At 68.4% G+C, this 461,373-nt stretch carries 402 protein-coding genes, 8 tRNA genes, 3 rRNA genes, 1 other RNA gene, 2 pseudogenes and 4 riboswitches (2 of these 420 running past the window's edge); of the genes and pseudogenes, 223 read left to right on the top strand and 193 right to left on the bottom strand.

From position 1 onward, the window contains the following. Window positions 1–338: the 5' portion of a hypothetical protein gene (locus HRC28_RS18940; RefSeq protein WP_182376970.1), read on the bottom strand. Its footprint begins 52 nt before the window's first position; only the first 338 of its 390 coding nucleotides appear in the window; its start codon is at window positions 336–338; the stop codon falls past the left edge of the window. A gap of 375 nt (window positions 339–713) precedes the next feature. Here HRC28_RS18940 and HRC28_RS18935 point away from each other — a divergent pair, with 375 nt between their 5' ends. The 3 genes from HRC28_RS18935 (at window position 714) to HRC28_RS18925 (ending at window position 3,144) form a co-directional block, all read left to right on the top strand. Continuing rightward, window positions 714–1,169, top strand: coding sequence for a hypothetical protein (locus HRC28_RS18935; RefSeq protein ID WP_182376969.1), 456 nt, complete (start codon window positions 714–716; stop codon window positions 1,167–1,169). A 682-nt stretch (window positions 1,170–1,851) separates the two neighbouring features. Then, window positions 1,852–2,538, top strand: a complete 687-nt coding sequence (locus HRC28_RS18930; RefSeq protein WP_182376968.1) for a hypothetical protein — start codon at window positions 1,852–1,854, stop codon at window positions 2,536–2,538. A 129-nt stretch (window positions 2,539–2,667) separates the two neighbouring features. Next, window positions 2,668–3,144, top strand: coding sequence for a hypothetical protein (locus tag HRC28_RS18925; RefSeq protein WP_182376967.1), 477 nt, complete (start codon window positions 2,668–2,670; stop codon window positions 3,142–3,144). A gap of 61 nt (window positions 3,145–3,205) precedes the next feature. Here HRC28_RS18925 and HRC28_RS18920 read toward each other — a convergent pair whose 3' ends face one another. Continuing rightward, window positions 3,206–3,520, bottom strand: a complete 315-nt coding sequence (locus tag HRC28_RS18920; RefSeq protein ID WP_182376966.1) for a hypothetical protein — start codon at window positions 3,518–3,520, stop codon at window positions 3,206–3,208. Window positions 3,521–3,738: 218 nt separating this feature from the next. On the opposite strand from HRC28_RS18920, the gene HRC28_RS18915 reads away from it, so the two are divergent. Both HRC28_RS18915 and HRC28_RS18910 read left to right on the top strand, forming a co-directional pair. Next, window positions 3,739–4,620, top strand: a complete 882-nt coding sequence (locus HRC28_RS18915) for a hypothetical protein (protein WP_182376965.1) — start codon at window positions 3,739–3,741, stop codon at window positions 4,618–4,620. 87 nt (window positions 4,621–4,707) lie between these two features. Next, complete coding sequence (locus tag HRC28_RS18910) at window positions 4,708–4,989, top strand: hypothetical protein (protein ID WP_182376964.1); 282 nt, start codon at window positions 4,708–4,710, stop codon at window positions 4,987–4,989. A 21-nt stretch (window positions 4,990–5,010) separates the two neighbouring features. Here HRC28_RS18910 and HRC28_RS18905 read toward each other — a convergent pair whose 3' ends face one another. Beyond that, window positions 5,011–5,298 carry a DUF1330 domain-containing protein gene (locus tag HRC28_RS18905; protein ID WP_182376963.1) on the bottom strand — a complete coding sequence of 96 codons (288 nt, stop codon included), beginning with the start codon at window positions 5,296–5,298 and terminating at the stop codon, window positions 5,011–5,013. A gap of 33 nt (window positions 5,299–5,331) precedes the next feature. Here HRC28_RS18905 and HRC28_RS18900 point away from each other — a divergent pair, with 33 nt between their 5' ends. From HRC28_RS18900 to era, 5 genes are all read left to right on the top strand, one after another. Further along, window positions 5,332–5,676 carry a cytidine deaminase gene (locus tag HRC28_RS18900; protein ID WP_182376962.1) on the top strand — a complete coding sequence of 115 codons (345 nt, stop codon included), beginning with the start codon at window positions 5,332–5,334 and terminating at the stop codon, window positions 5,674–5,676. A gap of 36 nt (window positions 5,677–5,712) precedes the next feature. After that, a complete protein-coding gene (locus HRC28_RS18895) occupies window positions 5,713–7,092 on the top strand; it encodes an FAD-binding oxidoreductase (protein WP_182376961.1) in 1,380 nt (459 codons plus the stop codon). After that, a complete protein-coding gene (locus HRC28_RS18890; protein WP_182376960.1) occupies window positions 7,089–8,369 on the top strand; it encodes a cyclopropane-fatty-acyl-phospholipid synthase family protein in 1,281 nt (426 codons plus the stop codon). Before HRC28_RS18895 ends, HRC28_RS18890 begins: the two co-directional genes overlap by 4 nt. Before the next feature lie 31 nt (window positions 8,370–8,400). Beyond that, complete coding sequence (locus HRC28_RS18885; RefSeq protein ID WP_182376959.1) at window positions 8,401–9,186, top strand: siderophore-interacting protein; 786 nt, start codon at window positions 8,401–8,403, stop codon at window positions 9,184–9,186. A gap of 80 nt (window positions 9,187–9,266) precedes the next feature. Next, on the top strand, window positions 9,267–10,205 hold the full coding sequence (gene era / locus HRC28_RS18880; RefSeq protein ID WP_182380750.1) for a GTPase Era: 939 nt from the start codon (window positions 9,267–9,269) through the stop codon (window positions 10,203–10,205). A 7-nt stretch (window positions 10,206–10,212) separates the two neighbouring features. Here era and HRC28_RS18875 read toward each other — a convergent pair whose 3' ends face one another. The 3 genes from HRC28_RS18875 to HRC28_RS18865 are packed head-to-tail and all read right to left on the bottom strand — an operon-like array spanning window position 10,213 to window position 12,384. Then, a complete protein-coding gene (locus HRC28_RS18875) occupies window positions 10,213–11,043 on the bottom strand; it encodes a septum formation family protein (RefSeq protein ID WP_237111564.1) in 831 nt (276 codons plus the stop codon). After that, entirely contained in the window at window positions 11,040–11,855 is an 816-nt protein-coding gene (locus HRC28_RS18870; RefSeq protein WP_182376958.1) for a septum formation family protein, read from the bottom strand. Before HRC28_RS18870 ends, HRC28_RS18875 begins: the two co-directional genes overlap by 4 nt. Window positions 11,856–11,871: 16 nt before the next feature. Continuing rightward, window positions 11,872–12,384, bottom strand: a complete 513-nt coding sequence (locus HRC28_RS18865) for a flavodoxin family protein (RefSeq protein ID WP_182376957.1) — start codon at window positions 12,382–12,384, stop codon at window positions 11,872–11,874. 171 nt (window positions 12,385–12,555) lie between these two features. Between HRC28_RS18865 and leuA the strand changes: the two genes are divergently transcribed. Then, window positions 12,556–14,310 (top strand): 2-isopropylmalate synthase, encoded by a 1,755-nt coding sequence (gene leuA, locus HRC28_RS18860; protein ID WP_182376956.1) that lies wholly within the window; start codon window positions 12,556–12,558, stop codon window positions 14,308–14,310. 1 nt (window position 14,311) lies between these two features. Then, window positions 14,312–15,202, top strand: a complete 891-nt coding sequence (locus tag HRC28_RS18855) for an alpha/beta fold hydrolase (RefSeq protein ID WP_182376955.1) — start codon at window positions 14,312–14,314, stop codon at window positions 15,200–15,202. A gap of 3 nt (window positions 15,203–15,205) precedes the next feature. On the opposite strand, the gene HRC28_RS18850 is transcribed toward HRC28_RS18855, so the two are convergent. Beyond that, the gene (locus tag HRC28_RS18850) at window positions 15,206–16,252 is read right to left on the bottom strand and encodes a lipase (RefSeq protein WP_182376954.1); all 1,047 of its coding nucleotides are present in this window, start codon (window positions 16,250–16,252) and stop codon (window positions 15,206–15,208) included. Window positions 16,253–16,308: 56 nt separating this feature from the next. On the opposite strand from HRC28_RS18850, the gene recO reads away from it, so the two are divergent. Both recO and HRC28_RS18840 read left to right on the top strand, forming a co-directional pair. Then, the gene (recO, locus tag HRC28_RS18845) at window positions 16,309–17,061 is read left to right on the top strand and encodes a DNA repair protein RecO (protein ID WP_182376953.1); all 753 of its coding nucleotides are present in this window, start codon (window positions 16,309–16,311) and stop codon (window positions 17,059–17,061) included. Between the two features lie 12 nt (window positions 17,062–17,073). Further along, on the top strand, window positions 17,074–17,904 hold the full coding sequence (locus HRC28_RS18840) for an isoprenyl transferase (RefSeq protein ID WP_182376952.1): 831 nt from the start codon (window positions 17,074–17,076) through the stop codon (window positions 17,902–17,904). Window positions 17,905–18,133: 229 nt separating this feature from the next. Here HRC28_RS18840 and HRC28_RS18835 read toward each other — a convergent pair whose 3' ends face one another. From HRC28_RS18835 to HRC28_RS18815, 5 genes are read right to left on the bottom strand one after another with little or no spacing between them, the layout of a single operon-like run. Next, window positions 18,134–19,138 (bottom strand): metal ABC transporter permease, encoded by a 1,005-nt coding sequence (locus HRC28_RS18835; protein WP_182376951.1) that lies wholly within the window; start codon window positions 19,136–19,138, stop codon window positions 18,134–18,136. Beyond that, window positions 19,135–19,959: a metal ABC transporter ATP-binding protein gene (locus tag HRC28_RS18830; protein ID WP_182376950.1), complete on the bottom strand. Its 825-nt coding sequence runs from the start codon at window positions 19,957–19,959 to the stop codon at window positions 19,135–19,137. Before HRC28_RS18830 ends, HRC28_RS18835 begins: the two co-directional genes overlap by 4 nt. Then, a complete protein-coding gene (locus HRC28_RS18825; RefSeq protein ID WP_202033118.1) occupies window positions 19,956–20,903 on the bottom strand; it encodes a metal ABC transporter substrate-binding protein in 948 nt (315 codons plus the stop codon). Before HRC28_RS18825 ends, HRC28_RS18830 begins: the two co-directional genes overlap by 4 nt. Before the next feature lie 47 nt (window positions 20,904–20,950). Continuing rightward, window positions 20,951–21,508 (bottom strand): TetR/AcrR family transcriptional regulator, encoded by a 558-nt coding sequence (locus tag HRC28_RS18820; protein ID WP_202033117.1) that lies wholly within the window; start codon window positions 21,506–21,508, stop codon window positions 20,951–20,953. Beyond that, window positions 21,505–23,760, bottom strand: coding sequence for a molybdopterin-dependent oxidoreductase (locus HRC28_RS18815; protein WP_182376948.1), 2,256 nt, complete (start codon window positions 23,758–23,760; stop codon window positions 21,505–21,507). Before HRC28_RS18815 ends, HRC28_RS18820 begins: the two co-directional genes overlap by 4 nt. Before the next feature lie 89 nt (window positions 23,761–23,849). Here HRC28_RS18815 and HRC28_RS18810 point away from each other — a divergent pair, with 89 nt between their 5' ends. The 6 genes from HRC28_RS18810 (at window position 23,850) to HRC28_RS18785 (ending at window position 29,789) form a co-directional block, all read left to right on the top strand. Further along, a complete protein-coding gene (locus tag HRC28_RS18810) occupies window positions 23,850–24,170 on the top strand; it encodes an antibiotic biosynthesis monooxygenase family protein (RefSeq protein WP_182376947.1) in 321 nt (106 codons plus the stop codon). A gap of 95 nt (window positions 24,171–24,265) precedes the next feature. Next, the gene (locus HRC28_RS18805) at window positions 24,266–25,663 is read left to right on the top strand and encodes a glycine--tRNA ligase (protein WP_182376946.1); all 1,398 of its coding nucleotides are present in this window, start codon (window positions 24,266–24,268) and stop codon (window positions 25,661–25,663) included. Then, the gene (locus HRC28_RS18800; protein WP_182376945.1) at window positions 25,657–26,340 is read left to right on the top strand and encodes a hypothetical protein; all 684 of its coding nucleotides are present in this window, start codon (window positions 25,657–25,659) and stop codon (window positions 26,338–26,340) included. Before HRC28_RS18805 ends, HRC28_RS18800 begins: the two co-directional genes overlap by 7 nt. Beyond that, window positions 26,337–27,485, top strand: a complete 1,149-nt coding sequence (gene dusB, locus HRC28_RS18795) for a tRNA dihydrouridine synthase DusB (RefSeq protein ID WP_182376944.1) — start codon at window positions 26,337–26,339, stop codon at window positions 27,483–27,485. The genes HRC28_RS18800 and dusB overlap by 4 nt, the downstream gene beginning before the upstream one ends. Before the next feature lie 129 nt (window positions 27,486–27,614). Then, the gene (locus HRC28_RS18790; RefSeq protein WP_182376943.1) at window positions 27,615–28,466 is read left to right on the top strand and encodes a hypothetical protein; all 852 of its coding nucleotides are present in this window, start codon (window positions 27,615–27,617) and stop codon (window positions 28,464–28,466) included. Between the two features lie 72 nt (window positions 28,467–28,538). Further along, on the top strand, window positions 28,539–29,789 hold the full coding sequence (locus tag HRC28_RS18785; protein ID WP_182376942.1) for a deoxyguanosinetriphosphate triphosphohydrolase: 1,251 nt from the start codon (window positions 28,539–28,541) through the stop codon (window positions 29,787–29,789). 313 nt (window positions 29,790–30,102) lie between these two features. On the opposite strand, the gene HRC28_RS18780 is transcribed toward HRC28_RS18785, so the two are convergent. Together HRC28_RS18780 and HRC28_RS18775 are read right to left on the bottom strand one after the other, a co-directional pair. Continuing rightward, entirely contained in the window at window positions 30,103–31,035 is a 933-nt protein-coding gene (locus HRC28_RS18780; RefSeq protein ID WP_182376941.1) for a choice-of-anchor P family protein, read from the bottom strand. A 54-nt stretch (window positions 31,036–31,089) separates the two neighbouring features. After that, window positions 31,090–31,905, bottom strand: coding sequence for a L,D-transpeptidase (locus tag HRC28_RS18775; RefSeq protein ID WP_182376940.1), 816 nt, complete (start codon window positions 31,903–31,905; stop codon window positions 31,090–31,092). Window positions 31,906–32,090: 185 nt separating this feature from the next. Between HRC28_RS18775 and dnaG the strand changes: the two genes are divergently transcribed. The 4 genes from dnaG to HRC28_RS18755 all read left to right on the top strand — a co-directional run bounded on the left by dnaG (window position 32,091) and on the right by HRC28_RS18755 (window position 36,574). Beyond that, on the top strand, window positions 32,091–33,989 hold the full coding sequence (gene dnaG / locus HRC28_RS18770; protein WP_182376939.1) for a DNA primase: 1,899 nt from the start codon (window positions 32,091–32,093) through the stop codon (window positions 33,987–33,989). Continuing rightward, window positions 33,986–34,498, top strand: a complete 513-nt coding sequence (locus HRC28_RS18765; protein ID WP_182376938.1) for a hypothetical protein — start codon at window positions 33,986–33,988, stop codon at window positions 34,496–34,498. Before dnaG ends, HRC28_RS18765 begins: the two co-directional genes overlap by 4 nt. 84 nt (window positions 34,499–34,582) lie before the next feature. Next, window positions 34,583–34,658 (top strand) — tRNA-Asn (locus tag HRC28_RS18760). 164 nt (window positions 34,659–34,822) lie between these two features. Continuing rightward, window positions 34,823–36,574: a sulfatase gene (locus tag HRC28_RS18755; protein ID WP_182376937.1), complete on the top strand. Its 1,752-nt coding sequence runs from the start codon at window positions 34,823–34,825 to the stop codon at window positions 36,572–36,574. A 6-nt stretch (window positions 36,575–36,580) separates the two neighbouring features. Here HRC28_RS18755 and HRC28_RS18750 read toward each other — a convergent pair whose 3' ends face one another. Next, the gene (locus HRC28_RS18750; protein ID WP_182376936.1) at window positions 36,581–36,877 is read right to left on the bottom strand and encodes a hypothetical protein; all 297 of its coding nucleotides are present in this window, start codon (window positions 36,875–36,877) and stop codon (window positions 36,581–36,583) included. Between the two features lie 125 nt (window positions 36,878–37,002). On the opposite strand from HRC28_RS18750, the gene HRC28_RS18745 reads away from it, so the two are divergent. From HRC28_RS18745 to HRC28_RS18705, 9 genes are all read left to right on the top strand, one after another. Beyond that, on the top strand, window positions 37,003–37,719 hold the full coding sequence (locus HRC28_RS18745) for a response regulator transcription factor (RefSeq protein ID WP_182376935.1): 717 nt from the start codon (window positions 37,003–37,005) through the stop codon (window positions 37,717–37,719). Continuing rightward, on the top strand, window positions 37,719–39,149 hold the full coding sequence (locus HRC28_RS18740; protein ID WP_182376934.1) for a HAMP domain-containing sensor histidine kinase: 1,431 nt from the start codon (window positions 37,719–37,721) through the stop codon (window positions 39,147–39,149). The genes HRC28_RS18745 and HRC28_RS18740 overlap by 1 nt, the downstream gene beginning before the upstream one ends. A 159-nt stretch (window positions 39,150–39,308) precedes the next feature. Beyond that, on the top strand, window positions 39,309–41,231 hold the full coding sequence (locus HRC28_RS18735; protein WP_182376933.1) for a hypothetical protein: 1,923 nt from the start codon (window positions 39,309–39,311) through the stop codon (window positions 41,229–41,231). A 132-nt stretch (window positions 41,232–41,363) separates the two neighbouring features. Continuing rightward, complete coding sequence (locus tag HRC28_RS18730) at window positions 41,364–42,551, top strand: efflux RND transporter periplasmic adaptor subunit (protein WP_182376932.1); 1,188 nt, start codon at window positions 41,364–41,366, stop codon at window positions 42,549–42,551. Next, window positions 42,548–43,258, top strand: a complete 711-nt coding sequence (locus tag HRC28_RS18725; RefSeq protein WP_272902640.1) for an ABC transporter ATP-binding protein — start codon at window positions 42,548–42,550, stop codon at window positions 43,256–43,258. Before HRC28_RS18730 ends, HRC28_RS18725 begins: the two co-directional genes overlap by 4 nt. Continuing rightward, a complete protein-coding gene (locus HRC28_RS18720; RefSeq protein ID WP_182376931.1) occupies window positions 43,255–44,481 on the top strand; it encodes an ABC transporter permease in 1,227 nt (408 codons plus the stop codon). Before HRC28_RS18725 ends, HRC28_RS18720 begins: the two co-directional genes overlap by 4 nt. A gap of 44 nt (window positions 44,482–44,525) precedes the next feature. Continuing rightward, window positions 44,526–45,347 (top strand): DUF5666 domain-containing protein, encoded by an 822-nt coding sequence (locus tag HRC28_RS18715; RefSeq protein WP_182376930.1) that lies wholly within the window; start codon window positions 44,526–44,528, stop codon window positions 45,345–45,347. Between the two features lie 14 nt (window positions 45,348–45,361). Then, entirely contained in the window at window positions 45,362–46,999 is a 1,638-nt protein-coding gene (locus tag HRC28_RS18710) for a biotin/lipoyl-binding protein (protein WP_182376929.1), read from the top strand. Window positions 47,000–47,069: 70 nt separating this feature from the next. After that, window positions 47,070–48,071, top strand: a complete 1,002-nt coding sequence (locus HRC28_RS18705) for a phosphotransferase (protein ID WP_182376928.1) — start codon at window positions 47,070–47,072, stop codon at window positions 48,069–48,071. On the opposite strand, the gene HRC28_RS18700 is transcribed toward HRC28_RS18705, so the two are convergent. Then, window positions 48,061–48,936, bottom strand: coding sequence for an alcohol dehydrogenase catalytic domain-containing protein (locus HRC28_RS18700; protein ID WP_182376927.1), 876 nt, complete (start codon window positions 48,934–48,936; stop codon window positions 48,061–48,063). The two genes, HRC28_RS18705 and HRC28_RS18700, sit on opposite strands and share 11 nt — an antisense overlap. A 97-nt stretch (window positions 48,937–49,033) precedes the next feature. Between HRC28_RS18700 and HRC28_RS18695 the strand changes: the two genes are divergently transcribed. Continuing rightward, entirely contained in the window at window positions 49,034–49,438 is a 405-nt protein-coding gene (locus tag HRC28_RS18695; RefSeq protein ID WP_182376926.1) for a helix-turn-helix domain-containing protein, read from the top strand. On the opposite strand, the gene HRC28_RS18690 is transcribed toward HRC28_RS18695, so the two are convergent. The 5 genes from HRC28_RS18690 to HRC28_RS18670 form a co-directional block, all read right to left on the bottom strand. After that, window positions 49,413–49,748 (bottom strand): YnfA family protein, encoded by a 336-nt coding sequence (locus HRC28_RS18690; protein ID WP_182376925.1) that lies wholly within the window; start codon window positions 49,746–49,748, stop codon window positions 49,413–49,415. The two genes, HRC28_RS18695 and HRC28_RS18690, sit on opposite strands and share 26 nt — an antisense overlap. A gap of 85 nt (window positions 49,749–49,833) precedes the next feature. After that, on the bottom strand, window positions 49,834–51,060 hold the full coding sequence (locus tag HRC28_RS18685) for an IS481 family transposase (protein ID WP_182376924.1): 1,227 nt from the start codon (window positions 51,058–51,060) through the stop codon (window positions 49,834–49,836). Between the two features lie 113 nt (window positions 51,061–51,173). Further along, window positions 51,174–51,247, bottom strand: a tRNA-Ile gene (locus HRC28_RS18680). 34 nt (window positions 51,248–51,281) lie between these two features. Beyond that, entirely contained in the window at window positions 51,282–52,028 is a 747-nt protein-coding gene (locus tag HRC28_RS18675; protein ID WP_182376923.1) for a PIG-L deacetylase family protein, read from the bottom strand. Between the two features lie 107 nt (window positions 52,029–52,135). Continuing rightward, window positions 52,136–52,807: a hypothetical protein gene (locus HRC28_RS18670; protein WP_182376922.1), complete on the bottom strand. Its 672-nt coding sequence runs from the start codon at window positions 52,805–52,807 to the stop codon at window positions 52,136–52,138. Window positions 52,808–52,913: 106 nt separating this feature from the next. Between HRC28_RS18670 and HRC28_RS18665 the strand changes: the two genes are divergently transcribed. Continuing rightward, window positions 52,914–53,975, top strand: coding sequence for a DNA adenine methylase (locus HRC28_RS18665; protein ID WP_182376921.1), 1,062 nt, complete (start codon window positions 52,914–52,916; stop codon window positions 53,973–53,975). Here the strand turns inward: HRC28_RS18665 and HRC28_RS18660 are convergent. Continuing rightward, on the bottom strand, window positions 53,944–54,903 hold the full coding sequence (locus HRC28_RS18660) for a hypothetical protein (RefSeq protein ID WP_182376920.1): 960 nt from the start codon (window positions 54,901–54,903) through the stop codon (window positions 53,944–53,946). The genes HRC28_RS18665 and HRC28_RS18660 overlap by 32 nt on opposite strands. Window positions 54,904–54,963: 60 nt before the next feature. After that, entirely contained in the window at window positions 54,964–56,331 is a 1,368-nt protein-coding gene (locus tag HRC28_RS18655) for a serine/threonine-protein kinase (protein WP_182376919.1), read from the bottom strand. Window positions 56,332–56,444: 113 nt separating this feature from the next. Here HRC28_RS18655 and tyrS point away from each other — a divergent pair, with 113 nt between their 5' ends. The 5 genes from tyrS to HRC28_RS18630 all read left to right on the top strand — a co-directional run bounded on the left by tyrS (window position 56,445) and on the right by HRC28_RS18630 (window position 64,576). Next, on the top strand, window positions 56,445–57,716 hold the full coding sequence (tyrS, locus tag HRC28_RS18650; protein ID WP_237111563.1) for a tyrosine--tRNA ligase: 1,272 nt from the start codon (window positions 56,445–56,447) through the stop codon (window positions 57,714–57,716). Window positions 57,717–58,156: 440 nt separating this feature from the next. Then, window positions 58,157–59,671 (top strand): 16S ribosomal RNA (locus HRC28_RS18645). 464 nt (window positions 59,672–60,135) lie between these two features. After that, window positions 60,136–63,257: ribosomal RNA gene (locus HRC28_RS18640) — 23S ribosomal RNA — on the top strand. Window positions 63,258–63,409: 152 nt separating this feature from the next. Continuing rightward, window positions 63,410–63,526, top strand: a 5S ribosomal RNA gene (gene rrf, locus HRC28_RS18635). The 16S, 23S and 5S rRNA genes sit together here, the layout of an rRNA operon. Window positions 63,527–63,616: 90 nt before the next feature. Then, entirely contained in the window at window positions 63,617–64,576 is a 960-nt protein-coding gene (locus HRC28_RS18630) for a tetratricopeptide repeat protein (protein ID WP_237111562.1), read from the top strand. A gap of 3 nt (window positions 64,577–64,579) precedes the next feature. Here the strand turns inward: HRC28_RS18630 and HRC28_RS18625 are convergent, their stop codons facing one another. Then, a complete protein-coding gene (locus HRC28_RS18625) occupies window positions 64,580–65,233 on the bottom strand; it encodes a hypothetical protein (protein ID WP_182376918.1) in 654 nt (217 codons plus the stop codon). Between the two features lie 56 nt (window positions 65,234–65,289). Here HRC28_RS18625 and HRC28_RS18620 point away from each other — a divergent pair, with 56 nt between their 5' ends. After that, window positions 65,290–66,216 (top strand): alpha/beta hydrolase, encoded by a 927-nt coding sequence (locus HRC28_RS18620; protein ID WP_182376917.1) that lies wholly within the window; start codon window positions 65,290–65,292, stop codon window positions 66,214–66,216. 195 nt (window positions 66,217–66,411) lie between these two features. Beyond that, window positions 66,412–66,909 (top strand): DUF3145 domain-containing protein, encoded by a 498-nt coding sequence (locus HRC28_RS18615; protein WP_182376916.1) that lies wholly within the window; start codon window positions 66,412–66,414, stop codon window positions 66,907–66,909. A 61-nt stretch (window positions 66,910–66,970) separates the two neighbouring features. Here HRC28_RS18615 and HRC28_RS18610 read toward each other — a convergent pair whose 3' ends face one another. The 6 genes from HRC28_RS18610 to HRC28_RS18585 all read right to left on the bottom strand — a co-directional run bounded on the left by HRC28_RS18610 (window position 66,971) and on the right by HRC28_RS18585 (window position 73,466). Next, window positions 66,971–68,407, bottom strand: coding sequence for a carboxyl transferase domain-containing protein (locus HRC28_RS18610; RefSeq protein WP_182376915.1), 1,437 nt, complete (start codon window positions 68,405–68,407; stop codon window positions 66,971–66,973). Next, window positions 68,407–69,657, bottom strand: a complete 1,251-nt coding sequence (locus tag HRC28_RS18605) for a beta-ketoacyl-[acyl-carrier-protein] synthase II (RefSeq protein WP_182376914.1) — start codon at window positions 69,655–69,657, stop codon at window positions 68,407–68,409. Before HRC28_RS18605 ends, HRC28_RS18610 begins: the two co-directional genes overlap by 1 nt. Window positions 69,658–69,677: 20 nt before the next feature. Further along, window positions 69,678–69,923: an acyl carrier protein gene (locus tag HRC28_RS18600; protein ID WP_182376913.1), complete on the bottom strand. Its 246-nt coding sequence runs from the start codon at window positions 69,921–69,923 to the stop codon at window positions 69,678–69,680. 62 nt (window positions 69,924–69,985) lie between these two features. Further along, window positions 69,986–70,984, bottom strand: coding sequence for a beta-ketoacyl-ACP synthase III (locus tag HRC28_RS18595; RefSeq protein ID WP_182376912.1), 999 nt, complete (start codon window positions 70,982–70,984; stop codon window positions 69,986–69,988). Next, window positions 70,981–72,180 (bottom strand): acyltransferase domain-containing protein, encoded by a 1,200-nt coding sequence (locus HRC28_RS18590; RefSeq protein WP_182376911.1) that lies wholly within the window; start codon window positions 72,178–72,180, stop codon window positions 70,981–70,983. Before HRC28_RS18590 ends, HRC28_RS18595 begins: the two co-directional genes overlap by 4 nt. 104 nt (window positions 72,181–72,284) lie before the next feature. Continuing rightward, window positions 72,285–73,466, bottom strand: coding sequence for a helix-turn-helix domain-containing protein (locus HRC28_RS18585; protein ID WP_182376910.1), 1,182 nt, complete (start codon window positions 73,464–73,466; stop codon window positions 72,285–72,287). 107 nt (window positions 73,467–73,573) lie between these two features. On the opposite strand from HRC28_RS18585, the gene HRC28_RS18580 reads away from it, so the two are divergent. Next, window positions 73,574–74,545 carry an alpha/beta fold hydrolase gene (locus HRC28_RS18580; protein ID WP_182376909.1) on the top strand — a complete coding sequence of 324 codons (972 nt, stop codon included), beginning with the start codon at window positions 73,574–73,576 and terminating at the stop codon, window positions 74,543–74,545. Here the strand turns inward: HRC28_RS18580 and aceE are convergent. Then, window positions 74,542–77,319, bottom strand: coding sequence for a pyruvate dehydrogenase (acetyl-transferring), homodimeric type (gene aceE, locus HRC28_RS18575; RefSeq protein WP_237111871.1), 2,778 nt, complete (start codon window positions 77,317–77,319; stop codon window positions 74,542–74,544). The genes HRC28_RS18580 and aceE overlap by 4 nt on opposite strands. Before the next feature lie 285 nt (window positions 77,320–77,604). Here aceE and HRC28_RS18570 point away from each other — a divergent pair, with 285 nt between their 5' ends. Genes HRC28_RS18570 through HRC28_RS18560 form a run of 3 tightly spaced genes read left to right on the top strand, consistent with a single transcriptional unit; the run spans window position 77,605 to window position 80,124 of the window. After that, window positions 77,605–77,982, top strand: coding sequence for a DUF3052 domain-containing protein (locus HRC28_RS18570; RefSeq protein WP_182380743.1), 378 nt, complete (start codon window positions 77,605–77,607; stop codon window positions 77,980–77,982). Between the two features lie 10 nt (window positions 77,983–77,992). Beyond that, a complete protein-coding gene (locus tag HRC28_RS18565) occupies window positions 77,993–79,624 on the top strand; it encodes an AMP-binding protein (protein WP_182376907.1) in 1,632 nt (543 codons plus the stop codon). Continuing rightward, complete coding sequence (locus HRC28_RS18560; RefSeq protein WP_182376906.1) at window positions 79,621–80,124, top strand: peroxiredoxin; 504 nt, start codon at window positions 79,621–79,623, stop codon at window positions 80,122–80,124. The genes HRC28_RS18565 and HRC28_RS18560 overlap by 4 nt, the downstream gene beginning before the upstream one ends. A gap of 363 nt (window positions 80,125–80,487) precedes the next feature. Here HRC28_RS18560 and HRC28_RS18555 read toward each other — a convergent pair whose 3' ends face one another. Beyond that, complete coding sequence (locus HRC28_RS18555; RefSeq protein ID WP_182376905.1) at window positions 80,488–81,174, bottom strand: alpha/beta hydrolase; 687 nt, start codon at window positions 81,172–81,174, stop codon at window positions 80,488–80,490. A gap of 95 nt (window positions 81,175–81,269) precedes the next feature. Here HRC28_RS18555 and HRC28_RS18550 point away from each other — a divergent pair, with 95 nt between their 5' ends. Both HRC28_RS18550 and HRC28_RS18545 read left to right on the top strand, forming a co-directional pair. Beyond that, the gene (locus HRC28_RS18550) at window positions 81,270–82,223 is read left to right on the top strand and encodes a WYL domain-containing protein (protein ID WP_182376904.1); all 954 of its coding nucleotides are present in this window, start codon (window positions 81,270–81,272) and stop codon (window positions 82,221–82,223) included. A 57-nt stretch (window positions 82,224–82,280) separates the two neighbouring features. Continuing rightward, a tRNA-Val gene (locus HRC28_RS18545) sits at window positions 82,281–82,352 on the top strand. 30 nt (window positions 82,353–82,382) lie between these two features. Here the strand turns inward: HRC28_RS18545 and HRC28_RS18540 are convergent. After that, entirely contained in the window at window positions 82,383–82,631 is a 249-nt protein-coding gene (locus HRC28_RS18540) for a superinfection immunity protein (protein ID WP_182376903.1), read from the bottom strand. 154 nt (window positions 82,632–82,785) lie between these two features. On the opposite strand from HRC28_RS18540, the gene HRC28_RS18535 reads away from it, so the two are divergent. Next, complete coding sequence (locus tag HRC28_RS18535) at window positions 82,786–84,339, top strand: AMP-binding protein (RefSeq protein WP_182376902.1); 1,554 nt, start codon at window positions 82,786–82,788, stop codon at window positions 84,337–84,339. Here the strand turns inward: HRC28_RS18535 and HRC28_RS18530 are convergent. After that, window positions 84,306–84,854, bottom strand: coding sequence for a hypothetical protein (locus HRC28_RS18530; RefSeq protein ID WP_182376901.1), 549 nt, complete (start codon window positions 84,852–84,854; stop codon window positions 84,306–84,308). The genes HRC28_RS18535 and HRC28_RS18530 overlap by 34 nt on opposite strands. After that, a riboswitch (cobalamin riboswitch) is annotated at window positions 84,839–84,993 on the top strand. (Overlaps the previous gene by 16 nt.) 30 nt (window positions 84,994–85,023) lie before the next feature. Between HRC28_RS18530 and cobN the strand changes: the two genes are divergently transcribed. From cobN to HRC28_RS18505, 5 genes are read left to right on the top strand one after another with little or no spacing between them, the layout of a single operon-like run. Further along, window positions 85,024–88,674 carry a cobaltochelatase subunit CobN gene (cobN, locus tag HRC28_RS18525; protein WP_182376900.1) on the top strand — a complete coding sequence of 1,217 codons (3,651 nt, stop codon included), beginning with the start codon at window positions 85,024–85,026 and terminating at the stop codon, window positions 88,672–88,674. A 2-nt stretch (window positions 88,675–88,676) separates the two neighbouring features. Then, on the top strand, window positions 88,677–89,435 hold the full coding sequence (gene cobF, locus HRC28_RS18520; protein ID WP_182376899.1) for a precorrin-6A synthase (deacetylating): 759 nt from the start codon (window positions 88,677–88,679) through the stop codon (window positions 89,433–89,435). Next, a complete protein-coding gene (locus tag HRC28_RS18515; RefSeq protein ID WP_182376898.1) occupies window positions 89,422–89,784 on the top strand; it encodes a (2Fe-2S) ferredoxin domain-containing protein in 363 nt (120 codons plus the stop codon). Before cobF ends, HRC28_RS18515 begins: the two co-directional genes overlap by 14 nt. Further along, window positions 89,781–91,205, top strand: coding sequence for a cobyric acid synthase (locus tag HRC28_RS18510; protein WP_182376897.1), 1,425 nt, complete (start codon window positions 89,781–89,783; stop codon window positions 91,203–91,205). The genes HRC28_RS18515 and HRC28_RS18510 overlap by 4 nt, the downstream gene beginning before the upstream one ends. Further along, window positions 91,202–91,924, top strand: a complete 723-nt coding sequence (locus HRC28_RS18505) for a cobalt-precorrin-6A reductase (RefSeq protein WP_182376896.1) — start codon at window positions 91,202–91,204, stop codon at window positions 91,922–91,924. The genes HRC28_RS18510 and HRC28_RS18505 overlap by 4 nt, the downstream gene beginning before the upstream one ends. A 2-nt stretch (window positions 91,925–91,926) precedes the next feature. Here HRC28_RS18505 and HRC28_RS18500 read toward each other — a convergent pair whose 3' ends face one another. Then, a complete protein-coding gene (locus HRC28_RS18500; protein ID WP_182376895.1) occupies window positions 91,927–92,865 on the bottom strand; it encodes an SGNH/GDSL hydrolase family protein in 939 nt (312 codons plus the stop codon). Between the two features lie 175 nt (window positions 92,866–93,040). Here HRC28_RS18500 and HRC28_RS18495 point away from each other — a divergent pair, with 175 nt between their 5' ends. Then, window positions 93,041–95,107, top strand: coding sequence for a neutral/alkaline ceramidase (locus tag HRC28_RS18495; RefSeq protein ID WP_202033115.1), 2,067 nt, complete (start codon window positions 93,041–93,043; stop codon window positions 95,105–95,107). Here the strand turns inward: HRC28_RS18495 and HRC28_RS18490 are convergent. Further along, window positions 95,097–95,975 (bottom strand): SDR family oxidoreductase, encoded by an 879-nt coding sequence (locus tag HRC28_RS18490; RefSeq protein ID WP_182376894.1) that lies wholly within the window; start codon window positions 95,973–95,975, stop codon window positions 95,097–95,099. The two genes, HRC28_RS18495 and HRC28_RS18490, sit on opposite strands and share 11 nt — an antisense overlap. A gap of 101 nt (window positions 95,976–96,076) precedes the next feature. On the opposite strand from HRC28_RS18490, the gene HRC28_RS18485 reads away from it, so the two are divergent. Continuing rightward, a complete protein-coding gene (locus tag HRC28_RS18485; RefSeq protein ID WP_237111561.1) occupies window positions 96,077–96,469 on the top strand; it encodes a helix-turn-helix domain-containing protein in 393 nt (130 codons plus the stop codon). Window positions 96,470–96,511: 42 nt separating this feature from the next. On the opposite strand, the gene HRC28_RS18480 is transcribed toward HRC28_RS18485, so the two are convergent. The 4 genes from HRC28_RS18480 to HRC28_RS18465 form a co-directional block, all read right to left on the bottom strand. Beyond that, on the bottom strand, window positions 96,512–98,116 hold the full coding sequence (locus tag HRC28_RS18480) for an HYR domain-containing protein (protein ID WP_182376893.1): 1,605 nt from the start codon (window positions 98,114–98,116) through the stop codon (window positions 96,512–96,514). Between the two features lie 87 nt (window positions 98,117–98,203). Further along, window positions 98,204–99,130 carry a cobalamin biosynthesis protein gene (locus HRC28_RS18475; protein ID WP_182376892.1) on the bottom strand — a complete coding sequence of 309 codons (927 nt, stop codon included), beginning with the start codon at window positions 99,128–99,130 and terminating at the stop codon, window positions 98,204–98,206. Between the two features lie 11 nt (window positions 99,131–99,141). Beyond that, entirely contained in the window at window positions 99,142–99,954 is an 813-nt protein-coding gene (locus tag HRC28_RS18470) for a CbtA family protein (protein ID WP_182376891.1), read from the bottom strand. 4 nt (window positions 99,955–99,958) lie between these two features. After that, window positions 99,959–100,177: a CbtB-domain containing protein gene (locus HRC28_RS18465; protein ID WP_182376890.1), complete on the bottom strand. Its 219-nt coding sequence runs from the start codon at window positions 100,175–100,177 to the stop codon at window positions 99,959–99,961. A gap of 59 nt (window positions 100,178–100,236) precedes the next feature. Next, window positions 100,237–100,308: riboswitch (cobalamin riboswitch) on the bottom strand. 83 nt (window positions 100,309–100,391) lie between these two features. On the opposite strand from HRC28_RS18465, the gene HRC28_RS18460 reads away from it, so the two are divergent. Beyond that, window positions 100,392–101,066 (top strand): GPP34 family phosphoprotein, encoded by a 675-nt coding sequence (locus HRC28_RS18460; protein ID WP_182376889.1) that lies wholly within the window; start codon window positions 100,392–100,394, stop codon window positions 101,064–101,066. 6 nt (window positions 101,067–101,072) lie between these two features. Here HRC28_RS18460 and HRC28_RS18455 read toward each other — a convergent pair whose 3' ends face one another. The 3 genes from HRC28_RS18455 to HRC28_RS18445 form a co-directional block, all read right to left on the bottom strand. Beyond that, complete coding sequence (locus HRC28_RS18455; RefSeq protein ID WP_202033114.1) at window positions 101,073–101,594, bottom strand: DUF1990 domain-containing protein; 522 nt, start codon at window positions 101,592–101,594, stop codon at window positions 101,073–101,075. 34 nt (window positions 101,595–101,628) lie between these two features. After that, on the bottom strand, window positions 101,629–102,198 hold the full coding sequence (locus HRC28_RS18450; protein WP_182376887.1) for a hypothetical protein: 570 nt from the start codon (window positions 102,196–102,198) through the stop codon (window positions 101,629–101,631). A 120-nt stretch (window positions 102,199–102,318) separates the two neighbouring features. Beyond that, complete coding sequence (locus HRC28_RS18445; RefSeq protein ID WP_182376886.1) at window positions 102,319–103,032, bottom strand: hypothetical protein; 714 nt, start codon at window positions 103,030–103,032, stop codon at window positions 102,319–102,321. A gap of 121 nt (window positions 103,033–103,153) precedes the next feature. Here HRC28_RS18445 and HRC28_RS18440 point away from each other — a divergent pair, with 121 nt between their 5' ends. Next, window positions 103,154–103,489, top strand: a complete 336-nt coding sequence (locus tag HRC28_RS18440; RefSeq protein WP_182376885.1) for a hypothetical protein — start codon at window positions 103,154–103,156, stop codon at window positions 103,487–103,489. 130 nt (window positions 103,490–103,619) lie between these two features. On the opposite strand, the gene HRC28_RS18435 is transcribed toward HRC28_RS18440, so the two are convergent. The 11 genes from HRC28_RS18435 to HRC28_RS18390 form a co-directional block, all read right to left on the bottom strand. Beyond that, the gene (locus HRC28_RS18435; RefSeq protein ID WP_182376884.1) at window positions 103,620–105,077 is read right to left on the bottom strand and encodes an HNH endonuclease signature motif containing protein; all 1,458 of its coding nucleotides are present in this window, start codon (window positions 105,075–105,077) and stop codon (window positions 103,620–103,622) included. A gap of 269 nt (window positions 105,078–105,346) precedes the next feature. Continuing rightward, window positions 105,347–106,345: an Rv2231c family pyridoxal phosphate-dependent protein CobC gene (gene cobC, locus HRC28_RS25450; RefSeq protein WP_237111560.1), complete on the bottom strand. Its 999-nt coding sequence runs from the start codon at window positions 106,343–106,345 to the stop codon at window positions 105,347–105,349. After that, window positions 106,338–107,753, bottom strand: a complete 1,416-nt coding sequence (locus HRC28_RS25445; protein ID WP_237111559.1) for a cobyrinate a,c-diamide synthase — start codon at window positions 107,751–107,753, stop codon at window positions 106,338–106,340. The genes cobC and HRC28_RS25445 overlap by 8 nt, the downstream gene beginning before the upstream one ends. 4 nt (window positions 107,754–107,757) lie before the next feature. After that, window positions 107,758–108,372 carry a cob(I)yrinic acid a,c-diamide adenosyltransferase gene (gene cobO / locus HRC28_RS18425; protein WP_182376883.1) on the bottom strand — a complete coding sequence of 205 codons (615 nt, stop codon included), beginning with the start codon at window positions 108,370–108,372 and terminating at the stop codon, window positions 107,758–107,760. Beyond that, window positions 108,365–109,018, bottom strand: a complete 654-nt coding sequence (gene bluB / locus HRC28_RS18420; RefSeq protein WP_237111558.1) for a 5,6-dimethylbenzimidazole synthase — start codon at window positions 109,016–109,018, stop codon at window positions 108,365–108,367. The genes cobO and bluB overlap by 8 nt, the downstream gene beginning before the upstream one ends. After that, entirely contained in the window at window positions 109,015–111,129 is a 2,115-nt protein-coding gene (locus HRC28_RS18415) for a magnesium chelatase subunit D family protein (protein ID WP_182376882.1), read from the bottom strand. The genes bluB and HRC28_RS18415 overlap by 4 nt, the downstream gene beginning before the upstream one ends. Beyond that, window positions 111,126–111,884 (bottom strand): precorrin-4 C(11)-methyltransferase, encoded by a 759-nt coding sequence (cobM, locus tag HRC28_RS18410; protein WP_182376881.1) that lies wholly within the window; start codon window positions 111,882–111,884, stop codon window positions 111,126–111,128. The genes HRC28_RS18415 and cobM overlap by 4 nt, the downstream gene beginning before the upstream one ends. Continuing rightward, window positions 111,881–113,098, bottom strand: coding sequence for a precorrin-6y C5,15-methyltransferase (decarboxylating) subunit CbiE (gene cbiE / locus HRC28_RS18405; protein WP_182376880.1), 1,218 nt, complete (start codon window positions 113,096–113,098; stop codon window positions 111,881–111,883). Before cbiE ends, cobM begins: the two co-directional genes overlap by 4 nt. Continuing rightward, window positions 113,086–114,687 carry a precorrin-3B C(17)-methyltransferase gene (gene cobJ / locus HRC28_RS18400; protein WP_182376879.1) on the bottom strand — a complete coding sequence of 534 codons (1,602 nt, stop codon included), beginning with the start codon at window positions 114,685–114,687 and terminating at the stop codon, window positions 113,086–113,088. Before cobJ ends, cbiE begins: the two co-directional genes overlap by 13 nt. After that, on the bottom strand, window positions 114,684–115,373 hold the full coding sequence (locus tag HRC28_RS18395; RefSeq protein WP_202033113.1) for a precorrin-8X methylmutase: 690 nt from the start codon (window positions 115,371–115,373) through the stop codon (window positions 114,684–114,686). The genes cobJ and HRC28_RS18395 overlap by 4 nt, the downstream gene beginning before the upstream one ends. Beyond that, window positions 115,366–116,238 (bottom strand): nitrite reductase, encoded by an 873-nt coding sequence (locus tag HRC28_RS18390; RefSeq protein ID WP_182376878.1) that lies wholly within the window; start codon window positions 116,236–116,238, stop codon window positions 115,366–115,368. Before HRC28_RS18390 ends, HRC28_RS18395 begins: the two co-directional genes overlap by 8 nt. A 69-nt stretch (window positions 116,239–116,307) precedes the next feature. After that, window positions 116,308–116,518, bottom strand: a riboswitch (cobalamin riboswitch). Between the two features lie 55 nt (window positions 116,519–116,573). On the opposite strand from HRC28_RS18390, the gene HRC28_RS18385 reads away from it, so the two are divergent. From HRC28_RS18385 to HRC28_RS18375, 3 genes are read left to right on the top strand one after another with little or no spacing between them, the layout of a single operon-like run. Then, entirely contained in the window at window positions 116,574–117,695 is a 1,122-nt protein-coding gene (locus HRC28_RS18385; RefSeq protein ID WP_182376877.1) for a Nif3-like dinuclear metal center hexameric protein, read from the top strand. Window positions 117,696–117,714: 19 nt separating this feature from the next. Continuing rightward, window positions 117,715–118,461, top strand: coding sequence for a C4-type zinc ribbon domain-containing protein (locus HRC28_RS18380; RefSeq protein WP_182376876.1), 747 nt, complete (start codon window positions 117,715–117,717; stop codon window positions 118,459–118,461). Continuing rightward, window positions 118,458–119,693 carry a bifunctional RNase H/acid phosphatase gene (locus HRC28_RS18375; protein ID WP_182376875.1) on the top strand — a complete coding sequence of 412 codons (1,236 nt, stop codon included), beginning with the start codon at window positions 118,458–118,460 and terminating at the stop codon, window positions 119,691–119,693. Before HRC28_RS18380 ends, HRC28_RS18375 begins: the two co-directional genes overlap by 4 nt. Before the next feature lie 15 nt (window positions 119,694–119,708). Here HRC28_RS18375 and yaaA read toward each other — a convergent pair whose 3' ends face one another. After that, entirely contained in the window at window positions 119,709–120,488 is a 780-nt protein-coding gene (gene yaaA, locus HRC28_RS18370; protein WP_182376874.1) for a peroxide stress protein YaaA, read from the bottom strand. A gap of 44 nt (window positions 120,489–120,532) precedes the next feature. On the opposite strand from yaaA, the gene HRC28_RS18365 reads away from it, so the two are divergent. Together HRC28_RS18365 and cobU are read left to right on the top strand one after the other, a co-directional pair. Beyond that, window positions 120,533–121,981, top strand: coding sequence for an RNB domain-containing ribonuclease (locus HRC28_RS18365; RefSeq protein ID WP_182376873.1), 1,449 nt, complete (start codon window positions 120,533–120,535; stop codon window positions 121,979–121,981). Between the two features lie 10 nt (window positions 121,982–121,991). Continuing rightward, window positions 121,992–122,513: a bifunctional adenosylcobinamide kinase/adenosylcobinamide-phosphate guanylyltransferase gene (gene cobU, locus HRC28_RS18360; RefSeq protein WP_182376872.1), complete on the top strand. Its 522-nt coding sequence runs from the start codon at window positions 121,992–121,994 to the stop codon at window positions 122,511–122,513. Here cobU and HRC28_RS18355 read toward each other — a convergent pair. Then, window positions 122,510–123,280, bottom strand: coding sequence for an adenosylcobinamide-GDP ribazoletransferase (locus HRC28_RS18355; protein WP_182376871.1), 771 nt, complete (start codon window positions 123,278–123,280; stop codon window positions 122,510–122,512). The two genes, cobU and HRC28_RS18355, sit on opposite strands and share 4 nt — an antisense overlap. Window positions 123,281–123,287: 7 nt before the next feature. Then, a complete protein-coding gene (gene cobT / locus HRC28_RS18350) occupies window positions 123,288–124,322 on the bottom strand; it encodes a nicotinate-nucleotide--dimethylbenzimidazole phosphoribosyltransferase (protein WP_182376870.1) in 1,035 nt (344 codons plus the stop codon). Between the two features lie 88 nt (window positions 124,323–124,410). On the opposite strand from cobT, the gene HRC28_RS18345 reads away from it, so the two are divergent. Then, a complete protein-coding gene (locus HRC28_RS18345) occupies window positions 124,411–126,024 on the top strand; it encodes a hypothetical protein (protein ID WP_182376869.1) in 1,614 nt (537 codons plus the stop codon). A gap of 145 nt (window positions 126,025–126,169) precedes the next feature. Beyond that, entirely contained in the window at window positions 126,170–126,373 is a 204-nt protein-coding gene (locus HRC28_RS18340) for a cold-shock protein (RefSeq protein ID WP_056711080.1), read from the top strand. A 53-nt stretch (window positions 126,374–126,426) separates the two neighbouring features. Here the strand turns inward: HRC28_RS18340 and HRC28_RS18335 are convergent, their stop codons facing one another. Continuing rightward, the gene (locus tag HRC28_RS18335; protein WP_182376868.1) at window positions 126,427–126,642 is read right to left on the bottom strand and encodes a hypothetical protein; all 216 of its coding nucleotides are present in this window, start codon (window positions 126,640–126,642) and stop codon (window positions 126,427–126,429) included. A 58-nt stretch (window positions 126,643–126,700) separates the two neighbouring features. On the opposite strand from HRC28_RS18335, the gene HRC28_RS18330 reads away from it, so the two are divergent. Further along, window positions 126,701–128,503, top strand: coding sequence for a M1 family metallopeptidase (locus HRC28_RS18330; RefSeq protein ID WP_182376867.1), 1,803 nt, complete (start codon window positions 126,701–126,703; stop codon window positions 128,501–128,503). Window positions 128,504–128,525: 22 nt separating this feature from the next. Continuing rightward, entirely contained in the window at window positions 128,526–129,371 is an 846-nt protein-coding gene (locus HRC28_RS18325; RefSeq protein ID WP_182376866.1) for an alpha/beta fold hydrolase, read from the top strand. Here the strand turns inward: HRC28_RS18325 and HRC28_RS18320 are convergent. Next, window positions 129,254–130,339, bottom strand: a complete 1,086-nt coding sequence (locus HRC28_RS18320; protein ID WP_182376865.1) for a phosphatase PAP2 family protein — start codon at window positions 130,337–130,339, stop codon at window positions 129,254–129,256. The two genes, HRC28_RS18325 and HRC28_RS18320, sit on opposite strands and share 118 nt — an antisense overlap. Window positions 130,340–130,438: 99 nt before the next feature. On the opposite strand from HRC28_RS18320, the gene HRC28_RS18315 reads away from it, so the two are divergent. From HRC28_RS18315 to HRC28_RS18295, 5 genes are all read left to right on the top strand, one after another. Further along, window positions 130,439–130,909, top strand: a complete 471-nt coding sequence (locus tag HRC28_RS18315; protein ID WP_182376864.1) for a hypothetical protein — start codon at window positions 130,439–130,441, stop codon at window positions 130,907–130,909. Window positions 130,910–131,013: 104 nt separating this feature from the next. Further along, complete coding sequence (locus HRC28_RS18310) at window positions 131,014–131,997, top strand: NAD(P)-dependent alcohol dehydrogenase (protein ID WP_182376863.1); 984 nt, start codon at window positions 131,014–131,016, stop codon at window positions 131,995–131,997. Window positions 131,998–132,018: 21 nt separating this feature from the next. After that, on the top strand, window positions 132,019–132,855 hold the full coding sequence (locus HRC28_RS18305) for an oxygenase MpaB family protein (protein WP_182376862.1): 837 nt from the start codon (window positions 132,019–132,021) through the stop codon (window positions 132,853–132,855). Beyond that, window positions 132,852–133,547 (top strand): class I SAM-dependent methyltransferase, encoded by a 696-nt coding sequence (locus HRC28_RS18300; RefSeq protein ID WP_182376861.1) that lies wholly within the window; start codon window positions 132,852–132,854, stop codon window positions 133,545–133,547. The genes HRC28_RS18305 and HRC28_RS18300 overlap by 4 nt, the downstream gene beginning before the upstream one ends. Window positions 133,548–133,658: 111 nt before the next feature. Further along, window positions 133,659–134,804: an oxygenase MpaB family protein gene (locus HRC28_RS18295; protein ID WP_202033112.1), complete on the top strand. Its 1,146-nt coding sequence runs from the start codon at window positions 133,659–133,661 to the stop codon at window positions 134,802–134,804. On the opposite strand, the gene acs is transcribed toward HRC28_RS18295, so the two are convergent. After that, the gene (acs, locus tag HRC28_RS18290; protein ID WP_182376860.1) at window positions 134,780–136,756 is read right to left on the bottom strand and encodes an acetate--CoA ligase; all 1,977 of its coding nucleotides are present in this window, start codon (window positions 136,754–136,756) and stop codon (window positions 134,780–134,782) included. The genes HRC28_RS18295 and acs overlap by 25 nt on opposite strands. Before the next feature lie 112 nt (window positions 136,757–136,868). Between acs and HRC28_RS18285 the strand changes: the two genes are divergently transcribed. The 5 genes from HRC28_RS18285 to HRC28_RS18265 all read left to right on the top strand — a co-directional run bounded on the left by HRC28_RS18285 (window position 136,869) and on the right by HRC28_RS18265 (window position 142,985). Further along, window positions 136,869–137,594, top strand: a complete 726-nt coding sequence (locus tag HRC28_RS18285; RefSeq protein ID WP_182376859.1) for a LuxR C-terminal-related transcriptional regulator — start codon at window positions 136,869–136,871, stop codon at window positions 137,592–137,594. Between the two features lie 113 nt (window positions 137,595–137,707). Then, the gene (gene phnA, locus HRC28_RS18280; protein ID WP_182376858.1) at window positions 137,708–139,060 is read left to right on the top strand and encodes a phosphonoacetate hydrolase; all 1,353 of its coding nucleotides are present in this window, start codon (window positions 137,708–137,710) and stop codon (window positions 139,058–139,060) included. 27 nt (window positions 139,061–139,087) lie between these two features. Continuing rightward, complete coding sequence (locus tag HRC28_RS18275) at window positions 139,088–140,377, top strand: MFS transporter (RefSeq protein ID WP_202033111.1); 1,290 nt, start codon at window positions 139,088–139,090, stop codon at window positions 140,375–140,377. Then, window positions 140,374–141,492 carry a zinc-binding dehydrogenase gene (locus HRC28_RS18270; RefSeq protein ID WP_182376857.1) on the top strand — a complete coding sequence of 373 codons (1,119 nt, stop codon included), beginning with the start codon at window positions 140,374–140,376 and terminating at the stop codon, window positions 141,490–141,492. The genes HRC28_RS18275 and HRC28_RS18270 overlap by 4 nt, the downstream gene beginning before the upstream one ends. Window positions 141,493–141,518: 26 nt before the next feature. Then, on the top strand, window positions 141,519–142,985 hold the full coding sequence (locus HRC28_RS18265) for an aldehyde dehydrogenase family protein (RefSeq protein ID WP_237111557.1): 1,467 nt from the start codon (window positions 141,519–141,521) through the stop codon (window positions 142,983–142,985). Between the two features lie 46 nt (window positions 142,986–143,031). Here HRC28_RS18265 and HRC28_RS18260 read toward each other — a convergent pair whose 3' ends face one another. The 3 genes from HRC28_RS18260 to rnpB all read right to left on the bottom strand — a co-directional run bounded on the left by HRC28_RS18260 (window position 143,032) and on the right by rnpB (window position 144,967). Further along, window positions 143,032–143,922, bottom strand: coding sequence for a LysR substrate-binding domain-containing protein (locus tag HRC28_RS18260; protein ID WP_182376856.1), 891 nt, complete (start codon window positions 143,920–143,922; stop codon window positions 143,032–143,034). Between the two features lie 33 nt (window positions 143,923–143,955). Beyond that, window positions 143,956–144,414, bottom strand: a complete 459-nt coding sequence (locus HRC28_RS18255) for an NUDIX domain-containing protein (RefSeq protein WP_182376855.1) — start codon at window positions 144,412–144,414, stop codon at window positions 143,956–143,958. A 179-nt stretch (window positions 144,415–144,593) separates the two neighbouring features. Continuing rightward, window positions 144,594–144,967: RNase P RNA component class A (rnpB, locus tag HRC28_RS18250), an RNA gene on the bottom strand. Window positions 144,968–145,079: 112 nt separating this feature from the next. Between rnpB and HRC28_RS18245 the strand changes: the two genes are divergently transcribed. Then, window positions 145,080–145,496, top strand: a complete 417-nt coding sequence (locus tag HRC28_RS18245; RefSeq protein ID WP_182376854.1) for a tetratricopeptide repeat protein — start codon at window positions 145,080–145,082, stop codon at window positions 145,494–145,496. On the opposite strand, the gene HRC28_RS18240 is transcribed toward HRC28_RS18245, so the two are convergent. From HRC28_RS18240 to HRC28_RS18230, 3 genes are read right to left on the bottom strand one after another with little or no spacing between them, the layout of a single operon-like run. Further along, on the bottom strand, window positions 145,489–146,334 hold the full coding sequence (locus HRC28_RS18240; RefSeq protein ID WP_182376853.1) for a transglutaminase family protein: 846 nt from the start codon (window positions 146,332–146,334) through the stop codon (window positions 145,489–145,491). The genes HRC28_RS18245 and HRC28_RS18240 overlap by 8 nt on opposite strands. Then, complete coding sequence (locus tag HRC28_RS18235; protein WP_182376852.1) at window positions 146,331–147,284, bottom strand: alpha-E domain-containing protein; 954 nt, start codon at window positions 147,282–147,284, stop codon at window positions 146,331–146,333. The genes HRC28_RS18240 and HRC28_RS18235 overlap by 4 nt, the downstream gene beginning before the upstream one ends. Then, window positions 147,284–148,789: a circularly permuted type 2 ATP-grasp protein gene (locus HRC28_RS18230; RefSeq protein ID WP_182376851.1), complete on the bottom strand. Its 1,506-nt coding sequence runs from the start codon at window positions 148,787–148,789 to the stop codon at window positions 147,284–147,286. Before HRC28_RS18230 ends, HRC28_RS18235 begins: the two co-directional genes overlap by 1 nt. A gap of 111 nt (window positions 148,790–148,900) precedes the next feature. Between HRC28_RS18230 and HRC28_RS18225 the strand changes: the two genes are divergently transcribed. From HRC28_RS18225 to HRC28_RS18215, 3 genes are read left to right on the top strand one after another with little or no spacing between them, the layout of a single operon-like run. After that, a complete protein-coding gene (locus HRC28_RS18225; protein WP_182376850.1) occupies window positions 148,901–149,083 on the top strand; it encodes a hypothetical protein in 183 nt (60 codons plus the stop codon). 11 nt (window positions 149,084–149,094) lie between these two features. After that, window positions 149,095–149,406, top strand: coding sequence for a hypothetical protein (locus HRC28_RS18220; protein ID WP_182376849.1), 312 nt, complete (start codon window positions 149,095–149,097; stop codon window positions 149,404–149,406). Between the two features lie 28 nt (window positions 149,407–149,434). Next, window positions 149,435–150,064: a TetR/AcrR family transcriptional regulator gene (locus HRC28_RS18215; RefSeq protein ID WP_182376848.1), complete on the top strand. Its 630-nt coding sequence runs from the start codon at window positions 149,435–149,437 to the stop codon at window positions 150,062–150,064. A 10-nt stretch (window positions 150,065–150,074) separates the two neighbouring features. Here HRC28_RS18215 and HRC28_RS18210 read toward each other — a convergent pair whose 3' ends face one another. Together HRC28_RS18210 and HRC28_RS18205 are read right to left on the bottom strand one after the other, a co-directional pair. Next, window positions 150,075–151,343: an NADH:flavin oxidoreductase/NADH oxidase family protein gene (locus tag HRC28_RS18210; RefSeq protein WP_182376847.1), complete on the bottom strand. Its 1,269-nt coding sequence runs from the start codon at window positions 151,341–151,343 to the stop codon at window positions 150,075–150,077. Next, a complete protein-coding gene (locus tag HRC28_RS18205; RefSeq protein WP_182376846.1) occupies window positions 151,340–152,182 on the bottom strand; it encodes an SDR family NAD(P)-dependent oxidoreductase in 843 nt (280 codons plus the stop codon). Before HRC28_RS18205 ends, HRC28_RS18210 begins: the two co-directional genes overlap by 4 nt. A 100-nt stretch (window positions 152,183–152,282) precedes the next feature. Here HRC28_RS18205 and HRC28_RS18200 point away from each other — a divergent pair, with 100 nt between their 5' ends. From HRC28_RS18200 to HRC28_RS18160, 9 genes are all read left to right on the top strand, one after another. Further along, window positions 152,283–152,885: a TetR/AcrR family transcriptional regulator gene (locus tag HRC28_RS18200; protein ID WP_182376845.1), complete on the top strand. Its 603-nt coding sequence runs from the start codon at window positions 152,283–152,285 to the stop codon at window positions 152,883–152,885. Window positions 152,886–152,939: 54 nt separating this feature from the next. Further along, window positions 152,940–153,503 (top strand): HhH-GPD-type base excision DNA repair protein, encoded by a 564-nt coding sequence (locus tag HRC28_RS18195; protein ID WP_182376844.1) that lies wholly within the window; start codon window positions 152,940–152,942, stop codon window positions 153,501–153,503. 46 nt (window positions 153,504–153,549) lie between these two features. Next, entirely contained in the window at window positions 153,550–154,215 is a 666-nt protein-coding gene (locus HRC28_RS18190; RefSeq protein WP_182376843.1) for a TetR/AcrR family transcriptional regulator, read from the top strand. Continuing rightward, window positions 154,212–155,021, top strand: coding sequence for an alpha/beta hydrolase (locus HRC28_RS18185; RefSeq protein WP_182376842.1), 810 nt, complete (start codon window positions 154,212–154,214; stop codon window positions 155,019–155,021). Before HRC28_RS18190 ends, HRC28_RS18185 begins: the two co-directional genes overlap by 4 nt. A 1-nt stretch (window position 155,022) precedes the next feature. Continuing rightward, window positions 155,023–156,480: an NAD(P)/FAD-dependent oxidoreductase gene (locus HRC28_RS18180; RefSeq protein WP_202033110.1), complete on the top strand. Its 1,458-nt coding sequence runs from the start codon at window positions 155,023–155,025 to the stop codon at window positions 156,478–156,480. Then, window positions 156,480–158,150 carry a GMC family oxidoreductase gene (locus tag HRC28_RS18175; protein ID WP_182376841.1) on the top strand — a complete coding sequence of 557 codons (1,671 nt, stop codon included), beginning with the start codon at window positions 156,480–156,482 and terminating at the stop codon, window positions 158,148–158,150. Before HRC28_RS18180 ends, HRC28_RS18175 begins: the two co-directional genes overlap by 1 nt. Further along, the gene (locus HRC28_RS18170) at window positions 158,147–158,698 is read left to right on the top strand and encodes a DUF4334 domain-containing protein (protein WP_182376840.1); all 552 of its coding nucleotides are present in this window, start codon (window positions 158,147–158,149) and stop codon (window positions 158,696–158,698) included. Before HRC28_RS18175 ends, HRC28_RS18170 begins: the two co-directional genes overlap by 4 nt. Before the next feature lie 117 nt (window positions 158,699–158,815). Then, window positions 158,816–160,312: an RNA polymerase sigma factor gene (locus HRC28_RS18165; protein WP_237111556.1), complete on the top strand. Its 1,497-nt coding sequence runs from the start codon at window positions 158,816–158,818 to the stop codon at window positions 160,310–160,312. 3 nt (window positions 160,313–160,315) lie between these two features. Then, complete coding sequence (locus tag HRC28_RS18160; protein ID WP_182376839.1) at window positions 160,316–160,714, top strand: hypothetical protein; 399 nt, start codon at window positions 160,316–160,318, stop codon at window positions 160,712–160,714. A gap of 27 nt (window positions 160,715–160,741) precedes the next feature. On the opposite strand, the gene HRC28_RS18155 is transcribed toward HRC28_RS18160, so the two are convergent. From HRC28_RS18155 to HRC28_RS18130, 6 genes are all read right to left on the bottom strand, one after another. Further along, a complete protein-coding gene (locus HRC28_RS18155; RefSeq protein WP_182376838.1) occupies window positions 160,742–161,335 on the bottom strand; it encodes a thermonuclease family protein in 594 nt (197 codons plus the stop codon). A 100-nt stretch (window positions 161,336–161,435) separates the two neighbouring features. Then, window positions 161,436–162,257, bottom strand: coding sequence for an ABC transporter ATP-binding protein (locus HRC28_RS18150; protein ID WP_182376837.1), 822 nt, complete (start codon window positions 162,255–162,257; stop codon window positions 161,436–161,438). Further along, window positions 162,254–163,345 (bottom strand): iron chelate uptake ABC transporter family permease subunit, encoded by a 1,092-nt coding sequence (locus tag HRC28_RS18145; RefSeq protein ID WP_237111555.1) that lies wholly within the window; start codon window positions 163,343–163,345, stop codon window positions 162,254–162,256. The genes HRC28_RS18150 and HRC28_RS18145 overlap by 4 nt, the downstream gene beginning before the upstream one ends. After that, complete coding sequence (locus tag HRC28_RS18140) at window positions 163,342–164,400, bottom strand: iron ABC transporter permease (RefSeq protein WP_237111554.1); 1,059 nt, start codon at window positions 164,398–164,400, stop codon at window positions 163,342–163,344. Before HRC28_RS18140 ends, HRC28_RS18145 begins: the two co-directional genes overlap by 4 nt. Continuing rightward, a complete protein-coding gene (locus HRC28_RS18135) occupies window positions 164,393–165,403 on the bottom strand; it encodes an ABC transporter substrate-binding protein (protein WP_182376835.1) in 1,011 nt (336 codons plus the stop codon). Before HRC28_RS18135 ends, HRC28_RS18140 begins: the two co-directional genes overlap by 8 nt. A gap of 110 nt (window positions 165,404–165,513) precedes the next feature. Beyond that, window positions 165,514–165,735, bottom strand: coding sequence for a hypothetical protein (locus tag HRC28_RS18130; RefSeq protein ID WP_056711173.1), 222 nt, complete (start codon window positions 165,733–165,735; stop codon window positions 165,514–165,516). 359 nt (window positions 165,736–166,094) lie between these two features. Here HRC28_RS18130 and HRC28_RS18125 point away from each other — a divergent pair, with 359 nt between their 5' ends. From HRC28_RS18125 to HRC28_RS18105, 5 genes are read left to right on the top strand one after another with little or no spacing between them, the layout of a single operon-like run. Next, a complete protein-coding gene (locus HRC28_RS18125) occupies window positions 166,095–168,167 on the top strand; it encodes a DNA topoisomerase IV subunit B (protein WP_237111870.1) in 2,073 nt (690 codons plus the stop codon). A 24-nt stretch (window positions 168,168–168,191) separates the two neighbouring features. Next, the gene (locus HRC28_RS18120) at window positions 168,192–168,386 is read left to right on the top strand and encodes a hypothetical protein (RefSeq protein WP_202033109.1); all 195 of its coding nucleotides are present in this window, start codon (window positions 168,192–168,194) and stop codon (window positions 168,384–168,386) included. Continuing rightward, window positions 168,349–168,714: a type II toxin-antitoxin system PemK/MazF family toxin gene (locus HRC28_RS18115; protein WP_182376832.1), complete on the top strand. Its 366-nt coding sequence runs from the start codon at window positions 168,349–168,351 to the stop codon at window positions 168,712–168,714. Before HRC28_RS18120 ends, HRC28_RS18115 begins: the two co-directional genes overlap by 38 nt. A gap of 52 nt (window positions 168,715–168,766) precedes the next feature. Then, window positions 168,767–169,084: a hypothetical protein gene (locus tag HRC28_RS18110; RefSeq protein WP_182376831.1), complete on the top strand. Its 318-nt coding sequence runs from the start codon at window positions 168,767–168,769 to the stop codon at window positions 169,082–169,084. Between the two features lie 48 nt (window positions 169,085–169,132). After that, a complete protein-coding gene (locus HRC28_RS18105) occupies window positions 169,133–169,510 on the top strand; it encodes a hypothetical protein (RefSeq protein WP_182376830.1) in 378 nt (125 codons plus the stop codon). Between the two features lie 33 nt (window positions 169,511–169,543). On the opposite strand, the gene HRC28_RS18100 is transcribed toward HRC28_RS18105, so the two are convergent. The 4 genes from HRC28_RS18100 to HRC28_RS18085 are packed head-to-tail and all read right to left on the bottom strand — an operon-like array spanning window position 169,544 to window position 175,051. Continuing rightward, window positions 169,544–170,038 (bottom strand): carbonic anhydrase, encoded by a 495-nt coding sequence (locus HRC28_RS18100; RefSeq protein WP_182376829.1) that lies wholly within the window; start codon window positions 170,036–170,038, stop codon window positions 169,544–169,546. A gap of 9 nt (window positions 170,039–170,047) precedes the next feature. After that, complete coding sequence (locus HRC28_RS18095; RefSeq protein WP_237111553.1) at window positions 170,048–171,841, bottom strand: MFS transporter; 1,794 nt, start codon at window positions 171,839–171,841, stop codon at window positions 170,048–170,050. Beyond that, complete coding sequence (locus tag HRC28_RS18090; protein WP_182376828.1) at window positions 171,838–172,554, bottom strand: LppX_LprAFG lipoprotein; 717 nt, start codon at window positions 172,552–172,554, stop codon at window positions 171,838–171,840. Before HRC28_RS18090 ends, HRC28_RS18095 begins: the two co-directional genes overlap by 4 nt. A 4-nt stretch (window positions 172,555–172,558) precedes the next feature. Continuing rightward, window positions 172,559–175,051 (bottom strand): DNA topoisomerase IV subunit A, encoded by a 2,493-nt coding sequence (locus HRC28_RS18085; protein WP_182376827.1) that lies wholly within the window; start codon window positions 175,049–175,051, stop codon window positions 172,559–172,561. A gap of 82 nt (window positions 175,052–175,133) precedes the next feature. On the opposite strand from HRC28_RS18085, the gene HRC28_RS18080 reads away from it, so the two are divergent. The 3 genes from HRC28_RS18080 (at window position 175,134) to HRC28_RS18070 (ending at window position 179,679) form a co-directional block, all read left to right on the top strand. Further along, on the top strand, window positions 175,134–177,857 hold the full coding sequence (locus HRC28_RS18080; protein WP_237111552.1) for a bifunctional GNAT family N-acetyltransferase/acetate--CoA ligase family protein: 2,724 nt from the start codon (window positions 175,134–175,136) through the stop codon (window positions 177,855–177,857). Between the two features lie 74 nt (window positions 177,858–177,931). Then, entirely contained in the window at window positions 177,932–178,525 is a 594-nt protein-coding gene (locus HRC28_RS18075) for a DUF5998 family protein (RefSeq protein WP_182376826.1), read from the top strand. A 26-nt stretch (window positions 178,526–178,551) separates the two neighbouring features. Then, on the top strand, window positions 178,552–179,679 hold the full coding sequence (locus HRC28_RS18070; protein WP_182376825.1) for a nucleotide pyrophosphatase/phosphodiesterase family protein: 1,128 nt from the start codon (window positions 178,552–178,554) through the stop codon (window positions 179,677–179,679). On the opposite strand, the gene HRC28_RS18065 is transcribed toward HRC28_RS18070, so the two are convergent. Continuing rightward, window positions 179,676–180,341, bottom strand: a complete 666-nt coding sequence (locus HRC28_RS18065) for a thymidine kinase (RefSeq protein WP_182376824.1) — start codon at window positions 180,339–180,341, stop codon at window positions 179,676–179,678. The genes HRC28_RS18070 and HRC28_RS18065 overlap by 4 nt on opposite strands. 175 nt (window positions 180,342–180,516) lie before the next feature. On the opposite strand from HRC28_RS18065, the gene HRC28_RS18060 reads away from it, so the two are divergent. Further along, window positions 180,517–181,803 carry a hypothetical protein gene (locus HRC28_RS18060; protein WP_182376823.1) on the top strand — a complete coding sequence of 429 codons (1,287 nt, stop codon included), beginning with the start codon at window positions 180,517–180,519 and terminating at the stop codon, window positions 181,801–181,803. A 207-nt stretch (window positions 181,804–182,010) separates the two neighbouring features. Here the strand turns inward: HRC28_RS18060 and HRC28_RS25755 are convergent. After that, window positions 182,011–182,214, bottom strand: a pseudogene (locus tag HRC28_RS25755) (DapH/DapD/GlmU-related protein); the annotation flags it as partial. Window positions 182,215–182,592: 378 nt separating this feature from the next. Between HRC28_RS25755 and HRC28_RS18050 the strand changes: the two are divergent. Beyond that, entirely contained in the window at window positions 182,593–184,620 is a 2,028-nt protein-coding gene (locus HRC28_RS18050; RefSeq protein ID WP_202033108.1) for a M3 family metallopeptidase, read from the top strand. A gap of 115 nt (window positions 184,621–184,735) precedes the next feature. Beyond that, the gene (locus HRC28_RS18045; RefSeq protein ID WP_182376822.1) at window positions 184,736–185,650 is read left to right on the top strand and encodes a hypothetical protein; all 915 of its coding nucleotides are present in this window, start codon (window positions 184,736–184,738) and stop codon (window positions 185,648–185,650) included. A 50-nt stretch (window positions 185,651–185,700) separates the two neighbouring features. Here the strand turns inward: HRC28_RS18045 and panB are convergent, their stop codons facing one another. From panB to HRC28_RS18030, 3 genes are all read right to left on the bottom strand, one after another. Beyond that, entirely contained in the window at window positions 185,701–186,579 is an 879-nt protein-coding gene (gene panB, locus HRC28_RS18040) for a 3-methyl-2-oxobutanoate hydroxymethyltransferase (protein ID WP_182376821.1), read from the bottom strand. 107 nt (window positions 186,580–186,686) lie between these two features. Next, on the bottom strand, window positions 186,687–187,193 hold the full coding sequence (locus tag HRC28_RS18035) for a VOC family protein (protein ID WP_182376820.1): 507 nt from the start codon (window positions 187,191–187,193) through the stop codon (window positions 186,687–186,689). A gap of 58 nt (window positions 187,194–187,251) precedes the next feature. Next, window positions 187,252–191,250 carry a hypothetical protein gene (locus HRC28_RS18030; protein WP_182376819.1) on the bottom strand — a complete coding sequence of 1,333 codons (3,999 nt, stop codon included), beginning with the start codon at window positions 191,248–191,250 and terminating at the stop codon, window positions 187,252–187,254. 146 nt (window positions 191,251–191,396) lie between these two features. Between HRC28_RS18030 and HRC28_RS18025 the strand changes: the two genes are divergently transcribed. Beyond that, window positions 191,397–193,457, top strand: coding sequence for an NAD(+) synthase (locus HRC28_RS18025; protein ID WP_182376818.1), 2,061 nt, complete (start codon window positions 191,397–191,399; stop codon window positions 193,455–193,457). A 57-nt stretch (window positions 193,458–193,514) separates the two neighbouring features. Here the strand turns inward: HRC28_RS18025 and HRC28_RS18020 are convergent, their stop codons facing one another. Both HRC28_RS18020 and HRC28_RS18015 read right to left on the bottom strand, forming a co-directional pair. Further along, window positions 193,515–193,973 (bottom strand): hypothetical protein, encoded by a 459-nt coding sequence (locus HRC28_RS18020; RefSeq protein ID WP_182376817.1) that lies wholly within the window; start codon window positions 193,971–193,973, stop codon window positions 193,515–193,517. Between the two features lie 164 nt (window positions 193,974–194,137). After that, a complete protein-coding gene (locus HRC28_RS18015; protein ID WP_182376816.1) occupies window positions 194,138–194,917 on the bottom strand; it encodes a hypothetical protein in 780 nt (259 codons plus the stop codon). Between the two features lie 171 nt (window positions 194,918–195,088). Here HRC28_RS18015 and glnA (HRC28_RS18010) point away from each other — a divergent pair, with 171 nt between their 5' ends. From glnA (HRC28_RS18010) to HRC28_RS17980, 7 genes are all read left to right on the top strand, one after another. Beyond that, window positions 195,089–196,429 (top strand): type I glutamate--ammonia ligase, encoded by a 1,341-nt coding sequence (glnA, locus tag HRC28_RS18010; RefSeq protein ID WP_182376815.1) that lies wholly within the window; start codon window positions 195,089–195,091, stop codon window positions 196,427–196,429. Window positions 196,430–196,450: 21 nt separating this feature from the next. Continuing rightward, the gene (locus HRC28_RS18005) at window positions 196,451–199,444 is read left to right on the top strand and encodes a bifunctional [glutamine synthetase] adenylyltransferase/[glutamine synthetase]-adenylyl-L-tyrosine phosphorylase (RefSeq protein WP_182376814.1); all 2,994 of its coding nucleotides are present in this window, start codon (window positions 196,451–196,453) and stop codon (window positions 199,442–199,444) included. Between the two features lie 159 nt (window positions 199,445–199,603). Beyond that, a complete protein-coding gene (locus HRC28_RS18000; protein ID WP_182376813.1) occupies window positions 199,604–200,152 on the top strand; it encodes a manganese efflux pump MntP family protein in 549 nt (182 codons plus the stop codon). A gap of 29 nt (window positions 200,153–200,181) precedes the next feature. Beyond that, complete coding sequence (locus HRC28_RS17995; protein WP_182376812.1) at window positions 200,182–201,219, top strand: iron chelate uptake ABC transporter family permease subunit; 1,038 nt, start codon at window positions 200,182–200,184, stop codon at window positions 201,217–201,219. Beyond that, window positions 201,216–202,256, top strand: a complete 1,041-nt coding sequence (locus HRC28_RS17990; protein WP_182376811.1) for an iron chelate uptake ABC transporter family permease subunit — start codon at window positions 201,216–201,218, stop codon at window positions 202,254–202,256. The genes HRC28_RS17995 and HRC28_RS17990 overlap by 4 nt, the downstream gene beginning before the upstream one ends. After that, window positions 202,253–203,056: an ABC transporter ATP-binding protein gene (locus HRC28_RS17985; protein ID WP_182376810.1), complete on the top strand. Its 804-nt coding sequence runs from the start codon at window positions 202,253–202,255 to the stop codon at window positions 203,054–203,056. Before HRC28_RS17990 ends, HRC28_RS17985 begins: the two co-directional genes overlap by 4 nt. A gap of 49 nt (window positions 203,057–203,105) precedes the next feature. Further along, window positions 203,106–204,143, top strand: coding sequence for an ABC transporter substrate-binding protein (locus tag HRC28_RS17980; protein WP_182376809.1), 1,038 nt, complete (start codon window positions 203,106–203,108; stop codon window positions 204,141–204,143). A gap of 122 nt (window positions 204,144–204,265) precedes the next feature. Here the strand turns inward: HRC28_RS17980 and HRC28_RS17975 are convergent, their stop codons facing one another. Both HRC28_RS17975 and HRC28_RS17970 read right to left on the bottom strand, forming a co-directional pair. Beyond that, window positions 204,266–204,484 (bottom strand): hypothetical protein, encoded by a 219-nt coding sequence (locus tag HRC28_RS17975; RefSeq protein ID WP_202033107.1) that lies wholly within the window; start codon window positions 204,482–204,484, stop codon window positions 204,266–204,268. Next, window positions 204,484–205,923 (bottom strand): glycosyltransferase family 2 protein, encoded by a 1,440-nt coding sequence (locus HRC28_RS17970; RefSeq protein WP_182376808.1) that lies wholly within the window; start codon window positions 205,921–205,923, stop codon window positions 204,484–204,486. Before HRC28_RS17970 ends, HRC28_RS17975 begins: the two co-directional genes overlap by 1 nt. A 225-nt stretch (window positions 205,924–206,148) precedes the next feature. On the opposite strand from HRC28_RS17970, the gene HRC28_RS17965 reads away from it, so the two are divergent. Further along, window positions 206,149–208,191, top strand: a complete 2,043-nt coding sequence (locus tag HRC28_RS17965) for an EAL domain-containing protein (protein WP_182376807.1) — start codon at window positions 206,149–206,151, stop codon at window positions 208,189–208,191. Between the two features lie 56 nt (window positions 208,192–208,247). Here the strand turns inward: HRC28_RS17965 and HRC28_RS17960 are convergent, their stop codons facing one another. Further along, entirely contained in the window at window positions 208,248–210,122 is a 1,875-nt protein-coding gene (locus HRC28_RS17960) for a diguanylate cyclase (protein WP_202033106.1), read from the bottom strand. Between the two features lie 109 nt (window positions 210,123–210,231). On the opposite strand from HRC28_RS17960, the gene HRC28_RS17955 reads away from it, so the two are divergent. From HRC28_RS17955 to HRC28_RS17940, 4 genes are read left to right on the top strand one after another with little or no spacing between them, the layout of a single operon-like run. Further along, window positions 210,232–212,556, top strand: a complete 2,325-nt coding sequence (locus tag HRC28_RS17955; protein WP_182376806.1) for a molybdopterin cofactor-binding domain-containing protein — start codon at window positions 210,232–210,234, stop codon at window positions 212,554–212,556. Window positions 212,557–212,563: 7 nt separating this feature from the next. Continuing rightward, window positions 212,564–213,046: a (2Fe-2S)-binding protein gene (locus HRC28_RS17950; RefSeq protein WP_182376805.1), complete on the top strand. Its 483-nt coding sequence runs from the start codon at window positions 212,564–212,566 to the stop codon at window positions 213,044–213,046. A gap of 26 nt (window positions 213,047–213,072) precedes the next feature. Continuing rightward, the gene (locus HRC28_RS17945; RefSeq protein WP_202033105.1) at window positions 213,073–214,572 is read left to right on the top strand and encodes an SDR family NAD(P)-dependent oxidoreductase; all 1,500 of its coding nucleotides are present in this window, start codon (window positions 213,073–213,075) and stop codon (window positions 214,570–214,572) included. A 25-nt stretch (window positions 214,573–214,597) separates the two neighbouring features. Then, window positions 214,598–215,077 carry a YbjN domain-containing protein gene (locus HRC28_RS17940; protein WP_182376804.1) on the top strand — a complete coding sequence of 160 codons (480 nt, stop codon included), beginning with the start codon at window positions 214,598–214,600 and terminating at the stop codon, window positions 215,075–215,077. Window positions 215,078–215,090: 13 nt separating this feature from the next. Here the strand turns inward: HRC28_RS17940 and HRC28_RS17935 are convergent, their stop codons facing one another. Continuing rightward, window positions 215,091–216,098, bottom strand: coding sequence for an AraC family transcriptional regulator (locus HRC28_RS17935; protein ID WP_182376803.1), 1,008 nt, complete (start codon window positions 216,096–216,098; stop codon window positions 215,091–215,093). A 142-nt stretch (window positions 216,099–216,240) separates the two neighbouring features. On the opposite strand from HRC28_RS17935, the gene HRC28_RS17930 reads away from it, so the two are divergent. The 7 genes from HRC28_RS17930 (at window position 216,241) to HRC28_RS17900 (ending at window position 224,769) form a co-directional block, all read left to right on the top strand. Continuing rightward, entirely contained in the window at window positions 216,241–217,224 is a 984-nt protein-coding gene (locus tag HRC28_RS17930; RefSeq protein ID WP_182376802.1) for a quinone oxidoreductase, read from the top strand. 32 nt (window positions 217,225–217,256) lie between these two features. Then, entirely contained in the window at window positions 217,257–218,159 is a 903-nt protein-coding gene (locus tag HRC28_RS17925) for a TauD/TfdA family dioxygenase (protein ID WP_182376801.1), read from the top strand. Between the two features lie 46 nt (window positions 218,160–218,205). Further along, on the top strand, window positions 218,206–219,255 hold the full coding sequence (locus tag HRC28_RS17920; protein ID WP_182376800.1) for a 3-keto-5-aminohexanoate cleavage protein: 1,050 nt from the start codon (window positions 218,206–218,208) through the stop codon (window positions 219,253–219,255). A gap of 40 nt (window positions 219,256–219,295) precedes the next feature. Next, a complete protein-coding gene (locus HRC28_RS17915; RefSeq protein ID WP_202033104.1) occupies window positions 219,296–220,621 on the top strand; it encodes an MFS transporter in 1,326 nt (441 codons plus the stop codon). Then, entirely contained in the window at window positions 220,618–221,241 is a 624-nt protein-coding gene (locus tag HRC28_RS17910; protein ID WP_182376799.1) for an alpha/beta hydrolase, read from the top strand. The genes HRC28_RS17915 and HRC28_RS17910 overlap by 4 nt, the downstream gene beginning before the upstream one ends. Window positions 221,242–221,320: 79 nt before the next feature. Further along, entirely contained in the window at window positions 221,321–222,358 is a 1,038-nt protein-coding gene (locus HRC28_RS17905; protein ID WP_202033103.1) for a putative sulfate exporter family transporter, read from the top strand. 68 nt (window positions 222,359–222,426) lie between these two features. Then, window positions 222,427–224,769, top strand: coding sequence for a phosphoketolase family protein (locus HRC28_RS17900; RefSeq protein WP_182376798.1), 2,343 nt, complete (start codon window positions 222,427–222,429; stop codon window positions 224,767–224,769). Window positions 224,770–224,776: 7 nt separating this feature from the next. On the opposite strand, the gene HRC28_RS17895 is transcribed toward HRC28_RS17900, so the two are convergent. From HRC28_RS17895 to HRC28_RS17865, 7 genes are read right to left on the bottom strand one after another with little or no spacing between them, the layout of a single operon-like run. Then, on the bottom strand, window positions 224,777–225,331 hold the full coding sequence (locus HRC28_RS17895; RefSeq protein WP_182376797.1) for a flavodoxin family protein: 555 nt from the start codon (window positions 225,329–225,331) through the stop codon (window positions 224,777–224,779). Next, window positions 225,328–226,170 (bottom strand): universal stress protein, encoded by an 843-nt coding sequence (locus HRC28_RS17890; RefSeq protein WP_182376796.1) that lies wholly within the window; start codon window positions 226,168–226,170, stop codon window positions 225,328–225,330. Before HRC28_RS17890 ends, HRC28_RS17895 begins: the two co-directional genes overlap by 4 nt. Window positions 226,171–226,183: 13 nt before the next feature. Further along, window positions 226,184–227,089 (bottom strand): universal stress protein, encoded by a 906-nt coding sequence (locus HRC28_RS17885; protein ID WP_182376795.1) that lies wholly within the window; start codon window positions 227,087–227,089, stop codon window positions 226,184–226,186. After that, window positions 227,004–230,468: a thiol reductant ABC exporter subunit CydD gene (gene cydD, locus HRC28_RS17880; protein ID WP_182376794.1), complete on the bottom strand. Its 3,465-nt coding sequence runs from the start codon at window positions 230,466–230,468 to the stop codon at window positions 227,004–227,006. The genes HRC28_RS17885 and cydD overlap by 86 nt, the downstream gene beginning before the upstream one ends. Beyond that, entirely contained in the window at window positions 230,465–231,490 is a 1,026-nt protein-coding gene (gene cydB, locus HRC28_RS17875; protein WP_182376793.1) for a cytochrome d ubiquinol oxidase subunit II, read from the bottom strand. The genes cydD and cydB overlap by 4 nt, the downstream gene beginning before the upstream one ends. A 14-nt stretch (window positions 231,491–231,504) precedes the next feature. Then, window positions 231,505–232,941 (bottom strand): cytochrome ubiquinol oxidase subunit I, encoded by a 1,437-nt coding sequence (locus HRC28_RS17870; RefSeq protein WP_182376792.1) that lies wholly within the window; start codon window positions 232,939–232,941, stop codon window positions 231,505–231,507. 39 nt (window positions 232,942–232,980) lie between these two features. Next, entirely contained in the window at window positions 232,981–234,039 is a 1,059-nt protein-coding gene (locus HRC28_RS17865; protein ID WP_182376791.1) for a nitroreductase family protein, read from the bottom strand. A gap of 131 nt (window positions 234,040–234,170) precedes the next feature. Between HRC28_RS17865 and HRC28_RS17860 the strand changes: the two genes are divergently transcribed. Next, window positions 234,171–234,845 carry a response regulator transcription factor gene (locus HRC28_RS17860; protein ID WP_272902637.1) on the top strand — a complete coding sequence of 225 codons (675 nt, stop codon included), beginning with the start codon at window positions 234,171–234,173 and terminating at the stop codon, window positions 234,843–234,845. A 41-nt stretch (window positions 234,846–234,886) separates the two neighbouring features. Here HRC28_RS17860 and HRC28_RS17855 read toward each other — a convergent pair whose 3' ends face one another. Next, window positions 234,887–235,312, bottom strand: coding sequence for a pyridoxamine 5'-phosphate oxidase family protein (locus HRC28_RS17855; protein WP_182376790.1), 426 nt, complete (start codon window positions 235,310–235,312; stop codon window positions 234,887–234,889). 131 nt (window positions 235,313–235,443) lie between these two features. Between HRC28_RS17855 and HRC28_RS17850 the strand changes: the two genes are divergently transcribed. Then, window positions 235,444–237,051 carry a GAF domain-containing protein gene (locus HRC28_RS17850; protein WP_182380722.1) on the top strand — a complete coding sequence of 536 codons (1,608 nt, stop codon included), beginning with the start codon at window positions 235,444–235,446 and terminating at the stop codon, window positions 237,049–237,051. Window positions 237,052–237,136: 85 nt separating this feature from the next. Continuing rightward, window positions 237,137–237,583: a pyridoxamine 5'-phosphate oxidase family protein gene (locus HRC28_RS17845; protein ID WP_182376789.1), complete on the top strand. Its 447-nt coding sequence runs from the start codon at window positions 237,137–237,139 to the stop codon at window positions 237,581–237,583. A 6-nt stretch (window positions 237,584–237,589) separates the two neighbouring features. Here the strand turns inward: HRC28_RS17845 and HRC28_RS17840 are convergent, their stop codons facing one another. Further along, complete coding sequence (locus tag HRC28_RS17840) at window positions 237,590–238,507, bottom strand: metallophosphoesterase (protein WP_182376788.1); 918 nt, start codon at window positions 238,505–238,507, stop codon at window positions 237,590–237,592. Window positions 238,508–238,572: 65 nt separating this feature from the next. Between HRC28_RS17840 and HRC28_RS17835 the strand changes: the two genes are divergently transcribed. Both HRC28_RS17835 and HRC28_RS17830 read left to right on the top strand, forming a co-directional pair. Further along, complete coding sequence (locus HRC28_RS17835; protein WP_202033102.1) at window positions 238,573–238,926, top strand: UBP-type zinc finger domain-containing protein; 354 nt, start codon at window positions 238,573–238,575, stop codon at window positions 238,924–238,926. Between the two features lie 64 nt (window positions 238,927–238,990). Then, the gene (locus tag HRC28_RS17830) at window positions 238,991–239,713 is read left to right on the top strand and encodes a lysophospholipid acyltransferase family protein (protein ID WP_182376787.1); all 723 of its coding nucleotides are present in this window, start codon (window positions 238,991–238,993) and stop codon (window positions 239,711–239,713) included. A 1-nt stretch (window position 239,714) separates the two neighbouring features. Here HRC28_RS17830 and HRC28_RS17825 read toward each other — a convergent pair whose 3' ends face one another. Both HRC28_RS17825 and HRC28_RS17820 read right to left on the bottom strand, forming a co-directional pair. Beyond that, window positions 239,715–241,235, bottom strand: coding sequence for a carboxyl transferase domain-containing protein (locus HRC28_RS17825; RefSeq protein WP_182376786.1), 1,521 nt, complete (start codon window positions 241,233–241,235; stop codon window positions 239,715–239,717). A gap of 7 nt (window positions 241,236–241,242) precedes the next feature. After that, window positions 241,243–242,265, bottom strand: coding sequence for a 5'-3' exonuclease H3TH domain-containing protein (locus tag HRC28_RS17820; protein WP_237111551.1), 1,023 nt, complete (start codon window positions 242,263–242,265; stop codon window positions 241,243–241,245). 65 nt (window positions 242,266–242,330) lie between these two features. Between HRC28_RS17820 and HRC28_RS17815 the strand changes: the two genes are divergently transcribed. Continuing rightward, the gene (locus HRC28_RS17815; protein WP_182376785.1) at window positions 242,331–242,744 is read left to right on the top strand and encodes a hypothetical protein; all 414 of its coding nucleotides are present in this window, start codon (window positions 242,331–242,333) and stop codon (window positions 242,742–242,744) included. Here HRC28_RS17815 and HRC28_RS17810 read toward each other — a convergent pair. From HRC28_RS17810 to HRC28_RS17795, 4 genes are all read right to left on the bottom strand, one after another. Next, complete coding sequence (locus tag HRC28_RS17810) at window positions 242,741–244,876, bottom strand: fibronectin type III domain-containing protein (RefSeq protein ID WP_182376784.1); 2,136 nt, start codon at window positions 244,874–244,876, stop codon at window positions 242,741–242,743. The two genes, HRC28_RS17815 and HRC28_RS17810, sit on opposite strands and share 4 nt — an antisense overlap. 84 nt (window positions 244,877–244,960) lie before the next feature. Then, entirely contained in the window at window positions 244,961–246,331 is a 1,371-nt protein-coding gene (locus HRC28_RS17805) for an FAD-dependent oxidoreductase (protein WP_182376783.1), read from the bottom strand. Then, window positions 246,328–247,548, bottom strand: a complete 1,221-nt coding sequence (locus tag HRC28_RS17800) for a saccharopine dehydrogenase C-terminal domain-containing protein (RefSeq protein ID WP_182376782.1) — start codon at window positions 247,546–247,548, stop codon at window positions 246,328–246,330. Before HRC28_RS17800 ends, HRC28_RS17805 begins: the two co-directional genes overlap by 4 nt. A gap of 33 nt (window positions 247,549–247,581) precedes the next feature. Beyond that, the gene (locus HRC28_RS17795) at window positions 247,582–249,030 is read right to left on the bottom strand and encodes a gamma-aminobutyraldehyde dehydrogenase (protein WP_182376781.1); all 1,449 of its coding nucleotides are present in this window, start codon (window positions 249,028–249,030) and stop codon (window positions 247,582–247,584) included. A gap of 123 nt (window positions 249,031–249,153) precedes the next feature. Between HRC28_RS17795 and HRC28_RS17790 the strand changes: the two genes are divergently transcribed. After that, the gene (locus HRC28_RS17790) at window positions 249,154–250,545 is read left to right on the top strand and encodes an aspartate aminotransferase family protein (protein WP_182376780.1); all 1,392 of its coding nucleotides are present in this window, start codon (window positions 249,154–249,156) and stop codon (window positions 250,543–250,545) included. A 111-nt stretch (window positions 250,546–250,656) separates the two neighbouring features. On the opposite strand, the gene HRC28_RS17785 is transcribed toward HRC28_RS17790, so the two are convergent. Genes HRC28_RS17785 through HRC28_RS17770 form a run of 4 tightly spaced genes read right to left on the bottom strand, consistent with a single transcriptional unit; the run spans window position 250,657 to window position 254,573 of the window. Then, window positions 250,657–251,475 (bottom strand): ABC transporter permease, encoded by an 819-nt coding sequence (locus tag HRC28_RS17785; RefSeq protein WP_237111550.1) that lies wholly within the window; start codon window positions 251,473–251,475, stop codon window positions 250,657–250,659. Then, window positions 251,472–252,320 (bottom strand): ABC transporter permease, encoded by an 849-nt coding sequence (locus HRC28_RS17780; RefSeq protein WP_182376779.1) that lies wholly within the window; start codon window positions 252,318–252,320, stop codon window positions 251,472–251,474. The genes HRC28_RS17785 and HRC28_RS17780 overlap by 4 nt, the downstream gene beginning before the upstream one ends. Further along, window positions 252,320–253,453: an ABC transporter ATP-binding protein gene (locus tag HRC28_RS17775; RefSeq protein WP_182376778.1), complete on the bottom strand. Its 1,134-nt coding sequence runs from the start codon at window positions 253,451–253,453 to the stop codon at window positions 252,320–252,322. Before HRC28_RS17775 ends, HRC28_RS17780 begins: the two co-directional genes overlap by 1 nt. After that, window positions 253,437–254,573, bottom strand: coding sequence for a spermidine/putrescine ABC transporter substrate-binding protein (locus HRC28_RS17770; protein WP_182376777.1), 1,137 nt, complete (start codon window positions 254,571–254,573; stop codon window positions 253,437–253,439). The genes HRC28_RS17775 and HRC28_RS17770 overlap by 17 nt, the downstream gene beginning before the upstream one ends. Window positions 254,574–254,749: 176 nt before the next feature. Between HRC28_RS17770 and HRC28_RS17765 the strand changes: the two genes are divergently transcribed. Both HRC28_RS17765 and HRC28_RS17760 read left to right on the top strand, forming a co-directional pair. After that, window positions 254,750–255,214, top strand: coding sequence for an Lrp/AsnC family transcriptional regulator (locus HRC28_RS17765; protein WP_237111549.1), 465 nt, complete (start codon window positions 254,750–254,752; stop codon window positions 255,212–255,214). Then, window positions 255,211–256,014, top strand: coding sequence for an isocitrate lyase/phosphoenolpyruvate mutase family protein (locus HRC28_RS17760; protein WP_182376775.1), 804 nt, complete (start codon window positions 255,211–255,213; stop codon window positions 256,012–256,014). The genes HRC28_RS17765 and HRC28_RS17760 overlap by 4 nt, the downstream gene beginning before the upstream one ends. Here HRC28_RS17760 and HRC28_RS17755 read toward each other — a convergent pair. Further along, window positions 256,007–256,456, bottom strand: a complete 450-nt coding sequence (locus HRC28_RS17755) for an HNH endonuclease (protein WP_237111548.1) — start codon at window positions 256,454–256,456, stop codon at window positions 256,007–256,009. The two genes, HRC28_RS17760 and HRC28_RS17755, sit on opposite strands and share 8 nt — an antisense overlap. Before the next feature lie 240 nt (window positions 256,457–256,696). On the opposite strand from HRC28_RS17755, the gene HRC28_RS17750 reads away from it, so the two are divergent. Next, on the top strand, window positions 256,697–258,499 hold the full coding sequence (locus HRC28_RS17750) for an acyl-CoA dehydrogenase (RefSeq protein ID WP_182376774.1): 1,803 nt from the start codon (window positions 256,697–256,699) through the stop codon (window positions 258,497–258,499). Beyond that, window positions 258,499–259,419 carry a hypothetical protein gene (locus HRC28_RS17745; RefSeq protein ID WP_182376773.1) on the top strand — a complete coding sequence of 307 codons (921 nt, stop codon included), beginning with the start codon at window positions 258,499–258,501 and terminating at the stop codon, window positions 259,417–259,419. The genes HRC28_RS17750 and HRC28_RS17745 overlap by 1 nt, the downstream gene beginning before the upstream one ends. A gap of 59 nt (window positions 259,420–259,478) precedes the next feature. Here the strand turns inward: HRC28_RS17745 and HRC28_RS17740 are convergent, their stop codons facing one another. Beyond that, on the bottom strand, window positions 259,479–260,177 hold the full coding sequence (locus HRC28_RS17740; protein WP_182376772.1) for a hypothetical protein: 699 nt from the start codon (window positions 260,175–260,177) through the stop codon (window positions 259,479–259,481). 296 nt (window positions 260,178–260,473) lie between these two features. Here HRC28_RS17740 and HRC28_RS17735 point away from each other — a divergent pair, with 296 nt between their 5' ends. Continuing rightward, complete coding sequence (locus HRC28_RS17735; protein WP_182376771.1) at window positions 260,474–261,844, top strand: dicarboxylate/amino acid:cation symporter; 1,371 nt, start codon at window positions 260,474–260,476, stop codon at window positions 261,842–261,844. Between the two features lie 66 nt (window positions 261,845–261,910). Here HRC28_RS17735 and HRC28_RS17730 read toward each other — a convergent pair whose 3' ends face one another. Genes HRC28_RS17730 through HRC28_RS17715 form a run of 4 tightly spaced genes read right to left on the bottom strand, consistent with a single transcriptional unit; the run spans window position 261,911 to window position 266,128 of the window. Next, window positions 261,911–262,876 (bottom strand): glutathione S-transferase C-terminal domain-containing protein, encoded by a 966-nt coding sequence (locus tag HRC28_RS17730; protein ID WP_182376770.1) that lies wholly within the window; start codon window positions 262,874–262,876, stop codon window positions 261,911–261,913. 9 nt (window positions 262,877–262,885) lie between these two features. Then, window positions 262,886–263,488: a TetR/AcrR family transcriptional regulator gene (locus tag HRC28_RS17725; protein WP_182376769.1), complete on the bottom strand. Its 603-nt coding sequence runs from the start codon at window positions 263,486–263,488 to the stop codon at window positions 262,886–262,888. A gap of 4 nt (window positions 263,489–263,492) precedes the next feature. After that, on the bottom strand, window positions 263,493–264,623 hold the full coding sequence (locus HRC28_RS17720; RefSeq protein ID WP_182376768.1) for a hypothetical protein: 1,131 nt from the start codon (window positions 264,621–264,623) through the stop codon (window positions 263,493–263,495). Next, window positions 264,620–266,128, bottom strand: coding sequence for a hypothetical protein (locus HRC28_RS17715; protein WP_182376767.1), 1,509 nt, complete (start codon window positions 266,126–266,128; stop codon window positions 264,620–264,622). The genes HRC28_RS17720 and HRC28_RS17715 overlap by 4 nt, the downstream gene beginning before the upstream one ends. Window positions 266,129–266,456: 328 nt before the next feature. Between HRC28_RS17715 and HRC28_RS17710 the strand changes: the two genes are divergently transcribed. Further along, window positions 266,457–267,038 carry a hypothetical protein gene (locus tag HRC28_RS17710; protein ID WP_182376766.1) on the top strand — a complete coding sequence of 194 codons (582 nt, stop codon included), beginning with the start codon at window positions 266,457–266,459 and terminating at the stop codon, window positions 267,036–267,038. A 118-nt stretch (window positions 267,039–267,156) separates the two neighbouring features. Here HRC28_RS17710 and HRC28_RS17705 read toward each other — a convergent pair whose 3' ends face one another. After that, entirely contained in the window at window positions 267,157–269,844 is a 2,688-nt protein-coding gene (locus HRC28_RS17705) for a carboxypeptidase-like regulatory domain-containing protein (RefSeq protein WP_182376765.1), read from the bottom strand. A gap of 154 nt (window positions 269,845–269,998) precedes the next feature. Here HRC28_RS17705 and HRC28_RS17700 point away from each other — a divergent pair, with 154 nt between their 5' ends. Next, the gene (locus HRC28_RS17700) at window positions 269,999–270,721 is read left to right on the top strand and encodes a VOC family protein (protein ID WP_182376764.1); all 723 of its coding nucleotides are present in this window, start codon (window positions 269,999–270,001) and stop codon (window positions 270,719–270,721) included. 86 nt (window positions 270,722–270,807) lie between these two features. Then, window positions 270,808–271,575, top strand: a complete 768-nt coding sequence (locus HRC28_RS17695) for an alpha/beta hydrolase (RefSeq protein WP_182376763.1) — start codon at window positions 270,808–270,810, stop codon at window positions 271,573–271,575. Between the two features lie 105 nt (window positions 271,576–271,680). Here the strand turns inward: HRC28_RS17695 and HRC28_RS17690 are convergent, their stop codons facing one another. From HRC28_RS17690 to HRC28_RS17670, 5 genes are read right to left on the bottom strand one after another with little or no spacing between them, the layout of a single operon-like run. After that, a complete protein-coding gene (locus tag HRC28_RS17690) occupies window positions 271,681–272,400 on the bottom strand; it encodes a hypothetical protein (RefSeq protein ID WP_182376762.1) in 720 nt (239 codons plus the stop codon). Then, window positions 272,397–273,218 (bottom strand): helix-turn-helix domain-containing protein, encoded by an 822-nt coding sequence (locus HRC28_RS17685; protein ID WP_182376761.1) that lies wholly within the window; start codon window positions 273,216–273,218, stop codon window positions 272,397–272,399. The genes HRC28_RS17690 and HRC28_RS17685 overlap by 4 nt, the downstream gene beginning before the upstream one ends. A 47-nt stretch (window positions 273,219–273,265) precedes the next feature. Continuing rightward, on the bottom strand, window positions 273,266–274,279 hold the full coding sequence (locus tag HRC28_RS17680) for a DUF6670 family protein (protein ID WP_182376760.1): 1,014 nt from the start codon (window positions 274,277–274,279) through the stop codon (window positions 273,266–273,268). Next, complete coding sequence (locus HRC28_RS17675) at window positions 274,279–274,722, bottom strand: nitroreductase/quinone reductase family protein (protein ID WP_182376759.1); 444 nt, start codon at window positions 274,720–274,722, stop codon at window positions 274,279–274,281. The genes HRC28_RS17680 and HRC28_RS17675 overlap by 1 nt, the downstream gene beginning before the upstream one ends. Before the next feature lie 40 nt (window positions 274,723–274,762). Beyond that, the gene (locus tag HRC28_RS17670) at window positions 274,763–275,350 is read right to left on the bottom strand and encodes a TetR family transcriptional regulator (protein ID WP_182376758.1); all 588 of its coding nucleotides are present in this window, start codon (window positions 275,348–275,350) and stop codon (window positions 274,763–274,765) included. Between the two features lie 125 nt (window positions 275,351–275,475). Between HRC28_RS17670 and HRC28_RS17665 the strand changes: the two genes are divergently transcribed. The 5 genes from HRC28_RS17665 (at window position 275,476) to HRC28_RS17645 (ending at window position 279,889) form a co-directional block, all read left to right on the top strand. Next, the gene (locus HRC28_RS17665) at window positions 275,476–277,107 is read left to right on the top strand and encodes a GMC oxidoreductase (RefSeq protein WP_182376757.1); all 1,632 of its coding nucleotides are present in this window, start codon (window positions 275,476–275,478) and stop codon (window positions 277,105–277,107) included. A gap of 99 nt (window positions 277,108–277,206) precedes the next feature. After that, window positions 277,207–277,608: a hypothetical protein gene (locus HRC28_RS17660; RefSeq protein WP_182376756.1), complete on the top strand. Its 402-nt coding sequence runs from the start codon at window positions 277,207–277,209 to the stop codon at window positions 277,606–277,608. A 36-nt stretch (window positions 277,609–277,644) separates the two neighbouring features. Beyond that, complete coding sequence (locus HRC28_RS17655) at window positions 277,645–278,331, top strand: acetoacetate decarboxylase family protein (RefSeq protein WP_182376755.1); 687 nt, start codon at window positions 277,645–277,647, stop codon at window positions 278,329–278,331. A gap of 82 nt (window positions 278,332–278,413) precedes the next feature. Continuing rightward, entirely contained in the window at window positions 278,414–278,557 is a 144-nt protein-coding gene (locus HRC28_RS17650; protein ID WP_182376754.1) for a hypothetical protein, read from the top strand. 147 nt (window positions 278,558–278,704) lie between these two features. Then, entirely contained in the window at window positions 278,705–279,889 is a 1,185-nt protein-coding gene (locus tag HRC28_RS17645; RefSeq protein WP_182376753.1) for an esterase-like activity of phytase family protein, read from the top strand. Here HRC28_RS17645 and HRC28_RS17640 read toward each other — a convergent pair. After that, on the bottom strand, window positions 279,876–281,033 hold the full coding sequence (locus HRC28_RS17640) for a DUF2306 domain-containing protein (protein WP_182376752.1): 1,158 nt from the start codon (window positions 281,031–281,033) through the stop codon (window positions 279,876–279,878). The genes HRC28_RS17645 and HRC28_RS17640 overlap by 14 nt on opposite strands. Before the next feature lie 54 nt (window positions 281,034–281,087). Here HRC28_RS17640 and HRC28_RS17635 point away from each other — a divergent pair, with 54 nt between their 5' ends. Both HRC28_RS17635 and HRC28_RS17630 read left to right on the top strand, forming a co-directional pair. Then, on the top strand, window positions 281,088–281,747 hold the full coding sequence (locus HRC28_RS17635) for a TetR/AcrR family transcriptional regulator (RefSeq protein WP_182376751.1): 660 nt from the start codon (window positions 281,088–281,090) through the stop codon (window positions 281,745–281,747). Between the two features lie 93 nt (window positions 281,748–281,840). Further along, window positions 281,841–282,965 (top strand): endonuclease/exonuclease/phosphatase family protein, encoded by a 1,125-nt coding sequence (locus HRC28_RS17630; protein ID WP_182376750.1) that lies wholly within the window; start codon window positions 281,841–281,843, stop codon window positions 282,963–282,965. A gap of 2 nt (window positions 282,966–282,967) precedes the next feature. On the opposite strand, the gene HRC28_RS17625 is transcribed toward HRC28_RS17630, so the two are convergent. The 7 genes from HRC28_RS17625 to HRC28_RS17595 all read right to left on the bottom strand — a co-directional run bounded on the left by HRC28_RS17625 (window position 282,968) and on the right by HRC28_RS17595 (window position 293,540). Then, complete coding sequence (locus HRC28_RS17625) at window positions 282,968–285,877, bottom strand: hypothetical protein (protein ID WP_182376749.1); 2,910 nt, start codon at window positions 285,875–285,877, stop codon at window positions 282,968–282,970. 167 nt (window positions 285,878–286,044) lie between these two features. Next, window positions 286,045–287,616, bottom strand: a complete 1,572-nt coding sequence (locus HRC28_RS17620) for an allophanate hydrolase (RefSeq protein ID WP_182376748.1) — start codon at window positions 287,614–287,616, stop codon at window positions 286,045–286,047. Beyond that, window positions 287,613–289,583, bottom strand: a complete 1,971-nt coding sequence (locus tag HRC28_RS17615; protein WP_182376747.1) for a 5-oxoprolinase/urea amidolyase family protein — start codon at window positions 289,581–289,583, stop codon at window positions 287,613–287,615. The genes HRC28_RS17620 and HRC28_RS17615 overlap by 4 nt, the downstream gene beginning before the upstream one ends. Further along, the gene (locus HRC28_RS17610) at window positions 289,580–290,203 is read right to left on the bottom strand and encodes an urea amidolyase associated protein UAAP2 (protein WP_182376746.1); all 624 of its coding nucleotides are present in this window, start codon (window positions 290,201–290,203) and stop codon (window positions 289,580–289,582) included. The genes HRC28_RS17615 and HRC28_RS17610 overlap by 4 nt, the downstream gene beginning before the upstream one ends. Beyond that, window positions 290,200–290,901, bottom strand: a complete 702-nt coding sequence (locus HRC28_RS17605; RefSeq protein ID WP_182376745.1) for a DUF1989 domain-containing protein — start codon at window positions 290,899–290,901, stop codon at window positions 290,200–290,202. The genes HRC28_RS17610 and HRC28_RS17605 overlap by 4 nt, the downstream gene beginning before the upstream one ends. After that, a complete protein-coding gene (locus HRC28_RS17600) occupies window positions 290,898–292,460 on the bottom strand; it encodes an amino acid permease (protein WP_182376744.1) in 1,563 nt (520 codons plus the stop codon). Before HRC28_RS17600 ends, HRC28_RS17605 begins: the two co-directional genes overlap by 4 nt. A gap of 52 nt (window positions 292,461–292,512) precedes the next feature. Next, window positions 292,513–292,623, bottom strand: a riboswitch (guanidine-I (ykkC/yxkD leader). A 434-nt stretch (window positions 292,624–293,057) separates the two neighbouring features. After that, entirely contained in the window at window positions 293,058–293,540 is a 483-nt protein-coding gene (locus HRC28_RS17595) for a hypothetical protein (RefSeq protein ID WP_182376743.1), read from the bottom strand. Window positions 293,541–293,806: 266 nt separating this feature from the next. On the opposite strand from HRC28_RS17595, the gene HRC28_RS17590 reads away from it, so the two are divergent. Further along, on the top strand, window positions 293,807–294,601 hold the full coding sequence (locus tag HRC28_RS17590) for a hypothetical protein (RefSeq protein ID WP_182376742.1): 795 nt from the start codon (window positions 293,807–293,809) through the stop codon (window positions 294,599–294,601). A gap of 302 nt (window positions 294,602–294,903) precedes the next feature. On the opposite strand, the gene HRC28_RS17585 is transcribed toward HRC28_RS17590, so the two are convergent. Beyond that, a complete protein-coding gene (locus HRC28_RS17585; protein ID WP_182376741.1) occupies window positions 294,904–295,980 on the bottom strand; it encodes a hypothetical protein in 1,077 nt (358 codons plus the stop codon). A 318-nt stretch (window positions 295,981–296,298) separates the two neighbouring features. Here HRC28_RS17585 and HRC28_RS17580 point away from each other — a divergent pair, with 318 nt between their 5' ends. From HRC28_RS17580 to HRC28_RS17555, 6 genes are all read left to right on the top strand, one after another. Then, window positions 296,299–297,798, top strand: coding sequence for a class I SAM-dependent DNA methyltransferase (locus tag HRC28_RS17580; protein WP_237111547.1), 1,500 nt, complete (start codon window positions 296,299–296,301; stop codon window positions 297,796–297,798). Continuing rightward, window positions 297,795–298,940: a restriction endonuclease subunit S gene (locus HRC28_RS17575; RefSeq protein ID WP_182376740.1), complete on the top strand. Its 1,146-nt coding sequence runs from the start codon at window positions 297,795–297,797 to the stop codon at window positions 298,938–298,940. The genes HRC28_RS17580 and HRC28_RS17575 overlap by 4 nt, the downstream gene beginning before the upstream one ends. Before the next feature lie 21 nt (window positions 298,941–298,961). After that, complete coding sequence (locus HRC28_RS17570) at window positions 298,962–300,026, top strand: endonuclease NucS (protein WP_237111546.1); 1,065 nt, start codon at window positions 298,962–298,964, stop codon at window positions 300,024–300,026. Window positions 300,027–300,035: 9 nt separating this feature from the next. Next, window positions 300,036–303,401, top strand: a complete 3,366-nt coding sequence (locus HRC28_RS17565) for a DEAD/DEAH box helicase family protein (RefSeq protein ID WP_182376738.1) — start codon at window positions 300,036–300,038, stop codon at window positions 303,399–303,401. A 198-nt stretch (window positions 303,402–303,599) separates the two neighbouring features. Next, window positions 303,600–304,346, top strand: a complete 747-nt coding sequence (locus tag HRC28_RS17560; protein WP_182376737.1) for a hypothetical protein — start codon at window positions 303,600–303,602, stop codon at window positions 304,344–304,346. A gap of 275 nt (window positions 304,347–304,621) precedes the next feature. Next, the gene (locus HRC28_RS17555) at window positions 304,622–305,419 is read left to right on the top strand and encodes a DUF2971 domain-containing protein (RefSeq protein ID WP_182376736.1); all 798 of its coding nucleotides are present in this window, start codon (window positions 304,622–304,624) and stop codon (window positions 305,417–305,419) included. A 102-nt stretch (window positions 305,420–305,521) separates the two neighbouring features. Here HRC28_RS17555 and HRC28_RS17550 read toward each other — a convergent pair whose 3' ends face one another. Further along, entirely contained in the window at window positions 305,522–305,959 is a 438-nt protein-coding gene (locus tag HRC28_RS17550) for a hypothetical protein (protein ID WP_182376735.1), read from the bottom strand. Next, window positions 305,956–307,149, bottom strand: coding sequence for a hypothetical protein (locus HRC28_RS17545; protein WP_182376734.1), 1,194 nt, complete (start codon window positions 307,147–307,149; stop codon window positions 305,956–305,958). The genes HRC28_RS17550 and HRC28_RS17545 overlap by 4 nt, the downstream gene beginning before the upstream one ends. A 304-nt stretch (window positions 307,150–307,453) precedes the next feature. Between HRC28_RS17545 and HRC28_RS17540 the strand changes: the two genes are divergently transcribed. After that, window positions 307,454–311,500: a hypothetical protein gene (locus HRC28_RS17540; RefSeq protein WP_182376733.1), complete on the top strand. Its 4,047-nt coding sequence runs from the start codon at window positions 307,454–307,456 to the stop codon at window positions 311,498–311,500. A gap of 627 nt (window positions 311,501–312,127) precedes the next feature. Next, on the top strand, window positions 312,128–314,212 hold the full coding sequence (locus tag HRC28_RS17535; RefSeq protein WP_182376732.1) for a family 16 glycosylhydrolase: 2,085 nt from the start codon (window positions 312,128–312,130) through the stop codon (window positions 314,210–314,212). A gap of 128 nt (window positions 314,213–314,340) precedes the next feature. Here the strand turns inward: HRC28_RS17535 and HRC28_RS17530 are convergent, their stop codons facing one another. The 3 genes from HRC28_RS17530 to HRC28_RS17520 are packed head-to-tail and all read right to left on the bottom strand — an operon-like array spanning window position 314,341 to window position 318,963. Beyond that, on the bottom strand, window positions 314,341–316,767 hold the full coding sequence (locus HRC28_RS17530) for an AAA family ATPase (protein WP_182376731.1): 2,427 nt from the start codon (window positions 316,765–316,767) through the stop codon (window positions 314,341–314,343). Beyond that, window positions 316,730–317,287, bottom strand: coding sequence for a hypothetical protein (locus HRC28_RS17525; protein WP_182376730.1), 558 nt, complete (start codon window positions 317,285–317,287; stop codon window positions 316,730–316,732). The genes HRC28_RS17530 and HRC28_RS17525 overlap by 38 nt, the downstream gene beginning before the upstream one ends. Beyond that, a complete protein-coding gene (locus tag HRC28_RS17520) occupies window positions 317,284–318,963 on the bottom strand; it encodes an SIR2 family protein (RefSeq protein ID WP_182376729.1) in 1,680 nt (559 codons plus the stop codon). The genes HRC28_RS17525 and HRC28_RS17520 overlap by 4 nt, the downstream gene beginning before the upstream one ends. A 426-nt stretch (window positions 318,964–319,389) precedes the next feature. On the opposite strand from HRC28_RS17520, the gene HRC28_RS17515 reads away from it, so the two are divergent. The 7 genes from HRC28_RS17515 (at window position 319,390) to HRC28_RS17485 (ending at window position 327,880) form a co-directional block, all read left to right on the top strand. After that, window positions 319,390–320,880, top strand: a complete 1,491-nt coding sequence (locus HRC28_RS17515; RefSeq protein ID WP_182376728.1) for a DUF3375 domain-containing protein — start codon at window positions 319,390–319,392, stop codon at window positions 320,878–320,880. A 206-nt stretch (window positions 320,881–321,086) separates the two neighbouring features. Then, window positions 321,087–321,851, top strand: a complete 765-nt coding sequence (locus HRC28_RS17510; RefSeq protein ID WP_237111545.1) for a DUF4194 domain-containing protein — start codon at window positions 321,087–321,089, stop codon at window positions 321,849–321,851. Next, the gene (locus HRC28_RS17505; RefSeq protein ID WP_237111544.1) at window positions 321,848–325,366 is read left to right on the top strand and encodes an SbcC/MukB-like Walker B domain-containing protein; all 3,519 of its coding nucleotides are present in this window, start codon (window positions 321,848–321,850) and stop codon (window positions 325,364–325,366) included. Before HRC28_RS17510 ends, HRC28_RS17505 begins: the two co-directional genes overlap by 4 nt. Continuing rightward, a complete protein-coding gene (locus HRC28_RS17500; RefSeq protein WP_182376726.1) occupies window positions 325,359–326,165 on the top strand; it encodes a thioesterase family protein in 807 nt (268 codons plus the stop codon). Before HRC28_RS17505 ends, HRC28_RS17500 begins: the two co-directional genes overlap by 8 nt. Before the next feature lie 43 nt (window positions 326,166–326,208). Continuing rightward, on the top strand, window positions 326,209–326,934 hold the full coding sequence (gene nthB, locus HRC28_RS17495; RefSeq protein WP_182376725.1) for a nitrile hydratase subunit beta: 726 nt from the start codon (window positions 326,209–326,211) through the stop codon (window positions 326,932–326,934). Further along, entirely contained in the window at window positions 326,931–327,518 is a 588-nt protein-coding gene (nthA, locus tag HRC28_RS17490; RefSeq protein ID WP_182376724.1) for a nitrile hydratase subunit alpha, read from the top strand. The genes nthB and nthA overlap by 4 nt, the downstream gene beginning before the upstream one ends. After that, complete coding sequence (locus HRC28_RS17485) at window positions 327,515–327,880, top strand: nitrile hydratase accessory protein (RefSeq protein WP_182376723.1); 366 nt, start codon at window positions 327,515–327,517, stop codon at window positions 327,878–327,880. The genes nthA and HRC28_RS17485 overlap by 4 nt, the downstream gene beginning before the upstream one ends. 6 nt (window positions 327,881–327,886) lie before the next feature. Here HRC28_RS17485 and HRC28_RS17480 read toward each other — a convergent pair whose 3' ends face one another. Together HRC28_RS17480 and HRC28_RS17475 are read right to left on the bottom strand one after the other, a co-directional pair. Beyond that, window positions 327,887–329,452: a peptide chain release factor 3 gene (locus HRC28_RS17480; RefSeq protein WP_182376722.1), complete on the bottom strand. Its 1,566-nt coding sequence runs from the start codon at window positions 329,450–329,452 to the stop codon at window positions 327,887–327,889. 73 nt (window positions 329,453–329,525) lie between these two features. Beyond that, window positions 329,526–330,311 (bottom strand): MBL fold metallo-hydrolase, encoded by a 786-nt coding sequence (locus tag HRC28_RS17475; RefSeq protein ID WP_182376721.1) that lies wholly within the window; start codon window positions 330,309–330,311, stop codon window positions 329,526–329,528. A gap of 96 nt (window positions 330,312–330,407) precedes the next feature. Here HRC28_RS17475 and HRC28_RS25660 point away from each other — a divergent pair, with 96 nt between their 5' ends. Continuing rightward, a complete protein-coding gene (locus tag HRC28_RS25660; RefSeq protein WP_202033100.1) occupies window positions 330,408–330,623 on the top strand; it encodes a hypothetical protein in 216 nt (71 codons plus the stop codon). A 44-nt stretch (window positions 330,624–330,667) separates the two neighbouring features. Here HRC28_RS25660 and HRC28_RS17465 read toward each other — a convergent pair whose 3' ends face one another. Next, window positions 330,668–331,303 carry a TetR/AcrR family transcriptional regulator gene (locus tag HRC28_RS17465; protein WP_182376719.1) on the bottom strand — a complete coding sequence of 212 codons (636 nt, stop codon included), beginning with the start codon at window positions 331,301–331,303 and terminating at the stop codon, window positions 330,668–330,670. Between the two features lie 100 nt (window positions 331,304–331,403). On the opposite strand from HRC28_RS17465, the gene HRC28_RS17460 reads away from it, so the two are divergent. Genes HRC28_RS17460 through HRC28_RS17450 form a run of 3 tightly spaced genes read left to right on the top strand, consistent with a single transcriptional unit; the run spans window position 331,404 to window position 336,485 of the window. Further along, on the top strand, window positions 331,404–332,888 hold the full coding sequence (locus tag HRC28_RS17460) for an aldehyde dehydrogenase (protein ID WP_182376718.1): 1,485 nt from the start codon (window positions 331,404–331,406) through the stop codon (window positions 332,886–332,888). Between the two features lie 35 nt (window positions 332,889–332,923). Further along, the gene (locus HRC28_RS17455) at window positions 332,924–334,417 is read left to right on the top strand and encodes an APC family permease (RefSeq protein WP_182376717.1); all 1,494 of its coding nucleotides are present in this window, start codon (window positions 332,924–332,926) and stop codon (window positions 334,415–334,417) included. Further along, a complete protein-coding gene (locus HRC28_RS17450; RefSeq protein WP_182376716.1) occupies window positions 334,410–336,485 on the top strand; it encodes an FAD-dependent oxidoreductase in 2,076 nt (691 codons plus the stop codon). The genes HRC28_RS17455 and HRC28_RS17450 overlap by 8 nt, the downstream gene beginning before the upstream one ends. A 481-nt stretch (window positions 336,486–336,966) precedes the next feature. Here the strand turns inward: HRC28_RS17450 and HRC28_RS17445 are convergent, their stop codons facing one another. Beyond that, window positions 336,967–338,214: an NAD(P)/FAD-dependent oxidoreductase gene (locus tag HRC28_RS17445; RefSeq protein ID WP_182376715.1), complete on the bottom strand. Its 1,248-nt coding sequence runs from the start codon at window positions 338,212–338,214 to the stop codon at window positions 336,967–336,969. 179 nt (window positions 338,215–338,393) lie between these two features. Here HRC28_RS17445 and HRC28_RS17440 point away from each other — a divergent pair, with 179 nt between their 5' ends. Genes HRC28_RS17440 through HRC28_RS17420 form a run of 5 tightly spaced genes read left to right on the top strand, consistent with a single transcriptional unit; the run spans window position 338,394 to window position 342,988 of the window. Further along, complete coding sequence (locus tag HRC28_RS17440) at window positions 338,394–338,840, top strand: RidA family protein (protein WP_237111543.1); 447 nt, start codon at window positions 338,394–338,396, stop codon at window positions 338,838–338,840. Then, on the top strand, window positions 338,837–339,505 hold the full coding sequence (locus HRC28_RS17435) for a DUF1028 domain-containing protein (protein WP_182376713.1): 669 nt from the start codon (window positions 338,837–338,839) through the stop codon (window positions 339,503–339,505). Before HRC28_RS17440 ends, HRC28_RS17435 begins: the two co-directional genes overlap by 4 nt. Window positions 339,506–339,507: 2 nt before the next feature. Then, the gene (locus tag HRC28_RS17430) at window positions 339,508–340,647 is read left to right on the top strand and encodes a M20 family metallopeptidase (RefSeq protein WP_182376712.1); all 1,140 of its coding nucleotides are present in this window, start codon (window positions 339,508–339,510) and stop codon (window positions 340,645–340,647) included. After that, window positions 340,644–342,050 (top strand): aspartate ammonia-lyase, encoded by a 1,407-nt coding sequence (locus HRC28_RS17425; protein WP_182376711.1) that lies wholly within the window; start codon window positions 340,644–340,646, stop codon window positions 342,048–342,050. The genes HRC28_RS17430 and HRC28_RS17425 overlap by 4 nt, the downstream gene beginning before the upstream one ends. Before the next feature lie 20 nt (window positions 342,051–342,070). Further along, window positions 342,071–342,988, top strand: a complete 918-nt coding sequence (locus HRC28_RS17420) for a LysR family transcriptional regulator (RefSeq protein WP_182376710.1) — start codon at window positions 342,071–342,073, stop codon at window positions 342,986–342,988. A 30-nt stretch (window positions 342,989–343,018) separates the two neighbouring features. Here the strand turns inward: HRC28_RS17420 and HRC28_RS17415 are convergent, their stop codons facing one another. The 9 genes from HRC28_RS17415 to HRC28_RS17375 form a co-directional block, all read right to left on the bottom strand. Beyond that, the gene (locus HRC28_RS17415; protein WP_182376709.1) at window positions 343,019–344,410 is read right to left on the bottom strand and encodes a cytosine permease; all 1,392 of its coding nucleotides are present in this window, start codon (window positions 344,408–344,410) and stop codon (window positions 343,019–343,021) included. A 119-nt stretch (window positions 344,411–344,529) separates the two neighbouring features. Next, window positions 344,530–345,693 carry an alpha-hydroxy-acid oxidizing protein gene (locus HRC28_RS17410; protein WP_182376708.1) on the bottom strand — a complete coding sequence of 388 codons (1,164 nt, stop codon included), beginning with the start codon at window positions 345,691–345,693 and terminating at the stop codon, window positions 344,530–344,532. 18 nt (window positions 345,694–345,711) lie between these two features. Continuing rightward, window positions 345,712–345,783: transfer RNA gene (locus HRC28_RS17405), tRNA-Arg, on the bottom strand. A gap of 30 nt (window positions 345,784–345,813) precedes the next feature. Continuing rightward, window positions 345,814–346,176 carry a WhiB family transcriptional regulator gene (locus HRC28_RS17400; RefSeq protein WP_182376707.1) on the bottom strand — a complete coding sequence of 121 codons (363 nt, stop codon included), beginning with the start codon at window positions 346,174–346,176 and terminating at the stop codon, window positions 345,814–345,816. A 53-nt stretch (window positions 346,177–346,229) separates the two neighbouring features. Beyond that, window positions 346,230–346,302: transfer RNA gene (locus HRC28_RS17395), tRNA-Lys, on the bottom strand. A 92-nt stretch (window positions 346,303–346,394) separates the two neighbouring features. Continuing rightward, window positions 346,395–346,467: transfer RNA gene (locus HRC28_RS17390), tRNA-Asn, on the bottom strand. Window positions 346,468–346,479: 12 nt separating this feature from the next. Next, window positions 346,480–346,561, bottom strand: a tRNA-Leu gene (locus HRC28_RS17385). A gap of 4 nt (window positions 346,562–346,565) precedes the next feature. Continuing rightward, a tRNA-Leu gene (locus HRC28_RS17380) sits at window positions 346,566–346,649 on the bottom strand. 588 nt (window positions 346,650–347,237) lie between these two features. Further along, the gene (locus HRC28_RS17375) at window positions 347,238–348,386 is read right to left on the bottom strand and encodes an acyl-CoA dehydrogenase family protein (protein WP_182376706.1); all 1,149 of its coding nucleotides are present in this window, start codon (window positions 348,384–348,386) and stop codon (window positions 347,238–347,240) included. Window positions 348,387–348,463: 77 nt separating this feature from the next. Between HRC28_RS17375 and HRC28_RS17370 the strand changes: the two genes are divergently transcribed. Then, complete coding sequence (locus HRC28_RS17370; protein WP_182376705.1) at window positions 348,464–349,114, top strand: methyltransferase domain-containing protein; 651 nt, start codon at window positions 348,464–348,466, stop codon at window positions 349,112–349,114. Between the two features lie 9 nt (window positions 349,115–349,123). Then, complete coding sequence (locus HRC28_RS17365) at window positions 349,124–349,465, top strand: DUF1801 domain-containing protein (RefSeq protein ID WP_182376704.1); 342 nt, start codon at window positions 349,124–349,126, stop codon at window positions 349,463–349,465. A gap of 21 nt (window positions 349,466–349,486) precedes the next feature. Here the strand turns inward: HRC28_RS17365 and HRC28_RS17360 are convergent, their stop codons facing one another. Together HRC28_RS17360 and HRC28_RS17355 are read right to left on the bottom strand one after the other, a co-directional pair. Next, a complete protein-coding gene (locus tag HRC28_RS17360; protein ID WP_182376703.1) occupies window positions 349,487–350,089 on the bottom strand; it encodes an antibiotic biosynthesis monooxygenase in 603 nt (200 codons plus the stop codon). Window positions 350,090–350,217: 128 nt separating this feature from the next. Continuing rightward, window positions 350,218–351,156, bottom strand: a complete 939-nt coding sequence (locus HRC28_RS17355) for an AraC family transcriptional regulator (protein WP_182376702.1) — start codon at window positions 351,154–351,156, stop codon at window positions 350,218–350,220. A gap of 83 nt (window positions 351,157–351,239) precedes the next feature. Between HRC28_RS17355 and HRC28_RS17350 the strand changes: the two genes are divergently transcribed. The 3 genes from HRC28_RS17350 to HRC28_RS17340 all read left to right on the top strand — a co-directional run bounded on the left by HRC28_RS17350 (window position 351,240) and on the right by HRC28_RS17340 (window position 353,995). Beyond that, the gene (locus tag HRC28_RS17350; RefSeq protein WP_202033099.1) at window positions 351,240–352,073 is read left to right on the top strand and encodes an NmrA family transcriptional regulator; all 834 of its coding nucleotides are present in this window, start codon (window positions 351,240–351,242) and stop codon (window positions 352,071–352,073) included. Beyond that, on the top strand, window positions 352,070–352,540 hold the full coding sequence (locus tag HRC28_RS17345; protein ID WP_182376700.1) for an anthrone oxygenase family protein: 471 nt from the start codon (window positions 352,070–352,072) through the stop codon (window positions 352,538–352,540). Before HRC28_RS17350 ends, HRC28_RS17345 begins: the two co-directional genes overlap by 4 nt. 225 nt (window positions 352,541–352,765) lie before the next feature. Continuing rightward, on the top strand, window positions 352,766–353,995 hold the full coding sequence (locus HRC28_RS17340) for a Fic family protein (RefSeq protein ID WP_182376699.1): 1,230 nt from the start codon (window positions 352,766–352,768) through the stop codon (window positions 353,993–353,995). A 33-nt stretch (window positions 353,996–354,028) separates the two neighbouring features. Here HRC28_RS17340 and HRC28_RS17335 read toward each other — a convergent pair whose 3' ends face one another. Next, window positions 354,029–357,742: a choice-of-anchor P family protein gene (locus HRC28_RS17335; protein WP_182376698.1), complete on the bottom strand. Its 3,714-nt coding sequence runs from the start codon at window positions 357,740–357,742 to the stop codon at window positions 354,029–354,031. 173 nt (window positions 357,743–357,915) lie between these two features. Then, a complete protein-coding gene (locus tag HRC28_RS17330) occupies window positions 357,916–358,764 on the bottom strand; it encodes a universal stress protein (RefSeq protein WP_182376697.1) in 849 nt (282 codons plus the stop codon). 112 nt (window positions 358,765–358,876) lie between these two features. Here HRC28_RS17330 and HRC28_RS17325 point away from each other — a divergent pair, with 112 nt between their 5' ends. From HRC28_RS17325 to HRC28_RS17315, 3 genes are all read left to right on the top strand, one after another. Further along, window positions 358,877–360,550, top strand: coding sequence for a SulP family inorganic anion transporter (locus tag HRC28_RS17325; protein ID WP_182376696.1), 1,674 nt, complete (start codon window positions 358,877–358,879; stop codon window positions 360,548–360,550). 81 nt (window positions 360,551–360,631) lie between these two features. Then, on the top strand, window positions 360,632–361,243 hold the full coding sequence (locus HRC28_RS17320; protein ID WP_182376695.1) for a TetR/AcrR family transcriptional regulator: 612 nt from the start codon (window positions 360,632–360,634) through the stop codon (window positions 361,241–361,243). A 7-nt stretch (window positions 361,244–361,250) separates the two neighbouring features. After that, complete coding sequence (locus HRC28_RS17315; RefSeq protein ID WP_182376694.1) at window positions 361,251–363,398, top strand: thiamine pyrophosphate-dependent enzyme; 2,148 nt, start codon at window positions 361,251–361,253, stop codon at window positions 363,396–363,398. A 15-nt stretch (window positions 363,399–363,413) separates the two neighbouring features. Here the strand turns inward: HRC28_RS17315 and HRC28_RS17310 are convergent, their stop codons facing one another. Further along, a complete protein-coding gene (locus HRC28_RS17310; RefSeq protein ID WP_182376693.1) occupies window positions 363,414–364,511 on the bottom strand; it encodes an NAD(P)-dependent oxidoreductase in 1,098 nt (365 codons plus the stop codon). 192 nt (window positions 364,512–364,703) lie between these two features. On the opposite strand from HRC28_RS17310, the gene HRC28_RS17305 reads away from it, so the two are divergent. Continuing rightward, window positions 364,704–365,708 (top strand): glycosyltransferase family A protein, encoded by a 1,005-nt coding sequence (locus tag HRC28_RS17305; protein ID WP_182376692.1) that lies wholly within the window; start codon window positions 364,704–364,706, stop codon window positions 365,706–365,708. A 10-nt stretch (window positions 365,709–365,718) separates the two neighbouring features. Here HRC28_RS17305 and HRC28_RS17300 read toward each other — a convergent pair whose 3' ends face one another. Genes HRC28_RS17300 through HRC28_RS17285 form a run of 4 tightly spaced genes read right to left on the bottom strand, consistent with a single transcriptional unit; the run spans window position 365,719 to window position 369,761 of the window. Then, a complete protein-coding gene (locus HRC28_RS17300) occupies window positions 365,719–366,879 on the bottom strand; it encodes a zinc-binding dehydrogenase (protein ID WP_182376691.1) in 1,161 nt (386 codons plus the stop codon). A 20-nt stretch (window positions 366,880–366,899) separates the two neighbouring features. Then, window positions 366,900–367,973, bottom strand: a complete 1,074-nt coding sequence (locus HRC28_RS17295) for a PDR/VanB family oxidoreductase (protein ID WP_182376690.1) — start codon at window positions 367,971–367,973, stop codon at window positions 366,900–366,902. Next, on the bottom strand, window positions 367,973–368,854 hold the full coding sequence (locus HRC28_RS17290; RefSeq protein WP_182376689.1) for a metal-dependent hydrolase: 882 nt from the start codon (window positions 368,852–368,854) through the stop codon (window positions 367,973–367,975). Before HRC28_RS17290 ends, HRC28_RS17295 begins: the two co-directional genes overlap by 1 nt. Beyond that, entirely contained in the window at window positions 368,847–369,761 is a 915-nt protein-coding gene (locus HRC28_RS17285; RefSeq protein WP_182376688.1) for an alpha/beta fold hydrolase, read from the bottom strand. Before HRC28_RS17285 ends, HRC28_RS17290 begins: the two co-directional genes overlap by 8 nt. Before the next feature lie 83 nt (window positions 369,762–369,844). Between HRC28_RS17285 and HRC28_RS17280 the strand changes: the two genes are divergently transcribed. After that, the gene (locus HRC28_RS17280; protein WP_182376687.1) at window positions 369,845–370,441 is read left to right on the top strand and encodes a TetR family transcriptional regulator; all 597 of its coding nucleotides are present in this window, start codon (window positions 369,845–369,847) and stop codon (window positions 370,439–370,441) included. Between the two features lie 13 nt (window positions 370,442–370,454). On the opposite strand, the gene HRC28_RS25655 is transcribed toward HRC28_RS17280, so the two are convergent. Continuing rightward, the gene (locus tag HRC28_RS25655; protein WP_182376686.1) at window positions 370,455–371,657 is read right to left on the bottom strand and encodes a Fic family protein; all 1,203 of its coding nucleotides are present in this window, start codon (window positions 371,655–371,657) and stop codon (window positions 370,455–370,457) included. A 150-nt stretch (window positions 371,658–371,807) separates the two neighbouring features. Here HRC28_RS25655 and HRC28_RS17270 point away from each other — a divergent pair, with 150 nt between their 5' ends. Further along, a complete protein-coding gene (locus HRC28_RS17270) occupies window positions 371,808–372,278 on the top strand; it encodes a tRNA (cytidine(34)-2'-O)-methyltransferase (protein ID WP_182376685.1) in 471 nt (156 codons plus the stop codon). 3 nt (window positions 372,279–372,281) lie between these two features. Here HRC28_RS17270 and HRC28_RS17265 read toward each other — a convergent pair whose 3' ends face one another. Next, complete coding sequence (locus HRC28_RS17265; protein WP_182376684.1) at window positions 372,282–372,920, bottom strand: TetR/AcrR family transcriptional regulator; 639 nt, start codon at window positions 372,918–372,920, stop codon at window positions 372,282–372,284. 103 nt (window positions 372,921–373,023) lie between these two features. Between HRC28_RS17265 and HRC28_RS17260 the strand changes: the two genes are divergently transcribed. Further along, window positions 373,024–374,883: an acyl-CoA dehydrogenase family protein gene (locus tag HRC28_RS17260; RefSeq protein ID WP_182376683.1), complete on the top strand. Its 1,860-nt coding sequence runs from the start codon at window positions 373,024–373,026 to the stop codon at window positions 374,881–374,883. A gap of 8 nt (window positions 374,884–374,891) precedes the next feature. Then, window positions 374,892–375,956 (top strand): oxygenase MpaB family protein, encoded by a 1,065-nt coding sequence (locus HRC28_RS17255; RefSeq protein ID WP_182376682.1) that lies wholly within the window; start codon window positions 374,892–374,894, stop codon window positions 375,954–375,956. 21 nt (window positions 375,957–375,977) lie between these two features. Here the strand turns inward: HRC28_RS17255 and HRC28_RS17250 are convergent, their stop codons facing one another. From HRC28_RS17250 to HRC28_RS17240, 3 genes are read right to left on the bottom strand one after another with little or no spacing between them, the layout of a single operon-like run. Continuing rightward, window positions 375,978–376,550 (bottom strand): adenylate kinase, encoded by a 573-nt coding sequence (locus tag HRC28_RS17250; protein ID WP_182376681.1) that lies wholly within the window; start codon window positions 376,548–376,550, stop codon window positions 375,978–375,980. A 53-nt stretch (window positions 376,551–376,603) separates the two neighbouring features. Then, complete coding sequence (locus HRC28_RS17245; protein ID WP_182376680.1) at window positions 376,604–378,292, bottom strand: SulP family inorganic anion transporter; 1,689 nt, start codon at window positions 378,290–378,292, stop codon at window positions 376,604–376,606. Then, window positions 378,289–378,624 carry a metalloregulator ArsR/SmtB family transcription factor gene (locus tag HRC28_RS17240; RefSeq protein ID WP_182376679.1) on the bottom strand — a complete coding sequence of 112 codons (336 nt, stop codon included), beginning with the start codon at window positions 378,622–378,624 and terminating at the stop codon, window positions 378,289–378,291. The genes HRC28_RS17245 and HRC28_RS17240 overlap by 4 nt, the downstream gene beginning before the upstream one ends. A gap of 82 nt (window positions 378,625–378,706) precedes the next feature. On the opposite strand from HRC28_RS17240, the gene HRC28_RS17235 reads away from it, so the two are divergent. Beyond that, window positions 378,707–379,084 (top strand): STAS domain-containing protein, encoded by a 378-nt coding sequence (locus HRC28_RS17235; RefSeq protein WP_182376678.1) that lies wholly within the window; start codon window positions 378,707–378,709, stop codon window positions 379,082–379,084. 3 nt (window positions 379,085–379,087) lie between these two features. On the opposite strand, the gene HRC28_RS17230 is transcribed toward HRC28_RS17235, so the two are convergent. From HRC28_RS17230 to HRC28_RS17220, 3 genes are read right to left on the bottom strand one after another with little or no spacing between them, the layout of a single operon-like run. Next, window positions 379,088–380,095 (bottom strand): histidine kinase, encoded by a 1,008-nt coding sequence (locus HRC28_RS17230; protein WP_182376677.1) that lies wholly within the window; start codon window positions 380,093–380,095, stop codon window positions 379,088–379,090. A gap of 2 nt (window positions 380,096–380,097) precedes the next feature. Then, window positions 380,098–381,213 carry a hypothetical protein gene (locus tag HRC28_RS17225; RefSeq protein WP_182376676.1) on the bottom strand — a complete coding sequence of 372 codons (1,116 nt, stop codon included), beginning with the start codon at window positions 381,211–381,213 and terminating at the stop codon, window positions 380,098–380,100. A gap of 3 nt (window positions 381,214–381,216) precedes the next feature. Next, entirely contained in the window at window positions 381,217–381,930 is a 714-nt protein-coding gene (locus HRC28_RS17220) for a hypothetical protein (protein ID WP_182376675.1), read from the bottom strand. A gap of 118 nt (window positions 381,931–382,048) precedes the next feature. On the opposite strand from HRC28_RS17220, the pseudogene HRC28_RS25425 reads away from it, so the two are divergent. From HRC28_RS25425 to HRC28_RS17195, 6 genes and pseudogenes are all read left to right on the top strand, one after another. Then, window positions 382,049–382,693, top strand: a pseudogene (locus HRC28_RS25425) (response regulator transcription factor); the annotation flags it as partial. 90 nt (window positions 382,694–382,783) lie between these two features. Beyond that, complete coding sequence (locus HRC28_RS25420) at window positions 382,784–383,248, top strand: adenylate/guanylate cyclase domain-containing protein (protein WP_237111867.1); 465 nt, start codon at window positions 382,784–382,786, stop codon at window positions 383,246–383,248. A 148-nt stretch (window positions 383,249–383,396) separates the two neighbouring features. Then, entirely contained in the window at window positions 383,397–384,512 is a 1,116-nt protein-coding gene (locus HRC28_RS17210; RefSeq protein WP_182376673.1) for a ferredoxin reductase, read from the top strand. A 28-nt stretch (window positions 384,513–384,540) separates the two neighbouring features. Beyond that, window positions 384,541–385,734: an acyl-CoA desaturase gene (locus HRC28_RS17205; RefSeq protein WP_182376672.1), complete on the top strand. Its 1,194-nt coding sequence runs from the start codon at window positions 384,541–384,543 to the stop codon at window positions 385,732–385,734. 123 nt (window positions 385,735–385,857) lie between these two features. Continuing rightward, window positions 385,858–388,263, top strand: a complete 2,406-nt coding sequence (locus tag HRC28_RS25415; protein WP_182376671.1) for a cytochrome P450/oxidoreductase — start codon at window positions 385,858–385,860, stop codon at window positions 388,261–388,263. After that, on the top strand, window positions 388,260–389,285 hold the full coding sequence (locus HRC28_RS17195) for an aromatic ring-hydroxylating dioxygenase subunit alpha (RefSeq protein WP_182376670.1): 1,026 nt from the start codon (window positions 388,260–388,262) through the stop codon (window positions 389,283–389,285). The genes HRC28_RS25415 and HRC28_RS17195 overlap by 4 nt, the downstream gene beginning before the upstream one ends. Before the next feature lie 75 nt (window positions 389,286–389,360). Here the strand turns inward: HRC28_RS17195 and HRC28_RS17190 are convergent, their stop codons facing one another. Further along, the gene (locus HRC28_RS17190; protein WP_182376669.1) at window positions 389,361–391,256 is read right to left on the bottom strand and encodes a PA domain-containing protein; all 1,896 of its coding nucleotides are present in this window, start codon (window positions 391,254–391,256) and stop codon (window positions 389,361–389,363) included. 272 nt (window positions 391,257–391,528) lie between these two features. Here HRC28_RS17190 and HRC28_RS17185 point away from each other — a divergent pair, with 272 nt between their 5' ends. Beyond that, complete coding sequence (locus tag HRC28_RS17185; protein ID WP_182376668.1) at window positions 391,529–392,191, top strand: hypothetical protein; 663 nt, start codon at window positions 391,529–391,531, stop codon at window positions 392,189–392,191. Further along, window positions 392,184–392,957 carry a hypothetical protein gene (locus HRC28_RS17180; RefSeq protein ID WP_182376667.1) on the top strand — a complete coding sequence of 258 codons (774 nt, stop codon included), beginning with the start codon at window positions 392,184–392,186 and terminating at the stop codon, window positions 392,955–392,957. Before HRC28_RS17185 ends, HRC28_RS17180 begins: the two co-directional genes overlap by 8 nt. Before the next feature lie 149 nt (window positions 392,958–393,106). On the opposite strand, the gene glnA (HRC28_RS17175) is transcribed toward HRC28_RS17180, so the two are convergent. Both glnA (HRC28_RS17175) and HRC28_RS17170 read right to left on the bottom strand, forming a co-directional pair. Next, window positions 393,107–394,525: a type I glutamate--ammonia ligase gene (glnA, locus tag HRC28_RS17175; protein ID WP_182376666.1), complete on the bottom strand. Its 1,419-nt coding sequence runs from the start codon at window positions 394,523–394,525 to the stop codon at window positions 393,107–393,109. Window positions 394,526–394,710: 185 nt separating this feature from the next. Beyond that, window positions 394,711–396,891, bottom strand: a complete 2,181-nt coding sequence (locus HRC28_RS17170) for a glutamine synthetase III (protein WP_182376665.1) — start codon at window positions 396,889–396,891, stop codon at window positions 394,711–394,713. A 155-nt stretch (window positions 396,892–397,046) separates the two neighbouring features. On the opposite strand from HRC28_RS17170, the gene HRC28_RS17165 reads away from it, so the two are divergent. Beyond that, window positions 397,047–397,442, top strand: coding sequence for an RDD family protein (locus tag HRC28_RS17165; protein ID WP_237111541.1), 396 nt, complete (start codon window positions 397,047–397,049; stop codon window positions 397,440–397,442). Window positions 397,443–397,513: 71 nt separating this feature from the next. On the opposite strand, the gene HRC28_RS17160 is transcribed toward HRC28_RS17165, so the two are convergent. From HRC28_RS17160 to lipB, 7 genes are all read right to left on the bottom strand, one after another. Further along, a complete protein-coding gene (locus HRC28_RS17160; protein ID WP_182376664.1) occupies window positions 397,514–398,257 on the bottom strand; it encodes a PKD domain-containing protein in 744 nt (247 codons plus the stop codon). Continuing rightward, on the bottom strand, window positions 398,254–398,676 hold the full coding sequence (locus tag HRC28_RS17155; protein WP_237111866.1) for a DUF6318 family protein: 423 nt from the start codon (window positions 398,674–398,676) through the stop codon (window positions 398,254–398,256). The genes HRC28_RS17160 and HRC28_RS17155 overlap by 4 nt, the downstream gene beginning before the upstream one ends. Window positions 398,677–399,099: 423 nt before the next feature. Continuing rightward, window positions 399,100–399,816, bottom strand: coding sequence for a DUF4191 domain-containing protein (locus tag HRC28_RS17150; RefSeq protein ID WP_182376662.1), 717 nt, complete (start codon window positions 399,814–399,816; stop codon window positions 399,100–399,102). Window positions 399,817–399,833: 17 nt separating this feature from the next. After that, window positions 399,834–400,778 carry a lipoyl synthase gene (lipA, locus tag HRC28_RS17145; RefSeq protein ID WP_182376661.1) on the bottom strand — a complete coding sequence of 315 codons (945 nt, stop codon included), beginning with the start codon at window positions 400,776–400,778 and terminating at the stop codon, window positions 399,834–399,836. 49 nt (window positions 400,779–400,827) lie between these two features. Further along, entirely contained in the window at window positions 400,828–401,856 is a 1,029-nt protein-coding gene (locus HRC28_RS17140) for a hypothetical protein (protein WP_182376660.1), read from the bottom strand. Further along, on the bottom strand, window positions 401,853–402,779 hold the full coding sequence (locus tag HRC28_RS17135) for an ATP-binding cassette domain-containing protein (RefSeq protein ID WP_182376659.1): 927 nt from the start codon (window positions 402,777–402,779) through the stop codon (window positions 401,853–401,855). Before HRC28_RS17135 ends, HRC28_RS17140 begins: the two co-directional genes overlap by 4 nt. 54 nt (window positions 402,780–402,833) lie before the next feature. Beyond that, window positions 402,834–403,577 carry a lipoyl(octanoyl) transferase LipB gene (gene lipB, locus HRC28_RS17130; RefSeq protein WP_182380714.1) on the bottom strand — a complete coding sequence of 248 codons (744 nt, stop codon included), beginning with the start codon at window positions 403,575–403,577 and terminating at the stop codon, window positions 402,834–402,836. Window positions 403,578–403,639: 62 nt separating this feature from the next. Between lipB and HRC28_RS17125 the strand changes: the two genes are divergently transcribed. After that, window positions 403,640–404,221: a hypothetical protein gene (locus tag HRC28_RS17125; RefSeq protein WP_182376658.1), complete on the top strand. Its 582-nt coding sequence runs from the start codon at window positions 403,640–403,642 to the stop codon at window positions 404,219–404,221. Here HRC28_RS17125 and HRC28_RS17120 read toward each other — a convergent pair. Continuing rightward, window positions 404,170–405,078 carry a TIGR01777 family oxidoreductase gene (locus HRC28_RS17120; protein WP_182376657.1) on the bottom strand — a complete coding sequence of 303 codons (909 nt, stop codon included), beginning with the start codon at window positions 405,076–405,078 and terminating at the stop codon, window positions 404,170–404,172. The two genes, HRC28_RS17125 and HRC28_RS17120, sit on opposite strands and share 52 nt — an antisense overlap. 66 nt (window positions 405,079–405,144) lie before the next feature. Between HRC28_RS17120 and HRC28_RS17115 the strand changes: the two genes are divergently transcribed. Then, the gene (locus HRC28_RS17115) at window positions 405,145–406,062 is read left to right on the top strand and encodes a hypothetical protein (RefSeq protein WP_182376656.1); all 918 of its coding nucleotides are present in this window, start codon (window positions 405,145–405,147) and stop codon (window positions 406,060–406,062) included. A 60-nt stretch (window positions 406,063–406,122) separates the two neighbouring features. Here the strand turns inward: HRC28_RS17115 and sucB are convergent, their stop codons facing one another. Beyond that, the gene (gene sucB / locus HRC28_RS17110) at window positions 406,123–407,913 is read right to left on the bottom strand and encodes a 2-oxoglutarate dehydrogenase, E2 component, dihydrolipoamide succinyltransferase (protein WP_182376655.1); all 1,791 of its coding nucleotides are present in this window, start codon (window positions 407,911–407,913) and stop codon (window positions 406,123–406,125) included. 112 nt (window positions 407,914–408,025) lie between these two features. On the opposite strand from sucB, the gene HRC28_RS17105 reads away from it, so the two are divergent. Then, on the top strand, window positions 408,026–408,367 hold the full coding sequence (locus tag HRC28_RS17105) for a hypothetical protein (RefSeq protein ID WP_182376654.1): 342 nt from the start codon (window positions 408,026–408,028) through the stop codon (window positions 408,365–408,367). Here the strand turns inward: HRC28_RS17105 and HRC28_RS17100 are convergent. Further along, window positions 408,327–409,844: a leucyl aminopeptidase gene (locus HRC28_RS17100; protein WP_182376653.1), complete on the bottom strand. Its 1,518-nt coding sequence runs from the start codon at window positions 409,842–409,844 to the stop codon at window positions 408,327–408,329. The genes HRC28_RS17105 and HRC28_RS17100 overlap by 41 nt on opposite strands. 41 nt (window positions 409,845–409,885) lie before the next feature. Between HRC28_RS17100 and gcvT the strand changes: the two genes are divergently transcribed. From gcvT to HRC28_RS17050, 10 genes are read left to right on the top strand one after another with little or no spacing between them, the layout of a single operon-like run. After that, a complete protein-coding gene (gcvT, locus tag HRC28_RS17095) occupies window positions 409,886–411,019 on the top strand; it encodes a glycine cleavage system aminomethyltransferase GcvT (protein WP_182376652.1) in 1,134 nt (377 codons plus the stop codon). Then, complete coding sequence (locus HRC28_RS17090) at window positions 411,016–411,285, top strand: hypothetical protein (protein WP_182376651.1); 270 nt, start codon at window positions 411,016–411,018, stop codon at window positions 411,283–411,285. The genes gcvT and HRC28_RS17090 overlap by 4 nt, the downstream gene beginning before the upstream one ends. 16 nt (window positions 411,286–411,301) lie before the next feature. Further along, window positions 411,302–412,138, top strand: coding sequence for a PhzF family phenazine biosynthesis protein (locus HRC28_RS17085; protein WP_182376650.1), 837 nt, complete (start codon window positions 411,302–411,304; stop codon window positions 412,136–412,138). Window positions 412,139–412,164: 26 nt separating this feature from the next. Further along, window positions 412,165–412,977, top strand: coding sequence for a thymidylate synthase (locus HRC28_RS17080; protein WP_182376649.1), 813 nt, complete (start codon window positions 412,165–412,167; stop codon window positions 412,975–412,977). After that, window positions 412,974–413,486 (top strand): dihydrofolate reductase, encoded by a 513-nt coding sequence (locus tag HRC28_RS17075; protein ID WP_182376648.1) that lies wholly within the window; start codon window positions 412,974–412,976, stop codon window positions 413,484–413,486. Before HRC28_RS17080 ends, HRC28_RS17075 begins: the two co-directional genes overlap by 4 nt. A 29-nt stretch (window positions 413,487–413,515) precedes the next feature. Beyond that, complete coding sequence (locus tag HRC28_RS17070; protein WP_182376647.1) at window positions 413,516–413,746, top strand: hypothetical protein; 231 nt, start codon at window positions 413,516–413,518, stop codon at window positions 413,744–413,746. Further along, window positions 413,727–414,185, top strand: a complete 459-nt coding sequence (locus tag HRC28_RS17065; protein ID WP_182376646.1) for a PIN domain-containing protein — start codon at window positions 413,727–413,729, stop codon at window positions 414,183–414,185. Before HRC28_RS17070 ends, HRC28_RS17065 begins: the two co-directional genes overlap by 20 nt. A gap of 38 nt (window positions 414,186–414,223) precedes the next feature. Beyond that, on the top strand, window positions 414,224–415,168 hold the full coding sequence (locus tag HRC28_RS17060; protein WP_182376645.1) for an LLM class F420-dependent oxidoreductase: 945 nt from the start codon (window positions 414,224–414,226) through the stop codon (window positions 415,166–415,168). 46 nt (window positions 415,169–415,214) lie between these two features. Continuing rightward, complete coding sequence (gene dapA, locus HRC28_RS17055; protein ID WP_182376644.1) at window positions 415,215–416,102, top strand: 4-hydroxy-tetrahydrodipicolinate synthase; 888 nt, start codon at window positions 415,215–415,217, stop codon at window positions 416,100–416,102. Next, a complete protein-coding gene (locus tag HRC28_RS17050; RefSeq protein WP_182376643.1) occupies window positions 416,102–417,787 on the top strand; it encodes a ribonuclease J in 1,686 nt (561 codons plus the stop codon). Before dapA ends, HRC28_RS17050 begins: the two co-directional genes overlap by 1 nt. A gap of 3 nt (window positions 417,788–417,790) precedes the next feature. On the opposite strand, the gene HRC28_RS17045 is transcribed toward HRC28_RS17050, so the two are convergent. Next, complete coding sequence (locus HRC28_RS17045; RefSeq protein ID WP_182376642.1) at window positions 417,791–418,198, bottom strand: heavy metal-responsive transcriptional regulator; 408 nt, start codon at window positions 418,196–418,198, stop codon at window positions 417,791–417,793. Then, complete coding sequence (locus HRC28_RS17040; RefSeq protein WP_182376641.1) at window positions 418,195–418,614, bottom strand: hypothetical protein; 420 nt, start codon at window positions 418,612–418,614, stop codon at window positions 418,195–418,197. Before HRC28_RS17040 ends, HRC28_RS17045 begins: the two co-directional genes overlap by 4 nt. 97 nt (window positions 418,615–418,711) lie before the next feature. On the opposite strand from HRC28_RS17040, the gene HRC28_RS17035 reads away from it, so the two are divergent. The 7 genes from HRC28_RS17035 to HRC28_RS17005 all read left to right on the top strand — a co-directional run bounded on the left by HRC28_RS17035 (window position 418,712) and on the right by HRC28_RS17005 (window position 433,891). After that, a complete protein-coding gene (locus HRC28_RS17035) occupies window positions 418,712–421,327 on the top strand; it encodes a DNA translocase FtsK (RefSeq protein WP_182376640.1) in 2,616 nt (871 codons plus the stop codon). 5 nt (window positions 421,328–421,332) lie between these two features. Then, window positions 421,333–423,195 (top strand): helix-turn-helix transcriptional regulator, encoded by a 1,863-nt coding sequence (locus HRC28_RS25155; protein ID WP_237111865.1) that lies wholly within the window; start codon window positions 421,333–421,335, stop codon window positions 423,193–423,195. 46 nt (window positions 423,196–423,241) lie between these two features. After that, complete coding sequence (gene rimO, locus HRC28_RS17025; RefSeq protein WP_182376639.1) at window positions 423,242–424,693, top strand: 30S ribosomal protein S12 methylthiotransferase RimO; 1,452 nt, start codon at window positions 423,242–423,244, stop codon at window positions 424,691–424,693. Continuing rightward, window positions 424,690–425,325 (top strand): CDP-diacylglycerol--glycerol-3-phosphate 3-phosphatidyltransferase, encoded by a 636-nt coding sequence (pgsA, locus tag HRC28_RS17020; RefSeq protein WP_182376638.1) that lies wholly within the window; start codon window positions 424,690–424,692, stop codon window positions 425,323–425,325. The genes rimO and pgsA overlap by 4 nt, the downstream gene beginning before the upstream one ends. 232 nt (window positions 425,326–425,557) lie before the next feature. Continuing rightward, window positions 425,558–432,970: an ExeM/NucH family extracellular endonuclease gene (locus tag HRC28_RS17015; protein WP_182376637.1), complete on the top strand. Its 7,413-nt coding sequence runs from the start codon at window positions 425,558–425,560 to the stop codon at window positions 432,968–432,970. Between the two features lie 62 nt (window positions 432,971–433,032). Further along, on the top strand, window positions 433,033–433,536 hold the full coding sequence (locus HRC28_RS17010; protein ID WP_182376636.1) for a CinA family protein: 504 nt from the start codon (window positions 433,033–433,035) through the stop codon (window positions 433,534–433,536). A gap of 46 nt (window positions 433,537–433,582) precedes the next feature. Then, window positions 433,583–433,891 (top strand): helix-turn-helix transcriptional regulator, encoded by a 309-nt coding sequence (locus HRC28_RS17005; protein WP_056711537.1) that lies wholly within the window; start codon window positions 433,583–433,585, stop codon window positions 433,889–433,891. A 53-nt stretch (window positions 433,892–433,944) separates the two neighbouring features. Here the strand turns inward: HRC28_RS17005 and htpX are convergent, their stop codons facing one another. The 3 genes from htpX to HRC28_RS16990 all read right to left on the bottom strand — a co-directional run bounded on the left by htpX (window position 433,945) and on the right by HRC28_RS16990 (window position 440,327). After that, a complete protein-coding gene (gene htpX, locus HRC28_RS17000) occupies window positions 433,945–434,817 on the bottom strand; it encodes a zinc metalloprotease HtpX (RefSeq protein WP_182376635.1) in 873 nt (290 codons plus the stop codon). A 63-nt stretch (window positions 434,818–434,880) separates the two neighbouring features. Then, window positions 434,881–435,687, bottom strand: coding sequence for an Fpg/Nei family DNA glycosylase (locus tag HRC28_RS16995; RefSeq protein ID WP_182376634.1), 807 nt, complete (start codon window positions 435,685–435,687; stop codon window positions 434,881–434,883). 32 nt (window positions 435,688–435,719) lie between these two features. Next, window positions 435,720–440,327 (bottom strand): ATP-dependent helicase, encoded by a 4,608-nt coding sequence (locus HRC28_RS16990; RefSeq protein WP_182376633.1) that lies wholly within the window; start codon window positions 440,325–440,327, stop codon window positions 435,720–435,722. A gap of 47 nt (window positions 440,328–440,374) precedes the next feature. On the opposite strand from HRC28_RS16990, the gene HRC28_RS16985 reads away from it, so the two are divergent. From HRC28_RS16985 to HRC28_RS16975, 3 genes are read left to right on the top strand one after another with little or no spacing between them, the layout of a single operon-like run. Then, complete coding sequence (locus HRC28_RS16985) at window positions 440,375–441,040, top strand: class F sortase (RefSeq protein WP_182376632.1); 666 nt, start codon at window positions 440,375–440,377, stop codon at window positions 441,038–441,040. Between the two features lie 27 nt (window positions 441,041–441,067). Continuing rightward, window positions 441,068–441,586, top strand: coding sequence for a SigE family RNA polymerase sigma factor (locus HRC28_RS16980; RefSeq protein WP_182376631.1), 519 nt, complete (start codon window positions 441,068–441,070; stop codon window positions 441,584–441,586). After that, window positions 441,586–442,689, top strand: a complete 1,104-nt coding sequence (locus HRC28_RS16975; RefSeq protein ID WP_182376630.1) for a hypothetical protein — start codon at window positions 441,586–441,588, stop codon at window positions 442,687–442,689. Before HRC28_RS16980 ends, HRC28_RS16975 begins: the two co-directional genes overlap by 1 nt. Here HRC28_RS16975 and HRC28_RS16970 read toward each other — a convergent pair. The 9 genes from HRC28_RS16970 to HRC28_RS16925 form a co-directional block, all read right to left on the bottom strand. Then, the gene (locus tag HRC28_RS16970; RefSeq protein ID WP_237111540.1) at window positions 442,686–443,954 is read right to left on the bottom strand and encodes an MFS transporter; all 1,269 of its coding nucleotides are present in this window, start codon (window positions 443,952–443,954) and stop codon (window positions 442,686–442,688) included. The genes HRC28_RS16975 and HRC28_RS16970 overlap by 4 nt on opposite strands. Further along, window positions 443,951–444,298 (bottom strand): TfoX/Sxy family protein, encoded by a 348-nt coding sequence (locus HRC28_RS16965; RefSeq protein ID WP_182376629.1) that lies wholly within the window; start codon window positions 444,296–444,298, stop codon window positions 443,951–443,953. The genes HRC28_RS16970 and HRC28_RS16965 overlap by 4 nt, the downstream gene beginning before the upstream one ends. A 61-nt stretch (window positions 444,299–444,359) precedes the next feature. Continuing rightward, complete coding sequence (locus HRC28_RS16960; protein ID WP_182376628.1) at window positions 444,360–445,121, bottom strand: alpha/beta fold hydrolase; 762 nt, start codon at window positions 445,119–445,121, stop codon at window positions 444,360–444,362. Between the two features lie 41 nt (window positions 445,122–445,162). Further along, window positions 445,163–445,735, bottom strand: coding sequence for a TIGR03086 family metal-binding protein (locus HRC28_RS16955; protein ID WP_182376627.1), 573 nt, complete (start codon window positions 445,733–445,735; stop codon window positions 445,163–445,165). Beyond that, window positions 445,732–446,235, bottom strand: a complete 504-nt coding sequence (locus HRC28_RS16950; RefSeq protein ID WP_182376626.1) for an SRPBCC family protein — start codon at window positions 446,233–446,235, stop codon at window positions 445,732–445,734. The genes HRC28_RS16955 and HRC28_RS16950 overlap by 4 nt, the downstream gene beginning before the upstream one ends. Continuing rightward, window positions 446,232–446,609 carry a metalloregulator ArsR/SmtB family transcription factor gene (locus HRC28_RS16945; RefSeq protein ID WP_182376625.1) on the bottom strand — a complete coding sequence of 126 codons (378 nt, stop codon included), beginning with the start codon at window positions 446,607–446,609 and terminating at the stop codon, window positions 446,232–446,234. The genes HRC28_RS16950 and HRC28_RS16945 overlap by 4 nt, the downstream gene beginning before the upstream one ends. A 130-nt stretch (window positions 446,610–446,739) precedes the next feature. Beyond that, window positions 446,740–447,579 (bottom strand): hypothetical protein, encoded by an 840-nt coding sequence (locus tag HRC28_RS16940; RefSeq protein ID WP_182376624.1) that lies wholly within the window; start codon window positions 447,577–447,579, stop codon window positions 446,740–446,742. 126 nt (window positions 447,580–447,705) lie between these two features. Then, entirely contained in the window at window positions 447,706–448,410 is a 705-nt protein-coding gene (locus tag HRC28_RS16935) for an NUDIX hydrolase (RefSeq protein ID WP_182376623.1), read from the bottom strand. Next, entirely contained in the window at window positions 448,407–450,284 is a 1,878-nt protein-coding gene (locus tag HRC28_RS16925) for a nicotinate phosphoribosyltransferase (RefSeq protein ID WP_346010496.1), read from the bottom strand. Before HRC28_RS16925 ends, HRC28_RS16935 begins: the two co-directional genes overlap by 4 nt. 58 nt (window positions 450,285–450,342) lie before the next feature. On the opposite strand from HRC28_RS16925, the gene HRC28_RS16920 reads away from it, so the two are divergent. Next, entirely contained in the window at window positions 450,343–451,782 is a 1,440-nt protein-coding gene (locus HRC28_RS16920) for an N-6 DNA methylase (RefSeq protein ID WP_202033097.1), read from the top strand. On the opposite strand, the gene HRC28_RS16915 is transcribed toward HRC28_RS16920, so the two are convergent. Beyond that, on the bottom strand, window positions 451,769–452,407 hold the full coding sequence (locus HRC28_RS16915; RefSeq protein ID WP_182376621.1) for a pentapeptide repeat-containing protein: 639 nt from the start codon (window positions 452,405–452,407) through the stop codon (window positions 451,769–451,771). The genes HRC28_RS16920 and HRC28_RS16915 overlap by 14 nt on opposite strands. 60 nt (window positions 452,408–452,467) lie before the next feature. On the opposite strand from HRC28_RS16915, the gene HRC28_RS16910 reads away from it, so the two are divergent. Beyond that, window positions 452,468–452,827 (top strand): VOC family protein, encoded by a 360-nt coding sequence (locus HRC28_RS16910; protein WP_182376620.1) that lies wholly within the window; start codon window positions 452,468–452,470, stop codon window positions 452,825–452,827. A 2-nt stretch (window positions 452,828–452,829) separates the two neighbouring features. Here the strand turns inward: HRC28_RS16910 and HRC28_RS16905 are convergent, their stop codons facing one another. Next, entirely contained in the window at window positions 452,830–453,579 is a 750-nt protein-coding gene (locus HRC28_RS16905; RefSeq protein WP_182376619.1) for an IclR family transcriptional regulator, read from the bottom strand. A 100-nt stretch (window positions 453,580–453,679) separates the two neighbouring features. Between HRC28_RS16905 and hutH the strand changes: the two genes are divergently transcribed. The 7 genes from hutH to HRC28_RS16870 all read left to right on the top strand — a co-directional run. Further along, window positions 453,680–455,218 carry a histidine ammonia-lyase gene (gene hutH / locus HRC28_RS16900; RefSeq protein ID WP_182376618.1) on the top strand — a complete coding sequence of 513 codons (1,539 nt, stop codon included), beginning with the start codon at window positions 453,680–453,682 and terminating at the stop codon, window positions 455,216–455,218. Further along, entirely contained in the window at window positions 455,215–456,873 is a 1,659-nt protein-coding gene (gene hutU, locus HRC28_RS16895) for a urocanate hydratase (RefSeq protein WP_182376617.1), read from the top strand. Before hutH ends, hutU begins: the two co-directional genes overlap by 4 nt. Continuing rightward, window positions 456,873–458,060, top strand: coding sequence for an allantoate amidohydrolase (locus HRC28_RS16890; protein WP_182376616.1), 1,188 nt, complete (start codon window positions 456,873–456,875; stop codon window positions 458,058–458,060). Before hutU ends, HRC28_RS16890 begins: the two co-directional genes overlap by 1 nt. Next, the gene (locus tag HRC28_RS16885; protein ID WP_182376615.1) at window positions 458,057–459,196 is read left to right on the top strand and encodes a formimidoylglutamate deiminase; all 1,140 of its coding nucleotides are present in this window, start codon (window positions 458,057–458,059) and stop codon (window positions 459,194–459,196) included. The genes HRC28_RS16890 and HRC28_RS16885 overlap by 4 nt, the downstream gene beginning before the upstream one ends. 70 nt (window positions 459,197–459,266) lie before the next feature. Then, window positions 459,267–460,418, top strand: a complete 1,152-nt coding sequence (gene hutI / locus HRC28_RS16880) for an imidazolonepropionase (protein WP_182376614.1) — start codon at window positions 459,267–459,269, stop codon at window positions 460,416–460,418. Between the two features lie 38 nt (window positions 460,419–460,456). Continuing rightward, the gene (locus HRC28_RS16875) at window positions 460,457–461,020 is read left to right on the top strand and encodes a DM13 domain-containing protein (protein WP_202033096.1); all 564 of its coding nucleotides are present in this window, start codon (window positions 460,457–460,459) and stop codon (window positions 461,018–461,020) included. A gap of 21 nt (window positions 461,021–461,041) precedes the next feature. Then, a protein-coding gene (locus HRC28_RS16870) for a DUF389 domain-containing protein (RefSeq protein WP_182376613.1) crosses the window boundary here: on the top strand, window positions 461,042–461,373 show its start. 631 nt of this gene lie beyond the right edge of the window; the window shows 332 of its 963 coding nt (coding positions 1–332); the start codon lies at window positions 461,042–461,044; its stop codon lies off the right edge, out of view.

Raw genomic sequence — 461,373 nt, 5'->3', positions numbered from 1 at the left:
ATCCCGATCGCTGCTAGCGAGACCAACCAAACGAAGGCATCCCTATCGACGATGGTATCGACATTTCTCAGTACCAGCGTTGCCAAGATGCCTATCCCGATGAGCCCCCAGAGCGACTGCTTCGACCCGCCCTCCTCGCCCTCAGCCTGCGAGCTGCGAACCATCGCCCTCAGATACAGCCCGAACACGACCAATAGAGTCGCTGCCGACAACGCGACCATCCAGAAGTTGCTCAGGTCGATCTCCGAGCGAGTATTCACCGCGACGAAGATCGCCAACGCTCCGCCCGCGATCGCCCAGGCGACATCAGCTGTACGCGTTCTGGCCGACGCACTCACCTGTGAAGGGTCCCATGACAGCAGGTGCAGAACGCACGATCATGCCGTGCCGCTCGATCGTGCCCATGTCCGCACGGCCTATTGGTCCGTGAACCAGTCCGGTTGAGGCGCCGGGTCGAACGCACGGGCCGGACATCCGGGATTGCGGCATGCCACGTCAGGGTCTCGCGACGAACCTTCTAGCTCGTGCTCGAACTCGTAGTGGAAGCAACTCCAGTGCATGCGCTCGAACGTCTCGTAGTCACTCGCATGCCGGATGACGGGCCGCTGGCAGCGAACACAGATTGAGGGTTGATCCGTCACATAGCCATCATGCCAACGTCAAACAGGAACTGTGGGGCACTACTCGTGCCAGCGCGTGCGAGCATTCACTTCGTGAACGAGTTGAGTTTCGTCGTCGCTGACAATGAAGGCAGCGTCGAACTCGTCCCCGTGGTTGACGGCGTTTCACTGGTACAGCTTGTCGGCGAGTACGAGTCGGCCCACGGAATGAGGCCGTCAGGTGGCTACGGCGGTCTGATTCCCGCACACTTCAACTTCGGTGACCTGAGGACCTACTACCTTGGGCAGAGCGAACGCCAATGGCCAGGCACGGGCCGCATGTGGCTGCTGGGCTGTGACTGCGGTGAAGTTGGGTGCTGGCCCCTCGAGGTCACGACCACGGTCGAGAACGGTCAAGTCACGTGGACAGACTTTCGGCAGCCGCACCGGCCCGCTTGGGACTTCGCCGAGTTCGGCCCCTTCACTTTCGAGGAGAACCGGTACCGGGATGCCGTCGCGGGTGCCGCCTCGGCTGCCTCGACCCGAGTGCGCTCATCTGTCTCTAAGTAGCCGCTGTCGGGGCGGGACGCCGGACCATGCCGCGTTTCGCGCTGTCGTGTCGAGTCGAGGGCGTTGGCCGTTCGGTTTAGTCGGTCAGTTCCGGAGCACGAGGCGCTGGCGGAAGCGACCCGCCGAAGTGCGGGAGTACGTCAGTCGGGACGCCTTCGGCAGGTTCGCGAGACAGCAGGCGCATGACGCCGACAGCCAGCACTCGGAAGGCCTCCCAACTGCTGTCGACCTCGTGGACAGCTCCCCAAAGGAACCGCACGGACCCGCTGCCAAGGCGCAGAGATTCCTGCGACGCCCCAGCGAGAACTCCGCCGACGTACTCGTGGGGCAGACCAACTCTTGCCCCATTGAACGGATGCGGACCCTTGGCCCCAAGATCAGCCGTCGCGGCGACCGATACCCGGAGGAAGGGGTAGTCGTGAGGCTCATAGGTCGCGCCGAGCACGCCGTATGACCCGCTTCCGCCATGTCCGACTCTGTAGCCCCAGGCAGCGGAACTGGGAAGCATCGGCGCGGGTGCCTCCGAGTCGTCCCACCGCAGGTAGGTATCCACCAAGCCGACAGGTTTTACCGCTGCCCAGTTCGGCACCTCGCCGAGCCAGACGTGGCAGTCGCGAGCAAATCCGGAAAGGCTTCCATGCATTTCGCCATCATGCCCGCCCGCGTGCCTTGCAGGAGGTAGGTGAGCGGATCTGCCGCGGAGCGCGCTGTCGCGCCGATGACCACGTTCGCCTGTGGCGTGGAAACTGACCAGCGGTCGACACGCTGGCCTGCCAAACTGCCCGGCATGGGTATGTCTCGAACGAAAGTTGTGCATCGACTGACAAGAGCTCAAGAGCGGCAGCGACCCGTGACGATCCACCGGAAGCACCTCGACACCGATGTCACCTCAGGCTTCGTGCTCGCTGCCCTTGACGAATGGGTCGTCATCCAGGACCTGCTCGTAGGTGCTCACCTAGATGCCGTGGTCCTCCTGCGTCTGGATCAAGTGACGAAGGTTGAGAAGCACGACAACTGTGCTTTCGTGCGTCGGGCGGTCGCGGGTCACGGAGTCACGCCGGCAGGATTTGAGTGTCCGCAGGACGCGACAACTGGCGACCTGCTTCGCCTGGCGGACAACCGGTCCGACCTGATCTGCACTTACCTCGAGACTCGTGACAGCTACTGGCTCAACATCGGGAAGGTTCTGCGTATCGGCAACAAGCGTCTTGACCTTCACTTCATTGGCAAAGATGGTGTGTGGGCTGACTTCGCCGAATCTTGGAAACTGACCGACATCACGCGAATCGAGTTCGGCGGTCGCTACATCCAGGCGCTCGAAGAGTTCGGCGAGCCGGCGCCCGAAGTCACCAAGACTGTGAGGCGATAGAACGCGGCCGTGCCGCACCGCAAGCTGCCCGCTTCTGCCGCTGTCGGGGTACTCAGTCGGTACGGCAGCCGGCAGGGTGAATCGCATGGCAGGGTGACGCGCATGACGAGGTTCGGCAGGAGGTCCGCCATGAGCAACGGGGCTTCGCTAACGATCTACAGGAGATCCGACGCTTACTACCTGGTGGTCTCGGCGCAGACAACTACGGGACTCTGGCAGCACGTCCCAGAGCCACCAACGGTGCTGAGCCGTAAATCTCTCGCGCCGGACCTCGGGAGCTTGGCTCTCGATTGCTTGAGCGAGCACCGCCCGATCACGCCCCACCCATCTCGCGACGAATCGGTGCAAGTACGCCAATTGAGCATCGACCCGATTCTGAAGTCGGCCAATGTTCGTAGCTGGCGAACGTTCATCACCTCGGCAGTGCAAGTCGACGTGAGCCGAGCCAACCAGAGCTTCACGATCACCCCGATGATGGCGATATCGAAGCCTCAGGGCGCGTCTGTGCCAGACCCCAGCGCGGAATCGGAGTTGCTTTCGCCGTCGGCGCTAGATCTGGGTCGCGCCCTCCTTCAAGCGTTTGCATCGAAGGACGCGTCCGACTGAATCGCCCTAGCCATTCCGCTGTCGGAGCACTGTTCGCTATCCGACCGAATGCCGCGTTGGGTCAGCAGTCTGAGGTATCGATTAGCAGAGTTGCTGCACCGTCGCCAGCACTCGATCGGTAGGCCGTCACTCGATGTTCGTGGGTGGTCGCGACCTGGATGCCGAAGTCGGTGGGGGTCACTTCGACGACGGGTGTGCCGTATGCGCCGGTGGAGAGGAATCGTCGACGGGACGCTGTCAGTTCAGACACCTCTTCCGGGGTCAAGTAGTAGCCGCTTGTTCGGATGCGATCCCAGCGGACGCCGTCCTCGTCAATGAGTCCGCTGCCGTCCTGGAGGATCCTGATGCCCCGTGCTCGGCCGTTGCTCTCCCCCATGCGGTCAAGTTACTCGGTCTACCCAGATGACTGGGGGCCCGTCACTTGAAACATCCGGACATGCCGCTGTCCGGCCTCTTGGTCGACCAGCCGCCGGGAAGGCTGAGCGGCCAGGCAAGGTTGATTGAGCCATCGAGCAGCCGATGCCGGTCAGGCGATCGCCGAACCCTTCGTCGAACTCGCGATCCGGCAGCCCGTGAGACTGCGAGACTGCGGCCATGAGCTACGACTTGGCCGTTTGGGTTGGCGACCGACCGCCCGACGACGACACCGCATCGCGCGTGTTCGAGTCGCAGATCGAACGTTCCCGTAGCAGCAGTGAACCTCCCAGAGTTGAGATCCAAGGGTTCGTGGCCGCCCTCACCAGCGTCTACCCCGAAGGCACGATGGACGGGATCTGGGCCTTCGAGCCGCTGCTCGACGGGGCCATAGGCGGGCTCCTGATTCTGAACATGACCACGAGCGATCACCTCGACGATGTGGTCACCTACGCGACGCGATTGGCCAAGCAGCACGGCTTGGTCGCGTTCGATCCCCAGTTCAGCGAGCTGAGTGAACGGCAGAGCAAACGCAGCGAGCCAGCGCAACCACCGCCCGACGCGTGGCAGCAAGCCCAACAAACACCACGGAGCCGAACGACCGTCTTGGTTCAAATGCGCGTTGAAGGCCCGCTCGGGTCCTGTGGCATCGAAGACGAGTCCTCCCAGGAGTTTCTGCAGTTCCGCCCTGCCGACCACTGGACCACCACCTGGTGCGGCCCCGAGGCCGAGAAGTCCAACACGGGCATTGCGACCTGGCTGCAGGTGCCCGATGCAGAGATCCTTGAGTTCGTGGTGACGAGGGGCGAGGCCCCTGCAGCCCCATCGATCTGTGTCGCCAGCACAACGCTCGTGGTGCCCGAAAACTCCGGATACCGCGCATGGGCCGGAACGCGCACAGACATCGGCGACGACGCGGCCGTATGGAGCGCATTGACCCGATTCTCTCTAACGCCTGGCCAGTACCCGCTAGAAGTGTGGGTCGACGCCGATCGTCGTGAACATGTTCGGCGCATCACTTATGTCCTAGCGGATCCGGTGCTCACCAACCCAGAAGACTGACCGCCAGCTCCTGGCCCACCACTCAGATCGCAAAACAAACCGCAGTTTGCGCCTCCCGCCGAGGCCGGCAGTAGGTAGCGTCGGCCCATGTCCAGCAAGTCGGAGCGACAGGCCGCACGCGCGACGGTCGCGGCGTATCACGAGAGTCAGTTGGCCGACCTCGTACATCGCGTGGGTAAAGCGGTTGACCGGTTTCGCACAGGCGAGGTCGATGCCTTCGACACCGACGCGACGATCTTTCAGTACAGCCGGGCTGCGAAGGAACTCTGGAAGTTCTGCAACCTTGGCGACGTCGAGGTCGTCGCGCGAATGATTGGTGACGATGTCCCGGCCGACTGGTGGGAGCGTGGCGAGCCGAGGCGCCCATGAACCCGTCCCGCGGAGCCCGGCTCAGGCGCCGGGAACGATCCGCAGGTCGCGGAGCGCGCCACCGTCGAGCGCGGCCAGCGCTGCCTGGTACGCCTCCGAGTCGTGCGCAGCCCGGGCGGCCTCGACGCTCTCGAACTCGATGACGATCGTGCGGGTGTTCAGACCCGCTTCGTAGACCTGTTCGGGCAGGCCGCGGGCCAGGAAACGGCCGCCGGCGCCGGTGAGTGCGGGGCCGGCAAGGGCGGCGTACGCCGCGACCTTGTCCGCGTCGTAGACCTCGGGGTAGGTGCTGATCCAGTAGGCAGGCATGAGGTCCATCATGCCGTCGGTGATACTCGACCCATGTCCGACCTGTCGTCCGAGGATCAGAAGCTCGTCACTCTCGCCCGCGCCACCCGCGCTCGCATCAATGCAGCGGAGGGCGCAGCCGTGCGTGACACCGACGGGCGCACGTACACGGCGGCGACCGTCGACCTGCCGTCGCTCCACCTCACGGCTGTCCAGACCGTGATCGCCATGGCCGTGGCATCGGGCTCGACCGGTGTCGACGCCTGCGTCCTGCTGGGCGCTGCCGAGGACCTGACCGAGCCCGACGAGGCCGTGTTGCAGGACTTCTCCGGACCGGACGGCGTCGCGATCCACCTCGGGGATGCGCGCGGCATGATCGGGAATTCCTTCACGTCCTGAAACCCGACTGTCACCGGCCGGGGGTAGCCTCGGAATGTGGCAGATCGCGGCTGGCACCAGCACCAGAACGCTGTCGAGAGGCTCGCGTCGTCGTACGCCGCCATCCCGACGGGCAAGCCTGTGCGCCTTGCGAAGCGCACGACCAACCTTTTCCGCGCCCGTACGGCGACCACAGCACCTGGTCTTGATGTCGGCGGCCTCGACGGCGTGATCGAGGTCGTGGCCGACGGCCCGGACGGACCGGTGGCCGAGGTGCAGGGCATGTGCACCTACGAGTCCCTCGTCGACGCGACGCTGCCTCACGGCCTCGTGCCGTACGTCGTTCCGCAACTGCGCACGATCACCCTCGGCGGCGCCGTGACCGGTCTCGGCATCGAGTCCACGAGTTTCCGGCTCGGCCTCCCGCACGAGTCGGTCCTCGAGATGGACGTGTTCACCGGCGGCGGCGAGGTCGTCACGACACGTCCCGGCGACGACCTGTTCGATGCGTTCCCCAACTCCTACGGCTCGTTGGGCTACGCCACGCGACTGCGCATCAAGCTCGCGCCGGTGCCGTCCTTCGTCGCGCTGCGTCACCTCAAGTTCGACGACGCGGACCTGTTGGCGAAGACCATGGCCGAGGTCGCCGCCACCCAGGCGTACGACGGCGAGCCGGTCCACGGACTCGACGGTGTGTCGTTCGGGCCGGGCGAGCACGTCCTCACCGTCGCCCGCTGGACCGACGAGCCGGGCCCGACCTCCGACTACGCCGGCCAGGACATCTACTACCGCTCGCTGCTGAGTTGCGATCGCGACCGGCTGACCACCTACGACTACCTCTGGCGCTGGGACACCGACTGGTTCTGGTGCTCGGGAGCCTTCGGTGCGCAGAACCCGCGGATCCGCCGGTTCTGGCCCCGCCGCCTGCGTCGCTCCGACGTCTACATGCGTCTGCTGCACCTCGACCGCCGTTTCGACATCGCCGACCGCCTCGACCGTCGCGCGGGTCGCCCGCAGCGGGAGCGGGTCGTGCAGGACGTCGAGGTGCCGATCGAGCGGCTGGGGGAGTTCCTCGCGTGGTTCGACGAGGAGGTCGGGATGCGCCCCGTCTGGCTGTGCCCCTTGGTCTCGACAGGCTCGACCGGCGGCGCCCAGTGGTCGTCGTACCCCCTCGAGCCGGGACGGCTCTACGTCAACATCGGATTCTGGGGCACCGTCCACGTCGGCCCCGAGGCGACCGATTCCCCACGCAACCGCGCGATCGAAGCGAAGGTGCACGAACTCGGCGGCCACAAGTCCCTCTACTCCGAGGCCTTCTACGACCGCGAGACCTTCGACGCGCTCTACAACACGACGCACCTGGCCGCGGTGAAGCGCCAGTTCGACCCCGATGACCGCTTGACCACTCTCTATGACAAGGCAGTGAGGAGCCGATGAAAACCACCACGCCCCTGACCATCGCCGACGCCTTCGGAATGCTGATCGCCGACGAGTTGCCGCTGCGCTTCACTGCGTACGACGGCAGCGTGATCGGTCCCGAGGATGCGCCGTTCCACTTCCACCTCGCCACCGAACGCGGACTCTCGTACCTCGTGAGCACCGTGGACCCTGACCTCGCGCTGGCTCGCGCCTATGTCGCCGGCGACCTGATCCTCGAAGGGGCTCACCCGGGTGACCCGTACCCGATGCTGGTCGCACTGAAGGAGGGCATCAAGTTCCGCCGGCCGTCGCCGACCGACGCCCTGATGCTGGTGCGCACGCTCGGTCTCAGTCGTTTCCTGCCACCGCCCCCGCCGCCGCAGGAGGCGCCCGGTCGCGTCCGCCGGGTGATCGATGGCGTACGGCACAGCCTGGGTCGCGACGCTGAGGCGATCAGCCACCACTACGACGTGTCGAACCGCTTCTACGAACTGGTCCTCGGTCCGTCGATGACCTACACCTGCGCGGTGTACCCGACCGACGAAGCCACCCTCGAGGAGGCGCAGTTCGAGAAGTACGACCTGATTGCCCGCAAGCTCGACCTGAAGCCCGGCCAGCGCCTGCTCGATGTCGGCTGCGGCTGGGGTGGGATGGTGCGCCATGCGGCGCGCGAGTACGGCGTGAAGGCACTCGGCGTCACGCTCTCCGAGGAGCAGGCGTTCTGGGCGCAGCAGGAGATCAAGCGGATGCGCCTGGATCACCTCGCCGAAGTGCGCTACCTGGACTACCGGCTGCTCGAGGAGACCGGGTTCGACGCGATCAGCTCGATCGGACTGACTGAGCACATCGGGATCAAGAACTACCCGTCGTACTTCGGTTCGCTGCGCGACCGGCTCGCGCCCGGTGGCCGGCTGCTCAACCACTGCATCACCCGCGCGCACAACCGGCCGACCGACACCGGGGCCTTCATCGACCGCTACGTCTTCCCGGACGGTGAGCTGTCCGGTTCCGGCACGATCGTCGCTGCGATCGAGGACGTCGGCCTCGAGGTCCAGCACCACGAGAACATCCGCGAGCACTACGCCCGGACCTTGGCCGCCTGGTGCCGCAACCTCGAGGACAACTGGGACGAGTGCGTCGCCGAGGTCGGAGAGAACACCGCCCGCGTGTGGGGCCTCTACATGGCGGGATCGCGGTTGTCGTTCGAGCGCAACGAGATCCAGCTCCATCACGTGCTGGCCACGAAGACCGACGAGGAGGGGGCGAGCGGCTACCCGCTGCGGCACCGTTTCTAGTCGGGGCTGCAAACCCCGATAACCTTCGCTGGTGAGCACCAGGGCCCAGCAGTACGACGCCGATGTGGTCGCGCGTGAGCAGCTGACGCCGCACCTGGTGCGCATGACGCTGGACGTGCCCGGCTTCGTCTCGACCGGCATCGCCGACGAATGGGTCGGGTTGATCGTGCCGGGGCAGTTCCAGAGCCGGTACTACACGGTCCGCTCGGTCGAGGGCAGCACGCTGGTGCTCGACATCGTCGTCCATGAGGTCGGACTGGTGACCGAATGGGCGCTGACCGACCCGGTCGGCCAGCGGGTGACGATCACCGAGCCGAAGGGCTCCTTCCTTCCCCCCGTCGACGCCGCCTGGCTGCTGCTCGTCGGTGACCTGACGGCCCTGCCGGCCATGGCCCGGATTGCCGCGACCCAGGGGGCGGCGCTGGGATCGGCGCTGCCGACCCGGATCGTGGCCGAGGTGCCCGCCGACTCGCGGATCGAGGGGTACTTCCCCGAGGGAGCCGACGTCACCTGGCAGCCCGCTGACGGCGAGAGCCGCCTGGCCGAGATCGTCGAGGGCCTCGACTGGCCCGAGGGCGACGGGTACTTCTGGATGGCGGGAGAGTCCGCGCAGATGCGGGCGATCCGCAAGCACGTGATGCGCGAGCGCAAGCTCCCCAGCACGCACTACGACGTGATGGGCTACTGGCGGGCGGTGACCCGACGGCAGCCGCGTGCCGTCGATCCCGGTCCGATCTGGCGCGCAGGCAAGGCCGCAGGGAAGTCAGACGACGAGATCTGGGCCGATTACGACGCAGCACAGGGAGCACAGCAATGAGCGACGACGACATCGAACTGGATGACGACGACTTCGACGAGGACTTCGGCGGCCTGCCCGCTCCGGCCCCCGCCCCAGCGATGTTCGGCTCGCTGAACCTCCCGGACAACTACCGCAGCGGGTTCGCCTGCTTCGTCGGCCGCCCCAACGTCGGCAAGTCCACGCTGACGAACGCGCTGGTCGGCCAGAAGATCGTGATCACCTCCGACAAGCCGCAGACCACGCGCACGGTGGTCCGCGGCATCGTGCACCGCGAGGACGGGCAACTCGTTCTCGTCGACACCCCTGGCCTGCACCGGCCGCGCACCCTGCTGGGGGAGCGGCTCAACGACCTGGTGAAGACCACGTGGTCCGAGGTCGACGTGGTGGCCGTCTGTTTCCCGGCCGACGAAAAGATCGGCCCCGGCGACATGTTCCTGGTCAAGGAACTGGGCAAGGTCCGTCGTACGACGAAGATCGCCGTGGTCACCAAGACCGACGTCGCGACGCCCGAGCGGATCGCCGAGCACCTCGGCGACATCGCTGCCCTGGGCGCCGAGACCGGTACGGACTGGGCCGAGATCGTGCCCGTTTCGTCAGTGAGCGGCGACCAGATCGACCTCCTCGGCAACCTGCTCGTCGCGCTGATGCCTGAGGGGCCGCCGCTGTACCCGGACGGCGACCTCACCGACGCACCCGAGGAGATCCTCGCTGCCGAGCTGATCCGCGAGGCCGCACTCGACGGCGTCCGCGACGAACTCCCGCACTCGATCGCGGTCGTGGTCGAGGAGATGGGCCTGCGCGAGGGCCGCGACGCCGACCGGCCGCTGCTCGACATCCACGCCAACCTGTACGTCGAACGTGACTCCCAGAAGGGAATCATGATCGGCCACAAGGGCGCCCGCCTGCGCCAGGTCGGCACGGTGGCCCGCAAGCAGATCGAGGCCTTGCTCGGCACGCCGGTCTACCTCGACCTGCACGTCAAGGTCGCCAAGGACTGGCAGCGCGACCCCCGCCAGTTGCGAAAGCTCGGTTTCTAGAGGGCCATCAGCCAATCGCCCAGCAGCGGCCGAACTTCTGGCCCATCGCCCACTGCTCGGCGGTCGGCCACTCGTAGCCCCACTCGAAGACGAGGGGGTCCTTGGCGATGTCGGCGGCGGCGTCCTCGCACTGGCCCCGGCCGGCCGCGCGGACCTTCTTCTCGCCGGGGTACTTGCCCTCGTCGAAGACGACGACGTCGATGGCCCGCCACTTGTGCTTGGCAGAGCACGGCACCCGCTCGAAGTTCTTGGCATCCGGGGCAGCGGTGCCGCACATGGCGAAGCGGTCGTTGACCTTGGCCTGGCCCAGGACGCCCTTGAGGCTGGCCTTGAGTTGGGCGAGGGTGGACGTGCCGGCCAGGACGACCGCATCACAGCGGTACCACTCGGCCCCGGCATCGGAGTCCTTGACGGTCGGGGTGAACCAGACCGGTCGGATCATGCTCAGCCGCAGGCGCTTGCGGGTACCGCCGACGTACTCGATCAGGGCCTGCGGGCACGCGGTGGCGACCTGGGCCTGGACCCGCTCGGAGTCGACGGCGACCAGGTGGCCGTCCACCACGGAGTTGATGGTGCCGACCGCGACGGTCTCGCTGGTGTGGTTGGCCGTGCAGGCCACCGCCGCGATCTCGGAGGTGGGTGCGACAGCCGTCTCGAACGGCAGCGGGTAGCAGGCGCCCGGCTTCGGTGCCGCCGGTGGCGGTGCCGCGACGGTCTGGGTGGCCGTCGGTTCCTTGGCGTCCTTGTCCTTGCCGTCGTCACTGCAGGCCGTCAAGGCGGCCGCGAGCACGAGGACCGATGCCACCAGGCCGCCCCGGGCACTGCTGCGTCGCGTCACTTGGCGCTCCTTGCCCAGCAGACCGAGCGTCGGATCCCGGCCTTCCACTCGGCACCGTGGAAGAAGGTGAAGCCGAACTCGAACTCGGCCGGGTAGTTCAACCAGGCCTTGACGGACTGGGCGCAGAAGGAGCGGGTGCGGCTCTCCATGACGCGGTCGCCGGGGTATTCATCCGCTGGTGTGCCGAGTTTGACGGTCGTGACGGCGCGCCAGTCGTGCTTCTGCGAACACGGCACCTTCTCGCTCTGGGCGACCGTTGCCCCGCGTGCGCAACTGAGCCACGCGTCCTTGGGTCGGCCCGCCAACATCCCCTTGGCCGTTTCCGGCAGGGGGCGGTAGGCGGGCATGGACTTGTTGCCACCGATCACGTCGCAGCGGTACCAGCGGGCGCCCTTGCCCCAGGCCTTCTCCGACGGCCGGAACCACGCCCAGCTGATGGTGGTGCGCAGGACCAGGCTCTCGTCGGCGCCGACGAAGGCAGCGAACTGGGTCGAGCAGGTGGTGTAGGCGAAGGTGGCCAGCTCGGGGTCGTCGTACTCGACGTCCTTGAAGGTGGCGGGCAGTTCCCCGGTCGCGAACGTCTCGGCGGTGTGCTCCATCGCGCAGTCCGTCGTCTCGGTCGCGTTGGCCGGCCGGGCCACGTCGTCGGGACTCAGGTTGCGGCACACACCGTTGTTCGGAACCGCGGTGGCGTCGACGAGATCGGGGTCGGCGTTGCCGCCCTGGTCCTCGGCGCCGCAGGCAGTGAGCGTGCCGCTGCCGAGGGTGAGCAGGCCGAGCAGGAGTACGGCGACGGCGCGTCGCTGCGACATCGCGTGGGCTCCCTTCTCAGGCGGTCAGCAGTGCCGCGATGGTAGCGCCCAACGTGTAAGCGGCCTCGTTCGCGGCGTCGTCGAGCTCGCCCAGGACGCCGAGGACGTCGTACCCCTGACGCCAGCCGAGGGCACCGACGATCGATTCCACCGAGCGCTGGGCGCCGGTCAGGTCGTAGCGGCCGTGCAGCCAGAGGCCGTAGGGCCGTCCCGCGGTGGAGCCTCCGTCGTTGGTCGAGCCTGTCGAGACCCCGCCGCTGGGATCGAGGGATCCGCCGATGGCCAGGAAGGTCGAGTCGAAGAAGTGCTTGAGGGCGCCGCTCATGTAGCCGAAGTTTGCGGTCGTGCCGAGGAGATAGCCGTCGGCCGCCAGGACGTCCTCGGCGGTCGCCTCCAGCGCAGGTCGTACGACGACCTCGACCCCGTCGCCCGCTTGCACGTCTTCGTCGTGGGCGCCGGCGAGCACCTGGTCGAGGAGTGCCTGCATCGAGCGGGTGGGGGAGTGGTGCACGATCAGCAAACGGGCCACGAAGCGAGACTAGTCCCGACGGCAGTGGCACCCGATCCTGTTAGAGTGAGCGCATCATGATGATGCGAGCCCTTCTCCTTAGCGGCCGCAGCGAGGTCTGATAGAGCCGGACCCCTCGTTGCGGAGCGAGTTGCGCGCCCGGCGCCCCTGCAAGACCAGCCGAGGAATGTCATGACGAACCGCATCACCATCCCGAACCAGCAGCCGAGCGGCATGCCGTTCGAGCGTTACCGGGCCTTCGAGCCCGTCACCGTGCCGGACCGCACCTGGCCGGACCAGAAGATCACCCACGCGCCGCGGTGGCTCTCCACCGACCTGCGTGACGGCAACCAGGCGCTCATCGACCCGATGAGCCCCTCGCGCAAGATGAAGATGTTCGAACTCCTGGTGAAGCTGGGCTACAAGGAGATCGAGGTCGGTTTCCCGTCCGCGAGCCAGACCGACTTCGACTTCGTCCGTCAGCTCATCGAGGGCGACAAGATCCCCGACGACGTTCGCATCTCGGTGCTGACCCAGGCCCGCGAGGACCTGATTGAGCGCACGGTGGCCTCGCTCGTCGGCGCCGACAAGGCGACCGTCCACCTCTACAACGCGACCGCGCCGCTGTTCCGCCGCGTCGTGTTCGGCGTGACCGAGGCCGAGTGCATCGCGATCGCGACCCGGGGCACCGAGTGCGTGATGAAGCACGCCGAGGAGATGCTGAACGGCACCGACTTCGGTTACCAGTACAGCCCGGAGATCTTCACCCAGACGCCGACGGACTACGCGATCGAGGTCTGTGAGCGGGTCTCGGACGTCTGGCAGCCCGAAGAGGGGCGCGAGATCATCCTCAACCTGCCGGCGACCGTCGAGATGTCGACGCCGAACACGTACGCCGACCAGATCGAGTACTTCGGGCGCAACCTGTCGCGCCGCGCGCACTCCGCGATCAGCCTGCACCCGCACAACGACCGCGGCACCGCGGTCGCGGCGACCGAACTCGCCCTGATGGCCGGCGCGGACCGCGTCGAGGGTTGCCTGTTCGGCCACGGCGAGCGCACCGGCAACGTCGACCTGGTCACGCTGGCGATGAACCTGTTCAGCCAGGGCGTCGACCCGCAGATCGACCTGTCCGACATCGACGAGGTCCGTCGGACGGTGGAGTACTGCACGCAGCTGCCCGTCCACCCGCGCCACCCCTACGCCGGCGACCTCGTTTACACGGCGTTCTCGGGCTCCCACCAGGATGCGATCAAGAAGGGTCTCGAGGATCTGGACCGGATCGCCGCCGAGCAGGGCGTTTCGGTGCGTGAGGTCCCGTGGGAGGCGCCGTACCTGCCGATCGACCCGAAGGACGTCGGCCGTACGTACGAGGCTGTGATCCGCGTGAACAGCCAGTCCGGCAAGGGTGGCGTCGCGTACGTCCTCAAGGCCGAGCACAGCCTCGACCTGCCGCGTCGGGCCCAGATCGAGTTCAGCCGGGTCATCCAGCAGCGCACGGACGCCCAGGGCGGCGAGGTCACCCCGGACGAGATCTGGGCGATCTTCCGCGCCGAATACCTCGACCGCGAGGCGCCGTACAGCCTGGTGGCGTTCTCCTCGACGACCGACCAGGACGGCGACGACCGCCAGGAAGTCACCATGGTCGTCCGCGGTGAGGAGCAGTCCTTCACCGGCATGGGCAACGGCCCGGTCGCCGCGTTCGTCGACGGCATGCGTCACGCCGGGGCCGACATCCGCGTCCTCGACTACGCCGAGCACGCGCTCTCCTCGGGTGGCGACGCCGTCGCTGCGGCCTACGTCGAGTGCGAGGTCGCCGGCGAGATCGTGTGGGGCATCGGCATCCACCACAACATCGTCACCGCGTCCCTGCGGGCCGTGGTGTGCGCAGCCAACCGGGCGCAGGCCACCACCATCCCCGTAGGGGCCACGGGACTCGGTGGTTGAGGTGCGCGCGCAGCGAGCCTCGAAACCCGCCGCGTTGGCCTCCGAGATGGTCGGTCAGTGCTTCGTCGAAGGCCGACGCGGGCGCGACCGCCTCGAGTTCACCGAGTACGGCGGCGGCGACGCCTGGGTCGTCCTCGTTCCGCCATTGCTGGTGCCGCGACGGGTGCACGCCCACACGGCACGGACCCTTGCGTCCTCGGGCCTGCATGTCGTCGTACTCGACCCGTTGGGGCACGGCCGGTCCGACCGCCCGGAGGACCCGCTCGCCTACTCGGTGACGGCATTCGCCGAGCAGGTCATTGCCCTGCTCGACCACATGGGAGCGTCCCGCGCGGTGATCGGCGGCAGCTCGCTGGGCGCCAACGTCGCCCTCGAAGTCGCCGCCATTGCCCCCGAACGAGTGTCCGGTCTGGTGCTCGACGGTCCGGTGCTCGACAACGCGCTGGCGGTCCAGGTGTCCGTACTGACACCGGTGCTCCTCGCGGCGCGCTATGCGCCGTTCACCGTGTCGCTCGCCCGCGCGGCGACCCGTCCGGTGCCGCGGCGGATGCTGCCGGAGTGGCTGCGCCTGAGCCTCGAAACCCTGGACCAGCGCCCCGGTGCTGTCGCCGCCGCGGTTCACGGCGTGCTCTTCGGCCGCTTCGCGCCGTCGTCCGACGAGCGGGCCGCCATCACGGCCCCCACGTTGGTCCTTGCCCGCACCGGTGACCCCTTCCACCCGGTCTCCGATGCGAACCTGCTGGCCGGCGAGATCGCCGGATCCAGGGTCGAGTACGCCGCGATGCCGCTCGAGTGGCGTCGTCGTCCCGAACGCCTCGACCTGGTGGTGACCCGGTTCGCGCGGGAGTGCTCGCGCCCGGGCCTGCGGACCCGTCGTACCCGCTCCTCCTGAGGATCAGCAGCCGGCTGCGTAGACGTAGCAGCGCAGCGCCGGCTCCTTCGGGAGCATCGGCGCGCCCGTGAGGGTGACGTTCGGTGCGACCGTGAGCAACAGATTCGGCAGCGCGCTCAGGACCGGGGCGAACGACAGGAGGTCGAGCGGGTTGATGCCGGGCATGAAGAGCTTCGAGCACCACGATCGGTCGATGCGGGTCAGCTTCGCCGGGCCGGCGTTGTTCAACGCGTCCGTCACGGCGGCGTAGACCGCGGGGCTGACCGTGCCCATCAGGACGTGTTCGTAGGGATCGCCCTTGCACACGTCCTGGACGGCGACATTGGCCTTGTTACCCGCGCCGGTGGTCAGGCCGGAGGACGGCGGAGGGACGACGACCTCGTCGAGCTTCGTGTAGATGCTGGTGTAGTCGATGCCGGCGAACGTCTCGGCCCCGCTGTTGAGCGCCTTCATGAACTCGGAACCGGCCCGCTGCTGCCAGATGGCCGGCGCGCAGGTGGTGAGTCCGACGACGCATCCGGCCAGGACGACGGTGCCGTGGTTGGACGGCGCCATGCCGATCACTTCGGCGACCTTGGCGCGCACGTCGGGCCAGAACCGCAGCGCCCATCGGGGGTTCATGCCGCCCTGGCTGTGGCCGAGGATCGCGATCTTCCGGCCGGTGCGCTGGTACATCGTGCGGATCGCGTTGACGTGGTACTCCGCGGCGACCTGGATGTCCCCGACGGTGTGGAACGGCATCGTCACCAGGCAGTGGTACCGACCCTGCTGGGCGAAGATCTTCGCCCAGTTCCAGGAGTAGTTCTCGACCGGCGTCACGCTGGTCGCCGGGCTGAGCAGGATCGGCTGTGGACCCGCCTTCGGGTTGCCGTGGCAGGACAACGCCGCGTTGAGAGTCGCCGCCGGCACCGAGAGTTGCGGGCCCGGCCGGTTCAGCGGTGCGTATGACGGCGAGGTGGTGTCAGCTCGTGCCGGCGCAGCGATCGGGCCGGCGAGTCCGATCGTGAGTGCAGTGCAGAGCAGGAGCAGGCCGGTCAGGAGTCGACGCATGGGGGTTCAACGGGGTGGCGCCCGGATTCGTCACGCCCGGCCGTCACAATGGGGGAGTGCCGCTCTACCGTGACGAAGCGATCGTCCTGCGCACCCACAAGCTGGGTGAAGCGGACCGCATCATCACGCTGCTGACCCGCGAGAACGGCCGGATCCGTGCGGTCGCCAAGGGCGTTCGTCGTACGACGTCCCGGTGGGGCTCGCGACTCGAGCCCTTCACCCACGTGGACCTCCAGTTGGCCGAGGGTCGCAACCTCGACACGATCACCCAGGCCGAGACGCGGGGCGCCTACGGGGCGCAGGTCGGGCGCGACTACGACCGCTACACCGCCGGCACCGTGATGCTCGAGACCGCCGAGCGGCTCGTGGTCGAGGAACGGGAGCCGGCGCGCCAGCAGTTCGGCCTGCTGCTCGGTGGCCTCAACGCGATGGCAGCGGGGGAGCGCGGTGCCCACCACGTCCTCGATTCCTACCTGCTGCGCGCCCTGGCCATCGCCGGCTACGCGCCGGCGTTCGTCGAGTGCGCCCACTGCGGCCGCCCGCCGGTGCTGGCGACCGGCGAGCTGGGCCACCACCGCTGGTTCAACCCGTCGATGGGTGGCGTGCTCTGCTCGACCTGCCGGATTCCCGGCTCGGCCACCCCCGCCCCCGAGACCCTCACCCTCCTCGGCGCCCTGCTGGCCGGTGACTGGCCGACCATCGAGGCCGCCGACATCCGCCACGTCCGTGAAGCCAGCGGCCTGGTCGCCGTGTTCGTGCAGTGGCAGCTCGAGCGAGGGCTGCGTTCGCTGGCCTACGTCGAGCGCTGACAGACTGCCCCTGTGACTCGCTCCACCCGACGCTCCCGTGCCGCTGCGGCGACCGCCGCTCGTCGTACCGAAGTCCGGCCGCCGACGCCGCACCCCTCAGGTGCCACCCCGCCGGCGATCCAGCCCGAGCTCGTTCCGCATCACGTCGCGATCGTGATGGACGGAAACGGACGCTGGGCCAAGGAGCGGGGCCTGCCGCGGACCAAGGGCCACGAGGAGGGCGAGTCGAGCCTGTTCGATGTGGTCGAGGGCGCGATCGAGATCGGCGTGAAGGCGATTTCGGCGTACGCCTTCTCGACCGAGAACTGGTCCCGCAGCCCCGACGAGGTGAAGTTCCTGATGGGCTTCAACCGCGACGTGATCCGGCGCCGCCGCGACGAGATGCACGAGCTCGGCGTCCGGGTGCGTTGGGCCGGTCGGGCGCCGAAGCTGTGGAAGTCGGTCATCACCGAGCTCCAGGTCGCCGAGGAGATGACGAAGGACAACGACGTCCTCACCCTCACCATGTGCGTGAACTACGGCGGCCGCTCCGAGCTCGGCGACGCGGCTCGCGGTCTCGCACGTGACGTCGCGGCGGGGAAGGTCAACCCCGAGAAGGTCGACGAGCGCACGCTCGCCCGCTATCTCTATGTGCCCGAACTGCCCGACGCAGACCTGATCTGGCGCACGTCGGGCGAGCAGCGGCTCTCGAACTTCATGCTCTACCAGGCGGCGTACTCCGAGTTCGTCTTCACCGACGTGCTCTGGCCCGACGTCGACCGCCGCCACCTCTGGCAGGCCATCGACACCTACGCCCGCCGTGACCGGCGGTACGGCGGCGCGGAGCCGAACTCGGTCGGCTGAGATCGCGCGATCCGAGTCTGTGGGTTCTCCGGCACCTCGCAAGTAGAACTGGCCGGTCGATCGGGAAAGCCGTCCGGCGAGGCGTAGGGAGCGCAGCGACCGGAGACGAGCGCGGGTGGGTTTCCCGATGCCGGCTGTCTTGCCGCCAGGTCAACTCAGCCACGTACGGAGGCCAACTGCGGCGCGGCAGCGTGTCGAGCGCAGCGCTGACACGCTCGCGCAATCCGACTCAGTGTTCGTCGTAGTGTGCGCCGTGCTCGGCGTGCCGGTGCCCGTCGTGGACGTAGTCGACGTGGTCGTCGTGGGGGACCGCGAGGTGGCCGCAGCCGGGGCCGTGGGCATGCGGGTGTTCTTCGCAGGACTCGTGCAGCGGGATCTGGCCTTCGGCGAACGGCTCGCGCAGGCGGGCTCGATGACGGGTCCAGATGCCGATCGGCCACGCCACGACGTAGCAGGCCAGCGCCAGCAGGACGATGGTCGGCCCCGGGGCGACGGTGGCTTTGTACGACGCGAAGGTGGCCAGCACGAGGCCGCCCACCGAGGCGAAGGCGCCGAGCACCATCGCTGCTCCGATGGTGGTCCGGAACGAACGGGTGAGTTGCTGTGAGGTCGCGACGGGAACAACCATCAGCGCCGACACGAGCAGCAGGCCGACGGTGCGCATGGCGACCGTGACACTGACGGCGGCGAGGACGGCGACCAGCAGGTTGTAGGCCCGCACCTGCAGTCCTGCGACCCGGGCGAACTCCTGGTCCTGCGCGACGGCGAACAGTTGCGGCGCCAGCCCGACGCTGAGCCCGATGACGGCGACGGACAGCACCATGGTGACGATGACGTCGCCCGCGGAGATGGTCGTCAGGGACCCGAAGAGGTAGCGATTCAGGGACGAGGCACTCTGCCCGTCGATGCCGCTGACGAGGATGCCGCCGGCGAGGCCGCCGTAGAACAGGAGCGCGAGAGCGACGTCGCCATTGGTCTGGCCCCGTTCGCGGATGGTCTCGATGAGCACGGCGCCCAGGACCGCGACCACGACGGCCGCCCAGGTGGGCGAGGTGTTGGTGACCAGGCCGATGGCGACGCCGGTGACGGCGACGTGGCCGATCCCGTCGCCCATCAGGGCGAGGCGGCGTTGCACCAGGAACGTCCCGATCGCGGGCGCCGCAAGGCCGGTCAACAGGGCCGCGATCAGGGCGCGCTGCATAAAGGGGAGCGCGAACAGTTCGGCGGGACTCATCGGTGCTCACCTCGCGGACGGTCGACGGGGGAGCCGACGTGCGGAACGTGGTCGGTGGGCTTCGGTGCCGCGTCGTGATGGTGGTGCGTGTGCGGCTCGGCGAACCAGGGCTGGTGCACCTCGTGATCGGCCAGCGGTGCGCCGTCGTACACGGTCCGCCCGTCGCGGAGTACGACGGCGCGGTCGACCAGCGGCGCGAGCGGACCGAGTTCGTGGGCCACCAGCACGATCGTCGCACCGCGGGACTTGAGCTGCGCGAGGGTCGCGGCGAGCACCTGCTGGTTGGGCAGGTCGACACCGGCGGTGGGCTCGTCGAGGAAGAAGAGTTCGGGTTCGCCGGCGAGGGCGCGGGCGATGAGTACCCGCTGCTGCTGCCCGCCGGAGAGGTTGCTGACGGCTTCGCGACGCCGGTCAGCGAGTCCGACGATCTCGAGGGCGTCGTGGATCGCGGCGCGGTCGGCGCGGGAGAGCGGGCGCAGCAGGCGGCGGCGCGTCAGCCGGCCAGCGGCCACGACCTCCCAGACCGAGGCCGGCACACCGGCGGCGGCGGTGGCGCGCTGGGGCACGTAGCCGATCCGGCACCAGTCGTCGAACTGGTCCAGCGGCGTTCCGAACAGCCGTACTTCGCCCGCGACGAGCGGGCGGAGGCCGACCAGTGCGCGGACGAGGGTCGACTTGCCGGAGCCGTTGGCGCCCATCAGCGCGACGAACTCGCCGGCCGCGACGTCCAGGTCGATCCGGCGCAGCACCGGGCGTCCGCCCAGGGCGACGCTGCCGTTGCTGATCGCCACTGCGGGAGCGGCGCTGTCGTCGGTCGTCATCGACACCCGTTGGCGGAGACGAGGGTCGCCAGGTTGGTGTCCATCAGGGAAAGGTAGTCCGAGCCCTTCGGGGCATCGGCGGTCAGTCCCTCGATCGGGTCGAGCACGCCGTTGGTGAGGTCGAGGTCCGTGGCCAGGTCCTCGCCGAGCGCGGGCTCGAGGGGCTCGCTGAACACCGTGGTGATGCCTTCCGTCCGGATCAGTTCCTGCAGTTCACCGAGCACCGCAGCGGTCGGCTCGGCCTCGGGGGACAACCCCACGATTGAGGCGACGTGGAGGCCGTACTTCTCCAGGTAACCGAACGCGTCGTGGGACACCACGATCGTGTCACGCTCGCAGTCGGCGAGGCCAGTGCTGAAGGCCTTGTCGAGGGCCTCGAGGTCCTTGCGGAGGCCGGCCGCGTTGGCGCGGTAGGTCTCGGCGTCGTCGCCATCGATCTTCGCGAGCTCGTCGGCCATGGCGTCGCCGAAGTCGGCCAACCGCAGCGGGTCCTGCCAGAAGTGCGGGTCGACGCTGCCGTGATCGTGCTCGTGTTCGCCCTCTTCCTCGTCTGCGTGCTCTTCGTGCTCGGCGGCCGACTCATCGACGGGCAGCAGGTCCACGACGTCGGCCACGTCGAGGGTGGCACCCTCGGCATTCTGCTCGACGGTGTCGTCCACGGCGGGCTGGAAGCCCGACTCGAAGACGACGAGGTCGGCGTTCACGATGGTGGCGGTCTGGCTCACGTCGAGCTCGAGGTCGTGCGGCTCGGTGCCCGGGTGGGTCAGCAGGTCGACCTCGGTGTCGGTGCCTTCAGAGATTCGCTCAGCGACGAAGGCGAGCGGATAGAAGGCCGCTGCGACGTTGGTCTTGCCGTCGTCCGCGGCACTGTCGCTGAAGGCCGAGCAACCCGTGGCGAGAAGGGCGACGGTGGAGAGCGTGGCAAGACCGGAAGAGAAGCGCATGAGAATCATTCTCAACTCTCGATTGGCTCCGGTCAAGTTGGCGCGCGTCAGGCGAGGTGGCGGACCAGCTCCCGGCCGACGGCCCGCAAGGGTGCGTCGGTACGACGGGCGCGACTCACCAGGAGTGCGCCCTCGATGGCGCTGACGATGAGCGCGGCCCGGTCGGCGGCTGCAGCAGGAGGGATGTGGCGATCCACGAGTGCTTCGGCGAGCGCCTGCTCCCAGGTGCTGAACGCGACGCCGGCCGCGTCCCGGGCCGCCGCGGTGTCGTCGGGGGAGAGGGCCGCAGCCGCGACGGGGCAGCCGGTCCCGAAGTCGCTGCCGAGCAGGACGCCCGACCAGTGGTCGACCATCGCCTCGACGGCAGCCACGGGTTCGGCGCTGTCGACGACCTTCGTCACCAGTCGCGCCATCAGGTCGCCGGCGCGACGGGTCGCGTCCTCGGCCAGTTCGGCCTTGCCACCGGGGAAGTGGTGGTAGATCGACCCGCGCGAGGCGCCGCTGTGCGCCACGACGTCGCGCAGCGAGGTTGCGGCCACGCCCCGGGCGCCGAACAGCGCGATGGCGCTGTCGAGCATCGCGTCGCGCGGTGACCGGCTGGTCATACGGTCTCCAGGCGGGCGGGGACGTACTTGTGCCACGGCGTTCCGGCGAGCCAGTCGCGGTGGTGCAGCGAGGTCAGCTCGTTCGGTGCGACGCCGGGCGTGCCGTCGGGGTGGTCGATGCCGAGTCCGTTGGGGAGCGAGACGTGGCCGACCTGCAGTGTGTCGGTCACCTCGACCGAGGCTTCGGCGCTGCCGCGTTCGGTCACCACCCGGAGTCGATCCCCGGTCGCGACGCCCAGGCCCGCGGCGTCGGCGGGGCTGATCCGCAGTGCCCCGTCGGCGTCGCGTCGTCGCCACGACGGGTCGCGGATGATCGTGTTCGCCGTGAACGCGCGTCGCTCGCCCGCGGACAGGACGAACGGGAACTCGTCTGTCGTCCAGGTGCTCGGCTGGTCGCCCAGTCCACTGAGATGCTCGAGCAGTTCGGGGATCTCGACGGTGAAGCGCCGGTCCGGGCGTCGGACGTAGTCCCAGGCGTTGTCGTAGTCATCGCGGGTGAAGACGACAGCCGCGCCCTCGAGGATCCGCTCGAACAACTGGTTGCCGGGTTCGAAGCCGGTGCCGGTGAAGCCGGCCCGCGCAACCGAGGCGGCCTGGTTCATCGCGCACAACTGGGAGACGCCCCACAGTGCGGCTGCGCCCCGCGCTGTTCCGAGGGTGGGGCCGAGCGTCTCGTACAGGACGTGCGCGGCCAGACCCATCAGGCGGGGATCTGTGGTGGCGGCCGCGAAGAAGGCGTCGGCGTAGGCCGCCAGTCCGTTCTCGGCGGCTGCGCGCAACGGGGCGAGCGCGTCGTCGTCCAGGACGCCGAGGGCCCGGATCACGCGCGCATAGATCTCTGGCTCGGCGAGGGTTCCGGCCAGCGGTTCCATCAGGGGGGCGCGCAGGTGGAAGACGTTCTCCGGGAAGTCGACGTTGAAGAACGTGCACTCCCACTTCTCGAACTGGGATGCCGCTGGGAGGACGTAGTCGGCCTCGCGGGCGGTCTCGGTCATCGCGATGTCGATGACGACGCTCAGCTCGAGCTTGCTCATCGCGCGGCGGAAGCTGGCCGAGTCGGCGAGGGAGTGCGCCGGGTTCACCGCATCGACCCACATCGCCCGGAAGCGGTCGGGGTGGTGGGTGTCGATCTCCTCGGCGATCGAGTTGCACGGCACGAGGCCGGAGATGATCCGGGCGCCGGTGACAGGGGTCAGGCGCGACCCACCACCTCCGCCGGGTCCGCCGGCCAGTGCGGCGAACATGGAGTGCAGGAACATCCCGCCCTCCTTGGCGAAGTTGCCGGTCAGGATCCACAGCATCTTGTTCAGGTAGGAGTTCAAGGTGCTGTGCGGCGCCTGCTGGATGCCGAGGTCCTCGTAGGTGCACACGCTCTTGGCTGCGGCGATCCGCCGGGCCGTCGTACGGATCAGGTCGGCGGGGACCCCGCACCGCTCGGCGAAGTCGTCGACGTCGATGTCGGCGTAGGCCGCAAGGACCGTGTCGGCGCCGGTGGTGTGGTCGCGCAGGAAGTCGTGGTCGACGAGGTCTTCCTGGATCAGCACCGCGCCCAGCGCCGCCAGGCACCACGCGTCGGTGCCGGGGCGTACCTGCAGGTGGATGTCGGCCATCGCGGCGGTCTCGCTGCGCCGCGGGTCGATCACCACCATGGTGCGGGCCGGGTCGGCGGCCATCTCCTTGAGCACCGGCCGGGCGCGGGGGAAGGAGTGGGACTGCCACGGGTTCTTGCCCACGAAGACGACGACCTCGGCGTGCTCGAAGTCGCCCTTCGTGTGGCCGCCGTACAGCCGCCCGTCGACGTACATCTCGCCCGTCTTCTCCTGGGCGAGGGCGTTGGACTTGTACTTCGCACCCACTGCCGCCTGCAGAGCCTGTCCGTAACCGGCGCCGAGGTGGTTGCCCTGCCCGCCGCCGCCGTAGAAGAAGATCTTGTCGCCGCCGTGCTCGTCGCGGATCGATGCCAGCTTGCCCGCAATCTCGCTGATGGCGGTGTCCCAGTCGATCTCCTCGTAACTGCCGTCAGTGCGACGCCGCAGAGGAGTCGTCAGCCGCGGAGTGCCGTTCTGGTAGCGGTCCAGTCGCAGGGGCTTCTCGCACGTGTAGCCCTCGGAGCTCGGGTGGTCCTTGTCGCCGCGGATCTTCAGCAGCCGACGGTCCTCGACCTGCACCTCGATCCCGCAGTTGCACTCGCACAGGATGCAGGCGGTCTTCTGCCAGCCGGTACCGACGGGGGTCTCCGGGGTGGTGGTCACGAGGGCTCCTGTCGATGCGGAATATGACGACTGTCATAGTCCGCCGCGGCGGCGCTCCCGTCAAGCATGTCGCCGCGTAGAGTTCGGCCGTGCTCGTCGTGAATCGCTTCCGGGTCCCCGCCGCCGAGGATCCCGACCTCCTGAGGGCGGACCTCGAGCGCGTCCACGGGCTCCTCCTCGACAAGCCCGGGTACGTCGCCGGGTGGGTCGGGCGCAACGTCGACGAGCCGGACCTGTGGGTGCTGACCACCCGCTGGGTCAATGTCGGCGCGTACCGGCGAGCCCTGTCGTCGTACGAACTGAAGCTCCACGGTGTGCCCGTGTTGATGCGTGCGATCGACGAACCCGGCGCCTATGAGGTCGTCGAGCCGAATACCGTGCTCAACGTGGCCGAGGCTCGCGTAACCTAGGACATTGCTCCCGCGAGTAGTTCGACAGCAAGCAACAGCACCGACAAGCACCGCCCGGCAGCCAGCCGGGCTCGTTCCCATAAAGGAATCCCCCTGTGGCCAAGCCGCCCCCGTCCACCGTTGACCAGGTTGTCTCCCTCGCGAAGCGCCGAGGCTTTGTCTACCCCTGCGGCGAGATCTACGGCGGCACCCGCTCCGCCTGGGACTACGGCCCCCTCGGTGTCGAGCTCAAGGACAACATCAAGCGCCAGTGGTGGAAGTCCATGGTGCAGATGCGCGACGACGTCGTCGGCCTCGACTCCAGCGTGATCCTGCCGCGTCAGACCTGGGAGGCCTCCGGCCACGTCGCGACCTTTGCGGACCCGCTGACCGAGTGCCAGTCGTGCCACAAGCGCTATCGCGCGGACCACCTCCAGGAGGCCTACGCCGAGAAGAAGGGCCTCGACAACCCGGACGACGTCGACCTGGCGACGCTGGCGTGCCCCAACTGCGGCACCCGTGGCGCCTGGACCGAGCCGCGCAGCTTCTCCGGCCTGCTCAAGACCTACCTCGGTGTGGTCGACGACGAGTCCGGCCTGCACTACCTGCGCCCCGAGACCGCGCAGGGCATCTTCCTCAACTTCGCCAACGTGGTCACCAGCCAGCGGATGAAGCCCCCGTTCGGCATCGCCCAGATCGGCAAGAGCTTCCGCAACGAGATCACGCCGGGCAACTTCATCTTCCGCACCCGCGAGTTCGAGCAGATGGAGATGGAGTTCTTCGTCAAGCCGGGTGAGGACGAGGAGTGGCACCAGTACTGGATCGACGCCCGCACCGCCTGGTACGTCGACCTCGGCATCGACCCCGACAACCTGCGCCACTACGAGCACGCGCAGGAGAAGCTGTCCCACTACTCCAAGCGCACGGTCGACATCGAGTACCGCTTCCGGTTCGCCGGCTCGGAGTGGGGCGAGCTCGAGGGCATCGCCAACCGCACCGACTTCGACCTGAAGACGCACAGCGAGGCCTCGGGCACGGACCTGTCGTACTTCGACCAGGCCAACAACGAGCGCTACACGCCGTACGTCATCGAGCCGGCAGCCGGCCTGTCGCGCAGCCTGATGACCTTCCTCGTCGACGCCTACAACGAGGACGAGGCACCCAACACCAAGGGCGGCGTCGACAAGCGCACCGTGCTGCGGCTCGACCCGCGGCTCGCGCCGATCAAGGTCGCCGTGCTGCCGCTGTCGCGCAACGCGGACCTGTCGCCGAAGGCCAAGGACCTGTCCGCCGAACTGCGCCGCAACTGGACCGTCGACTTCGACGACTCCGGTGCCATCGGCCGGCGTTACCGCCGCCAGGACGAGATCGGTACGCCGTACTGCGTCACCGTCGACTTCGACACCCTCGAGGACCACGCCGTCACGGTGCGCGAGCGGGACACCATGTCCCAGGAGCGCGTGTCCCTCGACAAGCTCACCAGCTACTTCGCTGAGCGGTTCGTCGGATGCTGATGCGAGTCGTGGCCGGCGTGCTGGCCCTTGGCCTGCTCGCTGGCTGCGGCTCGAACGACGACAGCAAGGCGGACGACAAGGAGTCGGTGAAGTCGACCCCGTCGGCCACCACGGAGGCGCCGAAGTCGTACTACGACGTCCCGCTCGGCGTGACGCTCACCGAGCCGGGCACGGACCTCGCGCTCGGCGAGGAAGGCGTGATCGCCTTCGAGCGGCGCCAGAAGGAGATCGGCGTCCTGTCCGTGAAGGTCGACCGGATCGAGCGCACCTCGTTCCAGGAGTCCTTCCCCGGGTGGAACGTCGACGACGTGACCGCCGCGCGGACGCCGTACTTCGTCCGGCTCACGGTGACCAACGTCGGGACCACCGACCTGGGCGGTCTCAAGCTCGCCAACGTGATCTGGGCCGACGACGGCACCACCCTCGAGGCCCCGAACCAGTACACGAAGGTGCAGCTCCCGGCGTGTGCGGGCGACCCGCTCCCAGCGACCTTCCGGCAGTCCGCAACGGCGCAGATCTGTCAGGTGTACTTCATTGCGCCCGCCCAGACGCTCCAGACGATCAGCTTCATCCCGCCCGCCGGACTCGACCCGATCACGTGGTCCGGCGAGATCAGCAAGATCATTCCGCCGGTCAAGAAGAAGACCAAGAAGAAGCCCGGCCAGGCGGCCACGTGAGCGTCGCGACGTCCGGCCTGCGCCTCGGATCGCTGGAGGTGCCGACCCCGGTGGTGCTGGCGCCCATGGCCGGCATCACCAACGCCGCCTACCGGCGCCTGTGTGCCGAGTACGGCGCCGGGCTCTACGTCTGCGAAATGATCACCAGCCGCGGTCTCGTCGAAGGCGACGACACCACCAAGCGGATGCTGGTCTTCGACGAGGCCGAGACGGTGCGGTCGGTCCAGCTCTACGGCACCGACCCGACGTACGTCGGCAAGGCCACCCGGATCCTCTGCGAGGAGTACGGCGTCGCCCACGTCGACCTCAACTTCGGTTGCCCGGTCCCCAAGGTCACCCGCAAGGGGGGCGGCGGCGCGCTGCCGTGGAAGCGGAACCTGCTCGGTCGGATCCTCGAGGAAGCAGTGGCCGCCGCGGCGCCGTACGACGTCCCGGTGACGATGAAGACGCGCAAGGGCCTCGACGACGACCACCTGACGTACCTCGACGCTGGCCGGATCGCGCAGGAGTCCGGGATCGCCGCGATCGCGCTGCACGGGCGCACCGTCGCCCAGGCCTACTCGGGCCAGGCCGACTGGGAGGCGATCGCGAACCTCGTCGACCACGTCGACATCCCCGTGCTGGGCAACGGCGACATCTGGGAGGCGGCGGACGCCCTCCGCATGGTCGAGCAGACCGGCGTCGCGGGCGTGGTGGTCGGGCGCGGCTGCCTCGGTCGGCCCTGGCTCTTCCGTGACCTTGCCGCAGCCTTCGGTGGGGAGGCAGTGACCACGCTGCCGACCCTGGGTGACGTCCGCATCATGATGCGTCGGCACGCCGAGCTGCTGTGCGAGCACATGGGGGAGGAGCGCGGTTGCAAGGAGTTCCGCAAGCACATCGCGTGGTACCTCAAGGGCTTCCGCGCCGGCGGCGAACTGCGCCGCTCGCTCGGACTCGTGGACTCGCTGGCGACCCTCGACACGCTGCTCGACGAGCTCGACCCGACTGAGCCGTTCCCGGTCGGCGAGCTCGGCGCACCCCGCGGACGCCAGGGTGCACCGCGCAATCGGGTGGTCCTGCCGGAGGGTTGGCTGGACGACACCAACGGCCTCGACGAGGGGGGCGGAACACTACTGGAAGAGGTCAACGAGACCACCGGCGGGTGACCCGGAACACCCTGTTGATGTGATCTAGGGATTATTGAACCGGCAATTACCTATGCTTCACTCGATTGATACGCCTGACCCGGCAACGAGTCAGGCGTCGTCATGTCCGCAACAGCAAAGGATCAGCGCGTGGCAAACAGCCACAAGCGGGAAACCGCGCGACGTAAGCCCCGAGCCGCAGCATTTGCCGGCTCGCTGGCAGTTCTGGCGACTGGAGCAGTCGTCACCGCTGGAGTACTCGGAAGCTCCCCGACGCCCGACAACACCGACGTCATCGCCGTGGACCGCACGATTGCCGCCAACTCGGTCAGTGCAGCCCGTGAGCTCCCCGTCCTTTCCCGTAACAGTCCGCGTGGGGACGCAGCCTCGAGCCAACTGGCCCGGCTGCTCGCCGCTGACGCCGTTGCGAAGGCCATCAAGAACGCAGACACCCGCCGCTGGACGACCGCCCCGCTGAACCTGTGGGCCCGGCCGGACAAGAAGGCCAAGAACGTCGGCGAGCTGGAAGAGGGCGAGAAGGTCCTCCTCACTGGCCGCAAGTACGACGGTCGCTCCGAGATCGTCGTCGACGGCAAGGCCCGCTGGGTCACCTCCGGCTACTTCAGCAAGGAGAAGCCCCCGGCCCTGGGTGGCGACTGCACCAACGGCACCTCGGTGCCGGGTGGGGTGAGCCCGAACATCAAGAAGGTCCACGCGGCCGTCTGTGCGAACTTCCCCGAGATCTCCGTCTACGGCACGTTCCGTGGCGACGGTGAGCACTCGCAGGGTCTCGCCGTCGACATCATGGTGTCCGGTGGTCGTGGCTGGGAGGTCGCCGAGTTCGTTCGCGCGAACTACGCCGCCCTCGGCGTCAACTACCTCATCTACTCGCAGAAGATCTGGTCGCTCGACCGGGCGGGCGAGGGATGGCGTGGGATGTCGAACCGTGGTTCGGCCACCGCGAACCACTACGACCACGTGCACGTCACGGTTTACCGCTGATTCAGCGCTTTGCCACGAAGGTCCGGACAGTCGTCCGGGCCTTCGTGCTTTTCAGGGGCTAGTCTCCGCCACGTGGACGAGGTCGAGCAGCGGTACGACGCGCAGGCGCGGGAGCGCATCGTGCCCGAGCCGCCGAAGCGGGTGGAGGCGCCGGAGCGACTGGCGTTCGAGCGGGATCGGGCGCGGGTGGTCCACGCTGCGTCGTTCCGCCGACTGGCGGCCAAGACCCAGGTCGTCGGACCGCAGAGCGACGACTTCGTCCGCAACCGGCTGACGCACAGCCTCGAGGTCGCCCAGATCGCACGCGACCTGTCGCGTGCCCTCGGAACGCATCCCGACATCACCGAGACCGCGGCCCTGGCCCACGACCTCGGGCACCCTCCGTTCGGACACAACGGCGAACGGGCGCTCGCCGAACTGGCGGTCGACTGCGGCGGTTTCGAGGGCAACGCCCAGACGTTGCGGCTGCTGACGCGACTCGAGGCGAAGACCGCCGACGCTGCGGGGGAGTCGGCGGGACTCAACCTCACCCGGGCCACCCTCGACGCGTGCACCAAGTACCCCTGGGGCCGCAGCGAGGCACCGGCGAGCGCCGCCGGCAAGTTCGGTGTGTACGACGACGACCGGCCCGCGTTCGAATGGGCACGGGCGGCAGCGCCGGCCGGACGGCGCTGCGTCGAGGCACAGGTGATGGACCTCGCCGACGACGTCGCGTACTCGGTCCACGACGTCGAGGACGGCACGGTCGCCGGGAAGCTCGACCTGACCCGGCTCGACACGGCAGCGGTCTGGCCGACCGTGCGCTCGTGGTACCTGCCCGACGCGACCGATGACCGGCTCGATGAGGTGCTCGTGGGTCTGCGATCGGTCGGTAGTTGGCCGCAGGCGTCGTACGACGGGCGACGGGGGAGCCTCGCGGCGTTGAAGAACCTGACCAGCGACCTGATCGGGCGGTTCTGCGGGGCCGTGCAGCAGGCCACCTTCGCCGCCTCTGAGGGCCCGTTCGTCCGCTACGCCGCCGACCTGGTCGTCCCGGAGGACACCTGGCTCGAGATCAGCGTGCTCAAGGGCATCGCTGCGCACTACGTCATGCAGGACGCCACCCGGATGGCGCTCCAGGTCCGGCAGCGCGAACTGCTCACCGAACTCGTCACGCTCCTGCTCGAGCGCGACGGTGACGACCTGGACGAGTCGTTCGCCAGTGACTGGGCCGTGGCGGCCGATGACGCTGCCCGGACCCGGGTCGTGATCGACCAGGTGGCCTCGCTCACCGACGCCAGTGCCGTCGCCTGGCACCACCGCCTGGTCAAGGTCGTCGAGTAGCCCGAGCCGCCAGGCGAGTTCCAAGGTCGTCGAGTAGCCCGAGCCGCCAGGCGAGGGCGTATCGAGACGCGGCGAGATGCTGCAGCGACTCGGCCCACGTGACCGACCGGATCTCGATACGCGCGTCGCGACCTCGTGCCTCGGCCGCGGCGCTACTCGATCTCCCCGTCTGAGCCGTTGCTCTTCTCGTTCCTCGAAGCGCAACGGACCGGTGAAAAACGACCAACCGGCCGGAGCTCGTGGCTCCGGCCGGTCAGATTGCCGACAAATGATGTGCCGAGAAGGGTGACCCGTCAGGGTCGGTTGGCCAGGATCAGCCGGTGACCGGGACGTGCGACTCGATCGGGGTCGGGCTCGGCGCGTCGCTCGGGTCGTCGGTCTCCTCGTCGCCACTGACCTGGCCGCAGGTGGCCGAGGCAACCGTCAGTTGGATCTGGCCGAGCAGTTCGAGGTACAGGCCGTCGACGGTGAAGGTGCCGTCGGCGTTGTTCGTCTGCCGGTTGGCGACGATCTTCACGACGCCCGGGATCTCGACGGTGCCGTTCGGCTCGGTCGGGATGGTCAGGGGCAGGCCGAGGGCCGTTGCGTTGCCGACGAGGTCGAGGTCGCCGGTCTTGCCGGTGCAGGACGCCACGACAGCGGGAAGCTGAACGAGCGCGGTCTCGCCGGCGAGCACGTCGCACAGGCCGCCGAGCTGCAGGCCGGTGAGGTTGGTCAGGTCGATCGCACCGAGCAGGCCGAGGTCGATCGGCGAGTCAGCGGTCGAGTCGGCGATCGTGTCAAGGAGGGTCTGGAGCCCCGGCAGAAGGGTGTTCTGCAGCGCCTCGTCGAGCGGCCCGGTGACGGCTCCGAGGCCATCGGTGAGCGTGGTGCAGGCAGCACCGAGCTGGGTGGTGAGGTCAGCAGGCAGCATGGCGAGCAGGCCGTCGCCGACGCCGAGGCCGGTGACGTTGGCCGACGCTGCGCCGTTCTGTGCGCTGACCTGGACGACACCGCCGGACAGCAGCGGGTTGAGCGCGTCGGCGTCGATGAGCTCGTCGGTGACGTTCGCGCCGGTGGTCGAGACGACCGAGGGCATCTTGTCGATCGCGGCCGTGCCGGCAATGACCAGCTCGAGGCCGAACGCCGAGGACGGCTGTCCGGCAGCAACGGCGGTGCCGCCACCGCCGAGCAGGGCGAGCGAGGCGCCTCCGCCGACCAGCACGAGGGCGCTGGCCACTGAGGCCAGGGTCCGTGTCTTCTTCATGGGGATTCCCTTCATCTTCATCATTTGTAGGCAGTTCATGGTGTCACGGGTAGGTCAGGTCTTGTCGACGATCACGGGAGTTCCGGTCGGGACGGTTCGGAGCAGGGCGAGGGCCTCGTCGGGCACCCGCACACATCCGTGGCTCACGGCCTTGCCGAAGACGGACGGGTCCGTCCATCCGTGCAGGGCCACCGTGCCGGGGCCCCCGCCGTAGGAATCGAGTGTCGCGCTGTGGCTGCCGAGGGGCAGGATCACCGGCGAGAACGGCTGCTTGTCGTCGATGATCTGGCCGAGCACGAAGGTGCGGCCCGTCGGTGTCGGTGTCGCATCGGCGCCGATGGCCACCGGCCAGGAGCCGACCGGCTCGTTGTTCTTGAAGATCTCGAGTGTGCGGTTGCCGAGGTGCACCTTGATCAGGAAGCGACTGTGGGCCTCGGCCAACTCCGACGAACGGATCCATCCGGTCGAGTCGTTCGGCTTCGACGGCAACATCACCTGCACCCAGTCGCGGTTGCGGGTGATGACCGGAAGCCAGGTGTCGCCGAACTGGCGCGGTCCGATCTTCGCGAACGGCTTGCCGTCCGGGGCGTCGTACAAGGCCACGACCCGCTTGGGGTGCACGACCGTCCCCTTGGGGATGCCCTTCGGTCGCGGGTCCTTCGGGGCGGCCTTGATCGTGGTCTTCGTGGAACTGAGCGGGAGCTTCTTCAGATCGACCGGCGCAGACACGGGGGCGGTCTTCTTCGGCGAGGTTCCCTGGTCGCCGTCGCTGTCGCCCCGGCCGAACGCGAGGTACCCCGAGATCACCAGGATCACGACGATCAACGGCACAGGCCAGGACGCGCCAGAGCGCGCAGCCGTCTGCCCCATCGTCGGTCCCTCCCCGATTCTTCATCCCACAACCCCTGCTCGCGGTTCTCTCTCCCACAGAGACAACGAGCATGGTGCGACCGAGGTCACGCTCGCGAGGATAGCGTGACGTGGCTCTCTTCTTGTTCTCGGGTTCCTGTGGATGGACGTCACGCGCCCCACCGGCCGTCAGTAGGATCGGACACATGGTCGGACGGATTCGTGACGAGGACATCGCCGCGGTCCGTGAACGGGCGCGGATCGACGAGGTCGTGGGCTCCTACGTCACGCTCCGCAACGCGGGTGGCGGATCGCAGAAGGGGCTGTGCCCGTTCCATGACGAGAAGTCCCCGTCGTTCCACGTCACGCCCAGCCGCAACTTCTTCCACTGCTTCGGCTGCCAGGAAGGCGGCGACGTCTTCACCTTCCTGATGAAGATCGACGGGCTGAGCTTCAGTGAGGCCGTCGAGCGGATGGCGGACAAGTACGGCGTCCAGCTCCGCCGGGACGAGTCGGGCACCGATGATCGCCCCAAGGGGCCGCAGCGTCGTCGCCTGATCGAGGCCCATGCTGTGGCCGCGGAGTTCTACGCCGAGCAACTCGGCACCCCGGAAGCGATCGCCGCTCGCCAGTTCCTGGACCAGCGCGGCTTCGACCAGGCTTCGGCCCTCACCTTCGGAACCGGCTTCGCGCCGCGGGACGGCGAGGCCTTGTGGCGCCACCTCAGTGGGCGCAAGTTCACCGCGGAGGAGGCGATTGCCGCGGGTCTCGTGGCGATGGGGCGCTCGCTCTACGACAAGTTCCGCGGCCGGCTGCTCTGGCCCATCCGCGAATCGACCGGCGACACCATCGGCTTCGGCGCCCGCCGGATCTTCGAGGACGACCGGATCGAGGCGAAGTACCTCAACACGGGCGAGACCGCGATCTACAAGAAGAGCCACGTGCTCTACGGCATCGACCTCGCCCGCCGCGAGATTGCCCGCACGTCCCAGGCGGTGATCGTCGAGGGCTACACCGACGTGATGGCCTGCCATCTCGCCGGCGTCGGCACCGCCGTCGCCACCTGCGGTACGGCGTTCGGTGATGACCACGCCCGCGTGCTGCGTCGCTTCCTGGACGACCACGAGCAGTTCCGCAGCGAGGTCGTGTTCACCTTCGACGGCGACGAGGCCGGCCAGAAGGCCGCGTTGAAGACGTTCGCGGGGGATCAGCGCTTCGTGTCCCAGACGTACGTCGCGGTGGCGCCCGAGGGCATGGACCCCTGTGACCTGCGGATGAAGCACGGTGATGCCGCCGTCCGCGAGCTGATCGCGACGCGACGCCCGCTGTACCGCTTCGTCCTGGAGAATGTCGTCAGTCGCTACGACCTCGATCGCGCCGATGGCCGGATCGACGCGGTCCGCGCTGCCGCCAAGCTCGTCGCGTCCGTCCGGGACCAGTCGAAGGTCACCGCGTTCGCACAGGAGGTGTCGCGGATGATCGGGTCCGAGGTCGACACCAACCGCGTCCTGGCCGAGGTGCGGCGTGCCGCCGCCCGCGGCCCCGAGCCCACCGTGACCCGCGAGCGCAGCGGCGCCCAGCCAACGCCCGAGACTGCGCCGCCGCCGCGGGCCTCCTACCCGGATCTTCGCGACCCCAGGTTCAGCATCGAGCGGGAAACGCTCAAGTTGGTGCTGCAGCACCCGATCGCGATCGGTCGTACGACGGCCGACATTGGCGCCAACGACTTCAGTCACCCGACGTACCGCGCGGTGTGGGAACTCATCGCCGGTGCCGGCGGCACCGTCGTCGGGCAGGGGGATCCGGCGTGGGTGTCGCACATCCGCGAGGCATCGACCGACCCGTCGGTGTCCTCGGCTGTGAGCGCGCTGGCTGTGGAGCCGATTCCGGCGACGCGCGAGGTCGACGCCGGCTATGTCGCCCACCACGTGCACCGGTTGCAGGAGCTGACCGCGCTGCGCCGCATCGACGAGGTCAAGACCCGGCTCCAGCGCACGAACCCGGTGGACCACGCGGCCGACTACAACAAGATGTTCGGCGAGCTGGCCGCCCTTGAGCAGCATCGCCGGATGCTGCGCGAGAAGATCGTGACGTCGAGTACGTGAAGTTCCCGACCCTGCCGCCGTTGCCGTCCCGACGACCTTCGATCGAGGTCGGTCCGGGGGAGCGGCTGCTGGCCTGGGCCGACGTGCCCCATCCGCGCCCCGGCGGGCCAACGGCTGTCGGCGGCACCCGCGACGCGCTGTACCTGCCCGGCCGACTGCCCTGGGAACAGGTCGCCAGCGCCGACTGGGACCAGCAGGAGTCCACCCTGCGCGTGGTCGAGGTGGGCCGGTTCGGTCAGCCGAGTCCGGTGCACGTGGTGCGGCTGGACGATGCCGGTCGGCTCCTCCAACTCGTGAGGGAGCGGGTCACGGCGAGTATCGCCGTCCAGCGACACGTCCCGGTGGAGGGTCGCAAGTCGGTCCGGGTCCTTGCCCGACGGGCTCCGGGCGCCCGCGGGGAGCTGGCCTGGTTCGTCGAGTACGACGAAGGGCTGGACCCGTCCGACCCCCGGGTCGACGCCGTCGTACAGGAAGCACTGGCCGCTGCTCGCAGCGACGTGGGCCACTGACGGGGTCTCGATTTCTGGCGCGCGGCAGGGGCTTGCTAGTGTTTCCCCGCTGCCCGGCACCTGTGGGTGCGCGCGCAGATGTGATCCCCCGTAGCTCAACTGGCAGAGCATGCGACTGTTAATCGCAGGGTTATTGGTTCGAGTCCAATCGGGGGAGCCAGAGGAACCCGTCGACACGTGATGTCGACGGGTTTCGTCGTCTCGGGCTCTGGTCCACGACACGCCACTGCGGGGCTGGCTCTGACCTCATCTACAAAGATGATAAAGTTAGTGCAGATTCAGTTCGAGGTGCGTCTCGGTGGCGCGGAATGAGGGAGTACGCGCGTGGAGACGTCGATCGTGAAGGCGTGGTTCAGGGTCGTCGTTGTCGGTGTCATCGTGGCGCTCGTGGGCAGCCTCGTGGTCGTCGCACTGATCCACGCCCCGGGGAGTGGTGCTGGCAAGGACCCAGTTGTCGAGCCCGTCGTCGCAGGCCCCGTGGCCACGGCTGCTGCCGACGAGCCGGCCCGCCCCGTGGCCTTCCCGAAGCAGCCCAACGTCGTCCTGGTCATGGCCGACGACATGCGGGTCGATGACCTCGCGTTCGCGCCGAACCTGCGCAAGCTGATCGCCGAGCACGGCGTCACCTTCGAGAACTCGTTTGCGCCTTTCCCGCTGTGCTGCCCGAGTCGCGCGTCGTTCCTGACGGGGCAGTACGCGCACAACCACAAGGTCTTCTGGCACGACCCGCCCTACGGCTACGGCGCCTTCGACGACTCGAAGACGATCGCCACCTCGCTGCAGGCCGCCGGTTACCGCACCGGCCTGATCGGCAAGTACCTCAACCGGTACGGCCTGGCCCGGTCGAAGGTCACCGGCGAGCCGTCGGCGAGGTACGTCCCGAACGGCTGGGACGACTGGCGGGGAGCCATCGAACCGCCGGGTGAGTCCGACGTCCACGGCAGCACCTACGACTACATGGACACGCCGTTCAACGTGAACGGCACCATCGACAACAACTATCGCGGCGTCTACCAGAGCGACGTCATCGGAGACATGTCGGTGGACATGGCGCGCCGGTTCGCCAAGGCGCGCGATCCGTTCTTCATGTACGTCAACTACGTCGCACCCCATCACGGCGGACCGAACCCCGCGGACGAGCCGGTCGACATCAAGGACGAGGCCGGCCACGAGGTCAGCCTGGCCACCCCCGCGGTTCCGGACTGGGTGCGGGGCAAGTTCGACGACCTGATCGACCGCGGATCGGGCGTGGCGAAGACCGGCGAGGCGATCGAGACCGACGTCAGCGACAAGCCGCCGGCTCTGCGCAAGCGCATCCAGCCGCTCGGCGACGAGGCGAAGGGCGCCCTGCTCGACGTCACCCGCCGACGGGCGGAGGCGATCTACGTGATGGACCGCAACATCGCCCGCCTGGTGGCCGAGTTGCAGCGGTCCGGCGCGTGGGAGGAGACCGTCTTCGCCTTCACGTCCGACAACGGAATGCTCCTGGGCGAGCACGGACTGGGCATGACCAAGGTCCGCGCCCACGAGCCCTCGCTCCGGGTGCCGATGCTGGTCACCGGCCCGGGCCTGCGCACCGAGCAGAAGCGGTACGACCCGATCTCGACCGTCGACCTGACGGCGACGATCCTCGACGTCGCCGACGCGAAGCCGTCGCACAAGCCCGATGGCGTGAGCCGCGCCGACTCGCTGTTGTACGGCGACCAGGGCTGGTCAACGCCCGTCGTCACCGAAGCCGTCTTCACGTCGCGGGGCACGGACCCGGCGTTCCTCGACATGCGCAGCACCATCGGGATCCGGGTGAGTCGCTACTCCTACACGCGCTACAACGACGGCGCCACCGAGCTCTACGACCTGGTCGAGGACCCGCGTGAGGACCAGAACGTCGCCGACGATCCTCGGTACGCCGACGCGCGGGCCGCGCTGGACGAACTGTGGCCCCGGGTCAAGGACTGCCGGGGGAAGGCATGTGCGCCCGATCTCGATCGCGTGCTGACGGCCGACCCGAAGCTGAACGCGTCGAACACCGACGCCTACTGGGACGAGATCGTCGCGGCGTACGGCTGGGGCAAGTAGCCGGACTCAGCTCGACGACGTCGCGTTGTCCTGGGGCATGTTCTGCCCGCCACTCGGTCCCCCCGGCCCCGGGAAGTTGCCGCGGTCGCCCGGCCGCTCGATCCGTTCGTGGCGGCCCGGCCGGTCGTCGTCGTGACCGAACACCAGGGTGCCGAGCACGCCGGCTCCCGCGCCGAGGATGACCGACGCGAGGGCGACGGCCAGCACGGCCCGGAACTGGAAAAGGCGATCGCGCCAGCGCGGGGCCGGCGGTTCGGGATCGGGCGTCGGCGCGGGCTGGTCCGGGGTGTTCTCGTTGTCCATGCGCTCACCGTGGTCGCCGGTGCTGTGAGCCGACTGTGACCGCGCGATGAGGGACCGATGTGATCCTTGTGGATCCCACAAGGCCCTCACAGGAAAGACACAGATTGGTGGCACAGTCTGATGTCATGACCGAAACCGCCACCCGCCCCGACGGCACCCCGCTGCGTGCCCTGGTCGTCGATGACGAGATCAACATCGCCGAACTCGTCGCGATGGCGCTGCGCTACGAGGGCTGGGCCGTCGAGACCGCCCACACCGGTGGTGAGGCCGTGGCCGCCGTGCGCGGACAGAGCCCCGACGTCGTCGTACTCGACATGATGTTGCCGGACTTCGACGGCATGGAGGTGCTGCGCCGGATCCGCGCGGACGATCCGTCGGTGCCCGTGCTGTTCCTGACTGCCCGGGACGCTGTGGAGGACCGTGTGGCCGGGCTGACCGCCGGCGGCGACGACTACGTCACCAAGCCGTTCTCGCTCGAGGAACTGGTGGCGCGGCTGCGTGCGCTGGTCCGACGTGCCGGTGCGGCCGTCGAGCAGGACCGTTCGACGCTGGTGGTCGGCGACCTGCTGATGGACGAGGACAGCCGCGAGGTCACGCGTGCCGGTGAGCAGATCTCGCTGACCGCGACCGAGTTCGAGCTGCTGCGGTACCTGATGCGCAACCCGCGCCGGGTGCTGAGCAAGGCGCAGATCCTCGACCGCGTCTGGAACTACGACTTCGGCGGCCAGGCCAATGTCGTCGAGCTCTACATCTCCTATCTGCGCAAGAAGATCGACGCCGGCCGTGAGCCGATGATCCACACCATGCGTGGTGCGGGGTACGTCCTGAAGCCGGCGGCCTGATGGGCTTCGCGTGGCCGCGTTCGCTCACGTCGCGGCTGGTCGTCACGGCCGTCGCGCTGGTCGCGGTGGTCTCGCTCCTCATCGGCACGGTCACCACGATCGGCATGCGGGCGTGGCTCACCGACCGGTTGGACGGCGACGTGCGCTCCGCACTGATGCGCGTCACCCGGGTCGCCGACGACCTCCCGGCGCCGGGCCCGATCGGTGGTGCGCCCGGGCCTGGTGGCGGCTTCTTCAGGGAAGTCGGGATGGTCACCGCGGCCTACTCTGCGGCGGGGGAGCAGACCGGATCGGTCGTCCTGGACGGCTCCGGTGGCCGCGTGAACCAGGTGGCGCTCGACGAGGACGCGCTCGCGGCCCTCAAGCAAGCAACGAACGGACACGCACAGACGATCGACGTGCCGGGAGTCGGCAGTTACCGCGTGCTCGCGACCCGGCTGAGCGACGACACGACCGTCGTCGTGGGCCTGCCCACCGACGACGTCGACGAAGCGACCATGTCGCTGGTGCGGTGGGAGCTGGTGCTTGCCCTGCTCGGCATCCTCGCCGCCGCCCTCGCCGGCTCTGCCGTCGTACGACGACAATTGCGCCCCTTGCGCGAGGTGGCTGCCACGGCGCACGCCGTGGCAGCGCTGCCACTCGATTCCGGCGACATCGGCGTGACCGAGCGGGTGCCCGAGCACCTGACCGACGTACGCACAGAGGCCGGCCAGGTGGGTGCGGCCCTCAACCAGTTGCTGGCCCATGTCGAGTCGTCGCTCTCTGCGCGGCACCGCAGCGAGCTGCAGGTGCGGCAGTTCGTCGCGGATGCCTCGCACGAACTGCGGACGCCGCTGACCACGATCGCCGGCTACACCGAGTTGGCGCGCCGTCGCGGTGATGTCGAGACCTCGACGATGGCGTTGGCCAAGGTCGAGGAGGAGGCTGCCCGGATGACGGCCCTGGTGGAGGACCTGCTGCTGCTCGCCCGACTCGACGCCGGTCGTCCGCTGGCTGTCGAGAACGTTGACCTGACCCGATTGCTGCTCGAGGCCGTCGACGACGCCCGCGTCGTCGCGCCCGGTCATCGCTGGCAGATCGTGCTGCCCGACGACGGTGAGCCGATCGAAGTGACCGGCGACGAGCACCGGCTGCACCAGGTCGTGACCAACTTGCTGACGAATGCCCGCAAGTACACCCCGGCCGGCACGACGGTGACCGTCACCGTGCGGCACGGTGGTTTCGACGTCCACGACGACGGCCCGGGGTTCCCGCCGGACCTTGCCGCGACGGCGTTCGAGCGCTTCACCCGCGGGGATGCGTCCCGTCACCGGTCCGACGGCATCGGGCTGGGCCTGGCCCTCGTGCAGGCGATCGTGGCGGCACACGGCGGCACGGTCGAACTGGCAACGGAACCGGGCAGCACGAGGGTGTCCGTCCGCCTGCGCTGACGATCATCCGGGCGGCCGGTTACGCCTCGGTTGACCATCGGAAACGAGGGCATCGAGTTTGTGTGATCCACGCCACCTGGATGAGACAGGTGCGCCAATGTGTCCTCGTCAGAGCCATGCCCCCCAGGCTCTCGGGGCCTCCTGCTCCCAGGAGACAACATGTCCAAGCACCGCCGGCGTCGTCAGGCGCCCACCCCCCACTCACCACGCCGGTTCGCCGGCATCGCCCTCACCACGGCGCTCCTCGCAGCGCTGACGGCATCCGTGCTCCCGGCCGAGGCTGGGACGACGGTCGTCACGCCGACCGAGGTCGGAAGTCCCCCCGTCGTCCGCGACAGCACGGTCAACGTGGTGGTCGACCGCGCCGCCATGAACTACACCCGCTCGAGCGCTTCGGCCAACTTCACCCAGTCGTCGCTCGCGGCGGTTGCCCTGGGCGGCTGCCGGGGTGACAACCCCGCTGGGACCAACAACTCCCCGCGGACCCAGGTGACGGTCACCGACCCGGACGGCACTGTCGTGCTCACCACGCTGTCGCAGGTGCGCGACCTCTCGTTCGGCGGCTTCCTCACCAACCCGGCCAACCAGCCGTTGGCCACGCAGCCGGCGCCGGGCAACACCAACTACCGCGGCGGGGCCCCCAACAGCGGCGGCGGCTTCTCGGCCACCGTGAACCTCGCCGGCAAGCCGGCGGGGGTCTACACGGTGACGACCACCGAGACCAACATGGTCAAGACCGGCTTCGGTGCCTGCACCGTCGGTACGCCGGCTTCGGTCGGCACGGCCTTCGGCAACACCTTCGTCGCGGGCCCGAAGGTCTCGACGCAGACCTTTGAGTACCGGCCGTGGACCGTCCAGTTCAAGGACGTGTTCGGGAACGGCAGCGTCCGGGCCAACATCGAGCCCGCGGAGTACCAGTACGTCGTGGACACCGCCACGTCGCCGGTCACGGCGAACGCGCCGACCCCCGGTGGCCCGACTCAGCAGTTCTACGGCTTCGACGGCGCCTTTGCGTTGCCTTCGGACCCGGCTGACTGTGTCGCCGACCCGTCCACGTGCCTTCCGGACGTCGCCGCACCTTGTGTGCCGTCCACGGGCTGCACCCCGCGGGTGATGCTGATCAACCGTCCGACGACGGAGACCAGCACCGACGCTCTGGTCGGTGTGTTCGATCTGGACACCAAGGCGTTCATCGCGTACGCGTCGCTCAACGGCAAGACGCGCACCCTGATGTCACTCGGCACGGTCAATGACGCGTTCTACCACGACCTCCTCACCAAGCTGTCGACCAGCGCGGCGGCCCAGGGCCTCGACCTGGGCTCGATCCTCGCGACCGAGGTGAGCGTCGGCAACGGTCAGAAGAAGGTGTCCCTCAGCCTCCTCAACGGGCTGCAGATCGACCCGAGCAGCTCCCCGGGTGGTGTCCAGATCACGACTGACGCAACGGTTCAGGCCGGCGTGATCCTGGACATCTACTCCTCGCTGCGGCTCACCGGCGGCGCGTGTCTCGCCAACAGTGCCGACTCGAGCACGGAGCCGAATCGGTACACCCGCAACGAGAACAACGGCTACACCGTGACCAAGTCCGACCTGCTGCCGGAGGTCCCCGCCGTGGGCCCGCTCGGCGTTCTCGTGGGTGGACCGCTCTACCACATCACGGGCAAGTTCAACTCGGACGCACTGGTCAACACGGCCACCGCGGCGATCGGGGTCGACACGGCTGCTGGAAACCCCAACGGCCTCCCGGTGTGGATCTCGCCGTTCCTCGGTGGCATCCACACGGCCACGCCGAAGACGATGGACTTCCTCGGCACCGGAACGTGGTCGGCGAGCGAGTCGCCGGTCCTCGCCGGTTGCCTGGTCGTCGACTTCCTGCTCGGGACGGGCGTGGCGGTCTACAACAACCCGCTCCCGGTTGGCTTCGGCACCATCTTCGACCCGCTGGCGACACCGAGCCCGGCTGCTGAGCAGCTCACGGACGCGGTGAACGACGCTGTCGACCAGGTCGTGGGTCAGGCCAGTGCCAACCCGACGGTCAGCGGCCTGCTGGCCCAGGTGACGGCGCTGTTGCCGCTCGGCTGATCACCAGGCCGGGCCGAGTGGGGCAACGCCCCACCCGGCCCGGTTCTCGGCTTTTCCGGTGGCGTGCGGCTCACAGCACCCGCACAGGCGCACCTGAGTGACCGCACAGTCCGCGCTGTGAAGGTCGGGCTCGTGAAACGACTGCTCCAGCGCGTGCGCCCACCGTGGCGCCGCCCCCGCCGACTCGTGCTCGTCCTCACCGCGCTCGTCGTGCTCTCGGGCGCCGCCGGAGCCTGGCTGCTCCTTCGCGACGATGCGCCGGCCGCCGCTGCGTCGAGTACCGCAACGGTCGCGACGCAGACATTCAAGGAGACGGTGACGGCCAGCGGGACGGTGGCCGCGGCGACCACCGCTGACCTGTCGTTCCCCGTCAGCGGCACCGTCACTGACGTCTTCGTCGAGCCAGGGGACCAGGTCCGCAAGGGCCAGAAGCTGGCCGCCATCGACGACACCGTCCTGCAGGCCGAACTGGCCGCCGCGGAGAGTTCGCTCGATGCTGCGCAGACGGCGCAGTCCGAACACCTCTCCGATGGTTCCTCCGACGAGCAGACAGCAGCTGACGAGGCGGCCGTGGTGGCCGCCGAGTCGAGCCTGGCCCAGGCCGAGGAGGCGGCCGCGGACGCCGTACTCCGCTCGACGACGGCTGGCACCGTGACGGCCGTTGGCCTCGAGGTCGACGACACGGTCGGCAGCACGGGCGGTGCCGGTGGCAACACCGACACGTCCGACACCTCCACCGGCACCATCACCGTGGTCTCCACGGGACGCTTCGTGGTCGAGGCGTCGGTCGCGAGCGGCGACGTCGAGAAGGTGTCCAACGGTCTCCAGGCCGAGGTCACCGTCAGCGGCATCGATGGGACGGTCTACGGCACCGTGCAGGAAGTCGGACTCGTCGCCGAGACGGACTCGAACGGTGCCGCCGTCTTCCCCGTGACCATCGCGATCACCGACGCGCGCGACGACCTGTTCGCCGGTACGTCGGCCGACCTCTCCGTCATCGTCAGCCAGCGCGCTGACGTGCTGGCGGTGGACAGCCGGGCCGTGCAGAACGACGGCGACATGACGTACGTCGACAAGGTCACCGACGCAGCCACGGGCGCGTCCACGCGGACCGAGATCGAGATCGGCGAGGCGAACGGCATGGCGACCGAGGTCATCTCCGGACTCGTCGCCGGCGACGTCGTCGTGGTGCCCGGCTTCACCGGCCCCGGCGGCGGTGGCGGCAACCAGGAACTGCAGGAACGCATGCAGCAGCGCATGGAGCAGGGTGGCCAGATGCCGCCCGGCGGCTTCATCCAGGGTCCCGGCGGCGGCCAGTGAGTGCGCTGATCGAACTCGACGGTGTCCGCAAGACCTACCGCTCCGGATCGGTCGAGTTCGAGGCACTGCGGGGGATCGACATCACCGTCGCGACGGGGGAGTACGTCGCCGTGATCGGGCCGTCCGGTTCCGGCAAGTCGACGCTGATGAACATCCGCGGGTGCCTCGACGTGCCGACCGAGGGGCACTACGTCCTGGCGGGGGATGACACCTCGCAGCTCGACGAGGCGGCGCTGGCAACCATCCGCAATCGACGGATCGGCTTCGTGTTCCAGCAGTTCCACCTGCTCGCATCGATGCCGGCTTGGCGCAACGTCGAGCTGCCGCTCATCTACGCAGGAGTGCCGCGTGCGGAGCGGCGCGAACGGGCCGAGGCCGCCCTGGCGCGGGTCGGGCTCGCCGACCGGCTGGCCAACCGGCCCGGCGAACTGTCGGGTGGCCAGCAACAGCGGGTCGCCGTCGCGCGCGCCCTGGTCACCGAACCGGACCTGCTGCTCGCCGACGAACCGACAGGCAACCTCGATTCCGCCTCCACCCGCGACGTGCTCGGGCTGTTCGACGAACTCCATGACGCTGGCCGCACGATCGTGCTGATCACCCACGAGCCCGATGTGGCCGCCCGTGCGGGTCGCAACCTGGTCATCGACGACGGGCTCATCACCAGCGACGGCGTCCGCTCCACCCTCCGCGGAGTGGGTGTGCGATGAGCTGGTGGGAAACCGTCCGGTCCGGCCTGGCCGCCATCCGGTCGCACCGGCTGCGCTCGGCCCTCACCGTCCTCGGCATCGTCATCGGCATCTCGTCGGTGATTCTCACCGTCGGCCTCGGGCAGGGCGCGCAACGCGAGGTCGAGGACCAGATCGACGCGCTCGGCTCCAACCTGCTGATCGTCTCCCCGGGCAGCAGCACCAGCAGTTCGGGCATGCGCGGCGGCTTCGGCTCGGCCTCGACCCTCACCTTCGCCGACGCCACCGCGATCGCTGACTCCGACGTCGTGCCCGACGCTGCGGCCGTCGCACCCGCGACCACGAGCTCCGTCGCGCTGGTCAACGGCAGCACCAACTGGACGACCTCGCTGGTGGGTACGTCGACGGCGTGGCCCCAGGTACGCAGCAGGGAGCTCTCGGCGGGCCGGTTCTTCACGGCTGCCGAAGCCGAACAGGGCGCAGCGGTCGTCGTACTCGGGCCGGACACGGCGTCGGAACTGTTCGGACGACTGAGCCCGGTCGGTCAGCAGGTGACCGTCAACGGCACCCGGCTGACGGTGATCGGGGTGCTCACGTCGTCCGGTGCATCGGCGAGCGGCACCAGCGAGGACGACCTCGCCGTCGTCCCGGTGGCGACCTCCAGCAGGCTCACCGGCAGCACCGCCGACACCGTCTCGACCATCTACGTGGAGGCGGCCAACGAGTACGTCCTGTCGGCGGCCTACCAGGAAGTGCAGGCCCTGCTGGCGAACCGGCACGGCGTGACGACGGCCGAGGCGGACTTCTCGATCGCGACCCAGGCGTCGCTGGTCGAGACGGCGAACGAGACCAACCGGACCTTCACCGTGCTGCTCGGCGGCGTGGCCGGCATCTCGCTGCTCGTCGGCGGCATCGGTGTCATGAACATCATGCTCGTCTCCGTCACCGAACGCGTGCGCGAGATCGGCTTGCGCAAGGCGCTCGGTGCCGCGCCCCGCGTGATCCGGCGCCAGTTCCTCGTCGAGGCGTCGCTGCTCGGACTGACCGGTGGTGTGGTCGGAGTGCTGATCGGCGTGGTCGGAGCCCAGGTGCTGCCGCACTTCATCGACCAGGCCGTCGCGATCTCCGCGGTCGCCACCATCGCGGCCCTCGCCACCGCCCTCGCCCTGGGCGTCGGCTTCGGCGTCTATCCGGCGACCCGGGCCGCACGGCTCACCCCCATCGACGCACTCCGTAGCGAGTGAGCACCGTGATTGATCTCCGAACTCCGCAGAAGAAAGCGACGCCCATGTCCCTGAACTCCCTTGCCCTCCCGCTGCGACCGATCGGTGCGCTGGCGACCGGAGTCGCCCTCGCGGCGTTGCTGGCCGGTTGCGGGGGAGACGACGCGGCCGCCGATCCCGCGGCAGGCGTGACCACCGACGCCGCCGGCAACGCACCATCCGGTGCGCCTGCGGGTGGACCCGGTGGGATGCCGGGCACGTCCGGCGAGATCGCTGCCGTCAGTGGCGACACACTGCAGGTCCGCAGCCAGTTGGCCGGCCAGGTCGCCGTCACGGTCACCGACGCAACGACGGTCACCGACCAGGCGGCCGGAACGCTGGCTGACGTCGCGACCGGCGTGTGTGTCGTCGTACGAAGTGCCGCGTCAGCGGACGCGTCGGCGACCGAGAGCGCTGCGCCGACCGAGATCGATGCAGCGATGGTGTCGATCGTGGCCGCGGGTGACGACGGGTGCGAAGCCGGCGGCATGTTCGGCGGCGGTCCGGGCGGCGGTGAACGTCCCTCCGGCATGCCCACCGATCTCCCGAGCGACCTGCCCACCGATCGTCCGTCGGGAATGCCCGGCGGGGGCCGGATGGGCGGGTTCGGTGCCAACGGTGAGGTCACCTCGGTGACAGCCACCGGGTTCGTCGTCAAGGGGAACGACGGCGAGGTGTCGGTGACGGTCGGGACCGACACCACGTACACGAAGCAGGTCGCCTCGGACGCGACTGCACTGACGGTCGGCCGCTGCGTTCGCGTCGACGGCGATGCTGACGACGCCGGCGCAGTGACGGCCAGGACGATCCAGGTCAGTGACGCGGTGAACGACCAGTGTGGGCGTTGATTCGGACCCGCCGCGTGGCGCTGCCCCTGGCAGCGCTCGCCCTGGCGGGCACAGGAATGGCCGCGTACGGCGCCGTGGCTGACGAAGCGGCGCAGTACCGGACCGTCGCGGCCGGGGTCGGCGACGTCGACCAGGTGCTGAGCCTGACCGGCGTGATCGAGTCCAGCGGCCGGTCCGACCTGGCCTTCGGTACCAGCGGCACGGTCGCCAAGGTGCCAGTCGCCCAGGGTGATGCGGTCGAGAAGGGTGATGTGATCGCGGTCCTGGACCGGTCCGCACTCCGGGCAGCGGTTGATCGGGCGAAGTCGGATCTTGCGAAGGCGAAGGCACAACTCGCTGACGACCTCGACGCGCAGACCAGCGCGGTGTCGACGGCGACCGCGTCGATGACCGACACGTCCTCGGCATCGACGCCGGCCAGGAAGTCGGCGCAACCTGCGGATGAACGCGGTTCGTCCGAGCCCGGCAATGCCGCCCTGCTCGCCCAGTTGCGCGCGCAGCAGGAAGCCGTGATCGCTGCCCAGAAGGCAGCGAGCGTTGCGCTCGCCACGGGTGCCGAAGCGCTGGCGACCCAGGAGCAGGTGTGCGCGGAGACCGAGACACCTGTCGAGCCGACGGACTCCGCGACGGAGGGCTCCAGTGAGGGGCCCGCGGACGACCCGGGTACGTCGAGCGGCGTCAGCGACGAGTGCCAGGCGGCGCTGGCTGCGGTGCAGTCGGCCCAAGCCGCGACCGCGACCGCACTGTTGGCGCTCCAGACTGCGCTCGAGACACTCGGCGGGACGCTGACCACGGCGCTCGGCGCGGTGGCGACGCCGGACCAGCGCGACGCAGGCGCCGACGAAAGTGCCGATGCGAGCGCCGCGGCGACCGAGGGCGACAACAGCGGCTCGTCGGACGGGCAGGCCGGACCCACCGTGACGGCCGCGACGCTGGCGCAGGACCAGGCCTCGATCGACCGCTCTGCGGCCGAGCTCGCTTCGGCTCGGGCCAGCCTGCGTGCGGCCGTGGTCCGGGCGCCCGCGGCCGGCAAGGTGGTGTCCCTCGCGGTCGCGTCCGGTGACGCGATCTCCAGCGGCGACACCGTCGCGATCCTCGTGGCACCCGGCCTCACCACCGTGTCCCTCGCGGTCACCGCCACCCAGGCGGCTCAACTGACGGTCGGCACCGAGGTCGACGTCACGCCTGCCGGTGCGAGCGAGGCGTTGAAGGGTTCGATCACCCGCGTCGAGAACATCCCGGTCAGCTCGACGTCCGAGGAGGACCCGACCTACGGCGTCGAGGTGACTCTCGACGAGCGCGACCTCTCCCTGCCCGACGGCATCCCCGCTTCGGTGGCCGTCGTCGTGGGGAGTGCCAACGACGTCGTCACCGTGCCAGCGTCCGCGGTCGTCGACGGCACGGTGACCGTGATGACGGCCGGTCAGCCCCAGCGAACCCGCGTGACGACCGGAATCGTCGGCAGCACCGAGGTCGAGATCGTCGAGGGGCTCGATGCCGGCGCAGAGGTCGTGCTGGCGGACCTCGGCGCCGATCTGCCGTCGGCCGACACCGAGGACCAGGGCGGCGACCGCATCCAGTTCGGAGGCGGCGGCCCGGGCGGCAACTTCACGGGCGGCGGGCCGCCTGGCGGCGTGCTGCCCGGCAGGTGACCGGCGACTCGCGACAGCCACAGAGCGCAAACCGGTGGCGTCCGGCGTCGGCGTGGGTCACGCTGCGCTGGTGAGCACGTGGACGAGCGCCGTGTGGGGAACCGAGGAGTTCCTTGCCGAGTTGTGCGCGTTCATCGGTGCTGCGGTCGGCGTTCCTGACCGGGTCGAGCGCCTGGCTGACCGGCCCTGGTCGGCGGTCTGGCGCGTCACGGCAGGCGGCAGGACGTCGTACGCGAAGCAGAACTGTCCGGGCCAGGCCCACGAGGCAAGGATCGTCCAGGGCCTCGCGCAGGTGGCGCCCGAGTACGTCGCCCCGGTGCTCGCCGCTGACCCCGAGCGGGACCTGTTGCTGACCGGTGACCTCGGCCCCACCCTGCGCGAGCAGGGGCGCCCGACCGACGTGGATCAGTGGTGTCGGCTGGTCGCCGATGCGGCTGTCCTGCAGCGCCGTGCGACCGCGACGGCCGACAGCTGGGGTCTCGCCGTGCTTGCTCCCGCGGACGCGACGACGTACGTCGCGAATGCGGTGGGCCGACTGGCTGCGCTGGAGGCCGGTGACCCGCGCCGACTCGAACCCGCCATGGCCGCGCGACTCCAGGCCCTGCTGCCCTCGGTCGAACGGTGGGCGGACGTGGTCGAGGAGGTCGACCTGCCGTTCACGCTCGTCCACAACGACCTGCACCCGTCCAACGTGGTGCTGACCGACGGCACCACGCGGTTCTTCGACTTCGGCGACGCGGTCCTGGGTGAGCCCCTGGGCAACCTGCTCGTGCCCCTGGACACCGCCCGCGACGAACTCCACGCGACGCCGGACGACCCGCGACTCTGTCGGATCGCCGACGCGGCGCTCGAAGTGTGGAGCGACGTCGTGCCCATCACCGCGCTGCGCGCGGCTCTGCCGTCCGCGCTCCAGTTGGCCCGGCTCGCCCGGGTGGAGTCCTGGCGTCGGTGCGTGGCGACCATGACGGCCGACCAACGCGCGGTCTGGGGTTCCGCCCCGGCGGCGTGGCTCACCACACTGCTGGAGGTCTCGCCCGTGGGAACGGCACCGCGGTCACGCGTCAGGGGATGAGGAGCCAGCGGCCTCGCGACCCCGTGCCTGCCCCGGCTGCGTCGTAGGCGTCTCCCGCGTCGGACAGTGAGGAGCGCCCAGCGATGCGCGTGGTGACCGCGCCGTCGGCCGCGAGCGGCAGCAGGTCGGCCAGGGCGTCGCCGTCCGGGACCACCTGCACCGTGCTGATCGCGATGCCGCGCTCCGACGGCTGCGGTTGTCCGGGCTTGAACCCGACGTACCGTCCGCCGTCGCGGACCACCGCGAGCGCGGGGGCGTGCAGCGCAGCGGCATCGAGCACGGCGTCGTACGTCCCCGACAAGGACGTGATCACGCTGCCGGACGCCACCTGTCCCTCGGTCCCGGGCCGTACCAGCGACGTGACCGACCAGCCCTCACGTTGCGCGAGCTCGATCAGCCAACCGCCGATGGCGCCGGCTGCTCCCGTCACCAGCAGGCTGCCGCGGTCCGGGCCGAGCAGGTCGAGCGACTGACGTGCGGTCAGGGCGCTCAACGTCACCGCTGCGGCGACGTCCAGCTCCAGTCCTACCGGTACGACGGCCACGGCCGTGGCAGCCACGACGACCTCCTCGGCGTGCGCGCGAGCGGGTGCTGTGATGTCGTCATGGAGTCCCGCGACCCGGTCACCGACGGCGATGCCGTCGACTTCGGCGCCGACCTCGGTCACGGTGCCGCTGAAGTCGAAACCCAGGCCCACCTCGTCCGGCAGGCCGAGCTCGGCCCCGTGGGCGGAAACGAATGCGTCGAAGTAGGTGAAGCCCGCGGCCGCGACCGCGACGCGGACCTGGCCGTCGGTGAGTTCGGCCCCAGCGACGTCAGCGAACTGGGGCTTGTGGGAGCCGCGCTGGGCAATGAGTGCCTTCATGATTCCTCCTGGTGTGGGTTGTCCACCCAGTGTTGGAGAGTTACTCTCCATTGGGAAGTAGGCACTTTGAAGTCGGCACCGCACCCGGAGGTACGTCATGGCCACCCAACAGGTCGAGCACCCGTACGACGCGTTCAACGCGAACTGTCCCAGCCGGAGGCTGCTCGACACGATCGGCGACAAGTGGGCCAGCCTCGCGATCGTGGCACTCGGCCTGGAGGGGCCGTTGCGCTACACCGAGCTCTCGAACCGGATTGCCGGCGTCAGCCAGAAGATGCTGACCCAGACCCTCCGCAACCTCGAGCGAGACGGACTGCTGACCCGCACCGTCACCCCCTCTGTCCCGGTGCGCACCGACTACGAGCTCACTCCGCTGGGCCATTCACTGCTCGTCACGATCAGCCACCTCAAGGACTGGGCCGAGGAGCACATGGGCGAGGTGGACAGCGCCCGGGCGTCGTACGACGCGCGGGACGCTACGCCCCGCGCGGTGCGTACATGATCACGGCGACCCCGACCAGGCAGATCAGCGCACCCGCGACGTCGTACCGATCGGGACGGAAGCCGTCCACGACCATGCCCCAGGTGAGCGACCCGGCCACGAACACCCCGCCGTACGCGGCCAGGATCCTGCCGAAGTGGGCGTCGGGCTGGAGCGTGGCGACGAACCCGTAGATGCCGAGCGCGATCACGCCGGCACCGATCCAGACCCAGCCCTTGTGCTCGCGTACGCCCTGCCACACGAGCCACGCCCCGCCGATCTCGGCGAGCGCGGCGGCCGCGAAGAGCGCCAGTGACCGCACGGTGTCCATGCGTGCATGGTTCCAGAGAACCTGCGGTGGGGCTGAACAGCTTCGGTTGATGGGTGACAGATCAATGTCGGTTGATCGTTGACACTCAGTCTTGAACTTTACGGCGGCGTTGGCCGCCGGGGACTTGGGCTCGTTTGACTCTCACCTCCCCTGTGTTGGTCCGGGCTTGGGTGCGCAGGAGGTGGTCGCCGTCGTAGAACTGCAAGACGTCGTCGGTGACCCAGACGTCGATGTTGCGACCTGCGGCTGCGACGCCGAGACAGACTTGTTGCCAGTTCACGCAGACCACGCCGAGCTTGCTGGCGCGCCGCGCTACCCAGGTCCCCTCACCGCGTCCGGTGTCGGGATGACCGGATTCCCTGGTCGTTCGGGTCGGACGGATCGTGATGGCCGGTGCGACCTGCTCACGGAAGAACCGCGACGAGGGGGTGGCCATGTCGAGTGCCTGATGTGGCCGGTTGGCGTTGTAGTCAGCGACCCACTCGTCCAGTTCGCCTTGGGCTTGCTCGAGGCTGGCAAAGGTCCGGTCGGTACGGAACTCGGTGCGCAACGCGCGGTGGAACCTCTCGATCTTCCCTGTGGTCGTGGGGGAGCGTGGCTGGGTCAGACGGTGGGTGATCCCGTTCTCGCGACAGATCCGGTCAAAGAGCACCTCGACCGGCGGCCGGTTGAACCGGCCGGTGAAGACCTTCCCGTTGTCGGTGAGGATCTCCTCAGGAACTCCGTAGGTGCGCAGGGCTAGGGCCAGGCCGTCGCACACCCGTTGGGAGGACTCGCGCAGCATCAAGAACGCGCTGACACAGAACCGGGAGTGGTCATCGACCCCGGTCAGTGCCTTTGCCCGGCGGCCATCGGCCAGCGCGAAGCCGCCGACCACGTCCATCTGCCACAGCTCCATCGGCTTGCCGCGTTCCCACCGTTTCCACTTCCGGTCCCGCGGACGTCGGGCGGCCGGGTCGATCAGCGACATCCGGACCAGTGCCCGGTAGACCGCTGAGGCAGAGGGCAGCGGTTCCACGTCCCTCTTGTCGAGTTCGTAGACCAGCCGTTTGGGTCCCCAGGTTGGATGCAAGCGCCGTAGTTCGGCGATGGCGACCTCGACGACTCCTGGCATCTGATGTGGGCATGACCTGGGTCGGTGCGAGGCATCGCCGAGGTTCTCCAGCCCGCCGGCTTCGTACTTGCCCAGCCAGGCATGCAGTGTCTGCCGCGAGACCCCGAACCGGGCCGCGACGTCCTTGACCGTTTCGCCGTCGCTGATCACTGCCAGCACGGCCTGATAACGCTGTTCAGCCACACTCATCTCCCGCATTCCGGGAGTGTCAAGCCTCAACCGGAGCAGCCGTCAAGCATCAGCCGAACATGTGTAAGGCCTCAGCCGAAGGCGAACTGTCAACCTTCAACCGATGCAACACAAACCTGCGGTGGGGCGGGTGGGGCTCGAACCCACGACCCAAGGATTATGAGTCCTCTGCTCTGACCGACTGAGCTACCGCCCCAAGGTGCGGCATCACCCTAGAGGAGTTGGACCGCTCACTCGCCCCAGCCCAGCGGGAACACCTCGAAGGGCGCAGCGAAGGGCACGCCGAGTCGCGAGCCCGTGGCCCGCGCCATGCCCTCGAGGAACTCGCGCGGGTCCCAGTTCTCCCACCCGAGCCCGTCGATGTACGCCGCGTGGGCCTGGAGGGACTCGACACCGGCGTCGAAGGTGGCGGTCGTGTCGACGGCGTGGGTCGACTCCGGCGAACCGAACGCCCACACCTCACGGACGCCGCCCCACGGCTCGAGGCCATTGGCCACCTGCTCGGCGAAGATCCACCGGTTACCGGCGTCCCGCGCCGCGTCCAGGACCGCTCGCCCGACGGCGATGTGGTCGGCCTGGTTCAGGTTCCGTCCTCCCCACGTGGGGTGGAAGTTGCCGGTGATCACGATGTCCGGCCGGTGCCGTCGTACGACGGCCGCGAGATCACGACGCAGGGCCGTTCCGTACTCGAGCACTCCGTCGGGCTGGCGCAGGAAGTCGACGACATCGACGCCCACGATCTCCGCAGAGGTCACCTGCTCGGCCTCACGCACCGTTCGGCAGGCGTCGGGATCGAGTCCGTCGATGCCGGCTTCGCCGCTGGTGACCATGCAGTAGACGACGGTCTTGCCCTGTCCGGTCCAGCGCGCGACAGCGGCGGCGGCCCCGAACTCCATGTCATCGGGGTGGGCGACGATGCACAACGCGCGCTGCCAGTCCTCGTCCAGGGGCTGGAGCGGCACAGGGGTTTCGGCCATGGATCGAGCATGCCACTGAGGACGGACATGGCACACCGCCCCGGCCGACCTCGCGTGGGCCGACCGGGGCGGTGGTGGTGCAGACTGGCTGCCGAGGCAGCCGGAGGTCACTTCCAGGTGACGGGCTTGCCGTCGTTCTTGTCGTAGGTGTCATCCGGGCCACCGCTGAAGATCACGGCATCGACCTTGGAACCCTTGGTCACCAGGGCGGGCACGCAACCGGGAGCGGTGTCGCCGACGGCGGAGTCGTACTCGAAGCCACCGTCCTCGCACGGCGCGAAGTCACCGAAGGTGATCAGGCTGCCGGCCCGTTGGCTGCCGACCAGGCCGTCGAAGTCGCTGCCCGGCGTGTATCCGCCGAAGCCGTTGGGGCCGACCTCGAGGATCTTCATCTCGAGCTTGATGTAGAAGGGCGTGTAGTCGGCGGCGTCCTTGACCTTGGCGGCCTCGAGGTCGGCGCTGGTGCCCTCGGTGATTCCGACGACCTTGACCTCGACCGTGGCGGTTCCGTCGGTGCCGTAGGTCAGGGGGAGCACGGCCGTGTCGCCGATGGCGAGCTCGGTGCCCGGCGCGGTGACATCGCCGCTGAGGGCTCCCGGGTCTGCGGCGCCGGACGTGGTCTCCGTGGCGGCCGTGGGGTCGGTGGTGGCCTCGGTGGTGGCCTCGGTCGTGGACTCGGTGGTCTTGTCGTCCGACCCCGAGGTCGCATCGTCGTCATTGCAGGCGCTGAACGCGAGGACCGCGAGCAGAGCTACAGGCAGGGCGAGCTTGACGGACATCTGGATTCCTTCTGTTGGCGATCAGTGCTGCGGGCGACTTCCCCGCGCCGCGCGCATTCAACCCTCGGTGGAGGAGATCTGGCCCACGTCCACCTACGCTGCGGCTGTGATCAAGTACCTCGGCTCGAAGCGCACGCTGGTGCCGACGCTGGGGGAGATGGCGGTCGCGACGGAGGCCCGCACCGCGGTTGATCTCTTCACGGGCACGACCCGGGTGGCCCAGGAGTTCAAGCGCCGGGGGATCGAGGTCACCGCGGCCGACGTGGCGTCGTACTCCGAAGTGCTCAGCGACTGCTACATCGCCGCCGACGCGGACCTCGTCGACATCGACGTCCTCGATGCCGAGTTGGCTCGCCTCGGCAATCTGCCCGGCACGCACGGCTACTTCACCGAGACGTTCTGCGAGCAGGCCCGTTTCTTCCAGCCCAAGAACGGACTGCGGATCGACGCCGTGCGCCAGGCGATCGAGCGGGACCACCCGCCGGGCAGTCCGCTGCGCCCGATCCTGCTGACCAGCCTGATGCTGGCCGCCGACCGCGTCGACTCCACCACGGGCGTCCAGATGGCCTACCTCAAGCAGTGGGCGCCCCGGTCGCATGCCGAGCTCGACCTTCGCCGCCCGGACCTGATCCCCGGTCCGGGCCGCACGGTCACGGGCGACGTCATGGACACCGTCGAGCAGATCGGCCCTGTCGATCTCGCGTACGTCGACCCGCCGTACAACCAGCACCGGTACTTCGCGAACTATCACATCTGGGAGACCCTGGTCCGCTGGGACGAGCCGGAGCACTACGGCATCGCGTGCAAGCGGGTCGACACCCGCGAGCGCAGCAGCGTCTTCAACAGCAAGCGTTCGATGCCGGCCGCTCTGGCCGATGTCCTGGGCCGGCTCCGGGCCGAGGTGGTCGTCGTGTCCTACAACGACGAATCGTGGATCACCCCGGAGGAGATGACGACGTCCTTGCAGGCAGCCGGCCATGCCGAGGTGGCGCTGCTGGCCTTCGACCGCAAGCGGTACGTCGGCGCGCAGATCGGCATCCACAACCGCTCCGGGGAGCGGGTCGGTGCCGTCGGCCGTCTGCGCAACGTCGAGTACCTCTTCGTCGCCGGCTCCGCGGACAAGGTCGCCGCAGCCGTCAGCGCAGGCGACCCGACGCGCCGGCAATGAGCAACTGCTCGCCCTGCTGGACCAACCGCAGCGTGACGTCCTCGGTGCGCCGGGCGCCGTTGAGCCGGTACGTGTACGTGTAACTGACCGACAGCGTCTCGGGGTCGCCCGTCACCTCGATGATCTCGGGGTCCTCGATCGCGCGCCACACTTCGCGGTACCGCGGGCTGGAGTCCTGATAGGTCGGAGTCAGCAGGTCGAACCCGCGGCCCGGGTTGTTGCTCGCCGTCGCGACATAGGTGCGCGCGAACTCCTCGAGGTCGGAGGCCGGGACCGGCTCCGCCGAGGCCGTGGCCGTTGGTTCGTCGGTGGCTGGTTCGTCCTCGACGGCTGAGGTGCTCGCGGTCGGCCGGGGTTCCCGCTCATCGTCCCCACCGAAGAGGAGTGCGGCGCCGATCGCGGCCAGGCCGAGGATGACCGCCCCGCCGACGAGGAGCATCGCGGCTGGGGAGATCCGGCGTGGATCCGACGCGGGCGCGACCTGTGCCCGCAGGTAGTCGGCCACGTCGGACATGGTCGGACGGTCCCGGGGGTCGGTCTGCATCGCCAGTTCGACGAGAGGGGCCAGCCAGCCGACGTGGCGCGGGTCGGCGTCGCCGATCGCGGGCTGACGGCCGGTCGTCACGTGCAGGAGGACGGCGGCGAACGACCACACGTCGTCGGCCGCGGGTTGCGGGCGCAGGCCCCAGATCGGGTCCTCGTGAACGAAGGCGGAGTCAGCGGCCACCGCCCCCGGTTCCAGGAGCGTCGCATGACCGGCTGCGTCGATCCTGATGGACGCCGGCGAGATCGCGCCGTGGGTCCGCCCGCCCTCGTGCAGGGCCACCAGTGACTCCGCGACGGGCAGCAGGACGTGCGCGGCATCGTCCGGGGAGAGCGCGCCGCGTGTGCGTACGCGGTCGGCCAACCGGGCGTCGTACTCGCTCACCTCCGGGAGGCTACCCACATTTGCGCCCCAAGCGCCGGTGTTGCGAAGGGTTCGCCACAGTTACGGGGCGCCGGCGATGAGGAGTTCGCCGTCCTGCTCCTCGAGTTTGAGCGTCACCCGTTCGGTCTGCCGGCCTTTGCCCGGGAACACGTACGTATAGGTGTAGGTGACCGTCATGGCTGCCGGGTCCGCCGCGATCTCGAGGATCTTCGGTGACCGCAGCGGTCCCCAGAACGCGTCGTAGCCCGTGCTCTCGGCCTGGTACGCCGGCGTGAGCATCTGGAAACCGGCCGCCGGATCCTCATCAGCCGTCCGGACGTACGTCTCGGCGAACTCCTCGAGCTCGGCGGCAGTCCGGCTCGGTGTCGTCGTGCCTGTGGGTGACGTGGAGGTCGCGCCGTCGGCCGTGTTCCGGCCCGGATCGTCGTCACCCCGACCGAGCAGCAGGACGGCCGCAACGAGAGCAGTGACGATCAACGCGGCAGCGAACACCAGCGGAGCCGTCCGGCGGCGTGACTGTGCGGGCGTCGGGGCGAGAGCAGGCGGGGACTGGGGCGGCGGGGGCTGGGGCGGCGGGGGAGCCATGACGGGTAGGGCGGCTGTGGCCGTCGCTTCGTTCCCTGCCGATCCGGCGCGACGGAGGTAGTCGCGGACCGCCGCCATCGACGGCCGCGCTGCCGGTTCGGCCGTCATCGTCATCGCGATCAGCGGACCCAGCCACCCGGCCTCGACCGGTCGGGGCGGATCGCCGTGGACGATCCGGTAGACGACGGAAAGTGGCCCGTTCTCCCCGTTCTCGAGGTGGTACGGCGGCCGGCCGGTCAGGACGTGGACGAGGGTCGCGCCGAACGCCCAGACATCGCTCGCCGAGCTCGCGTGGACGCCGGTGGCGACCTCGGGCGCGAGGTACGCCGGCGACCCGGTCACCAGGCCTGCCTGGGTGAGCGTCGCGTCCTGCTCACCCCGGGCAATACCGAAGTCCGAGAGCTTTGCACCGCCCTCGTCGCTCACCAGGATGTTCGACGGCTTGACGTCGCGGTGGACCACGCCCTGTTCGTGCGCGGCCAGCAACGCGTCCGCCACGGGTTCGAGCAGGCGTGCGGCGGCCGTGGGGGCGAGCGGCCCGCGCTGCGCCACCATCGCGGAAAGGGAGGGCCCGTCGACGTACTCCATGACCAGCCAGAGCGCGTCCTCGGTCTGCACCAGGTCGAACACCGACACGACGTGGGGGTGATTGATGCGGGCCGCGAGCCGGGCCTCCCGCGCTGCGCGCTCCGGGTCGCCGGTGTGGCCGGGCAGCAGTCCGATCCGCTTCACGGCGACCTGACGTCCCAGGACCTCGTCGCGACCGAGCCAGACCGCGCCGCCGGCTCCCCGCCCGACCTCGCGGTCGAGCGTGTAGCGCCCGTCCACCCGTGTGCCACTCATGATGTTCAGCAAGGTACCCACTGGTCGTGCCTCGAACCCAGTGGGCGTCTTGCCGTCGGATGGGGCAGGCTTGCTTCCACCAGCTCCCTGATTCCCACCCGGAAAGGACCGACGTGCCCGTCGACCCCACCCTCCTCGACGATCTCGCGTGGCGCGGCCTGCTGGCCGAGTCCACCGACCGCGACGCGCTCGGCGCGGCGCTTGCGGAGGGCAGTGTCCGGTACTACGTCGGCTTCGACCCCACGGCGCCGAGCCTGCACATGGGCAACCTCGTGCAGATCGTGACCGCCATGCGCCTGCAGCGCGCCGGCCACACGCCGTTCGCCCTCGTCGGTGGCGCAACCGGAATGATCGGCGACCCGCGGGACTCGGGGGAGCGGACCCTCAACTCCCTCGACACGGTCCAGGACTGGACCGACCGGGTCCGTCGCCAGATCGAACCGTTCCTCTCGTTCGAGGGCGACAACGCCGCGACGATGGTGAACAACCACGACTGGACCGCTGGTCTCTCGGTGATCGACTTCCTTCGCGACATCGGCAAGCACTTCCCGGTGAACCGGATGCTGGGCCGGGAGACCGTGAAGCGCCGGCTCGAGTCCGGCATCAGCTACACCGAGTTCTCCTACGTCCTCCTGCAGTCGATGGACTTCCTGACCCTGTTCCGCGACCACGGGGTGACGCTCCAGTTCGGTGGCTCCGACCAGTGGGGCAACCTCACGGGCGGCGTCGAACTCATTCGGCGAGCCGAGGGCGGTCACGCCCATGCGTTTGCCACGCCCTTGATCACCAAGGCCGACGGCACCAAGTACGGCAAGACCGAGGGTGGCGCGCTCTGGCTGGATCCGGAGTTGATGGCGCCGTACGCCTTCCACCAGTTCTGGCTCAACGTCGAGGACGAGAAGGTCATCGAGCTCATCAAGACCTTCACCTTCGTGTCTCGTGAGGACATCGAGGCGCTCGAGGTGCGCCATGCAGAGAAGCCGTTCCTCCGTGAAGCCCAGAAGCTCCTGGCAGACGAGGTCACCACGCTGGTCCATGGCTCGGTCGAGACCGAGCAGGCCAAGACCGCAGCCGCTGCCCTGTTCGGGGGCGGCGACATCACCGCGCTGTCGGCGGTGACACTCGGCGCTGCACTCGGAGAGGCGGGCACCGTCGAGGTGGATGGCGCCGCCGGGATCCCCGATGTCGTCGAACTGCTGACCCTCACCGGGCTCGCCGCGTCGAAGGGCGAAGCCCGCCGCACGGTCGCCGAAGGCGGGGCCTACCTCAACAACGTGCGGGTCGACGACCCCACTTTCACGCCGACAGCGAGCGACCTGATCGGGTCGTCCTGGCTGGTTCTCAGGCGTGGAAAGAAGCGTTTTGCAGGCGTACGCGTGCGCTGAGAAGGCCCTCCGGAGGCAGTGTGGCCCGCGTCACGCCCCCCGGATTTGTGCTCTCTGGGGGAGTGTCGTAATGTTCTGCATGTCGCCGGGTGCGGCGGGAAGCAAGGAGCCGATCGGCTCCGGGCTACCGGCCCCAGCGAACACCATCTCGATCGCAGTCAGATCGGGTACCAGTCCGAAAAGCAGGCCTTGTGGGCCTGGTACAGACTGGGATCCGGATTGTGATGAGATAACCATCAGCGCGAAGACAGACCGGTAACGGCGAGCTTCGCAGTGTTTGATGTTTGAGAACTCAACAGTGTGTCATGCATATAGATTGTTGTGACTGTTTTGCGCTGGTCGCCTCTTCGGGGGTGGTTGGTGTGTGGTTTCGGCAATATGATTGATTCTGATTAGTAGTGATACTTGTCAGGGTTTGTTGTTTGTCAGTATTGGATTTTCTTATGGAGAGTTTGATCCTGGCTCAGGACGAACGCTGGCGGCGTGCTTAACACATGCAAGTCGAGCGGAAAGGCTCCTTCGGGGGTACTCGAGCGGCGAACGGGTGAGTAACACGTGAGTAATCTGCCCTGCGCTCTGGGATAGCCACCGGAAACGGTGATTAATACCGGATATGACATGTCCCTGCATGGGGGTGTGTGGAAAGTTTTTCGGCGCAGGATGTGCTCGCGGCCTATCAGCTTGTTGGTGAGGTAATGGCTCACCAAGGCTTTGACGGGTAACCGGCCTGAGAGGGTGACCGGTCACACTGGGACTGAGACACGGCCCAGACTCCTACGGGAGGCAGCAGTGGGGAATATTGGACAATGGGCGGAAGCCTGATCCAGCAACGCCGCGTGAGGGATGACGGCCTTCGGGTTGTAAACCTCTTTCAGTACCGACGAAGCGAAAGTGACGGTAGGTACAGAAGAAGGACCGGCCAACTACGTGCCAGCAGCCGCGGTAATACGTAGGGTCCGAGCGTTGTCCGGAATTATTGGGCGTAAAGGGCTCGTAGGCGGTTTGTCGCGTCGGGAGTGAAAACCATGGGCTTAACTCATGGCTTGCTTTCGATACGGGCAGACTAGAGGTATGCAGGGGAGAATGGAATTCCTGGTGTAGCGGTGAAATGCGCAGATATCAGGAGGAACACCGGTGGCGAAGGCGGTTCTCTGGGCATTACCTGACGCTGAGGAGCGAAAGTGTGGGGAGCGAACAGGATTAGATACCCTGGTAGTCCACACCGTAAACGTTGGGCGCTAGGTGTGGGACCTATTCCATGGGTTCCGTGCCGTAGCTAACGCATTAAGCGCCCCGCCTGGGGAGTACGGCCGCAAGGCTAAAACTCAAAGGAATTGACGGGGGCCCGCACAAGCGGCGGAGCATGCGGATTAATTCGATGCAACGCGAAGAACCTTACCTGGGTTTGACATATACGGGAAGCCTGCAGAGATGTGGGTCTCATTGATACTCGTATACAGGTGGTGCATGGCTGTCGTCAGCTCGTGTGTCGAGATGTTGGGTTAAGTCCCGCAACGAGCGCAACCCTCGTTCTATGTTGCCAGCACGTAATGGTGGGGACTCATAGGAGACTGCCGGGGTCAACTCGGAGGAAGGTGGGGATGACGTCAAGTCATCATGCCCCTTATGTCCAGGGCTTCACGCATGCTACAATGGCCGGTACAAAGGGCTGCGATCCCGTGAGGGGGAGCGAATCCCAAAAGCCGGTCTCAGTTCGGATTGGGGTCTGCAACTCGACCCCATGAAGTCGGAGTCGCTAGTAATCGCAGATCAGCAACGGCGGTGAATACGTTCCCGGGCCTTGTACACACCGCCCGTCACGTCACGAAAGTCGGCAACACCCGAAGCCGGTGGCCTAACCCTTGTGGAAGGAGCCGTCGAAGGTGGGGCTGGCGATTGGGACGAAGTCGTAACAAGGTAGCCGTACCGGAAGGTGCGGCTGGATCACCTCCTTTCTAAGGAGCACACCCTGCTCGGTGGCCGAATGTGTCATTGAAACTTTGGGTTGTTCACTAGTGGAACACAACATTTCTTACTTGCCTGGTCGACAGCCTCTTGGTTGTTGGTTGGTGTGGGTGTGCTGACACGCTGTTGGGTATCTGAGGCATCAGACGAGCCTGGACTGGTACGTCTTCCTGCTTGAGCTTCGGCTTGGGTTGGGGGGTGGGTTCAGGTGAGCTGGTTGGGCTTCTTGGTTGTTTGATTTATTCATAGTGGACGCGAGCATCCGCCCGCACGATGTGTTGTTCAGGCTCCTTGTTGTTAGAGGGGGTGGACGGCATCTGGTGGTGGGCGGTTTTGTTTGTGTTGTTTCGTGATTGTTTTAGTGTTCTTGAGAATTTGAGTTACCACGAGGACGATCCGATGCGCATGATGCACTGTTGTTTGGTGGTTGTTGTGTGTGTTGGTGGTTTGTTGTGGGCAAGTTATTAGGGCACATGGTGGATGCCTTGGCATCGAGAGCCGATGAAGGACGTGGAGCCTGCGAAATGCCCTGGGGAGTTGGCAACCGAGCGTTGATCCGGGGATGTCCGAATGGGGAAACCCAGCTGGAGTTATGTCCAGTTACCCACATCTGAATAAAATAGGGTGTGTGGAGGGAACGTGGGGAAGTGAAACATCTCAGTACCCACAGGAAGAGAAAACAACCGTGATTCCGAGAGTAGTGGCGAGCGAAATCGGATGAGGCTAAACCTATATCGTGTGATAGTCGGCAGACGTTGCGGTGTAGGGGTCGTGGGAATGTCGTTGTTGGGCCTGCCGGTTCAGCGCACAGTCAGAAACCAGTGTTGAGGTCGAAGTCCGTTGGAAAGCGGTGCCGTAGCGGGTGATAGCCCCGTAGACGATAGATGCTGGCTGTGTTCGATATCTCCCAAGTAACACGCCACTCCTGGAATGGTGTGTGAATCTGGCGGGACCACCCGTTAAGCCTAAATACTCCTCGATGACCGATAGCGGACAAGTACCGTGAGGGAAAGGTGAAAAGTACCCCTGGCGGGGAGTGAAATAGTACCTGAAACCATGTGCCTACAATCCGTTAGAGCCTGAACTTGTTTGGGTGATAGCGTGCCTTTTGAAGAATGAGCCTGCGAGTTTGCGGTGTGTGGCGAGGTTAACCCGTGGGGAAGCCGTAGCGAAAGCGAGTCTGAATAGGGCGCTTTAGTCGCACGCTCAAGACCCGAAGCGGAGTGATCTACCCATGGGCAGGTTGAAGCGCCGGTAAGACGGCGTGGAGGACCGAACCCACTTAGGTTGAAAACTGAGGGGATGACCTGTGGGTAGGGGTGAAAGGCCAATCAAACTCCGTGATAGCTGGTTCTCCCCGAAATGCATTTAGGTGCAGCGTTGCGTGTTTCTTGCCGGAGGTAGAGCACTGGATAGCCGATGGGCCCGACCAGGTTACTGACGTTAGCCAAACTCCGAATGCCGGTAAGTGTAAGCGTGGCAGTGAGACTGCGGGCGATAAGGTTCGTAGTCGAGGGAAACAGCCCAGACCATCGGCTAAGGCCCCTAAGAGGCGGCTAAGTGGAAAAGGATGTGGAGTCGCAGTGACAACCAGGAGGTTGGCTTGGAAGCAGCCACCCTTGAAAGAGTGCGTAATAGCTCACTGGTCAAGTGATTCCGCGCCGACAATGTAGCGGGGCTCAAGCCGCCCGCCGAAGCCATGGCATCGACGTATTAACCCAAGCCGCTGACTTGATCAGTTGGTTCAGGGGCGTCGATGGGTAGGGAGCGTCGTGTGGCGAGTGAAGCGGCGGAGTGATCCAGCCGTGGACGCCACACGAGTGAGAATGCAGGCATGAGTAGCGAATCACGGGCGAGAAACCCGTGCGCCGAATGATCAAGGGTTCCAGGGTCAAGCTAATCTGCCCTGGGTAAGTCGGGACCTAAGGCGAGGCCGACAGGCGTAGTCGATGGACAACGGGTTGATATTCCCGTACCGGCGAAATGGCGCCCATGATGAGCCCGGTAATGCTAACCACCCGAAACTTCATCTACCAGAGCCTTCGGGCCGAGGGGTTGGAGCGGAGCGTGGAACCCGAACCGGTAGTAGTCAAGCGATGGGGTGACGCAGGAAGGTAGCCCAACCGCCGCGATGGTAGACGGCGGGTAAGCGTGTAGGGGACGTGGTAGGCAAATCCGCCACGTAGCCGTTTGATCGGTGACCTTGAGACGTGATGCCGACCCCGTATGGGGGAAGTGGGTGATCCTATGCTGCCGAGAAAACCTCTAGCGAGCCATGAGCCGCCCGTACCCCAAACCGACTCAGGTGATCAAGTAGAGAATACTAAGGCGATCGAGACAACCATGGTTAAGGAACTCGGCAAAATGCCCCCGTAACTTCGGGAGAAGGGGGCCCGGATCGTGAACCCACTTGCTGGGGAGCGTGAAGGGCCGCAGAGACCAGGCCCAAGCGACTGTTTACTAAAACACAGGTCCGTGCGAAGTTGTAAGACGATGTATACGGACTGACTCCTGCCCGGTGCTGGAAGGTTAAGAGGACGGGTTAGACGCAAGTCGAAGCTCAGAATTTAAGCCCCAGTAAACGGCGGTGGTAACTATAACCATCCTAAGGTAGCGAATTCCTTGTCGGGTAAGTTCCGACCTGCACGAATGGAGTAACGACTTGGGCGCTGTCTCAACCATGGACTCGGCGAAATTGCACTACGAGTAAAGATGCTCGTTACGCGCGGCAGGACGGAAAGACCCGGGACCTTTACTATAGTTTGGCATTGGTGTTTGGTTCGGGCTTGTGTAGGATAGGTGGGAGACTTTGAAGCGGCCACGCCAGTGGTTGTGGAGTCAACGTTGAAATACCACTCTGGTCGTACTAGATGTCTAACCTAGGGCCATGATCTGGTTCAGGGACAGTGCCTGATGGGTAGTTTAACTGGGGCGGTTGCCTCCTAAAGAGTAACGGAGGCGCTCAAAGGTTCCCTCAGCCTGGTTGGCAATCAGGTGTTGAGTGTAAGTGCACAAGGGAGCTTGACTGTGAGACAGACATGTCGAGCAGGGACGAAAGTCGGAACTAGTGATCCGGCAACTGCGAGTGGAAGCGTTGTCGCTCAACGGATAAAAGGTACCCCGGGGATAACAGGCTGATCTTCCCCAAGAGTCCATATCGACGGGATGGTTTGGCACCTCGATGTCGGCTCGTCGCATCCTGGGGCTGGAGTAGGTCCCAAGGGTTGGGCTGTTCGCCCATTAAAGCGGCACGCGAGCTGGGTTTAGAACGTCGTGAGACAGTTCGGTCCCTATCCGCCGCGCGCGTAGGAAACTTGAGAAAGGCTGTCCCTAGTACGAGAGGACCGGGATGGACGAACCTCTGGTGTGCCAGTTGTACCGCCAGGTGCATGGCTGGTTGGCTACGTTCGGAAGTGATAACCGCTGAACGCATCTAAGCGGGAAGCACGTTTCAAGATGAGGTTTCCCACCCCCTTGTGGGGTTAAGGCCCCCAAAAGATTATTGGGTTGATAGGCCGGAGGTGTACAGCAGCAATGCCCAGCCGACCGGTACTAATAGGCCGAAGACTTGCCACAACAAATCCCCAACACACTTAACAAACACGCATCACACACAAACACGCGTCCACTATGAAGACCAACCCCAACACGGGACCCAGGTCAGAACCCCCACCAACACGGGGACAACTCTCACCACACGGGCACCCCGAACAGAGGGTTAATAGAGTTACGGCGGCCATAGCGGCAGGGAAACACCCGGTCCCATCCCGAACCCGGAAGTTAAGCCTGCCAGCGCCGATGGTACTGCAACCGAGAGGCTGTGGGAGAGTAGGACGCCGCCGGACATACATTCAGGTAGAGGCCACCCTCGGGTGGCCTCTACTCTGTTTTGTACCCAACACTTTTCAATAGCGATTCGACACCAGGAGACTGCCGTGGCAGACCAGCGTGGACGGCGCGATGACGCGCCGAAGAAGGGTGGCCCCCGTGAGGGTGCCGCTCCCCGCAAGGGCACCTCGTCCCGTGGAACCAGCGGCGCGCGCAGCGGCGCCGGCTCGGACCGGGACCGCGCTCCCTACGACCGCAGCCCCCAGGGCCGCGGCAAGCCGTCGGATCGCTCGGGCAAGCCCGCTGAACGCACCGGTGGTGCGCAGCGGCGTTCGCCCGACCGCACGTCGGTGCCTCGCAAGGACCGCGTCGTGGACCAGGCGACCTACGACGGTCCGCCGCTTCCCGACGACGTCAACGGGATGGAGCTCGACGCCGCGGTGCGAGCCCACCTCAAGGACCTTCCCGACAAGCTGGGCTCCCGGGTCGCGCGGCACCTCGCCGCGGCCGGCCGCCTGATCGACGACGAGCCTGAAGTCGCCTACCAGCACGCACTTGCTGCCAAGGCCCGTGCGCCCCGCCTGGCTGTCGTCCGCGAGGCCGTCGGCGAGGCCGCCTACGCCGCGGGGCACTACGCCGAGGCGCTGTCGGAGCTGCGTGCGGCCAAGCGCATGAACGGCGCGACGGCGTACCTCCCGATCATGGCGGACTGCCACCGTGCACTCGGTAACCCGACGCGCGCTCTCGAGCTCGCCAAGAGCCCGTCGGTGGTGCGGTTCGCTGCGCCGGCCAAGGCCGAGATGACCATCGTCGAAGCCGGCGCTCGTCGTGACCTCGGTCAGATGGACGCTGCTCTGCGCACCCTCGAGGTCTCGCCGCTCAACCACAAGGGCCGCGAGCCCTGGGTGGTCCGGTTGCGGTACGCCTACGCGGACACGCTCGAGCACGCGGGTCGGTTGAATGACGCGCTGGCCTGGTTCCACAAGACGAACGCGATCGACGCCGACGAGGACACGGACGCGGCCGACCGCGCCGAGTCGCTCGAGAAGCGCGTTGACCGGGGCTGATCGCTACTCGGTTGCGGACTCATCGTCCGTCCCGGTCTCGGCCGGGCGGCCGGTGACCGTGACGATGGCCTGTTGGTGCCCAGCTGGCTGGGTGTCCCACCGGACGTCTTCTCGGTAGGCGATCTGGATCTGGTCGATCACGGCAACCACGGGCTCCTCGGAGACGATCTTCAACACGATCGAGTCGCCGCCGACCATCCGTTCGCCCTCCGGGTTGACCAGTTCGGCGCAGAACTGTTCGGGCTGTGTGGTGACCCCGACCGTGCCCCGTCGGCACAGGACCGGCGTGACCTCCATGTCCGCGCTCGTGGTCGCGTGCACCCGGACCCCGGAGATTCGCAGCGTGCGACCGAAGTCGTCGGGGGCGCTGAACATCCCGACGTACAGCGGAGTACTGACCACGCCGCTGGCGCTCGTCGTCTTGGCGTCCGTCGGCAGGTCTTCCGGCGTGGTGGCGTACCAGGCGAACCAGCCGAGCAGCATCAGTACGGCAACCGAGATCATCGCAATGCGCCACGTCTTCGACTGGAACGACGGACGCGGCACGCGGGGAGCACCCAGCGAGCCGAAGGATCGCGAACGCACCCGCTTCGTCGGTTCGGCCCTGCGTCGTCCCGGCCCCTGCTTCGGCGCCGACTCGGTTCCCCCCACGGTCATGGTCGAACCATAGGACACCGCTGGCTTGGTGCCGGGGACCTGCCAGACTCCGGTGCATGAGTCTCCGTGGTCGAACTGCTGTGCAACCCAGGCGGCCGACGCTGGAGGGCAGCGTCGCAGTCCGTGACGGGCGACGCCTGAGCTTTGCCGAGTACGGCTCTCCTCGTGGCCCGGCGCTGGTGTGGATGCACGGGACGCCTGGCGCTCGCCGCCAGATCCCCATCGACGCACGCAGGTACGCCGCCGAGGCCGGGCTGCGGATCATCGGCATTGACCGTCCCGGGATCGGGTCGTCGTCGCCGTACCTCTATCCGAACCTGCTGGACTGGACCCAGGACCTCGAACTGCTGCTCGACGCACTGGCCGTGGACAAGGTCCGCGTGATCGGGCTGTCCGGAGGCGGGCCCTACGCACTGGCAGCGGGCGCCGGCCTGGCGCACCGCGTCGAGGGCGTCGGCGTGCTGGGGGGTGTGGCCCCCACCAGGGGACCTGACGCTGCCGCCGGCGGCATCATCCAACTCGCGGTCCACGCCGCCCCGCTGCTCGCGGCGACCCGGGTGCCGCTCGGCGTCGCCCTCACCGGCGCGATCCGCGCCGTACGACCGCTCGCCGGTCCCGGACTGGACCTGTACGCCGCCGTACAGCCGGCGGGGGACAAGACGTTGCTCGGTCGTCCGGAGTTCAAGGCAATGTTCCTCGACGACCTGCTCAACGGCAGCCGCTTCCAGACGTCCGCGCCGATCTCTGACCTGGTGTTGTTCACCCGGGACTGGGGCTTCGCGTTGGCCGACGTCGACGTGCCGGTGCGCTGGTGGCACGGCGACGATGACCACATCGTGCCGTTCCGGCACGGTCAGCACTGCGTGGACCGGCTCCCGAACGCCACGATGACCACCATCGATGGCGAGAGCCACCTGGGCGGCCTGGGCATCGCTCATCAGGTGCTGGACGAACTGATGGCGCTCGGGCAGGCTGCCGAGTAGCCGAGGACACGCGTCGAAACTCTGGTGTAGCGGCGCCTCATGGGCCACAATGGTGTTCACAACTTCACACGCGTCACTCAACTGAGAAGTTTCCATCAGTTCCGAGACAGACCACCTTCGAAGAGAGACCGCTGGGGAAGGCGTAACTCGCGCCGGAGGTAGGGAGTAGTCGAGGAGTTCGTGGTGACCGGAAGCATGAGTGCAACCAGGGGCGTTTTCTACGTCCACTCTGCGCCGTCCGCGCTGTGCCCTCACATCGAATGGGCCGTGGGCGGTGTTCTTGGCGTTGCCGTGAGCCCGAACTGGACGCCCCAGTCGGCCCAGTCCGGCAGCTACCGTTGCGAGTTCTCGTGGGCGGGCAAGGCGGGTGCCGCGGCCGAGATGGCCTCCGCGCTGCGCGGCTGGAACCACCTGCGTTTCGAGGTGACCGAGGAGCCGACTCCGTCGACCGAGGGCGCCCGCTACTCCTACACGCCCGACCTCGGCGTCTTCCACGCCGTCACCGGCATCCACGGCGACATCATGATCCCCGAGGACCGGCTCAAGGCCTCGGTCGTGCGTGCAGCGCTCGGCGAGGTCACCTTGGAGAACGAGATCGACAAACTGCTCGGCAAGCCGTGGGACGACGAGCTCGAGACCTTCCGGCACGCCGGTGAGGGCGCTCCTGTCCGCTGGCTCCATCAAGTCGTCTGAGACGCAAACACAACGGCCCGGCTGGGTACTGGAACCAGCCGGGCCGATGTGTTTTTGACCCTCAGAGCGGGATGTTGCCGTGTGTCCCGCGCTTGACGCCGTGTGCGTGCACTTCTTCGAGGAGGGCCGCGGCGAGCGCTGACCGGGTCTGCGCCGGTTCCACGATCTCGTCGACGACGCCGATCTCGACGGCGCGCTCGACGCCGCCGGCGATCCGCTCGTGCTCGGCTGCGAGCTCGGCCTCGACCTGGTCGCGCAGGTCGGGCGGGACCTCCGCCAGGCGGCGACGGTGCAGGATGCGCACGGCAGCCAGCGGACCCATGACGGCGATCTCGGCACCCGGCCAGGCGAACACCTTGGTGGCGCCGAGCGAGCGGGAGTTCATCGCGATGTAGGCGCCGCCGTAGGACTTGCGGGTGACCAGCGTGACGCGGGGCACCGAACACTCGGCGAACGCGTGCAGGAGCTTCGCACCGCGTCGTACGACGCCGTCCCACTCCTGCCCGACGCCGGGGAGGTAGCCCGGGACGTCCACGATCACCAGCAGGGGGATGCCGAACGCGTCGCACATGCGCACGAAGCGGGAGGCCTTCTCGGCCGACGGGGAGTCGAGGCAGCCACCGAGACGGAGGGGGTTGTTGGCCACGATGCCCACGCTGCGGCCGCCGAGGCGGCCGAGGGCGGTGACGATATTGGGTGCCCAGCCGGTGTGCAGTTCGACGACAGTGCCGTCGTCGAGGATGCCCTCGACGAGCGGGTGGACGTCGTAGGCCCGCTTGCGGTTGTCGGGGAGGATCGCCGCGAGATTGCGGTCCTCGACGGCGGCCGCGTCGAGGCGGCCCTGGGCGCCGACGAGAAGGGCGACGCTGCGGGCCTGGGCGAGCGCCTCCTCCTCGGACGTGGTGACGATGTGGACGACGCCGGAGCGACGTCCGTGCGGCTCGGGGCCACCGAGACGCAGCATGTCGACGTCCTCGCCGGTGACGGAGCGGACCACCTCGGGGCCGGTGACGAAGATCCGTCCCTCGGGGCCGAGGATCACGACGTCGGTGAGCGCGGGGCCGTAGGCGGCGCCACCGGCGGCGGGGCCCAGCACGACCGAGATCTGGGGGATGACGCCCGATGCGGCCGTCATCACTTCGAAGATCCGGCCGACGGCGTGCAGTGACAGCACGCCCTCGGCGAGACGCGCGCCGCCCGAGTGCCAGAGCCCGATGATCGGGATCCGGTCGGTCAGCGCGCGGTGGTAGGCGTCGACGACCACGGTGCAGCCGTCGTTGCCCATGGCGCCACCCATGACGGTGGCGTCGGAGCAGAACGCAACGACCCGGGCACCGTCCACGGTGCCGGTCGCCGCGATCATGCCGCAGTCAGGATCGCCGGAGGGGAGGAGCTCCAGCGATCCCGAGTCCAGAAGTGCTGCCAGGCGGTGCAGCGGGTGACGAGGGTCGTCCTCCCGCGCCGGCTTGGCCGGCGCGGGAGTCGAGGTGACCGTCATCAGCTGAAGGAGCCGAAGAGCACGGCGACGTTGGCGCCGCCGAAACCGAACGAGTTGTTCAGCGCCGCGATGTCACCGGCCGGGAGGTCCGTCGGCTTCGTCGCGATGTCCAGCTCGACCTTCGGGTCCTGGTTGTCCAGGTTGATCGTCGGCGGGGACAGTCGGTGGTGCAGGGCCAGCACGGTGGCGACACCCTCGAGGGCGCCGGCGCCGCCGAGCAGGTGCCCGGTCATCGACTTGGTGCTGGTGACGACCAGATCACTCGCGTGCGCACCGATCACGGCGTGCAGCATGAGGGACTCGGCGACGTCACCCTGCGGCGTCGAGGTCGCGTGCGCGTTGACGTGCGCGACATTGGCGGGGGAGATGTCGGCATCCTGGATGGCGAGCCGGATGGCCCGCGCTCCGCCGCGACCAGCCGGGTCGGGCTGGGCGATGTCATGGGCATCGGCGGTGATGCCGGTGCCGAGGACCTCGGCGTAGATCCGGGCTCCACGCGCCTGGGCGTGCTCGAGGGACTCCAGGACAAGTGCCCCGGCACCCTCACCGAGCACGAACCCGTCGCGCGCGGTGTCGAAGGGCCGGGAGACCGTGGTCGGGTCGCCCGGGTTCTTCGACAGCGCCATCATGTTGGCGAACGCAGCCATCGGCAGCGGGTGGATCGCTGCCTCGGTGCCACCGGCAATCGCGACGTCGACCCGGCCGAGCCGGATCTGGTCGACAGCCAGCGAGATCGCTTCGTTGCCCGAGGCGCAGGCGGACACCGGGGTGTTCACCGGGCCACGGGCGCCGAGCTTGAGGCTGACGGTGGCGGCCGGAGCGTTCGCCATCAGCATCGGTACGGCGATCGGGGAGACCCGTCGTACCCCCTTGTCGCGCAGTGCGTCGTAGTTGGAGAGCAGCGTGGTGACGCCGCCGATCCCGGACGCGAAGGCGACGCCGAAGCGATCACCGTCCACGTTGCCGGCCTCCATGGCCACGTCCAGACCGGAGTCCGCCCAGGCCTCGAGTGCCGCCACGAGGGCGAACTGCGAGGACCGGTCGAGACGACGGGCCACGACTCGGTCGAGGACCTCTGACGGGTCGACAGCGACGGGTGCCCCGATGGTGACGGGCAGGCCCTCGGCCAGCTCACCGAGCTGGCGTACCCCTGAACGCCCGGCGAGGAAGCCCTCCCAGGTGCTGGCGACGTCACCACCGAGCGGGTTGGTGGTGCCCAACCCGGTGACGACGACGCGTGTGCGCGACATGGCTTTGTTCACCGTCCGGTTCAGGCTGCGCTGTTGCGCTCGATGAAGGCAACGGCGTCGCCGACGGTCTTGAGGTTCTTGACCTCGTCGTCGGGGATGGTGACGCCGAACTTCTCTTCAGCCTCGACCACGACCTCCACCATCGACAGCGAGTCGACGTCGAGGTCGTCGCTGAACGACTTGTCGAGCTGCACGTCGTCGGCGGGGATACCGGCGACCTCGTTGACGATGTCGGCGAGGGCGGCGCGGATCTCTTCGGTGCTCATGTTTTCTCCAGTGCTGACTTGTTGGGTTGGTGTGGTGATGCGGTGAACTCTGGGCGGTTCGATCAGGGGAGGACGACGACCTGGGCGGCGTACGACAGTCCGGCGCCGAAGGCGATCAGCAGGGCGATGTCGCCGGAGCGGGCATCACCCTCCTCGATCATCCGGTCGAGGGCCATCGGAACCGAGGCTGCCGAGGTGTTGCCCGCGTCGATGATGTCGCGCGCAATCTTGACCGACGGGGGCAACTTCATGGCGCGGGCCATGGCGTCGGTGATCCGGTTGTTGGCCTGGTGCGGGACGAAGCAGTTCAACTCGTCGACGGTGACGCCGGCGCGGTCGAGCGCCTGCTGCGCCACCTTGGCCATTGCGAACGACGCCCAGCGGAAGACCTCGCTGCCCTTCATCGAGAGGAACGGCATGTGGGGCTGGTCCGAGGCGACCAGGTCACTCAGATCGGGGGTGCGGATGTGGTCGTAGTGCTCGCCGTCGGAGCCCCAGACGACCGGGCCGATCCCGGGTGTCTCGGACGGTCCCACGACGACCGCGCCGGCACCGTCGGCGAAGATGAACGCCGTGCCGCGATCGGTGGGGTCGGTGATGTCGGAGAGCTTCTCGACGCCGATGACCAGCGCGTAGCGGGCGCTGCCGCCGCGCACCATGTCGTTGGCCAGCGCGACGCCGTGGCAGAAGCCGGCGCACGCGGCCGAGATGTCGAAGGCAGCAGCCTGGTCGGTGCCGAGCTGGTGGGCGATCGCCGTCGCGGCGGACGGAGTCTGGAGCAGGTGGCTGACGGTCGCGACGATGACGCAGTCGACCTGACGGATGTCGATGCCGGCGCTCTCCACGGCCTTGCGGGCTGCGCCCACTGCCATCGAGATGACCGTCTCGGACTCATCGGCGAAGCGGCGGGTCTTGATGCCGGAGCGCTGCTGGATCCATTCGTCGCTGGAGTCGATGGCGTCGACGACGTCGGCGTTCGGGACCAGGCGCGAGGGGCGGTAGGCGCCGACGCCGAGGATCGCGCTGTGTGCCGAACCGCTCTCGGCCTTGAGGGTCGTCATGCGGGCACCGCTTCCGGGTGCAGGCGCAGCAGGGGCTGGCCGGGGGCGACCGGGTCGCCGTCCTCGACGAGCCACTCGACGATGAGGCCGCCGTGGGCGGCGGTGACCGCGATCCGGTCGCGCAGGCTGGCCACGTCACCGATCCGGACGCCGGCGGTGAGCAGGTCGGCTTCGTCGGTGCCTTCGGCGCGGTGGAAGATGCCCTTTGCCGGGGAGACCACCATGCGCCAGGTCGGGCTGGCGTCGATCGCCGACGCTTCTCCGTGCTTCATGCAGAACGCGCGGGCGTCGTCGAGTTGCTCGGGACCATTCAACGAGAAGGTCTCGACAGTGAGGCCGCGGTCGCGGAAGTAGCGCTTCGCAATGCCGGTGAGGGTGCCGGCGGGCGGCATCTCGAGGAAGCCGGTGATGCCGATGTCGACCATCGACTCGAGGCACAGGTCCCAGCGAACGGGCCGGGCGATCTGGCCGACGATCCGGCTCAGCACCTCGCGACCGTCGTGGATCACGGTGCCGTCGGAGTTCGAGATGAAGCGGGTGCGCGGGTCGTGGACCGACACCGACCTGGCCAGCTCGGTGACGTGGTTGACCGCGGGCGCCATGTGCTCGGAGTGGAATGCACCGGCCACCGGCAGGGGCCGCAGGCGCGCTCCCTTCGGGGCGTGGGCCGCGAGCTCTTCGAGCTGCTCGAGCGTGCCCGCCGCGACGATCTGGCCGGGGCCGTTGTCGTTGGCCGCGGTGAGGCCGCACTGCGTGAGTGCGGCCAGCACCTCGTCCCGGTCTCCGCCGAGGATGGCGGTCATGCCGGTCGCCGTGACGGCTGCGGCATCGGCCATGGCCTGGCCGCGCTCGCGGACCAGCACCATTGCCTGTTCGGCGGTGATGACGCGGGCGCCGACGGCGGCGGTGATCTCACCGACGCTGTGGCCGGTGACGGCACCCAGGCGACTGAACGCGTCGGCGGGGTGCGGGTACAGGGAAAGGGACGACACCAGGCCGGAAGCGACCAGCAGGGGCTGAGCGATCTTCGTGTCGCGGATCGTGTCCGCGTCGGCGGCGGTGCCGTAGTGGGCCAGATCGAGACCAGCGACGGTCGACAGCCAGTTCAGGCGCGACTCGAAGACCGGGTCCTCCAGCCAGGGGGTGAGGAATCCGGGGGTCTGGGCCCCTTGTCCGGGGGCAACGATGACGAGCACAAGAACAGCCTGCCTGTCGGACCCAGCCGGGTGCGCCTGCGCTGCCCACGAAACTGTCGACCAGACCTTGTGGGACCCCTACAAGTTTGGATCGGCCGAGCGCGTCAGACGCCTTGGCGGCCGAGCACGAGCGCCAGTTGGAGGACCAGCGCATCGCGGGGGACCGACGGGGTGAGGCCGGTCAGGTCGCCGATCTGGCCCAGTCGGTAACGCACGGTGTTGGCGTGGACGAACAGCGAACGGGACGTCGCCTCGATCCCCCCGCCGTTGGCGAAGTACGCGACCAGGGTCTCGACGAGCTCGCCCCGCGCGTCGTTCAACGGCGCGTAGATCTCCTCGATCGCCTCGAGCCGCGCGGTCTCGTCACCGGCGAGGATGCGTTCGGGGAGGAGGTCGTGGGCCGACACGGGTCGCGGGGCGTGCGGCCAGCCGACCGCCGCGCGCAGGGCGCCCAGGGCGACGCTGGCCGAGAGATGGGCGTGGGAGAGGTCGGACGCCACCGGTCCGACCACGACGGCACCCTCACCGAACAGGTGGACGACGGAAGCAGCGTCGGCCTCCGGCGCCGTCACGCCGCCGAGGATCACCACGAGGAGGTGTCCTTGGACGGCACTCAGCGCATCGAGGCCACCTTCCTTGGCAGCCCGTCGTACGTCCTCGAAGACCCCGGTCTGCTGGCCGGACGCCTCGGCGGGGGCGGTTCCGACGACCACGGCCACCTCGCCGCGTGCCGTCCAGCCGACGGCGCTGGCCCGTGAGAGCACGGATTCGTCGGTCTCGGCGCGCAGGACGGCGTCGACCGCGAGCGCCTCCAGGCGCGCGTCCCAACGACCGCGGACCTCGGCGGCCCGGGCGTAGACCTCGGCGGTGGCGAAGGCGATCTCGCGCCCGTAGCGAAGGATCGCTGCGTGGATCTCGGCCAGCACGTCCGGGTCGACCAGGCGGGCGATGTTGGCCTCGACCTCATCGATGGTGAGCTTGATCAGGTCGACGGTCTGGTGCAGGTCGACGACGCCCGCCATCGCCCGGGGAGCCACTCCGAAGACTTCGATCACGACGTCGTCGTCGCCGATGTCGCTCCCGCCGCCGTCGGCGAACCAGTCCACGAAGCTCTTCACACCGGCCTGGACGATCATTCCGACCCACGAACGGTCCTCGGCGCTCATCTCGCGGAACCAGGGCCGGTCGGCCTCCATGCGAGCCATCGCCGCCGTACCGAGCGACCCGGTCGCGGCTCGCAACTGCTGGGTTGCGCTGGCCCGTGCTGCGGGCCCGGTGGGGGACATGCGCCCAGCCTAGGGCTCGCATTTGTTAACGGGACCGTCACATCGGGCAGGCGGGCCTCGTGATTGAATCGTGGATCACCTGCAGGGCTGTCGGCGAGGGGGACGCGATGACGGATCAGTCGAAGCACGAGGTCCAGTTCTTCACCTTGCACGGCAAGCGACGTGCGTACGTCAAGGCGGGTGAGGGACCCGTCCTGCTGCTGTTGCACGGTCTGGCGTGCGACCACCGCACCTGGTTGCCCGTCATTGATGAACTGGCGAAGAAGTACACCGTGATCGCGCCCGACCTGCTCGGGCACGGCGTCTCCGACAAGCCCCGTGCCGACTACACGCTCGGTGGTTACGCCAACGGAATGCGTGACCTGCTGACGGTGCTGGGCATCGACAAGGTCACCGTGGTCGGCCACAGCTTCGGCGGCGGCGTCGCGATGCAGTTCGCCTACCAGTTCCCCGAGCGGACCCAACGGATGATGCTCGTGGCGACCGGAGGCCTGGGTCCCGAGGTCACGCCCCTCATCAAGTTCATCCAGGCGCCGGGCTGGTTCCCGGCCATGGGCGTCCTCACCCTGCCCGGCATCCGGCACGTCGAGACGCTGGCTCTCCGGTCGGCGGCGGCGTACGGCGGCGGTCCGCTGCGCAAGTACACCCGCGACCTCGCCGAGGTCGCCGACATCCTCGAGTCGTGGAAGGACCGACGAACCCGTTTCGCGATCCGGCACCTGGTGCGCGCGGTGATCGACTGGCGGGGCCAGATCGTCACCATGTCCGACCGGGCCTACCTGACCGAAGCCATCCCGATGGCCGTGGTGTGGGGGCGTGAAGACCAGGTGATCCCGGTGCGGCACGCGAGCAATGCCGCGGCCCTGGCGCCTGAACTGCGGGTCGAGGTGATGGCCGACTCGGGCCACTTCCCGCACAAGGACCATCCCGAGCAGTTCGCGCGGATCCTGGACGACTTCATCGTCACCACCGAGCCGGCGACGTACAACCGGGCGCGGTTCCGCCGGATGCTGAGGTCCGGCATGGCCAGGGCCGATACGACCCTGGCCAGCGTGGACACGGCCCTCACGACCGCTTAGGCGTCGCCGCCCTCCTGGAGGACGCCGGCGACCGACGTCGGGTCGGCGATCTGGTAGCGGTCCAGGGCTTCCTGGACGCGCGCCGGGTCGATCTCTCCGGCGTCGGCCAGCGCAGCGAGCGCCTGGACGACGACCGACTCGGCGTCGATCTGGAAGAACCGTCGTGCGGCCGGGCGGGTGTCGGCGAAGCCGAACCCGTCCGCGCCGAGCACGCGGTAGTCCTCGGGCACCCAGCGGGCGATCTGCAGGGGAACCGCAGTCATGTAGTCCGACACCGCGACCACGGGACCCTGGCCGCCGCTCAGCGCGTCGCTGACGTACGACGTCCGGTGGGCCTCCTGCGGGTGCAGGAGGTTCCACTTGTCGGTCGCGATCCCGTCGCGTGACAGTTCGTTCCACGACGTGACGGACCAGGTCTCGGACTGGACGCCCCAGTCGTCGGCGAGGATCCGGCGGGCGTCGTCGATCCACGGGAAGCCGACACCCGACGCGAGCAGGCGGACGCGGGGTCCTTCTGCGCCGGCGTCCGGTGTGGAGACCCGGTACATGCCCTTGAGCAGGGCTGCGACGTCGAGGTCCGCGGGCTCGGCCGGCTGCGGCACGGGCTCGTTGTAGACGGTGACGTAGTAGATGACGTCCTCGCCGCGCGGGTGCTCCTCGCTGGCGCCGTACATCCGCTCCAGGCCGGCGCGCATGATGTGGCCGACCTCGTAGGCGAACGCGGGGTCGTAGTGCACGACGGCCGGGTTCGTCGCTGCGAGCAGCGGGGAGTGGCCATCGGCGTGCTGCAGGCCCTCACCGGTCAGCGTGGTGCGCCCGGCGGTCGCACCGATCAGGAAGCCGCGGGCCAGCTGGTCGGCCATCGCCCAGATCGAGTCGCCCGTGCGCTGGAACCCGAACATCGAATAGAAGATGTAGAACGGGATCATCGGCTCGCCGTGTGTGGAGTACGACGACCCTGCTGCTGTCGCGGACGCCATCGCGCCGGCCTCGGAGATGCCCTCGTGCAGCATCTGGCCCTGCGGCGACATCTTGTACTGCAGCAGCATGTTGCGGTCGACGGACTCGTAGGTCTGTCCGTGCGGGTCGTAGACCTTGGCCGACGGGAACATCGCGTCCATGCCGAAGGTGCGGTACTCGTCGGGCGCGATCGGCACGATCCGCTGGCCAATGCCCGGGTCCTTCATCCAGTCCTTGAGCAACCGGACCGCGGCCATCGTGGTGGCGACCTTGTTCTTGCCGGCGCCCTTCTTCAGGTCGGCGTAGACCGAGTCCCCGGGGAGGGTCAGCAACTTCGACCGGTCCTCGCGCTTCGGCAGCGATCCGCCGAGCTGGCGACGACGTTCGAGCATGTACTCGACCTCGGGGGAGTCCGCTCCGGGGTGGAAGAACGGCGCACCACCCGTTGCTTCGTAGGACGTCTCGAGGTCGCGGTCGCTGATCGGCAGGTAGAGCCGGTCACGGAACTTCTTGAGGTCGTCCTTGGTCAGCTTCTTCATCTGGTGGGTCGCGTTCTTGCCCTCCAGCGAATCGATCGTCCAGCCCTTGACGGTGTGGGCGAGGATTACGGTCGGCTGGCCGACGTGCTTCGACGCGGAGTCGAAGGCGGCGTACACCTTGCGGTAGTCGTGGCCACCGCGCGGCAGCTTCTCGATCTGCCGGTCGCTCATGTGCTCGACCATCGCGCGCAGGCGCGGGTCCGGTCCGAAGAAGTGCTCGCGGTTGTAGGCGCCGCTCTCGACCGAGAACGTCTGGAACGCGCCGTCCGGCGTCGTGTTCATCTGGTTGACCAGCACGCCGTCGACATCGCGGGCGAGCAGGTCGTCCCACTCGCGGCCCCAGACGACCTTGATGACGTTCCAGCCGGCACCACGGAAGTTGGCCTCGAGCTCCTGGATGATCTTGCCGTTGCCGGTGACCGGTCCGTCGAGCTGCTGCAGGTTGCAGTTGATGACCCAGGTGAGGTTGTCGAGCTCCTCGCGGGCTGCGATCCGGATCGCGCCGAGCGACTCGGGCTCGGCCATCTCGCCGTCGCCGAGGAACGCCCACACGTGCTGGTCGCTGGTGTCGCGGATGCCGCGGTTCTGCAGGTAGCGGTTGAACCGGGCCTGGTAGATCGAGTTGATGCCGGTCAGGCCCATGGAGACGGTCGGGAACTCCCAGAAGTCCGACATCAGCCGCGGGTGCGGGTACGACGGCAGGCCGGCGCCCTTGCCGTGCTGGACCTCCTGGCGGAAGCGGTACAGCTGCTCCTCGTTCAACCGACCCTCGAGGAACGCGCGGGCGTAGATGCCGGGGGAGGCGTGTCCCTGGATGAAGAGCTGGTCCGGGCCGCCGGCGCCCTTGATCGCGGGCGCGTCCTTGCCGCGGAAGAAGTGGTTGAAGCCGACCTCGTAGAGGCTGGCGCTGGACTGGTAGGTGGCGATGTGGCCGCCGACCTCGAGTCCCTTGCGGTTGGCGCTCGACACCATGACCGCGGCGTTCCAGCGGATGAACGCACGGATCCGGCGCTCGACGTCCTCGTCGCCCGGGAACCACGGCTCGCGCTCCGGCGGGATCGTGTTGATGTAGTCGGTGCTCCGCAGGGCCGGCACGCCGACCTGCGCCTCTCGGGCCCGTTCCAGCAGGCGCAGCATGACGTAGCGGGCGCGTTCGCGGCCGCGCTCGTCGATGAGCGAGTTGAACGATTCGATCCAGTCCTGGGTCTCGTCCGGATCGATGTCGGGCAACTGGGTCGGCAGGCCTTCGTGGATGACGGTGGGTGACGTGATCACGCGGTCGGCGGGGGTGGTGCCGGACGGAGTGGCGTCAGTGGTGTCGGAGGTCACGGACCCCATCGTGGCACCGATCAGGTGACCAGAAAATCTACCCAGGAGTAGTTGTCATTGAGTCCGTTCAGTGGCGCAGGGTTGCGCCGCGGTACCTGACTCCGCTGGACTGTTCCCCAACCCGCGCGATGCGGGACCTTTGTCGTACCCCTTGAACAGCCCAAACCTGGAGGACTCACCGTGACTTCGACCGCCGCCGGCGGCACCACCCCGACCGGACCCGCAGAGCGCATGGGTCTCAATCCGGGGATGGTGGTTCAGGAACTCGGCTGGGACAACGACACCGACGACGCGCTACGCCTCGCGCTCGAGGACGCCATTGACGGCGACCTGGTGGACGGTGACTACGGCAACGTCGTGGACGCCGTCCTGCTGTGGTGGCGCAACGACGACGGTGACCTCGTCGACGGTCTCGTCGACGCGTTGACCGACCTCGTCGGTGGCGGCGTGATCTGGCTGCTCACCCCGAAGATCGGGCGTCCTGGCGCTGTTGATGCCGCCGACATCGCCGAGGCGGCGCCGACGGCGGGGCTGTCGCAGACGACCTCCGCGACCGTCAGCAAGGACTGGGGCGCGACCCGCCTCGTTGCGCCCAAGACGATCGCCTGACAATAGGCACATGCAGAAGCTCACGACGCGCATCAAGGGAGCCCGCACCAGCCTGAAGATCCTCACGGACTCGGGCATCGTGCGGCCCTACTCGCCGGTGGTCCTCGCCGGGATGGTCAACGCCCTGCGCCAGTGGAGCACCACGCCTGCCGGCGGGTTCAAGACCATCGCGCTGCGCCGGCCGAACGAGACCGCGATCATCGACGAGCGTGGCTCGCTCACGTGGTCGCAGGTGCAGACCCGCACCAACGCCCTGGCCTACGGTCTGCGCGCCCGGGGCGTGAAGTCGGGCGACGGCGTGGCCGTGATGTGCCGCAATCACCGCGGATTCATTGAGGCCTCGATCGCCGTCAGCAAGCTTGGCGCCGACGTCCTCTACCTCAACACCGCGTTCGCCGGCCCGCAGCTGGCTGACGTGCTTGCACGTGAGAAGCCGCGGGTCGTCATCCATGACGAGGAGTTCACCCAACTGCTCGCCGGCGCCGACATCGAGGACAGCGTCCTGGGCTGGACCGACGGAGAGCCCGGCGACGACAGCCTCGACGGCATGATCGCCGCCCGTACCGCGGCCGGCGACACCGCTGACCTGACCCCGTCGGGTCGCAGCGGCCGCACGATCATCCTGACCTCCGGCACGACCGGTACGCCGAAGGGTGCGCCCCGTCCGCAAGGCGGCATCCCCGCCGCCGTCTCGATCCTGTCGCGGATGCCGCTGCGCAGCGGCTGGAAGTGCCACGTCGCCGCCCCGCTGTTCCACACCTGGGGCTTCGCGCACTACCAACTCGCGATGATGCTCGGCACCACACTCGTGCTGACCCGTAAGTTCGACCCCGAGAGCGCCCTGAAGGTCCTGCGCGACGAGGACTGCGACTCGTTCGCCGTCATCCCCGTGATGCTGCAGCGGATCCTCGCGCTGCCCGAGGCCACGCTCGACCAGTACCCGCTCCCGAACCTCAAGGCCGTGGCCTCCTCGGGCTCCGCCCTGCCCGGTGACCTGCCCACGCAGTGGATGGATCGGTACGGCGAGAACCTGTACTCCATCTACGGATCGACCGAGATCGCGTGGGCCTCGATCGCCTCGCCCCAGGACCTCCGTGAGGCCCCCGGCACCGCCGGGCGGCTGCCGCACGCCACCGTCGTCCGGATCTTCGACGCCGACGGAAACGACGTCCCGACCGGGCAGTCCGGCCGGATCTTCGTCGGCAACGACCTGCAGATCGAGGGCTACACCGGTGGCGGCGGCAAGGAGATCATCCAGGGCCTGATGTCCTCCGGTGACGTCGGCCGCTTCGACACCGAGGGTCGCCTGTACGTCGAAGGCCGCGACGACGAGATGATCGTCTCCGGTGGCGAGAACGTCTTCCCCAAGGAGGTCGAGGACTGCCTGGCCGGTCACGACCGCGTGGCCGAGGTGGCCGCGATCGGGGTCGAGGACGCCGAATTCGGCAAGCGGCTCAAGGCGTTCGTGGTCCGCGTCCCCGACACGGAGCCGGTCACGGTCGACGAACTCAAGGACATGGTGAAGGCGAACCTCGCCCGCTACAAGGTCCCGCGCGAGATCGTGTTCCTCGACGAGCTGCCCCGCAACGCCACCGGCAAGGTGCTGAAGCGGGAGCTGGCCGCGCACGAGTCCCAGGAGTGAGGCCCTCGGCAGATGGCTCTCCGCCCGCCGCGGAGGGCATCGCGCTCGGTGGCCTCGCCCCCGACTTCACGCTGCGCGACCAGTTCGGCCAGGACATCTCCCTGGCGTCGTACCGCGGGAAGAAGGCGGTGGCGCTGGTCTTCTACCCGTACGCCTTCAGCGGCGTGTGCACGGGGGAGATGGGCGGCATCCGGGCCCGGCTCGACGAGTTCCTCACCTTCGACACCGAGATCCTCGCGATCTCCTGCGACCCGGTCTACGCGCTGCGCGCGTTCAGCGACTCCGACGGCCTGAACTTCGGCCTGCTGAGCGACTTCTGGCCCCATGGTGAGGTCGCTCGCGCGTACGGCGTCTTCGACGACGCCGCCGGTTCTCCGCAGCGGTCGTCGTACGTCGTGGACAAGGACGGGCGCCTCAGCTGGGCCGTCCATCACCGCAATCCGGACGCCCGAAACCTCGACGATCTGCTCGTCGCGCTGCGCAACGCCGCCGGCGAGTAGGCCATCCGGACTGTTCGCGTAGTCATTTCGGATCATTTTCAACGAAATTTGCCGCGATGGGTTGGAACCGCCGGAAACGGCCGTTAGAGTTCACCTTGTTGAACCGCTGGAGACCCGAGACTCCGGCGGTTCAGCTCATTTTTGGCTGAGCGTGTCTTCGCCGAAGATGCGGGCGAGCAAGCTCGCCGGTGGACGGCTCTCGACACGCTGCCAGCCCCGCAGTTGGCTTTCGTAGGGCTCGCCTTGGTCTGGCGGCAAGCCTCCTGGTGCGAGCGCAGCGAGCCTCCCGGTGGTTGAGGTGCGAGCGCAGCGAGCCTCCCGGTGGTTGAGGTGCGAGCGCAGCGAGCCTCGAAACCTCCGGCGTCAGATTCGCTCGGTGCAGTTCGCCAGGATGCCCGCCAGTTCGGCGGGCTTGGTGAACATCGGCCAGTGGCCGGAGTCGATGTCGGCGAAGTCGAGGCGGGTGGCCTTGGTGAGGGCGGGGATGTCGCCGGACTCGAGCCACTCCTTCGCCTCGGCGGGCGAGAACTCCGGGCAGACCAGTGTCACGGGCACGTCGTAGCGGCGCTCGTCGGTGAGGCGGACGATGCCCTGGGTGATGGCGGCCGGGACGGCGATCGCACCCGCGGCGACCGTGGCCTTCATGTCGTCGGGGATGTCGTCGGAGTCGGGGCCTGCGAACGGCTCCCAGCCGGGGAACGGTACGACGCCGTCCACGGGCTCGAAGAAGCCGAAGTACTTCTCGCCGTCCTGACGGGGCATGCCGCCGATCAGCGCGACGTGGGCGACCTGCTCCGGCCGCGTGTCCACAGCGGCCCACGCCAGGGCGCAGGCAGCCGAGTGGCCGACCACCAGGGCCGGGCCGTCGGCGGCGTCGACGGCCGCGACGACAGCGGCCACCTGGTCGTCGTACGTCGCGTCGGCGTTGCCGTCACCCTGTCCGGGCAGGGTCAGCGGGATCGGGCGGTGGCCGAGCTTCTCCAGCTCGGGCACGACGGCGTCCCAGGCCGATCCGTCGAGCCACATGCCGGCGATGAGCACGATGTCCATGTCAGTTCTCCTTCTCAAGGGGGTTCGGCACCAGCCTACGAAGGGTTCCGGACATTCCCCTTCCGGATTGTTCCCAGCGCTGTCAGGGTGTTCCGATGAGCGAGATCAGTCCGACCGCGCGAGCGCTGAGGACGCTGGAGATCCTGCAGGCCCGACCGGGGTGTACCGCTGACCAGCTTGCCGAGCGACTGGGGGTGACCGATCGGGCGGCACGTCGCTACGTCGCCATCCTGCGCGAGGCCGGCATCCCGGTCGAGTCCGTCCGGGGGCCGTACGGCGGCTACCGGCTCGGACGCGGAGTGCGGCTGCCGCCCCTGGTCTTCAGCGCTGCCGAGGCGCTCGGACTGGTGATGGCGGTCCTCGACGGCCGCCATGCCGCCGCGGACAACGAGGATCCCGTGGGCTCCGGTCTGGGGAAGATCATCCGTGCCCTGCCGGTCCACGTGGGACGGCAGGCCGCAACGATGCGCGAGCACGCGCGCGCCGTACCCGCCCCCTGGGCGAAGCCCGATCCTGAGGTGACCAGCGCACTGGTCGAAGCCGTGGGCGAGCAGCGACAGGTGCGGATCGGCTATCGCAGTGCGGCCGGGAACAGTCACACCTTCGAGGTGGACCCGTGGTCGGTGGTGGTGCGCTACGGGCGCTGGTACCTGCTCTGCTTCGCCCACCACGCCGACGCCGTACGCACCTATCGGATCGACCGGGTGACGTCGGTGGGGAAAGGCACCCGGACCTTCGAGACGCCCGAGGGGCTCGATCCGGTGGCTGTCCTCGAGGAGAACCTCGCTTCGGGGTGGGACCACGACACCAGGGTCGTGTTCCACGCCCCCGCCTCTGAGGTGGTGCCCTGGCTGCGGCCGACGATGGGCCGGATCGAGCCGTTGGACGAATCGCGCTGTGTCGTCGTGGGCAGCACCAACAACCCGACGATGTACGCAGGCGAGTGGCTGGCGGGGATGCCCTTCGACTTCACGGTCGAGGGCGGGCCGGAGTTGCGGGCGGCGGTGGCCGCGGTGGCGGCGAAGCTTGCGCGCGCCGTGGGGGAGTGACGGAGGCCGCCGTTTCGGGCCTGAGGGGGCGCCTTCGCTACGCTGATGCGGCTTCTGGGGCGTATAGCTCAGCGGTAGAGCGTCCGCCTTACACGCGGATGGTCGGGGGTTCGATCCCCTCTGCGCCCACAAGTTCTGCGCCCACCAGTACGACCCGTGTCACTCCGTGATCCGCAGGCCGGCGAGCCCGTGCCCCTTGCTGGCCATGCCGAGTGCCACGAACCAGCCGACGACGGTCCAGCCCAGCGCGAAGTTCATGACTCCGATGGCGTCGGCGTTCGCCTTGCCGCGGGTGGTGGCGACGGCCCAGGGAAGCAGGTACCCGCAGGTGCAGAAGGTGGCGAGCCAGGTCAGCAGGACGCGCCGGAAGCGGCGCCGGTGCTGGTCGCTGACCAGTTCGAGGTACATGGCGGCACGGTAGTGGATCCCGGTGTCGGGCAGGGGCGAACCGCTCAGCGCGTATCGGCAGCCGCTGGGCGACCTGCCCGGTCGGAGGGCAGCGGTGACCGGGTCGTTTCTCCTAGGGTGGGCGTCGTCACATCCCTGTCGCCAGGAGGCACCTGTGTTCGTCCCGTTCAGCGTCAACGACTTCCTCGACCGCGCAACGGCGGTCTACGGCGATCGGATCGGCGTCGTGGACGAGCCCGACCAGCCCGCGGCCAGTCTCGGCGAGCTGACCTATGCGCAGGTCGGAGCGCTCGCGCGTCGCCAGGCCGCGAAGCTCGACGAACTCGGCATCGGCGTCGGTGACCGCGTCGCGATCGTCAGCCACAACAGCAGTCGGCTGCTGACATCGTTCTACGGCGTGAGCGGTTGGGGCCGGGTGCTGGTGCCGGTGAACTTCCGGCTGAGTCCCGACGAGGTGCAGTACATCGTCGAACACTCCGGGGCGCGGGTCCTCTACATCGACCCCGAACTGGAGGAGTCGCTCGCTGACGTGAAGTGCGAGCAGAAGTTCGTGATCGGCGACGACGATGCGCTCTACGCGGCCGAGGGCGCAGAGCCGCAGCCGTGGGAGTACGACGAAGGGGCGACGGCCACCATCAACTACACCTCCGGTACGACGGCACGACCCAAGGGCGTCCAGATCACCCACCGCAACATCTGGATCAACGCGCTCACCTTCGGACTGCACGCGCAGCTCAACGACCGTGACGTCTACCTGCACACGCTGCCCATGTTCCACGCGAACGGCTGGGGGATGCCGTTCGCGATGACCGGTATCGGTGCCCAGCACATCGTGCTGCGCAAGATCGACGGTGCCGAGATCCTGCGCCGGGTCCGTGATCACGGTGTCACGGTGATGTGTGCCGCTCCGGCGGTCGCGGCCGCCGTACTCGAGGCGGCGCAGACGTGGGAGGGCGAGATCCCCGGCCGGGACCGGGTGCGGATCATCATGGCCGGTGCCCCGCCGCCGACGAAGACCGTCGTGCGGGTCGAGGAGGATCTCGGCTGGGAGTTCATCCAGATCTACGGCCTCACCGAGACCTCGCCGCTGCTGACCTTCAACCGCACCCGCGCCGAATGGGACGACCTGACGGCACCGGAGCGCGCGGCGAAGCTGACGCGTGCGGGTGCTCCGGCCCTGGGCGTCCGGCTGAAGACCGATGAGTCCGAGGAGGGCGCGGGCGAGGTGCTGGCCCGGTCGAACGTCGTGCTCGAGGGGTACTGGGAGCAGCCGGAGGAGTCGGCGGCCGCGCTGAAGGACGACTGGTTCCACACCGGTGACGGCGGCTACCTCGGCGACGACGGCTACCTGACGATCGCGGATCGCAAGAAGGACGTGATCATCACCGGCGGCGAGAACGTCACGTCGATCGAGGTCGAGGACACGCTGTTCTCCCACCCGGCCGTGGCCGAGGTCGCAGTGATCGGCGTCCCCAGCGAGAAGTGGGGCGAGACGATCAAGGCGCTCGTGGTCCTGACCGCCGACGCCACCGCGGGCCCCGAGATGGAGGCCGAACTGATCCGCTGGTGCAAGGACCGGCTGGCTGGCTACAAGTCACCGACGTCGGTGGAGTTCCGCGACGAACTGGCCCGCACGGCGACCGGCAAGTTGCAGAAGTTCAAGCTGCGCGCGCCCTACTGGGACGGGTTGAACCGCCAGGTGAACTGAGCGGTCGGGACGAGCGAGGCAGTCCAGCCGGCAGCCTGCCAGGCGGCGACGGTCTCGCCTGCCCAGGCGGACACCGCGGCGTCGGCCGAGTCGATGACGTCGATCTCGGTCGTCACCGGCGCTGCTGCGGGGACGAGCGGCTGACCACTGATCGGGTCGGTCAGGTCGGGTCCGCCGTCGACGCAGGTCGCGCGGACCAGGCCGATACCGAGGCGCCGCTGGTTCAGGGCGAGGCTCAGCGCGGCGATGCCGGCGTCGCCGTACCCGACGACCGAGAGGCCGTCCGGCGGGTGCACCGAGGACTCGCGGGCATAGCGAACCGAACGCAGCAGATCGCCTCCGTCGGCCCACGTCGGTACGACGACACGAACCTTCCCGCGGGTGGCGATCCGGCTGGCGAGCGCCGCCACGGCGTCGGGGTCGGACCGCACCGCCGGATGCCACAAGAGGAGGGTGTCTGCGTTCGGGTGTCCGTGTACCGCGACCTGGATGCCGGGCGACTGCTGTGTGACCACGGGACCACCGTAGGCTGAGCACCCACATGTCCGTGGCACAGGAACCCGGTGCGAGACCGGGGCGGTTCCGCCACTGTGATCCCAGCTGAGCAGATCGGCACGGGTGAGCCAGACACTGGTCGCGGACATCAGCCACCGATCGAGGGGCGCGAACCCCGAGGAGGAACCTGTGCGCATCGCACTCCTGTCCACGTCCGACACCGACCTGCTCTCTGCCCGATCGAGCGGCGGCGACTACGGCTGGGGCAACCCCAACCGCTCGGACCTTGCTGATCTGGTCGCGCTGGCCGAGGGTGCCGACCTGGTCGTCCTGCGCCTGCTCGGCTCCCCGCAGCAGTACGACGCCGAGCTGGCCGCGTTGCGCGGCACCGGGCGTCCGCTCGTGGTGCTCGGCGGCGAGCTCACGCCGAGCGCGGAACTGATGGAGACCTCGACGGTCCCGGTCGGTGTCGCCGCTGAGGCGCACCGCTACCTCGCCGAGGGTGGCCCGCGGAACCTGGCGCAGTTGCACGCCTTCCTCTCCGACACCGTGTTGCTGACCGGTGAGGGGTTCGAGGCGCCAGAGGTGATTCCGGCGTGGGGGATCCTCGAGCGCCCGGAGGTTTCGAGGCTCGCTGACGCTCGCACCTCAACCACCGGGCACCTCGCGAAGGTGGGGGTGCTGTTCTACCGGGCGCACCACGCGAGCGGGAACACGGACTTCGTGCACGCGCTGTGTGACGCGATCGACGCGACGGGTGATGCCATCGGCGTGCCGGTGTTCGCGGGTTCGCTGCGCGCGGCGCCGGACGAGTTGTTCACGGCCCTGGGTGACCTCGACGCGCTGGTCGTCACGGTGCTGGCTGCCGGTGGCAGCACGCCCGCTGCTGTCAGCGCCGGTGGCGACGACGAGACGTGGGACGTGGAGCGGATCGCTGCGCTCGACGTGCCGGTCCTGCAGGGCCTGTGCCTGACCAGCAGCCGCGAGGAGTGGGAGGCCTCCGACGACGGCGTCACGCCGCTCGACTACGCCAACCAGGTCGCCATCCCCGAGTTCGACGGCCGGATCAGCACCGTGCCGTTCTCCTTCAAGGAGATCGACCCCAACGACCCGGCCGGCCTGCCGTCGTACGTCGCGGACGCGGAGCGCTCGGCCCGGGTCGCCGGCCTCGCGGTGAACTACGCCCGCCTCCGCTCGGTGCCGCAGAACGAGAAGAAGCTCGCGCTGATGCTCAGCGCCTACCCGACCAAGCACGCCCGCATCGGCAACGCCGTCGGCCTCGACACCCCGGTGTCGACCGTCCGCCTGCTGCTTCGGCTGAGGGATGCGGGCTACGACCTGGGGTCGGACAATGTCGTGACCCGCGTACTCGGGGATTTCGAGGCTCGCTGCGCTCGCACCTCAATCACCGAGGCGGAGACCGAAGCCGGTGATGCCCTCATTCACGCCCTCATCGCGGCGGGTGGGCAGGACGAGGAGTGGCTGACGCAGGCGCAGTTGACCGACGCGCACGTGCGGATCACCAAGGCCGACTACGACGCCTGGACCACCGACGTCCCGGCCGACCTGCGCGACGCGATGGTCGAGGCCTGGGGCGAGTCCCCGGGCTCGCTGTTCATCAACGACGCGGGCGAGATCGTGCTCGCCACGCTGCAGGCCGGCAACATCGTGCTGATGATCCAGCCGCCCCGCGGCTTCGGCGAGAACCCCGTCGCGATCTACCACGACCCGGACCTGGCTCCGAGCCACCACTACCTGGCGGCGTACCGCTGGGTCCAGCACGGTTTCGGCGCCCACGCGGTCGTCCACCTCGGCAAGCACGGCTCGATGGAGTGGCTGCCGGGCAAGAACGCCGCCCTGTCGGCGTCCTGCGCGACGGACGCGGCGATCGGCAGCATGCCGCTGATCTACCCGTTCCTCGTCAACGACCCGGGCGAGGGCGCGCAGGCCAAGCGCCGCGCGCACGCGACGATCATCGACCACCTGGTGCCGCCGATGGCGCGTGCCGAGAGTTACGGCGACATCGCGCGACTCGAGGGCCTGCTCGAGGAGTACGACAAGATCTCCGCGATGGACCCGGGCAAGCTCGCGGCCATCCGTGGCGAGATCTGGCAGCTCATGCACGCCGCTGAGATGCACCGCGACCTCGGCCTCGAGGAGCGCCCGGACGACGAGCAGTTCGACGACTTCCTGCTGCACGTCGACGGCTGGCTGTGCGAGATCAAGGACTCCCAGATCCGCGACGGCCTGCACATCCTGGGTCAGGCGCCGGAAGGCGAGGCCCGGGTCAACCTGGTGCTCGCGATCCTGCGCGCTTCGCAGGTGTGGGGCGGACAGGCCCAGTCGGTGCCCGGGCTGCGGTCCGCCCTCGGGCTGGCCGTCGACGCACCCACCACGGACGTCGACCGGGTCGAGGCCGAGGCCCGCGAACTCGTCGAGGCAATGGACAAGGCGGGCTGGGACCCGGCCCGGGTCGAGGAACTGACCGCCTCGCCGGAGGTCCGTCAGGTCCTGACGTTCGCTGCGACCGAGGTCGTCCCGCGGCTCGCCCGCACCACCGACGAACTCGACAACACCCTGCACGCCCTCAACGGCGGCTTCGTGCCGGCCGGTCCGTCCGGTTCGCCGCTGCGCGGCCTGGTCAACGTGCTGCCGACCGGCCGCAACTTCTACACCGTCGACCCGCGAGCGGTCCCGTCGCGCCTGGCGTGGCAGACCGGCCAGGCGATGGCCGACTCGCTGATCCAGCGCTACCTCGACGACGAGGGTTCCTATCCCGAGTCGGTCGGCCTGTCGGTCTGGGGTACGTCGGCCATGCGCACCTCCGGCGACGACATCGCCGAAGTCCTTTCCCTGCTGGGCGTCCGGCCCGAGTGGGACGAGGCCTCGCGTCGCGTGACCAACCTGGTCGTCGTACCGCTGGAGGAGCTGGGGCGTCCGCGCATCGACGTCACGGTTCGGATCTCCGGGTTCTTCCGGGACGCGTTCCCGCACGTGGTCGCGATGCTGGACGACGCAGTGAAGCTGGTTGCCGCTCTCGATGAGCCGGCCGACAAGAACTTCGTCCGCGCCCACGCGCAGGCCGACCTGGCCGAGCACGGGGACGAGCGCCGTTCGACGACGCGGATCTTCGGCTCCAAGCCGGGGTCGTACGGCGCCGGCATCCTGCAGGCCGTCGAGTCCGGCACCTGGCGCGACGACGCCGACCTCGCCGAGGTCTACACGGCGTGGGGCGGCTTCGCCTACGGCCGCGGCCTCGACGGGGTGCCCGCTGCGGAGGACATGCGCAGCAACTACAAGCGGATCAAGGTCGCCGCCAAGAACATCGACACCCGCGAACACGACATCGCGGACAGCGACGACTACTTCCAGTACCACGGCGGCATGGTCGCCACCGTGCGTGCGCTGTCGGGCACCAATCCGAAGGCGTACGTCGGCGACTCGACCACCCCCGATGCGGTCCGCACGCGCACGCTTCAGGAGGAGACCAACCGCGTCTTCCGGGCCCGCGTCGTCAACCCGCGCTGGATCGGCGCGATGCAGCGCCACGGCTACAAGGGCGCCTTCGAGCTCGCGGCGACCGTCGACTACCTCTTCGGCTTCGACGCCACGGCCGGCGTCGTCCACGACTGGATGTACGAGTCGCTGGCCAAGGAGTACGTCCTCGACGAGACCAACCAGGAGTTCCTGCGCAAGTCGAACCCGTGGGCGCTGCGCAGCATCGTCGAGCGACTCCACGAGGCGAAGGACCGCGGCCTGTGGGCCGAGCCGGACCCGGAGATCCTGGCCGCGCTGCAGCAGGCGTACCTCGACGTCGAAGGCGACCTCGAGGACCGATGAGCGTGAAGGTCAGGATCCTCGGCTTCGGAATGGGGCCGCAGCACGTCACTCCTGAAGTCGCCGAGGCGCTCCGGGGCTGTGACTACGCGCTGGCGGTCCAGAAGGGGGACGACGACTCCCTGCTCGCCGTACGACGGGCCGTGTGCGAAGCGCATGGTGTCGAGCTGGTCGTGGTGCGCGATCCCGAGCGGGACCGGTCTCCGGGCCTGGATCGCGCGGGCTACGAAGGCGCCGTGGCCGACTGGTACGACGCCCGGCTCACGGCCTACCGCGACGTGCTCGAGGAGCGCGGAGGAGTCGCTGCCTTCCTCGTGTGGGGCGACCCCTCGTTGTACGACGGCACGATCCGGATCGTCGAGGAGCTCGGCGCAACGATTGATCTCGAGTTCGACGTGTTGCCGGGCATCAGCGCGCCGCAGATGCTGGCCGCGCGCCACCGCATCGTCCTGCACCAGGTCGGCAAGCCCGTCCACGTCACGACCGCACGGCGACTGCGCCACGACGTCACGTCCGGACAGAACAACCTCGTCGTGATGCTCACGTCCGGGGTGGATCTCGACGGCTTCGAGGACTGGCACATCTGGTGGGGCGCCAACCTCGGCGGCGTCGGCGAGCACCTCGTCAGCGGTCGCGTCGGAGCCGTGCGATCGGCGCTGGTCGAGGCACGCGCGAAGGCGAAGGCGGAGGCCGGCTGGGTGATGGACCTGTTCCTGATCCGTGCCCCGGAACTGCCGCTGGAGGACTCCGATGGCGCTGCCTGACCGCGACGTCCTGCTGTGCCGCGACTGCTGCTGCGGTACGACGAAGAAGCACCCCGCTGTCGACCACAGCGCCCAGCGCGACGCGATCGAGGCACTCGATGACCCTGCCGGCCGCCGCGGACCGCGGATCCGGGTGCGGGTCGTGGACTGTCTCGACGAGTGCGACCGCAGCAACGTCGTGCTGGTGCGCGACTTCACCTACTTCCCGGGCGGTCGCCGTCCCAAGGACACGTGGCTCGGTGGCGTGCTGTCCGAAGGGACCACGGAGGACGTCGTGGACTGGGTGCGCGAGGGTGGCGCCGTGCCGCCGTCGCTCGCGCCGCGGGTCTTCCGGGGACGCCGACAATGAGTGCCCTGCTGGTGGCCGGCATGACCTCCGACGCCGGCAAGAGCGTGGTCGTGACCGGGCTGTGTCGGGCGCTTGCGCGGCGTGGCATCTCGGTGGCGCCGTACAAGGCGCAGAACATGTCGAACAACTCGATGGTCGTGACGTCACCCGACGGCACACCGGGAGAGATCGGCCGCGCCCAGTGGGTGCAGGCGCTCGCTGCTGGTGTCGTGCCCGAGGTCGCGATGAACCCCGTGTTGCTGAAGCCGGGCAGTGACCGCCGCAGCCACGTGATCCGGATGGGGCAGCCCGACGGCGAGGTGTCGGCGCGTGACTGGCAGACCGGTCGACAGCGGCTCGCGGAGAGCGCGTTCGCGGCGTTCGACGACCTGCGGTCGCGATTCGACCTGGTCGTCGCCGAGGGGGCCGGCAGCCCGACCGAGATCAACCTGCGTTCCAGCGACTACGTGAACATGGGCCTCGCGCAGCACGGCACGGTTCCGACCGTGGTCGTCGGCGACATCGACCGCGGTGGCTGGTTCGCCTCGGCGTTCGGCACCCTCGCGCTGCTCGACGAGGCCGACCAGCGGCTGATCGCGGGCTTCCTGGTCAACCGTTTCCGTGGCGACGTGGACCTGCTCCGCCCCGGGTTGGACGACCTGGAGCGCCGTACCGGACGGCCGACGTACGGCGTCCTGCCGTGGCACCCGGACCTGTGGCTGGACTCCGAGGACGCGCTCGACCTGCAGGGCCGTCGGGCACCCGTCGAGGGTGCGTTGAAGGTGGCTGTGGTGCGCCTGCCCCGGATCAGCAACTTCACCGACGTCGACGCGCTCGGCCTCGAGCCCGGCCTCGATGTCTCCTTCGTGTCCGACCCGTCGCGGCTCGCGGACGCCGACCTGGTCGTGCTGCCCGGCACCCGCTCCACCATCGCCGACCTCGCGTGGCTGCGCTCGCGTGGCCTCGATGCGGCGATCCTGCGGCATGCCGCGGCCGGCCGGCCCGTCCTCGGGATCTGCGGCGGCTGCCAGATGCTGGGGACGACGATCTCCGACCCCGAAGGTGTCGAGGGATCCGCAGGCGCGGTCGTCGAGGGTCTCGGCCTGCTCGATCTCGTCACCGACTTCGACGCGGTGAAGACCCTGCGCCTGCACGAGCCGGCCGGCTACGAGATCCACCACGGTCGCATCACGGGGGAGCGCACCCGCGGTTCCGTGACCGGAACGATGGTGCACGGCAGCCTCGAGGACGACGCGGCCCGCAGCGCCTTTCTGTCCGGCGCACTCGGCATCGCGTCGACGGTTTCGTTCCCGGAGGCCCGGGCCAGGCGGCTCGACCTCCTCGGCGATCTCGTCGAGGAACACCTCGATCTCGACGCACTGCTCAACCTGGCGCAGGACGGCGTGCCCGCCCTGCCCGTGGTCACCGGAGGACTGGCATGAAGGTCTTGTTGCTCGGCGGCACGGGCGAGGCCCGCGACCTGGCCGAAGCCCTGGTGGCTGACGGCATCGACGTGACCTCCTCGCTCGCCGGTCGGGTGGCCCGGCCGCGGTTGCCCGTCGGCCCGGTCCGCATTGGCGGCTTCGGTGGCGTCGAGGGCCTGCGCTCTGCGCTGGCGGAGTACGACGTCGTGGTCGACGCCACGCACCCGTTCGCCCTCGGGATGAGCACCAACGCTGCAGCGGCCTGCGCGGCCGAGGACAAGCCGCTGCTGCGGCTCGAGCGCCCCGGCTGGGGCGACCGCGCGACGCCGTCGTGGATCTGGGTGGACACCCACGAACAGGCTGCGACCGTGGCCGGCGAACTCGGCCACCGGCCGTTCCTGACCGTCGGTCGACAGGAACTGGCGCGCTTCGTACCCAAGCTGCGCGACCTGCACGTGCTCGCGCGGGTCGTGGACGAGCCCGACATCGAACTGCCTGAAACGTGGGAGTTGTTGACCTCCCGCGGTCCTTACACGCTCGACGGCGAACGGGCCCTCATGGTCGACCGCGACGTGCTGGTCACCAAGGACTCCGGTGGCAGCTACACGTGGCCGAAGATGGAGGCCGCTGCCGAGCTCGGCATCCCCGTGGTCGTCGTACGACGGGCGGCGGGGCCGGCGGGCGTCGTGACCGTCAGCTCCGTGGCCGACGCGATGCGCTGGTTGCGGACCCGCTGACCTCAGCTTCTGCGGATCGCCTTGGTGACGATCCGCGCCTGTGCGTCGGCTCCGAACTGGTTGGGGTGGAACGGAAACGCGACCAGCGTCGGGTTGGCCAAGGAGAGCGGGACCAGGCCCTCGACGTACGCCTTGCCGGGGCGCTGGCACATGTCGTGCCCGATCGTCGGGGTGTAGGTGTCGATCAACCGCGTGTGCTTGTCCGCCTTCGCCACCCGCTTCAACATCGCGTTGAGCCTGAGGAAGGTCTTCTGGATGTAGGCCACGTCGGCGTCGGCGATCGGAATTATCGGCCAGCAGCCCTTGCCGGACGCGGGGATGCCGTTGAGGTAGTTGACGAGGAAGATGTCGGCTCGCGGAGAGCGGCGGTGGATCTCGCGCAACCGCTTCCGGAGTTTCGGCTCGGTGGCCGTGATGCGCTCCACGAACCGATCGATCCCACCGGCGGTGAAGGACTTGCTGCACGGACGGCCGAGCGGTGCGGGCAGGCCGAGGTCGACGGGCAGGAGGTTGAGACAACCCGTGATGGCCTCGGCCAGTCCGATGTCGTTGCCGCCGATGCCGACCGTGACGAGGTCCGTGGTCCTCGTGAGTTTGTCGAACTGGGGCGGGGCCACGCCGCCGAGAGGGAGTCCGCGTTGCGGCTGCACGAAGTGGTCGCTGGTGGCGCTGCCACAGGTTGCGTCGCGGAACGTGCGCACGCCGAGCGCTGCGGCGACCTGGCGCGGATAGTTGGTCGACGACTGGGCACAGTCGAGGGGAACGAACTTCGTCGCCGGGGGGAACGTCGTGAGGACATCGGCGCTCCACGAGTCGCCCAGCGCGACGTACTCGCGGTAGCGCGGCTGGTGGCCGGACGCATCGGCCTGCGTCTGCGTGGGCACGGCGGTCAACAGCGCGGCAGCGAGGGCGGCGGTCACGATCTTCGTGGTCCTGGTCACGCCGCAAGGTTCGGGCTTGCGACCCCTCGCTGTGAAACACCTGGTTCTGCGCGGATCAACAAGCGAAGTGGGTCAATGCCGCGAGAACTGGATGTTTCACCTCTGGCCCGCACGATGTGACGGTGGGGGTGCGACGCAACGGCGTCGTGTCCACCCGGAAGTTGAGTGAGGCTCCATGCGCCCCCTTCGTCGCCTGATCGCGGGCCTGGTCATCCTGGTCGTCGCGAGTGTGTTCGCCCCGGTCGTGAGCGGCCCGGTGGTCGACCCGGCCCGCGCCGGAGCCGCGGTCCAGTCTGCGTCGGGAACGCCGTACCTCGTGGGACGCGGCATTGCCGATGTCACGGGACAGTCGGCCAACAACGGGATGATGGGGTACGGCGACATCACCCAGATCTCCAGCGGATTGCACATGCGCCAGCGTTCCCGGGCGTTCATCGTCGTCGACCGGGGTACGGGCCGTCGGGTCGTGCACGTGGTCGCCGACATCGGAATGGTCTTCCAGAGCGTGCGCGACGCCGTTCTGGCGCGGCTGCGGGACCGGTACGGAGCGACGTACGGCGAGACGAATGTGATGCTGACGGCCACCCACACCCATGCGGGGCCGGGCGGCTTCTCGCACCACCAGCTCTACAACCTGACGACTGCCGGCTACCACGCCAAGACGTTCGACGCGATCGTCGCAGGCATCGTTTCGTCGATTGCCCGCGCTCACGCGGACCTGGCGCCCTCAGCGCTCAGCCTGCGGTCCACACGGCTGACGAACTCGAGCGTCAACCGGGCGCGCAGCGCCTTCAACCGCAACCCGGCCGCCGACCGGGCTGTCTTCCCCGATGCGATCGACTCGCAGAGCACCACGATGCAGGTGCGCCGCAACGGCGGGCTCGTCGGCGCCATCAACTGGTTCCCCGTCCACGCGACCAGCATGTCCACGCACAACACCCTGATCAGCCCCGACAACAAGGGATACGCGGAGTACCACTGGGAGCGCGAGGTGCGCGGCGTCGACTACCTCCGCCACACCGACCCGGCGTTCATTGCCTCGTTCGCGCAGACCAACGCTGGCGACATGTCGCCGAACCTCAACCTGCACCCCACCGACGGCCCCACGACCAACGAGTTCAGCAACACCCGCATCCTCGGCACGCGTCAGTTCGCCGCTGCCCGGAGCACGACGGACACCAGCGGCACGGTGGTCGCGGGCGGTGTCGATTCACGGATCATCTACGTCGACATGTCCGATGTGACCGTCAGCGGGAAGTACACCCCTGACGGCCAGCAGCACCGGACCTGCTCGGCCGGTCTCGGCGTCGGCTTCACGGGCGGCAGCACCGAGGACGGCGGCGGCGGGCTGCCGCTGTTCGAGGAGAACGACGGCCTCCTCAACCCCGTCGCCGACCTGCTCATGTCCGCGGTCTACACGGTGAGCCCGGCGTTCAAGGCCTGCCAGGCACCCAAGCGCATCCCGCTCCCGGTCGGCGACCTCGACCTGGTCCAGCAGAAGCTCCCGGTCCAGTTGATGCGGATCGGCCAGCTGTACCTGATCGGCATCCCGGGCGAGGTGACCATCGTGAGTGGTCTGCGCCTGCGCCGTACCGTGGCCGCCATCGTGGGTGCCCCGATCAAGAACGTGCTCGTTCAGGGGTACGCCAACGCCTACGCGCACTACGTGACGACGCCCGAGGAGTACACGGCCGACCAGTACGAGGGGTCGAGCACCCTGTTCGGCCGTTGGGAACTCCCGGCGTTCATGCAGGTCGCCGCAGGTCTGGCAACGGCGATGCGGGACCGCCGTCCGGTCGCCCTCGGAGCCAAGGAACGGGACCGCAGCCGTGAGCAGATTCGCAGCCCCTTGACCCTGCCGGCCCCCGACGTCCTCCCGCTCGGGCGACGGTTCGGACAGGTGACGCTCGCGCCCGAGCGGACGTACCGGCGAGGGAAGCTGGTCATGGTCGGTTTCGCCGGAGCGAACCCCAACAACAACCTTCGCCTGGGCGGCAGCTACCTGGCCGTCGAGCGCAGGAACGGTGATCGCTGGATCCGGGTGGCCGACGACGGCGACTTCTCGACCCGCTTCGTGTGGAAGGGCTTCCCGCTCGGCAACGGTCAGGCAACGATCGCCTGGCGCACCGATGCGAGGACGCCGCCGGGCACCTACCGGATCAGGTACTTCGGTGACGCCCGGGGCCTGGGCGGTGCGGTCACCCCGTTCACCGGCACCAGTCCCGGGTTCGTCATCCAGTGACGCTGGTGGAGGCCGCAGCGGATCGCACGGCGTCGGTGAGCGACGTCGCCGGGCGGCCGAGCAGAGCCTCCAGGTCGGTCGTCTCGACGTAGAGCTCTCCGCGCGCAAGTCCCTGGTCGGCGTCGGCGAGGATCGCGGCGTACGGCTCGGGGAGACCGGCACCGACGAGGACCTCGGTGAGAGCCGGGACCGGCAGGTCGTTGTAGCTGACCTCCTGGCCGGTCACCTCGGTGACGGTCGCGGCGAGCTCGGCCATCGTGAAGGCGGCGCCCCCCAGTTCGTAGACCCGCTTCGGCTCCTCGGCCAGGAGTGCGACCGCTGCGGCCTCCGCGAAGTCGGCCCGGGTGGCTGCGCTGACGCGCCCTTCGCCTGCGGCACCGAGAACGGCGCCGTGCTCGAGGTACGTCGGGAGCTGGCCGGTGTAGTTCTCGGTGTACCAGCTGTTGCGCAGCAGGCTGTGGGGGAGACCGGAGGTGACGATCGCCTGTTCGGTGGCGATGTGCTCGGTGGCGAGCGCCAGGCCGGACGTGTCGGCGTTGGCGACGCTCGTGTAGGCCAGCAGTTCGATGCCGGCCTCCTGGGCTGCGTCGATGACGTTCTGGTGCTGGGGAACCCGCTGTCCGACCTCGCTGCCGGAGATGAGCAGGACGCGGTCGGCGCCGGCGAAGGCTTCCTTGAGGGAGGTCGGGTCGGTGTAGTCGGCGTGGCGGACCTGGACGCCGCGGTCGGCGAGGTCGCTGAGCCGGGAAGTGTCGCGGGCCGTGGCGACGATCCGTTCGGGGGAGACGCCCTTCTCGAGGAGGGATTCGACGACGAGGCGGCCGAGCTGGCCGGTGGCTCCGGTGACGACGAGGGACTTGCTGGACATCGTGGTGCCTTTCGGTGGAGGAACGGTGATGTCGGCCTCAACCTGCCCTCGGTGAAGTTACTTCCCAAAAGTTAGTACGCACTTTGAGGTAAGGTACTGGCGTGGCAGTAAGTAAGGTGTCCGAGTCGATCTTTGAGCAGTTCCCCGGTGGGGTGTTTCCCGCGGCCTGTTCAAGCCGGGTGCTGCTCGACCACGTCACCAGCAAGTGGGGTGTGCTGGTCCTGGTCTCGCTGACCGACGGGCCGCAGCGTTGGAGCGAGCTGCGCCGTCGCGCCCAGGGCATCAGCGAGAAGATGCTGGCCCAGACCCTCAAGACGCTCGAGGCCGACGGACTGGTCGATCGCGACCAGAAGCCGGTGATGCCGCCGCGCGTCGACTACAGCCTCACGCCGTTGGGCGAGGAACTGGCCGCCGTGCTGGTACCGCTGCTGCGCTGGGTCGGCCGGAACTCCGAGGAGATCATCGGAGCAACGGGACCGGCCCTGCCGGCCTGACCCGGAGGTCACGCCGACAGGGCCGGTACGAGGATGCTGCTGTTACTGCGGCGGCGCGGGGACCAGGCAGTCCACCGGTGCGGCGGTGTTGCCCGAGAAGTCCACGGCGTACAGCTCGGCGTCACCGGTACCGGTCAGGTGCAGGATGTCGCCGGGCATTGCCTTCTCCTTGGGGCCCGAGTTCGCCTCGGTGTACTTGATCTTCTGGCCGCTGGCGAACGGACCCCACACGTGGCCACTGCCGCTGTCGCGCAGGTACACGTCCGGGTCGGTGTCGACGATGTCGGTCGCGTCGAGCCGGTAGAAGCCGTCCTGGTTCTGGCCCTGCGGGTTCGGCCGGGTCTGACCCGCGAACGGCACGTGGAGGCCCGGGTTGGTCGACTCGGCGCAGGTGACGGTCGGCGGGGTCGTGTCGACCACCTCGATCGTGCCGGAGCCGTAGCCGGTGTTGCCGGCAGCGTCGGTGGCCTCGCAGTCGACGGGGGTCGTCCCGAGCGCGAACTGCGAGCCCGAGGGCGGAACGCAGGTGGGCGTGAGCGGTCCGTCGACGTTGTCCACCGCGCTGGCGTCGTAGTCGACGACGGCGCCGTCAGGGCTGGTCGCCTCGACGACCTTGCTCTCGACGGTGACGACCGGCGGGGTCACGTCCAGGACGTCGATGTCGACGGTCTGCACGAACTCCGGGCCGGGGACCGAGCCGTTGACCTTGAACGACACCGTGCAGGACACGGTCTCGCCCTGGGGCGCGTCGCTGGCGAGGGTGATGGTCTCCTCGAAGGTGGTCGAGGCCCCGCTGGTGACGGTCTGCGAAGCAGGCGTCAACGTGGCCGTCACGCCCGGGTCACAGGAGACCTCGTGGGTGACCTCGGCCGGCAGGTTCTGCAGCTGGCTGAGGATCACGTCCGAAACCTCGTCGGGGTTGGCGTTGGTGAGCGTGCCGCCCGTCTGTGAGGTGACGTACGAGGCCTGGCCGGTCGTGTTGAGGCCGTCCCACAGGTAGCCGTCGGTGCCGGGGACCGAGATCGCGATGACCCGGATGCCCGCCGCCTGCAGGTCTGCGGTCGCGGAGGCCAGCGTGGCGCCGGCCGACGGGTCGTGGCTGGTCGAGTCACCGAACATCACGACGATCGGGCTGCCGTTGTCACGGAAGTCGACCGCGGTCGGGATGTCCGCCAGCGCGCCGATCCAGTCCTCAGCCGCGTCGCTGCCGCCACCGGAGAGCGGGGTCCATTCGCCGATGCCGTCGGTGACGTCGGCGGCGTTGCCGGTCAACTGCTGCCGGAGCAGGAAGTGACCACTGGCGTCGGCGGTGTCCTTGTAGTCGGCGACCGCGAACTGGGCCGTCGGCTGCGCCGCCAGGATCTGGCTGACGATGCTGTTGGCATTGGCCTGCACGTTCCCGATGCTCGCGGTCATGCTGGTGGTGGTGTCCGCCAGGAAGACGATGTCGGGGTTCGGCGGGATGGGCGGTGTCTCCACCGTCTTGGTGATGGTGACCGAGGCGCCGGGGGCGAGTGCATCGGTGTAGTGCTGGGGGCTCACGCCCGGGTCGCCGAGTGCGGCGACCGTGGAGGCCGCAGCGAAGGCGAGGGCAATCGCGCCGGCCGGGACGGCTCGGGCAATTGCACTGGAGGGTTGGAGACGCATGGTCAGGTTCCTTTCCGAGGGGTGTGACTGACCCTCCTCAGAGTCGGGACCGGACCCGGTGATACCTGATTCCCGAATATTCCTGCGTCAGTTTCGCGAGCGCACGGCCAGGGCCACGCCGGCAGCGGTCGCTGCCGCCGCCCATCCGATGCGCCGCGCGAGCCTGCGGGCGTTGTCGAGGTCGGCCCTTCGGGGCGCGGGGCCATCGCCCATCACCGCCCGGTGCTCGATACGCCCGGCGTAGTCATTGGTGCCGCCGAGGTGGATGCCGAGGGCGCCGGCGAAGGCTGCCTCGACGGGACCGGCGTTGGGGCTGGGGTGGCCCGCGGCGTCGCGCTGCCAGGCCCGCCATGCGCCGGCGTGGTCGTCGCCGAGCGCCACGGCCAGGAAGGCGGTGAGCCGCGAGCCGGGCAGGTTGAGCAGATCATCGAACCGCGCCGCGGCCCAGCCGAACCGCTCGTAGCGCGGACTCCGGTGGCCGACCATGGCGTCGAGCGTGTTGGCGGCCCGGTAGCCGATCAAGCCCGGGACGCCGGCGACAGCGCCCCACACGAGCGGAGCGACCACGGCGTCGGAGGTGTTCTCCGCGAGCGACTCGAGAGTCGCGCGGACGATCTCCGGCTCCTCCAGTTGCGAGGTGTCGCGGCCGACGAGATGCGTGAGCTGGACCCGCGCCTCGGGCAGCCGGTCGTCGGCGAGCAGTCCGCTGACGGCGGCTGCCTCCCGGTCGAGCGAGGTGCCGCCGAGGACGGCCCAGGTGGCCGCTGCGGTCAGCAGCGTGTGGGGGAGCGGGTGGGCGCGGGTGGCGCGATCAGCCACGACACCGATCGCCACTGTGCCGCCGACCAGCACGGCGACGTACCCGACACCGGTGGGGCGGTCATCGCGCCAGACGCGCTTCTCCAGTGCTGCGGCCACCTGGCCGAAACCGGCGACCGGATGGCCACGCCGCGGGTCGGCCAGGAGGCGATCCGCGGCGAAGCCGAGCACCAGCCCGATGGCGGTGCTGAACATTCAGTGTCCGATCAGATGCTGGCGGCGAGCTCGCGCCGGTTGGCCTCGGCGACCGCGCGGTCGTGGAGGCGTCCGACGAGCGCCACCAGCAGTACGCCGATCGTTGCCCACATCGTGGCGAGGACGAGCAGCGAGGAGCGGCGGAAGTACCAGAGCGTGTCCGCCGGGAAGTCGCCGAGCTCGTTGACCGTCGGGAGCAGGAACGCGGTCACCGCAACGATGACGACGTAGCTGAGTGCCGCGATCGTGGCGGCGGTCCAGGCCTCGAACCGGCCGCGCAGCTTGTTGGCCAGGACGACCATCGCGATGGCGGCCAGGACCGACACCAACTGCAGGGCGAAGTACGACGCCGTACGGCCGCCGATCGTCTCGCCACTGCCGACAGCAGGAGGCGTGGCGGGGTACTTGGTGAACGGCACGAGCGCGATTGCTACGAATCCGATCAGCGCGACCAGTGCAGTGGAACCGCGGGCCGACAGGTTGCCGAGGCGACCGACGACGGCTGCGACCGCGAGCGAGACCAGTCCGCCGAGGGCGGTGCCGACGACGAGCGTTCCGGTCAGCAGGCCCCAGCTCTTCTGGTTGTCGCGCGAGATCTCGACGATGCCGGCTTCGTCTTCGTCGGCGTGGTCGGCCGGGTGCTCCTCGGCGGGCGCCTGTGCGGCAGCGGCCTCTTCGAGGGCGATCGCGTCGTCGACGTACGGCTCACCGAAGGCGAACGCCACGATGAAGGCAAGCAGGCCGGCCACGAGACCCGCGGCAAGGCCGCGGATCAGGAAGGCGCCCGGGCTGAGGACAGACTTGTCCTTAGAGGCGGTGCTCACGAGCTCAGTGGCAGGGGTAGCCGAGGAGGTGGCGGGCGTCGTGAACCCACTCGTGCACGCCGTTGCCGGCGAAGAGCGAGACAGCGCCCTGGTCGCTGCTGACGAAGAAGATCGCGAGCATCGCGAGCAGGCCGAAGAAGACAACCCACGTCCCGAGCTTCAGCAGCGGGACCACCGGGACGGCAACGGCGCCTGCGGTGGGGGTGGCGGTGATCTGAGACATGTGTCCTCCTCAGGGATTCTGCGTCCCTGCTCGGTTCGGATTGAGGTGAAGGGCCTCGGGTCTGACTTCACCGCTCCGATCAAGGGGCGGTGTCACAGTAGCGCGACTGTGCCGGACTCTCACCGGCTTCCTGGACCTACGGGGCTGACTTTAGGGCATCCTGCGCCGCCACGGACAGGGGTACCGCCGCCCGGACCGCGACTATCGTCACAGCATGGGCGTTGCCGCTGATCTGACGTTGATCTCGATCGATCCCGCGACCGGCAAGAGCCTGCTCGGCTCCACCGAGTCGGAGCCGGTGACGGGCGGCGCCGCGTTGGTCGACCTGGTGCTCGCGGAGCGCTGTGACGTGGCGGGCGAGGGCAGGAAGGCTCGTGTCCGTTTGGTTGGCGACGCTCCGTTGGGCGACGCCGCGCTCGACCGTGCGTTGTCGCGGATCAAGCCCGACCGCGATCACAAACCAGCCTCGCTGGTGCCTCGGATCGGCAAGGGCACGCGCGCGCTGGTGTTCGAGCAGTTGGTGGCCGAAGGTGCTCTGGCGCCGCGCCGCGAGAGGGTGCTCGGTCTGGTGCCCGTCGTCCGGTACGACGTCGTCGACTCCGCCCGGCGCGATGCACTCGTTGCGAGGGTGATGGGTGTGCTCCTGGGCGACGCAGAACCGGACGACACCACCGGGCCGTTGATCGGACTGTTGTGGGCAGGCAACGCGATCAAGCGCATCGCCCCACGACCCGAGCGCTCCGCGGCAGTCAAGCGCGCCAAGGTCATTGCCAAGGGGGAGTGGGCCGGTACGGCGGGCAAGGCCGCCGTCGCTGCCACACACGCCGCCGTCACTGCGGCTGTCACCGCTGCCGTGATTGCGTCGTCGGTGGGTGCGGGCGGGGCGTAGCGCGGGTCAGGTGCGGAGAGCCCGCGCGTAGCGGAAGCGGTACCACCGCTGAGCGACGAGCGCGGCTGGAAAGGCGAGGCGCCAGGTCCCGCGCGCCGGACGCGTCAGGGAACGCAGCGTCAGCCAGACAGCGCCGTCCGGTGTGCGGTGGACGATGAACGCCTCCTCGCCTGAGACCGGATGTCCGTCGCGGGTCCCGTACGCGAATCCACAACGGTTCGCATCATCAATGACCGCGACCACTGTGACGGGCTCCCGCAGTTCGAACGGTCCGAGGGACGCGACCAGTGTGCGGTCCTGGCTCTCCCGGACGCGCAGCTCCTCACCCGGCTCGGACAGGACCGCGAAGCCGCTGCGTGTCTTGACCGACCACCGCAGCACCGCCGTCGACGCCTCAAGCCACAACTGCTCGCCGTCCCCGAGGTGCGTCGACTTCTCGTAGCGGCGGTAGCCCGCTGGCGTGGAAGCCCAGTTGTCGTCGGCTACGTGGGTGTGCCCCACGGCGTCGTAGCTGAGTTCCGTCGACATCACACGATTGTGTCGGAAGCTCAGGGTCCCGCCATCACGAGCGTGGAAGCGGCGGTTTTGCCAGAGCTGCTGCCACCCGGCAATCGGCCGCGTCATCCATGCGAGTCGTGATGGGGAGGCCGTCAGTCATTGGGACGGTCAAGACCGGACGTTCGCCCCGTGTCAGCGCGTCAGCGTAGGCCTCGCGCAGGTCAATCAGGATCTCCCAGTCGGCGAGCCAGGCCTCGGCCGGATGGTCGCCCGCCAGCTTGTCGGTTCCGATCGACCGGATGTCGCCGATCATCGCGGTGATCGCAGTGTTCTGGTTGCGCATCGCTGCGGCGACGGCGGTTGCTGAGTCGTTCGGCAGCGGGGCTGATGCGCGAACAGACTCCTCCATTCGACTGCATGCGATGTCGATTGCCTCTACTACGTCGGGGTCGTCGAGCACGCCGAGATGGTCGGTGCTGGCGTAGTGATAGAACGCCATCGCCGCGACGACGGCGCTGCCGAGCAGCAGAGCAACTGTCAGGGCGATGGCGATGGGCAGCGCTCGAGACGGGGTCGGCTCTGGACTGGGACGGAGTTGCGGCGCCGCGGGTGGATCCCATCCACGAATACTCACCTGAGCAGCGTGCCCGATGGTCATCACGTTGGCAGGCGTCGACACCACATCGTGATCGAGGTGTCGGTGAACCGCGCTCCTCGGCAGGTTCGAGCGCTGTCTGCGGAATGACAGAGCGAATCACGCGAAGACTTCAGCGATGTTCAACTGGGCGCCGCATGCAGGGCAGTTCGATGAGCCGAAGCAGAAGCGAAGGCTCTCGGCCACCGCCGCCCGGTCGTGGATGGTGGCGAGGCTCCAGAGCCGAGCCTCAGGCGTCCCGGCGGGCGCCTCGATGGCCACGACGTCTCGCTTTCCATCGGCTGCGTGCCAGGTCGCAACCTTGGGTGGGACGTCATCCAACTGAACGAGTAACTCGTCTCCGCACTGGTTGCAGGTGAGGGGCGCTTCGCCGTCTGCGAGGTAGTTGAGCGTCTGCTGCCAAACGCCCAAGTCCTCGAAGGCCGCCAGCGCTTCAAGTGCGTAGATGAACTCGGTGTCGCTCTCCGCCAGCGGCAAAGCGGCTTCCGCGATGTCCCGCAGTTGAGAGATCTCGGCGGCGAACGACGCGCGCACCTCCGTCGGGTCTCCTGGGCCGTCTGTGGAAGCGAGGATCGAGCCAGCCAACTGGAGTCCTGGCATGTAGCCGCGAACCGGGAGCCGCGAACACATGTCAGCTAGAAGCGGGACCGCCGCATAGCTCGCGCTGTACACCGTTCCTTGGTGGCACAGGTGACTCCACACGTCATCCCACGCCGGCCCGAACACGACGCCAGATTCCTCCGCAGCAGCAAGCAGCGCCGGAACGAGCTCAGCGGAGCCGTAGGCATCGCGAAGCTCCTCCCAATTGGTCATTCGCCGATGGAACCACGAAGCGCCCGATTCTCGGCACGAGCGCCCGGGTTGCGCCATGGGCGCTCACCTCAGGGCGTGCAAGCATCACCATGTGCGCGATGATCGAATGACGATTCGGCTCATGACCGACGACGTAAGTGGAGTGGCTCTCTGGCTCGATTCGGGTCAGGACTACCCAGGCTCCAAGTTCGAATACCTCTTCGTGTCGGAGCGCGAGCCGGAAGATCTTCTTCCGATCACGCCTGCGCTCCGCGACCGCATCCGCGCCTGGGTCGACGAGTACACGGCGTCGATCGGCTATGGGATGGGTTTCAATCACCTGGATCACGATCGGCGTGGATACGCGCTCAGCCAGGATCTGCAGACCGAACTCGGCCTCGTCGAGTTCAAGGTCAAATACGTCTTCGACACCGACGAGGTTCGTCGAGAAGTGAAGGCCGCTCGCGAGCTCCGCTGAGACAGGGGGCGACCGCTGATCGGCACGACCGAGCGGGTCGCGGCATGAGCGAACTCCGACGCTTTGCCCGACTGGCGGCAGTAGCGGGCGATCTCTGATCGCTGGTCCCAATGATTGTGTGGTCTGGCGTTCACCCAGTGAATGCACGACCACACGATGTCCGCGTCGCCTCGCTGAACGGTCTCGCCGGATCCCGGACCGCCCGACTCTGGAGCCATGAGCGGGCATGCCACTGGCCCCGCTGGTGGGCGGGGTGCGGGGGCGGGGGAGTTATTCGTCGGGGTCGACGAGGGGGTGGGTCGAGTGCGCGGGTGCCGTCGGGTCCGACGAGGAAGTGGTGGCCTTTCGGGCTGATCCACAGGTAATGCCCGGGCAGGATCACCGTGTAGCGCCAGTTGCTGAAGGTTTTGGCGCGGTGATGTCGTCGGCATCCGGGGGCGAGGTTGCAGGTGCAGGTCGGGCCGCCCTTGTTGTGCGGGACCACATGATCGAGATCGCACTTCGCCGCTGGCCGGCTGCACCAGGGGAACCTGCATGTGTGATCCCGGAGCTCGACCCGTCTGCGGATGCGGTCGGGGATCTCGTAGGAATCGACGGGGACGCAATCAGAAAGGTCGATCACCGGGCGGACGATGATCGTGGTGTCGCGGGCGCGGAGCCATTCCTTGATCTGCGCGATGGAGATCGGGGTGCGGCCTTGGTCCCAGCGGCCGACGGGGTTCGCGAACGGGTTGTCCTCATCGTCAGAGGTCACGGCGGTGTCGGTGATGTGGACGCTCAGCTCGACCTTGCGGCCGGGTGACTCGGCCACGACTTCACCGGTCTCTTCGTCGGCGAACAGCAGGTCCAGAGACAGGTCTTGGCGGGCCATGTCGCCAACGGACTTGGAGCGGCGGACGTCGAAGGAGTCGGTGTCGCCGAGCTGCCCGCGGATCTTGGCTCGACGCGACAACGCGAGATCGAAGTCATGAGCATCCGCGGCATCCAGAACCGAGTGGGACTCGACCTGCCCGTTCGCGTCGACCTCACCGACGTCGACCCGGCGGGCATCGGCGGCGGCCTGGCGCTCGGCTTCGGCGCGTTCGGGGTCGAACCGGATCACCGCTTCGGTGACGAGGCGTTCGAGTTGAGCCCAGCCGACGCCGCCGACGGCAGCGAGTTGGCGGTCCACGAAGGCAGCCGCTTCGGCGTTGAGGGGCCGGGTGAGGTCGGCGATGCGTTCGGCCCGCCAGGGCTCCAACTTGCCTTCGACCACTGCCGCGTAGATGCCGGGGAGGCGCCAGGCGCACTCGATGATCCGCCCGACGTACCCACGTCCACCGTCGGGTGAGCGGCCGAGCAAGGCGATGAGTTCCATCAGGTTGAACTCGGACACGAGCGGTGCACCGGCGCCGGCGATGGGGACGCCGGTGTCGATGACGCCGTCGACGATGGTCGCGGCTTGCTCGGGGCTGGTGACGATGTTGCGCCTGGCCCAGGTCGCGATGTCGATCCATTCCTTGACCAGCGCAGCTTGGCGGACCTTGACGCCGTTGCTGAGATCCGACAACAAGGCCCGGTCAGAGCGGGTGTCGGTTCCGAGATCCATACATGCATTAGATCACCGACCTCCGACATCGCGAAGCGGCGGAAACCCGCCTGTGGACAGGGGAAAGTCCCCACCAAGCCTGTGGAGAGTTGGTGGTCAGGGCCGGGGGTTTCGAGGCTCGCTTCGCTCGCACCTCAACCACCGGGCTCGCCAGATTTCGCTCGCACCTCAACCACCGGGCTCGCCAGATTTCGCTCGCACCTCAACCACCGGGGCGGCGTCTCGAGACGGTCGCAGAGCGACCTCCTCGACCTCTGCGCCCGGTCGGATCAGAGGCCGGCGAGAGCGGTGAGGAGTTGGTCGGTGACGTCTTCGGGGCGGACGGCGATGCGGACCCAGGAGTCGTCCAGACCGGGGAAGGTGTCGGCCCGTCGTACGGCGATCCCGGCGGTGCGGAGGCGTGCGTGGACGCCGTCGCCGACCTGCGCCAGGACGAAGGATGCGGTCGACGGGAGGTGGTGGACGCCGAGGTCGGCGAGGCCCTTCTCGAGGTGCTCGCGCCAGTCGCGGATCTCTTCTGCCCGACGGCGGCCCTCGGTGACGGCCTCGGGGGAGGTGCAGGCGAGGACGGCGGCTGCGGCCGTCGTACCGACGGACCAGGGGGCCTGGTTCAGGGCGAGGCCGGCGACGACCATCGCGTCGCCGACGAGGTAGCCGGCGCGGATGCCGGGGATGCCCCAGTGCTTGGTGAGGGAGCGGATCACGACGAGCCCGGCGACGCGGAGACCGGCCAGTGACTCGGACTCGTCCGGGTCGCAGTCCATGAATGCCTCGTCGACCACGACGACCCGGCCCGGCTTGAGCAGCGAGCGGATCACCTCGGCGGGGTGGAGGGCGCCCGTGGGATTCGTCGGGTTGCCGATGATGACGAGGTCGGCGTCGTCGGGGATGAGTTCGGGGTTGAGCGCGAAAGGCGGGGGGAGGACGACGGACCGGACCCGGTGGCCGGCCTGCTCCAGTGCCGCGTGCGGCTCGGTGAACTGCGGGTGCACGACGACGGGTCGACTCCACGGCCGCAGCCGCGCGATGAGGGTGAACGCCTCGGCCGCGCCCGCCGTCACCAGGACGTTGTCGAACGGACGCCGGTGGTGGGCGGCGACGGCACGCTGGGCCTTCTCGGCGCTGGGGTAGACGCCGACCTCGTCGAGCGAGGCCCGCAGGGCAGTGTCGAGCCAGTCCGGGCGCGGCCCCGGATACACATTGACCGCGAAGTCGAGCGCGGCCTCGCGGGCCTCGGAGTCGCCGTGGTGGCGCAGCGGGTCATCCACGCGCGTGCCTGTCGTGTACGGCGGCCGCGAAGCGTGCGGCGAGCTGGGGATGTCCCGCCCAGTGGGTGTGCAGGTACGACGCGTGCAGGGTGTCCGACGCGAAGCCGACCTGTTCGCCGTCGACCTCCCACGCGGGGGTGGCACCGGATGTCGGCGCGACCTGGGTGCGGTGGAACTCGTGTCCGGTGACCTGCTCACCCGCGCGGGTCAGCAAGGTGTCGGCGACTCCGGTCGCGACCGGGTAGCGAAGGGTCAGTCGCTCGTTCATGGCGGCGTCGGCATCGATGACACCGGCCATCGGGACGTCGTCGAGCGTGCGGCAGAGGTACAGCAGACCGGCGCACTCCGCGACCGTCGGCAGGCCGTCGGCCACGGCCGCGCGGATCTCCTCCCGCAGGGCTGCGTTGTCGGTCAGGTCCTTCGCGTGGACCTCGGGGAAGCCGCCGCCGAGGTACAGGCCGGCGGTGCCGGCCGGAAGGGTCGAGTCGAGGGCCGGGTCGAACGGGACGACCTCGCAGCCGGCGGCTTCGAGGAGTTCGGAGGTCTCGGCGTACTGGAAGGTGAAGGCGCGGCCGGCGGCGACGGCGACGACGGGGCGGCGCGCGGGGGTTTCGAGGCTCGCTGGCGCTCGCACCTCAACCACCGACGGGCTCGCTGGCGCTCGCACCTCAACCACCGACGGGGACCAGGCGACCGCGTCGATCGGCGGGGCGGACCGGGCGATCTCCAGGACCGCTTCCAGGTCGACGTGCTCGGTCACGACCTCGGCCAGTCGCGCAACCACGTCGGCCGACTCACCGCGCTCGGCAGCCGTCACCAGGCCGAGGTGGCGGGAGGGCGTGGCGATGTCGGGGTTGCGGGGGATCACCCCCAGCACGGGCACCGAGATCGAGGAACGCACCTCCTCAGCATGCCTTGCGGATCCCGCCTGGTTGAGAATCACGCCTGCAATCTCGATGGTCGGATCCCACGTCGCCATGCCGTGGACGACCGCGCCAATGGACCGCGACGACTTCGAGATGTCGACGACGAGCACGACCGGGGTGCGGGTCAGCCGGGCCACGTGGGCGGTCGAGGAGAAGCCGTCGCCGCCGATCCGGCCGTCGTACAGGCCCATCACGCCTTCGATGACTGCGACGTCCGCCGGGACCGGCACAGCGGCCCCGTGCAGCAACAGCGGAGCGACGAGCGATTCGCCGACGAGGTGCGGGTCGAGGTTGCGACCGGGCCGGCCACACGCGAGGGCGTGGTAGCCGGGGTCGATGTAGTCGGGGCCGACCTTGTGGCCGCTCACGACATGCCCGGCGCGCACCAGTGCGGCCATCAGTCCCGTGGCAACCGTCGTCTTGCCCTGACCGGTGGCCGGGGCAGCGACGACGATGCGCGGAATCTCGACAGGCTCGATCACCGCGCTACCACTCGATGCCTCGCTGGCCCTTCTGGCCTGCGTCCATCGGGTGCTTGATCTTGGTCATCTCGGTGACCAGGTCGGCGACCTCGATCAGCTTGGGGTCCGCGCGGCGGCCGGTGATGACGACGTACTGCCGTCCCGGACGGTTGGCCAGCGTGTCGGTGACGTCGTCGATGTCGACCCAGCCCCAGTTGATCGGGTAGGTGAACTCGTCGAGCACGTAGAGATCATGGCGTTCCTCGGCAAGCGCCCGCTTGATCTCGGCCCAGCCCTCGACGGCGTCGGCGGCGTGGTCCTCGGCGGTGCCTTCCTTGCGGGACCAGGACCAGCCCGAACCCATCTTGTGCCAGGCGACGGGGCCGCCCTCGCCGGTCTCCTCGTGGAGGGTGCCGAGACGTTCGAGCACGGTCTGCTCGCCGATGCGCCACTTAGCCGACTTCACGAACTGGAAGACGCCGACGTTCCAGCCCTGGTTCCACGAGCGGATCGCGAGGCCGAAGGCGGCGGTGGACTTCCCCTTGCCGTCGCCGGTGTGCACCATCACCAGCGGCCGGTTGCGGCGCTGGCGGGTGGTGAGTCCGTCGTCGGGGATGACGAGTGGCTGGCCTTCAGGCACGGTCGCTCCAGGTGTTGTCGTGGATGGCGTCGGCGAGCGGACGGCGGTTGCGCCATCCGTGCCGTTCGAGGTCGGGAACGGTTTCGAGGTGGCTCACGGTGCCGAGGCACAGCCACGCGATCGGGCGGATGTGCGCGGGGATCCCGAGCAGTTCCTGCAGCCAGGCCTCGCGGTAGAACGACACCCAGCCGAGGCCGAGACCTTCGGCGGTGGCCGCGAGCCACAGGTTCTGGATCGCGAGGACGGACGAGAACAGGCCGGCATCGGCGATCGCGTGCCGACCGAGGACGTGCGTACCGCCCCGACTCTGGTCGTGGGTGACGACGATGCCCATCGAGGACTCGCAGATGCCCTCGACCTTGATCTTGTCGAAGGTCGTACGACGCTCCGGAGGCAGCGACGCGGCGAACGTGTCCCGCTCGGTGGCGACGTGGTCGCGGAAGGTACGACGAAGTCCCGCATCCCGCACGACGACGAAGTCCCACGGCTGGCTCATGCCGACGCTCGGGGCACGGTGTGCGGCACCGAGGACGCGCAGCAGCGTGTCCTCGTCGACCGGCTCACCGGTGAACTCGGCGCGCACGTCGCGACGACGCTCGATGACGTCGTACAACTGGGTGCTGAGGGTGGTCTCCGTGGCGATCACGCTGCCCAACTCCGGGCTGCGGAGATCAGGTCCTCCGCGCTGACCTCACCGATCGGGACGTGCTCGGCACCGAGGTGCTCGGCCAGCGTTGCGGCCAGGCCCAGGCGCATCGGGCCGCTCTCGCAGTCGATGACGACGGCGGTCACGCCGGTGTCGGCGAGCAGCGCGGCGGCCATCCGGGAGCGGGCAACCGCGTCGGCGCCGGCGGTCGCGCGACCGTCGGTGACGACGACGAGCAGCGGACGACGCTGCGGGTCGCGGGTCTTCTCGACGGCCAGCAGGTGCGCGGCCTCGAGGAGTCCCTCGGCGAGTGGCGTGCGTCCGCCGGCAGGGAGTTCTTCCAGTCGGGTGGCGGCGGCGTCGACCGAATGGGTCGGCGGCAGCGCCACCTCGGCGCTCTGGCCGCGGAAGGTGATCAGGCCGACCTTGTCGCGGCGCTGGTAGGCGTCGAGCAGCAGGCTGAGCACGGCGGTCTTGACCTGCTCCATCCGGCGCCGCGCAGCCATCGAACCGGACGCGTCGACGCAGAAGAGCACCAGGTTCGACTCGCGTCCTTCGCGTACGGCGATCCGCAGGTCCATCGCGCGCAGCAGCAGGCGGCCGTCGATCCGACCGCGGGCGAACTGGTGCGGCGCGGCAGCACGGATCGTCTCGGTCAGGTGGACGGCGCCGCCCTGCCCGGTGGGGAGGGTCGCGCCGATCCGGCGGCCGCTCGTGGTGCGGGCGCGGCTCCGGCGACCGGCCGTGCCGGTACCGACGCCGCGGACCGTCAACAGGCGGGTGCGGTACGTCGACGTGGTGCCGGCGAGGCTGGTGGCGCCGGATCCCTTGTCGGGCACCGGCGAGCTCAGGTCGCTGGGTGCCGGGACGTCCTGGTCAACGGCCTCGACCTCGTCGCCAGTGTCGGCGGTGTCACCTTGGTTGTCGCCGGTGTCGTCATTGGCCTCGGGGCCCTGGTCGGGCGCATCGTCCGGCCCGTCCTCCGGTCCGTTCTCCAGCCCGTCGTCCTGGCTGGGCGGATCCGTCGGGTCCTCGGGGTCGGTCGGGTCCTCGGGCGGGAGTTCCTCGTCACCGAGCACCTGGTCGAGCAGGTCCTCGTCGAGACCAGGGGCGTCGAACGGCTTGCGGCGACGACGGTGGGGGAGCGCGAGGGTCGCGGCGACCCGGATGTCGGCGAGGGTGACCTCGTCGCGACCGGACCACGCCGCGTGCGCGACGGCGGTGCGGGCGGTGACGATGTCGGCACGCAGGCCGTCGACGTCGAAGGCCGCGCAGACCTCGGCGATCTTGAGCAGCGCCGCGTCGGTCAACCGCACCGCGCCGACGAGCGACTGGGCCGACGAGATCCGGTCGCGCAGGGCCTGCTCCGATTCGGCGTACCGCGCTGAGAAGGCGGCCGGGTCGGCGTCGTACGCCATCCGTCGGCGGACGACCTCGGCTCGCAGCGCGGGGACCCGCGGTGCGGCGACCTCGACGGTCAGGCCGAACCGGTCCAGCAACTGCGGCCGCAGTTCACCCTCTTCGGGGTTCATGGTGCCGACGAGTACGAACCGCGCGGCGTGCTCGACGGAGACACCGTCACGCTCGACGGTCGAACGGCCCATCGCGGCGGCGTCGAGCAGCAGGTCGACGAGGTGGTCGTGCAGCAGGTTGACCTCGTCGACGTACAGGATGCCGCGGTGGGCGCGGGCCAGCAGGCCGGGCTCGTACTCCGCCTTGCCCTCGGTCAGCGCGCGCTCGAGGTGCAGCGAGCCGAGCACGCGGTCCTCCGTCGCGCCGACGGGCAGTTCGACCAGGCGCACGGGGCGGGTCTCGACGGGCGCATCGGCAGCGAAGGGGCCGTCGGGCGAGGAGTCGGGGTCGTGCGGGTCCGAGGAGAACCGGTCGCCGGCAATCACGTCGATCGGCGGCAGGACGGCGGCCAGGGCCCGCACGATCGTGGACTTCGCGGTGCCCTTCTCGCCACGCACCAGGACGCCACCGACGTCGGGCGCGATGGTGGTGAGGATGAGGGCGAGCGCCATCGGGTCGGGACCCTCGGGCCCATCCGCGCCGACGACGGCCCCGGCGGCAGCCCCGACAACAGCAGTGAACGGGAAGTGCTGGGTCATGTGAGACGTGCCTTTCGCTGGACGCGCTCGGTGGAGTAGAGGTACGACTCCGCATCGGAACCCGACGCCAGGGCCGGGCCGACGAGGATCACGGCTGCCTGCCGGAGTCCGGCTTCCTCGACGAGATCGGCGATCTGGCCGACGGTGCCGCGCAGCACCTGCTGTTCGGGCTGGGACGCGCGGGACACGACGGCCACCGGGCAGTCGGCCCCGTAGAACGGCTCGACCTCGGCCATCAGTTCGCGGGTCCGGGTGATCGCGAGGTGCAGCACGAGCGTCGCGCCGGTGGCGGCGAACGCGGCCAGCGACTCGGTCTCGGGCATCGCCGTGGAGCGAGCCTGGGTGCGGGTCAGCACGACCGACTGCGCGACCAACGGGACGGTGAGTTCCCGCCCGACGATGGCGGCCGCAGCGGCGTACGCCGGCACCCCGGGCGTCACGTCCCACGGCACACCCGCGGCGTCCAATCGCTTCGTCTGCTCGTGGAGCGCGGAGTAGAGCGACGGGTCACCCGACGTCAGGCGTACGACGTCGAGGTCGGCCGCGTTCGCCTCCACCATCACGGCCGTCATCGCGTCGAGGTCCAGCTCCTGGGTGTCGACCAGGTTGGCGTCCTCCCGGCAGTGCGAGAGGACGGCAGCGTCAATGTAGGTGCCGGGGTAGAGCACCACGTCGGCGCTGGCCAGCATCGAGGCCGCGCGCAGGGTGATCAGGTCGGCGGCGCCCGGGCCGGCTCCCACGAAATGGATCGTCATGACTTCTCCCAGGTCCACTGGACAACGGCCCGGGAGGGAGTCCAGCCGGTGAACCGGCCGCCCAGGGGAGTGACGTGCTCGACGGACAGCCGGGTGAGCTCGCCCCCGTGTTCGTGGAACGACGCGATCAGCAACTGCTCGGTCTCCAGCGTGACGCCGTGGATGACCAGGCGGCCGTTGGGTGCCAGGCGGTCGAGGCAGAGCTCCAGGAGCCCGGGTGCCGTGGCGCCACCGCCGACAAAGATGGCGTCGGGACGAGGGAGGTCGGCGAGTGCGTCGGGCGCGCGGCCTTCGACGACCCACAAGCGAGGAACCCCTAGCTCGGCGGCGTTGCGATTGATCCGCTCGACCCGGGCAGGGTCGGACTCGACGGCGATCGCGTTGGTGCGCGGATGAACACGGAGCCACTCGATGCCGACGGAACCGGCGCCCGCGCCGATGTCCCAGAGCAGTTGCCCCGGCTTCGGCTCGAGCCGGGAGAGCGCGCTCGCCCGCACATCGCGCTTGGTGAGTTGGCCGTCGTGCTCGAAGAGGTCGTCACGGATCCCCGTGGCCCACGTGTTGATGTCCGGCTCCGAGGCGGGAATCTCGATGGCGAGCACGTGGAGTCTCGGCAGGTCGCTGGACCAGGCGCCGTAGTCGTGCGTCGTGCCGTCGTAGCGGTACTCGTCGGGCCCACCGAGGTTGCCGAGGATGGTCATCCGGGTGTCGTCGTAGCCGTCGGTGTCGAGGAGTTCGGCCACGGCCATGGGCGTGGTCTCGTCGGAGGACAGCACGAGCAGTCGTTGTCCTGCGGCCAGTTCCCGTCGGAGGGCCGCGGGGTCGCGGCCCACCAGCGACACGACCGTCGTCTCCTCGGCCGACCAGCCCATCCGTGCTCGGGCCAGCGCCACCGACGACACGGCCGGAACGACCGTGACGGCGTCCGGACCGAGCAGACGGATCAGGGTGGTGCCGATCCCGCTGACCAGCGGGTCGCCGGAGGCCAGCGCGACGACCCGCCGGTCGTCGTACTGCTGCAGGAAGGTGGGGAGACCGGTCATCGGACGCGGCCACGGGGTCCGCACCTGGCCTTCGACCGCGGGCACCAGATCGAGGTGCCGCTCGCCGCCGAACAGCACCTCGGCGGCTTCGACGAGAGCACGGGACGACGGAACGAGACCGTCCCAGCCGTCCGCGCCGATACCGACGACGGTGATGTTCACTCCACCCATCGGGGGGTCCAGACCGAGCCGTTGGGCTCCACGCGGGTGGAGGAGGCGCCGATGATCAGCAGGCACTTCATGTCGATGGAGTCGGTGTCGAGCTCGCCCAGGGTCGTCACGACGATCGACTCCTCGGAGCGACCGACGTCGCGGCCGACGATGACGACGGTGTCGGGGGAGCGGTGCTCGAGCAGGATCTTCTGCGTCTCCACGACCTGCTCGCGACGCGAGCGCGACGCGGGGTTGTAGATGCCGAGGACGAGGTCGGCGTCGGCGATCGCGCGCAGGCGCTTCTCGACGACGGCCCACGGCTTCAGTCGGTCCGACAGGCTGACGATCGCGAAGTCGGCACCGATCGGAGCACCCGCACGAGCGGCCACGGCCTGGACCGCGCTGACGCCGGGAAGGACCCGCACGGGAACGGTCGCGTGCTCAGGGTGAGCCGGATCAGCGGCGGCTTCGAAGACCGCGGCGGCCATGCCGAAGACGCCGGCGTCGCCGCCCGAGACGACAGCGACGCGTTCGCCCTTGAGGGCGAGGTCGAGGGCGAACCGGGCCCGGTCCACTTCGACGGTGTTGCCCGACGCGTGGCGGGTCAGCCCGGCGCGCTGGGGGACACGGTTGACGTACGGCGCGTAGCCGACGACGTGCTCGACCTCGGCCAGCGCTTCGCTGGCCTCGGGGGTGAGCCAGCCGTCCGGGCCGGGGCCGAGGCCGATGACGAGGAGTTCAGTAGGTGCAGGAGCTGCGGAGGTTTCGAGGCTCGTCGCTTGCGCTCCTCGCACCTCAACCAGCGAGACATCGCCGGTGGTTTCGAGGCTCGTCGCTTGCGCTCCTCGCACCTCAACCAACGAGCGCAGGCGTGACGCCGTCGGGCGGTGCGCGGAGTCACCGGGCACGACGATCAGCGAGAAGTACGGGACCGAGTCCGCGTCGACGTCAGCCACGGGCAGCCAGCGCTGCTCGGGCTGGGACGCACGTTCGACGTACCAGGCGCCGTCGAGCCGGCCGGCCTGCTCGAGCGCCGATCGGACGGCGGGGAACGTGCGGCCGAGCTTCATGATCACGGCGCCGTCGGTGTCGGCCAGGCGGCGGGCGAGCTCGGCCTCGGGCAGGGTGCCGGGCAGCACAGTCAGCACGTCGGTCTGGCGGACCAGGGGGGCCGGGATGGCGGCGGTCGCGGCGGCGAAGGCCGGGATGCCCGGGACGACCTCGGTCTCGAAGCGGTCGCGGAACCGGTCCAGCAGGTACATCGAGGAGCCGTAGAAGAGCGGGTCCCCCTCCGCCAGCAGTACGACGTCACGACCCGCGTCGAGGTGTGCGGCAAGCCGCGCTTCGCACTCGTCGTAGAAGTCGGCCAGTGCGCCGACGTACCCGCCGGGGTGGTCGGTGCTGCCGGTGGTGACGGGGTAGCGCAGTTCCTCTTCGATCGCGTCGGTCGGGATCAGGTGTGCGGCGATGCGGCGGGCATGCGACTGCTTGGTGACGCCGGCGTGGAACGCAACGACGCTGGCGGCGCCGATCAGGCGCTCGGCCTTGCGGGTGATGAGTTCGGGGTCACCGGGTCCGATCCCGACGACGTGGAAGGACGCGGTCATTCCTCCTCCTGTGCCAGTGCGTTGACGGCGGAGGAGGCCATCGCGGAGCCGCCGCGGCGACCGCGGACGGTGACGAACGGGATGTCGATGCCGTGGTCGGTGGCGAAGGAGGCGAGCGCGTCCTTGGACTCCGCGGCGCCGATGAAGCCGACCGGGCAACCGACGATCGCGGCCGGGCGGGGACCGCCGTCGAGGATCATCTCGAGCAGGTGGAAGAGCGCGGTCGGGGCGTTGCCGATGGCGACGACGGCTCCTTCGAGCAGCGGCTCCCACAGGGAGACGGCCGCCGCGGTGCGGGTGGTCGACCACTTCTTCGCCAGTTCCGGCGTGCGGGGGTCGGTGAGGAAGCAGTGCACCGGGTTGTCGGCGGGCAGGCGGCCGGCGGTGATGCCCATGGCGACCATGCGGGCGTCGCAGAGGATCGGTGCACCGTTGGACAACGCGGCTCGAGCGGCCGGGACCAGGCCGGGGTGGACGACGAGGTCGCGCACGAGGTCGGTCTGGCCGCTGCCGTGGATCATCCGCACGGCGACCTTCTCGGCCTCGGCCGGGATGCCGGTGAGGTCGGACTCGCGGCGGATGGTTGCGAACGAGTCGACGTAGATCGCGGGGCCGTCGGCGATGTACTCGTAGCGGCGCGGCGGTGCCGTCAGGGCGCTCAAGCCCGACAGGTCGATCTCAGTCATTGCGGTTCTCCTCAGGAATCAGCACACCGTGCCACGGCGTCACGACGACCAGGTCGCCCCGGCCGGTCCGTGACGCGAGCATGGAAGCGACCATGCTGGCATCGATGCCGGTGTCGTCCACCGGCACGTGCTCGCCGCCGGCCACGGGGCCGAAGTCGAGGGGTGCGCTGGTGATGTCGGCGCCGGGCGCGGGCGCGACCGGGTCAATCAGGGGTTCGGGAAGTTCGGTCACGTGCCAGGGCGCGTCCGGCCCCTCGCCGCGGGCAGCGAGGAACAGGCGGGCCAGGTCACCGATCGCGTCGGCGGCATCGGCGAGCGGGACGACCGGACCGAAGGAGGTCCCGACGACCAGTTGTGCGGAGTCGGTGGACAGGGCGACGAGGCCCAGGTCCCGATGCCGGTCGGCGAGGTCGCCGCGGCCGTCATCGAGGGTGAAGAGGAAGCGGCCGGGCAGCCCGGCCAGGGACGGGTCGCTGAGCAGCAATCCGTCGAGTGCGGCCACGACGGGACGGAGGTCGGCCCGCCCGCCGGCGATCCCAGTCTGTGGTGACGCCAGCACGTTGCGGATCCGGTCGTGCTCTCGCGAGGGCAACAGTCCGGTGGCTTCGAGGGCGACGAGCGCCGGCTCAGCCAGTCGGTCTCCCGCAGCACTGTCGACGGGCATCGAGCGGATCTGCAGGTTGGCGCGCGCGGTCAACCGCACCCGCCCGTCGCCGTACTCATCGGCCACGGCAACCAGCGCCTGCAGCGCCTTCAGGGAGATCCGACCGCCGGGGATCCGGATCCGGACGAGACCGCCGTCAGCGGCGAGCCACGGGTGCACGATCCCCGGGCAGCGGTCCGGCCGGCTGCGGTTCGTGGCCATGGCGGTGCGGTCCTTCGAGGTCCGGGGGCTCGTCGCGTCGCCCCTGCAAAATTCCTTGGTGACCTCGCGACGGTTGTCGCAAGGGCCAGCAGGTCTTCGGACTCGGGATCCTCCGGTGCGAAGCGCCTTCCCGGACCCGAAGATCCAGTGGCTGTACCGATTTCCCGGTGCTTCGCCCGTCACCCATACCGCTGCGCGTCAGTCCCGGACTCTCACCGGGTTCCCTGACTTCCACATGTTCGCACTTCCGTGGAGGTCGACTGGCCCGAGCAGGGTATCAATCCCGCTCTGCACCGCACCTGCGTGCCCACGGCGACCCCAGTAGCCTGAGCGTCATGCCCACGCTCCAGGACGTCACCGACCTGATCCACGGCTGGTACCCGCCCTCGACCGCGGACAGTTGGGACGCCGTCGGCCTCGTGTACGGCGACCCGGGCCAGTCCGTGAAGAAGGTTCTCTTTGCCGTCGACCCGACGCCGGCGGTCGCGGCAGAAGCGGCCGAGTGGAAGGCCGACCTGCTGGTCGTGCACCACCCGCTGTTCCTCAAGGGCGTCACGGGATTCGCCGCGACCACGCCCAAGGGCCGCACGCTGCACACCCTCGCGAAGGCCGACTGTGCCCTGCTGACCGCGCACACGAACGCCGACCAGGCCGTCGGGGGAGTGTCTGAGGCGCTGGCCCACGCGCTCGGCCTCACCGACCTGACGCCGATCATCCCGGCGTCTTCCGAGCCGGTCGACAAGCTGACGGTCTTCGTCCCGGCCGACGCCGCTGCTCCGGTGCGCGCTTCGATCGCCGAGGCCGGCGCCGGCCGGATCGGCGACTACGACTTCGCCTCGTTCACCAGTGCGCCGGGCCAGGGGCGGTTCCGTCCGCTCGACGGCGCCAACCCGATGATCGGCACCATCGGTGACCTCGAGACCGTCGAGGAGGTGCGGATCGAGGTGGTTCTCGCGCGCTCGCTGCGGACCGCCGTGGTCCGCGCGATGCTCGCCGCCCACCCCTACGAGGAGCCCGCGTACGACGTCGTCCAGCTGGCCGACAACGGGCTCACCACGACCGGTACTGGTCGGATCGGGACCGTTGCGCAGGTGACGCTGACCGAGTTCGCCGAGTCGGTCGCGAAGGCACTGCCCGCCACGTCCCACGGCGTGCGGGTCGCCGGGGATCCGGAGCGCCCGATCAAGCGCGTCGCTGTCTGCGGTGGGGCCGGTGACTTCCTGCTCGACCGCGTCGCCGGGCTCGATGTCGACGCCTACGTCACCAGCGACCTGCGGCACCACCCGGCCGCGGAGTTCCTCGAGAAGGGCGGACCGGCCCTGGTCGACATCGCCCACTGGGCGGCCGAATCGACCTGGTTGCCGGTCGTCGAACAACGCCTCGTCGATGCGCTGGGAGACGCCGTGGAGACCCGGGTGAGCACGATCGTCACCGACCCTTGGACAATGCACCTGTGAGCGCACCGATGAGCACCCGATGAAGGCCGACCCCGCCGCCCAATTGCGCCTGCTCGACCTGCAGGCGCTGGACGCCCAGATCGATCAACTCCGCCACCAGCGCACCCATCCTGCCGAAGGTGCGGAGATCGCCGAACTGCTCGGCAAGCGTTCCGATGTCGACGGCCGGATGCGTGACCAGCGGATCGTTGTCGACGACCTCTCCGTGGCGCAGGCCAAGGCTGACGCCGACGTCGAGACCGTCAAGGTGCGCCGCAAGCGCGACCGCGACCGGATGGACTCCGGTGCGATCGCCAACCCCAAGGACCTCGAGCGGATGCAGCACGAGCTCGACACCCTCGAGCGCCGGATCACGGTGCTGGAGGACGAGGAGCTCGAAGTCATGGAGCAACTCGAGGAGGCGCAGTCCGCGCTGGCCGAGCTCACCGGCGCGATCGAGACCATCGACGCCCGGCTCGGCGAACTGACCGCAACCCGCGACGCCCGCGGCGCCGAGCTCGACGCCGAGGCCGCGACGGTGGGCGCCCCTCGCGCCGGCATCGTTGCCGAGATCCCGGCCGACCTGCTCGCGCTCTACGAGAAGCTGCGCGCCAACCAGGGCGGCGTCGGCGCCTCCGAACTGCGCCAGCGCGCCTGTGGCGGTTGCCAGATCCGCCTCGACGCCGCCGAGCTCCAGGTCATCCGGGGCGCCCCCGTCGACACCGTCGTGCGGTGCCAGGAGTGCCAGCGGATCCTGGTGCGGACGTCGGAGAGCGGTCTCTCGTGACCGGAGCGGGTCGTCGTACTGTCCTCATCGAGGCCGACGGCGGCTCCCGGGGCAACCCCGGGTCGGCGGCGTACGGCGCCGTTCTCAAGGACGCCGTGACCGGCGAGGTCCTGGCCGAAGACGGTACGACGATCGGGTTCGCGACCAACAACGTTGCGGAGTACTCCGGCCTGATCGCGGGCCTCAGGCTCGCTGCGGAGTTCACTCCGGACGCGAAGGTCGAGGTCAGGATGGACTCGAAGCTCGTCGTCGAGCAGATGGCCGGCCGCTGGAAGATCAAGCACCCCGACATGCGGGTGCTCGCCGACGAGGCGCTGGCGCTCGCCCCGGCCGGGACCGTCTACACGTGGGTCCCGCGGGAGCAGAACGGTCACGCGGACCGGCTCGCCAACGAGGCGCTCGACGGTGTGCGGTCGGGTGTCACGGCGGCCATCGAACCGGCTGTGGTTCGGGTTGCTGACAGTGCTGGCGACGGTGCTGGCGACGGAATCGCCGACGAGCCCGAGTCGCTGGTCGAGGAACTCGAATCGCCTGCCGCCACCCCGGTCGCCCCGCCCGGAATGGGATCGCCGACGACCCTCGTCCTGGTCCGCCACGGCGTCACGCCACATACGACCGGCCGCAAGTTCTCCGGCGGACTCGGTGGCGACAACCCCGCCCTCTCCGCGGAGGGCCGCGCGCAGATCACCGAAGCAGCCGAGTGGCTCACCGAGCTGCGCGACCACATCAGCGTCGTCGTCTCCTCGCCCGTTCGTCGTACCCGCGAGTCCGCCGAGATCATCGCCGCGAAGCTGGGCCTCCCGGTCGAGGAGGAGCCCGGTTTCGCCGAGATGGAGTTCGGTGACTGGGACGGGATGACCTTCACCGAGGTCGGCGAGAAGGACAAGGCCGGGCTGGAGGCATGGTTCGCCGACATGGCCGCCTCGCCGCCGGGCGGGGAGTCGTTCCTGACGGTGCAGGCCCGCGTCCTGGAAGCCCTCGCGCGCCTGCTCAAGAAGCACGCCGGCAAGACGGTCGTCGTGGTCAGCCACGTGACGCCCATCAAGACGCTCGTCGCGCACGCCGTCGATGCCCCGCTGGAGTCGCTGTTCCGCATGGAGCTCTCGCCCGCAGCGGTGTCGGTGCTCTCGTTCTACGAGGATCTGGCCACGGGGGAGCAGAAGGGCTCGATGCGGTTCTTCAACGCGCTGCCTGCTGGCCGGCGGACGTTGCTCGACACCGGCCGCTGGTAGTCCTGGGAGTGACGGCTACAGCTCGCTGACGACCACGTCGAGCTGCGTGCCCGTCTTCCCGGGCGCACCGATCTCGACAGTCCAGCCGAGGCGCTCCAGCGTCGCGGCGAGGGCCGCAGGGGTGCGCGGGTCGGCGCCGTCCTCGAGCAGTTCGCGGACGATCCGCCCCTTGGTGGCCTTGTTGAAGTGGCTGACGACCTTGCGGGTGCCGTTGTGCTCGTGCAGGACGCGCACGGTCGCGACCCGGCGAGCGAGCTCGGGCGCGGGACGCCAGAAGTTCGCGTACATCCCCGAGCGCAGGTCGACCAGCAGCCCGCGGCCCAGCGCTGCGGTCATCACCGGCGGCAGCGCTTCGCGCCAGATCGCGGCGACCGGCCCGACCAGCGGGAGCGAGGCATCGCCCGAGAGGCGGTACGACGGAATGCGGTCGCCGAGCCGAACCATCCCGAAGAGGCTGGACGCCACAGCCACGCGGCTGGTCGCACGCCGCTTCGCAGCAGCGGACAGGGTCTCGAGGTCGAGGGCGTCGTAGAGGACGCCGGTGTAGATCCGGTCCGCGCGGGCCGTCGGCGCGTCCACCAGGTCGGCGTTGCGGTCGATCAGGTCCAGTTGCCCCGGTGAGAGGCCGAGCACCGCGGCCGCCTTGTCCGCGTCGTCCCGGCACAGTGCGACGAGTGCGTCGAGCACCTCGCTGCGTGCGGCGGTCAATTCGGGCGAGGAGAGCGACGCGAGGTCGAGCGCCTTGCCCCGGGTCGGAACGGACTTGCCCTCACTCGGCGGCAGCAGGATCAGCACCGGGAAAGGATAGGGCCCTCGCCCCGTGTTCTAGTCTCGGCCGCATGCCGAGCAACGTCGTGGTCCGGGTCAAGGCGAGCTCTCCTGCGCTGACGCAGGGGCTCGAGGAGATCGCCAAGGAACTGGAGTTGCCGGGGGAGTTCCCCGCCGACGTGACCAGCGCTGCCGAACGGGCAGCGGCGGACGTCGTACTCCCGGAACTGGACCGGACGGACCTGCCTTTCATCACGATCGACCCCGCCGGCTCGATGGATCTCGACCAGGCGCTGCACATCGAACGCGCCGGCCAAGGAAACGAGTCCAGTGGTTTCGTCGTGCACTACGCGATCGCCGACGTGGCTGCGTTCGTGAAGCCCGGTGACCCGATCGACCTGGAGGCCCATCGCCGCGGCGAGACGCTGTACGGCGCCGGTACCCGCATCCCGCTGCACCCGCCGGCACTCTCGGAGGGGGCGGCGTCGTTGCTGCCCGACCAGACCGCGCCCGCGTTGCTGTGGACGATCGACGTCGACGCCGCCGGCACCCCGACCAAGGTTCACGTCGAGCGGGCGCTGGTGCGTTCGACTTCGCGACTGTCGTACGTCGAGGCCCAGGCGGCGCTCGATGACGGAACGGCTGGTGAGGTCCTCGTCCTGCTCAAGGAGGTCGGCCTGCTGCGCCAGCAGCAGGAACTCGCGCGCGGCGGCATCTCGCTGCCGTTGCCCGAGCAGGAGATCGAGGAGACCGCTGACGGCTTCGAACTCGCCTTCCGCAAGCAGTTGCCGGTGGAGGAGTGGAACGCCCAGATCTCCCTGCTGACGGGCATTTCGGCCGCGTCGCTGATGGTGGGCGCCAAGGTCGGGATGCTGCGCACCCTGCCGCCAGCCGACCCGCGCGACGTCGCCCGACTGCGGCGCGTCGCGCACGCCCTGAAGATCGACTGGCCCAAGGCGACGGACTATTCCGCGTTCATCCGCTCCCTCGACCCGGCGAAGTCCGAGCACCAGGCGATGGTCGTGGCGTGCACCCGGTTGCTGCGCGGCAGCGGGTATGCCGCGTTCAACGGCGACCTGCCCGAACTGACGTTGCACTCCGCGATTGCCGCCGAGTACGCCCACGTCACGGCTCCGTTGCGCCGCCTCGGCGACCGCTACACCGGCGAGGTCTGTGTCGCGATTTGCGCCGGACGGCCGGTCCCGGAATGGGTCACCGCCGCGCTGCCAGATCTGCCGAAGACGCTCCAGGCCTCCGCCCGTCGCGCCGGCTCCTACGAACGCTCGGTGCTCGACCTGCTCGAAGCCGCTGTGCTGTCCGACCGTGTCGGCGAGAAGTTCGCAGGCGTGATCACCAGCCTGCGCGACGACGACCCGAAGTCGGGGGTCGTGATGCTCGCCGAGGTCGGCGTCGAGGCGCCGGTGACGTCGCCGCAGCCACTGCCGCTCGGCGAGGAGGTCGAGGCCACTCTTGCCACCGCAGACCTCGCGGCCCGTAAGGTCGCGTTCACTGTCGGCTGAGGAGGCGCACGTGAAGGTACTGGTCACCGGGGGAGTCCGCTCCGGCAAGTCGGTGCACGCCGAGCACCTCGTGGCGTCCGCACCGTCGGTCACCTACGTCGCCGCCGGTCCCGTGTACGACGACGCCGACTGGGTCCAGCGGATCACGGCCCACCGGGTCCGGCGCCCCGATTCGTGGACCACCGAGGAGACCAACGACGTCGCCGGTGTGCTACGTGCCGCGACGACGCCGGTGCTCGTGGACTGCCTCGGCACCTGGCTGACGACGATCGCCGACAAGGCGGACCTGTGGGAGCGACCGATCGGGGACGCCGAACTGGTCGTCGGTGAACGGGTCAGCGAACTCGCCGCCGCGCTCGCCGAGGTCTCGGTGGACGTGGTCCTGGTGACGAACGAGGTGGGCCTTGGCGTCGTACCGGCTCACCGGTCGGGGCGCTTGTTCCGCGACCTTCTCGGCATCGTGAACCAGGGCGTCGCGGCGGCCTGCGACGAGGTGCACCTGGTCATCTCGGGCCGGGTGCTGAAGCTCTAGAGGCCGGACGCCAGTCCGACCAGCAGCACGGCGAGCGCGAGTTCGATCCCGGCACCGAACACGTCGCCGGTGACACCACCGAACCGCCTGATCGTGTGGGCGACGAGCGCGACGACCACGACGGCAGCGACCGCAACGGTCACCGGTCCGCGGACCGGGTCGACGAGGGCGGCCAGCGCTGCGAGAGCGATCCAGCCGACCACGGTGACCGCGACCGGGATCCGGCGAGTGAACGTGACGCCCAGGCCGTCCTCCCTTGCCGGCGGCGCGAGGGTGGAGCAGGTGATCCAGAGCGCTGCGCGGGAGGCGCACACGGCCGCGCCCGCGATCACGGCGGAGCGCACGCCGTCGTCCCCGCCCACGAACCAGGCCAGCCCGGCGGCCTGCGCGCCGAGGACGAGCACCAGCGCTCCGACACCGGCCGGGCCCGCCGTACCGCTCTTCATGACGGCCAGCGACCGTTCCCGGTCGTACGACGACGTGAGGCCGTCGGCGACGTCGGACAACCCGTCGAGGTGCAGGGCGCGGCTGCCCACGGCCAGCAGGGCGAGCGCTGTGAAGGCGACCGCGAGGGCGGGCAGGTCGAACTGACCGCCGCACCAGAGGACCAGCGCGACACCCACACCGAGCGGCAGCACGGCCAGCGGTGCCAGCAGCATCGCGCCGGTCGCGTCTCCCGGCGTCACTCGCAGGACGGCAGGCACCCGTAGAGCGGTCAGCGTGCCGATGGCGAGCCGGAGGCTGCGGCCGACGAGGGCTGGGTTCACGACGGGTTCACGCCGGCGGCACAAGGTCTGCGAGCAGTGCGACGTCGCGGAGCAGGGCAGCGGCCGACCGAAGGACCGGGACCGCGGCGACGGCGCCGGAGCCTTCGCCCAGGCGCATGCCGAGGTCCAGGACGGGCTCGAGGCCGAGTTTCTCCAGCGCGAGGGTCTGGGCGGGCTCGGTGGACCGGTGGCCGGCGGCGAACCACGCAGCGGCACCGGCGGCGATCCGCTCCGCGGTGAGGGCACAGGCGACCGACATGAGGCCGTCCAGGAGCACCGGGACGCCCTGTTCAGCGGCTTCGAGGAGGTAGCCGACCGTGGCGGCCAGGTCGGCGCTGCTCACGGCCTGCAGGGTCTGCATCGGGTCGTCGAGACGGTCGCCGGCGCGGTCGAGCGCCTGCTGCACGACGATCTGCTTGTGGACGAGGGCGGCATCATCGACGCCCGTGCCCCGACCGGTGACCTCCACGGCCGGGAGGCCGAGCGCGGCGGCGACCATCGCGGACGCCGGCGTGGTGTTGCCGATGCCCATGTCCCCGGACAGCAGGAGCTGGGCGCCGGCCTCGATCTCCTCGCGGGCAACGGCGCGGCCGGTCGCGATCGCGCGCTCCGTCTCCTCGGCCGTCAGGGCGTCCTCGACGTGGATCGCGCCGCTGCTGCGGCGGATCTTGTGCGACTGGACGTCGGCGGGCACGCCCTCGAGGTCGTCGTCGACGCTGATGTCGAGCACCCGGACCTGCACACCGTGGGCGTTGGCCAGGGCCGAAACGCCGGCCTTGCCGAGAACGAAGGTGCGCACCATCAGCGGGGTGATGGCCGGGGGATAGGCCGACACGCCGTGCTGCGCCACGCCGTGGTCGCCGGCGAAGATCACCAGGCGGACGTTGTCGAGCGGGGCGGGCGGGCACACCCCCTGCGCGGCCGACAGCCAGACGCCGAGGTCGCCGAGGCGGCCCAGGGCGCCGGCGGGCGTCGCGAGCCCCGCCAGGCGCTCGGCAGCAGCGGTCCGTACGGCGGAATCGGGTGCAGCAATCACGTTCATGGGGCCGAACGCTACCGCCGTTGCCGCGCCCGGACTGCGCCGTACCAGCGCTGACGTCACCGGGTGGGGGTCGGATCGTTCAACCTCCGTGCGCACCCCCGTGAAGACCGTCACAGCCCTGCTGGCCGGAGCGGTGGCGGCAACGCTGCTGGCGACTGCTCCGACACCGCAGGCCCAGGCAGTGCCGACGACCGCCTGCGACCTGGCGAGCTACCCCAGCGTGGAGTGGGCGGCCTGCGAGGCCGCGAACGTCGGGGTCACGGGACAGAACCCGACGCGGCACCTCGACCTGTTGCCCGGGATTCTCGCCAGCACCAGCCAGTACCAGTTGGCCCGGTTCCGCACGATGCTGACCGACCCCGAGCGCCAGCCGAACGTGAACTCTTGCACCGCGATCGTGCTGTGCCCGATCGATCCGCGCGTGCAGGGCTGGACGACCAAGGGCGGGTTGGTCGAGCCGGTGCTCTACACCTCGCGCTCCGGCGCGACGATGTCCGGCCATGTGTGGGCCACCCGGTCCGGCCCGGCGAAGCGACCCGGCGTGGTGGTGATCAACGGGTCGATCGTCGGCTTCGAGGAGATCTACTGGTTCCTTGCGCAGACCCTGGCCCGGAGCGGCTTCGTGGTGATGACGTTCGACGCCCAGGGCGAAGGGATGTCCGACCAGTTCGGCGCGAAGCCCGACCAACTGGAGGACGCGTTCGCCGGCATTCCGTTGCTCGGCCTGTTCGCCCCCCAGGGCTCCTCCGACGGTCCGATCGGACTCGGCGGCAACGGCCTGACCTTCTACGACGGCGGGCAGGACGCCCTCGACTTCTTCCTGTCGACCCCGGCCAAGCCGTACGTCCCCCGGTTGAGCCGGATCTCGGGTACGTCGCACGCCGCCAAGCAGGCTCGTCGGGTCGCTGCCGGGCGCAACGCCGCCCACAACCCGCTCTGGAACCTCCTGGACACGTCGCGGATCGGACTCACCGGACATTCGTACGGCGCCGTGGCCACGTCCTGGTTGACGCAGAAGGACGCAAGGGTCTCGACCGGGGTCGCGCTCGACAACCTCTGCATCCCGGTCTCGCCGGCACCTGATGAGCTCGCCGCCTTCTCCGCGCCGAACCCGGACTTCGCCGGTGCGGCGGGGATCGTGAGAGGTCTGCCCACCGAGTGCTTCGAGGCGCCGCCCGGTCCGGCGCCCCGGATCACGAAGCCGGTCCTGGGCATCACGGGCGACTATCTGCTCGGCCCGCTGCCGTTCCTCCAGCCGCCCAACCCGCTCGGGAAGTCCCGGGCCTCGCTCGCCTGGACCCAGGCGGGCGTCGACACCGGCGCGATCATCATTCGTGGCGGCACCCACTTCGACTTCAACGACGTGCCCGCCGGACTCCCGGCCAGTTTGAGGGGCATCGACCTGGTCGCCTGGTACACGAGCGCCTGGTTCGACAAGTATCTTGCCGACGACCCGACGGCGGACGCGCGCCTGCTGACGCAGCGCTGGCAGTCCGACGCGCAGGCCCGGGCCGCGGACCCAACCGGGGACGGCAACGTGTTCTCCTGGCACTTCCGGTCGCGACTCGACATCCACACGGCGAGTGGCACGCGCTACCGCTGCGAGAACCTCCGGGCCGGATGTGCGGGCATGTCGCCGGCGTCGGCCGACGGCTGGACCGGTGCCTACGACTTCGTTCAGGGCTCGATCCGGGACCGCTGACGAGCTCTGGGCACGCTGCGATCTGGAAGATTGATCAACTCTGTTGTGCGCCGATCCTTGCGCTCAGCCACTCCTGCACTACGGTTCTGTGTTAGGGAACGTTCTAGTCTGGATGTTCCTGCTTTACACAACAAGGAGAAACATCATGGCTCAGGGAACCGTCAAGTGGTTCAACAGCGAGAAGGGCTTCGGCTTCATCGCCCCGGCCGACGGCAGCCCGGACGTTTTCGTCCACTTCTCGGCTATCCAGGGTGACGGCTACAAGTCGCTCGAGGAGAACCAGCAGGTCGAGTTCGACGCTGCGCAGGGCCCGAAGGGTCCGCAGGCGGAGAACGTTCGCCCCGTCTGACTTTCAGAGAGCGAAACCCCGGTGCTTCGGCACCGGGGTTTCGTGCTTTTCACTCAGGGCCGCGGGCGCAGGCAGACGATTCCCAGGGCCACGCCGAGCCCGGCGACCAGCGGCCCGACCACGCTGAGCGACTTGGACTGCTCGCCGCCGATCACTCCCCACGAGACCAGCGCCAGGTAGCCGCCGCCGATGACCAGCAACGCGGCCACCGGCAGCCCCAGGAAGAACTTCGGCCAACTGGGTGCCTTGCCATAGCGGGATTCGTCCATGGGGATGATTGTGCTGCACGACTTCGGCGTGGCTCGGGCGCGTGGATAGGTTGGGGCGGTGCCTCGGTCCTTCACTCTCGATCCCCACTCCAACGCCGCGCCCAACGAGGTCGTGGTCACCCACATCGCGCTCGATCTCACCGTCGACTTCGAGACCCGGTCGCTGACCGGCAGCGCGACCTTCGACCTCGACCATCGCGCGCCCGATGCCACCGCGGTGGTGCTCGACACGTGGCAGCTCTCGGTCGATCGGGTGACCGGGGCCGACGGCGCTGACCTGCCGTTCACGCTCGGCGAGCACGATCCCGTCCTGGGCAGCGCGCTGACGATCGCGGTCGGTACGGCGGACCGGGTGGTCGTGCACTACGCGACGAGCCCCGAGGCCCGTGCCGTGCAGTGGCTGGCGCCCGAGCAGACCGCGTCGGGCAAGCCGTTCCTGTTCACGCAGTCGCAGCCGATCCTCGCCCGCACCTGGATCCCGTGCCAGGACAGTCCGGCCGTCCGGGTCACCTACGACGCCACCGTGCGCGTGCCCGCGGACCTGATGGCCCTGATGAGCGCCGAGAACCCCGTTGAGCGCACCGACGGGACCTACACCTTTGCGATGCCGCAGCCCGTGCCGTCGTACCTCATCGCCCTGGCGGTGGGCGACCTCGAGTTCCGCGAGATCGGCGGGCGCAGCGGCGTCTACGCCGAACCGTCGGTGGTCGAGGGGGCCGCGTGGGAGTTCGCCGACACCGAGCAGATGATCGAGGCGGCCGAGCGGCTCTACGGTCCCTACCGCTGGGGCCGTTACGACATCCTCGTGCTGCCGCCGAGCTTCCCCTACGGCGGCATGGAGAACCCGCGCCTCACCTTCGCGACGCCGACCATCCTCGCGGGCGACCGCTCGCTGGTGACCCTGATCGCGCACGAGCTCGCCCACTCGTGGTCGGGCAACCTCGTCACCAACTCGACCTGGAACGACATCTGGCTCAACGAGGGCTTCACGGTCTACTTCGAGACGCGCATCGACGAGGAGCTGTACGGCGCCGCGTACACCAGCATGCTGCTGCGGCTCGGTCGCCAGGACCTCACGCGGGCTGTCGCTGACGAGGCGCCGCGCGACACCTGGCTCGAGCTCGACATGGCCGGCCGCGACCCCGACGACGGGCCCACGAAGATCCCGTACGAGAAGGGCTCGCTCTTCCTGCGCCTGATCGAGTCGAAGGTCGGTCGCGAACGGTTCGACGAGTTCCTGCGCGCGTACTTCGACCGCTTTGCGTTCGAGTCGATGGACACCGCCACCTTCCTCGCGCATCTCCGAACCGAACTGCTCGACCCGGCAGGAGTGTCCGACGAAGACCTGCAACTGGAGGCGTGGGTCCACGGCCCCGGCGTGCCCGACAACGCGCCGGAGTTCACCTCCGACGCCTTCGACCGGGTCGATGAGCAGGTCGCTGCGCTGACGTCGTCGGTCGAGCCTGTCGAGACCACCCTGGGCTCGCTGGCCACGGGGGAGTGGGTGAGCCAGCAGTGGGTGCATTTCGTCCGCGCGCTGCCTGTCGACATCGACCATGCCGTGCTCGCTGCTGTCGACAGCCAGTTCGGCTTCAGCACCAGCGGGAACATCGAGATCGCGACCGCGTGGCTCGAACTGGCCGCCGAGTCGGGCTACGTGTTCGAGGAGCCGGCGGTCGACGAGGCCCTGGCCGGGTTCCTGACCCGGCACGGTCGGGCGCTCTACATCAGCCGCGTCTACGAGAAGCTCGCCGGCACCGACCGCGGCCTGGCCCGGGCCCGGGAGATCTACGCGACCGCCCGGCCGACGTACCACTCGGTGTCGCAGTCGGTGGTCGACCGCATCGTCGGCGGCCCGTGACCCGAACTGTCATCATGACGGGGTGCCTGTAGCGAACGTCTCCGTACGACGAGGTCGGCTCGAGTTCTCTGTACGTGACCACCGGCCGGCGACGGAATGTCGGGGTGTGGTGCTGGCGCTGCACGGCTGGCCCCAGGACGGCCGGTCCTGGGACGCCGTGGCGGAGCGACTCGTCGCCGCCGGCTATCGCGTCGTGGCTCCGGATCTCCGTGGGGCGTCGACCGGTGCCGCGCCGCGCGGTCGCTGGGCCTACCGCTCCAGCGAACTGGTCGCCGACGTCGAAGCGATCCTGGAGTGGATCGGCGAACCGGTCCACCTGGTCGGGCATGACTGGGGCTCGGGCCTTGCCTGGCAGGTCGCGGGGGTGCGGCCGGACCTGGTGCGGACGCTCACGGCGGTCTCCGTGCCCCATCCCGGCGCGTTCGTCCGGGCGATGCTCATGAGCACACAGCTCCCCAGGTGGTGGTACTCCCTCGTCTTCCAGGTGCCGGTCCTGCCCGAACTGGTCCTCGGCAATCGCGATGGATTGCAACGCGGTCTGGAGAAGGCCGGCCTCCCCGTCGACGCGGCCCGACGTGACGCCGACCGGCTCACCGATCGGCGTGTACGACGCGGCGGGCTCAACTGGTACCGCGCCCTTCCGTTCACCACGCCGGGTCTCGGCTTCCCGAGAGTCGTGGCACCGGTGCTCCAGGTCTGGGGTGACCGGGATCCGGTGATCCTGCGCCGCGGTTGCGAGGGATCCGCGCGCTACTGCTCCGCGGGGTTCGAACTGGTGGTGCTGGAAGGCGTCGCGCACTTCATCCCCGAGGAAGCGCCCGACCGGCTGGCTTCACTGATCGTGTCCCACGCCGGTTCCGTCGCCTGATCGCGGCTCGCCCGGCGACGGCGGTCCCACCACGACCAGCCAGCCATCACGACCACCACGAGGAGCGCACCGGCGATCTCGTCGACCACGTAGTGCTCGGCGTAGTAGACCAGCGCGAACAGCATGCTCGCGGGGTAGAGCAGCACGGTCCAGCGCCACGGGGTCCGGAAGTGCGTCACGACCCACCAGGCGATGAAGATCGCCAGAGCCGAGTGCAGGGACGGCATTGCAGCGACCTGGTTGCCGATGGAGGACAGGTCCTGTTGGGCCGTGGTCTGCGCGCTCGCCGTGACTGATCGGCTCGACGCGGTGAGGTCGAACCAGCCCCTCCCGGTGATGCGGGCGACGTCGTCGGTCAGGTAGCCGTCGCGCGCGGCCATCCACGGCGGCGCCATCGGGTAGAGGATGTAACCGGCGACCGACAGCAACATGATGGCCAGGTAGCGCCGCATGTAGCCGACCCAGGCAGGGCGATTGCGCTTCCACAGGATGGCGCCGATGCCCAGCGCGGCGAAGAAGTGGGAGTAGTAGACGGTGGTCAGCACGACGTCGTACCAGCGTGGCGTCAGGGACTGACGGCAAGGCACGCCGCACAGGTGGGCCTGGAGGTACTCGGTCGGCAGTGTCCCGCCGAACAGCCAGCGGTCCGCCTCGATCGGCCACGTGAAGCTCACATTGAGGATCCCGAGGTTGTCGGAGACGCCGCGGCTGTAGAGGTAGAGCAGGAGTACGGCGAACGGCGGCCACCAGTCGCGCAGGAACGCGAGGTGCTCCCGCATCGGACGGCGAACGTCCCAGGCAACGGTGGCCAGCCAGAGGATGATCACGACCTGGTAGCCCTGCCGGGGCAGGCCGTTGACCTGTATGTAGGCGACCAGTCCGACAACGAAGAGGACCATGCCCGCTGCGCGAGCCAGGACGCCCAAGGGCAGGCCGGGGCGCAGCGCTTCTGCTTCACCGCCGGTCATTGGAAACCTCCCGGAAGGGAGGGTAGCGGGAGGGTGGCGACAGCAAGACCAGTGGACGTCGTACGATCGTGTCCTGTACTCGGACATGGGGAGACACAGATGAGCAGGACCTGGTTGGTGCGCGGTGCCGTCGCGGCCGTACTCGCTGTTCTCGCCGCCGCGTGGGTGCTCGGCATCGCTGGCCTCGGCAGCGGTACGACTGCCAAGGGCAAGGACGAGGCGGACGGCCCCAAGCCGGCCGACGTCTCGACGACCTCGGATGTCGACCCGTTGGTCGTTGTGGAGACAACTGACCCCCAATCGGCTGCTGACGAGACGAGTCCGTCCGCGAACCCGTCCGACGAGCCGACCTCGGCTGCCGGCGAGGAGTCCTCGGACGAGCCGTCCACGGTGCCGGTCAAGGCAACCCCCACGTCGAAGCCGAAGCCCAAGCCGTCCGGTGCAACGCCGAAGCCCTCGCCCTCTTCGAAGCCGTCGCCGACGCCCACGCCGACGGAGCCCGCCCAGGAGTGCACCGACCTCGTCACCGTCGTCGACTGCATCCTGGCCCCCATCACCACGCGGCCCTGACCTTCTCGGGGTCGGGTCAGGGGTGATCCTGATGTGCTGGGCCCTTCGCGCGCCCTAGCGTCGATCTGTCAGCCGGACTCGCCGGCTCCGGTCGAGGGGAACCCATGAAGGCGCTGGTCCAGGATGTCTACGGCACGTCCGATGTACTCCGGTTCGAGGACGTCGATCGCCCCGCCCCGGGGGCCGATGAGGTGCTCGTCCGGATTGCCGCGGCCTCGGTGAACGCGGCCGACTGGCACATCATGCGCGGTGAGCCCAGGGTCGCCCGGCTCATGGACCGCAAGATCTTCGGCCGCAAGGCACCGCGGGAGCGGATCCGTGGCCGCGACTTCGCCGGAACCATCGAGGCCGTCGGGTCCGGTGTCACCGACTGGCAGGTCGGTGACGAGGTGCTCGGCGAGCACGAGGGGACGCTGGCGGAGTACGCCGCGGTGCCGCACGCCTGCCTGGCCCGGAAGCCGGAGACGGTGTCCTTCCAGGACGCTGCCGCTCTGCCGCTGGCGGCGACCACCGCCGACCTCCTGCTCACCGCAGGACAGGTCGTGCCCGGGCACCGCGTCCTGGTGATCGGCGCGTCGGGTGGAGTGGGCACGTTCGCCGTACAACTGGCTGGTGCGCGCGGGGCAACAGTCGACGGCGTCTGCAGCGCCCGCAACCGGGATCTCGCGCTGTCGCTCGGTGCCGCGAACGTCATCGACTACCGGAGCGAGGACTTCGCTCGCAACGGGGAGAAGTACGACGTCGTACTCGACCTGGTGGGGAACAGGCGACTGCGCGACCTGCGCCGTGTCGTCGCTCCCGGCGGCACGCTCGTCCTGTCCGGCGGCGGCAACCCGGGGGAGGGCAAGATTCTCGGGCCGGTCGGGCTGATGGCCAAGGGCGGCCTCTTCGGCCGGCTCCTCGGCCTGAAGGTGAAGATCCCGATGGCCCAGCCTGACGGCGCTCGTCTCGCCGAGCTCGTCGCGATGGTGGATCGCAACGAACTCCGCCCAGTGATCGAGCGGACCTACCCGCTCGCGGACGCGGCTGCGGCCATGCGGCACCTCGAAGTACTGCACGCGCGCGGCAAGATCGTCGTCACCGTCTGACACGCGGACTAGGTTGGCTGCATGCCGGAGGCCACGCCACAGCCGGTGCCGGTCGACTCGATCCTGCACCGCCACTACGGCGACTGGCGAGGACTGCTGGTCGGCCCCGGCACCGGCATCCTGCAGCTCATGCACCCGGGCCTCGGGGCTGGCGTCATCCAGCACTCCAGGTTCTTCGACGAACCCTTCGAGCGCGTGTTCCGTTCGCTTCCGCCGATCATCGAGTCGAAGGTGGGCGGCGCCGCGGCGCCCGCAGCGGCCGAGAAGATCCGTGAGTACCACCGCGACATCAAGGGCGTGGACGCCCACGGGAACCGCTATCACGCACTCGACCCCGAGATCTGGTTCTGGGCGCACGCGACGTTCGTGATGGCGGACATGACGTGGATGAACCTCTACCACCACCCGTTGAGCAGGTCCGAGCGTGAGGAGATCTGGGAAGCAGGCAAGACCTGGTACCGGCTGTACGGCGTGAGCGACCGCCCGATGCCCGACACCCTCGACGAGTTCGACGCCTACTGGGAGCACATGTGTGAGCACGTGCTGGAGGCAACAGAGGCGGCGATGTGGTCCGTCGGGGCCTTCGATCATCCCGAGCGCACCCCGCTGCCCGGTGTCCCGCTCTGGCTGTGGCGCCTGGTCGGACCTCGTTTCCTGGCGGAGCAGAAGCTGGGGACGGCAGCGATGCTGTCGCCCGTCGTACGCGACAAACTGGGGCTGACCTTCACCGACCGTGACCGGCGCAGGTTCGCCGCGCGGGTGCGGTTCCATCGGTGGACACGGCCCGCGGTGAACCCGGTCGTCATGTTCGTGCTCGGCCGGTTGCCCTACGGCCGAGCCCAGGTGGCGCGGAAATGACCAGTGACTACGACGACTTCGCGAACGCCTACACGGTGGAGAACGAGGCCAATCTCTTCAATGCGTACTACGAGCGGCCGGCGATGCTCGATCTCGCTGGCGAGGTCACCGGCCGTCGGATCCTGGACGCGGGCTGCGGTTCCGGGCCGTTGACGGCAGCACTTCGCGACAGGGGTGCCGTCGTCACCGGGTTCGATGCGAGTGCCGCCATGGTCGAGCTGGCCCGCCAGCGGCTGGGTGACGACGCGGACCTCCACGTCGCCTGTCTCGGCGAGCCGTTGCCGTTCGCCGACGGTGAGTACGACGACGTCGTCGCGTCCCTCGTCCTGCACTACCTGGAGGACTGGACGGGCGCGTTGTCGGAGTTGCGACGGGTGCTGAAGCCGGGCGGGCGGCTGCTGGTCTCGGTGAACCACCCCGCTGCCTACGCGATCGTGTATCCCGAGGCCGAGTACTTCGCGGTGACGAAGTACTCCGAGGACTACACCTTCGACGGACAGGTGACCTGGCTGACCTTCTGGCACCGGCCACTGCATGTCATGACGGACGCCTTTTCTTCTGCGGGCTTCCGCATTTCGACGATCAGCGAGCCCCCTCCGGCACCGGACACGCCGGCGGAAGTGCTTCCGCCGGGCCTGGAGCCGGGCCAGTCCTTCATGTGCTTCCTCTTCTTCGTGCTGGAAGCGGTCTGAAGGACGGGCGAAGGTGGTCGGGGCTCAGGCCTCCCGTTCCACGAGCCGTTCCGCTAGCGTCCGACGGAGGACACCACGTCCCCTCGGGTCTCACGCATCGCGGAGGTCGCAATGGAGCTCTTGCCCAACATTGACGTCGTCTTCAAGGCCATCGACAAGGTCGGTTCGATGGGGGACATCGGGGTCGACCGGGTCAGGCAGAAGTACGAGCCGCTGCCGGACTACGGGTTCTTCGGACCGGGGTCGGTGGCCTGGAAGGTCTGGTGTTATCCGAGCTCGGCGATCATGGGGTTTCAGCGTTCCGTGACGATCGAGTTCCTCGACCCGAACCTCAATGCGTCGGTCGTGAACTCGGGTGGCGTGAAGTCGCGTCCACGCAACCGCTACGAACGCACCATGCGGTACTTCGCCCTCGTGGCTGCGGGAGACACGGCCGCTGCCACCAAGGCCGCCGACATCCTGGTCAAGGTGCACTCGCTGGGCATCGGGAACGATCCCGTGACCGGGGGACGCTACGACTCGAACTCGCCGGAGTCGCAGCTGTGGATCCACATGACGGCCTGGCACTCGATCCTCTACTGCTACGAGATGTTCGGACCCGGCAAGCTCCCGGCAGCAGAGGAGGCGGAGTACTGGGAGCAGTGCGCCATCGCGGCGCAGTGCCAGACGATCAATCCGGACGACGTACCCCGAACCCGGGAGGCCGTCGTCGCCTACTTCGAGTCCTGGAAGCCTCGCCTGGCCGCGTCCCAGACAGCCCAGTCCATGGTGCGGATGATCCTGCACACCGAGGTCGCCCTGCCGCAGGACCAGCCGGAGTTCGTCAAGCCGATCATGTTGCTGATCGCCCGCTTCGCGACCATGGCGACCATCTCGACGTACCCGCAGTACATCCGTCAGCTTTTCGGTCTCAAGCAGTCGGCCGCAGAGGACGCCATCGTGCAGCCCGCCATGCGCGCCCTCATGACGGCCATCAACAGCAACATCCACCTGTACGACGCGGTCTGGTCGTACCTCGTCCCGGGCGTCGCGGACATCCTCATGCCCGCGGTCCTCGGGATCCCGGCCACCAACCCGGTCACGATGACTCCCCGTGAAGCACAGAAGCTCTACGGGTACGACCCGCCGGCCGAGGCGCACCTGGACCTGCGGCGCAAGCAGGAGCAGAAGGTGTTCGGCGAGCACGTCGCTCCGAGCCTCGAAGGGCTCGAGGAGTCGGAGGAGTTCTTCGGTCACATGCGGGGGGTGCCGCAGTAGTTGGCGTGCCGGGAATCGCCGCCGCGAAGGCTCTCCATCACGGATGCGTCAGCAAGGGTCGATGCGTCGCCGATCTCGCGGTTCTCGGCCACGTCACGAAGGAGTCGGCGCATGATCTTGCCTGAGCGTGTCTTGGGTAGCTCGGGGACGACCGTGATCTGGCGGGGCTTGGCGATCGGGCCGATCTCCCTGGCAACGTGGGCGCGGAGATCGGCAACGACGTCCGTGCCGTCGTCCGCAGCGGACTCACGAAGGATGACGAAGGCCACCACCGCCTGGCCGGTCGTGTTGTCGGCTGCCCCGACCACAGCGGCCTCGGCGACTTTGGGGTGTGACACCAGCGCGGACTCGATTTCGGTGGTCGAGAGGCGGTGGCCGGACACGTTCATGACGTCGTCCACGCGCCCCAGGAGCCAGATGGCGCCGTCTTCGTCCCGTCGGGCACCGTCGCCGGCGAAGTACATCCCTTCCCACCGCGACCAGTAGGTGTCGCGATAGCGCTCGTCGTCGCCCCAGATGGTGCGGAGCATGGCGGGCCATGGTTCGCGGATCACCAGATAGCCGGAGTCACCGTTGGCGACGGACTGACCGGCGTCATCGACGACGTCGGCGACGATGCCGGGAAGGGGAGTCATGGCGGAGCCGGGCTTGCCCTCGGTCACCCCGGGGAGCGGGCTGATCATGTGGCCGCCGGTCTCGGTCTGCCACCAGGTGTCGACGATCGGTGCGTTGCTGCCGCCCACGTGCTCGCGGTACCAGTGGTACGCCTCCGGATTGATGGATTCGCCGACCGAACCGAGAATCCGCAGCGTCGAGAGGTCGTACTCCGCGGGGATCTGCTCGCCCCACTTCATGAACGTCCGGATGGCGGTCGGGGCGGTGTAGAGAATCGTCACGCCCTTGTCCTGGATGATCTCCCACCACCGGCCGCGGTGGGGTGCGTCGGGTGTGCCTTCGTAGAGGACTTGCGAGGCGCCGTTGGCGAGCGGACCGTAGACGACGTACGAGTGGCCGGTGACCCAGCCGATGTCGGCGGTGCACCAGTAGACGTCGTCGGGCTTGTGGTCGAAGACGCTCCAGAAGGTCGACGTCGTCTGCACGAGGTATCCGCCCGTCGTGTGCAGGATTCCCTTGGGAGTGCCGGTGGTGCCTGAGGTGTACATGACGTAGAGGGGGTGCTCGGAGTCGAAGGCCTCCGGTGTGTGGTCGGGGGAGGACCCGTCCACCACGTCGTGCCACCACACGTCGGTTGCGTCGTCGAACGGGACGTGCTGGCCGGTACGACGGACGACGACGACATGGTCGACGGGACTGTCGCCGCCGAGCTTCGAGAGAGCGTCGTCGACGGCCGGCTTCAACGCTGAGGTGGCTCCGCGTCGGTAGCCGCCATCAGCGGTGATCACAATCCTCGCGTCGCAATCGACGATCCGGCTCGCCAGGGCGTCGGCGCTGAAGCCCCCGAACACCACTGTGTGCGGCGCGCCGAGACGGGCACACGCGAGCATCGCCACCACGGCCTCGGGAATCATCGGGAGGTAGATCGCCACCCGGTCCCCAGCCCGGATGCCGAGGTCGGTGAGGGCGTTCGCGGCCCGCGAGACCTCGTCCTTCAGTTGCGCGTAGGTGATGTCGCGGGTGTCGCCCGGCTCCCCGATGAAGTGCAGGGCCACGCGGTCGCCGTTGCCGGCTTCGACGTGCCGGTCGACGCAGTTGTACGCCGCATTGAGGCGGCCGCCGACGTACCACTTGGCGAAGGGGGGATTGGACCAGTCGAGCACCTCGGTGAAGGGCTCGGCCCACGTGATCCGACCAGCCTGATCGGCCCAGTATCCGAGCCGATTGGCGGTAGCGTCCGCGTAGGAATCGGCGGTCGCATTGGCCTGCGCAGCCAGCTCGGTCGGCGGTGCGAAGGACGTTCGATCCGGGGCCAGGATCGTGGGCTGCTCAGACATGGGGGATTGCCTCCGATGGGTGGGGCGGCGACAATGACGCGTCGCCGAAGTGGTGTGCGCCACATGATGCGGTCGCTCGCGCGGCGCCGGCACGTCCGAAAGTAGGTACGCGATGTCTGTCGATCTGATGCGACCTGACGACGTCGCCCTGCTTCGGCAGACCAGCCGTGAGGTTCGTCAGGCGCTCCGGGGAGCTGTGTCATTTGGTGGCCTCAGCGAGAACGGCCGCGTCCGGGTGACCGCCGTTGCCGGCGCAAGCAAGCGCCTCACCTCGATCGTCCTGTCGCCGTCGCGGGGGCTCGGGGGACGGAGTTGGGAGACCGGGCAACCGTTGGCGGTCGATGACTACGAGAACGCCGAAGACATCACGCACGACTTCGATGACCAGATCCTTGGCGAGGGCATCGTCGGTCTCGCTGTTGCTCCGATCATCGTCCGTCGTCACCTCCGTGGCCTGCTGTACGCCGGCACCCGATCGCCCGCACGGGCGTCCGAGGTTCTGCGCCTGCTGGAGCGGCAGGCGGGCCGGGTGGCGCACGAACTGAACATCCGCGACCAGGTCGACCATCGCGTGCGGCTGATCCTCGCGGCCGCCGGCGGGACCGGACAACCGCCGGTTGGTGAGCAGGTCGATCCCGGCGCCGACGCCCTGACGCCGCGTCAGGTCGACATTCTTCGGCTGGTCAGCCTCGGTTTGAAGAACGCCGAGATCGCCGCCCACCTGGGCCTGTCGGTCCCGACCGTGAAGAGTTATCTGCGCACCGTCATGGCCCGGCTTCATGCATCGACGCGGCAGGCCGCCGTCGTCGAGGCGCGGCGCCGCGGTCTCCTCCCGTAGCCGCGTTCGCACCGCCCTATGGCTGCCATAGGCCAACACGGGGTTCCTCGATGTGACGTGCGACACGACTCTTGGCACAGGTCATCCGACCCGAATCCCAGGAGGAGAAAACTGTGAGCACCACGTTCACCGTGAACGATCGCACCTACACCACTCCGGACGTCCCGGTGGTGGTCATCTGCATCGACGGCAGCGAACCCGACTACCACCTCGAGGCCATCAAGGCCGGTCGGATGCCCTGGCTCGCCAAGGTCATCGAGAGCCAGCAGGCCAGCTCCTGGGAGGCGCACTGCGCCATGCCGGCGCTGACCAACCCCAACAACGTGTCGATCGCGACCGGCCAGCCGCCGGCCGTCCACGGCATCAGCGGCAACTACATCTTCGACACCACGACCGGTGAGGAGGTGCTCATGAACGACAAGAAGTTCCTGCGTGCACCCACCCTCTTCGCCGCGGCGAACGAGGCCGGTCTCGACGTCGTGATCGTCACCGCCAAGGACAAGCTCCGTCGCCTGCTCGGCGCCGGCGTCGTCGAGGACGGCCCGAGCCTGGCCGGTACCGGCGAGTTCGTACCGCCGACCCGTCGCGGCATCTGCTTCTCCGCCGAGAAGGCCGACCAGGCGACCGTCGCGGACAACGGCATCGAGGACGTGCTCGAGCTCGTCGGGAAGCCGCTCGCGAGCGTCTACTCCGCCGACCTGAGCATCTTCGCCCTCGCGGCCGGTGTGGAGATCCTGCGCACCAGGGGCGCCGACCTGATGTACCTCTCGCTCACTGACTACATCCAGCACAAGAACGCCCCCGGCACCGAGGCTGCCAACGACCTGTACGCCGAGATCGATCGCTACGCGGCGGAACTGGAAGCACTCGGCGCGATCGTGGTCCTCACCGCCGACCACGGCATGAGCGCCAAGACCGGCGCCGACGGCAAGGCCAACGTCCTGTTCGTCGAGGACGAGGTTCGCCGGATCCTCGGCACCGAAGGTGTCGAGCCCGACAGCGATGGCCTGCGGGTGATCCTGCCGATCACCGACCCGTACACCGTGCACCACGGCGCACTCGGCTCCTTCGCCAGCGTCTACCTGCCCGAGGGCGTGGACCGGGAAGCGACGATCGCTGCCCTCCGTACCGTCCCCGGAGTGCAGGCGGCGTACAACCGTGAGGAAGCGGCCGGGACCTTCTCCATGCCCGCCGACCGTATCGGCGACATCGTCGTCCTCGGCGAAGAAGGCACGGCCGTCGGTCGCTACGCCGCCTGGCACGACCTCAGCGGCCTGGACGCCCCGCTGCGCTCACACGGCGCGCTCGGCGAGCTCCAGATCCCGTTCATCATCAACCGGCAGTTGCCGCAGCCCGAGCAGCTCGACGAGCCCTACGGCCGTCCGGCGTTCGTGCACAACTACGACGCGTTCTGGGTCGCCACAACCGTCGTCTCCGAGCAACTCACTCACTCTTCCGCCGTCTAGCCCGGCGCCCACGATCGGAACATTCCCATGACTCTCATCGACAAGGCCGAGACCCTCGACCCACCCGCTTCTGAACACAGCTTCCGCAAGATGGCCTGGCGGATGCTCCTGGCCGCCATGTTCTGTTACCTCTTCTTCTACACGGGCCGGCAGGCCTTCGGCTTCGCCATCGCCGGCATCCAGGACGAGTTCGGCTGGAACAAGGCGACCGTCGGCTCGATCAGTGCCGTAGCCCTCTGGTCCTACGCCATCGGCCAGATGGTCAACGGCAACCTCTCCGACAAGTTCGGCGGCCGGCGCCTGATGGCACTCGGTGCGATCCTGTCGACCTTCTTCTGCCTCGTCGCGAGCTTCCAGACGTCGTACCTCGGCATGGTCCTTGCGCTCGGTGCCAACGGCTTCGTCCAGGCCATGGGCTGGTCGGCCGGCGGCCGTGTCATCTCGAACTGGTGGAGCCACAGTGAGCGGGGCAAGAGCTTCGGCTTCTACACGCTCGCCGCGGGCTCGTCGTCGGTGCTCGTCTACGTGACGTCGACGCTGACGATCGACACCTTCGACCTCAGCTGGCAGTGGCTGTTCCGCATCCCGGTCCTGCTGATGCTCGTCGGCGGTATCACCTTCTACCTCGTCGCCCGAGAGACCCCCCGCGACGCCGGCATCACCCCGCCGCGTTCGTTCACCCACGACGCCGACGGTGTGGCACACGACAGCGCCGGCCCGGCCCTCAGCTCCAAGGCCCGCTACAAGGCGGTCCTGAGCATCCCGAAGATCTGGCAGACCGGCATCGCGATCGGCTTCCAGAACTCCGCCCGGTACGGCCTGCTCATCTGGGTCCCGGTCTACTTCCTCGGCGACACCTGGAAGGACACCCCCGGTGGCCTGTGGATCTCGCTGGCGCTGCCTTTCGGCATGGCCGTCGGAGCGATGACCAACGGCCAGCTCTCGGACCGGGTGTTCGGTTCACGTCGCGACCTCCCGATCATGGTCTTCATGGCGCTGGGTGCACTGTCCTCGCTGGCCATGTGGATGATCGACCCCGGTCCGGGCCTCGGCATCGTGCTGCTGTTCCTCTGCGGCTTCTTCGTCTACGGTCCCCAGTCGTCCTTCTGGGCGCTGTGCCCCGACTTGGCTGGCAAGGTCATGGCGGGTACGGCGATCGGTGTGGTCAACTTCTTCGCCTACCTGTTCGCGGGTGCCGCGGAACCGATCATCGGGCACATCATGGACAGCAACGGCGGCGACGCCGGGCTGATCTTCCCGATCGTCGCTGCCTGCTGCACCGCCAGCGCCCTGGTCGCAAGCACGATCCGCCGATGACCGCGACAACGGCAGCCGATGTGCTGCACGGAAGAGAGGGTTCGATGACGCAGACCACGGGCTCGGCCACGGCAGCGATCTGGGACGGCACTGACAAGGGCTTCGCGCTCCAGTCGGTCCCGCTCCCGACGCTTCGGGCCGGCGAGGTCCTGGTCCGCACGGAGCTCGCCACGATCTGCGGCAGCGACCTGCACACCATCAACGGTGACCGGCCGACCCCGCTGCCGACCGTGCTCGGGCACGAGGCGATCGGACACGTGGTGGCCACCGGTGGGGAGGTGATCGCCGATGGCCGGCCGGTGACAGTCGGGGAGCGGATCACCTGGACCATCGGAACCTCCTGCGGCACGTGTCGCCGGTGTCTCCGAGGCATTCCGCAGAAGTGCGCGACCGTGCGCAAGTACGGGCACGAGGCCATCGACGACCACTGGCAGCTCAACGGCGGGTTCGCCGACCACGTCCACCTCGCCGCAGGGACCGGCATCGTCCGGCTGCCTGACGACCTGCCCGCCTCGGTCGCCACACCTGCCAACTGCGCCACGGCGACGGTCACCTGCGCGGCACGCCGTGTCGACCTCACCGCCGACGACGTCGTCGTGGTCCTCGGTTGCGGCATGCTCGGGCTGACTGCCGTGGCGTATGCCCGTGACCGTGGTGCGACCACGGTCATTGCCTCGGACGTCGACCCGGCCCGCCGGGCGCTGGCCGGGCTCTTCGGGGCGACTCAAACGGTCGGCCCGGAGACGCTGGCAAAGGTGGTGGCGGAGCAGGGTGCGGATGTCATCTTCGAACTCTCCGGCAACAGCCGCGCCGTGCAGACGGCGTTCGACATCGTCGAGATGGGCGGCCGCATCGCCCTGGTCGGTTCGGTGTCGCCGGCACCGCCGATTCAGTTCGAACCGAGCGGCTACGTCAAGAACCTGACCACGGTCGTCGGCAGCCACAACTACCGGGTCGACGACCTGGTCGAGGCTGTCGCCTTCCTGCAGAGGACCCCGTACCAGTCACTCTTCTCGGACCTGGTGCCCGAACCCTTCGCCCTCGACGACATCGTTGAAGCGGTCGCCATCGCCAACCACGGGAGTGACCCGCGCATCGCCGTGCGGTTCCCCTGATCCCTCTTCCAGCAAGGAGCAGTTCCGTGTCCACTCTGGACTTCAAGGTCAAGCCTGATCATCTCCTCAACTTCGTCGACGGCGTCTGGGCGCCCAGTTCGAGCGGCGAGACGAGGTCGAACCACAACCCGGCCGACATCGACGACATCATCGGAGAGTTCACCGAGTCGGTCACCGACGACGTGACCCGAGCGATCGATGCCGCGCAGGCAGCACAGCACGACTGGGACGCCATCGGACCGATCGAGCGGGCCAAGGTCCTCACCAAGGCAGGCCGACTCATCGAAGAACGAATCGACGGGATCGCCGAGGCAATCACACGCGAGCAGGGCAAGCGCCTGTCCGAGGCCCGGGGCGAGGTGACCCGAAGCCTGGCCATCCTCGACTTCCACATCGGCGAGGCCCGCCGGATGAACGGCGAGACGACGGCCGCGGAGGAGCCGCGGACGATGGTCCTCACGTTCCGCCGTCCGATCGGCATCGTCGGCCTCATCACGCCGTGGAACTTCCCGTTCGCCATCCCGGTGTGGAAGGTCGCGCCGGCGCTGCTCTCGGGTTGCACCGCCGTACTCAAGCCGTCGCCACTGACTCCGCTGACGTCGGCCCTTCTGGTCCAGGCCTTCATCGATGCCGGTGTGCCGGCCGGTGTCCTCAACCTGATCCAAGGTGACCGGGAAGCAGGGGAGGCGTTGGTCAACGACCCCCGGATCGCGGGGATCTCGTTCACTGGCTCGCTCCCGGTCGGCCAGGCGATCAACCGGGCGGGTGCCAACCGGTTGATGCGGGCGCAGCTCGAACTGGGAGGCAAGAACGCACTCATCGTGCTGGAGGACGCTGACCTCGACGCGGCGGCCGACGCAATCATCCATGGTGCGTTCGGCCAGTCCGGTCAGCGTTGTTCGGCGACCAGCCGGATCATCGTGGACGCGAAGGTCCACGACGCGCTGCTCGACCGCCTGGTGCCGCGAGTGCGCGCCATGAAGATCGGTCCCGGCAGCCAACCGGACGCCGACATCGGGCCGGTCGTGAACGACGAGCGGTACCGCGCCTGCCTCGACGCCGTGACCAAGGCCGTGGCTGATGGTGCGACGGTCGTTGCCGGCGGCGCGGCCGCCGAGCTCGACACCACGGGCTACTTCATCCAGCCGACGGTGCTGGACCAGGTGGCCTGGGATTCCGAGCTTGCCCAGGAGGAGGTGTTCGGCCCTGTCCTGTCGGTCATCACCTGCAACGGGTACGACGACGCGATGCGGATCTCGAACTCGGTGAAGTACGGCATGTCGGGCACGATCTTCACGCAGAACCCGGCGTACATGTTCCAGGCGCTGCAGGACTTCGAGGCCGGCATGCTGCACGTCAACCGTCCCGGTGTCGGTGCTTACTCACACCTTCCGCACATGGGGGCCAAGGCTTCCCAGCTCGGCGCACCCGAGTGCTCGGCGGACGTGTGGCAGTTCTACACCGACCTGCGTTCGGCCTGCATCCGGTACTGACCAAACCTCCCGCCCCACCCCGCGCTGTGGGGGCCAGGCCGCCTCCCTACTTCGGCCAGGCTCCCACAGCGCGAAGCATTGTGACGAACGCTTCCTCGGGAGGTGTCAGCGCACGGTCGCCCCGGCGGACCAACGACACGGTCCGCGCCGGAGGCACTGGCTCAACAGTGAGCGCCACGAGCAGACCGCTGTTCCGCTCCCGGGCGGTGGCGTGTTCGGACAGGAGCGTCACGCCCAGGCCTGCCTGGACGGCCTCCTTCAGGGTGTCTGGTCCCCACAGCTCCCAGCGCGGCGCGTCCATGAGACACCACAGGTTCAGGACGTCCTCCTGTTGCTTGCGGGTCGCCGACCCCTTCTCCCGCATCAGAAATCGTTGCCCGCGGAGTTCGGCCGGTTCCAGCACGCGTCCCGCCAGAGGGCTGTCGGGAGCCGCGACCAGCACGAGCTCCTCCCGGAACAGCGGCTCGGCGTCCAGGTGCTCCCGTGGTTGGTCAATACACAGACCCAGAGCGACCTCGCCCTTGATCAGCCAGTCCTCGACCCGCTCTTCGTTCCCGACCCGTATCTGGCACTCGACGTTCGGGGCTCGCCTGGCGAAGTCCGCCACCAGCCGCGGCAACAGGTAAGTGCCCAGGGACGTCGTGCCGGCCAGGGAGAGGATGCCGGCATCGAGTCCCTGGAACTGCGAGACCCGGTTCTCCAAGGTCCGGAGCTGGGCAAAGATCAGCCGCGCATGCTCGAGGACGGCGTCGCCGGCCGGCGTCGTACGCGCCCCCTGGGTCGTCCGTTCGACCAACTGCACACCGAGTGAGCTCTCGAGGTTCCGTACGTGGTTCGAGACCGACGGCTGGCTCATGTAGAGGGACTTGGCAGCGCCTGAGAACCCGCCCGCTTCCACGACGGCAACGAACACTTCCAGTTGGTTCAGATTCACCATTTGTCCGGTCCCTTGGCGTGAGGATCTCCGAGCTCAGATGCTAGCGGTCAGTCGGACCGCGCCCGCAGCGATCTCCGGGAGACGGGGTGGGTAGAACACGAGGCCCGACGAAGCCAGCTCCTCGATCCCGAACCATCGTCCGCCCAGGAGCACAGCGCGCTCAAAGGCGGTCCACGCCGTGAAGGTGACCTCGGCCGGTTCGCCCCGTACAGCGAAGAACTGCTCGGTCTGGCGCACTTCGCGGCCCTTGTAGGTCATGGTGAAGCTGTTGGTGGCGATCGGGCCCACCAAGGAATCGGAGCAGAGTCCCGTCTCCTCGCGGAGCTCACGGGCAGCGGCCTCAGCGAACGATTCCTGATTCTCCAGCGCTCCTCCCGGAGTGATCCACCAGGTAGGCCGATCGGGTTCGGCGGGGTCCTGCTCCTCGAACAGGAGGATGCGGTCGCATGCGTCGAGCACGACGACCCGCGCAGCCAATCGTTCAAGAGACATGGGCCAAGGGTAGGACCGGATGGACCGCGCATCGCCGTGGCGAAGCGCTCGCGGCCGTGAATCTGGCTATGGCTCGCATAGCAACAAAGGGGGTTCCTCTTTGCCGGTGTCCAGCCCGGTGCAAGCGCGCACGAACTGGACTGATTCGAAACGGAGAACCGCACGTCTGCAGCGAATGGGGGACGGGCTGGTCTGTAAGCCGGGTTCTGTCCCTGTTGCCAGGGGGCGACCATCCATCTACGGCTGCCGTTGCCGACAGCCTCCAGCAACCTACCCGCACGCTCGGGCGAGCAGCCCTCAAGCGCGTGCTGTCTGGTCTTGCTCCGGGTGGGGTTTGCCTAGCTGCCCCGGTCACCCGAGGCACTGGTGGGCTCTTGCCCCACCGTTTCACCCTTACCGATTCTCCGAAGAGCGCCGGCGGTCTGTTTTCTGTGGCACTTTCCCGCGGGTCACCCCGGGTGGGTGTTACCCACCACCCTGCTCTGTGGAGCCCGGACTTTCCTCGGGACCTGTCGCCTCACGGCGGAGATCACGCGGTCGCCCGACCAGCCCGTCCGTGGGTCACCCTAGTGGGGTGGGGGCGTTCTGGGGGTTTCGAGGCTCGCTTCGCTCGCACCTCAACCACCGGCGGGAACATCGATCAGGGCCGGAGGGTTGGTACGACCATGACCGAGTTCCGCCTCCAGGCTCCGGCGATCGTGTTCCCGGGCGCGACCAGCGACCACGCGTCGGCGTACCGGACCGCGCACGACCTGCTGAGCCGCAACGCGCCCCGCGAGGCCCTCGAGGTGCTCGAGCCGGCGCTGGTCGAGGAGCCCGCGAATCGCGGACTGCGCTCACTTCGCGCATGGGCGTACTTCCAGCGCGCCCATCTCCTGAAGGCCACCGCCGAACTCACCGCGCTGGTCGAGGAGGACCCGACCGACACGTGGTCCCGGCACACCCTGGGGCGCACACTCGAGCGGCAGTCGAAGTACGACGACGCGCTGCCGCACCTACGCCTCGCGGCGGTGATGACGGGCGACCCCGAGCACGAGTACGACGTGCTGCGGGTCGAGCGGAGCGTGGGCCGGGTCAGCTGATCCGGGTGACCTCGACGAGGACGTCGAGTTTGGCCGTCTTCGCGCCCGAGTAGATGCCGCGCAGGGGCGGGACGTCGGTGTAGTCGCGGCCGTGGCCGATCGCGACGTACCGGTTGCCCGGTGCCGTGTTGGTGCCCGGGTCGAAGCCCTGCCAGCCGTCGTCCCACCACTCCACCCACGCGTGCGAGTCACCGGCGACGGTCACGCCGACGACCGGATCCTCGACGGGGTGCACGTAGCCGGAGACGTAGCGGGCGGGGATGCCGAGTGTGCGCAGCCCGCCGATGGTCAGGTGGACCATGTCCTGGATGACGCCGGCACGTTGTGCCCATGCCTCGGCGGCCGGTGACTCGACGTCGGTGGAGCCGGGCAGGAAGTTGATCTGTTCGTGCACCAGGCGGCAGACCTCGAGGGCGGCAAAGCCCGGCAGTGCGGACGATTCTCCGATCTGGCGGACCTGGTCAGCGAAGTCGGCCGGCGGCTCGACGAGGTCGTTCACCACGAGGAACTCCGTCCAGCGGTCGCTCACCTCGCGTTCGGTGTACGACGACCAGGGGGTCGTGGCGACGGGGGAGCCGGTGCGGTTCACCTGCACGGTCGAGGTCGCCGTCACCGTCATGACGTCGTGCGGGTCGACGACCTCGAACGCTGTCACCTGGCAGCCGAAGTAGTCGGTGGACGTGGAGCTCCACGGCTTCGGCGTCACCTCGAGCCGGTTGTGCACGACGATCTGCTCCGGCGTGGTCACCGGCGTCATCCGGGCCTGGTTGTAGGACGCGGCTGCCCGGCCGTCGTACTCGTACTTGGAGGTGTGCACGATCCGCAGTTGCATGCTCATACGCCGACTCCCTTCCAGGCGACGGCTTCGGCGCCCGCGAAGTATCGGTGGCTGATCGCGTCGGTGGCCGCGGCGCAGGTGCGCTGCAACCGTTCCATCTCGTCCGGTACGTCGGCGACGAGATCCGCGAGCGAGCGGTACTCCAGCTCCGCCCGGACCCGGCCGATCAGCCGGTGGGCCTCGTCCTGGAACCCGGCGCGGTGCGGGTCGCCGCCGATCCTGTCCATGGACTCCTCGGCGAGGTTGAGCGCGAACACCACCGATCGCGGGAACAGCCGGTCCAGCAGCAGGAACTCCGCCGCGGCCCGGTCGGTCTCGATGCCGCGATAGGTGCGCAGGAAGGCGTCGTACGCACCCGACGCACGCAAGGCGGAGGTCCATCGGTCGGCGGCACTCGACAAAGCCGTGGTGGCCACGAGTCGTGAGGTCATGTCAGCGCGCTCGATGCTGCGGCCGAGCATGATGAACTGCCAGCTCTCGTCGCGGGTCATCGTGGCGTCGGCGGTACCGGTGATCAGGGCGGCGCGTTCGCGCACCCACTGGAAGACGTACGGCGGCCGGAGGGTCTCGAAGTGTCCCGTCGGAATCGGGCGCCAGGTGGTGTTGATGACCTCCCACAGCGGCACGGTCAGCGTCTCGCGCGCACCGCGCGCCGACTCCCGTGCGGAGGAGAAGATGGCCGCGATCGAGTTGGGGCACTGCGGGTCGTAGGCGAGCAGGCGCAGCACCTGTTCGATGGTCACCGGGCCGTGCATGTCGACGCCGAACTCAGCGGCGATGTCCGGCTCGACGCCCATGCAGGCCAGCAGGTCGCGGCAGGTCTGGGTCTCGTCGACTGATCCGTCCTCGAGCAGCAACTGGGTCTGGACGTCGAGGATCCGCGCGGTGTCGTCGGCTCGCTCGATGTAGCGGCCGATCCAGAAGAGCGACTCGGCGATCCGGCTGAGCATCACTCCACCTCCTGCGTCTGCGTCTGCGTCTGGGACTGCGTCTGCGAATCGGGCTGCGCGAGCTCGGCACTCGTCGGCCCGGCCAGCACCCAGGTGTCCTTGGTGCCTCCACCGCGCGAGGAGTTCACGATCAGCTCGCCCTTGCCGAGTGCGACCCGGGTGAGGCCGCCGGGCAGCACCCACACGCGGTTGCCGTCATTGACCGCGAACGGCCGCAGGTCGACGTGCCGCGGCCCGAGCTCGCCGTCGACGAAGGTCGGGACGGTCGACAACTGCACCACCGGCTGGGCGATCCAGGCCCGTGGGTCCTCGATCACCTTGGCGCGGAGTTCGTCGAGCTCGGCGCGCGTCGCACGAGGCCCGATGACGATGCCCTTGCCGCCGGACCCGTCGACCGGCTTGATGACCAGTTCGTCCATCCGGTCGAGCACCTCTTCGCGGGCCGCGGCATCACCGCAGCGCCAGGTGTCGACGTTGCGGATCACCGGCTCCTCGCGGAGGTAGTACCGAATGATGTCGGGCATGTAGGTGTAGACGAGCTTGTCGTCCGCGACGCCGTTGCCGACCGCGTTGGCCAGCGTCACGTTCCCGGCGCGGGCCGCGTCGATCAGGCCCGGGCATCCGAGCATCGAGTCCGCCCGGAAGTGCACCGGGTCGAGGAACTCGTCGTCGATCCGGCGATAGATCACGTGCACCGGGGCCAGGCCTTTGGTGGTCCGCATCATCACCTCGCCGCGCTTGCAGACCAGGTCGCGTCCCTCGACGAGCTCGACGCCCATCGTCCGCGCGAGCAGCGTGTGCTCGAAGTACGCGCCGTTGTAGACCCCCGGCGTCAGTACGACGACCGTCGGGTCTGCGACGCCCGCCGGCGCCGCAGCCCGCAGTGCCGCTAGCAGCCGCTGCGGGTAGCTGGCCACCGGCCGGATCCGGTGCTGCGCGATCGTCTCGGGCAGCGCCGCGGAGATCGCGCGCCGGCTGGTCATCACGTACGACACCCCCGACGGCACCCGCACGTTGTCCTCGAGCACCCGGAACTCGCCGAGGTTGTCGCGGATCAGGTCGATGCCGGCCACGTGCACCCGCACCCCGTTGGCCGGCCGGACCGTCGCGGCCTGCCGGTGGAAGTGGGAGCTGGTCGTGATCACGGCGCGGGGGATCACCCCGTCGTCGAAGACGTTCCCGGCGTCGTACACATCGGCGAGGAGCATCTCGAGTGCCTGGACCCGTTGCTGCAGGCCTTTCTCGATCACGGACCAGGTGTCCATCTCGATCACGCGCGGCAAGATGTCGAGCGGCATGGCGCGCTCTTCGCCGCCGATGTCGAAAGTGATGCCCTGGTCGAGGTAGCTCGCCTGGAGCGCCTCGACCCGGCTGATCAACTCGGGCGTGCTCATCTTGTCGAGCGAGTCACGCATCCGGAGGTACGGCGGCCGCAACTGTGCGCCGTCGAACATCTCGTCGTAGGCGGGTCCGTTGGTCCCGTAGCCCTCGAACATCGTGCTCATGTCCGGACACTACTGAATCATTCGCCCGAGCGCGTTTCCGGCGTATTTCGGGCAGCAAGCTGCCAGGCGACGCCTCCCACCGCGCTGCCGGGCAGTAGTAGGTTTCTTGCCATGGCGTACTGGTTCTGCCTCACCCATCACACCGTCGAAGGCGCCGAAGGGTGCCCCAACAAGGATCGTCTCGGGCCTTATGACACGGAGGCCGAGGCATCGCGCGCGGTAGAGAAGGCTGCGGAGCGTACGGAGGCCTGGGACGAGGACCCGGTCTGGAACGACGACGTCGAGCCCGAGTGATCGGTCGTTAGGTGCCTTTCTCCCGCCGCCGCCGGATCCGTCCGGTGGTCATTGACCCTGCCACGGGCAAACAGATCACCGCGGCACCGTTCATCGGCCTCGGCCTGGTCGTCTCGTCTGCGTTCCTCTACGGCGTGGCCTTCTGGCTGGTCCCGATCTGGGTCGCCGCCTTCTTGCTGCTGACGTGGGTCGTGATGCTCCTGTCCTGCTTCGCGTGGTGGACGCCGGTCCCGCAGCGACTGGTGCCCCTCGGTGTGTTCGCCTTCGTCTGGTGGTTCGTGGCCGTTGCCGCGGCCGGGGTGCTTCTCGACTGGAAGCCCTGACGCTCCGCCCGTGTCCTAGGGTTGAGGCGTGCCCGCCCGTCAACGCTCCGAGGGCCCCGGGCCCCGGCGTCGCCTCGCACCCGAGGCGCGTCGCGCTCAGCTCCTCGCCGTCGCCGAGGACGTGTTCGCGCGGCTCGGTTTCCAGGGCACGGCGGTCGACGACATCGCCGCGGAAGCGGGCGTCACACGCACCCTGATCTACAAGTACTTCGCCGACAAGGACGAGATCTACCTCGAGTGCGTCCGGGTCGCTCGCGAGGCGCTGGACGGGGCGATGGTTTCCGCGGCAGCGCAGCACGATGCTCCTGAGCAGCAGTTGCGCGCGGGTTTCCACGCCTACTTCGGGTTCGTCCGTGACGGCGGTTCCAAGTGGGACGTGTTGTTCGGCGGAGGTGCCGCTGCCACGGGTTCGGTCGCGGACGCGGCCGCCGCCTTCCGCTACCAGACCGTCGAGGTCATCACCGCACTCCTGCGCGCGGGGGCTCCGAAGCTGGCCGAGGACGCCGCGATGACCTACGCCCACGCCATCTCGGGCGCAGCCGAACAGGCGGCGAAGTGGTGGCGGCGCAACCCGGACACGTCGATCGACACGCTCGTCGAGCGGATGATGGACGTGCTGTGGGCCGGCCTGGAGAAGATCGCAGCGCAGCACGCCTGACCTGCTGGGGTCAGCCGCGCTTCTCCCGGAACGCGCCGGGGCCGTTGCGCAGGCCCAGCATGATGGCCGTCTCCAGCCACGAACGGTCGAGGTCGGGCTCCTTGCCCGCGCCCATCCGGTGCAACTGGTCGGTGTGCCACGACAGGTCGATGGCGCTGTCCATGGTGCGGAGGTTGGTGACCTTGCCGAGCACGGCACGGAGACCCGCGCGAACCTGTGCACTGGGCAGTGAGGTCCGGCCGTTCTCCAGGATGGAGCGGGGTGCGTCGGGAACGATGCACGTCGGACGCCCGAGACCAACGATGTCGCAGTCCCCGGACGCGACCGCCTCTTCCATGGCTGCGGTCGAGCGGAAGCCACCCGTCACCGCAATGGGTACGACGCCCGCCAGATGCCGCACCGAAGCGGCGTACTCGAGGAAGTAGGCCTCACGGGCAGCCGTCGACGCGCGCATCGCGCCCATCATCGCCGGGGCCTCGTACGACCCGCCACTGATCTCGATCATGTCGATCCCGCGGTCGACCAGTGCGGTGACCACGTCACGCGACTCCTCTTCGGTGAAACCGCCGCGCTGGAAGTCCGCCGAGTTGAGCTTGATGCCGACGGCGAAGTCGGGCCCGGTGGCGGCCTTGATCGCACTGACCACCTCGAGGGCGAATCTGCGGCGGCGTTCGGAGTCACCGCCCCAGGCGTCGTCACGCTGGTTGCTCAGCGGCGAGAGGAACTGGGTGACGAGGTAGCCGTGCGCACCGTGCACCTGCACGCCGCTGAAGCCTGCTGCTTCGGCAATCGCGGCGGTCGTTGCGTAGCGCTCGATGATGTCGCGGATCTCGGCGTCCTCGAGCGCGCGGGGCTTCACCGCTCCGGGGACCTTCGCGGTGATCGCACTGGGCGCGACCGGGCGGTTCCGGGTGATGAGCGCGTTGGCCTGCCGCCCGGGGTGGTTGATCTGCATCCACAGGGGAGTGCCGCTGTCCTGGAAGCCACGGGCCCAGTGCCGCAGCTGGTCGAGGTGTCGGTCGTCCTCGACCGCGACATTGCCGGGCTCGCCGCGGTGACGGCGATCGACCATCACGTTGCCGGTGACGACGAGGCCGTAGCCGCCGTCCGCCCAGCGCGCGTAGAGCCGCTCGAGCCGATCCGAGGGACTGCCGTCGCGATCGCCGAGCGACTCGCTCAGCGCCGACTTCATGAACCGGTTGGCCAGTCGTTGGCCGTTGGGGAGGTCGATCGGTGCGGCGAGGTGGTCGACGACCGGCGTGATCTGGCCCGTGCTCATGCCGATGCCTTCTTCAGGGAGCCGGTGAGGCGACGGGACACCGCTGCGAACGGCCGCTGGTACGCCGACCCGAGGACCCGCACGACGAGGTCGACCGCGATGGCGTCCGCTCCGATGAGGACCTTGGCCCGCCGACGGGTCACGCCGCGCAGGATCGTCCGCGCAGCGGTCTCCGGCGACGTACGGGTCAACTTCTCCTCGAAGAGACGCGACAGCCCGGCGGTGTCGCCGTCGTTGCTGGCCGTGGCGTTGTTGACGATATTGGTCTTGATGCCGCCCGGGTGCACACAGGTGACGCCGACCGGGTGACCGGCCACGAGCATCTCCTGGCGCAGCGCCTCGGTGAACCCGCGGACCGCGAACTTGGCCGCGTTGTAGGAGCTCTGCGTCGGAACGCTGAACAGCCCGAAGATGCTCGACACGTTCACGACCTGGCCGTCGCCGGAAGCGATCAGGTGGGGGAGGAAAGCCTTGGTTCCGTTCACGACACCCCAGAAGTCGACGTCGATGACCTTCTCGATGTCCTCGTACGGGCTCTCCTCGATGGTGCCGAAGATGGTGATGCCGGCGTTGTTGATCACCATGTTGACCGTGCCGAAGTGGGCAGCCACGGCGTCGGCCCAGGCGTGCACGGCGGCCCGGTCCCGCACGTCGAGGACCTGGGTGTGGGGAGTCGCGCCGAGTTCCTTGCAGAGGAGTTCGGTCTCGGCGAGGCCGGCAGAATCCCAGTCGCTGAGCGCGACGCGAGCGCCCTCGTCGACGAGCTGCAGCGCCAGCGCGCGGCCGATGCCTGATCCGGCGCCCGTCACGGCGACGACGCGGTCCTGGAAGTTCTTCATGTGACTCCTCCTGTGTGGTGGGTCGACAGTAGTTGCCAGTCAGACGACTGGCAAGTCACCTGACTTGCAAATGTTGCGAGACCTGCACCACGATCGGCGCATGTCCCCGACCGCGCCGCGCCGCCAGGTCGATCGCCGTTCGGCGACGACCGACAAGCTCCTCGACGCCACGATCGAGTGCCTCGCCGAGCTCGGCTACGTCGCGACCACCACGCGGCGAGTGGCCGAGCGGGCGGGTGTGAGCCAGGGCGCGCAGCAGCACTACTTCCCGACGAAGGCAGCCCTCGTCGATGCCGCGATGGTCCGGCTGACCGAGCAGTTGATGGCCGACGCCATCCAGCGTGGGGTCAAGGGAGGCGACGAGCTCGAACGTGCCGGCGAACTGCTCGACATGATCTGGGAGATCCACAACCTCCCGGTCACGCCGGCGGTGCTCGAACTGTTCACCGTTGCGCGCACCGATCCCAAGCTGGCCCGACGGGTGGCCGAACTGGTCGGGGCCGGTATGGCCGGCCTGCAGTTCGTCTCGGCGCAGGCGATTCCGACGTACGCCGCCCGTCCGGGGTTTGCCGATCTCTTGCAGATCGTGATGGCCACCCTTCGCGGCACGGTGCTCGTCGCGGCGATCCCCGGAGCCGAGGCGTCCCATCCGTCGTGGCCGGCGGTGCGGGCGCACCTGATGGCGAGCCTCGAAGCCCTCTGATCTGCGGTTGCCCAGCCCACCCCGCGCCTGATGGGTGTGGTGCAGGATTGCCCCATGGCCATCCACATCACCGACAACCCCGAAGCTGACGAACTGCTGTCGACCAACCCCTTCGCCCTTCTTGTGGGCATGATGCTGGACCAGCAGTACCCGATGGAGCATGCCTTCGCTGGTCCGCAGAAGGTCGTCAGCCGGTTCGGCCCGTTCGACCCCGCGGCGATCGCAGCGGCCGATCCGGAGGAGTTCGCGGCGCTCTGCTCGACCACTCCGGCGATCCACCGGTTCCCGGGTTCGATGGCGGCTCGCCTCCAGGAACTGGCCCGCATCGTGGTCGACGAGTACGACGGCGATGCCTCGCGGATCTGGACCGAGGCCGCCGACGGCAAGGACCTCGCCAAGCGCATCAACGCCCTGCCCGGCTTCGGTGCGCAGAAGGTGAAGATCTTCGTCGCGCTCGTGGCCAAGCAGCTCGACGTACGACCGGCTGGCTGGGAGAAGGCGGCGGGGGACTACGCCCTCGACGGATTCCGCTCGGTGGCCGACGTCGTCGACCCGGTGTCGCTGCAGAAGGTGCGGGACCACAAGAAGGCAGCCAAGGCAGCGGCCAAGGAAAAGTAGGAATCACCTGCTTCCGGGAATCGCATGATTCCTGTATGGTCGTCGCATGCCCAGCGCGACGACCTCGACCGACGTTGATCCGGATGCCCCCGCCGGACGGCTCTGGCAGGGCCAGACGCCCGACGCCCGTGAGGCCGACCGCCGGCATCGCCTGGTCGAGGCCGGCCTCGAACTTGTCGGTACCCAGGGCGTTGCGGCGCTGACCATGCGGGCCGCGTGTCGTGACGCATCGGTCGGGCCGCGCTACTTCTACGACCTGTTCGCCACCCGCGAGGAGCTCCTCGAAGCGGTGTACGACGAAACTGTCGACCGGGTCCGCGAGCCGATTCTCGAGGCCGTCGTCGCCGTCGCAGAAGGTGGCACCACGACCGCCATCAAGACAGCCTTCGAGACCGCCGTTGACGTGGTCGAGGCTGACCCGAGGCTCGGGCGCATCCTCTTCCGCGAGTCGGCTGCCGACGACACCTTGCGCCCCCGATCGCAGGCCGCGATGCCGGATTTCGTGCTGACCGTGGTGGCGCAGGTGGCACCGGAACGTGCCGAAGCATTGCGAGGTGCGGCAGGCGGCTGGACCCTGATCGGCTTGTCCGCCGCCATCTTCTCGCTGTTCCTCGCATGGAGCGAGGGCGTGCGCCACACCTCCCGCGAGGAGTTCATCGACCACTGCGCGAGCCTCGCGGCGGACACCCTCGGCCTGGACGTCGAGCGGTGACCGCGATCTCGCACGACCGGCGCGGCGCCGGTACCCCGATCGTCCTGGTGCACGGCATCGGCAGTCGCTGGCAGTGCTTCGAGCCGATCCTCGACCGACTCGCTGAAGAGCACGAGACGATCGCGATCGACCTGCCCGGCTTCGGCGCGTCGCCCCTCGCTGACGGGGTGCGGCCCGGTCCGCGCGGGTACGCCGACTGGCTGGCCGGGTGGCTGGCCGAGAACGGCATCGAGCGACCCCATTTGGTGGGAAGTTCGATGGGTGGCGGTGTGGCCCTCGAGCTCGGGCGGCGAGGCATTGCTTCGGGCGTGACCGCGTTCGCGCCGGTCGGTTTCTGGGGCGCCCCGGGTCTGCGCTGGACCCAGGGCATGCTCACCGGCATGCGTTCCACAGGCATGGTCGCCGGGCCGGTGCTGGGTCGGCTGGTCGACCACCGGGCGGCACGCATCGCCCTGCTGGCCGGCTTCTTCGGTCACCCGAGCCGGGTGGACCCCGACGTCGCACGCGCCGACCTGGCGGGGCTCGCGGCGGGCGCCGCATTCCCGGCCGCGCGCAAGGACTTCGCCCGCTACGTCCTCAGCGCCGACGACGACCCCGGCGCACTTCCCGACATCCCGGTGACTGTCGCTTGGGGCACTCGTGACGTCGTACTCATCCACCGGACGCAGAGCGCCCGCGCTCGCGTCGCCCTTCCTTTCGCCCAGCACGTCGACCTGGCCGGATGCGGCCACCTGCCGTTCAACGACGACCCCGCCACCTGCGCCCGACTGGTTCTGTCGGACGCCGCACTCCGTAAGGACGCCTGAGATGAACTCGATGAACCCGTCCGTCGCTGTCATCGGCACCGGATTTGGTGGTCTGGCGGCGGTGATCGAACTGAAGAAGCAGGGCTTCGACGACATCGTCGTGCTCGAGAAGGCCGACGACGTCGGGGGAGTGTGGCGCGAGAACACCTACCCGGGCGCGGCCTGCGACGTGCCGTCGCCGTTCTACTCGTACTCCTTCGAGCCCAACCCGCGCTGGCCGCACCGCTTCTCGCGGCAGCCCGCGATCCTCGACTACATCCGCCACGTCGCCGACAAGTACGACGTACGGCGCCACATCCGGTTCGGCACCGAGGTGACCGGGGCGGCGTACGACCAGGCCACCGGCAAGTGGACCGTGGAGCTCAGCACCGGCGATCCGGTCGTGGCGGACGTGCTCGTGTCCGCGGTCGGCCAGTTGTCGCGGCCCTCGATTCCCGCCATCGCCGGCGCCGATTCCTTCGCGGGTGACAGCTTCCACTCGGCCGAGTGGGACCACGACGTCGACCTGACGGGCAAGCGGGTCGCGGTGATCGGCACCGGAGCCAGCGCGATCCAGTTCGTGCCCGAACTCCAGAAGCAGGTCGAGCACCTGAGCCTGTTCCAACGCACGGGGCCCTACCTCCTGCCGCGGCCGGACCGCGAGTTCAGCGAACGCCACCACAAGGTGTTCGAGAAGGTTCCGGTGACCGAGCGCGCTGAACGGCTCACCTGGTACGGCGCCGTCGAGGCCCTCAGCATCGCGTGGGTCTACTCCCGACCGCTGGCCGCCGCGCTGAAGGCGAGGTCGAAGCGGCACATGCGCAAGCAGGCCGAGGCCAAGCCGGGACTGTTCGAGAAGGTCTGGCCCGACTACCCGGTTGGCTGCAAGCGGATCCTGTTCTCCGACAATTACCTGCCCGCCCTCGCGCAGCCCAACGTCGACGTCGTCACCGACGCGATCACGGGAATCACCCCGAACGGCGTAGTGACAACCGACGGCCGGGAGCACGAGGTCGACGCGATCGTGTGGGGCACCGGCTTCAAGGCGACCGAGTTCCTCGCCCCGATGTCGATCAAGGGCGGCGACGGCCGCGACCTGCACGCCGAGTGGAGCGCCAACGGTGCGCGTGCCTACTACGGCATGACGGTCCCGCACTTCCCGAACCTGTTCATCATGTACGGCCCGAACACCAATACCGGTGGCGGCTCCATCATCTACTTCCTCGAGGCGCAGGCCGCGTACCTCGGGAAGTACGTCGCCCGCCTCGCCGAGGTCGGCCGACCCCTGGCCATCAAGCCCGAGGTCGAGCAGGCGTACGACGACCGCATCCAGACCAAGCTCAACGACAGCGTCTGGAGCCAGTGCTCGTCGTGGTATCGCACCGCGAGTGGCCGGATCACGACCAACTGGCCGTTGCTCGGCATCCAGTACAAACAGCAGGCGAAGTTCGATCCTGCCGACTACGAGGTGGTTTCCTGATGAGCAGTGACAAGACGCACGACTACGACGTCATCGTCGTCGGCTCCGGCTTCGGCGGGAGCGTGACCGCGTTGCGCCTCACGGAGAAGGGCTACCGGGTCGGCGTACTCGAGGCGGGCCGACGCTGGAACGCGGAAGACCTCCCGAAGACCAACTGGAACCTCCGCAAGTCCATCTGGGCGCCGCGGCTCGGTCTCACCGGGCCGCAGCGGATCAGCCTGCTCGGCAAGTGCCTGGTCTTCAGCGGCTCGGGCGTCGGCGGCGGCTCCCTGATCTACGGCAACACGCTCTACGAGCCGCTCCCCGCGTTCTACGACGACAAGGCATGGGCGCACATCACGGACTGGCAGGTCGAGCTGGCGCCGTACTACGACCAGGCGAAGCGGATGCTCGGCGTCGTCGAGAACCCGCGCACCGGGCCCAAGGACGACCTGTTGCTGCAGGTCGCACGGGACCGTGGTGTGGCCGACACCTTCCACAAGACCCAGGTCGGCGTCTTCTTCAACGAGGGCCACGAGGGCGCGGAGGTCGAGGACCCGTACTTCGGTGGCGCCGGTCCCCGCCGCTCCGGCTGCATCCACTGTTCGGAGTGCTTCACCGGCTGCAAGCACAACGCCAAGAACACCACGGACAAGAACTACCTCTACCTGGCCGAGCAGAACGGCGCCGAGGTGCACCCCCTCACCACGGTGACCTCGGTTCGCAAGGACGGTGACGGCTACGTCGTCGAGACCGAGCGGTCCAACGGCAAGCTCCGCAAGGGGCGTCGTACCTTCACCGCCCAGCAGGTCGTCTTCGCAGCGGCGGCGCTCGGTACCCAGAAACTGCTCCACCAGCTGCGCGACGACGGCACCCTGCCCGAGTTGTCGCCGCGCCTGGGCGAGCTGACCCGCAGCAACTCCGAGGCGATCATCGGCGTGCAGAGCCAGAGCCGGCACGACTTCGCGCAGGGGGTGGCGATCACGTCGTCGATCCACCCCGAGGAGCAGACGCACGTCGAGGTCTGCACCTACGGCAAGGGCCAGAACTCGCTGTTCGCCCAGACCGTCCCGATGGTCGACGGCGGCGCCTTCCGCTTCCTGCGCTTCCTGCTGACCGTCGTCCTGCACCCGGTGGTCATGCTGCGCTCGATGGACCTGCGACGGGCCTCCGAGCGGTCGGTGATCCTGCTGGTCATGCAGTCGCTCGACAACTCGCTCACGTCGTTCCTCAAGGGCGGTCGGTTGACGACGAAGCAGGGAAGCGGCGAGCCGAACCCGGACTGGATCCCGCTGGCGCACGAGATAGCTCGTGAGTACGCCGCCAAGGCGGATGCCGATCCCGGCAACATCGCCGCCGACATCTTCAACATCCCGGCGACGGCGCACTACATCGGTGGCTGCACCATCGGCGACTCGTCGACAACCGGAGTCATCGACCCCTACCAGCGGGTCTATGGCTACCCCGGCCTCCACATCGCCGACGGCAGCGCCATCACCGCCAACCTCGGTGTGAACCCGTCGCTCACCATCACCGCCCAGGCCGAGCGGGCCATGGCGTTCTGGCCGAACAAGGGCGAGCAGGATGCGCGGCCTGCGCTCGGGGCGGCGTACCAGCGGATTGCGGCGGTGTCCCCGAAGGCACCCGTCGTTCCCGCCACCGCACCCGGTGCGCTGCGGGTGTCGGCATGAGCGCCGGGACGAACGCCGCCGCGACGCTCGCCGAGCTCGAGCACGGGACCGACCCGGAGACGGCGCTCGCCTTCTTCGACTCGCTGCCCGCTGTGAGCTGCGACGAACTCCGCGGGAGGTATCGCGGCCGCGAACTGCTGACCGGTCACCCGATGGACGGCCTGCTCGAGGCGTCGGGTTGGTACGGCAAGCAGTTCGACGACGCCGACCACGTGCACCCGCTGCTGTTCCAGGGGCGTGGGGGAGAGGTCTTCGCGGTCGAGCCGCGCAAGGTGCCGCTCGGCATCGCGCCCCGGATTCCCTCGGCAGTCGTCGACCGCTCCCAGGGAGCCGTCGGTGCGCTCAAGGCGGCCCTGCGGACCAAGAAGCATCGGGCCCGGCTCCGGGCCGTGGAGTACCGCGGCGTCGTCACCGCGGCCATGGTCTACGACCACCTGCCGATCATCGACGTCTTCCGTCGGGTCGACGCCGACACCCTGCTGGGCGTGATGGACCTGCGTGACTCTGCGCCGTACGTCTTCGTTCTTCAACTCGACGTCCGGAACTGACCTTCCGGGCTCGCAAGGGCCCCGCATGTCAGCGGGTGCCCGGACCCGTGGCAGAATGACGAAGCGGTCTTGACGCCTCCGGGCTTCGCCGCGCCCAAGTTCCGTTTGAATCGAGAGGTGTTCGTGTCTTCGAACCATCGTTCGGTCCCGCCCGTCGTGCTCACGCACCCGTCGATCGTCGCGCTGATTGAGCGTGGCGCGCCGTCGGGGAGTGTCGCCGCGGAGGACGTCCGTCAGGCCTGTGCTGCTGCTGACGTCGCACCTGCCCACCTGAAGGGCCTGATGGGCCACCTGTCGGGCCTCGGCATCGCGGTGGAGCTCGGCTCGCCCGTCGAGCAGCGCGCGGTGGCTGCCACTGCCCGCAAGACGGCCGCGACCACAGCTACCACTGCCAAGAAGGCGCCGGCCAAGAAGGCAGCTGTTGCGCCCGTCGCTGCCGCGGCTCCGGTTGCTGCGCCTGCCAAGAAGGCCACGGCCAAGAAGGCGGCCGCGAACAGGGCTGCTGCCGCCGAGGTCGTCGCTCCCGCGGTCGGCCCGGACGGCAAGAAGATCCTTCCTGACATCCCCGACGACCAGTTCGAGGCGGACGTCAAGACCGACCCGACCATCAAGGCCGACGAGGAAGAGGCCACGGCCACGTCCTCGTTCGTCGTGTCGTCGGCCGACGACACCGACGAGCCTCCCCAGCAGGTCATGGTCGCCGGCGCGACCGCCGACCCGGTCAAGGACTACCTGAAGCAGATCGGCAAGGTCCCTCTCCTCAACGCGGAGATGGAGGTCGAGCTCGCCAAGCGCATCGAGGCCGGTCTCTTCTCCGAGGAGAAGCTCGGCAAGGGCGGCAAGATCAGCCCGAAGATGACCGAAGAGCTCGAGTGGATCTCCGAGGACGGCCGCCGCGCCAAGAACCACCTCCTCGAGGCCAACCTGCGTCTCGTCGTCTCGCTGGCCAAGCGCTACACCGGCCGCGGCATGCTGTTCCTGGACCTGATCCAGGAGGGCAACCTCGGTCTGATCCGCGCGGTCGAGAAGTTCGATTACACCAAGGGCTACAAGTTCTCGACGTACGCCACGTGGTGGATCCGTCAGGCGATCACCCGCGCCATGGCCGACCAGGCCCGCACCATCCGGATCCCGGTCCACATGGTCGAGGTCATCAACAAGCTCGCCCGCGTCCAGCGCCAAATGCTGCAGGACCTCGGTCGCGAGCCCACTCCGGAAGAGCTCGCCAAGGAGCTCGACATGACCCCGGAGAAGGTCGTCGAAGTCCAGAAGTACGGCCGTGAGCCGATCTCGCTGCACACCCCCCTGGGTGAGGACGGCGACTCGGAGTTCGGTGACCTGATCGAGGACTCCGAGGCGATCGTCCCGGCTGACGCGGTGTCGTTCACGCTGCTCCAGGAGCAGCTGCACGCCGTCCTCGACACGCTCTCCGAGCGTGAAGCAGGCGTCGTGTCGATGCGCTTCGGCCTGACCGACGGCCAGCCGAAGACGCTGGACGAGATCGGCAAGGTCTACGGCGTGACCCGTGAGCGGATCCGTCAGATCGAGTCGAAGACGATGTCGAAGTTGCGTCACCCGTCGCGCTCGCAGGTCCTGCGCGACTACCTCGACTGATCGATGCCGGTTTCCCTCGCACGCAACGTGCTCGGTGCGCTCGTCGGCGGGCGCGCCGACGCGGCGCGCCACGACCTGCGTGAGGCAGTTGCGGACGAGCGGATGCTGCTCGGCCCGGTCGCGGCCCACTACCGCGGGTCGACCGGCGGACACCCGCGCGCGAAGGCGAGCGGCACGCTCGTGCTCACACCGACGCGGGTGCTGTTCCGTCGATCGGTGGGTGGACCGCTCGACGTCGACCTGAGGACCGTCACCGGCGTGAGTTCCGTGCGGACCTTCGCCGGCTCGTTCTCCGAGGGGCAGTCGCACCTGGTGCTGCACACGGCCGACGGTGACCTGGCCTGGTTCGTGCCCGATGTCGCGCGCTGGCGCAACACGGTGGAGGCCGCAATCTCCCGCTGATGCTGGCGACCCAAGGATCGACCGGGCTCAGCACCAGGTCCAGATCCCGACGTGCGCCTGCTGCGCGGCCTGCTCCACACGCTCGTAGGCAGCCCGCTTCGTGAACCGGCCGTTGCGATAGACGTAGACCTCCGCGAGCCCGCGGCTCAACTGGTCCTGCGCGACGTCCAGCCGGTCGGAGGACCTGCGGACGTAGCGCAACAGCCGGTCGTAGCGGTCGACACGAGGCTGGTGGGGGTCGGCCCGCATCACGATGCCGGTGCCGCGCGGCAGCAGGGCCTTCATGCGCTTCGATGCCGTGGCACCACCACATTCGTGTGCCCCCAGGATGGTCTCCGGGGTGTCGATCCCGAGGATGCGGACGTAGCGGACGGCACCGTTGCGCAGTCGCACGACGACGGTGTCGCCGTCCTGGACCCGGAGCACCCGCGCATCCGGTCGGACCGGCTGGACCGGCCGGACGGCCGCCACCGCAGTGGCAGCCGGCGTCGCTGCCGGGACGGCGAAGTCGTGGGTCACGGCCGCGAGCGGTTCGGCGGATCCGTGGTGCGTCAGGCCTGCAGTGAGGGTGCCGGCGGCGACGGTGGTGATCAGGAACAGTCGGAGCAGAGGGAGTCTCACGGCTCCATGCCACAGGGCGCGGATGGGCTGACAGCGTGCACCGGGTGGCTGTCGTGCGACAGCCCCGTGAACAGCAATCCAGCCGGACGCAGGGCCCGGTTCAGTCCCCGGAGGGCACGATCATCGGGGTCCCCGCAACGGGGTCGGGTACGACGACACAACCCAGTCCGAAGGCCCGCTCGACGAGCGCGGCGGTGACGACCTCGCCGGGGGCGCCTTCGGCCAGGACCTCGCCGTCGCACATCACCACGAGGTGGTCGCTGTAGCGACAAGCGAGGTTGAGGTCGTGCAGCACGGTCACGATCGTGCGGCCGGTCTCGCGGTTGAGCGTGCGCAGGAGGCGGAGCAGGTCGACCTGGTGCGCGATGTCGAGGAAGGTCGTCGGCTCGTCGAGCAACAACAGGTCGGTTTCCTGGGCCAGGGCCATCGCGACCCACACCCGCTGGCGTTGGCCGCCCGAGAGCTCGTGGAGGGGACGGGCGATCAGCGAGGCCGTGTCGGTCGCGTCGAGGGCAGCGGCCACGGCGTCGTCGTCCTGGGCGGACCAGTGACGGAACCAGCCCTGGTGCGGGTGCCGGCCCCGCGACACGAGGTCCCCGACGGTGATGCCGTCGGGCGCGACGGGGGTCTGGGGGAGCAGCCCGAGGATCCGGGCGACCTCGCGCGAACCCTGGGTGAGGATCGGGGTGCCGTCGAGCAGCACTTCGCCGCCCCGCGGACGCAACAGGCGCGCGAGTCCGCGCAGCAGGGTCGACTTGCCGCACGCGTTGGCGCCCACGATCGCGGTGACCCGGCCATCCAGGATGTCGAGGTCGAGGTCGCGTACGACGGTCCTGTCGTCGTACCCGAGGGCGAGGCTGCGGGCCGCGAGGCGGGCAGGGGCACGTTCGACGACAGGGGTCTCGGTGGTGGGCACGGTCATCCGCCCACTCCTCTCCGGTTGGTGGTGGCCAGCAGCCACAGGAGGTACGGCGCCCCGACGGCTCCGGTGACGACACCGGTCGGCATCTCGACGGGAAGGACCTGGACGGCGACGTAGTCGGCGACCAGGCACAGGATCGCGCCGACCGCTCCGGCGGCCACGATGCCGCCGCGCGCCGGGCCGAGCAGTCGGTCGGCGACCGGGCCTGCCACCAGGGCGACGAACGCGATGGGTCCGGCGACGGCGGTGGCCAGCGCGGTGAGCAGGACGCCGACGCCGAGCAGGGCCAGCCGCGTGGGCTCGAGACGGGTCCCGAGCCCACGGGCGGTGTCGTCGCCGAGTTCGACGTTGCGCAGCATCCGCTGCAGGACGGGCACGGTCGGCGCGAGCAGGAGCAGGACCACCAGCAGCACGTTGTTCTCGGCGTCGCCCGCCTGGCCGATCGATCCGGTCAGCCAGTGCAGGGCTTCGCGCGCTTCGGTGAGCGAGGTCCGGGTCAGCAGGTACCCGGTGATGCTGGTGGCGAAGGCCGACATCCCGATGCCGATCAGGATGAACCGGTAGCCCGAGACGCCATCGCGCCAGGCAAGCAGGTACATCGCGATCGCGAAGACCAGGGCGCCGACGAGCGCGAGGACCGGGATGCTCAGGCCGGCAAGCGCGGGGACCGCGAGGCCGGCCACCGCGAACACGCTGGCGCCCGCCGAGATCCCGACGAAGTCCGGTGAGGCCAGGGGATTGCGCAGCAGTTGCTGGAAGATCGTGCCGGCGGCGCCGAGGGCGAGGCCGACACCGATCGCCGCCTTCACCTGCGGTACGGCCAGGTCCTGGACGATGAAGTCGACCGCGGCGTTGTCGCCGGTGCCGAGGAGCGAGCCCAGCACCTGCCCGAAGCTCAACCGGACCGAGCCGAAGCACAGGGTCAGCAGGCCCAGCACCAGCGCGACACCGAGCAGCGCCGCCGGTACGACGATCGCTCGCCGACGCCGCATCCGCCGGTGCCGTCGTACGACGATCGCGGCGTGTGTCGCCGAAAGGGGCGCTGCACTCGTCGTCGTGCTCGACGTCGTGCCCGTCGCCGTACTCACAGCTCCGCCAGGCGGCTGTAGCGCACGAGCAGGATGAAGAACGGGGCGCCGAGCATGCCGAGCACGATGCCGACCTGGAGTTCACCGTCGCCGCCGATCACGCGGCCGAGGATGTCGGCGCCGAGGAGGAGCAGCGGACCGAGCAGCAGCGAGTACGGCAGGATCCAGCGGTAGTCCGGGCCGCAGATCGCCCGGGCGACGTGGGGCACGACGAGGCCGACGAACACAATCGGGCCACAGGCAGCGGTCGCGGCACCGCAGAGGACGGCCACCACCGTGAACAGGCCGATCCGCGTGCGCATCAGGGAGACTCCGAGCCCGCGGGCGGCGTCGTCACCAAGGGCGAGGGCATTGAGTGGGCGGCCGCAGAACACCCCGACGACGAGTCCGAGGATGAGGACGGGTGCGACGCCGGTGACGATCGGCGCGTAGCGGCCGGCCAGGGAGCCGACCTGCCAGAAGCGGTACTCCTGCTGCGCCTGCAGGTCGGTCAGCAGCAGGCCGGTCGTGACGGCCATCAGTCCCGCGGTGATGGCGGCGCCGGCGAGCGCCATCTTGACGGGGGTCGCGCCTTCGCGGCCGAGCGAGCCGACGGCGTACACGAGGGCCGTGGCGGCGAGGGCGCCGAAGAAGGCGAGCACGACGTGGAGCTGGATGCCGCTCACTCCGAGCACGGTGATCCCGGCAACGACGGCCAGGGCGGCGCCGGCCTCGATGCCCATGATCGACGGATCGGCCAGGGCGTTGCGGGTCAGGCCCTGGAGGACTGCTCCGGAGAGACCGAGGGCGGCGCCGACGAGAACGCCCAGAATCGTGCGTGGTACCCGCAACTCGATCGTCACCATGTCGTCGGTGGTCGCCGTGGTGAAGTGGCGCAGGGCGTCGATGACCTCGGAGAGACCGATGGATCGTGAGCCCTGGGTGACGCTGAGGAAGCCGGTCACCAGGAGCAGTGCGCCGAGCACGAGGAGTCCGGCGACGAGCGCGCCGGGACGCCGGGTGCGACGAACCGCACCCGGCGCCACGGTCGCGGTGGCTACCGCCTGATCAGTCACCGATGGAGTCATCGAGGCCGGACAGCTCTTCGGTGAGCTTGTCGAGCGCAACGGCGTAGTGGCCGTAGGTGTGCAGCCAGAAGCCGGGCCACTCGACGATCTGACCGGCCTTCGCCGCGCGGATGGAGTTCCACGTGGGCTGGTCCTTGACCGTCTTCGAGTCGGTCGTGAAGCTGCGGCTGTCGAACATCAGCACGTCGGGCTGGTACTTGTCGGCCTTCTCCCAGCTCAGGTTCTCCCAGTACGGGAAGCCCTTGTCGGGGGAGTCGGGCTCGACGATGTCCAGGCCCCAGCGGTCGAAGTCGAGGAGTTCGGGTGCGAACTCCGGGTTGGCGACGTAGAGCAGGTCGCTGGCGGGGGAGACGGCGAGCGCGGTGAAGTCCTTGTCCTTCATCGCCGCGATGAACGCGTCGCGCGACTTCTCGAAGGCCGCCTTGTCCTTGTTGCCCTGGGAGTTCTCGATGTCCGCTCCCAGGCTCTCGGCCAGGTCTTCGTAGCCCTCGGCGAGGTCGAGGATCGAGTCGCCCTGGGCTGCGCCGACGACGGGCGCGAGCTCCGCGAGCTTCTTGCTCTTGGCCTTCACGCCGTCCTCGAAGCCCGAGTGGGCCTTCTCGGCGGGCCACCAGTCGGCGACGATCAGGTCGGGGGTCAGGGTCGATGCCTTGGCGACGTCGATCGAGCCCCACTCCTCGCCGAGGATCGCGATGCCGGTCAGGTCCAGGTCCTTGAGGTTCGGGTCGGTCGTGACCGGCTCGTCGGCGTAGATGCCGACCGGCTTGATGCCGTACGCCATCAGGGCGGCGGCTTCGGCGCCGTGGGCGATGATCCGGGTCGGCGTCTTGTCGAGCTTGACGACCTCGCCGGAGCCGTCGGTGAACTCCCACGGCCCGTCAGGGACCTTCGAGGAGTCCTTGGCGTCGGACTTGTCGGCAATGTCGGAGCTGCAGGCCGCGGTGCCGAGCGTGAGCACGGTCGCGAGCGCAAGGGCCAGAGTTCTCTTCACAAGCAGGGAAGCCTAACCTAACCTCGCCGACCATGGTGAACCGCCCGCCTGATGGAACGCGAAGAGCCCCGGCGCAGGACGCCGGGGCTCTTCGATCAAGCAGGGGTGACTCAGTCGTCGGCGAACGCCGGCTTCGTGGTCAGCTTGTGGGTCTCGTCGTGGACGTTCGCCGCAATCTCCTTGAGCTTGTCACCGTGCTCGCGAGCGTGGTGGGCACAGAAGAGCAGTTCGCCACCGGAGGTGAGTTCTACGCGGAGGTAGGCCTGGGCACCACAACGGTCGCAGCGATCCTCCGCAGTGAGCGGGGCGCTGGGAGCAACGATAGTTGTCATCTCGGCCTCTCTTTCTTCGTCTTCACCCCTATCGGGTGTCGACGTGATCAACGTAGCGACTGGATCAAAGATTCCCGTCTTCGTGTGGTTCATTCCACTTGCGTGGTTTCTTCATCCAATCACCTGATGGGTGTCTGCTGGTTGATTTTCCACCGCTTGAAACATGCTTGTGATCATCCGATCGATCAGGCTTCCCTGGTCCGACCGGTGACCCCTCCCGTTGCGGGGGGAGTACCTGGCATCGTCTCGCCGCCTCTGCCCGTGTGCCTGCACCGGACTCCGGCGTGTCGCCGGTAGATTCGTACCTCTACCCGCCCCGCAGAGGGCGTCATCAACCGTGTCATTGCTAGGAGCAGGTCATCGCCGACAACACCTACAACGCAGCGCATCTGCTGGTCCTCGAGGGCCTCGAGGCGGTGCGGAAGCGTCCGGGGATGTACATCGGCTCCACCGACACCCGTGGGTTGATGCACTGCCTCTGGGAGATCATCGACAACGGCGTTGACGAGGCGCTCGCAGGCGCGGCCCACAAGGTCGAGATCACGCTGCTCCCCGACGGCTCCGTCGAGGTGTACGACGACGGGCGCGGTATCCCGACGGACAAGGAGCCCAAGAGCGGGCTGACCGGTGTCGAACTCGTCGCGACGAAGCTCCACGCGGGCGGCAAGTTCGGCGGGTCGTCGTACGCCGCCACGGGTGGACTGCACGGTGTCGGCCTGTCCGTGGTCAATGCGCTGTCGAGCCGGATGGACATCGACGTCGACCGTTCCCCGGCCACCCAGGGAATGAGCTTCCAGCGCGGTGGTCCCGGAACCTTCGCCGGCGACGGCCCGGACGCGCCGTTCACGCCGGCGACCGGCCTGACCCGCAAGGGCGGTCGCGTCGCGAAGGGCAAGTCGGGCACCCGGGTGCGGTTCTGGCCGGACCGCCAGATCTTCACCCGCGACGCCAAGTTCGAGCTCGACGGCCTGATCGGGCGCGCCCGGCAGACCTCGTTCATCGTGCCCGGCCTGGAGTTGGTGATCCGTGACCAGCGCTCGGTCGACGCTTCGGAGTGGACCGAGGAGAAGTTCCGCCACGACGGCGGCATCGCCGAGTTCTGCGACTTCCTGGCCACGGGTGATCCGGTCACCGACGTACTCCGCCTCCAGGGCAGCGACACCTTCACCGAGACGGTGCCGATGCTCGACGACAAGGGTCACATGACGCCTCAGGACGTCGAGCGGGAGCTGAGCGTCGACGTCGCGGTGAGGTGGGGCACGGGCTACGAGACCGAACTGCGCTCCTTCGTCAACGTGATCGCCACGCCCAAGGGCGGAACGCACGTCTCCGGGTTCGAAGCGGGACTGACGACGACCTTCAATGACGCCATGCGCGCCACCAAGGCGCTCAAGGTCAACGATGACAACGTGGTCAAGGACGACATCCTCGAGGGGATGACCTCGATCGTGACGGTCCGCCTGGCCGAGCCCCAGTTCGAGGGCCAGACCAAGGAGATCCTCGGCACCCCCGCTGCCAAGGCCGTCGTCCGCAAGGTGGTGTCGCAGCAGCTCAAGGAGTTCCTGACCTCCACCAAGCGTGTCGAAAAGGCCCAGGCCAAGCTCCTCATGGAGAAGGTCGTCGGCGCCTCGAAGACCCGGATCGCCGCCCGTCAGCACAAGGAGACCCAGCGCCGGAAGAACGCGCTCGAGTCGTCCTCGCTTCCGTCGAAGCTGGCCGATTGCCGCGCCAACGACAACGAACGCACCGAGCTCTTCATTGTCGAGGGTGACTCCGCCCTCGGTACGGCGAAGCTGGCCCGCAACGCGGAGTTCCAGGCGCTGCTGCCGATCCGGGGCAAGATCCTCAACGTCCAGAAGGCCTCGGTCGGCGACATGCTGAAGAACACCGAGTGCGCCTCGATCATCCAGGTGGTCGGCGCCGGCTCGGGTCGCACCTTCGACCTCGAGGCTCGTCGTTATGGCCGGATCATCTTCATGGCCGACGCTGATTCCGACGGCGCCCACATCCGGTGCCTGCTGGCGACCCTGTTCTTCAAGTACATGCCTGAGCTGGTCGCCGAGGGCCGGGTCTACACCGCCGTGCCCCCGCTGCACCGGATCGAGATCTCCAACCCGCGCAAGGGCCAGGAGAAGTACGTCTACACCTTCTCCGACCCCGAGTTGCAGCGAAAGCTCGCCGAGCTCAAGAAGAAGAACATTCGCTGGAAGGACCCGGTCCAGCGCTACAAGGGTCTCGGCGAGATGGACGCCGACCAGTTGGCCGAGACGACGATGGATCCCCGTCGTCGTACCCTCCGCCGGCTGACCGTCGACGACGCCGCCGTCTCGGCCGAGGTGTTCGAGTTGCTGATGGGTAGCGACGTGGCTCCGCGCAAGGAGTTCATCGTCCAGGGAGCGTACGAGGTCGACATGGAATCGCTCGACGCGTGAAGGGACGTGTGTATGCTTATTTGCATGCACAGCACCAGTGTTCGCATCGACTCGGTCACGCATGACGAGCTCAAGCGGCTGTCTGGTGCTCTCGGTCTGACGGTCGGGCAGACCGTGACGGCGGCGGTGCGCTCGCTGCGACAGGACCGGATGGGCCAGCAACTGCGGACACCGTTGACTGATGACGAGGCGGCCTGGCTTGACGCTGACCTCGGGTGATGTCATCAACCTCGATCTGGGAGTTCCGCACGGGCACGAGGCCGGGTTCCTGCATCCAGCGATCGTCGTCACGTCGCAACGTGTTCTTGATGCGGCGCCGACGACGGTGCAGGTGGTTCCGCTGACCTCGACCCTGCGCGGCTTCGAGTCCGAGGTGACGGTGCCGGCCAACCACGGCTCAGGTCTTCAGCGACCGTCGGCCGCGCAGTGCCAGCACCTTCGTTCGGTGGCGGTCGGCCGACTTTCCGCTCCCATCGGGCGAGTCGGACCCGTCGAGCTGATCCAGGTCAGGGAGACGATCGCTGCGCTGCTGGACCTTCCGCTGTGACCACTTTGGTCGTAGCTGTCGGGCGCTCGATGCGCGCGCAGAGCCGGTCTCAGTGACGGTGGCCGAGGGGCGCGCCAAGGACCGGTACCAGGCGGCGCTTGTCATCGACGAGTTCGACTCCTTCGGGGCCGTTGGCATCGCTGTTCTGTCCGTCATCACCTTCGGGTGGTACGGCGCGATGACAGATCCGCGCCACCGGATCGAGATCCGCCGAATGGAGTCAGGTGAGGTGGTGGCCACCATCGCCTGGGTGCGCAGGCACGCGAAGGCCACGCTCGTACTGGGCGACGTGCAGAGGGATCTGATGACCCTGTCGGTCGGCGAGTTCCGCGACCGCTACGAGTTCGAGGACCCTGTGGACGATGCGTGAGGAGGCGCCGGATGGACAGCGAAACGCTCGACGCGTGAGAGTGGCCCCATGACGGTCTCCGACACACGCACCGCGGTGGTCAAGGTGCTCAAGGCGCGGGGAGCGAAGGCCCGACGTGGTCACCTGCGACTGCAGGTCGGCGACCTGTTCTGGTACGTCGACCCACGGGTCACGGGCGTCGGCCAGCGCGCGACGCTGGCGCTCGAGGTCGGCTGCTGGCTGCCGGCGTTGCCGCCCGAGCCGGACGGCGGGGCAGTGGACTGCCCACTCCTGTTCGACTATCCGGTCGGGGACCCCGCAGCGGACACCGCGACGTTGCTCGACCTGGTCGGCTCGATCGGCACGGTCGCCGAACTCGGGGTGCGGCTCGACGAACTGCCGGGTGCCCTCGTGGACAAGTCGCTCCGGGCGTTGCTCGACGGCTGAGGTCGGCCCAGAGTTGGTGGCCAGAGCTGGTGGTCAGACCTGCTGGGACAGCAGGCCGGTGTCGACGTCGTAGATGAAGCCGCCGATGTGGATGCTCTCCGGGATCAGCGGGTGCGACCGGACGCGTCGAATGTCCTCGGCCAGCGCGGTCTTCTGGTTGGCGATGACGTGGAACGGGTGCCACGACACGTCCTGGCCGGTCGCTTCACCGATCTTGGCCTGAATGTCGGCCTCCGTCGAGGACGCCATCGCGCAGCGGGTGTGCGGGATGACCAGGATCCGGTCGACGTTGAGCAGGTGCACGCCGAGGACCAGCGCCTCGAGGGCAGCCTCGGTGACGCGGCCGCCGGGGTTGCGGAAGATCTTCGCGTCGCCGTACTTCAGGCCGAGCATCTTCAGTGGGTCGATCCGCGAGTCCATGCAGGTCACGATGGCCACGCCCGCATGGGCCTTGCCGTCGAAGCCGCCGAACTCGAACTGGTCCGCAAACGTGCGGTTTGCCTTCAACAGATCGTCGAATTCACCCATGAGGGCAGCCTATCCGGCGGTACGGAGCACTTCGGCCGTGTCCACTTCGCGAGTACCTGCGCGGGCGAACAGGATCAACGCGAGTACGGCGGCCGCGAAGGCCGCCACGGAAGCGCCGACGAACACGGCGTGCTCCTGGACGATGCCGAGCTCGCGGATGCCGAGCGAGGGATCGGCCTCCTGCGTGGCATAGAGCCGGCGCAGGCCGATGGTGGTCAGCGCGGAGATGCCGACCAGCATGCCGATCATCCGGGCGACCACGACGAGCGCACTCGCGAGGCCGTGGGCGTCGTCGTCGGTGTTGGCGAGGATCGCGGCGTTGACCGGCGCCAGGGCGAGGCCGAAGCCGAAACCGCCGAGCACGAGGGGCACGTTCGAGCCGAAGCCGTCGAGGCTGGTGGCGTCCCACTGCGCCATCGCGAGGAACGAGACGCCTGCTGCGGCCATGCCGATCGCCGTCAGCACTCCGGCGTTGAGGCGGCGCAACAGCCACCCACCGACGATTGCGCCGAAGGGCAGGGCGGCGAGGAAACGGAGCAGGACCAGTGCCGCGCCCAGCTGGGAGTCCGGATGGGTGGTGGTGCGTGCAAAGAGCGGGATGTCGACGAGCGCCGCGATCAGCGCCCAGCCGACCAGGAAGCTGACGACGAGCGCCCCCCACGCCGGCGTTGCCTTGAGTGCGCCGCGCGGCACGATCGGGTCGTCGGCGCGACGCAGGTGCACCAGCAGCAGGACAACGGCCACGCCCGAGCCGACGAGGAACCACGGTCCCTGCGGCGAGAAGACCGCCACCTCCGGGTCGGCCGTGGCGAAGGCCAGCACGATGCCGCCGAGGGCTGCGGCGAGCAGGCTGGCGCCCAGCAGGTCGGCAGCCAGCAGGTGACCGAACCATCCGCGCAGGTCGACCAGGGGTCGGGGCAGGAACCAGCAGCAGAGCAGGAACGCGACGCACGCGCCGATCGTGATCAGGCCGATCGGGGTGATCCAGCGGCTGCCTCCGTCGACGTACGGGATGAAGAGCTGGCCCCACGTCAGGTCGCGCTGGATGGAGGCGGGTTCGAGGAAGGTGATCACGCCGGCGGCGAGGGTGACCGCGAGGAGGAGAAAGGTGAGGACCCCGGTGGTTGAGGTGCGAGCGAAGCGAGCCTCGAAACCTCGGGACTTGCCGATGTGAGCTGCCCCGGGGGTTTCGAGGCTCGTCGCTGACGCTCCTCGCACCTCAACCACCGGGCGGGCGAGGGCGGTGACGACGAGGAGCAGGACAACCCCACCGGCCAGGTTGATCGCGAAGATCCCGCGCCACGAGGTGAAGGAAAGCACCAGCGCACCGAACAGCGGCCCGAGGACGCTCCCGAACTCCTGGACCGCGGAGACCAGTCCGAGGGGAAGGCCGCGGCGTTCGACCGGGTAGAGCGCGGCGACCAGCGACATCGTCGCGGGCACCAGGCCACCACCACCGACGCCCTGCAGGAACCGGCCGGCGACCATGCTCGGCAGGTCGTAGGACACGGCGGTGACCAGCGAGCCGATGGAGAAGAGCACGAGCGACATGGCCAGGACGGGCACCTGGCCGCGCAGGTCGGCGATCCGTCCGATCAGCGGCAGCATGGCGACGTACCCCAACAGGAAGCCGGAGACGATCGGTGCCGCGCGCTGCAGTTCGTCGATCGGGATGCCGACGCCGGCCATCATGTCCGGCAGTGCGAGCACCACGACGTACGTGTCGACCGCCGCGAAGGCGACGGCGACCGCGCAGAACGTGAGGAGAAGCCGGTCCCTGCTCATTCCGGTCATGCGGGTCATTCCGGTGCGGAGATGTCCTTGGTGACGTCGTACTTGGTCACGTCGATCGTGTAGGTGACCTCGTCGGAGTCGGGGAAGAAGACGCCGGTCAGGCGGGCGGAGCGGAGGTAGCCCTTGTCGTCGACGCGGTACGTCGCGTCGAAGGCGTCACCCTCGGCACACGGCAGGATCCCGCGGATCGAGTCGCCCGTGGCCTTGCCGGTGTAGGTGCTGAAGGTTTCCTTGTTGTCCTTGCCGCCGCGCTCGGTCTTGCCGGCGGAGACGTCCTCGGTGCTGGTCAGGACCGAGGAGACGCCCGAATCGGGGTCCAGGAGCAGGGCCGGGTCGGGGGCGCAGAGGTCCTCGGGCTGGAAGCGGTCGCTCCAGCCGCCGAGGAGGGCGTGGTTGATGTACATCGTGCCGCCGACCGAGATGACCGGGACGCCGGTGACCGGGATGCCCGACACGTTGCCGTTGGCGGAGCCCTCGAACGCCGGCGGTTCGGCGGTGATCGTTCCGCTCGCCGCCGAGAGGTAGTCGACGCCCGGGTCGTCGCCGGTGGAGATCGACAGCTCGATGCCGCTGGTCTCGTCGAGGAACTTCTTGGCCTTCACGCCGGCGTCGGACCAGTCCGCACCAGCCTTCGGGTCGTCGCCCGAACAGGCGGCGAGGCCGGTCACTGCAAACAGGCCCGTGAGCAGCGCAGCGGCCACTCGGGTGCGTCCGATCGTCATGGGATCACCCTGACACATCGGCGGTCAGGCCGGCGGTCAGGAGGGCGGCCAGCGGACCCGCGGCGGCAGCGAGCGCCTGACTTCCCGGCACTCCCGATCCGTCGCGGCGTCCCGTGGCTTCCGGCAGGTCGATCGGAGCACCGCTCGCTGCAGCAGCCCGCGCAGGCGACGCGCCGGCCCAGGCGAAGACGAGGGTGTCCTCGCCCTTGAGGAAGCGGTGGCAGCGCACCCCACCGGTGGCGCGGCCCTTGGTGGGGTACTCGCCGAAGTCGGTCACCTTCACCGCACCCGGCTCGGTGCCGGGCAGCGCGGTCGACGAACCGGAGGAGGTGACGACGACGGCGGGGGCGGCGAGGTCGAGGACACCGAACCACGCGACGCTCTCGCCGGCGGTCAGCTTCACGCCGGCCATGCCGCCACCAGAGCGTCCCTGCGGACGGACGCCCGCGGCGCCGTAGTGCAGGAGTTGGGCGTCGGTGGTGATGAAGCAGAGCTCCTCGGTGCCGGTGATCAGTTCGACCGCACCGACGACCTCGTCACCGTCGGCGAGCCGGATGACGTCCCACTCGTCCTTGCTGATGACCTCGGGGTTGACCCGCTTCACGACGCCCTGCCTGGTGCCCAGCGCCAGGCCGGGTCCTTCGGTCGCGAGCGAGGCCAGGGCCAGCGCGCGTTCGCCGGGCGCGAGCTCCAGCACCTCGGTGAGCGGCAGGCCGCCCGAGAGGTTGGGCTCATTGGCCGACGGCGGGATGGCCGGCAGGTCCAGGACGCCGAGCCGGAGCATCCGCCCGGTCGAGGTGAGTACGCCGACGTCGGCGCGGGCCGACGTACGGATGGCGGACACGATCACGTCGTGGTTGGCGCGTCCACCGCCGGTGCCGATGTCCTCGGCGTTGGTGGTGCGGGCGAGCAGGCCGGTCGAGGAGAGCAGCGCGAAGCAGGGCTCGTCGGCCACCTCCAGCGGCGCAGCGGCCGCGGTGATGGCGGTGGAGCCGGCCGATTCGAGAAGGACGGTACGACGCGGCGTACCGAACGTCTTGGCGATCTCGGCCAGCTCGTTGGAGACGACCTTCTTCAGCAGGCCCTCGTCGGCGAGGATCGCGTCGAGCTCCTCGATCTCCTTGCGCAACTCGGACTGCTCCTTCTCCAGGTCGATCCGGGAGAAGCGGGTGAGGCGGCGCAGCTGCATCTCGAGGATGTACTCGGCCTGGGCCTCGGAGAGGTCGAAGACGCTCATCAGGCGCTCGCGCGCGGTGGCCGCGTCGTCGCTGGTGCGGATCAGCTGGATGACCTCGTCGATGTCGATCAGCGCGAGCAGCAGGCCGTCGACCAGGTGGAGACGCGCGGCCTTCTTGTTGCGCCGGAACTGCGAGCGACGACGGACGACCTCGTAGCGGTGCTCGAGGAAGACCTCGAGCAGTTCCTTCAGGCCGAGCGTGCGCGGCTGGCCGTCGACGAGCGCGACGTTGTTGATGCCGAAGGACTCCTCCATCGGCGTCTGCTTGTAGAGCTGCTCGAGCAGGGCCTCGGGGACGAAGCCGTTCTTGACCTCGATGACCAGGCGCAGGCCGTGCGACCGGTCGGTGAGGTCCTTCATGTCGGCGATGCCCTGGATCTTCTTGGTCTGGACCAGGATCTTGATCCGCTCCATGACCTTCTCGGTGCCGATGTTGAACGGCAACTCGGTCACCACGATGCCCTTGCGGCGACCGATGGTCTCGATGCGGGCGGTGGCCCGCATCTTGAAGACGCCCCGGCCGGTCTCGTAGGCATCGCGCACGCCGTCGAGCCCGACGATCTTGCCGCCCGTCGGCAGGTCGGGTCCCGGGATGAACCGCATGATCCCGTCGAGGTCGGTCTTCGGGTGCACGATCAGGTGGCGCAGCGCCTGCACGACTTCGATCAGGTTGTGCGGAGCCATGTTGGTCGCCATGCCGACCGCGATGCCGGTCGTGCCGTTGACGACGAGGTTCGGGATGGCCGAGGGCAGGACGGTCGGTTCGTACTCGCGACTGTCGTAGTTCGGCTTGAAGTCGACGGTGTCCTCGTCGATCGAGTCCGTCATCGCCACCGCAGCAGGCGCCATCCGGGCCTCGGTGTATCGCATGGCCGCCGGCGGGTCCTCGCCGCCGGGCGAACCGAAGTTGCCGTGTCCGTCGACCATCGGCAACCGCATCGACCACGGCTGCGCCGTACGGACGAGCGCGTCGTAGATGGCGGTGTCGCCGTGCGGGTGCAGGCGACCCATCACCTCACCGACGATGCGGGCGCACTTGGAGTGGCCGCGGTCGGGGCGCAGGCCCATGTCGTTCATCGTGTAGTAGATCCGGCGCTGGACCGGCTTGAGGCCGTCGCGCGCATCGGGCAGCGCCCGGGAGTAGATGACGGAGTAGGCGTACTCCAGGAAGGACGACTGCATCTCGTCGCCGATGTCGGTGTCGAGGATGTGCTCCTCGAAGTCCTCCGGGAGGGGTTCCTGCTTGGTGCGACGTGCCATGGGAGTCATTGTCCCGGTCGGTCCTGACCATCGGTGACCGGCCACGCCGGACGGATGCGGCCGGGACCGATAGATTTACCGTGTGAGCGCTGGCGACCCGACCCCGACCGAGGAGATTCAGGCACCGCCCGCGCACTGGGAGGGCGACGTACTCCTGCGTGACGGGCGTACGGCGCACATCCGGCCGATCCGTCCGGAGGACGAAGAACTCATGGTCGAGTTCTACGCGCGGGTCTCCGACGAGTCGAAGTACTACCGCTTCTTCTCGCCCATGCCGGTCCTGTCCGACCGCGACGTGCGGCGCTTCACCCACGTCGACCACCGTGATCGCGTCGCGCTCGTGATGATCCTGCAGGAGCGGATGATCGCCGTCGGTCGGTACGACGTCGTGGCCGACAACGAGGCCGAGGTCGCCTTCCTCGTGGAGGACGGGCACCAGGGACGTGGCATCGCGCAACTGCTGCTCGAGCACCTCGCCCAGGCCGGCCGCGAGCGTGGCGTCGAACGGTTCACCGCCGAGGTGTTGCCCGACAACAGCCGGATGATCCACACCTTCCGCGACGCCGGCTACCGCGTCGCCAGTGGTTACCACGAAGGCGTGATCACCCTCGAGTTCCCGATCGACCCGACCGACACCGCGATCGGGGTGATGCGCGACCGCGAGCACGCGGCCGAGGCTGCTTCGATCCAGCGCTTCTTCCACCCCAAGTCGGTCGCGATCATCGGCGCCAGTCGGCGCCAGGACACGATCGGCCAGGTGCTGGTGCGCAACCTGGTCACCGCCAACTTCACCGGCCGGGTCTACGTCGTCAACCCGAGTGCGCCGGCGGTCTCGGGCATGCCGGCCTACAAGAACGTCAACGAGATCCCCGACGACGTCGACGTCGCGATCGTGGCCGTGCCCGCCGATTCCGTCACCGACGTCGTCCTCGACTGCGCCAACAAGGGCGTGCACGGACTCATCGTGATCTCCTCCGGCTTCGCCGAGACGGGGGAGGAAGGGCGCAAGCGCCAGCGCCACCTCGCGGGCTTGTGCCGCTCCTACGGCCTGCGCCTGATCGGCCCGAACTGCCTCGGTGTCATCAACACCGACCCGACCGTCCAGGTCAACGCGTCGCTCTCCTCGGTCATGCCGACCCGTGGTCGTGCCGGCTTCTTCTGCCAGTCCGGTGCGCTCGGCTCCGCGATCCTCGAGAAGGTCAAGAACCGTGGTCTCGGTATCTCCACCTTCGTCAGCGCGGGCAACCGTGCCGACGTCTCAGGCAACGACCTCCTGCAGTACTGGGAGGAGGACGACGCCACCGAGGTCGTGATGATGTACCTCGAGTCGATCGGTAACCCGCGCAAGTTCTCGCGGATCGCCCGGCGGGTGTCGCAGCGCAAGCCGATCGTCGCGGTCCGGTCGGGCCGCACGACCCAGGGTGTCCCGATGGGCCACGCGGTCCGCCGGATCGGTGCGCCGCAGGCCGCCGTCGACGCGATGTTCCGCCAGGCCGGCGTCATCCAGGTCGACACCCTCGACGACATGTTCGACGTCGCGCAGTTGCTCGCCCACCAACCGCTTCCGCGCGGACGCCGCGTCGCCATCGTCGGCAACTCCGACGCGCTCGGCCTGCTCGCCGCCGACGCCGCTTCCGCGGTCGGTCTCGTGGTCAACCGCTCCGTGGCGCTCGGTGCCTCCGCGACCGCCGAGGACTTCGAGGACGCCCTCGACAACGCCATCGACGACCCGGACGTCGACTCGGTGATCGCCGTCTACATCCCGCCGCTCGACGTCACCGGCGAGGAGGTCGCGAACGTCCTGGCTGCTGTCGGCGAACAGTCCGACAAGCCGCTCGTCTCCTCGTTCCTCGGTGCCGAGGGCATCCCCGAGTTGCTGCGCGTGCCCGACGTCGCCGGATCCTCTGCCGGACGAGGCTCGGTTCCGTCGTACCCCGCGGTGGAAGCGGCGGTCCGCGCCCTCGCGCGCGTCGTCGAGTACGCCGTCTGGCTGCACGCACCGGATGGGCCGGCCGCCGATGCGGGCGAGGTGGACCTGCCCGCCGCGAAGAAGCTGGTCGCCCGGGTCCTCAGGTCTGCCGAGGGCGAGGTCGGTGACCGCGAGATCGAGCTCGACCAGTCGCTCGTCACCGAACTGCTCGGCCACTACGGCATCGACCTGTGGCCCACCCGCCCGGTGGCCGACCCCGAGGCTGCCGTCGCTGCAGGCGAGGAGCTCGGCTGGGACGTCGTCCTCAAGTCGACCCTCGACTCCCTGCGCGAGCGGCCGGACCAGACGCACGTGTGGCGCAACATCAGCGACGCCGAAGACATGCGTGACGCCTGGGAGACGCTGACCCAGCTGATCGACCCGACGATGGGCCGGTTCGTCGTCCAGCGCAGCGCACCTCCGGGTGTGCCTGTTGCCATCCGTTCGTTCGAGGACCCGCTGTTCGGTCCCGTCGTGTCCTTCGGCATCTCCGGGCCCGTCATCGAACTCCTCGGCGACTGGTCCTACCGGATTCCGCCGCTCGGGCAGCACGAGGTCGCCTCGATGGTGCGCGAGGTGAAGAGTTCGCCGCTCCTGTTCGGGTATCGCGGCGCCGATGCCGTCGACGTGGCCGCGGTCGAGGACCTGATCACCCGGGTCGCTGCCCTCAAGAACGACCTGCCGAACGTCAGTTCCCTCGAGCTGACCCTCGTCCTGGCGGGCGTCGACGGCGCCCAGACGCTCACCGCCACTGCCCGGGTCGCGACGATCAAGGACCCGCGTCCCGATTCCCTCGTACGACGGATGCCCGACCTCGAGAACACGATCCCGGACTGAGGCGTCGACGCCCCTCGCCGCGCTGCCGCGCGGGCCGTCCGAGGGCCGTCCGCGGGCCGTGCGAGGATGCGTGCATGCCGAATGCACGTCTTCGCGGTGGCGACGAACAGGACCGGATCACCGATCTCCACACGGCGATCGACCGCACCGGCTACTACCCGGAGGTTGTTGCCGACGCCGTGACCGGCGCGCTCGGTGGCGAAGTGGTCGTGTCGTACTACGTGCACCACGAGCCGACCTTCGAGCGCGACGAGGTCCGCCGCCACCAGACGGTCGTCGTCCTCACCCCGACCCGGCTGATCCTGGCGCACACCGACGAGCACGCCGGCGACGACCTGCTGCCCGAGCCGTACACGTCGACGTCCACCGAAGCCGTCAGCCTGCGCGCCGTCGCATCGGTCGTGGTGACCCGGATGACGACCAACCCGACCGCAGGACCCACGCCGCCGGCCGAGGCCGTGCTCACGATCGGCTGGGGCGCGGTGAGCCGACTCGACCTCGAACCGGCCGGTTGCGCGGACCCGCAGTGCGACGCCGACCACGGCTACACCGGGAGCCTCTCCTCCGATGACTTCTCGCTGCGGGTGTCGGCCGCCGCCGACGGCAAGGACGCGGTCGAGGGGCTCCTGTCCTTCGCCGCGTCGCTCTCCGCGTTGACCCGGGGCTGACCGACATGGTCGTGGAGCAGACGGGCGTGAGCGGTTTCTGCGAACCCGCGTACGGCGTCCGCTCCCTGGGCGACGTCGTGCCTGCTGCAGCCCACGCGCTCGGCAGTCCGCTCGGACCGGCCCCGACCGGCCTGACCCTTCCGGACGCGGCGTCGTACGTCGTGTTCCTCATCGACGGACTCGGCGCCCGGTTGCTCGAGCGCTACGCCCACGCGGCGCCGTACCTCTCCTCGCTGCTGGCGGGCTCCTCGCCGATGACGGCGGGCGTGCCCTCGACGACCTCGACGTCGCTGACGTCGCTGGGCACCGGGCTGACGCCCGGCGCGCACGGCCTCGTCGGCTTCACCACCCGGATCCCCGGCACCAACGAACTCCTCAACGCCCTGATCTGGGACGGTGACGTCGATCCGACCCAGTGGCAGCCCCACCAGACCGCGTTCACGTCACTGCAGTACGCCGGCGTGCGGGTCACCGTCGTCAACAAGCGCGAGTTCGACGGCAGCGGCCTGACCGTCGCTGCTCACCGCGGCGCCGACTACGTGGGGGTTGACCGGGTCGGCGAACGGATAGCAGCCGTCGTGGCCGCTTCCCGTCCCGCGCCGCGGCAGCCCGCCCTGACCTATGTCTACGACGGTGACCTCGACTGGACCGGCCACCGCTGGGGCGTCGCGTCGAGCCAGTGGCTCCAGCAGTTGGCGATGATCGACCACGAGGCCGAACAGTTGCGCGACGCGCTCCCGCGCGACCGCCGACTCCTCATCATCGCCGACCACGGCATGGTCGACGTACCCAGCACCGAACGCATCGACGTGAACCACGACGACGACCTTCGTTCGGGCGTGGCCATCGTCGGCGGTGAGGCGCGTTTCCGTCACCTGTACTGCAAGGGCGGCGCGGTCCCCGATGTCGTCGACACCTGGCGATCGGTCCTGGGCGAACGGGCGGAGGTGATGACGCGCGGTGAGGCGATCACGCGTGGCTGGTTCGGGCCCGTGGATCCGTCGGTCCTGCCGCGTATCGGCGACGTGGTCGTCGCGTGCCGGGGTGACTTCGCCGTGCTGTCGACCGAGGGATTCCCCTATGAGTCCAAGCTGATCGGCATGCACGGATCGCTCACGCCGGACGAGATGCTCATCCCGGTCCTTCTGGACTAGAGGAACGGCAGCGGCTCGGGGGAGAGGCTCACGGCCCGCGCCCGCGCTGCGGTCAGTCCGCGCCGGTGGTGCTGGCGGCACAGCACCTCATAGGCGACATCCAGGTCGTCGTGCACGTGCGTCGGGGTGTCGCCCTCGACGTCGCCGACGACGATGACCTCACCCTCGGTCACCATCACGCCGTTCTCGGTGCGAGCGTTGTGCGTTGCCCGTCGGCCGCACCAGCACAGGGCTTCGACCTGCAGCACCTCGGTGCGATCGGCGATCTCGACCAGGCGTGCCGATCCGGGGAACAGCCGGGTGCGGAAGTCGGTGAGGATCCCGAAGCAGAAGACGTCGATCTGCAGTTCGTCGACGATCTTGGCGAGCTGGTCGACCTGCTCGGAGGTGTAGAACTGCGCCTCGTCACAGATGAAGTAGTCGATCCGGGCGCCCTGGGTCAGCGCATCGACGGTGTAGCGCCAGAAGTCGAACGCAGGCTCGACCTCGAGGGCGTCGGCCGTCAGGCCGAGTCGGGAGGAGACCTTCGCGGCCCCCGCCCGGTCGTGGGACGTGAACAACCGCCCGATCCGGCCGCGCGCGGCGTGGTTGTGATTGGTCTGCAGCGCAAGGGTCGACTTCCCGGCGTCCATGGTTCCGGTTCGGAAGGTCAGTTCAGCCACGCGCGCATCTTCTCATCCGGTGGCGGAAGGTGGACGGGCGATGCCCCTGACACGGCGCCGAGGGGACCGAAGGGTAAAGATCGCTGCTTGAAGGGGCAGATATCCCGGAATCGCGTGCACATCGGCGCCGACAGGCGAACACTGGTGAACTCCGACCGGACTGAGGAGGGTGACAATGGGGGTCGCCACCAGGCTCATCCAGCGGCGCCGTCATCGTGCGTCGCGGTGGCCAGGGCGCGTCACGGCTGCGACGCTCGCAGCCGTCCTGATTGTCGTACTGGCCGTCGTCCTGTCACAGACCAGTCTGGTCAGCCGGATCACCTCGGACGACACCTCTCCTGCCGCCGCCCCGGCCGGGCCGACCGCGTCGGTGCCTGCGGTGGAAGTCCAGATCCCGGCCGCCGTCGAGCCCGCTCCGGCCTTCGTGGAACCGATTGCCCTGGTACGACGCGCGCCGCTCGCCGCGCGGTACCCGGGTGCGCTGCTGGACGCCCCGCTGGGTACGTCGGCCGCCTATCAGCGTGCAGCCGCCATCATCAATCTCACCGCCGACTGCCACCTGGACTGGCTGACCCTCGCCGCCATCGCGCGGATCGAGTCCAATCACGGACTGGGCGAGGACGGGACGCACAAGGTCGACGTGAGTGGACTGGTCACTCCGGCGCTCGTGGGGCAGCCCCTCGACGGCAAGGGTGGCCGCGGAACCGTCGATGACACCGACGCAGGCAAGCTCGACCGCGACCTTCGGTGGGACGCGCCCGTCGGGCCGTTCGGACTGATGCCGGCCACGTGGGCTGCCGTGGCAGTCGATGCGGACACCGACGACGTACGCAATCCGCAGGACGTGGACGATGCTTCGCTGGCGGCGGCCGTGGTGCTGTGCGCCGGCGGCCGGGACCTGGCTGACGAGAAGACCTTGCACAAGGCGTTGACGGCCTTCCACAACACGCCGGGCTTCGCCGCGACCGTGGTCGAGTTGTCGGCCGTGTACGCCGTCGAGATGGCGACCGTGCCGGTTTTCCTGCCCTTCCCGGGCACCATTCCGATTCCCGAGAACCTCACCGAGATCTGCGACTGTGCCCGCCCTGCGCGTGCGGCGGCCCCCAACGGGTCGACCCAGCCGGCGCCGTCGAGTGAGGAACCCGCGGGCGAGGAGGCCACACCGCCGCCCGCCGACCCGGGTGACGACGGCGCTGACGGAACGGTCGACCCGAGCGACCCGGGCGACCCTGTTGACCCGCCCTCGGAGGAGCCCAACGAACCGGCGCCGTCCACCGAGCCCGAGCCGGAGCCGGAACCCGTTGACCCGCCCGCACCGGAACCCGCTCCGGAGCCGGCACCCGAGCCCACGCAGGAGCCGACGGCCTCGGCCGACCGGGAACTTGCGCAGGAGGAACCTCCGGCGCCGAGTCCCGAGCCGACCACAGAGCCGGCCGTCGAGGCTGCCGCGCCGACTCCCTGATCAGGCCCGTCGAGCGACGGACCGCCAGCGCCGTTGCGGGCGCTGCGCTGCTGCAGGTGGCGGTGACGGTTCGGAGTCCGCCTCGTAGACGCGCCACTCGCCGTCGTACGGCGTCAGGCCCTCGTCGGCGATGCGCCGGCGCAGTTCGGTGACGGCGGCCCGCGGGTCGTCGTACGGCAGGCCGGCCAGCTGGTTGGGACTGAACCGCCACCACTGGACGTCGAGGAGCTCGGCAATCAGGTCCTCGTCGAAGCGCGGGCGCAGCACCCGGGCAGGTACCCCACCCACGATGGCGTACGACGGCACGTCCTTCGTCACGACGGCGCCCGCCGCCACGACGGCACCGTCCCCGATCGTGACACCGCGCAGGATCACGGCATTGGCCCCGATCCACACGTCGTTGCCGATGACGGCCGGTCCGCGGGGGAAGCCATGGGCCTTGACCGGGATCCCTTCGGCGGCGTCCGGATGCCACCCGAACCGCCCGACGTCGTACTGGAACGGAGACGTGGACATCCAGTCGGTCGGGTGGTCGGGCTCGCCGATCCGCACGCCGGCAGCCACGGAGCAGTAGCGGCCGATCTCCGAGCAGAAGTCGATGACGCCGCCGACCAGGTAGCTGAACGCACCGATCCGCAGCGCGGTCTTGGTCACGGTCGGGGCCATGAACCAGACGGGCCCTTCGACTTCGACGCGGGAGACCCTCTGGTGCTTGAGGTTCTTCCGCGAGCGGACGTGCTGATCCTCGGCGTGCATGTCGGGATCGTGCCACAGGCCTAGAGTGGGCCCGTGACCTCGGACGCACTTCTTGGATCCAGTGACCTCCCGCACCAGCTGCCACGCTTCGCGGAGATCTCCGACGACGACTACGGGCCGGCGCTCGAAGTCGCCATGGCCGATCAGATCGCGGCGATCGCGGCCATCACGGGCAACCCGGAGCCGGCCACCTTCGACAACACCCTGGTGCCGCTGGAGCGCAGCGGGATCGCCCTCACCCGGGTGCTGCGCGTCTTCTCGAACAAGGCCAGCGCCGACTCCAGCCCGGCAGTCGACGCCGTGCGTGCGGAGTTCGCCCCGCGCCTGGCGGCCCACAGTGACGCGATCCTCCTCGACGCCGATCTCTGGGCCCGGTTGCAGGTCGTGGACGGGCAGCGCAGCACGCTCGAGCCCGAGGCGTCGTACCTTGTCGAACGGTATGTCATCGAGTTCCGCCTTGCCGGCGCTGCTCTGGGCGAGGACGAGAAGCAGCGGCTGCGTGTGCTGAACGAGGACATCTCCAGCAAGGAGACGGCGTTCGAGCTCGCCCTCCAGGCCGACAGCAACGACCTGGCCGTCGTGATCGACGACGTTGCCGACCTCGACGGCCTGACGCCCGGTGAGATCTCCGCGGCCGCTGCCGCCGCGGACACCCGGGGCCTGTCGGGGAAGTACCTGCTCACCCTCGTGCTGCCGACCGCCCACCCCCATCTGGCGGCCCTCACCGATCGCGACGTGCGCCGCCGGTTGTCCGCGGCGCAGCGGACGCGGGGGAGTCGCGGCGGCGACCACGACACCCGCTCGATCGCCCTCGACATCCTCCGGTTGCGCGCCGAGCGCGCGCAGTTGCTCGGCTTCGACAACCACGCCGCCGTGGTGACGGCGGACAACACCGCAGGTACGCCCAAGGCGGTGCGGTCCCTCCTCGAACGACTGGCCGCGCCCGCCGCCCGCAATGCGCGCAGCGAACAGGACGCGCTCTCCGCACAGGCGGGCTTCCCGGTCGAAGCAGCCGACTGGGCGTTCTACGCCGAGAAGGTGCGTTCCGCTCAGTACGACGTCGACCTGGCCGCGCTGCGTCCGTGGTTCGAGGCCGAGCGGGTCCTGCAGGACGGGGTCTTCTTCGCCGCCGAGCGGTTGTACGGGCTGACCTTCGCCGAACGCACCGACCTGCAGGGCTACCACCCCGAGGTCCGGGTGTTCGAGGTCAGCCAGGACGGCAATCCGATCGGCCTCTACCTGCTCGACCTCTACACCCGCGACTCCAAGCGTGGCGGGGCGTGGATGAGCAGTTTCGTCAGCCAGTCCGAGCTCCTGGGCGTCGACACGGCCGTGGTCGTCAACAACCTGAACGTCCCGAAGCCGGCTGCCGGTGAGGCCACGCTGCTCACCTGGGACGAGACCCGCACCCTGTTCCACGAGTTCGGCCACGCGCTTCACGGCCTGCTGGCGCGCGCCACCTACCCGAAGTTCTCCGGCACCGCGGTCTTCCGCGACTTCGTCGAATACCCGTCCCAGGTCAACGAGATGTGGATCCTGTGGCCCGAGGTGCTCGCCAACTACGCCGTGCACCACGAGACCGGCGAGCCCATCCCGGCCGACGTCGTCGAGCGGATCAAGGCTGCGGAGACCTTCAACGAGGGGTTCGCGACCAGCGAGTACCTCGCCGCAGCACTCCTCGACCTCGCCTGGCACGAGCTCGCACCCGAGGACGTCCCCACCGACCCCGCCGCTGTGCTCACCTTCGAAGAGCAGGCGCTGGCGGCCGTCGGGCTGGACAACACCGCGGTGCCGCCGCGGTACGCGACGTCGTACTTCGCCCACAGCTTCAGCTCGGGCTACGCGTCCGCGTACTACTCCTACATCTGGAGCGAGTTGCTCGACGCCGACACCGTCGCCTGGTTCAAGGACAACGGCGGCCTCACCCGCGAGAACGGTGACCGCTACTGCCGCCACGTGATCGGCATCGGCGGCACCCGCGACCCGCTCGAGTCCTACGAGGAATGGCGCGGCAGGCCCGCCCCGATCGAGCCGTTGCTCGCTCGGCGCGGACTCGCCTGACCCCTGACCTCCGAGTTGGGTGGGTGAGAGTGACCCCTGGGTCACCCTCACCCACCCAACTCAGGGCTGTGGAGGAGCGCGCGCAGGTGTCCGGGCTTCCGGCAGGCTGGCCTGCATGTCTCGGGAGGACTGGAAGCGACGTGCGCTGACGCAGGGTGGTCTGCTGACGCGTGCTCAACTCGCTGAGCACGGCATCGACCGCTGGGCCGTTCGTCACCGCATCGACACCGGGCGGTGGGTCGATCACACGCCGACCGTGATCGGCACGACGACAGGGGAGTTGTCGCGGGAGCAACTCATGTGGCTCGGGGTGCTGCACGGTGGTCCGGACGCATTGGTGGGCGACCTCACGGCAGCGGAGGTCGCTGGTCTGCGGAACTGGCACCGCGACGACGTGACGATCCTCGTTCCGCACAGTGCCGACGTCGGCGCTGGGCATCCGGGGACGGTGTTCGTGCGATCCCGCCGGCCGCTCACGGACTGGAAGCGGTCAGTTGCTGGTCTGCCCATGTGTCGGGTCGAGCCAGCGGTGCTTCGGTTCGCGTCTGCGCAGCGTTCGGCCAGAACGGCCGAGGGCGTGCTCGCGGCCACGGTCCAGCAGAGGCTGACCTCACCAGACCAACTGCTCGAATGGGTCGACCGGATGCGACCGCTTCGCGGTGCTGATCGGTTCCGGCGCGTGATCCGGGAAATTGCGGGCGGCGCGCATTCGGTCGCGGAGATCGACGTGAGGCGGATGTGCAAACGGTTCGGGCTGGCTCCGCCGGTGCGGCAGGTCAGGAGAAGGGACTCCTCGGGCCGGCTGCGCTTCACCGACTGCGAGTGGCTGCTCGCCGACGGCCGGATCCTGGTGCTCGAGGTGGACGGCGCGTTCCACATGGACGTGGAGAACTGGGAGGACGACCTTGCTCGTCAGCGCGCTCTCACCTCACCGAACCGGGTGGTCGTGCGTTGCACGGCGAGGGAACTTCGCGACGAGCCGGATCGCGTGGCCCGCGATCTCCGGCTGCTTGGCGTTCCTGCCGCCTGAGTTGGGTGGGTGAGGGTGACCTATGGGTCACTCTCACCCACCCAACTCTGTCAGAAGGTGTGCTCGGGCGCGGGGAACGCGCTCGACTTGACCTCGGAGTCGTAGGCGCGGGCGGCGTCGAGCAGCACGGAGCGGACGTCGGCGTACTGCTTGACGAAGCGGGGGAGTTTGCCGGTGCGCAGGCCGAAGGCGTCCTGCCACACCAGCACCTGGCCGTCGCACTGGTTGCCGGCACCGATGCCGATGGTGGAGATCTCGAGCTTCTGGGTGATCTCGGCAGCCACGTCACCGGGCACCATCTCCATGACGACGGCGAACGCGCCGGCCTCCTGGACGGCGAGAGCATCGCGCAGGACGCGCTCGGCCGCCTCGCCACGGCCCTGGACGCGGTAGCCGCCGAGGGTGTGTTCGGACTGAGGGGTGAAGCCGATGTGGGCCATCACGGGGATGCCACCCTTGACCATCTTCTCGATCTGGGGAGCCATCTCGACGCCGCCCTCGAGCTTCACGCAGTGCGCGCCGCCCTCCTTCATGAAGCGGACAGCGGTGAGATAGCCCTGCTCGGGCGAGGCCTGGTACGAGCCGAAGGGGAGGTCCCCGACGACCATCGCGCGGGAGACCGAGCGGCTCACGGCGCGGGTCAGCGGGATCAGTTCATCGACCGTGATCGGCAGCGACGTCGAGTTGCCGAGGACGTTGTTGGAGGCGCTGTCGCCGACGAGCAGGAGTTCGATCCCGGCCTCGTCGAAGATCTGTGCCGTCACCTGGTCGTAGCTGGTCAGCATGGAGATCCGCTCGCCGCGCTGCTTCATCTCGCGCACGTGGTGGGTACGGATCCGCTTGATCGGCGCCGGACCGGTGGCCGGAGCTGCCGCGGTGGCTGCGGGGGCGCCGCCGTACGGAGCGGTTTCTTCGGGGGTGCTGCTCATCGTCGAGCTCGCTTTCTTCGGACTCGCGGCCCAGTCTGGGTCCACGTTCGTTGAAGGACAACGATGAGGCTAGTCGCGTCCAGTCCGTCCGCGCGCTGTGTGTTGAGTCACCCTGCCGACGGACGTCGTACGGCGGCGTCGACGGCCGCCTCCAGATCGGTCACGATGATCCGGCGCATGCCGAGCATCGCCTGCGTCGCGGCGGCTGCGCGAGCCGGGTCGGGGTCGGTCACCAGTTCGTAGAGCCGCGCCGGGACGATCTGCCAGGACAGGCCGTAGCGGTCCTTGAGCCAGCCGCACACCGACTCCTGGCCGCCGTCGACCAGGGAGTCCCAGTAGTAGTCGACCTCGGACTGGTCGCGGCACGTGACCGAGAACGAGACCGCCTCGGTGAACGGGAACGCCGGTCCTCCGTTGATGCCGCGGAAGGTCATCCCGTCGAGAGTGAACTCGCCGGCCATCACCGTGCCGGGCTCGCCGGGACTGCCCTCGGAGTAGCGGCTCAGGTGTCCGATCGAGGAGTTGGGGAAGATGCCGGTGTAGAAGCGCGCGGCTTCCTCGAGGGTGTCGTCGAACCACAGACAGGGCTGGATGTGGCTGCTCGCAATGCTCATGGCAGGACAGACCGGTGCGCGCGCGGCGACTCATCGGTTGGTCGCGACGACGTCGGGATCATCGCGGGGTCGGCGGCTTGTTCATGATCCGCTCGGCTTTCGCCTTGACGCCGGTTTCGTGCAGGACCTCCTCGCGCACCAGCCGCATGATGTCGTCGAACTGCTGCTGCGCTGCGGCGGCAACGGCCGCAGGTCCGGGGCTCGGTGGCTCGTTGCCGCGGCGCTGGCTGTTGGTCTTGCTCTTGCCGGGCTCGGTCATCTGGTTCTCGTCCTGGATGGCGCGGTTGGTGCGGCCGACAGCGTCCTTGCGGGCGTAGTCCACCGCGCCCTGGATCTGGGCGATCGCATCCGTGGCATCCGCGTCAGAGAGTCCGACCGCTCCCGTGGTCCGGCCTCGGCGGATGCGTTCGATCAAGCCGGAGTTGAGCAGCAACTTCTTGACCGTGGAGCTCATCGCATTGTCGGCCGATGTCTTGATGCGGGCGGCCCGCTCGTAAATCATGATCGTCGTCTGATGGTTGTCCGCTCGCGAACCGCGCCACGGCATGTACTGCTCCAGTGCCGCCCAGACCTGCTTGCCCACCGCGAAGGGGATCACGTGCTCGGACTCGGTCCAGTGCAGCCAGTGTCCGCCGCGGTTGCTGGGCGGCTTCGCGCCGTGCTTGCCGATGGTGGGCGGACTTATTCCGGGCGCGCTCTTGCCTGGATCCTTCCCCTTGGTCCCGCCAGCCTTGGTGGTGAAGTGGGCCCTGGTCGCGTCGACCAACTGGTGAAAGAGCTGGTCGGCTCGGGTCTTCAACGCTTCCGCCCGACCCTTGGCAGTCGGATCGGTCTCGATCCGCTTCACCGTCGCCACGTAGTCGTCGATCGTCGCGCGGTACTGGCGGTCGATGTCCTTGACTGTGGGTGTCGGCGCGGCGGTCGCGCTCGGGGTGGGGGTGGAGGCCGTGTAAAGGACGTTGGGGGCGCCCTTCTTGGAGTAGACCGAGTGCTTCTCGCCGTCCGCGTCGAACTCCTGCCGGAAGGTGATGCCGAGCATCCGGTCCTTGAGCTTCTTCAGTCCCGCACCGGCGGCCGCCGCTTTGTCCTTGACCCAGTTCTTGCCGGCGGCTGCCTTGCCCTTGACCCATGCCTTGCCGGCGGCGACCTTGCCCTTGACCTTCGCGCCGATCCCCTTCAGGCCGCGGATGACCGGGCCGGCGAGCTTGAGGCCGGTCTTGATCACGAAGTCGATCGCTTTGTTGAAGGGCTTCTGGATGGCCTGGATGATCGACTTGATCTTCTCGCCGATGCCGCCGATGCCGAGCACGCTGGCGATGAAGCCGATCAGGATCGGCACCATCTGGCCGAGCGCGTCTTCGATCTTGTTGACCACCGAGGACACGTTGCCCTTGGCGATGTCGACGACTCCGTCGATGACGGTGTTGACGAACTTCATGATCCGGGCGGCGTTGTTGACGAAGAACATGACCACGTCGTAGATCAGCTTGCAGGCCTTGATGAACGCGGCGGCCGGGTTGAGCAGTGAGACCAGCCAGGTGATGCCGGCGGTGATGATCTTGGTGATCACGAAGTCCTGGATCTGCTCCATGATCATGTTCTTGATGTCGCCGAGCTTCTCGACCAACATCTCCCAGATCGCGCCGATGCCGCCGCTGGCGATCTTCTGGAAGATGTCGACGCCCTTCTCGACCGCCGCCATCGCCTTCTCGCCGATCTGCTTGACGATCCGGTTGCGGATGTTGGCCCAGGTGAGGCCGAAGATCGACGCGAGGAGCTTGATGATGCCCTTGACGTCGAAGGTGTCGGGGATCTCGATGCCGGCCTCGCCGAGCTGGCCGAACAGCCAACCCATCAACCCCTTCTTGAGGTGGGTGCCGATGTTGGCGAAGAACTTGTTGATGCCGCCCTTGATGGCGCCGATCAGGTTGCCGAGGAATCCGATCGGGTCCTTGATGATGTCGCCGATCGCGGCGGCAGCGCGGGCCAGGGTGTTCTTCAGCATCGCGACCAGTTCGCGGATGGTGTTGATGACTGCCTTGATGGCGCCGATCGCCTTGTCGACCAGGCCCTTGTTCTCGGCCTGGAGTGCCTCGATCCGCTCGTCGAGGCCCTTGCGCGCTTCGACGTACTTGGTCGCGAGCGACTCGACGACCTCGTTCTGCTTGTTGTCGACGTCCGACTCGAGCTGCTCGAATTTGTCGCCGATCTCCTTGGCCGCCTCCGAGCCGACCTTCCGCAGGTCCGGGGACAGAGTCTTGACGTACGCGGCGATCTCACCGCGTCCCTTGGCGATCCGCTCCTTGGCAGCCTTCAGGTCGTTGCCCACGATGTCGGCGACATTGGCGATCACGCCGTCCATCTGCTTGAGGTAGATCTCGCGGCCGGCCGCGTAGAACTCGTTGACCTTGTCGGGCATTCCGAGCAACTTGTCCTTGGCCCAGCGCAGGCCGCCCAGCCAACCGCTGTACCGATCCGCCTTGTACGCCGACATCTTGGCCGAGACGTACGACTCGAACGCCTGCTTGGCTCCGGCCTCGCCCTTCTCGAACGCCGCATCCACCTTCGGGTCGATGCCCTCGAGAGTCTTCTTCACGTCCGCCTCGGTGGCGGTGAAGATGCCCTGGATCTTGGTGGTGACCTCGGCGCGTTTCTGCTCGTCCTTCGACTTGGTCGTGCCCTTCGCAGCCATCAACTTCGTCATGGCCGCGCCCTTGGCACCCTGCATCGCCCCGACCCCGGCCTTGGTGTCGGCCTCGGCCTGCTCGTGGCCTTGGGCGAGGGTGGCCCGCTCCTCCTGGCGGTACTCAGCCGGGGCGGTCTTGGCATGCTGGGCGGCCTGCTGCTTGTCCGCCAGCGCACCCTCGAACTCCGGCTCGTTGGACTTCGCGAGCTGCTCGTCGGTGACGTTCGCGTCGGCCATCTCCTGGTCGGCCTGGTGCTTGCCCGCTTCGAGGTTGGTCTGCTCGGCAGGTGCCGGCTTGGGCACCGCGCCGCCTGCGGGGATCGCTGGGGCCGCGCCCGGATTCTCCTGGGACATTGGCGTCACGGGCTTGGCGACTGCCTTGGACTGGTCAGGAGCAGCCTCGGTCGACGCTTCGATTTCGTGGGCGGCATCGTCCTTGCCCTGGCTGACCATGCCCTTGACCTCGCCCTTGACCTCGCCCGCCTTGCTGGCGGACGGGTCACAGGCCTCTTTCAGGGTCTTGGGCGCCTTCGCCTCGATCGCGGTCTTGACCGCCGCGATGAACGCCTTCTTGTCGAAGGTCCCGGCCTGCTGGGAGTCCATCTTGTCGACCTTGGCCGCTTTGGCCTGGCCGGCGATGTCGTCGGTCGGTGCCAGCGCGGCGCCCTGGGCCTCCTGCGCCTTCGAGGCGGCCGTCGGGTGTGACTTCTTGTCCTTCGCCACGCCCTTCATGCCGCCGGTGACCCGTACGAACGCCGGATCCTCCTCCGGCCGCGTACCCACGGGCGCGACAGGCGGCTGGAGGAGCATGTCGGCAGCGATCGGCACCGGAGCTGCGGCGCCCGCTGCACCGCCACCCTTCGCCGGAATGGGGCCAGCGGCCTTGGCTGCGGGAGCGCCGCCGGCCACCTTCGGCTTCGCGGCGCCGGCCTTGGCCGCAGCCGGGACTGCCGGGACCGACTTGGGCGGCGGCACCGGCTTCTTCGCCGCCACCGAGCCCGGTCCGAAACCGGTCTTGGTCACCGCGAGTGCCGAGGCGGGCGGCTTGGGTCCTTCCAGCTCGACCGGCACGCCGAGGGACTTGGCCTGTTTGAGACCCGTCTCCACCACGTCGATGGACGGCTCGTCCTTCTTGATCTCCCTGAGCGCGCCATCGATCTCGACCACGGCCCGTTCGCTCGGCCCCTTGCCCTTGGCCGCCATCAACGCAGCAACAGCAGCGTTGCCTGCGTTGCGTTGAAGGGCGAGTACGGCGCCGGCACTGCCGCCGAGAGCGGGCCTCGATCCGCCGGCGGCACGACGGCGGCCGTCATCGAGGGCATGGGACGCCTCGGCCTTGACGGCTTCGGCTCCGTGTCGGGCGCCGGCCATGGTTCCAGCGTCGCCGACGCGAGGTGGCTGCGGCCGCAGACGGGGTGCACGTGCAAGGGCAACGCCACCTGCCCGATGGGGCGCCACCCGGGTGCGCTCGAAGCAACCAGCATCGCGTGGGAATCGGCACTCCCTAGACTCGCCTCGTGGACTTCTACTCGGCCTATGCCCACGGGTTCGCCCGGGTTGCCGCGGTCACCCTGCCGGTGGCCATCGCCGACCCCGCGACCAATGCTGCCCGCACCATCGAGCAGGCCCGGGCCTGCCACGACGAGGGCGTGGCGGTGGCGGTGTTCCCCGAGCTGGGACTGACCGGGTACGCCGTCGACGACCTCTTCCTGCAGGACGTACTCCTGGACGCGGTGCTCGCGGCGATCGGCGACATCGTCGAGGCCAGCCGGGACCTGCTGCCGGTGCTGGCGATCGGCGCACCGATCCGCAAGGGCAACCGGATCTTCAACTGCGCCGTGGTGATCCACCGAGGCGAGATCCTCGGTGTGGCGCCCAAGTCGTTCCTGCCGACCTACCGCGAGTTCTACGAAGCCCGCTGGTTCGCCTCGGGGGAGGACCAGCGCGGCGAGGTCATCACGCTCGGGGGGACGGACGTCCCCTTCGGCAACGACCTGATCTTCCAGGCATCTGACGTTCCCGGTCTCGCGCTGCATGTCGAGATCTGCGAGGACATGTGGGTGCCGATCCCGCCGAGCGCCTACGCCTCGCTCGCTGGCGCCACGGTGCTGGCGAACCTGTCGGGCAGTCCGATCACGATTGCCCGCGCCGAGGACCGGCACCTGCTCGCCCGCAGTGCGAGCGCCCGCTGCAATGCGGCCTACGTCTACGCGGCTGCGGGTCAGGGTGAATCCACGACCGACCTGTCGTGGGACGGCCAGACCATGGTCTACGAGATGGGGGATCTGCTCGGCGAGAGCGAGCGGTTCCCGGACGGCCCGCGACGCACGGTCGTCGACGTGGACCTCGATCGGTTGCGCCAGGAGCGCCAGCGGCAGGGCACCTTCGAGGACAACGCACGCGGGGTTGCAACGACCGGCGCGGGCGACTTCGACGTCATCGAGTTCACCCTCGACCCGCCCGCGGGAGACATCGGCCTGCGTCGCAAGGTCGACCGCTACCCGTTCGTGCCCGACAACCCCGAGCGGCTCGCCCTCGACTGCTACGAGGCCTACAACATCCAGGTCTCCGGGCTGGAGCAGCGACTCAAGGCCATCGGCAACCCGAAGATCGTGATCGGGGTCAGCGGCGGTCTCGACTCGACGCACGCGTTGATCGTCGCCGCCAAGGCGATGGACCGGCTGGGTCGCCCGCGCAGCGACATCCACGCGTTCACGATGCCGGGCTTTGCAACCGGGGACACCACGAAGTCCTACGCCACCCGCCTCGCGACTGCCCTCGGCTGCACGTTCGCAGAACTCGACATCAAGCCGGCCGCTCGACAGATGCTCGAGGACCTCGATCACCCGTACAGCGACGGCGAGCCGGTCTACGACATCACCTTCGAGAACGTCCAGGCCGGGCTGCGCACCGACTACCTCTTCCGCCTCGCCAACCACCGCGGGGGCATCGTGCTCGGCACCGGCGACCTCTCCGAGCTCGCGCTCGGCTGGTGCACCTACGGCGTCGGTGACCAGATGTCGCACTACAACGTCAACGCGGGCGTCCCGAAGACGCTGGTCCAGCACCTGATCCGCTGGGTGATCGACACCGACCAGCTCCACGACGGCAAGCACTACGACGACGAAGCCGACGTGGTGCTCCAGGAGATCCTCGAGCAGGAGATCACTCCGGAGCTGATCCCGACCGAGGACGGCAAGAAGCCGCAGGCGACCGAGGACTCCGTCGGGCCGTACGCCCTGCAGGACTTCACGCTCTACCACGTGATCCGGCGCGGCTACCGGCCGAGCAAGATCGCCTTCCTTGCCTGGCACGCCTGGCGCGACCAGTCGACCGGGGAGTGGCCTCCGGGCTTCCCCGAGGAGCGCCGGGCGTCGTACGACCTGGCGACGGTGCGCCGGTGGCTCGAGGTCTTCACGAAGCGGTTCTTCAGCAGCCAGTTCAAGCGGTCGGCACTGCCGAACGGCCCCAAGGTCAGCGCCGGCGGCACGATGTCACCGCGCGGTGACTGGCGGATGCCGTCGGACGCCAGCCCGGCCGCCTGGCTGGCCGAGCTGGAGAACGTCCCGAAGGCCTGAGGCCGCAGGGGAGTACGACGGCGGGGCCCGAACCCCCGCCGCCCCATGTCCTCCGGGCTACGCCTCTCTTACGTGGTTCCCGCGGGCCATCCGGGCCAGCGCGAAGCAGCAGGCGGCGAGCGCGAGCATGCCCACGCCGAGGTGCGCCATGTTGTCGACGCTGAACACGTTGATGGCGAGGATCACCAGCCAGATGCCGAGCACGTCGGCACCGAAGTGGGGCGCGGCCGCCACGAGCAGGCCGAGGGCAACGGTGAGGGCACCGATCCACATCGTCGCGTCGCTCGCGTCACCGGGCAGGAAGTTGTTGGCCCACACCGAGACGTAGCTGTCCCAGGTGTCGGTCATGAACGAGAACATCATGTCCAGCCCCCACACGATCGCGAGGCCAGTGAAGGTCACCCAGAGGGCTACCCGTCCTTGCCGATCTGAGTCGATGCTGGAGAAGTTGGCGAGGTCATGGAGCTCTTCGCGCATGTCGTGCGTGAGGTGCTCGCGCTGGTGGGTGGTGGCCATGGCGTTTCCTTTCTCGTGCGGCCCATGAACGGGTCGTCACCTTTGACGGTAGACCTGCTTCGGGGCCCGCGCCATGGTCCGGGTGGAACGAGAATTCACGCCTGATTCGAGGTGTTCGGGAGGCCTTCTGGCCACCGGCCCCGAGGCCGGTGACCAGCGGGTTGTCAGTTGAGCGGGGTGGCGGTGATCGTGGCGCCGATGACGTTGATCTCGCCGCTGCGCGCGTCAGACGTGTCGCTGGCGTAGCCGAACGCCAGCAGGCCGACGTAGGTCGGGGCGGACAAGGTGATGACGCTGGATCCGCTGACCGAGATGTGACGGTTCGCCGCGTTCGGCATCAAGGCGTTGGGGCTGATGTCGCCTTCGGGCGCAACCGCATCCCACTGGAAATCGCCGTCGTCGTTCTTGTCGAGCCACAGCGAGAGCTGCGGGTAGACGTCGATCGCCGGGGCGCTCGAGGCCGCGCCCTTGAACGCGCCGTCGACGGTGACGAGGTACTTGCCCGCGGGCAGCATCAGGCCGGTCTCGAGGTCGGTGTTGTTGGCGTTGATCGGGCCGCCGATGTGTGTAATGGGCGTCGAGGTGCCGAGGGTGTCGACCAGCACGCCCGTGGTCCCCTCAGCCGGGGCCAGACCGCTCTTGGCGGCGGGGGACAGGTCGCCCAGGCCGATGGTGCCGTCGACGATCTCCGACGTGCCGACGCCACCGGTGGCGATGTCGGCCGAGCGGATGGATCCGTCGGCGATGTCGATGCCCGTGAGGGTGCCGTCCGCGATGTCGCCCCGGGTCAACGTGCCGTTGCGGACGTCGACGGACTGGATGGTGTCGTTCTTGATGTCGAGCGAGGTGATCAGGCGGGCGGCGGTGGCCCCCGTGGCGCCGAGGCCCACGATCACGACAGCGCCGGCCACGACGGCGGTGGTGCGGTTCTTCCAGACGGACATTGTGTTCCCCACTGATTGGTTCATCCCGGATGTACTGCGACCGGGGGAGCCCGGCCAGCGGCCATCCTGCGCAGAAGGTCCGACAGAATGCAGAGGATTCACCAAAACAACGTGACCGACTCCCATCGAGCCGCACCAACGCCACTGCGCAGGACCCCCTACGCTGACGCCATGGGTAAGCAAGAAGACTTCGTTCTCCGCGCACTCGAAGAGCGCGACGTCCGGTTCGTCCGGTTGTGGTTCACCGACGTGCTCGGGTCCCTCAAGTCGGTCGCGGTCGCGCCCGCAGAGCTCGAAGGCGCCTTCTCCGAGGGCATCGGCTTCGACGGCTCGGCGATCGAGGGCTTCGCCCGCGTCTACGAGTCGGACATGCTCGCGCTGCCCGACCCCACGACCTTCCAGATCCTGCCGTGGCGCAGCAGCGAGGGTCCGTCGACCGCTCGCATGTTCTGCGACATCGTGATGCCGGACGGCTCGGCGTCGTACGCCGATCCCCGCAACGTCCTCAAGCGGACCCTGAGCAAGGCAGCCGAGCAGGGCTTCACGTTCTACACGCACCCCGAGATCGAGTTCTACCTGTTCAAGGGTGAGCCGCAGCCGGGCGAGGAGCCGGTCCCGATGGACCGCAGCGGGTACTTCGACCACGCCGCCCATTCGCACGGCTCGGACTTCCGCCGCGAGGCGATCACCATGCTCGAGGCGATGGGCATCTCGGTGGAGTTCAGCCACCACGAGGCGGGCCCGGGCCAACAGGAGATCGACCTTCGGTACGCCGACGCGCTGACCACCGCCGACAACATCATGACGTTCCGCACGGTCATCCGGGAGGTCGCGCTCAGCCAGGGGCTGTGGGCCACCTTCATGCCGAAGCCGTTCACCGAGCACCCCGGTTCGGGCATGCACACGCACGTCTCGCTCTTCGAGGGCGACCAGAACGCCTTCTACGAAGCGGGCGCCGAGTACCAGTTGTCGAAGACTGGTCGGCAGTTCATCGCCGGTGTCCTGCAGCACGCCAGCGAGATCAGCGTCGTCACCAACCAGTGGGTCAACTCCTACAAGCGGATGATGTTCGGCAGCGAAGCGCCGTCGTACATCTGCTGGGGGCACAACAACCGCTCGGCGATGATCCGGGTGCCGATGTACAAGCCGTTGAAGGGGCAGTCGACCCGCATCGAACTGCGCAGCCTCGACTCGGCTTGCAACCCCTACCTCGCCTACGCCGCCGTACTTGCGGCCGGGCTCAAGGGCATCGAGAACGGCTACGAGATGCCGCGCGAGGCCGAGGACGACGTGTGGGCCCTGACCGAGCGTGAGCGGCACAGCCTCGGCATCCAGCCGCTCCCGAAGAACCTCAACGAGGCCATCAGCATCGCCGAGAACTCCGAGTTGCTGGCCGAGACGTTGGGGGAGCAGGTCTTCGACTTCTTCCTCCGCAACAAGCGCGCGGAGTGGGACGAGTACCGCGGCCAGGTCTCCGCCTTCGAGCGTGACCGGATGCTCCCCGTCCTGTGACCCCGGCGTGAGGATGGTTCCGTGACGCCGGCCGACCTTCGACGGACCACCCGCAGCGACCTGCTGCGGCTGGGGTTCGTCGAACTCGACCGCGCCGTCACGGAACTCGAGGAGCTCGGGGCGGGTGGGGTGGACCTGCTCGCGTTCCTCGGTCAGACGGCCGACCCGGACGCGGCACTGACCGCGCTGTGTCGGCTGGCGGCCGCTGTCGACGATCGCGAGGCGCTGCTGACCGCCCTTCGCGACGACGAGGGTACGGCGATGCGCCTGCTCTGCGTGCTCGGCGCGAGCACCGCCCTGGCGGATCACCTGTGCCAGCATCCCGAGCAGTGGCGCGAGCTCACCGATCCGGATCTCGGGTCGACCCGCCCGGCGGCGTGGGCAATGCGGGCGTCACTGCTGGCGGCGGTCGGCGCCGATGCCGCGGACGCCTCGCCGGTCGCGACGGCACCTGATCACGAGGCGATCGACGCGCTGCGCGTCGAGTACCGCCGCCAGTTGCTGCGCCTGGCTTCCCGGGACCTGGCCCACCACCTGGGTGTTGACGACGCGGCGGCCGAACTCTCGGACCTCGCTGCGGGAACGCTCGACGCAGCGCTCGCCGTCGCGCGCCAGCGGGTCGGTCCCGAGTCCGCCACCGTGCGGCTCGCGGTGATCGCGATGGGCAAGTGCGGTGGCCACGAACTGAACTACGTCTCCGACGTCGACGTGATCTTCCTCCACGAGCCGGCCGACCCCGATGCGGACGGGGCCATCGTGTCGGCCGCCGGGAAGATCGCGTCCCGCCTCGCGGCCCAGTTGATGCAGGTCTGCTCGCAGCACACGGCCGAGGGCACCATCTGGCCGGTCGACGCCGCCCTGCGGCCGGAGGGCAAGGCGGGCCCGTTGAGCCGGACCCTCGCCAGTCACCAGAGCTATTATGAGCGCTGGGCCGAGCAGTGGGAGTTCCAGGCGCTGCTCAAGGCCCGGCCGGTCGCCGGGGACCTCGCCCTGGGCCGCGCCTTCGTCGACATGGTCGCTCCGATGGTGTGGTCGGCGGCCGACCGGGAGGGCTTCGTGGATGCAGCCCGCGCCATGCGTCGACGGGTCCTGGAACACATCCCCGCGAAGGAAGCCGATCGCCAGCTCAAGCTCGGTTCCGGTGGCCTGCGCGACGTCGAGTTCGCGGTCCAGTTGCTGCAACTCGTCCACGGGCGCGCCGACGAGCGGATCCGGCCGTCCACCACGCTGAGCGCCCTGGCCGAGTTGAGCCGCGGTGGCTACGTCGGCCGGGAGGACGGTGAGGCGCTCCATCGCGCCTACGGCTTCCTCCGCCAGTTGGAGCACCGCATCCAGCTCTACCGGATGCAGCGCACGCACGTCGTACCCTCCGACGCGCCGTCGATGCGGCGCCTCGGGCGCAGCCTGGGCTTCCTCAAGGAGTCCGAGAAGAGGCTCGACGACACCTGGCAGGACTACCGCCGCGAGGTCAGTCGGCTGCACCAGAAGATCTTCTACCGGCCGCTGCTCAGCGCCGTTGCCAGGATCGGCTCCGACGAGGTCCGCCTGTCCTCGGAAGCGGCGGGGGCGCGGCTCGCGGCCTTGGGGTACGCCGACCCGCAGGCAGCGCTGCGCAACCTGGAAGCGCTCACGTCCGGTGTCAGTCGGACCTCCGCGATCCAGCGCACCCTGCTGCCCGCGATGCTGCAGTGGTTCGCGGAGTGCCCGGATCCCGATGGGGGACTGTTCGGCTTTCGGCGGATCAGCGAGGAGCTCGGGCGGACTCCGTGGTACCTCTCCACGCTCCGCGACGAGGGCGAGGTCGCCGAGCGACTGGCGCACCTGCTGGCGACCTCCCGCTACTGCACCGACCTGCTCGAGCGCGAGCCGGCCGGGGTGCGCCTGCTCGCGGGCGACCTCCGGCCGCTGGGCTCGGACGCCCTCACCGAGGAGATGCTCGCGAGCGCTCGTCGCCAGGAGGGGGAGAAGGCGGTCCGTGCCGTGCGCGCCGTACGACGACGCGAACTGTTGCGCATCGCGGCCGGTGACGTGCTCGGGCTGGTCACCGTCGACGAGGTCGGCTTCGCGCTCTCCCGACTGACCGACGCGACGTTGGGGGCGACCCTCGAGGTCGCCGGCCAGACCGTCCGGCGCCAGCGCCACCTCGAGGACGCGCCGACCCGGATCGCGATCATCGCGATGGGCCGATACGGCGGTTTCGAGCTGTCCTACGGCAGCGACGCCGACGTCCTCTTCGTGCACGATCCGGTCGAGGGGGTCGACGCCCACGAGGCCGGTACCTACGCCCGTGCCGTTGCCGAAGAGGTACGACGAGCGCTGGGCGCGCCAGGTCCCGACCCCGCGCTCGTGGTCGACGCCGACCTGCGCCCCGAAGGACGCCAGGGGCCGCTGGTCCGGACCCTCGATTCCTACGCGGCGTACTACGCGAAGTGGTCGCACGTGTGGGAGGCGCAGGCGCTGCTCCGCGCGGACGCCGTGGTGGGTGACGCCGACCTGCGCGCGCGCTTCACGGCGCTGATCGACCCGTTGCGCTACCCCGAAGGGGGCCTGAGCGATGACGACATCGTGGAGGTCCGCCGGATCAAGGGGCGGGTGGACAAGGAGCGGTTGCCGCGTGGCGCCGACCCGACCCTGCACTTCAAGCTCGGCCGCGGGGGACTGGCCGACATCGAGTGGACGGTGCAGTTGCTGCAACTGCGGTACGGCGCCCGCGTCGAGGGCTTGCGCACCGCGCAGACCCTGGCCGCGCTGACGGCGGCTGCCGACGCCGACCTGCTCACCCACGAGGACGCCGAGACCCTCGCGACCTCGTGGCGGATGGCCTCGCGGGTGCGCAACGGACTGCTCCTCGCTCGCGGCCGCGCGGGCGACCAGTTCCCTCGCGCGACGATCGAGAGGCGCGCGACGGCGGGGATCCTGGGCTATCAACTGGACGAAACGGACCGGGTTCTGGACGACTATCTGCGGATCACGCGCAGGGCCCGCGCGGTGGTGGATCGGGTCTTCTGGGAGTGAGTTGAAACCGGGATGCGGTCCTGCCCCAGATGGCCCAAGCGAACCATTGGTATGACATGATGGACGGCGTCGGGCCGCGACCGACCCCCCCAGAGGTCGCGGCCCGGCGCCTCGCTTTTTGGCGGACTGAGGCCGCTCGCTCATGGAACGGAATCGTCAGTGACCACCCTCGAACTCGTCATCCTTGCCTTTGCCCTGGCCATGGATGCGGTCGCTGTGTCGCTCGCCGAGGGGCTCCAGTTGCGCCGCCCCCGGTGGCGCGACGCCCTGTTGATGGCCGGCATGTTCGGGCTGTTCCAGGCGCTGATGCCGGTGCTCGGCTGGGTGCTGGCGTTCTGGTTCGCCGACGCCGTCGAGACCGCGACTCCGTGGATCGCGTTCGGTCTGCTGAGCCTGATCGGCGCGAAGATGCTGTGGGAGTCGTTCGGGGATGACGCGGACGAGCACACGACTCCGACCGTGACCGTGCGTTCGGTGCTGCCGCTGGCCATCGCCACGTCGATCGACGCCGCGGCCGTCGGTGTCACCTTCGGCGTCCTCGAGGTCAACGTCCTGCTGGCTGTCGTACTGATCGGCGTCATCACGTTCGCTCTCGCGCTGGCCGCGGTGTTCATCGGCGCCCGGGTGGGGGAGCGACTCGGTCGCTGGGCAACCCTGGCCGGTGGCCTGATCCTGATCGGGATCGGTGTGCGCATCCTGCTTTCCTGACGGTCCACCCCGTGTGGGAAACTTAGGTTATGCATACCTTGGATGAGGCCGCGGCGCTGGCTCCGGAGCGTGCGCTGGTCACGTCCGGATCCACCTCGCGTGCGCTGATCCTCGTGGGTGCGCTGGTGCTGGTCCTGTTCGGCGTCGTCCTGAGCCTGGCGCTGGGGGTGCGTGAGGTCGCCATCGGTGAGTCCTGGCGGGCACTGACCGATCCGGTCGCCGGCAACGTGGACCACGCGGTGATTCGCGGGCAGCGGGTGCCGCGCACGATCATCGCGTTGCTGGCCGGTACTGCCCTCGGACTGGCCGGCGTCCTCGCCCAGGGGATCACCCGGAACCCGCTGGCCGACCCCGGCCTGCTCGGGCTCAACGCCGGCGCCGCCCTGGGCATCGTCGTCGCCGCGACGGCGTTCGGCGTCATCTCTCCGGTCGGTGCCGTGTGGTTCGCCTTCCTCGGTGCGGCGATCGCTGCGATCACGGTCTTCGCCATCGGCCACGGCCGTCCGGTGCAACTGGCGCTCGCCGGCGCGACGTTGACGGCGCTGCTCACCCCCATCTCGAACCTCGTGCTGTTCCGCGACATCGACGCCTTCAACAGCCTCCGGTTCTGGGCGGTCGGCGCCCTCAACGGACGCGACCTGGCCGCGGTCGAAGTGCTGTGGCCGTTCATTGCCGCGGGTGCCGCCATCGGGTTGTTCTCGGCGCACCGTCTCAACGGCCTGGCGCTCGGCGACGACGTTGCCGCCGCCCTGGGCCAGAGCGTGGGCACCACTCGCGCGATCGCCGGACTGGCCATCATCTGCCTCGCCGGTACGGCGACCGCCCTGGCTGGCCCGATCGCCCTCGTCGGTCTCGCGGTCCCGCATGCGGCTCGTCGCCTCGTCGGCACGGACTATCGCTGGATCGTTCCGCTGTGCGCCCTTCTGGGGCCGGTCATGCTGCTGACCGCCGACATCATCGGCCGCCTGGTCAAGGCCGACGAACTCGAGGCGGGGGTCGTGGCCGCCCTCATCGGAGCGCCTGTCCTGATCGCCGTGGCCCGCGGTCGACGGGTGGCCGGCCTGTGACCGCCACCCTCGAACTCGGCACGATCACCCGCATCCGTCGTCGGCACCGCCTGCGCACCCTCGTGGTCGTCGCGGTCGGTGCGGGCCTGTGCCTCGGCCTGCTGCTGATCACCTTCGGGCTCGGCGCGGCGGGTGTGCCGCCGGAGCGCTCCTTCCCGGCCTTGTTCGGGGTGGGGGACCGGTTCGACCTGCTCGTCGTCCAGGACCTGCGCCTGCCGCGTGGACTGGCCGCGATCATCGCCGGCGTCGCGTTCGGCCTGGCAGGCGCGCTGTTCCAGTCGACGCTGCGCAACAACCTCGCCAGCCCTGACATCCTCGGCATCTCCGGTGGCGCCTCGCTCGGTGCGGTCACCGCAGTGGTCGGGTACGGCGCTGCCGGTGTCACCGTGAACCTCGCCGCCGGAGCCGGTGCGCTGGCCGCCGCAGTGGCGATCTGGGTGCTGGCCTGGCGCAACGGCCTGCACGGCATTCGCTTCGTTCTCGTCGGCGTCGGCATCGCCTATCTCTGCGGCTCCCTGATCTCCTGGCGCCTCGCGGAAGCCGATGAGCGCGAGGGCGGGACCGTGCTGCTGTGGACCATCGGCAGCGTGGCCGACGTCCGGGACGGGACGCTCGGCACCCTCGCCGTAGGCGTCGCGGCGTTGGTCCTGCTGACCGTGCCGATTGCCCGGCACCAGCGGGCGCTGGCCCTCGGCGACGAGCACGCGCAAGGACTCGGCCTCGGGCCGACGCGGTCGCGCGTCCTGGCCTTGCTGATCGGTGTCGCCCTGGTGGCGCTGGCCACGGCCGTGGCGGGTCCGATTGCGTTCGTTGCGCTGGTCGCTCCCGCGATCGCGCGGCGCCTGGTCGACGACGGCGGCCCCGCGCTGGTCGCGTCCGCCGTCGTCGGTGGAGCGCTGACGATGCTCTCGGACGTCGTGGGCCAGTACTACCTCCCTGGCGGACTCACTGCCCCGGTCGGCATCGTGACCGGGCTCGTCGGCGCGCCGTACCTGCTGTGGCTGTTGGCCCGAAGCGATCGAAAGGCGACCTCATGAGCACTGCCATCACCGCCGAGGGTGTGTCCCTCGGCTACAAGGGTCACCCAGTCATCGAGGGCCTGGACCTCGAGCTGCCGCCGGGCAAGGTGACCGCGATCGTCGGCCCCAACGCCTGCGGCAAGTCGACGCTGCTGCGCGGCCTGGCGCGGTTGCACCCGCTCTCGGGCGGAAGGGTCAGCATCGATGGCAAGGACATCGGTGCGCTGTCGCGTCGTGACCTGGCCCGTCTGGTGGGCGTCCTGCCCCAGACGTCGATCGCGCCCGACGGTGTCCGGGTTGCAGAGCTCGTCGGGCGCGGCCGGTTCCCGCACCAGGGCTGGTTCGGTCGGCACAGCAGCGACGACGACGCCGTCGTGATGAGGTCGCTGGAGGCAACCGGCCTGGCCGACCTGGCCGATCGGCGGCTCGAGGAGCTGTCCGGTGGGCAGCGCCAGCGCGTGTGGATCGCCATGGTGCTCGCCCAGGAGACTGACGCCGTCCTGCTCGACGAGCCGACGACGTACCTCGACGTCACCCACCAGCTCGAGCTGCTCGACCTGCTCAGCGACCTGAACGAGGAGCGCGGCACGACCGTGGTGATGGTGCTGCACGAGCTCAACCACGCCGCGCGGTACGCCGACCACATGGTCGTGATGTCCGGCGGCCGGATCGCCGCGCAGGGAGCGCCGGGCGACGTCCTGACCGTCGACTCCGTGCGTGAGGCGTTCGGTCTCGACGCCGAGGTGATCGCTGATCCCGTGACCGGGGGACCCCTCGTCGTGCCCAAGGGCCGGACCCGACGTGGCGTGCTCATTTAGTTAGGTTAGGCTTTCCTCATTCCAACCCCGAGAGATTGAGGAGAGACACGTGCGTACACGTGCCTTCCGCCGGACCACTGCGCTCGTCGCAGGTCTGGCAACCGTGCTGGCTCTGGCTGCCTGCGGCCAGGAGAGCGACGACAAGGACTCCGGCACCACCACGCTGGACGTCACCGACTCGTTCCCGATCACCATCGAGCACGCCTTCGGCAAGACCGAGATCAAGGACGAGCCGAAGCGGGTCGCGACCTGGGGCTGGGGCTCCACCGAGGCGGCCATCGCCTCCGGCGTCTACCCCGTCGCGATCGCCGAGCAGCTCTGGACCGTCGGCAAGGGCAACCTCCTCCCGTGGGTCGAGGAGGCGTACGACGCCAAGGGCGTCGACCACCCGACGCTGCTCCCCGACGACGGCTCGGGCGCGACCGTGCCCTACGACGAGTTCATCGCCGCAAAGCCCGACCTGATCCTGGCGCCGTACTCCGGCATTACCGAGGACCAGTTCAAGAAGCTCAACGAGATCGCCCCGACGGTCGCCTACCCCGAGGCCGCCTGGACGACGACGTGGCAGGACACCATCAAGATCACCGCGAAGGCGCTGGGGCGTAGCGCACACGGCGACACGATCCTGGGCGACATCGACACCTTCCTGGCCGACGAGGCCAAGAAGCACCCGGAGTTCGACGGCAAGAAGATCGCCGCTCTCTACCCCGCACCGAGCACCCTCTCGCTCTACACCGAACTCGACCCGCGCCTGGCGATCCTGACGAAGCTCGGCTTCGACGTCGCGCCGAGCGTTGCGAAGCTGGACACCTCCAAGGGTGGCTTCTACTTCGACATGAGCTACGAGAAGGTCGACGAGATCGACGCCGACGTCGTCGTGACGTACTTCGACGACGACACGCAGGCTGCCGCCTTCCTCAAGGACCAGAAGGCGCTCGCCATCCCCGCCGTCAAGGACGGTGGCGTTGCCCAGGTTGTCGGCCGGACGCGGATCTCGGCGGTCTCCCCGCCGACCGCGCTGAGCTTCCAGTGGGCCGGTGGCATGCCCGAGCTGATCAAGCTGCTCGCGGAGGCTTCCGCCAAGTAGTCGCCGTCGCTGGTTGAGGTGCGAGCGAAGCGAGCCTCGAAACCCGAGCGAACCCACGTGAAGTGGGCCGGAGGTTTCGAGGCTCGTCGCTGGTGCTCCTCGCACCTCAACCACCGGAGCGGTCAGCTCGGGGCGTCGGGGTAGATGCTCCGGGTCTCGGCGCGGGCGTAATTCCGCGGCAGGTAGTCGCCGAAGTAGATCTTCGGCATCGCCTTGGCGACGGTGAGGGCGACGTAGATGACGGTGTTGATCGCCACGAACGCCGCGAGGATCGCGAACGGGTGCGAACGCACGAGCGCCTCGGGGAACAGGATTCCCAGGGGGGAGAGCAGGGCGTTCATCAGACCTCCACCGCTCGGTGCGTCGGGGTCTGGACGACGGAGCCCCAGCTGGCTGCGCGACCGAGCGACATGTCGATGATCCCCTTGAGATAGACGAGGTCGAGGAACAGTGCGTAGGCCAGCTCCGGGAAGAGCGTTGCGGCGAGGACGCGGGCGCGCCACCCGCCCGGCCACACGGTGATGATCCGCTCGATGGTGAAGATCATCCCGGTGCCGAGCCAGAACGGGAACCACACCCAGGAGTCGAACGACAGGGTCATCAGCACCATCATCAGCAGGTAGGACATCAACGCGATGACGCCGTACCCGATGCCGAGTTGCTGGGCCCAGTAGCGGAATGTCGCGGGCCGCATCCCGTATTCGCCGAGGTTCTCCAGGGCGCCGCGCTGCCACCGCAGGCGCTGGACCCACAGGCCGCGCCAGGTGGGCATCACCTCGGTCACGACGGTGCAGTCAGCCGGAGAGATGACCAGCCCACCGAGGGTCTTCAGGGCGAGGGTGATCTCGTTGTCCTCGGTCAGCACGAGAGTGTCGTAGACGTCGCCGGGCACGCCCGGCAGCATCTGACCGCGTTCTGCGGCAACGGTGCGCAACGCGCGCGGACGGAACACGGTGGCGGTTCCGGTGAGGACGAAGACCCGGCCGCGGCGGCGGCGGAGGTCGCGGCCGTACCGGAGGTACTCGTTGCGCTGGAACTGACCGATCAGGCCCTTGCCGTCCTCGCCGTAGAACAGGCCGCCGATGGCCATCAGGCCTCGGTCCCCGGTCATCCGGCGAACAACTGCTTCCAGGAAGCCGGCGTCGAGGGAGGTGTCCGCGTCCATCACCATGACGAGGTCGTTCTCACCCTGGTCGGGAAGCACCCGGGCCAGTGCCTGGTTCAGGGCTCCGGCCTTCTTGTGCACGTTGCCCTGGCTCTCGAACACGTCCGCGCCGGCTCGGCGGGCGAGGGCGACGGTGTCATCGGTGCAGTTGTCGGCGACCACGATCACGCGCTGCGGCCGATAGGACTGTGCGAACAGCGCGGCCAGCGTGCCCGTGATGGCTTGCTCCTCGTTGTGAGCGGGGACCAGGACCGTGAGGGTGACCTCTCCGTGGAACTGGCCACGGGTCTCGGCCATCACGTGGCGAGGGGAAAGGGGGAGGCGTCGGCCGTCGTCGCTGCGGCGCGCCCGGTTGGCGATCCGGCGCTCGAGGAGCGCGACGCCGGCGGCAAAGAGCAGTGCCAGGCCGGCCGCGGCCGCGAGGGTCGAAACGCTGGGGACCTCCGTGTCGTAGAGCAGGTGCCAGGCGCCCAGGACGAGGCCGTCCTTGGGTTCGGCGGTCCCGCTGGCGGTGTCCGAAACCGACCACCACAGCAGGCCGGCCCCAGCGGCAGCGGTGCCGAAGATCAGCGCGCCGACGGCGCGCTGCAGTACGTGTGTCCCGGATTTCTCCATGTCAGGGACCCTAGGACGCCGCGTCCCTCGCTCGCGGGGCTTCCACGCGACCCTGACCGATCGCTGAGGAATCCGGGACCGAGGTCCCAACTTGCTTTGCCCGGCGCGTCGTCGGCCGATGGGACAGTCAGGCTGATGGGTGTCGACGGGATGCCCTGGCCGGACGATACGGAGTAGTGATGGGTTCCCGAGCCGAGGAAACTGCGCCGACGACCTGGATCCACCGTGACTGACCGGCTGCGGCTGGTCATCGACGCCGCGCCCAGTGCCATGATCGTGGTCAACGGCGCCGGGCAGGTGGTCGTGGCCAATTCCGAGGCTGAGCGGTCCTTCGGCTACACGCACGACGAGTTGCTCGCACTGCGGGTCGAGGACCTGATTCCGAGCCGCTTCCGGGGGCACCACGACGCGAAGCGCGAGGCCTACTTCGTGCACCCCGACCGACGGGGCATGGGCGTGGGTCGTGAGCTGTTCGGCCTGCGCAAGGACGGCACCGAGATGCCGGTCGAGATCGGGCTCAACCCGATCGAGATCGATGACGAACGATTCGTTCTGGCATCGATCATCGACATCACCGAGCGGCTCCGCGGCCAGGCCGCCGAGAACGCCGCCCGGGATGACGTCCTGCGCCGCTCGATCCTGGACACGATTCCGTTCTGCATCATCGCCACCGATGCCCAGGGGCAGGTGGTGACGGCGAACCCTGCCGCCGAGTCTCTTCTCGGGTACCGCCAGGAGGAACTCGTCGGGCGCAGCATCACCGAGATCGATGCCGTCGAGCGCGCCCGTTACAGCGACGGGACACCTGCGCTGAGCCGCGTCGACGGCGACGAGGGTGAGTGGACCTACCGGCACAAGGACGGACGCACGATCCCGGTCTGCGAGGCCATTGTTCCGCTGGAGGGTGACGGCGGATTCATCCTGGTGTCCTATGACATCGCGCACCGGATCGAGGCGCGCGAGCGGGTTGAGCACATGGCCACCCACGACGGGCTGACCAACCTGCCGAACCGGTCACTCCTGTTGCGCCATCTCGACCACGCCTTCGAGGCTGTCGGCGAGGCCCAGGGGCAGGTGGCCCTGTTGCTGCTGGACCTGGACCACTTCAAGCGCGTCAACGACTCGCTCGGCCATCACATCGGTGACGAGTTGTTGGTCGTGATCGCCGAGCGCCTGCTGATGTGTGTCCGCAACGACGACATGGTGGCGCGCCTCGGTGGCGACGAGTTCGTCGTCGTCATGCACGATCTCGACCCGGGTGCCGACCTCGACCAGCGCCTCGATGAGTTGCTGAAGGCCGTCGTCGTGCCGGTCGTCGTCCACGGGTACGAGCTCGCCGTGACGGTGAGCATCGGTGCCACGCTCTACCCGGCCGATGGGGATGATCCAGCCTCGCTGCTGAAGCATGCCGACATTGCGATGTACGCCGCCAAGTCGACCGGCCGCAACCGTGTCAGATGGTTCGAGCACCGGATGCTGGACGACAACAACGGCAAACTGTCGCTCTCTGCCGCGTTGCGCCAGGCCATTGACCAGGATGAGCTCTCGCTCGCGTACCAGCCCCAGGTCGATCTCGCGTCCGGCCTGGTGGTCGGCGTCGAGGCCCTGGCTCGTTGGAACAGTCCCTCGCTGGGGCCGGTCCCGCCAGATCAGTTCATCCCCGTTGCCGAGGACGGGGGCATGATCGCCGAGCTCGGCGACTGGGCACTCCGAACCGCCTGCACGGCGCTGGCCCAGGTGCAGGCAGAGCTCGGTCGTCCCCTCCGGCTGGCCGTCAACGTCTCTCCTCGCCAGCTGCGCGGGGAGGCGTGGTTGTCCGAGATCGCCGACGCGCTCGAGGCCTCGGGCCTCGAGCCCAAGCAGCTCGAGGTGGAGATCACCGAGGGCATCCTGATCGAGGACCACGGCGACGTCGTTGCCATGCTGGACTCACTGCGATCCCTCGGGGTCTCGATCGTGGTGGACGACTTCGGTTGCGGCTACAGCAGCCTTGCGTACCTGACGAAGTTCCCGATCGACAAGATCAAGATCGACCGGTCATTCGTCCAGGAGATCACGTCACCGCACGACGAAGCGGCGATTGTCGACGCGATCATCGTGATGGCGCATGCCCTCGGCATGGCCGTGGTCGCGGAGGGCGTCGAGACCGAGATCCAGGAGACCTACCTCCGCGAGCGCGGTTGCGACGAAGTGCAGGGCTACCGCTACAGCCCCGGAGTACCGGTGGCCGACGTGGTGCGGATCGCCCAGCAGGTCGGCTGTTCCTGAGCGCCGGCTCAGACGAGCCGAAGATCAGACGAGCCGAAGATCAGACGAGCGCCGGCTCAGACGAGCGGTAGCGCTGCCTCGTCCAGGGTGATGCGATCCTTGCCGCCCTGCTTGGACTGGTACATCAGGTGATCGGCACGCTTCAGCAGCGTCGTGGAGGTGCATCCGCGCTCGGCGAGCGCGACCCCGATGCTGCCGGTGATGCCGTTGAACTCGTTGCCGGACTCGAGCGGATAGGGCTGGCCGACAGCGAACCGGATCCGCTCGGCGAGTGCCTCAAGGTCTCCGGGGTTCGCGACACCGAGGCACAGTACGGCGAACTCGTCGCCGCCGACCCGTGCGACGGTGTCATCGGGGCGGACCACGCTGCGGATGCGTTCCGCGACGCCGATCAACACCCGGTCGCCCTCGCTGTGGCCCCACGTGTCGTTGACCAACTTGAAGCCGTCGAGGTCGAGGAAGATGAGCCCGACCCGCGCGGCCTGCTTGCTGGTGAGCGCCTCTTCGGCGCGATTGGTCAGCAGTGTGCGGTTCGCGAGCCCGGTGAGTGGGTCGTGCAGTGCGAGATGGTGGAGTTCGGCTTCGGCACGCTTGCGTGCCGTGATGTCCGTCGCGATCCCGATGTAGCCGGTGGGGACGCCGTCGACGAACCGCATTGCGCTCACGGTCAGGCTGACGGACAGCCGGGTCCCGTCGCGGCGGATGTAGGTCCACTCACGCTCGTCCGCCGACCCCGGCCGCACATCGTGGACGAAGACGTCGAAACCGGGTTCGATACCGAGCTCCTCGGCCCGGGCGACGACCTCCTGCGGATCGTGGACGTCCGCCGGGCTGCGACCGAGCATCTCGGCACTGGTCCACCCGAGCATGTGTTCGGCGCCGACGTTGAAGACGGTGATCACGCCGTCAGGGTCAGTGCCGATGATGGAGAGCTCCGACGCTGCATCCAGGACGGCTGCCAGCAGGTCGGCCTCCTCGCTGGCCTGACGTCGTGCGGCCTCGAACTGCACGATCAGGCGATTCCGGGAGTCGCGGAAGAGCGCCAGGGCCAGCACCACCAGGATGAGGCTGCCGACCATGCCCTGCGCCAGCAGTGCTTGCTGGTGAGACTCGATGCCCTGCAGGGCTCCGCGGTCGAGCAGGGTGGCCCAGACGATGGACGTGCCGGATGCACCGATGAACAGCATTCCGACTGTCGTCGTGTAACGGAGCGACACCCACATGGCCGGAAGCATGATGGCGAAGGCGGTGGGCAGTCCGGGGTTGAACCAGAACACCCGCGCGAAGATCGCGACGGAGACGGCGATGCACCCGACAGCTTCCAGCAACTGTGCGGGTGAGGGGTGGGGCCACTCCCAGCGGACCTCCTTGAAGTGCAGCACCAATGCCAGGCCGGCAAGCGCCGCGACCGCGTTGCGAACAGCGAACAGCACGAAGGTCAGCACCGGGTCGCCCTCGTCAGCGTGGGCGAAGTAGGCCACGGCGAGGGCGGCGGAGACGAGGCTGCCGGCGCTGACGGCCACGACGACTCGGCGCAGGTCCGTCGGGTCGCGCAGGGCGACCGGGCGGCCGCCGTACTGAAGGACGACGGCGGTGATGGCTGCCAGCGCGACGTTGACCACCGCGAACCAGAGCGCGAGGCCGGTGCTGCCACCTGTGGCCAGGTTGACGAGACACGTCAGGACAGCGAGGAGAACCCAGTGGGCTGCCATGGCGGCGGGACCCAGGGTCAGGGCATGCAGACCCCACACGACGGCGACGGCGGCCGCGGGCCAGATCAACGAGACCTCGCTGCCCTCCACCCGGGTGGCACGCCCCGCGAAGGTGGCCAGGGCGTACGCGACGCCGAAGCCCGTCGCGGGCATCGTTGCCCGAGCGAGGCGTCCGGCCACGGCCTGCTCCAGTTCTGTCTGCGGGTGTGCCTGTCCCATCGACACGAAGCGGTGCGATCGGAGGATTTTCCCGCACGATCTGGCTGGACCGTTGACCAATCGTTGTCGGTCGTGTTGCAGTGATGGTCGTCACATCTCGGGGGACATCATGGGGAATGAAGAAGCGCGGGAGCCTGCCGCGAAGTTGAGCCGACGCTCATTCGTCGGGTACGTCGTCGGTGGCACCAGCCTGATGGTGATGGCCGATCTGACGCTCGGAGCAAGTCCAGCGAGCGCGATTCCCATCCCGTCGCTGCCGCAGATCCCGGAGGTCTACGACCTCAACGACTTCCTGGTGCACTGCACCCTGCCGACGTCCAACCTGATCGCGATCCACGTCGACGAGAACGGCGACGCGCACTTCGCCCTGCCGAGGATGGAGGTCGGCCAGGGCATCACCACGGCCATCGCCATGCTGATCGCCGAGGAGCTCGACCTGCCGATCGAACGGGTGCACGTCACGCTCGCTCCGGCCCGGCCGGAGCTCTTGTTCAACCAGCTCACCGGTGGATCGAACACGATCATCTCGATGTACACCCCCGTCCGGGTGGCGGCCGCCGTCGCACGCAAGGCGCTCGTCGAGGCAGCCGCGATCCAGCTCGGCGCGCTGGCGACGACGCTGGTCACCAAGGCCGGCGTGATCACGGCACCCGGCGGTGGCTCGGTGACCTACGGCGAGGTGGCCACGAGTGCTGCGTCGCCGACGACCAAGCAGGTCCGGGTCCGGCTCAAGACTGCCGGCGCGCGAACCCTGGTCGGCACGCCGCAGGGGCGCATCGACGCGCTGGACGCCGTGACCGGCCGCAAGCAGTTCGCGATGGACCTCGACGTACCGGACGCGTTGCCGACGATGGTCTGCCGCGCTCCTGACCTCAACGGCACCGCGAAGTCGATCCGCAACCAGGCTGACGTCGTCGCGATGCCCGGCGTCACGCATGTCGCGATCATCGCGACCGGCGTCGCGGTCCGCGCACAGACGTTCGGCCAGTGCATCGATGCCATCCGGGCTCTCGACGTGGAGTGGAGCGCCGGCCCGGTCGCCGGCAAGTCGTCCGCCGACATCCTCAAGGAGTTGCGGGCCGCTCAGCTGCCGCTGGTGGTGCCCAAGATTGGTGCGGCGTCGCTCGACGGCGACTTCGTCTTCCACTTCCGTAGTGGCTCGGCGCTCGAGCCGAACTGCGCCATCGCCGATGTCCGCGCCGACTCCGCGACCATCTGGGCCGGGCTCAAGTCGCCGATCACCGCACAGGGCCTGATCGCCAAGGAGTTGGCCCTGCCCCAACGCAAGGTCACCGTCAACGTCGTCCAGGGCGGCGGTTCCTTCGGTCGGAAGCTGTTCAGCGACGCCGCGATCGAGGCCGCGCGGGCATCGAAGGCATTCGGTGCGCCGGTGAAGTTGATGTGGCACCGCGCCGACGAACCGCGCCAGGGCCGGGTGCACCCGATGGCGGTCTCCCGGATCCGCGCGACGGTGCTGGCGGGGAGCGTGATCAGCTTCGAGCAGCGGCACACCGCGGTGCCCACCGATTTCCGGCACGGCCTCGGCGAGCGGATCACTGCGGAGGTGGCGGCGCTGCCGACCGGGCTGGGCAACCTCGGGTTCTCCGAGACGGTGTTCCTGCTGACCCAGGAGTTGCCCTACAACTTCGGTGTCATCACCCAGTTGCTCAACGAGCCCAAGCCGGCGCCCGACCGGTTCAACACCAGTTCGGTGCGCAACATCTACTCGCCCGACGTCGCTACGGCGAACGAGCTGATGGTCGACCAGCTCGCGGCGCGGCTCAAGCAGGACCCGGTCGCCTTCCGCCGTACACATCTCAAGAGCCGCGTCGTGAAGAGGGTGCTGAATCGGGCCGCGGAACTGGGCAACTGGGGCAAGGCGATGCCGGCGGGCACGGCTCAGGGGATCGCGATCCACAAGGAGTACAAGGGCGCGACCGCTGTGCTGGTCGAGATCGACTGTCGACCGGAGACCGTCAACCGCAAGGTCAGGGACGCCGTCACCGGGCCCCGCATCACGAAGGCGATCGTCGTGATCGACGCGGGTGTCGTCATCAATCCCGCCGGCATCAAGGCCCAGATGATGGGCGGCTTCATGGACGGCATGGCGCAGACCCTGACGTACAGCAACCATCTCGTCGACGGACATTTCCTGGAAGCGAGCTGGGACAACTCGGCGTACACGCGCCAGTGGAACACCCCGTTCGACTTCCAGTGCGAGGTCCTCGAGTCCGAGAGCAAGGAGCCCGGTGGGGTGGGTGAGGCCGGTGTCGCCGCGTCGATGGCTGCCGTCGCCTGTGCGTACGCCCGGGCCACCGGGAAGATGCCGACCGAGTTCCCCATCAACTTCGGGGCGCCTCTCCACTTCGAGCCGAAGTCCTTCGTCCCCTCCGTCCCGCAGTCGCCGACCGACGGCCTCTCCCACACGTTCTGAGGTCCTGATGCCCACCCACACCTTCCAGCTCAACGGCGAGACCGTGACGGTCGACGTCGAGGACGACGTCCGCATCCTCTGGGTACTGCGCGACATCCTCGGTGTTACCGGTCCGAAGTACGGCTGCGGCATCAACGTGTGCAAGGCCTGCACCTCGCACATCAACGGCAAGGCGTTCAACCCGTGTTCGGTGCCGGTCGACGCGATCGGGCCGGACGACGAGATCACCACGATCGAGGGCCTGGCCGACACGGCGGACGGCGACGGCCTGCACCCGATGCAGGAGGCCTGGCTGGAGCACGACGTCGCGCAGTGCGGCTACTGCCAGCCGGGCCAGATCATGACCGCGGTGGCCCTGGTCAACAAGGTGCGGGAGGAGGGCCGAGCGATCACCGAGGACGACCTCGACGCGATCCGGAACGTGTGCCGGTGCGGGACCTACTCCCGGATCCGGGACGCAGTGCGCACGGGCGCCGAGATGATGGGCTGAGACAGCCCGGACCGTACGATTCGCCGGTGGAACGGATCGACCCCGACGAACTCGCCATCACTGTCAAGGTGCTCAAGCAACTTCACCAGTTGCCGCCGGAGCACGAGGACGTGACGACGGTCAAGCGCGCGGCGTCGCACATGTACAAGGCCCTCAAGCAGACCCGTCGCCTGCTGAAGCGGGAGGCCGAGGCGGCTGCGGATCGGGCCGTCATCGAGGCCACCGCGACCGGTTCAGCGATGCGGATCGACGACGAGACCGCCGGTATCCCGCTGGTCTCGACCGCGAAGGGTGCGTTCGCCGGCGAGTTGCTGAAGGCCCGCGGCTGCTACATCTGCAAGCAGGACTTCACCCTGGTCGACGCGTTCTACCACTGGCTGTGCCCCGAGTGCGCGGCGATGAGTCACGCCAAGCGCGACCAGCGCGCCGACCTCACCGGCAAGCGCGCGCTGCTGACCGGTGGGCGGGCGAAGATCGGCATGTACATCGCGCTGCGCCTGCTCCGCGACGGTGCGCACACCACGATCACGACCCGGTTCCCGAAGGACGCCGTACGACGGTTTGCCTCGATGGAGGACGCGGACGACTGGCTGCACCGGCTGAAGGTCGTGGGCATCGACCTGCGCGACCCCACCCAGGTGATCGCCCTGACCGAGGACGTCGCGGCCGATGGCCCGCTGGACATCCTGATCAACAACGCCTGCCAGACGGTACGACGGTCGCCGGGCTCCTACTCCCACCTGGTCGAGGGCGAACTCGCCCCGGTCCAGGCGCCGTTGGGCCGCGAGTTGCCGGAGATGGTCACCTTCGACCGGATCTCCGAGGCGCACCCCGCGGCCATTGCTGGAGCTCTGGCGGCGCATCCGCTGCCGCACCACGACGGCGTGAACGATGGTCTCGACAGGCTCGACCAGCGGGCGACCTCCGCGGCCGCGATGACCTCGCTGGCCCTGTCGGCCGGACACGCTTCTCTCGAACGGCACCTCGCCGGTACCGCGGTCGACGCAGGTGGCCTGCTACCGGACACCCAGACCAACAACTCCTGGACCCAGGTCGTCGACGAGGTCGACCCGCTGGAGTTGCTCGAGGTGCAGTTCTGCAACTCGATCGCGCCGTTCCTGCTGGTGTCGCGTCTTCGGCCCTCGATGCGTGCGGCGGTGGCCGCGGGTGCCCGTCGGGCCTACGTCGTGAACGTGTCGGCGATGGAGGGCCAGTTCTCCCGCCGTTACAAGGGTCCCGGCCACCCGCACACCAACATGGCCAAGGCGGCGCTGAACATGATGACCCGCACCAGCGCGGGGGAGATGTTCGAGACCGACCAGATCCTGATGACGGCCGTCGACACCGGCTGGATCACCGACGAGCGCCCCCACCAGGAGAAGCTGCGGATCGCCGCCGAGGGCTGGCACGCGCCGCTCGACCTGGTGGATGGTGCCGCGCGGGTCTACGACCCGATCGTGCGGGGCGAGGCCGGCGAGGACATGTTCGGCTGCTTCGTGAAGGACTACAAGCCGTCCCCTTGGTGAACCGCGAAGTCGGTAGGGTCGCTGCATGAGCCGCGACATGGTCGACGCGTACGTCGAGCGCCTGCTGGAGGAGTTCACGGGCAACGAGTCCCTGACCCGCGACGACCAGGGCGGGTTTCCGTTCCGCTACAAGGACTGTGCCTACACGGTGCGCGTCGTGGGTCCGGACGACCGGCCCGCGGTGCGGGTCTGGTCGATCACGGTCACCGAGGTCGAGAAGACGCCGGAACTGCTCGACTTCCTCAACGACATCAACCAGCGGTTGCTGCACGCCCGGGTCTACTGGACCGAGAAGGCCGTCGTCTTCGAGGACGCGGTCACCGGCCTCGCGCTCAACAAGGGCACCCTCGAGGCGTCCCTGACCGACGTGATGGAGGCCAGCAACTTCTTCGCCCAGCAACTGGTGGAGAAGTTCGGCGGCCAGCTGACCGTGGAACCTGCTCAGTCCGAAGGGGCCAAGGACCCGTCCGCCGAGCCGGCCGCCGGCGACGGGATGTACCTCTGACGCCGTCCGGCTGTCAGCCCTGTCGCTGGTGCTGTTGCCAGTCGCGTGGCGACGCGTCGTACTGCTGGCGGAACCAGCGGGAGAAGGCGCTGGGTGCGGCGAACCCGAGGCGTTGCGAGATCTCGGTGAGGCTGTAGCGCGAGCTGGCGAGATAGCGCTCCGCGAGCCGGCCGCGGGTGAGGTGGAGCATCGAGGTGAAGGTCTCGTCGTGCGCGGCGAGGTGGCGGTGCAGCGTGCGTCGGTCGACGCCGAGGGTGCGGGCGACCTGGTCGACCGAGGCGCGCCCCATGGGCAGCAGCAACTCCAGTCGTTCGCGGACCTGGTCGGCGGTGGTCTGTGGCCGGCCGGGCCGCAAGGAGCCGAGGATCTGCTGGGCATAGGGACGCAGGGCCGGGTCCGATTCGGCGTTCGGTCGGTCGAGATCGGCCGAGGGCAGCACGATCCCGTCGAAGCCGTGGTCGAAGGTGCATCGGTCTCCGAACAGCCGCTCGTGCGTGCCGAGGTCCGCGGGTGCGGCGTGGCGGAAGCAGACCGACAGCGGCTGCCAGTCGACCCCGAGGAAGGTGCGCAGGATGCCGATCAGGGTGGCGGTCGCGAGGTCCAGTGCCTGCTCGACGGGGGCGGGTTGCCCGATCTCCAGGCGTAGCCGGATGGTCGCGAGGCCGCTCGACTCGGCCAGTTCGAGATGGAGCGCCTCGTTGTAGCTGCGTTCGTAGCGGAGCAGCAGGCCGACGGCCGAGCGCACGTCTGGCTCCTCCCGGAGCACCACGCTGAGGGGACCGAGCGTCGACAGGCGGCGGCGCTCGGAAAGCAGCAGACCGACGTCGCTGCGCCCGGTCTGCTCGGCCGTGAGGGCCAGCAACCGCGTGACGCCGAGGGCCGGGATCCACGTGTCCGCGGTCGCAAGGGCGGCGATGTCGAGCCCGGCATCGGCCACCAGTTGCGGCGCATCGACGCCGAGCGAGGTCGCCAGATCGACGTACCCGTGGAGCGAAGCGGCGCGCACCTCAGCCAGCTGCATGTGACGGGCCTCTCGTTGGTGTCCCGAAAAGATAAGAGATCTGTCCCAATCCGTAAAGCGCTGACCTGAAATGGTGCCTAGCGTTGCCTGCATCACACCAGACGGGCACCAGGCCCGGCACGTAGCGAAAGAGGGCAGAGCGATGGCCAAGGGCATCCGCTTCCATGAAACCGGTGGACCGGAGGTTCTCCGCTGGGAGGAGCTCGAAGTCGGCGAGCCGGGCCCCGGCGAGATCCGCATCCGGCACCACGCGGTCGGCCTCAACTTCGCGGACACGTACTTCCGGACCGGCTACTACCCGGCACCGCTGCCGAACGGCATGGGCGTCGAAGCGGCAGGAGTCATCGAAGCCGTCGGTGCCGGCGTCACCGACTTCGCCGTGGGCGATCGGGTGACCTACACGGGCAGCCCCCTGGGCGCCTACAGCACCGCGCGGGTGATGGACACGGTGGCGCTGATCAAGCTCCCCGACAACATCGACTTCGACACCGCGGCTGCGATGACGATGCGCGGGCTCACGTCGGCGTACCTGCTCCGTCGGATCGCGCCGGGCCTGAAGGCCGGCGACACCGTCCTGCTGCACGCCGCTGCGGGTGGTGTCGGCCAGATCTTCAGCCAGTGGGCTCGCGAGCTCGGGATCAACGTCATCGGTTCGGTCTCGACCGACGAGAAGGCAGAGATCGCCCGGGCACACGGCTGCACCCACACGATCGTCTACACCCGCGAGGACGTGGCCTCCCGGGTTCGCGAGATCACCAACGGCGTTGGCGTACCGGTCGTCTTCGACAGCATCGGTGAGCGCACGTACGAACAGTCCCTGGACTCCCTCGCGCGTCGCGGCCTGCTCGTCTGCTTCGGCACGGCGTCCGGCCCGATCCCGCCGATCGACGCCCTGCAACTGGCGATCAAGGGCTCGCTCTTCGTGACGCGACCTGCCCTCGCCGACTACATCGTCGACCCGGCCGAGCGCGCCGAACTGGCCGCCGAGCTCTTCGACCTCGTCGGCTCCGGCCGGATCAAGGTCGAGATCAACCAGCGCTACTCCCTCGAGGATGCCGCGCACGCCCACGCAGAGCTGGAGACGGGCCGCAGCGTCGGCTCCTCGGTCTTCAGCCTCGAGAACTGACCCACCGTCGAGCACGTCGAGAGGACATCGCCATGACCATCACCGCTGACACCAAGGCGACCGTCGGCCGCGTTCAGCACGGATCGATCGCCGTGCTGCCGCTGACGGCCAGCATCGGCGCGGAGCTGACCCATGTCAGCCTCGCCGAGGCATCGCGGGACGCGGACCTGTTCGCCGAGATCCAGACCCTCCTGCTGCGCTACAAGGTGCTGTTCTTCCGGGACCAGGACCTGACCCGCGCCGAACACGTCGCGCTCGCGGAGCGGTTCGGACCGCTCGAGGACCACCCCGTCGCGGGCAGCGACCCCGAGCATCCGGGGCTGGTCCAGATCTACAAGGACCTGGACAGCCCGGCCGAGCAGTACGAGAACGCCTTCCACTGCGACGCGACCTGGCGCGAGTGCCCCCCGATGGGTTCGGTGCTCCGTTGCGTCGAGACGCCCGAGGTCGGCGGCGACACGATCTGGGTCAACATGGTCGAGGCGTACGAGCGCCTGCCCCAGCACGTCAAGGACCAGATCGCCGATCTGCAGGCGAGCCACAGCATCGAGTCGACGTTCGGCGCTGCCATGCCGGCCGAGCAGCGCCTGGCGCTCAAGGAGCGCTTCCCCGACGCCGAGCACCCGGTCGTCCGCACCCACCCGGAAACGGGGGAGCAGGTGCTCTTCGTCAACGCCTTCACCACCCACTTCGTGAACTTCCACAACGCCGAGCGGGTGCGCTTCGGCCACGACTACAGCCCGGGCGCCAGCGAACTCCTCAACTACCTGATCCGCCAGGCGTCGGTGCCCGAGTACGCCGTCCGCTGGCGCTGGACCGCCAACAGCGTGGCGATCTGGGACAACCGCTCGACCCAGCACTACGCCGTCCAGGACTACTGGCCGGCCGTTCGCAAGATGGACCGCGCCGGCATCGTCGGCGACCGGCCCTTCTGACCTGCCGCCTCCCCACCACCCTCATCCCACTGTCAGGAGAACCGACATGTACTTCCACGACGACTCCCTGTTCCCCGAGAACCAGGAAAAGCTGATCATCACGGCGGCGCCGTACGGACCCGAATGGGAGCCCGCGGACTTCCCCGAGGACCTGCCGCTCACCATGGACCAGCACGTGCAGCAGGCCGTGGACTGCTGGAACGCCGGAGCCACGGTGCTGCACATCCACGTCCGTGAACTCGACGGCAAGGGCTCCAAGCGGCTCTCGCAGTTCAACGAACTGCTGGCCCGGCTGCGTGTGGCCGTTCCGGAGATGATCCTGCAGGTCGGTGGATCGATCTCGTTCGCTCCCGAGGGCGAGGGCGAGGCCAAGTGGCTCGAGGACGAGGCGCGGCACCTGCTGGCGAACCTCGACCCGGCCCCCGACCAGGTCACCATCGCCATCAACACGAACCAGATGAACATCATGGAGTTGATGACCGACGACGACACCCGCGGTACGTCGCTGGCGCGTCCCGAACTCGTCAAGGCCTACCAGGAGATGGTCGTGCCGGCCGGGCCCGAGTGGGTCGCCGAGCACCTGCGTCGACTCACCGCCAACGGCATCCAGCCGCACTTCCAGCTCGCGAACACCGCCCAGCTCGAGACCGTCGAGCGGCTGATCCGGCGCGGCGTCTACAAGGGTCCGCTCAACGTCACGTGGGTCGGCATCGGTGGTGGCTTCGACGGCCCCAACCCGGCCAACATGATGGAGTTCATCCGCCGCGTGCCGGACGGCGCGAACCTCACGCTCGAGACGCTGATGCGCAGCGTGCTCCCTGTCAGCACTATGGCGATCGCGCTCGGCCTGCACACGCGGGTCGGCAACGAGGACACGATCTGGGGGCGTCGCCGCGAAAAGATGACGTCGGTCCAGCAGATCGAGCAGTTGGTGCGCATCGCCAACGAGCTGGACCGCCCGGTCGCCACCGGCAAGGACGCGCGCGAGATGTACAAGCTCGGCGAGACCTACGGCTCCGCCGACGAGACGCTGGCCAAGCTCGGCTACGCGCCCAACCGCAAGCCCGGCCAGGTCGGCTTCACCTTCCACTCCTGAGCATCCGCCCAGCGATCCGAACGACTCAGGAGCCATTGCCATGACACTGCACATCGACGAGGGTGCAAGCACGATGCTGTCCTCCGAGGTGTCCTCGGACCCTCCGCGCCCCACCCTGACGTCACGGGCCTTTCCGTGGGTCGTCTTCGCGCTGACCTTCGGACTCCTGCTCAGCGACTACATGTCGCGGCAGGTGCTGTCCGCGATCTTCCCGCTGCTCAAGTCCGAGTGGGGGCTGACCGACACGCAACTGGGCAGCCTCACCGGCGTCGTCGCACTGGCGGTCGGCGTGCTCGCCGTACCGCTGTCCATTCTGGGTGACCGGTTCGGCCGGGTGCGGGCGATCCTCGCGATGGGCACGGTCTGGAGCCTGGCCACCCTGGGCTGTGCCATCGCGTCCAGCTACGGACAGTTGATGCTGGCTCGCCTGCTCCTCGGCGTCGGCGAGGCAGCCTTCGGCAGCGTCGGACTCGCGGTCGTCCTGGCGGTGTTCCCGGCCAGTCGTCGGGCCGCTCTGACCGGTGCCTTCATGGCCGGCGGCGTGTTCGGTGCGGTCTTCGGCGTCGCGATCGGCGGCCTGCTGGCCGAGCGGATGGGCTGGCGCGCCTCGTTCGTCGCGATGGCCGTCATCGGCTTCGTGCTCGTTGCCTTCTACCGGCTGCTCGTCTCGGAGGAGAAGCTCGCTGCGCACCGGGTCGACGTCGATCCGGCCACCGTGTCGTCGTACCGCCCGAAGCTGTCGACGTTGTTCGCCACGCCGGCCGTCCTGCTGGCGTACGCCGGCAGCGGGGTCCAGCTGTTCGTGGCCGGCTCGCTCTACGGATGGCTGCCCAGTTACCTGCACCGGGCCTACGGGCTGGAGGTGGATCGCGCTGCCGTGTCGGCCGCCGGATTCTTCCTGCTGATGGGTGCCGGGATGATCCTCTGCGGGGTCCTGACCGACCGGCTCTGTGCCGCTGTGCCGGTCCGGAAGTGGACCACTTCCATCGTCTACGCGGCGATCACGCTCGTCGCGCTCGGACTGGCCTTCAGCCAGTCACCGGGGGCCTGGCAGTTGGTGCTGATCGGCGTCGGTGCGTTCTTCTGCGCTGGTACGGCGGGGCCGGCTGGTGCGATGGTCGCGAACCTGACGCCCGAGCCGCTCAGGGCCACCGCCTTCGGGACGCTCACCCTGGCCAACAACCTGCTCGGCCTGGCGGCCGGACCGTTCGTGATGGGCGTCCTCGCCGATCGCTACGGTCTCGCGACGGCGTTCCAGACGCTGCCGTTCGTCTGTGCCCTCACCATCGTTCTGCTGTGGGCCGGCCGGTCCTGCTACCCGGCGAGCCTCGCCCGTGGGCAGCGGAAGGTGGAGGTCGAGCGATGAGCGCGCGACCGACCGTCGTTCTCGTCGCCGGCCTGCGCGGCCCGGTGGCGACCCACTGGCAGACCTGGCTCGGGCACCGGCTCGATGACCGTGGCGAGCCGAACGTGACCGTTCCGCTCCTCGGTCGCGAGCACATCGACCTCGACGAGCGGGTCGCAGCGCTGGACGCCGTGGTGCGCTCGGTCGCCGGTCCCGTCGTCCTCGTCGCGCACAGCGCCGGCGTGATCACCACCGTGCACTGGGCGCGCCGCAACGCGGCGGCCGCCCGGCGCGTGGTCGGTGCGCTGCTCGCGACGCCGCCGGACCTGGTGTCGCCGTTGGGCGCGGAGTACCCGTCGCTCGATCTGCTCGGCGAGCAGGGCTGGACGCCCGTCCCGGTCCGCCTGCTGCCCTTCCCGAGCATCGTTGCGGTCAGTACGACCGACGACCTCGCTGATCCACAGCGGGTGCTCGCGCTGGCGCTGGCCTGGGGGAGTGAGGTCGAGGTGCTCGGCCCCGTCGGTCACCTCAACCCGGCCTGCGGCTTCGGCCCATGGCCGCGCGGTGAGGAACTGCTCGCGCGGCTCGTCGAGCAGGCCATGGAGCTGGGCTCGTACGGCGCAGTGGAGGTGGCGTCGTGACGTCGCCCGGCTCCTGGTACGGCTTCACCACGGCCTTCATGGCCTGGCGCGCCACCCGCACGACGATGACCTCGAAGCGGTGACCGCCGTCGTCGTACCCGCCCCGGAAGCCGAGGCGGGCAGCCCGTCGCGCCCGCGTGGCTCTGCAGATCTGTCCGCAGTGCTCGCCCTCGGTCTGGGGCTGGCCGGTGCTTTCGTGGGCCACGCCCTGGTCCCGAGCGTCGGCGTGCTGACCTGGGCGGTCGGGCTCGGCGTGGTGGCCGCGAACACCGGCCTGCTGCCGGCATCGAGCACCGCGTGCCTGGGCTGGACCACCCGCCGCTTGTTGCGTGTCGGGGTGGTGCTGCTCGGGTTCTCGATCTCGCTGGCTTCGGTGGTCGCGCTCGGCGTCCCCGTGGTCGCGCTGACGGCCGGGACGCTGGTCGCCACCCTGCTCTTCACCATCTGGCTCGCCCGCCGGATGGGCGTCGGGCACTCACGAAGCCTGGTGCTGGGCGCCGGGTTCGCGATCTGCGGCGCGTCCGCGATCGCCGCGATGGAGCGGACCGCGGATGCCGACGACGAGGACGTCACGGCCGCCATCGCGATGGTCACCCTGTGGGGCACCGTCGCGATGATCGCGCTGCCAGCGCTGCAGGCTCCCCTCGGCCTCTCGGATCGTGACTTCGGGATCTGGGCGGGCGCCAGCGTCCAGGAAGTCGGTCAGGTCGTCGCTGCAGCGAGCCCCGCCGGCGCCGCGGCACTGGCCGTGGCCGTCGTCGTGAAGTTGACGCGGGTGCTCCTGCTGGCGCCGGTCGTGGCCGCGGTCAGCGCCGGTCGCCGGTTCCGTCCGGACGCACCGTCTCCCGTTGGCGGAGTACGACGACCGCCCCTCGTGCCGCTGTTCGTCATCGGCTTCGTGGCCTGTGCGGTGCTGCGCACCCTCGGCCTGGTGCCGGAAATGATGCTGGGACCGATCGCCCAGATCCAGATCGGTGCGCTCGGTGCCGCGCTGTTCGGCATGGGCGCGAGCGTCCGGCTCGGCTCGCTCGTCCGGGGCAGTGGGCCGTTGATGCTGACCAGTGCCCTGGCGACCCTGTTCGTGCTCGGTGTCTCGCTGGTCGGCGTCGCTGTCTGACCCCGGGGCTCACCCACCGTGCAAGCCAACCGTGTAAGAAGGTAGGTGATGCGTGACCTGGAGGTCCCATGACGAACCTGAGCGAGAAGCAGGTGTTCGACCTCGACGCCTGGTGGCGCGCGGCCAACTATCTGAGCGTCGGACAGATCTACCTGCTCGACAACGCCCTGCTCCGTCGCCCGCTGGAGCCGACGGACATCAAGCCACGCCTGCTCGGGCACTGGGGGACGACACCTGGGCTCAACCTGGTCTGGGCCCACCTGAACCGGATCATTCGCGAACGCGACGTCAACGCGATCGTCCTCGCCGGCCCGGGTCACGGTGGTCCGGCCGCCGTCGCAAACGCGTGGCTGGAGGGCACCTACTCCGAGGTGTACCCGCGGGTGAGCCACGACGAGGAGGGCATGCGCCGTCTCTTCCACCAGTTCTCGTTCCCGGGAGGCATTCCCAGCCATGTGGCTCCGGAGACGCCCGGATCGATCCACGAGGGTGGCGAACTCGGCTACGTGCTCTCGCATGCGTACGGTGCCGTCCTCGACAACCCCGACCTGGTGGCGGTGGCGGTGGTCGGCGACGGAGAGTTCGAGACCGGGCCGCTCGCGGCGTCGTGGCACAGCACCAAGTTCGTGGACCCGGTGCAGGACGGCGCCGTCCTGCCGGTGCTGCACCTGAACGGCTACAAGATCGCCAATCCCTCCGTGGTGGCGCGGATTCCGCGCACCGAGCTGCACGACCTGCTGCGTGGCTACGGGCACGAGGTGCTGACGGTCGAGGGTGACGACCCGGCCGACGTCCACCGTCAGATGGCCGCAGCCATGGACACCGCGCATGACCGGATCCGCGAGATCCAGCGTGCGGCCCGCGAGCACGGTGACGTCGTACGACGACCGTGGCCGATGATCCTGATGGTGACGCCGAAGGGGTGGACCGGCCCGGGCATCGTGGACGGCAAACAGGTCGAGGGCACGTGGCGTGCCCACCAGGTGCCGCTCGCCGGCACTCGCGAGGACGCCGGACACCGCGCGATCCTCGAGGACTGGATGCGTTCCTACCGCCCCGAGGAACTCTTCGACGCCGAGGGACGGCCGGTCGCGCATCTCCGGGCGCTCGCGCCCCAGGGGGCCCGACGTACCAGCGCGAACCCGCATGCCAACGGCGGCCTGCTGCGCCGGCCGCTGGAACTGCCGCACTTCTCGACCTCCGCGGTCGCCGTCAGTGCTCCGGGGGCGTCGATCCACGAGCCCACCCGCGTGCTGGGCCAGTACGTCGCGGAGATCATGCGCCGCAACGTCGACAACTTCCGGGTCGTCGGCCCCGACGAGACGGCGTCCAACCGGCTCGACGCGGTGTACGACGTGACCGACAAGGTCTTCCAGGGTGAGATCCTCGATTCCGACGAGCACCTTGCGCACAGCGGTCGCGTGATGGAGATCCTCTCCGAACACACCTGTCAGGGCTGGCTCGAGGGCTACCTCCTGACCGGGCGACACGGGTTGTTCAGCTGCTACGAGGCGTTCATCCACATCGTCGACTCGATGCTCAACCAGCACGCCAAGTGGCTCACGACGACCCGCGGGATCGGGTGGCGTCCGCCGATCTCGTCGCTGAACTACCTGCTCACCTCCCACGTGTGGCGACAGGACCACAACGGTTTCTCGCACCAGGACCCCGGCTTCATCGACCACGTGGTCAACAAGAAGGCCGAAGTGGTGCGGGTGTACCTGCCGCCGGACACGAACACCCTGCTCGCCACGATGCAGCACTGCTTCGCGAGCAGCCACTACGTCAACGTGGTCGTGGCCGGCAAACAGCCTTCCTTCGACTGGCTGGATGCCGAGCAGGCGGAGCGGCACTGCGCCCGCGGGGTCGGGATCTGGGACTGGGTGTCCTCCGGCGGTGAGCCGGATGTCGTGCTCGCGTGTGCCGGCGACGTACCGACTCTCGAAGCGTTGGCGGCAGCATCGTTGCTGCGTGAGCACCTGCCCGACCTTGCGGTCCGCTTCGTCAATGTCGTGGACCTGATGCGACTCCAGGACGAGCGCGAACACCCCCACGGCTTGTCTGATCCGGCCTTCGACGAACTCTTCACGGTCGACCGTCCGGTCGTGTTCGCGCACCACGGGTACCCGACGCTGATCCACCGGCTGACCTATCGCCGTACCAACCACGAGAACATCCACGTCCGCGGATACCTTGAGGAGGGCACCACCACCACGCCGTTCGACATGGTGATGATGAACGACCTCGATCGCTATCACCTGGTGATGGATGTGATCGATCGGGTTCCCGGACTGGCGGAGCGGGCGGCGGACGTGCGTGCGTCGATGGTGGAGACCCGGAGGCGGGCCCGAGCATGGACCCGCGAGCACGGGGAGGACATTCCCGAGGTCCGGGAATGGGTCTGGCGCTAGGTCGTCATCAGGCCGGTGCGGCCGCGAGGTCGTCGCGGCAGGCGGCGCCCATCATCTGACCCCAGCGCTCGGCGCGGGCCAGTTCGCCCTCGGCCAACGGGCCGCGGGTCCGGTCGACCAGGAAGGCGACGGGCTTGCGCAACATGCGGAACCCGTGTCGTCGCAGCAGTCGTGCGGCCGTGACGCCAGCGGCGAGGGGCAGGCGGCGTACCCGGGCAACCCGGGTGTCGAAGATGACCAGTCGATCGGTTCCGAACCGCTCGGGGGTCGCGCTCACGATCCAGTCACGGAGCCCGATCGTGGCCCTGGATGCCGGTGCGCCCTGGTGGACAGCGTCCTGCCGGCTCTGCGCGCGGCTCAGGGTGAAGGCGTGGGTGGGCGCTCCGGCCACCAGGAGGTCGACGTTGATCGGACCGGTGGCCGCGAGCGAGGTGACGGGAACCGCATGGGCCTCGAAACCGGCACGCTCCAGACCGCGGGCGATCGCCTCGGCGACGCGTGCGGTGTTGTCGAACATCGACTCGTAGACCACCAGGGCACTGCGGTCCGCTCCGGTGTTCACGGGAGCTGTCCGCCCCGGGGCTCCGGGACCACACCGACGACGGTGTCGGCTCGCTCGACCACGGCGGTCGCGATCGATCCCGTCACGAGACGCGTCACGGTGTCGACCGGGTGCCGTCCGACGACGACCAGGTCCCACGCAGCGGTGCGCCCACTGAGGACGTCGTCGACCAGTCCATGCGTGACGCGAATTGAGACGGGGACGTCGGGGTACTTCTCGCCGAAGCCTGCGATCGATTCCGCCAGCAGGCGGTGCGGGTCGTCGCCGGTGCCGAGGTCGACCCCTTCCAGGGAGACGTTCCGGTCGCCGGACACGGCTGCGACCACGTCCCAGATGCAGTGGACGACCGTCAACACCATGTCGCGCATGGCGGCCTGGGCGAAGGCGAACTCGATGACAGCCCGGGATTCGGGGGTGCCGTCGGCGCCGACCAGCACACCGCGTCCACGGTGACCTTCCGCCTGCGGTCGGCACACGATCACCGGGCACCAGGACAGCCGGCTGACGGTGGCGCTGACCGAGCCGAGCAGCATGCTCTGAACGGCGCCGCGGCCGCGCGACCCCAGGACGAGGAGGTGGGCGTCGTGGGACAGCTCGACCAGGACCGAGCGGGGGTCGCCGGCTGCGGTCAGCCCCACGACGTCGATGCCGGGTGCTGTGTCGGAGGCCAGTCGCACGGCGTCCTGATTGACCCTGTGGTTGTGCCCGTCGACGGTCACGACCACCAGGCTCCTCCGTTCGAGGTGGGCCTGCTCGGCCGCCCAGACGACGGCTCTGTCTGCATGCTTGGAGCCATCGGCGGCGACGACGATGCTGCCGGGGTGCTGGAGACGGTTCATCTCTCGACCTCTCTCAACGCTCGAGTGCGGGTTCGGACTGGGGTACGACGACCACGGTGGTGTGGGCTCGTTCGACGACGGCAGTCGCGATCGAGCCGGTGAACAGCTGGAAGAGCGTGTCGACGGGGTGTCGGCCGACCACGATCAGGTTCCAGTCGCCGCTTCGAGTCGTCAGGCAGTCCTCGGCGAGGCCGTGCGCGAGGCGGAGGTGGACGGTCACCTCCGGGAACTTGGCGGACATGCCCGCAACGCTCTCGGCGAGGAGCAGGCGCTGCTCTTCGAGCCCGGACTCGCCGGGTGCCGCCGGTGCGACGCCGTGGACCGCCGCGATCTCGTCCCAGACGCAGTGCACCACCGTCAGCGGCAGGTCGCGCAGGGAGGCCTGGAGGAACGCGAACTCGATGATGGGCACCGATTCCGCCGTCCCGTCGGCACCCACGAGGACACCGAGCTCAGCTTCGTGGCGCGGGGGGCGACACACGATCACCGGACAATCGGCGTCCCGGCTGACCGCAGCGCTGACCGAGCCCAAGACCTTGCTACGGAACGCCCCTCGGCCGCGCGAACCGATGACCATCAGATGGGCGTGGCCGGAGATGTCGACGAGCGCCTGGCGCGGGTCACCGTGGAGCACCCTGGTCTCGACCTGGAGCGCCGGCCGGAGGTGGTGCGCGATCGCCACCGCCTCGTCGGCAATGGCCTGACCGTGCTCGGCCATCTCGTGGGGTTGGTAGGCGTACCCCGCGCCCACGCCGGCCCAGGTGATCGCGGGGACTCCGGCCGTGCCCACTGCCGTGACGACGGTCAACGGCCGCCGCTCGAGGTAGGCCTGTTCAGCGGCCCACTGAACGGCGCGGTGTGCGTCGTCCGAACCGTCCGTCGCGACGACGACGGTGTGTGGATTGATCGTGGTCTTCATGAGACCAGCCTGTGGCTGTGCGGCTCGGAACGACACGGGCCGTGGCCCCTGAACTCATAGGACTTTTGGCCCCCGGAGGGACCGCCGGGGCCAGCGCGATGGTGCGGTCGACAAGGTCCAGGCCCGGGCCGCCGTGGGTGATCCACAGCACCGACCTGGACCGGTCACCCGTGAGGACCTCGCGCGCCAGCGCAGAGGCCGTTGCCTGGTCCAGGTGGGCGGTCGGTTCGTCGAGGACCAGGACGGGTTGGTCGGCCAACAGGGACCGGGCGATCCCGATCCGGGCGCGCTCCCCACCGGAGACGGCCGCGTGGCCGTCGCCCAGCCAGGTGTGGACGCCCTCGGGCAAGGTGTCCAGCCAGGGGCCGAGACGAGCCCGCCGAAGGACCGCCTCGACCTCCCGGTCCGTCGCCGTTGGCCGGGCCAGCCGGACGTTCTCGAGCAGGGTTGTCGCGAACACGTGGGGGTGGTCGTCGACCAGACCGACCTGTCGTCGTACGACGTCAGGGGCGACGTAGGTCATCAGGGCACCGCCGAGCCGCGCCTCTCCGGTCACGGGATCGAGGAACCGCATCAGGACCGCGGCCAGCGTGCTCTTGCCTGACCCGGACGGGCCGACGACCGCAACCCGGTCGCCCGGGGCCAGGTCGAAGGAGACCGGGGCCGTCATCGGGCCCTGCAGCCGCCATCGGGAGCTGACGTCGCGCACGGTCACGACGTCGCCGATCGGGATGGCCCGCCCCGGGATGTCGGCCACCGCTGGGGGCGTGTGCTCGAGGGCCCTCAGGCGCGCATCGGCCGAGGCGGTGCGGGCAGCGAGGACGCCCGCGTCGGTGCAGGGGAGCGCGACGTCGACCAGCGCGAGTGGGAGCAGCACGAGCAGCGCCATGACCGGGCCGGAGAGGCGGCCCGCGGCGGTGTCGGCGGCGGTCGCAGCCGCGATGGCAGCGGTGGCGGCACCCGAGCTCACCAGGACCAGGACGCGCGCGGAGGTCAACCAGCCGGCCGCGGTCGACGACACCGAACCCATCCGGGCGCTGGTCCCCGCGATCCGGTCGGCGACGTCCACCGTGCGCTGCCACATCAGGATCTCGTCGGCAATCTGGACCGCCTCGACGACCTCCCGTGACAGCACGGCGCGCAGGCCCACGAGCTCGCGTTCGGCCCGTCGGGCCCCGTTCCGGGCCAGCAGGTGGGCGGCTCCGGTGAGAAGTGCCAAGGCCGCCACGACCAGACCGCTCACGGGGTGGAAGAGCGCGGCGACCGTGGTCGTGAGTCCGGCGACGAGGACGAACTGCACCAACGGCATCCGTACCCGCAGCTGGCGGTCCACCACGCTGTCGACGTCGTCGACGATGGAGCTGAGCAGGTCACCACGCCGCGGCCCGAGGATGGCCGGAACGAGGGGCACGAGGGCGTCGTACACCTCGACCCGGCGACGTGCCAACAACCGCAGCGCGGCGTCGTGCCCGCGCAACCGCTCGACGTACCGGAGGACGGGGCGGGCCAGACCGAACGTACGAACGCCGACGATCGCGACGAGCAGGGTCAGGACGGCGGGTCGGCTCGATGCCTGCACGATGAGCCAACCGGCGGTGGCGGTCAGTGCCACACCCGAAGCGGAGGCGAGGGCGCCGAGCACCGTGGCACCGGCGAACGCCCGTCGCTCGTCGCCACTCGCCGGCGCTTCGAGCTGGACCGGAGCCGGGGCGACCACTGGTGTCGCCACCGCGGCAGGCGGAGCCGCCGCGAGAGCAACCGACGGCTGGGGCGCCGGGAGACGGATCTCGTGGTCGGCGAGGTCGACCAGACGGGGCCGGTGGGCCACGACCAGCACGCTGCTCCGTCGGCCCAGGGCGACGATCGTGTCGGCGATGACCTGTTCGGTCAGGTCGTCGAGGTGCGCGGTCGGCTCGTCCAGCAGTACCCACGGCCGGTCGGCCAGCACCACGCGCGCAAGGGCCAGTCGTGCGCGCTCGCCGGCCGACAGGCTGGTGCCGTCCTCGCCCAGTGGAGTCTCGAGGCCGGAGGGGAGTTCATGCACACGGACCTCGAGGGCGACCTCCCGCAGGGCCGCCCACAGGTCCGCGTCGGACGCGTCCGATCGCACCAGTCTGAGGTTGTCGGCGACGCTCCCGGTGACGAAGCGCGGCTGCTGGGGAAGCCAGGCGATCTGGGCCTGCCACGCCGGTCCGCCGACGGTCCGGCCCCCCGACGCGACGACTCCGTCGGTGACCGGGAGCAGGCCGGCGATCGCGGCCAGCAAGGTTGACTTCCCGCAGCCCGAAGGGCCGGTCAGGGCGGTCACGCCCCGCGCGGGAATGAGGGCGCTGATCTCGTGGACCGCCGGCGTCGTGCGGCCCGGGAAGGTGACGGTGACGTGGTCCAGCAGGAGCGGCGCGCCGGTAGGTGCCGCTTGGTCCACAGCCGGATCGGCGGCCGCATCGAGCAGGTCATGGGCCGCGGCAAAGGTGGTCGCACCTTCGGCCGCCGCATGGAACTCGGCACCGACGCGGCGCAACGGCCAGAACGCCTCCGGGGTCAGGAGCAGGACGACGAGGGCGGTGTGCAGGTCGAGGGAGCCGGACGCGAGACGAACGCCGACGGTCACCGCCACCAGGGCGACGGACAGCGTGGCAACCAGTTCGAGAACGGCTGAGGAGGCGAACGCGATCCGGAGGGTCCGTAGGGACGCCCGACGGTAGCGATCAGTCACCTCGGCGATCCGGGTCGACTGGGCGTGTGCCCGGCGGTGAGCGACGAGCGTCGGCAGGCCGCGGACGACGTCGAGGAAGTGGCCGGACAAGGAGGCCATCGCGCGCCACTGCTCCTCGGCACGGTCCCGCGTGGCGAGGCCGACGAGCGCGCCGAACACCGGAACGAGCGGCAGGGTGCACACGACGATCAGGGCACTCAGCAGGTCCTGGGTGGCCAGGGCCACCACCGTCAGGGGCGGCAGCACGGCCGCAACGACGAGGGCAGGAACGTACCGCGTGAGGTAGGGCTCCGCCGCAGCGACGCCGCGTGTCGCCAGGACGGCCACCTCGCCGCTGGCCGGTTCGTCGGTGCTCCCGCCGGGACGGGCGAGCGCGGCCCGGACCAGTCGGTGGCGGAGCACGGTGCCGACCACGGACGCGGCCCGGGCGGCGCAGATGTCGCTCACCGCACCGTTGAGTCCCCGCAGTGTGAGGACGGCCGCCACGGCGATCGCCCACCCCGTCAGCGGGTCGTCGTGGAGCACCGCGATGATCAGGCCGGTGACCACCCATGCCTGGGCGATGACCAGTGCGCCGCCCACGACGCCGGCGGACACCACGCCCGCCAGGCTGCTGCGGGCCGGTGCAAGGAAACGGCGCACCCGCGGGTCGGACGGCTTCATCGGCCAGAGGGCGCAGGGGCCGGTGCGGCCGTCGGGATGTGGTGCACGGCGATCCGCTTGCGGAAGACCCAATAGGTCCAGCCCTGGTAGGCCAGCACGACGGGCGTGAAGATGACGGCCACCACCGTCATGATCCCGAGCGTGTACGACGTCGCGGCGGCGTTGGTCGTCGTCAGGCTCGTGCCGCCGGACATGGTCGTGGGCATCACGTCCGGGAACAGGGCCAGGAACAGGCCGCCCACCGCCAGCGCGATGGCGAGGAAGGTGCTGGTGAATGCCCAACCCTCCCGGCCGGCGTGAGCGAAGAGGCCCGCGCCGACCAGGCCGACCGCGGCCGCTGCGTAAGCGACGGCGGAACTGACGGTGCCGGTCTGCTGCTGGGTCCAGCCCAGGAAGACCAGGGCGAGCACAGCCGTCACGGCCACGCTCGGCACGGCGAGGCGCCGTGCGCGGTGCCGGATCTCGCCGTCGGTCTTGAGAGCGATGAACAGGGCGCCGTGCGTGACGAACAACCCGAGCATGGTCAGACCGCCCAGCAGGGCATAGGGGTTCAGCAGGTTGAAGAACCCGCCGACGTACTCGAGGTCGGCGTCGATCGGGACGCCGCGCAGGATGTTCGCGAACGCCACGCCCCACAGCAGGGACGGCACGAAGGAGCCGATGATGATGGCCAGGTCCCAGCGCGCGCGCCAGCGATCGTCGTCCCGCTTCGCGCGGTACTCGAAGGCGAGCCCGCGGACGATCAACGCGATCAGGATCAGCAGCAGCGGCAGGTAGAACCCGCTGAACAACGTGGCGTACCACTCCGGGAAGGCCGCGAAGGTGGCGCCGCCAGCGACCAGGAGCCAGACCTCGTTGCCGTCCCAGACGGGGCCGATGGTGTTGATCATGACTCGTCGTTCGGTGTCGTTGCGCGCGAGGATCGGCATCAGCATGCCGACGCCGAAGTCGAAGCCCTCCAGGGTGAAGTAGCCGATCCACAGGACGGCGATGAGGATGAACCAGACGGTGGTGAGTTCCATGGTGGTGTCCTCGGTCAGTAGGCGAAGGCGAGCGGACGGTCGTCGTTGTCGCCTGCCGGATCGTCGGGTGCGGGGAGGGTCTCGGCGCCCTTGGCGATCCACGTGAACAGCAGCCGAATCTCGATGACTGCGAGGACGGCGTACACGGCGGTGAGGGCGAGCAGGGAGGTCCAGGCCTCGGCGGTGCTGAGACCGGGCGAGACGGAGTGCTCGGTCGTCATCAGGCCGAAGACGGCCCACGGTTGGCGACCCATCTCGGTGAAGATCCAGCCGAAGGAGTTGGCGAACAGCGGGAGGAACGGCAGGGCGATCGCCGCGACGAGCACGCTGCGGCCCTGCGGGGACCGGTCTCCGCGGGTGGCCCACAGGACCCAGGCGGCGACGACCGCACCGGCCATGCCGAGGCCCATCATCAGTCGGAAGGTCCAGTAGGTCAGCGGGATGACGGGGGTGTAGTCGCCGGGGGAGTAGTAAGCGGCACCCGGGTCGGCGCCGTACTGCTCCTGATAGCGCTCGCGGAGCTGGTTGATTCCCTCGACCTCACCCTTGGGTGCGCCCGTGGCGAGGTAGGACAGCAGGCCCGGGATCTTGACCGCGAACGTCTCCTCCTCACCATCCAGCGTGCCGAGCTGGAAGAGCGAGAAGTCCGCAGGGTTCTCCGTGTCGTAGAGCCCCTCGGCTGCGGCCATCTTCATCGGCTGCACCTCGGTCATGATCTTGCCCTGGAAGTCGCCGCTGATCATGACGCCGAGAGCAGCAACGAGCACGACGCCGGCGCCGCCGCGGACCGCCTTGCGATACATGGTGCGATCGGTGGTCGTCGTCGCCCGCCGCAGGTGCCACAGGGCGATGCCGACCACGAACGCGGCGCCGGTCATGTAGGCCGACAGCACGACGTGGGGGAACGTCACGAGCTGCACCTTGTTGAACATGACGGCGGCGAAGTCGTTCATCTCCGCCCGGCCGGTCTCTGGGTTGTAGGCGAACCCGACCGGGTTCTGCATCCACGAGTTGGCCGCCAGGATGAAGTACGACGACAGCAGGGTGCCGATGTGGAAGAGCACCATGCAGGCGGCGTGGAGCTTCGGGGGCAGCCGGTCCCAGCCGAAGATCCAGAGTCCGAGGAAGGTCGACTCCAGGAAGAACGCGAGCAGGCCTTCGACGGCGAGCGGTGCACCGAAGACGTCCCCGACGAAGCGGGAGTAGTCGCTCCAGTTCATGCCGAACTGGAACTCCTGCACGATGCCGGTGACGATCCCGATCGCGACGTTGATCAGGAAGAGCTTCCCGAAGAACTTCGTCAGGCGAAGCCACATCTCATTGCCGGTCCGCAGCCAGGTGATCTCGTAGCCAGCAATGATCGCCGACAGTCCAATGGTGATCGGGACGAAGAGGAAGTGATAGACGGTCGTGATGGCGAACTGCCACCTCGCGATGTCGGTCGGATCCACGGGAACTCCTGGCGCAGGCGGGGGCTGACTTCAACCACGCTAGGGACCGGACTGCGCCTCGCCCACGGTCGGAATCCCCGCTCCGTCGGGACCTTTGGCCCCCCGGAGCGCACGGTGGTTCAGTACCTCCTGCAGCGGACGCCGCGGGGTGCGTGCGAGTTCGCGTCGGCCCATTGCTTGCCATCCCACCCGCAGCAGGATGTGGGGAACGAACGCGCTGCCGAGGACGTCCCGGGTGATCTCGGCGCGAGCGTCGGCATCCTCGATCGGCTGGCTCATGGGGACGACCGACAGGCCTTGTCGCGCCGCCTCCAGCCACACCGCACTGAGAGCCTGGCCGGCAACGATCCACCCTTCGACGTCGTCGGCAGCACTGCCGATGGCGATGACGCGGTCGCAGCCGTGCAGCGCGAGGCGAGCATCCTCGAGGAGCCCCGGCTGGAAGCGGGAGCGGGCCTGAAGCGGATCAGGGTGATGCGGGAGCAGGGCGTGGGGGATGCCCGCGGCGTCGGCGCGATCGATCCAGCTGTCCTGCTCGGCGCGTTGTTGCCGGTCGAACTCCATCGTCGTCAGCGCCTGGTTCGCCAGGAGTTCGAGACGGAACCGGGACGCCTCATCGGTGACGGCCTGCGCCTCAGCCCCCCAGAGTGCGGCCGTCCGGCACAGGGTGTCGAGCCGATCACCGGGCACCGGCCAGGCAGTGAAGCGTCGGCGATCAGTGCATCGCTCACGCAGGAGACGGATGGCCTCGGCATCGACCGGATGGGGGCCGGTGCGCCCCACCACCACCTCGGCCAGGACCCCACGGTCCGAGGGCACCGGCAGGTGATGCACCGCTGTCTCCCAGCCGAGTGCGCTGGCCGCGAACTCCAGATGGTGGAGTGCGGCGCCGCAACTGATGGTGAGATTCCGACCGGACGGGTCCTCGGCCGCCAGCTGGCGCCGGTGATCGGCATGGAGGGTGAGGCGCTGGTCGACGTACTCCCACAGCCAGGGCTGGGTGTTGTGGACGCTCGGCGCGAGGCCAGCGAGGGCGACCAGTCGCTCGACCACAGCGGCTGGCGCATGGTCGACGCGTGCGGTGCGTACCTGGGTCACGATGGATGCTCCTCCTGATGGTCTTCTCACGATGACCGCTCGTCGGTGGTTCCGGCAGGGCCGAAGGTCCTTCCCGGTGCGGGGCGCACGGTCCTGCTTCCAACCCACTGAATCGGGGCTACCTTGGAAGCGTGAGTGATGAGACAAGCCCTTCGGTCCCGCAGCAGATCCGGGTCTACCTCCTCGACGACCACGAGATGATCCGGCGCGGGATCCGCGACCTCCTGCAGAGCGAGGGGGACATCGTCGTGGTGGGGGAGTCCGATTCAGCGGTCGAAGCAACCAGCCGGATCCCGGCGCTGCGTCCGGACGTGGCCATCCTGGATGCCCGGCTCCCGGACGGCTCCGGCATTGACGTGTGCCGCGACGTGCGGTCCGTGGATCCGTCGATCGCGGCACTCATCCTGACGTCGTACGACGACGATGACGCGCTGTTCTCCGCGATCATGGCGGGCGCCGCGGGGTACGTCCTGAAGCAGGTGCGGGGCAACGACCTGCTCGACATGGTGCGCCGGGTCGCGGCCGGCCAGTCGACCCTCGATCCGATGGTGACGGCGCAGGTCCTGGAACGGATTCGCTCGGGGCCGCCGGTCAACAAGGAACTTGATTCGCTGACGGATCAGGAGAGCCGAATTCTCGACCTGATCGGCGAAGGCCTGACCAACCGGCAGATTGCCCGCGAGTTGAGTCTGGCCGAGAAGACGGTCAAGAACTACGTCTCGTCGCTGCTCGCGAAGCTGGGCATGTCCAGCAGGACGCAGGCGGCGATCTACGCCGTCAGGAACACGTCCGGGACTCCCGACTGACGACCGACGATTGACGATTGACGACTGGCCAGGGTTGCCGGTCAGTGCCTGGACGGCGGTTCCACACGCCGCCCAGACACCGACCGGACGTCGATGCGCATCCCGAGGATGCGGGGTCCGGTGACCCACGGCGCCTTGCCTTCCGACAGGCGTTCCTCACGCTCGCAGCGTCCCCGAAGCAGGACGCTCCAGCCGCCGTGGACAGTTTCGTCCAGGTCGTCGACCTCGAACGCGACCTCGCGGTTAGGGCAGTCGCGGGCCAAGAGGGAGTACGGCGTGGTGCGGAGCAGGATCTGCCCGTCCACGACGGCGTAGTTCACCGGCACCACGGACACGCCGTCGACCCCGGACCACGCCACCCTGCCGACGGGTCGGCTCCGGACCAGGTCCCAGCACTCCGCGTCGCTGAGGACGACGAGTCGTCCGGGCTGTACGTCGGTTTCCGGGGAGATCAGTTCCTGGGACATGGAACGATTCTCGGCCGCGAAGCCATCCGCCGGGCAGGGTCCGGGTGCCTGTTGCTTCGGGTCTTTCGGCCCCCTGCTGGTCGGCGCGCTGCTAGCGTGCGGAACGAAGCAGCAGGGATGGAGCGGTGACGATGGACCTGACCGGCGAAGACCGCGGAGAAGTCCCCGAACGGACCGATCTCGAGGCGGTCGACTTCGAGGACCTGGTTCGAGCCGTGCTCGACCGCATGCACGACGCACTGGACCAACAGGCCCGACTCCAGTTGTTGCTGGACGCGGTCGTCACCATCTCGGCTGACCTCAGTCTCGATGGCGTGCTGTCGCGGATCGTGGCGATCGCGAGCCGACTGGCCGGTGCACAGTACGCCGCTCTCGGGGTTCTCAGCGCCGGCAACCAGCGTCGTCTGCGCACGTTCATCCACCACGGTATTTCCGACGAACTCGCCGTCCAGATCGGCGAACTGCCGACGGGACACGGGCTGCTGGGGTCGATCATCGACCGACCCGAACCGCTGCGCCTCCACGACATCGCCGAGCACCCGGCGTCGTACGGCTTTCCCCCGAACCACCCGCCGATGAGCTCGTTCCTCGGGGTGCCGGTCCGGATCCGGGACCGGATCTTCGGGAACCTCTACCTGACGGAGAAGATCGGTGACGGTGACTTCACCACCGAGGACGAGGAGATCGTGATCGCCCTCGCGGCGGCGGCCGGTGTTGCGATCGAGAACGCCCGTCTGTACGAGGAGACCACCACCCGCGAGGTCTGGGCGAGGGCCACCGCCGAGGTGGCCGCCCTGCTCTCGGACCCGGCCTGCCGGGATCCGCTCGAGATCGTCGTGAACCGGGCCCGCGAGATCTCGGGTGCGGACTCTGCCTGGGTGGTCGACGACGCGCTCGAGGTCGTCGCTGGCGAGCCGGGGTCGCCGGATCTCGGTCCGGTGCTCGAGGTGCCGTTGAACTCCTCGTCGCGAGCGAAGGGGTCCCTGTTCCTCGGGTGGTCCTGGCAGCAGGAGGACCGCTACCACGCGCTCGACCAGCAGTTGGTCACGTCGTACGCCGAACAGACCTCGTTGTCGCTCCAGCTCGCGGAGGCCCGGGAGGACCGGCGTCTGCTCGCGGTCTTCGAGGACCGCGACCGGATCGGTCGTGACCTCCACGACCTGGTCATCCAGCGACTGTTCGCTGTCGGGTTGGGGCTGCAGGGGGCGACCCGACTCGTGGACCGGCCGGAGGTCGCGGCCCGCCTCGACCAGGCCGTCGATGATCTCGACGCCACGATCAAGGACATCCGTCGGGCGATCTTCGGACTCAGTTCCCTCGACACGGCGGGTGACGTGCAGGCCGAGGTCACACGTCTGGTCGACCGGGCTGCGTCGACGCTGAGTTTCCGGCCCTCGCTCCGGTTCGAGGGGCCGGTCCGGACCCTGGTCACGGCCGACCTCGCCCCTGACCTGCTGGCCGTTCTCGCCGAGGGGTTGTCCAACGCCACTCGACATGCGGAGGCGAACGCCATCGAGGTGGTCGTCGACGTGAGCGGGCACGACGTGGTGCTCACGGTGCGCGATGACGGCCGCGGCATCTCGGGCACCGGCTCGGAGAGCGGGCTGGCCAACATCCGGGTCCGGGCCGAGCAGCGCGGGGGGACACTGGCCGTCGATTCGGCGCCCGGCCAGGGCACCGCGCTCACCTGGACAGTGCCGCGTCGTCGAGAAGGCGACGGTCCAACTCCTCCGTCTTGACGTGGACCTGGCGAGGGAGGTGAGGCCTTGCGCCGAGGGACTTTCGGCCCTGTCGCCGGGGCCCCTCCGCGCAGAGGATGGCCCCATGCCTGCAATGACGGATCTGACGACAGACGAGTGCGAGGACCTGTTGCGGTCCGGGGTCTTCGGGCGCCTGGTCATGTTGGCCGGACCTCGCGAGGTCGAGGTCTTTCCGGTCAATTACGTCACGGTCGACGACGCCGTTCTCGCGCGCACCGCGGCGGGCACGATGCTCGATCGGTACGCCGACGGCGCGGTGTTGTTGTTCGAGGTCGACGACGTCGACTACGAGCGGGGCCACGGCTGGTCCGTGGTTGCTCGTGGATACGGCGAGCGGGTGTCCGGCGTGGAACGGACCGAGACAGAGCGCCACGTCCCGGGGCCACCCCGCTGGCTGCGACGCGAGGACGACGTGTGGATCCGACTGCGGTGGGACGAGTTGTCGGGTCGCCAACTCGGCACGGGCTGGGATCGCGCGGCCGAGATGCCCGTGCGCCGGGCGTGGCGCTGACCCTCGTCAGTCGCCGGTGGGCCGGTTCAGCAGGGAGTCCTTGCGCGACACCATGTCGAAGCGCTCCGCGGGCGTCATCGCGTTGAACGGCGCCAGCATCTCCAGACCGTGACCGGTGACCTCCGGGCCGTCCATGGCCGGAACGACGGAGTGCACGATGCGGTCCTCGTAGAGGTGGAGCATCGTGAAGGCCTGGCTCGCGTCGACGCCGGAGAGCAGGCGCTGGTTCGGCAAGACCTCGGAGGTGTAGCACGTCGCCGAGGCCACCGAGACCGGCACGCCCGCGAACGTCGAGAACGACGTGAAGTGGAAGTGGCCGCCGAGGATCCCGCGCACGTCCGTCCCGGCCACCACGGCAGCAAGCCGCTCCTGGTCGTGCAACTCGATCAGCTCGGCCAGGCGCAACATCGGCACCGGGATCGGTGCGTGGTGCATCGCGAGCAGCGTGCCGTGCGGGGCCGGTTCGGTGAGGACGTCGGTCAGCCAAGCGAGTTGGTCGTCGGAGAGTTCGCCGTGGTGCCAGCCCGGGACGCTGGTGTCGAGGGCGACGATGCGCAGGCCGTTGATGTCGTGGACGCGGTCCTGCGGCGCGTCGCTCTCCGCACCGAAGAGCTCGCGCGAGTAGACCTCCCGTTCGTCGTGATTGCCCATCACCCACACGACTTCGGCGCCGAGTGCCTCGGCCGCCGGCTCCACGATCTCGCGCAACTTCGTGTACGCCGCCGGCTCGGCTTTGTCCGCCAGGTCGCCCGTGAACACGAGCGCCTGCGGCGGCATCGGCAACCGGGCCAGCCGCTCGAGCGCGCGTTCCAGGTGCGCGGCGGTGTCCACGACGCCGTACTGCAGCGAGCTGGCGAGCAGGTGCGGATCGCTGAGGTGCGCGACGACATGGATCGGATCGGGGTACTGGCCGAGAGGCTCCACGGCACGAGCGTAGGCGCTGGACCGAAGGGGTGGTGTCGACGCGCGTGCCCGGTTAGCGTCGCGCTGTGACCAGCGACCAGAACCCGGCCATCGACGTCGACGCAGCGCCCAGCGGGACCGGCTGCCAGGAGTGTTCCGAGTTGAGTGGCTGGTGGGTGCACCTGCGTCGGTGTGCCGCCTGTGGCCACGTGGGTTGCTGCGACTCGTCGCCCGGGCAGCACGCGACCGCGCACTTCAAGCAGACCGGTCATCAACTGGTCCAGACGTTCGAACCGGGCGAGAACTGGTTCTGGGACTACGTGGCCGAGGACTACTACGACGGCCCGCCGCTCGCGGAACCGACGGCGCACCCCGAGGACCAGCCCGCGCCGGGCCCGCGGGGCGCCGTACCGCTGAACTGGCGCGACCTCATCCACTGAGCCTTTCGCCGGTCATCCGGCGAGCCACTGGCCGGATCGGGGCGCTCGCGCCAAGATGGCACTCGTGCCGACGACGAACGAAGAAGCCCACCGGATCGCGCGCGAGAAGGGTGTGAGCGGACCGCTCTACCTGATCGTGAAGTACACCGCGGCGCTGATCCTGCGGATCGTGTGCGGCTTCACCGCGACGGGCAAGGAGAACGTCCCCAAGAAGGGGCCGGTCGTCATCGTGCCCAACCACAAGAGCTTCTGGGACCCGTTCTTCGTGGCCATCGTGCTGCGTCGGCCGGTGCACTTCATGGGCAAGGCCGAGCACTTCGAGGGACCCCTGGCGGGCATCTTCCTGCGCCTGGGTGCCTTCCCGGTGCGCCGGGGCTCGTCCGACGAGGAGGCCCTCGAGACGGCGCGGGCGATCCTGGCCCGCGGCGACGCGCTCGCCCTCTTCCCCGAGGGCACCCGGGTTCGTGAAGAGGGCCTCGGTGCGCCGAAGCGTGGCGCCGCCCGACTGGCAATCGAGGCCGGTGCGCCGCTGATCCCGACCACCATCACCGGCACGGAGAAGCGCCGCTGGCCGCTGCCGCGCAAGGTGCGGATGGTCTTCGGGACGCCCGTCTCGGTCGAGGGCCTGAAGGCAACACCCGAGGACGCGGCAGCCGTGATCGGTGAGGCCTGGCCGCAGGTCGCCGACGAGTACACCCGCTGGCAGAACCGGCCGGGCACCATCGCGGCCGGCGCGGCGGCGCTGGGCCTGGGTGCCTGGCTCATCAAGAAGAAGCTCGACAAGTAGCTCAGCCGCGCGGGGCGGCCCGCTGCAAGGTCGCGACGATGACGGCGCGGGTCTCCGCGGGGTCGATCACGTCGTCGATCTCGAACATCCGCGCGGCGTTCAGTGCCTTCGCGTGGTCGCGGAGCTGGGCGGTGTGCTCGGCCACGGCGGCCTCGCGCTCCTGCTCGGGCATCGCGGCCAGCTCCTTCGCCAGCGCCAGCCGTACGGCGCCCTCCAGCCCCATCGCGCCGAGGTGCGCGCCCGGCCAGGCCACGGTGAGCAGCGGGCGGTGGGTGCTGCCGCCGAGCATGGCCTGCGCGCCGAGGCCGTAGCCGCGGCGCAGGACCACGCCGATCAGGGGCACGGTCAGCAGGGCACCTGCCGTCACCATCCGCGAGGCGTGCCGGACCAGGCCGGTGCGTTCGGCCTCGGGACCGACCATGAAGCCCGGGGTGTCGACCAGGGAGACCACCGGCAGTTCCCAGCGCTGGCACAGCTCCAGGAAGTCGGCAGCCTTCGCCGATGCGTCTGCGGTCAGGGCGCCGGCCAGGTGCGTGGACTGGTTGGCGACGAAGCCGGCGGGGATGCCACCGATGCGGCCGATCGCCGTCACCAGTTCGGGCGCCCAGCCCTCGCGCAGCCAGGTGAGCGTGTCCGTGTCGGCAAGGGTTTCGATGACCGGGCGGACGTCGAAACCCTCACGGTCGTTCTCCGGCAGCAGCGTGCGCAGGACGTCCTGGTCGTCGGCGCCCCCGTCGCCCGCCGCGTCGGTGGTGGGACCACGCAGGCAGGAGAGCAGTCGTCGTACGACGTCGACGGCCTCGGCCTCGTCGTCGACGACCACGTCCAGCACGCCGTTGGCAGCCTGCTCGTCGGCGGGTCCGATCTCCTCGGCGGCGAACTGGCCCAGGCCGCCCCCGGCGATCATTGCGGGCCCGGCCATGCCGAGGTTCGCGTCGGGGGTGGCGATCCGCAGGTCGGCGCATCCGGCCAGCACCGCATTGCCGGCGAAGCATCGGCCGGAGACGACCGCGATCCGCGGAACCACGCCCTGGAGTTCACCCCACAGCGCGAACGACCCGACGTCGAGTGCGGACACGAGAGGCAGGTCGGTGTCGCCGGGACGACCGCCGCCGCCCTCGGTGAAGAAGACTGTCGGTAGTCCCATCCGGCCGATCAGCTCGATCAGCCGGTCCGACTTCCGGTGCCCGCGCATGCCCTGGGTGCCGGCCATCACCAGGTAGTCGTAGGACAGGACCGCGCAGGGGTGGCCGTCGATCGTTGCCGTGCCGCCGATGATCCCGTCTGCGGGCGCTTCGACGACCAGTTCCGCGAGCGATCGGCGGGACTCCTGTGCGGGGGTGACGAAGCGGCCGTACTCGACGAAGGATCCAGCGTCGACCAGATCGGCGATGTTCTCCCTGGCCGTACGACGACCGCGGCCGTGCCAGCGGTCGACCTTCTCGCTCCGGGCGGCATCGGTGGTGAGGAAGCGCCGGGCGAGCACCTCTGTCAGTCCCTGCGCGGGCGCGTCCTCGGTCATCAGTTCATCATCTCCCGATCGAGGCAGGGTCGCCGGTCAGCACCCGCAACGCGAGTGCGGTCGTCGCCTCCATGTTGAGGTGACCGACCACGCGCTCGACCCGTTCGATGTCGAGCGGCAACAGGCCGGGTGTACCCGGGATGTCCGGGGTGAGGCCGAGGTCCAGGTCGGTGCGCCCGGACATGATCCGGACGTTGAACTCGAAGCGCTCGCGCGCACCGTCGGCCGTGAGGCGCTTGAGCAGACTCGCGCCGATCCGGCGGGCGCCCGTCTCCTCGGCCCAACTGTCGAACGCCGCCAGCAGCGCATCGCCGTTGTTGTGCTCGATGTCGGCCCACGCCGCCTGCATGGAGCCCATGTGGGACAGCAGCGCGGACGCCGACTTCTCGCCGATGCCGGTGACGCCGGGGAGGTTGTCACTGGCATCACCCCGCAACGCGGCGTACTCGAGATAGTTCTCCGCCGCGACGCCGTACATGATCCTGAGCCGGCTGGGCGTGAGCAGGGGCGAACCGTTGATGCCGCCGTCGATGAGCCGCAGGATCGAGGTGTGGTCGCTGATGTGGGCGAACGCGTCCCGGTCGGACGTGATGATGACGCAGTTCCAGTCGTTCTCCTCGGCCCAGGTGGCGGCCGAAGCGTTGACGTCATCGGCCTCGAGGCCCGGGGGAGTGAGCGTCGCCAGGCCGAGCGCGTCGAGGAGCGACCCGGCGCGGTCGAGCTGGTCGACGAGCTGGTCGTCCTTCTCCGCGCGCCCGGCCTTGTAGTCGGGGTAGAAGTCGCGGCGCAGCGAGGCGGCACGGTCGTCGAGACCGAAGATCACGGCGTCCGGAGCGAACGAGTCGATGGACTCGATGATCTGCCGCAGCATCCCGTGCAGCGCCCACGCAGGTCGGCCCGATCGGTCGGCGAGCCGGGTGTGTGCCCGCGCGTGGTGGTTGCGGTGCAGCAGCGACGGTGCGTCCACAGCGAGCAGCAACTTGCGCTGGCGCGGAGGCGAGGAGGACGTGGTCATGGTGATCGTCGTCATGCTATCGAGGGACCTAGTCCGTTCGCGCCATTCCCGGTGCCGTACGACGGTGCCATGCTCGGGACATGACAGAGGTGCAGAAGCCTCCCGAGACGCTGCCCATGAAGATCGTGGTGAACATCCTGCTCGCCGTGGTCATGATCTTCCCGCTGGTGCTGGTGGGAAGCGGACTGTGGCTGCTCGGGCAGCGACAGTTCGGGGAGAAGGTCGAGGCCGAGGTCCTCCACTGCGACATCGACATCGGCTACAAGGCCTCCAAGCAGTACTGCACCGCCCGCTGGACCCAGGACGGCGTGGTGCACACCGGTCCCATCCAGGGCTCCGGCGACAACGAGGTCGGCGACACGGTCACGGCGACCATTCGCGGCGACGAGCTCTACAGCCGCTCGCTCGGTCTACCCCTGATCCTGCTGGGGCTCGGGCTGCCGTTCTGCGTGCTTCCGTACTCCTTCGTACGACGGAAGCTGCGCCGTACCTAAGGTGCCTCGACGGTGACATCGACCGTCGCGGTCGGCGCACTGGCGGACGACAGCGAGACCGTGGCGAGCCCAGCCGCCACCCCGTTGATCGTCACCGACTGGGGGACGTTCCAGTTCCCCGGTGTGAAGGTCAACGTGCTGGGCCCGACGGTGGCGGTGTCCGTGTCGCTGGAGCCGACGTTGACCGTGACGTTGCTGGTCGGCTGGAAGGCGAGGGACACGTCGACGATCTGGCTGCCACTCTCCGTCATGGTCACCGTGTCGTCGGTCAGGACGAGCGCCTGGGTGTCGTCGTCGTTCACGGTGACGGTGACCTGCTTCGTCTGGGTGCCGTAGGTGAGTGTGATGATCGCCGGCTCGTTGGTCAGGTTCGCGTCCGCGACACCGTTGATGGTCACGCTGGCTGACGACTGCCCTGCCTGAATGGTGACCGTTGACGTCGTGGGAACCGCCACGTCGGAGTCCGACGTCGACACCTGGATCACGGTGTCGTTCTGGACCACCGGGTCGAGGGTCACCTGGAAGGAACCGCCGGCCCCACCTTCGGTCACCTGGATCGCCGAATGCGACGTGCTCAGGACGTACTGGGGCCGTGTGGTGACCTCGTCGAACACCCACGTGCCCGAGCCGTTGGCGCCGTTCGCCACGACTCGGTACTTGTAGGTGGTCCCGTAGTCGGCGGTCTCGTCGACATAGGTCGTGTCGGCGGTGGGAGCGAACACCGTCCAGGTGGTGTCTTCAGGTGTTGCGGCCACATCGGTGGTCCGCGAGACCGTGTAGTCGTCGGGGGTGGCACCGGCGGGGGTGTCCCAGCCGAGGGTCACGCTCGCGGCGGTGTCATCGCTGGTGTCCACGGCGTCGAGGCTCTGGACCCCACCGGGAATCGGACCGATGGTCGCCGAGTACGGACTGCAGTCGATCTCGTCCGGACCGTTGCAGGCCTTCACCCGGAAGTTGTGGTCGAGTGCTGCTGCGTCGACGGTTGTCTCGAGGGTGGATCCGTCCCCAGTCGTGAACGTGTCCCGGTCCTCTGGATCGGTCCAGTACTCCACGACGTATCGGGTGAGGTCGATGCCGCCATCGGACTCCGGCGCATCCCAGGCGAGGACGTTGCCCTCATCCAGGCGCCAGTTCAGGGTGAGGTTCAGGGGTGGGGTCGGTGCGCCGATCGGTGTTGTCGCTGTCGTCTCTGTCGCAGGTCCGAACGGCAGGTTCGTGATGTTCGTTCCCGCCGTGACGCGGAACTTGTAGGCCGTCCCGTTGGTCAGGCTGGTGGCGGTGTACGACGTGCTGCTGGTGTTCGGCCCTGCCGAAGTCCAGTTCGTGCCACCGTCGGTGCTCTTCTCGACCTTGTACGTCGACGCAGCCGGGACACCCGTATTGGCGAGGTCGCTGCCGGGTGCCGTCCAGGTCAATGTCACTTGCCCGTTGCCGGCCACTGCGTTCAGCCCAGTAACGGCGTTGGGGGTGGTGTGAGCACGGTAGGGGCCAGCGCCGGTCCCGACGCTGTAACCCGCGGCATTGTGGGCGCGGATGCGGAAGTAGTACTGATCGCCTCCGATGAGGCCGGTGAACAGCGGCGCGGCGGTGTCGATACCCGGACGCCACTTCTTCGGCGTGGTCCACACAGCGCCGTCGGTGGAGATCTCGACGAGGTAGAAGTCGATGGGTGCGCCACCGTTGCTGGTCGGCGCATCCCAGCCCGTACTGAAACTCAGGAGGCGCGTGGTCGCAGCGGGGTTGCGCGGCGACAAGGGGACAGTGCGTGGCGTCGCGGCCACCGTCGTGCTGGCCGTGCCGTACCCGCGCCGGTTGTGGGCGAGGACGCGGAAGTAGTACTTCTTGCCGTTGGTCAGACCCGTGTTCGTCCACGACCGCGCGGAGCCGGTCGTGAACTTCACCGTCACCCACGATGCCGTCGTACTGGCCCGTCGCTGGACGGCGTACCGGTCGATGGCCGCGCCGCCGTTCGAGGCGGGTACGACCCAACTGACCTTGACCGCCTGATTGCCAGGCGTTGCCTTCACCGCCCGCGGTGCGGACGGTCGGGTGGCCGCCTCCGCCGCCGTGGCGTCGACCGCCAGGGTGAGGAACAGGATTGCCGCCACCAGGCGCGCCAGGAATCGCATCATCACGAGGCCCCCTTCTGGTCGGGACGTTAGTCCCGGTGGGGGTCATCTGGAGGCGGAACGGTGGAAGTTCCCGCGGTCGCCGCGTCAGGAATCGAAGCCCAGGCCCCAGCGGTCCAGGGTGCGCAGCCACAGGTTGCGCCGTCCGGTCACGTCGGCGCGGGCCGACGCCCACCGGGTGAGCTGGATTCCGATCCACGCGAAGGGCTCCGGCGGGAAGGGCACCGGCTTCTCGCGCACCATGGCGAGCCGGGTGCGCTCGGTGGGACGACCGTCGAGCAGGTCGAGCATCACGTCGGCGGCGAACCGGGAGGCGCCCACTCCCAGGCCAGTGAAGCCGGTCGCGTAGGCCACGCGGCCCTGGTGGGCCAGGCCGAAGAAGGCACAGAACCGCGAGCAGGTGTCGATCACGCCTCCCCAGCGGTGGGAGAAGCCCAGTCCCTCGAGTTGGGGGAAGGTCGTGAAGAAGTGCTCGGCCAGCAACCGGTGTGTTTCCGGGCGCTGTTCGTGGCTGGCGTCGATGCCCTTGCCGAAGTGGTAGACGGCGTCGTAACCGCCCCACAGGATCCGGTTGTCCTCGGTGAGCCGGTAGTAGTGGAAGAGGTTGCCGCTGTCGGCCACGCCGAAGCGATCAGTCCAGCCGAGCGATTCGAGTTGCTCCGGCGACAACGGCTCGGTCGCGAGCACGTGATCGTAGACCGGCACGACCCGCTGGCCGAGGCGCCGCAACAGCGAGGTGAAGACGTTGGTCGCCAGGGCCACCTGCCGGGCCCGGATCGTGCCGTGGGGGGTGCGGACCTCAACCAGTTCACCGCGGCGACGCATCCGGGTGACCGCCGTGTTCTCGGCGATCCGGACGCCCAGGGTCTCGGCGGCATCGGCCAGGCCCCAGGCCAGCCGGGCCGGATCGACCATCGCGCAGCCCTCGGCATCGAGCCGCCCGGCGAGGTACGTGGGGGAGTCGAGCAGCGTGCGTACGGCGTCCGCGTCGAGGAACCCGTCGACGTCGGGCTCGAGCAGGTCCACTTCGTGCGGTCGGGTGGCGACCTCGAGCTGCCCGGACCGGCGGAAGTCACAGTCGATTCCGTGGCGTCGTACGGTCTCCTCGATCTGGTCGAGGTTCTCCTGGCCGAGGCGTTCCAGTTCGTCGTACTCGTCGGGCCAGCGGTCCCTCCCGTTGGCCTCGCCATGGGTCAGGCTGGCCTCGCAGAACCCGCCGTTGCGACCGGTCGCGTGTTCGGCGATCCGGTCGCGTTCGACCAGGAGCACCGACCGGTCCGGGTCGCGCTCCTTGGCCCGCAACGCCGTCCAGAGCCCGGTGAAGCCGCCGCCGATGACGAGGAGGTCGACGACCTGGTCGCCCACGGAGGGCCGGGCAGCCGGGCGGAGGGGAGTGTCGAGCCACAGCGGACGCGGAGCCGCCGCGTCGGCCCGTGCGTGCGCGGGATGCGTGGTCATTGCTCCCGCTGGCCCCACGGCGAACCGTAGGCGGTGAGCAGGTCAAGGAAGGGCACGGCGTCGAACGCCTCTGGCCCCAGCACGCCAGCGCCCTGCCACACGCCGGTGGCCAGCAGCTCGAGCGCGATCACCGGGTTGATCGCGGTCTGCCAGACCACGCACTGGTGGCCGTATTCCGCCATGGTCTGCTCGTTGTCGACCACGTGGAAGAGGTACGTCGACCGCGGGCTGCCGTCCTTGCCCGTACCCGTCACCCACAGGCCGGCGCAGGTCTTGCCCGTCATTCGTGGCCCGACCGTCGCCGGGTCGGGCAGCACGGCGGCCACGACGTCGCGGGGGCTGACCTCACAGAACCCACCGCTGGCCTTCACCTTCACCTTCTCGGTGCGGTCGAGGCCGAGCGTGTGCAGCACCTTGAGGATGGTGATGAACTCCTCGCCGAGTCCGTACTTGAAGGTGGCCCGTTTGCAGTCGATCCAGCGCGGCATGAGGAGCACCTCCTCGTGCTCGACGTTGACGCATTCGACCGGCCCGATGCCCTCGGGGAAGTCGAAGATCTCCGGTTCGCTGAACGGCGCAGTGGTGTGCCAGGCACCGCCCTGCCAGATCACCGGCGGGTTGAGGCATTCCTCGATCGTGGTCCACATCGAGAAGGACGGCGCGAAGATCTCGTTGCCGGCCTCGTCGGTGACCACGAGGTTGGCGCCGTCGCGGGTGCCGAGCTCGTCGATCTCGGAGAACAGGTGGTCGGCGGCGTACCGCGCGAAGACGTCCGACAGGCCGGGCTCGACGCCCATCCCGACCAGGGCCAGCCGGCCGGCGGTCTCCCAGTCGGCGGCCACGGCGAACTGTTCGTCGCCGAGCTTCACCCCCGTCTTCTCGTACGGCGTCTCGGGGTGGGGCTTCGACAATGACATTGCCATGTCGAGGTAGTCGGCACCGGCCGCGAACGCCCCGTTGAAGATGGCCATGTTGAACACCGGGTCGACGGCGTTCATCACGTGCGTGATGGCGTGGGCTCTGCAGAGCGCGGTGACGGACTCCGCCGAGGAGGCGTCGACCTGCGCGGTGACGTACCGCTCGTCGGTGGCTGCGGCCTTCTCTGCGCGAGCGAGGTCGTAGTCGGCGACGACGATGGCCTCGAAGAAGTCGCGGCGGGCGGCGATGGCCGCGAAGGCACCGCCGACGCCGCCGGCTCCGACCAGCAGGATCCTCATGGTTTCGAGGCTCCTCGCTGCGCTCGTCGCACCTCAACCACCGGCGGGGCCGATGTAGGACATGACGTGCTTGATCCGCGTGTAGTCCTCCAGGCCGTACATCGACAGGTCCTTGCCGTAGCCGGAGTGCTTGAACCCGCCGTGCGGCATCTCAGAGACGAACGGGATGTGGGTGTTGATCCAGACCACGCCGAAGTCGAGCTTGCGTGACATCCGCAGGGCGCGGCCGTGGTCCTTGGTCCAGACGCTGGAGGACAGGCCGTACTGGACGCCGTTGGCGAAGCGGAGCGCCTCGGCCTCGTCGCCGAACCGCTGGACGGTGATCACCGGGCCGAAGATCTCGTGCTGGACCGCTTCGTCGTCCTGGCGCAGGCCCGAGACGACAGTGGGTTCGTAGAAGTAGCCACCTTCGCCGCCGGTCACCAAGGCGCGTGCCCCGCCCGCGTTGATCGAGGCGTGGTCGGGGAGGCGGTCGACCATGCCGCTGACCCGGGCGAGCTGGTCGGGGTTGTTCAGGGCGCCGTAGAGGACGTCGGCGTCGTCGGGCATTCCGGTGCGGGTGTTGCGCGCCTGCTCGGCGAGGGCGGCGACGAACTCATCGTGGATGCCGTCGGCGACGAGCACGCGGGTGGCCGCGGTGCAGTCCTGGCCGGCGTTGAAGTAGCCGGCGGTCGCGATCGACTCCACCGCAGCGGCGATGTCCGCGTCGTCGAAGACGACAACCGGGGCTTTGCCGCCGAGCTCGAGGTGGACCCGCTTGAGGTCGGTCGCTGCAGAGGCGGCCACCTCGGAGCCCGCCCGCACGGAGCCGGTGATCGCGACCAGTTGCGGGGTCGGGTGCTCGATCAGTGCGCGTCCGGTGTCGCGGTTGCCGCACACGACGTTGAGGGTGCCGGGCGGCAGGAACTCGCTCGCCAGTTCGGCGAGCAGCACGGTGCTCGCCGGGGTGGTGTCACTGGGCTTGAGGACCACCGTGTTGCCGGCGGCGAGCGCGGGGGCGATCTTCCAGATCGCCATCATCAGGGGGTAGTTCCACGGTGTCACCTGGGCGACGACGCCGATCGGTTCACGGCGGACCCACGACGTGTGGTCCTTGAGGTACTCGCCCGCGCTGCGGCCCTCGAGCACGCGCGCGGCACCGGCGAAGAAGCGCAGTTCGTCGACGCTGGGCGGCAACTCCTCCTCGGCCGTCAGCCCGAGCGGCTTGCCGGTGTTCTCGCACTCCACGCGGACGAACTCGTCCGCCCGGTCCTCCAGTGCCTGCGCGATGCGGAGCAACGCCTCCTGGCGCTCGCGCGGGGTCGTGTCGCCCCAGACCTCGAAGGCGGCATCGGCCGCGCGCATCGCCCGGTCGACGTCCTCGGCCTCGCTTGCGGGCGCGCTCGCGTACGCCGCCCCCGTGGCGGGGTTCACGACCTCGTAGGTGGCGCCCGAGGCCGCGTCGACGAGTTCGCCGTTGATCAGGTTCCGCAGGGTGCTCATGGCCGCGAGCCTAGCCAGCATCTCCGCCGCGGGGAAGCGCTCAAGCAACGAAATCCGTTGCGATTGAGTGAACTGGCGACGGATTCACTTGCCCGCTGCGGCCGAACGAGTCAAGATGGGCGGGTGGCCCACGACTCCGAACAGCACGCAGCCCTCCAGAAGTCCGCCCGCGACCACCTCTGGATGCACTTCACCCGCATGTCGTCGTACGACACGGCGGAGGTGCCCGTGATCGTGCGGGGCGATGGCGCCTACATCTGGGACGCCCACGGGCGGAAGTACCTCGACGCCCTCGGCGGGTTGTTCGTCAGCCAGCTCGGGCACGGGCGCACGGACCTGGCCGAGGTCGCGGCGAAGCAGGCCTCGGAGCTCGCGTTCTTCCCGCTGTGGTCCTACGCGCACCCCACCGCCATCGAGCTGGCCGCGAAGGTCGCCAGTTACGCGCCCGGCGACCTCAACCGGGTCTTCTTCACCTCGGGTGGTGGCGAGGCCGTCGAGTCCGCCTGGAAGCTCGCCAAGAACTACTTCAAGCTCGTCGGCAAGCCGATGAAGCACAAGGTGATCTCGCGGACCATCGCCTACCACGGCACCACCCACGGTGCCCTCTCGATCACCGGGCTGCCCGGCCTCAAGCAGCAGTTCGAACCGCTGGTCCCGTCGACCTTCCGGGTGCCGAACACCAACTTCTACCGCGCGCCCGAGCGCTTCCAGGCCGACGGTGGCGACCCGGAGGCGTTCGGCCGCTGGGCCGCGGACCAGATCGCCGTACAGATCGAGAACGAAGGCCCCGACTCGGTGGCCGCGGTCTTCCTCGAGCCGGTGCAGAACGCTGGCGGCTGCTTCCCGCCGCCTCCCGGCTACTTCCAGCGGGTCCGCGAGATCTGCGACCAGTACGACGTCCTGCTGGTCTCCGACGAAGTGATCTGCGCATTCGGGCGGCTCGGCCACATGTTCGGCGCCGAGCGCTACGGCTACCAGCCCGACATCATCACCTGCGCGAAGGGCATCACGTCCGGCTACGCACCGCTCGGCGCGATGATCGCCAGCGACCGGCTGTACGAGCCGTTCGCGCACGGCGCGGAGATGTTCGCCCACGGCTACACCTTCGGGGGCCACCCCGTCTCGACCGCGGTGGCGTTGAAGAACCTCGAGATCTTCGAGACCGAAGGCATCAACGAAGGTGTCCGTGCCCGCGAGGGTGACTTCCGCGCCACCCTGGAGAAGTTGCTCGACCTCCCCATCGTCGGCGACGTCCGCGGCGACGGCTTCTTCTACGGCATCGAGCTCGTGAAGGACAAGGCCACCAAGGAGACCTTCAACGAGGACGAGTCCGAGCGCCTGCTCCGCGGCTACCTCTCCAAGGCGTTGTACGACGCCGGCCTCTACTGCCGCGCCGACGACCGCGGCGACCCCGTCATCCAGCTCTCCCCGCCGTTGATCTGCGGCCAGGAGCACTTCGACGAGATCGAGCAGAAGCTCCGCGGCGTGCTGAGCGGAGCGCTCGAACTCCTGTAGGGGACGGGGTGCCGGGAGTCCCGTGGGGCGACTCCCGGCACCACCCCACCCCGTGGTTGATCAGCCCGGTGGTTGAGGTGCGAGCGCAGCGAGCCTCGAAACCTCCGGCGGCTACGCCACGGGCTTGGGCTTGCGGGTGGCGAGCATGTTGCCGAGAACCAGGAACATCGAGATCAGGAACATCGCGGTGCCGACGACGTTGACCTGCATCGGAATACCGCGCTGCGAGACGCCCCAGACGAACATCGGGAACGTGACCGTCTGGCCGGCGTTGAGGTTGGTGATGATGAAGTCGTCGAAGGACAGCGAGAAGCTCAGCAGCGCCGCTGCCGCGATGCCGGGGAACACGAGCGGGAAGGTGATCCGCCAGAAGGTGGTCGCCTCGTTGGCGTAGAGGTCCATCGCCGCTTGTTCGAGGTTTTCGTCCAGCCCGGCCAGGCGTGCCTTGACGGTCACGATGACGAAGGACAGGCAGAACATCACGTGGGCGATGAAGATCGTCCAGAACCCGAGTCGACCGCCGAAGCCCGCTGAGACGAACAGGGCGAGCAGCGAGGACCCCATCACGATCTCGGGGGAGGCCATCGGCAGGAAGATGATCGTGTTGATGGCCGAGCGCCCGGCGAAGCTGTGCCGGACGAGCGCGAAGGCCGCGAGCGTCCCGAGGATGGTGGCGACGACGGTGGCGAGCAGCCCGATCTCGACGCTGCGCACGACCGCGGCGCACATGCCATCGGGCTTGCAGGGATTGGCCCAGTTGTCGAGCGTGAAGCTCTGGAACGCATAGACGTTGCGGGACTTGCTGTTGTCGTTGAAGCTCATCAGCATCACGACGGCGATGGGGACGAACATGTAGACGAGGACGAGCGCCCCGGCCGCCATCACCAGGTGGTCGCCGATCCATCGTCCGGCTCGTTGCAGTCCGGTCACAGCAGGTCCTCCGTCCCGGCCTTGCGGATGTAGACCATGACCATCACCACGATGATGGCCATCAGGATCACCGAGAGTGCACCGGCTGCCGCGTAGTCGCCGGTGCTGGTGAACAGGTCCTGGATGACGTTGCCGACCATCCGCTGGTTCGGGCTGCCGAGCAGCCTCGCGTTGATGTAGTCGCCGGCTGCGGGGATGAAGGTGAGCAGGGTCCCGGCGACCACGCCCGGCATCGACAGCGGCAGGGTCACCTTGAGGAAGCCGCGGGTCGGGGAGGCGTAGAGGTCGCCGGCCGCCTCGATCAGCCGGCCGTCGATCTTCTCCAGGCTGGCATAGAGGGGGAGCACCATGAAGGGCAGGAAGTTGTAGACCAGCCCGGCGATCACGGCGACGGGCGTGGCCAGCAACCGGCCGTCCTCACCCATCAGGTGCACCGTCTGCAGTGCGTCCACCACGAACCCGTCGTCGGCCAGGATCAGCTTCCACGACAGGGTGCGGACCAGGAAGCTGGTGAAGAACGGTGCGATCACCAGGACCAGCAACAAGGTGCGCCACCGGCCGGCCTTGAAGGCGATCGCATACGCGAGGACGTAGCCGAGCACCAGGCAGATCACGGTCGCGACGCCGGCGTACCAGAGCGAGCGCCACAGGGGCTGCCAGAACTCCCCGAGCGCGTCGGTGAAGTTCGCGAAGCGGTACGTGACGTCGTACCCGGTCAGGACGGAGCCCTCGGGGTCGTAGAGGCTGGTCGCGAGGAGCGAGAGGAACGGGATGACGAAGAAGAGCCCGAGCCAGACGACGGCCGGCAGCATCAGCCAGTAGCCGGTGAACCGCCCCCTTCGCATCAGGACTCCTCCACCGCGCCGGCGTTGACGTCCTGGCTCGCGGGCAGCAGGAAGGAGAACTCCGGGCGCCACGACACGTCGACCTTCGTGCCCCGCGCGATGATGCCGCGGGCGCCGGTGTTCTGCTCGAAGGACATCAACTCCTGGCCCCATGGCATCCGGACGAGGTACTGGGTGCTGACCCCCACGAAGCTGACGTCGGTGACCACCCCGCCCTGCATGTGGTTGCCGGGTGCGTCGATTGGTTCGCCCTCGGGGGCGATGAGGACCTTCTCCGGCCGGATGCCGACCCAGCCCGCACCGCTCTGCACGTGGGCCCGCCCCGCGGGGATCGAGACCTGGGTGCCCTGCATGTCGACCTTCACCACGTCGCTGCCGGCGTTGCTCACGGTGCCGGCGATCAGGTTGGACTGGCCGAGGAAGTTGGCGACGAAGGTGGTGCGCGGGTTCTCGTAGAGCTCGGCCGGCGAGCCCATCTGCTCGATCTCGCCGCTGTTCATGACCGCGATCGTGTCGGCCATGGTCATTGCTTCTTCCTGGTCGTGCGTGACGTGCACGAAGGTGAGGCCGACCTCGGTCTGGATCCGCTTGATCTCGATCTGCATCCCTCGTCGCAGTTTGAGGTCCAGGGCACCGAGGGGTTCGTCGAGGAGCAGTACCTCGGGTCGGTTGATCAACGCCCGGGCCAGGGCCACCCGCTGCTGTTGGCCGCCCGAAAGCATTGGCGGCTTCTTGCGGGCCTGGCCCTCGAGTTCGACGAGTTCCAGCATGGCCTTGACCTGTTCGTCGACGTCCTTGGCCTTGCGCCGGCGCAGGCCGAAGGCGACGTTCTCGTGGATGTCGAGGTGCGGGAACAGGGCGTAGTTCTGGAAGACGGTGTTGACCGGGCGCCGGTACGGCTTCTCGTAGGTGATCTCGTCGTCGCCGAGGTGGATGGTGCCCGAGGTCGGTACGTCGAGGCCGGCCACCATGCGCAGGGTGGTGGTCTTCCCGCATCCCGACGGGCCGAGCAGGGCGAAGAACTTCCCTGCGGGGATCTCCAGGTCGAGAGCCTTCACCGCGGTGAAGGTGCTGAACTCCTTGGTGAGCGCGGTGAGCCGGAGGCTCCGCGAGCTGTCAGCCGCCAATGACATCAGCGAAATCTCCTTCGTAGGCGCGGATCTGGAACTCCTCGAGGGCCATGAACGAGTGGGTGGTGGCCAGCGACTCGGCGGTCGGGAAGATCAGCGGGTTGTCGACGAGGCTCGGGTCGACCTTCTCCATGGCTTCCTGGGCGCCCTTGACCGGGCAGATGTACCAGACGTACGCCGCGAGCTTCGCCGCCACTTCGGGCTCGTAGTAGTAGTTGATCCACTTCTCGGCGTTGCCCTTGTGGGCGGCGAGGTTCGGCACCAGCATGTTGTCGGCCCAGATCATCTGGCCTTCTTCGGGCGTGACGAACACGAGGTTCTCGTCCTCGGCCGCGGCGACGTCGCCGGACCACGCCTCGCAGGCCACGACATTGCCGGCGGCGAGGTCCTGGATGTACTCGTTGCCGGTGAAGGCCCGGATCTGCCCGTCCCCGCGCGCCTTGCGCAGCCGCTCGAGGGCCGTGTCCCAGTCGCCGTCGGTGAACTTCGCGGGGTCGGCGCCCTCGCTGAGCATGATCAGGCCCATGGTGTCGCGCATCTCGGTCAGCAGGGAGACGCGGCCCTTGAGGTCCGGGCGGCTGAGCAGCTCGGAGAAGGAGCGGACCTCCTTGACCTTCGACTTGTTGTAAGCGATGCCGGTGAGCCCGCTCTGCCAGGGCGCGGAGTAGGTGCGGTCGGGGTCCCAGCCGACTCCGGCGAGGGAGTCGATCAGGTTGGCGTGCAGGTTCGGGACCTTCGCCTTGTCGAGGGGCTGGATCCACCCGACCTGGATCATCCGGGCGGCCATCCAGTCGGTGAGCATGAACAGGTCACGCTTGGAGGACTGGCAGGAGCCGAGCTGGTTGACGACCTTGGCGAAGAACTCGAGGTTGTCGTTGACGTCGGCGGTGTAGCTGACCTCGATGCCCATCGCCTTCTGGAAGTCGGTGAGCGTCGAGGTGTACTCACCGTCGTCCTCGTCGAGGTAGCCCGGCCAGTTCGACACGACCAGGCGCTTGTCGGACTCCGACAGGTCGCGCGTCGTGCACTGCGAGGGGTCCTGCTTGCGGTCTGGGGTTCCGAACAGGGGGAGTGCTGCCAGGCCGCCCGCGCCGAGGAGCAGCCCGGAGCCGCCGCGCAGCATGGTCCTGCGACTCAGTTGGGGAGAGACCAACGGATGCCACCTCCGAATCAAGATGTGCGCATCGTGACACGACCGGCCACCCGTGACAAGTGATTCCGTGGTCAGTTGACATGATCGCAACGGAATCCGTACATGCGTGTTGCGTGGGGTGCCTGAACCCTGTGAGGATCGTGCCCGTGAACAAATCCCGCCCGGTCGTGCTGGACGACGTCTCGAAGGCGATCATCGCCGAGCTCCAGGAGGACGGCCGCCGTTCCTATGCCTCCATCGGCAAGGCCGTCGGGCTCTCGGAGGCCGCGGTGCGCCAACGTGTGCAGCGCCTCGTCGACGGTGGCGTCGTCCAGGTCGTGGCGGTCACGGATCCCACCGAGATGGGTTTCGCCCGCCAGGCGATGATCGGCATCAAGGCGACCGGCCAGCTCGAACCGATCGCCGACGCGCTCGCGGCGATCGACGAGATCGACTACGTCGTGATCACCGCCGGGTCCTACGACCTGCTGGTCGAGGTCGTCTGCGAGAGCGACGACCACCTGCTGGAGATCGTGTCCGGGCGCATCCGCACCATCAAGGGCGTGGTGTCGACGGAGACCCACGTCTACCTGAAGCTGCGCAAACAGACCTATGCCTGGGGAGTCCGATGACCACGTACGACGAACGCACCGCCGCGTTCCACGAGCTGCACCTCTCGGGCTGTTTCGTGATGCCGAATCCCTGGGACATCGGCAGCGCCCGGGTCCTCGAGCAGCTGGGTTTTCCGGCGCTGGCCACCACCAGTGCGGGCGCGGCCTGGACGCTCGGTCTCGCGGACAACGAACTCTCGCTCGAGCAGGCGCTCGACCACCTTCGCGCGATTGCCGGTGCGGTCAAGATCCCCGTGAACGCGGACTTCCAGGGCGGTTTCGCGGTCGAGCCCGAGGGCGTCGCAGCGAACGTGAAGCTGGCGGCAGCGACCGGGATCGCCGGCCTCTCGATCGAGGACTCCTCGCAGGACGACGCCGAACCCCTGTTCGCCTTCGACCTCTCCGTCGAGCGGATTCGCGCCGCACGCCAGGCGATCGACCAGTCGGGGACCGGCGTCGTCCTCACTGCTCGGTCCGAGGGTTTCGTGGCCGGACGCCCTGACATCGACGAGACCATCCGTCGATTGATCGCGTACGCCGACGCCGGAGCCGACTGCCTCTACGCGCCTCGGATCGAGCTGGTCGAGGACATCAAGGCCGTCGTCGCGGCGGTGGCTCCGAAGCCGGTGAACCTGCTGATCAACGCGCCGTTCCTGACCGTTGCCGAGGCGGCGGACCTGGGCATCCGCCGGATCAGCGTCGGCGGCACGCTCGCCAAGACGGCGTGGAGTGGTTTCCTCCACGCCGCCCGGGAGCTTGCCGACGCAGGAACGGTCTCGACGTTCCACGACCTGCCGAACGTCGACGCGTTGCTCAGCTGAGGGTCGCGAGCTGCGCCCGGGTCGGGACGTACGGCTCCCACAGGAGTCGCATCCCGGCCTCGCGCGGCGTCCGGTTGCCCTTCTTGCCGTTGCACGGACCGCAGGCCGCGACGCAGTTCGTCCACGCCCACCTGCCGCCGCGCGATGCCGGCAACACGTGGTCAACGGTGGTCGCGCGGCCGGAGCAGTAGGCGCAGCGGTGGCCGTCGCGCACGAGGACGCCGCGACGGGTCCAGGGAGCCGGTCGGTACATCCACTTCGTGGCGACGTACCGCACCAGACGGATGACGCGAGGCCACGGGTGCGGGCCGATGGTCTTGTCGTCGTGGCCCTCTTCGACGGTCGCGACCTCGCGGAAGAGCATCCGGACGGCGTGGTTGAACGACACCTTGCCGAGGGGCTCGTAGGAGGCGTTCAGCAGGGTCACTGTTGTCGCTGACACCGCTGGCACCTCCTCTCTGGTTCGTTTCTACGCCTCTTTCGTATCGAGCGTTCATCAATTGGGTGACGACGGGGAGTCGATTCCCGGCCTGCTGGACCACGATCAGGTGTCCAACCGTCGTACACAGGGGCCTCGATGGCCTAACGATTTACTGGGGCGTGGTCGTCCGGAGTTGGGTGGGTGAGAGTGACCCAGGGGTCACTTTCACCCACCCAACTCCGATTCAGGCAGGCTGGGGTCGTGCACCCGGACCTGTTGCTCTCGCGCCGTGATCTCGACTTCCTGCTCCACGAGTGGCTCGAGGTCACTGACCTCGTGACGCGTGAGCGCTTCGCCGAGCACAGTCGCGACACGTTCGACGCCGTGGTGGACCTGGCGTCGTCGCTGGCTGGTGAGTACTTCGCGCCCCACAATGCGACGAGCGACGAGCAGGAGCCGCAGTTCGACGGCGAGACGGTGACGATCATCCCGGAGGTCGCGACCGCGCTGCGGGCGTACGCCGACGCCGGGTTGATCTCTGCGGCGATGGACGCCGAGGTGGGTGGCGTGCAGGTCCCGTACGTCATCCAGCAGGCGTGCTTTGCCTGGTTCGCGGCCGCCAACACGGCGACTGCCGGCTACGCGATGTTGACGATGGCCAACGCCAACCTGCTGGTAGCCCACGCCTCGCCCGATCAGGTGCAGCGGTTCGTGCCGCCGATGCTGGACGGTCGCTGGTTCGGGACGATGTGCTTGTCCGAGCCGCAGGCCGGCTCGTCGCTGGGTGACGTCGCGACGCGCGCCGTGCGCCAGCCCGACGGCACCTTCCGGATCTTCGGCAACAAGATGTGGATCTCCGGCGGCGACCACGAGATGGGCGACAACATCGTCCACCTCGTGCTGGCTCGGATCGAGGGTTCCGCTCCCGGGGTGAAGGGGCTCTCGCTCTTCGCGACCCCGAAGTTCGTGGTCGGCGAGGACGGTCGTCGCGGCGAGCGGAATGACGTCACGCTGGCAGGCATCAACCACAAGATGGGCTACCGCGGCACTGTCAACACGGTCCTCAACTTCGGCGAAGGCACGCACCTTCCGGCGGGCTCTCCAGGCGCGGTCGGCGAGCTGATCGGCGAGGAGGGCCGCGGCCTGGCCGTGATGTTCCACATGATGAACGAGGCGCGGATCGGTGTCGGCGCGGGCGCCGTGGCGCTCGGCTACACCGGCTACCGCCGTGCGCTCGACTACGCCCGTGGGCGCGTCCAGGGCCGGCCGCTGGGTGGCAAGGACCCGGCCGCGACACCGGTCGCGATCATCGAGCACGCCGATGTACGACGCATGCTGCTCGCCTCGAAGTCGTACGTCGAAGGCGGCCTCGCCCTCACGTTGAAGGCTGCGTTGCTGCTGGACGACCAGCGCACCCACCCGGACGAGGAGGCCCGGTTGCGTGCGGGCGCACTGCTCGACGTACTCACTCCGATCGTGAAGAGCTGGCCGTCGCAGTGGTGCCTGGCGGCGAACGATCTGGCGATCCAGGTGCACGGCGGGTACGGCTACACGCGTGAGTACGGCGTCGAGCAGCTCTATCGCGACAACCGGCTCAACCCGATCCACGAGGGCACGCACGGCATCCAGGCCCAGGACCTGATCGGCCGCAAGTTCGTGCTGGACGGCGGCCGCGGCCTGCTCGTGCTGCGCGAGGCCATCGACGACACGATCGGACGCGCAGGTGACGCGCGCGATGCGACGTTGAAGGAGTACGCGTTCCGGCTGTCCGGGGCGGTGGAGTCGCTGGTGCAGGCGGTCGGTTCGGCGTGGGAGACCGGTGACCCCCGGGTTGCCCTGGCCAACGCGACGACGGGGCTGGAGGCTGCGGGCCACGTGGTGGTCGCCTGGATCTGGCTCGAGCAACTGTTGGCCGCGCAGGGCAAGACGGGGGAGTTCTACGACGGCAAGCGTGCCGCTGGCCGGTACTTCCTCACCCACGAGCTCCCGAAGGTCGGGCCGATGCTCGACCTGTTGGCGGGCGGGGACCAGTTGTTCAACGAGGTCGAGGGCGACTGGCTCTGATGGGACACGACTGCGCGATCGCCGCGCTGGCCGGCGGTCTCGATGACTTGACCCGGCTCGGTGTCACGACCACTGGCCGCACCACCACGGGCGACGAGGCGTTGTCGGAGGAGCAGCCGCACGTCGCCGTACACGATGGGCAGTTGCTGTTCGCGTGTGCGGACCCGCGCCTGGTCGAGTCGGTGGAGGCGGTCGCTGCGGAGCTCGGCGCGCGGATGGCAGGCGTCGTGCTCGGGAGTACGTCGGACTTCTACCTGCTGCACCTGCGTGAGGGTGACCGCGTGCGGGAGCGGCTGGTGCACGAGGGCGAGACGGTGGAGTCGTCGGGGGAGCCGTGGGCCGAGGAGGCCTTGTTCGATGCTGAGCAGTTCGCGGAGGACGGGATGCTCGCCGTGTTCCGTGGGGTGAGTGGCGTGGGGCTCGACGAAGCATGGATGAATCTGGAGTTTTACCAGTTGCAGTGGGCGTTCCCGGGTGACGCGTCAGACGAGGAGCCGGTCGATCCGGATGAGGAGTCAGCCGATCCGGATGACTCCCGGTACGTCCCGATCACGCCCATCGCTCGGTCTCTGAAGTTGGCTCAGGTTGCGCTGATTGTCGGTATCGCCTTCGAGGTCCTGTTCGGCGTGCTGGTCCTGACCACGGATGCGGACTTCGGCCCGCCCGTCGTGCATTTCCTCTTCGTCGTCCTCGCTGCACTGGCCCTGTTCCGCGGCCAGATGTCGATCGGCGCGATGCTGTGGACGGCCGCAGAAGCCGCGGTCCTGCTGGTGGCGGTGGTGGTGACGGCGATCCGCACGGATGACAACGTGGCGCTCCTCGGTGCCTTCGCGGTCTACCTCGTTGTCCTGATCGGCATCCTGGGGCTGCACAGCCTGCGACTCCGTTCGTTCGAACGGGCCTTCAACCTCGGTGGTTGAGGTGCGAGCGAAGCGACCTTTCCGGTGGTTGAGGTGCGAGCGAAGCGAGCCTCGAAACCTCAGACCGGGTTGCCGCTGAGGTCGGTCCGCTTGCCCCCACCGCTGCCGACGACGGTGAGCCACGCTCGGTCGCCGGCGAACGGCCTGCCGATCACAACGGTGCAGGTCTCCAGGACGCCGCCACACAGCCGGGCGAGGACGTTGCCCTTCACCTCGGTGAAATCGAACGGCTTGCGGACCGACATCGACTCCGTCAACGACGTCAGGGTCCCGTCCCACTGGTAGACACGCGCGCCGTCGGGGGCGTCCTTGTCGGGGACGGTCACGACGGCGATGTTGCGGAACATCGCCACCTCGAACACCCTCGTCGAGCCGGTCTCCTCGCGCAGTGCCGCGGCCAGGTCGGCCACGCCTGCCGTTGTGAACAGTTCGACGGTGCCGGAGCCACTGACCTGGACCTCCGCCTCGGACTCGGTGACCGTGCGGGTGGTCGTGGTGGTCGTCGTCGGTCGGTCGCTGTCGTTCACCGCTTCAACGACCGCCCAGACGCCGGCCCCTGCGCCACCGACCACGACCGCGGCTCCGGCCAGCAACAGGCCGATCCGGCGTCGTACCCGACGGCGCTCGGCGGGTGCGTTGTACGTCGTGAAGGTGCCGGCGTTCGAGTACGGCGACGTGGGTGTCGGCGTGGGGCCGACACCGCGGGTGTCGTCGTGGCGCGGCTGATAGGCCTGCCAGTTCGGGGGCTGGTCTGCCATGCCGCGATCTTAGGACGACCACGGAATATCTCCGGTACGACGCCGGTTCGCCCCAGTGTGTGCAGAGAGCCGAGGACCGAGGGTGAGTTGCTGACGCGACGCCTCGTGGTGGACCTCCAGCGGACGAAGAGCACCCGCTGTCGTTGAGGACCCGCGCCCTGCTGGCGCGTCCCGACCTGCCGATTCCGGCAGGCAACCCCTCTCGTCCCCAGCGATCCTCCGCGATCCCCACCGATCCCCAGTCGGTCCGCAGCGCCACCGGTGCGCCGTGCGGCCGCATCGAAAGGCTTCTCCCCATGAGCTCCACCCGTACTGAGCCCGCCACCTGGCGCGACCGGCTCCCGTCGTTCGGCGTCCAGGTCCTGATCGGGCTCGCGCTCGGCGTGATCCTCGGCCTCGTCGCCCGATCCATCGGAGCCGACGGCACCGACGCCGCGACCGGCGAGGTCGACCCCAACTGGCTGACCGAGACACTGACCACGGTCGGCGACACATTCGTGACGCTGTTGCGGACCGTCGTACCGCCGTTGGTCTTCCTGGCGATCGTGGCCTCCATCGCCAACCTCCGTGAGGTCACCGGCGCTGCGCGTCTGGCCTGGAAGACGCTGGTCTGGTTCGCCTTCACGGCGTTGATCGCCGTCAGCATCGGCATCGTGCTGGGGTTGGTGCTGCAACCGGGCAACCACACGAGCGTCTCGGCCGACGCGGCCGCCGACCCGAGTCGTACCGGATCGTGGCTCGACTTCCTGACCGGACTGGTGCCGGAGAACGTGCTCGGACTGCAGGCCACCGCCGGCGGCGACGGCTCGGTCGGGCTGTCGTTCAACGTGCTGCAGATCCTCGTCGTGGCCATCGCCATCGGCATTGCCACGCTCAAGGTCGGCGAGGCAGCAGAGCCGTTCCTTGTCTTCGTCCGGTCTGCGCTCGTAATCGTGCAGAAGGTGCTCTGGTGGATCATCCTGCTCGCGCCGATCGCCACGGTCGGGCTGCTCGGGAACGCCGTGGCGTCGTACGGCTGGGACGCCCTCGGCTCGCTGGCGACCTTCTCGGCCGCGATCTACGTCGGCCTCGCGCTCGTCGTGTTCGTGGTCTATCCGGTACTGCTGCGGACCAATGGGCTCTCGATCAAGCAGTTCTTCTCCGGTGCGTGGCCGGCGATCTCTTTGGCGTTCGTGTCGCGTTCCTCGGTCGGGACGATGCCGGTCACGCAGTCCGTCACGGAGCGGAACCTGGGTGTCCCGCGTGCCTACGCGTCGTTCGCCGTACCGCTCGGTGCGACCACCAAGATGGACGGTTGCGCCTCGATCTATCCGGCGATCTCGGCGATCTTCGTCGCCCAGTTCTTCGGGATCGACCTGGGCCTGACCGACTACCTGCTGATCGCGTTCGTGTCGGTGATCGGTTCGGCCGCGACCGCCGGAGTCACCGGTGCCACGGTGATGCTGACCCTGACGCTCTCCACGCTGGGCCTGCCGCTCGCCGGTGTCGGCCTGCTGCTCGCGATCGACCCGATCCTCGACATGGGCCGTACGGCGGTCAACGTGGCCGGGCAGGCGCTGGTGCCGACCCTGGTCGCGAAGCGGGAAGGCATCCTCGACGAGGACGCCTACAACGCGCCGCGCGCCGGCAAGGCGTGGCGCGAGGACGAGGTCCCGGTCGCTGCCTGAGCTCCGGTGGTTGAGGTGCGAGGAGCGTCAGCGACGAGCCTCGAAACCCCGCGGTGCGCGAGCGCGTCAGACGCGTTCGCGCCCGTGGGGCGTCTGCCACCCCGCCAGGTCCGGCCCCTTGGGCACGACGCCCGTCGGATTGATGTCCTCGTGGACGACGTAGTAGTGCCGCTTGATCTGATCGAAGTCGATCGTCTCGCCGAAGCCGGGCGTCTGGAACAGGTCGCGCGCGTACCCCCACAACGCCGGCATCTCGGTCAGCTTGTTGCGGTTGCACTTGAAGTGGCCGTGGTAGACGGGGTCGAACCGCACCAGCGTCGTGAACAGGCGTACGTCGGCCTCGGTGATCGCGTCGCCCATGAGGTACCGCCGGTCGGTGAGTCGTTCCTCGAGCCAATCGAGCGTCTCGAAGAGCCGGTCGTACGCCGCCTCGTACGCCTCCTGCGATCCGGCGAACCCGCACCGGTAGACGCCGTTGTTGACCTCGGTGAAGACCCGCTTCATCACGGCCTCCATCTCCTCGCGTACGTCGTCCGGCCACAGGTCCGGCGCGTCGGGGCGGTGGTGCTCGCGCCACTCGAAGTAGAGGTCGTGGGTGATCCACGGGAAGTCGTTGGTGACGACGGCCTTCGTTGCGACGTCGACGACCGCGGGCACGGTGATCCCGCGCGGGTAGTCGGCGTACCTGGCGAAGTAGGCGTCCTGCAGCCGCTCGTACCCGAGCACCGGGTCCACGCCACCGGGGTCGAGGTCGAAGGTCCAGCTGCGCGCGTCGTGCGTCGGCCCGGTCAGCCCGAGCGAGATCACGTCCTCGAGCCCGAGCAGCTTGCGCACGATGATCGCCCGGTTCGCCCACGGACACGCCGCGGCCGCAACCAGCCGGTACCGACCCGGCTCGGCCGGCCAGGTCGGCGCCTCGATCGCGCCGCCGCCGTACGGGTCCTGCGACTTCTCGGGCTCGCGCGTGATCCGGTCCGGGATGTAGTTCATGTCCCGGTCGAACGGCTTGCCCTGCTCCGTGTACGTCGGCATGCGCACACCCTAGTGAGCGGCCGTCAACGCCGGCGCGATCCATTTCCGCAACCAGTCCCGCAGTTCGTCGTCGCTGCGGGCGGGATCGCTCGGGTTCTCCAGCAACGAGGTCAGCAGCCGCATGATCAACTCGGCAAGCCCTTCCAAGTCGTCCTCGCCCAGGCCTGCCTCGCCCCAGTCCACCGGAAACCGGTGCAGCATCTCGGCGCCGTACTGCACGGCCAGGGCTGATGTCGCACCGCGGCCGAACGCGCCTTCGTCGTTGATCTGCAGCAGCAGGCTGAGGCGCGGCTCGGTCGGGATGGTGCGCACCGAGTAGAGGATCCCCTCGACGACGGCTTCGGCGGGGCTCGCGGCGCCCTGAAGGTGCTCGACCATCTGGTCGACGAAGGTCTCCGCGCCCTGGGCAGCGACCTCCGCGACGATGTCGCTGAGCTTCGGGAAGTACCGGTAGACGGTCTGTCGGATCACGCCGAGGTCGGCGGCGACGTCCGACAGCGTCGTCTTCTGGATGCCGACGCGGTCGATGCACGCAGCGGTCGCGTCCACGATCCGCTGCCGCGCCTCGAGTTCGGTCGCGGGCGGTCGACCTCCCCAGCCGTGTTGTGCCATGGGTTCAGGCTTTCACGGGCTCCAGTGCCGGCTGCTTCGCGGTGGCCCGCAGTGCCGCGCCGATGATGCCGAGCGACGCGACGGTGCACGCGATGACGTACCAGAGGCTGCCGATCGGTGTGCCGTCCTCGGTGATGCCGTTGGTAGCTGCGAAGTACGCCGGCAGGGCGCTCACCCACAGCACGACATGCACGCCCAGGTAGATCGCCGGATAGACCCGGGCGAACGTGGGAGAGGACACCGGAGTGACCTGCCCGGCACTGATCGCGCGCCACGCATCCAGCAGCAGCCACAGACCGATCGCCCAGACGATGCCGAGTTCGACCCAGAGGATCGCGCGCTGGATGTCGATCTGGTCGTCTCCGCGGAGCGAGCCGGTGGGTGCGCTGACGACCATCATCGCGAAGGGGGTGAGGATGCCGGCGACGACGGTGCGCCAGGCAACCTGTCCGCCGCCAAGCGGCGTACGACCTTCTCGCGGGCCGACGAAGCGGATCACGATCCACGCCATTGCGGCGAACGAGACCGAGGCGAAGAGCAGCATGCTGTTCATCGGCACGGAGTCCAGTGCTGGTTGGTTGATCATCCGGTTGTCGGTGTTCCACGCCCACCACTTCAATTGCGGGCCGAGCTGGTCGAAGATCTCGTAGAACACCTGACACACGAACGCGACGGCGAACGCCGCAGCGAGAGCTCCGCGGCGCTCGAGGACGCGGAGTGCGCGCACCAGTTCCCAGGCCAGCGTGGTGATCGCCGGGTAGAAGGCCACGATGTAGAGCGGCAACCGGTCGTACATGAACTGCACCGTGAACACGTTGTGGCTGAAGATGAAGCCGACGTGCTCCTCCAGGCCGAACCAGCCGGGGAAGTAGAGCGGCGGCTCGACCACGGCCAGGTAGACGAGCGATGCGAACCACAGCGAGATGCCGATCGGGTCACCGTCGTGGCGCCACCGCCGCCACGAATGAAGGAGGGCCCAGATCGCGCCACCGATGATGAGGAGTTCGAGGAACGGCATGGTGGCGTTCTCGAGCCCGAACGGGTTGCGCAGGCTGGCGAACGGGTTGCGGTCGTGGCAGTCGAAGCCCAGACCGGCCGCGACCTTCTCGGCGACGGAATCGCAGGTGTAGCTCATCGAAGGGCTCCAGTCGTTGCGGGGGAGTGCTCCACCGGACGGGCGGGGTCGGACCAGTCGGTGCCGGGCGGATCCAGCAACTGGTCGAAGCCCGCGGGTACGACGGTCCGGCCGAGCTTCTCGCGGATCCGGTACCGGACGATCCCGAACCAGAAGCGCGGGTCGCGCATCATCTGCGCGAGCGACTTGTCCAGGTTGAAGACCTGCGCGAACGACTCCTCGACGTACGTGTCCTCGCGGCTGGCCGCATTGATCGCGTTGAAGATCGGCCAGCTGAAGCGGGCGACGAGCTTGCGCCGCCAGGGTGCGACGGTCTCGGTGCCGGTCGCGAAGTCGTAGGCCTGGTCACGAGCCATCGCCAGCATCCACGGCACGTCGAGCGATGCCTTCTGGCGGGTGAGGAAGTCCTTGTGGAACGTCAGGTCCAGCGCGGGATCCGACGCCAACATCTCCTTGAGGATCAGCGCCGAGCGCGCTGCCGAGCTCATGCCCTGCGCGTAGAACGGGTTGAAGGCGCAGATCGAGTCGCCGATGGTGAGGAGACCGATCGGCGGTACGTCGAGCAGGTCGAAACGGCGCCACTTGTTGCCGGTGGATCGCGTCAGGTGCACCTCGGAGGTCGGCGTACAGGCGCGCATGGCGTCGCCGAAGGCGGTCGCGCGGACCCGGTCGACGGAGGCCTCGAAGGTGTCGACCTTGCGCGGCATCTCGATGCCCCACGACCCCATGCAGACGATGGCGCGCTCTCCCTCGATGGGGAAGAAGTTGCTGAGGAACTCGTGCTCCTCGGGGTGGTCGCCGGTGTCCTGGGTCGGGGTGATGACCAGGTGCTTCCACCACCAGTTCGCGGGTCGTTCGTCGCGCGGCGGGAGGTCGTACCAGCGCGAGGTGTAGGTGACCTTCGCGTCGAGGGTGTTCTCCTCGGGGGCGGTCCAGCCCGCGGCAGCGAGCCAGTCGATGACCGACGAGCCGCGGCCGAGACAGTCGACCACCAGGTCGGCGGCAACGTACTGCTCCTCGCCGTCGGGGGTGCGGAACTCGACGCCCTTCACTCGACCCTGCGCCGTTCCGCCGTTGACAGAGTGCAGGCCGGTGACGGTGATGCCCTCGCGGACCTTGATGTTGCCGACGGCCCGGACCTTGTCGCGGATCACCCGCTCGATGAGCACGCGGGAGCTGTAGACCATCGTCATCGAGCCGGACTTCCGCGGCGCCCAGCCGTCGTCCTCGCAGTAGGCGGCGTCCATCGACGGCATCAGCTTCATGCCGCCGGCGGCGATGAGGGACTCCTCGAAGCCAGGGAAGATCTCGCCGATCGCGCGTCGCCCGGAGTTCAGCAGGAAGTGCGGGTGCTTGCTCTGGGGTACGCCGCGTCGGTGCTCGGCGTCCGCGGGGAGCAGGTCCCGCTCCAGCACGATCACCTCGTCGAAGTGGTCGGCCAGCACGCCCGCCGTACACAGTCCCGCCACGCTTCCGCCGAGAACAACCGCTGTCCTGCTCCGCATCCAAGTTCCTCTCAGCCATACAAGTTATGAGTGAATGTATGGTTGAACGGATGGGTCGTCAAGAGTCGTACCCTGCTGGAAGGAGGACCGCGATGTTTGGACGACGCAAGCGCAAGCGCGAGGTGGTCGTGGTGGACGCGCCCGACCAGTGGCCCGTCTGCGGTCAGGTGTACTTGTTCAATCGCGAACGCGAGGCGCGGGAGCGCGCTGAGTCGCCACCGCAGATAGCGCCCTCCACTGACCCAGGCAATAGCCCGTTCGGCTCTGATGACGAGTCCTGAGGTCCGAAACAGTCCGTCGTAGGGAGGACCTACGAAAGGACATCGAAATGCCGGACAAGAGTTATCAGGTCGTTTGCACAGGGCTCTGGGTTGGTGAGGAACAGGACTGGGACCAGAGCACGCCGTCCGATGAGTACTACCTCGTCATCACCACCATGGTTCGTGACTCCAAGGGCGTCCTGGCGCAGAAGACCGTCACCGTGCCGGGGGCCGGCGAGTTCGAGAGCATGGACACCGGAGACTGGAAGAAGTTCGAGGTGTTGTGCTGGGACGGTCCGATGAACCGCTTCGGCACCTTCACCCAGCTGTACGAATCGGACGAGGGTCAGAAGAAGGAGAACAGGAAGCTGATCAACGATGCGGCGACCCAGGTGGTCCAGCTCGGGACGGGCACGATTCCCGAAGGCCTGCAGAAGTTGAGCACCGACATCTTCATGAAGCTCCTTGACCTCGATGACGACATGATCGACGCGCAGGTCACCCGGGTCTTCAACTCGGCGGCAACAGAGAAGCTGGTCAACAGCCCTCAGAAGAAGAGCGTTCCGGAGGGCATCCCGTATCGGTTCCGTACCGATCACTGGGGTGGCGGCGGACGGGTCCGGATGTACTACGACATCCGCCCGAGCTGAGCCTTCGATCGACACTCGGCCAGGTCAGCTGACCTGGCCGAGTGTTCCGTCGGTTCCGACGAACTCCTCCAGCGCCACCCCGTGGACGAGCGCCAACGCCCAAACCTGCCGGAAGGCATCAGGCGCGCGGCCTGATGACCAGTCGCACCCGCACCTTCGTGGCTGTACCGACCCAGCTCGTGGACGTGCGCAGCTTGAGGACGAAGTAGTACGTCCCGGCCGCACGCGGTCGGCCGTAGATCGTTCCCCGGGTCGAGATGGCGAGTCCGCGCGGGAGACGCCCTGACACCAGGCGCCAGCTTTGGGGAGCGACTCCCCAGATCTTGATCGGCTGTGCGTAGCGCCTGCCCACGCGACCCGACGGCATCCGCACGGTCTGGATCGGCCCCAGGTTGACCGTCAGGGTGAACCGGCGGGTCGCCACCTTGCCGGCACTGTCGATGGCCCGGAGGGCGAAGCTGCTCGTGGTGGCCAGGATCGGGGTGCCGGTCAGCGTGCCCCTCGTCTGCAGGGCGATCCCCGGAGGCAGCTTTCCCGAGACCAGCGACCACGCCACGGGGCCGGTCACGGTCGGGGTTGCTGCGAGACGGGTCGCGTACGGCTTTCCGACGCCGCCCAACGGCAGCGTGCTCGTCGTGATCTGCATCGTCGGCACCGGAGGGGGTGGCGTCACGGTGACAGCGGTCGGAATCACCGGATCGACGATGACGCCGTTCACGGTGCCGTCGGCGTCGCCGAATCCGCCGTCGGTCAGGTGCAGGACGATCGTGTTGCCGGAGATCGTGGCGTGGCTGGTCGCATCCGTCGTCGTACCGTCGGCGGCAACCTTGAACACGCTGGTGGGTTGGCTGCCCTCCGGCAGGGTCAGGGTGACGTCGGCGGTCGAGCCCGGGGTGATGTCCGACAGCTCGTAGGCCACGTCGCCGACGAGCGCCGTCTGGCCGTCCGGGGTCGAGGTCGCGGGATGCGAGGCGAGCTCGGACAGGGTTGCGTCGGGCGGCCCGGCGATCGTCACCCGGCCGGCGTTCGTTCCGTACGACGGCACCGACCCCACCCAGCTCATCGGGATGACGGTCGGGGTGTCCGCGGACGGCACCTCGGTGTCGAAGGGGAAGGTGTAGCCGTCCGGTTGCTTCAGCTGGCCCCAGACCCTCGAGCCGGGCAGCGCCAGCATCGGCAGGTTCCCCGCGGCGTCGCTGGTGGAGCCGTCGATGTCGCTCCCGACGATCCGGTACTCGACGCCACCCATCGTGCGGTTCAGTTCGGAGACCCCGTACATCAGGCGGATGCCGGGCACGGCACGGTCCGAGGCGTCCAGCACGCGTGGGGTGAAGACGACGGGCGTGGGGAGGTTGACGTCCCGCGTTGCCGTGGTGGCGACGTCGAACGAGCCCTGGGCGTCGACGGTGTAAGGGGCCGCGTCGGGTCCGGCGGTGCCGTCGTGGCGAACCGTGAGACGGACCTCCCCAGGGACGACGTTCGCGCTCCAGGATCCGTCGGCGTCGGTCTGGGTGGTCTTGAACGTGTTCGTGTCCACTGACCGCACCGACACCGACGCCCCACTCACCGGCTGGCCGTCGTCGGTCCGGACCACGCCGGAGACCGTTGCGGATGCGGCGGCCATCGTCATGGTCATCTCGGTCGGATCGGTGGCAACGTCCGTGACGCCCGTGATCGTCCCGAGGCCCGGTACGAGGACGCTGACGGTCGTGGTCGTTCCGAGCAGGGCCTGGGTGACGACCAGGTCGTCCTCGTCTGGATACGAGGTGTAGCGGTAGCGCGAGGAGTAGGTCATCGGTGTGCCAGCCGATGACGTCAGCGTGGTCGTGCTCTCCGTGCTGGTCACCGAATCGCCGGTCGCCGGGCTGCCGTCGGCGTGCTTGAGACGGACGCGAAGCTCCGCTGGCACGGGGGTGGTGACGTTGAACTCGGTGTCACCGGACACGGCGACGCTTCCGCTGATGTTCGTGTCGTCGAATCGGACGGTGGGAAAGTTGCCGGAGCTCGCCTCGAAGGAGTACGACCCGGTGGGCAGGTCGAACCAGTAGCTGCCGTCGCTCGCCGTGTCCGCGTGCACGAAGGAGTTGTTGTTGTCGTCGATGGAGATGCCTGCACCCGCCATGCCGCGACCAGCGGTGTCGGAGAGGCGGCCGTGGAGCCGGTCCATCACGGGCAGCTTCACGGTCGCGTTGGTCGGGTTGGACGTGATGGCGACCGGCATCTTCACCGGGAAGGTGTGGGGGATCGCGGCCTGGATGGTTGTCACCGAGCCCTGCAGGGTCGAGACCGTGATCCGGCCGGCGCTGTCCGTCACGAGCGGCGGATCGCTGACGAACCGGTGTGGCAGCCCCCTCCACATCACTGCGGTGCCGTCAGGCTGGTTGACGAAGGCGATCGCCTGCGGCACCTGGATCTGGGACGTGGCTGCCGGGCTGCCGTCCGACTTCTGCAGGTTCAGGTTGAGCGGCACCAGAGCCGGCAGCGTGAAGTTCGCAACCCTGTCGCCGTTCACGACGACCCGCGCGGCTCCCATGACGAAGTACCGGCCCGGGCCGTCGGGGACGAGCGCGGAGATCGCCACCGTGTAGGTGCCGGTGGGAACCTGGACCGAGTACGACCCGTCGGCTGCGGTGGGCGAACCTCCGATGAGCCCCGTGTAGCTCACGTTCACGCCTTCGAGCGGCTGGCCCGCGGCATCACGGACGACTCCGGTGACGAGTGCTCCGGTGACCGCCGTCGCTGGCTGTGCCAGCGACGACATCAGCAACGCCAGCGTTGCCACCAACGCTGCTCCGAGCATGCGCATCGATCAGACCTCTACCCCATGAGCGCTTCACCACGGGCGCGTGGCTGACTCATGCTAGGTGACCGGATGACTCGCCGAACCCGGTTTGAGGCAACTGTCGGCCCGTTGGTCCAGAGGGCTTCGCCGGATTGAACGGTGTGCCTACGGTGGCGCCATGTTCCTGGAGAACGTCGTCTTCGACGCCACGGCACCACAGGCACTCGGTCGGTTCTGGGAGGCCGCGCTCGGCACCGAGCGGCTGACCGACGTGCCCGAGGGCTTCGAGACCCGGCTGAGCGTGCCGGACGGCCCGGTGCTCGACCTCTGCTTCCAGCGGGTGCCCGACCAGCCGGTCGAGCCCCAGCGTCTCCACCTCGACCTGCACGGCGGAGCGGACCAGGCTGCGGTCGTCGAGCGACTGATCGCGCTGGGCGCGAGCCGCGCGGACGTCGGGCAGGGGGACGTGCCGTGGGTGGTGCTCACCGACCCTGCGGGCAATGCCTTCTGCGTGCTCGAGGAGCGGTCGTCGTACGACGGCACGGGGCCGGTTGCTGGCCTGCCGCTCCAGGTGGCTGATGCCGAGCGGGACGGCGCGTTCTGGGAGTGGCTGACCGGCTGGGTGCCGGTCGAGGGGAGTGGGTTGGTGAGCCTGCGGCACCCCTCGCTGCGTGGCCCGCTGCTCGACCTGTCCGCCGAGGCCGGCCCGAAGGGTACGGCGAAGAACCGCACCCACCTCGACCTGCGGCTGGAGGCCGGCGACGACGCCGACGAGGTCGCTCGCGGCATCACCGACCGCGGCGGTCGTGAGCTGCACTTCGGCTGGGGCGAGCTGCCGTGGCGGCACTTCGCGGATCCGTCGGGCAACGAGTTCTGCGTGCTGCCCGCGTCGACGCACTGAGTGGAATCAGGTCCCGTCGAACGCAGCGGAGGGGCGCTGGTCGGTGCTGGAAAACTTGGGCGAGTGTGGTCTGACAAACTCCGCCAATGACCGCTGAGAAGCCACCGTTGGTCCTCCTCCACGGCGTCACCATGTCTGCCCGGGCGTGGGACCAGGTGATCCCCCTGCTCACCGACCGTCACGAGGTCGTAGCCCTCACGGCCCTCGGGCACCACGGTGGCCAGGCTGCTGACGGTCCGGTTCGGGTGAGCGATCTCGTCGACAATGCCGAGCGGCAACTGGACGACCTGGGCTGGGACCGGCCCCATCTCGCCGGCAACTCCCTGGGCGGATGGATGGCCGTCGAACTGGCTCGGCGAGGCCGCGCCAGCTCGGTCTGCGCATTGTCGCCAGCTGGATTCTGGGCCACCGGAACGTCTGGGCAGATCCACGGGACCAAGGTGCTGCGCCGGGAGGCGCGGATCACGGGGCTCACCCGCCCCGTCTTGCCTGCCCTGTTCAGGTCGGGAGCCGTCCGGCGGTTCGGGATGCGAAACATCGCCGTTCACGGGAACCGGCTCACGGCCGAGCAGGCGCTCGCTGCGGCTGACGACCTGCTCGGGTGCACGGTCATCGCTGACATCCTGGGCACACCCGAGGAGATCGCGCCCATGGACCCGCTGCCCTGCCCGATCACGCTGGCCTGGTCGGAGCATGACGCCGTTCTGCCTGTCGCGGTCAATGGGCAGGTCGCCCAGAAGCGCTTGCCCGAGGCACGGTTCACTGTTCTGCCGGGGGTGGGCCATGTGCCCATGATTGACAATCCGGGACTCGTCGCCGAGGCCATTCTGGAGAGCACGCGGGTCTTGCCGTGAAGCCCTGACCGTCGCAGTACGACCTGCGCAGACCGGGACGGTACGCGGCGGAACCGGGCCTGCCCCGGGCTTGGACGCTCCTTCTCTGGAGAGAGCACCTGTCCTTTACTTCGCGTCGATCGCCTCGGAGAGTCGTGCCAGTCTGCGTTCCGCTGTCGGGTTCTCAGCAATGGCTGCTGGTAGTGCCAGGGTGGCCGTGATCATTTTGCGGAGGCGCTTGCGGTCCTTGGAGTCGAGCAAAACGGTCCCCGTGTCGCTAGCGGCAAGGATCGCGGCCAAAGCGGCGAAGTCGTGGCAGTGCCGCTTGCGACCGGACCCGGTGGTTTCGGAGTACGCGGCTGCTTTGAGAATCATGGCGCTGAGCAGTGTCGGCCGTGGGACACGGCCCGTTCGGCTGCCGATCTGGACTTCGACGATTTCCGTGCGCTTGAGAGCCTGGCTCCCGCCCGGAGCGGCGACGGTCGGGAAGCCGCTCGCGCTTTTCCGTCTAGAGGTGCGTTCTCCAGTTCCTTCGGGGATGAGTACGTCAATAACGGCGTCGCCGTTGATCCATCGGTGCTGTACGTCGTCTGCGCTCGGGTCTGGTTCGAACTTGAGCTCCTTGAGCGCCGCGGTCACGGCGCCGAGAGCTGAGGGGATCCGGGCGTTGACTACGGCGTCTGCGTCGTTGGTGGGGCGCTGTGGTGAGTAGCCGCGTTCGGCGCAGTGCAGATGGACGAGTTGGCCGCCGATGAGAGTCCAGTCGTCTGGATGCTTGTCGTAGAGGTCCAGTAGCGCGTGCCAAGCAGCTTCCTGCGCGCGGTCCATTGCAGGCAGGACGATCACGACTGCTCTACACGGTCGGCGATGACTTCATCGAGGAGTTCGTGTGCTCGGCGGAGTTCTCGAGGCCCGCCGTGTTCAGCAAGATCGGCGGCGAGGAGTAGCCAACTGATCCGTGGCGGCTTGGCGGGGACGGCATGCAGGATGACGTTCGGCTTGTCGTCGAGCGAGACAGCTTCGAGCCAATGGTCTTGGACGAGCGCCCCGAGGTCGGCTTCGGCAACGTACCCCTCGGCCACACTGGGGTTGCTCATCTTCGAGTCGGGATGGGACAGGCCTGATGGGACCAGTCGCTCGTCGTCACGGAGCGGCTTCAGGTCGGCTTCGGCGGCGATGTAAAGGTGCCGATCGCCACGGTTTCGGAGCCATGCGAGGAGCGCATCGTGATCTTCGCGTGCCAATGCTGAGGCCAGCCGGTGGACGGCGCGGTTACGTGAAGCTGGGCTAATGGACTTCACCTGTGCGACGCCGCTCGGCCACTCAAGGTCGATGCGTGCGAAGTCGATGTTGGGCACCTGCATCTTGGGCATCTTGGGCATCTTGGGCACATCGACGTGCACGGACTGGATCTTCGGGAGTTCCACACTGGGCACGTTGACGAGGGAAGCAGCGTCAAGCGCGAGCATCGAGTACCAAACCGAAAGCGGCGAGATCGGACGCCCGCGGGCCGGCCGTTTTGCAGCGTCGACTGAGCTCAGCTCGAGTAGCCAGCGTCCGCCGACCTTCTCTGCGACCAGCGAACCGTCGTCGATACGCTGGCGCACCCTGGCTTCGGTCACGCCCAGGTGAGCGGCCGCCTCGGAGGCTGACATCCTTGCCATGTTCATAATCCTATCGTTACCGAAAGTATTATGAAAGCGGAGGAAGTTCAGGCGAGGTCGATGTACTCGATGTAGCCGGTCCCGCTGATCGGCTTGCCCGCGAAGGTGCCGTCGAACTGGTAGCTCCCCACGAAGCCGGCGCCGAGGCCGTAGGCCCAGTCGCTGTGGGGGTTTCCCTCGAGTTCGAGCAGCGGTTGCCCGGCTTTGTCGCGCGTGGCCAGCGTGAACTGGCTGGGCATCCGCATCCGGCGACCGCTGGGCGTCGGCAGGGAGATGTCGTCGTACTTCGTCACCGCGAAGGTGCTGTCCGGGTAGGCCGAGCCGTGGTCGTCGAGTCCGCGGACGTACGTCGACCGGGCGATGACGATCCCGCCCGGACCGTGGACCTCGGTGAACAGGATCTGCGTCGAGTCGTCCACGTTGAGCACGTGATAGGTGAAGAACCTGGCTGGGATCGACGGGTGGATCGGTGACGGGAGGGCGTGCATGCCGACCCCGCGGGCGTACTCGAAGGTGCACAGCCCGCTCGCGGCTTCGCCGGCAACGGTCCCTTCGTACTCACACAGCAGGCTCCAGTGCGAGTAGAGCCCGCCGCGCAGATCGATGAAGTGGCTGACCTTGTCGGTCGCCGCGATCCGCAGGACGACGTCCCCACCGGGGTGGCGCCGGGTCAGGTCGAAGTTCGGGTAGGTCCCTTCGATGAGGAGGTCGTCACCGAAGCGCAGGCTGCTCCCGTCGTCGGCGAACGCGCACTCCCTCTCGATCGAGTAGGTGTGAAAGGTGTCCGCCGACATCGCGGACGTTGCCGACACCAGGTACGCCGTGTCCCGCGGCGAGGTCGTGATGCCTTGGTCGTTGGCGAAGATCGCCACCCCGGGCGTGCCCACGATGGCCATGACGCCGAACGTCCGGTGCGGCGCCGGCAGACCCGGGACCATGACGCCGTAGTGCACCCAACTGGATCGCGGGCCGTGCGGGGGAGCCAGGGATGTGCTTGGGTCGAACGGGCGCCCGATCCGCGAGGAAGCGCGATCGATCAGGTTCAGCGGGAACGCCACCATCAGCGCGGAGCCAGTACGACGATCGGCAGCGGCCGCGTCGTGCGCTGCCGGTACTTCGCGAACGTGCCCCGGTTGGCCTTGTTGCAGAGCGAGAACATCCGCTCGTAGTCCGGGTCATCGGTCCGCACGGTCCGGGCAGTCCCCACGACCTTGCGGACGCCGACCTGGAACTCGACGTCCTTGTCGGCTTCCAGGTTGAGGATCCACGCTGGGTCGCGGCGCGCGCCGCCGTTGGACCCGACGACGAGGCGGTTGTTGCCGTCGGTCGCGTAGACCAACGCCGTCGTACGACGAAGGCCGCTCTTGCGCCCGGTGGTCCGCAGCAGCAACGTCGGCATCCCCATCAGCAGGCGGTGTCCGACGAGCCCGCGGGACGTCTCGTAGATCTTCTGGTGAGCGTCGAGCGTGGCGAGGAACAGGTCGCGCTGGGACGGGAGTTTCATGGGGGAGAGCATGCCAGCCCGGGAGACCGACGGAATGGCGTCAGGGCAGTACTGGGGTCACCGAGCGCAGCGCCTCGTCCAGGTAGTCGCCGTAGGAGCTGCCGGGGTTTGTCCGCCAGTGCTCCTGCGCCGCATCCAGGCAGGCGATCGCGCAGGCGGCAATGGCAACCCGCGCCATGGGCGTGAGCTCAGGGTGTCGGGCGCCGACCAGGGGAGCGAACAGGTCGATCCAGCGCTGGCGACGCTGCTCGACGAAGGCCCGGGTCGACGCCGGCTTGAGCATGTCCAGCACCTGGGCGGCCAGGCTCGGCGAATCGTCCGCGACGCGAGCCAGGTCAGTCAGCACTGCGCTCAGCGCGGTCCACGCCGACTCGGTGGCCGGTCTGGCCTCGATCTGGTCGGCGAGTTGCTGACCGACGTCGGCCAGGAATTCGCCGAGCAGCGCGTCCTTGCTCGGGAAGTAGCGGAAGAACGTGCGTCGCGACATGCCCGAGGCCGTGGCTATCTGCTCGACCGTGACCTGGTCGAACCCGTGCTCCGCGAACAACGACCACGCCTGCGCGAGCACGTGACCTCGGATCGCTCCGCGCGCGAAGGTGCGCAGGGTGGAGTCGGCGGGCTCGGACATGGGGGTCACCGTACCGGCGGGTCGTGGTGCTCGGAACGGACATGCCCTAGCCTGTGCTGACACTGAGTGCCACTGAAGTCACTTGATGCCAAATGCTCCCCGCCTCTACCTCCCTCGGAGACTTCATGCACCCCTCTCGTCGTACGTTCCTCGCAGGTGCCGCGGCCGCAGCCGTGGCCGCCACGGCCAGCTCGGTGGCCCCTGTCCCGGCCCGCGCCGACGTGGGATCGGTGCCCGTCAGCCACGAGCGACACCGCGTCATCGTCGTCGGATCCGGCTTCGGTGGCGGCGTGAGCGCGCTCCGACTCGGCCAGGCGGGCGTCCCTGTGACGGTGCTCGAGCGCGGCCGCTGGTGGCGGACCGGGCCGAACTCGACCACGTTCCCCAACGTGCTCGCGCCCGACAAGAAGCTCCTCTGGCACGGCACCACCCCGGAGGCGGTGCAGGCCACGCTGCGACTACTCGGTGGCGCCCTGGGGCCGGCCACCGGAGGCCTGCTCGACGTGAGTCCGTACGTCGGACTCGTCGAACCGGTCCTCGGCAAGAACATGCTCGCCATGTGTGCCGCAGGCGTCGGCGGCGGCTCGCTCGTCTACCAGGGCATGACGCTGCAGCCGGCAGCCGAGGTCTTCGAGCAGGTGATGCCCGGTGGTCTCGACTTCGGGCTCATGGACAGCACCTACTACCCGCGGGTCGCGCAGATGCTGCAGGTCGAGACCGCGCCCGACGAGCTGATCAACACCTCCAACTACAAGGCGCCGCGGGTGTTCAAACGGCAGGCGGAGAGGGCCGGGTACGGCGTCGAGAAGATCCCGATGCCCATCGACTGGGACTACGCGCTGGCCGAGCTCCGCGGCGAGATGAAGCCGGCTTACACCAACGGCGCAGGCGCCATGGGCGTCAACAACGGCGGCAAGCACAGCGTCGACGTCACCTACATCGACAGCGCGATCGCGACCGGCAACGTCAACGTCCGGACCCTGCATGAGGTCACCGGGGTCGCCCGGTCAGCGGACGGGTCGTGGGTGCTCAGCGTCAACCGGACCGACGAGTCCGGCAAAGTGCTCGAGCGGATCGAGATGACCACCGGTGCGCTGATCATGGCCGCGGGCACCATGAACACGACCCGACTCCTCGTCGAGGCCCGGGCCCGGGGAACGGTCACTGACCTGCCCGACGAACTCGGCACCGACTGGGGCACCAACGGAGACCGCATCTACGTCTGGACCGATCTGATCGACAACTTCGGCGCAGCCCAGGGTGGCCCGGTCGTCTACGGCTCGAAGGAATGGGCCAACCCGGCGCTGGCCAACACGATCATCCAGGCCTCGATCCCGCCGGTGCCACTGGCGACCAACGTCGCCACGATGCTCGTCGGCTTCGGCGTCAGTGAGGGTCGCGGACAGTTCCGGTACGACAACCTGACCGGCCGCGCTGTCCTCGACTGGCCGGCGAACGGCGACACCGCAGTGCACCGGCGGATCGGGCAGCGGATTCGGGCGACTGCCGGGCTCACCGGTCCGGTGTTGGACACGCACCTCGTCGTACCCAGCACGTGGCACCCGCTCGGCGGCGCCTCGATGGGCACGACGTGCGACCTCGACGGCCGCGTGCTGGGCCAGCGGGGCCTCTATGTCCTCGACGGTGCGCTCATCCCGGGCACCACCGCCGGGTGCAACCCCTCGATGACGATCGCCGCCGTCGCCGAACGCGCCCTCGACAACATCGTGCGCAACGACATCGGCACGCTGATCTGACCTCACGCTACGGCGATCGACGTAGGGCAAATTCTACTTGCGTTCCGGCCAGATCGCGGCTGCACTCCAGGGAGCCGCGCCTACCGGTACGCTTCGAACATGCGTTCGGGCCGGCGGGTGGACGGGGTGCAGGATCATTTGCCGTTCGACCTCGCGTCGACGGCCGAGACCGGCGACCACCCAGAGCGAGCACGACGCCCGCGGGTCGCACCGCCGACCGACTCCAATCGCTTCCGACTGAGGAACGACGCCCTGGCCTCGCACGGCTGGCCGGCCGGCACCGAGTTGATCGTCGATCCCGCCCAAAAGCCCCGTCGCGGCCAAGTCGCGCTCGTGACCGAGGGCGGTCGGCTCAAGATCGGTGTCTTCGACCTGCAACTCGGCCGCGGCGTCCTCCGCACGGATCGCGGCTCGGTCTGGCTCGGGGCGTCCGCCCGCTTTGTCGGTGTCGTGACCCTCGTCGGTGCGCCGTTCGAGGGGATGCCGGACGCGGCGACCTGATCGCGGATCGGTGTAGAACATGTTCTACTTCTGCTCGTGACCATCACCCACGACATCCTCGGCCAGACCGTGACCATGCCCGTCGACGTACGGGATGGGTCCAATGCCACCGTCATCTTCGACGTCGACCTCGAGGCGGCACGGGCCCTGGCCCCGGCTGGCTTCGAGGTCATTGAGAGCGCGCCGGGCCGCGCGCAATTCGCGCTCGCGCTGATCGACTACAAGGACAACGACCTCGGTGCCTATCTGGAGGTCGGCACCATCCTCTTCGTCCGTCCCGAAGGTGGGGGCGAGGACGGCACGTTCATCACCCACCTCCCGGTCACTGAGTCGTTCACCTGCGCTGCCGGCAACCAGATCTGGGGCTTCCCCAAGTCCGTCGAACAGATCGAGGTGACCAACACCGAGACCGCCACGCGCTGGGTGCTCACGATGGATGGCGAGCTCGTCGTCGACGTCACCCTGCCGCGAGGCGGCGACGACGAGATGCCGCCGATGGCGCTGGCCGCCTACACCGTCATCGACGGCCGACCGCACGTCACCGGCTTCACCCAGGGCGGCAGCGGCAGCGGGATGTACTTCGATGGCGAGGTGTCACTGACCCTCGGCTCACACCCGATCGCCAAGGAGCTCGCCTCCCTGGGCCTGTCGCCGGACTCCGTGGTCCTGAGCACGTGGACCGAGCGGATGCAGGCCCGGTTCGACGAGCCCACGCCGCTCTGACCGCGGGCCACGCACGCAACATGAAAGACGGGACTTCGGGTACTGCGGGTTTCAACAACCGCTGTCTGAACGGAGTCAGAAAATGGTCACCCTGGGCGTCATCCTTCTCATCGTCGGTCTCGTGGCGAGCATCTCGATCCTCACCACGATCGGAGCGATCCTCGTCGTTGTGGGCCTGGTGCTCAACCTGGTCCCGATCAACGGCAACCGTCGGCTCTATTACTAGCTGTCACTGATCCGCTACCGCGAACAGCCCCGCCAGGTGCCGAACTGGTGGGGCTGTTCGGTGTTGCCGCGGAAGTGGCCCGCGCCGTTCACGTCGACGCCACCACGACGTCGACCGGCCGTTGGGTGCGACTCCTAGCGTCGCGCCATGCGCCTTCTTCCCGCAGTCGCCCTGCTGACTGCAACCGGCCTCGTTGCCGCCCCTGCCCTGGCCGCCACCACGCCGTACGTCGACAAGCGGACCACCCTCGACGCGCTCTCTCTCGAGGACTTCCAGGGGACCGTCGTCGATGACCGCGGCGTCGAACTGGGCGGCATCGGCAGCGGGCTTTTCGCCCTGGGGAGCAACGAGTACTGGACCGTCACGGACCGCGGCCCGAACGGCGAGATCGGCGACACCCGCACGTTCATCGTCCCGGAGTTCACCCCGTCGTTGGTCAAGGTCCGCGCGCGCGGCACCCGGCTCGACGTACTGGAGTCCATTCCGCTCGTGACGCCGGCCGGTGACCCGGTCACGGGGCTCCCGAACTTCGCGGTGCCCGGCGACCCGGCGCCGTTCGCCGGCGACGGCACGACGCTGCTCGACTACAACGCCAACGGCGTCGACACCGAGGGTGTCGTGCGCACGGCGGACGGTCACTTCTGGCTCGTCGATGAGTACGGCCCGTCGATCGTCGAGGTGGACCCGACCGGTCACGTGATCGCGCGCCACGTCCCCGCGGGGCTCGAGGATGACTACGCCGCTGCTGGTGTCGACTACCCGGTCAACGGCTCACTGCCCGCTGACCTGTCGAAGCGCCGCGCGAACCGCGGCTTCGAGGACATCGCCCTGCTGTCCGACGGCAAGACCATCGTGGTGGCGCTGCAGAGCTCCGTCGTGGTGTCGGGCGACCGGGACCGGATCATCACCGAGCTGGTTTCCTTCGATACGACGACCGGCACGACGCTGCACCGCTACGGCTACCGCTTCGACGCCGCCTCTACCTTCGCGGCCGGCACTCGGGGACGGGACCTGAAGATCTCTGCGCTCATCCCGGTCGACCAGACGCACCTCGTCGTCCAGGAGCGCACCGACACCGAGGCCCGCTTCTACACGATCACGCTCGACCCGACCGACCCGTTGGTGACCGAGGCCGACAAGGCTCTCCTGGTCAACCTGGCCGGTGTCGCGGGCGTTCCTGGCAAGGTCGAGGGCGCTGCGTTGAAGAACAAGTCGACGCTGGTGATCATCAGCGACAACGACTTCGGCTTCGTCCCGCGGGCGTACGCCGCCGGTGAGGACGTCGACCCGTCGGGTGTGAAGACGGTGCTGGCTGAGGTCAAGCTGCCGTAGGCACGTTTGCTGTTGGGAGGTTCGCACTGCGTCGTACGACGCGTCGACGCCAGACGACGACCAGGAAGCCGACGCTCAGGGCGAGGGCCGGCGCGGTCAGCAGCATGCCGACGTAGGCGTCGTACGTGGTGAAGGGCAGGTCGTACAGGGCCCACAGCACGACTCCGGTGGGGGCGCCGGCGAGCAGGGAAAGGCCGATGACGCGCCACTCCTCGGCGGCCAGGCTGTTCCCCGCGCGTCGGGCGGCTACGTGGTTGGTCACGGCAATCGCGATGCCGGCGGCGGCGCCGATGAGGCCCGTCGTCGTCACGCGGTCGAGTCCGTCGAAGGCCGCCGCGTAGCGCCCTGCGAGGACCGCTGTCGCGACAACGGCCGCGGCGAGGACACCGATGTCGAGGGCGCGACCGGGCAGTGGGCCGATCGCCGAGGTGCGCCGCTGGCGGGTGTCCAGTGCGCGGGCGGCGAGGAAGGCGCCCAGCGGTGCCCACGTTGCGAGGAAGGCGGCTCCGGCGAGGTTGGTCTCCAGTTGGGTGGTTTCCGGCCAGAGGTTGCCGAGCAGGAGGTAGCCGACGCGCAGCAGTGGCGCGGTCAGCAGGAGGGCGAACGCGTAGGCCATCAGGGCCTGGTGCATGGCGATCTGTCGCTTGACGGCAGCAGCGAGGCCGAGGGTCACGCCGATCGTGGTGCCGAGGGCGAGAGCCCAGAGCTGGAGGTAGAACCCGGGGCCGTCGAAGATTCCCTCGGGGCCGACGGCGAGCAGGTAGCCCATGGCGCCCACCATGCCGATCAGCGCGATGGCGATGGCGGACCGTCCGATGGCGCGGTGGCGGGCGAGGTTGCGGCGCACGCGTGCGGAGAACTGCGCAGCGAAGAGCACGATCGCGATGCCGCCGGCGGAGGTGTGGAGGAGCAGGACGTAGCGGTTCTCGGAGTAGTCGACTGCCTTCTCGGCGTGGATCGACCCCGGACCGTAGACCTCGTCATGGTCGACAATCGCGCCGAAGGTGTGATTCCAGAGCTGTGGCGCATCGGGGTTGAAGAAGCGCCACATGTACTCGATCGCCATCGGCCCGTAGAGAACCGCCAATGCCGTGATGGCTCCCCAGCCGAGCAGGCTGGCTCTTTTTCTGGCGGTGGTGCTCACGGGGACTCCTTGCTATAACGACTGTTATTACAAGTGTGATGGATACTGGAGAACATGTCGAGCGATGTGAGTGCACTCACGGGCGGACCGATGCGGGAGCGTCTGACCGCGGCGGCCGCGCGCCTCGTCGCCTCGGGCGGCGCAGCGACGCTGAGCGTCCGCCGCGTCGCCAGCGAGGCGGGGACCTCGACAATGTCCGTCTACAGCCAGTTCGGATCGATGGACGCGCTCGTCGACGCCGTGGTCGACGACGGCTTTGATCGTCTGGAGAGTCGGTTCGTCGCGATCGAGCCCACGGACGACCCGATCGGCGATCTCGGTCGGCAGACCGCGGCGTACGTCGACCATGCGCGCGAGAACCCCGAGTTGTACGCCGTGATGTTCGGCGTCGCCCGCGTCGGCTCCCACCAGGCGGTCACCCCTGATGAACTCGCCGTCGGCCGTGCCGGAACCCTCGATCGCGTGGGGGCAACCCTCCAGCGAGCGGTCGAGAAGAAGCGACTGCGCGAAGCCGGCGGCTCCGCACTGGCGTTCCGTTGGTGGACCATCGCCCATGGCTACGCGATGCTCGAAGGCTCGGGTTACGTCACGCGCGAGAAGGGCCCCATCCGCATCCTGGCGCCGCTCCTGATCGACTTCGTCGTCGGCGAAGGGTGCCCACGACGAGGCGCGGAACAATCGATCCGACGGGCTCTGGACCTGCCGCTGCCCTGACCCGACCGGCTCGGATTGTAGGAGCCGACCGTCGCCCGGTCGAGACCCGAATGGGCCATTGTTCTGGCGGCCCGATCTGATCACCGTGGATGCATGAGGCTCGCATCATTCAACGTGGAGAACCTCTTTGCGCGCCCGAAGGCCATGGACGCCAACGAGGCCGACAGTGACACCCGGAGCAGGATCCTCGCGGCGCACGCGAGGGTCTCGACGCTCTTCGAGCTGGCCGGCTATCAGGGCGTCGAGGCGGAGATCCTCGACCTCCTGGACCAACTGGGGGTGCTGAACGACGACGAGGGCACCTTCGTGCGTCTGCGCAAGCTGCGCGGGTCGCTCCTGCGCCGCCCGACGACCGGCGCCGTCACGCTGATCGCCAAGGGCCGGGCCGACTGGGTCGGCTGGGTCGAGCTCAAGACGGTCGCGGTCAGCGTCCGTGCCACCGAACACACCGCGATGGTCATCGACGAACTTGCTGCCGATGTCCTCACCGTGATCGAGGCGGACAACCGCCCGGGCCTGGACATGTTCAGCCGGGCCATGCTGCCCGCGGTGGGCGGGACGCCGTACCCACAGACGATGGTGGTGGAGGGCAACGACTCCCGCGGGATCGACGTGGGGTGCATGGCGGGCGCGGGGTACCCGCTGGTCCAGATCCGCACCCACATCTTCGACGAGGACGCGACGGGGCCGGTCTTCTCGCGGGACTGCTGCGAGTACCACTTCGACACGCCCGCCGGCAGTCGCCTCGTGGTGCTGGCGAACCACTTCAAGTCCAAGGGGTACGCCTCGCAGGGCGACCCCATCGGTGCGAAGAAGCGCAAGCGCCAGGCCCGCCGGGTCGCCGCGATCTACAAGGCCCTGCGACTTGAAGGGATTGAGTACGTCGCCATCACGGGTGACCTGAACGACGACCCGGCCAGCGATTCGCTCAAGCCACTCATCGGGTTGGCCGGCCTCACCGACATCAGCGCGCACGCGGCGTTCGACTGGAACCACCGCAAGGGCACCTACGGGTCGGGCAACGAGAAGGACAAGATCGACTACATCCTGCTGTCGCAGCCGCTCTTCGACCTGGCGACCGGGGGAGGCGTGTTCCGCAAGGGCGTGTACCGCGGCAACCGCACGAAGGACCCGTGGGAGATCTTCGCGACGCTGGACAAGAAGGAACACGAAGCGTCCGACCACGCGGCGATCTACGCGGACATCACCGACTTCTGAGATCACACGGCGAGAGCAGGGCCCGGGGGTGCGGTGTCCCAGCTCTGCATCATGTCTGCTGTGTTGCTGTACCCGAGCAAGCGGTACGCCTCGAAGTCGTACTCGCCGTAGGACTGGTTCGCGGTTGCCGTGATCGGGAACGCCGGGTTGTCGGCGGCGTACCCGTCCAGTCCGATGCCCGCTGACTTCGTGAGGACGTTCTTCACGAAGTAGATGTCGCAGACACGTGTCGTTGGATCGTCCACGGTGCTCGCCTCGAGGTGGATCCAGCCTTGCTCCGGAGCCTGATACTCGCCCGAGTCCTTGTCGACATGCCCCTTGATCCTTGAGACATCCTCCTCGTGCACCGGCTTGATCACGAGGCCGAGGTCCATGCGTGCGGTCACGATGGCATCACCCAGCGCATCCAGGCTGTCTCGGCGATCTGCCGACGCGTCGAGAACCACGAGGCGTCTGGGCCGGACGCGGAGGGCTTCCACCATCCCGGTGTTGTCGTAGTGGCCTCCGTCGGTGACGTAGATGCGATTGTCGTAGATCGACAGTGCTCCGAAGGCCTCCTTGAAGATCCGGAAGGGGCCTGGCCGCAGGGTGCGGATCAACGCCCACTTGATTCCCTGGCCCACGCCGGGCTTGCCGTCCGGCGCCAACGACTTCACTTCGTCCGGTACCAGGTAGGGATTCGGGAGCCACACGCCCAGCCGAGCGTTGACCAGTGCAAGGAGCACGCGATAGGGCCGCAGCCGTCCGCTCTGCCTCCCTGCCAACGGTGAGAATGCCGCGCCACTCGTCGCCATCGCCGCGGCGATCGTGGTGTCCACGCCTTGTGGATCGGACTCTGCGGAGTACCGCTCGGCAGCTTGGAGACGTCCCCGCGGTAGCCGGGCATCACTGATGCCAATTCGCCCGCCTCCCGCATTGGTCTCGAAGAGGAAGGAGGCGCAACCGCGTGCTGCCGGGATGTACTCGCGATCGCTCACATTCGCAACGCAACAGACCGTCAACTCAGGCCCCGGTTGGAGAAAGACTTTCGGAGGCGAGGACTGATGGACGTGGGTCGGCTCCGTGTACGGCAACGCCTCGGCTTCTGTCGCCGTCGCACTGCGCCGGATCAGGAAGGTGTCGGAGAGCCGCTCGCGATAGTAGGGATGCAGCGACGACTGAATGGCATCGGTCAGCAGGCGGATCCCGGCAATGAGCGCCGGGATCCACAACCAGTGGGCGTCCGGTGTGAGGCGGTCAGGATCGACCAGATTGTCACGGACCTGCGTGATCAGCAGGACGGCGACAACAAGGCCCAGCAGGACCACCGCCGCCCACGGCAGCACGGTTCGGACGATGGCGTCGAAGATCTTGGCCAGTCGCGAGGGCTTCTCCGAGGACGCACCGCCGCCGGCAAGCCCGCGCGCCAGTCCGCGCGCGGTTGCGATCAGGGCACCGGCAGCGGCGAGCCAGGCGCCGAAGCGTTCCCAGGCCGAGATGCCCTCGTCCTCGCGATCGTCGCAGTACGCCGGCCGTGGGCCGGTCGCGTCCGTCTTGCACAGGGCGTTGTCGCTGGCATCGATTGCCGACCCCTTCGGGGCGAACACGACGCTGTCGTCGGTCCACTCGTCGCCGCAGGCGCCATAGGTGAAGGTGACGCCCTTGGAGCGGTCGGAGGTGGTCAGCCAGGACTGCGCAGCTTCGCGTTCGAAGGACTCCTCGATCGCGTCGCGGCAGGCTTCTGGCGTGGCAAGTCCCGCAGTGCTCATGGCCTTGGCGACGACCTTGGTCGGCTCGTTGGCGATGGTCGCGTTGCTCAGGTTCACGATGAGCCACGGCATCACGACGCACACCACACCAATGACCGAGCCGCTCGCCACGAGCAGGCGGCTCAACTGGGGCAACGGGAACGGGTGCGAGCCCAGCAGGCGGAACTTCGTGAGGGCCTTGTCAGCAACGAACGCCGCCAACCCAAGGCCGAGCAAGGCAAGGCCACCGATCACCCACCACATGTCCGGGTTCCATCCGGCCACGTTTCCGTTGACGAGACAGGTGGCCGTGGTGATCTCGTCAGAACTGCCGCACACCCCGCCCATGCGAGTGTGCAGCCACCCGGCGTACCAAGCCGCCAGGAACAACGTCAGGCCGATCAGTACGACGTTGACGGCGATCCCGTACAGCAGCGCCAGTGCGCCCGGAACGATCGAGCCCGACGGCAACAGGTACTTCGAGCGCCGTCGCAGCCATTCCTCCTCTGGTGAACCCGGCGCGAACAGGTTCGCCTGCACTTCTTGTCTGCTGTTGATCCTGGCCAGGTGCAACGAGGCGGCTATGTAGCCCCCACCGCTGACGCCGAAGACCCGCTTGGAGCCGTCGTAGTACGTGGGTTCCTGTCCGGTCGAGGTGCGCAGCCGTTGCACACCGCCCAGGCAGAATGCTGCCGCCCTGATGCCACCCCCTGAGCACGCGATGGCATCGCCCTCGAACTCGTCCGGTGTACCGATGGACTCCGGGTAGGCCGATGGCTGAGAGATCGCTGGTTGGTCCATGCTGCGGATGGGGTCGGCGATCGTCAGGGCCGTGATGTTTGCAATGGCGGCGACGAGAAGGGCTCCGGCAATGGCCCACATCGCGGGTTCGGCGTGCTTGCAGAGAACCCACACCATGGCGGCGAACGCGACGACGCACGCTCCGACGCTGGGGATGGCGAACCGCGGCCAAAGCGGGGTGACTCGGCTCAGCTTCCACTGTGCGTAGGCCAGATTGCCGGCCGAGACACTGCCCAATGCCACGACAATCCATCGGTCGGCACCGTTCTCCAGCCCACGCACCAGCACCGGGAGCAGAAGGAAGAAGAACGCGATACCTCGCAGCGCCGGGCGCTTGAACTCGGTGTAGCGGATGCGACTTCTGAGTGCCGCGGCATCGTTCATGTTCCTCAGCCCCGCCTTCGATGCGAATCCGATCCGAGTGCCACCAGGTCACGCTTCTCACTCACTGAAGCACTCCGGCGCCTCGGGTGTGAGGCAATTCGCGCAAGAGTTGGGGCACGCTGACGGCGGACGGGGGCACCAGGCGGCTGGCCGTCGCGCGGGCACCCCTACGCGGGAGCCCGGGCGTCCAGCCAAGCCCGCCAGCCGCCGTACGCCGTGATCTCACGGTCGGGGTCGACACCGTCGGCGGTGCAGACGAACCCGAGCACCTGGCTGCCGTCGGCGAGCTCGACAGGACCGATCGCGAGAGGTGGTGCGATGGTTCCCATGAAGCCCGCCAGTGCGTCCGCGGGCAGGCGCCACACCTCGACCTCGATGCCCTCGCCGGCTGGCTTGCCGTCCGTGCGGGTGAGGCCGGGGCGGGGGAGCGGGCCGTCGACGACGTACATCCGGTAGTCGGTGGCGGTCCGGGTCGTGGTGACCAGGCTGCCGCCGCGGCGGACGAGATCGGCGTTGAGGGGTTGTCCGGTCAGGTGGGCGCCGGCCACGGCGACCAAGGTGCCTTCCCGTTGCTCGACCCGGTGCTCGACGAGGTCGAGCAGGGCGTTGTCGCAACCGGCAGGAGCCAGCAGTTGTACGCCGAACGGCAGCCCGTCACTCCGCACCGGACCGGGGAACGCCACGGCGCACAGGTCGAGCAGGTTGGTCATGTTGGTGAACTGGCCGAGCCGCGTGTTCACGCCGATCGGGTCGGCCGCGACCTCCGCGAGAGTCGGATGGGTGGCCGTGACCGGGAGCAGCAGCGCGTCGATCTGCTCCCAGATCGGCTCGGCGTCGCGCGCCAGCTCCGCGAGCCGGTGGAAGCCCGCGAAGGCGTCCGCTGCGCTGAGGTCGCGGCCCTTCGTCACGATGGTGCGGACCGTCGGGTCGACGGCCGGATCGTCGATGAGCGCTGCGCCGAAGGCCAGCCAGCGCTCGGCCAGCCACGGGCCCGAGTAGAGCAACGCAGCCGCTTCGAGGAGGGGTGAGATGTCCACCCCCACGGCGCCGTCAGTCTCGGCGATGGCTTGTGCCCACGCCTCCTGGTGCAGCGGATCGAGGTCCAGCCGGTTGGTCGGGATGCCGATCCGGGGCCTGTCGCCGAACGCGCGTGGGGTGATCCTTCGCGCGTAGGCGTCGGCTGGATCGAAGACGGCGATCTGGTCGAGGACCTTCCTCGCGAGGGGCAGGGAGCGCGCGAGGACCGTCGTACAATCCAGGGACCGGCAGGCCGGGACCACCCCGGTGGTGGAGACCAGGCCGCGCGTGGGCTTGACGCCGATCAGCCCGTTGAACGCCGCCGGGACCCTGCCGCTGCCGGCGGTGTCGGTGCCCAGGGCGAAGTCGACTTCCCCGGACGCGACGGCCACGGCGCTGCCCGAGCTGGAGCCTCCGCTGATGTGCTCGTCGGAGTAGACCGAGCTGCAGGCGCCGTACGGCGAACGCGTGCCGACCAGTCCGGTGGCGTACTGGTCGAGGTTGGTCTTCCCGACCGGCACGGCACCCGCCTCGATCAGCCGCTGCACGGCGAAGGCGCTGGCCACCGCTGGCGCCGAACGGCGCGGATCCCCAGCGGTGGTGGGGATTCCGACCAGGTCGATGTTGTCCTTGATGGCGAAGCGAAGGTCCGCCAACGGCCCCGGCCGGCCCTCGAAGGCCGCAACCTGTGCGGCCGACAATCGCGAGATGAAGGTCGTCATGACACCCACCGCTGCCTTTCTGCATCGAAGGCTGCGCGTCGTTGCGCGCGCAGCGTGGCGATCTCTCCGGCGGCCTCGGCCTCCAACTGGTTGACCTCGGCCATCGAGAAGGTCGCGGGCCGGGTCACCAGGTCGGCGCGACCGGCCTTGATGTCGGCGCGTTGGTGCGCGAGTTCGTCAGCACTGACCGGGTGGAAGCGGATCCGGTCGAACTGGCGGAGCAGCCACGGTTGCTCGTCGCGTTGCTCCTCGGCGAGTCCGGGCAGCCGCCAGACCGGCAGTGTGCGGCCGACCAGTTGGTAGCCGCCCGGCCCCTCCATGCCGTAGATGCAGAGGTAGATCCCGCCGATGCCCACGGCGTTCTGCGGGGTCCACGTGCGGGCTGGGTTGTACTTCGTGGTGACCAGTCGGTGCCGTGGATCGATGGGTACGGCGACGGGCGCTCCGAGGTAGACGTCGCCCAACCCCACGACGAGGTACGTCGCGGCGGCCACCACGTCGAAGACGTCTGCACGATCCGTCAGGTCGTTGACCCGGCGGATGAACTCGACGTTGTCGGGACACCACGGGGCGTCCGGTCGGACCGTCGCTGCGTAGCGGCGCATCGCCTCGTGGGCTTCGGGGTGGTCGAACGCCATCGGGAGCGAGACCTCGCGCGCGGGGATCGTCACGGTGGCCGGATCGGCCAGCCCGCCCGCCAGGACCGCCAGGTGCTTGGCCAGGGTGTCGAGCCCGAGTCGGGCGTCGTCGACCTGGACCAGCAGCGACCGGACGCCTTCCACGATCTCGGTCACGCCGTCGGGACGGTCGCTGCGCAGGGCCTGGGCCAGGAGGTGGATCCAGACCCGGATCCGCAGGTCGAGCTCGGCTGGTCCTGCTTCGACGAGCAGGTGCCGGTCGCCCGACCTGCGGATCGTGTACGACGGCGCGGTGCCGTCGGCGTCGTACGACTGCAGTTCGAGGGGGCGTGCAGCCGGTGCCGCCTTCGTCTCCTGCACGGGCTGCGAGTGGAGCGACGCGAGCAGTGCCCGACGGTGCTGCATCGCCTCGGCGGCGTCCTCCGGTGTCGTGGGGACCAACCGCACGGAGTCGCCGGGCCGCAGCTGTCCGAGGATCCACCGATCGGCGCCGATCACCACGGCCGGTACGACGAAGCCGCCGAGCGACGGGCCGTCCTTGCCGACGATCACCGGGGTGTCGCCGGACAGCATGATCCCGCCCACGGGGTACGCCGAGTCGTGCAGGTTCGACGGGTGCAGGCCGGCCTCGCCGCCGTCCTCGCGGGCCCAGCCGGGCGTCGGGCCGACCAGCCGCACACCGGTCCGGTCGACGCGGTGGTCGACCGTCCAGGTCTCACCGAAGAGGGCTTCCACGCCTTCGAAGGTGAGGTGGGTCGGTGCGCCGTGCGGCCCCGGGATCACCCGGAGTGCCCAGTCAGATGCCAGGTCGGGGAGGAGGGCCGAGACGTCGGCAGGTGCCGACTGGTTGCCCAGCCGTCCCAGCGGAACGGCGTCTCCGTCCACCAGCGGGCGGCCCTCGAGACCGCCGAAGCCGCCGAGGATGAAGGTCGCCCGGCTGCCCAGCACGCGGGGTACGTCGAGTCCGCCCTGCACGGCGACGTAGCCGCGGAAGCCGGGACCGTCGAGCGGACCCACGTCGAGGACCGAGCCCGCGCGCAGCCAGACGACCGTGCCGGGGGGCAACGGGCGCCCGTCGATCGTGGCCTGCGTGGCAGCGCCTCCGACGCACACCTGCCGATCGGTCGAGACTGTGAGGACCGGCCCGCGCACGACACATTCCAGGCCAGCGGCACTCCACGAGTTGCCGACCGCCGCGTTCACCAGGGCGAAGCTGAACTCGTCGAAGGCCCCGGACGGCGGGACGCCGACGTCCCACAGGCCAGTGCGGCCTTCGAGGTCCTGGATCGTGGTCTGGATGCCGGCGCTGATGACGGACAGGCCGCTCACGACTCCCACCACCCGAGCAGCTGCACCGCGGTCGGGTCCCAGCCGTTGCAGGGGTTGTTGAGCTGCGGGCAGTTGCTGATCAGCACCAGGATGTCGCGGCTGGCGACGATTTCGACGTACTTCCCAGGAGCGGAGACGCCGTCCTCGAAGTTGAGGTTCCCCAGGGAATCGACAGGCACGTTCATGAAGAAGTTGATGTTGTGCCCGAGCTGCCGCTGCCCGATGCCGGCCGCGGCGCCGTACGCCAGGAAGGTCTGGCGACACGCGTGCTGGTGGCGCACGTGTTCGCCGTACCGGATGACGTTGGACTCCTGCGCGCACGCGCCGCCGATGGTGTCGTGGCGACCACAGGTGTCGTCGCTGATCACGGCGAGCTCGTCGAGCCTGGTGCTCAGGAGCCGCGAGCCGGTGGTCAGGTAGACCGCACCCTGCTCACGGATCGTGTCGAAGGCGGAGTAGCGGTTGTCGATGTCGTCGGCGTCGTAGAGCAACGTGTCGACGGCCTGGTTGCCGTGGGTGTCGACGATGCGCAGCCGGCCGCCCGCGGGGACCCGGATGAGTGCGCCGTCGCCGGCCTGGACGACCGTGTCGAGCACGGTCGCCTGGAGTGTCGTGGTCATGCCGCGAGCCTCCTGGCCTGCTCGAGGGCGCGGGCGCTCTCGTCACGGAACTGCCAGCTCGGATCGTCGGAAGTGACGGGCTCCGCGATGGCGACGTCGATCCGGACTCCGGCGGGCGCGTACGGCGTCGTCGACAGCGGATGCGGCGCCGTCGCCAAGACGAGCAGTACGTCGACCTCGGTGCGGAGCGTGACCGTGTCGCCCTCGTGGGAGACACCGGTCAGCAGGCCGAGCGTCCCGTGGGGGTCATCGGTGATGCCGACCTTGCTGAAGAAGTTCACGCTGCCGTGCAGGTCGGCCTCGCCGAGCCCGTGCTTGGTCAGCTCGCTGACCAGGCCGGTGCGGGCGGAGCGCTTCCAGTCGTTGCGGTCCACGGCGTATGACGACGGGCCGAACCTCGCCAGGTGCGCATCGGACCCGAACCCGGTCAGGCAGTCGTGCCAGTCGAGGCTGGAGGAGACGACCGATGCGAGGGCGACCCCGCGGTCGGACATCAACACCATCGGGGCCTTGATGCACGCCGACATCTGCGCCTTGAGGGTGTCGGGGACGTTCAACCGGTCGAGCCGATCGGGTCCGAACAGCAGGGTGCTCACGCAGGCGTCATCGCCCAGCGCCGTGAGCGTCACCAGACGCCCGGCACGGATCGGGAACGACCAGGCCGCGCCACCGGGGACCTCATGGGTGAAGTCGCTCATGCCTCCTCCTCCGCGGTCCGCAGGCCCGGGAGGGCGAACGAGAAGGACGGGACGGGCTCGCCGAGGCTGCGGTGGTAGTCCTTGCGCTGGACGAAGTACGCCGCCATGCCGCCCAGACCGACCACGGCGAGCGTGATCAGCGGCAGGTAGTGCAGGTACCAGCCCTCGCCGGCGGGGTCGTAGACCTCCGCGCGCGGCATCGCCAGGTTGATCGCCATGGCGATCCCGTAGACGACCGCGATGGCGTTGACGAGGATGCCGAACCGTCCGAGCGAGAAGAGCTTCTTGCCGTTCTCGTCGAGGCCGTCGAGCAGGGGAGTGCCGGTCAGGCGGCGGTAGAGCAGCGGCGTCGTCACGAGCAGGTAGGCGATGTAGAGCAGCATGATGCAGACACTCGCCAGGCCGAGGAAGAGACCGGCGTTGCCGACGTTGACCACGAGGCAGAGGGCAGCGAGGACACCGGGCACGACGGTGGCGAGCACGGGGGTGCCCGTCTTCGCGGAGACCTTCGCGAGCTGCTTGGAGTAGGGCAGCACGTTGTCGCGGGCCATCGAGTAGATCATCCGGGCGGCGGCCGTCTGGATGGCGAGCGTGCACACGAAGACGGCGACGGCGACGTCGAGCAGCAGGAGCTTGCCGGTCGTCGTACCGAGCTGGCTGGTCAGGACGTAGGGGAGACCTCCCAGGCCGAGGTTGCCGTCGGTGACGCTGGGTGCGGCCATCAGCGCGGCGATGATCAGGAACGCGCCACCGAGTCCGGAGGCGACGACCGCGCGAATGATCGTGCGCGGCGTGGTCGCCCGCGGCTTGTGGGTCTCCTCAGAGAGCTCACCAGCGGCGTCGAAGCCGACGAGCACGTACGCCGCCATCAGCGCCGAGATCAACAGCGGGACGACGTAGCCGGTGGTGTTGTCGAGGTTGGTCGTGTGGAGGACGACCGACGGTCCGCGCTCGGCGTGGCCGAACAGGAGGATCACCAGCAGGACGATGCCGACCAGCTCACAGGTCACACCGACCGAGTTGACGATCGCGGTGATCCGGACGCTGACCGCGTTGAGGGTCGTGGTGGCCGCGAGCAGGATGACGCCGAGGAGTACGGCGTTGCTGGCGCCCGACTTCGACGACAGCGTCGGGTCGCTGCCGATGATCTGGAAGCCGCTCCACACCGCGGGGAGCACGACCTGGAGCGCGATGGCCGCAGCAGCCACGGTGATGATCTGCGCGATCACCATCGTCCAACCGGCGAACCAGCCGACGATCGATCCGCCGAGCCGTCGCGACCACTGGTAGATCGCGCCGGACAGGGGATAGCGCGCCGCGAGCTCGGCGAAGCAGAGGGCGACCATGAGCTGACCGGCGAAGACAGCGGGCCAGGTCCAGAAGAACGCCGTACCGCCGAAGCTGAAGCCGAGGCCGAACAGCTGGAACACGGTGGTCAGGATCGAGACGAACGAGAAGCCGGCAGCGAACGACGCATAGCTGCCGACGCGACGGGAGAGCTGTTGGGTGTAGCCGAAAGTGCCGAGATCTACGGCGCTTGAGTCGGGAGATGTGGACACTGTGCCTCCGATGGGTAGGCCCAGAACGCGCACGGCAGCTCGGGGCCAGTCGGCCTCCCGGGCTTTTGTCCCGCCGTGGAACGGTCGTACATCTCTGTGCGACCGCCTCCCCTCTCGGACCAGGCCCTCCGTTGCCGGAGACGGAACCCTAGGGGCGCCCCGCCGATGTCAGCGGGTCGAGAACAGTTCAGACGGCCGTGGTTTCACCGCGGCACTTGTCGAGTAACGGTTCTGTTTCCAGTCGCTCACGTCGGGCTCGGTGTGGCCGTCCTTCGGCAGGAGGTGCCGAGCGCATGGCGATCGCTGGTGACTTGAGCGTGTCGCTTCCACCTCGGTTCTGATGAAGGGGCGACGGACCACGACGACGAGAACGTGCGCCACTTTGCGGCGGAAAGACGCAACTGTCGGCCGGCAACTCGCGAACGGTCGGGCGGTCCTAACGCTCGGCCTGTGGCGGTTGAGCAGCGGTCCATTTGGACCGACTTCACCAACCGGTCGAGGGCAGCTTTGCCCTCGCTCAGAGGTTCGCGTCCTTGGTGTCAGTCGAGTTCAAGCACGATCTCGCCGTATTTCGTCAGGCCCGGCGCATACTCGCAGTCAAGATGTTGCCAGCGGGTGTTTCGACCTCTCGATCCAGCCAGAGACATGCGCCTCGGTAAATCCGATCCGCATGGCCGCTACGACCACCGCTGGCGCGATGTTGTAGATCGCGACTTTGATCTGGTCATGTGCTTCGGAGACGAAGGCAGTCACCTTCGCCCGTCCGTCGGGTGATTGGAAGTCACTGCCGTGCTCGCGCATCAGTCGATGGACGACCTTGTCGCGATACCCCAGTGCGTCGTTGCAGAGCGCCTCGATCGCTTCCGTGATGAGTCCCTGCTTCCGTGCATTCGTAAGGTGTGCTCGCGCGCGAGTCCGGTCCTCGATCCGGGCCAGTTGTTCCTCCTCGGTCGTACTCCGACCATTCTTAACGTCATCGAAGAGGAGGAGGTACTTCAGGCCCTCTTCCAAGCGCTGCGACTCGAATACGACCCTGCCGACCATGTATACGGTGGCATCTGGGACGAACGATTCATCCATTCGGCAAGACTTGCATGGACCGTCGGGCAGCCGCAGACGATCAGGGTCCCTTCGGTCGATCGATCGAGTGGATAACGCGGGGATAGGACGCATGAGTGGCCTGGTCGACCTGTATCGAACACTTGGGGCTGCGGATCTCGGTCGGACATACGAGAGGTGTCGTGGCCGCTCGCGTGGACTGGCGCTTTGAAAGCGTTGCCCGTCCGAATCCGGCACGGCTACGTTGTTGACGCGGGGGAGGGGTCCTCGATCCCAGGAGAAATGTCATGGCCGACGAGCTGAGCGTGACCATCGAACCAGCGGGTGCGGAACTCGATCTGGTGCCCGGAGAGACGCAGACCCTACTGGCCAAAGCAACGCTGGCGGGTGCAACGTTTGCCTGGACCCGCAACGCCGGCGAACCAACGCCGGGGCCCTCGATCCAGGTTTCCGGATCCGAGTCGGGCATTGGGCAGTACGAGGTGACAGCCACAGTTGCGACCGGTGCAACCACTCGCACAGCGAAGGCCGCCGTTCACGTGAAACTCGCTCCCGAGGAAAAGCCCGCTTTGTGGTTTCCAGACTTTGCACGCTGGTCTGCGGCAGTGATTGCGGGCTTGGTGGTGGTCTTGTCTCTACCTGCCTATGTCATCGCGTGGCGCGCTGCATTCGGCAAGGACACCGGGACACAGGTGGTGGCGATGTTCCTCGTCCTTCCTGGTCTGTTGGCGCTGGGAGCTGGGATCTTTGTGCTCTTACTCGACTACCGAGGCCGAATGCTGAAGCCTTCACAGCTCGGGCCAGCGGGACGAGCCATCACGGCTGATGGTGCCGCCAAGGTCCTTCAAGCGCTCGCATTGGCGCTGAACACCATGAGCAAGGCCACACGCGGCGCCACGGTGTTGGTCGTCGCCGCCGTTGCGATCTTCGGGTTCGCTGCGTGGGCCGCGGTCGGTGGTGACGGACCAGCCAAGCCGTCCGACGATCCCACGACACCCGCGCCGAGCACGTCGACGACGCCTACCGAGGGAACTTCGACATCTCCGTCGCCGGGTCAGCCAACGAGTTCTGGAGGCAACTAGTCTCGCCAACCGAGGGGTCTACTGCTCGAAGGGGTGACCGTTCTGCTTCGTTACCCGTGAAGCCGTGTCGCGGCGGAATGGGCTGATATAGGTCGGCCGGCACCGATTCGTGCAGCAGACGCATGAGTTGAGGGAGTGGCTTCGGCTGCCAATGAGCTGCGGCGTTGGCGAGCGCTGTCTGCTTACACCGCTGCGCAACGGGAGCGATTCGACGAGAGCCCCCGCATACTTCGCAGCGTGCGGGCAGAGGCGTCAGAAGCCGACTCGTCGACCGGCGAAGGCGATCCGCATCGCGGGTGGGTCTAGCCGAACAGCGAAACGAGGCCTAACTCGCCGTCCTCGAACTTGAGGGCCGCGCGGAGCCGGACCTTTCGCCCCATGTGCTTGAACTCGATCATGGTGGCGAAGTTGGAGTAGCCCTTCTCCGAGTTCCACACCAAGTTGTAGATGTAGTTCGCGGCGATCTTCTCTTTGATCTTCGACGCTATCTCGTCCGCTGAGTGGCCGCTCAGACCAGCCTTCGCCAGACTGCCGCCTTTTTCGTCTTCTAAGTACTTGCGCTTTCCCTCATGGACGGAAAGCGGCAACGTTCGCGGGTCCGCCCAGATCCCCGTGACGGCCGCAAGCGAGAAGTGACCATCGTTGAATGCCGACCCAGAGAGCACGCTCTCGACCTTGTACCTCAAGAAGAGATCGAAGTAGAGGTCAGCGATTGAGCAGTACGAATATCCGTGCTCGGCGAACGGCCACCCAGCGGCATTCTCATTGGCGTCCTCGTCGGCGTCGAACGGATGCGAGTTCACGAAGACCGACCCAACCTTGACGTATCGCGTCCCGATGCAGGTCGACAGGATCGTCTTCGTCACCCCAGCGTACGTGCAGTCGACGTAGCCGATCGCGCCGCGGCTTGACCGAACGCCGTCAACAAGCCGATCGAAGCCGCCGTCGCTCAGGTTGGTGATGTAGACGACGTACAACTGCTGACTGACCGGGATCGACGTCTCACGCCAGAACTCGCCTTCGGCATTTAGCGCCGTGAGCAGGAAGTCCAGATCCTTGAAGATGATGTCTCCAGCCAGGATGCTGTGGTTCGACTTCCGATCCAGGTGCGGGAGTACGGCTTCTGCCGCTTCGCCGCCGTACCAGCCGTTCATAACGGTGGAGTCGAAGAGGAGGGCAAGCTCCCTCTTGTCTACCTGCGGCGTGAGCGCAGTACGCAACTTCGCATACTCCACCCCGCGATCACTGAGTTGCTTGATCGCCGTATCGAGAGCCATCGCAATCTCTCGCCGAATCTCTTCGCCCCGGCCCTCAGGATTCTGGAAGGTGACGTCGAGCATGGCGTTGTCGCGGGCCTCGACTGTGTGGATCGAGATCATCTGTTGGTTCCCCTTGCCCGCTGTCGCCCCTTGCCTCTGGCGAGTGTAGGTAGCGGCTAACCGGGCGCGCGAACGAGATTCCGGGTGCCCGTCCGGACTTTGTGCCTAGATCTGTCCCGACGTCGGCGACGCACCCTTGGCGCGGTTGCACGGTCCGCAGTGCAACTGGATGTTCTCGGGCTGATTGGTCTGACATGGCCGGCTCCACGGCGAGAATCTCCTCTGGCCCTGGGGCCGCCTTGCCTCCGCGTCTTTGTGTCGGGGCTTGGTGCGACGTTTCTCGGCTGGCCAGATGGTCTGTCCAGTAGGAGGTCTGCCATGTCGACCCACGATGACCCGTCCGTCACTAGGGTTAAGGACGTGATCACGGGAGAGTTGAAGAGCAAGATCGATCGAGTTTGGGATGCGTTCTGGTCCGGCGGCATTTCCAACCCGCTCGAGGTGATCGAACAGATCACGTATCTGCTCTTCATTCGCCGTCTCGATGACCTGCATGTCCTGGCGGAGAGAAAGGCTCGGGTCACCGGTGGAGAGCTTGAGGCTCCGGTGTTCCTCCCGGGTCAGCTGCACCTCCGGTGGAGTCGCTTCAAGAATGACGACCCCGCTGTGATGCACAGGGTGGTGGCCGAGGAGGTCTTCCCGTTCCTTCGGGCCGCTGGTGGGGACGATTCGACTTACAGCGACCACATGAAGGACGCCCGGTTCACGATCCCGACGCCGGCCTTGCTAAGCAAGGTTGTCGACATGCTCGACGACATCCCGATGGCCGACCGAGACACCAACGGAGACCTGTATGAGTACCTGTTGTCGAAGATCGCGGCCGCCGGCGTCAACGGACAGTTCCGCACGCCGCGCCACATCATCGACCTGATGGTCCAGATGACAGCGCCGACCCCTGGGGACGAGATCTGTGACCCGGCCTGCGGTACGGCGGGCTTCCTTGTCGCGGCCAGCGAATACGTCCGCGACACCCACCCGACGGCCCTCACCGATGCCACCCAGCGCTCGCACTTCCACAGCTCGATGTTCCACGGCTATGACTTTGACTCCACCATGCTGCGTATCGGCAGCATGAACATGCTGCTCCACGGCATCGAGGCACCCGACATCCGCTACCGCGACTCCCTCTCTGAGGGCGCCAGCGAGGATGCGGAGAGGTACACGCTGATCTTGGCCAACCCGCCGTTCGCCGGCTCCCTCGACTATGAAGCTACGTCGAAGGACCTGCAGCGGGTAGTGAAGACGAAGAAGACCGAACTCCTATTCCTTGCGCTCTTCCTCAAGCTCCTCAAGCCCGGTGGCCGCGCTGCGGTGATCGTCCCCGAAGGTGTGCTTTTCGGATCGAGCGTTGCTCACAAGGCGCTGCGTAAGACTCTGGTTGAGGGACAGAAACTCGACGCCGTGGTGAAACTCCCCTCCGGCGTCTTTCGTCCGTACGCCGGTGTGTCTACCGCGATTCTGTTCTTCACTAAGACGGACTCCGGGGGTACCGACGACGTCTGGTTCCACGACGTCCAGGCTGACGGCTTTTCCTTGGACGACAAGCGCAACCCGGTTGACGCCAACGACCTCCCGGACGTACTTGCCCGGTGGCAGGACCTAGATGCTGAGAGGCAGCGCGCCCGCACCGAGCAGTCCTTCTTCGTTCCCAAGGTCGAGATCGTCGCCCAGAGTTACGATCTCTCGCTGAACCGCTATCGGGAGATCGTCCGTGACGACGTCGAGCACCGCTCGCCACTCGAGATCATCGCCGACATAGCGCTGTTGGAAGAAGAGCTCGCCGATGGCCTCGCTGGCCTGAAGGCGATGCTCTCGTGACCACGCTTGGCGACGTCATGGTCACTCGAGGGGGGTCGGTCAAGCCGAGCGACTTTCCCGATGAAGAGTTTGAGCTCTATAGCATCCCGGCGCACGACCGTGGCGGACCCGAAATAGCGCTTGGTGCCGAAATCGGCTCATCGAAGCAGATCGTGCAGCCGGGTGACGTGATGGTGTCCAAAATTATCCCCCACATCCGACGCGCGCGGGTTGTGGGCCAGTTGGCCGGGCGACGGCAGATCGCATCGGGAGAGTGGATCGTGTTTCGCGGCAGCGCATTCGATCCGGCCTACTTGCGGCACTTCTTGCTAAGCGACGGGTTCCACAGCCAATTTATGAACACCGTGGCTGGCGTCGGCGGTTCGCTCGTGCGAGCGCGGCCAGCTCACGTGAAGTCAATCGCCCTCCCCGTTCCGCCCCTTCCTGAGCAGCGCCGGCTCGCCGCGATCCTCGATCATGCCGACACCCTCCGTTCGAAGCGCGGCCAAGTTCTCGCCCGCGTCGACTCCCTCACTCAGTCGATCTTCCACGACATGTTCGGCGCCCAATCAACAGCTCAGCGGGTTGAGTTGAACCAAATGGCTTCGGTAGTCACAAAAGGAACGACGCCAACGACAGTTGGTCTGAACTTCTCCAAGGCTGGGGTGCCCTTCCTCCGGGCCCAAAACCTGCAACGCGGAACCGTCGCCTTCGCGAAGGATGATCTCTACATCCCTACTGCGGCGCACGAAACCCTGAAGCGGTCTTGGATTGAGCCTGGCGACCTCCTCATTTCGATCGCCGGCACCATCGGTCGCGTTGCATTGGTTCCCGCCGGTTCGATGACGATGAACTGCAACCAAGCGGTCGCAATTGTTCGCCTCAGATCGCCGGAAGTCGCGCCATGGCTCCTCGCATGGCTGAACTCGGCCGATGCAAAGGCCCAAATCGGTGCGTCAGCGGTCACTGCGACCATTTCCAACCTAAGTCTCGGCCAAATTCGTCAGCTGAAAGTTCCCGCGGTCTCCGACCATGCGGTCGAGGTCTTTGTTGAAAGATCTGCGGCGGTCTCGGCTAAGCAGGCCATCTTGGCAAAGGCAGTTTCAGCCACCGATGAACTCTTCGCCTCACTCCAGTCGCGCGCGTTCCGAGGGGAGCTTTGACTAGTGCCGGTTGAGATGAGGATGTGGCGCATCGATGGTGACGAGCCGCGCCCGTTGAAGGCCATGGTGCTGCCTGCAGAGAAGGAACTCCACCAGTTCCTGCTACGGGACCCGTCGCTGCTCGGCGTACGTCTGCTGGTCATTGGCAGCGAGGTTGCGACGCCATACGGGAAGCGTCTCGACCTGCTGGCTATCGACACCGACGGCAACCTTCACGTCTTGGAGCTCAAGCGCGACCGGACGCCGCGAGAGGTCGTTGCGCAGATTTTGGACTACGGCTCGTGGGTGTCGACGCTCTCGCGCGATGAAGTCATCGACATCGCCGACAAACACCTTGGCCAGCCGTTCGAAGCGGCCTTTGAGGATGTCTTCGGCAGCGCTCCGCCCGACGAGCTCAACGGCGAGCTCCAGTTGACGGTTGTCGCTTCGGATCTCGACAACAGCTCTGAACGCATTGTGAACTACCTACGCAGCTTTGGTGTCCCGGTTAACGCGGTCTTCTTCTCCTACCTAGAAGATGACGAGCGCAAGTACCTCGCCCGGTCCTGGCTCGCGGCGTCCGATGAAGGCAGTCCGGCGGCAACGTCATCGGCGAAGAAGGGCAAGCGGGCGGCCTGGAACGGATTGGACTGGTACGTCTCGTATGGCGGTAACCGGCCTTGGGAGGACGCCCAGACGTATGGCTTCATCGCCGCCGGAGGCGGGAAGTTCTACTCGCAGACGATGAGGACCCTCCCCGAGGGTGCTCGCGTATGGGTCAACGTCCCCGGCACCGGATACGTCGCTGTTGGCAAGACACTCGCCCCCGCACGCCGGTGGGCAGAAGCCCTCGTCAAGGTCGGCGACGACTGGGTGAGGCTGTCTGAGCAGGATCTTGTCGGCACGCCGCACCCGCACTTCGATGACGCCGACGATGACATGGCTGAGTGGGTCGTTCCGGTTGAGTGGCTGGATGCCCGTCCCGAGACGGAGGCCTACTGGCAGAAGGGCATGTTCGCTAGCCAGCACAGTGCCTGCAAACTGCGTCAGGAGTTCACCCTGGAGCGCCTCGCCGATCATTTCGGCATTGAGAACAAGGGCGAGTGACCGGCCACCATGGGCAACTTCGACTTCGTCCGGCAGACGCTGCCGTCATTGCACGACGACTGTGGCCGGGCCGAGTCCTATCTTGCGTCTGATCCCCGCTCGGCATGCTTCTACAGCCGTCGCGCCGTTGAGGAGCTCGTCGGACACCTATACGACCTCCTCTCGTTGCCGGTGCCCTACCAGCCGGACCTGGCTGCGCGGATCAACGCTGCCGAGTTCAAGGCCAGGACCGGGACCGGGATCAACCAGAAGCTGAACCTGATCCGCAAGCTGGGCAACACCGCTGTCCACGAAGTTCGCCCGATCCCACCCCAGGCCGCGCTTCAGGTCCTTCGCGAACTGCACCACGTGGTGGTGTGGGCCGCGTTCCACCACTCCGCCGACCCCGGTGCCGTACCGACGAAGGCCCTGTTCGACCCGGCCCTCGCCGTGAAGGCGGTGCCGCTGTCGCGCGACGATCTGGTGAAGCTCGCAGCGAAGTTCAAGGCACAAGACGACGCTCTGACGAAGGCGCTGGCCGACAAGGACGAACTTGCCGCCGCCAAGGACGCCGAGATCGCCAAACTGCGTGCACAGATCAAGGCCGCACAGGCAGCGAAGACCGCGGTCGATGACCACGAGTACTCCGAGGCCCAGACCCGCGACCTGTTCATCGACGTCCTTCTCGGCGAAGCAGGCTGGGCGTTGGCTGAACCCCGCGACCGCGAGTTCGAAGTTGCCGGCATGCCGAACAACCAGGGCAAGGGGTATGTCGACTACGTTCTTTGGGGCGAGGACGGCCTCCCGTTGGCGGTGGTGGAGGCCAAGCGCACCACCCGCTCAGCCCAGGAGGGCCAGCAGCAGGCCAAGCTTTACGCCGACTGCCTCGAGCATCAGTTCGGACGCCGCCCAGTCATCTTCTACACGAACGGCTACGAACACTGGCTGTGGGACGACGCCGCCGGGTACCCGCCGCGCGAGGTGCAGGGCTTCTACACCCGGGCCGAACTCGAACTGCTCCTCCAGCGCCGCCACACCCGCCTGCCGCTGGTCACCGTTGGCATCGACACCGACATCGCCGGACGCCACTACCAACAGCGCGCCATCCGGGCGATCGACGAGGCGTTCACGAAGAAGCAACGCGAGGCTCTACTCGTGATGGCGACCGGGTCTGGGAAGACCCGCATGACGATCGCGCTCGTCGACCAGCTGATGAAGGCCAACTGGGCCAAGCGCGTCCTGTTCCTCGCCGACCGCACCGCCCTGGTCACCCAGGCCACCAACGCCTTCAAGGCCCACCTGCCCGCAGCAACTACCGTGAACCTGTTGACCGACAAGGTGGCCGATGGGCGGGTCTACGTCTCGACGTACCCGACGATGATGAACCTCATCGGCGACACCGACGGCGGTCTGCGCAAGTTCGGGCCTGGCTACTTCGACCTCATCGTGATCGATGAAGCCCACCGCTCGGTCTACCAGAAGTACGGCGCGATCTTCTCCTGGTTCGACTCACTCCTCGTCGGGCTCACGGCCACCCCCAAGGACGAGGTCGACCACAACACCTACCGCCTCTTCCATCTCGAGGATGGCGTCCCCACCGACGCCTACACCCTCGACGAGGCGGTGAGCGAGGGCTACCTCGTTCCACCTGTGGGTGTCTCGGTCGGCACCAAGTTCCTGCGCCACGGCATCAAATACGCCGACCTGTCCGAGGACGAGAAGGACGAGTGGGACAGCCTCGACTGGGGCGAGAACGGACCACCGGACGCAGTGGACTCAGAGGAACTCAACCGGTTCCTCTTTAACATCGACACCGTGGACAAGGTCCTGGCCACGGTGATGGACAAGGGCTACAAGGTCGCCGGCGGCGACCGGCTGGCCAAGACCATCATCTTCGCCAAGAACCGCGACCACGCCCAGTTCATCGCTGACCGGTACGACGCCCAGTACCGCGACAAAGCTGGCCACTTCGCCCGCGTCATCACACACGGCATGTCCTATGCACAGAGCCTGATCGACGACTTCTCCATCGCCGACAAAGACCCGAACATCGCGATCAGCGTCGACATGCTCGACACCGGCATCGACGTCCCCGAAGTCGCCAACCTCGTGTTTTTCAAGATGGTCCGCTCGAAGTCGAAGTTCTGGCAGATGATCGGCCGGGGCACCCGACTGGCCCCGGACCTGTTCGGCCCCGGCGTGGACAAGAAGAACTTCCTGGTCTTCGACTTCTGCGGCAACCTCGAGTACTTCAGCCAGGACCTCCCCGGCTCCGAAGGCTCTAACCAGAAGTCCCTCAACCAGCGACTCTTCGAAACCCGCCTCGCCCTGGTCGCCGCACTGGACCACGTCGACCAGGAACCCGAGCTTCGCCACTCGACCGCCAACACACTGCACGAGTACGTCGCGGGCATGAACCTCGAGAACTTCCTCGTCCGCCCCCACCGACGCTGGGTCGAGAAGTACGCCGACCAGAAGGCATGGGGCTCCCTGACCCCCGAGGCCGCCGCAGAGGTTCTCGAATACCTCGCGGGCCTGCCGTCCACCGTCAAGGACGACGAAGAGACCGCCAAACGCTTCGACGTACTGGTCCTGCGCCGCCAACTCGCCCAACTCGAGGGCGACGCGCTGGCCGCTGAACGGATCCGCGCCACCATCCAGGACATCGCGCACGGCTTGCTCACCAAGACTGCCATTCCTTCGGTCGCGGCCCAGGCTGAACGACTCGAAGAGGTCGCCAGCGATGAGTGGTGGGTCGATGTGACCCTGCCGATGCTGGAACTGGTCCGCCTTCGCCTCCGAGGCCTGGTCCAGTTCCTCGACAAGGCCCAGAAGACGACCGTCTACACCGACTTCAAGGACGAACTCGGCGAAGAGATCTACGTCGACCTGCCCGGTGCGACACCGGGCACCAACATGGAACGCTTCCGCGCCAAGGCCGCGTCGTACCTCAAGGAACACGAGGACCACGTCGCGCTGCACCGACTGCGCCGCAACAAGCAACTCACCCCCGACGACCTCCAGGCGCTGGAGGAGATACTGCTGGCCAGCGGCGCCGGAGCAAAGGTCGACATCGTCTGGGCCTCCGAGCAGTCCGGCGGCCTTGGACTGTTCATCCGCGGACTCGTCGGCCTAGACCGTGCCGCGGCCGCCGAAGCCTTCGGCGCCTACCTCGATGAAGGGAACGCCACGGCCGATCAGATCCGCTTTATCAAACTGATCATCGACGAGCTCGCCACCAACGGTGTCGTTGAACCGGGCCGCCTCTACGAGTCGCCCTACACCGACCACGCCCCGACCGGGCCAGACTTCGTCTTCCCTGAAGCCGACGTGGACGTCATCGTCGACATTCTCCGCGGCGTCAAAGGCCACGCCGTGCCGACCGAGGTTGCCTGACCTACCGCCTGACACATGTTGTGAGCCCACAGATTGGGGCTGGGGTGCGCCCGATCGCGGCGGAAAGACGCATCCAGCATGTTCGATGCGAGCACAGCTTCGCGGTCGCTACAAATCCGTCGCGGCAGCGCGATTTCGCCCGTTCGACCACCAACACGGGTGGGACCTGCCAAAGTCGCGCTGACCAAAGGAGTTGGTGTGAACGACGCTGTGCCACCTGGTGCCGGACGAGTAATAGCGAGTCGAACAGGTTTGAGGGCCACTCTTCAGCGGTGGTGGGCTGGTGGGCCCCTTGACGACGATTTTGGACGGATCGCGGCTCTTCTTGATCTTCGAACCGACACGCTCGTCCATGCGATGGAGAAGTTGGAGAACTCGGCTCCCAAGCGCTTCGACGGCGACGACGACGCGCTGTTTCGACTTGCCGCCGTCGACCTCTTCGTTGAGAAGGCACAGGCGGTTCTGACAGCGAGAGCACGGCGCATGTCACGAGCCGGCGCGCTTTCGTCACTCGTCGCTGTCGCAGCTTTGACCGGCCTTAGCGGATACATCGCGATCCAGGCCGCCCAGCCAGCGGAGCAGATTTCGCAGAACGAACTCATTCTTCACGTGGTTTCTGCGATCTCCTTGGGCGCGATCGTCCTCGTTGCGGTCAAGTACTTGATTGCCCTGGCGCGATCGTTCTTTCACGAGAGTGTGACGCTCCTGTCTCGGCGCCACGCTCTCCGCTTCGGGCGGATGTATCTCTACCTCAATCCGGGCGACGTGGAGCTGCAGCACCTCCTGGACGCGTTCGACTGGAACCGCGGCGGAGAGTCCTCGTTCCTTGACATCAAACCAGGGGAGATCGGACAAACGCCGTACTCGACGCTCGCGAAGAGTCTCGGCGATGCGCTCGCCCATGCGATCGAGACTGCCAAGTCAGGCGGGAAGGACAAGGCCTAGTGAACAGGGCACGACGTCTGCCGCAATGCCCCCGCGAAGCTGCCGCTCTTGCGGCGGATTGGGTCAGGCCCAGGCTGACGCGAAGCAAACAGCGTTGTCACGCAAGCCGGTCCGTCCGGCTACTTACGAGGATAGAAGTCGAAGGCGGACGAGCTCGAGAGCGTCGGTGCACGACATACAAACAACCACGCCTCTTCCAGTGGCCTGATGGCTTGTGCGATGAGGGGCGCCGGAATGGGTCCGGGCCGGCGACATGCCCCGCTACGGTGGAGATTGTGATTGATCGGGAACACCCCTCCTTCGATGTCCCTGCGGATGACGTTGTTATCTGGCGGTACATGGACCTCGCCCGCTTCATGTCGCTGCTTCAAACAGGTTCGCTGTGGTTGGCGAGGCTGGACCTTCTTGGCGATCCTCACGAGGGTGCGTTCAGCTACCCAACGGTCCAGGCTCGAGAGGTGTGGGTTGACTCATTCCTTGCCCTAGCCAGGAGTAACGGCGCAGTTGCGGGGCCGGGCCGCGAGGAGATGCTCGCTCAACTCGGAACGCGAAAGTCGACTTCGGTGAGCGTCAACTGCTGGCACATGAACCCCAATGAGTCAGCGGCAATGTGGCGCATCTATCAGCAGGAGGGTAGAGGCGTCGCGGTTCGGTCGACGGTTGGGCGCCTTGACGCAGCGCTGCGCAATGACGAGAAACAGCCGCTCTATCTCGGCAAAGTTGAGTACATCAACTACGCGACGACTTTCATTCCTGACAGGAATGTGTTCGACCCCATCGTACGCAAGCGGCTCAGCTTCGAGTACGAGCGAGAGGTGCGGCTCGTCACAATGAGCCCCCCGACGTACGTTGCAAATACAAAGGACCCGGATGGCCCACCAGCGTGGGATTGGGAGGCTCCAGTGCCGCCAGGGGTATCGGTTCCCGTCGATCTGGAGATTCTTGTCGATACGGTGTATATAGCGCCGGACACGCAAGATTGGTTCGCTCAGGTCGTGAAGAACGTCGTGACGACGACTGACATCAGCTGCCAAGTCATTCGAAGTTCGATGGATGACTCACCGCTGTTCTAGGAGGTCTGTGTAGGCGGGCCATGTTGTTGTCGGTTGGGCAGGTGCCGAGGGATCCGGGACTGTTGCGGCACAATGACGCGGCCGGTCCACCCGGCTCGTCTGTCAGCTCATCTCATCGACGAGTACGGCGAGTTCGTCGGGCTTGATGGTTGCAACCCCATGTCGAGCTGCCGCTTCCTCGACGGCGCCATCATTGGTGACGATCACCCAGTGGTCGCTGAACAACGCATCCTCGTCGGCCGTAATCGCATCGAGTGCGGATGCGATGAGTCCTGGGTCGGCTGTGCCCTTGTTCCTGTACAGATCGACCAGGCCAATGTCGCCGACTTCGACGCTCGCCATCACGGTCCGAACATTTTCCAGCACTGCGGGCGTGAGCGGGTACGCTCCCGCTTTCAGTTGGCTGAGGTGGGGGTGTTCGCTCGCCTCGTGCAGGACGTCGGTCGTTACCTGGCAGTGGGCACGGAAGAAGGCGCTGGCAACGAAGTCACGCTTCAGCGCGATGAGGGCGTTGTTATCGACGAGGTAACGGGTGCTCATCCGACCGCCGCCCGGAAGTCGCTGATCTGAGATGCAGCGAGCTTATTGAAGAACATCACCCGCCGGAACTCGGCCCGGTTCACATGCTTGGCATCGAGGAGCCCGAGCATTCGGCGTGAGCATTCGGTCCCGTTGTATTTGAGTAGTGCCTTGACTGGAGCGGGGCTCTGCATGACGGTCTTGGGTCGATGGTTGTATTCCTCCTCGAGCTCGTCCATGAAGGCGACGAACTCGTCTCGCTCGATGCAGCGCAGGTGCCGGGCGCGCATCGCGACGGCGCTGGGTGTGACTTTGAATTTCATCGCCGCTTCTTTCACAGCGTCGAGGTCCGGGAACGTCATGTCTCTCAGTTCGATCCGGGGCATGAGGATTTCGCCGGCTATCTCGTGCGCGCGAGGGTAGTGCTCATCCTTCGTGTGGCCGTCGTAGTTGACTGGCGTGAAGGTCTCCTGGCCAATGAGCACGGTGAGAAGCACCAGCGTGAACAGCCGTCGGCCCGCCGGCTCGAGGTGGTCTCCTTCGTTGCCGCTGGCGAGGAAGATGAACGGGACTCGCTTGTCTTTGATGGTCATGCCGCTGAACTTGGCTCGCGGTGGCATCTCCTGCGGCATGTGGTGCTGGGCGCTGCGTGAGACAAGGACTTGCTTGGCCTCCAGTCGGCTGATGAGAAGGTCAACCGCCGCCTCCTTGGTTCTCGCCGCCCTGATCTCGGGAAGACTCAGCCCCACGACATTGAGCAGTCGAGTGGCGTCTTCATCCACGGAGCGCCTTGACTTCTTCACCACCCCGACCAGCGTGTTGGGTCCCAGCGTGGGGTCATAGCGGCGCAACATCTGCTGCTTGCGCATCAAGTCCTTGATGATGAGTTCGACATCGCAGAGCTCAACCTTGTGACGCGCGTGCATCGAGAACGACTGCTTGGTGAATCCAGCCATCAGTTTCTCGGTCTTCATCCGCACCTGCTCCTCGACGACATCAAGGGGAGCGAAGAACAGCGGGTATGGGATCTGGGCCTGGTTGGCGAGTTTGAGGAACGTCTTGAATGGCATCGATCGTCCGTCCAGGGCCTTGCGAATGTCGGCGTAGCTGGCAACGACGGAGTTGTGGAAGAGGGAGACGAAGACGTCCCGATCGATGGGTACACGGACCCCATTGAGCACGACCACGACTGCCGTCGACGATGCTGTCATTCCACGTCCCTCCGAGTTCACTCGCACCGTAGGCCACAGCCGGCGCGGTCGTAGGACATTCGTGCAGGTCAAAGCCGGATCGGAACAAGCGCGCGGTTGTCGCGGCGGATCGGTGCGTTTGCTGCTGCCGTTGGACAGCCGCATTCGCAGTCGCTCCTTCGCCGTGCTGCCCTGAGGGCGCTGCCGCCAACACAGGGGGTGAGGCACCGCTACGAGTGATTGGCGCAGATGGATTCTCGGATCTGTTCCCGGGGCGGTGACCGGCAGATCTGGATGTGTCGGTGGACACCGTTACGGTCAGCGGGTGATCGAGACCCTCCTCGGCCAGACCGACACCGCGCGCGTTCTCGCCGCATCAGCCGCGCTGCAGATGGACCTGGAGAACGTGACCGAGCTTCTGATTCTGGAACGCCTTTCACTGTTCGCTGCCCGGCAGCCAACCGCGCCGGGCAAGGTGCTCTCATCATCCACGATCCGCCGCCTACTCAAGGCTGACGAGGTCGGAGGTGAATACATACTGTTGCAACTGGATCCCTACGAGGGTTTCCCGGTCGGCGAGGTCCTGGTCCCGCCGTCGCGCTATTTGGCGCTCAACGGGTTGGCATCCGAATCGGCTTCGATAGCCGATCGGCTATTGCGGGCGGTGTTCGCGCAGTCCGAAGTGCAGTTTCCCGCGATCTTTCAGCAACGTGTCAGGTGCGCGGCACGCTTCATTCTCTCGCTCAGCGACACGCTTTGTGGTCGCTTCGAACGGTCACTGGCTGAGGAGGCGCCGCCGTTGACACGATCTGTGAACGTTCCCGGGGCTTCTACTCTCGCTCGGCAGTCTGAGTTGGTGATCTTCGATCCGGAGGAGTTGTTCGGCTCCTACCCTGACCATCAGGCCAGATTCCTCGCATCTTGCTTCGTTCAAAGCCACGGAGAGACAGGCGCATTCGTTCGCCGTAGCACTGCAAACGACGAGCCCGCCAACGATCGGCTGAGTGCGCAGTCGAACCGTCCCGAGTGGCTTGAGAGCATGGCGACTAGCGACGATTCCCTGTATCCGTGGGAAACGGTTGGACCGGGCACGGATGGTCTCGTCGACAATGGACTCCTTGCGACACGCCCGTTGGTCTCGACCCACCTGGGCCTCGTTGTCGCCGCGCCCACCGCGCTGGCCGCATCCCTTCGCCACCTAGTCGTCACCGAGGCGCGTGAGCACGGGTGTCTCAATGATCTCGTCGCGGCCGTCAAGGCAATCAGCGTGTTGGATGTTCGCTTCTGGTTGGAGCCTCTCGCCGATGATTCATTGAAGGAGGTTGGCTGGAAGCAACCTCGAGGCGAGGGGTTCGCTCGCGATGCGGAACGCCATTGGCGTTCGCGCTTCGTTGCACCGTTCGATGGAGACAAGCTCATGGACGTACGCCTCGTTGTCGATGACCTGAGCGAGTACGACGAGCTGAGCATCTGGGGCCACGCTCAGACTCCGCCGATCGACGTAGACCCCGTCGAGCATCCGGCAGACAAGGTGCTGACCATCGATCTGCTGGTCAATCTGGGCCGAGATTGGGCATTCCTTGCAGAGCACTCCGAAAGCCCTGGCCTTCACAGCACGATCGACGAACTCAGGACTCTCGCCGCGGCGCCGGGTGTCGATTCGCTGGCACTTTGGTACTTCGCCAAGGCCTACCAGCGTCTGCACGAGCATGCCAACGTGACGGTCTTCTCGATCTTGGATCCGTTCAGCGTGTTTCGCGACTACCGCGAGAGCTTCTACCTCTCGGACGATGGTCTACCGACTCATGTCTCGCTTGGCGTGGGGACAGCACAAGACCTGCGTGCCGAAGTAGCACGAGAGGCCGGGCCGCCCTACGTGTTGTTTGACAAGGGGGTTGCCCGCGCGCTCGCTTGTCATGGTGACGCGAGCCCAATCTCAACGGTGCTGGCTGATGAGCGGGTGTGCATCGCCAGCATGAGTGGACGAACCGTTTGGACACGATGCCGGACACAGACTGCGGGCGCCACAGGGCGAAGCGAAGTTGTCGAGCTCGCCTCAGACGAGCGGCGTCGTGAGGACGAGACCCGGCCAAGAGTGCACGACAATGCGAATACGAATCATGTCGCGATCGCCGATACTCCAACGGAGCTCGAGAGTCACCTCGCTCAATCGATCGCGTACTGGCTGTGGCAGCTGAGTCTGGCCGCCCCCGATCTCTTTGACGCAATCCCGCGCGGCGTTGACCTCGTTGTCGACGCTGACCTAAGGATCGAGGACCTAAGGGTGTCCGTTGAGGGCGCGACGACACCGAGGGCCGACGCGGTGCTCGTGGGAGCGGCCGTCAAGGGTTGGGCCAAGCTGATCCGCGGTTCGTCGTCTACCTCCCCACTTGATGACAAGCCAGCGGTGGGCTTCACCTTGCGATTGCGACCGCCCGCGCAGACAGAGGATGGCGAACCGCCCAACGTCCGCGATCGCACGCTCGTCGGCGAGCTCATCGACGGGCTTTGCGCGCTTGCTGATGAGCCGCAGGAGCCGGTGGGGGGCATCGCGCAACCAGTCGTGTGGACCGCAGCGGAGAAGTGCCGACTCCTAGACGCTGTCGCTCCGCCTGGACACAAGCAACTGACGCACATGATTTCCTCAGACGATAACCCGCTGTACTGGCCAGGATGCCTCCCGCCCGCCCGGCGCGTCCGAGACGCAGCAGTGGCGATCGTGCTGGATCGGGTTGGCGAACATCTAGCCGAACTCGGCATCCCAGTCGGGCCGATCCCGAGCACGGAGCGAACCCGCTTCTTGAACCAGAACGTGACTGCATTCCTCATCGACTGGCTCACCTCGGAGATCGACCAACTGGACGCTGCGAGCGCCTTGCCTCGGTTCGCGATGCTTTGGGAGGCGCTCATACACGAGACCGCCACCGAAGCCAGGCAACTGCCATCGCGAATCGCCTGCTTTGGACAAGATGCGGGCAACATCAAGCAGATGCAGGAGCGGCGAAACAAGACTGCCGAGACAAGCATCGCACTCCGATTCTTGGTCGAACTTCTTTCGGCCAGGCGACCGCGCGGATCTACGCCACTGACGCGCGAGCGAACGGACCTCATGATCGCGCTCGCAGCTGAGATCATCAGCAAGGGACAGTTGTCTGACACGCTCCAATTCAACCTTGCCGATCACCAAGTCAGCCGACTGCCGTCCGGCAGACTCGGCATCGACTGGGACGACGAACACTACGGCCCAGCACGAGACGCGTTCAGCGAAGCGCTAGCGAGCGAGGCACTCACTGACGCCCGGCTGATTGCACAAGAAGACTGGCAGCCAGACTCGCACCTTCTCGACGACGCGCCGGCCTTCAGCAGTCCGCCCGTAGATGAAGCCGCGAGCGATCCCAGCGCTGTTGAGGTGCGTATCGCCGACGAGATGGACGAGTTGGCCAGGATTGAGTACGGGTTCAGTTACACCGATCTCGTCAACGCTTGCGCAGCGCTCATCGATGCCTCACGCAGGCTCGGCCAGGAAGACCTTGGCGTTCTGGAACATGCCGTGGCGGTCGAAGTCGTCAGGACGGCATTGGATACGGATGACACGAGCGCGATTCACTTGCTCGAAGCACTTTCCCTCAAGCCCATGGAGGACTATTGGGCTGCTCAGAGAGACGTTTTCCCATGGACCTTCAACCGCAACAGGTCCTATCTTCGCCAACCGCTCGTCTTCGCGCCTCTGACACGGATGTCGAATGGCGACGGCGACGGCGACGGCGACGCTACCCACCCCGACGCGATCCTGTTCGGCCATCGGAACGTCTTCCTCACGGCTCAACATTGGTATGAACGACACGCGACTGGCCGGTTGCGCGCACGAACCCAACCGATGAGAAGGGCCATCTCCGCCGCACTCAACGCCAAGGGCGACAGGTTCGAGATCATCGTTGAGAAGAGCGCCCGTGAAGCCGGCGCCGTTGCAGTCAGAAGGCGGTTCAGGCGTGCTGGCACCCTGAACCTTCGCAATGTTTACGGACAGGACCTCGGCGACGTCGACATCCTCGCTGTCAGCCAGTCCGGCGACGTCGTCGTGATCGAAGCTAAGGCACTCGAGGCCGCGCGAACGCCCCATGAGATGGCTAACGAAGCCAAGGGACTGATCGACGGCCCGAAGTCGGCGGTCGTCCGCGTCCAAGCGCGATCCGATGCCCTGAAGGAACACTGCCGCGAAGTCGAACGTGCGTTAGGCCTCGAGACGGATCCGGGCCGACGGTTCCGACCCCTGGTCGTGACCGACCAACGTCTGCTCGGTAGCTACCTAAACACGACGGATGTACCGATCATCATGCTTGACGACTTGAGCGCCTTCCTTAGCTCGACCTGACCTTCATTGGACACGTCCCGAAGTTCTCGCCGCCGCCGCCATCAATAGCCTTCGCGACTGTCTATACACCTGTGAGGTTCCAAAGCTTGTCGCTCTCAGCCGCATCGCCTGGCTTTCCTCGCTGTGGTCGACGGCCGCGATCAGTGTGCACTGAACCATTGCCCGCGCAGGGCATTGCGATGTGAGGACGCCATCAGTGCGAGTTTTCCGCAGCCGTCGGAGCGGAGACCACGTTGGTGCTTGGTCAGCGGATGGATTCGTAGTCTCCAACCCCAGCGCTGGTCAGCCGTCGGGTCGGCGGTACTCGTCGGGGGTCCTCGCTAGGGTCGGGTCTGCAACGGTCAGCGCCCTCGGGTCTTGGAACTCCACCAAGTCGATTGGGGCGTCTGCGTGGCCGACGGGTCGCACACCCACGACGAAGGAAATGGCGCTTGTGGAACGTGAACGAATGACCATCTCGGCCGCGTTTGCCGGCACTGGGTCACGCCGTTGAACCTCACGGAACCCGGCGATCTGCTTGAGCAGCTCCGTCACCGTTGGGCAGTTGCTTCCCGGCGACTCGGAAGCACGTCAGCAACGGCGTTCAGCGGCACTCGCGGACCGGGCCCGCACATCCAGCGAGTCTTCGTGATCAACCTCGATCGGAAGGCCGACCGCTGGAGTCGCATTCGGTCCGAACTCGGTCGGGTCAGAGGCGCTGACGGCTCCCCCCTATCTGACCTAACCCGCCGGTTCTCTGCCGTGGATGCCCGGCATCTCGACCTCCCTGCGAACGCTGATGTAGTTGATCCGACGTACACGCTCGCCGAGCAGCTCTTCGTGCAACCAGACGCCAAAGTCAGCACGGACGCCGCGACTCTGGCCCGAGAAGTGACGATGTCGCCTCAGGAAGTGGCTGTTGCTCTCTCGCACATCGGTGTGTGGCGGCGCGTCGCCGAGGGAGACGTCGACTACTCCCTTGTTCTCGAAGACGATGGATTCTTCACACGGAGATTCGGCCGTGACATGTCCGCCGCCTGGGCTGATGTCGTCGCGTCGACGACTGCGGCCAAGGGAGGTCACGAGTCGCAGACGTCTGCAACACCGGAGTCGATGTTTGATCTTCTCTACGTGTCTTACAAGAAGGCGCACAGGACCGGCGTGGTCCACGACGTTGCACGACAGGTCTTCGCGCCCCGCACCGGCTTGTGGCAACTCTCCGGCTACGTACTTTCAAAGTCTGGTGCGAAGCGGCTGCTGGCTAGTCTCCCCGTGCGCGGCCCTGTGGACCTGTGGATCAACCACCAGTTCGATGGCCTGAGAGTTCTCGCCACGCGCGAATCGATTGTTGGCCAACGAGGGGCGGACGCTTCATCGAATAGCTACTCGATTCTTCCGCTCTTGGCGCAGGTCGGCGCCATCGCGCATGAGAAGCCGCTTCTGCCTGCACGCCGCGCATTGCCAGGTCCTGTCTTCGTGGCCGGATCCGCTGGGACGGGCGTCGCGGCGATCGGGGTTGCGCTGTCCATGCTCGGATATCGCGTTCTCACAGACTTGCAGCAACTCCCGGCACAAGAGCGCGGGCGCCTTAGGGGCGATGGTAAAGGCAGGATCTTCAATGCATACGTCAACATTGCCGAGGTCGCACCGGACGTCTGGCCGGCACTCTCAACCCGGATCCCGACTGCCAGGTTCATCACCACCACAGCCTCGAACTTGGGTGAGGTACCCGCATCGGCATCACTCCTGCTGGACCCTGAAGCACCAGACAAATGGGAAGAGTTGACGGCGTTCCTCGGGCAGGAATACCCCGCACACTCGTGGCCGTCAGGAGCCCTGGAATCGGTCCCGCGGGATCTGCCGCGCGGCTTGGATTCGAGTGAATCCGTGGCCGTCACCGGTGCAGATTCTGCGGCCGTACATCGGATGCGCTGGGACAACATGCCTTGGATCGTCCCGCACCGCGACTGGCAAGGAGTGCGCGCAGCGGCAGCCTCGGCCGTCCGGAACGACGACGGCCCCTCCGATCCGACCGCGTCCGCCCTCGTACCTAACTCTGCGGACCACTTCTGGCGAACGCGCGACGACACGTTTCCAGGAAACCTCGCGGTCTTCACGCCCTCGAACGTACGTTGCGTCGACGACCTGCTCGTACTCACGGTCCGCCAGCAGTCGAGTCCCGCGCGCGACTTCTCTGCCGCCGCGATCGCAAGTGAAGCCACCTACAGATATGGCACATTCTCCGCCGAGATTCAGCCCGCGGCAGCACCAGGCATCGTGACCGGGTTCTTCCTGCACCGGAACAATCCGCGTCAAGAGATCGACGTTGAATTCCCAGGTCATCGGCCACGGCACATGCTGGTAAATGTCTTCTACAACCCCGGGCTCCCGGGGGACAAGTTCGAGTACGGCTACCGAGGAACGCCAATGCTGGTCGATCTCGGTTTCGATGCGTCGAAGGACCTGCACCTATATGAGATCGAGTGGCAGCCCGAGATGATTCGCTGGCGCGTGGATGGTCGGATCGTTCATGAGCGAGTCACTTGGGCGCCCACTCCGATCCCGCAGTATCCGATGGAACTGAACATCAATGTGTGGCCGACCCGGTCGCGGGAGCTAGCCGGGAAGATCAGTCGTATTGCCCTCCCCGCCGAGGCGCTGGTTCGCACGATGCGGATCGACGGGCACCAGTGGCTTGGCTCTCCCGAGGAGCGACAGGTGGCTGCACCGTGATTAGGCCGCTCTGGCAGATCTGCCGCCGAGAAACAGTGGGCGCTGTGATCTCGGCCAAAGTGGGCGGATCGCCCTGACGGCAATCTGACTCAACCGGCGGCTGTTACTTGGGACCTACGACCTGTCGCTCAGCTCGTGAAAGCACGATCCTCGGCGTAGTGCAGGTGGGTGATGCCCTCGTCCGGGTCAGCGCTGCGGTCACCGAGTTCGATTGTGATGAGACTGTCACCTTGATAAGCGGGGCTTAGTTCGAGCGCGAGGTACTCGAACAGCTCCCGTTCGTGTACGGCGATGACGACCTGACGGCCCTCTTGCTTTGACAACGTTCGGATGAGGGCCGCGAACTGAGCGACATGCACCTCATCCATGGCCTGCACCGGGTCATCGAACACCAGGCAAGGAACGAGAGGCTCGACGGCGAGATGGAGCGCCAGGAACAGCGACAGGGCTGCGGTGTTGAGGTTTCCGGCGGACAGCATCATCTGGGGCGGGCCACCGGGGTCGCCGTTCGGAAGGTGGGTTTCGAGGGTGACCTCAAGGGCGGTCTTTGTCGCTGACGGAACGCCGAACGCGGGAACGAATTCCTCGCTCGGCGCCAGCCGAGTGAACAGGTCCGCCCACACGTGATTCAGAGAATCCGTGAACACGCTCTGCACGATCGTCGTGCGCGCTTTGGATGCCGCGTCAAACACTTCGCGGGCAACCTTCTGACGACGCTTCGCCTCGTTGACGTACCCGTCCCAGACAGTTCGCCGGTGGACCGTCTCGGCGACCCGAGTGGTTGCCCGGTCGAATGATTCCTTCGCGGCGCCAAGGCGACGTGATGCGTCGGCAACGTTCCGGCGGGCGGTGTCTTCACGTTGCAATTTCTCGATCGCGGCAGCAGACGCGGCCACCAGGCGCGCGCAGGCGGCCGTCGGCGTATCGCTCTCCTTGATTGGGGTGTTGAGCAGATCAGCGAGGCGCGCAAGTTCGGTGCTGATGTATTCGTGCTCGGTGTCGGCAACCTGAAGTGCTTCGAGGGAGCGCGACGCCGCGGACGCGTGAGCCTCCGCTTCCTCGCCCTCCCGCATCGCGGGGCCGAGGTTGTCGAGGCGCACACTTAGCGCCTCCAGCGCCGACTGACGTTCGCTTAACTCCGCCACTCGCTCCGGCGGCAGAAGCCGGCCGTCGAACGCATCGAGTTCCCGCCTCGCCTTGTCGACCTGTTGGTCAATCTGGCTTCGCCGATCGTGCAGGCCAACCAGTTTCGTCCCCTGCTCCGCAAGTCGGGTGATCTTGCTGTCGAGGTGATCTGATAGGTGGCCGGTTGCCACTTCGCCGAAGTCGCGGTCGCAGACTGGACAAATGTCATCGGTGACGACGGAACGGACTGCGGCGAGTCCTTCGACCATCGATGTTGCTTCAGTTTGGGCTTCGGACAGTTCGACTTCGAGCTCGTCCAAGGCCGACTGATGGCTGGTGAGGTAGTCCACAGCTTGCGCGCGTTGCAGGCGCAGCGTGTCCTGCCGAGTGAGCGCGGCAGCGTTCCCCTCAAGCGCTGCCGCCATCCCGTCTGCAAGCGGGCCGTCGGTGCTGATGCCGGCGGCGCGTGCGTCAGCAATCCACGCATCGATAAGGGGCCGCTGGTGCAACTTCCACCCTTGGAAGCGAGCAGAAGCGGCCTCGAGCGCTGTTTGACTGCTGGCACGTCGCTGCGCTGTTGGGCGGTCAGCCACTACCTCAATCCGCCCCCTGAGGGCCGCGAGTTCCCGGTCAACCTCTAAGCCGTGAGGCACCCGAGGCACATCCGCCGGTTCGATTCGACGAGCGCCTTCGAGCAGCGCATTTACATCGGTGTTGACGGCGGCGATGCCCGCGCTGGCGAGGAGGTGAGACGTCTGGGTCGCTGCGTTGTCGAGTTCGACGCGTGCGACGTCCCGTTGCGCGGAAACATCGACTTCCTCGCGAGAAATGCGCTTGGCCTCCTCGTCGGCCTGGGCCAGACGGTCAGCGACCTTCTTCAACTGCGTAAGGTGAGTTGAGGCCTGCAGCCCGCTTCGTAGTGAGTCGAGATCTTCAAGGCCTAGCAGTTCGTTGACGAACCGTGCGAGGAGCGACTCCTGCTTACCTTCCCGGAGCTGATACAACTCCAGGAGCCGACCCAGAGACGACTGGTCGAGATAGCAACGTTCGCTGTAGAAGCGGGCCTCCTCTGGGTCGAGAGCGGGCTGGCCTGTGACCCGGGCACCCGCAATCGTCATCCGCTCCGTTGGTTCCGGACGGACCGACCCTTCGACGCCCGCCTGGACCATCGCGAACGGCTGGCCCTTATAGGGCAGGTGCGCCGTGTACGTCTCGTCTTGTCTCGCCATCGAACTAACACGCCCAGTTAGCGCCATTTCTAGCGCCGACAGCAGGCTCGTCTTCCCCGTGCCGTTGGGCCCGTGGATCAAGACGACGGGCGCGTCGAGCGGGAACTGGCGGAGTCCTTCAATGCAACGGAAGTCCGCAACCGTGAGGCTCCGCAGTGGGCGTTCATTCATCGACGTCAGCCCCATCCCTGACAGCAGCATTTACGTACTTCCGCAGCGCTGTCTCGACGTGGGCCGCACCGCCGGCCGCGGACCGGATCAGCGCTACGTGCTCGTCGGTCAACTGAACGCTGAGAATCTCAAACACTTCGCTGATCGGGTCCCGCCCAGCGACACTCACCGATGGCAGGCTGAGCGGAAGCAGTACTGAGGCCGCGTGTCTGACTTCCTCGATTGTGGGTTCGTTCGTGCCGAGCACGAGGATCCGGGCGTGCCGTTCCAGTTCGGCCTTTTCAGTAGGACCGATGCTCCCGAGAATGAGAACGGTCACTGGCCGCCTTGAGTTCATTACGTCGAGGCTGCGAGCGAGAACCGCGACGAGGCGGAGGAGACGACGTGGGGGCAGTTCTCGGCTCGCGACGATGACGAGGTCCTGGGACTTGTCCGTACCGGAAACGGCGGCTTCGAACTCAAACTGTGTGCCCGCAACCGTCAACGGCTTAGGAAGCCGTTTGTAACCGTTGCTCTCCAACACGCCGAGTACCGTGTCGATGCCGCTCACCCGAACGCTCCTGCCATCTTGAACTCCTCGTACAGATCATCCGCAGAACCAGCGTCGTCGCAGATGCTCTCAATGCTGAATCGAATGGCGCCGACCCGTCCGACACGTCCATAAGAGCCGCGAGGCGATCGCGCTAATCGAGCGACCTGACGGTCGGCGTAGATGACGACGTTGACATCGTCGTCAGGGTCAAAGTCTTCGGCCTTCTCCAGTGCGAGCGCTTGCCGGCTGTCGCGGACGACGAAGACACGCTTTGCATCTGCCGCAGAGCGAACCACGACGGCTCCGCTTGCCGGGTCCGGTTCCACTTCCCATTCAGAGGCGTGATGGCCGCGACTGAGCAACGAGAGTGCCGCCGCGAATCGCCCGAACTGTGCCGCCGGAAAGTCCGGATCCGCCAAAGCCTCTGAAGCTGGCACTGCGGTCACTGGCTCGTAGCCGCGCGGCCCATCGGCCGGCGAGCCATGTCTGAACATCGACATGGTTGCCTTCACGTTCGCGAGAACGAGTTCAAGGAACTGCGTCGGATCTGCAGCCAGAGATCCAACGGTCGTTCTGGCGGCCCGGAGGTCAGTCTTCAGACGACTCCTGTCCGTATTGCTGAGAGCCGCGGCGCCGATGGAATCGACGAGCGCAACCAACTTCTCAGTCAAGGTCCACATCAGGAGGCCCAGTAAGGTCTCCTTGCCGTACGACCCGAGGACCGCCCCGCGCACGATGTCTTCTTCATGGCTGTCGTAGTCGTCGCCGTAGATAAGTTCGAGCGCGAGTTGGTGCCGAGAATGCAGGCCTCGCTCGCTCAGGACCAGCGCTGGAGGTTTGCTGGGCCAGTGCCGGGCGAGGTCGCGCGCCGACGCCGCAAACATGGAATGCATGTTCGCGTCCTGAACCGAGAGCCCGACCACGAGCGTATTACGGCCCGAAAGTAGGGATTCAAGTTGGTTTCGCATGTACCGATTCGCAGGGTCCTCTGACCAAGCCGAAATCTGCTGCTCTCGTGCGATCAGCAGGTCCCGGTACTGGCCTTCATTTTCCACGGCCCGGATTGCACACCCGTGGAACTTGATGAGGACGCTACGGGTTGCGGCTCCCCGAAAGTCGTCGCTCTTCACGACCACGCGGAGCAAGCGGTCCGCATCCGGTGTGAGGTCTTTGACGGCTTTCTCGATCAATCCATCCCAATTGGAGGTTGCAGCTCCGTCGACCACGCCCTCGAGCATCAGAACGCCAATGCAGTAGTGCTCCACGTCGGGGGCGATATCGGGGTTGCCATAAGTGCCTGGGACGTTAAGTCCGGTCCAGGTGAGGAAGTCGCGGGGTTCGCCAGGGACGCGAACGTTGAGTACTTCGGAGTACTTGCCAACGAGCGAGCGCACAACATCGCCGCGGCCAGTCCACTCATTTACGGGCGCGTCGTAGTTGATTGCTGCTCGCGCCTCGTTTGAGAGAGAGGTCAGGTCGAGCACTCTTTCAAGAGCAAGGTTGAAACGGCATGAGGGGTTGCTGCGGTCTGCGTTGTTTCGAAGGAGTTCGACAACGTCCTCGACGAGAGCGTCAACGGGAGGCATCCGCTCCCGTGAGATGCCTGAGCCAAGCCACAGCACGTATTCACCATTGGCGAATCCGTCCGCGAATTCAGTGAATCGATTCTCGAACGCGGCCAGGACCTCGGACACCGTGTTCAGCGGAGTCACCGTCATAGTGCCGGAGCCGTTGCAGCGGCTGCGGGGAACGCAGGGGGGTGGTCCACCCGCACATGCTCCCACGTGCGAGTCGTCCGTCTGCGTGGAATCGCATCCTCATGGGGAGGCGAGCGAGTTTGGTCGCCAGAGGAGGCACAGCGCCTGGCCAGTCCTTGTTTCCCTGAGCGCCGTCTCATTCGGCATTCTCCGCCGCAAGCGGGCGGTCCATAGGGTGTCTCCCCATGTCGTCGTGGACGGACTGGGGCGCCCAAGGTGGGCGAACTGGGGCGCCCAAAGTGGGCGAACTGACGCACGTCCTCCACTCAGTTTGAGTTGCCCGTACAGGCCTCACCGAGCCGCCGTCGTACCCCTCTGGAATGCTGACCCTCCGGTCAGAACGCCAGGGGAGGCACGACAGCAGTGAGCGAGATCGCGGGGGAGTTGGCGCGGGTCAAGGGTGCGTTCGCGCAGCCGACCCTGACGTTGCTCCACCAGCGGCAGGCGCCGGTGGTGATCACGATCTTCCGGGCGGCGTTCGGGCGGAACAACAAGCCGATCCCGACGGCCCGACTGCACAGCCAGGTCGAGGAGCACCTCGCCGCGATTCGTGCTGCGGGGGAGAGCGACGTACCGGCGGGCAGTGGGCGGGACATCTGTCAGCGGTGGATGCGCGGGCAGTGGCTGGTGCGATCGCTCGACGAGGTCGGCAACGAGGTCTACACGCTGACCTCGCACGCGCAACAGGCGCTCGAGCTGGTGAAGTCCATGACCCGCGACCGGGCGACGCTCAGTGAGCACCGGATCGCGACCATCCTCGGCACGGTGCGGCGGTTCAACTCCGAGGCGAACCCTGACCGTGGCGCTCGGGTCACCCTGCTCAACGAGGAGATCGCGCGGCTCAAGGCCGAGCGGGACCGGTTGGTCGACGGGGCAGAGATGGTCAGCGCCACCGAGGACTACATGCTCGAGGGGTACACCGAACTCCTCTCCCTGATCTCCGCACTGCCCAGTGACTTCGCCCGGGTCGAGGAGCGGTTCGCGACCATCCGCGGCGAGATCCTGGCCGCATTCCGGGCTGAGGACCGGCCAGCCGGTCAGGTCATCGACGACTACCTCGCCCGCGCCGACGCGCTGATGACCGCCACCCACGAAGGGCGGGCGTTCGAAGGGGCGTTCGCGCTGCTGCGCGACGACGCGCTCGTCACGCAGCTCCGCGAGGACCTCACCGCGCTGCTCGACCACCCGCTGTCCGACGGGATCCTGGGCGACGCCGACCGTGCCGAGCTGCGGGGAACCGTCCGGCTCGTGCGGGACGGACTGGACCGGGTGCTCGCCCAGCGGTCGCGGGTGACGGCGACGTTGCGGGAGTACATCGTGTCCCACGATGCCGCGCGCGATCGCGAGCTCGAGCAGACGCTGCGGCAGGTCGAGTCCGAGCTGATGGGCTGGATGGCGACCACTGGGCCGCGCGCCACCCACGACGTCTCCTTGTTGCCGTTGCGGACCAACCTGGATCACCTCCGCGAGCGGTTCTACGACCCGGCGGACGACGTACTGCCGGAGCGGCTTGGTGTTGCGGAGTCTGACGACGGACCCTCGTTGTCCCTCGCTGAGCTGATGGCGCAGGGTGGGCCGCAGCTTTCGGTTCTGCGGCAGCGGTTGTCGGATGCGCTGGGTGCGTTGTTGCCTGCTGGCTCGTTGGGTGAACTGTTCGACGGGCTCGAGCCGTCGCTGCGCCGGCCCGTGGAGATCTTCGGCCTGCTGCACCTGGCCGCCGACCATGCGTGGGAGACCGAGGACGTGGCGGAGGAGTTCGCCGCCGTACGACCGGATGGGTCGAAGCGGACGTTCTCGGTGCCGCGGATGGCGATTCCTGACCCTGACCTGACTGAGAGTGAGTCGCGCCGATGACCGAGTTGGATGTAGAGCCCGGGGGTTTCGAGGCTCGGCCGCGGGCGGCCTCGCACCTCAACCACCGGGACGAGGACGGGGGGCGTCTCGATACGTCCTCGCCTGGCGGCTCGGACTACTCGACGAACTTGGCTGACGCTGGCGGCTCGGACTTCTCGACGAGTTTGGCGGACGATGGTGAGGCCGGGGGTTTCGAGGCTCGTCGCTTGCGCTCCTCGCACCTCAACCACCGGGACGAAGGCGAGTTCGAGGACGACTCGGTCTCGTTGTTCGAGGGGGATGAGGGTGGGCTGGAGTACGGGCAGCGGCACGCGCTCGTGACGCTCCTCAAGCAGCGCTTCATCAGCGCGCGCACCCACCCGCGTGACTGGCAGGTGCTGGTCGAGAACGAGCGCGTCCTGCGGTCGCGGCTCAACGACCTCTTCCTCGACCTCGCCATCGACCGCGGCCGGGAGGTGGCGTGGAAGCGCCAGGCGATCTCCGAGACTGCCAGCCGCTTCCCGACCCTGTTGTACGACGCCGCGTGGACCCGCGAGGAGACGCTGGTGCTCGTGCACCTGCGCGACCGGTTGCGGGCCGGGGTCGCGAGTGGGGACGTGCGGGTGTTCATCGACCGCGAGGACATCGTCGACTACATCGCGACGTTCCGCCCGATGCACGCCACCGACGAGGCCGGGGACGAGAAGCGGGCGCGCAATGCGGTTGCTTCGGTCGTGAAGTCCGGGCTGCTCATCGGTGCGGTCGGGGATGACCGGTACGAGATCAGTGAGGCCGTGGAGCCGTTGATGCCGCTGGAGCTGCTGGCCGAGCTGCTGGAGGCGTTGCAGAAGGCGAACGGAACCGAGGTCGTGGCTGAAGAGGATGCGGACCTTTTCGAGGAGGGTCTCGGGCGTCTCGATACGTCCTCGCCTGGCGGCTCGGACTACTCGACGAACTTGGCTGACGGCTCGACGAACTTGGAGGGCCAGTGAGCATCGATCAGGAGCGTCTCGATACGTCCTCGCCTGGCGGCTCGGACTACTCGACGAACTTGCCGGAAGACGGGTTGTTTCTTGAGGACGTCGTGGCGACGCCGGCGGACGACACGGTGCAGTGGCGGGCGTCGTTGTTGCAGTTGGTCAACTGGGGTGGGTTCGGGGGACTGACCGTCGTCCCGCTGCGCGGCGACACGACCATGATCTCCGGCGCCTCGGGCGTCGGGAAGAGCACGATCCTCGACGCCTACACGGCGCTGATGATGCCGTCGGACACCAAGTTCAACGGTGCCTCCAACGACGCCGTCGCCGGGCGGGCGCGGAGCGTCGGGCAGCGGAACCTGCTGTCGTACCTGCGCGGTGCCGTCGATGTGATCGACAACCCGAAGACCGGGCGACCCGAGGAGCAGTTGCTGCGGGGCAAGGGCACCGACACCTGGGGTGCCGTCGCGATGACGTTCGTCAACGACCAGGGCGGCCGGTTCACGGCGCTGCGGACCTACTACGTCCCGCGCCGCGCCACCCGTTCCGGTGAGGTGCAGATGCAGCTCACCACCCACGAGGGGGCGCTCGCGCTCGACGCGCTCGAGGTCGCCGTACCCGAGCGTTTCCACGCGAACACCCTCAAGAAGCTCTTCCCCGGCATCCGCGTGCACCGGACCTATGCGGAGTACTCCGCCGTCCTGCACGCGCGGCTCGGCATCGGTGCGAACGGGGACGGCGCGAAGGCGCTGCGGCTGCTCGCGCGGATCCAGGCCGGCAACCAGGTGCGCAGCGTCGACGAGCTCTACAAGGACATGGTGCTGGAGCGGCCGGCGACGTACGCCGCTGCTGACCGGGCCATCGAGCACTTCGACGACCTCGACGCGGCGTACGTCGCAATGCGCACCGAGGAGCAGAAGCTCGAGCTGCTCGAGCCGATCACCGACCTGCACGAGCGTCGGGTCGTGGCGACCCGGAGGCGCGCAGAGCTCGATTCGTACGGCGTCACGCTCGCCGGTGACACGCCCCTGCGGCTCTGGTTGCTGCGCACCCACCGGCGCCTCCTCGAGGCCGAGGTCGGCAGCAACCGGGCGGCCCGCAGCGCGACCACCGGGAGCCTGACCACCGCGCGGGCGCTGGAGTCCACGCTGGCCAGCGACCTGGAGGCCGCCAAGGAGGCGCACCGGGCGGCCGGCGGGGGAGACCTGCAGGCGCTTGCCGCGCAGATCGACCACGAACGCGTCATCCGCGAGGAACGCGGCAACCGCCTCGCCGAGCTCGAGGAGCGGGTCTACCCGCTCGTCGGGCTCACCGACGCCGACGCCCCCGACCTCGAGGTCGCCCTCGACTCCGCCTCGGCGTTCGCCGAGCTCCAGGTGCAGGCGCGCAAGCGGCTCGCCCACGGCGACGAGCAGCAGGCCGCTCTCCGCGCCGAGCGCGACAAGGTGCGCGACGGGTTGGTGCCGCTGAAGAACGACCAGGGCAGCCTGCGCCGCGAGCGGGACTCGCTGGAGTCCCGCGCCGGTCGGGTGCCGGCGCACCTCCACGAGCTGCGTGCCGAGGTCGCTGCGGCCAGCGGGCTCAGCGTCGAGGAGCTCCCGTTCGTCGCTGAGTTGATCGACGTCGCGCCCGAAGAGGCGCGGTGGCGGACCGCCATCGAGACCGTCCTCGGCGGTACGGCCCGGATGATGCTGGTGCCGCTCGACCGGCTCAAGGACTTCTCGTCCGCGATCGACGGGGTTCGCCTGCGCGGTCGGCTGACGTTCCAGGGCGTCGAGCTCGACCTCCCCGAGACCGGGCCGTCCGACCCCGAGCGGATCGCCGGCAAGCTGCTCTTCAAGGACTCGCCGTTCGCCGGCTGGGTGCAGCAGCACGTCGAGGAATCCGCCCGCAACGCCCTGTGCGTCGAGACCGCCGACGGCCTCGACGGCGGCGGCTTCCGGGTGACCGCGTCCGGTCAGACCCGTAATGGCCTGCGCGGTACGCACGGGCGCAACGACCAGCGCAGCATCATCGGCTTCTCCAACGGCGACGCCATCGCCGAGATCGACGCCCAGCTGGCCGCGAGCGAGCGGAAGCTCGAGGAGCTCGACGTCCGGATCGCCGAGCTGGACCGGCGGGCGAGCCTGCTGGAGTTCCAGCGCAAGGCGTACGACGCCATCGCGATGGTGCGCTTCGACGACGTCGACGTGACGGGCAGTGACCGGCGGATCGCCGAGCTCGAGCAGCGCCGCTCCGACATCCTCACCTCCGACGACCAGCTGCAGGTGCTGCAGGCGCAGATCGACGACCTGGTCGTCCGCCTCGAGTCGACCCGGCAGCAGCGGTTCGGGCTGGAGCAGGCGCAGAAGGACCTGAACTCCGCGCACGGCGAGCTCGTCGAGTCCGAGGACATGGTCAATGACCGGCTCCAGGCGATGGAGTCTGGTGGTGCGGTTGAGTTGACCGACGAGCAGGCAGCCGCACTGGCGGCCGACTTCGCGGCTGCTGCGGCACCCGCGGACCCGGAGGACCTCGACCGGTTCAGCGACAACGCGCACCGACTCGGTGAACGCCTGCGGGGCGCCGTCGGCGAGGTCGAGGCCGAGATCCGCCGGTGCGAGGAAGACCTCGCCCTGATCTTCAAGCACTACAAGTTCCAGTGGGACTCGCCGAACCTCGGCGGCACCGCCGACTCCTACCCGGACTACGCGCGGATCCTCGACGAGATCCGCGGCAAGGGCCTCGCCGACCGGCGCTCCGAGTGGCGACGCCGGCTCACCGAATGGAGTGGCCAGGACCTCGTGCCTCTCGTTGGCGCGATGGCCGCCTCGATCGAGGAGATCGAGGACCGGCTCGAGCCGATCAACGCGATCCTGCGGCGCCTCGAGTTCGGTGGCCTGTCGAGTGACCGGCTGCGGATCCGGTTGCGGCGACTTTCGCCGGCGCATGTCCAGGTCTTCATGAAGGACCTCCGTGCGCTGTCCTCCGGCGTCACCACCGAGCTCGCCGAGGCCGACCTGGAGAAGCGGTTCACGCTGCTGAGCGGGTTCATGAACCAGCTGCGCAAGCCCGCCCAGGCAGGCGAAGCCGGCCCGGTCACGAGTGACCGCGATCGGCTCCTCGACGTGCGGCGCCACGTGGAGATCAGCGCCGAACGCTATGACCACCTGACCGGCGAGCTCCGGGCGACGTACCGAACGCTGGGGGAGAAGTCCGGCGGCGAGAGCCAGGAGCTGGTCGCCTTCATCGTCGGCTCGGCGCTGCGGTTCCGGCTCGGCGACGAGATGCGGCACCGCCCGCGGTTCGCGCCGGTCTTCCTCGACGAAGGCTTCGTGAAGGCCGACTCCGAGTTCGCCGGGCGTGCCGTGCAGGCCTGGAAGGGCCTCGGGTTCCAGCTGATCATCGGCGTCCCGCTCGACAAGGTCACCGGCCTCGAGCCGCACATGGACGACCTGCTCGCGATCACCAAGAACTCCGCGACCCACCAGTCGTGGATCACGCCGATCACCGATGCGCCCGACGACAGCGGCGACACCGGCGATGAGTGAGGCCACGGCCGTCTTCACCCGCGAGGGGGAGACGTGGCTGCCCAGCGTCCTGTCCCGCGGCCCGTGGGACGAACGCGCCCAGCACGGCGGCGCCGCCGGCGGCTTGCTGGCGCACCTCGCCGAGTCCGCAGTCGACGAGCCCGGTTGGCAGCTCTCGCGGCTGACCATCGAGCTGATCAAGCCCGTGCCGGTCGCGCCGCTGACCACGAGGACCGAGGTCCATCCCGCCCGCTCCACGACCCGCGTCACGATCGAACTGCTCGCCGGCGACGTACTCGTGGCGCGGGCGCATGCCCTGCTCATCCGGGGACAGGCGTTCGACCTTCCGGACGTCCCGGGCTGGGAGCCGGCGCAACTCCTGCCCGGCCCCGACGACTGCACCCAGCGCCTGCTCATCCCGGGCATGCCCCGCGGCATCTCCTTCTACGAGACCGCCATGGAGATTCTGGTCGCGCAGGGTGACACCACGCAGCCCGGGCCGGCCGCCGCCTGGTTCCGGCCGTCGGTGCCGCTGATCGAAGGCGAGGCGACCTCGGCCGCCATGCGCGCCGTCGCCGCAGCCGACTTCGGCAACGGGCTCAGCTGGGTGCTCCCGCCCGACAAGTACCTCTTCTCCAACGCCGACCTCAACGTGCACCTGCACCGCGCACCCGTGGGCGAGTGGATCGGCCTGTCGTCGGCGACGCAGCCCGACGGCAGCGGCGTCGGTACGACCCTGACCCGCCTGTACGACGCCCACGGCCCCATCGGCGTCGCGATCCAGACGCTGGTGATGCGCGAACGCCGCGACCCCTCGTAACGAAGGGATCCCGGGAGCGACCGCCAGCCGCTATCTTCGGCAGATGACGACGCTGGCGGACATGGGCGGCCGCGCCGAGTTCTACGGCCCGGTCGCGCACGAGCCCGGGGAGCCGGCCTTCCACGCCGACTGGGAGCGCCGCGCCTTCGGCTGCACGGTCTTCGTCAGCGGGGTCCTCAACCCCACCGGACCGGACCTTGACTCGGCCCGCTGGGCGATGGAGCAGATCTCCCGCGAGGACTACCTGGCGCCGTACTACTGGCGTTGGCTGCGGGGGCTCGAGCTGCAACTGGAACAGCTGGGCTGGCTCAGGTCGGGCGAGGTGCAGGCCCGCATCGACGGCGAACCGTCCCTGCCCGGACGCCGGGTGCGGAAGTTCCAGACGGCCATGGCAGGCACCGCCCTGAAGCTGGTCGCCCACCCGACTCTCCCGCGCTTCATGGCCGCACAGGTGATGCCGCGCCTCATCGGCGGCCGTCGTACGACGATCCGTCGGCCTCGCTTCAAGGTCGGGGACGCCGTCCGGGTGCGCTCGGTGCGCATCGAGACCCACACGCGCCAACCCGGCTACGTCACCGGGAAGCCCGGCACGATCGTCGCCGCCAGCGGGGCCGCACGGTTCTCGGATGCGCGGGCGGTGGGCCGCCGGAGCCGACCCCAGCACGTCTACACGGTGGCGTTCGACGGCCGTGACCTGTGGGGCGAGGCTGCGGAGCCCGACACCGAGGTCCGCATCGAACTGTTCGAGTCCTACCTGGAGGCACGATGACCGCCGACGACGCGCGCGCGATCCGGGTCGAGGCGGTCGAGTCGTTGCTCGTGGAGAAGGGGCTGGTGGACCCCGCGGTCGTCGACAGGATCGTCGAGCACTACGAGACGAACGTCGGCCCGCTCAATGGCGCGAAGGTCGTCGCCCGCGCCTGGACCGACCCCGCCTTCCGGGAGCGACTGTTCGCCAACGGCACCAAGGCGATCGCCGAGCTCGGCTTCGGTGGTCCCGAGGGCGCGATGATCGTCGCGGTCGAGAACACCCCCGAGGTCCACAATGTCGTCGTGTGCACGCTCTGCTCGTGTTACCCGTGGCCGGTCCTGGGGCTCCCGCCGACTTGGTACAAATCGGATGCCTACCGGTCGCGGATGGTCGCCGAGCCACGCAAGCTCCTCGGCGAGATGGGCCTCGAGGTGCCGGCGACCAAGAAGGTCCGGGTGTGGGACAGCTCGGCCGAAGCGCGCTACCTCGTGATCCCGGAACGCCCGCCCGGCACCGAGGCTCTGGGCGCCGAGGAGCTGGCTGCGCTGGTCAGCCGGGACTCCATGATCGGCGTCGCGGTCGCGAAGGTGCCTGCCTCATGACGGGACAGGCTGAGCAGGCGACGATCGACGTCGATCTCGAAGGACCCGTCTCCCCGCCGCGCGACAACGGCGCCATCGTGTTCGATGCGCCGTGGGAACGCCGCGCGTTCGGCATCGTGCTGGCGCTGTGCCAGGACGGACGGTTCGCGTGGGAGGACTTCCGGCAGCAGCTGATCGCGCAGATCGCCGCCGACGAGGACCGGCCCTACTGGGAGAGCTGGGCGGCCGCGCTCGAAGCCGTCCTCAGCGCTGGTGCAGCGCTCAGCACCGTCGAGGTCGAGGAGCGGGCGGATGCCTTCCTCGCCCGACCGCACGGCCATGACCATCGCGACGACGAGCACGGCCACGGTCACGGCCACTGAGGCGGGTCAGTTACCGCCGGCCGGCAGCTCTTCGAGCATCACCGTCGGGTTGTCCCGCGCGGTGACCTGCGCCCGCCAGCGGTCGACGAACAGCGCCAGGTAGGAGCCGTCGCTGCGCTGCAGCACCTCGACGCCACGGATCCCCGAGAGCGCGGAAGCGCCGTCAGCGTCGGTCAGGCGCGCGACCTGGTAGTCGAGCCGCGAGAAACGGATCGGCGAGTTGAACTCGTTGAGCATCCGGTCCTCGACCACCTCGAACTGCATGGGCCCGACGGCTGCCAACACCGGCGACTGGTCGCCACGCAGGTCGGAGCGCAGCACCTGCACCACGCCCTCCTGGTCCAGCTGCTCGATGCCCTTGCGGAACTGCTTGTAGCGGCTGATGTCGCCCGCGGTGGCGGTCATGAAGTGCTCCGGCGCGAACGAGGGCACCGGCGGATACTCGATCGCGTCGCCGACGTACACGGTGTCGCCCACCCGCAGCGCCTGGGCGTTGACGAAGCCGATGATGTCGCCGGGCTCAGCGGTCTCGACCGAGGTGGTGTCGCGGCCGAACACGGCCTGCGCGAACTTCGTCGCGAACGGGCGGCCGCTGGCGGCGTGGGTGACGATCATGCCGCGCTCGAAGGAGCCGGACACGATGCGCGCGTAGGCCAGTCGGTCGCGGTGGGCGTTGTTCATGCCGGACTGCACCTTGAACACGAACGCGCTGAAGTCGTCGTCGACCTGGCGTACCGAGCCGTCGACACCCGGGGTCTCGTGGGGCTCGGGGGCGAGGTCCAGCAGCAGGTCCAGCAGTTGCGCGACGCCGAAGTTCTGCAGCGCCGAGGCGAACATGACGGGCGTCGTCTCGCCGGCGAGGAAGCGCTCCTGGTCGTGGTCCGCGTCGTCGAGCGAGAGCAGTTCGTGCTCCTCGACGGCGTGCGCCCACACCTGGGCGTCGTTCTCCTCGACCTCGTCAGCGCCCATCCGCTTCTCGGGTGCGCGGGTCGCGCCACCGGCGGTGCGGGTGTACTTCACGAACTCGCCCGTACGACGGTCCAGCACGCCCCGGAAGTCACCGGCCTCGCCGACCGGCCAGGTCAGGGGAGTGGGACGGAGCTTGATCTTCTCCTGGATCAGGTCCATCAGTTCGAGCGCGTGGAGGCCGGGCCGGTCCCACTTGTTGATGACCGTGATCACCGGGATGCCGCGCAGCGCGCACACCTTGAACAGCTTGAGTGTCTGCGGCTCCAGGCCCTTACCGGCGTCGACGAGCATCACGGCCGAGTCGACCGCCGAGAGCACCCGGTAGGTGTCCTCGGAGAAGTCGCTGTGGCCGGGGGTGTCGACCAGGTTGATGACGTGGTCGCGGTAGACGAACTGCAGCGCGGCTGAGGTGATCGAGATACCTCGGGCCTTCTCCATCGCCATCCAGTCCGACACCGTGGCACGGCGGTCACCCTTGCCGTGGACCGCTCCGGCCTCGGTGATCACCCGCGCGTGGAGCGCCAGCGCTTCGGTCAGCGTGGACTTGCCGGCGTCGGGGTGGCTGATGACGGCAAAGGTACGGCGGGGACGAGTGTCGGACACTGGCCGAAATCTACCGGTTCGCCGGGCGGTCCCGAGAATGCCGGCGTCTCGATACGCCGCTCCTTCGTCGCGGCTACTCGACGACCTTGGACTCGCCGGGGTCTAGCCACGTGACCCGGTCAGCCAAGGGTGACTGTCCCAGGACTGCCTCCGCTGCGCTGCGGCCCTGCTGGAAGTGTGACCAGCCTTCGTAGTGCACGGGTACGACGTGTGCCGGGTCGACGAGCTCGATCAGCTCTGCGCCCTCGCGGGCGTCCATCGTGTAGCGGAACCAGCCCGAGAGGTAGCGGAAGCGGACCGACCCCAGGTGGAGCAGGATCGTGCCGATCTTCAACCGGGAGGGGACTTCGCGCAGGGCCGAGTAGAGCACGGTGTCGCCCGTGACCCAGAGCTCGCCGTGCTCCTGACCTGCCCAGGCGAGGGAGAAGCCGATCACCGGCCCCGTGATGGGTTCGCTGCCGACCGGTCCGTGCCGACACGGCGTGGCGGTGACCGTGATGCTCTCCTTGCCCGGTGCCTCCAGCAACGTGGTCTCCCATGCCGCGAGCCCGACGCAGTTCCCGCCCAACTTCGCTGCGGCCTTCTTCGTCGTGACCGTCGTGCCCCAGGTCGGGAGCAGCGCCTGCGCCGACGGGTCGAGGTTGTCGCCGTGGTGGTGATGGCTGACGAGGACGGCATCGATCGGGCCGAGGTCCGCCGCGGCGATCGACGGACCCACGAGCTTGCGCGACGTCGTACCCCAGCCGAAGAAGTAGCGCTTGCCGGGCGGATCGAACGTCGGGTCGGTCAGGATCCGCCAGCCGCCGACCTCGATGAGGGTCGTCGGACCGCCGATGTGGGTGATCTTGGTGGGAGCCATGACCAGAATCTAGGGGCGGGCAGCCCAGAAATGCCCGGATATCGTGGTGGCATCTGACTACAGGGGGCGGCGATGGCTGCGATCACGATCCGAAATTTGTCCGACGAGACCTACCGGGCGTTGAAGGCTCGGGCAGCAGCCCACGGGCGCAGCGTCGAAGCCGAGGTACGCCAGATCCTCGACGCCGCGGTGGCTGAACAGACCGACCTCGGCATCGGGGGACGCATGGTGCAGATCGCCGCCGCCGTGGGCGGGTTCGACCTGGGGGTCGAGCGAGACGGGACAGCTTCCCGGCCGGTCGGCCTCGGCTGACACCTAGCAAGCCGATTTCTTTGCGGCATGCCGCAGTTGGAGGGTCAGTCCTTGGCTCGCCCGGACGACGCAGCGGCGGGCGAGATGCTGACGCCCGTGGTGGCCCGTGCGTAGCTGGCCAACTGCTGCTCGGCGCGGGCCAGGGTCATCGATGAGTTGTTCGCCAGCAGGTGCAGGCCGAGGGCGTCCTCGAGGGCCACGAAGTTGCGGGCGATGACGTCGGAGGAGTCGGTCAGCTCGAACTCACCCAGCGCCGCCCCGACGTCGAGGACGGCGGCGTAGAGCGAGACCTCGCGGTCGAAGAGCAGGGTCATCAAGGTGGCGTGCATCGGGCTGCGGCTCGCGCTCACCGACATCTCGTCCAGCACCTGGCTGAGCAGGAGGTCATCCCCACGGGGGAGTCCGGAGTGCATGAGGCGTGCGAGTTTCGCGGTGGGGGAGAGTTCGCCCTCGATGTCGCGCTGCCGGGACCAGTAGTAGCGATCGGTCGCTGCCTGGTGGGTGGCCTCGATCAGGTCGTCCAGTTCGGGGTAGTAGTAGGCGATCAGCCGAGGGGAGATGCCCGCTTCCTCGGCGATGTTCTTCATCGACGCCTCGGCCAGTCCGTGCGTGGCGATCGTCTTCAGGGTTGCCGAAATCAGGTGCTCGCGTCGAGCGGTCTGGTCCTTGCGTCGCGCCATGGCCTCACGGTAGCGCCCTGCTCCCCAAATTCGGGTCAGGCATTGACAGCAAGTGTGGGCTGGGTCATATTTGCGGTGAAGCGCAAAGAAAGGATCACTCGTGCGTTCACATCAGGACTGGGTCCAGGAGGCGGCGAAGGCCACCCTCCACACCCGCCCGTTCATCGGCGGCCGTTTCGTGGAGGCCGGGCAGGCCACCTTCGAGAACCGCAACCCGGCCACGGGCGAACTCCTCAGCGAGGTCGCCGACACCGGCGCCGCGGGAGTCGACGCCGCCGTACGAGCCGCCCGGTCGACGTACGACTCCGGCGTCTGGAGCCGCGCCGGGATGCGCTTCCGCCGGGAGCGGATGCTGCGCTTCGCCGACCTGCTCGCGGACCACGCAGCAGAGCTGGCGGTGCTCGACTCGCTCGACATGGGCAAGCGCGTCGCCGATGCCCACGACCTCGACCTGCCGTTCTCGGTCGACCTGTTCCGCTATTACGCCGAAGCGATCGACAAGATCAACGACGAGGTCGCGCCGACGCCGCCCGGAACGCTCGGACTGATCCGCCGCGTCCCGCTCGGCGTCGTGGCCGCGGTCATCCCGTGGAACTACCCGGTCGACATGCTGGCGTGGAAGGTCGCGCCGGCGATGGCGGTCGGCAACAGCGTGGTCCTCAAGCCCGCCGAGCAGTCGCCGTCCTCGGCCCTGCGGATCGCGGAGCTCGCCGTCGAAGCCGGTATCCCCGAAGGCGTCCTCAACGTCATCCCCGGACTCGGCGAGACCACCGGCAAGGCGCTCGGGCTGCACCCGGACGTCGACGTCCTGGCCTTCACCGGCTCGACCGAGGTCGGTCGCTACTTCCTGCAGTACGCCGGCCAGTCGAATCTCAAGCAGGTGTGGCTCGAGTGCGGCGGCAAGAGTCCGCACCTCGTCTTCGCCGACGCCGTCGACCTCGCCGAGACCGCGAAGCACACCGCAGCCGGTATCTGGTTCAACCAGGGCGCCGTGTGCTCGGCGCACTCCCGGGTGCTGGTCGAGCGGTCCGTGCACGAGGAGTTCGTCTCGCTCGTCGCGGCCGAGGCGGCGTCGTACGCACCGGGCGACCCGCTCGACCCCGCAGCCGGTATGGGCGCGATCGTCTCGCCCGAGCAGACGGACGCGATCATGCGCTTCGTCGACGAGGCCCGCGACTCAAGCGCGCGCCTGGTCACCGGTGGCGAGCGGATCACCCGCGACGGCAGCGACAGCTACGTGCAGCCCACCGTCTTCGACGACGTCGACCCGACCTCCACCCTCGCCCGCGAGGAGGTGTTCGGTCCGGTCCTCGCGATCACGCCGTTCGACACCGAGGCCGAGGCACTGGCCCTGGCGAACGACTCGGCGTACGGCCTCGCGGCATCTGTCGCGACCGGAAGCCTCGGGCGCGCCCACCGCCTCTCCGAGCAGATCCACGCCGGCACGGTCACCGTCAACGGCGTCGACGCGTTCAGCGCCTGGACCCCGTTCGGTGGCTTCAAGGGATCCGGATTCGGCCGCGACCTCTCCCTGCACGCGCTGGACAAGTACGTCGGTCTGAAGACCGTCTGGATCAACCACTGAGCTTCGTCCCGACCCATCGAGAACCAAGGACCACCATGACGCAGAACAACCGACCGACCGAGTTGGCGGCCGAGCAGCATGCCCTGCTGCACAAGACCCTGGGCCGCTTCGACATCGTCTTCCTGATGATCGCGGCCGTCGTGGGTCTCGAGACCCTCGGCCAGGTTTCCCTGTACGGCGCGGAGGCGTTCACCTGGGCGCTCGTCCTCGCCGTCTTCTTCCTCGTGCCCTACGGCCTGATCTTCGCCGAGACCGGCGCGGCCTTCAGCGAGGAGGGCGGCGCCTACACGTGGGTGCGGGACGCGTTCGGTCGACCGGCCGCCGCTGTCGCGGCGATCCTGACCTGGATTACCCAGCCCGTGTGGGTCGGTGGCTCGATGGCGTTCCTCGCCGCCGAGACGATCAGCTCCTACATCACGCCGCTCGAGCACGGCTCGTTCGCTGACTACGTCTTCAAGATCGTCTTCATCTGGATCACCGTCCTCGCCGCGATCGTCAGCCTGCGCAAGGGCAAGTGGCTGCCGACGAGCGGTGCGCTGCTCAAGATCAGCCTGCTCGTGTTCTTCGTCTTCACCACCGCGATCTACGCCGCGAAGAACGGCGTGGTCGGCATCAGCCCCGGCGACTTCAGCCCCTCGTTGCTCGGCCTCTTCGGCTCCGTGCCGATCCTGCTGTTCGCCTACCTCGGCTTCGAGTCCTCCAACAGTGCCGCCGGCGAGATGGAGAACCCCGCCCGCGACGTACCGATCTCGATCTTCCGCTCCTGCGCGACCGCTGCGGCCTGCTACCTGCTGCCGATCTTCGCGATCCTGCTCGTCGTACCGACCGAGGACATCACCGGCATCGGTGGTCTCCTCGACGCCGTCGGCACCGTCTACTCCGTGTACGGCGGCGCGGCGGATGCGCTGCTCAAGCTCACCGCGATCGTGTTCGTCTACATCCTGATGAGCCAGGGCGCCGCGTGGATGATCATCTCCGACCGGATGCAGGCCATGACCGCCGCTGACGGCTCGTTCTTCGGCGGATTCTTCGGCCGGTTCCACCCCGGCCTCGGTACGCCGGTCCGCGTGAACCTGCTCTCGGGCGTCGTGTCCACGACCTTCATGCTCGTCGCGATGCAGGTGACCGGTTCGGGTGCCTCAGTGTTCGGTGTCGTCCTCACCATCTCGATCTCGACCTTCCTGCTCAGCTACCTCCTGGTCATCCCCGCCGCCATCCGGCTCCGCACCCTCTACCCCGACCGGGTGCGCCCGTTCCGGGTGCCCGTCTCCGACCGGACCTTCGCGGTGCTCGGCTGGTCGGCGTTCGCCTGGGTGCTGCTCGGTTCCTGGGTCGCGGTCTTCCCCGGCACCCTCGAGCGGCTCTTCGGCGAGGACTACCCGTTCAAGGACATCTGGGGCGTCAGCCAGACGACCTTCGAGGTCTTCACCCTCGGCACGCTCGGTTGCCTGATGGCCCTGTGCGCCGTCGGCTACGTCCGCGGTGCCCGCGTCCGCAACGTCAAGATCGAGGAGTCCACCCATGTCTGAGCAGCCCACCGTGGCCGCGCCGTACGACGTCCTGTTCGAGCCCGTCAAGATCGGGCCGCTCACGACGAAGAACCGCTTCTACCAGGTGCCCCACTGCAACGGCATGGGCTACCGCGACCCGAGCGCCCAGGCCGCGATGCGCAAGATCAAGGCCGAAGGCGGCTGGTCGGTCGTCTGCACCGAGCAGGTCGAGATCCACGCGACGTCCGACATCGCGCCGTTCATCGAGCTGCGGATCTGGGACGACCAGGACCTGCCCGCGCTCAAGCGGATCGCCGACGCGATCCACGAGGGCGGCGGTCTGGCCGGCATCGAACTCGCCCACAACGGCATGAACGCACCGAACCAGATCAGCCGCGAGACGCCGCTCGGGCCCGGCCACCTGCCGGTCGCCCCCGACACCATCGCGCCGATCCAGGCACGGGCGATGTCGAAGCAGGACATCGACGACCTGCGTCGGTGGCACCGCAACGCCGTACGCCGTTCGATCGAGGCCGGCTACGACATCGTCTACGTGTACGGCGCGCACGGGTACAGCGGCGTCCACCACTTCCTCTCGAAGCGCTACAACCAGCGCACCGACGAGTACGGCGGCTCCCTCGAGAACCGGATGCGCCTGCTGCGCGAACTCCTCGAGGACACCATCGACGAGTGCGCCGGCCGTGACGTCGCGGTCGCGTGCCGAATCACGGTGGAGGAGGAGATCGACGGCGGCATCACCCGCGAGGACATCGAGGGCGTGCTCCGCGAACTCGGCGAACTCCCCGACCTGTGGGACTTCGCGATGGGCAGCTGGGAGGGCGACTCCGTCACGTCCCGCTTCGGGCCCGAGGGTCAGCAGGAGGAGTACGTCGCCGGGCTGAAGAAGCTCACCACCAAGCCGGTGGTCGGAGTCGGTCGCTTCACCTCGCCCGACGCGATGGTGCGCCAGATCAAGGCCGGCATCCTCGATTTGATCGGTGCGGCACGCCCCTCGATCGCCGACCCGTTCCTGCCGAACAAGATCCGTGACGGCCGCCAGAACCTGATCCGCGAGTGCATTGGCTGCAACATCTGCGTGTCGGGCGACCTCACCATGTCGCCCATCCGCTGCACCCAGAACCCGAGCATGGGGGAGGAGTGGCGGCGCGGCTGGCACCCCGAGAACATCCGGCCGAAGTCGAGCGACTCTCGAGTGCTCGTCGTCGGCGCCGGTCCCTCCGGGCTGGAAGCGGCTCGTGCGTTGGGGGTGCGCGGGTACGACGTCGCGCTGATCGAGGCGCGCCGCTCACTGGGCGGACGGGTCGCTCAGGAATCCCTGCTGCCGGGGCTCTCCGCCTGGAATCGGGTCACGGAGTACCGCGAAGCCGCTCTCGCCGAGCTCCCCAACGTGGAGATCTTCCGCGAGAGCCCGATGACCGCCGACGACGTAGTGGAATCAGGGTTCGGCCACGTGCTGGTGGCGACGGGCTCGACCTGGCGCACCGACGGTGTCGCGCGCTTCCACACCACCCCGCTGCCGATCGCCGAGGGAGCGCAGGTGCTCGGCCCCGACGACCTGTTCGCCGGACACCTGCCCACCGGGAAGAAGGTCGTGGTCTACGACGACGACCACTACTACCTGGGCGGCCTGGTGGCAGAGCTGCTGGCCTCGAAGGGGTACGACGTCTCGCTGGTGACCACTGCGTCGCAGGTGTCCGCGTGGACCAACAACACCTTCGAGGTCAACCGGATCCAGCGACGCCTCATCGAGAAGGGCGTTGCCCGGATCACGGATCACGCTGTGGTGCGCGTCGGTGTGGGTGGCGTCGAGGTCAAGGACGTCTACGCCGGTCAGATTCGCGAGATCGAGTGCGACGCCGTCGTGATGGTGACCGCCCGGTTGCCGCGCGAGGAGCTCTACCTCGACCTGGTGGGCCGCCGCGACGCCGGCGAACTGCTGTCCGTGCGCGGCATCGGCGACGCCTGGGCCCCGGGGACGATTGCTGCCGCGGTCTGGTCCGGACGACGCGCGGCGGAGGAGTTCGACGTCGTACTGCCGTCCAACGACGTGGTGCCCTTCCGTCGTGAGGTGACCCAGCTGGCGTGAGGCGCACTCTGCTGGCTGCACGCCGCACCCCCGGGACTCGATGAGTCCCGGGGGTGCGGTGTTTTTGGATCCCGGTGGTTGAGGTGCGAGGAGCGCCAGCGACGAGCGCTCCCCGGTGGTTGAGGTGTGAGGAGCGCTAGCGACGAGCCTCGAAACCTCCGGGCCTACCTACGCGAGGTGGGTCCGGGGGTTTCGAGGCTCGCTGGCGCTCGCACCTCAACCACCGGACGAGGTGGGTCCGGGGGTTTCGAGGCTCGCTGGCGCTCGCACCTCAATCACCGGACGAGGTGGGTCCGGGGGTTTCGAGGCTCGCTGGCGCTCGCACCTCAACCACCGGACGGCCTGCGCTCGCACCTCAACCACCGGACGGCCTGCGCTCGCACCTCAACCACCGGACGGCCTGCGCTCGCACCTCAACCACCGGCGGGAAATGCACACTGGCCCGAACCCCTCCGGGGTCCGGGCCAGCGGCTTGTTGGTGTCAGTTGCCGTAGGTGAGGTAACTGCGCTGGGTCGCGATGTGGCCGGCGACGTGCTTGGCGTCGTGCCAGACGCCCCAGATGAAGCTGGAGCCGCGGCGCGAGAGCCAGGGGAGACCGATGAAGTAGACGCCGGGCTCGGTCGAGACGCCGCGGTTGTGCTGCGGCTTGCCGGACTCGTCGAACGCGTCGACCTGGAGCCAGCTGTAGTCGGTCGCGAAGCCGGTGGCCCACACGATGGACGTGACGCCGGCTTCGGCGAGGTCGAGCTCGAGGCGCGGGTTGATCGCGTCCTCCGGGTCCGGGCCCAGGATGCGGGCCTGCGGCTCCTCGGGCAGGTCGAGGCCGTTGGCCTCGACGTACGCGTCGGCGGCGTCGAGCAGGGCCAGGTAGTTCAGGTCGCCGCGGGTGATGTTGTCGGCGAGGTCGTTGCGGAACCGCAGCACACCGTCGTCGTACGCGTCGGTCAGTCCGACGAGGTTCACGCCCAGGGCGGCGAGGGCGCGGAAGTCGACGGTGTGGCCGCCGCGCGCACCGCTCACGGCGATGGTGACGTGCTCGGCGCCGGCGGCGGGCGTCTCGAGGTCCCACAGGCCGAGGACGCCGAGCCACCAGCAGAAGTCGCGATCGCGGTAGCTGCGCGGGGGACGGTCGTGCGCGCCGACGGAGAGGAAGACCTCGCGGCCGGAGCGACGGAGCTCGTCGGCGATCTGGACGCCGGACGAGCCGGCGCCGACGACGAGGACGGCACCTTCAGGCAACTGCTGCGGGTTGCGGTAGCTGCTCGAGTGGATCTGCACGGGTACGGCGCCGTCGGGAACGATCGGCGGAAAGACTGGCCGCTGGAACGGGCCGGTTGCCGCGACGACGTAGCGCGCGTCGATGGTGCCGTCCGAGGTCTCCACGCGGAAACCGGGTCGACCTTCGTGGCGCGTCACCGAGGTGACCTCGACGCCGCACTTCACGGGGGCGGCGATCTTCTCGGCGTACGCCTGGAAGTAGTCGGCAACCTGGTCCTTGGTGGCGAACTCGTCGGCACCGACGTCCTGGAACTCGAGACCGGGGAACCGGTCGTGCCAGGCAGGGCCGTTCGCAACGAGGGAGTCCCAGCGTCCCGTGCGCCAGCGCTCGGCGATCCGGTCACGCTCGAGCACGAGGTGCGGGACGCCGTTCTCGCTCAGGTGCTCGCTCATCGCAACACCGGCCTGGCCGGCGCCGATGACGAGGACCTCGATCTGTTCGTTCGACATGCGAGAATCCTCCGCCGCCGGGATTCCCCTGTCCAACAGATGTTGTCGGCCTTCTAGTTCTGTTCTGTTGATGCAATCAGAGCTGGTGTTGCTGCAGGGCCACTGCATCGGTTTCATCGATGAAGGTAGTCAGAAACATCTGTTGGACACATGGCTCCCGGTGGAGTGGACTGTTCCCCGTGGAGATCAACAAGAGCATCGTCGCCGGCGGGCACACCCGCATCCGTCCGTTCAACACGGGCGTCACCTATCCCGAGCAGAACCTCGACAACGACCTCTGCCAGGCCGTCGTCGCCGGTAGCACCGTGTACGTCCGCGGCCAGATCGGCCAGGACCTCGACACGAGTGAGTCGGTCGGCATCGGTGACGTCGAGGCGCAGACCGAGCGCGCGATGGCGAACATCGACATGCTCCTCAACGAGGCCGGCGCCCGGATGGAACATCTGGTCAAGCTGACCATCTACATCATCGACCCGCGCTACCGCGAGACCGTCTACCGCACCATCGGTCGCTGGACCAAGGGCGTGCACCCCATCTCGACGGGCATCGTCGTCTCGGCGCTCGCTCGTCCCGAGTGGCTCGTCGAGGTCGACGCGATCGCCGTCATCCCCGAGGACGCACAGTGACCTTCTCGGTCCTCGCCACCGACGGCCGCGGCGCTGTCGGCATCGCCGTCACCTCCTCCAGCCCAGCCGTCGCTGCCCGGTGCATCCACCTGCGCCCCGGCGTCGGCGGAGCGTCCTCGCAGAACATCACCGACCCGCGCCTGGGGACCGAACTCCTGGACGCGCTGGAGTCGGGTCTGGACGCGCGCAGCGCACTCGCTGCGGTCGTGGACGACCGCGAGCTGGTCGAGTACCGCCAGCTCACCGTCCTCGAGGTCAACGGGAACGGCGCCGCCTTCTCAGGCTCCGAGTCGCTCGGCGTGCACCACCACGTCGTGGGCGCCGGTGTCGTGGCCGCGGGCAACATGCTCGCCGGCACCGAGGTCATCGACGCCGTGGCGAAGGGATTCGAAGCCGCCGACGGCGAGCTCGAGGAGCGGCTGCTGGCCGCACTCGTCGCTGGCCTCGAAGCCGGCGGCGAAGCCGGGCCGGTCCACTCGGCCGGCCTCTCCGTCGTGCGTGACGTGGCCTGGCGAGTGACCGACCTCCGGGTGGACTGGAGCGAGCAGCCGATCGAAGACCTCGCTGCCCTCCTCGACGTCTGGCTCCCGCAGCGCGACGACTACGTGACCCGCGGGCTCGACCCGACTGCCGCGCCGTCGTACGGCGTCCCCGGGGACGAGTGACGATGTCCCTCACCGCGCACGACCAGGTCGCCAGCACGATCGCTGCCGACGCCGACAGGTTGATCGACCTCTCCGAGCTGCTGCACGCGAACCCGGAAACCGCCTGGGAGGAGCACAACTCGTCCCGCTGGGTCGCCGATGCCCTCGACGAGGCCGGCTTCACCGTGACCCCGTCGTACCTCGGCCTGGAGACGGCGTTCCTGGCCACCTACGGGAGCGGCCCCTTCCGCCTCGGCCTGTGTGCCGAGTACGACGCCCTTCCCGGACTCGGGCACGCCTGCGGCCACAACCTGATCTCGGCCATCACGGTCGGCGCCGCGCGGGCACTCGCGCCCCTGGCGGATGCGGCGGGCCTGACCATCGAGGTCTACGGCACGCCGGCCGAAGAAGGTGGTGGCGGGAAGATCGAACTGCTGGAGCGTGGCGCCTTCGCCGGGCTGGACCTGGCGATGATGGCGCACCCGGCACCGGTCGACGTCGCCGAGGCCGAGCCGTTCGCGGTGTCGCACTCCCACATCACCTACCAGGGCAAAGGCGCCCATGCGGCCGCCTACCCCGAGCAGGGTGTCAACGCCGCCGATGCGTTCACGATCGCGCAGGTCGCCGTCGGCCTGCTCCGTCAGCAACTGCCGTCGACCGTGCGTGTCCACGGCGTGATGACCAACGGGGGAGAGGCGCCCAACGCCATCCCCGCCCGCACCGAGGGTCGCTGGTACGTCCGGGCCGAGTCCCTCGACCAGCTCGCCGCCACCGAGGAGAAGGTCTGGCGGTGCTTCGAGGCCGGAGCGATCGCCACCGGCGCGGTCCTCGACATCACCCCGGAGAGCAAGCCCTACGCGGAGTTCCGCGCCTTCCAGCCGGCAGTCGACGCCTATGTCCGCAACGCCGAACGCCTCGGTCGGGTCTTCGACCCGGGCACGCCGGCACGCCGCATGAACCGCGCCTCCACCGACATGGGCAACGTCTCCCAGGTCGTGCGGGCCATCCACCCCTACATCGGCATCGGGTCCCTCCCTGCCCTCAATCACCAACCCGAGTTCGCTGCCCACTGCGTCGGCGGTGACGCGGAGAAGGCGTTGCTCGACGCCGCGACCGCGCTCGCCTGGACCGCGATCGACATCTCCCAGGAGAACCAACGATGACCCGCACCGAGCACGACTCCCTTGGCCCGCACGAGGTACCGACCGACGTGTACTGGGGCGTCCACACCGCCCGTGCGCTGACGAACTTCCCGATCAGCGGCACACCGGTCGGTGTCCACCGCGAGCTCGTCGCGGCCCTCGGTGCCGTCAAGCTCGCCGCCGCGCGGGCGAACCACGAGCTCGGTCTCCTCGATGACCGCCGCTTCGAAGCGATCGCCGCGGCAGCGGACGACGTACGCACGGGGAAGCTGGACGACCAGTTCGTCGTCGACGTCATCCAGGGTGGCGCCGGGACCTCGACCAACATGAACGCCAACGAGGTCATCGCCAACCGGGCCCTGGAGATCCTCGGCCTGCCGCGAGGCCGGTACGACGAGATCCACCCGCTCGATCACGTGAACCGCTGCCAGTCGACCAACGACGTCTACCCGACGGCGGTGCGCCTCGCGCTGTTGACCGTCATCGACCGGTTGGCCGTGTCCACGGCCGACCTGGCCGCGGCCTTCGCGGCCAAGGCAGCGGAGTTCCGGACGGTGCCCAAGATGGGGCGGACCCAGCTCCAGGACGCCGTACCGATGACGGTCGGGCAGGAGCTGGGCGCGTACGCGGTCACCCTGCTCGAGGAGTTGTCGCGACTGCAGGACTCCAGCGAGCTGTTGTGCGAGATCAACCTCGGCGCCACGGCGATCGGCACCGGCATCACCGCGCACCCGGAGTACAGGAAGCGCGCCGTCGCGCACCTGGCCGAGATCACCGGGCAGCCGGTGATCAGCGCCGGCAACCTCGTCGAGGCCACCAGCGACACCGGCGCCTTCGTCCAGGTGTCCGGCGTGCTGAAGCGGGTCGTCGTCAAGGCATCCAAGATCTGCAACGACCTGCGACTGCTGTCCTCCGGACCGCAAGCCGGGTTCGGTGAACTCCAGCTCCCCGCTCGTCAGGCGGGTTCGAGCATCATGCCCGGCAAGGTCAATCCGGTCGTCCCGGAAATGGTCAACCAGGTCGCCTACTGGGTGATCGGCAACGACCTGACCGTCACCATGGCCGCCGAGAGCGGCCAATTGCAGCTCAACGCCTTCGAACCGGTCATCTGCCACAGCCTGCTCCAGGGGTTCACCTGGACTGCCGCCGCGTTCGACTCGCTGCGCGAGCTGTGTGTCGACGGCATCACCGTCGATGCGGCCAAGCTCGCCGCCGTCGTTGCCGGGAACGCCGGCCTGGTCACCGCCCTGACGCCCCTGCTGGGCTACGCGCGGTCGGCCGAGATCGCCAAGGCTGCGCTGAGCGGAGCCGGCGACGTACGGGAACTCGCCCTCGCTGGCGGCGGCGTGGAGGCCGACGTCCTCGACGCCCTGCTGCACCCGGAGACCCTCGCGAACCTGGAGCCGGGAGCGCTCCAGGCCTGACCTGCGGCAGGATGAGCTCCATGGCGGAGGTCGGCTTCACCCTGACACAGTTGCGGTACTTCGCCGCGGCCGCAGAACTGGGCAGCATGACGGCCGCGTCGCGGCAGCTCATGGTGTCCCAGTCGGCAATCTCCACCGCGGTTGCGCAGCTGGAGAAGGAGCTCGGCGTCCAGCTCTTGCTGCGCCACCACGCCCGCGGACTCACCCTGACCGCGGCTGGCGAGGAGTTCACTCGCGAGCTGCGCAGCTACCTCGTGCACACCAACGAGCTGGCCGAGGTCGCCCGTTCGGCCGGCCAGGCGCTCGTCGGCGATCTCGCCATCGGTTGCTTCACGACGCTGGGGCCCTTCGAGCTGCCCCGGCTCCTCGCCGCCTGCGCCGACGAGCACCCGGGCATCCACGTCTCGGTCGTCGAGGACGAGCACGCTGCGCTGAAGCAGGCACTCCGCTCGGGCGCCTGTGAGCTGGCCCTGATGTACGGGTACGACCTCGACGAGGACATCGACCACGTCCGGGTCGGCGTCGCGGCGCCGTACGTCCTGGTGGCCAAGGGGCATCGTCTCGCGCGCCGCAAGAAGGTTGCGCTCAAGGACCTGGCCGAGGAACCGATGGTCCTGCTGGACCTCCCGCACAGTGGTCAGTACCTCGAGCGGCTGGTCGAATCGGCCGGCTTCCACCCCCAGATCCGGCACCGTACGGCGGGCTTCGAGACGGTCCGCGCGATGGTGGCCAACGGGCAGGGCTGGTCGGTGCTCAACCAGCGCCCAGCCAGCAACATCACCTACGACGGAGCCGAGGTGGTCACCCTCGAGATCTCCGACCCGCTCGAACCGCTGGAGGTCGTCCTCACGTCGATGAAGGGCGTGCGGCTGACCGCTCGCGCCCAGGCGTTCGTGCGGTCGTCCTCCCGGGCGGCGCGCCAACGGGCAGGTCGCTGAAAGCAACCTGCCCGTCGGGTCGAACGAATCTCAGACAGAGACCGGTGCTGCCACCTCGCTCGCGGCGAGCTTCCGGCCGCGGGCCAGGGCGTAGTACACCGGGCCGGTGACGACCAGGCCGATGATCCAGCTGAGGTCGGCGCCGTTCAGCTCACCGGCCACCGGGCCGGCGTACAGCGGGGTGTTCATGAACGGGATCTGGACCAGGATGCCGATCGCGTAGGCGATCAGCGCCTTGCCGTTGAACCGGCCGTAGATCCCGCCGTCGGCGGCGAAGATCGAGGCGAGGTCGTACTTGCCGCGGTGGATCAGGTAGAAGTCGATCAGGTTGATCGCGGTCCACGGAACCAGCACGACGAGCAGGGCGAGCACGATGTCGACGAAGTGCGAGATGAAGTCGCCTGAGACACCGATGGCGAAGTACGTCGACGCGATGATCACGGCCACCGAGAGCACCACGCGGGAGCGGGCCGTCGGGATCCACTGGGCGACGAACGTCTGGACGCAGGTGATGACCGCGAGGACGGTGCCGTAGAGGTTGAGGGCGTTGTGGCTGATCACCGACAGCAGGAACAGCACCAGCAGCAGCGGGCCGAGCAGTCCGGTGGTGTCGCGGACCCCGGTCATCACGTCGGAGCCCGACGTCATCGCGAGAGCAACGATCGCACCGAAGACGAACGGCAGGATCGAGCCGAGGGTGCAGCCGAGGTAGGTCGCGTTGAAGGTGGCGCGCACGCCCACGTCAGCAGGCAGGTACCGCGAGTAGTCCGAGACGTACGGCGCGAAGGCGATCTGCCACAGCGCAGCCAGCGACACCGTCGCCAGGAAACCGGCCGTGGTGTAGCTGCCCTGGCTCCAGAAGGTGGCCGGGACGCCCGAGGCGAAGATCGCGACCGTGCCGAGCACGATGCCGATGCCGAGGACCCACGTGGCGATCTTGTTGAGCGCGTGGATGAAGCGGTAACCGATCACGCAGATCAGGCCCGATCCGAGGGCGCCGATGACGATGCCTGTCGAGACGGGCACGGGCTCGGCAATGCCGTGCAGTGACTGCCCGGCGAGCACGATGTTCGAGGCGAAGAACGCCAGGTACATCACGGCGGCGATCACCACCACGATGAGGGCGCCGTACGAGCCGAACTGGCCGCGGCTCTGGATCATCTGCGGGATGCCCATCTGCGGGCCCTGTGCGGAGTGCAGCGCCATGAAGACACCGCCCACCAGGTGGCCGACCACGATGGCGACGATGCACCACAGCAGGTCGAGTCCGAAGACGGTGACACCGGCGGCGCCGGTGACGACGGGCAGGGGAGCGATGTTCGTCCCGAACCACAGCGTGAAGAGGTCACGCACCTTCCCGTGGCGGTCCTCGGGCGGTACGTAACCGATGGTGTGTTTTTCGACGACGGTCTGATCATTCATGGTTCTTCTCCAAGTGTGAGGCGCACCACCATGGTCGTGAACACCTCAGTCACCTGGCAAACGAATCCTTTGGGCGCAAGTCATCGATTCAGCAGATGACTGGCAGGTTGCCCACGTCCTCACGGCACCCGCACGAGCACGTCGGCCTTGAGGTCGGCGATCGACCGGTACCCGTTGAGGCCCATCGTCAGGTCGGCTTCGGCTAGCAGGCACCTGAGCACGTGCTCGGCGCCCGCGGCGCCGCCGACCGTGATGCCCCAACCGTAGGGACGACCGACGGCAACCGCGGTGGCCCCGAGGGCGAGTGCCTTGACCACGTCGACTCCGGTGCGCACACCCGAGTCGAAGATGACCGGCATCCCCTCAGCCGCTGTGACGACGGCTGGCAGGAAGTCGAGCGCAGGCGCGCTGGCGGCCTGGCGACCGCCGTGGTTCGAGCAGTAGATGCCGTCGACACCGCCATCCCGCGCACGCCGTACGTCGTCGGGGTGGCAGATGCCCTTCAGCAACACCGGCAGGTCGGTGAGTCCGCGCAGCCAGGCCAGGTCGTCCCACGACAGGGCCGGGTTGCCGAAGGTCAGCGCCCACGCGAAGGTTGCGGCCGCCGGGTCCTCCTCGGGCGACTTCTCCAGGCGACTGCGGAAGACGGGGTCGGAGAAGTAGTTGGCCAGGCAGAGCCCCTGCAGTTGCGGCATCGCCGCGTGCTGCAGGTCCCGCGGCCGCCAACCCAGGGTCCACGTGTCGAGGGTGACCACGATCCCCGCGTAGCCGGCCGCCTCTGCCCGTCGTACAAAACTCTCGGTGAGCTCGCGGTCGTTGGGCGTGTAGAGCTGGTAGAAACCGGGCGTCTCACCGAGCTCGGCGGCGACGTCCTCCATCGGATCCTGCGTGAGGGTCGAGGCGATCATCGGTACGCCGGTCGCGGCCGCAGCCTTCGCCACCTCGAGGTCGCCGTGCTGGCTCTCGTGCATGATCCCGACGACGCCGATCGGCGCCATCAGCAGGGGAGTCGGGTAGGTCCGTCCGAACAGCTCGACCGACAGGTCCCGCTCGGCAGCGCCGGACAGCATCCGCGGGATGATGCCCCACCGTTCGAACGCCGTGATGTTGCCCCGCTGCGTGCCCTCGTCACCGGCACCGCCGGCGACGTAGTCGTAGAGGACCGGATCGAGCAGCTCCTTCGCCTGCGCCTCGAGCTCGGCGAACGTCACCGGGTACGGCGGCTTCTGGCCACTCAGCCCGGCGAGGTAGATGCCCATGTTGAAGTCGGAGAAGTTCGGCATGGCGCGAGCATGCCAGAGCGCCCCCTCCAGGAATCGAACCTGGATCCTCGCCTTCGTAGAGCGATGTCGTGTCCGTTGGACCAAGGAGGCTGGGTGCCCCTGTGACGCCGGGGCTCGCGGTCAGGCGACGGCGGCCTTCTTCGGCCGACCGCGGCGCCGTACGGTCTCGATCTGCTTGCCGCCCTCGAGAAGGACGCCACCCCAGACACCCCACTCGCCCCGGCTGGTGCCGAGGGCGAGGCAGAGCGTCCGGACCCCGCACGGGTCGCAGATCTCGAGTGCGGCAGCGAGGGCTTCGTCGTCGCAGGGATCGAAGATCTCCGGGTCCTCGTGTCCCTCGCACCGCCACGCGATACCCGGCGACCGAGGGGTCGGGTGGGAGAAGGCGATGGTGACGCCCTTGGTGTTGAGGTCGCCCCGCTCGTCCGCGGAGTACGACGCCGGGGTGGTGGCCGTGTGCGGCCACCCGTTCTTCGTTTCCACGCCGGTTCACCTCCTTGGGATTGTGCGGGGCATGGTCATGGGGATGGGGTCGGTACACCGTCTCGGACTCGAACCGAGGACCTTCGACTTAAGAGGACGCTGCTCTCCCAACTGAGCTAACGGTGCGTAGCGGGGCCACGAGTCGAACGTGGGCCGACGGGCTTATGAGACCCATGGCGTCTCCCGACACCCGCTTGGTCCCGCCGGAGCGGGAGTTGCTGCTCGACCAGGGCTCGAACCTGGGACCTCCCGGGTAACAACCGGGCGCTCTGCCAACTGAGCCATCGAGCATCGTGCCTGTCGTGCCCGCCCCGGGATTCGAACCCGGACGCCCTGGGGACACGGCGTCCTGAACGCCGCGCGTCTACCGTTCCGCCAGGCGGGCGTCGTGCTCACCGGGGGAGTCGAACCCCCACGTCCCGAAGGACACGCGGCCCTCAACCGCGACCGTCTACCAGTTCCGGCAGGTGAGCAGGGCAGGCCGTACGGCGCCGGCGCTGCCTTGATGCTGTCCACTATTGAGTTGGCCCGTGTGAGTTGGTCCGTGGCCCGCACATGCAGAAGGGCCGCTCCGATGAGGCATGTCCCAGGTCGGTGGTGACCTGTGGACGTTCGCCTCGCTGGAGCGGCCCGGTGTTCCCGGTGCGTGATGGCACCTAGAGGGGCGGCTCCAGCTGGCCCAGCAGCTGATTGCGCTTGGGCATGCGCGACTGTGCGCAGCCTTCAAGTCGCGAGCGGAGGAGGGCAGCGTCGAGCGCACGGGTCGCACAGCGACTCGTGGCAACGGGGAGATGGTGGATGCCCACAGCCCTGCCCTTCCTGCTCGTACTCGGTCGACCGGCCGGGTGACTCGGTCGTGCCCAAGGTTAGGGGTGGTACTCCGCCACGGCCTAACGATTTACGGCGTCGGTCTCGTTTGGGCGCGAGTTGGGGTTTGTGACGCGCGAGTTGGGGTTTCCGACCTTCGAGTGGTGCCTTGTCGACGTACGTCGGCGGGGACAAACCCCAACTCGGCGGGGACAAACCCCAAGTCGCGCGTCACAAACCCCAAGTCGCGATGGTCAGAAGGCGTTGATGCCGGTGAGTGCCCGACCGATCAGCAGCTTCTGGATCTGCGACGTGCCTTCGTAGAGCGTGGTGACCCGCGCGTCGCGCAGGGCCTTGCCGACGGGGAACTCGTCGACGTACCCGTAGCCGCCGAAGACCTGGACCGCCTGGTTGGCGGCCCGTACCGAGGCCTCGGACGCGAACAGCTTGGCCATCGACGCGGCCGTCCCGAACGGCTCGCCGCGCTCGGCCAGGTCGGCCGCCCGCCACACCATCAGGCGCGCGGCCTCGGTGTCGACGGCCATGTCGGAGAGCATCTCCTGGACCAGTTGGTACGACGCGATGGGCTTGCCGAACTGGGTGCGCTCGCCGGCGTATGCGACGCTCGCCTCGAGGCAGCCACGGGCGAGACCGACACAACCGGCGGCGACCGAGATGCGGCCCTTGTCGAGGGCGGTCATCGCGATCTTGAAGCCGGAGCCTTCCTCGCCCAGGCGATGCGAGTCCGGCACGCGCACGTCGGTGAGGATCAGTTCGGCGGTGGCCTGGCCACGCAGGCCGAGCTTGCCCTTGATCTCCCGGCGCTCGAACCCGGGGGAGTCGGTGGGTACGAGGAACGCCGTGATGCCCTTCCCGCCCGGCCCGCCGGTGCGCGCGAAGACCAGCGCGACCGTGGCCCAGGTGCCGTTGGTGATGAACAGCTTGTTGCCGGTGATCAGCCAGTCGTCGCCGTCGCGCACGGCGCGGGAGACGAGCGATCCAGCGTCTGATCCGGTGCCGGGTTCGGTGAGGCCGAAGCAGGCGAGGCCCGCACCGCTGCACAGATCGGGCAGCCACTGCCGCTTCTGCTCCTCGGTGCCCCACGCCTGGATGCTCTTGCTGACCAGGCCCAGCGAGACGCTGACGATCCCGCGGATGGAGGTGTCGCCGCGGCCGAGCTCCTCCATCATCAGGACGTAGGACAGGAAGTCGCCGCCGGAGCCGCCGTACTCCTCGTTGATGCCCATCCCGAGGAACCCGACCTCGGCCAGTTTCCCGACGATCGCCCGGTCGACCAGTTCCTCGCGGTCCCAGGCGGCCGCGTTCGGCACCACCTCGCGGTCCACCCAGTCGCGGGCGAGGTCACGCAGCGATTGCTGGTCGTCGGTCAACGTCAGGTCCATGCCGCCATCGTGCCCGATGGTGGCGGCGGTTGGGTGTCTCCCTTGCGGGGGAGCGCTGTCTGGGCCAGCCTCAGCCCATGGGACTTCGTGACAAGTTCAGCGCCGGACTTGCTCGTCAGCTCGGACATCCGTCAGGGCCTGCCGGCAAACTCGTCGCTCGCATGCTCAACAAGGGCAACCGCAACGACGTTCATGGGGCCGTCGATGCCGCGGATCCGCAGCCGGGTCAGTCGGTGGCGGACTTCGGATTCGGCGGTGGTGTCGGCATCCGTCGCCTCCTGGAGCGGGTGGGTTCCACGGGCCACGTCCACGGCGTGGAGATCGCGGACACGATGCTCGACGTGGCGCGGCGGCGCTTCGCTGGCGAGGTCGAGGACGGCCGACTCCAACTGCACCGCGGCGACCTGACGGCACTGCCGCTCGACGCCGCCTCGCTCGACGCCGCGATCACCACGAACACCATCTACTTCATCGAGGACCTCCCCGGCGCCTTCGCCGAGGTCGCGCGCGTGATCCGTCCCGGCGGTCGCTTCGTGGTCGGCATCGGCGACCCGGAGGAGATGCGCAAGTACCCGTTCACCGCGCACGGGTTCCGCCTCCGACCTGTCGACGAGGTCGCGGCGCTCCTGCGGGCAGCCGGTTTCGCAGAGCCAAGGCGTCGTCGCACGGGTGACTCGGCCGGGGCCTTCCATCTCCTCGTCGCCGAGCGCGAAGGTCGGGATCAGTAGGCTCGTCGCATGAGCGCTGACTGGCGGACCGAGACGGTCACCACCCTGCGAGCCCTGATCGTGAAGGCCGAACCCGACGTGGCCGAAGAGGCCAAGTGGAAGAAGGCGTCCAACCCGGACGGCGTCCCGACCTTCTCGGCCGACGGCCTGATCTGCACCGTCGAGACCTACAAGGACAAGGTGAAGGTCACCTTCGCCAAGGGCGCGTCCCTCGAGGACCCGTCCGGCATGTTCAACGCGAGCCTGGACGCCGGCACGCGGCGTGCGCTCGACATCTTCGAGGCCGACACGTTCGATCAGGACGCGTTCGTGGAGCTGATCGCCGCGGCCGTCGTACTCAACCGCGGCTGATCAGCTGACGCCGAGCTGGCGTCAGGCCATCTCGGGGACGTGCAGGTGTGCGTAGGCGAGGTCGAACTCGTGAACCTCGACCACCATGCCGTTGGAGTCGCTCGCTGCCCGGGTGCGGAGGTCGTCGGCTGCTGTGCGGCTGGCATCCATCGCTGCGCTGGACTCCCACGCCGTGGTCACGCAGCCAAGCCCGGCCAACCGGTCGATCAGCATGCTGGCGCTGCAGAACCCGTCGATCTCCTCGAGCCGGGGCATGATCGCGACCCGGAACGTCTCGGCCATGGCGTCGAGGTCGCCCTCGATCCAGCTCACCCGGCAGCACTCGCCGTGGTGGTTGCGGTGCATGACCGTGATCTCCCACGAGTCGACCTGCAGGGACGCACCGAGAATGTCCTTGCCGCGGTCGCGGATCGAGCGCAAGGCGTCGTCGCTGGCGGCCATCGCTTCCTCGGAGTCCCACGAACTGGTGGCGATGCAGTACCCGGTGTCGCGGTCGACGAGGAGCGAGAGGCCGCGACAGCCCTCGATCGCGTCGAGCAGGGGAGATACTTCGTCCTGGACGAACCTGATGCCCGCATCGATGTTGTCGGGCCTGCCGTGGAAGGTGCTGGAGCGTGCGAACACAGCCCACTCCTCTCGGAGACGGGACGGCGCCCGGCCGGCACCGCCGGTTGTTCCCTGCTTACTCCTCCGGACGCTCCTGCGCCATAGCTGCCGGGGTTTCGAGGCTCGTCGCTGGCGCTCCTCGCACCTCAACCACCGGACCGCGCCCTCCTGCGGTGTTGCTGCGGACTCACCCCGCGCACCCGCTTGAACGCCGCACTCAGCGCGAACCCGCTGCCGTACCCGACCTGGCGTGCCACCCGGTCGATCGCGTCGTCGGTGGCGACCAGGAGGTCGGCGGCGAGAGAGAGGCGCCAGTGGGTCAGGTAGGTCATCGGAGGTTCGCCGACGAGCTCGCCGAACCGTCGGGCCAGCGCCGCGCGCGAGACGCCGACCTCGCGTGCCAGGGACGCGATCGTCCAGGCGTGTTCGGGGTGGTGGTGCATCAGGCGCAGGGCTTCGCCGACGGTCGGGTCGGCGTGGGCGAGGCCGCGGGTGACCTGTTCCTCGCTCGCCAGCCAGGAGCGCACCACCGTGACCAGCACCAGGTCCAGCAACCGGTCGAGGACGACTTCCTGGCCGAGGTCCTCACGCAGCATCTCGGCGGAGAGCAGGTCGACCAGGGGTGAGTCGTCCTCCTCCCGACGTCGTACGACGACCGGTGGCAGCGCTGCGAGAAGGGGACGCCCGGCCTCGGTCTCGGCCTCCCACGTGCCGACGAGCATCACCGTCGAACCGTCGTGGCTGTTGCCCCACGTGCGCACGCCCAGCGCCATCCGCTGCGCCAGCAGTTCGCCGTCCGGGTCGACGCAGATGTTGCCCTTGAGGATGGTCACCTTCGGGGCCGTCGCCGGGTGGTCGGCCACGGTGTAGACCGGGCCGCCGCGGATCACGGCCACGTCACCCGCCTGCAACTCCAGAGGCTCACCGAGTTCGCCCGTGATCCACGCGGAGCCGCGGGCGACGGCCATCAGCGTCAGCGCCGGGTCGTCCTCGATCCGGACCGCCCACGGCGGCTCCATGACCATCCGCAGCAGGAACGCCTGGCGCGCCCGGGGACCGGAGAGGAGGTGTTCGAGTCCGTCCATGACTCCACCATGCAAGACGATCACGTATGGAATCAAGACATTCACCTATGGAAAGTCTCATCGAGCCGCGATGGACTGAGGTCGTGACAACGAACCTGATCATCGGCGGCACCGGCAAGACCGGTCGCCGCGTCGCGTCCCTCCTCCAGGGCCGGGGCCTCCCGGTCACCTCCCTCTCCCGTCCCGAGTTCGACTGGGCTGACCCGACCACCTGGTCGTCGGTCGAGCGGCCGGCCGCGTCGGCGTACCTCACCTTCGCCCCCGACCTGACCTTCCCCGGCGCCCCCGAAGCGGTGGCCGAGGTCGCCGAGCGGATGGCCCGCTCCGGCGTACGACGGATCGTGCTCCTGTCGGGCCGAGGTGAGGCCGAGGCGCAGCGGGCCGAGCAGCTCGTCGCCGACGTGGCAACGAAGCACGGCGCCACCTGGGGCGTCGTCCGGTGCGCCTTCTTCATGCAGAACTTCGACGAGAGCCTGTTTGCCGAACCGCTGGCGGCCGGGCACCTGGCCTTCTCCGCCGGCGCCGTCCGTGAGCCGTTCGTCGATCTCGACGATGTCGCCGAAGTCGCCGTCGCGATGATGACGGACGAGGCGGCCAGCAACCGGGTCTACGAGCTCACCGGCCCGCGGCTGATGACGTTCGCCGAAGCAACCGCCGAGATCGCGACTGCTACCGGGCGCGAGATCGGCTACGAGCAGATCACCAACGAACAGCTCGTCGCAGACCTGATCCACGTGGGTCTGCCCGCCGAGGAGGCCGGGGGACTGGGGGAACTGTTCGCCCACATCCTCGACGGACACAACGAGCACCTGGCCGACGGCGTCCGTGAGGCGCTCGGCCGACCGGCCCGCGCGTTCGCCGAGTACGCCCGACGGGCCGCACGCTCGGGCGCGTGGCCGCAGGCGGCCGCGTCATGAACGAAGTCATCGGGGACGCGGCGCTGGTCACCGGCACGATCGGTGCCGGACTGGTCGCCGGACTGTTCTTCGCGTTCTCCACGGCGATCATGCCGGGCCTGGCGCAAACCGATGACCGCACGTTCGTCGATGCGATGCAGCAGGTCAACGTCGCGATCCTCAATCCGCTGTTCCTGCTGGTGTTCGTCGTGCCGATCCCGGCCCTCGGCATCGCCACTTTCACAGGTCCGTCGCGGCCCTGGGTGGTCGCTGCGCTGGTCCTCTACGTCGTGATGTTCGCGATCACCATGGCCGGCAACGTGCCGCTGAACGACGCGCTCCTCGCCGTCGGCCAACCGGACGGCGAGGCAGCACTCCGCTCCGCACGCGAGGCCTTCGAAGCGCCGTGGAACCGGCTGCACCTGGTCCGAACGGTGAGCGTGGTGGCGGCGTTCGGGTGCTGTGTGGGCGCTGCGATGACGGGGTGAAAGGCGGACGCGCGCGACCGGCCCGTGAGCTGGCTGCGATCCGGCACGGCGCCCATCCCGCGATCGACGGTCGTGACGACGACATTCTCGTGTCCGGACCGGCAAGGTCCTCAAGAAGGTGCTCGCTGAGCACCCCGCGACCTGATCCTTGAACGCCTCACCGTTCTATCAAAGAATAAGTATCTATCCTTTGATAGAGTGGGGAGGGGTGAAAGGAAACGACTGATGGCCACCTGGGAAGACGCGCACTGGGAGTCCAGCGTCGATTCCGGCGTCCCGCACCGCGATCAGCGGTCCGGCCGTTACCAGCGCTACGTTCCCGACCCGATCGACGGCGTCGCTCTGGCCGTCGGAGGTGAGGTCTCCCGGCAGGTCGCGAAGGTCGAACGCAGTATCCGGGCGCTCAATGGCCCTGGGGCCGAAGGCCTCGCCGGTATCGCTCGCTTCCTCTTGCGGTCCGAGGCCATCGCCAGCTCCCGGATCGAAGGCATCGCGCCGTCCGCTCAACAGGTGGCTCTCGCAGAGCTCGGCCAGTCCGAGACCATCCGTGGCGTCAGCAACCAGGCCCAGCTGGTCGCCAACAACATGACCATTGTCCGCGCAGCGACCACGGAGCTCGTCGAGACCGACGTCCTCACGGTCGACCACATCGTCGAGCTCCATCGATCGCTGCTGCCCGACGAACCCAGGCACCACGGGCTGCGTACCGTGCAGAACTGGATCGGCACATCGAGCTGGACACCGATAGGTGCCAGCTACGTCCCGCCCGACCCGGCGCAGGTCCCCGCCCACATGGCTGACCTCGTCGACTACATGAACGGGTCGGCGTACGCGCCCCTGATCCAGGCTGCGGTGGTCCACGCCCAGTTCGAGACCATCCATCCCTTCACGGACGGCAACGGCCGGGTGGGCCGCGCTCTCGTGCACACCGTGCTCGCTCGTCGAGGGCTGACCGAGCACGCCGTTCTCCCGATCAGCCTCGTGCTCGCCACGCTGCGGGACCAGTACGTCGCCGGCCTCACCGACTTTCGGCACAGCTCTCCCGCCGGAAGCGCAGCTGCGAGCGCATCGACCAACGCATGGCTCATCACGTTCGTCGACGCTGCAGCGCTCGCAGTCGAGCAGTCCGAGGCACTCATGGCCAGGATCAACGAGCTGCGAGGAGTGTGGCAGGACCGGCTCACCGCGCACCGGACGGCATCGGGCATGCGGTCGACCCCCCGCGCTGACTCGGCGGTGGCTCGTCTGCTGCGGCGACTGCCCGAAGCGCCGGTCCTGACTGCGACGACCCTGGCCAGGATTCTCGATGTCTCGTTCCCGGCTGCAAGTGCCGCACTCGACGAGCTGCACCGGGCAGGAATCCTGACGACGAAGTCGATCGAGCGCGGCGCCCGGGCCTATGTCGCGCGTGAGGTCCTGGACCTGATCACGCTGTCCGCGCGGCCCCGGACGTGATCGCCGGAGCCGCGCCGGGTGGTCCCTGCTTCGTTACTGGGTGTGCGCGTCGCTGTGGGCCGACACCACGATCACGTCGGTGGTGAGCAGCCCGACCGCGGAGAACAGCCGGACATGGACGGCATTGACCGTGCCAGACGTGTCCTTCCCGCCGGCAGGCGTGTTCGTGACCTGCTCGTTGAGCACGATGTGCGCGATCCCGCCGCCGTACAACAGGTCGATGGTGAAGTTGGGCGTCACCTGGCCGTTGATCGTGAGCGTGCCGATCCTGAGGTTCACGAAGTTGGCGCTCAGCGTGGTGCTCGCAGTGGTGCCGTTCGCCGTGCTCGTTGCGGCCACCTGGATCAGGTCGGCCTTGATGAGGCCGGCCAGGACGTCGACGGCGGCGGCGCTGCTCGTGCTGGTCGCGGTGGGCGGCGTACCGATCGAGCCGGTGCTCGAGTTGGTCAGCGCCGACGCGGTCAGCACGCCCCCGAGAAGGGGAGGCACCGTTGCGGTGTTGGCCGTCGACGTACCGCCCAACGGGGCGATCTCCGCCTTGTTGACGTAGAGGTCGTCGAGCAGCACGTTGTCGACGAACGCGGTGAACGCCTTGCCCGACACGGTGTTGGGCCGCGTGCCGCATGGTGCACCGCTCGGGTACGTCGCGTCGGACTCCGTGTGACCGACGATCACGTGCGTGTTGAGCGGGACGATCAGTAGCCCGGTCAGGGTCACGTCGATCATGTTCACCGTCGCCGTCGTCACGTAGCGGCCCTGGCCGTCGACGACTGCCGTGATCTTCGGGGCCCGCAGCTTCACCGACCCGATCCCCAGCGGCAGGTTGATCACCGTGTTCGGTGCGACATTGTTCGGGATCGCCTGGCCGGCGATCACCAGGTCGGTGAAGGTCGACCCGTCGGTGTTCGAGGACGCGCCCAACGGACCGGCCACCGAGGTCGAGACGCTGCGCACGGCCTTCGCCGTGATCAGGCCGTTGAGCAGGTTGAGGTTGGCCACCGTCGAGGTGGACGTCGAGCTCGCCGAGCCGATGTCGACCTTCGAGTGCGAGGCCGCCGAGAGGACCCCGGCGTTGACCACGCCGGCCACGGTGAGCGTCGCCAGCGGGCCAGCCGCCGCGTCGTTCGGGCCACCGGGGTCGTTGGAGCTCGCCTTGACGAACTTGTCGATCAACGTGAGCCCGAGGGCCCGGACGTCGATGCCGTAGGCGCTGCCGTGCGTGGAGGCGCCCGTCCCGTTGACCTGCGTGTACGCCGTCGCCGTGGTGGCGCTCGCGTTGTCAGCGCTCAGTGTGGCGGTGTTGAGCACCTGGGTGCCGCTCTCGACGCTCACCTCGACCGTCAGGGTGCGGGTGCCTTCCTCGTCCGGCGACAGGGTGCCGAGGTCCCACACCGCGGTGTTCTCCTCGACGTCGATGTCCGCATCCGGCGCGGCCGAGATCCGCTGGCCGGCCGGCGGGGTGTCGGTGAGCGTGGCGCCGGTGGCGGGCGCCGTACCCTCGTTGGCGAAGCCGAGCGTGTAGGTCTGGAATCCGCCCGGCACCACGGTGGCCTGGCAACCGATCTTCGTCAGTGTCAGCCGCGGCTGGTAGTCGACGTCCGTCGAGCACGCCTTGGAGTCGTTGCTGGTGTTGATGCTGTTGCTGCTCGTGGTGCTGATGGCCGCCGTGTCGGTGAAGGTCTTCACTCCCGCGGAGGTTGCGGTCGCGTCGAGCGTCACCTCGTAGGTGATGACGCCGGAGCCACCGGCGGCGACGGTGCCGAGGTTGAAGGTGAGCACCTGTCCGTTGACGGACGGCGTCACCGCGGAGCCGTTGACCTTCGCGGAGCCGGTCTTGAAGGCCAACCCTGCCCCCAGCGTGTCCACGACCACGACGCCGGCGGCCGACTGGTTGCCCACGTTCGAGTAGGTCACCGTGTGCGTGACCGTCGCCCCGGGTGAGGCGTTCGAAGGACAGGCCTTGTCGACGGCGACGTCGGAGTACGCCGCCCCGGCCGTGCACTCGGCGCTGTTGTCCGTTGCGTCGGCATCCGGCTGGTCGGCCGAGATCGTCGCGACGTTCTTGTACTGGCCGGGAGCGGCGACGGTGACCTGATAGGTGATGGTCACCGGCGCGGAGCCGGCCGCGACGCTGCCGATCACCCAGGTGATCACGCGTCCGTTCACCGATGTCGGGGCCACCGAGGCGCTCCCCGAGACGTAGCTCATCCCGACGGGAAGGGTGTCGACGATGGTGACGCCTGTCGCCGTGGCCGTGCCGCCGTTGCGGTAGGTCACCGACTCCTGCGTGGGCGTGTTGGCGGGCAGGGTGCCGGGGCACTGCTTGCTGATGCCCAGGTCGACCGCGAAGGTCACTTCGACGATCTCGGTGTCGGTGTCGTCCTCGGGATCCGGGTCGCCGGTGGTGCGCACCGTCGCCGTGTTCTTGTACTCCTGCGTGCCGGCAGGTCCGGTCGCCGGGACCCGTTCCTGGTAGGTGATCGTGTCGCCGTCGCCCGCAGCGACGTCGCCGATGGTCCACACCAGCGGGTTGCCCGAGGGCTGGGGTTCGCCGGCGACCGCGACGTAGGTCAGGCCCGGGTCGAGGACATCGGTGATCGTCACATTCTTCGCGACGGCGTCGCCCTCGTTGCGGTAGGTCAGGGTGCAGGTCGCCAGACCGCCGGGCGCGACGACGTCGTCACAGTCCTTGACGATCGACATGTCCGGAGCGCCGGCCGTGAAGATCGGCACCGTGTCGGTGGAGGGCACCCGGGTCTTGTCCGACGACGTGATGGCCAGGTTGGTGCACGAGCCGATGCTCACGACCACCGCATCGAACGCGACATTCAGCGTCGTGCCGTTCTTGACGTTCGTGAAGGTCCAGACGACCTCGCCGCCGGGTGGGATCACGCCGCCGACCGCGGTCGGCGCGGAGGCAGGAGCCGGGGTGGCGTTGCCGGCGTACCGCAGGCAGGTGGGGAGCTGGTCGGTGATGGTGACGTTCTGGGTGCCCTTGGCCGGGCCGACCACCTTGGAGGCGATCGTGACGCGCACGCGCTGGCCCAGCGTCAACGGGCTGTCCGCGGTGATCGCTTCCTTGCCGTCGATCTTCTTGTCGGTCTCGGTCGCGAGGATCGCGTTGACCGGGATCGGCACGTCCTTGCTGCCGAAGCTGATCGAACCGGCGCTCGTCGTGGCCGCGCCCACCGCCATGTGGAGGGCCGAGCCGTTGTACAGGTGGGAGCCGATCGCGAGCTCCGCGCCCCACCTCAGCACGAGGCCGCTGGCCGGGATGACGACGTTGCGGAAGGTGTAGGAGATCTGCTCGACCCCGGCGCTCACCGGGTTCGGGAGGTCACGCGTCACCGTCAGGGTCGTCTGGTCCGGGGCGTTGCAGCCGGTTGCGCCGGCCGGCGTGGTCGTCGGGGCGCCCGTGCAGACCTGGAAGCTGTTGAGGTCCTCGATGCCCTTCACGCCACTGCGCTTGTGGTCGGCGAGGATCTGCAGGGTGTTCAGCGTCCCTGGCCCCGTCAGCACCAGGCGGAAGGGGATGCTGTCGCCCTCGGCGTAGCCACCCGTGTTGCCGGGCGTCCACGACTTCGAGAGGGCGTCGTACCCCTGGATCTTGACGCCGATGCCACCACCGGAGCCACCTCCGCCGCCGGGCCCGGGCCTTGCCGCCTGGGTCGGCAGTGGCGACCCGAGGGACAGGGCCACCAGGGCGGTGACTGTCAGTAGTGCTTGGAACGCGCGGCGTGAATTCATGGTGGTCTCCCCGTCAGGAATGGACGAGGCTCACCCCGGGAGAGGTTCCCTCCCCATTACCCGTGGGCCGACCCAGCCGACGCTACGCCCGGGTTGCGATTGTGTGGAGCCCTCAGATCCGCTGGTCCACGCGGTGCGACCGGTGCAGAGCGCTCGTCGTGGTCGTGACGGGGTCAGCGGACGACGGCCACCGGGCACTGGGCGTGGTGCAGGAGGTGCTGGCTGACCGAGCCGAGGAGCAGCTCGGCGAACGCGTCGCGACCGCGCGTGCCCACCACGACCAGGTCGGCCGCAGCGCTGGCATCGACGAGTACCTGACCGGCCCGAACGGGGATGGCCTCGGGCTGGATCTCGACGCCGGGGTACTCGATGGCGAGTCCGGCACAGATGTCGGCGACGAAGGTGTCGGCCTCCGCAATGCGCCGCGCGATGGAGCCCGTGCCGGACGGGTCCAGAGTCAACATCCGGGTGCTCAGCGAGGTGTAGCCGTGGATCGCGGTGATCGACTCGCCCGTGCTCAGGGCCCTTTCGCAGGCGAACTGCAATGCCCTTCTGGACTCCGCCGATCCGTCGACCCCGACGACGATCCGACGCGCGTGGGGTGACCGCTGCGGGCGTACGGCGACCACCGGGCAGGCGGCATGCCGTGCGACGTGCTGGCTGACCGAACCGGTCAGGGTGCCGGTCGTCAACCCGTGGCCGGTGCTGCCAACGACGAGCATCGACGCGCCCGTGGACGCCCGGATGAGCTCGGGTACGGGAGCCCCGTGGCAGATTTCCACGCTGCTCTCGGCGACGTCGAGATCCTCGAGACGCTGGAGAGCAGCGTCGCGTCGCTGTGCTGCAGCCTGGTCGTCCTGGGCGCGGTATCGACCGATGAGAGGGTCCAGCTGGCTGGCGACGATCACGACGTCGACGGGCTGCTTCTGTGCGCGGGCTGTCTCGGCGGCCCAGGCGAGTGCCGCCTCGGCATCAGCGGAGCCGTCGTATCCGACGACGATGCGGGGGGAGTGGGTGGTCATGGTGCCCACGTTCCTCGTTGCGTCCGGGCGTCGGTAGGGAACTGGGGCCCGTGCGAGGGGGCCATAGGACCCGCGGGGCCAGGAGTTGGCCGTCGACGCCTACGGTTCACCCATGACCCTGCGACCGCCACTGCCGGCATGGGTGCGCGGCTACCGCCGTCGTTGGCTGCGCGCCGACCTGCTGGCCGGCGTGACCGTGACGGCGTACCTGGTGCCCCAGGTCATGGCGTACGCCGAACTGGCCGGCCTTCCGGCCGTGGCCGGGATCTGGGCCTGCCTGGGCGGGATGGCGCTCTACGCCCTGGTCGGCACCTCGCGGCTGCTCTCCGTCGGGCCCGAGTCCACGACCGCGCTCATGGTGGGCGCGGTGATCGGATCCGTTCCGGCCGCGCGAGCCGACCCGTCGAGCTTTGCAGCGACCCTGGCACTCGTGGTCGCCGGGATCTGCGTGATCGGCTACTTCTTTCGCGTGGCGGTCGTGGCCGATCTCCTGTCACGCCCGGTCCTGGTCGGCTACATGGCCGGCATCGCGGTGCTGATGGTGGTGTCGCAGTTGGGCACCCTGACCGCGTTGACGGTGACCGGCGACGGGATCGTGCCGGAGATTCGCAGCCTCCTCGAGCAACTGGATGCGGTGCACGGCCCGACGTTGGCCCTGGGGGTCGCGACGGCGGCCACCATGATCGTCGGGTCCCACTTCTTTCCCCGCGCCCCGGTCTCGCTGATCGGCCTGATCGCTGCGACGGCGGTGGTCGCTGCCGCCGGGCTCGACGAGCACGGTGTGCTTCTCGTCGGCGCGATTCCCGCGGGCCTCCCGGTTCCGGGCATCCCGCACGTGGACGGGGCAGCGATCCTGGCGATGGTGCCGGCCGCGCTGGGTGTCGCGTTCGTCGGCTACACCGACAATGTGCTCACCTCCCGCGCCTTCCCGGGCGAGACCCGTGAACCGGTCGACGCCAAGCGGGAGCTGCTCGCGCTCGGGGGCGCCAACCTCGGTGCCGGCCTGATGCAGGGATTCCCGGTCAGCAGCAGCGGGAGCCGCACCGCGATCATCAACGCCGTCGGTGGACGCACGCAGATGACAGGAGTCACCGCGGTTGCGGCAACCCTGGTGGTCCTGCTGGCGCTGCGGCCGTTGCTGGAGATGGTTCCAGCGGCGGCACTCGGCGCGGTCGTGGTGTACGCCGCGACGAAGATCGTGTCGGTCGGGGAGTTCCGGCGGTTCGCCCGATTCCGCACCAGCGAACTGGTCATCGCACTGGTGACGCTCGTGGCGGTGCTGGCCGTCGGCGTGCTCTGGGGCGTGCTCGTCGCCATCGGCCTGTCGGTGCTCGACCTGCTCCGCCGGGTCGCCCGCCCCCACGATGCCGTCGAGGGGTTCGTCCCCGGTCTCGCCGGAATGCACGACGTCGATGACTACCCGCAGGCCGAGGTCGTCCCCGGCCTGATGATCTACCGCTACGACTCGCCGCTGTTCTTCGCGAATGCCGAGAACTTCCGGGTCCGGGCCCTCGATGCGGTGGCGAACGCGGCGACACCGGTGCGCTGGTTCGTCATCAACGCCGAAGCGATCGTCGAGGTCGACGTCACCGCCGTCGACGTACTCGAGAGCCTCATCGACGACTTGGCCCGCAGGGGAGTGGTGGTCGGCATTGCGCGGATGAAGCAGGACCTTGCCGCCCAGCTCGAGGTGGCGGGCCTGCTTGACCGGGTGGGTCGCGCCATGTTGTTCCCGACCCTGCCCACCGCGGTGGCAGCATTCCGCGAAGCCAACCCGGCTGACTGACGGTCTGCCCCTCGGCTGAGGAGACGGTTCCGGGCGGCACGTCTTCCGCAACCACACCTGAACATCCGCGATGATGGCGACGTGTCGGAGTTCAGAGCCAGCCCAGCGTGGCCGCCTGCGTCGAACCGCATCCGGATCCTCGACGCCGTCACCACGCTGTTGGCGGAGAACCCCTGGCCTTCGATCTCGCTGACCAAGGTGGCCGACGAGGCCGGCGTCTCGAGGCAGACGATCTACAACGAGTTCGGCGATCGCTCGACCCTGGCCGACCTGTACGTCGAGTTCCTGGTGGACCGTCTCGTCGACCAACACGTGCCGGTTGATGACGAGGCGTTGCTCGTCGAAGGCGACGTGATGCACGCGCTGGCCCTGGTCCTCGGCTCGTGGTTCGCGTCCGTCGTGAGCGACCCCGTCCTCGGCCGCGCCTTCGACCGCTCCGCATCCGGTGGACTGTTCGGGGGACTGGTGGTGGACGAGGCGGCGCTCGTGGAGCGGACCTCCCGCCGCCTCGCCGAGCGGTACGTCGTCCTGGCGCCGGGTCTCCCGATCGACCGGGCCTTCCCGATGGCGCGCGTGGTCGCGCGGCTCTGCATCAGTTACCTGCTGGTGCCCGCGCCGGCGGGCCAGGACCCGGTCGCGGATCTGGTCGCCGTACTCGGGCCGCACGCGGTGAACCTGTTCAACGAGACGTGAGGCGGCAGTGGAGACGGTCGAGGAGTTCTTCTCGCGCTCGGTGCGTTCGTGGCGCGCCGATCCGTCGGACGGCGGCGCGCCGCCGGGTGATCCGGCAGTCCTGCAGCGACTGTTCGACGCCCAACTGCAGAGCCGGCATCTCGACTATGCGGCGCGATGGCTTCAATCGCAGGGGCGTGGCCACTACACGATCGGATCCGCGGGGCACGAGAGCAACGCGGCGCTGGGGCTGCTGACGCGCGTCGACGACCCGGCGCTGCTGCACTACCGCTCCGGCGGGTTCTACGCGGCCCGCGCGGCACAGGCAGGGACGACCGATCCGATCCGGGACGTACTGCTGAGCCTGACGTCCTCGGCCCGCGACCCGATGTCGGGTGGGCGGCACAAGGTCTGGGGTCATCCCGACCTGCACATCATTCCGCAGACCTCGACGATCAGTTCGCACCTGCCGCGCGCGGTGGGGCTGGCCTACGCGTTGGGCCTCGCTCGCTCGGTCGGCCACACCACCCCCTGGCCCGATGACGCGATCGTGGTCTGCAGCTTCGGCGATGCATCCGCGAACCACTCAACCGCCGTGGGTGCCATCAACGCGGCGTCGTACCTCACCCAGCGTGGTGTGCCCTGTCCGATCCTGTTCGTGTGCGAGGACAACCGGATCGGCGTCAGCACGCCCTCGCCGGACGGGTGGCCCGGTGCGATGCTGCAGAGCATCCCCGGCATCGAGTACGTCCACATCGACGGGGCGGACCCCATAGCGCTCCTCGACCGCACCGCGGCGGCCGTTGCTCGGGTCCGGGATGCCCGTCGGCCCGTCGTACTCCACCTCGACACCGTCCGCTTCCTCGGCCACGCCGGCTCGGACACCGAGATCGCCTACCGCACCCAGAGCGAGATCGTCGGCGACTACGAGCGGGATCCGTTACTCGCCACGGCGCGGTGCCTGATGGATGCCGACCACGCCACGCCGGAGGAGATCCTGGCGGCGTACGAGGGAATGCGGACCTGGGTGATGGACGCGGCGCGCACAGCGCTGGACGAACCCCACCTCTCGGATCGGGCACAGGTCATGGCGCCCCTTGCCCTGCCGACGGTCTCACCGCGCATCCCCACACCCGAGGCTCCTGAGGGCGAGCAGGACGGCGCTCGACTGACCCTCGCCCAGTCGATCAACCAGACGTTGGCCGAGTTGCTGGCCACCCACCCGGAGGTGCTGGTCTTCGGTGAGGACGTCGCCGTCAAGGGCGGCGTGTACGGCGTCACGCGGGGCCTTCGCAAGCGGTTCGGTGCCCAGCGGGTCTTCGACACCCTCCTCGACGAGCAGACCATCCTCGGCGTGGCACTCGGTTCGGCGCTGGCCGGGTTCGTCCCGGTCCCGGAGATCCAGTACCTCGCCTACCTCCACAACGCAGAGGACCAGTTGCGCGGCGAGGCGGCGTCGCTCCGGTTCTTCTCCAACGGTCAGTACCAGAACGGCATGGTCGTCCGCGTGGCCGGACTCGCCTACCAGCGCGGCTTCGGCGGCCACTTCCACAACGACAACTCCGTGGCCGTCCTGCGTGACATCCCCGGACTCGTGCTCGCGGTGCCGAGCCATCCCGCCGACGCACCGGGCCTGCTGCGTACCTGTGTGGAACTGGCCCGCCAGGACGGGCGCGTGTGCGTCTTCCTGGAGCCCATCGCGCTCTACCACGCACGCGACCTCGGGGAGGGTGACGGCGCGTGGACGGCTCCCTTCGCGAATGCCACGAGCGAGGATTCGAGCCGACCGCTCGGCGAGGTCGGCGTGTACGGCGACGGGGGTGACCTGTTGCTCGTGACCTTCGGCAACGGCGTGCCGATGAGCCTGCGCGCCAGCGAGCAACTCCGTGAGCACGGCATCGCGACCACCGTCGTCGACCTCCGCTGGTTGTCGCCCCTGCCCCTGGACGCCTTGCGCACCGTTGCCGAACGCTTCCCGGCCGTGCTCGTGGTCGATGAGACGCGAGCCAGCGGGGGAGTGTCCGAAGGGGTCGTGACCGGCCTGCTCGAGCGCGGCTACCGCGGCCGGCTGTCGCGGGTCGCCAGTGCGGACACCTTCATCCCGCTCGGCCCTGCGGCCGCGACGGTCCTGCTGTCCGAGGAGGACGTGGTCGCCGCTGCCCTGTCCGGGCGGTGACGCTCCGCCCGGTCGTCAGTCGGCGAGGACGTGCCGCGCGCCGGCCTTGGTGAACAGGTCCTGGTTCTTGGCGTACCACTCGACCGTGCGGTTGAGGCCCTCTTCGAAGTCGATCTTGGGCGTGAAGCCGAAGTCGTGCAGCTTCGAGGAGTCGAGGAACTGGTCCGGGATCTCGATGAAGTTGTCCGGCTTGGGGATGGTGACCGACTCCAGCTTGTTGTCGAGCATCCCGCCGATCTGCTCGATGACCTGGCGCACGCTGCGGATGTTGCTGAACTCCTTCGGCTCCTTGCCATCAGCCGTGGTGAAGCTGCCGACGTTGTACGCCGCCCAGCCGTAGGTCGCACGACCGGTGCTCGGGATGTCGGTGCTGTAGTGGCGCTCGACGTTCTCACCCAGGAACAGGTAGGAGTCGACCAGGTCGTCGATGTAGACGTACTCGCGCAGTACGTCGGCGTTGCCCAGGTTGATCACCGGCGCCTTGCCGTTGAGCATGCGCAGGCTGGTCCGCGGGATCAGGCGCGAGAAGTTCAGGTCGCCCGAGCCGTAGATGTTGCAGCTGCGAACGATCAGGGCGGGCACCTTGAACTGGAACCCGTAGGTCTGCGTGATCATGTCGGCGCAGGCCTTCGAGGCGCTGTAGACGTCCATGCCGCGCAGCGCGTGGCCCTCGCGGTACGGCAGCGGTTCCGGGTCGTCGAGGTCGGCGTGGTCGCCGTACGACTTGTCCGTCGAGGCGATGAGCACCCGCGGGATGTTGTTGATGCGCGCGGCCTCGAGCACGTTCATCGTCGGCAGGATGTTGTTGTGCAGCGTGCTCATCGGAGCGTTCGCTGCGTCACCCACGATGGCCGAAGCCGCGAGGTGGAAGATCGTGTCGATCTGGTGGCGGTTGCACAGTCGCTGGACCTGCGCGAAGTCGTCCATTTCGCAGACCTCGATGTCCGGCCGGCCGTCGAAGCCGAGCAGGGCAGCGGTGGGCACGGGGCGGTTGTGCCGCACGGTGATGGTGACCAGTGCGCCGCGGCGGATGAGGGCCTCGGTCAGGTTGCTGGCGACGAAGCCGTCGCCGCCCGTGATGAGGACGCGCTTGCCGTACCAGAAGTCGTTCATGGTGGGAGTATTTTTCCTGTCGGACTCATTGGGCGCCCTGCCGCACTTGCGGCGACATTTCACCCACGCAGACTGCGAATTTCGGCGTGGGGGCGGCCGAATTCGGTGACCATAGGTCGAGCGGGCGCGACTCTATCAGCGGCAGGATCGATATGGTGGCGACTGCCAGATCTCGCTCACGAAGGAGTGTCGTTGCAGACCCCAGTCGTCATGTTCGTGTTCAACCGACCGGACCTGACCCGGCGCACGCTGGCCGCCATCAGGGGCGCGAAGCCCGAGAAATTGTTCGTGATCGCCGACGGTCCACGGGCCGGCAACGAGAACGACGAGCGGCTCTGTGGCGAGGTGCGCGCCCTCTTCGATGAGGTCGACTGGCCCTGTGAGGTCCTGCCGCGGTTCGCCGAGACGAACCGTGGACTCGACCCCAACATCGAGGCCGGCGTCGACTGGGTCTTCTCCCAGGTCGACCAGGCGATCTTCCTCGAGGACGACTGCATCGCCGACCCGACGTTCTTCGTGTACTGCGAGGAGCTCCTCGAGCGCTACCGCGACAACAAGGACGTCTGGCTGATCTCGGGGGACACCCACGAGGTGCCCGAGGCCTACTTCGGCGACAACAGCTACGACTTCGCGACGTGGGCCAGCATCTGGGGCTGGGCGTGCTGGGCCGACCGTTGGCAGGCGCACCGGGCTCTCTTCGACCGTCAACACGTGAGCGTGGACGAGCCGGGGCGCCTGATCCCGCCGCACCGCGCCGTGCCGGCCCCGCCGCACCCGGACGCACTGGTCTCCGAGGCCGGCAAGCGCCACTTCACCAAGGTGGCCGACGACGTCGACCCGTCGTCGTACTTCTGGGACCACCACTTCTGGGTCACGATCATCAACCAGAAGGGCCTGTCTGCCGTCCCGCGGCACAACCTGATCGAGAACGACGGGTACGGCGAGGGCGCGACCAACGTGCGCGCGAAGAAGGACTCGATTCCCGCGCGTTCGCTCGAACTGCCCATCCGGCACCCCGCCGAGGTCGTCCTCAACCGGAAGGTCGAGGAAGAACTCGAGCTGGTCATGGTGCGCACGGACAGCCTGCTGCCGCGCATCGTCAAGGCGATCATCCGACCGCTGTGGCTGCGGGCGATCGTCCGCAAGATCATCACCCAGCCCCTGATCTGGCGGCTGGTGCGGAAGGTCCTCCGCTAGAACCTCGGGGCTAGACCTTCGTCGCGTCCGAGCGGGGATCGACCAGGATCTTGGCGTGCTTCTCGGGGTCGCCGAGCGCGGTGAACGCGCCGGCGACACCGGCCAGCCCGACGGTGCCGGTCATCAGCGGTGTCGGGTCGACCTTGCCGTCGGCCATCAGGTGCAGGGCCTGGCGGAACTCGGTGGGCGTGTAGCCCAGCACGAACCTCAGGTCGATCTCCTTGTTGATTGCGATCGCCGGTCGGATCGAGTCGGCGCCCATGCAGACGCCGACGACGACGACGCGGGAGTGGATCGGCGCGCTGGCGATGACCTGGTCGATGATGCCGGGCACGCCGACGCACTCGAAGACCACCGGACCTTCGGGCATCGCGCCCAACTTCTCGGCGGTTTCCATCGCCTTCCACCACGGCAGCAGCGGTACGGCGCGGAGCTTGGCCATGGAGTCGATGGCGAGGTCGAACAGCCCGGATGCGGTGATGAACTTCCCGTGCTCTCCGGCTCGGTCGTACGGCGAATCGGTGGCTGGGTTGACGACGACGTCGGCGCCACACTGAGCGGCCAGCGCCCGGCGTCCGGCCGAGAAGTCGCTGGCGATGACCGTGCGGACCCCGGACGCCTTCAGCAGCGAGATCACGGCGAGCCCGATCGGTCCGCAACCGATCACGACGGCGACCTGGCCCTTCTTCACCTGTCCACGGCGTACGGCGTGCAGCCCGACCGCCATCGGTTCGGTCAGCGCTGCCTTGTCCGAGGGCAGGCCGTTGGGCACGGGCATCGCGAGCGCTGCCTGCACGAGGACCTGCTCGGCGTAGGCGCCGGGGGCGTGCGGGGAGAGGCCGGTCGTGTGGACCGCGCCGTCCGTGCGCAGGATCGGCATCGCGACGACGCGGGTGCCGACCTTGATCTCCTTGCTGGTCCGCGGCCCGCGGTCCACGACCTCGCCGCAGAACTCGTGGCCGAAGACGACGGAGTCGCCGGCCCGCATGAAGCCGTCGTAGCCACTCGCCGCAGCTGCATCGGCCATGTCGTCGGCGTGCATCCGGGCGTGCAGGTCCGAGCCGCAGATGCCGCAGTGGTGCACGTCGAGCAACAGGTGCCCGCGTCCCGGCTCGGGAGCCGGGACGTCGGCGACCTCGAGCTTGGTGTCGTGACAGACGACGGCCTTCATGGATTCTCCTCGGTTCGTGGTCAGTGGAGGTCGGCTCGTACGACGAGCCTGTCACCCTGCGCCCGCGAGACGCACGGCAGCAGGCAGCCCGCGGCGCGTTCGTCGGCGGTGAGGGAGCCGTCGCGGTGGTCCGCGTCGCCCTCGATGACGGTCAGCTTGCAGGTGCCGCAGAAGCCCTGTCGGCAGGAGTAGGGAATCGCGGGATACGCCTCGGCGAGCACGTCGAGCGGCGACCGGTCCGCCGGGACCTCGAAGACCTCACCGGTGTTCTCGAGTTCGAGGGTGAACGCTCGGCCGTCGACGACCGGGGGAGCCGAGAAGCGTTCGGAGTGGAACTCCACATCGGTGCGATCGAGGAGGCCTGTGCGCAACACGTCGATCATCGGCACCGGTCCGCAGCAGTAGACGGCCGTGCCGGTGTCGACGCCGACGAGGAGGTCTGCAGCGGTCGGCAGGCCGTCGGTGTCGTCGGTGCGAATCACCACGCGCTCGCCGTACGCCGCCAGCTCGTCGAGGAACGGAAGGGTGTCGCGGCGCCGACCGACGTAGACCATCGTCCAGTCCACATCGAGCGCGTCGGCGAGCCGCACCATCGGCAGGATCGGGGTGATGCCGATGCCGCCGGCGACGAAGTGGAGGCGCTCGGCGGGGGAGCCGTGGCCGGGGACGGCGAGCGGGAACGCGTTGCGGGGTCGGCTGACCTGGAGCGTGGACCCGACCGGCAGGTCGTGCATCTCGACCGACCCGCCGAGTCCGCCCGACTGGGCGGGGATCCGCCGTACGGCAATCCGGTACGACGTCCGGTCGGTCGGGTCGCCGCAGAGCGAGTACTGACGCTTGCGGCCCGAGGGCAGGTGGACGTCGAGGTGTGCGCCCGGTCGCCACTTCGGCAGCCGCTCACCGTCGGGGGCAGCGAGCTGGAAGCTGACCACGTCCTGGTCGGTGGCGACCACGGTGCGATCGGTGACGACCAGGTCGAGGCCTGCGTCGTGGGCTCGCGGGGTTGCGGGGACCTCGGAAGGACCGACCCGCGTCCACGCCCGGAGGACCAGGTCGGCGGCATGGAGCAGCGGGTCGGAGGCAGTGCTCCCCATCAGCTGGCGGCCCGTGCCGCCGGGCTCTTCGCGAGGTAGGCGACGGCCTGTGCGGTGTTGCCGATCCACTCCGGGGTGAAGCGCGGGTGCAGGCCGAGGGCGGCGCTCCACCCGACGCTGCGCAGGGTGGGCAGGGTGCCGCGGCGGCCACCGCGCACGAGCTCGAACCAGACGCGGGCATAGCTGTGGTCCGGCATGTCGGGGTCCTGCTTCACCAGGTCGTGTGCGACCCGGCCGAGCAGCAACAGGAAGCCGGCGTAGGCGATGCCGAGGGCACCGGCGCGCTGGAAGTAGCCCACGCCGAAGTACTCCGCGACGTCGTGGGCCACCATCCGGTGCTCGACCTCTTCGGCGCCGTGCCAGCGGAACAGGTCGAGGACGGCCGGGTCGGCGTCGTACTCCTCGAGAGGGGCGGTGAGCACCCAGTCGCCGAGCAGGGCGGTGAGGTTCTCGATCCCGCCGATGAGGGCAAGCCGGGCCACCAGGTGCTTGTGGCGGGCGGCGGCCGTGGGCAGGTTCCGCGGCCCGAGCATCTGCTGGAAGATCCGTTCGGCGATGGCGACCATCGGCGCCGTGTCGATGCCCTGGGAGCGGAAGAGATCGGCGAGGACTTCGTCGTGTGCCTGGGCGTGCATGGCCTCCTGACCGATGAAGCCGCGGACCGCCTCACGGAGTTCCGGGTCCTCGATCAGCGGGAGTGCCTCGTTGAAGGTCTCGCAGAACCAGCGCTCGCCCTCGGGCAGCACGAAGTTGATCGCGCTGATGATGTGGGAGGCGAAGGCGTCCCCACGGATCCACTGGATGGGGGTGCGGCTGACGTCGAAGGCGACGTTGCGGGCGTGCAGGGCGACCACGCCCGGGTCGGTCAAGGTCTTAGGCATCGTTGCCTCCTCGGCTCAGGACGTAGCTCGTCACCAGGTCGGCGACGAGTTGGGGATCGGTGACGGGCAGCCAGTGCCCGCGGTCGAGGTCGACGCGGGTGAGGTCGACGGTCCAATCCGCGGCGTCGGCGAACATCGCCGGCGTCATCGCGATGTCCTTCGAGTTCACCACCAGCTGGAGCGGGACCGTGCTCCGCTGCGGGTTCGGGCGCAGGACGGACCGCAGCATGTTGGCGCGGTAGAGACGGACGCCCGCGACCATGTCGTCGGTGAACGTGGCCGCGGGTTGCGGTGCGTCGATGCCCTCGGTCGCCTTGAACAGGCGCGGCCACAGCCGTGGCCCGACCTTCGGGAGCAGTGCTTCCGGCAGCCGCGGCGTCAGGAAGAAGTAGATGTACGACGACGAGGCCGCCTGGCGCGCGAGCGTGGCGAGGTTGCGGGGCGTGGGCCGCTTGGCCAACCCGCGCAGCCAGATCGCCGCCTGGTCGATGTTCGGGCCGGAGATGGACGTGAAGCTCGCGAACCACTCGGTGGCCGACGGTCGGCAGACGACCTGCCAGAGCTGGATCGAGCCCCAGTCGTGGGCGACCAGGTGGACGGGACGGTCCGGGCTCACGGCCCGGGCGACAGCGATGGCGTCGTCGCCGAGCAGTTCGAGGGTGAACAGTTCCTTGGGGCCCGGCAGGGGAGAGGCGCCGTGGCCGCGGGTGTCGTAGGTGACGACGTGGAAGTTCTCCGCCAGCAGGGGTACGACGGCGTCCCACACCGCGTGGGTGTCGGGCCAGCCGTGCACGAGCAGGATCGTCTCGGCGGTCGGGTCGCCGTACTCGAAAACGGCGAGGCGGACGTCGCCGCTGACGACGGTGGTGGTGCGGGGTTCGTGCTGGGTCTGCCGAGTGGCGTCCATGGCATCTCGCTTTCACAGTTCACCTGAACAGTAACCGTACTATGGGTGCCACGACCGGAGGATGACAACGGAAACGGGACTTGATGAAGGTCACACGAGCGGCTCAGCGTCAGGCGACGCGGCAGGCCATGCTCGAGTCCGCCGTCGAGCTGGTGTCGTCCGAGGGCCTGGCGGCGGTGACCACTCGCCGGATCGCGGACGCGGTACGTGTCTCGCAGAGCGCCGTGATGTACCACTTCCCGACCCGCCTGGATCTGCACTCGGCTGCGGTGCGGCACCTCGCCGACGCCATCGAGGCCGACGCCCGCCGCTCCGTCCGGGACGTCCTCGACACCGACGCCGTCGACGCCGAACAGATGATCGACCTCGCCTGGCGCATGCTCGCCACCCCGCGGGCCCTCGCCGTGGCACAACTGTGGATGGCGGCCGGGTCCGAGCCGGCGTACGTCGAGACGGTGCGGGAACTGGAGGCGAAGATCGTCGAGATCGGGCTCGAGGCCCTGCGTCCGTTTGCTGACCGGTTCGAGGACGAGGCCGCGCTCTTCGCGTTCATGGACACGGTGTTCTCCGTGATCCGTGGCCTCGTGATCTCGGTGCCGGTCTGGGGGATGGACTTCATCGAGGAGCGGTGGCAGGGCAGCAAGAAGGTGCTGCTCGGACTGGTGCCGCCCGCTCCGTGACGTCCGTCGATGATCAACCGATTCGGCCCCGTCGGGCACGTTCGGCGAACGCATCGAGTGCATCGGTGACGTCGGTGGCCACCCAGACGACGTAGCGCTGGATGCCTGCAGCCTTGGTGAGGATCCCCGCTTCGCGGAGCTGGTTGATGACCCGATCTGCGGCGGGCTGGGTGAGGCCTGTTGCTTGCTGGACGATCGCCGACGTGACGGCAGGATGGCTGAGCAGCAACGGCAGCACCTGCCAGATCGCGGAACGCCGCCGAATGGTGATCGACTCAGACCACCTCTGGTGGACGGCCGTCAGCTCGCCAGCGAGCTGGCGGCCATTGCCGATGGCTGCGAAGGACGCGTCGGCAAGCCGCTCGACGATCGGGCTTGCATCGCCGGCACGGTATGCGGTCAGCGCCGCGAAGTAGGACCCGGTGTCGGCAAGAAGGCCCGCAGACACCGGCACCGTCGCGCGCGTCGTCGCACCGCCGTGCTTGAGCATCGCGTGGACCAGGGCGCGCCCCGTACGGCCGTTTCCGTCGTTGAACGGGTGGATCGTTTCGAACTGCGCATGTGCGATCGCCACCTGGGCGACGAGAGGTACGTCGGTGCGCGCGATGTAGGTGCACAGGTCGTCGATCGCTGCGGGGACCCGGGAGTGATGGGGTGGCACGAAGGCGGCGCTGTGCGGCGAGGCACTCGAGCCGCCGATCCACACCTGTTCAGTACGAAAAAGGCCGGGATCGGCGTGGTCCTGCCCGCGCATCAATGCTTCGTGAATGGCAAGGATCGTTGCCGGGGTGGTGCTCTCGGCCAACGCGCACGCACGCGTCATCGCATCCACGTTGGAGGCGACGAGGGAGGCGTTGCTCCCGTACTTCGCGACGCCGAGTTCGGCGATGGCGAGGGCCTTGGCGCGCGCCGTGATGTTCTCGATCTGCGACGAGGAAGCCGATTCGGTCCGCAGCAACACCGCCGCCAGGGGAGCGATCTCGGACCCCGGGAGCATGGTCGACAGTTCGGCGTCGAAGCGGGAGATCTCAGCACGCGCGTCGTCCGCCGCGGCCAAGACGTCGGGTCTGACATCGGGGCGGAGAGATGCAAGCGCAGCGGGAATGGCCGCCGCGTAGTCGCGGCCGGCGGTCGTACGCTCGGCGCGGTTGAGGGGATGAGCACTGGCGCGCGGCACCCAGGGCAACCGCTCCCAAGTCACTGCCGTCGTTGTCATCTGCGCACCTCCCTCGGTGAAGTCAGGACAACGTTAACATAAGCCAAGAAGTATTCACTTATGTTAGAAGTGAAAGGCCGACGGCCGCCTTCCCGGTGTACCGCCGGAGCGCGAGTCGTTCTTCCGGGGATGCCGGCGATACCTTGAGGTGTGTTCCACGTGATGTTCCTCGAACCCCGGATCCCGCCCAACACCGGGAACGCGATCCGGATGGTCTCCGGAACGGGAGCCACCCTGCACCTGGTCGAACCCCTGGGCTTCGACCTGACGGAACCCAAGCTCAAGCGCGCGGGACTGGACTACCACGACCTCGCGTCGGTGACGGTGCACCCGGACCTCGATGCCGCGCTGGGCAGTGAAGCGTTGGCCGAGTCGAGGGTCTTCGCGTTCACCGCGCATGCGACCCGCTGGTACACCGACATCGAGTTCCGACCGGGGGACGTACTCCTCTTCGGTCCGGAGCCGACCGGGCTGTCCGACGAGGTGCTGAGCCATCCTCGAGTCACCGAACGGATCCGGATCCCCATGCTGGAGGGCCGCCGGTCACTCAACCTGTCGAACTCTGCGGCCGTGGTGACCTACGAAGCCTGGCGCCAGCAGGGCTTCCCGGACGCACGGTAGGCGTCAGGCGTCCTTGAACACTCCGTGGACCGCCTTGCCCATGAAGGCGCCCAGGTCGTCCGGACCCCAGTCGTTGCTGGGGTCGAGGAGGGATCGCACCGCTGACTCGCACGAGGCGAGGAAGAGGTCGATCAATACCGGGAGCTTGCGGTCGAGGTCCGCGGTCTGCCACCAGTGCGCCATGGCCGGTCGAATCCACTCCACGGTCCGCGCCTGGACGAGGGCCTTCCCGGCGCGAAAGCGTTCGGCGATGGCCGGGTCGGGTTCGCCGGCGAAGACGAGGCGCCAGGTGTCGGGGGAGTTCGTGGCGGCGTGGAGCAGTGCGCGGAAGCCGTCGATGAAGGCCCGCTCCGGATCTTCTGCGTTCGCCGAGCTGTGCAGTGCGGCGAGGATCGCTTCGACCAGGGTCGTGGTCTCCCGGTCGAGGAGTGCGTCGACCAGTTCGATCCGGTCGGAGAAGCACGCGTAGACGACGGGGCGGGTGACGCCCATCGCGGTCGCCACGGAGCCCACGGTCACGGCACCGATCCCGTCGCGTACGGCGATGGTGAGCGCTGCGTCCAGGACCTGGGGGCGGCGGCGCTCGGGGCCGAGGTGAGCAGCGCGCTGCCGTCCTGCGTGCGTCGTCGTACGGGAAGGCATGGGGGTGAGCGTAGGTGATCCCGCGATTTCCTGCACTGATGTAGCAATTTCCTACACCGGTGTATTAATCTCGTTCCACCCCTTCCGGATGGAGAGCTGTCAGATGAGCCTGTTCAACCCGCACAAGCCCGACTTTGCCGAGTACGACGCCGAGACGCGTCGCATCTTCGAGGCGACGATCGACTTCTTCGAAGGCAAGGGCAAGGAGTGGCTGCTCCAGCAGGACCGCGACCGGGTCTGGTTCGACGACTTCCTCGAGTTCCAGAAGCAGGAGAAGGTCTTCGCGACCCTCCTGACGCCGTCGGCGCAAGCAAACGGCGACCCCAACAAGCGGTGGGACGAAGCACGCGTCACCAAGTACAGCCAGATCCTCGGCTTCTACGGGATGTCGTACTGGTACGTCTGGCAGGTCACCATCCTCGGGCTCGGGCCGATCTGGCAGACAGGCAACGAGGCGGTCAAGCGGCGCGCTGCGCAGTTGCTCGACGACGGTGAGATCTTCGCGTTCGGCCTCTCGGAGCGCGACCACGGCGCCGACGTCTACACCTCCGACATGGTGTTGACCCCTGATGGCAAGGGCAGTTACAAGGCCAACGGCGGCAAGTACTACATCGGCAACGGCAACAAGGCCGGCATGGTGTCGGTCTTCGGTCGGGTCGAGGGGCTGGCGACCGGTGCGAAGACCCAGGACGGCTATGTCTTCTTCGTCGCCGACAGCAAGCACCCGGCGTACAAGCTCCGCAAGAACGTCGTCAACTCGCAGATCTACGTCGCAGCCTTCGACCTCGAGGACTACCCGGTCCGCGAGGAGGACATCATCCACGTCGGCTCCGAGGCCTTCGACGCGGCGATCAACACCGTCAACGTCGGCAAGTTCAACATCGGCTTCGGTGCCGTCGGTGCGACCCAGCACATCTGGCACGAAGGCCTCACCCACGCCGACAACCGGGTGTTGTTCGACACCAAGGTGACCGACTTCGCCCAGGTGCGTGCGAACTTCACCGAGAGCTGGGTCCGGCTGCAGGCGATGGACCTCTTCTCGGAGCGTGCTGTCGACTACATGCGCTCCGGCACCGCCGATGACCGCCGCTACCTGCTCTTTGACGCCATCGAGAAGATGACCGTCAGCCGCCAGGGCGCCCGTGTCTACGAATTGATCGCCGACTGCATCGCGGCTCGTGGCTTCGAGAACGACATGTACTACCCGGTCGGCGCGATTGCCATGATGGGCCTGCCGAGGCTCGAGGGCACCGTCCACCTCAACATGGCGCTGTCGCTCAAGTTCCTGCAGAGCTACATCTTCAGCCCGACCGACCCGAGCCTCGCGCTGCTGGCGGTCCGCGGCAAGGCGGGCAGGGTGCCCGACGCGGCGTTCGCCCCGGCGTTCAAGGCCACTCGTGCCGCGATCCGCGCCGCGAAGCCGATCGGTGCGCGGCTCGCCGCCGCATCGCCGGACCTGCCGCCTCGTCGTCGCGACACGGCCGACGACACCTACCTGTGGAACCAGGGGCCGACCGAGGGCCTGAGCAAGGTCGTCTTCCACGACTGGCGCGCGGTCTACGCCGAGTGGGCGGAGCTGCCGAACGTGAAGCTCATGCTCGAGCAGGTCGACGCATTCCAGGCCCTGCTCGGCGCGACCCCGCTGAGCAAGGAGCAGATGCGCGACCTCGACCTGTTGCTGGTCGTCGGCGACATCTTCACCACCGTCGCGTACGGCGACCTCATCCTGCAGCAGGCCGGGATCTCGAGCATCGATGACGACCTGGTCGACAGCATCTTCGAGGTACTGGTCGGTGATGTCTCGGCCCACGCGCTGACGCTCACCCGGAAGCCGTCGCTGACCAACGCCCAGGTGAAGGGTGCCAACGCGATCCAGCGGCGCCCTGCGTTCGACGCCGGCCGATCCGAGCGGGTGTGGGCCGACGCCCGCGCCACCTCCGGCACCTACTCGATGAACCCGTGAGGACTGCCATGACGAAGCACAAGAGCCGCCGCGAGATCACGCCGCACGAGGACCACGGGTTCTTCGGACCGGACTCCATCACCCACAAGGTGTGGGGCCATCCGACGACTCCGCTGATGGGCATCGTCCGCGCCGTGACGATCGAGGAGCTCGACCCGAACCTGCTCGCTGCCGTGCACAACACGGGCGCGAACTATGACCGGCTCGACACCCGCTACGCCCGGACGGTCCAGTACTTCGCCGCGGTTGCGTTCGCGGACAGCCGGAGCGTCTCGAAGATGGCCGACGTCCTGGTCAAGATCCACTCGAAGGCGATCGGCATCGAGCCGGTCAGCGGCAATCGGTACGACGCCAACGACCCGGCCTCGCAGCTCTGGATCCTCGTCACGGGCTGGCACTCGGTGCTCACCGCCTACGAGCGGTTCGGGCCGGGCAAGCTCAGCGAGGCCGAGGTGAACCAGTTCTGGGCCGAGTGTGCGATCGCGGCGGAGTTCCAGACCTGCGACCCGGCCGACGTACCTCGCACGCGTGAGGAGGTCCGTGCCTACTTCGAAGGGTGGCGCCCGCGGCTCGCCGCGAGCGAAGCCACGCAGCGGATGATGCATCACCTGCTGAACGGCGCCAACGAAGTCGTTCCCCGCGGGGGACTGCTGGGTCTGACCCGGCCGTTCGCGAACTGGCTGATCCGCACGGGAACGATCGCGACGTTGCCCCACCACATGCGCCAGCTGGCCGGCATCAATCAGTCGCGCGTCACCGACTTCGCGGTGACCCGGCTCCTGAAGTTCATGATGGCGGTGCTTCACCGGAGCCGGCCGCTGCAGCGCTGGATGCTCGGCATCCTCGCGCCGAAGACGCTGCCGATCGTGGAGCCGTGGTGGCAGGGAATCGCGCCCCTGAACGCAGAGGTGCTCACTCCGGCCGAGGCACGCGAACGCTACGGGTACGTCAAGCCCGCGGAGGCACACCTCGACCTGCGCGCTCGCCAGTACGCGCGTGTCTTCGTCGATCAGCAGCCGCCGAGCGACGAGGGCCTCATCGAGTCGCAACCGATGCTCGGCGCGCTGGGCTGACCCCTGACGCGACGAGGTCGATCACCGGGTCAGTCGGGCGATGGCGGTGTGCACGCGGTCCGTGACGTGGTCGACGCGGCCGATTCCGTTGACCGACGCCAGCAGGCCCCGGGCGTCGTACTCTGCGAGGAGCGGAGCGGTCTGCTCGGCGTACAACTCCTGGCGTCGGCGAATGACGTCCTCGGTGTCGTCGGCGCGCCCTTCTGTGCGTGCCCGTTCGAGGAGCCGCTTGAGCAGCTCGTCGGCGTCGGTGTCCAGGACGATCGCGCCGTTCAGTTGTACGTCGAGCTCGGCCAGCATCTCGTCGAGTTCCTTGACCTGCTCGAGGGTGCGTGGATAGCCGTCGAGCAGGAATCCCCTACGGCAGTCCTGCTGTGACAGGCGATCGCGCACCATCGCGTTGGTGACTTCGTCGGGCACGTAGTCGCCGGCGTTCATGTAGGTCTGGGCCTCGATTCCGAGGGGAGTGCCTGCCGAGACGTTGGCCCGAAAGATGTCTCCGGTGGAGATGGCCGGGATGCCGTAGCGGTCGCAGACGGCCGCTGCCTGTGTGCCTTTGCCGGCTCCGGGCGGGCCCATGAAGATCAGTCGCATTGCGGGTGGTCCTTTCGGGGTTCCATTGGTTGCCGGCGCGACGCTGCGCCAGTTCAGGCGGTCTTGTCGAGGGGCGTGTGGGTGATCCGTGAGGCGTGCAGGCGCGCGTGCTCGATGGCCTCGGGGGTGGTGGCGAAGAGGTGGTTCTCGTGCGCGAGTCGGCCGTGGACGCCGAGTTGGCGCAGGACCTGTTCGTGGTGCGGCTGGACACCGGACAGCAGGACCGTGACGTGGCGGTGTTCCAGGCGACTGATGGTGTCGGCGAGGACCTGAGCGCCGGTGGCGTCAATGGCGGTGACCCGTGACATGCGCAGGATGACCACACGTACCCGGGTCACCTCGGTGAGTTCGAGCAGGAAGTCGTGGGCGGCCGCGAAGAAGAGAGGGCCATCCAGGCGATAGGCGACGATGTGCTCGTCCAGGAGCGACTGCTCCTCATCGCCGTGGTCGGCCTCGTCGAGCGGCATCTCCTGGAGGTGGGCGGACCGCGCGGTCTGCTGGAGTGCGAAGAAGCCGGCGACGACCAGGCCGATGAGCACCGCGGTGACCAGGTCGAAAGTGATCGTGGCGACGGCGGTGATGGACAGGGCGATGGCGTCGCCCCGCGTCGAACGGAGCAGAGCCGTCAGGCTGGAGACCCGAACCATCTGCACTGCGGTGGCGATCAGGACTCCCGCCAGGGCGGCGCGTGGGATCTGCCCCACCCACCGTGCCGCAACCAGCACGATGACCAAAAGCAGGGCCGCATGGACCAGTGCAGCAAGTCGCGATGTCGCGCCCGACCGGACATTGACCGCGGTGCGCGCGATCGCAGCGGTGGCCGGGATGCCGCCGAACAGCGGAGCAACGAGGTTGGCCAGACCCTGACCTGCCAGCTCGCGGTCGGAGTCGTGACGTTGACCGACGCGCATGCCGTCCGCGACGGTCGCTGACAGCAGGCTCTCCAGTGCAGCCAGGGCCGCCACGGCGACGGCCGGCAGCAGCAGGGCATCGAGGTCGCGCCATGGAATGGCGGGGAGCGACGGGCTCGGCAGGCTGCCCGGGATGTGACCGATCGGGGCGGCGCCCCAGGCGAAGACCGAGTTGGCGACCGTGAGTGCGACCACCGCGATCAGCGAACCCGGAAGAAGGGGCATGAACCTGGACAACACCAGGACCAGCGCGATGACCGCGGCGGCGATGCCGAGGGGCACCCACTCAGGATCGGCGCCCCAGGCGCGAGCGCCGCGGGCAGCCAGGACCAGCACCTTCTCTGCGTGTACGTCGACGCCCAGGGCGGCCGGCACCTGCTGCAGCGCGATGATGACCGCGATGCCGATGGTGAATCCCTCGACGACGGGGACCGGGACGTAGCGGATGAACCGCCCTGCTCCGGCATACCCGAGCCCGATCAGCATGATCCCGGCCATCAGCCCGACGACGAGGACACCGTCAGGTCCGTAGGTCGCGATGATCGGCACCAGAACGACGGTCATCGCTCCGGTTGGTCCGCTGACCTGGACCCTGCTTCCACCAAAGATTGCAGCCACTGCGCCCGCCACGATCGCGGTCACCAGGCCGGCGGTGGCGCCCATCCCGGAGCTCACGCCGAACCCCAGCGCGAGGGGAAGCGCGACCAGACCGACCATCACTCCCGCGGTCAGGTCACGCGTCGGCCGGGCATGCGTCCAGTCGGCGCGACGGGGGAGGAGTTGCCTGGTTCGACCCAGGGCTGCCCGTCTGGCCGCGGCCGTCTTCGTCACCTGGGGGCAGTTCGGGTCAGTTCGTTCTCGAGCTCGCCGTTGGTCGCGATGATGCCCGACAGGATGCTCCGAGCGGCGAGGAGGAGGTCGCGCACCTCGGGAACGCTGATCGAATAGATCACTTCACCGTTGTGTCGCTGCGAGATCACGAGCGACGTGCGACGCAGCAGGGCCAGTTGCTGGGACAGGTTGCTCGGTTCGATGGCGATCTTCTCCAGCAACTCGTGCACGGCGTGATCACGTTCGGAGAGGAGCTCGAGGATGCGGATCCGAGCGGGGTGCCCGAGGGTCTTGAAGAACTCGGCCTTTGCTTGGTACAGCGGGACACCCATGACATGAAGACTACATGACTTGATAATATCTTCAAGTCGCGTAGGGTTGCCGATGAGCCAGCCCCCTAGTGAAGGACGACCTGTGAATGACCACCGAGCCCCGATGATCGCCGCGCCGGCAGAGCTGCGGATCGAGGAGGGCCGGGTTCAAGGTGCACTGGTCGTGAGCGTGTCAGGGGCGTTGAAGTTCCCGGCGGCCGTGCAACTCACGCACGCCGTCGAGCAGCTCATCACCGAGGGCGTCGGCGCGGTGACGGTGCTGGACCTCACGGCCCTCGACAACGGAACGGACCACACCGGCATCGCTGTCCTTGTCGCGGCCGCGCGGGACCTCAAGGCTGCCGGCAGCCAGGTCCGCGTCGTGACCGCCGACCGCGCGATCCTGGCGCGACTGCCCTACACCCTGGGCCTGCGGCGGCTGTTTCGCAGTCGCGCAGACGCGCTCGACCTCCAGCTCTGAACGTCAGGGCCGCACACCACGGTTCTTCGGTACGGCGTCCCGGACGAGAGGGAGGACTGCCGTCAGTCCCCAGCCACCGGCCGCGGTCGGACCTGACGTCATCGATCCGCCGAGCACGTCGATGCGCTCGCGGACGCCGCGCAGCCCGTTCCCGGTGCCCTGAATCGGCCGGGTGAGTCGTTGGGCCGGAGGTCCGTTGGTGACCTTCAGGATCAGTTCGCGGGGAGGGGAGGCACCCTGCACGAGGACTTCGACCCGGGCGCCCGGAGCGTGGCGCAGGGCATTGGTGATTCCCTCCTGGACGATCCGGATCGCGGCCTCCGCGACGTCGACCGGAACGTTCTCGCGGTGGCCCTCGAAGCGGCACGACACGTCCAGTCCGGCCCGGGCCGCGTGGTCCGCGATGGCTTCGACGACCGACAGGTCAGGGGTGGCGACCTCGCCACCGCCGAGCATGTCGACCAGGCGTCGCAGGTCGTCGCGGCCCTGGCGCGCCGACTCGGCGATCGTGCGCAGTGCTTGGCTGGCCAGTTCGGGGTTTGCGTCGGCCAGTCGTTGACCTGCCGCTGCCTGGACCACCATGACGCTGATCGCGTGGCCGACGATGTCATGCAGTTCCGCGGAGATCCGGGCCCGTTCGTTGCGCACCGAGACCTGGGTGAACAGTTCCTGCTCGGTCTCGACCTCCTGGGCGAGGGCGGCGAGTTCATCGGCCAGTTCCCGGTGTCGGCGCAGGCTGACGCCGGCGATGAAACCGGGAAGTGACCACCAGAGGAAGTCCGGTGAGTCGACGCCACCCAGGGTCATCAACGCCACTTCGCAACCGATACCGACGCCGGCCCCGACGCCGACGCGTCGCCAGGTGCGGCCGAGAAGGAAGCCCAGGAGGGCGCCCGCAGCGGTCATGACGGGCATGCCGATCGGCCAGAGCGACGTCGTACTGACTGCGCAGGCGACTGCCAGCAGCACGACGGAGCCGATGATCTCCACCGGCTCTCGTGCGCGCTGCATGCTCACGCCCGGACGGGCAGGTGGGCGACCACGTGCGCACGCCCGCGGGTGAGTTTCGCCTCGAAGGTCCCCTGCTGGACCAGCGCGCGCTCCCGCGCGCGGGCGACTGCAGCCCGGACGTCCGATGCGCGTCCCGCCCGACCCGACACCGTGACCTCAAGAGCGGTGTCGTCGAACCGCAACACGACCGACAGGTCCGGGTCGGACTCGAGTGCCTCCAGCAGGTGTTCGACGATGCGGTAGGCCGAGAGCTCGACCCCTGCGGGCAGGGACCGCGGGTCGCCCTGAACAGTCACCGGGGCCGTCGAGTGGCGGGCGAGCAGGCCGTCGATGTGTGCCACCGTGGGCGCGGGGCTGAGGGCGATGTCGGTGCCGCGGAGTTCCCCGACGATGGTCCGCATCTCGTCGAGGGTGCTCCTGCTCTCCTCCTCCAGGAGGGCGAGAACATCCCTCGTCGGAGAGGCGACGCCCTGATCGGCCACCCGGGCGAGCTGATCCAGACGGGCGTCGAGGAGGCTGTCGAGCTCGGCAGAGAGACGGGCGCGGTCATCGCCGACGGCAAGCCGGGTCCGCTCGTCGCGGAGGTGGCGGAGTTCCCGGGTTCGGGTGCGGAGCTGGGTGGCGATCTGGCTCCGTTCACGGGTCAGCAGCCCGGTGCCCCACACCACTGCCGCGATGAGAGCGGCCGCAGGCAGCACCGCGAACGGCGCCGCTGAATCCTTGACCAGAACCAGCGTCTGCATCCCGACCACGGTGACCAGCCCCCAGGCGGCTCGTCGGCGCGGTTCGCCGTACCCAACCAGGAAGGCGAGGGCGAAACTGAGGGGGAGACCGGAACCGCAGCGCACCACCCAACCGAACGCCAGCACGTGGATCCCGACGATCACCGCGACGGCCAGGCACATGGACAGGGCGCCGCGCCGCCACCACAGCGGCGCTGCACACGCTGCCAGCCAGACAGGGACCATCAGCCAGGAGTGTGCATCGATCGTGTGCCGGTAGTCAGGAAGCAGGGCGCTGGACGCGTTGACGTTCTCGACCATCGCTGCGGTGCCGAGCACGACCATCAGCACCACCAGGATGACCTCACCCCACCGGATGCGCGCCTGTCGCTCCATGACTCAATCCTCCCGCTGCCCGACCGGAATGAACAGGCGTGCGGCGGGTGGCTGCTCCTTGCGAGCGCTGCGCAGCAGCGCGATTCCGAGGATCAGCGATGACGGGAACAAGGCAATCGGAGGCAGCGGGTCCTCGAAGCCGGAGGTGAACGTCCCGGCGAGCCCGGCCACCAGCAGGAAGGCCGCAAGGGCGGACGCGATCCTGGCGGCCCTGCGAACCACCCCGGCCTTCCTCAGCCCTTCGGCCGCAGCGATCACGGAGACGAGGGCGAAGGCGGACGCCGCAGCCACGAGGGGCACGGTCAGTACATCGATGTCCCGGGTCAGGGGAGGCAGGTTGTCGGGGCCGAGGTAGCTGCCGGAGTCGATCAGCAGGTAGGCCCACCAGATCGCCGCGGAGACGACGGCCGTGCGCACGGACCACGTGGCGAACGCGGAGGGCCAGTGCTTGCGTACGGCGAACGCGGTCATCAGCATGATGGCCGGGGCCGCGAACAGGATGGGTAGTCCGACCAGGCTCCCGGCGGTGTGCTGTTCGAAGACCTGGGCGATGGCCTCAGCCGGCAACTTGTTGTCCGACACTCCGAGGTCCTCGGCAGCCTCGACGAGTGCCTCCTGGTAGTCGGCGGCGAGGGTGAAGGCGATGACGAGGTAGGCGAACCACACTGCGGCCATGGCGATGAATGCGTGTCCGGTTTGCTTCATGGATGTGTTCATGGCGACGACGCTAGGGACGCGGGACGGTCGGCGCGTCCTCCGTGTGAGCGAACTTCCCGCCCGGAGTCGTCCTCAAGGATGAGAGACAAGGACCGGGCGGGGCGGGACACTGGCGGGCATGACCATTCGCGTCCTGATCGCCGATGACCAGCAGCTGTTGCGCGCTGGCTTCGCAGTGATCGTGGGCTCGGAGGCGGACATGACGGTCGTGGGGGAGGCCTGCGACGGGCGTGAGGCGGTACGACGGGTGCGCGAGCTCCGCCCGGACGTCGTACTGATGGACATCCGGATGCCGGAGCTCGACGGACTCGCTGCGACCGAACAGATCATGTCGATGCCCGACCCTCCGTCGATCATCGTCCTGACGACGTTCGACGCGAACGAGTACGTCTACCGGGCGCTCCGGGCAGGAGCCAGCGGTTTCCTGCTGAAGGACGCACCGCCCTCGCGACTGCTGGACGCGATCCGGGCGGCTGCACACGGTGACGCGCTGATCGAGCCGTCCATCACCCGGCGGTTGCTGGAGCGTTTCGCTGCGACCGACGGGGTCGAGGCGGTGCCGGCTCCTGTGCTCGAGGAGCTGACCGAACGCGAAGCGGCCGTGCTCCAGCAGATGGCGCGGGGGTTGTCGAACCTCGAGATCGCTGACGAGCTCGTCGTGGCGGAGACGACCGTCAAGACCCACGTCGCGCACATCCTCGCGAAGCTGGGTGTGCGCGATCGGGTTCAGGCGGTGGTGCGGGCGTATGCCAGTGGCTTCGTGCCCACAGGTACGACGACCCCGGGTGTCGTCAACCGGCAACCCGCGGTGGGCGGCCCTTCGCAACCTCCCGTCGACCGGATCCTCGCCACGATGCTGTTCACCGACGTGGTCGACTCGACGAACCATGCGGTGACGCGTGGCGACCGGGACTGGACCGAATTGCTCGAGCGCCACCGCGAGGTCGTCCGGCGTGAGCTGAAGCAGCATCGCGGTCGAGAGATCGTGACCACCGGTGACGGATTCCTGGCCACGTTCGACGGACCCGCGCGAGCGGTGCGCTGCGCTCTCGCGATCGTGGAGGGAACCCGAGAGCTCGGTATCGAGATCCGCGCCGGCCTGCACACCGGCGAGATCGAGCTGATGCGGGGCGACGTCGGCGGTATCGCCGTCCACATCTGCGCCCGTCTCTCTGCGCTGGCCGGCGCGGGCGAGGTGCTGGTGTCGAGCACCGTCAAGGACCTCGTGACCGGCTCGGGCCTCCACTTCGAGGACCGCGGCGCACGCGACCTCAAGGGCGTCCCGGACCCGTGGAGACTCTTCGCGGTGAGAACGTGACGCCGAACCGCTGACGCTTCCAACGCCTGGCTGCCATTCGGTGCACGAACGTGCACTGTAGTGAGCGTCACGCCTGCTCGGCGTGGCGCCAACTGCCGGAATGGCCTAGCGTGTTCAGTGCACAGATGTTCACTGAAAGGAAACGGGCATGTCGCTCATCGCTCAGAAGCTGACGTCGTCAGCGGTTGCTCGTCGCGTCCTGAACTCCTCCTTCGCTGCCGCGATGACGACGCCCCACGGCGTCGACCGCTACGTCGAGATGTTCGATCCACTCTGGTCCAGCAACGAGATCCGCGCCGAGGTCACCGCTGTCGAGCGCAAGACCGCTGACAGCGTCACGCTGACCATTCGGCCCAACAACCTGTGGACCGGCTTCAAGGCCGGCCAGTTCGTCAAGCTGTCGGTCGAGATCGACGGCATCCGTCGTACCCGCTGCTACTCGCCGGCGAACTCGCAGTTCCGCCGCGACGGCCACCTCGAGTTGACCATCAAGGTCGACCCCAACGGCCTCGTCTCGCCGTGGCTGCTGGCCAACGCCCAGCCCGGCATGGTCGTGCAGATCTCCCAGGCACAGGGCGAGTTCCACATCCCGCTGCCGCACCCGCGCAGCATCCTGCTGATCAGCGGCGGCTCCGGCATCACCCCGGTCATGTCCATGCTGCGCACGCTCACCGAGCGCGCCTACATCGGCAAGGTCACCTTCCTGCACTACTCCTTCACCTCGGACGACGTGATCTACCGCAAGGAGATCGCCGAGATCGAGGAGAAGTACGAGGGCGTCCGCATCGTCCGCGCGTACACCAACGCTGACAACGGTGACCTCCAGGGCTTCTTCAGCCGCGAGCACCTGGTCGCTGCCGACAAGCACTTCGCCGAGGCCGAGACCTTCCTGTGTGGCCCGATGCCTCTCATGGACGGCGTCCGCGCCGTCTTCGAGGCCGAGGGCATCTCCGACCGGCTCCACCTGGAGCAGTTTGCAGCACCGACCCGCACGGTCCCCACCGACGAAGCGACCGGCTCCCTGGTGTTCGGCGCCTCGGAGATCGAGGTCGAGAACAACGGCCAGACGATCCTCGAGCAGGCCGAAGCTGCCGGCCTGACGCCGGACTACGGCTGCCGGATCGGCATCTGCAACACCTGCGTCTTCAAGAAGGACACCGGTACGACGCGCAATGTCCTGACCGGCGAGATCAACAGCGACGAAGACGTCAACATCAAGACCTGCATCTCGGCGCCCTGCGGCGACGTGTCCATTGCCCTCTGACCCGACCCACCGACCTCCGGGAGATCTCATGACCATCACGCAGGAAACCCCCGCCAAGACGGCCGCCAAGACCGCACCCGCCAAGACGGGCAAGAAGCTCAGCCCGGCCAAGATCGAGGCCTTCGGCAAGGAACTGGACGAGTTGCGCGCGCGCATCGTCGCCGACCTGGGCGAGAAGGACGCGGCGTACATCCGCGACATCGTCGCCAAGCAGAAGAAGCTCGAGCTCGCCGGCCGCGGCCTGTTGTGGGCCGGCTGGTTCCCGCCGGCGTGGCTCGCCGGTGTCACCGCCCTCTCCCTGTCGAAGATCATCGACAACATGGAGATCGGCCACAACATCATGCACGGCCAGTACGACTTCATGAACGACCCGCAGTACACCTCGAAGAACTTCGACTGGGACAACACGATCCACGCCGACAGCTGGCTGTACACGCACAACTACGTGCACCACACGTTCACCAACATCATCGGCAAGGACCACGACGCCACCGGCTACGGCGTCATGCGCCTGACCGAGGAGCAGCCGTGGCACCCGATCTGGCTGCTGAACCCGGTCTTCTGCGGCCTGCTGCAGACGTTCTTCCAGTGGGGCACCGCGATCCAGGAGCTCGAGTCCGAGAAGTTCATGAAGGGCGAGAAGACCTGGTCGGAGATGAAGCCCGGCCTGCGTCGCTTCCGCGACAAGGCTGGCAAGCAGGCGCTGAAGGACTACGTCATCTTCCCGCTGCTCTCCGGTCCCGGTGCGCCGTTCACCTTCGCGGGTAACGCCGCCGCCAACCTGGTGCGCAACCTGTGGGCCTCGTCGGTCATCTGGTGTGGTCATTTCCCGGAGGACGTCGAGACCTTCTCGATCGAGGAGACCGAGGACGAGAGCCACGCCGAGTGGTACTACCGCCAGATCCTCGGCTCGGCGAACTTCACCGGCGCGAAGTGGATCGACGTGCTCTCGGGCAACCTCAGCTTCCAGATCGAGCACCACCTGTTCCCGGACGTCCCGGCGTACCGGTACAAGGAGATCTCGGTCGAGGTGCGGGCGCTCTGCGAGAAGTACGGCATCGCCTACCACGAGGACTCGATGGCCAACCAGCTCCTGAGTGTGTGGAAGAAGGTCTTCAAGCTCTCCCTGCCGGACAGCTTCTACACGCAGTCCAGGAAGGCCGGGATCGCCGAGATCGTCACCTTCCCGATGCGCAGCAAGAAGCAGCGCGCCGCCGCCTGAATGACGCGTTGACAAGGCCCTGCTGCACAAGAGTGCGGCAGGGCCTTGTGCCGTCTGCCAAGCCTTCGCCGACCGTCCAGGACGCACTGGCGGATCACCCCCGATGTCTGGTTTGTTGCAGTCATGAGTGTTCTCGACCAGGTCATCAACAAGGCCCAGGCGACCATCCCGATGCAGCGGCAGGTCCAGGGTCTGCATCTGTTCCAGAAGGCCAAGCGGCTGGTGCTCGGTGACAGGCAACCGGTTTTCGTCGATGAGAAGATTCCCGACGTCGATGAGCTCGCACTGACCGAGATCGACCTCAGCAACCCGTTCCTCTACCGCCAGGGGCAGTGGCTGCCCTACGCCAAGCGGCTGCGGGATGAGGCACCGGTCCACTACCAGGCGAACAGCGCCTTCGGGCCGTACTGGTCGGTGACCCGGTACGACGACATCGTCACGGTCGACAAGGACTTCGAGAGGTTCTCCGCCGAGCCGCAGATCGTCATCGGCACGCCGCCGGAGGGCCTGGACATCGAGATGTTCATCGCCATGGACCCGCCGCGCCACGACCAGCAGCGCGCCGCCGTCCAGGGCGTCGTGGCCCCGCAGAACCTCGAGGAGATGGAGGGGCTGATCCGTTCCCGCGTGCAGGAGGTCCTCGACGACCTGCCGGTCAACGAGCCCTTCGACTGGGTGGACAAGGTCAGCATCGAGCTGACCTCGCGGATGCTGGCCACCTTGCTCGACTTCCCGTACGACGAGCGGCGCAAGCTCGTGCACTGGACCGAGCTGGCCGGCTCCAGCGCCGGGGCCACCGGCGGAGCGGTCGACATGGACGAGCTGTACGCGGGCGTCGCCGACATGGCGAAGAGCTTCAGTGCGCTCTGGCACGACAAGGCTGCTCGCCTCGCCGCCGGCGAGAAGCCGGGCTACGACCTGATCACCCTCATGCAGATGTCCGAGGACACCAAGGACCTGATCAACCGCCCCATGGAGTTCCTCGGCAACCTGATCCTGCTGGTCGTCGGCGGCAACGACACCACCCGCAACTCGATGTCCGGCGGCGTGTACGCGCTCAACCAATTCCCGGACGAGTTCGAGCGGCTCAAGGCGAACCCCGACCTCATCCCGAAGCTCGTGCAGGAGATCATCCGGTGGCAGACGCCGCTGGCCTACATGCGCCGGATCGCGACGAAGGACACCGTCCTGGGCGGCCAGTTCATCCGCAAGGGCGACAAGGTCGTCATGTGGTACGCCTCGGGCAACCGCGACGAGCGAACTTTCGAGAATCCCGACGACTTCGTCATCGACCGCCACAACGGACGCCACCACCTCTCGTTCGGCATCGGTGTCCACCGCTGCATGGGGAGTCGCGTGGCGGAGATGCAGCTGCGGATCCTGTGGGAGGAGCTGCTGGCGCGGTTCGCGGACATCGAGGTCGTCGAGGAACCGGAGTACCTGCAGTCGAACTTCGTCCGGGGCTACACGAAGATGATGGTCACCCTCACGCCGGTCGGTCAGGAGCCGCGGCCCCGGACCCGCAAGGCTGCGGCGCCCCAGCCCGCACGGATCGCCTCCCGCCAGGGCTGGGTCACGGGCACCTCGGAGAGCGAGGTCGACCTGCAGGTCCAGGCGCGACGCGAGGTGGCCGAGGGGGTCGTCGAGCTCACTCTCGCCGACCCCACGGGGGCACCCCTTCCACCGTGGACCGCCGGCGCCCACATCGATCTCGTCCTCGGCCCATCGCTGACACGGCAGTACTCCTTGTGCGGCAGCGCGACCGACGAGTCGACCTTGAAGGTCGGCGTGCTCCTCGACCCGAACAGCAGGGGCGGATCTGCGTACGTCCACGGGAAGCTCGCGGAGGGCGCGACCGTCCGCGTGCGCGGCCCGCGCAACCACTTCCCGCTCGTCGCGTCGCCGCGCTACCTGTTCATCGCCGGCGGCATCGGCATCACCCCGATCCTCGCGATGATCGAGGCAGCCCAGGCGCGCGGCGCCGAGTGGAGCCTGTTGTACGCCGGCCGCACACGCGCGTCGATGGCCTTCCTGGACCGGTTCGAGGGGGACCAGCGGGTGACCCTCGCGCCGCGCGACGAGGGTGACCGATTCGACCTCACCTCGCTCCTGGCCACGCCGCAGGCAGGCACCCTGGTCTACTCCTGTGGTCCGGGCGCCCTGCTCGATGCGGTCGAGGAGGCGTGTGCCGGCTGGCCCGATGGCAGCGTGCACCTCGAGAGATTCGCGGCCAAGGAGATCGTGGCGTCGGAGGACGCGCTCGACTCCTTCGACGTGGAGTGCTCGCGCTCGGGAGTGACCGTGACGGTGTCCGAGGGGACGTCGATCTTCGACGCGGTCGAGAAGGCCGGTGTCGACGTACTCGGGTCCTGCATGGAAGGCATCTGCGGTACCTGCGAGGCCGACGTGGTCGAGGGCACGCCCGACCACCGTGACTCGATCCTGTCCAAGGCGGAACGCGAGCGCGGCGACACGATCATGCTCTGCGTCTCCCGCTCGCTCTCGAAGAAGTTGGTGCTGGACGTATGAACTACCCCAGGGACTGCTGGTACGTCGCCGCCACCAGTGACGAGATGGACGAGGTCGGCGACGGATTCACCGCTCGCCGCATCCTCGACAGGCCCGTCGTACTCTTCCGGCTCACGGACGGATCGATCGCCGCGCTCGAGGACCGCTGCGCGCACCGGCCCTACCCGTTGTCGGCTGGCCACCGCGAGGGCGACCTCGTCGTGTGTGGCTACCACGGCTGTACGTACGACGCGACCGGTCGCTGCGTACGGGTGCCTTCCCAGGACACCCCGCCTTCGGGTGCGCAGGTGCGCGCCTTCCCGGTCGTCGAGCGCGCACCGTTCGTCTGGGTCTGGACCGGCACGCCCGGTGGTGAACGGCTGCGGCCGCCCCCGCCGACGCCCTGGCTCCAGGGTGATGGCTGGAGCAGTGTGGGGGAGCGGCGGGACGTGGCCGCCAACTTGTTGCTGTTGCACGAGCACTACCTCGACCTGACCAACGTCTTCGAGATGCACGCGGAGATGGTGCCGCCCGGCATCGACGCGCTGCCCCCGCTGGAGGAGGTGGAGGTCTCCGAGGTGTCCGTGTCGTACACCCGCGAGTTGCCCAAGGCTCCGCTGGCCCCATGGGAAGCCGCTGTGTCGGGCCTGGACAGCGCCGAGTCGTTCGGCCGCAAGGAGACGGGCGCATTCGTGACCCCCGGGCTGCACAAGCAGACCTACACGATCACCGGCTCTGGTGGTCCCGAGTTGGAGCTCGTGCGGACCCACGGCTTCACGCCCGAATCGTCGGGGGCGACACACGTCTTCCTGCAGATCTCGTGGCGCGGTTCCGCGGTCTCGCCCGACGCGGGCGCTCAGCTGGCCGCCGTCTTCCACGAGATGGCCAACCGCGACATCGCCGTGCTCGAGACCGTGCAGCGCTGCCTCGACGAGGACACGACGCCGCGGCGCTACGTCAACGTCAAGGCCGACCGTGCCGCCGTACGCGCTCGTCGAATCCTGACCTCGATGGTCGAGGACGAGCGGGGGCTCTTGCCGTGAACTGCGTCGAGCCGGACCCGATGGGGTCCGGCTCGACGAAGGTTGATCAACAGGTGCGGATCAGGTGTCGTAGATCTAGTCCGAGCCGGTGTACTTGAAGATGTAGATCCCGAAGTCACGGTCGCTGGCTGCGACGTACTCCTGACCCTCGTGCTCGAAGACCTGGACCCCCCAGAAGTTGTTGCCGCCCTCGTCGATGAAGTGACCCACCTCCTGGATCTGGTCGTCCACGGTCTTGATGATCCGCAGACCCGCCGCGTAGTACGAGACGTAGGCGAGGTCGTCCCGCTCGTGTGACGCCGCGATCTCGTGCACCGACAGGTCGCCGTGCTCGGCGGCGTTCTCCTCGTCGAACGCCTCGGGTACGGCGTAGGTGTCGAGCTCGGTGAACTTGCCCGGCTCGTTCTTGTAGAGATGGACGTATCCCCAGCCGTCGAAGTAGGACTCGAAGCGGACGACGTCGCCCAGGGTCCCGACCGCCAGGCCCGACTCCTGCGCGGTCGCGTCGCGGCACGCAGCGTTGTCGTAGCTCAGGTCGAAGAGGTCGAACCCGACATCACGGGCCACGAACATGGCTGGAATCTCGCCGCTGACCTGCATGTTGAGCAGATCGGCACAGGCGCCCACATCTGCGCCTTCGCGGTTGAACACCAGCATCGCCTCGTAACCGCCGGCCGCCTCGACACTGGCGATCTTCTCGGTGAAGGTGCAGATGCCACGCTCGACCACCGCGATCTGGCCCTCACCGGTCGCGGCCGGGACCGCAGGTGAGAGACCACCGGGACAGGCAGTCCCGACGAATACGGTCTGGAAGTCGAACGCCTCGCCCGCGGGCAGGGCGGGGGTCGCGTCTCCGGTCGTGTTTGCGAACGGGGTGCCGTCCGTGACGTTGGAGGAGCGGTTCTTGTAGGGGCTGAAATCCTCGTCCGCGGCGATGATGTACTCGTTGTCGCGGCTGAACTCCGCCTGGTGGGCGTTGCCCTCCGGGTCCACGTCCAGGCCGTACTCGGTGGCTCCGGAGTCCGGGAACGCGAAGTCGCTGTCGCCGACGTACGTCGCAGCCAAGGGGTTGGTCACGTCGAGGGTGACATAGCCACCGTCCCAGTACGAGACGAGCATGATCTGGCGGCCGTCGATCTCCTTCACGATCATGTCGTGGTGGAAGACCGAGTCGAGCCCGACTCCGGACTGCAGGATCTGCGGGAAGTCCGCGGCCAGGTCGTACTCGGCGATCAGTACTGGTTTGCGCGGGTTGGAGATGTCGAAGATGTCGACGTCCTCGAACTCGTGGTTGTCGACGGTCACGGCGTAGGCCTTGTCACCGGCGTCCCACATGAAGGCGCTGTGGATCGTGTGGAACCTGCCGTCCGCGCCGACGTCGCCGGCGTGCTTGACCAGTTTTTGTGGGTTGGTCGGGTTGGTGACGTCGACAAGTGTCATGCCGCCGTTCGCCTGCCTCGTGCCGCCAGCGACGGCCTCGCAGATCTCGTTGTTGAAGGCCAGCAGGTCACCGTTGAAGTACGGAGTGGAGATGCTGATGACCTGGGAGCCCTCGCCCGCGTAGGTGTCCTTGCTCGTGGGCACGAAGCCGACCTGGTGCGGGTTGGTGGGGTCCTGGATGTCCATGATGTAGACGCCGCCCTGCTGGCAGCGCGGGTCACGGAAGGCGGTCAGGTAGGCGTAGCCGTTGTGCACGCCGACGTCGGCGATACGGCCGGTGCCGAGGTTGCCGACCGTGCCCTTGCCGACCAGTTCGACGTTCTCGCTGCCGGCAGGCAGGTGGCCGCCCGGCCCTTCGTGTTGCTCTTCGTGGCTGTGGTGGTGGTGCGTGGCCTCGGCATTGTCGATGACCCCGTCGTCAACGACGATGATGTCGTCGTGAGCGATGGCCGTCGGCCCGAAGCACAAGAGGCTGGCCGCCACCACGAAAACTCCTGCGCGGCGGATCCGCACCCGCGATCCAATGTTCATTGCTCCTCCAGGGGATGCAAGAAATGGGGGGATATCTGCATCGTGAACCTGGTCGAAGCGGACGGCAAGTGGGTGGACTGGACTTTCGAAAACACTCGGGGTGTTAGACGCTCCGGCATGGGTCAGTCGAAGTCCTAACTGACTGACCCATGCTGACCTGTACAAAACATCCCGGATGGCCGGCCGTCTGTACTGGATGGGTAGCAGATTTTCGGCGGCCTTCAAGATCGGGCGACTTGACGGATAACTTCGTGTAAGCGAACATGTATGTCATGTCGTTGCTTGCCGTCTCCGAGGCCGCTGAGCGACTCGGTGTCTCGACGCGGCAGATCCAGCACCTGGTCGCGCGGGGTGAGTTGCGTTCACTGGCCAGGGGAGTGGTCGACGAGACCTCAGTCGAGCGGCTGCTGGCCGTTAGGCGGGGATCACATACACGGCCGTGGGCTGAGTCGACGGCATGGGCCGCCGTGGCCGTGCTGTCCGGACGTGAGGCGAGGTGGCTGGGCGAGAGCCAACGTTCCCGGCTCAGGGGACGACTTCGTGGCCTCGGCTCTGAGGAACTGGTCGAGCGCGCGCGTGGGCGTGCCAGCGTGAGTCGGTACGTCGCGCATCGCAGTGCAGGGGAGCGGCTGCGTTCGGAGTTGGTTGACACCTCGTCGACGGTCGAGCGATTGGGGTTGGCGACGACGAACGCGATAGACGGCTACCTGGCCACGACCGACGTGAAAGCGGTTGTGTCTCGTCATGGCCTGATTCGCGATGACATCGGAAGTGTGACCCTTCGCGCGACTTCTGTTGATCTCGATGTGGTTCGCGACCTCGTAGGCGCAGGCGACGTTCTGGCCGCGCTCGACCTGGCCGAGTCCCTTGATGTCCGCGAGCGCCGGACAGGAATCGATGCGCTAGACCGAGCACTGGGGCACTTCCGTGGCTGACCGTCGGACCATCGACGTCGCCACCCCTATCGGTGGCTGGGGTGCGCCATGGCCGAACGTCGCCGAGATCGAGGCAGCGCTGCCCCATGACAAGTGGACGCTGGTCGGCGGCCTGATGGCTCAACTGCACGGCATCCATGCCGGAATCGATGCCGTGCGTCCCACGAACGACGTCGACATCGTCCTCCACGTCGAAACCACCCGCGGTATCGCGTCGGAGACGGCACGCATTCTCGAGTCGCTCGGCTATGCACTGGCGCCGTCGATCGACGAGCGCAACAACACTGCTCATCGGTTCAAGCGAGGGGCGTCGACGGTCGACGTAGTGACCAGCGGTCTCGACGTGGTCGACCTCCTCGTCGCTGACCACGCCGCGCCGCGGGTGGTCGAGAAGCTTCGTGGTCGCACCATGGTCGCCATCGAGGGCGGCACCCAAGCTCTCCGCCGAACGATCAACGCGCGACTCCAGATCGCCGCGGGACTGACCACCACGGTGAGCGTGCCATCGCCCTTCGGTGGGCTGATCCTCAAGGCCGCTGCGTATCAGACCGACTCCCGTGACCGCGAACGACATCTCCAAGACGCCGCGCTCCTGCTGGCGGTCATCGAGGATCCCTACGCCGAGCGGGAGCAGTTCGCTGGCTCGGATCGATCCCGACTCAAGGCGTTGGCTCGCGTGCTCCCCGACTCCGCCGCTCAATGGCGAACGCTGCCCGCCGACGTTCGTACCGACGGTCAGACCGCTCTGCGAATCCTCAACGCCTGAGCAGTGGCGGGCACGTCACCCGCGGCAAGACGCGGGTCATGTGACCGCCGGCTCGCGCCGCCCCTTGAGCTTGTCCTCGAAATGACGATGGCCCCGGAAGACTCCCGGGGCCATCGGATCAAACCGTAGTAATTCGATCAATTCACGACCTAAATGTCGTAATACAACTCGAACTCGTGCGGGTGCGGCCGCAGCTGCACGGGCGCGATCTCGTGGACCCGCTTGTAGTCGATCCACGTCTCGATCAGGTCGGGCGTGAACACGTCACCCACCGTCAGGTAGTCGTGGTCGGCCTCGAGCTCTTCGAGCACGGCGCCGAGCGACGTCGGCACCTGGGCGATCTCGGCCATCTCGTCCGGCGGGAGCTCGTAGATGTCCTTGTCGATCGGGGCGGCGGGCTCGATCTTGTTCTGGATGCCGTCCAGGCCGGCGAGCAGCAGGGCCGAGAACGCGAGGTACGGGTTCGCCGACGGGTCGGGGAACCGGGTCTCGATGCGCTTGGCCTTCGGGTTGGTGCCCGTGATCGGGATCCGGACCGACGCCGAACGGTTGCGCGAGGAGTAGACCAGCGAGATCGGGGCCTCGTAGCCCGGCACCAGGCGGTGGTAGGAGTTCACCGTCGGGTTGGTGAACGCCAGCAGCGAGGGAGCGTGCTTGAGGATGCCGCCGATGTACCAGCGCGCCATGTCGGAAAGGCCGCCGTACCCGGTCTCGTCGTAGAACAACGGCGAGCCGTCCTTCCACAGCGACTGGTGAACGTGCATGCCCGAGCCGTTGTCACCGAAGATCGGCTTCGGCATGAACGTGACGGACTTGTTGTTCTCCCACGCGGTGTTCTTGATGATGTACTTGAACTTCATGACATCGTCGGCGGCCTTGAGCAGCGTGTCGAAGCGGTAGTTGATCTCCGCCTGGCCGGCCGTGCCGACCTCGTGGTGGGCGCGCTCGACCTGGAGACCGGAGTTCTCGAGGTTGATGACCATCTCGTCGCGCAGGTCGGTGTAGTGGTCGTACGGCGCCACGGGGAAGTAGCCGCCCTTGAGGCGGGTCTTGTACCCGAGGTTGTCGCCTTCCTTGCCCGAGTTCCACCAGCCCTCGACCGAGTCGATGTGGTAGTAGCTCTCGTTCACACCGGTCGAGTAACGGACGTTGTCGAAGATGTAGAACTCGGCCTCGGGGGCGAAGAACGCGGTGTCGGCGATGCCGGTGCTCGCGAGGTAGGCGAGCGCCTTCTTCGCGATGTTGCGTGGGTCGCGGGAGTACGGCTCACCCGTGATCGGGTCGTGGATGAAGAAGTTGACGACCAGCGTCTTCGACTTGCGGAACGGGTCGATGTAGGCGGTCGTCGGGTCCGGGAACAGCGCCATGTCGGACTCGTTGATGGCCTGGAAGCCACGGATCGAGGAGCCGTCGAAGCCAAGGCCATCGTCGAAGACCGACTGGTCAAAGGACGAGACCGGCACGGTGAAGTGCTGCATGATGCCCGGCAAGTCGCAGAAGCGGACGTCGACCTGCTCGACGGATTCATCCTTGATGAACTTGAGCAGGTCTTCGCTGTTGTTGAACATTCGTTCCTCCTCGGCTGTGGCGGAGCCCCAGCCATCGGTCAGTCAGTTCGATCTCTCCGGCAACCTACCGAATGGCTCCATGCGCACGCATCACCCCCAACGTTTCGTCCATGTAAACAAAACCGGGAACGCGAACTGCCCCCGTCTCCCGAAGGAGACGAGGGCAGTTCGGAGACCGCAAGGTGTCAGCGGATGAAGAGCATCTCCTGGTACGTCGGCAGCGACCACAGGTCGTCGGCGACGACGGCCTCGAGCGCGTCGGCCGCCTCGCGGACCTTGAGCATGGCCGGGAGGATCACGTCGCGGTGGTACGTCGCCTCCTCGAGACCCTCGCTGGCGTGTGCGCCGGCCTGGGCCGACGTGAGCTCGGTGAGGCCGACGCGCAGCGCGGACACCAGCTCGGAGACAGCCAGCAGGTCGGTCGTGTCGGCGTCGACGCCGGCAGCCTTGAGCGCGGCAACGTTGCCCGCGAGTTCGGTCTGGTAGCGAACCGCGGCCGGGAGGATCGTGGTCTTCGCGATCTCCTCGGTCAGGTTGGCCTCGACGTTGACGACCATGACGTACTGCTCGACGCCCACCTCGAAGCGCGACTCGAGCTCGGCCTCGTTGAGGACCGAGTACTTCGTGAACAGTGCGCGGGTCTCGGCGGTGAGCCACTCCGGCAGCGAGTCGACCGTCGTACGCAGGTTCTTGAGGCCACGCTGCTCGGCCTCGGCGTGCCACTCCTCGGAGTAGCCGTTGCCGTTGAACACGACCGCGCCGTGGTCCTCGATGATCTTCTTCAGCAGGGCCTGGACGGCGTCGTTGAACTCGGTGCCGGCGGCAACCGCGGTCTCGAGCTCGGTCGCGCAGAAGTCGAGCGCCTCGGCCATGATCGTGTTGATCACGGTCATCGGGGCAGCCACCGTCTGGTTGGAGCCGGCCGCGCGGAACTCGAACCGGTTGCCGGTGAAGGCGAACGGCGAGGTCCGGTTGCGGTCGCCCGGGTCCTTGGTCAGGTCCGGCAGCGCGTCGACGCCCACGGACAGGACGCCCTTCTGCTTCGACGACGTGGCGCCGCCACCCTTGGCGATCTGGTCGAACACGTCGGCCAGCTGGTCACCCAGGAAGATCGAGATGATCGCCGGCGGGGCCTCGTTGGCGCCCAGGCGGTGGTCGTTTCCGGCCGAGGCGATCGACAGGCGCAGCAGGCCGCCGTACAGGTGGACGGCGCGGATGATCGCGGCGCAGAACACGAGGAACTGGGCGTTGTCGTGCGGGTTGTCGCCAGGGCTGAGGAAGTTGCCCTGGTTGCCGTTGCCGAAGGAGAAGTTGACGTGCTTGCCCGAGCCGTTGACGCCGGCGAACGGCTTCTCGTGGAAGAGGCACTCGAAACCGTGCTGCTTGGCGATCGAGCGGAACGTCGACATCAGCAGCTGCTGGTGGTCGGAGGCCAGGTTGGCGCGCTCGAAGACCGGAGCGATCTCGAACTGGCCGGGGGCGACCTCGTTGTGGCGGGTCTTGGCCGGAACGCCGAGCTTGAACAGGGCGCGCTCGGTGTCGTGCATGAAGCCGAGGACGCGCTCCGGGATCGCACCGAAGTAGTGGTCGTCGAACTCCTGGCCCTTCGGCGGCTTCGCGCCGAACAGGGTGCGGTCGGCGTTGAGCAGGTCGGGGCGCGAGTTCACGAAGGACGTGTCGACCAGGAAGTACTCCTGCTCCGGACCGCAGAAGGACACGACGTTGTCGATGTCCTTGTGGCCGAACAGGCCCAGCACGCGCTCGGCCTGGGCCGACATGGCGGCCTCGGCACGCAGCAGCGGGGTCTTGTGGTCGAGGGCCTCACCGGTCATCGAGACGAAGATCGTCGGGATGCACAGGGTGTTGCCGTTCGGGTTCTCGAGGATGTACGCGGGGGACTGGACGTCCCAGCCGGTGTAGCCACGGGCCTCGAACGTCGCGCGGATGCCACCGTTGGGGAACGACGACGCGTCGGGCTCGCCCTGGACGAGGGTCTTGCCGGAGAACTCCCACACAGCGGTGCCGTCGCCGACGGGCTCCATGAACGAGTCGTGCTTCTCAGCGGTCAGGCCGGTCAGCGGGTAGAAGACGTGCGCGTAGTGCGTCACGCCCTTCTCCATGGCCCAGTCCTTCATCGCCTTCGCGATGATGTCGGCCAGCGCGGGGTCCAGGCGGTCGCCGTTCTGGATGGTCGCGAACACCGCCCGGTAGACGGACTTGGGGAGACGCTTCTGCATCACCGAGAGGCCGAAGACGTTCTCACCGAAGACCGCACCGGTCTCTTCGGCGACGTCGAAGAACGCCGTGGGCGTCTCGTTGGCCTCGATCTCGCGGATCGCACCCAGGCGGGTCGGGTTCGCAGTCATGAAACACAGTCCCTTCGCATTGGCGGCGCAATGCCGCCCGATCATCGAAGTCCTCAAACTACGGACCTCTCGTTACGTGCGGACGCCCTTATGTTTCCGTCGTGTTACAGGGTGTGTGACGTAGGTCGCACGAGGGGTGCGGCTAGCGTTGAGGCGTGATCGAGACCGCTTCGTGGGGCCGCCGCATCCTTGCCCTGCTCGTTGACTGGATGCTGTGCACGCTGGTGGTGATCGCGATCTTCGGCCTCGACGAGTACACCGAACCGGGGTCGATCGCCTCTGCGCTGGTCCTCGTCGTGTACGTCGTCGAGACCGCTCTACTGACGTGGCTGGCCGGCGGTTCCATCGGCAAACTGCTGACCGGCCTGTGCGTCGTGCCCGCCGACGGTCACCTGCGCAAGCTCAACCCGCTGAAGGCCCTCGGGCGACAGATCCTGGTGGCCCTGGTGATCCCGCCCCTGGTCTTCCGCTCCGACGGCCGCGGCCTGCACGACCTGTTCGCGGGTACGTCGACGGTCACCTTCGCGACACTGCGCTCGCTGACCAAGTAGCCGCCGTCGACGTACCAACCGATTTTGCTGCGGTTGGGTGCAATGAACGCCAATTCTGGTTGGTACGACGCTCAGTAACCGACGAGCTTGGGTTGGGCCTCGATGGCCCGCAGCGCCTGACCGGCGCCTTCGATCGTGACGGTTCCCGGAATCTGACGCCACGGCCCGCCGCCCACCCGGAACCGGCCGGTGAAGACCGTGGCCAGGCTGGGTTGGTACGTGCCCGTGCGGAGGTAGTTGTGGGTGACCGTGAGGTCCGGGTACGGCGCCCCGGGCTCCGTGGTGGCGAGCGCCTGGCCGTCACCGAAGGTCCAGTGGAACTCGGCGGGTGTCGCCTCGAGCGTGACCTGCTGGCCCAGGAGCGTGACCGTGCGGCTGATCGGCCGGGTGCTGGTCGTGTAGAAGTTCGTGTCGAAGTTGACCAGGGTCAAGCCGTCCGGCGGCTGGATGACGAGCTTCGCGGCCGGGAGCTTCAGTTCCGCGAACGCGGTGCGGACGATGCCCACCGTGAGGACCGGCGCGTTGGGCTCTGGTTCGGAGCAGAAGGTTGCACTGGACGAGCCGAGGATCTCTTCAGAAATCTGGTCTGTGCTGACGCAGGTCTGTGGCTGGAGGACGATCTGAGGTGTCTCGGGCTCCTTGAGGGGCGCCGCCGGTGAGTCGTCGATGGCACCGCCGCGCTCGTCGGCTTCCTTCTGGACAAGCTCGGCCCAAATTGAGTCGTCGGTCGTACCGCTGTCATCGTCGAATGCGTGGGCAGGTGAAGTGAAACTGACGAGCGCCAGGATCAGTACCGGGACTGATCTGCGGTTCATTGGATTTCCATGACGTCCAGGCGCCATCGCTCTGCATCGACCCACAGAAGGTAGACAGTGAACTCGTCCGTGCCAGGGTCTCGCTGATCTTGAGTTCCATCGCTGGCAACGATGGTCTGGGCATCGTGGCTGGCGAAGACCGTTGCTTCGAAACCGAATGCAGACTGCGACTTGGTTGTCAGTTCGGTGACGTTTTCAACCTCAACCTGATGCGTGCCTCCGACGACGCGGCCACCATCGCGGTAGTGCTGGCCGATACCTGTGATGCCCGCGTTGCAGCCTGCGCAGTTCGGCCCGGATACGCCTTTGAGGGGCTTCACGTCGCCGGTGACCTGGGCGTAGTTGATCAAGTCCCAGTAGTACGTGATGAACGCCCTGGCCCCGGCCTCGGTGGCCTTCGTGGCCGCTTCGGGGAGCACCGGCTCGGTCGGCTTCTCGGTCGGGGGCGCCGTACTCGGCGCTGACGAGGAGTCGGACGGCTGAGCCGTGGGCGTGGGGTCGGTGGGGTCGCTGCCGCCGTCACAACTGGACAGGGCAAGCACGGCCACGAGTGCGGTGGCAGCAGCGCGGAGTGGGCGCAAGGGGTCCTCCCGAGAGTGCTGCGCCCGGACCAGGGCGCGGAGCGACGGTATCCCGACGTGGGGGAGGGTCGCTACTCGGAAGGTGGAGCCTGTGGAGAACCTGCGGCGTCTCGATACATCTTCGCTCGTCCCTCACGACAGATCGCCTGGCGGCTCGGGCTACTCGACGAGCATGGCCGGGCCGGCGCTCAACGCAAACTGTCCGATCCGAGTCACCCAGTGACTCGGATCGGACAGTACGTTGCAGCGAGCGAGGAAGGGTCAGCGGCCGCGGAGGTTGCCGCGCTGGCCCTTCATCGAGTTCGGGACCGGGCCGCGGGGGATCGGGACCTTGGGGCGCTGGGCGTCCAGGGCACGCAGGCGCTGGCGGATCTCGGTGATCTCGGCGGGCTTGACCTGACGACCGAGCTTGCGGACGTGGTTGACCAGCTTCTTGAGCGGGATCTGTCCGGCGTCGTTGCCGACGATCACCTCGTGGACGGGGTACTCACCCACGACGCGCTGGTGCTTCTTGTGCTCGCTGACCATCAGGGGCTTGACCCGGCTGGGGTTGCCCTCGCCGACCAGGACGATGCCCGGAGGGCCGACCACGCGGTGGACCATGTCCTGCTGCTTGGTGAAGCCGACGACCTCTTCGAGGACCCAGCCGCGACGCAGCATCGACAGGGCACGGGCGGCGGCGCCGACCTGGCCCTCGAGCTGGGTGAATGCGGCCTTCTGGGCGCGGCGGCCGAAGACGATCGTGACGGCCAGCAGGCCGACCAGGAACGTGGCGAGGCCGGCAAGGATCCAGCTGAAGACCGAGTCGTTGTGGGGCAGGACGAACCGGAACAGCGCCATCGCGAGGCCGCCGGCAACCACGAAGGCGCCGATCATCCACCACAGGATGGGCTTGTCGACCTTGCGGGCCATCTTGTACGTCTCGACGATCTGCTTGCGGCGGCTCATCGTTGACGGGTCGAGAGGGGTGTTCGACATGGGGTGCTGCTGTCTCCTCAGGCAGTGGCTTCTGCGGTCGCGCTACGCGCGGACATCGCCTGACCGTACAACCGACCGGCCCGGTACGACGAACGGACCAGCGGTCCCGAGAGGACTCCGGCGAATCCGATCTCCTCGGCCTCGGCCGCGAGCTCGACGAACTCCTCGGGCTTGACCCACCGCTCGACGGGGTGGTGACGCGGTGAAGGACGGAGGTACTGGGTGATCGTGATGAGCTCGCAACCGGCTTCGTGCAGGTCGCGCAGCGCCTGCGAAACCTCCTCGCGGGTCTCGCCCATGCCCAGGATCAGGTTCGACTTGGTGACCAGACCGAAGGTGCGGGCCTGGGTGATCACATCGAGCGAACGCTCGTAGCGGAACGCCGGGCGGATCCGCTTGAAGATCCGCGGCACCGTCTCGACGTTGTGGGCCAGCACCTCGGGACGGGACTCGAAGACCTCGGTGAGGAGCTCCGGGATCCCGTTGAAGTCGGGGATCAGGTTCTCCACACCGATGCCGGGGTTGAGCTCGTGGATCATCCGGACGGTCTCGGCGTACAACCAGGCGCCGCCGTCGGGCAGGTCGTCGCGCGCGACACCGGTGATGGTGGCGTACTTGAGCTGCATCTTCTGGACCGACTCGGCGACCCGGCGCGGTTCGTCACGGTCCAGCGGCAACGGCTTGCCGGTGTCGATCTGGCAGAAGTCGCAGCGCCGGGTGCACTGCTCGCCGCCGATGAGGAAGGTGGCCTCGCGGTCTTCCCAGCACTCGAAGATGTTCGGACAGGCGGCTTCCTGGCAGACCGTGTGCAGGCCCTCGGACTTCACCAGCTTCTGCAGCGCGGTGTACTCCGGACCCATCCGGGCGGTGGTCTTGATCCACGACGGTTTGCGTTCGATCGGCGTCTCCGCGTTGCGTACTTCGAGTCGCAGGAGCTTCCGGCCATCGGGAACAGCAGTCACCTCGTCAGGGTACTCCGCAGGGGGTGGCGAGCAGGCATCGCGAGCGGTCCTACGGGACGTCGCGACGACGGAACCAGAGCAGCGACCCGAGGCTCGCGCCGACGACCGCCGTACCGAGGAAGCCAACGCCCTGCCCGAAGGTCAGTGTGCGCTCCTCGGTGCAATAGACGCCCCCTCCGAAGTCATCACCCATCTCCTCGAGTTGCTTCGGGGAGCAGGTCGTCTCGGCGTAGTACTGCACACCGTCGGCGACGACTGCGCCCACGTTGTGGGCGGGGTTCCACCGGTCGCCGATGCCGAAGACGCCGAGCAGGATGCCGCCGGCCAGCGCGATGCCGAAGAGGATGCCGAGGGTGGCCACGGTGCTGCGGAACAGCATGGTCAGCGCGAAGCCGAGCAAGGCCGCGACGCCGGCGACACCCGCCGCGCGCCAGCCCATCTGCAGGCAGTCGAGGAGTACGCCGTCGCCGAGCCGGTCACGGGACCGGGCCACCGCGCCGATGGCCAGCCAGTACGACGACATGACGACCGTGGCGAGCAGGGTCGCCGTACCGGTGACCACGAGTGCCTTGGCGAACCAGACGCGCAGGCGGCGTGGCTCGAACAGCAACTGGTTGCTCACCGAGCCGCTGGCCCAGTCGTGGCCGGTGAAGGTGGTGCCGAGCAGCATCATCGCCATCGACAGGAGCAGCGTGATCGCGATGCCGGAGCCGTTGTCGCGCTCGCTCCTGATGTCGAGCTGCGGGGAGTAGAGGTACCAGTCGAGCCGGGGTTCCTGGTCCGCAAGGCAGGCCTTCTCGGCCTCCTCGGCGGTGAGGTCATCCGGGTAGCCGCCCCAGCCCTGCGGGTCCGCGATGCACTGCCGGATGTTCTCCTCGAACGACGGGTCGTTGCGGGCTTGCTCCATCTGCTCCTCGGCCTGCGCCAGGTCGCTCGCCGAGGGCGGCCGGGTGTCGAGGACGGTGGCAACACCGATGATGACCGGGACGATCAAGCAGGCGGCGATCAGGACGAGCGCAGCGCGGCGGTGCAGCAGCCGACGCAGCTCGACGCGGGCGAGGCGGAGGAAGGCGCTCATGCCTCGGCCCCCAGTCGCTCGGCGTCCGTCAAGGCGAGGAAGAACGTCTCCAGGTCGGGCCGCAGCGGGGTCAGCTCCGTCAACCAGACGCCGGCCTCGCCGAGCACCTGGGTGATCCGGGCGGCGTCCTCGGTCTCGACGCGGATGGTGTCGTCGTCAGTGGCAGCTTCCAGCCCCGCCGCGCCGAGCACCTCGAGCGCTCGCGCCTGTTCGGGTACGACGACCCGGAACGCCGTACTGCTGCCGAGGAGGTCCTCGACCCGGCCGGAGGCGAGCAGCTTGCCGTTGCCGATGATCGTGGCCGACGTACAGACCTGCTGGACCTCGGCAAGGATGTGCGAACTCAGCAGCACGGTCACGCCGGCTTCACCGAGGCTGCGGATGGTCTCGCGGATCTCGCGGATGCCGGCGGGGTCCAGGCCGTTGGTGGGCTCGTCGAGGATCAGCAACTGCGGGTCCTTGAGCAGGGTCGCGGCGATCGCGAGGCGCTGCTTCATGCCGAGGGAGTAGCCCTTGTAACGGTCCTTCTCGCGACCGTCGAGCTGCACGGTCGCGATCGCCTCATCGACGCGGGAGCGCGGTGCGCCGATCGCGTCGGCGAGCAGGCGCAGGTTGAACTGGCCGGTGAAGTTGGGGGAGAACTTCGGGGATTCGACCACCGCGCCGACGCGGCCGATCACCTGCGGCAGCTTCTCGGGCACCGGCTCGCCGAAGAGCCGCATCGTGCCGCGCGTCGGGCGCGCAAGACCGAGCAGCATCCGGATGGTCGTGGTCTTGCCGGACCCGTTCGGGCCGAGGAACCCGTGGACGCCACCACCGGCGGGAACCGCCAGGTCGAGGTTCTGTACGGCGACCCGCAGGCCGCCCTTGCGCGTGCGGAACTCCTTGCGCAGTCCGCTGGTCTCGATGACGAGATCACTCACGTTGGCCCCTTGGGATCCGTTGGCCCGAGCGGCCAATAGATACCGAGTATAGGGTCAGCGTGCGGGGTAACTCAGGAGCGCCACGCCGCCGGTCGCGCGGGCCTTTGCCGGGTCCGGGCGCGCCTCGTAGTCGGGTGTCGCGTCGTAGGAACCCCACGCCAGCAGGTCGCTCAGGTGCCGTTGAACAGCATCGAGGACCTCGGTGGCAGGGACGTCCCGCCCGAGCTCGCGGCTGAGCGAGGTGACGCCGGCATCGTTGATCCCGCACGGGACGAAGCGGTCGTACCAACCGAGGTCGACGTCGCAGTTCAACGAGAATCCGTGCATCGTGACGCCGCGCCGGACCCGAATGCCCAGGGCGGCGATCTTGCGCTCCGGGCCGCGGTCGTCGGCCCGGAGCCAGACGCCGCTGCGACCGGGGACGCGTGCGGTGGTCACTCCGAACTCGGTGCAGACGGCGATCAACGCCTCTTCGACCCGACGGACGTAATCGACCACCTTGACGTGGTTGGGCAACCGGACGATCGGGTAGCCGACGAGCTGACCGGGGCCGTGGAAGGTGATCTCGCCGCCGCGGTCGACGTCGATGACGGGCGCGCCGCCGGGGTCGGCGGGCCGGTCCTGGGGCTGTGTGCGCCTGCCAGCCGTGAAGACCGGCGGGTGCTCGAGCAGCAACACCGTGTCGGGTGTGGTGCCTGCGACCACCTGCTCGTGGATCTCCCGTTGGAGTTCCCAGGCGGCCATGTACTCGAGCGCGTCGGCGCCGAGGCCGACCTCACGGAACTCCACGCTGCTCAGGTTACTCCGTTGCCTGTGGATGACCGGGTGCACGTCCGCCCGATCTGACGTAGGAACGGGGCATGCGGATCTCGGGATCGCGATGGCTCCTCGCGGGCACGGCTGTGCTGGTGCTGGTCGGTGCGCTCGTGGCGGGAGCGGCCTTGCGCGGTGACGATCCGGCGCCGTCCCCTGCTGGTGTGCCCGCCGCGGTGATTGCTCCCGAGGCTCGCACCGTGAGCGTGGCCGGGGCGGTCAGTTCGCTGGCGGTGCTCCGCGAGTGGGACCGGTCCCGGGCGGCGGCGTGGGCCTCGGGTGATCCGGCCGCGTTGGGTCGGCTGTACGTCCACGGCTCGCGTGCAGGTGTTGCCGATGTTGCCATGCTCCGGGCCTGGCGTGAGCGCGGGCTGCGGATCGAGGGCATGTCGATGCAGGTGCTCGAGGTCGAGTTGCGGGCACGGACCGAACGGCGGCTGGTGCTGGTCGTGACGGACCGGTTGGTCGGGGCGGAGGCGGTCGGGACGGGCGAGCGGCGGATGTTGCCGCAGGACCAGGCGACCACCCGTGAGTTGGAGTTCCGTGCGGTCGGCGGGCAGTGGTTGCTGGCCTCGGTTCAGGAGAGCCCGGTGGCGAGTACGGCGGCGACGTCCGGGTCCGCGAACTGATACCCCAGGTCGAGCAGTGCCTGCGGACGCAGGTTGAGCGAGCCGAGCACCTCGTCGGACATCGCCCCGGCGGCCAGTTTCAGCACGGGCGACGGGACCGCGAAGAATGCCGGCCGGTGCACGAGGTCGGCCAGGGTCCGCGTGAAGTCCGCGTTGGTCGGCGTCGTGGGAGCGCAGACGTTCACCGGGCCGGCAGCGGTCGGGTGTTCGACGAGGAACGCCACCGCGCCCACCCAGTCCCGCCGCGAGATCAGCGGCATGTGCTGCTGCCCGTTGCCGAGGCGGCCGCCGAGCCCCGCCTTGAACTGCAGGCGCTGTTGCTGCAGCGGCGGATTGGTGCGGTCCTGCACCGGCGCTGTCCGGAGCAGTACGACGCGAGCGCCGGCGCCGATCGCAGGCTGGGCCGCCGCTTCCCACTCGCGGCAGACCCGGGTGAGCAGGGCGTGGCCACGGGTGTCGGAGGACTCGGTCAGCAACGCGGAGCCGTGGTCGCCGTACCAGCTGACGCCGGAGGCGTTGACCAGCGCGGGCGGCTTCGCGAGGGCCGCGATGGTGGTGGCGAGGGTGCCGGTCGTCGCGACCCGACTGGTGCGCACCGCCTCGGCCCAACGCTTCGAGTGGGGGTTGCCGATCAACGGTGCGCCGGCGAGGTTCACGACGACGTCGGCCGCGCCGATGACGGAAGCGTCGACCACGCCGCCCTGCGGATCCCACGTCGACTCACGTGGTCCTTGTGCGTCGCGGCGGACCAGTCGGGTCACCTCGTGGCCGCGGGACTCGAGTTCCGTGCACAGGTGGCTCCCGAGAAAGCCGGATGAGCCGGCAACGACGACGGACAGTCCTGTGGGCGTGGTCATGGTCAAACCCTCCCACCGCACTGGTGAGCGTGGCACCCTGTGGCGGCACCCACCCCGAGGAGATCCATGCCCGTCGCACGTCCCCGTCGTTCCCTGGTGATCGGAGTCGTCGCCGTTCTGGCCCTGGCGGCGTGCAGCGACGCCGACGAGCCGAAGGCCGAGCCGAGCGCGACGGCCACCAGCGCCGTCGCTGCGCCGGTCGTTCCGGCCGTGGTCACCCTGGTGGACGCGGGCGTCGCACCGCGGCGAGTGGTCGCCCTCGACGTCGAGAAAGGGCACTCGGAGACGAGCACCCTCGCACTGACCTCGACCACCGATGACGACTTCCTGTCGTCGGAGCCAACCACCGTGCCGATGGCCATCCCGTTCACGACGACGATCGTCGACGTCTCCGACGAGGAGGTGGTCACCGACGTCGTCTACGGCAAGGCCACGATCTCCGGAGGCGGACTCGACGAGGCCTCCCTGACCCAGGCGCGCCAGGCGCTGGCGAACCTCGAGGGGGTGACCATGCGCGTCGTCCATGACCGGACGGGGCGGGTCGTGTCCCGCGAGACCGACCCCGGCGACAAGGCCGCCGACCTGGTGGCCCGGATCCTCGAGGACGTGATCGGACTGGGCTTCGTGCTCGCCGTGCCCTTGCCCGCCGAAGAGGTCGGCGTCGGCGCCCAATGGAAGGTCGCGTCCGAGATCGGCACCAGCGGCAGGCGCGCGAAGGTCGTGTCGACGTACGAACTCACCGAACTCACCGACGGTGGATACGCGATCGAGGTCGCGTCCACCCAGACGGCCGAGCCGGGGGACACCCCGGCCGGGAAGATCATCGACGGCATCAGTACGGCGACGGGTGTCGTCCGTGGGAAGAGCGGCCTCCTCGGGCCGATCCGTGCGACCTCGTCGAGCAAGGGATCGACGACCGTCGAGGTCGGTGGTCAGCGGGTCACGACCACCTTCGACGTCGCCCTCGACGCGACCACTCGGTAGGCGACGACGAAGCCCCCGGTCCGCTGTCGCGGACCGGGGGCTCGTGTTGTCAGAGGGACCTCAGACTTCGAACTGGCCCGACTCGAGGCGCTTCTTCAGGTCACGCAGGAAGCGACCGGCGTCGGCACCGTCGACCACGCGGTGGTCGTAGGTCAGCGCGAGGTAGACCATGTGGCGCACCGCGATGGTCTCGCCGAGGTCGTCGTCGTCGATGACGACCGCACGCTTCACCACGGCACCGGGGCCGAGGATGGCGACCTGCGGCTGGTTGATGATCGGCGTGTCCCACAGGGCGCCGAAACTGCCCAGGTTCGTGATCGTGAACGTGCCGCCGGACAGTTCGTCCGGACCGATCTTGTTCGTGCGGGTCCGCTCGGCAACATCAGAGATCTTCTTGGCCAGGCCCGAGATCGACAGGTCGCCGGCGTCCTTGATGACCGGCGTCAGCAGGCCACGCTCGGTGTCGACGGCGAACGCGACGTTCTCGCGGTCGTAGTAGGTGATCTCGCCCGCGGGCAGGTCGATCGTGGCGTTGAGCGACGGGTGCTGCTTGAGGGTGTCGATCGCTGCCTTGGTGAAGAACGGCAGGTACGACAGCTTCACGCCCTCGCGGGCCAGGAAGTCGGCCTTTTCGCTCTCGCGCAGGCGGGCGATGTTGGTGACGTCGACCTCGACGACCTGGGTGAGCTGGGCCGACACGTGGAGCGAGTCGACCATGCGCTCGGCGATGATCTTGCGCAGGCGGCTGACCTTGACGGTCTGGCCGCGCAGCGGCGACGGGCTGGCCGACGCGGCGGCGGGAGCAGCGGCCGCCGGAGCAGCAGCGGCGGGTGCCGGAGCGGCAGCCTTGAGCGACGCTGCGGCGTCCAGGACGTCCTGCTTGCGGATCCGTCCACCCACGCCCGAGCCGCTGACCCGGGCGAGGTCGACACCGTGCTGGGCGGCGAGCTTGCGGACCAGGGGAGTGACGTAGCCGGGGCCGTCCTCGGAGGCGGCGGGTGCCGGGGCGGGTGCAGCCGGCGCGGGAGCCGGGGTGGCCGGGGCCGGAGCGGCAGGAGCCGGTGCGGCAGGAGCCGGTGCGGCAGGAGCCGGTGCGGCAGGAGCCGGTGCGGCAGGAGCGGGAGCAGCCTCGACCGGGGCCGGAGCAGCAGGAGCCGGAGCAGCAGGAGCGGCGGGCGCGGCCGGAGCAGCGGCCGGCGTACCGGAACCGATGATGGCCAGCTCGGCGCCGACCTCGACCGTCTCGTCCTCAGCGGCCTTGATCTCGAGCAGCGTGCCCGCGACCGGAGACGGGATCTCGGTGTCGACCTTGTCGGTGGAGACCTCGAGCAGCGGCTCGTCGACAGCGACGGCGTCGCCGACCTGCTTGAGCCAGCGGGTGACGGTGCCTTCGGTGACGGACTCACCGAGCGCGGGGAGCGTGACCGCCGTACCGGTGGCGGCACCGCCGGCGGCGGGAGCTTCAGCGGCCGGTGCTTCCGCAGCGGGTGCCTCGGCGGGAGCCGGGGCGGCGGGCGCCTCTTCGACCGGAGCAGGGGCGGCGGGCTCCTCGGCAGCCGGAGCAGCCGGAGCCTCCTCGGCGGGCGCAGCCGGCGCCGCGGCGGAACCCTCGCCGGCTTCACCGATCACTGCGAGAACGGCGCCGACCTCGACGGTTTCGTCCTCGGCGGCCTTGATCTCGAGCAGCGTGCCCGCGACCGGAGACGGGATCTCGGTGTCGACCTTGTCGGTGGACACTTCGAGCAAAGGCTCGTCGATCGCGATCTGGTCACCGACCTGCTTGAGCCAGCGGGTAACGGTGCCTTCGGTGACGGATTCGCCGAGTGCGGGGAGAGTGACTTCGGTCGCCATGGACCTCATCCTTGCACCACGTACGAAGCATCTGGCAACAGGCCACCCATCGATCGGGCAAACTGTTCCCATGGCTTGGTTCGACCGATTCCGCAGGGGATCGAAGGTACGCATGAGTAACCCGACGGCGGAGGCGCGCACGGGTTCCACTCGCGTCCGCGCATCGGACCGCACCGATGAGCAGCACCTGCAGACCTGGGTGGGTGAGCGCCGTGGTGTCGAGGGTTTCGTCGAGCCGCGCACCGCCGTCAGCGACGTCACGCTGCTTCTCGTCGCGCACGACGGCGAGTGGACCCGCCGACGGGTGCCGTCGGTCAAGTGGGCGCACGACTTCTGCAACCGCCACCAGATCCCGTCGTACGACGCCGCCGTGGTCGGTGTGCCGCAGCGGATGCGCGACTACAACTCGCGGGTCAGGCAGCAGCAGAAGCAGCAGCGGCCGCCGACGCCCTGAGCAGTTCGACGAGGGTCGCGACGCCGTAGCCGGTCGCGCCCGAGGTCCAGTGGCCGTTCGGGCCACCGCGGTTGTACGTCGGACCGGCGATGTCGAGATGCCCCCACGGCAATCCGCCGTTGAACTCGCGCAGGAACGCAGCGGCGAAGAGTCCGCCACCCCAGCGGATGCCGTCGTACTGCGACAGGTCGGCGATCTTGCTGCTGCGGATCCGCTCGTTCATGAAGTCCGGGATCGGCATCGGCCAGGCGTCCTCGCCGACGGCCTCGGCCGCGGCGAGCACCTGGGCGACGACGGCGTCGTCGCCCATCACCCCGGCGATCTTGTCGCCGAGCGCCATCACCATGTGGCCGGTCAGGGTCGCGATGTCGATGACCAGGTCCGGCTTGGCTTCGACCGCCCGGCCCATCGCATCGGCCAGCACCAGTCGGCCTTCGGCGTCGGTGTTGCCGATCTCCACGGTCGTGCCGTCGTACATCGTCTGCACGTCGCCGGGGCGCATCGCGGCGGCGCCGATCATGTTCTCGGCCAGCGCAGTGAAGCCCGAGATCTGCACGGGTAGGTCGAGGCGGGCGGCGGCGATCATCGCCTGCACGACGGCGGCGGCGCCGGCCATGTCTTCCTTCATCGTGCCCATGCTCGCGGAGGGCTTGATCCACAGGCCGCCGGAATCGAACGTGATGCCCTTGCCCACCAGTGCGATGTGCAGCACCGCGCCCTTGGGCCGATAGGTCAGTTCGACCAGCCGCGGCGGAGCGGCCGAACCGGCACCCACGCCGAGGATGCCGCCGCAACCGAGCTCGGCCAGCCGGACCTCGTCCAGGACGTCGACCTTGATCTTGGTGCCCCCGCTGAGGACCTGCTTGTTGCCGGCCTTCACCGCTGCCGTGATGGCGTCGGCGAACATCGGCGGCGTGAGGTCGGCCGGGGGAGTGTTCACCCAGTCGCGGGTGGCGACGACGGCGTCGACCACGATCTGGGCCGGTTCGACCGCGGCGATCACCTCGGACTTCCGGGCGGCCGGGGTCAGTACGACGATCTCGGCCGGCGTGGTCGGCGTACCGGGCCTGGACTTGTAGGTGGTGAAGGCGTAGCCGCCGAGGCGGTAGCCCTCGATGACGGCGCGTACGAGTTCAGGGGTGTCGGCCGGCAGGGCCAGCGCTACCGACGCCGCGTTGGTCACGGCGCGCGCGGCGTTGCCGGCTGCGCGTCGTACCTCGGCCGGACCGGGATTGCTCCCGAGACCGACCAGCACCAGCAGGGGCGACGAGATGACGCCACCGGTCGGGACCTTGGTGACCTCGCCCGGCTTGCCCTTGGCGCCGACGGTGGCGAGCAGGCCCGAGAGCTTGCGGCCGTACGCCGCCGCGACGTCCTCCGCACCCGGCGCCAGGACACCGTCCGGCAGCACTCCGACGACGACAGCCTCCGCGCGGGTCTTGGCGGGACTGGCAGTTCGCAGTGCAAAGGACGTCACCGGCTCAGGCTACCGATGCGCAGATGCAATAGATTCCGGACATGGCCGATCCGACCCCACTGCAGTCCCTCCTCCACGATCGTCACGTTGCGCTCGGTGCGAAGTTCTCCGAGTTCGGCGGCTGGTCGATGCCGCTGGAGTACCCGACCGGTGTCGTCAAGGAGCACGCAGCCGTGCGTGAGGGCGTCGGCATCTTCGACGTCAGTCACCTCGGCAAGCTCGTCGTACGCGGCCCGGGTGCCGTCGAGTTCCTGAACTCGACACTGACCAACGACCTGCACAGGATCGGCCCCGGCAAGGCGCAGTACAGCCTCGTCGTGGACGACGCGACCGGCGGCATCATCGATGACGTCTTCACCTACTACCGCGACGACGAGCACGTCCTGGTCGTCCCGAACGCCTCCAACAACGAAGAGGTACGACGCCGGCTGACCGAGGCCGCGCCCGAGGGCATCAAGATCGTCGACCACCACCAGGACTACGTCGTGCTGGCGATCCAGGGCACGAAGTCGGACGACGTCGTGGCGGCCGTCGGACTGCCGGTGGGCCACGACTACCTCACCTTCGTCGAGGCACCGTTCGAGGCCGACGACACCGACCCGGACCCCGACGCGCTCGTCATCGTCTGCCGCACCGGCTACACCGGGGAGCGCGGCTATGAACTCATCGCCTCCTCGAAGGTGGCCGTCGCACTGTGGGACCGGTTGATGGCTGCGGGCGAGGCGTTGGGCCTCACCCCGTGCGGCCTCGGCGCCCGCGACACGCTGCGCACCGAGATGGGCTACCCGCTCCACGGCCAGGACATCTCGTCGTCGATCACCCCCAACGAGGCGCGCCTCGGCTGGGCAGTCGGCTGGAAGAAGCCGGCGTTCTGGGGTCGCGACATGTTGCTCGCCGAGCGCGAGGCCGGCCCGCGCCGCAAGCTCGTCGGCATCGTCTCCACCGGCCGCGCCATCCCGCGTCCGCACATGAGCGTCCGGTTGCTGCGCGACGTGCCTCTCGGTGAGGTCACTTCCGGCACCTTCTCGCCGACCCTGAAGAAGGGCATCGGCCTGGCGCTGGTCGCCAGCGCGGTCAACGACGAAGCCGAGGTGATGGTCGACGTACGCGGCCGCAACGAGGTCTTCCAGATCACCAAGCCGCCCTTCGTGACGCCCTCGGTGCGTGAGTCATGACGCTTCCCGAACAGCCCCCGACGTTCCGTCCGCCCGCCGCGCCCGACCAGCCGTGGTACTGGCGACTCGAGGACGCGTCCGGTGCCGAGGTCACCCTCGCGGGCGAGGCCGCCGAGGAGTACGGCGACAAGACCTTCCCCAGCCAGGGCGACGCCGAGTCGTGGGTCGGTGAGATCTGGGCCGAGCTCGCTGAGCACGGCGTCGCGCAGGTGACCTTGTTCGACGTCGACCGCGAGGTATACGGCCCGATGTCCCTCAGTGCCTGATCATGGGCCTGCCGGCATGACTGAGGGACGACACTTCCGCCAGGTCGACGTCTTCAGCGCCGAGCCGCTGCTCGGCAACCCGGTGGCGGTGGTGCACGACGCCGAGGGCCTGAGCGACGAGCAGATGCAGGCATTCGCGCGCTGGACGAACCTCAGCGAAACGACCTTCCTGCTCGCGCCCACCGACCCTGCCGCCGACTACCGGGTGCGCATCTTCACCGCCACCAGCGAACTGCCGTTCGCCGGACACCCGACCCTCGGCACCGCCCACGCCTGGCTCGAAGCCGGGGGAGTCCCGGCGGGCGAGGGCGTGGTGCAGGAATGCGGCGTCGGGCTCGTGCAGTTGCGGCGCACCGATGGACGCCTGGCCTTCAAGGCGCCAGGCCTGATCCGCTCCGGTCCGGTCGAGCCGGCCCTGGCCGCGGACATCGCAGCGGCGCTCGGGGTCGGGCGTGACGAGATCCTCGACATCGCCTGGGCCGACAACGGACCCGGCTGGGTCGGGGTCCAGCTCGCGTCTGCTGACGTGGTGCTCGGGTTGAAGCCGGACTTCGCCGCGATGCCGGTCGACGTCGGCGTCATCGGGCCGTACCCGGAGGGCTCCGAATGCGCGGTCGAGGTGCGCGCGTTCTGCCCTCACGCGGCCGGCACGACGGAGGACCCGGTGACGGGTTCGCTCAACGCGTCGCTCGCCCAGTGGCTCGCGGGCGGGGTGCTCCCGGCGTCGTACACAGCCAGTCAGGGGACGGTGCTGGGGCGGCGCGGACGGGTCCACATCGAGACCGACGAGGCTGGTTCGATCTGGGTCGGCGGCGACACCCTGACCACGATCCTCGGGACTGCCGCACTCTGAGCGGTTTGCCCGACTAACCTGCACTTGTGCGCGCCTACCTCGACCTCGTCCAGCGGATCCTCGACGAAGGTGTGGAGAAGGGTGACCGCACCGGCACCGGCACGCTGAGCGTCTTCGGGCACCAGATGCGGTTCAACCTGGCCGAGGGCTTCCCGATGGTCACCACGAAGAAGATCCACACGCGGTCCGTGTTCGGTGAGCTGTTGTGGTTCCTCCGCGGCGACACCAACGTCAAGTGGCTGCAGGACCGCGGCATCTCGATCTGGGACGAGTGGGCCGACGACAATGGCGACCTAGGGCCGGTCTACGGCTACCAATGGCGGTCATGGCCGACTCCGGACGGCGGCCACGTCGACCAGATCAAGCAGATCGTCGAGCAGATCCGCCGCGACCCCAACAGCCGCCGGCACATCGTGTCGGCCTGGAATGTCGCCGACATTCCGCAGATGGCGCTCGCGCCCTGCCACACGCTCTTCCAGTTCTACGTCGCTCCGGCCGTCGACGGCGGTCCGGCGCGGCTCAGCTGTCAGCTCTACCAGCGCTCGGCCGACGTGTTCCTCGGCGTGCCGTTCAACATCGCGTCGTACGCCCTGCTCACCCACATGGTCGCCCACGTGACCGGGCTGCGGGTGGGGGACTTCGTGCACACCCTCGGCGACGCGCACCTCTACTCCAACCACCTCGACCAGGCCCGGCTCCAGCTGTCGCGGGACACACGGGAGCTGCCGACGTTGTGGCTGGACCCCGCGGTGACCGAGCTCGATGCATTCGACCTCGAACACATCCGCATCGACGGCTACGACCCGCACCCCGGGATCAAGGCGCCGATCGCAGTATGAGCACTCCCGGAGGCAAGCGCGTCACCATGGTGGCGGCCGTGGCCGAGAACGGCGTCATCGGTTCGGACGCCAACATCCCGTGGCACATCCCGGCGGACTTCGCGCACTTCAAGGCGACCACCACCGGCCACGTCCTGATCATCGGACGCACCACGCACGAGGGCATCGGCAAACCGCTGCCCGGCCGCCAGACGATCGTGCTCACCCGCGACCCGCACTGGTCGGCCGAGGGTGTCCGGGTCGCCCACGACGTCCCCAGCGCGCTGGAGCTCGCCGACCAGCTGCTCGCCGACAGCCCGCGCGGCCAGGTGATGATCGGCGGCGGCGCCGCGGTCTACACCGCGGCCCTGCCGTACGCCGACGAGCAGATCCTCTCGGAGATCCCGCTGTCGCCCGAGGGGGACACCCACTACCCGAAGTTCAGCCGCAACCGCTGGCGGGAAGGTCGTCGCGACCAGCGCGAGGGCTTCACCGTCGTGTGGTGGGAGCGGGTCTTCGCCTGCGGCTGAGTGATAGCACTGGTGCTAGCATCGGTGTCATGCCGGCGCTTCACATCCGTGACGTACCACCTGAGACCGTCGCTGCGCTCAAGGAGCGCGCCGCCCGTCACGGGCGATCGATGCAGCAGGAGTTGCGCGAAGTGCTGGACCGCGCAGCCGCGGAGCCCGTCGTACGACGTCGGCGTGGACCCCTGCGCCTGACGACCGTCACGACCGGGGTCAGCGAGCCGTGGTCGCGTGACGAGATCTATGACGACGACGGACGATGAAGCCCGTGTCGAGCGCGTCCTGCTCGACACCAACGTGTTCCTGTCGGCGACTGACACGTCCCGCAGGTCGCACGCCGCCGCGCTGAGCCTCCTGGAGAACGACGGGCGCGCCCTCGTCGTCATCCCCCAGATCATCCGCGAGTACCTCGTGGTGGCGACGCGGCCTCTCGATGTCAACGGGTACGGCTTGCCGGGACCGGTGGCGGCAACGAACCTCGACGAGTTGCTCGTGGGCATCGATGTGTTGCCGGAGACCACGGAGGGTTCAACCTTGCTTCGCGCCCTGGTCGTCACGGGTCGGGCGACGGGAAAGCAGGTGCACGACGCGAATCTCGTGGCGATGGGCCTGGTGCACCAGGTCGATGTGATCGTCACTGACAACGCCCGTCACTTCGAGCGGTTTGCGTCGACGATCCGGATCGAGTCGCTGGCCGATTGACGGGCGTCGAATGACCGGGCGACTGGCAGGGTTGGCGCATGACTGTCGAACTCCGTGTCTTCACCGAACCTCAGCAGGGTGCAACGTACGACGACTTGCTGGCCGTGGCCCTCGAGGCCGAGCGGCTCGGCTTCGGTGCGTTCTTCCGCAGCGACCACTACCTCCACATGAGCGGCGACGGGCTGCCCGGCTCCACCGACGCCTGGACGACACTGGCTGGCCTGGCGCGGGAGACCAGCACCATCCGGCTCGGGACGCTGATGACCAGCGCGACCTTCCGGCACCCGGGGGTACTCGCCGTACAGGTGGCGCAGGTTGACCAGATGAGTGGCGGCCGGGTGGAGCTCGGCATCGGCGCCGGCTGGTTCACGCAGGAGCACACCGCTTACGGCATCCCGTTCCCGGACACCGGCGAGCGGTTCGAGCGCTACGCCGAACAACTCGAGCTGATCACCGGTATGTGGGCGACGCCGGTCGGGGACCGGTATGCGTTCACCGGCAAGCACTACGAACTCAGCGACAGCCCGGCGCTGCCGAAGCCGACCCAGACGTCCGGGCACCGCGGCGGTCCGCCGGTCCTGATCGGCGGCAAGGGCGCGAAGAAGACGCCGGCCCTCGCCGCGGCGTATGCCGACGAGTTCAACCTGCCGTTCGTCGACGAGGAGTTCACGGCCCTCCAGTTCGGTCGCGTCCGGCAGGCCGCGGAGGCCATCGACCGTGACCCCGCGAGCATCATCTGGTCGAACGCGCTGGTGCTGTGTGTCGGCAAGGATGACGCGGAGACCGCCCGCCGGGCGGCGTACATCGGTCGCGACGTCGACGAACTGCGCGCCAACGGACTGGCCGGGACGCCCGCCGAGGTCGTGGAGAAGATCCAGCGGTTCGCGGCCCTCGGCGCCCAGCGGATCTACCTCCAGGTCCTCGACCTGGGCGATCTCGATCACCTGCGCCTCGTGGCGGCCGAGGTCATGCCTCACGTGTGAGGGACGGCGACGCGGCCCTGGCGCCGCGTGGCGATAGGCTCTGACCATGACTTCCGCACCTTTCGGGACGGTGTTGACCGCGATGGTCACGCCGTTCCACGCTGACGGCTCCGTCGACCTGGACGCGGTGCAGAAGGTCGCCAAGCACCTCGTCGACAACGGCAACGACGGCATCGTCGTCTCGGGCACCACCGGCGAGTCGCCGACCACCACCGGCGCCGAGGACGGCGAGACCCTCGCAGCCGTCAAGGACGCGGTGGGCGACCGGGCGAAGATCGTCGCCGGCGTCGGCACCAACGACACCCGCCACTCCGTCGAACTGGCCCGCCAGGCCGAGAAGGTCGGCGCGGACGGCCTGCTGCTCGTGACGCCGTACTACAACAAGCCGAGCCAGCCCGGCGTGCTCAACCACTTCCGCCAGGTCGTCGAGGCCACCGGCGTGCCCGTCATGTTGTACGACGTCCCCGGCCGCACCGGCACCAAGATCTCCCTCGAGACGTATGTTGCTGCCCGCCAGTGGGAGACCGTCACGACCGTCAAGGAAGCCACCGGCGACCTGGCCCGCACCGCACAACTGGTCGACCTCGGTTACGCCGTCTACTCCGGTGACGACGTCAACACGCTCGGCTACCTCGCCTACGGCGCCACCGGCCTCGTCTCCGTCGTCGGCCACGTCGCGGGCGTCCAGCTCAAGACGATGATCGAGGCGTTCCTCGCGGGCGACCACGCCGAAGCGTTGCGGATCCACACCGGTCTCATTCCGGCATACGAAGCGATCATGGGCGCAGCCAACTACGGCGCCACCACGGCCAAGGCCGCGCTCGAGCTCAAGGGCGTGCTCGACAACCGGATCGTGCGACCGCCACTGCTGGCTCTCGACGACGACGAAGTCGCGGACCTCCGGGCCGGACTCGTCGCGGCGGGCCTCCTCTGATGTCGCACGCGCACCCCGAACTGTCGGCACCGCCGGAACTCCCCAAGGGCGGGTTGCGCGTCACCCCGCTCGGCGGCCTCGGCGAGATCGGTCGCAACATGACCGTCTTCGAGTACGACGGCCGCCTGTTGATCGTCGACTGCGGCGTGCTGTTCCCCGACGAGCACCACCCGGGCGTCGACCTGATCCTGCCCGACTTCACCTCGATCCGGGACCGGCTGGATGCCGTCGAGGCACTGGTGCTGACCCACGGCCACGAGGACCACATCGGCGCGGCGCCGTACCTCCTGCGCGAGCGTCAGGACATCCCGCTCGTCGGCTCCGAGCTCACCCTGGCCCTGCTGAACTCCAAGCTCCGCGAGCACCGGCTGCGCCAGACGCCGTTCTACACGGTCAAGGAGGGCGACAAGATCTCCTTCGGTCCCTTCGACCTGGAGTTCGTCGCCGTCAACCACTCGATCCCGGACGCGCTTGCCGTGGCGATCCGTACGGGCGCGGGTCTGGTGCTGCACACCGGTGACTTCAAGATGGACCAGTTGCCGCTGGACGGCCGGATCACCGACCTCCGTGCATTCGCGCGGCTGGGCGAGGAGGGTGTGGACCTGTTCCTCACCGACTCCACCAACGCCGAGGTCCCCGGCTTCACCACCCCCGAGAAGCGGATCACTCCGGTCCTCAACCAGGCGTTCCAGGAGTCGAAGCAGCGGATCATCGTCGCCTGCTTCGCCTCCCACGTGCACCGCGTCCAGCAGATTCTCGACGCCGCCGTCCTGCACGACCGCAAGGTCGCCTACGTCGGGCGTTCGATGGTCCGCAACATGGCCATCGCCCGCGACCTTGGCTATCTCCACGTCCCGCCGGGCGTGATGGTCGACGCCAAGCAGCTTGCCGACCTCGCGCCCGAGAAGCAGGTGCTGATCTCGACCGGCTCGCAGGGCGAACCGCTCAGTGCTCTCGCCCGGATCGCGCAGCGCAACCACCACTTCGTCCACCTCGAGGAGGGCGACACCGTCATCCTCGCCTCGAGCATGATCCCCGGCAACGAGAACGCGATCTACCGCGTGATCAACGGCCTGACCCGCCTCGGCGCCCGTGTTGTCCACAAGGGCAACGCGCTGGTCCACGTGAGCGGTCACGCCAGCGCCGGCGAGCTCCTGTACTGCTACAACATCGTCAAGCCGCGCAACGTCCTGCCCGTCCACGGCGAGTCCCGGCACATGCTCGCCAACGGCGAGCTCGCGAAGCAGACCGGCGTCGAGAACGTCGTGTACGCCGAGGACGGCGTCGTCGTCGACCTCGTCGACGGTGTCGCGTCGGTCGTCGGCAAGGTCGAGTGCGGCTACGTCTTCGTCGACGGCCAGTCCGTCGGCGACGTCACCGAGTCCGAGCTCAAGGACCGCCGGATCCTCGGCGAAGAAGGCTTCGTCTCGGTCATCGTGGTCGTCGACTCGGTCAGCGGGAAGGTGTCCGCCGGCCCCGAGATCCACGCCCGCGGCCACGCCTGGGAGGACTCGGACTTCGAGAGCATCAAGCAACCGATCCTCGACGCGGTCAACCGCGCGCTGAGCGAGGGCAGCACCGACACCTACCAGTTGCAGCAGATCATCCGCCGCACCATCGGGCGCTGGGTCAGCGGTACGCACAAGCGCCGCCCCATGATCATCCCCGTCGTCGTCGAGGCGTAGACCTCAGGCGGGCTGGGCTGCCGGCTCGCCCCCGAGCGCACCCACCAGCGGGCAGGCGGCGTTCGGGTCGATGCACTGCTGCTCGAGCAGGCCGGCCAGCGCTGAGCGCACTCGCGTGAGGTCGGCGATCCGCTCGTCGATCTCGGCGAGCTTGGCCTGGCCGACGCGGGCGATGTCGCCGGTCAGCAGCACCTCCTGGCCAGAGAGGGCGGTGAGTTCGCCGAGCTCGGCAAGGCTGAAGCCGAGTTGCTGGCCGCGCCGCAGGAACCGGACCCGGGCGATCTGGTCGTCGGGGAACTCCCGGTAGCCGCCGGACGTGCGCGACGGGACGGGCAGGAGCCCACGCCGCTCGTAGAAGCGCACGGTGGAGACCTTCACTCCTGCCCGGGCGGCCAGTTCGGAGATGTTCACGTCGTGAGGGTACGGCGCCGCAGCGCCGCCGCGACGGCAACGCCCTGCACCAGACCCCACAACACCTCGGGGACCAGGAAGCCGACGATCACCGTGCTGGCGCCTTCGGTCAGGGCCACCACCATGCCGAGGCAGAACAGTGCCCGAGCCACCGTGTCGGCCGCACCCACCAGCAGCGTGGGCCGGACGATCCGCACCACCGACCAGACGAGGACGAGTCCGCCCATCAGGCCTGCGAACAGGACCGTGAACGGGTCGTCGGGGTCGGGGAGGGAGCCGGTGAGGTCGAGCTCGCGGTGGATCGAGCCGAGGGTTCCGAAGGTCGCGGCGGCGAGCCAGGGGAGGGCGAAGCCGGTCGTCACGACGGCGTCGTAGATGGCCGATGCGCGCACGATGCGCAGGGGAGTGGAGGTCATGGAGAGACCGTGGACCCTGCACCTTGGTGCAAGGTCAAGCCCGACACACCAGCCTGTGGTCCCTGTGGCTGGTGTGACTTGTGGGTAGGTTGTGAGCATGGCGACCCGTACGTCTTCCCCGACGGCGTCGCGAAGCCGGACCACCCCTTCTTCACGCTCGGGCGCGAAGAAGACAGCCAGCTCGCGATCACGTAGTACGACCAGCAAGAAGTCACCGGCCAAGAAGACCGCGGCCCGGCGACCGGCCCCGCGCGCCGTTCGCAATGGGCCCGGACCCGTGGCCCGGGCGTTTGTCGCGCTCGGACGCGGAGTGGTTGCGATCTGGCTGGCGTTCGCGCACGCCATCGGAGCGGTGGCCCGCGGCATCGGCCACAGCGCCCGCGAGATCGAGCCCGAGCAGCGGCGCGACGGCTTCGGCCTGTTGCTGTGCGGCCTGGCGCTGATCATCGCTTCCGCCGTGTGGTTCGAGGTCCCCGGTGGCGTCATGGACTTCACCCGCGCCGCGGTTTCCGGCACGGTCGGCAAGATCGGCTGGTTCGTCCCGCTACTCGTCCTGCTCGCCGGCTGGCGAGTCATGCGCGACCCGGTCAGCAACGGTCCGGCGGGACGCCAGATCATCGGTTGGGCGGCGTTCGCCTTCGGCCTGCTCGGCATCGTCCACATCGCCAACGGCAGCCCTGAGCCCGTCCAGGGCGACACCTCCGCCCTGCGCGAGGGCGGTGGCGCCATCGGGTACGTCGTCTCCGCGCTCCTGCTCGACCTGCTGCGCTCACCCGCGCTCGTCGTACCCCTGCTGGCCCTGGTGGCCTGCTTCGGCGTGCTGGTCATCACGGCCACGCCGCTCTACCGCGTACCCGACCGCCTGCGCGAGCTCGGCGACATGCTCACCGGCCGTCACCACGACTACGACGACGCGGACGCCACGCAGCCGATCCGGCTCAGCGACACCTTCGAGCGGACGGGCGACCCCGCCTACGACACCCCGCTGCTGGCCGAGGACGGCAAGAAGAAGCGTCGCGGCAAGAAGTCCGCTGACGAGCTCACCGTCGAGGAGTCGATGGCGCTCATGGAGCCGATCGACATCCCGCTCGTCGACGACGAGCCCCTCGACCCGGAGGCCGGCTCCAACGCGCTGATCGCGCGCCGCCTGGCCAAGTCGGCAGCTGCGGACGACGACGGTGACGTCGAGCCGCCCCCGCATGCCGACCTGCCGCAGCGCGTCGAGCAGCTCGCGCTCTCGGGCGACATCGTCTACACGCTCCCGGACGCCGCGGCCCTCAAGCCCGGCGACCCGCACCGAGCGCGCTCCAAGGCCAGCGACGACGTCGTGATCCGTCTGCAGACCGTCCTCGACGAGTTTGGTGTCGACGCCCAGGTCACCGGCTACACGCGGGGACCGACGGTCACGCGTTACGAGATCGAGCTCGGCATCGGCGTCAAGGTCGAGAAGATCCTCGGCGTCCAGCGCAACATCTCCTACTCCGTCGGCTCCGAGGACGTGCGGATTCTCAGTCCGATCCCGGGCAAGTCCGCGGTCGGTGTCGAGATCCCCAACACGGACAAGGAGATCGTCTCCCTCGGTGACGTGCTCCGCTCCAACACCGCGCGCAACGACCACCACCCGCTGATTGCCGGGCTCGGCAAGGACGTCGAGGGCGGATTCGTCGTCGCCAACCTCGCGAAGATGCCGCACCTGCTGGTCGCCGGTGCGACCGGCTCCGGCAAGTCGAGCTTCATCAACTCGATGATCACCTCGGTCCTCATGCGCTCCACGCCCGACGAGGTGCGGATGATCATGGTCGACCCCAAGCGGGTCGAGCTGAACGCCTACGAAGGCGTTCCGCACCTGATCACCCCGATCATCACCAACCCGAAGAAGGCCGCCGAGGCCCTCGAGTGGGTCTGCCGCGAGATGGACATGCGGTACGACGACCTGGCGAACTTCGGCTTCCGCCACATCAACGACTTCAACAAGGCCGTTCGCGAGGGCAAGGTCGAGGTACCCGCCGCCAGTGAGCGCGTGCTGACGCCGTACCCGTACCTGCTGGTCATCGTCGACGAGCTCGCCGACCTGATGATGGTCGCGCCGCGCGACGTCGAGAGCTCGATCGTCCGGATCACCCAGCTCGCCCGTGCGGCCGGTATCCACCTGGTGCTCGCGACGCAGCGGCCCTCGGTCGACGTCGTGACCGGTCTGATCAAGGCGAACGTCCCGTCCCGACTGGCGTTCGCGACCTCCAGCCTCGCGGACTCCCGCGTCATCCTCGACACTCCCGGTGCCGAGAAGCTCGTCGGTCAGGGTGACGGTCTCTTCCTCCCGATGGGTGCATCGAAGCCGATACGTGTGCAGGGCTCGTGGGTCACCGAGAAGGAGATCGCGCAGGTCGTCAAGCACTGCAAGGGCCAGCTCGAACCCAATTACCGCGAGGACGTCACCGCCGCCCCTGCGGCCAGCAAGGTCCTCGACGACGACATCGGCGACGACATGGACTTGGTCATCCAGGCGATCGAACTCGTGGTGTCCACGCAGTTCGGCTCGACCTCGATGCTGCAGCGCAAGCTCCGCGTCGGCTTCGCCAAGGCCGGCCGGTTGATGGACATCCTCGAAAGCCGGGGCGTCGTGGGACCCAGCGAGGGCTCCAAGGCGCGCGATGTCCTCGTCAAGCCCGACGAGATCGACGCAGTGATCATGACCATCCAGGGGGAGGCGTGAGCCAGATGACCGACAACCTCGACCAGACCGACGACAACGACCGTTCGGACTCGACCGCATCCGACCTGGAACAGCAGGTCGAGGTTCGGCGCAACGTCACCCTGTCCGCGCTGATCGGCGGGCTCGCGGCGCTGCTGACGGTCGCCTTCGCGGTCCGTGCCTTCACCGACGGCACCGGTCTCGACTGGTTGCTGTTCGGCATCCTGGCCCTCGTCACGATCGTCCACCTCGGTTCCCTTGCGGACAGCCGCGCGCCCCTGCTCGTCGCCGACCCGCGCGGTGTGCGGGTGCGCGAAGGAGCCCGCTGGCGCGGGATTGCCTGGCCCGAGATCGACTGCCTCGAGCACCTGCCCCGCCGTGGCCTGCGCGACGGCCACCTCCTCGTTGACGGGTACGACGACCGCCAGCTCGTCGTTCCGCTGACCCTCGCCACCCGGATCGCCGGGGCACCGCTGGCCTCGCTCAGTGACGTTCTCGCCGAACTGGCTGACGGCCGCGCCGACGTGGTGGAGGTCGTTCCCGGCCTGGACGACCAGCCGCAGACCCGTCGCGACGTGATCCCGAACCTCAGCGACCTGTACCGCGATGACGACGAGGTCGGCTCGGCTGCCGAGCGTCACGGGATCGCCGCTCGTGTTGCGGCGGGACTCGCTGGTGTCGTGCCCGGCACGCGCAGCGACGAGGAGTCCGACGACGCCTTCGACCAGGACGGCGGCCTCGCCGTGGACGACGACGACGATGCCCGCGCCGTGACCGAGGTGCACCCGGCCGAGTCCGACGTCAGCCGTCTGCGCTCGCGCCTGGCCCAGATCCGCGGATGGTCGGCCCCGTCCAACGACACCGACGACGACACCGATGTCGAGAGCACCGACGAGATCGTGCTCGACGAGGACCCCTCGGACGTCGAGAACACCGACGAGATCGTGCTGCCCCCCGAGGAGTTCCGCCGCGACCCGCGCGACGGCCTGCGCGGTGACTGGCACGACGACGAGGGTGGGGAGCCGCCCGCACCGGGTCGCCCGACCGTGCTGTCCGCGCGCGTCGAGGTCGACCGGCCCGTCACGGCCCGGATCCCGCTCGAGGACTCCGCGGCGTCGTACGCAGCGCCGGGCGACACCATGACCGTCGTCCTGGACGACCTTGCGGTGCGACCGTCCGCACAGCCGATCATCGGCCCGGACCTGGCTGCCGCCCGGGAACGCCTGCGGCTCACGATCGACCAGCTCTCCGACCGCACCCGGATCCGGCCCCACGTCATCGAAGCGATGGAGGTCGACGACTTCGGCCCGTGTGGCGGCGACTTCTACGCCCGTGGGCACCTGCGCACCCTGGCCCGCGTCCTGGGTGTCGACGCAGCGCCGTTGGTGGCGTCGTACGACGAGACCTACGCCCACGCTCCCGTCGACCCGCGTCGGGTCTTCGAGTCCGAGCTCGCCACGGGCGCCGGTGGCGCGATCCGCAGCACCCGTGGCGGACGCAACTGGTCGGTGCTGATTGCGGCCGTGATGGGCGCGATCCTGATCTGGTCGATCGCCCGGCTCGTCATGGACGGTCCGGCCCCGGTCGGCGACACCCCGGTGCTCAACCAGAGCGGCGGGGTCTCCGACACCGCGGCCGCCAAGGGCGACCCGGTGAAACTGACGCTGACAGCCGCCGGCGGCGGCGCGACCCTCAATGTGCGTGACGGTGCCGGCGAGATCGTGTTCGACGGTGCTCTTGCGTTCGGTCAGACGACCGAGCTCAGGGTCGTGCCGCCGATCCGGATCACCAGCTCTGACGGCTCAGTGACCTACGCCCTGGGCAAGAACAAGGCCAAGGCGCTGGGGGAGACCGGCGTCGACGTCGCCAAGACCCTCGTGGCCAGGTAACGACGAATCCCGGCCGGGGGCGCTCCGCCGGTAGGCTCGGGCGGACATGACCAGTACTCCCGCCCCCGTCTCGGTTGCCCTGCTCACCCTCGGGTGCGCCCGCAATGACGTCGACTCCGAGGAGCTTGCCGGCCGCCTGGCGGCCGACGGCTTCGTCCTCGTCGACGACCCGGAGGACGCGGACACCGTCGTCGTGAACACCTGCGGGTTCGTCGACGCGGCCAAGAAGGACTCGATCGACACGCTGCTTGCCGCCTCGGACCTCAAGACGTCCGACGGCAACGGCAAGGTCAAGGCCGTCGTCGCGGTCGGTTGCCTGGCCGAGCGGTACGGCGAGGAGCTTGCCGACTCGCTGCCCGAGGCTGACGCCGTACTGGGCTTCGACGACTACGAGGACATCGGCGGACGCCTGCGCTCGATCCTCGCCGGCGACAAGCAGCACCCGCACACGCCCCGGGACCGGCGCCTGCTGCTCCCGATCAGCCCTGCTGACCGCCAGGCCGTTGTCGAGCGTCCCGCCGACGCCGGCCAGGAAGTCGCGATCCCGGGCCGCTCCGCGCTGCGCAAACGGCTCGACGGTGGCCCGATGGCTCCCCTCAAGCTCGCCAGCGGCTGCGACCGGCGCTGCACGTTCTGCGCCATCCCGATGTTCCGCGGTTCGTTCGTCAGCCGCCGGCCCTCCGACGTACTGCAGGAAGCGATGTGGCTCGCCGAGCAGGGCGTCAAGGAGGTCTTCCTCGTTTCGGAGAACTCCACGTCGTACGGCAAGGATCTGGGCGACCTGACCCTGCTCGAGACGATGCTCCCCGAGCTCGCAGCGATCGACGGCATCGAACGGGTGCGGGTGTCCTACCTGCAGCCCGCCGAGACCCGCCCTGGCCTGGTCAAGGCGATCGCGACGACGCCTGGCGTGGCGCCGTACTTCGACCTCTCGTTCCAGCACGCGAGCGCCTCGGTCCTGCGCCGGATGCGCCGGTTCGGCGACCCGGAGAGCTTCCTGGGCCTGCTCGACCAGGTACGCAGCCTGTCCCCGGACGCCGGAGTGCGCTCCAACGTGATCGTCGGGTTCCCCGGCGAGACCGAGGAGGACCTGCAGACCCTGTGTGACTTCCTCGTCGCCGCCCGTATGGACGTCACCGGCGTCTTCGGGTACTCCGACGAGGACGGCACCGAGGCCGAGACGTTCGACGGCAAGCTGGACGACGACGAGATCCGCGCCCGCCTGCAGCACGTCACCGACCTGGTCACCGAACTGACCACCGACCGCGCCGAAGAGCGCATCGGCACCGTCGTCGAGGTCCTCATCGAGGAGGTGGACCCCGATGGCACCGGTGACGGCACCGTCGAGGGCCGCGCCGCCCAGCAGGGGCCCGAGGTCGACGGCACCACCCGTGTCCTCGGAGTGCCGGACGCGCGGGTGGGTGACTTCATCCAGGCGATCGTCGTTGCAAGCGATGGCGTCGACCTGATTGCCGAACCCGTTGAAGGAGTGGCATGAGCGAGTCCAACGCCCCGGTCGTGCCGGCCGCAACGAAGCCGAGCAACTGGAACGTCCCCAACGCGCTCACCACGCTGCGGATCATTCTGGTGCCGTTCTTCGGCTGGGCTCTCCTGTACGACGGCGGCGACTCCGTCCTGTGGCGCACCGTCGCCTTCGGGATCTTCTTCGTCGGGATGGTGACCGACAAGGTCGACGGCGACATCGCGCGCAAGCACAACCTGATCACCGACTTCGGCAAGATCGCCGACCCGATCGCCGACAAGGCGATCACGGGGATGGCCTTCATCGGCCTCGCGATCATCATGGACACCTGGTGGATGTGGACCATCGCCATCGTCGTCCTGGTCCGGGAGTGGGCCGTCACCCTGCTGCGCCTGTCGGTGCTCAAGGCGGTCGTCATCGCTGCCGCGCAGAGCGGCAAGTGGAAGACCGTCGCCCAGGCGTTCGCACTCGGCTTCCTGAGCCTGCCCCTGCTCGAGGTCGATGGCTGGCTCGACGTACCCGGCGAGATCACCTACGGCGTCGCCCTCGTGTTCCTCGCGGCGGCGTTCCTGCTGACCCTCTGGTCCGGCTACGAGTTCTTCCGTGACGTCTGGAAGCAGCGCCACGACATCCGCAAGGCTGTTTAGCCGGTCGGGAAGTCCTCCGCGCAGGGGGCGGTGGGTCGGGGATCCCTCCGGTTCCACCTGAGGGTTTGCACCGATTCTTCACCAAATCGTTGCGTGAGTTTTCCTCAGGTGCTTGTCAGGTGACGGGGTTCCCGGTTTAAGGTCGGGGCTTCTTCCCCCCGTATCGCCAGCTTTCTCGGGCAACGCGTTGCGGTCTTGCCGCTTTGACGACCCCACCCTCGGAAGTAGCGCGATGCGTTCAGCGAAGCAGTTCTTTTTCGGATCCCTCGGCACGGCCCTGGCCATTTCGGGCCTGACGGCCCTGGTGCCCACTCCCGTGCAGGCGGACGTGTCGACCGGGATCGGTTCGTTCCCGTACACCCAGAACTGGTCGGACGGCGGTCTGATCACCGTCAACGACAACTGGTCGGGCGTCGCTGGGGTTCAGGGATATCTGGGTCAGGACATCACGACCACGACAGCTGCCGACCCACAGACGCTGCTGGGCGAGAGCGCTCTCCCCAACGACACGGACGTGACTGCGAACGCGACAGCGACGGCCACCGCTGGCGGTGTCCTGGAGGTCCAGGGAGACTCGATCGCGATCCAGGGCAGTGGCTCTGCAGACGCGCCCTACGTCGCCTTCCGGCTGAACCTCACCGGCCAGTCCGGCGCGAACTTCGCGTTCGACGCGCGTGACCTCGATGCGGGCGCGGACAACGCGGTCCAGCAGATTGCCGTGCAGTACCGCATCGGTGGGACCGGCTCGTTCACCAACCTTCCGAGCGGATATGTCGCGGATGCCACCGACGGGTCTGCGGCCACGAAGGTCACGCCGGTGGATGTCGACCTCCCGTCGGCCGCAGATGGGCAGGGCGAGGTCTACGTCCGCGTCATGACGACGAACGCTGTCGGCAACGACGAGCTGGTCGGAATCGACAACATCAGCATCACGACGGGCGGTGTGGTCGTGCCGGACCCGCTGGTCGCCACCGACCCGGGCGACAAGACCTTCACGCTCGACACCCCGATTGCTCCGATCAACCTTGCCGCCACGGGCGGCACGTCGCCGTACACGTGGGCGGTCACCTCGGGTGTCCTGCCCGCCGGTCTGACGCTGACCGGCAACCAGATCTCCGGTACACCGACCGCGATCACCGAGTCGCCGGTCGAGATCACGGTGACGGCGACCGATGACGCCGAGCCCGCCGAGAGCGCCACGGCGACCTTCACGATCACGGTCAACGCGGCCCTCGAGATCACTCCGATCGCCACCCTCCAGGGGACCGGCGCTCGTTCGCCGTTCGCGGGCTCCGACAACAACTCCGGGACGGAGATCAAGACCACCGAGGGCGTCGTGACCGCCGCCTACCCGGTGGGTGGATTCAACGGCCTCTACATCCAGACTCCGGGTGCCGACACCGAGGGTGCTTCGGATGGCATCTTCGTCTACGGCGGCTCGACGAACGCCAACATCCCGGCGGGCGTCCAGGTGGGCGACTCCGTCCGCGTCACCGGCCCGATCGCCGAGTTCTTCAGCCTGACCCAGATTGTTCCCGCGGCCGGGGGAGTCACCGAACTTCAGTCCTCGCTCGGCACGATCACCCCGCGTGCGGTTGCGTACCCGACGGCTGTTGCTGACCGCGAAGTTCGCGAGGGCGAGCTGCTCGCTCCGACCGGGAACTTCACGATCACCAACGCCTTCCAGACCAACAACTTCGGTGAGGTCGGCCTCGCGTACGGCGACGGCCCGCTCAAGCAGCCCACCGAGTTCGTCGACGACGACGACATGGCCGGACTGACGGCCATCGACGCAGAGAACGCGTCCCGTGCGGTCACCCTCGATGACGGTTCGACCACGAACTACCTGGGGACACAGGCGACCAAGGCACTGCCCGTCCCGTGGCTCACCCAGGGTGCCGGCGCCAACCCGTCCCCGCCGCGCGTCGGTGCCGGTATCACCTTCCACGCACCGGTCGTCCTCGACTTCCGCAACAGCGTGTGGAAGTTCCAGCCGCAGGGCCAGGTGACCACCAACGGTGCCGCCGTGGCGACCTTCGAGGACACCCGCGCCCAGAACCTGGCGCCCGCTGCCGTGGGTGGCGAGATCAAGATCGCGACGTTCAACGTCCTGAACTACTTCAACACGACCGGTGAGGCGTACGTCGCCGCCGGTCCGCTGCAGAACCCGCCGCTGAACCTGCACTGCACGTACTTCAGCGACCGTGGCCCGGGCGGTGACAACGGCACCGACGCCAGCGACCGCATCGGCAACAACGAGTGCGGCACGATCGGCGTCGACGGCGTGAAGGTCGGCAACGGTCCGCGCGGCGCCGCGACCGCGGCCAGCTTGGCTCGCCAGGAGGAGAAGCTCGCCAAGGCCATCGTGGCCATGGACGCCGACGTGATCGGCCTCGAGGAGGTGGAGAACTCCATCAAGCTGCCCGGCGAGGCCAACCGCGACGACGCGCTGGCCCGCATCGTCGAACTCATCAGCGCCCTCGAGCCTGCTGCGGGCTGGAAGTTCGTGAAGAGCCCCGGTGAGGCCGTCACTGGCGCGGCCGTCGGCGAGCAGGACGTGATCCGTCCGGCCTTCATCTACAAGTCCACCGCGGTCGCCACGGTCGGCCAGTCCGACATCCTCTTCGGCACCACCGAGTTCGCCAATGCCCGTGAGCCGCTGGCGCAGGCGTTCAAGAAGGTCGGCGGTCTCGACTCCGACGCCTTCGCCGTCATCGTGAACCACTTCAAGTCGAAGGGTGACAACGGCAGCCCCGTGCCGCCGGCCACCGGTGACAACGCGAACAGCCCGTACTTCGGCGCGTTCAACGGTGACCGGACCCGTCAGGCGACTCGCCTGGTCCAGTTCGCCAATGATTTCGCAGCGGACCGGGACATCGACGCCGTCTTCCTCGCGGGTGACTTCAACTCGTACACGATGGAAGACCCGATCCACGTCCTCGAGACCGGCGGCTTCACCCCGGTCGAGTCTGACGACGCATCGGACGAGAGCTACTCGTTCTCCGGCTTCTCCGGCTCGCTCGACCACGTGCTCGCCAACGAGGCAGCCGAGGCCTTGGTGACCGGTGCGGACATCTGGGAGATCAACGCCAACGAGGCGATTTCCTTCCAGTACAGCCGCTACAACTACAACGTCACCGACTTCTGGCAGCCGAACCTGCCGTTCGCGACCTCGGACCACAACCCGGAGGTCGTCGGGCTCGACCTGCCGGACGGTACGGAGCCGGACTACAAGGAGATCCAGGTCCTCGGGACCAACGACTTCCACGGGCGCCTGCTGCCCGACGGCGGCAACGCGGCCGGTGCGGCGCCGTACGCCACCGCGATCGAGGAACTGCGCACCGAGAACCCGAACACGATCTTCGTGGCCGCCGGTGACCTGGTCGGCGCCTCGACGTTCGAGTCCTTCATCCAGGACGACGAGCCCACGATCGACGCACTGAACGCCATGGGTCTGGAGGTCTCGGCCGCCGGTAACCACGAGTTCGACCGTGGTTACGCGGACTTCGAAGGCCGGATCCGGGACCGTGCGGACTGGGAGTACATCGCCGCCAACCTGGACTACGCCGACTCGATCGCCGAGCCGGACCAGCTCGCGGAGACCTGGAAGAAGACCATCGACGGTGTCGAGATCGGCTTCGTCGGTGCCGTCACCGAGGACCTCCCCGCGCTGGTCAACCCGGCCGGCATCCAGGGCGTCACCGTGACGGACGTGGTCGACGCGACCAACGCTGCCGCGGCCACGCTGAAGGCCGAGGGAGTCGACCTGGTCGTCCTGCTGGTCCACGAGGGCTCGGCCACGACCGAGTGCAACTCGCCGACCTTCACCGACCCCGCGACCGTCTGGGGCAACATCACCCAGAACACGTCGGCTGACGTCGACGCGATCATCTCGGGTCACACCCACCTCGCCTACAACTGCAAGTACACCGTCGACGAGTGGGTGACCGACGGGCGCGACGTCACGATGCGCCCGGTCGTCTCGGCCGGCCAGTACGGCACGAACCTGAACAAGCTGGTCTTCAAGTTCGAGGGCGACGACCTCGCGGTCGTCACGCAGGAGGTCCTGCCGACCGCCGGTGTCGGCTACGCGGCCGACCCGGACGTGCAGGCGATCGTCGACGCCGCTGTCGACTTCGCCGACGAGGCCGGCAGCGAAGTCCTGGGCCAGATGAACGGCCCGTTCAAGCGGGCGTCGTACAACCCGTCGGGCAACCCCACCGAGAACCGTGGCGGTGAGTCGACGCTGAGCAACCAGGTCGCCGAGGTCCAGCGCTGGGCCACCGATGCAGCCGGCATCGAGACCGACATTGCCTTCATGAACCCGGGCGGCCTCCGCGCGGACATGGCCGGCACGATCAACGGCGACCTGCGCGACCTGACGTTCCGCCAGGCCGCCGACGTCCAGCCGTTCGCCAACACGCTGGTGAACCTGAAGCTCACCGGCGCCCAGCTCGAGACGGTGCTGGAACAGCAGTGGCAGCGCACCGCTCTGGGTGGCGTGCCGTCGCGACCGTTCCTGCGTCTCGGCGTCTCGGAAGGCTTCACCTACACCTACGTGGAGAGCCCCGAGACGGTGAGCGTCCCGAACTCCGCCCCGGTCCAGACGTTCCGTGGCGAGGTCACCGGAATGTGGCTCAACGGTGAGCCGATCGACGCTGCGCAGGTCTACTCGATCACCGTGAACTCCTTCCTCGGAGGCGGTGGCGACAACTTCTGGGAGCTCGCCAACGGCACCAACAAGGTGGACACGGGCAAGGTCGACCTCGAGGCCATGGTCGAGTACATGGACCAGTACGACGCCGCGAACCCGCTGCCGGTCGACCACAGCCAGCGCGCCGTCGAGATCGACCGCGGTGACCAGGCCGCGGCCGTCTACGTGCCGGGCGACACGGTCACCTTCGACGTCGGGTCGTGGGCCATGTCCGCCTCCGGCGACGCGCAGGACGCGAACCTGCAGGTCAAGCTCGGTGACGAGGTGCTCGGCAGCTTTGCGGTCAACAACACCGTGGGAAGCACGCCGTACGACAGCTACGGCACCGCATCGGTGTCGTTCGTCCTGCCCGAGAGCATCGGTAACGGCGTCCAGGAGCTGACCGTCTACGGTCCCACCACCCAGACGTCCGTCCCCGTGTTCATCGAGGTCGACGACGTGGAGGACATCCAGATCCTCGGGACCAACGACTTCCACGGTCGCCTGCTGGTCGACGAGTCTCCGGCGGATGCCACCTGTGCCACCGTGCTCTGCCCGGCGTCGGTGCTCTCGGGCACCGTCAAGCAGTTGCGCAGCGAGAACCCGAACACGGTCTTCGTGGCCGCGGGCGACCTGATCGGCGCCTCGACGTTCGAGTCCTTCATCCAGAACGACGAGCCCACGATTGACGTGTTGAACGAGGCCGGCCTCGATGTCTCGGCCGCGGGCAACCATGAGTTCGACCAGGGCTACGAAGACCTCGTGGGACGAGTCCAGAGCAGGGCCGACTGGGAGTACATCGCCGCGAACGTCGACGAGCCGGAGGGCCGCGACGACCTCGCGGAGACGTGGACCAAGGAGTTCGGCGACGTCAAGGTCGGCTTCGTCGGTGCCGTCACCGAGGAGCTGCCGTCCCTGGTGAGCCCCGACGGCATCCTGGGCGTCACCGTCTCTGACATCGTCGACGCCACCAATGCGGCGGCCGAGGCGCTCAAGGCCGACGGTGCGGACCTCGTGGTCCTGCTGGTGCATGAGGGATCGGCATCGACGACCTGCACCTCGCCGCAGTTCACTGACGAGAACACGGTCTGGGGAAACATCACCCAGAACGTGTCGGCCGACGTGGATGCCATCGTGTCCGGTCACACCCACCTCGCCTACAACTGCTCGTTCCCCGTGAGCGAGTGGCAGTCCGAGGGCCGGGCGGTCACGGAGCGCCCGGTGGTCTCGGCCGGCCAGTACGGCCAGAACATCAACAAGCTGGTGTTCTCCGTCGACGGCAGCACGGGCGACGTCGTGGCGAAGACCCAGTCGATCATGGCGCTGACTGCCAGCTCGCCGAAGGACCCGGCGGTCGAGGCGATCGTCAACGAGGCCAAGGCTGTCGCCGAGGTCCAGGGCGGGGTCAAGATCGGCGAACTCGAGGCACCGTTCAACCGGGCCCGCATCACCGGTAGCACCGATCCCAACCGCGGCGGTGAGTCCACGCTCAGCAACCTCGTGGCCGAGGTGCAGCGCTGGGCGACGGAGAAGCCCGAGTCCGGCGACGCGCAGATCGCCTTCATGAATCCGGGCGGACTGCGATCGGACATGGCCGGCCAGCTCAACGGAGATGTCCGGGAGCTCACCTACAAGGCTGCCGCCGTGGTCCAGCCGTTCGCGAACACGCTGGTCAACATGAACCTGACCGGTGCCCAGATCGAGACCGTCCTCGAGCAGCAGTGGCAGCGGACGACCGGCGGAACGGTGCCCACGCGCCCGTTCCTCCGTCTCGGTGCATCGGACGGCTTCACGTACACCTACGTGGAGACGCCGGTCACCGTCAGCGGTGTGGCGACCTTCCAGGGTGAGGTGACCGGGATGTGGCTCAACGGCGAGCCCCTCGATCCCGCCACCAGCTACTCCGTGACGGTCAACTCGTTCCTGGGTTCTGGCGGTGACAACTTCCGGGAGTTCGCGAACGGCACGGGCAGGGCCGACACGGGCAAGGTCGACCTCGCAGCGATGGTCGACTACATGGCAGCGTTCGCTGCTACGGAGCCGCTCGCCGTCGACTACCGCCAGCGCGCGGTCGAGGTCGAGTTCCCGGTCGACGCTCCGTCCGGCTACGAGCCGGGGGCGACGGTGAACTTCGCCGTCGGGTCCTGGACCATGTCCAACCCCGACGACGTCAAGGACACCGCCGTCACGGTCAAGTTGGGCGAGGACACCCTCGGGACCTTCCCGCTCGACAACACCATCGGGACCGAGCGGTACGACCCGTACGGCACGGCAGCGATCGCTGCGACGCTTCCGGGCGACCTGGCAGCCGGCAACGTGGACCTCACGCTCGTCGGGGCCCAGACCGGCACCTCGATCATCGTGCCGATCACGGTCGTCGAACCGGAGCCGACCGAGGTCGTCAACAACACCGTTCCTGTCATCACGGGTACGGCGAAGGTCGGTGCCCAGCTCACGGGTACGGCGGGCACCTGGACGCCGGCTGATGTCGAGGTCGCCTACCAGTGGCTCGCCGGCGGAGTCGAGATCAACGGTGCCACGACGTCGACGTACACGCCGGTGGTCGCTGATCTCGGCAAGGTGATCACCCTGCGGGTGACCGCGTCCGCCGAGGGCTTGCTCGATGGCGTGGCGACATCCGCGCCGACGGCGGCGGTGGCTCAGGGCACGATCGTCAACACCTCCCTGCCGACGGTGTCGGGGACGGCCAAGGTGGGCAACAAGTTGATCGCAACGGCGGGCACCTGGACGCCGACGCCTGCTTCGGTCTCCTATCAGTGGCTTGCCGATGGGGTCCCGATCTCCGGTGCGACCGGCTCGATTCTGCAGTTGAAGGGGCCGCTCGCCGGCAAACGGATCTCGGTGCGCATGACGGCCAGGGCCACGGGCTACACCGATGCACTCGCTGTGTCGGCCGCCACGGCGCCGGTCGTCAAGGGCAAGGGCAACTGACAACTTCTGACGTCCCGGCGTGCTCACGCCGGGACGTCAGTGGGCCGTGCCACGATCTCGGCATGGGATCTGCTGCCGAGTCGCTCGTTGCCGCCCTTCGTGATGCGCAGGCCACGGTGGGGACCGCCGAGTCGCTGACGGGCGGTCGGGTCGCGGCACGGATCACCGGGGTGCCCGGGGCGTCGCAGGTGTACGTCGGCGGCGTGGTCAGCTACCAGACCGAGGTCAAGGTCGTGGTGCTCGGCGTGCCCGAGCAGACGGTCGTCGACCACGGGGTCATCTCCGCCGAATGTGCCCGGGCGATGGCCGAGGGAGTGCGGCGGCTCCTCGGGACGACGTACGGCATCAGCACCACGGGTGTGGCCGGTCCCGACCGCCAGGAGGACCAGCCCGTTGGCACGGTCTTCGTCGGCATCGCCGGTCCGGACGGAGTGCACGCCGAGGCGTTGTCGTTCACGGGGGATCGGGCCACGATTCAGGAGGAGAGCGTCGAGGCCGCACTGTCGGCGCTGGCTGCGACCATCTCAACGACCGGTCCGGCACCGGAAGATTCGCGGCTCGGGTAGCGTTGAGCCAAGGTCCCCGCACAATCACCCATGAGAGGAGATCGAGATGGTGCTCTTCCGCCGCTCACTCGGTGACATCCTGCGCAGTCGTCGCACCGAGCTCGGTCTGACCCTCCGGGAGGTCTCCGGGTCCGCCCGCGTCAGCCTCGGCTACATCTCCGAGATCGAGCGCGGCCAGAAGGAAGCGTCCTCCGAGTTGCTCTCGTCGCTGTGCGACGCGCTCGAAATGCCGCTGTCCGACGTGCTCCGCGAGGTTGCTCACCACGTCGCTGTCGAGGAAGCCGCCCTGATGGCGATGGCCCCGACGCCGATCGCTCCGCGTCGTGCGGGCGAGGTCGTGGCTTCCGCCGCTTAAGGGTCTCGACCCTTCGACAGGCTCAGGACGGCGCAGGCTCGACCAACGAGACGTCAGCGCGCCATCGCTTCGAGGCGCGCGATCCGCTCCGCCATCGGCGGGTGGGTGGCGAACATCCGCGACAGGTCCGCGGCGCGGAACGGGTTCGCGATCATCATGTGGCTGGCGTTCTGCAACTGCGGCGTCGGCGCGAGCGGTGCCCGGGCGGTGCCGTGCTCGAGCTTGCGCAGTGCTGACGCCAGGGCGAGCGGGTCGCCGGTGAGGCGCGCGCCGTCTTCGTCGGCGTCGTACTCCCGGGTTCGGCTGATCGCCATCTGGATGATGCCGGCCGCGAACGGCGCGAGCAGGGCGGTGCCGATCATGACGAGAGGGTTGGGTCGGTTCTCGCCGTTGCCGCCACCGCCGAAGATCGACGAGAACGCCAGGAACTGGCCGATCGAGCTGATCACACCGGCCAGCGCCGCAGCGACCGAGCCGGTGAGGATGTCGCGGTTGTAGACGTGCATCAGTTCGTGGCCCAGCACGCCGCGCAGTTCGCGCTCGTCGAGCAGGCTGAGGATGCCGTCGGTGCAGCACACGGCGGCGTGCTGCGGGTTGCGGCCGGTGGCGAACGCGTTCGGTGCCTGGGTGGGGGAGATGTACAGGGCCGGCATCGGCTGGTTCGCTGCCGTGGAGAGCTCGCGCACGATCCGGTACATCTCAGGTGCCTGCTGCTCGGTGACCGGGTAGGCGTGCATCGCCTTGATCGCGAGCTTGTCGGAGTTCCAGTAGCCGTAGGCCGTCGTGGCCAGACCGATCGCCGCGAAGATCCAGATGAAGACGGAACTGCCGGTGGCCGAGGCGACCAGTCCACCGATGACGAGGAGCAGGGCGAAGATGCCTGCGAACAGTCCGGCGGTCTTGAGCCCGTTGAAGTGGCTGTGCATGTCATGTTCAACGAATGGCTTGCGCGGGCGTTCCCGAAGCCACGGAGACCATGGTCACGCCGGTTACACCTGGTCGGAGGGTTGGCAGGTCGGACACCAGTACGTCGTCCGCTGCCGTGAGGGCGCGCCGAGGGCGCCGGCGACCAGGGGTGTGCCGCAGCGCCGACACGGCTGGCGGGTGCGCCCGTAGACCCACATCGGCTCGCGTCGATCGCCGGTGGTGATCGGCTTGCCGTGCTGCAGGCTGGCCTGCAGCATCTGGCGGGCGCGGGCCAGGAAGCGCGCGGGGTCGTCGAGCTCGCCGGTCGGGGCAACGGGGCTGATGCCGTGCAGGAAGCAGGACTCGGACACCCAGATCGTGCCGAGGCCGGCGACCACGGTCTGGTCGAGCAGGGTCTCGCCCAGCGCGCGCTCAGGGACGGCGGTCAGGCGACGGATGGCCGTTGCCTGGTGCTCCGGCGTCCAGGCCCCGAGCAGGTCGGGGCCGAGGTGGCCGATGATGTGCGCCTCCTCGGCGGTCGCGACCAGTTCGACGATGCCGAGCAGGAAGCCGACGGCCTCGACCTCGTGCGCCGTACGGAGCACCACGCGCGCATCGCTGGCCGGCTTGGGCCATCGGCTCCCCGTGCGGGCGACCTGCCAACTGCCCTCCATCTTGAGGTGGGTGTGCAGGGTCAGCCTGGTGCCTCCAGCGGTGGCGAGTCGGGTGAGCAGGTGCTTGCCGTGGGTGGCGGTGCGCCCGATCCTGGCGCCCGCCAGGTCCGTGGTGGCGAGTTGGGGCACGCGGAAATCGGAACTCTGGAGGGTCTGTCCGGCGAGCGCCCGGTCCAACCGGTCGGCGGTACGGCGGACTGCGTCGCCTTCAGGCATTGCCGGCCCTGTCGGCAGCGAGGCTCGGCCAGTTACACAACCACAGCACGGATGCGGAGCCCCCTCGGCGTTGCGATGAAGCCCGCGGCTGCGAGCGCGTCGCGAAGTGGACTGCCACTGCCGAGCAGGGCAGTGCCGTCGGCCTTCTCGACCGTCAACTGCCCGAGGCTACCGCGCCGCACGGTGGTGGAGAGTGCCTCGGCGGCCGGCGCGAGCAGGTCGGGGTCGTCGGTCCAGGTGAGGAGCGTGCGGCCACCCCGCTCGACGTAGAGCACGAGCGCGCCGTCCACGAGGACGACGATCGCACCGGCCTTGCGGCCCGGCCGGTGTCCGGACTCGTCGGTGCCTGCTGCCGGCCACGGCAGCGCGGCGCCGTAGGGATTGGCCGGATCCGTGGCAGCGACCATGACGGCGGACGGCTTGTCGGAACCCTGCCCGTCGGGCATGAAGGTGCGCAGGCGGTCGATGGCGCCGGCTGTGCCGAACTGCGCGGCGCCGAGGCCCTCGACGAAGTACCCCCGGCGGCAACGGCCGGCCTCCTCGAAAGCGCTGAGCACCTTGTAGACGGCGGCAAACCCGCCGACCACCCGTTCGTTGACCGCCGCGCCGCGGGTCACGACGCCATGGCGATCGAGGAGTTGCTCGGCCTGGGCATGGGCGCGCCGGGTCGGGTCGGCATCGATGGTGGGGAGCACCGACCAGCGGCCCGCGGTCTCCGGAGGGCCGGAGCGGGCGACCCGGCCGGGGCGGGCCGGCGCCCGACGGGTGCGGTGAGCCGCCTTGCCCGAACGGGTCAGTGCCCGCAGGGGCGCGAGGGTGTCGTTGGTGAGGTGACCGGACCAGACCAGTGCCCACAGTGCAGCGCTCACGGCATCGTCGAGGGGCGCCACGTCGTCGTCGGCGAGGCAGGCGCGGACGACCTGGTCGGCGACCTGCCGGAAGAACCACGCGCCGCCCGGTGCCAGGACGTCGAGCACTCGCTGTTGCAGCGGATCCTCCACCGGGCCCGGTGTCGGCAAGGTCAGGTGGGCCTGGTCGGCGAGGTGCAGCGACACCCAGCCGTCACTGCCCGGCAGCGCGTTGTGTCCTGCCCAGAGCACCTCGCCGGCAGCGGTCAGTTCGTCGAGCAGGGCCGGCTCGAAGTCACGGACCCGTGAAGCCAGGATCAGGGGTTCGACGGCGCTGGCCGGCACCGCTGCTCCGGCCAGTTGTTCGACCGCACGCAGGACCCCGTCGGTGCCGCGCAGGCCCTTGCCGGTGCTTCCACCGCTGGTCGAGCCTGTCGAGACCGAGACCCCGTGCCACGCCAGGGAGAAGCGGGCGAGCGTGGAGGGTTCGACCGGCTCGATCTCGTGGCGCAGTTTGGCCAGGGACCGTCGGCGCAGGCGGCGAAGGACCTCGAGGTCGCACCACTCTTCGCCCGCCCCCACCGGACGGAACTCGCCGCTGAGGATCCGCCCCTGTGCCTCGAGTCGCTGCAGGGTGTGCCGGACCACGGCGACGCCGAGTCCGAGTCGCAGGGCGACCTGGTCAGGGGTGAACGGTCCATGGGTCCGCGCGAAACGGCCCACGAGGTCGGCGAGCGGGTCGTCGACGGGTTCGGTGAAGGCGGCCGGGGTGCCGGGCGGTGCGGGGATGCCCAGCCCGTCGCGGAGGCGAGCGATGTCCTCGACGGCGGCCCACGCGTCGCCGTACGGCATGCGGACGGGGACGACCCGGCGGGCGGTGGTGAGATCGGCCAGCCACTCGCCGACGGGAGCGTCGTCGCGGGAGCGCGCCGTGACTTCGTCGAGGGTGAGGGGCCCGAGGAGTCGGAGCAGGTCGGCCACGCCTTCGGCGTCGCGGGCCCGGCGGTCCGGCACCGTGCGCTGCAACTCGGACTCGACCTCGGCCAGCACGTCGGGGTCGAGGAGTTCCCTCAGTTCGGCGCGGCCGAGCAGTTCGGCGAGCAGTCCCTGGTCGAGCGTCAGTGCGGCGGCGCGTCGTTCGGCCAGCGGGGAGTCGCCTTCGTAGACGAACTGGGCGACATACCCGAACATCAGGGTCCGGGCGTACGGCGACGGTTGGGTCGTCTCGACCTCGGCCACCGTGATGTCGCGCTGGTCGACGCGGCGCAGCAGGGTGGTCAGACCGGGCAGGTCATAGACGTCGTTGAGCACTTCACGGACCGTCTCGAGCACGATCGGGAACGACGGATAGCGCGAGGCGACCTCGAGGAGCGCGGCCGCGCGCTGGCGCTGCTGCCACAGCGGGGAACGGCGCCCCGGATCGCGCCGCGGCAGGAGCAGGGCCCGGGCTGCACACTCGCGGAAGCGGGCGGCGAACAGCGCTGATCCGCCGACCTCGCGGGTGACGATCTCGGCGATCTCGTCGGGTTCGAACGCGATCAGGTCCGCGCCCGGTGCCTCCGCATCGGTGTCGGGGATCCGGATCACGATGCCGTCGTCGGACGCCATCGCCTGGCCATCGACGCCGAACCGCTCGCGCAGGCGGGCATTGATGGCCAGCGCCCACGGCGCGTGGACGGCTGTGCCGTAGGGGGAGTGGACGGCCAGTCGCCAGTCGCCCAGCTCGTCGCGGAACCGTTCGACCAGGATCGTCGCGTCGCTCGGGAGCACCCGGGTGGCCTCGACCTGCTCCCGCAGGTAGGTCATCAGATTGGCCGCGGCGTTCTCGTCGAGGCCGACCGCCCGGGCGCGGGCCAGGGCCGCCTTGTCCGTCATCGCAGTGAGCTCGCGGGTGAACGCACCGATCGCCTCACCCAGCTCGGTCGGCCGCCCCGCGGTGTCGCCCTTCCAGAACGGCAGGCGCCCCGGGACACCCGGCGCCGGGGTGACGATCACCTGGTCGTGGGTGATGTCCTCGATCCGCCAGCTGGTCGCGCCGAGCGCGAACACGTCGCCGACGCGGCTTTCGTAGACCATCTCCTCGTCGAGCTCGCCCACGCGGGACTTTCCGGTGGTCGAGCCTGTCGAGACCCCGGCGAGGAAGACGCCGTACAGGCCGCGATCGGGAATGGTGCCTCCACTGGTGACCGCCAGTCGCTGGGCGCCGGGCCGGCCGGAGATCCGCCCGGTGACGCGGTCCCAGGTGATCCGGGGGCGCAATTCGGCGAACTCGTCGCTGGGGTACCGCCCCGCCAGCAGGTCCAGCACGGCGTCGTACGCCGACCGGGGGAGGTGGGCGTAGGGAGCACTGCGACGGACGGTGTCGAAGAGTTCATCGACGTCCCACTCGTCGATCGCGGTGGCCGCCACGACATGCTGGGCGAGGACGTCGAGCGGGTTGGCGGGGACCCGCAGAGCTTCGATGCTGCCGCTGCGCATCCGGTCGACCGCGACGGCCGCCGGGGCGAGGTCACCGCGGTGCTGCGGAAAGAAGACGCCGTGCGACGTCTCGCCGACCTGGTGGCCGGCCCGGCCCACGCGTTGCAGGGCGCTGGCGACGCTGGGCGGCGAAGCGATCTGGAGGACGAGGTCGACGGCGCCCATGTCGATGCCGAGCTCGAGGCTGCTGGTCGCGACGACAGCGGGGAGCCGACCGGCCTTCAGGTCGTCCTCGACCATCGCCCGTTGCTCCTTGGAGACCGAACCGTGGTGGGTGCGCGCGAGCAGGGACGGAGCGCCCGCGGCCGCGCCGGACTGGGCCATGATCTGCGCGGGCGGCTCGATCCCGTCGGCGGAGACGCCCGCGGCGATCTCGTTGAGCCGGGCCGTCAGCCGCTCCGCCGTACGGCGTCCGTTCGTGAACACGATGGTCGAACGGTGCTCGCCGATCAGCTCGGCCACCCGCTGCTCGACGTGGGGCCAGATGCTGGCGCGGGCCGGGGGAGCGGTGGGGTCCTCGAACTCGTCGTTGGCTCCCTGTCGAGACCCCAGTTCGGTCATGTCCTCGACGGGCACCTCGACCCGCAGGTCCCACAGCTTGTTGGCCGGCGGCGCGACGATCTCCACCGGTGCGGCACCGCCGAGGAAGCGTGCGACTTCTTCCGTCGGACGCACCGTGGCGGACAGGCCGATGCGCTGGGCGGGTGACGGGAGGAGGGCGTCGAGGCGCTCGAGGCTGACCGCGAGGTGCGCGCCGCGCTTGGTCCCGGCAACGGCATGGACCTCGTCGATGATGACCGTCTCGATGCCGCGCAGGGTCTCCCGCGCCTGACTGGTCAGGATGAGGAACAACGACTCGGGCGTGGTGATGAGCACGTCGGGTGGTCGCGTCGCCAGCTTGCGCCGGTCACCCGCCGCGGTGTCGCCCGACCGGAGTCCCACGGTGACCTCGGGGAACGGCCGTCCCGGATGGAGCCGCTCGGCGGTCTGCCGGATGCCGATCAGCGGTGCACGCAGGTTGCGCTCGACGTCGACGGCCAGCGCCTTCAGCGGGGAGATGTAGAGGACCCGCGTGCGGAGGAGCTTGTCGTCGGGCGTCGGCGTGGTGAGCAACCGGTCGATGCCGGCGAGGAAGGCGCTGAGGGTCTTGCCCGAACCGGTCGGCGCCACGACGAGCGTGTGGCGCCCCTTGCTGATCGATGCCCACGCACCAGCCTGCGCCGGGGTGGGTTCGGAGAAGGCCGCCCGGAACCAGGCCCGGGTCGCCTCGCTGAACCCCGCCAGCGCATCCTGGGGCGGATCGATCTCGGGCATCTGCCCATCCTCCCGCACCGCGCCGACAGCGGGTCCACAATGGGCAGGTGGCAGGGAAACGGCAGCGCACGGCGCTCGTGACGGGGGCGGCCGTCGCGCTCGTCCTGCTGGCCGCGCTCGTCGGTTGGTGGCTCCTGCGCGAGGACCCGGTTCCTGAGCGCGCCGCCGAGCCACGCACCACCGTTACGCCGACGACACCGGTGCCCGTGCCGCAGACGATGTGCGACCGATCCGCCCGGGAGGGGTTTGTCCCGACGGAGATCAGCGTCGAGGGCGTCGTACGACGCGCGCCGGTGATCGGCGTACCCCGGGACTCGGCGGGGGTGCCGGGGGTGCCTCCGGTCAGCGAGAAGAACGTCTTTGCGTGGGATCTCGGTGGCGTCGAGCCCGGGTCGGCCATGGGCCATGTGTTGCTGAACACCCACACCTACCCGGACGGCAGCGCGATGGGCAATGCGCTGCTGGGGGCCCTCGACGTGGGCGACCAACTCGTCCTCCGGGCCGACGGGAAGCACGCCTGCTACCGGGTGACGGAGCGGGTCGAGGTGCGCGAGTCGGAGGGCTTCACGGGCTACAAGGCGACGGACGGACCTCCGCAGGTCGTGATCATCGTGTGCTCCGGTGAGCGGACCGGCCCCGGCCAGTGGACGCACCGGACACTGTGGTTTGCAGACGCAATCGGAGAGGACTCCAACCCGACACCGGTGTCGTGACATCAGGAAGGGTGAAAGGAGGGGACGATGACCACTGGAAACCCGGACCCGCGACGCTCCTTCGAGGAGTACGTGACAGCCCGCTGGGCTGCGCTCTACCGCACCGCACATCTGCTGACCGGCAACCCCACGGCCGCCGAGGACCTGCTGCAGACCACGTTGATCAAGGTCCTCGCCCAATGGAACCGGGTGCGGAACGCTGATTCCCCCGACGCCTACGTGCGAAAGATGCTGCTCAACGAGATGCTCAGCGAGCGCCGCAAGAGCGGTCGTCGAGCCGAGAAGGCCCACCTGGTACCGGTGCCGGACTCGCCAGGCGACCCGGCTGCAGACAGCTCGACGCGGCTCGACCTCTGGGCCCAGGTCCAGGTGCTGCCTCCCCGACAGCGGGCCGTCCTCGTCCTGCGCTACTACGAAGACCTCTCCGAAGCCGAGATCGCCGACGTCCTGGGCATCTCCACCGGGACCGTGAAGTCCCAGGCCTCTCTCGCGCTGAAGACCCTTCGTTCCCACCAAGCCCGCCACTCCACCAAGGAGGTCTCGTGATGACTGATCAGCTCGAACGTGACCTGGCCCAGATGTTCGCCCGACAGGCCGACGAGACCGACGTGCCGCCGGTCCCGCTCGACCTGTTCACCGCCGAGACCCCCACGCACTGGGGGCGACGGGCCGCCATCGGACTGGTCGCCGCCGCCGCGGTGGCCGCGATCGCCGTACCCCTCGGGCTCAACGCCCGCAACGACGACGATGTCGCTCCGCCGACCAAGGACCCGGATCCGGTTCACGGTCTCGAGCTCCCCTACATCAGTCAGGGGGAGCTGCACATCGATGACGTGAGCCTGCCGGTCGACCCGAACTCGTGGCTCGAGATCGCGGGCAGTTCGGTTCTCGTGGCGACGTCCGAGTCCGACGGGACGAACATCCGGTGGCAGCGTCTGGTCGGCCAGGCGCTGGAGGACCTGCCCCACCTCGACGCGGTCAACTCCATCGAGCAGTCGTACGACGGGGCACTGGTCGCCGCGCCCACAGGGGGACAGGCGGACTCGGTGCGGGTCTGGGACACGGCATCCGGTGACGTGGTGGACACCTTCGAACTCGCCACGCCGCCAGCGCTCGAGGATCCCGTGATGGTGGGCTTCGACGCCGCCGGCTTCCTCTACTGGCACGACGGCGCCCTGCTGAAAGCGCGCACCCCCGCCGGCGACGTGGTCACCGTCGACACCGGGGCAGGCAACTTCGCTGGCATCGCCCCGGGCGGCATTCTTGTCCGCTTCGGCAACAGCGACACGGTCACGATCGGTGCAGTCCGGGAGGACGGTTCGGTGTCCTTGGGCGAGCAGGTGCCGGTGAGCGCGAGCGCGACCTGGCGGGACACCACGACCGTCGCCTACCAGGGTGTCGGCACCGGAGGCGTCTACGTCTTCGACGCCACGACCGGAAAGCAGACCGAAGTCACGGTCCCTGATCGGCCGTACGTCCTGCCGGTCGGCTGGAGCGGTGACGAACTGGTGGTCACCGCCTACGGCGAAGGCACCGCGATGGACGTGGTGGCCGTGGATCCCGCGACCGGTGACCAGCGCAGGGTGTTCAGTTTCGGTACCGACGTGCCGTACCCGTTTGCCTCGATCGGCGGGACCGGCGCCCTTTAGGGAGTCTGCGTGACGGTCGGAACCGCGGGGTTCCGGCCGTTCGCGCTGTCGGGAACATGGCGCTCGAGCGCGAGCGCCATCCCGGCGATCGCCGCGCAGCCGAGGACCATCAGCCCGACGTAGATCGAGCCGAGGTCGTGCTCGAGCAGGAACCCGGCCACGACCGGGCCGGCGATCGCGCCACCCTGGAAGGCGCCCGCGCTGAGCGCGTTGTAGCGACCACGCGTGTGGTCGGCCGCGAGGTCGTTGCTCATGGCGGGGACGGTCGGTTGCAACAGCGTCTCGCCGAGCGCGAACACTGCCATGAAGCTGAGCACGCCGACCACGGCACCTGCACCACCGGGCGCCATGCCCGATGCGCCCAGCAAACCCCACGCCGCGGCCCAGATCACGGCCATCACGATCATCACGCGGGTACGGCGGTGACCGCTGATCTTCTTCAGCACCGTGAACTGGAGGAGCACGATCACGGCGGTGTTCACCGCGAACGCCAGCCCGACAGTCCGGGTGGAGACTTCGGCGATCTGGCGGGAGAACCCGGGGAACCCGGCCTCGAGTTGGCCGTAGCCGATGAACATCGCCACGAAGGTGAGCGCGGTGAGCCAACGAACGGCCGGCTCCCGCAGGATCTGGAGATAGCCGACCGTCGCGTGCGCCGATCCGTCCTCGGGTTGTGCGGCCCGGCCGTGCACGTGGCGGAGCGGACCGAGCAGCAGGGCCAGCGGGATCAGCCCGGAGGCGGCGTCGCCGAGGAAGATCACGGTGAAGGTGTCGGGCCGGTCCACGTTGGCGAAGAGCCCGCCGATGATGCCGCCGACACCGATGCCGAGGTTCACCAGGGCGAAGTTGATGCCGTAGTACTGCTGGCGGAGCTCGCCTTCGACCACAACAGCGATGAGCGCGTTGAACGCCGGCCAGGAGACGCCGAAGTTGAGGCCGATCAGGACGAGTGCGATCGCGGCGGCGGCCGGGGTGGTGGCGAAAGCCAGCAGCGCGTTGCCGGCGATCATCATGACGATGCCGACCAACAACACGGCGCGAGCGCCGTAGCGGTCGGTCAGCACACCGCCGGGCCCGGTGACTGCCAGGCCGACGATCGCGATCAACGCCATCAGGGTGCCGGACAGCCCGAGGTCGAACCCGCGCACCTCGTGGAGATAGATCAGCGTGAACGGCAGCGTGAGTCCGCGGCCGAGGGTCTGGATCGCGACGGTCGAGAGCAGCCAGCGTCCCTCGGTGGGCAGCGCTGCCCAGAAACTCCTCACTTCGGAGGAAGGGTCGCGGCGTACGACGACCCGAGGTCGACCCAGGTGCGCAGCGCGCTCTCGGTGGCGCAGTCGGCAAGGTCGACGTGCAGCCAGCCGTTCATCGTGCGCTCGCCCATGTGCATCCGGGTGGCAGCGGTGTCTGCGATCAGCTGCTCGGTCTGCGCAGGATCGACCCGCACCATCAGCCCGCCCTTGCTGTTCGCCGCGACGGCCATGTTGCCGCCGATGAGGAAGCCCAGTCCGCCGAACATCTTCTTCTCGGTCAGCTCATGGCCGGCCAGCGCCGGATCGTCGTCCAGCAGTTCGCGGAGCCGCCCGGCCAGCCCTTCGTCGTACGCCATGGAACGAGGCTAGGCGTCAGCACCGACAACTCTCGACCGGGTTTCGGTCGAGGTGCCGCCGTCAGCCCAGTGCGAGGTACTGGTCGGCCCAGGCGCTGATGATTCGGGCGGCCCGCTTCGCCTGGCCGGGTGCCGTCAGGAAGTGATCGGCTCCCTCGAGGGAGATGAAGTTCCGCGGGTGCCGGGCCGCACGGAAGATGTCGCTGGCGTTGACGATGCCGACGGTGTTGTCGGTGGGGGAGTGCATCACCAGCAGCGGCCGCTTCAGTGCGGGGATGCAGGCTGCGAGGTCGGCCTTGCGGACATCCTCGATGAAGGTCCGTCGCAGGATGAGCGCCTTGCCGCCGATCAACCACTCGGCCTCTCCGTCAGCCATGACCCGGTCGAGGATGGCGTCGAAGTTGTGCTCCACATGGGTCGGCTGGAAGGGCGCACCGATGGTGGCGACCGCACGGACGGTCGGTGTCTCCAGGGCTGCGGAGAGCACTGCGGCGCCGCCGAAGGAATGGCCGACGAGGATCTCGACCGTGCGCCCGGCGGCGTTCATGAACTCGACCGCCCGAACGGTGTCCGCCACCTTGTGGGTGAACCCGCCGTCGCCCCAGTCGCCCTCGGAATCACCGAGGCCCAGGTTGTCGAAGCGGAGCATGCCGACACCTTCGGCGGCCAGTTGCTTGCAGATCCGTGACGCGGCCGGCGAATCCTTGCCGAGGGTGAAGCCGTGGGCGAAGACGCCCCATCCGCGCAGCTCGCCGGCGGGCGGGTCGATGATCCCGGCCAGCAGTTCGCCGGTGACACTCGGGAACTGCACGCGCTCGGCCATGGCGTCATCGTGCCACCGCGCGGCAGGTTGCGGGGCGATGCTCAGGGACGCCACTCCGGGTCGCGGCCGATGAATCCGATCAGCTGCGCCTGGGCACCGGCGTCATCGGCAACGGGCACCCGGGCGCCGTACTGCCCGCTCTGGCGCAGCATCTCGTCCATCGGCTCCATGCCCTCGAACATCGACTGGCAGCGGTCAGCGTCGAGCCGGTCGTCCTGGCCGGTCGCACGGGCGAGGTCCCAGGTGTGCATGAAGACGTCGTTCGTGTAGAACTGCGCGACCGCCTGGGGGAGTGGCATCTCGGGCAGGTGCGGATGCGCGAAGGTCGTGTCTGCTGCCGTCGGATCGTCGAGCACGGCCTGCACTGCGGCTGCGTGGTGGTCCCAGGCGGCGACCGGGTCGTCGTCGACCGACGGGCCGACCGGGAGGTTGATGTCGGAACCGCCAGCGAGGAAGCCGGGGAACCACTCCACCAGATGGCGTACGACGTCGCGCGCCGACCATTCCGGGACGGGTGTCGGCGCGTCCCAGCCGTCGGAGGCCACGCCGCGGACCTTCTCAGCGAAGGTGCCAGCGATGCTCGCGTGCTCCGCGGCGGGCTCGGCGGGGATCATGCCTTCTCCTGCAGTGTTGCGAGCAGGGCGTCGAGGGCGACGTAGCCTTCGTTGACGCCGACCTCCATGCCACTGGCGAGCATGCCGGCGCGGGACTCGAAGTCGTAGACGACCGACAGGATCTCCAGCCGGGTGCGGCCATCGGGGAGGTCGTGCAGGGTGAGCGTGTCGAGGCTGACCGCCTCCGGCATCTCCTCGAACCCGAAGGTCTGCACGATCTTCTCGTTCTCGGTGACCCGGTGCACGGAGCCGTAGAAGTGCGCGATCTCTTCGCCGTCACGGGTCGCGGTGTAGCGGTACTCCCCGCCCGTGCGCATGTCCCAGACGTCGATGCTCATGCCGATCGAGTGCGGTCCGAGCCACTGCTTGATCAGTTCCGGGTCGACGTGGGCGCGCCAGACGAGCTCACGAGGAGCGTCGAACTCGCGGACGAGCCTCACGGTGGGGACGTCCGGGTCGGCCTCGATGACCGTGTCGGGGGTCGTGGTCTGCGTGTTCATCCTGCTTCTCCTTCTCGTCGGTCCTGCTCGTCAGCGGGGGAGGCCTTGCCCTGCAGGCGGGCCAGCACCGCGTCCAGTCGCTGGTAGCGCTCCTCGGCCTGCTGCCGGTAGCGCTCGATCCATTTCGTCATCAGGTCGAAGACCTCCGCGTCCAGGTGCACCGGCCGCCGCTGGGCGTCGCGACTGCGACTCACCAGCCCGGCCTCCTCGAGCACCTTGAGGTGCTTGGAGACGGCCTGGAGCGAGACGTCGTACGGCGCCGCCAGCTCGCTCACCGTCGCGTCGCCCGCTGCCAGACGGGCGACCATGTCGCGCCGGGTCGGGTCGGCGAGTGCCGAGAAGACCCGGGACAACCTGTCGTCGTACTCAACCATGAGGTTGAGTAAACGCCCGGCTGAGCCCGTTGTCAACCGTCAGGTTGATAAAAGGCCACGGCGGGCACGCGGTGCGGGCGACACGTCGGGAGTACGGCGTGTCGTGGCGGTCGACGTCTCCGTGGCGGCCTCACGCGGCGCCGAGTTCGGCGTACAGCTCGCGGAGGCAGGCGCGGACGTAGTCCGGGTTGAGCATCACCTCGGCCCAGGTGAAGCGGAGCACCCGCCAACCCGTCACCACGAGAGCGGTGTAGCGCTCGCAGTCGGAGTCGAAAGCGCGTTTCTCCTTGCCGTGCCACTCCCAGGACTCAGCCTCGATCGCGACGCCCGCGATGGGGTCGACGAGGTCGGGATGGACCACCAGGCCGCGGGCCTGGATCTCGTACTGAGGCACGACGTTCAGGCCGCACTCGATGGCGAGTGCTCTCAGCGCCGATTCGAACGGATTGGCGGCGCGCCCATCGGCGTACAGCAGCACCCGCCGCACGCGTGAACTGGTGGCCTTGACGCACTGGAGGTCGTCGTAGGCAAGGTCGCCATGACGTAGCGCCGAATCGGCCACGGCCAGCGCGTCGGGGAACGGCAGATCCTGTGCGCACTGAAGCACGGTCGTCAGGGGATCGGTGGCCCACCCGCGAGTCCCGGCACTTCGCGGCAGTCGACGTACGTCAGCGGCGGTCGCCTTGGGGAGTGGGCGGCCGTGAGGTACGGCGATCTGCGGGCGGGCAGGGGCAACGCGCACCTCCCAGCCCCAGTGCATGGCTGCGCTGAGATGGGTGATGTGCCCGTGGTAGAGCACTGCTGTGCGCCGGGCCTGGTCGGCTGCTGGCAGCGCGTACCGGTTGCGCGCGGCCTTGCGGATGAGTCCTTTGGAGAGCGCGGTGCGGATACGGCGACGTGTGGTGAGGGCAAGCAGCGCGGACACAGGCGCAACGCCACCCAGCCTGTCCAGCGCCTCGACTGCATCCACCCCGCAAGGCTGCCGCGAACAGCCCGGACGTGCAGCCGCCATCCACAGGCCATGTCGGACACGGCTGCGGTGCGACGCGCCGAGGAGTCCGGCGAGTCGCGGTGATCTCGTGCTTGTGGTGGCCCCTCAGCCCCGCACCATCGGCGGTTGTACGACGACCGCCGGGCCGCGTCGGTAGAGCAGGGCCGGGCGGCCGCCACCCTCGGTGCCCCCGCCCGTGGTGTCCGTGGCGACCACGAACCCCTCGGTGCCGAGGATCTTGCGCCGGAAGTTGCCGAGGTCCGGGGGAGTGCCCCACACGGCCGCGTAGACGCGCCGCAACTCGGGCAGCGTGAACGGTTCGGCGACGAACTCGGTCGCCAGGGTCGTGTACTCCAGCTTTGCCCGCACGCGCTCGCGGGCGTCGATCAGGATGTCGCGGTGGTCGAACGCCAGGGTGGGGGCGTCCTCGCCGGAGAGCAGGTCGTCGACCACCCACCAGCGGGCGTCGGCGGCGTCGGTGCCGGCCTGCGGTTCGGGCAGGTCGGGGGCGAGGGCGACGTGCGCGACCGACACGACGCGCATCCGCGGATCCCGATCGGGCGCGGAATAGGTGCGCAGTTGCTCGAGGTGACCGGGGAAGCGGTCGACGCCGGTCTCCTCCTGCAGTTCGCGCCATGCGGCCTGCTCGGCGTCCTCGTCCGGTTCGACGAATCCGCCGGGCAGTGCCCACGAGCCCGCGAACGGGTCTTCGCCGCGTTCGACCAGCAGGACCGAGAGGGCCCCGTCGCGGATCGTGAAGATGGCGAGGTCGACGGCCACGGCGAACGGCGGCCATTCCTTGGTGCTCATGCGGTCACCTCCACGCCGGCCGCAGCCATCTCCTCGAGCGCGGCGGCCGAACTGTCCGGTGCCACCCCCGCGTGCAGTCCCGGCAACAGGCGCACCACGAACCCTTCCTTCACGGCGTCCAGGGCCGTGGCCCGTACGCAGTAGTCGGTCGCGATCCCGGTGACGTCGACCTCGGTCACGCCTGCGGCACGCAGCAGGTCGGCCAGTCGTGCGCCGTCCTCGGTCACGCCCTCGAAGGCCGAGTAGGCGGCTTCGCCCATGCCCTTCACGACGTGGTGGGTCACCGCGTCGGTCACCAGCTCCGGGGCATAGTCCGACCCGGCGTCGCCCTGCACGCAGTGCACCGGCCAGGTGTTCACGAAGTCGGGATCCTCGCCGGGCGCATGGAAGTGCCCGCCGTTGGTGTCGTTCGCGTGGTGCCAGTCCCGTGACGCAGCGACCAGTGCGTAGTCACCGGCCGTTGCCGCGAGGTGCGCGCTGATCCGGCCCGCGACCTCCCGGCCGCCGGTCACGCCGAGCGAACCTCCCTCCACGAAGTCGTTCTGGACATCGACGACGATCAGGCCTCGCTGCACGGTGCTGTCCTCTCGGTGGGTCGTGGTCAGGTACGACGGCCCGGCGGCCACGCCGCGCGCGTCGGTCGGCAACGTGGCGAGTGCCGCAGCCGCGAAGGTCCGGATCTCGTCGAGGGTCGGCGTGTGGACGACGACTCCGTCACGGATCAGTGGGACCTGGACCGGCCGCGCATCGGCGTCCGGGGCGGGGTCGCCGTCGCGGGTGATGAACTCCGCGACGAGGAGTCCGTTGTCGTCGTACTCACGGAAGGCGGTCTTGTGCCCGCCGACCGACGCCTTGTCCTGCGACTTCTTCGCGACCGGGCGCATCTGTTCGCCGGGTGCGTCGGCGATGGCGACGAGCTTGTAGACCATGCTCGCGGTCGGGTGGCCCGAGCCGGTCGCGACGCGGGTGCCGACGCCGTACCCGTCGATGGGTGCGTCGGCGAGCGCGGCGATCACGAATTCGTCGAGGTCGCTGGTCACGACGATCCGCGTCTTGCTGGCGCCGAGCGAGTCGAGGAGGGCACGTGCCTTGTGCGCCTCCTCACTGAGGTCGCCCGAGTCGAGCCGCACGGCGCCGAGCGACGTCCCGGCGACCTCGACCGCGGTCCGGATGCCTTCGGCGATGTCGTAGGTGTCGACCAGGAGTGTCGTCCCGACGCCGAGCGCTTCCACCTGGCTGCGGAACGCGTCTGCCTCGGTGTCGTGCGCGAGGGTGAAGGCGTGCGCGGCGGTGCCGGCGGTCGGTACGCCGAAATGCCGTCCTGCGGCGAGGTTGCTCGTCGAGCCGAATCCGGCGACGTAGGCAGCCCGCGCGGTCGCGATCGCCGCTTCCTCGTGGGTACGACGTCCGCCCATCTCGATGATCGGCCTGCCCTGCGCGGCGTCGACCATCCGTGCGGCCGCGCTGGCGATGGCGGTGTCGTGGTTGAGGACGCTGAGCACCAGTGTTTCCAGTACGAGGCACTCGCCGAGGGTGCCGGTGGCGGTGAAGATCGGGCTACCGGGGAAGTAGAGGTCGCCCTCGCGGTAGCCGTCGATGTCGCCGGCGAACCGGAAGTCGCGCAGGTACGCGACCGTCGCGTCGCCGATCACGCCCTGCTCCTGCAACCAGGCGAGGTCGTCGGCGTCGTAGCCGAAGTTCTCGATCAGGGTGAGGAGCCGGCCGAGGCCGGCGAGCATCCCGTAGCGACGGCCCTCGGGCAGGCGACGCGAGAACGCTTCGAACACAGCCGGGCGTCCGACCATCCCGTCGCGCACGAAGGAGTCGAGCATGGTGAGTTCGTAGCGATCGGTCAGCAGTCCGGTGCGGTCCATCTCGACTCCTCGATGTTGTAGTCAGAATGACTATAACAGGTTGATCTACGCTGCGCTCGTGGTCGACGAGCGTGAGCGAACGACGGTTCTCGCTCAAGCCTATGAGCAGGAACTCGCGGTCGACCGGCCCGCTGAACGGCGCAGGCAGGGCGCGTTCTACACGCCGCCGCACCTGGTGGCGTGGGTGCTCGACCATGCGCTGCCGGCACAGGGAACGGTCCTCGACCCGGCCTGCGGAACCGGCCACTTCCTCGTCGCTGCGGCCCAGCGGCTCGGCGTCCGTGCGGTCCACGGATCCGACCTCGATCCCGAGGCGGTCCGGATCGCGCGGGAGCGGTTGCATGCCGAGGACCCGTCCGTCTCTCCCGAGGAGATCGCGCAGCGAGTGATGGTCGCCGACGGACTCACCGCCTGGGAGGGACGCACCTTCGATGCGGTCGTCGGCAATCCGCCGTTCCTCGGGCAGTTGCGGACGGACACGGCTGGCCAGTCCGACCGCCGCGGGCTCGGCGCCTACACCGACACGAGCGCGGTCTTCCTGCACCGCTCGCTCGACTTGGTTGCTCCGGGCGGAGTGGTCGCTCTGGTGCAGCCGCTGTCCGTGCTCGCCACGCGCGATGCCGGGCCGGTCCGGGCGGCGGTTGCCGCCCGTGGAGACGTCACCGACTTCTGGTGCTCGGATCGGCCGGTCTTCGACGGGACGCCGGTGCTGACCTGCGTGCCGGTGGTGCGGGTGGGCACTCCTTCGTCGCTCGAGCCGGACAACTGGGGGAGTCTCGCGGCGTCGTACTTCGGGATCCCGAGGACGTCCCTGCCGACGAGCGCCGGGACGGTCGGCGACCTCGCCACCTGCACCGCCGACTTCCGCGACCAGTACTACGGCCTGCAGCCCTTCGTTCGCGAAGGGCTTCGTGACGGCGACGCCCGCCTGATCACCAGCGGCCTGATCGACCCGGCCGAACTGCGCTGGGGCACGACCACGACCCGCTTCGCGCGTCAGCAGTACGACGCCCCGTCGGTCGATCTCGCAGCGCTGCGCGTCGACGGCAAGCTGGCCGGTTGGGCCGACGCGCGTCTGGTGCCCAAGTTGCTGGTGGCCGGGCAGGGCCGGGTGATCGAGGCCGCTGCGGACGCAGATGGCACCTGGTTGCCGTCCGTGCCCGTCGTGACGGTCGCACCCCATGACCCGGCCGACTTGTGGCGGTTGCTGGCATTGACCCTTGCGCCGCCGGTCGTCGCGCACGCCGCGGCCCGCTATCTCGGCACTGGTCTCTCGCCCGGTTCGGTCAAGGTCAGCGCGCGACAGTTGGCGGCGCTCCCGTTGCCGGTCGACGCGGACGCGTGGAAGGAAGGCGCCACGCTCGCCCAGCGGGCGCAGGCGGCAGACTCCCGCGACCGGCCCACGGCCCTGGCTGAGGTCGCAGAGGTGATGACCGCCGCCTACGGCGGCACGGAAGAGGTGTTGGCCTGGTGGCTGGCGCGCGCTACTCGACCTTGAGGCCGATGCTGGCCGCGAGCAGCGGCGCGATCGTGACGAGTTGTTCGTGGCTGATCGTCGCGCCGCGCAAGTCGGCCAGCCCGTCGATCGACGTCAGGGTGGCGCCGCGCAGGTCGACGTCCTGGAGCTTGGCCTGACGGACGTTGAGACTGCCGATCCGGGTGTTCTCGAACCGGACCCGGCGCGCGGACGCGCTGATCAGGTCGAGTTCGTCGATCGTGCAGTCCGTGAAGGCGACGTCCATCAGCTCTGCTCCGCGCAGGTTGACGAAGCTGAGCTTGCAGCCCACGAAGTGCACCGACTTCCACTGCGCTTCGTAGGCCTCGAGAGACCCCAGGCGGCCGTTGACCTTCACGTCGCGCCATTGGCTCCGGGCAGCGCGGACAACCGGCAGGTTGACCCGGTCGAGCTCGACTTCGTGCAGGCGGGCGCCCTTGAGGTCCGTCTCGTCGGCGTTGACGTCCTCGAACCGCGAGGTGGTCACGAGCGCTCCGCCCAGCTTCAGCCGGGTGACCCGCAGGTCGGCGTACCGGACCGATTCGAGGTCGGCGTCGTTCGTGAGGTCGAGCAGATCCCCTTCCGAGAGCGAGCCGAGCCTGATGGGGTCGATCTGCGGTGCCAGCACGCTGCGGACTCTAACGAGCAGTACCGATGAATCCCCGGCCACCTCGAGGTCGGCACCAGCATGACCGAATTCCTTGGCGACGGACTGGAACTGTTCGCCGGCATCTGCGTGCGCGACTACGACGCCGCGCTGCCCTGGTACGAGGCGCTGCTCGGCATGCCGCCGACCTTCGTCGCCCATCCGACCGAGGGGGTGTGGGAGGTGGCGCCCCACCGCTGGCTGGTGGTGGAGCAGCGCCCCGAGCGCGCGGGGTTCGCGGTCCAGACGCTGTTCGTCGACGACCTTGATGCGCGGGTGGCCGCGATGGCCTCGCGCGGGATCGAGCCGGACAACGAGGAGACCTACGAGGGCGGCACCCGCAAGGTGATCTACCTCGACCCTGACGGCAACGAGATCGGCTTCGGCGGCAATCCCGGCTGAACTCAGCGGCCGTGGAGGCGGCGGGAGAGGGTCGCGGCAGTCGCTACGACGGCAGCAGCCAGCCGCTCCGGTTCGGCTTCATCGACCGGGTACGTGATCGCGACTCCCGCGACCGGCAGTCCGTTGTGATCGAGCACGGCCGCAGCGACGCTGGCCAGCCCGGCCGTCACCTCGCCGTCCTCGATCGCGTGGCCGCGGCGACGGGTCTCGGCGAGCACCGCCCGCAGGGCAGTGGGGGAGCCGGGGCCGACGCCGGTGCGGTCGACGAAGGCCTCGCGATCGGGATAGAGCGCGCGCACCTGGCTGGCCGGCAGGTGGGCGAGGATCGCCCGGCCGCTGGCGGTCAGGTGTGACGGCAACCGGACGCCCACGTCGGTGACGAGGGACGGCCGGCCGGGTGCGCGCTCCTCCAGGACGTAGAGCACGTCGCGCCCGTGGGGCACCGCGAGGTGTGCGCTGTGGCCGGTCCGGTCGACGAGTGCGGCCAGGGGGCGACGGGCGATCCGTTGCAACGGAGCCTGTCGGGCGTAGCCACTGCCGACCTCGAACGCTGCCACCCCGAGTCCGAACCGCCGGTCGTCGGCGAGATGCACCACGAAGCCTTCGGCCGCCATCGCCTGGAGCAGGTGGTACGTCGTCGAGCGCGGGATCCCGAGTTCGCGAGCGATCCGGTCGACGGCCACCGGCTCCGGTTGCGCGGCGAGGAAGCGCAGGACGCGCAGCGCACGGGTGGCGGCAGGGACCTGGCTCATGTCGAGAGCGTCCCACGACCAAGGTCCAATGTCTCGTATCCCAGACTCGCGATGCCGCTCGGCTCTGGTCAGAGCCTCCCCGGGAGAGTGGAATGGCGACATGCAGACGGTGACGGTCGGTACAGGTGCGGTTTCGTTCGAGGACGTGGTGGCGGTCGCTCGCCACGGCGCGGCAGTGGCGCTCAGCGAGGAATCGGTGGCGGCGATCGACCGGGCCCGGGCGGTGATCGTTGACCTCGCGGCGTCACCCACGCCGTCGTACGGCGTCTCGACCGGCTTCGGCGCCCTCGCCACCCGCCACATCGCGCCCGAACTGCGCGCCCAGTTGCAGCGCTCGCTGGTGCGTTCGCACGCGGCCGGCAGTGGCCCCGAGGTCGAGCGCGAGGTCGTCCGGGCGTTGATGTTGCTGCGCCTCTCGACGCTGGCGACTGGCCGCACCGGTGTACGACGAGAGACCGCCGAGCTGCTCGCCGGGCTCCTCACGCACGGCATCACGCCCGTGGTCCACGAGTACGGATCGCTCGGCTGTTCCGGCGACCTGGCGCCGCTCGCGCACTGTGCGCTGGCCCTGATGGGCGAAGGCCCGGTGCGCAACGCCGAGGGTGATCTCACCGACGCAGCCACAGCGCTGGCAGCCGCGGGCCTCACCCCGGTCGCCCTGCAGGAGAAGGAAGGCCTCGCGCTGATCAACGGCACCGACGGCATGCTCGGCATGCTGGTGCTCGCCATCGACGACCTCACCGACCTGCTCCGCGTCGCCGACGTCTCTGCGGCCATGTCCGTCGAGGGCCAGCTCGGCACCGACCGCGTCTTCGCCCCTGAACTCCAGGCGATCCGGCCGCACCCCGGCCAGGCGCTCTCCGCTGCCAACCTCACCGCTCTCCTGAAGGACTCGGGCGTTGTCGCCTCGCACCGCGGACCGGACTGCAACCGCGTCCAGGACGCCTACTCGCTGCGCTGCTCGCCGCAGGTCCACGGCGCCGCTCGTGACACCGTCGACCACGCCGCCACCGTCGCTTCGCGGGAGCTCGCGTCCGCGATCGACAACCCCGTCGTGCTCGACGGACGCGTCGAGAGCAACGGCAACTTCCACGGCGCACCCGTCGCCTATGTCCTCGACTTCCTCGCGATCGTCGCCGCCGACGTCGCCTCGATCGCGGAACGTCGTACCGACCGGTTCCTGGACAAGAACCGCAGCCACGGGCTGCCGCCGTTCCTGGCGGACGACCCGGGCGTCGACTCCGGACTGATGATCGCGCAGTACACCCAGGCCGCGATCGTCTCCGAGCTCAAGCGACTGGCCGCCCCGGCGTCGGTCGACTCGATTCCGTCGAGTGCCATGCAGGAGGACCACGTCTCGATGGGTTGGTCGTCCGCCCGCAAGCTGCGCCGGTCGGTCGATGGCCTCACCCGCGTCCTGGCGGTCGAGTTGATGACCGCCGCACGGGCGCTCAACCTGCGCGCACCGCTCGAGCCCAGCCCGGCCACGGGCGCCGTCGTCTCCCTGTTCCGTGACCACGGCGTCCGCGGCCCGGGCACGGACCGCTTCCTCGCCCCCGAGATCGAATCCGCCTACCAACTCGTCCTCGGCCGCAAGGTGACTGCGGCCGTCGCCGACGTGATCGGAGAACTCGCATGACCAACCCCCGCCTGCCCATCCACGCCGCCACCGGCACCGAGCTGACCGCGAAGTCGTGGCAGACCGAGGCGCCGCTGCGGATGCTGATGAACAACCTCGATCCCGCGAACGCCGAACGCCCCGAGGACCTCGTCGTCTACGGCGGGACGGGTAAGGCCGCCCGCAACTGGGAGGCGTACGACGCCCTCGTCCGCACCCTGCGTGACCTCGAGGATGACGAGACGATGCTCGTGCAGAGCGGCAAGCCGGTCGGCGTGATGCGCACGCACGAGTGGGCCCCGCGCGTGCTGATCGCGAACTCCAACCTGGTGGGCGACTGGGCCAACTGGGAGGAGTTCCGGCGGCTCGAGGACCTCGGCCTGACCATGTACGGCCAGATGACCGCCGGGTCCTGGATCTACATCGGCACGCAAGGCATCCTGCAGGGCACGTTCGAGACCTTCGCTGCAGTGGCCGACAAGAAGTACGGCGGCACGCTGGCCGGCACGATCACGCTGACCGCCGGCCTCGGCGGCATGGGCGGTGCCCAGCCGCTCGCGGTCACCATGAACGACGGTGTCGCGATCTGCATCGAGTGCGACGACGCCCGGATCAAACGGCGCATCGAGCACAGGTACCTCGACGTCCAGGCGTCCTCGCTGGACGAAGCCGTCGCCCTCGCGATCGAGGCGCGCGATGCCCGAAAGCCCCTGTCCATCGGGGTTCTCGGCAACGCGGCCGAGATGGTGCCGCTGTTGCTGGAACAGAAGGCGCCCATCGACATCGTCACCGACCAGACGTCGGCCCACGACCCGTTGTTCTACCTTCCCGCCGGCACCGCGTTCGAGGACTGGGAAGCCGAGCGCACTGCCGACCCGGTCGGTTTCACCAAGCGGGCGCAGGAATCCATGGCCACGCACGTGCGGGCGATGGTCGAGTTCCAGGACGCCGGCGCCGAGGTCTTCGACTACGGCAACTCGATCCGCGACGAAGCGCGCAAGGGCGGCTACGACCGCGCGTTCGAGTTCCCCGGCTTCGTGCCGGCGTACATCCGGCCGCTGTTCTGCGAGGGCAAGGGCCCGTTCCGCTGGGCCGCGCTCTCCGGCGACCCGGCCGACATCGCCGCCACGGACAAGGCGATCCTCGAGCTCTTCCCCGACAACGCACGCCTGCACAAGTGGATCACCATGGCCTCCGAACGCGTCGCGTTCCAGGGCCTGCCCGCGCGGATCTGCTGGCTCGGGTACGGCGAACGCCACCTCGCCGGCCTGAAGTTCAACGAGATGGTCGCATCCGGTGAACTCAAGGCACCCGTGGTGATCGGCCGCGACCACCTGGACTGCGGGTCGGTCGCGTCGCCGTACCGCGAGACGGAGGCGATGCTCGACGGCTCCGACGCCATTGCTGACTGGGCCCTGCTCAACGCTCTGGTCAACACTGCATCGGGTGCGTCGTGGGTGTCGATCCACCATGGCGGCGGCGTCGGCATGGGACGCTCGATCCATGCGGGTCAGGTCTGTGTCGCCGACGGCACCGAGCTCGCCGCGCAGAAGATCGAGCGCGTGCTCACCAATGACCCGGGGATGGGCGTGATCCGTCACGTCGACGCCGGTTACGACCGTGCGGTCGAGGTCGCTGCAGAGCGAGACGTTCGCATCCCGATGCAGGAGAGTTGATGACGTTCGAGCAGATGTGGACCGATCTCTCCCCGGTCGGCCGCTCGTCCACCTCCGGTGGCTACTTCCGTCAGCCGTGGGAGTCCGCCGAGCTCGAGCTGCGCGCGTGGTTCCGCGAGGCAGCGAAGGCTCGGGACCTGGAGATCGAGGAGGACCCGTTCGGCAACCTGGTCGCCTGGTGGGGTTTCGAGGCTCGCTCCGCTCGCACCTCAACCACCGGGAAGAGCGTCCTCACCGGATCGCACCTCGACTCCGTCCTCGACGGCGGCGCGTACGACGGCCCGCTCGGTGTCGTCTCCGCCTTCGCGGCCGTCGACGTGATGCGCGAGCGGGGTGTCGTACCGACCCGACCGCTCGGCGTCGCGGCCTTCGTCGAGGAGGAGGGCTCCCGCTTCGGGCGCGCTTGCCTCGGCTCCCGATTGGCCGTGGGTGCGGCGTCCTGGGACGACGCACGCGAACTGACCGACCGCGACGGCGTACGCCTCGGCGACGTGATCGAGGGCGGCACCTCCACGATCCTCGAGGGGGTCGACACCTACGTCGAACTCCATGTCGAGCAGGGCCGCGCGCTGATCGACCACGACACCGCCGTCGGTGTGGCGAGCGGGATCTGGCCCCATGGTCGCTGGCGGTACGACGTCGCGGGCCGCGCCGACCACGCCGGCACCACGCGGATGGAGGACCGCGCGGACCCGATGTTGACGTTCGCGATGACGGCGCTGGCCGCCAATAAGCAGGCGCGACTGTCCGGACAGCGGGCCACGTTCGGCCGGATCGACGTCCGCCCCAACGGTACGAACGCGGTGCCCTCGCACGTCACCGCCTGGCTCGACGCGCGGGCGGAGAGCAGCCCTGCCCTGGCCACGTTGACCGCGGCCATCGAGCGCCAGGCCTCCGAGCGGGCCGAACGCGACGGGACCCAGGTCACCGTCACCCGGGAGTCGATCAGCGGCGAGGTCGTCTTCGACGCCGCCCTGCGTGACCTGATCGGCGCCGGCGTTCCCGTTCTGCCGACGCAGGCGGGACACGACGCCGGCATCCTGCAGGACGCCGGCATCCGCTCCGCGATGCTGTTCGTCCGCAACCCGTCGGGTGTCTCGCACTCGCCGGAGGAGACCGCGGAGACGGCCGACTGCCTCGCCGGGGTGACCGCACTGGCCGACGCGCTGACGGGACTCGTCACATGACCGTCCTCCAGGTGCCGGCCATGGCCAACGCCCACTCGCACGCCTTCCACCGCGCCCTGCGCGGCCGGACCCAGCAGGGCACGGGGAGCTTCTGGACCTGGCGCGAGCAGATGTACGACCTTGCCGACCGCCTCACGCCCGACCTGTACTTCGACCTCGCCCGTGCCACCTACGCCGAGATGCTCGCGGGCGGGATCGGCGCGGTGGGGGAGTTCCACTACCTGCACCACCAGCCCGACGGGACGCCGTACGACGACCCCAACGAGATGGGTCGCGCGCTGATCGCGGCGGCGGACGACGTCGGCATGAGGATCCGGTTGCTCGACACCTGTTACCTCACCGCCGGCATCGGTCAGCCCGCCGAGGGTGTGCAACGCCGGTTCAGCGACGGGACTGCGGAGGCCTGGGCCGAGCGGGTTGCCGCGTTCGACGATGACCGGGTCGGTGCCGCGATCCACAGTGTCCGGGCTGTGCCGCGGGACGAGATGAGCGCCGTGGTGGCCGGAGCGGCCGGCGGGCCGGTGCACGTCCACCTGTCCGAGCAGCCGGCGGAGAACGACGCCTGCCGGGCGGCGTACGGAATGACTCCGACGGAGGTGCTCGCCGACGCGGGTGTTCTCGGGCCGCGCACGACGCTGGTCCACGCCACCCACCTGACCGACTCCGACGTCCGCACCATCGGCGACTCCGGTGCCTTCGTCTGCATGTGCCCGACCACCGAGCGCGACCTCGCAGACGGTCTCGGCCGGGCGCTCGACCTGCGTGCCGCCGGAGCCCGGATCTGCCTCGGCTCCGACAGCCACGCGGTCGTCGACCTCTTCGAGGAGATGCGGGGCGTCGAGATGCACGACCGCCTCCGGACCGGCGTCCGCGGCCACTGGTCTGCCCAGGCCCTGCTCGACTGCGCGACCGTCAACGGCCACGCCTCCCTGGGGCTCGACGACGCCGGCATCGTGACGCTCGACCCGACCAGCCCCCGTACGGCGGGCACCGGCGCCGACGTGCACACCGCCGTGTTCGCCGCGGCCTCCGCCGACGTCACCGAGGTCGTCATCGACGGCCGGGTCGTGTTCGACGGCGACCACGGGCGCGTCGGCCGCGACCTTGCCTCCGCAATCGACAAGGTGTGGTCATGAACTCACCCCGCGAAGTTCTTCGCTTCCCCCGCTGCGCTCCTCCAGCGAACAACTTCGCGGGGACCCCGAGATGAGCACCCTGATCACGAACATCGGTGAGCTCGTCACCAACGACCCCGCGGCCGACGACCTGCTCGGCCTGCGCACGAACGCGGCGGTCGTGATCGAGGACGGCGTCATCGGGTGGATCGGCGACGCGTCGGAGGCACCGGCCGCCGATGACGTCGTCGATGCCGACGGCAAAGCCGTCATCCCCGGCTTCGTCGACAGCCACAGCCACCTCGTCTTCGCCGGAGACCGCGCCCGGGAGTTCCAGGCCCGGATGGCGGGGGAGTCGTACGCCGCCGGGGGGATCCGCACCACGGTTGCGGCAACGCGCGCCGCCTCCGATGCCGACCTCGAGGCCGGCGTTGCACGGCTGGTGGCCGAGATGCGCCGCCAGGGCACCACGACCGTCGAGATCAAGTCCGGCTACGGACTCACCGTCGATGACGAGGCCCGGTCCCTGAGGATCGCGCAGGCCTTCACGCCCGAGACCACCTTCCTCGGCGCCCACGTCGTGCCGCCGGAGTACGCCGACGACCCGGCCGGCTACGTCGCGCTGGTCACCGGTCCGATGCTCACCGCCGCGGCGCCGTTTTCCCGCTGGATCGACGTGTTCTGCGAACGCGGCGCATTCGATGCCGACCAGGCCCGCACGATCCTCTCCGCGGGCGCGGCGCTCGGGCTGCGCGGTCGGCTGCACGCCAACCAGCTCGGCCCCGGCCCCGGCGTCCAGCTCGCCGCGGAGCTCGGTCTCGCGGCGGTCGACCATTGCACTTTCCTCAGCGACGACGACGTCCATGCACTCCGCGATTCCGGGACGATCGCGACCCTGCTGCCCGGCGTGGAGTTCAGCACCCGCCAGCCCTATCCGGACGCACGGTTGCTCGTCGATGCCGGCGTCACGGTGGCCCTGGCCAGCGACTGCAACCCCGGGTCGTCATACACGAGTTCATTGCCGTTCTGCATCGCCGTCGCCGTCCGCGACATGGGGCTCACGCCCGCCGAGGCCGTGTGGGCCGCGACGGCCGGTGGTGCGGCTGCCCTGGGACGGTCCGACATCGGAACGCTCGTGCCGGGAGCACGGGCGGACTTCGTCCTCCTCGACGCCCCGAGTCACGTCCACCTGGCCTACCGACCGGGGGTCCCGATCGTCGCCCGCACCTGGGTTTCAGCCTGACCTTCCGCGGCTAGGCTGGAGGAGACCCTGGAGGTGGGATGAGTCGCAAGCGCAGGATCTGGCTGACGATGGGCGGGTTGTTCCTTGCCCTCGCCGTGGCGGGCGCGCTGGTCTTCCAGCCGTGGCTGCTGTTCATCGACAAGGAGGTCGACGACGGCGCTGACGCCAGTGAAGTCGTGGGCACGGCCAGCGCCGGGATCTCCGACACGACCGTTCCGGAGCCGTCGGGCACCACGAAGACTCGCGTTGAGCTTGCCTCGGGCAGCTTCATCGACGCCGAGCACGGCACGTCGGGGGAGGCAAGGATCTTCCGTCGCAGTGACGGCAGCCGGTTCGTCCTGCTCGACGGCCTCGACACCTCGAACGGCCCGGACCTGCATGTGTGGATCACCGATCAGAAGAGCGGCGGCGACTGCGACGGATGCGTCGGGTCGTGGAGCAACTACGACGACGGCGACTACGTGAAGCTCGGTGAACTCAAGGGCAACAAGGGCAGTTCCCGCTACGAGATCCCCGCCGATGCGGACCTCGGAGGCATGAAGTCCGTCGTGATCTGGTGCGACAAGTTCAATGTCGCGTTCGGCACCGCCGCCATCGCCTGACTCTGCGGCAGACTCACCCTCGTGCAACACCTGCGGATCACCTCGCCCCGCGACCTCACCGCCGACATCGTCGCAACGCTGCGGGACGACCCTGCCGTCAGTGGCCTGACCTGCATCGAGGGCGCCGCGCTGGTGCCCGAGGGTGACCTCATCGAGGCCGACGTCGCTCGCGAGGCCACGAACGACATCGTCGAGGTGCTCCGGGCGTTCGGCGTGCAGCACGAGGGCTCGATCCACATCCAGCCCGTCACGACGTGGACGTCGCAACGCGGGTTCGACGCGGAACGTCGTACCCCCGGATCCTCGGCGGACTCGGTGGTGTGGGCGGAGGTCACGCAGCGCGCCTACGAGGA

This window comes from Nocardioides sp. WS12 (assembly GCF_014108865.1).
Classification (GTDB): domain Bacteria; phylum Actinomycetota; class Actinomycetes; order Propionibacteriales; family Nocardioidaceae; genus Nocardioides.
This window is presented reverse-complemented; position numbering and strand designations above follow the sequence as displayed.

Excerpts from the sequence above, each read along its gene's own strand:
- HRC28_RS18925 (WP_182376967.1), top strand. The coding sequence starts at position 2,668 with ATGAGCAACGGGGCTTCGCTAACGATCTACAGGAGATCCGACGCTTAC.
- HRC28_RS18920 (WP_182376966.1), bottom strand. The coding sequence starts at position 3,520 with ATGGGGGAGAGCAACGGCCGAGCACGGGGCATCAGGATCCTCCAGGAC.
- HRC28_RS18915 (WP_182376965.1), top strand. The coding sequence starts at position 3,739 with ATGAGCTACGACTTGGCCGTTTGGGTTGGCGACCGACCGCCCGACGAC.
- HRC28_RS18910 (WP_182376964.1), top strand. The coding sequence starts at position 4,708 with ATGTCCAGCAAGTCGGAGCGACAGGCCGCACGCGCGACGGTCGCGGCG.
- HRC28_RS18905 (WP_182376963.1), bottom strand. The coding sequence starts at position 5,298 with ATGCCTGCCTACTGGATCAGCACCTACCCCGAGGTCTACGACGCGGAC.
- HRC28_RS18900 (WP_182376962.1), top strand. The coding sequence starts at position 5,332 with ATGTCCGACCTGTCGTCCGAGGATCAGAAGCTCGTCACTCTCGCCCGC.
- HRC28_RS18890 (WP_182376960.1), top strand. The coding sequence starts at position 7,089 with ATGAAAACCACCACGCCCCTGACCATCGCCGACGCCTTCGGAATGCTG.
- era (WP_182380750.1), top strand. The coding sequence starts at position 9,267 with ATGTTCGGCTCGCTGAACCTCCCGGACAACTACCGCAGCGGGTTCGCC.
- HRC28_RS18870 (WP_182376958.1), bottom strand. The coding sequence starts at position 11,855 with ATGTCGCAGCGACGCGCCGTCGCCGTACTCCTGCTCGGCCTGCTCACC.
- leuA (WP_182376956.1), top strand. The coding sequence starts at position 12,556 with ATGACGAACCGCATCACCATCCCGAACCAGCAGCCGAGCGGCATGCCG.
- HRC28_RS18850 (WP_182376954.1), bottom strand. The coding sequence starts at position 16,252 with ATGCGTCGACTCCTGACCGGCCTGCTCCTGCTCTGCACTGCACTCACG.
- HRC28_RS18835 (WP_182376951.1), bottom strand. The coding sequence starts at position 19,138 with ATGAGTCCCGCCGAACTGTTCGCGCTCCCCTTTATGCAGCGCGCCCTG.
- HRC28_RS18830 (WP_182376950.1), bottom strand. The coding sequence starts at position 19,959 with ATGACGACCGACGACAGCGCCGCTCCCGCAGTGGCGATCAGCAACGGC.
- HRC28_RS18825 (WP_202033118.1), bottom strand. The coding sequence starts at position 20,903 with ATGCGCTTCTCTTCCGGTCTTGCCACGCTCTCCACCGTCGCCCTTCTC.
- HRC28_RS18820 (WP_202033117.1), bottom strand. The coding sequence starts at position 21,508 with ATGACCAGCCGGTCACCGCGCGACGCGATGCTCGACAGCGCCATCGCG.
- HRC28_RS18800 (WP_182376945.1), top strand. The coding sequence starts at position 25,657 with ATGCTGATGCGAGTCGTGGCCGGCGTGCTGGCCCTTGGCCTGCTCGCT.
- HRC28_RS18780 (WP_182376941.1), bottom strand. The coding sequence starts at position 31,035 with ATGAAGAAGACACGGACCCTGGCCTCAGTGGCCAGCGCCCTCGTGCTG.
- HRC28_RS18775 (WP_182376940.1), bottom strand. The coding sequence starts at position 31,905 with ATGGGGCAGACGGCTGCGCGCTCTGGCGCGTCCTGGCCTGTGCCGTTG.
- dnaG (WP_182376939.1), top strand. The coding sequence starts at position 32,091 with ATGGTCGGACGGATTCGTGACGAGGACATCGCCGCGGTCCGTGAACGG.
- HRC28_RS18750 (WP_182376936.1), bottom strand. The coding sequence starts at position 36,877 with ATGGACAACGAGAACACCCCGGACCAGCCCGCGCCGACGCCCGATCCC.
- HRC28_RS18745 (WP_182376935.1), top strand. The coding sequence starts at position 37,003 with ATGACCGAAACCGCCACCCGCCCCGACGGCACCCCGCTGCGTGCCCTG.
- HRC28_RS18740 (WP_182376934.1), top strand. The coding sequence starts at position 37,719 with ATGGGCTTCGCGTGGCCGCGTTCGCTCACGTCGCGGCTGGTCGTCACG.
- HRC28_RS18735 (WP_182376933.1), top strand. The coding sequence starts at position 39,309 with ATGTCCAAGCACCGCCGGCGTCGTCAGGCGCCCACCCCCCACTCACCA.
- HRC28_RS18720 (WP_182376931.1), top strand. The coding sequence starts at position 43,255 with ATGAGCTGGTGGGAAACCGTCCGGTCCGGCCTGGCCGCCATCCGGTCG.
- HRC28_RS18715 (WP_182376930.1), top strand. The coding sequence starts at position 44,526 with ATGTCCCTGAACTCCCTTGCCCTCCCGCTGCGACCGATCGGTGCGCTG.
- HRC28_RS18700 (WP_182376927.1), bottom strand. The coding sequence starts at position 48,936 with ATGAAGGCACTCATTGCCCAGCGCGGCTCCCACAAGCCCCAGTTCGCT.
- HRC28_RS18695 (WP_182376926.1), top strand. The coding sequence starts at position 49,034 with ATGGCCACCCAACAGGTCGAGCACCCGTACGACGCGTTCAACGCGAAC.
- HRC28_RS18690 (WP_182376925.1), bottom strand. The coding sequence starts at position 49,748 with ATGGACACCGTGCGGTCACTGGCGCTCTTCGCGGCCGCCGCGCTCGCC.
- HRC28_RS18685 (WP_182376924.1), bottom strand. The coding sequence starts at position 51,060 with ATGCGGGAGATGAGTGTGGCTGAACAGCGTTATCAGGCCGTGCTGGCA.
- HRC28_RS18675 (WP_182376923.1), bottom strand. The coding sequence starts at position 52,028 with ATGGCCGAAACCCCTGTGCCGCTCCAGCCCCTGGACGAGGACTGGCAG.
- HRC28_RS18670 (WP_182376922.1), bottom strand. The coding sequence starts at position 52,807 with ATGTCCGTCAAGCTCGCCCTGCCTGTAGCTCTGCTCGCGGTCCTCGCG.
- HRC28_RS18655 (WP_182376919.1), bottom strand. The coding sequence starts at position 56,331 with ATGAGTGGCACACGGGTGGACGGGCGCTACACGCTCGACCGCGAGGTC.
- HRC28_RS18625 (WP_182376918.1), bottom strand. The coding sequence starts at position 65,233 with ATGACCGTGGGGGGAACCGAGTCGGCGCCGAAGCAGGGGCCGGGACGA.
- HRC28_RS18620 (WP_182376917.1), top strand. The coding sequence starts at position 65,290 with ATGAGTCTCCGTGGTCGAACTGCTGTGCAACCCAGGCGGCCGACGCTG.
- HRC28_RS18615 (WP_182376916.1), top strand. The coding sequence starts at position 66,412 with ATGAGTGCAACCAGGGGCGTTTTCTACGTCCACTCTGCGCCGTCCGCG.
- HRC28_RS18610 (WP_182376915.1), bottom strand. The coding sequence starts at position 68,407 with ATGACGGTCACCTCGACTCCCGCGCCGGCCAAGCCGGCGCGGGAGGAC.
- HRC28_RS18605 (WP_182376914.1), bottom strand. The coding sequence starts at position 69,657 with ATGTCGCGCACACGCGTCGTCGTCACCGGGTTGGGCACCACCAACCCG.
- HRC28_RS18600 (WP_182376913.1), bottom strand. The coding sequence starts at position 69,923 with ATGAGCACCGAAGAGATCCGCGCCGCCCTCGCCGACATCGTCAACGAG.
- HRC28_RS18595 (WP_182376912.1), bottom strand. The coding sequence starts at position 70,984 with ATGACGACCCTCAAGGCCGAGAGCGGTTCGGCACACAGCGCGATCCTC.
- HRC28_RS18585 (WP_182376910.1), bottom strand. The coding sequence starts at position 73,466 with ATGTCCCCCACCGGGCCCGCAGCACGGGCCAGCGCAACCCAGCAGTTG.
- HRC28_RS18580 (WP_182376909.1), top strand. The coding sequence starts at position 73,574 with ATGACGGATCAGTCGAAGCACGAGGTCCAGTTCTTCACCTTGCACGGC.
- HRC28_RS18570 (WP_182380743.1), top strand. The coding sequence starts at position 77,605 with ATGGGTCTCAATCCGGGGATGGTGGTTCAGGAACTCGGCTGGGACAAC.
- HRC28_RS18565 (WP_182376907.1), top strand. The coding sequence starts at position 77,993 with ATGCAGAAGCTCACGACGCGCATCAAGGGAGCCCGCACCAGCCTGAAG.
- HRC28_RS18555 (WP_182376905.1), bottom strand. The coding sequence starts at position 81,174 with ATGGACATCGTGCTCATCGCCGGCATGTGGCTCGACGGATCGGCCTGG.
- HRC28_RS18550 (WP_182376904.1), top strand. The coding sequence starts at position 81,270 with ATGAGCGAGATCAGTCCGACCGCGCGAGCGCTGAGGACGCTGGAGATC.
- HRC28_RS18540 (WP_182376903.1), bottom strand. The coding sequence starts at position 82,631 with ATGTACCTCGAACTGGTCAGCGACCAGCACCGGCGCCGCTTCCGGCGC.
- HRC28_RS18515 (WP_182376898.1), top strand. The coding sequence starts at position 89,422 with ATGGCGCTGCCTGACCGCGACGTCCTGCTGTGCCGCGACTGCTGCTGC.
- HRC28_RS18510 (WP_182376897.1), top strand. The coding sequence starts at position 89,781 with ATGAGTGCCCTGCTGGTGGCCGGCATGACCTCCGACGCCGGCAAGAGC.
- HRC28_RS18505 (WP_182376896.1), top strand. The coding sequence starts at position 91,202 with ATGAAGGTCTTGTTGCTCGGCGGCACGGGCGAGGCCCGCGACCTGGCC.
- HRC28_RS18495 (WP_202033115.1), top strand. The coding sequence starts at position 93,041 with ATGCGCCCCCTTCGTCGCCTGATCGCGGGCCTGGTCATCCTGGTCGTC.
- HRC28_RS18490 (WP_182376894.1), bottom strand. The coding sequence starts at position 95,975 with ATGTCCAGCAAGTCCCTCGTCGTCACCGGAGCCACCGGCCAGCTCGGC.
- HRC28_RS18480 (WP_182376893.1), bottom strand. The coding sequence starts at position 98,116 with ATGCGTCTCCAACCCTCCAGTGCAATTGCCCGAGCCGTCCCGGCCGGC.
- HRC28_RS18475 (WP_182376892.1), bottom strand. The coding sequence starts at position 99,130 with ATGTTCAGCACCGCCATCGGGCTGGTGCTCGGCTTCGCCGCGGATCGC.
- HRC28_RS18465 (WP_182376890.1), bottom strand. The coding sequence starts at position 100,177 with ATGTCTCAGATCACCGCCACCCCCACCGCAGGCGCCGTTGCCGTCCCG.
- HRC28_RS18460 (WP_182376889.1), top strand. The coding sequence starts at position 100,392 with ATGGGCGTTGCCGCTGATCTGACGTTGATCTCGATCGATCCCGCGACC.
- HRC28_RS18455 (WP_202033114.1), bottom strand. The coding sequence starts at position 101,594 with ATGTCGACGGAACTCAGCTACGACGCCGTGGGGCACACCCACGTAGCC.
- HRC28_RS18445 (WP_182376886.1), bottom strand. The coding sequence starts at position 103,032 with ATGACCAATTGGGAGGAGCTTCGCGATGCCTACGGCTCCGCTGAGCTC.
- HRC28_RS18440 (WP_182376885.1), top strand. The coding sequence starts at position 103,154 with ATGACCGACGACGTAAGTGGAGTGGCTCTCTGGCTCGATTCGGGTCAG.
- HRC28_RS18435 (WP_182376884.1), bottom strand. The coding sequence starts at position 105,077 with ATGGATCTCGGAACCGACACCCGCTCTGACCGGGCCTTGTTGTCGGAT.
- HRC28_RS18415 (WP_182376882.1), bottom strand. The coding sequence starts at position 111,129 with ATGACCCAGCACTTCCCGTTCACTGCTGTTGTCGGGGCTGCCGCCGGG.
- cobM (WP_182376881.1), bottom strand. The coding sequence starts at position 111,884 with ATGACGATCCATTTCGTGGGAGCCGGCCCGGGCGCCGCCGACCTGATC.
- cbiE (WP_182376880.1), bottom strand. The coding sequence starts at position 113,098 with ATGGGTGGAGTGAACATCACCGTCGTCGGTATCGGCGCGGACGGCTGG.
- cobJ (WP_182376879.1), bottom strand. The coding sequence starts at position 114,687 with ATGACCGCGTCCTTCCACGTCGTCGGGATCGGACCCGGTGACCCCGAA.
- HRC28_RS18395 (WP_202033113.1), bottom strand. The coding sequence starts at position 115,373 with ATGACTGAGATCGACCTGTCGGGCTTGAGCGCCCTGACGGCACCGCCG.
- HRC28_RS18390 (WP_182376878.1), bottom strand. The coding sequence starts at position 116,238 with ATGGCCACGAACCGCAGCCGGCCGGACCGCTGCCCGGGGATCGTGCAC.
- HRC28_RS18385 (WP_182376877.1), top strand. The coding sequence starts at position 116,574 with ATGCCCACGCTCCAGGACGTCACCGACCTGATCCACGGCTGGTACCCG.
- HRC28_RS18380 (WP_182376876.1), top strand. The coding sequence starts at position 117,715 with ATGAAGGCCGACCCCGCCGCCCAATTGCGCCTGCTCGACCTGCAGGCG.
- HRC28_RS18365 (WP_182376873.1), top strand. The coding sequence starts at position 120,533 with ATGCCGAGCAACGTCGTGGTCCGGGTCAAGGCGAGCTCTCCTGCGCTG.
- cobT (WP_182376870.1), bottom strand. The coding sequence starts at position 124,322 with ATGAACGTGATTGCTGCACCCGATTCCGCCGTACGGACCGCTGCTGCC.
- HRC28_RS18340 (WP_056711080.1), top strand. The coding sequence starts at position 126,170 with ATGGCTCAGGGAACCGTCAAGTGGTTCAACAGCGAGAAGGGCTTCGGC.
- HRC28_RS18335 (WP_182376868.1), bottom strand. The coding sequence starts at position 126,642 with ATGGACGAATCCCGCTATGGCAAGGCACCCAGTTGGCCGAAGTTCTTC.
- HRC28_RS18320 (WP_182376865.1), bottom strand. The coding sequence starts at position 130,339 with ATGACCGGCGGTGAAGCAGAAGCGCTGCGCCCCGGCCTGCCCTTGGGC.
- HRC28_RS18315 (WP_182376864.1), top strand. The coding sequence starts at position 130,439 with ATGAGCAGGACCTGGTTGGTGCGCGGTGCCGTCGCGGCCGTACTCGCT.
- HRC28_RS18310 (WP_182376863.1), top strand. The coding sequence starts at position 131,014 with ATGAAGGCGCTGGTCCAGGATGTCTACGGCACGTCCGATGTACTCCGG.
- HRC28_RS18305 (WP_182376862.1), top strand. The coding sequence starts at position 132,019 with ATGCCGGAGGCCACGCCACAGCCGGTGCCGGTCGACTCGATCCTGCAC.
- HRC28_RS18300 (WP_182376861.1), top strand. The coding sequence starts at position 132,852 with ATGACCAGTGACTACGACGACTTCGCGAACGCCTACACGGTGGAGAAC.
- HRC28_RS18295 (WP_202033112.1), top strand. The coding sequence starts at position 133,659 with ATGGAGCTCTTGCCCAACATTGACGTCGTCTTCAAGGCCATCGACAAG.
- acs (WP_182376860.1), bottom strand. The coding sequence starts at position 136,756 with ATGTCTGAGCAGCCCACGATCCTGGCCCCGGATCGAACGTCCTTCGCA.
- HRC28_RS18285 (WP_182376859.1), top strand. The coding sequence starts at position 136,869 with ATGTCTGTCGATCTGATGCGACCTGACGACGTCGCCCTGCTTCGGCAG.
- HRC28_RS18275 (WP_202033111.1), top strand. The coding sequence starts at position 139,088 with ATGACTCTCATCGACAAGGCCGAGACCCTCGACCCACCCGCTTCTGAA.
- HRC28_RS18270 (WP_182376857.1), top strand. The coding sequence starts at position 140,374 with ATGACCGCGACAACGGCAGCCGATGTGCTGCACGGAAGAGAGGGTTCG.
- HRC28_RS18260 (WP_182376856.1), bottom strand. The coding sequence starts at position 143,922 with ATGGTGAATCTGAACCAACTGGAAGTGTTCGTTGCCGTCGTGGAAGCG.
- HRC28_RS18255 (WP_182376855.1), bottom strand. The coding sequence starts at position 144,414 with ATGTCTCTTGAACGATTGGCTGCGCGGGTCGTCGTGCTCGACGCATGC.
- HRC28_RS18245 (WP_182376854.1), top strand. The coding sequence starts at position 145,080 with ATGACCGAGTTCCGCCTCCAGGCTCCGGCGATCGTGTTCCCGGGCGCG.
- HRC28_RS18240 (WP_182376853.1), bottom strand. The coding sequence starts at position 146,334 with ATGAGCATGCAACTGCGGATCGTGCACACCTCCAAGTACGAGTACGAC.
- HRC28_RS18235 (WP_182376852.1), bottom strand. The coding sequence starts at position 147,284 with ATGCTCAGCCGGATCGCCGAGTCGCTCTTCTGGATCGGCCGCTACATC.
- HRC28_RS18230 (WP_182376851.1), bottom strand. The coding sequence starts at position 148,789 with ATGAGCACGATGTTCGAGGGCTACGGGACCAACGGACCCGCCTACGAC.
- HRC28_RS18225 (WP_182376850.1), top strand. The coding sequence starts at position 148,901 with ATGGCGTACTGGTTCTGCCTCACCCATCACACCGTCGAAGGCGCCGAA.
- HRC28_RS18210 (WP_182376847.1), bottom strand. The coding sequence starts at position 151,343 with ATGAGCACGGGCCAGATCACGCCGGTCGTCGACCACCTCGCCGCACCG.
- HRC28_RS18205 (WP_182376846.1), bottom strand. The coding sequence starts at position 152,182 with ATGAAGAACTTCCAGGACCGCGTCGTCGCCGTGACGGGCGCCGGATCA.
- HRC28_RS18200 (WP_182376845.1), top strand. The coding sequence starts at position 152,283 with ATGTCCCCGACCGCGCCGCGCCGCCAGGTCGATCGCCGTTCGGCGACG.
- HRC28_RS18195 (WP_182376844.1), top strand. The coding sequence starts at position 152,940 with ATGGCCATCCACATCACCGACAACCCCGAAGCTGACGAACTGCTGTCG.
- HRC28_RS18190 (WP_182376843.1), top strand. The coding sequence starts at position 153,550 with ATGCCCAGCGCGACGACCTCGACCGACGTTGATCCGGATGCCCCCGCC.
- HRC28_RS18180 (WP_202033110.1), top strand. The coding sequence starts at position 155,023 with ATGAACTCGATGAACCCGTCCGTCGCTGTCATCGGCACCGGATTTGGT.
- HRC28_RS18175 (WP_182376841.1), top strand. The coding sequence starts at position 156,480 with ATGAGCAGTGACAAGACGCACGACTACGACGTCATCGTCGTCGGCTCC.
- HRC28_RS18170 (WP_182376840.1), top strand. The coding sequence starts at position 158,147 with ATGAGCGCCGGGACGAACGCCGCCGCGACGCTCGCCGAGCTCGAGCAC.
- HRC28_RS18160 (WP_182376839.1), top strand. The coding sequence starts at position 160,316 with ATGCCGGTTTCCCTCGCACGCAACGTGCTCGGTGCGCTCGTCGGCGGG.
- HRC28_RS18150 (WP_182376837.1), bottom strand. The coding sequence starts at position 162,257 with ATGACCGTGCCCACCACCGAGACCCCTGTCGTCGAACGTGCCCCTGCC.
- HRC28_RS18130 (WP_056711173.1), bottom strand. The coding sequence starts at position 165,735 with ATGACAACTATCGTTGCTCCCAGCGCCCCGCTCACTGCGGAGGATCGC.
- HRC28_RS18120 (WP_202033109.1), top strand. The coding sequence starts at position 168,192 with ATGCACAGCACCAGTGTTCGCATCGACTCGGTCACGCATGACGAGCTC.
- HRC28_RS18115 (WP_182376832.1), top strand. The coding sequence starts at position 168,349 with ATGACGAGGCGGCCTGGCTTGACGCTGACCTCGGGTGATGTCATCAAC.
- HRC28_RS18105 (WP_182376830.1), top strand. The coding sequence starts at position 169,133 with ATGACGGTCTCCGACACACGCACCGCGGTGGTCAAGGTGCTCAAGGCG.
- HRC28_RS18100 (WP_182376829.1), bottom strand. The coding sequence starts at position 170,038 with ATGGGTGAATTCGACGATCTGTTGAAGGCAAACCGCACGTTTGCGGAC.
- HRC28_RS18095 (WP_237111553.1), bottom strand. The coding sequence starts at position 171,841 with ATGACCCGCATGACCGGAATGAGCAGGGACCGGCTTCTCCTCACGTTC.
- HRC28_RS18090 (WP_182376828.1), bottom strand. The coding sequence starts at position 172,554 with ATGACGATCGGACGCACCCGAGTGGCCGCTGCGCTGCTCACGGGCCTG.
- HRC28_RS18085 (WP_182376827.1), bottom strand. The coding sequence starts at position 175,051 with ATGGCACGTCGCACCAAGCAGGAACCCCTCCCGGAGGACTTCGAGGAG.
- HRC28_RS18075 (WP_182376826.1), top strand. The coding sequence starts at position 177,932 with ATGCCGAATGCACGTCTTCGCGGTGGCGACGAACAGGACCGGATCACC.
- HRC28_RS18060 (WP_182376823.1), top strand. The coding sequence starts at position 180,517 with ATGGGGGTCGCCACCAGGCTCATCCAGCGGCGCCGTCATCGTGCGTCG.
- HRC28_RS18045 (WP_182376822.1), top strand. The coding sequence starts at position 184,736 with ATGTCTCGGGAGGACTGGAAGCGACGTGCGCTGACGCAGGGTGGTCTG.
- panB (WP_182376821.1), bottom strand. The coding sequence starts at position 186,579 with ATGAGCAGCACCCCCGAAGAAACCGCTCCGTACGGCGGCGCCCCCGCA.
- HRC28_RS18035 (WP_182376820.1), bottom strand. The coding sequence starts at position 187,193 with ATGAGCATTGCGAGCAGCCACATCCAGCCCTGTCTGTGGTTCGACGAC.
- HRC28_RS18030 (WP_182376819.1), bottom strand. The coding sequence starts at position 191,250 with ATGGCCGGCGCCCGACACGGAGCCGAAGCCGTCAAGGCCGAGGCGTCC.
- HRC28_RS18020 (WP_182376817.1), bottom strand. The coding sequence starts at position 193,973 with ATGGCCACCACCCACCAGCGCGAGCACCTCACGCACGACATGCGCGAA.
- HRC28_RS18015 (WP_182376816.1), bottom strand. The coding sequence starts at position 194,917 with ATGTCCGTCTGGAAGAACCGCACCACCGCCGTCGTGGCCGGCGCTGTC.
- glnA (WP_182376815.1), top strand. The coding sequence starts at position 195,089 with ATGGGTAAGCAAGAAGACTTCGTTCTCCGCGCACTCGAAGAGCGCGAC.
- HRC28_RS17995 (WP_182376812.1), top strand. The coding sequence starts at position 200,182 with ATGCATACCTTGGATGAGGCCGCGGCGCTGGCTCCGGAGCGTGCGCTG.
- HRC28_RS17985 (WP_182376810.1), top strand. The coding sequence starts at position 202,253 with ATGAGCACTGCCATCACCGCCGAGGGTGTGTCCCTCGGCTACAAGGGT.
- HRC28_RS17975 (WP_202033107.1), bottom strand. The coding sequence starts at position 204,484 with ATGAACGCCCTGCTCTCCCCCCTGGGAATCCTGTTCCCCGAGGCGCTC.
- HRC28_RS17970 (WP_182376808.1), bottom strand. The coding sequence starts at position 205,923 with ATGGAGAAATCCGGGACACACGTACTGCAGCGCGCCGTCGGCGCGCTG.
- HRC28_RS17960 (WP_202033106.1), bottom strand. The coding sequence starts at position 210,122 with ATGGGACAGGCACACCCGCAGACAGAACTGGAGCAGGCCGTGGCCGGA.
- HRC28_RS17955 (WP_182376806.1), top strand. The coding sequence starts at position 210,232 with ATGGGGAATGAAGAAGCGCGGGAGCCTGCCGCGAAGTTGAGCCGACGC.
- HRC28_RS17950 (WP_182376805.1), top strand. The coding sequence starts at position 212,564 with ATGCCCACCCACACCTTCCAGCTCAACGGCGAGACCGTGACGGTCGAC.
- HRC28_RS17940 (WP_182376804.1), top strand. The coding sequence starts at position 214,598 with ATGAGCCGCGACATGGTCGACGCGTACGTCGAGCGCCTGCTGGAGGAG.
- HRC28_RS17935 (WP_182376803.1), bottom strand. The coding sequence starts at position 216,098 with ATGCAGCTGGCTGAGGTGCGCGCCGCTTCGCTCCACGGGTACGTCGAT.
- HRC28_RS17930 (WP_182376802.1), top strand. The coding sequence starts at position 216,241 with ATGGCCAAGGGCATCCGCTTCCATGAAACCGGTGGACCGGAGGTTCTC.
- HRC28_RS17925 (WP_182376801.1), top strand. The coding sequence starts at position 217,257 with ATGACCATCACCGCTGACACCAAGGCGACCGTCGGCCGCGTTCAGCAC.
- HRC28_RS17920 (WP_182376800.1), top strand. The coding sequence starts at position 218,206 with ATGTACTTCCACGACGACTCCCTGTTCCCCGAGAACCAGGAAAAGCTG.
- HRC28_RS17915 (WP_202033104.1), top strand. The coding sequence starts at position 219,296 with ATGACACTGCACATCGACGAGGGTGCAAGCACGATGCTGTCCTCCGAG.
- HRC28_RS17910 (WP_182376799.1), top strand. The coding sequence starts at position 220,618 with ATGAGCGCGCGACCGACCGTCGTTCTCGTCGCCGGCCTGCGCGGCCCG.
- HRC28_RS17900 (WP_182376798.1), top strand. The coding sequence starts at position 222,427 with ATGACGAACCTGAGCGAGAAGCAGGTGTTCGACCTCGACGCCTGGTGG.
- HRC28_RS17890 (WP_182376796.1), bottom strand. The coding sequence starts at position 226,170 with ATGAACCGTCTCCAGCACCCCGGCAGCATCGTCGTCGCCGCCGATGGC.
- HRC28_RS17885 (WP_182376795.1), bottom strand. The coding sequence starts at position 227,089 with ATGAAGACCACGATCAATCCACACACCGTCGTCGTCGCGACGGACGGT.
- cydD (WP_182376794.1), bottom strand. The coding sequence starts at position 230,468 with ATGAAGCCGTCCGACCCGCGGGTGCGCCGTTTCCTTGCACCGGCCCGC.
- cydB (WP_182376793.1), bottom strand. The coding sequence starts at position 231,490 with ATGGAACTCACCACCGTCTGGTTCATCCTCATCGCCGTCCTGTGGATC.
- HRC28_RS17855 (WP_182376790.1), bottom strand. The coding sequence starts at position 235,312 with ATGTCCCAGGAACTGATCTCCCCGGAAACCGACGTACAGCCCGGACGA.
- HRC28_RS17850 (WP_182380722.1), top strand. The coding sequence starts at position 235,444 with ATGGACCTGACCGGCGAAGACCGCGGAGAAGTCCCCGAACGGACCGAT.
- HRC28_RS17845 (WP_182376789.1), top strand. The coding sequence starts at position 237,137 with ATGCCTGCAATGACGGATCTGACGACAGACGAGTGCGAGGACCTGTTG.
- HRC28_RS17825 (WP_182376786.1), bottom strand. The coding sequence starts at position 241,235 with ATGACCGAGGACGCGCCCGCGCAGGGACTGACAGAGGTGCTCGCCCGG.
- HRC28_RS17820 (WP_237111551.1), bottom strand. The coding sequence starts at position 242,265 with ATGACGACGATCACCATGACCACGTCCTCCTCGCCTCCGCGCCAGCGC.
- HRC28_RS17815 (WP_182376785.1), top strand. The coding sequence starts at position 242,331 with ATGACAGAGGTGCAGAAGCCTCCCGAGACGCTGCCCATGAAGATCGTG.
- HRC28_RS17810 (WP_182376784.1), bottom strand. The coding sequence starts at position 244,876 with ATGATGCGATTCCTGGCGCGCCTGGTGGCGGCAATCCTGTTCCTCACC.
- HRC28_RS17805 (WP_182376783.1), bottom strand. The coding sequence starts at position 246,331 with ATGACCACGCATCCCGCGCACGCACGGGCCGACGCGGCGGCTCCGCGT.
- HRC28_RS17800 (WP_182376782.1), bottom strand. The coding sequence starts at position 247,548 with ATGAGGATCCTGCTGGTCGGAGCCGGCGGCGTCGGCGGTGCCTTCGCG.
- HRC28_RS17795 (WP_182376781.1), bottom strand. The coding sequence starts at position 249,030 with ATGAGCACCCTGCGGAACCTGATCAACGGCGAACTCGTCGACGCGGCC.
- HRC28_RS17780 (WP_182376779.1), bottom strand. The coding sequence starts at position 252,320 with ATGCGAAGGGGGCGGTTCACCGGCTACTGGCTGATGCTGCCGGCCGTC.
- HRC28_RS17775 (WP_182376778.1), bottom strand. The coding sequence starts at position 253,453 with ATGTCATTGGCGGCTGACAGCTCGCGGAGCCTCCGGCTCACCGCGCTC.
- HRC28_RS17770 (WP_182376777.1), bottom strand. The coding sequence starts at position 254,573 with ATGCTGCGCGGCGGCTCCGGGCTGCTCCTCGGCGCGGGCGGCCTGGCA.
- HRC28_RS17760 (WP_182376775.1), top strand. The coding sequence starts at position 255,211 with ATGACCACGTACGACGAACGCACCGCCGCGTTCCACGAGCTGCACCTC.
- HRC28_RS17745 (WP_182376773.1), top strand. The coding sequence starts at position 258,499 with ATGGGACACGACTGCGCGATCGCCGCGCTGGCCGGCGGTCTCGATGAC.
- HRC28_RS17740 (WP_182376772.1), bottom strand. The coding sequence starts at position 260,177 with ATGGCAGACCAGCCCCCGAACTGGCAGGCCTATCAGCCGCGCCACGAC.
- HRC28_RS17735 (WP_182376771.1), top strand. The coding sequence starts at position 260,474 with ATGAGCTCCACCCGTACTGAGCCCGCCACCTGGCGCGACCGGCTCCCG.
- HRC28_RS17730 (WP_182376770.1), bottom strand. The coding sequence starts at position 262,876 with ATGCCGACGTACACGGAGCAGGGCAAGCCGTTCGACCGGGACATGAAC.
- HRC28_RS17725 (WP_182376769.1), bottom strand. The coding sequence starts at position 263,488 with ATGGCACAACACGGCTGGGGAGGTCGACCGCCCGCGACCGAACTCGAG.
- HRC28_RS17720 (WP_182376768.1), bottom strand. The coding sequence starts at position 264,623 with ATGAGCTACACCTGCGATTCCGTCGCCGAGAAGGTCGCGGCCGGTCTG.
- HRC28_RS17715 (WP_182376767.1), bottom strand. The coding sequence starts at position 266,128 with ATGCGGAGCAGGACAGCGGTTGTTCTCGGCGGAAGCGTGGCGGGACTG.
- HRC28_RS17710 (WP_182376766.1), top strand. The coding sequence starts at position 266,457 with ATGCCGGACAAGAGTTATCAGGTCGTTTGCACAGGGCTCTGGGTTGGT.
- HRC28_RS17705 (WP_182376765.1), bottom strand. The coding sequence starts at position 269,844 with ATGCGCATGCTCGGAGCAGCGTTGGTGGCAACGCTGGCGTTGCTGATG.
- HRC28_RS17700 (WP_182376764.1), top strand. The coding sequence starts at position 269,999 with ATGTTCCTGGAGAACGTCGTCTTCGACGCCACGGCACCACAGGCACTC.
- HRC28_RS17695 (WP_182376763.1), top strand. The coding sequence starts at position 270,808 with ATGACCGCTGAGAAGCCACCGTTGGTCCTCCTCCACGGCGTCACCATG.
- HRC28_RS17685 (WP_182376761.1), bottom strand. The coding sequence starts at position 273,218 with ATGGCAAGGATGTCAGCCTCCGAGGCGGCCGCTCACCTGGGCGTGACC.
- HRC28_RS17680 (WP_182376760.1), bottom strand. The coding sequence starts at position 274,279 with ATGGTGGCGTTCCCGCTGAACCTGATCGATCGCGCTTCCTCGCGGATC.
- HRC28_RS17675 (WP_182376759.1), bottom strand. The coding sequence starts at position 274,722 with ATGAAACTCCCGTCCCAGCGCGACCTGTTCCTCGCCACGCTCGACGCT.
- HRC28_RS17670 (WP_182376758.1), bottom strand. The coding sequence starts at position 275,350 with ATGTCCGAGCCCGCCGACTCCACCCTGCGCACCTTCGCGCGCGGAGCG.
- HRC28_RS17665 (WP_182376757.1), top strand. The coding sequence starts at position 275,476 with ATGCACCCCTCTCGTCGTACGTTCCTCGCAGGTGCCGCGGCCGCAGCC.
- HRC28_RS17660 (WP_182376756.1), top strand. The coding sequence starts at position 277,207 with ATGCGTTCGGGCCGGCGGGTGGACGGGGTGCAGGATCATTTGCCGTTC.
- HRC28_RS17650 (WP_182376754.1), top strand. The coding sequence starts at position 278,414 with ATGGTCACCCTGGGCGTCATCCTTCTCATCGTCGGTCTCGTGGCGAGC.
- HRC28_RS17645 (WP_182376753.1), top strand. The coding sequence starts at position 278,705 with ATGCGCCTTCTTCCCGCAGTCGCCCTGCTGACTGCAACCGGCCTCGTT.
- HRC28_RS17635 (WP_182376751.1), top strand. The coding sequence starts at position 281,088 with ATGTCGAGCGATGTGAGTGCACTCACGGGCGGACCGATGCGGGAGCGT.
- HRC28_RS17630 (WP_182376750.1), top strand. The coding sequence starts at position 281,841 with ATGAGGCTCGCATCATTCAACGTGGAGAACCTCTTTGCGCGCCCGAAG.
- HRC28_RS17625 (WP_182376749.1), bottom strand. The coding sequence starts at position 285,877 with ATGAACGATGCCGCGGCACTCAGAAGTCGCATCCGCTACACCGAGTTC.
- HRC28_RS17620 (WP_182376748.1), bottom strand. The coding sequence starts at position 287,616 with ATGACGACCTTCATCTCGCGATTGTCGGCCGCACAGGTTGCGGCCTTC.
- HRC28_RS17610 (WP_182376746.1), bottom strand. The coding sequence starts at position 290,203 with ATGACCACGACACTCCAGGCGACCGTGCTCGACACGGTCGTCCAGGCC.
- HRC28_RS17605 (WP_182376745.1), bottom strand. The coding sequence starts at position 290,901 with ATGAGCGACTTCACCCATGAGGTCCCCGGTGGCGCGGCCTGGTCGTTC.
- HRC28_RS17595 (WP_182376743.1), bottom strand. The coding sequence starts at position 293,540 with ATGGATGAATCGTTCGTCCCAGATGCCACCGTATACATGGTCGGCAGG.
- HRC28_RS17590 (WP_182376742.1), top strand. The coding sequence starts at position 293,807 with ATGGCCGACGAGCTGAGCGTGACCATCGAACCAGCGGGTGCGGAACTC.
- HRC28_RS17585 (WP_182376741.1), bottom strand. The coding sequence starts at position 295,980 with ATGATCTCGATCCACACAGTCGAGGCCCGCGACAACGCCATGCTCGAC.
- HRC28_RS17580 (WP_237111547.1), top strand. The coding sequence starts at position 296,299 with ATGTCGACCCACGATGACCCGTCCGTCACTAGGGTTAAGGACGTGATC.
- HRC28_RS17570 (WP_237111546.1), top strand. The coding sequence starts at position 298,962 with ATGTGGCGCATCGATGGTGACGAGCCGCGCCCGTTGAAGGCCATGGTG.
- HRC28_RS17565 (WP_182376738.1), top strand. The coding sequence starts at position 300,036 with ATGGGCAACTTCGACTTCGTCCGGCAGACGCTGCCGTCATTGCACGAC.
- HRC28_RS17550 (WP_182376735.1), bottom strand. The coding sequence starts at position 305,959 with ATGAGCACCCGTTACCTCGTCGATAACAACGCCCTCATCGCGCTGAAG.
- HRC28_RS17545 (WP_182376734.1), bottom strand. The coding sequence starts at position 307,149 with ATGACAGCATCGTCGACGGCAGTCGTGGTCGTGCTCAATGGGGTCCGT.
- HRC28_RS17530 (WP_182376731.1), bottom strand. The coding sequence starts at position 316,767 with ATGCTGCTGTCAGGGATGGGGCTGACGTCGATGAATGAACGCCCACTG.
- HRC28_RS17500 (WP_182376726.1), top strand. The coding sequence starts at position 325,359 with ATGAGTGAGGCCACGGCCGTCTTCACCCGCGAGGGGGAGACGTGGCTG.
- nthB (WP_182376725.1), top strand. The coding sequence starts at position 326,209 with ATGACGACGCTGGCGGACATGGGCGGCCGCGCCGAGTTCTACGGCCCG.
- nthA (WP_182376724.1), top strand. The coding sequence starts at position 326,931 with ATGACCGCCGACGACGCGCGCGCGATCCGGGTCGAGGCGGTCGAGTCG.
- HRC28_RS17485 (WP_182376723.1), top strand. The coding sequence starts at position 327,515 with ATGACGGGACAGGCTGAGCAGGCGACGATCGACGTCGATCTCGAAGGA.
- HRC28_RS17475 (WP_182376721.1), bottom strand. The coding sequence starts at position 330,311 with ATGGCTCCCACCAAGATCACCCACATCGGCGGTCCGACGACCCTCATC.
- HRC28_RS17465 (WP_182376719.1), bottom strand. The coding sequence starts at position 331,303 with ATGGCGCGACGCAAGGACCAGACCGCTCGACGCGAGCACCTGATTTCG.
- HRC28_RS17455 (WP_182376717.1), top strand. The coding sequence starts at position 332,924 with ATGACGCAGAACAACCGACCGACCGAGTTGGCGGCCGAGCAGCATGCC.
- HRC28_RS17450 (WP_182376716.1), top strand. The coding sequence starts at position 334,410 with ATGTCTGAGCAGCCCACCGTGGCCGCGCCGTACGACGTCCTGTTCGAG.
- HRC28_RS17445 (WP_182376715.1), bottom strand. The coding sequence starts at position 338,214 with ATGTCGAACGAACAGATCGAGGTCCTCGTCATCGGCGCCGGCCAGGCC.
- HRC28_RS17430 (WP_182376712.1), top strand. The coding sequence starts at position 339,508 with ATGTCCCTCACCGCGCACGACCAGGTCGCCAGCACGATCGCTGCCGAC.
- HRC28_RS17425 (WP_182376711.1), top strand. The coding sequence starts at position 340,644 with ATGACCCGCACCGAGCACGACTCCCTTGGCCCGCACGAGGTACCGACC.
- HRC28_RS17420 (WP_182376710.1), top strand. The coding sequence starts at position 342,071 with ATGGCGGAGGTCGGCTTCACCCTGACACAGTTGCGGTACTTCGCCGCG.
- HRC28_RS17415 (WP_182376709.1), bottom strand. The coding sequence starts at position 344,410 with ATGAATGATCAGACCGTCGTCGAAAAACACACCATCGGTTACGTACCG.
- HRC28_RS17410 (WP_182376708.1), bottom strand. The coding sequence starts at position 345,693 with ATGCCGAACTTCTCCGACTTCAACATGGGCATCTACCTCGCCGGGCTG.
- HRC28_RS17375 (WP_182376706.1), bottom strand. The coding sequence starts at position 348,386 with ATGGACCTGACGTTGACCGACGACCAGCAATCGCTGCGTGACCTCGCC.
- HRC28_RS17370 (WP_182376705.1), top strand. The coding sequence starts at position 348,464 with ATGGGACTTCGTGACAAGTTCAGCGCCGGACTTGCTCGTCAGCTCGGA.
- HRC28_RS17365 (WP_182376704.1), top strand. The coding sequence starts at position 349,124 with ATGAGCGCTGACTGGCGGACCGAGACGGTCACCACCCTGCGAGCCCTG.
- HRC28_RS17355 (WP_182376702.1), bottom strand. The coding sequence starts at position 351,156 with ATGGACGGACTCGAACACCTCCTCTCCGGTCCCCGGGCGCGCCAGGCG.
- HRC28_RS17345 (WP_182376700.1), top strand. The coding sequence starts at position 352,070 with ATGAACGAAGTCATCGGGGACGCGGCGCTGGTCACCGGCACGATCGGT.
- HRC28_RS17340 (WP_182376699.1), top strand. The coding sequence starts at position 352,766 with ATGGCCACCTGGGAAGACGCGCACTGGGAGTCCAGCGTCGATTCCGGC.
- HRC28_RS17335 (WP_182376698.1), bottom strand. The coding sequence starts at position 357,742 with ATGAATTCACGCCGCGCGTTCCAAGCACTACTGACAGTCACCGCCCTG.
- HRC28_RS17330 (WP_182376697.1), bottom strand. The coding sequence starts at position 358,764 with ATGACCACCCACTCCCCCCGCATCGTCGTCGGATACGACGGCTCCGCT.
- HRC28_RS17325 (WP_182376696.1), top strand. The coding sequence starts at position 358,877 with ATGACCCTGCGACCGCCACTGCCGGCATGGGTGCGCGGCTACCGCCGT.
- HRC28_RS17310 (WP_182376693.1), bottom strand. The coding sequence starts at position 364,511 with ATGAACGACTTCTGGTACGGCAAGCGCGTCCTCATCACGGGCGGCGAC.
- HRC28_RS17300 (WP_182376691.1), bottom strand. The coding sequence starts at position 366,879 with ATGAAGGCCGTCGTCTGTCACGACACCAAGCTCGAGGTCGCCGACGTC.
- HRC28_RS17295 (WP_182376690.1), bottom strand. The coding sequence starts at position 367,973 with ATGGGGAGCACTGCCTCCGACCCGCTGCTCCATGCCGCCGACCTGGTC.
- HRC28_RS17290 (WP_182376689.1), bottom strand. The coding sequence starts at position 368,854 with ATGCCTAAGACCTTGACCGACCCGGGCGTGGTCGCCCTGCACGCCCGC.
- HRC28_RS17285 (WP_182376688.1), bottom strand. The coding sequence starts at position 369,761 with ATGGACGCCACTCGGCAGACCCAGCACGAACCCCGCACCACCACCGTC.
- HRC28_RS17280 (WP_182376687.1), top strand. The coding sequence starts at position 369,845 with ATGAAGGTCACACGAGCGGCTCAGCGTCAGGCGACGCGGCAGGCCATG.
- HRC28_RS25655 (WP_182376686.1), bottom strand. The coding sequence starts at position 371,657 with ATGACAACGACGGCAGTGACTTGGGAGCGGTTGCCCTGGGTGCCGCGC.
- HRC28_RS17265 (WP_182376684.1), bottom strand. The coding sequence starts at position 372,920 with ATGCCTTCCCGTACGACGACGCACGCAGGACGGCAGCGCGCTGCTCAC.
- HRC28_RS17260 (WP_182376683.1), top strand. The coding sequence starts at position 373,024 with ATGAGCCTGTTCAACCCGCACAAGCCCGACTTTGCCGAGTACGACGCC.
- HRC28_RS17255 (WP_182376682.1), top strand. The coding sequence starts at position 374,892 with ATGACGAAGCACAAGAGCCGCCGCGAGATCACGCCGCACGAGGACCAC.
- HRC28_RS17250 (WP_182376681.1), bottom strand. The coding sequence starts at position 376,550 with ATGCGACTGATCTTCATGGGCCCGCCCGGAGCCGGCAAAGGCACACAG.
- HRC28_RS17240 (WP_182376679.1), bottom strand. The coding sequence starts at position 378,624 with ATGGGTGTCCCGCTGTACCAAGCAAAGGCCGAGTTCTTCAAGACCCTC.
- HRC28_RS17230 (WP_182376677.1), bottom strand. The coding sequence starts at position 380,095 with ATGCAGCGCGCACGAGAGCCGGTGGAGATCATCGGCTCCGTCGTGCTG.
- HRC28_RS17225 (WP_182376676.1), bottom strand. The coding sequence starts at position 381,213 with ATGGAGCGACAGGCGCGCATCCGGTGGGGTGAGGTCATCCTGGTGGTG.
- HRC28_RS17220 (WP_182376675.1), bottom strand. The coding sequence starts at position 381,930 with ATGAACACATCCATGAAGCAAACCGGACACGCATTCATCGCCATGGCC.
- HRC28_RS25420 (WP_237111867.1), top strand. The coding sequence starts at position 382,784 with ATGCTGTTCACCGACGTGGTCGACTCGACGAACCATGCGGTGACGCGT.
- HRC28_RS17210 (WP_182376673.1), top strand. The coding sequence starts at position 383,397 with ATGTCGCTCATCGCTCAGAAGCTGACGTCGTCAGCGGTTGCTCGTCGC.
- HRC28_RS17205 (WP_182376672.1), top strand. The coding sequence starts at position 384,541 with ATGACCATCACGCAGGAAACCCCCGCCAAGACGGCCGCCAAGACCGCA.
- HRC28_RS25415 (WP_182376671.1), top strand. The coding sequence starts at position 385,858 with ATGAGTGTTCTCGACCAGGTCATCAACAAGGCCCAGGCGACCATCCCG.
- HRC28_RS17195 (WP_182376670.1), top strand. The coding sequence starts at position 388,260 with ATGAACTACCCCAGGGACTGCTGGTACGTCGCCGCCACCAGTGACGAG.
- HRC28_RS17190 (WP_182376669.1), bottom strand. The coding sequence starts at position 391,256 with ATGAACATTGGATCGCGGGTGCGGATCCGCCGCGCAGGAGTTTTCGTG.
- HRC28_RS17185 (WP_182376668.1), top strand. The coding sequence starts at position 391,529 with ATGTCGTTGCTTGCCGTCTCCGAGGCCGCTGAGCGACTCGGTGTCTCG.
- glnA (WP_182376666.1), bottom strand. The coding sequence starts at position 394,525 with ATGTTCAACAACAGCGAAGACCTGCTCAAGTTCATCAAGGATGAATCC.
- HRC28_RS17170 (WP_182376665.1), bottom strand. The coding sequence starts at position 396,891 with ATGACTGCGAACCCGACCCGCCTGGGTGCGATCCGCGAGATCGAGGCC.
- HRC28_RS17160 (WP_182376664.1), bottom strand. The coding sequence starts at position 398,257 with ATGAACCGCAGATCAGTCCCGGTACTGATCCTGGCGCTCGTCAGTTTC.
- HRC28_RS17150 (WP_182376662.1), bottom strand. The coding sequence starts at position 399,816 with ATGTCGAACACCCCTCTCGACCCGTCAACGATGAGCCGCCGCAAGCAG.
- HRC28_RS17140 (WP_182376660.1), bottom strand. The coding sequence starts at position 401,856 with ATGAGCGCCTTCCTCCGCCTCGCCCGCGTCGAGCTGCGTCGGCTGCTG.
- HRC28_RS17125 (WP_182376658.1), top strand. The coding sequence starts at position 403,640 with ATGCGGATCTCGGGATCGCGATGGCTCCTCGCGGGCACGGCTGTGCTG.
- HRC28_RS17120 (WP_182376657.1), bottom strand. The coding sequence starts at position 405,078 with ATGACCACGCCCACAGGACTGTCCGTCGTCGTTGCCGGCTCATCCGGC.
- HRC28_RS17115 (WP_182376656.1), top strand. The coding sequence starts at position 405,145 with ATGCCCGTCGCACGTCCCCGTCGTTCCCTGGTGATCGGAGTCGTCGCC.
- sucB (WP_182376655.1), bottom strand. The coding sequence starts at position 407,913 with ATGGCGACCGAAGTCACTCTCCCCGCACTCGGCGAATCCGTCACCGAA.
- HRC28_RS17105 (WP_182376654.1), top strand. The coding sequence starts at position 408,026 with ATGAGTAACCCGACGGCGGAGGCGCGCACGGGTTCCACTCGCGTCCGC.
- gcvT (WP_182376652.1), top strand. The coding sequence starts at position 409,886 with ATGGCCGATCCGACCCCACTGCAGTCCCTCCTCCACGATCGTCACGTT.
- HRC28_RS17090 (WP_182376651.1), top strand. The coding sequence starts at position 411,016 with ATGACGCTTCCCGAACAGCCCCCGACGTTCCGTCCGCCCGCCGCGCCC.
- HRC28_RS17085 (WP_182376650.1), top strand. The coding sequence starts at position 411,302 with ATGACTGAGGGACGACACTTCCGCCAGGTCGACGTCTTCAGCGCCGAG.
- HRC28_RS17075 (WP_182376648.1), top strand. The coding sequence starts at position 412,974 with ATGAGCACTCCCGGAGGCAAGCGCGTCACCATGGTGGCGGCCGTGGCC.
- HRC28_RS17070 (WP_182376647.1), top strand. The coding sequence starts at position 413,516 with ATGCCGGCGCTTCACATCCGTGACGTACCACCTGAGACCGTCGCTGCG.
- HRC28_RS17065 (WP_182376646.1), top strand. The coding sequence starts at position 413,727 with ATGACGACGACGGACGATGAAGCCCGTGTCGAGCGCGTCCTGCTCGAC.
- HRC28_RS17060 (WP_182376645.1), top strand. The coding sequence starts at position 414,224 with ATGACTGTCGAACTCCGTGTCTTCACCGAACCTCAGCAGGGTGCAACG.
- dapA (WP_182376644.1), top strand. The coding sequence starts at position 415,215 with ATGACTTCCGCACCTTTCGGGACGGTGTTGACCGCGATGGTCACGCCG.
- HRC28_RS17050 (WP_182376643.1), top strand. The coding sequence starts at position 416,102 with ATGTCGCACGCGCACCCCGAACTGTCGGCACCGCCGGAACTCCCCAAG.
- HRC28_RS17040 (WP_182376641.1), bottom strand. The coding sequence starts at position 418,614 with ATGACCTCCACTCCCCTGCGCATCGTGCGCGCATCGGCCATCTACGAC.
- HRC28_RS17035 (WP_182376640.1), top strand. The coding sequence starts at position 418,712 with ATGGCGACCCGTACGTCTTCCCCGACGGCGTCGCGAAGCCGGACCACC.
- HRC28_RS25155 (WP_237111865.1), top strand. The coding sequence starts at position 421,333 with ATGACCGACAACCTCGACCAGACCGACGACAACGACCGTTCGGACTCG.
- rimO (WP_182376639.1), top strand. The coding sequence starts at position 423,242 with ATGACCAGTACTCCCGCCCCCGTCTCGGTTGCCCTGCTCACCCTCGGG.
- pgsA (WP_182376638.1), top strand. The coding sequence starts at position 424,690 with ATGAGCGAGTCCAACGCCCCGGTCGTGCCGGCCGCAACGAAGCCGAGC.
- HRC28_RS17015 (WP_182376637.1), top strand. The coding sequence starts at position 425,558 with ATGCGTTCAGCGAAGCAGTTCTTTTTCGGATCCCTCGGCACGGCCCTG.
- HRC28_RS17010 (WP_182376636.1), top strand. The coding sequence starts at position 433,033 with ATGGGATCTGCTGCCGAGTCGCTCGTTGCCGCCCTTCGTGATGCGCAG.
- HRC28_RS17005 (WP_056711537.1), top strand. The coding sequence starts at position 433,583 with ATGGTGCTCTTCCGCCGCTCACTCGGTGACATCCTGCGCAGTCGTCGC.
- htpX (WP_182376635.1), bottom strand. The coding sequence starts at position 434,817 with ATGCACAGCCACTTCAACGGGCTCAAGACCGCCGGACTGTTCGCAGGC.
- HRC28_RS16995 (WP_182376634.1), bottom strand. The coding sequence starts at position 435,687 with ATGCCTGAAGGCGACGCAGTCCGCCGTACCGCCGACCGGTTGGACCGG.
- HRC28_RS16990 (WP_182376633.1), bottom strand. The coding sequence starts at position 440,327 with ATGCCCGAGATCGATCCGCCCCAGGATGCGCTGGCGGGGTTCAGCGAG.
- HRC28_RS16980 (WP_182376631.1), top strand. The coding sequence starts at position 441,068 with ATGACCACTGGAAACCCGGACCCGCGACGCTCCTTCGAGGAGTACGTG.
- HRC28_RS16975 (WP_182376630.1), top strand. The coding sequence starts at position 441,586 with ATGACTGATCAGCTCGAACGTGACCTGGCCCAGATGTTCGCCCGACAG.
- HRC28_RS16965 (WP_182376629.1), bottom strand. The coding sequence starts at position 444,298 with ATGGCGTACGACGAAGGGCTGGCCGGGCGGCTCCGCGAACTGCTGGAC.
- HRC28_RS16960 (WP_182376628.1), bottom strand. The coding sequence starts at position 445,121 with ATGGCCGAGCGCGTGCAGTTCCCGAGTGTCACCGGCGAACTGCTGGCC.
- HRC28_RS16955 (WP_182376627.1), bottom strand. The coding sequence starts at position 445,735 with ATGATCCCCGCCGAGCCCGCCGCGGAGCACGCGAGCATCGCTGGCACC.
- HRC28_RS16950 (WP_182376626.1), bottom strand. The coding sequence starts at position 446,235 with ATGAACACGCAGACCACGACCCCCGACACGGTCATCGAGGCCGACCCG.
- HRC28_RS16945 (WP_182376625.1), bottom strand. The coding sequence starts at position 446,609 with ATGGTTGAGTACGACGACAGGTTGTCCCGGGTCTTCTCGGCACTCGCC.
- HRC28_RS16935 (WP_182376623.1), bottom strand. The coding sequence starts at position 448,410 with ATGAGCACCAAGGAATGGCCGCCGTTCGCCGTGGCCGTCGACCTCGCC.
- HRC28_RS16925 (WP_346010496.1), bottom strand. The coding sequence starts at position 450,284 with ATGGACCGCACCGGACTGCTGACCGATCGCTACGAACTCACCATGCTC.
- HRC28_RS16910 (WP_182376620.1), top strand. The coding sequence starts at position 452,468 with ATGACCGAATTCCTTGGCGACGGACTGGAACTGTTCGCCGGCATCTGC.
- HRC28_RS16905 (WP_182376619.1), bottom strand. The coding sequence starts at position 453,579 with ATGAGCCAGGTCCCTGCCGCCACCCGTGCGCTGCGCGTCCTGCGCTTC.
- hutH (WP_182376618.1), top strand. The coding sequence starts at position 453,680 with ATGCAGACGGTGACGGTCGGTACAGGTGCGGTTTCGTTCGAGGACGTG.
- hutU (WP_182376617.1), top strand. The coding sequence starts at position 455,215 with ATGACCAACCCCCGCCTGCCCATCCACGCCGCCACCGGCACCGAGCTG.
- HRC28_RS16890 (WP_182376616.1), top strand. The coding sequence starts at position 456,873 with ATGACGTTCGAGCAGATGTGGACCGATCTCTCCCCGGTCGGCCGCTCG.
- HRC28_RS16885 (WP_182376615.1), top strand. The coding sequence starts at position 458,057 with ATGACCGTCCTCCAGGTGCCGGCCATGGCCAACGCCCACTCGCACGCC.
- hutI (WP_182376614.1), top strand. The coding sequence starts at position 459,267 with ATGAGCACCCTGATCACGAACATCGGTGAGCTCGTCACCAACGACCCC.
- HRC28_RS16875 (WP_202033096.1), top strand. The coding sequence starts at position 460,457 with ATGAGTCGCAAGCGCAGGATCTGGCTGACGATGGGCGGGTTGTTCCTT.